At 56.0% G+C, this 454256-nt stretch carries 419 protein-coding genes, 11 tRNA genes, 10 rRNA genes, 2 pseudogenes and 1 riboswitch (2 of these 443 cut by a window edge); of the genes and pseudogenes, 261 read left to right on the top strand and 181 right to left on the bottom strand.

Annotated features, from left to right (window positions below):
* The 8 genes from EnteroDNA1_RS14070 to EnteroDNA1_RS14035 all read right to left on the bottom strand — a co-directional run.
* Positions 1-24, bottom strand: partial view of a DUF3748 domain-containing protein gene (locus EnteroDNA1_RS14070; protein ID WP_073001911.1) — the start only. It extends 1206 nt beyond the left edge of the window; the window shows 24 of its 1230 coding nt (coding positions 1-24); the start codon lies at positions 22-24; its stop codon lies off the left edge, out of view.
* Between the two features lie 51 nt (positions 25-75).
* A complete protein-coding gene (locus EnteroDNA1_RS14065) occupies positions 76-1413 on the bottom strand; it encodes an MFS transporter (RefSeq protein WP_081273721.1) in 1338 nt (445 codons plus the stop codon).
* A 179-nt stretch (positions 1414-1592) separates the two neighbouring features.
* Positions 1593-2741, bottom strand: a complete 1149-nt coding sequence (gene dgoD / locus EnteroDNA1_RS14060; RefSeq protein ID WP_064673027.1) for a galactonate dehydratase — start codon at positions 2739-2741, stop codon at positions 1593-1595.
* Positions 2738-3355 (bottom strand): 2-dehydro-3-deoxy-6-phosphogalactonate aldolase, encoded by a 618-nt coding sequence (locus tag EnteroDNA1_RS14055; RefSeq protein WP_064673026.1) that lies wholly within the window; start codon positions 3353-3355, stop codon positions 2738-2740. Before EnteroDNA1_RS14055 ends, dgoD begins: the two co-directional genes overlap by 4 nt.
* Positions 3339-4217: a 2-dehydro-3-deoxygalactonokinase gene (locus tag EnteroDNA1_RS14050; RefSeq protein WP_064673025.1), complete on the bottom strand. Its 879-nt coding sequence runs from the start codon at positions 4215-4217 to the stop codon at positions 3339-3341. Before EnteroDNA1_RS14050 ends, EnteroDNA1_RS14055 begins: the two co-directional genes overlap by 17 nt.
* Positions 4214-4903 carry a D-galactonate utilization transcriptional regulator DgoR gene (gene dgoR, locus EnteroDNA1_RS14045; protein ID WP_003861109.1) on the bottom strand — a complete coding sequence of 230 codons (690 nt, stop codon included), beginning with the start codon at positions 4901-4903 and terminating at the stop codon, positions 4214-4216. The genes EnteroDNA1_RS14050 and dgoR overlap by 4 nt, the downstream gene beginning before the upstream one ends.
* Before the next feature lie 226 nt (positions 4904-5129).
* Positions 5130-5942, bottom strand: a complete 813-nt coding sequence (gene yidA, locus EnteroDNA1_RS14040) for a sugar-phosphatase (RefSeq protein WP_064673024.1) — start codon at positions 5940-5942, stop codon at positions 5130-5132.
* A gap of 115 nt (positions 5943-6057) precedes the next feature.
* Complete coding sequence (locus EnteroDNA1_RS14035) at positions 6058-7083, bottom strand: zinc-dependent alcohol dehydrogenase family protein (protein WP_064673023.1); 1026 nt, start codon at positions 7081-7083, stop codon at positions 6058-6060.
* Positions 7084-7193: 110 nt separating this feature from the next.
* Here EnteroDNA1_RS14035 and EnteroDNA1_RS14030 point away from each other — a divergent pair, with 110 nt between their 5' ends.
* Complete coding sequence (locus EnteroDNA1_RS14030; RefSeq protein WP_069303445.1) at positions 7194-8129, top strand: LysR family transcriptional regulator; 936 nt, start codon at positions 7194-7196, stop codon at positions 8127-8129.
* A 34-nt stretch (positions 8130-8163) separates the two neighbouring features.
* On the opposite strand, the gene gyrB is transcribed toward EnteroDNA1_RS14030, so the two are convergent.
* The 4 genes from gyrB to dnaA are packed head-to-tail and all read right to left on the bottom strand — an operon-like array spanning position 8164 to position 14176.
* The gene (gene gyrB / locus EnteroDNA1_RS14025; protein WP_023333933.1) at positions 8164-10575 is read right to left on the bottom strand and encodes a DNA topoisomerase (ATP-hydrolyzing) subunit B; all 2412 of its coding nucleotides are present in this window, start codon (positions 10573-10575) and stop codon (positions 8164-8166) included.
* Positions 10576-10603: 28 nt separating this feature from the next.
* Positions 10604-11677, bottom strand: coding sequence for a DNA replication/repair protein RecF (gene recF, locus EnteroDNA1_RS14020; RefSeq protein WP_023309805.1), 1074 nt, complete (start codon positions 11675-11677; stop codon positions 10604-10606).
* A complete protein-coding gene (dnaN, locus tag EnteroDNA1_RS14015; RefSeq protein ID WP_014830028.1) occupies positions 11677-12777 on the bottom strand; it encodes a DNA polymerase III subunit beta in 1101 nt (366 codons plus the stop codon). Before dnaN ends, recF begins: the two co-directional genes overlap by 1 nt.
* A gap of 4 nt (positions 12778-12781) precedes the next feature.
* Entirely contained in the window at positions 12782-14176 is a 1395-nt protein-coding gene (gene dnaA, locus EnteroDNA1_RS14010; protein ID WP_010426558.1) for a chromosomal replication initiator protein DnaA, read from the bottom strand.
* 720 nt (positions 14177-14896) lie between these two features.
* Here dnaA and rpmH point away from each other — a divergent pair.
* The 9 genes from rpmH to EnteroDNA1_RS13970 all read left to right on the top strand — a co-directional run bounded on the left by rpmH (position 14897) and on the right by EnteroDNA1_RS13970 (position 22416).
* Positions 14897-15037, top strand: a complete 141-nt coding sequence (gene rpmH / locus EnteroDNA1_RS14005; RefSeq protein ID WP_000831330.1) for a 50S ribosomal protein L34 — start codon at positions 14897-14899, stop codon at positions 15035-15037.
* Positions 15038-15053: 16 nt separating this feature from the next.
* Complete coding sequence (rnpA, locus tag EnteroDNA1_RS14000) at positions 15054-15413, top strand: ribonuclease P protein component (protein WP_032640303.1); 360 nt, start codon at positions 15054-15056, stop codon at positions 15411-15413.
* Positions 15377-15634, top strand: a complete 258-nt coding sequence (yidD, locus tag EnteroDNA1_RS21965; protein WP_001307474.1) for a membrane protein insertion efficiency factor YidD — start codon at positions 15377-15379, stop codon at positions 15632-15634. Before rnpA ends, yidD begins: the two co-directional genes overlap by 37 nt.
* A gap of 2 nt (positions 15635-15636) precedes the next feature.
* On the top strand, positions 15637-17280 hold the full coding sequence (gene yidC, locus EnteroDNA1_RS13995) for a membrane protein insertase YidC (RefSeq protein ID WP_048976508.1): 1644 nt from the start codon (positions 15637-15639) through the stop codon (positions 17278-17280).
* Between the two features lie 72 nt (positions 17281-17352).
* A complete protein-coding gene (mnmE, locus tag EnteroDNA1_RS13990; RefSeq protein WP_021242672.1) occupies positions 17353-18717 on the top strand; it encodes a tRNA uridine-5-carboxymethylaminomethyl(34) synthesis GTPase MnmE in 1365 nt (454 codons plus the stop codon).
* A 111-nt stretch (positions 18718-18828) separates the two neighbouring features.
* On the top strand, positions 18829-20004 hold the full coding sequence (locus EnteroDNA1_RS13985) for an MFS transporter (protein WP_064673020.1): 1176 nt from the start codon (positions 18829-18831) through the stop codon (positions 20002-20004).
* Entirely contained in the window at positions 19973-20944 is a 972-nt protein-coding gene (yidZ, locus tag EnteroDNA1_RS13980; protein WP_069303444.1) for an HTH-type transcriptional regulator YidZ, read from the top strand. Before EnteroDNA1_RS13985 ends, yidZ begins: the two co-directional genes overlap by 32 nt.
* 122 nt (positions 20945-21066) lie before the next feature.
* Positions 21067-21813, top strand: a complete 747-nt coding sequence (locus tag EnteroDNA1_RS13975; protein ID WP_069303443.1) for a 4'-phosphopantetheinyl transferase family protein — start codon at positions 21067-21069, stop codon at positions 21811-21813.
* Between the two features lie 36 nt (positions 21814-21849).
* Positions 21850-22416 (top strand): NADPH-dependent FMN reductase, encoded by a 567-nt coding sequence (locus EnteroDNA1_RS13970; protein WP_023309798.1) that lies wholly within the window; start codon positions 21850-21852, stop codon positions 22414-22416.
* A 92-nt stretch (positions 22417-22508) separates the two neighbouring features.
* On the opposite strand, the gene adeP is transcribed toward EnteroDNA1_RS13970, so the two are convergent.
* Positions 22509-23846 carry an adenine permease AdeP gene (gene adeP / locus EnteroDNA1_RS13965; RefSeq protein ID WP_023309797.1) on the bottom strand — a complete coding sequence of 446 codons (1338 nt, stop codon included), beginning with the start codon at positions 23844-23846 and terminating at the stop codon, positions 22509-22511.
* Between the two features lie 164 nt (positions 23847-24010).
* On the opposite strand from adeP, the gene yieH reads away from it, so the two are divergent.
* Positions 24011-24676: a 6-phosphogluconate phosphatase gene (gene yieH / locus EnteroDNA1_RS13960; RefSeq protein WP_045888256.1), complete on the top strand. Its 666-nt coding sequence runs from the start codon at positions 24011-24013 to the stop codon at positions 24674-24676.
* Positions 24677-24769: 93 nt separating this feature from the next.
* On the opposite strand, the gene phoU is transcribed toward yieH, so the two are convergent.
* From phoU to asnC, 20 genes are all read right to left on the bottom strand, one after another.
* Positions 24770-25495, bottom strand: a complete 726-nt coding sequence (gene phoU / locus EnteroDNA1_RS13955) for a phosphate signaling complex protein PhoU (protein WP_008500182.1) — start codon at positions 25493-25495, stop codon at positions 24770-24772.
* A 26-nt stretch (positions 25496-25521) separates the two neighbouring features.
* Positions 25522-26295: a phosphate ABC transporter ATP-binding protein PstB gene (gene pstB, locus EnteroDNA1_RS13950; protein ID WP_010426574.1), complete on the bottom strand. Its 774-nt coding sequence runs from the start codon at positions 26293-26295 to the stop codon at positions 25522-25524.
* A gap of 47 nt (positions 26296-26342) precedes the next feature.
* The gene (pstA, locus tag EnteroDNA1_RS13945; RefSeq protein ID WP_023309794.1) at positions 26343-27233 is read right to left on the bottom strand and encodes a phosphate ABC transporter permease PstA; all 891 of its coding nucleotides are present in this window, start codon (positions 27231-27233) and stop codon (positions 26343-26345) included.
* Positions 27233-28192 carry a phosphate ABC transporter permease PstC gene (gene pstC, locus EnteroDNA1_RS13940; protein WP_023309793.1) on the bottom strand — a complete coding sequence of 320 codons (960 nt, stop codon included), beginning with the start codon at positions 28190-28192 and terminating at the stop codon, positions 27233-27235. Before pstC ends, pstA begins: the two co-directional genes overlap by 1 nt.
* A gap of 128 nt (positions 28193-28320) precedes the next feature.
* Entirely contained in the window at positions 28321-29361 is a 1041-nt protein-coding gene (pstS, locus tag EnteroDNA1_RS13935) for a phosphate ABC transporter substrate-binding protein PstS (RefSeq protein ID WP_008500186.1), read from the bottom strand.
* 321 nt (positions 29362-29682) lie between these two features.
* Entirely contained in the window at positions 29683-31512 is a 1830-nt protein-coding gene (gene glmS / locus EnteroDNA1_RS13930; protein WP_023309792.1) for a glutamine--fructose-6-phosphate transaminase (isomerizing), read from the bottom strand.
* A 238-nt stretch (positions 31513-31750) separates the two neighbouring features.
* On the bottom strand, positions 31751-33121 hold the full coding sequence (gene glmU / locus EnteroDNA1_RS13925; RefSeq protein WP_048976513.1) for a bifunctional UDP-N-acetylglucosamine diphosphorylase/glucosamine-1-phosphate N-acetyltransferase GlmU: 1371 nt from the start codon (positions 33119-33121) through the stop codon (positions 31751-31753).
* Positions 33122-33259: 138 nt separating this feature from the next.
* Positions 33260-33679 carry a F0F1 ATP synthase subunit epsilon gene (locus EnteroDNA1_RS13920; RefSeq protein ID WP_006177560.1) on the bottom strand — a complete coding sequence of 140 codons (420 nt, stop codon included), beginning with the start codon at positions 33677-33679 and terminating at the stop codon, positions 33260-33262.
* Positions 33680-33699: 20 nt separating this feature from the next.
* Positions 33700-35082: a F0F1 ATP synthase subunit beta gene (gene atpD / locus EnteroDNA1_RS13915; protein ID WP_006177559.1), complete on the bottom strand. Its 1383-nt coding sequence runs from the start codon at positions 35080-35082 to the stop codon at positions 33700-33702.
* Between the two features lie 31 nt (positions 35083-35113).
* Positions 35114-35977: a F0F1 ATP synthase subunit gamma gene (gene atpG, locus EnteroDNA1_RS13910; RefSeq protein ID WP_008500191.1), complete on the bottom strand. Its 864-nt coding sequence runs from the start codon at positions 35975-35977 to the stop codon at positions 35114-35116.
* 51 nt (positions 35978-36028) lie between these two features.
* A complete protein-coding gene (atpA, locus tag EnteroDNA1_RS13905; RefSeq protein ID WP_006808751.1) occupies positions 36029-37570 on the bottom strand; it encodes a F0F1 ATP synthase subunit alpha in 1542 nt (513 codons plus the stop codon).
* Positions 37571-37582: 12 nt separating this feature from the next.
* A complete protein-coding gene (gene atpH, locus EnteroDNA1_RS13900) occupies positions 37583-38116 on the bottom strand; it encodes a F0F1 ATP synthase subunit delta (protein WP_023309790.1) in 534 nt (177 codons plus the stop codon).
* A 14-nt stretch (positions 38117-38130) separates the two neighbouring features.
* Positions 38131-38601: a F0F1 ATP synthase subunit B gene (gene atpF / locus EnteroDNA1_RS13895; protein WP_014072436.1), complete on the bottom strand. Its 471-nt coding sequence runs from the start codon at positions 38599-38601 to the stop codon at positions 38131-38133.
* Between the two features lie 48 nt (positions 38602-38649).
* Complete coding sequence (gene atpE / locus EnteroDNA1_RS13890; protein ID WP_000429386.1) at positions 38650-38889, bottom strand: F0F1 ATP synthase subunit C; 240 nt, start codon at positions 38887-38889, stop codon at positions 38650-38652.
* A gap of 49 nt (positions 38890-38938) precedes the next feature.
* The gene (gene atpB, locus EnteroDNA1_RS13885) at positions 38939-39754 is read right to left on the bottom strand and encodes a F0F1 ATP synthase subunit A (protein ID WP_023309789.1); all 816 of its coding nucleotides are present in this window, start codon (positions 39752-39754) and stop codon (positions 38939-38941) included.
* A gap of 8 nt (positions 39755-39762) precedes the next feature.
* Positions 39763-40143, bottom strand: coding sequence for a F0F1 ATP synthase subunit I (gene atpI, locus EnteroDNA1_RS13880; RefSeq protein WP_008500194.1), 381 nt, complete (start codon positions 40141-40143; stop codon positions 39763-39765).
* A 616-nt stretch (positions 40144-40759) separates the two neighbouring features.
* Positions 40760-41383, bottom strand: coding sequence for a 16S rRNA (guanine(527)-N(7))-methyltransferase RsmG (rsmG, locus tag EnteroDNA1_RS13875; RefSeq protein ID WP_023309787.1), 624 nt, complete (start codon positions 41381-41383; stop codon positions 40760-40762).
* A 106-nt stretch (positions 41384-41489) separates the two neighbouring features.
* Positions 41490-43379, bottom strand: coding sequence for a tRNA uridine-5-carboxymethylaminomethyl(34) synthesis enzyme MnmG (gene mnmG, locus EnteroDNA1_RS13870; RefSeq protein ID WP_014072433.1), 1890 nt, complete (start codon positions 43377-43379; stop codon positions 41490-41492).
* A gap of 374 nt (positions 43380-43753) precedes the next feature.
* The gene (mioC, locus tag EnteroDNA1_RS13865; protein WP_069303442.1) at positions 43754-44203 is read right to left on the bottom strand and encodes an FMN-binding protein MioC; all 450 of its coding nucleotides are present in this window, start codon (positions 44201-44203) and stop codon (positions 43754-43756) included.
* A gap of 90 nt (positions 44204-44293) precedes the next feature.
* On the bottom strand, positions 44294-44752 hold the full coding sequence (gene asnC / locus EnteroDNA1_RS13860) for a transcriptional regulator AsnC (RefSeq protein WP_023333916.1): 459 nt from the start codon (positions 44750-44752) through the stop codon (positions 44294-44296).
* 151 nt (positions 44753-44903) lie between these two features.
* On the opposite strand from asnC, the gene asnA reads away from it, so the two are divergent.
* Positions 44904-45896, top strand: coding sequence for an aspartate--ammonia ligase (asnA, locus tag EnteroDNA1_RS13855; protein ID WP_045888253.1), 993 nt, complete (start codon positions 44904-44906; stop codon positions 45894-45896).
* Here the strand turns inward: asnA and viaA are convergent, their stop codons facing one another.
* Together viaA and ravA are read right to left on the bottom strand one after the other, a co-directional pair.
* Positions 45897-47348, bottom strand: a complete 1452-nt coding sequence (gene viaA / locus EnteroDNA1_RS13850) for an ATPase RavA stimulator ViaA (protein WP_058842016.1) — start codon at positions 47346-47348, stop codon at positions 45897-45899.
* The gene (gene ravA, locus EnteroDNA1_RS13845; protein ID WP_023309782.1) at positions 47342-48838 is read right to left on the bottom strand and encodes an ATPase RavA; all 1497 of its coding nucleotides are present in this window, start codon (positions 48836-48838) and stop codon (positions 47342-47344) included. Before ravA ends, viaA begins: the two co-directional genes overlap by 7 nt.
* A gap of 222 nt (positions 48839-49060) precedes the next feature.
* Here ravA and kup point away from each other — a divergent pair, with 222 nt between their 5' ends.
* The 7 genes from kup to rbsR all read left to right on the top strand — a co-directional run bounded on the left by kup (position 49061) and on the right by rbsR (position 56979).
* A complete protein-coding gene (kup, locus tag EnteroDNA1_RS13840) occupies positions 49061-50929 on the top strand; it encodes a low affinity potassium transporter Kup (RefSeq protein ID WP_023309781.1) in 1869 nt (622 codons plus the stop codon).
* A 197-nt stretch (positions 50930-51126) separates the two neighbouring features.
* Positions 51127-51546 (top strand): D-ribose pyranase, encoded by a 420-nt coding sequence (gene rbsD, locus EnteroDNA1_RS13835; protein WP_003862392.1) that lies wholly within the window; start codon positions 51127-51129, stop codon positions 51544-51546.
* 7 nt (positions 51547-51553) lie between these two features.
* Complete coding sequence (gene rbsA, locus EnteroDNA1_RS13830) at positions 51554-53059, top strand: ribose ABC transporter ATP-binding protein RbsA (RefSeq protein WP_023309779.1); 1506 nt, start codon at positions 51554-51556, stop codon at positions 53057-53059.
* A gap of 4 nt (positions 53060-53063) precedes the next feature.
* Positions 53064-54029, top strand: a complete 966-nt coding sequence (gene rbsC / locus EnteroDNA1_RS13825) for a ribose ABC transporter permease (RefSeq protein ID WP_006808742.1) — start codon at positions 53064-53066, stop codon at positions 54027-54029.
* Between the two features lie 27 nt (positions 54030-54056).
* Complete coding sequence (gene rbsB, locus EnteroDNA1_RS13820; RefSeq protein WP_010426610.1) at positions 54057-54947, top strand: ribose ABC transporter substrate-binding protein RbsB; 891 nt, start codon at positions 54057-54059, stop codon at positions 54945-54947.
* A 106-nt stretch (positions 54948-55053) separates the two neighbouring features.
* Positions 55054-55983 (top strand): ribokinase, encoded by a 930-nt coding sequence (rbsK, locus tag EnteroDNA1_RS13815; protein ID WP_033146468.1) that lies wholly within the window; start codon positions 55054-55056, stop codon positions 55981-55983.
* A gap of 3 nt (positions 55984-55986) precedes the next feature.
* Positions 55987-56979: a ribose operon transcriptional repressor RbsR gene (gene rbsR, locus EnteroDNA1_RS13810; RefSeq protein ID WP_073001901.1), complete on the top strand. Its 993-nt coding sequence runs from the start codon at positions 55987-55989 to the stop codon at positions 56977-56979.
* On the opposite strand, the gene mdtD is transcribed toward rbsR, so the two are convergent.
* Complete coding sequence (gene mdtD / locus EnteroDNA1_RS13805; protein ID WP_033144368.1) at positions 56945-58378, bottom strand: multidrug transporter subunit MdtD; 1434 nt, start codon at positions 58376-58378, stop codon at positions 56945-56947. The genes rbsR and mdtD overlap by 35 nt on opposite strands.
* A complete protein-coding gene (locus EnteroDNA1_RS13800; protein WP_069303441.1) occupies positions 58375-59082 on the bottom strand; it encodes a FadR/GntR family transcriptional regulator in 708 nt (235 codons plus the stop codon). The genes mdtD and EnteroDNA1_RS13800 overlap by 4 nt, the downstream gene beginning before the upstream one ends.
* 454 nt (positions 59083-59536) lie before the next feature.
* Here EnteroDNA1_RS13800 and EnteroDNA1_RS13790 point away from each other — a divergent pair.
* The 4 genes from EnteroDNA1_RS13790 to rrf (EnteroDNA1_RS13775) all read left to right on the top strand — a co-directional run bounded on the left by EnteroDNA1_RS13790 (position 59537) and on the right by rrf (EnteroDNA1_RS13775) (position 64509).
* Positions 59537-61078, top strand: a 16S ribosomal RNA gene (locus EnteroDNA1_RS13790).
* A gap of 84 nt (positions 61079-61162) precedes the next feature.
* Positions 61163-61238, top strand: a tRNA-Glu gene (locus tag EnteroDNA1_RS13785).
* 183 nt (positions 61239-61421) lie between these two features.
* Positions 61422-64326 (top strand): 23S ribosomal RNA (locus EnteroDNA1_RS13780).
* 67 nt (positions 64327-64393) lie between these two features.
* A 5S ribosomal RNA gene (gene rrf / locus EnteroDNA1_RS13775) occupies positions 64394-64509 on the top strand.
* Together the 16S, 23S and 5S rRNA genes with 1 tRNA gene alongside form the textbook arrangement of a ribosomal RNA operon.
* Before the next feature lie 98 nt (positions 64510-64607).
* Here the strand turns inward: rrf (EnteroDNA1_RS13775) and mobB are convergent.
* Together mobB and mobA are read right to left on the bottom strand one after the other, a co-directional pair.
* On the bottom strand, positions 64608-65111 hold the full coding sequence (mobB, locus tag EnteroDNA1_RS13770; RefSeq protein WP_033146978.1) for a molybdopterin-guanine dinucleotide biosynthesis protein MobB: 504 nt from the start codon (positions 65109-65111) through the stop codon (positions 64608-64610).
* Positions 65108-65692, bottom strand: coding sequence for a molybdenum cofactor guanylyltransferase MobA (gene mobA / locus EnteroDNA1_RS13765; RefSeq protein ID WP_047059138.1), 585 nt, complete (start codon positions 65690-65692; stop codon positions 65108-65110). Before mobA ends, mobB begins: the two co-directional genes overlap by 4 nt.
* Before the next feature lie 68 nt (positions 65693-65760).
* Here mobA and EnteroDNA1_RS13760 point away from each other — a divergent pair, with 68 nt between their 5' ends.
* The 3 genes from EnteroDNA1_RS13760 (at position 65761) to dsbA (ending at position 67743) form a co-directional block, all read left to right on the top strand.
* Entirely contained in the window at positions 65761-66030 is a 270-nt protein-coding gene (locus tag EnteroDNA1_RS13760) for a YihD family protein (RefSeq protein WP_008501866.1), read from the top strand.
* A gap of 75 nt (positions 66031-66105) precedes the next feature.
* Positions 66106-67092 (top strand): serine/threonine protein kinase, encoded by a 987-nt coding sequence (locus EnteroDNA1_RS13755; protein ID WP_047059140.1) that lies wholly within the window; start codon positions 66106-66108, stop codon positions 67090-67092.
* A gap of 27 nt (positions 67093-67119) precedes the next feature.
* On the top strand, positions 67120-67743 hold the full coding sequence (gene dsbA / locus EnteroDNA1_RS13750; RefSeq protein WP_033146975.1) for a thiol:disulfide interchange protein DsbA: 624 nt from the start codon (positions 67120-67122) through the stop codon (positions 67741-67743).
* Positions 67744-67766: 23 nt separating this feature from the next.
* On the opposite strand, the gene EnteroDNA1_RS13745 is transcribed toward dsbA, so the two are convergent.
* A complete protein-coding gene (locus EnteroDNA1_RS13745; RefSeq protein ID WP_064673045.1) occupies positions 67767-68675 on the bottom strand; it encodes an acyltransferase in 909 nt (302 codons plus the stop codon).
* 440 nt (positions 68676-69115) lie between these two features.
* Between EnteroDNA1_RS13745 and polA the strand changes: the two genes are divergently transcribed.
* Positions 69116-71908 (top strand): DNA polymerase I, encoded by a 2793-nt coding sequence (gene polA, locus EnteroDNA1_RS13740; RefSeq protein ID WP_064673046.1) that lies wholly within the window; start codon positions 69116-69118, stop codon positions 71906-71908.
* Between the two features lie 166 nt (positions 71909-72074).
* A complete protein-coding gene (locus tag EnteroDNA1_RS22705) occupies positions 72075-72122 on the top strand; it encodes a spot 42 RNA, inhibition of DNA synthesis (protein ID WP_071892919.1) in 48 nt (15 codons plus the stop codon).
* A 98-nt stretch (positions 72123-72220) separates the two neighbouring features.
* Here EnteroDNA1_RS22705 and yihA read toward each other — a convergent pair whose 3' ends face one another.
* Positions 72221-72850 carry a ribosome biogenesis GTP-binding protein YihA/YsxC gene (gene yihA / locus EnteroDNA1_RS13735; protein WP_029741470.1) on the bottom strand — a complete coding sequence of 210 codons (630 nt, stop codon included), beginning with the start codon at positions 72848-72850 and terminating at the stop codon, positions 72221-72223.
* A gap of 577 nt (positions 72851-73427) precedes the next feature.
* Here yihA and yihI point away from each other — a divergent pair.
* Both yihI and hemN read left to right on the top strand, forming a co-directional pair.
* Entirely contained in the window at positions 73428-73943 is a 516-nt protein-coding gene (gene yihI, locus EnteroDNA1_RS13730; protein WP_064673047.1) for a Der GTPase-activating protein YihI, read from the top strand.
* A gap of 188 nt (positions 73944-74131) precedes the next feature.
* Positions 74132-75505: an oxygen-independent coproporphyrinogen III oxidase gene (gene hemN / locus EnteroDNA1_RS13725; RefSeq protein WP_069303440.1), complete on the top strand. Its 1374-nt coding sequence runs from the start codon at positions 74132-74134 to the stop codon at positions 75503-75505.
* A gap of 72 nt (positions 75506-75577) precedes the next feature.
* Here the strand turns inward: hemN and EnteroDNA1_RS22355 are convergent, their stop codons facing one another.
* The 4 genes from EnteroDNA1_RS22355 to glnA form a co-directional block, all read right to left on the bottom strand.
* The gene (locus tag EnteroDNA1_RS22355; protein WP_023333898.1) at positions 75578-75688 is read right to left on the bottom strand and encodes a YshB family small membrane protein; all 111 of its coding nucleotides are present in this window, start codon (positions 75686-75688) and stop codon (positions 75578-75580) included.
* Positions 75689-75799: 111 nt separating this feature from the next.
* Positions 75800-77212, bottom strand: coding sequence for a nitrogen regulation protein NR(I) (gene glnG, locus EnteroDNA1_RS13715; protein ID WP_023309765.1), 1413 nt, complete (start codon positions 77210-77212; stop codon positions 75800-75802).
* 11 nt (positions 77213-77223) lie between these two features.
* Entirely contained in the window at positions 77224-78273 is a 1050-nt protein-coding gene (gene glnL / locus EnteroDNA1_RS13710) for a nitrogen regulation protein NR(II) (RefSeq protein WP_008501857.1), read from the bottom strand.
* A gap of 171 nt (positions 78274-78444) precedes the next feature.
* On the bottom strand, positions 78445-79854 hold the full coding sequence (gene glnA / locus EnteroDNA1_RS13705) for a glutamate--ammonia ligase (RefSeq protein ID WP_023309763.1): 1410 nt from the start codon (positions 79852-79854) through the stop codon (positions 78445-78447).
* Positions 79855-80232: 378 nt separating this feature from the next.
* Here glnA and typA point away from each other — a divergent pair, with 378 nt between their 5' ends.
* Positions 80233-82056, top strand: coding sequence for a ribosome-dependent GTPase TypA (gene typA, locus EnteroDNA1_RS13700; protein ID WP_023333895.1), 1824 nt, complete (start codon positions 80233-80235; stop codon positions 82054-82056).
* 82 nt (positions 82057-82138) lie between these two features.
* Here typA and EnteroDNA1_RS13695 read toward each other — a convergent pair whose 3' ends face one another.
* Positions 82139-84985: an autotransporter outer membrane beta-barrel domain-containing protein gene (locus tag EnteroDNA1_RS13695; protein ID WP_069303439.1), complete on the bottom strand. Its 2847-nt coding sequence runs from the start codon at positions 84983-84985 to the stop codon at positions 82139-82141.
* 71 nt (positions 84986-85056) lie between these two features.
* Positions 85057-85674, bottom strand: a complete 618-nt coding sequence (locus EnteroDNA1_RS13690) for a transcriptional regulator (protein ID WP_033146969.1) — start codon at positions 85672-85674, stop codon at positions 85057-85059.
* 545 nt (positions 85675-86219) lie between these two features.
* Here EnteroDNA1_RS13690 and EnteroDNA1_RS13685 point away from each other — a divergent pair.
* The 6 genes from EnteroDNA1_RS13685 (at position 86220) to fabY (ending at position 90413) form a co-directional block, all read left to right on the top strand.
* Positions 86220-86963 (top strand): winged helix-turn-helix domain-containing protein, encoded by a 744-nt coding sequence (locus EnteroDNA1_RS13685; RefSeq protein WP_069303438.1) that lies wholly within the window; start codon positions 86220-86222, stop codon positions 86961-86963.
* Positions 86960-87430 (top strand): hypothetical protein, encoded by a 471-nt coding sequence (locus EnteroDNA1_RS13680; RefSeq protein WP_069303437.1) that lies wholly within the window; start codon positions 86960-86962, stop codon positions 87428-87430. Before EnteroDNA1_RS13685 ends, EnteroDNA1_RS13680 begins: the two co-directional genes overlap by 4 nt.
* A gap of 88 nt (positions 87431-87518) precedes the next feature.
* Entirely contained in the window at positions 87519-88118 is a 600-nt protein-coding gene (yihX, locus tag EnteroDNA1_RS13675) for a glucose-1-phosphatase (RefSeq protein WP_047059148.1), read from the top strand.
* On the top strand, positions 88112-88993 hold the full coding sequence (locus EnteroDNA1_RS13670) for a virulence factor BrkB family protein (RefSeq protein WP_033146965.1): 882 nt from the start codon (positions 88112-88114) through the stop codon (positions 88991-88993). The genes yihX and EnteroDNA1_RS13670 overlap by 7 nt, the downstream gene beginning before the upstream one ends.
* Entirely contained in the window at positions 88990-89427 is a 438-nt protein-coding gene (gene dtd / locus EnteroDNA1_RS13665) for a D-aminoacyl-tRNA deacylase (protein ID WP_008501836.1), read from the top strand. The genes EnteroDNA1_RS13670 and dtd overlap by 4 nt, the downstream gene beginning before the upstream one ends.
* Before the next feature lie 44 nt (positions 89428-89471).
* Complete coding sequence (gene fabY / locus EnteroDNA1_RS13660) at positions 89472-90413, top strand: fatty acid biosynthesis protein FabY (protein ID WP_023309755.1); 942 nt, start codon at positions 89472-89474, stop codon at positions 90411-90413.
* 8 nt (positions 90414-90421) lie between these two features.
* Here fabY and EnteroDNA1_RS13655 read toward each other — a convergent pair whose 3' ends face one another.
* On the bottom strand, positions 90422-91342 hold the full coding sequence (locus EnteroDNA1_RS13655; protein WP_069303436.1) for an alpha/beta hydrolase: 921 nt from the start codon (positions 91340-91342) through the stop codon (positions 90422-90424).
* Between the two features lie 199 nt (positions 91343-91541).
* Here EnteroDNA1_RS13655 and EnteroDNA1_RS13650 point away from each other — a divergent pair, with 199 nt between their 5' ends.
* Complete coding sequence (locus EnteroDNA1_RS13650; RefSeq protein ID WP_023309753.1) at positions 91542-91784, top strand: ribbon-helix-helix protein, CopG family; 243 nt, start codon at positions 91542-91544, stop codon at positions 91782-91784.
* Between the two features lie 2 nt (positions 91785-91786).
* Positions 91787-92158, top strand: a complete 372-nt coding sequence (locus tag EnteroDNA1_RS13645; RefSeq protein WP_083239553.1) for a type II toxin-antitoxin system VapC family toxin — start codon at positions 91787-91789, stop codon at positions 92156-92158.
* A gap of 39 nt (positions 92159-92197) precedes the next feature.
* On the opposite strand, the gene fdhE is transcribed toward EnteroDNA1_RS13645, so the two are convergent.
* Genes fdhE through fdnG form a run of 4 tightly spaced genes read right to left on the bottom strand, consistent with a single transcriptional unit; the run spans position 92198 to position 97721 of the window.
* Complete coding sequence (gene fdhE / locus EnteroDNA1_RS13640; RefSeq protein ID WP_023309751.1) at positions 92198-93127, bottom strand: formate dehydrogenase accessory protein FdhE; 930 nt, start codon at positions 93125-93127, stop codon at positions 92198-92200.
* On the bottom strand, positions 93124-93759 hold the full coding sequence (gene fdoI / locus EnteroDNA1_RS13635) for a formate dehydrogenase cytochrome b556 subunit (protein ID WP_010436852.1): 636 nt from the start codon (positions 93757-93759) through the stop codon (positions 93124-93126). The genes fdhE and fdoI overlap by 4 nt, the downstream gene beginning before the upstream one ends.
* On the bottom strand, positions 93756-94658 hold the full coding sequence (fdxH, locus tag EnteroDNA1_RS13630; protein WP_010436855.1) for a formate dehydrogenase subunit beta: 903 nt from the start codon (positions 94656-94658) through the stop codon (positions 93756-93758). The genes fdoI and fdxH overlap by 4 nt, the downstream gene beginning before the upstream one ends.
* Positions 94659-94670: 12 nt before the next feature.
* Positions 94671-97721, bottom strand: coding sequence for a formate dehydrogenase-N subunit alpha (gene fdnG, locus EnteroDNA1_RS13625; RefSeq protein WP_087822910.1), 3051 nt, complete (start codon positions 97719-97721; stop codon positions 94671-94673).
* Between the two features lie 373 nt (positions 97722-98094).
* Here fdnG and fdhD point away from each other — a divergent pair, with 373 nt between their 5' ends.
* Both fdhD and EnteroDNA1_RS13610 read left to right on the top strand, forming a co-directional pair.
* Positions 98095-98931: a formate dehydrogenase accessory sulfurtransferase FdhD gene (fdhD, locus tag EnteroDNA1_RS13615; RefSeq protein ID WP_039264196.1), complete on the top strand. Its 837-nt coding sequence runs from the start codon at positions 98095-98097 to the stop codon at positions 98929-98931.
* Between the two features lie 114 nt (positions 98932-99045).
* On the top strand, positions 99046-99258 hold the full coding sequence (locus EnteroDNA1_RS13610) for a DUF1471 domain-containing protein (protein WP_033146958.1): 213 nt from the start codon (positions 99046-99048) through the stop codon (positions 99256-99258).
* Between the two features lie 39 nt (positions 99259-99297).
* Here EnteroDNA1_RS13610 and EnteroDNA1_RS13605 read toward each other — a convergent pair whose 3' ends face one another.
* Both EnteroDNA1_RS13605 and EnteroDNA1_RS13600 read right to left on the bottom strand, forming a co-directional pair.
* Positions 99298-99621, bottom strand: coding sequence for an AzlD domain-containing protein (locus tag EnteroDNA1_RS13605; protein WP_033146957.1), 324 nt, complete (start codon positions 99619-99621; stop codon positions 99298-99300).
* Positions 99621-100280, bottom strand: a complete 660-nt coding sequence (locus EnteroDNA1_RS13600; protein WP_069303435.1) for an AzlC family ABC transporter permease — start codon at positions 100278-100280, stop codon at positions 99621-99623. Before EnteroDNA1_RS13600 ends, EnteroDNA1_RS13605 begins: the two co-directional genes overlap by 1 nt.
* A 103-nt stretch (positions 100281-100383) precedes the next feature.
* Here EnteroDNA1_RS13600 and EnteroDNA1_RS13595 point away from each other — a divergent pair, with 103 nt between their 5' ends.
* The 4 genes from EnteroDNA1_RS13595 to EnteroDNA1_RS13580 all read left to right on the top strand — a co-directional run bounded on the left by EnteroDNA1_RS13595 (position 100384) and on the right by EnteroDNA1_RS13580 (position 105494).
* Positions 100384-100932: a helix-turn-helix domain-containing protein gene (locus tag EnteroDNA1_RS13595; protein WP_033146956.1), complete on the top strand. Its 549-nt coding sequence runs from the start codon at positions 100384-100386 to the stop codon at positions 100930-100932.
* Positions 100933-100949: 17 nt separating this feature from the next.
* Positions 100950-101945: a LacI family DNA-binding transcriptional regulator gene (locus EnteroDNA1_RS13590; protein WP_045888505.1), complete on the top strand. Its 996-nt coding sequence runs from the start codon at positions 100950-100952 to the stop codon at positions 101943-101945.
* Between the two features lie 103 nt (positions 101946-102048).
* Entirely contained in the window at positions 102049-104172 is a 2124-nt protein-coding gene (locus EnteroDNA1_RS13585; RefSeq protein ID WP_069303434.1) for an alpha-galactosidase, read from the top strand.
* A 44-nt stretch (positions 104173-104216) separates the two neighbouring features.
* Positions 104217-105494, top strand: a complete 1278-nt coding sequence (locus EnteroDNA1_RS13580; RefSeq protein WP_069303433.1) for an MFS transporter — start codon at positions 104217-104219, stop codon at positions 105492-105494.
* Here EnteroDNA1_RS13580 and rhaM read toward each other — a convergent pair.
* The 5 genes from rhaM to rhaB form a co-directional block, all read right to left on the bottom strand.
* Entirely contained in the window at positions 105482-105796 is a 315-nt protein-coding gene (gene rhaM, locus EnteroDNA1_RS13575) for an L-rhamnose mutarotase (protein WP_069303432.1), read from the bottom strand. The genes EnteroDNA1_RS13580 and rhaM overlap by 13 nt on opposite strands.
* Positions 105793-106941 carry a lactaldehyde reductase gene (gene fucO, locus EnteroDNA1_RS13570; RefSeq protein ID WP_069303431.1) on the bottom strand — a complete coding sequence of 383 codons (1149 nt, stop codon included), beginning with the start codon at positions 106939-106941 and terminating at the stop codon, positions 105793-105795. The genes rhaM and fucO overlap by 4 nt, the downstream gene beginning before the upstream one ends.
* 41 nt (positions 106942-106982) lie before the next feature.
* Complete coding sequence (gene rhaD, locus EnteroDNA1_RS13565; protein WP_047059155.1) at positions 106983-107813, bottom strand: rhamnulose-1-phosphate aldolase; 831 nt, start codon at positions 107811-107813, stop codon at positions 106983-106985.
* 116 nt (positions 107814-107929) lie between these two features.
* A complete protein-coding gene (gene rhaA, locus EnteroDNA1_RS13560; protein ID WP_064673058.1) occupies positions 107930-109189 on the bottom strand; it encodes an L-rhamnose isomerase in 1260 nt (419 codons plus the stop codon).
* A complete protein-coding gene (gene rhaB, locus EnteroDNA1_RS13555) occupies positions 109186-110655 on the bottom strand; it encodes a rhamnulokinase (RefSeq protein ID WP_069303430.1) in 1470 nt (489 codons plus the stop codon). The genes rhaA and rhaB overlap by 4 nt, the downstream gene beginning before the upstream one ends.
* Before the next feature lie 301 nt (positions 110656-110956).
* Here rhaB and rhaS point away from each other — a divergent pair, with 301 nt between their 5' ends.
* Entirely contained in the window at positions 110957-111793 is an 837-nt protein-coding gene (gene rhaS / locus EnteroDNA1_RS13545; protein WP_069303429.1) for an HTH-type transcriptional activator RhaS, read from the top strand.
* 73 nt (positions 111794-111866) lie between these two features.
* On the top strand, positions 111867-112715 hold the full coding sequence (gene rhaR, locus EnteroDNA1_RS13540) for an HTH-type transcriptional activator RhaR (protein ID WP_069303428.1): 849 nt from the start codon (positions 111867-111869) through the stop codon (positions 112713-112715).
* On the opposite strand, the gene rhaT is transcribed toward rhaR, so the two are convergent.
* A complete protein-coding gene (gene rhaT / locus EnteroDNA1_RS13535) occupies positions 112716-113750 on the bottom strand; it encodes an L-rhamnose/proton symporter RhaT (protein ID WP_039264206.1) in 1035 nt (344 codons plus the stop codon).
* 288 nt (positions 113751-114038) lie between these two features.
* Between rhaT and sodA the strand changes: the two genes are divergently transcribed.
* Both sodA and yiiM read left to right on the top strand, forming a co-directional pair.
* Entirely contained in the window at positions 114039-114659 is a 621-nt protein-coding gene (gene sodA, locus EnteroDNA1_RS13530; protein ID WP_004203668.1) for a superoxide dismutase [Mn], read from the top strand.
* A gap of 71 nt (positions 114660-114730) precedes the next feature.
* Positions 114731-115405 carry a 6-hydroxyaminopurine reductase gene (gene yiiM, locus EnteroDNA1_RS13525; RefSeq protein ID WP_064673063.1) on the top strand — a complete coding sequence of 225 codons (675 nt, stop codon included), beginning with the start codon at positions 114731-114733 and terminating at the stop codon, positions 115403-115405.
* Between the two features lie 53 nt (positions 115406-115458).
* On the opposite strand, the gene cpxA is transcribed toward yiiM, so the two are convergent.
* Both cpxA and cpxR read right to left on the bottom strand, forming a co-directional pair.
* Positions 115459-116832, bottom strand: a complete 1374-nt coding sequence (cpxA, locus tag EnteroDNA1_RS13520) for an envelope stress sensor histidine kinase CpxA (protein WP_023309731.1) — start codon at positions 116830-116832, stop codon at positions 115459-115461.
* On the bottom strand, positions 116829-117527 hold the full coding sequence (gene cpxR / locus EnteroDNA1_RS13515; protein WP_006179159.1) for an envelope stress response regulator transcription factor CpxR: 699 nt from the start codon (positions 117525-117527) through the stop codon (positions 116829-116831). Before cpxR ends, cpxA begins: the two co-directional genes overlap by 4 nt.
* Positions 117528-117677: 150 nt before the next feature.
* Here cpxR and cpxP point away from each other — a divergent pair, with 150 nt between their 5' ends.
* The 6 genes from cpxP (at position 117678) to EnteroDNA1_RS13485 (ending at position 123795) form a co-directional block, all read left to right on the top strand.
* The gene (gene cpxP / locus EnteroDNA1_RS13510; RefSeq protein ID WP_032662714.1) at positions 117678-118184 is read left to right on the top strand and encodes a cell-envelope stress modulator CpxP; all 507 of its coding nucleotides are present in this window, start codon (positions 117678-117680) and stop codon (positions 118182-118184) included.
* Between the two features lie 152 nt (positions 118185-118336).
* Positions 118337-119230 carry a CDF family cation-efflux transporter FieF gene (gene fieF, locus EnteroDNA1_RS13505; protein WP_023309697.1) on the top strand — a complete coding sequence of 298 codons (894 nt, stop codon included), beginning with the start codon at positions 118337-118339 and terminating at the stop codon, positions 119228-119230.
* Between the two features lie 174 nt (positions 119231-119404).
* Positions 119405-120367: a 6-phosphofructokinase gene (gene pfkA / locus EnteroDNA1_RS13500; protein WP_023309696.1), complete on the top strand. Its 963-nt coding sequence runs from the start codon at positions 119405-119407 to the stop codon at positions 120365-120367.
* 209 nt (positions 120368-120576) lie between these two features.
* Entirely contained in the window at positions 120577-121566 is a 990-nt protein-coding gene (locus EnteroDNA1_RS13495) for a sulfate ABC transporter substrate-binding protein (RefSeq protein ID WP_023309695.1), read from the top strand.
* 107 nt (positions 121567-121673) lie between these two features.
* Entirely contained in the window at positions 121674-122417 is a 744-nt protein-coding gene (locus EnteroDNA1_RS13490; RefSeq protein ID WP_069303926.1) for a CDP-diacylglycerol diphosphatase, read from the top strand.
* A gap of 73 nt (positions 122418-122490) precedes the next feature.
* Entirely contained in the window at positions 122491-123795 is a 1305-nt protein-coding gene (locus tag EnteroDNA1_RS13485) for an SLC13 family permease (protein WP_039264211.1), read from the top strand.
* Positions 123796-123893: 98 nt separating this feature from the next.
* Here the strand turns inward: EnteroDNA1_RS13485 and tpiA are convergent, their stop codons facing one another.
* Positions 123894-124661 (bottom strand): triose-phosphate isomerase, encoded by a 768-nt coding sequence (gene tpiA, locus EnteroDNA1_RS13480; protein WP_033146941.1) that lies wholly within the window; start codon positions 124659-124661, stop codon positions 123894-123896.
* A gap of 111 nt (positions 124662-124772) precedes the next feature.
* Positions 124773-125369 (bottom strand): DUF1454 family protein, encoded by a 597-nt coding sequence (locus EnteroDNA1_RS13475; RefSeq protein ID WP_069303427.1) that lies wholly within the window; start codon positions 125367-125369, stop codon positions 124773-124775.
* Positions 125370-125481: 112 nt separating this feature from the next.
* Here EnteroDNA1_RS13475 and EnteroDNA1_RS13470 point away from each other — a divergent pair, with 112 nt between their 5' ends.
* Positions 125482-125901: a DUF805 domain-containing protein gene (locus EnteroDNA1_RS13470; protein WP_023293600.1), complete on the top strand. Its 420-nt coding sequence runs from the start codon at positions 125482-125484 to the stop codon at positions 125899-125901.
* Here the strand turns inward: EnteroDNA1_RS13470 and fpr are convergent, their stop codons facing one another.
* From fpr to EnteroDNA1_RS13450, 4 genes are all read right to left on the bottom strand, one after another.
* Positions 125902-126648 (bottom strand): ferredoxin--NADP(+) reductase, encoded by a 747-nt coding sequence (gene fpr / locus EnteroDNA1_RS13465; RefSeq protein ID WP_029739198.1) that lies wholly within the window; start codon positions 126646-126648, stop codon positions 125902-125904.
* A gap of 96 nt (positions 126649-126744) precedes the next feature.
* A complete protein-coding gene (glpX, locus tag EnteroDNA1_RS13460; protein ID WP_032662725.1) occupies positions 126745-127755 on the bottom strand; it encodes a class II fructose-bisphosphatase in 1011 nt (336 codons plus the stop codon).
* Between the two features lie 153 nt (positions 127756-127908).
* Positions 127909-129417, bottom strand: a complete 1509-nt coding sequence (glpK, locus tag EnteroDNA1_RS13455) for a glycerol kinase GlpK (protein ID WP_023309688.1) — start codon at positions 129415-129417, stop codon at positions 127909-127911.
* Positions 129418-129438: 21 nt separating this feature from the next.
* A complete protein-coding gene (locus EnteroDNA1_RS13450; RefSeq protein ID WP_014885705.1) occupies positions 129439-130284 on the bottom strand; it encodes an MIP/aquaporin family protein in 846 nt (281 codons plus the stop codon).
* Positions 130285-130683: 399 nt separating this feature from the next.
* On the opposite strand from EnteroDNA1_RS13450, the gene zapB reads away from it, so the two are divergent.
* Complete coding sequence (gene zapB, locus EnteroDNA1_RS13445; protein ID WP_010436935.1) at positions 130684-130923, top strand: septal ring assembly protein ZapB; 240 nt, start codon at positions 130684-130686, stop codon at positions 130921-130923.
* A gap of 590 nt (positions 130924-131513) precedes the next feature.
* Here zapB and rraA read toward each other — a convergent pair.
* The 7 genes from rraA to priA form a co-directional block, all read right to left on the bottom strand.
* A complete protein-coding gene (gene rraA, locus EnteroDNA1_RS13440; protein WP_032662736.1) occupies positions 131514-131999 on the bottom strand; it encodes a ribonuclease E activity regulator RraA in 486 nt (161 codons plus the stop codon).
* A gap of 92 nt (positions 132000-132091) precedes the next feature.
* Positions 132092-133012, bottom strand: a complete 921-nt coding sequence (gene menA / locus EnteroDNA1_RS13435) for a 1,4-dihydroxy-2-naphthoate polyprenyltransferase (RefSeq protein WP_069303426.1) — start codon at positions 133010-133012, stop codon at positions 132092-132094.
* Positions 133013-133080: 68 nt separating this feature from the next.
* Positions 133081-134415 carry an HslU--HslV peptidase ATPase subunit gene (gene hslU, locus EnteroDNA1_RS13430; RefSeq protein ID WP_023309685.1) on the bottom strand — a complete coding sequence of 445 codons (1335 nt, stop codon included), beginning with the start codon at positions 134413-134415 and terminating at the stop codon, positions 133081-133083.
* Positions 134416-134424: 9 nt separating this feature from the next.
* Entirely contained in the window at positions 134425-134955 is a 531-nt protein-coding gene (gene hslV, locus EnteroDNA1_RS13425; protein ID WP_008501802.1) for an ATP-dependent protease subunit HslV, read from the bottom strand.
* A 94-nt stretch (positions 134956-135049) separates the two neighbouring features.
* Positions 135050-136048 (bottom strand): cell division protein FtsN, encoded by a 999-nt coding sequence (ftsN, locus tag EnteroDNA1_RS13420; protein WP_058841957.1) that lies wholly within the window; start codon positions 136046-136048, stop codon positions 135050-135052.
* Between the two features lie 93 nt (positions 136049-136141).
* Positions 136142-137167, bottom strand: a complete 1026-nt coding sequence (gene cytR / locus EnteroDNA1_RS13415) for a DNA-binding transcriptional regulator CytR (protein WP_023309683.1) — start codon at positions 137165-137167, stop codon at positions 136142-136144.
* 119 nt (positions 137168-137286) lie between these two features.
* Positions 137287-139482, bottom strand: coding sequence for a primosomal protein N' (priA, locus tag EnteroDNA1_RS13410; protein WP_069303425.1), 2196 nt, complete (start codon positions 139480-139482; stop codon positions 137287-137289).
* Positions 139483-139682: 200 nt separating this feature from the next.
* On the opposite strand from priA, the gene rpmE reads away from it, so the two are divergent.
* Complete coding sequence (rpmE, locus tag EnteroDNA1_RS13405; protein WP_003862040.1) at positions 139683-139895, top strand: 50S ribosomal protein L31; 213 nt, start codon at positions 139683-139685, stop codon at positions 139893-139895.
* Between the two features lie 48 nt (positions 139896-139943).
* Here the strand turns inward: rpmE and metJ are convergent, their stop codons facing one another.
* Positions 139944-140261: a met regulon transcriptional regulator MetJ gene (gene metJ, locus EnteroDNA1_RS13400; protein WP_007369220.1), complete on the bottom strand. Its 318-nt coding sequence runs from the start codon at positions 140259-140261 to the stop codon at positions 139944-139946.
* A gap of 276 nt (positions 140262-140537) precedes the next feature.
* Between metJ and metB the strand changes: the two genes are divergently transcribed.
* The 4 genes from metB to katG all read left to right on the top strand — a co-directional run bounded on the left by metB (position 140538) and on the right by katG (position 147575).
* The gene (gene metB, locus EnteroDNA1_RS13395; RefSeq protein WP_048978884.1) at positions 140538-141698 is read left to right on the top strand and encodes a cystathionine gamma-synthase; all 1161 of its coding nucleotides are present in this window, start codon (positions 140538-140540) and stop codon (positions 141696-141698) included.
* Positions 141699-141700: 2 nt separating this feature from the next.
* Positions 141701-144133, top strand: coding sequence for a bifunctional aspartate kinase/homoserine dehydrogenase II (locus EnteroDNA1_RS13390; protein ID WP_032662744.1), 2433 nt, complete (start codon positions 141701-141703; stop codon positions 144131-144133).
* Between the two features lie 226 nt (positions 144134-144359).
* Positions 144360-145247, top strand: a complete 888-nt coding sequence (metF, locus tag EnteroDNA1_RS13385) for a methylenetetrahydrofolate reductase (RefSeq protein ID WP_069303424.1) — start codon at positions 144360-144362, stop codon at positions 145245-145247.
* A gap of 147 nt (positions 145248-145394) precedes the next feature.
* Positions 145395-147575, top strand: a complete 2181-nt coding sequence (gene katG, locus EnteroDNA1_RS13380) for a catalase/peroxidase HPI (protein WP_039264223.1) — start codon at positions 145395-145397, stop codon at positions 147573-147575.
* A gap of 83 nt (positions 147576-147658) precedes the next feature.
* Here katG and gldA read toward each other — a convergent pair whose 3' ends face one another.
* The 5 genes from gldA to argE form a co-directional block, all read right to left on the bottom strand.
* Positions 147659-148762, bottom strand: coding sequence for a bifunctional L-1,2-propanediol dehydrogenase/glycerol dehydrogenase (gene gldA / locus EnteroDNA1_RS13375; RefSeq protein WP_069303423.1), 1104 nt, complete (start codon positions 148760-148762; stop codon positions 147659-147661).
* Between the two features lie 12 nt (positions 148763-148774).
* Entirely contained in the window at positions 148775-149437 is a 663-nt protein-coding gene (gene fsa, locus EnteroDNA1_RS13370) for a fructose-6-phosphate aldolase (RefSeq protein ID WP_069303422.1), read from the bottom strand.
* A gap of 128 nt (positions 149438-149565) precedes the next feature.
* A complete protein-coding gene (locus EnteroDNA1_RS13365; protein WP_069303421.1) occupies positions 149566-150330 on the bottom strand; it encodes a helix-turn-helix transcriptional regulator in 765 nt (254 codons plus the stop codon).
* A gap of 94 nt (positions 150331-150424) precedes the next feature.
* On the bottom strand, positions 150425-153076 hold the full coding sequence (gene ppc, locus EnteroDNA1_RS13360; protein ID WP_023309665.1) for a phosphoenolpyruvate carboxylase: 2652 nt from the start codon (positions 153074-153076) through the stop codon (positions 150425-150427).
* Between the two features lie 271 nt (positions 153077-153347).
* Entirely contained in the window at positions 153348-154499 is a 1152-nt protein-coding gene (gene argE, locus EnteroDNA1_RS13355) for an acetylornithine deacetylase (protein ID WP_023309677.1), read from the bottom strand.
* Between the two features lie 88 nt (positions 154500-154587).
* Between argE and argC the strand changes: the two genes are divergently transcribed.
* From argC to oxyR, 4 genes are all read left to right on the top strand, one after another.
* A complete protein-coding gene (argC, locus tag EnteroDNA1_RS13350) occupies positions 154588-155592 on the top strand; it encodes an N-acetyl-gamma-glutamyl-phosphate reductase (protein WP_069303420.1) in 1005 nt (334 codons plus the stop codon).
* 6 nt (positions 155593-155598) lie between these two features.
* Entirely contained in the window at positions 155599-156375 is a 777-nt protein-coding gene (argB, locus tag EnteroDNA1_RS13345) for an acetylglutamate kinase (RefSeq protein WP_090420882.1), read from the top strand.
* Between the two features lie 103 nt (positions 156376-156478).
* Positions 156479-157852 (top strand): argininosuccinate lyase, encoded by a 1374-nt coding sequence (gene argH / locus EnteroDNA1_RS13340; protein ID WP_069303419.1) that lies wholly within the window; start codon positions 156479-156481, stop codon positions 157850-157852.
* 336 nt (positions 157853-158188) lie between these two features.
* Positions 158189-159106, top strand: a complete 918-nt coding sequence (gene oxyR / locus EnteroDNA1_RS13335) for a DNA-binding transcriptional regulator OxyR (RefSeq protein ID WP_023309664.1) — start codon at positions 158189-158191, stop codon at positions 159104-159106.
* Here the strand turns inward: oxyR and sthA are convergent.
* Positions 159089-160489: a Si-specific NAD(P)(+) transhydrogenase gene (sthA, locus tag EnteroDNA1_RS13330; RefSeq protein ID WP_008501785.1), complete on the bottom strand. Its 1401-nt coding sequence runs from the start codon at positions 160487-160489 to the stop codon at positions 159089-159091. The two genes, oxyR and sthA, sit on opposite strands and share 18 nt — an antisense overlap.
* Before the next feature lie 196 nt (positions 160490-160685).
* Between sthA and fabR the strand changes: the two genes are divergently transcribed.
* Both fabR and EnteroDNA1_RS13320 read left to right on the top strand, forming a co-directional pair.
* Positions 160686-161324 carry an HTH-type transcriptional repressor FabR gene (gene fabR, locus EnteroDNA1_RS13325; RefSeq protein WP_008501784.1) on the top strand — a complete coding sequence of 213 codons (639 nt, stop codon included), beginning with the start codon at positions 160686-160688 and terminating at the stop codon, positions 161322-161324.
* 9 nt (positions 161325-161333) lie between these two features.
* Positions 161334-161693 (top strand): YijD family membrane protein, encoded by a 360-nt coding sequence (locus EnteroDNA1_RS13320; RefSeq protein ID WP_008501783.1) that lies wholly within the window; start codon positions 161334-161336, stop codon positions 161691-161693.
* A 79-nt stretch (positions 161694-161772) separates the two neighbouring features.
* Here the strand turns inward: EnteroDNA1_RS13320 and trmA are convergent, their stop codons facing one another.
* The gene (gene trmA / locus EnteroDNA1_RS13315; protein WP_069303418.1) at positions 161773-162873 is read right to left on the bottom strand and encodes a tRNA (uridine(54)-C5)-methyltransferase TrmA; all 1101 of its coding nucleotides are present in this window, start codon (positions 162871-162873) and stop codon (positions 161773-161775) included.
* Between the two features lie 104 nt (positions 162874-162977).
* Positions 162978-163153: riboswitch (cobalamin riboswitch) on the top strand.
* Between the two features lie 66 nt (positions 163154-163219).
* Here trmA and btuB point away from each other — a divergent pair.
* The 9 genes from btuB to EnteroDNA1_RS13265 all read left to right on the top strand — a co-directional run bounded on the left by btuB (position 163220) and on the right by EnteroDNA1_RS13265 (position 171574).
* Positions 163220-165067: a TonB-dependent vitamin B12 receptor BtuB gene (gene btuB / locus EnteroDNA1_RS13310; RefSeq protein ID WP_069303417.1), complete on the top strand. Its 1848-nt coding sequence runs from the start codon at positions 163220-163222 to the stop codon at positions 165065-165067.
* A complete protein-coding gene (gene murI, locus EnteroDNA1_RS13305) occupies positions 165012-165863 on the top strand; it encodes a glutamate racemase (protein ID WP_064673074.1) in 852 nt (283 codons plus the stop codon). The genes btuB and murI overlap by 56 nt, the downstream gene beginning before the upstream one ends.
* A gap of 383 nt (positions 165864-166246) precedes the next feature.
* Positions 166247-167788, top strand: a 16S ribosomal RNA gene (locus EnteroDNA1_RS13295).
* Positions 167789-167857: 69 nt separating this feature from the next.
* Positions 167858-167934: transfer RNA gene (locus tag EnteroDNA1_RS13290), tRNA-Ile, on the top strand.
* Between the two features lie 42 nt (positions 167935-167976).
* Positions 167977-168052 (top strand) — tRNA-Ala (locus tag EnteroDNA1_RS13285).
* Positions 168053-168223: 171 nt separating this feature from the next.
* Positions 168224-171128, top strand: a 23S ribosomal RNA gene (locus tag EnteroDNA1_RS13280).
* 69 nt (positions 171129-171197) lie between these two features.
* Positions 171198-171313, top strand: a 5S ribosomal RNA gene (gene rrf / locus EnteroDNA1_RS13275).
* Between the two features lie 55 nt (positions 171314-171368).
* Positions 171369-171445: transfer RNA gene (locus tag EnteroDNA1_RS13270), tRNA-Asp, on the top strand.
* A gap of 53 nt (positions 171446-171498) precedes the next feature.
* Positions 171499-171574: transfer RNA gene (locus EnteroDNA1_RS13265), tRNA-Trp, on the top strand.
* 98 nt (positions 171575-171672) lie between these two features.
* Here the strand turns inward: EnteroDNA1_RS13265 and hdfR are convergent.
* A complete protein-coding gene (hdfR, locus tag EnteroDNA1_RS13260; protein WP_023309659.1) occupies positions 171673-172494 on the bottom strand; it encodes an HTH-type transcriptional regulator HdfR in 822 nt (273 codons plus the stop codon).
* 118 nt (positions 172495-172612) lie between these two features.
* Between hdfR and EnteroDNA1_RS13255 the strand changes: the two genes are divergently transcribed.
* A complete protein-coding gene (locus tag EnteroDNA1_RS13255; RefSeq protein WP_023309658.1) occupies positions 172613-172951 on the top strand; it encodes a DUF413 domain-containing protein in 339 nt (112 codons plus the stop codon).
* Positions 172952-172981: 30 nt separating this feature from the next.
* Here the strand turns inward: EnteroDNA1_RS13255 and EnteroDNA1_RS13250 are convergent, their stop codons facing one another.
* Positions 172982-174502 (bottom strand): YifB family Mg chelatase-like AAA ATPase, encoded by a 1521-nt coding sequence (locus EnteroDNA1_RS13250; RefSeq protein WP_045889362.1) that lies wholly within the window; start codon positions 174500-174502, stop codon positions 172982-172984.
* Between the two features lie 341 nt (positions 174503-174843).
* On the opposite strand from EnteroDNA1_RS13250, the gene ilvL reads away from it, so the two are divergent.
* The 7 genes from ilvL (at position 174844) to ilvA (ending at position 181394) form a co-directional block, all read left to right on the top strand.
* Positions 174844-174942 (top strand): ilv operon leader peptide, encoded by a 99-nt coding sequence (ilvL, locus tag EnteroDNA1_RS21935; RefSeq protein WP_001311244.1) that lies wholly within the window; start codon positions 174844-174846, stop codon positions 174940-174942.
* Between the two features lie 86 nt (positions 174943-175028).
* Entirely contained in the window at positions 175029-175079 is a 51-nt protein-coding gene (gene ilvX / locus EnteroDNA1_RS22485) for a peptide IlvX (protein WP_166792073.1), read from the top strand.
* Positions 175080-175081: 2 nt separating this feature from the next.
* Positions 175082-176728, top strand: coding sequence for an acetolactate synthase 2 catalytic subunit (gene ilvG, locus EnteroDNA1_RS13245; RefSeq protein WP_045889364.1), 1647 nt, complete (start codon positions 175082-175084; stop codon positions 176726-176728).
* Positions 176725-176988, top strand: coding sequence for an acetolactate synthase 2 small subunit (ilvM, locus tag EnteroDNA1_RS13240; RefSeq protein WP_024907956.1), 264 nt, complete (start codon positions 176725-176727; stop codon positions 176986-176988). Before ilvG ends, ilvM begins: the two co-directional genes overlap by 4 nt.
* Positions 176989-177006: 18 nt before the next feature.
* Positions 177007-177936 (top strand): branched-chain-amino-acid transaminase, encoded by a 930-nt coding sequence (gene ilvE, locus EnteroDNA1_RS13235; RefSeq protein ID WP_023309654.1) that lies wholly within the window; start codon positions 177007-177009, stop codon positions 177934-177936.
* 60 nt (positions 177937-177996) lie between these two features.
* Positions 177997-179847, top strand: coding sequence for a dihydroxy-acid dehydratase (ilvD, locus tag EnteroDNA1_RS13230; protein WP_033146918.1), 1851 nt, complete (start codon positions 177997-177999; stop codon positions 179845-179847).
* Positions 179848-179849: 2 nt separating this feature from the next.
* On the top strand, positions 179850-181394 hold the full coding sequence (ilvA, locus tag EnteroDNA1_RS13225) for a threonine ammonia-lyase, biosynthetic (protein ID WP_096150382.1): 1545 nt from the start codon (positions 179850-179852) through the stop codon (positions 181392-181394).
* 45 nt (positions 181395-181439) lie between these two features.
* On the opposite strand, the gene ilvY is transcribed toward ilvA, so the two are convergent.
* Positions 181440-182330: an HTH-type transcriptional activator IlvY gene (gene ilvY / locus EnteroDNA1_RS13220; protein ID WP_032641403.1), complete on the bottom strand. Its 891-nt coding sequence runs from the start codon at positions 182328-182330 to the stop codon at positions 181440-181442.
* A gap of 152 nt (positions 182331-182482) precedes the next feature.
* On the opposite strand from ilvY, the gene ilvC reads away from it, so the two are divergent.
* Complete coding sequence (gene ilvC / locus EnteroDNA1_RS13215) at positions 182483-183958, top strand: ketol-acid reductoisomerase (RefSeq protein WP_069303416.1); 1476 nt, start codon at positions 182483-182485, stop codon at positions 183956-183958.
* A gap of 92 nt (positions 183959-184050) precedes the next feature.
* Here the strand turns inward: ilvC and ppiC (EnteroDNA1_RS13210) are convergent, their stop codons facing one another.
* The gene (ppiC, locus tag EnteroDNA1_RS13210; protein ID WP_023309650.1) at positions 184051-184332 is read right to left on the bottom strand and encodes a peptidylprolyl isomerase PpiC; all 282 of its coding nucleotides are present in this window, start codon (positions 184330-184332) and stop codon (positions 184051-184053) included.
* Between the two features lie 50 nt (positions 184333-184382).
* Positions 184383-184664: a peptidylprolyl isomerase PpiC gene (gene ppiC / locus EnteroDNA1_RS13205; RefSeq protein WP_048979297.1), complete on the bottom strand. Its 282-nt coding sequence runs from the start codon at positions 184662-184664 to the stop codon at positions 184383-184385.
* Positions 184665-184776: 112 nt separating this feature from the next.
* Here ppiC (EnteroDNA1_RS13205) and rep point away from each other — a divergent pair, with 112 nt between their 5' ends.
* Positions 184777-186801: a DNA helicase Rep gene (gene rep / locus EnteroDNA1_RS13200; RefSeq protein WP_032646096.1), complete on the top strand. Its 2025-nt coding sequence runs from the start codon at positions 184777-184779 to the stop codon at positions 186799-186801.
* Positions 186802-186859: 58 nt separating this feature from the next.
* Here rep and gppA read toward each other — a convergent pair whose 3' ends face one another.
* Positions 186860-188344: a guanosine-5'-triphosphate,3'-diphosphate diphosphatase gene (gene gppA, locus EnteroDNA1_RS13195; RefSeq protein ID WP_033146916.1), complete on the bottom strand. Its 1485-nt coding sequence runs from the start codon at positions 188342-188344 to the stop codon at positions 186860-186862.
* Between the two features lie 6 nt (positions 188345-188350).
* Positions 188351-189619: an ATP-dependent RNA helicase RhlB gene (gene rhlB, locus EnteroDNA1_RS13190; RefSeq protein WP_023309646.1), complete on the bottom strand. Its 1269-nt coding sequence runs from the start codon at positions 189617-189619 to the stop codon at positions 188351-188353.
* Between the two features lie 144 nt (positions 189620-189763).
* Between rhlB and trxA the strand changes: the two genes are divergently transcribed.
* The 17 genes from trxA to EnteroDNA1_RS13105 all read left to right on the top strand — a co-directional run bounded on the left by trxA (position 189764) and on the right by EnteroDNA1_RS13105 (position 204927).
* Positions 189764-190093 carry a thioredoxin TrxA gene (gene trxA / locus EnteroDNA1_RS13185; RefSeq protein ID WP_006179218.1) on the top strand — a complete coding sequence of 110 codons (330 nt, stop codon included), beginning with the start codon at positions 189764-189766 and terminating at the stop codon, positions 190091-190093.
* 345 nt (positions 190094-190438) lie between these two features.
* Positions 190439-191698, top strand: coding sequence for a transcription termination factor Rho (rho, locus tag EnteroDNA1_RS13180; protein ID WP_008501566.1), 1260 nt, complete (start codon positions 190439-190441; stop codon positions 191696-191698).
* Between the two features lie 242 nt (positions 191699-191940).
* Complete coding sequence (gene wecA, locus EnteroDNA1_RS13175; RefSeq protein ID WP_023309645.1) at positions 191941-193044, top strand: UDP-N-acetylglucosamine--undecaprenyl-phosphate N-acetylglucosaminephosphotransferase; 1104 nt, start codon at positions 191941-191943, stop codon at positions 193042-193044.
* 13 nt (positions 193045-193057) lie between these two features.
* The gene (wzzE, locus tag EnteroDNA1_RS13170) at positions 193058-194104 is read left to right on the top strand and encodes an ECA polysaccharide chain length modulation protein (protein ID WP_033146914.1); all 1047 of its coding nucleotides are present in this window, start codon (positions 193058-193060) and stop codon (positions 194102-194104) included.
* Positions 194105-194160: 56 nt separating this feature from the next.
* Positions 194161-195291 carry a non-hydrolyzing UDP-N-acetylglucosamine 2-epimerase gene (gene wecB, locus EnteroDNA1_RS13165; RefSeq protein ID WP_039264262.1) on the top strand — a complete coding sequence of 377 codons (1131 nt, stop codon included), beginning with the start codon at positions 194161-194163 and terminating at the stop codon, positions 195289-195291.
* Positions 195288-196553 (top strand): UDP-N-acetyl-D-mannosamine dehydrogenase, encoded by a 1266-nt coding sequence (gene wecC / locus EnteroDNA1_RS13160; protein ID WP_064673093.1) that lies wholly within the window; start codon positions 195288-195290, stop codon positions 196551-196553. Before wecB ends, wecC begins: the two co-directional genes overlap by 4 nt.
* The gene (gene rffC, locus EnteroDNA1_RS13155) at positions 196550-197227 is read left to right on the top strand and encodes a dTDP-4-amino-4,6-dideoxy-D-galactose acyltransferase (RefSeq protein ID WP_064673092.1); all 678 of its coding nucleotides are present in this window, start codon (positions 196550-196552) and stop codon (positions 197225-197227) included. The genes wecC and rffC overlap by 4 nt, the downstream gene beginning before the upstream one ends.
* 4 nt (positions 197228-197231) lie before the next feature.
* Positions 197232-198362: a dTDP-4-amino-4,6-dideoxygalactose transaminase gene (gene rffA, locus EnteroDNA1_RS13150; protein ID WP_023309640.1), complete on the top strand. Its 1131-nt coding sequence runs from the start codon at positions 197232-197234 to the stop codon at positions 198360-198362.
* 1 nt (position 198363) lies between these two features.
* A complete protein-coding gene (wzxE, locus tag EnteroDNA1_RS13145) occupies positions 198364-199614 on the top strand; it encodes a lipid III flippase WzxE (protein ID WP_045888450.1) in 1251 nt (416 codons plus the stop codon).
* On the top strand, positions 199611-200690 hold the full coding sequence (locus EnteroDNA1_RS13140) for a TDP-N-acetylfucosamine:lipid II N-acetylfucosaminyltransferase (protein ID WP_033146909.1): 1080 nt from the start codon (positions 199611-199613) through the stop codon (positions 200688-200690). Before wzxE ends, EnteroDNA1_RS13140 begins: the two co-directional genes overlap by 4 nt.
* Positions 200687-202039 carry an ECA oligosaccharide polymerase gene (gene wzyE / locus EnteroDNA1_RS13135; protein ID WP_064673091.1) on the top strand — a complete coding sequence of 451 codons (1353 nt, stop codon included), beginning with the start codon at positions 200687-200689 and terminating at the stop codon, positions 202037-202039. The genes EnteroDNA1_RS13140 and wzyE overlap by 4 nt, the downstream gene beginning before the upstream one ends.
* A gap of 12 nt (positions 202040-202051) precedes the next feature.
* Positions 202052-202792 (top strand): lipopolysaccharide N-acetylmannosaminouronosyltransferase, encoded by a 741-nt coding sequence (wecG, locus tag EnteroDNA1_RS13130; RefSeq protein ID WP_029739560.1) that lies wholly within the window; start codon positions 202052-202054, stop codon positions 202790-202792.
* A gap of 197 nt (positions 202793-202989) precedes the next feature.
* Positions 202990-204375, top strand: coding sequence for a bifunctional threonine/serine APC transporter ThrP (thrP, locus tag EnteroDNA1_RS13125; protein ID WP_023309635.1), 1386 nt, complete (start codon positions 202990-202992; stop codon positions 204373-204375).
* 102 nt (positions 204376-204477) lie between these two features.
* Positions 204478-204554, top strand: a tRNA-Arg gene (locus tag EnteroDNA1_RS13120).
* A gap of 67 nt (positions 204555-204621) precedes the next feature.
* Positions 204622-204697 (top strand) — tRNA-His (locus tag EnteroDNA1_RS13115).
* A 22-nt stretch (positions 204698-204719) separates the two neighbouring features.
* Positions 204720-204805, top strand: a tRNA-Leu gene (locus tag EnteroDNA1_RS13110).
* Between the two features lie 45 nt (positions 204806-204850).
* A tRNA-Pro gene (locus EnteroDNA1_RS13105) sits at positions 204851-204927 on the top strand.
* Between the two features lie 507 nt (positions 204928-205434).
* Here the strand turns inward: EnteroDNA1_RS13105 and EnteroDNA1_RS13100 are convergent.
* The 5 genes from EnteroDNA1_RS13100 to hemC form a co-directional block, all read right to left on the bottom strand.
* Complete coding sequence (locus EnteroDNA1_RS13100) at positions 205435-206646, bottom strand: MFS transporter (RefSeq protein WP_069303415.1); 1212 nt, start codon at positions 206644-206646, stop codon at positions 205435-205437.
* A gap of 171 nt (positions 206647-206817) precedes the next feature.
* Complete coding sequence (gene hemY, locus EnteroDNA1_RS13095) at positions 206818-208017, bottom strand: protoheme IX biogenesis protein HemY (RefSeq protein ID WP_069303414.1); 1200 nt, start codon at positions 208015-208017, stop codon at positions 206818-206820.
* Between the two features lie 2 nt (positions 208018-208019).
* On the bottom strand, positions 208020-209216 hold the full coding sequence (hemX, locus tag EnteroDNA1_RS13090) for a uroporphyrinogen-III C-methyltransferase (protein WP_033146905.1): 1197 nt from the start codon (positions 209214-209216) through the stop codon (positions 208020-208022).
* Between the two features lie 20 nt (positions 209217-209236).
* Positions 209237-209977, bottom strand: coding sequence for a uroporphyrinogen-III synthase (gene hemD, locus EnteroDNA1_RS13085; protein ID WP_047059115.1), 741 nt, complete (start codon positions 209975-209977; stop codon positions 209237-209239).
* Positions 209974-210915: a hydroxymethylbilane synthase gene (gene hemC, locus EnteroDNA1_RS13080; RefSeq protein ID WP_069303413.1), complete on the bottom strand. Its 942-nt coding sequence runs from the start codon at positions 210913-210915 to the stop codon at positions 209974-209976. The genes hemD and hemC overlap by 4 nt, the downstream gene beginning before the upstream one ends.
* A 350-nt stretch (positions 210916-211265) precedes the next feature.
* Here hemC and cyaA point away from each other — a divergent pair, with 350 nt between their 5' ends.
* On the top strand, positions 211266-213809 hold the full coding sequence (gene cyaA, locus EnteroDNA1_RS13075; protein WP_023309629.1) for a class I adenylate cyclase: 2544 nt from the start codon (positions 211266-211268) through the stop codon (positions 213807-213809).
* 95 nt (positions 213810-213904) lie between these two features.
* Here the strand turns inward: cyaA and cyaY are convergent, their stop codons facing one another.
* Positions 213905-214225 (bottom strand): iron donor protein CyaY, encoded by a 321-nt coding sequence (cyaY, locus tag EnteroDNA1_RS13070; protein WP_023333807.1) that lies wholly within the window; start codon positions 214223-214225, stop codon positions 213905-213907.
* 135 nt (positions 214226-214360) lie between these two features.
* Between cyaY and lptM the strand changes: the two genes are divergently transcribed.
* The 8 genes from lptM to corA all read left to right on the top strand — a co-directional run bounded on the left by lptM (position 214361) and on the right by corA (position 221321).
* Positions 214361-214564, top strand: a complete 204-nt coding sequence (gene lptM / locus EnteroDNA1_RS13065; RefSeq protein WP_014885650.1) for an LPS translocon maturation chaperone LptM — start codon at positions 214361-214363, stop codon at positions 214562-214564.
* 35 nt (positions 214565-214599) lie between these two features.
* Positions 214600-215424 (top strand): diaminopimelate epimerase, encoded by an 825-nt coding sequence (dapF, locus tag EnteroDNA1_RS13060; protein ID WP_008501545.1) that lies wholly within the window; start codon positions 214600-214602, stop codon positions 215422-215424.
* The gene (locus EnteroDNA1_RS13055) at positions 215421-216128 is read left to right on the top strand and encodes a DUF484 domain-containing protein (protein ID WP_069303412.1); all 708 of its coding nucleotides are present in this window, start codon (positions 215421-215423) and stop codon (positions 216126-216128) included. The genes dapF and EnteroDNA1_RS13055 overlap by 4 nt, the downstream gene beginning before the upstream one ends.
* Entirely contained in the window at positions 216125-217027 is a 903-nt protein-coding gene (gene xerC / locus EnteroDNA1_RS13050; protein WP_033146901.1) for a tyrosine recombinase XerC, read from the top strand. The genes EnteroDNA1_RS13055 and xerC overlap by 4 nt, the downstream gene beginning before the upstream one ends.
* Positions 217027-217743 carry a 5-amino-6-(5-phospho-D-ribitylamino)uracil phosphatase YigB gene (gene yigB, locus EnteroDNA1_RS13045; protein WP_033146900.1) on the top strand — a complete coding sequence of 239 codons (717 nt, stop codon included), beginning with the start codon at positions 217027-217029 and terminating at the stop codon, positions 217741-217743. The genes xerC and yigB overlap by 1 nt, the downstream gene beginning before the upstream one ends.
* A gap of 107 nt (positions 217744-217850) precedes the next feature.
* Positions 217851-220013 carry a DNA helicase II gene (gene uvrD, locus EnteroDNA1_RS13040; RefSeq protein WP_033146899.1) on the top strand — a complete coding sequence of 721 codons (2163 nt, stop codon included), beginning with the start codon at positions 217851-217853 and terminating at the stop codon, positions 220011-220013.
* Positions 220014-220162: 149 nt separating this feature from the next.
* The gene (gene ysgD, locus EnteroDNA1_RS22585; RefSeq protein WP_212743980.1) at positions 220163-220219 is read left to right on the top strand and encodes a YsgD/CorL family protein; all 57 of its coding nucleotides are present in this window, start codon (positions 220163-220165) and stop codon (positions 220217-220219) included.
* Positions 220220-220370: 151 nt separating this feature from the next.
* A complete protein-coding gene (corA, locus tag EnteroDNA1_RS13035) occupies positions 220371-221321 on the top strand; it encodes a magnesium/cobalt transporter CorA (RefSeq protein WP_008501540.1) in 951 nt (316 codons plus the stop codon).
* Positions 221322-221404: 83 nt separating this feature from the next.
* Here corA and rarD read toward each other — a convergent pair whose 3' ends face one another.
* Positions 221405-222301, bottom strand: coding sequence for an EamA family transporter RarD (gene rarD / locus EnteroDNA1_RS13030; protein ID WP_023309622.1), 897 nt, complete (start codon positions 222299-222301; stop codon positions 221405-221407).
* A gap of 51 nt (positions 222302-222352) precedes the next feature.
* Complete coding sequence (gene yigI / locus EnteroDNA1_RS13025) at positions 222353-222820, bottom strand: acyl-CoA thioesterase YigI (protein ID WP_032644790.1); 468 nt, start codon at positions 222818-222820, stop codon at positions 222353-222355.
* Positions 222821-222983: 163 nt separating this feature from the next.
* On the opposite strand from yigI, the gene pldA reads away from it, so the two are divergent.
* The 3 genes from pldA (at position 222984) to rhtC (ending at position 226455) form a co-directional block, all read left to right on the top strand.
* On the top strand, positions 222984-223853 hold the full coding sequence (gene pldA / locus EnteroDNA1_RS13020; RefSeq protein ID WP_023333803.1) for a phospholipase A: 870 nt from the start codon (positions 222984-222986) through the stop codon (positions 223851-223853).
* Positions 223854-223943: 90 nt separating this feature from the next.
* The gene (recQ, locus tag EnteroDNA1_RS13015; protein ID WP_029741834.1) at positions 223944-225773 is read left to right on the top strand and encodes an ATP-dependent DNA helicase RecQ; all 1830 of its coding nucleotides are present in this window, start codon (positions 223944-223946) and stop codon (positions 225771-225773) included.
* Between the two features lie 61 nt (positions 225774-225834).
* Positions 225835-226455 carry a threonine export protein RhtC gene (gene rhtC, locus EnteroDNA1_RS13010; protein ID WP_025757538.1) on the top strand — a complete coding sequence of 207 codons (621 nt, stop codon included), beginning with the start codon at positions 225835-225837 and terminating at the stop codon, positions 226453-226455.
* Here the strand turns inward: rhtC and rhtB are convergent.
* Positions 226452-227072: a homoserine/homoserine lactone efflux protein gene (gene rhtB, locus EnteroDNA1_RS13005; RefSeq protein WP_008501533.1), complete on the bottom strand. Its 621-nt coding sequence runs from the start codon at positions 227070-227072 to the stop codon at positions 226452-226454. The two genes, rhtC and rhtB, sit on opposite strands and share 4 nt — an antisense overlap.
* A gap of 110 nt (positions 227073-227182) precedes the next feature.
* Between rhtB and pldB the strand changes: the two genes are divergently transcribed.
* The 3 genes from pldB to EnteroDNA1_RS12990 all read left to right on the top strand — a co-directional run bounded on the left by pldB (position 227183) and on the right by EnteroDNA1_RS12990 (position 229989).
* A complete protein-coding gene (gene pldB / locus EnteroDNA1_RS13000) occupies positions 227183-228175 on the top strand; it encodes a lysophospholipase L2 (RefSeq protein ID WP_033146896.1) in 993 nt (330 codons plus the stop codon).
* A gap of 31 nt (positions 228176-228206) precedes the next feature.
* Positions 228207-229007 carry a sugar/pyridoxal phosphate phosphatase YigL gene (gene yigL, locus EnteroDNA1_RS12995; protein ID WP_029741831.1) on the top strand — a complete coding sequence of 267 codons (801 nt, stop codon included), beginning with the start codon at positions 228207-228209 and terminating at the stop codon, positions 229005-229007.
* Positions 229008-229089: 82 nt separating this feature from the next.
* Positions 229090-229989: a carboxylate/amino acid/amine transporter gene (locus tag EnteroDNA1_RS12990; protein WP_064673083.1), complete on the top strand. Its 900-nt coding sequence runs from the start codon at positions 229090-229092 to the stop codon at positions 229987-229989.
* On the opposite strand, the gene metR is transcribed toward EnteroDNA1_RS12990, so the two are convergent.
* On the bottom strand, positions 229877-230830 hold the full coding sequence (gene metR, locus EnteroDNA1_RS12985) for an HTH-type transcriptional regulator MetR (RefSeq protein ID WP_023309616.1): 954 nt from the start codon (positions 230828-230830) through the stop codon (positions 229877-229879). The genes EnteroDNA1_RS12990 and metR overlap by 113 nt on opposite strands.
* 115 nt (positions 230831-230945) lie before the next feature.
* Between metR and metE the strand changes: the two genes are divergently transcribed.
* The gene (gene metE / locus EnteroDNA1_RS12980; protein ID WP_069303411.1) at positions 230946-233207 is read left to right on the top strand and encodes a 5-methyltetrahydropteroyltriglutamate--homocysteine S-methyltransferase; all 2262 of its coding nucleotides are present in this window, start codon (positions 230946-230948) and stop codon (positions 233205-233207) included.
* Positions 233208-233253: 46 nt separating this feature from the next.
* Here metE and EnteroDNA1_RS12975 read toward each other — a convergent pair whose 3' ends face one another.
* Entirely contained in the window at positions 233254-234060 is an 807-nt protein-coding gene (locus EnteroDNA1_RS12975; RefSeq protein ID WP_023333795.1) for a dienelactone hydrolase family protein, read from the bottom strand.
* Positions 234061-234315: 255 nt separating this feature from the next.
* On the opposite strand from EnteroDNA1_RS12975, the gene udp reads away from it, so the two are divergent.
* The 9 genes from udp (at position 234316) to tatD (ending at position 242226) form a co-directional block, all read left to right on the top strand.
* Positions 234316-235077, top strand: a complete 762-nt coding sequence (gene udp / locus EnteroDNA1_RS12970; RefSeq protein WP_003860792.1) for a uridine phosphorylase — start codon at positions 234316-234318, stop codon at positions 235075-235077.
* Between the two features lie 139 nt (positions 235078-235216).
* Positions 235217-236674, top strand: a complete 1458-nt coding sequence (rmuC, locus tag EnteroDNA1_RS12965) for a DNA recombination protein RmuC (RefSeq protein WP_069303410.1) — start codon at positions 235217-235219, stop codon at positions 236672-236674.
* Between the two features lie 66 nt (positions 236675-236740).
* The gene (gene ubiE / locus EnteroDNA1_RS12960; RefSeq protein WP_023309612.1) at positions 236741-237496 is read left to right on the top strand and encodes a bifunctional demethylmenaquinone methyltransferase/2-methoxy-6-polyprenyl-1,4-benzoquinol methylase UbiE; all 756 of its coding nucleotides are present in this window, start codon (positions 236741-236743) and stop codon (positions 237494-237496) included.
* A 13-nt stretch (positions 237497-237509) separates the two neighbouring features.
* On the top strand, positions 237510-238115 hold the full coding sequence (gene ubiJ / locus EnteroDNA1_RS12955; protein WP_033146889.1) for a ubiquinone biosynthesis protein UbiJ: 606 nt from the start codon (positions 237510-237512) through the stop codon (positions 238113-238115).
* Positions 238112-239752, top strand: coding sequence for a ubiquinone biosynthesis regulatory protein kinase UbiB (gene ubiB / locus EnteroDNA1_RS12950; RefSeq protein WP_029741825.1), 1641 nt, complete (start codon positions 238112-238114; stop codon positions 239750-239752). The genes ubiJ and ubiB overlap by 4 nt, the downstream gene beginning before the upstream one ends.
* Before the next feature lie 76 nt (positions 239753-239828).
* A complete protein-coding gene (tatA, locus tag EnteroDNA1_RS12945) occupies positions 239829-240083 on the top strand; it encodes a Sec-independent protein translocase subunit TatA (RefSeq protein WP_024908000.1) in 255 nt (84 codons plus the stop codon).
* 3 nt (positions 240084-240086) lie between these two features.
* Complete coding sequence (gene tatB, locus EnteroDNA1_RS12940; protein WP_064673078.1) at positions 240087-240629, top strand: Sec-independent protein translocase protein TatB; 543 nt, start codon at positions 240087-240089, stop codon at positions 240627-240629.
* A gap of 2 nt (positions 240630-240631) precedes the next feature.
* Positions 240632-241402, top strand: a complete 771-nt coding sequence (gene tatC / locus EnteroDNA1_RS12935; RefSeq protein ID WP_023309607.1) for a Sec-independent protein translocase subunit TatC — start codon at positions 240632-240634, stop codon at positions 241400-241402.
* A gap of 41 nt (positions 241403-241443) precedes the next feature.
* Complete coding sequence (gene tatD, locus EnteroDNA1_RS12930; protein WP_069303409.1) at positions 241444-242226, top strand: 3'-5' ssDNA/RNA exonuclease TatD; 783 nt, start codon at positions 241444-241446, stop codon at positions 242224-242226.
* Here the strand turns inward: tatD and rfaH are convergent.
* Positions 242223-242714: a transcription/translation regulatory transformer protein RfaH gene (gene rfaH, locus EnteroDNA1_RS12925; protein WP_033146887.1), complete on the bottom strand. Its 492-nt coding sequence runs from the start codon at positions 242712-242714 to the stop codon at positions 242223-242225. The two genes, tatD and rfaH, sit on opposite strands and share 4 nt — an antisense overlap.
* Before the next feature lie 170 nt (positions 242715-242884).
* Here rfaH and ubiD point away from each other — a divergent pair, with 170 nt between their 5' ends.
* On the top strand, positions 242885-244378 hold the full coding sequence (gene ubiD, locus EnteroDNA1_RS12920) for a 4-hydroxy-3-polyprenylbenzoate decarboxylase (protein ID WP_069303408.1): 1494 nt from the start codon (positions 242885-242887) through the stop codon (positions 244376-244378).
* Between the two features lie 42 nt (positions 244379-244420).
* Complete coding sequence (fre, locus tag EnteroDNA1_RS12915) at positions 244421-245122, top strand: NAD(P)H-flavin reductase (RefSeq protein WP_008501516.1); 702 nt, start codon at positions 244421-244423, stop codon at positions 245120-245122.
* A 182-nt stretch (positions 245123-245304) separates the two neighbouring features.
* Here fre and fadA read toward each other — a convergent pair whose 3' ends face one another.
* Together fadA and fadB are read right to left on the bottom strand one after the other, a co-directional pair.
* On the bottom strand, positions 245305-246468 hold the full coding sequence (gene fadA / locus EnteroDNA1_RS12910; protein WP_069303407.1) for an acetyl-CoA C-acyltransferase FadA: 1164 nt from the start codon (positions 246466-246468) through the stop codon (positions 245305-245307).
* 9 nt (positions 246469-246477) lie between these two features.
* Complete coding sequence (gene fadB / locus EnteroDNA1_RS12905; RefSeq protein WP_069303406.1) at positions 246478-248667, bottom strand: fatty acid oxidation complex subunit alpha FadB; 2190 nt, start codon at positions 248665-248667, stop codon at positions 246478-246480.
* Positions 248668-248857: 190 nt separating this feature from the next.
* On the opposite strand from fadB, the gene pepQ reads away from it, so the two are divergent.
* The 12 genes from pepQ (at position 248858) to EnteroDNA1_RS12840 (ending at position 261396) form a co-directional block, all read left to right on the top strand.
* Complete coding sequence (gene pepQ, locus EnteroDNA1_RS12900) at positions 248858-250189, top strand: Xaa-Pro dipeptidase (RefSeq protein WP_033146884.1); 1332 nt, start codon at positions 248858-248860, stop codon at positions 250187-250189.
* The gene (locus EnteroDNA1_RS12895; RefSeq protein ID WP_063442062.1) at positions 250189-250803 is read left to right on the top strand and encodes an IMPACT family protein; all 615 of its coding nucleotides are present in this window, start codon (positions 250189-250191) and stop codon (positions 250801-250803) included. Before pepQ ends, EnteroDNA1_RS12895 begins: the two co-directional genes overlap by 1 nt.
* A 41-nt stretch (positions 250804-250844) precedes the next feature.
* A complete protein-coding gene (trkH, locus tag EnteroDNA1_RS12890) occupies positions 250845-252296 on the top strand; it encodes a Trk system potassium transporter TrkH (RefSeq protein ID WP_023309600.1) in 1452 nt (483 codons plus the stop codon).
* A 10-nt stretch (positions 252297-252306) separates the two neighbouring features.
* A complete protein-coding gene (hemG, locus tag EnteroDNA1_RS12885) occupies positions 252307-252852 on the top strand; it encodes a menaquinone-dependent protoporphyrinogen IX dehydrogenase (RefSeq protein ID WP_048980580.1) in 546 nt (181 codons plus the stop codon).
* A gap of 354 nt (positions 252853-253206) precedes the next feature.
* Positions 253207-254748, top strand: a 16S ribosomal RNA gene (locus tag EnteroDNA1_RS12875).
* 69 nt (positions 254749-254817) lie between these two features.
* Positions 254818-254894 (top strand) — tRNA-Ile (locus tag EnteroDNA1_RS12870).
* Positions 254895-254936: 42 nt separating this feature from the next.
* Positions 254937-255012: transfer RNA gene (locus EnteroDNA1_RS12865), tRNA-Ala, on the top strand.
* A gap of 172 nt (positions 255013-255184) precedes the next feature.
* Positions 255185-258090 (top strand): 23S ribosomal RNA (locus EnteroDNA1_RS12860).
* Between the two features lie 67 nt (positions 258091-258157).
* Positions 258158-258273, top strand: a 5S ribosomal RNA gene (gene rrf, locus EnteroDNA1_RS12855).
* 126 nt (positions 258274-258399) lie between these two features.
* The gene (gene murB / locus EnteroDNA1_RS12850; RefSeq protein WP_064673664.1) at positions 258400-259428 is read left to right on the top strand and encodes a UDP-N-acetylmuramate dehydrogenase; all 1029 of its coding nucleotides are present in this window, start codon (positions 258400-258402) and stop codon (positions 259426-259428) included.
* The gene (gene birA / locus EnteroDNA1_RS12845; protein WP_048976750.1) at positions 259425-260387 is read left to right on the top strand and encodes a bifunctional biotin--[acetyl-CoA-carboxylase] ligase/biotin operon repressor BirA; all 963 of its coding nucleotides are present in this window, start codon (positions 259425-259427) and stop codon (positions 260385-260387) included. The genes murB and birA overlap by 4 nt, the downstream gene beginning before the upstream one ends.
* Before the next feature lie 16 nt (positions 260388-260403).
* Positions 260404-261396, top strand: a complete 993-nt coding sequence (locus tag EnteroDNA1_RS12840; RefSeq protein WP_069303405.1) for a glycosyl hydrolase family 8 — start codon at positions 260404-260406, stop codon at positions 261394-261396.
* A gap of 48 nt (positions 261397-261444) precedes the next feature.
* Here EnteroDNA1_RS12840 and bcsG read toward each other — a convergent pair whose 3' ends face one another.
* From bcsG to bcsE, 3 genes are read right to left on the bottom strand one after another with little or no spacing between them, the layout of a single operon-like run.
* Entirely contained in the window at positions 261445-263124 is a 1680-nt protein-coding gene (bcsG, locus tag EnteroDNA1_RS12835; RefSeq protein ID WP_033146878.1) for a cellulose biosynthesis protein BcsG, read from the bottom strand.
* Complete coding sequence (gene bcsF, locus EnteroDNA1_RS12830) at positions 263117-263314, bottom strand: cellulose biosynthesis protein BcsF (protein WP_024908822.1); 198 nt, start codon at positions 263312-263314, stop codon at positions 263117-263119. Before bcsF ends, bcsG begins: the two co-directional genes overlap by 8 nt.
* Positions 263308-264870 (bottom strand): cellulose biosynthesis c-di-GMP-binding protein BcsE, encoded by a 1563-nt coding sequence (bcsE, locus tag EnteroDNA1_RS12825; protein WP_033146877.1) that lies wholly within the window; start codon positions 264868-264870, stop codon positions 263308-263310. The genes bcsF and bcsE overlap by 7 nt, the downstream gene beginning before the upstream one ends.
* 175 nt (positions 264871-265045) lie before the next feature.
* Here bcsE and bcsR point away from each other — a divergent pair, with 175 nt between their 5' ends.
* The 9 genes from bcsR to EnteroDNA1_RS12780 all read left to right on the top strand — a co-directional run bounded on the left by bcsR (position 265046) and on the right by EnteroDNA1_RS12780 (position 280911).
* Positions 265046-265234 carry a cellulose biosynthesis protein BcsR gene (gene bcsR, locus EnteroDNA1_RS12820; RefSeq protein WP_008503237.1) on the top strand — a complete coding sequence of 63 codons (189 nt, stop codon included), beginning with the start codon at positions 265046-265048 and terminating at the stop codon, positions 265232-265234.
* A gap of 11 nt (positions 265235-265245) precedes the next feature.
* Positions 265246-265998 carry a cellulose biosynthesis protein BcsQ gene (gene bcsQ / locus EnteroDNA1_RS12815; RefSeq protein WP_023333774.1) on the top strand — a complete coding sequence of 251 codons (753 nt, stop codon included), beginning with the start codon at positions 265246-265248 and terminating at the stop codon, positions 265996-265998.
* Entirely contained in the window at positions 265995-268610 is a 2616-nt protein-coding gene (gene bcsA / locus EnteroDNA1_RS12810) for a UDP-forming cellulose synthase catalytic subunit (RefSeq protein WP_029740462.1), read from the top strand. The genes bcsQ and bcsA overlap by 4 nt, the downstream gene beginning before the upstream one ends.
* 10 nt (positions 268611-268620) lie before the next feature.
* Complete coding sequence (gene bcsB / locus EnteroDNA1_RS12805; RefSeq protein ID WP_063409799.1) at positions 268621-271041, top strand: cellulose biosynthesis cyclic di-GMP-binding regulatory protein BcsB; 2421 nt, start codon at positions 268621-268623, stop codon at positions 271039-271041.
* 6 nt (positions 271042-271047) lie between these two features.
* Positions 271048-272154, top strand: a complete 1107-nt coding sequence (gene bcsZ, locus EnteroDNA1_RS12800; protein WP_033146873.1) for a cellulose synthase complex periplasmic endoglucanase BcsZ — start codon at positions 271048-271050, stop codon at positions 272152-272154.
* Positions 272136-275618: a cellulose synthase complex outer membrane protein BcsC gene (gene bcsC, locus EnteroDNA1_RS12795; RefSeq protein WP_069303404.1), complete on the top strand. Its 3483-nt coding sequence runs from the start codon at positions 272136-272138 to the stop codon at positions 275616-275618. Before bcsZ ends, bcsC begins: the two co-directional genes overlap by 19 nt.
* Before the next feature lie 119 nt (positions 275619-275737).
* On the top strand, positions 275738-277744 hold the full coding sequence (gene hmsP, locus EnteroDNA1_RS12790) for a biofilm formation regulator HmsP (protein WP_069303403.1): 2007 nt from the start codon (positions 275738-275740) through the stop codon (positions 277742-277744).
* Between the two features lie 159 nt (positions 277745-277903).
* Positions 277904-279190 carry a dicarboxylate/amino acid:cation symporter gene (locus EnteroDNA1_RS12785; protein WP_023309587.1) on the top strand — a complete coding sequence of 429 codons (1287 nt, stop codon included), beginning with the start codon at positions 277904-277906 and terminating at the stop codon, positions 279188-279190.
* A 227-nt stretch (positions 279191-279417) separates the two neighbouring features.
* Complete coding sequence (locus EnteroDNA1_RS12780; RefSeq protein WP_033146870.1) at positions 279418-280911, top strand: M16 family metallopeptidase; 1494 nt, start codon at positions 279418-279420, stop codon at positions 280909-280911.
* Positions 280912-280974: 63 nt separating this feature from the next.
* On the opposite strand, the gene EnteroDNA1_RS12775 is transcribed toward EnteroDNA1_RS12780, so the two are convergent.
* On the bottom strand, positions 280975-281904 hold the full coding sequence (locus EnteroDNA1_RS12775; RefSeq protein WP_069303402.1) for a sugar kinase: 930 nt from the start codon (positions 281902-281904) through the stop codon (positions 280975-280977).
* A 229-nt stretch (positions 281905-282133) separates the two neighbouring features.
* Between EnteroDNA1_RS12775 and pdeH the strand changes: the two genes are divergently transcribed.
* Positions 282134-282907 carry a cyclic-guanylate-specific phosphodiesterase gene (gene pdeH, locus EnteroDNA1_RS12770; protein ID WP_039263033.1) on the top strand — a complete coding sequence of 258 codons (774 nt, stop codon included), beginning with the start codon at positions 282134-282136 and terminating at the stop codon, positions 282905-282907.
* Between the two features lie 65 nt (positions 282908-282972).
* The gene (locus EnteroDNA1_RS12765; RefSeq protein WP_064673673.1) at positions 282973-285015 is read left to right on the top strand and encodes an AsmA family protein; all 2043 of its coding nucleotides are present in this window, start codon (positions 282973-282975) and stop codon (positions 285013-285015) included.
* A 106-nt stretch (positions 285016-285121) separates the two neighbouring features.
* On the opposite strand, the gene EnteroDNA1_RS12760 is transcribed toward EnteroDNA1_RS12765, so the two are convergent.
* From EnteroDNA1_RS12760 to EnteroDNA1_RS12750, 3 genes are all read right to left on the bottom strand, one after another.
* A complete protein-coding gene (locus EnteroDNA1_RS12760; RefSeq protein ID WP_069303401.1) occupies positions 285122-286444 on the bottom strand; it encodes an MFS transporter in 1323 nt (440 codons plus the stop codon).
* A 260-nt stretch (positions 286445-286704) separates the two neighbouring features.
* A complete protein-coding gene (yhjD, locus tag EnteroDNA1_RS12755) occupies positions 286705-287730 on the bottom strand; it encodes an inner membrane protein YhjD (protein WP_038417846.1) in 1026 nt (341 codons plus the stop codon).
* Between the two features lie 52 nt (positions 287731-287782).
* Positions 287783-288682 (bottom strand): LysR family transcriptional regulator, encoded by a 900-nt coding sequence (locus tag EnteroDNA1_RS12750; protein WP_069303400.1) that lies wholly within the window; start codon positions 288680-288682, stop codon positions 287783-287785.
* A gap of 119 nt (positions 288683-288801) precedes the next feature.
* On the opposite strand from EnteroDNA1_RS12750, the gene EnteroDNA1_RS12745 reads away from it, so the two are divergent.
* Entirely contained in the window at positions 288802-289560 is a 759-nt protein-coding gene (locus EnteroDNA1_RS12745) for an SDR family NAD(P)-dependent oxidoreductase (RefSeq protein ID WP_069303399.1), read from the top strand.
* Positions 289561-289827: 267 nt separating this feature from the next.
* Here EnteroDNA1_RS12745 and EnteroDNA1_RS12740 read toward each other — a convergent pair whose 3' ends face one another.
* On the bottom strand, positions 289828-290367 hold the full coding sequence (locus EnteroDNA1_RS12740; protein WP_069303398.1) for a GNAT family N-acetyltransferase: 540 nt from the start codon (positions 290365-290367) through the stop codon (positions 289828-289830).
* A 148-nt stretch (positions 290368-290515) separates the two neighbouring features.
* Between EnteroDNA1_RS12740 and EnteroDNA1_RS12735 the strand changes: the two are divergent.
* Positions 290516-292104, top strand: a pseudogene (locus EnteroDNA1_RS12735) (STY4199 family HEPN domain-containing protein).
* A gap of 127 nt (positions 292105-292231) precedes the next feature.
* Here the strand turns inward: EnteroDNA1_RS12735 and EnteroDNA1_RS12730 are convergent.
* The 3 genes from EnteroDNA1_RS12730 to EnteroDNA1_RS12720 all read right to left on the bottom strand — a co-directional run bounded on the left by EnteroDNA1_RS12730 (position 292232) and on the right by EnteroDNA1_RS12720 (position 296329).
* Complete coding sequence (locus EnteroDNA1_RS12730; RefSeq protein WP_033146864.1) at positions 292232-293881, bottom strand: alpha,alpha-trehalase; 1650 nt, start codon at positions 293879-293881, stop codon at positions 292232-292234.
* A gap of 181 nt (positions 293882-294062) precedes the next feature.
* Positions 294063-295415, bottom strand: a complete 1353-nt coding sequence (gorA, locus tag EnteroDNA1_RS12725) for a glutathione-disulfide reductase (protein ID WP_033146863.1) — start codon at positions 295413-295415, stop codon at positions 294063-294065.
* Between the two features lie 71 nt (positions 295416-295486).
* Positions 295487-296329, bottom strand: coding sequence for a 23S rRNA (adenine(2030)-N(6))-methyltransferase RlmJ (locus EnteroDNA1_RS12720; RefSeq protein ID WP_032640380.1), 843 nt, complete (start codon positions 296327-296329; stop codon positions 295487-295489).
* 206 nt (positions 296330-296535) lie between these two features.
* On the opposite strand from EnteroDNA1_RS12720, the gene prlC reads away from it, so the two are divergent.
* The gene (gene prlC, locus EnteroDNA1_RS12715) at positions 296536-298578 is read left to right on the top strand and encodes an oligopeptidase A (RefSeq protein WP_064673676.1); all 2043 of its coding nucleotides are present in this window, start codon (positions 296536-296538) and stop codon (positions 298576-298578) included.
* 7 nt (positions 298579-298585) lie between these two features.
* Positions 298586-299338 carry a 16S rRNA (guanine(1516)-N(2))-methyltransferase RsmJ gene (gene rsmJ, locus EnteroDNA1_RS12710; RefSeq protein ID WP_029740252.1) on the top strand — a complete coding sequence of 251 codons (753 nt, stop codon included), beginning with the start codon at positions 298586-298588 and terminating at the stop codon, positions 299336-299338.
* A gap of 90 nt (positions 299339-299428) precedes the next feature.
* Here the strand turns inward: rsmJ and uspA are convergent, their stop codons facing one another.
* On the bottom strand, positions 299429-299866 hold the full coding sequence (gene uspA, locus EnteroDNA1_RS12705; RefSeq protein WP_003861223.1) for a universal stress protein UspA: 438 nt from the start codon (positions 299864-299866) through the stop codon (positions 299429-299431).
* Positions 299867-300148: 282 nt separating this feature from the next.
* On the opposite strand from uspA, the gene uspB reads away from it, so the two are divergent.
* A complete protein-coding gene (gene uspB / locus EnteroDNA1_RS12700) occupies positions 300149-300484 on the top strand; it encodes a universal stress protein UspB (RefSeq protein WP_003861224.1) in 336 nt (111 codons plus the stop codon).
* A gap of 54 nt (positions 300485-300538) precedes the next feature.
* Here uspB and pitA read toward each other — a convergent pair.
* Positions 300539-302037 (bottom strand): annotated as a pseudogene (gene pitA, locus EnteroDNA1_RS12695) (inorganic phosphate transporter PitA).
* Positions 302038-302265: 228 nt separating this feature from the next.
* Here pitA and EnteroDNA1_RS12690 point away from each other — a divergent pair.
* The gene (locus EnteroDNA1_RS12690) at positions 302266-303462 is read left to right on the top strand and encodes an NAD(P)/FAD-dependent oxidoreductase (protein ID WP_069303397.1); all 1197 of its coding nucleotides are present in this window, start codon (positions 302266-302268) and stop codon (positions 303460-303462) included.
* A 32-nt stretch (positions 303463-303494) separates the two neighbouring features.
* Here EnteroDNA1_RS12690 and EnteroDNA1_RS12685 read toward each other — a convergent pair whose 3' ends face one another.
* Together EnteroDNA1_RS12685 and EnteroDNA1_RS12680 are read right to left on the bottom strand one after the other, a co-directional pair.
* Complete coding sequence (locus tag EnteroDNA1_RS12685) at positions 303495-304433, bottom strand: NAD(P)-dependent oxidoreductase (RefSeq protein WP_064673679.1); 939 nt, start codon at positions 304431-304433, stop codon at positions 303495-303497.
* Positions 304433-305125, bottom strand: a complete 693-nt coding sequence (locus tag EnteroDNA1_RS12680) for an RraA family protein (protein ID WP_064673680.1) — start codon at positions 305123-305125, stop codon at positions 304433-304435. Before EnteroDNA1_RS12680 ends, EnteroDNA1_RS12685 begins: the two co-directional genes overlap by 1 nt.
* Before the next feature lie 169 nt (positions 305126-305294).
* Here EnteroDNA1_RS12680 and EnteroDNA1_RS12675 point away from each other — a divergent pair, with 169 nt between their 5' ends.
* Complete coding sequence (locus EnteroDNA1_RS12675) at positions 305295-306032, top strand: IclR family transcriptional regulator (protein WP_023309548.1); 738 nt, start codon at positions 305295-305297, stop codon at positions 306030-306032.
* 37 nt (positions 306033-306069) lie between these two features.
* Here the strand turns inward: EnteroDNA1_RS12675 and EnteroDNA1_RS12670 are convergent, their stop codons facing one another.
* A complete protein-coding gene (locus EnteroDNA1_RS12670) occupies positions 306070-307404 on the bottom strand; it encodes an MFS transporter (protein ID WP_048981458.1) in 1335 nt (444 codons plus the stop codon).
* A gap of 317 nt (positions 307405-307721) precedes the next feature.
* Between EnteroDNA1_RS12670 and EnteroDNA1_RS12665 the strand changes: the two genes are divergently transcribed.
* Both EnteroDNA1_RS12665 and EnteroDNA1_RS12660 read left to right on the top strand, forming a co-directional pair.
* The gene (locus EnteroDNA1_RS12665; protein WP_023309546.1) at positions 307722-308120 is read left to right on the top strand and encodes a potassium channel family protein; all 399 of its coding nucleotides are present in this window, start codon (positions 307722-307724) and stop codon (positions 308118-308120) included.
* Positions 308121-308286: 166 nt separating this feature from the next.
* Positions 308287-309312 (top strand): TerC/Alx family metal homeostasis membrane protein, encoded by a 1026-nt coding sequence (locus EnteroDNA1_RS12660; RefSeq protein ID WP_024908851.1) that lies wholly within the window; start codon positions 308287-308289, stop codon positions 309310-309312.
* A gap of 60 nt (positions 309313-309372) precedes the next feature.
* On the opposite strand, the gene EnteroDNA1_RS12655 is transcribed toward EnteroDNA1_RS12660, so the two are convergent.
* Positions 309373-310035 (bottom strand): HAD family hydrolase, encoded by a 663-nt coding sequence (locus tag EnteroDNA1_RS12655; RefSeq protein WP_014885577.1) that lies wholly within the window; start codon positions 310033-310035, stop codon positions 309373-309375.
* A 240-nt stretch (positions 310036-310275) separates the two neighbouring features.
* On the opposite strand from EnteroDNA1_RS12655, the gene EnteroDNA1_RS12650 reads away from it, so the two are divergent.
* On the top strand, positions 310276-310803 hold the full coding sequence (locus EnteroDNA1_RS12650; protein WP_069303396.1) for an NlpC/P60 family protein: 528 nt from the start codon (positions 310276-310278) through the stop codon (positions 310801-310803).
* A gap of 5 nt (positions 310804-310808) precedes the next feature.
* Here the strand turns inward: EnteroDNA1_RS12650 and EnteroDNA1_RS12645 are convergent, their stop codons facing one another.
* Positions 310809-311603 (bottom strand): SDR family NAD(P)-dependent oxidoreductase, encoded by a 795-nt coding sequence (locus tag EnteroDNA1_RS12645; protein WP_045403298.1) that lies wholly within the window; start codon positions 311601-311603, stop codon positions 310809-310811.
* Positions 311604-311635: 32 nt separating this feature from the next.
* Positions 311636-312517, bottom strand: coding sequence for a LysR family transcriptional regulator (locus tag EnteroDNA1_RS12640; protein WP_032662157.1), 882 nt, complete (start codon positions 312515-312517; stop codon positions 311636-311638).
* Positions 312518-312616: 99 nt separating this feature from the next.
* Between EnteroDNA1_RS12640 and EnteroDNA1_RS12635 the strand changes: the two genes are divergently transcribed.
* From EnteroDNA1_RS12635 to arnF, 8 genes are all read left to right on the top strand, one after another.
* A complete protein-coding gene (locus EnteroDNA1_RS12635; RefSeq protein WP_008503103.1) occupies positions 312617-313120 on the top strand; it encodes a phenolic acid decarboxylase in 504 nt (167 codons plus the stop codon).
* 326 nt (positions 313121-313446) lie between these two features.
* Positions 313447-314586 carry a UDP-4-amino-4-deoxy-L-arabinose aminotransferase gene (gene arnB / locus EnteroDNA1_RS12630; RefSeq protein ID WP_023309541.1) on the top strand — a complete coding sequence of 380 codons (1140 nt, stop codon included), beginning with the start codon at positions 313447-313449 and terminating at the stop codon, positions 314584-314586.
* Position 314587: 1 nt separating this feature from the next.
* The gene (gene arnC, locus EnteroDNA1_RS12625; RefSeq protein WP_029740674.1) at positions 314588-315571 is read left to right on the top strand and encodes an undecaprenyl-phosphate 4-deoxy-4-formamido-L-arabinose transferase; all 984 of its coding nucleotides are present in this window, start codon (positions 314588-314590) and stop codon (positions 315569-315571) included.
* Positions 315568-317550: a bifunctional UDP-4-amino-4-deoxy-L-arabinose formyltransferase/UDP-glucuronic acid oxidase ArnA gene (gene arnA, locus EnteroDNA1_RS12620; protein WP_069303395.1), complete on the top strand. Its 1983-nt coding sequence runs from the start codon at positions 315568-315570 to the stop codon at positions 317548-317550. Before arnC ends, arnA begins: the two co-directional genes overlap by 4 nt.
* On the top strand, positions 317547-318449 hold the full coding sequence (gene arnD / locus EnteroDNA1_RS12615; protein ID WP_058842007.1) for a 4-deoxy-4-formamido-L-arabinose-phosphoundecaprenol deformylase: 903 nt from the start codon (positions 317547-317549) through the stop codon (positions 318447-318449). Before arnA ends, arnD begins: the two co-directional genes overlap by 4 nt.
* Positions 318446-320101 (top strand): lipid IV(A) 4-amino-4-deoxy-L-arabinosyltransferase, encoded by a 1656-nt coding sequence (arnT, locus tag EnteroDNA1_RS12610; RefSeq protein ID WP_064673683.1) that lies wholly within the window; start codon positions 318446-318448, stop codon positions 320099-320101. The genes arnD and arnT overlap by 4 nt, the downstream gene beginning before the upstream one ends.
* Entirely contained in the window at positions 320101-320436 is a 336-nt protein-coding gene (gene arnE, locus EnteroDNA1_RS12605) for a 4-amino-4-deoxy-L-arabinose-phosphoundecaprenol flippase subunit ArnE (protein ID WP_033146851.1), read from the top strand. Before arnT ends, arnE begins: the two co-directional genes overlap by 1 nt.
* Positions 320433-320822 (top strand): 4-amino-4-deoxy-L-arabinose-phosphoundecaprenol flippase subunit ArnF, encoded by a 390-nt coding sequence (gene arnF / locus EnteroDNA1_RS12600; RefSeq protein ID WP_069303394.1) that lies wholly within the window; start codon positions 320433-320435, stop codon positions 320820-320822. Before arnE ends, arnF begins: the two co-directional genes overlap by 4 nt.
* Here the strand turns inward: arnF and acpT are convergent.
* The 20 genes from acpT to EnteroDNA1_RS12500 all read right to left on the bottom strand — a co-directional run bounded on the left by acpT (position 320770) and on the right by EnteroDNA1_RS12500 (position 337862).
* The gene (acpT, locus tag EnteroDNA1_RS12595; RefSeq protein ID WP_064673685.1) at positions 320770-321387 is read right to left on the bottom strand and encodes a 4'-phosphopantetheinyl transferase AcpT; all 618 of its coding nucleotides are present in this window, start codon (positions 321385-321387) and stop codon (positions 320770-320772) included. The genes arnF and acpT overlap by 53 nt on opposite strands.
* A 2-nt stretch (positions 321388-321389) precedes the next feature.
* Positions 321390-322619 carry a beta-ketoacyl-ACP synthase gene (locus EnteroDNA1_RS12590; protein ID WP_058842005.1) on the bottom strand — a complete coding sequence of 410 codons (1230 nt, stop codon included), beginning with the start codon at positions 322617-322619 and terminating at the stop codon, positions 321390-321392.
* Positions 322616-323347 (bottom strand): 3-ketoacyl-ACP reductase FabG2, encoded by a 732-nt coding sequence (locus EnteroDNA1_RS12585; protein WP_032662188.1) that lies wholly within the window; start codon positions 323345-323347, stop codon positions 322616-322618. The genes EnteroDNA1_RS12590 and EnteroDNA1_RS12585 overlap by 4 nt, the downstream gene beginning before the upstream one ends.
* Positions 323344-323817: an ApeP family dehydratase gene (locus EnteroDNA1_RS12580; protein WP_064673686.1), complete on the bottom strand. Its 474-nt coding sequence runs from the start codon at positions 323815-323817 to the stop codon at positions 323344-323346. Before EnteroDNA1_RS12580 ends, EnteroDNA1_RS12585 begins: the two co-directional genes overlap by 4 nt.
* Positions 323814-324983 (bottom strand): beta-ketoacyl-[acyl-carrier-protein] synthase family protein, encoded by a 1170-nt coding sequence (locus tag EnteroDNA1_RS12575; RefSeq protein WP_064673687.1) that lies wholly within the window; start codon positions 324981-324983, stop codon positions 323814-323816. The genes EnteroDNA1_RS12580 and EnteroDNA1_RS12575 overlap by 4 nt, the downstream gene beginning before the upstream one ends.
* Before the next feature lies 1 nt (position 324984).
* Positions 324985-325563, bottom strand: coding sequence for a DUF3261 domain-containing protein (locus EnteroDNA1_RS12570; protein ID WP_033146845.1), 579 nt, complete (start codon positions 325561-325563; stop codon positions 324985-324987).
* Positions 325560-327884, bottom strand: a complete 2325-nt coding sequence (locus EnteroDNA1_RS12565) for an MMPL family transporter (RefSeq protein WP_069303393.1) — start codon at positions 327882-327884, stop codon at positions 325560-325562. The genes EnteroDNA1_RS12570 and EnteroDNA1_RS12565 overlap by 4 nt, the downstream gene beginning before the upstream one ends.
* The gene (locus EnteroDNA1_RS12560; RefSeq protein WP_023309527.1) at positions 327853-328458 is read right to left on the bottom strand and encodes an outer membrane lipoprotein carrier protein LolA; all 606 of its coding nucleotides are present in this window, start codon (positions 328456-328458) and stop codon (positions 327853-327855) included. Before EnteroDNA1_RS12560 ends, EnteroDNA1_RS12565 begins: the two co-directional genes overlap by 32 nt.
* A complete protein-coding gene (locus tag EnteroDNA1_RS12555) occupies positions 328455-328877 on the bottom strand; it encodes an acyl-CoA thioesterase (RefSeq protein WP_023309526.1) in 423 nt (140 codons plus the stop codon). The genes EnteroDNA1_RS12560 and EnteroDNA1_RS12555 overlap by 4 nt, the downstream gene beginning before the upstream one ends.
* A gap of 3 nt (positions 328878-328880) precedes the next feature.
* The gene (locus tag EnteroDNA1_RS12550; protein WP_069303392.1) at positions 328881-330572 is read right to left on the bottom strand and encodes a glycosyltransferase family 2 protein; all 1692 of its coding nucleotides are present in this window, start codon (positions 330570-330572) and stop codon (positions 328881-328883) included.
* Positions 330563-330916, bottom strand: coding sequence for an ApeI family dehydratase (locus tag EnteroDNA1_RS12545; RefSeq protein ID WP_069303391.1), 354 nt, complete (start codon positions 330914-330916; stop codon positions 330563-330565). The genes EnteroDNA1_RS12550 and EnteroDNA1_RS12545 overlap by 10 nt, the downstream gene beginning before the upstream one ends.
* A complete protein-coding gene (locus EnteroDNA1_RS12540; protein ID WP_069303390.1) occupies positions 330903-332264 on the bottom strand; it encodes an AMP-binding protein in 1362 nt (453 codons plus the stop codon). Before EnteroDNA1_RS12540 ends, EnteroDNA1_RS12545 begins: the two co-directional genes overlap by 14 nt.
* Complete coding sequence (locus EnteroDNA1_RS12535) at positions 332257-332844, bottom strand: hypothetical protein (protein ID WP_069303389.1); 588 nt, start codon at positions 332842-332844, stop codon at positions 332257-332259. The genes EnteroDNA1_RS12540 and EnteroDNA1_RS12535 overlap by 8 nt, the downstream gene beginning before the upstream one ends.
* Before the next feature lie 6 nt (positions 332845-332850).
* Positions 332851-333102, bottom strand: a complete 252-nt coding sequence (locus EnteroDNA1_RS12530; RefSeq protein ID WP_024908875.1) for an acyl carrier protein — start codon at positions 333100-333102, stop codon at positions 332851-332853.
* Positions 333103-333112: 10 nt separating this feature from the next.
* Complete coding sequence (locus EnteroDNA1_RS12525; RefSeq protein WP_008503081.1) at positions 333113-333370, bottom strand: phosphopantetheine-binding protein; 258 nt, start codon at positions 333368-333370, stop codon at positions 333113-333115.
* Positions 333351-334166: a lysophospholipid acyltransferase family protein gene (locus EnteroDNA1_RS12520; protein ID WP_069303388.1), complete on the bottom strand. Its 816-nt coding sequence runs from the start codon at positions 334164-334166 to the stop codon at positions 333351-333353. The genes EnteroDNA1_RS12525 and EnteroDNA1_RS12520 overlap by 20 nt, the downstream gene beginning before the upstream one ends.
* Positions 334163-334885, bottom strand: coding sequence for a beta-ketoacyl synthase chain length factor (locus tag EnteroDNA1_RS12515; protein WP_069303387.1), 723 nt, complete (start codon positions 334883-334885; stop codon positions 334163-334165). Before EnteroDNA1_RS12515 ends, EnteroDNA1_RS12520 begins: the two co-directional genes overlap by 4 nt.
* A gap of 66 nt (positions 334886-334951) precedes the next feature.
* Entirely contained in the window at positions 334952-336016 is a 1065-nt protein-coding gene (locus EnteroDNA1_RS12510) for a methyltransferase (RefSeq protein WP_032662220.1), read from the bottom strand.
* A gap of 69 nt (positions 336017-336085) precedes the next feature.
* A complete protein-coding gene (locus EnteroDNA1_RS12505) occupies positions 336086-336475 on the bottom strand; it encodes a hypothetical protein (protein WP_023309518.1) in 390 nt (129 codons plus the stop codon).
* A 337-nt stretch (positions 336476-336812) separates the two neighbouring features.
* The gene (locus EnteroDNA1_RS12500; protein WP_032662225.1) at positions 336813-337862 is read right to left on the bottom strand and encodes an AI-2E family transporter; all 1050 of its coding nucleotides are present in this window, start codon (positions 337860-337862) and stop codon (positions 336813-336815) included.
* A gap of 145 nt (positions 337863-338007) precedes the next feature.
* On the opposite strand from EnteroDNA1_RS12500, the gene EnteroDNA1_RS12495 reads away from it, so the two are divergent.
* The gene (locus EnteroDNA1_RS12495) at positions 338008-339225 is read left to right on the top strand and encodes an MFS transporter (protein WP_039263064.1); all 1218 of its coding nucleotides are present in this window, start codon (positions 338008-338010) and stop codon (positions 339223-339225) included.
* Positions 339226-339229: 4 nt separating this feature from the next.
* Here the strand turns inward: EnteroDNA1_RS12495 and EnteroDNA1_RS12490 are convergent, their stop codons facing one another.
* Both EnteroDNA1_RS12490 and EnteroDNA1_RS12485 read right to left on the bottom strand, forming a co-directional pair.
* Positions 339230-339787 carry a DcrB family lipoprotein gene (locus EnteroDNA1_RS12490; RefSeq protein WP_069303386.1) on the bottom strand — a complete coding sequence of 186 codons (558 nt, stop codon included), beginning with the start codon at positions 339785-339787 and terminating at the stop codon, positions 339230-339232.
* A gap of 72 nt (positions 339788-339859) precedes the next feature.
* A complete protein-coding gene (locus tag EnteroDNA1_RS12485) occupies positions 339860-340525 on the bottom strand; it encodes a 7-cyano-7-deazaguanine/7-aminomethyl-7-deazaguanine transporter (RefSeq protein WP_023309514.1) in 666 nt (221 codons plus the stop codon).
* Positions 340526-340692: 167 nt separating this feature from the next.
* Here EnteroDNA1_RS12485 and tusA point away from each other — a divergent pair, with 167 nt between their 5' ends.
* The gene (tusA, locus tag EnteroDNA1_RS12480; protein WP_008503071.1) at positions 340693-340935 is read left to right on the top strand and encodes a sulfurtransferase TusA; all 243 of its coding nucleotides are present in this window, start codon (positions 340693-340695) and stop codon (positions 340933-340935) included.
* 153 nt (positions 340936-341088) lie between these two features.
* Here the strand turns inward: tusA and yhgN are convergent, their stop codons facing one another.
* Positions 341089-341682, bottom strand: coding sequence for an NAAT family transporter YhgN (gene yhgN, locus EnteroDNA1_RS12475; RefSeq protein WP_003861574.1), 594 nt, complete (start codon positions 341680-341682; stop codon positions 341089-341091).
* A 179-nt stretch (positions 341683-341861) separates the two neighbouring features.
* Between yhgN and asd the strand changes: the two genes are divergently transcribed.
* From asd to glgP, 6 genes are all read left to right on the top strand, one after another.
* Positions 341862-342965, top strand: a complete 1104-nt coding sequence (gene asd / locus EnteroDNA1_RS12465; RefSeq protein ID WP_069303385.1) for an aspartate-semialdehyde dehydrogenase — start codon at positions 341862-341864, stop codon at positions 342963-342965.
* A 249-nt stretch (positions 342966-343214) separates the two neighbouring features.
* Positions 343215-345401, top strand: coding sequence for a 1,4-alpha-glucan branching enzyme (glgB, locus tag EnteroDNA1_RS12460; RefSeq protein ID WP_033147085.1), 2187 nt, complete (start codon positions 343215-343217; stop codon positions 345399-345401).
* Entirely contained in the window at positions 345398-347371 is a 1974-nt protein-coding gene (gene glgX, locus EnteroDNA1_RS12455; protein WP_069303384.1) for a glycogen debranching protein GlgX, read from the top strand. The genes glgB and glgX overlap by 4 nt, the downstream gene beginning before the upstream one ends.
* 17 nt (positions 347372-347388) lie before the next feature.
* Complete coding sequence (glgC, locus tag EnteroDNA1_RS12450; RefSeq protein WP_023337914.1) at positions 347389-348684, top strand: glucose-1-phosphate adenylyltransferase; 1296 nt, start codon at positions 347389-347391, stop codon at positions 348682-348684.
* A complete protein-coding gene (gene glgA / locus EnteroDNA1_RS12445) occupies positions 348684-350117 on the top strand; it encodes a glycogen synthase GlgA (protein WP_023309509.1) in 1434 nt (477 codons plus the stop codon). The genes glgC and glgA overlap by 1 nt, the downstream gene beginning before the upstream one ends.
* Positions 350118-350135: 18 nt before the next feature.
* Positions 350136-352583: a glycogen phosphorylase gene (glgP, locus tag EnteroDNA1_RS12440; RefSeq protein WP_069303383.1), complete on the top strand. Its 2448-nt coding sequence runs from the start codon at positions 350136-350138 to the stop codon at positions 352581-352583.
* A 110-nt stretch (positions 352584-352693) separates the two neighbouring features.
* On the opposite strand, the gene glpD is transcribed toward glgP, so the two are convergent.
* Positions 352694-354202 carry a glycerol-3-phosphate dehydrogenase gene (glpD, locus tag EnteroDNA1_RS12435; protein ID WP_069303382.1) on the bottom strand — a complete coding sequence of 503 codons (1509 nt, stop codon included), beginning with the start codon at positions 354200-354202 and terminating at the stop codon, positions 352694-352696.
* A gap of 302 nt (positions 354203-354504) precedes the next feature.
* On the opposite strand from glpD, the gene glpE reads away from it, so the two are divergent.
* From glpE to EnteroDNA1_RS12415, 3 genes are read left to right on the top strand one after another with little or no spacing between them, the layout of a single operon-like run.
* Positions 354505-354837, top strand: a complete 333-nt coding sequence (gene glpE / locus EnteroDNA1_RS12425; protein ID WP_006177908.1) for a thiosulfate sulfurtransferase GlpE — start codon at positions 354505-354507, stop codon at positions 354835-354837.
* Between the two features lie 47 nt (positions 354838-354884).
* Positions 354885-355715, top strand: coding sequence for a rhomboid family intramembrane serine protease GlpG (gene glpG / locus EnteroDNA1_RS12420; RefSeq protein WP_048977532.1), 831 nt, complete (start codon positions 354885-354887; stop codon positions 355713-355715).
* A gap of 16 nt (positions 355716-355731) precedes the next feature.
* Positions 355732-356490, top strand: coding sequence for a DeoR/GlpR family transcriptional regulator (locus tag EnteroDNA1_RS12415; protein ID WP_008503060.1), 759 nt, complete (start codon positions 355732-355734; stop codon positions 356488-356490).
* A 62-nt stretch (positions 356491-356552) separates the two neighbouring features.
* On the opposite strand, the gene malT is transcribed toward EnteroDNA1_RS12415, so the two are convergent.
* Positions 356553-359258, bottom strand: a complete 2706-nt coding sequence (gene malT / locus EnteroDNA1_RS12410) for an HTH-type transcriptional regulator MalT (RefSeq protein ID WP_048981440.1) — start codon at positions 359256-359258, stop codon at positions 356553-356555.
* Positions 359259-359844: 586 nt separating this feature from the next.
* Between malT and malP the strand changes: the two genes are divergently transcribed.
* Both malP and malQ read left to right on the top strand, forming a co-directional pair.
* On the top strand, positions 359845-362238 hold the full coding sequence (gene malP / locus EnteroDNA1_RS12405) for a maltodextrin phosphorylase (protein WP_033146829.1): 2394 nt from the start codon (positions 359845-359847) through the stop codon (positions 362236-362238).
* 9 nt (positions 362239-362247) lie between these two features.
* Positions 362248-364329, top strand: a complete 2082-nt coding sequence (malQ, locus tag EnteroDNA1_RS12400) for a 4-alpha-glucanotransferase (protein WP_069303381.1) — start codon at positions 362248-362250, stop codon at positions 364327-364329.
* 80 nt (positions 364330-364409) lie between these two features.
* On the opposite strand, the gene gntT is transcribed toward malQ, so the two are convergent.
* The 3 genes from gntT to gntX form a co-directional block, all read right to left on the bottom strand.
* Positions 364410-365726, bottom strand: a complete 1317-nt coding sequence (gene gntT / locus EnteroDNA1_RS12395) for a gluconate transporter (protein ID WP_039263070.1) — start codon at positions 365724-365726, stop codon at positions 364410-364412.
* Positions 365727-366115: 389 nt separating this feature from the next.
* Positions 366116-366691 (bottom strand): Fe-S biogenesis protein NfuA, encoded by a 576-nt coding sequence (nfuA, locus tag EnteroDNA1_RS12390; RefSeq protein WP_008503055.1) that lies wholly within the window; start codon positions 366689-366691, stop codon positions 366116-366118.
* A 61-nt stretch (positions 366692-366752) separates the two neighbouring features.
* Positions 366753-367436 carry a DNA utilization protein GntX gene (gntX, locus tag EnteroDNA1_RS12385; RefSeq protein ID WP_069303380.1) on the bottom strand — a complete coding sequence of 228 codons (684 nt, stop codon included), beginning with the start codon at positions 367434-367436 and terminating at the stop codon, positions 366753-366755.
* A 36-nt stretch (positions 367437-367472) separates the two neighbouring features.
* Here gntX and bioH point away from each other — a divergent pair, with 36 nt between their 5' ends.
* Both bioH and EnteroDNA1_RS12375 read left to right on the top strand, forming a co-directional pair.
* Complete coding sequence (gene bioH, locus EnteroDNA1_RS12380) at positions 367473-368246, top strand: pimeloyl-ACP methyl ester esterase BioH (protein WP_045888430.1); 774 nt, start codon at positions 367473-367475, stop codon at positions 368244-368246.
* Between the two features lie 111 nt (positions 368247-368357).
* On the top strand, positions 368358-368627 hold the full coding sequence (locus EnteroDNA1_RS12375) for a YdgH/BhsA/McbA-like domain containing protein (protein WP_048976276.1): 270 nt from the start codon (positions 368358-368360) through the stop codon (positions 368625-368627).
* 33 nt (positions 368628-368660) lie between these two features.
* Here the strand turns inward: EnteroDNA1_RS12375 and feoC are convergent, their stop codons facing one another.
* The 5 genes from feoC to greB all read right to left on the bottom strand — a co-directional run bounded on the left by feoC (position 368661) and on the right by greB (position 374712).
* Positions 368661-368897 carry a [Fe-S]-dependent transcriptional repressor FeoC gene (gene feoC, locus EnteroDNA1_RS12370; protein WP_048976275.1) on the bottom strand — a complete coding sequence of 79 codons (237 nt, stop codon included), beginning with the start codon at positions 368895-368897 and terminating at the stop codon, positions 368661-368663.
* Between the two features lie 10 nt (positions 368898-368907).
* Positions 368908-371226 carry a Fe(2+) transporter permease subunit FeoB gene (feoB, locus tag EnteroDNA1_RS12365; protein ID WP_069303379.1) on the bottom strand — a complete coding sequence of 773 codons (2319 nt, stop codon included), beginning with the start codon at positions 371224-371226 and terminating at the stop codon, positions 368908-368910.
* Between the two features lie 30 nt (positions 371227-371256).
* Positions 371257-371484: a ferrous iron transporter A gene (gene feoA, locus EnteroDNA1_RS12360; protein ID WP_008503050.1), complete on the bottom strand. Its 228-nt coding sequence runs from the start codon at positions 371482-371484 to the stop codon at positions 371257-371259.
* A gap of 336 nt (positions 371485-371820) precedes the next feature.
* Complete coding sequence (locus EnteroDNA1_RS12355) at positions 371821-374151, bottom strand: Tex family protein (protein WP_069303378.1); 2331 nt, start codon at positions 374149-374151, stop codon at positions 371821-371823.
* Positions 374152-374238: 87 nt separating this feature from the next.
* The gene (greB, locus tag EnteroDNA1_RS12350) at positions 374239-374712 is read right to left on the bottom strand and encodes a transcription elongation factor GreB (RefSeq protein ID WP_064673702.1); all 474 of its coding nucleotides are present in this window, start codon (positions 374710-374712) and stop codon (positions 374239-374241) included.
* A 232-nt stretch (positions 374713-374944) separates the two neighbouring features.
* Here greB and ompR point away from each other — a divergent pair, with 232 nt between their 5' ends.
* Positions 374945-375664 carry an osmolarity response regulator transcription factor OmpR gene (ompR, locus tag EnteroDNA1_RS12345; protein WP_001157751.1) on the top strand — a complete coding sequence of 240 codons (720 nt, stop codon included), beginning with the start codon at positions 374945-374947 and terminating at the stop codon, positions 375662-375664.
* On the top strand, positions 375661-377007 hold the full coding sequence (envZ, locus tag EnteroDNA1_RS12340; RefSeq protein WP_010436407.1) for a two-component system sensor histidine kinase EnvZ: 1347 nt from the start codon (positions 375661-375663) through the stop codon (positions 377005-377007). The genes ompR and envZ overlap by 4 nt, the downstream gene beginning before the upstream one ends.
* A 126-nt stretch (positions 377008-377133) precedes the next feature.
* On the opposite strand, the gene pckA is transcribed toward envZ, so the two are convergent.
* The 5 genes from pckA to EnteroDNA1_RS12315 form a co-directional block, all read right to left on the bottom strand.
* Positions 377134-378753, bottom strand: coding sequence for a phosphoenolpyruvate carboxykinase (ATP) (gene pckA, locus EnteroDNA1_RS12335; protein ID WP_047345740.1), 1620 nt, complete (start codon positions 378751-378753; stop codon positions 377134-377136).
* 393 nt (positions 378754-379146) lie between these two features.
* Positions 379147-380031, bottom strand: a complete 885-nt coding sequence (hslO, locus tag EnteroDNA1_RS12330) for an Hsp33 family molecular chaperone HslO (RefSeq protein WP_120785278.1) — start codon at positions 380029-380031, stop codon at positions 379147-379149.
* A gap of 17 nt (positions 380032-380048) precedes the next feature.
* The gene (gene hslR, locus EnteroDNA1_RS12325) at positions 380049-380450 is read right to left on the bottom strand and encodes a ribosome-associated heat shock protein Hsp15 (protein WP_069303377.1); all 402 of its coding nucleotides are present in this window, start codon (positions 380448-380450) and stop codon (positions 380049-380051) included.
* Positions 380447-381130, bottom strand: coding sequence for a GMP/IMP nucleotidase (gene yrfG, locus EnteroDNA1_RS12320; RefSeq protein WP_048976270.1), 684 nt, complete (start codon positions 381128-381130; stop codon positions 380447-380449). Before yrfG ends, hslR begins: the two co-directional genes overlap by 4 nt.
* A gap of 67 nt (positions 381131-381197) precedes the next feature.
* The gene (locus EnteroDNA1_RS12315; protein ID WP_069303376.1) at positions 381198-383333 is read right to left on the bottom strand and encodes an intracellular growth attenuator family protein; all 2136 of its coding nucleotides are present in this window, start codon (positions 383331-383333) and stop codon (positions 381198-381200) included.
* A 324-nt stretch (positions 383334-383657) separates the two neighbouring features.
* Here EnteroDNA1_RS12315 and nudE point away from each other — a divergent pair, with 324 nt between their 5' ends.
* Positions 383658-384218: an ADP compounds hydrolase NudE gene (nudE, locus tag EnteroDNA1_RS12305; RefSeq protein WP_008503041.1), complete on the top strand. Its 561-nt coding sequence runs from the start codon at positions 383658-383660 to the stop codon at positions 384216-384218.
* 88 nt (positions 384219-384306) lie between these two features.
* Here the strand turns inward: nudE and mrcA are convergent, their stop codons facing one another.
* A complete protein-coding gene (mrcA, locus tag EnteroDNA1_RS12300; protein ID WP_069303375.1) occupies positions 384307-386859 on the bottom strand; it encodes a peptidoglycan glycosyltransferase/peptidoglycan DD-transpeptidase MrcA in 2553 nt (850 codons plus the stop codon).
* Between the two features lie 120 nt (positions 386860-386979).
* On the opposite strand from mrcA, the gene pilM reads away from it, so the two are divergent.
* From pilM to trpS, 12 genes are all read left to right on the top strand, one after another.
* Positions 386980-387756 (top strand): pilus assembly protein PilM, encoded by a 777-nt coding sequence (gene pilM / locus EnteroDNA1_RS12295; RefSeq protein WP_069303374.1) that lies wholly within the window; start codon positions 386980-386982, stop codon positions 387754-387756.
* A complete protein-coding gene (locus tag EnteroDNA1_RS12290; RefSeq protein ID WP_069303373.1) occupies positions 387753-388247 on the top strand; it encodes a PilN domain-containing protein in 495 nt (164 codons plus the stop codon). Before pilM ends, EnteroDNA1_RS12290 begins: the two co-directional genes overlap by 4 nt.
* A gap of 3 nt (positions 388248-388250) precedes the next feature.
* Complete coding sequence (locus EnteroDNA1_RS12285; protein WP_069303372.1) at positions 388251-388706, top strand: HofO family protein; 456 nt, start codon at positions 388251-388253, stop codon at positions 388704-388706.
* Complete coding sequence (locus EnteroDNA1_RS12280; RefSeq protein WP_069303371.1) at positions 388696-389100, top strand: HofP DNA utilization family protein; 405 nt, start codon at positions 388696-388698, stop codon at positions 389098-389100. Before EnteroDNA1_RS12285 ends, EnteroDNA1_RS12280 begins: the two co-directional genes overlap by 11 nt.
* Entirely contained in the window at positions 389027-390250 is a 1224-nt protein-coding gene (gene hofQ, locus EnteroDNA1_RS12275; RefSeq protein WP_223862645.1) for a DNA uptake porin HofQ, read from the top strand. The genes EnteroDNA1_RS12280 and hofQ overlap by 74 nt, the downstream gene beginning before the upstream one ends.
* A gap of 286 nt (positions 390251-390536) precedes the next feature.
* On the top strand, positions 390537-391058 hold the full coding sequence (gene aroK, locus EnteroDNA1_RS12270; RefSeq protein ID WP_003861630.1) for a shikimate kinase AroK: 522 nt from the start codon (positions 390537-390539) through the stop codon (positions 391056-391058).
* A gap of 57 nt (positions 391059-391115) precedes the next feature.
* A complete protein-coding gene (aroB, locus tag EnteroDNA1_RS12265; RefSeq protein WP_069303369.1) occupies positions 391116-392204 on the top strand; it encodes a 3-dehydroquinate synthase in 1089 nt (362 codons plus the stop codon).
* Positions 392205-392296: 92 nt separating this feature from the next.
* Positions 392297-393604 carry a cell division protein DamX gene (damX, locus tag EnteroDNA1_RS12260; RefSeq protein ID WP_069303368.1) on the top strand — a complete coding sequence of 436 codons (1308 nt, stop codon included), beginning with the start codon at positions 392297-392299 and terminating at the stop codon, positions 393602-393604.
* A gap of 67 nt (positions 393605-393671) precedes the next feature.
* Positions 393672-394484, top strand: a complete 813-nt coding sequence (gene dam / locus EnteroDNA1_RS12255; RefSeq protein ID WP_033146808.1) for an adenine-specific DNA-methyltransferase — start codon at positions 393672-393674, stop codon at positions 394482-394484.
* 41 nt (positions 394485-394525) lie between these two features.
* On the top strand, positions 394526-395203 hold the full coding sequence (rpe, locus tag EnteroDNA1_RS12250) for a ribulose-phosphate 3-epimerase (protein ID WP_069303367.1): 678 nt from the start codon (positions 394526-394528) through the stop codon (positions 395201-395203).
* Complete coding sequence (gene gph, locus EnteroDNA1_RS12245) at positions 395196-395957, top strand: phosphoglycolate phosphatase (protein WP_033146807.1); 762 nt, start codon at positions 395196-395198, stop codon at positions 395955-395957. The genes rpe and gph overlap by 8 nt, the downstream gene beginning before the upstream one ends.
* Positions 395950-396954 (top strand): tryptophan--tRNA ligase, encoded by a 1005-nt coding sequence (gene trpS, locus EnteroDNA1_RS12240; protein WP_023309477.1) that lies wholly within the window; start codon positions 395950-395952, stop codon positions 396952-396954. The genes gph and trpS overlap by 8 nt, the downstream gene beginning before the upstream one ends.
* A 142-nt stretch (positions 396955-397096) precedes the next feature.
* Here the strand turns inward: trpS and EnteroDNA1_RS12235 are convergent, their stop codons facing one another.
* The 4 genes from EnteroDNA1_RS12235 to nirB all read right to left on the bottom strand — a co-directional run bounded on the left by EnteroDNA1_RS12235 (position 397097) and on the right by nirB (position 401785).
* Positions 397097-397267: a YhfL family protein gene (locus EnteroDNA1_RS12235; RefSeq protein ID WP_033146806.1), complete on the bottom strand. Its 171-nt coding sequence runs from the start codon at positions 397265-397267 to the stop codon at positions 397097-397099.
* Between the two features lie 143 nt (positions 397268-397410).
* Positions 397411-398784, bottom strand: coding sequence for a siroheme synthase CysG (gene cysG, locus EnteroDNA1_RS12230; RefSeq protein WP_069303366.1), 1374 nt, complete (start codon positions 398782-398784; stop codon positions 397411-397413).
* Positions 398785-398918: 134 nt separating this feature from the next.
* Entirely contained in the window at positions 398919-399245 is a 327-nt protein-coding gene (gene nirD, locus EnteroDNA1_RS12225; protein WP_023309475.1) for a nitrite reductase small subunit NirD, read from the bottom strand.
* Entirely contained in the window at positions 399242-401785 is a 2544-nt protein-coding gene (gene nirB, locus EnteroDNA1_RS12220; RefSeq protein WP_069303365.1) for a nitrite reductase large subunit NirB, read from the bottom strand. The genes nirD and nirB overlap by 4 nt, the downstream gene beginning before the upstream one ends.
* Before the next feature lie 239 nt (positions 401786-402024).
* On the opposite strand from nirB, the gene EnteroDNA1_RS12215 reads away from it, so the two are divergent.
* A complete protein-coding gene (locus EnteroDNA1_RS12215) occupies positions 402025-403341 on the top strand; it encodes a cytosine deaminase (RefSeq protein ID WP_069303364.1) in 1317 nt (438 codons plus the stop codon).
* Between the two features lie 3 nt (positions 403342-403344).
* Here EnteroDNA1_RS12215 and tsgA read toward each other — a convergent pair whose 3' ends face one another.
* Positions 403345-404529 carry an MFS transporter TsgA gene (gene tsgA / locus EnteroDNA1_RS12210; RefSeq protein ID WP_039263090.1) on the bottom strand — a complete coding sequence of 395 codons (1185 nt, stop codon included), beginning with the start codon at positions 404527-404529 and terminating at the stop codon, positions 403345-403347.
* 277 nt (positions 404530-404806) lie between these two features.
* Here tsgA and ppiA point away from each other — a divergent pair, with 277 nt between their 5' ends.
* The 4 genes from ppiA (at position 404807) to argD (ending at position 407972) form a co-directional block, all read left to right on the top strand.
* A complete protein-coding gene (ppiA, locus tag EnteroDNA1_RS12205) occupies positions 404807-405379 on the top strand; it encodes a peptidylprolyl isomerase A (protein ID WP_064673712.1) in 573 nt (190 codons plus the stop codon).
* A 106-nt stretch (positions 405380-405485) separates the two neighbouring features.
* Positions 405486-406070 (top strand): putative adenosine monophosphate-protein transferase Fic, encoded by a 585-nt coding sequence (locus tag EnteroDNA1_RS12200; RefSeq protein ID WP_069303363.1) that lies wholly within the window; start codon positions 405486-405488, stop codon positions 406068-406070.
* A gap of 30 nt (positions 406071-406100) precedes the next feature.
* Positions 406101-406664: an aminodeoxychorismate synthase component 2 gene (pabA, locus tag EnteroDNA1_RS12195; protein WP_047059796.1), complete on the top strand. Its 564-nt coding sequence runs from the start codon at positions 406101-406103 to the stop codon at positions 406662-406664.
* A gap of 87 nt (positions 406665-406751) precedes the next feature.
* The gene (gene argD, locus EnteroDNA1_RS12190) at positions 406752-407972 is read left to right on the top strand and encodes a bifunctional acetylornithine/succinyldiaminopimelate transaminase (protein WP_170864511.1); all 1221 of its coding nucleotides are present in this window, start codon (positions 406752-406754) and stop codon (positions 407970-407972) included.
* Here the strand turns inward: argD and EnteroDNA1_RS12185 are convergent.
* Entirely contained in the window at positions 407969-410056 is a 2088-nt protein-coding gene (locus EnteroDNA1_RS12185) for a YccS/YhfK family putative transporter (RefSeq protein WP_069303361.1), read from the bottom strand. The two genes, argD and EnteroDNA1_RS12185, sit on opposite strands and share 4 nt — an antisense overlap.
* 57 nt (positions 410057-410113) lie before the next feature.
* The gene (crp, locus tag EnteroDNA1_RS12180; RefSeq protein ID WP_000242758.1) at positions 410114-410746 is read right to left on the bottom strand and encodes a cAMP-activated global transcriptional regulator CRP; all 633 of its coding nucleotides are present in this window, start codon (positions 410744-410746) and stop codon (positions 410114-410116) included.
* A gap of 311 nt (positions 410747-411057) precedes the next feature.
* Between crp and EnteroDNA1_RS12175 the strand changes: the two genes are divergently transcribed.
* A complete protein-coding gene (locus tag EnteroDNA1_RS12175; protein ID WP_008503018.1) occupies positions 411058-411462 on the top strand; it encodes an OsmC family protein in 405 nt (134 codons plus the stop codon).
* A 66-nt stretch (positions 411463-411528) separates the two neighbouring features.
* On the opposite strand, the gene EnteroDNA1_RS12170 is transcribed toward EnteroDNA1_RS12175, so the two are convergent.
* The 4 genes from EnteroDNA1_RS12170 to EnteroDNA1_RS12155 form a co-directional block, all read right to left on the bottom strand.
* Entirely contained in the window at positions 411529-412398 is an 870-nt protein-coding gene (locus EnteroDNA1_RS12170; protein ID WP_023309465.1) for a phosphoribulokinase, read from the bottom strand.
* A 30-nt stretch (positions 412399-412428) separates the two neighbouring features.
* On the bottom strand, positions 412429-412647 hold the full coding sequence (locus EnteroDNA1_RS12165) for a YheU family protein (protein WP_008503016.1): 219 nt from the start codon (positions 412645-412647) through the stop codon (positions 412429-412431).
* On the bottom strand, positions 412644-413666 hold the full coding sequence (locus EnteroDNA1_RS12160) for a hydrolase (protein WP_039263094.1): 1023 nt from the start codon (positions 413664-413666) through the stop codon (positions 412644-412646). The genes EnteroDNA1_RS12165 and EnteroDNA1_RS12160 overlap by 4 nt, the downstream gene beginning before the upstream one ends.
* A gap of 112 nt (positions 413667-413778) precedes the next feature.
* Positions 413779-415683 (bottom strand): ABC transporter ATP-binding protein, encoded by a 1905-nt coding sequence (locus tag EnteroDNA1_RS12155; RefSeq protein ID WP_033146795.1) that lies wholly within the window; start codon positions 415681-415683, stop codon positions 413779-413781.
* A gap of 138 nt (positions 415684-415821) precedes the next feature.
* Here EnteroDNA1_RS12155 and kefG point away from each other — a divergent pair, with 138 nt between their 5' ends.
* The 4 genes from kefG to slyD all read left to right on the top strand — a co-directional run bounded on the left by kefG (position 415822) and on the right by slyD (position 419077).
* The gene (gene kefG, locus EnteroDNA1_RS12150) at positions 415822-416373 is read left to right on the top strand and encodes a glutathione-regulated potassium-efflux system ancillary protein KefG (protein ID WP_014885493.1); all 552 of its coding nucleotides are present in this window, start codon (positions 415822-415824) and stop codon (positions 416371-416373) included.
* Positions 416373-418178 (top strand): glutathione-regulated potassium-efflux system protein KefB, encoded by a 1806-nt coding sequence (gene kefB / locus EnteroDNA1_RS12145; RefSeq protein ID WP_047059788.1) that lies wholly within the window; start codon positions 416373-416375, stop codon positions 418176-418178. The genes kefG and kefB overlap by 1 nt, the downstream gene beginning before the upstream one ends.
* 13 nt (positions 418179-418191) lie before the next feature.
* Entirely contained in the window at positions 418192-418392 is a 201-nt protein-coding gene (locus EnteroDNA1_RS12140; RefSeq protein WP_033146793.1) for a YheV family putative zinc ribbon protein, read from the top strand.
* Between the two features lie 94 nt (positions 418393-418486).
* Positions 418487-419077: a peptidylprolyl isomerase gene (gene slyD / locus EnteroDNA1_RS12135; RefSeq protein ID WP_014833521.1), complete on the top strand. Its 591-nt coding sequence runs from the start codon at positions 418487-418489 to the stop codon at positions 419075-419077.
* 54 nt (positions 419078-419131) lie between these two features.
* On the opposite strand, the gene EnteroDNA1_RS12130 is transcribed toward slyD, so the two are convergent.
* Positions 419132-419350: a protein SlyX gene (locus tag EnteroDNA1_RS12130; RefSeq protein WP_023309461.1), complete on the bottom strand. Its 219-nt coding sequence runs from the start codon at positions 419348-419350 to the stop codon at positions 419132-419134.
* A 238-nt stretch (positions 419351-419588) separates the two neighbouring features.
* Here EnteroDNA1_RS12130 and fkpA point away from each other — a divergent pair, with 238 nt between their 5' ends.
* From fkpA to bfr, 11 genes are all read left to right on the top strand, one after another.
* Entirely contained in the window at positions 419589-420407 is an 819-nt protein-coding gene (gene fkpA / locus EnteroDNA1_RS12125) for an FKBP-type peptidyl-prolyl cis-trans isomerase (protein WP_023309460.1), read from the top strand.
* Between the two features lie 166 nt (positions 420408-420573).
* A complete protein-coding gene (locus EnteroDNA1_RS12120; RefSeq protein WP_014171909.1) occupies positions 420574-421296 on the top strand; it encodes a helix-turn-helix transcriptional regulator in 723 nt (240 codons plus the stop codon).
* Positions 421296-421682, top strand: a complete 387-nt coding sequence (gene tusD, locus EnteroDNA1_RS12115; RefSeq protein ID WP_069303360.1) for a sulfurtransferase complex subunit TusD — start codon at positions 421296-421298, stop codon at positions 421680-421682. The genes EnteroDNA1_RS12120 and tusD overlap by 1 nt, the downstream gene beginning before the upstream one ends.
* Positions 421682-422041: a sulfurtransferase complex subunit TusC gene (gene tusC / locus EnteroDNA1_RS12110; protein WP_033146791.1), complete on the top strand. Its 360-nt coding sequence runs from the start codon at positions 421682-421684 to the stop codon at positions 422039-422041. Before tusD ends, tusC begins: the two co-directional genes overlap by 1 nt.
* A gap of 7 nt (positions 422042-422048) precedes the next feature.
* Positions 422049-422336 carry a sulfurtransferase complex subunit TusB gene (gene tusB, locus EnteroDNA1_RS12105; RefSeq protein ID WP_033146790.1) on the top strand — a complete coding sequence of 96 codons (288 nt, stop codon included), beginning with the start codon at positions 422049-422051 and terminating at the stop codon, positions 422334-422336.
* 124 nt (positions 422337-422460) lie between these two features.
* The gene (gene rpsL, locus EnteroDNA1_RS12100; RefSeq protein ID WP_000246815.1) at positions 422461-422835 is read left to right on the top strand and encodes a 30S ribosomal protein S12; all 375 of its coding nucleotides are present in this window, start codon (positions 422461-422463) and stop codon (positions 422833-422835) included.
* Between the two features lie 96 nt (positions 422836-422931).
* On the top strand, positions 422932-423402 hold the full coding sequence (gene rpsG, locus EnteroDNA1_RS12095; protein ID WP_004106370.1) for a 30S ribosomal protein S7: 471 nt from the start codon (positions 422932-422934) through the stop codon (positions 423400-423402).
* A 96-nt stretch (positions 423403-423498) separates the two neighbouring features.
* Positions 423499-425613, top strand: a complete 2115-nt coding sequence (gene fusA, locus EnteroDNA1_RS12090; RefSeq protein ID WP_033146789.1) for an elongation factor G — start codon at positions 423499-423501, stop codon at positions 425611-425613.
* A 69-nt stretch (positions 425614-425682) separates the two neighbouring features.
* The gene (gene tuf, locus EnteroDNA1_RS12085; protein WP_014068448.1) at positions 425683-426867 is read left to right on the top strand and encodes an elongation factor Tu; all 1185 of its coding nucleotides are present in this window, start codon (positions 425683-425685) and stop codon (positions 426865-426867) included.
* A 180-nt stretch (positions 426868-427047) separates the two neighbouring features.
* Complete coding sequence (bfd, locus tag EnteroDNA1_RS12080; RefSeq protein WP_008503493.1) at positions 427048-427242, top strand: bacterioferritin-associated ferredoxin; 195 nt, start codon at positions 427048-427050, stop codon at positions 427240-427242.
* A gap of 72 nt (positions 427243-427314) precedes the next feature.
* A complete protein-coding gene (bfr, locus tag EnteroDNA1_RS12075; protein WP_008503492.1) occupies positions 427315-427791 on the top strand; it encodes a bacterioferritin in 477 nt (158 codons plus the stop codon).
* Here bfr and EnteroDNA1_RS12070 read toward each other — a convergent pair.
* Positions 427775-428248, bottom strand: coding sequence for a prepilin peptidase (locus tag EnteroDNA1_RS12070; protein ID WP_064673113.1), 474 nt, complete (start codon positions 428246-428248; stop codon positions 427775-427777). The genes bfr and EnteroDNA1_RS12070 overlap by 17 nt on opposite strands.
* Positions 428249-428628: 380 nt before the next feature.
* Between EnteroDNA1_RS12070 and rpsJ the strand changes: the two genes are divergently transcribed.
* From rpsJ to EnteroDNA1_RS11915, 31 genes are all read left to right on the top strand, one after another.
* The gene (rpsJ, locus tag EnteroDNA1_RS12065) at positions 428629-428940 is read left to right on the top strand and encodes a 30S ribosomal protein S10 (RefSeq protein WP_001181005.1); all 312 of its coding nucleotides are present in this window, start codon (positions 428629-428631) and stop codon (positions 428938-428940) included.
* Between the two features lie 32 nt (positions 428941-428972).
* Positions 428973-429602 (top strand): 50S ribosomal protein L3, encoded by a 630-nt coding sequence (gene rplC, locus EnteroDNA1_RS12060; protein WP_006178923.1) that lies wholly within the window; start codon positions 428973-428975, stop codon positions 429600-429602.
* Between the two features lie 10 nt (positions 429603-429612).
* Entirely contained in the window at positions 429613-430218 is a 606-nt protein-coding gene (gene rplD, locus EnteroDNA1_RS12055; protein ID WP_000424395.1) for a 50S ribosomal protein L4, read from the top strand.
* Positions 430215-430517: a 50S ribosomal protein L23 gene (gene rplW / locus EnteroDNA1_RS12050; protein ID WP_000617546.1), complete on the top strand. Its 303-nt coding sequence runs from the start codon at positions 430215-430217 to the stop codon at positions 430515-430517. The genes rplD and rplW overlap by 4 nt, the downstream gene beginning before the upstream one ends.
* 17 nt (positions 430518-430534) lie before the next feature.
* Positions 430535-431356, top strand: coding sequence for a 50S ribosomal protein L2 (rplB, locus tag EnteroDNA1_RS12045; protein WP_000301859.1), 822 nt, complete (start codon positions 430535-430537; stop codon positions 431354-431356).
* A 16-nt stretch (positions 431357-431372) separates the two neighbouring features.
* Positions 431373-431651 (top strand): 30S ribosomal protein S19, encoded by a 279-nt coding sequence (gene rpsS / locus EnteroDNA1_RS12040; protein WP_001138117.1) that lies wholly within the window; start codon positions 431373-431375, stop codon positions 431649-431651.
* 14 nt (positions 431652-431665) lie between these two features.
* Positions 431666-431998 (top strand): 50S ribosomal protein L22, encoded by a 333-nt coding sequence (gene rplV, locus EnteroDNA1_RS12035; protein ID WP_002919773.1) that lies wholly within the window; start codon positions 431666-431668, stop codon positions 431996-431998.
* A 17-nt stretch (positions 431999-432015) separates the two neighbouring features.
* Positions 432016-432717 carry a 30S ribosomal protein S3 gene (gene rpsC / locus EnteroDNA1_RS12030; protein WP_000529945.1) on the top strand — a complete coding sequence of 234 codons (702 nt, stop codon included), beginning with the start codon at positions 432016-432018 and terminating at the stop codon, positions 432715-432717.
* 12 nt (positions 432718-432729) lie between these two features.
* Positions 432730-433140: a 50S ribosomal protein L16 gene (gene rplP, locus EnteroDNA1_RS12025; RefSeq protein ID WP_002919759.1), complete on the top strand. Its 411-nt coding sequence runs from the start codon at positions 432730-432732 to the stop codon at positions 433138-433140.
* Positions 433140-433331 (top strand): 50S ribosomal protein L29, encoded by a 192-nt coding sequence (gene rpmC, locus EnteroDNA1_RS12020; protein WP_003863282.1) that lies wholly within the window; start codon positions 433140-433142, stop codon positions 433329-433331. Before rplP ends, rpmC begins: the two co-directional genes overlap by 1 nt.
* Positions 433331-433585 (top strand): 30S ribosomal protein S17, encoded by a 255-nt coding sequence (gene rpsQ, locus EnteroDNA1_RS12015; protein WP_008503489.1) that lies wholly within the window; start codon positions 433331-433333, stop codon positions 433583-433585. The genes rpmC and rpsQ overlap by 1 nt, the downstream gene beginning before the upstream one ends.
* Before the next feature lie 166 nt (positions 433586-433751).
* Positions 433752-434123 (top strand): 50S ribosomal protein L14, encoded by a 372-nt coding sequence (rplN, locus tag EnteroDNA1_RS12010; RefSeq protein ID WP_002919748.1) that lies wholly within the window; start codon positions 433752-433754, stop codon positions 434121-434123.
* A 10-nt stretch (positions 434124-434133) separates the two neighbouring features.
* Complete coding sequence (gene rplX / locus EnteroDNA1_RS12005; RefSeq protein WP_003863287.1) at positions 434134-434448, top strand: 50S ribosomal protein L24; 315 nt, start codon at positions 434134-434136, stop codon at positions 434446-434448.
* Between the two features lie 14 nt (positions 434449-434462).
* Positions 434463-435002, top strand: coding sequence for a 50S ribosomal protein L5 (gene rplE, locus EnteroDNA1_RS12000; RefSeq protein ID WP_001096206.1), 540 nt, complete (start codon positions 434463-434465; stop codon positions 435000-435002).
* A 14-nt stretch (positions 435003-435016) separates the two neighbouring features.
* Positions 435017-435322: a 30S ribosomal protein S14 gene (rpsN, locus tag EnteroDNA1_RS11995; protein ID WP_003863291.1), complete on the top strand. Its 306-nt coding sequence runs from the start codon at positions 435017-435019 to the stop codon at positions 435320-435322.
* 30 nt (positions 435323-435352) lie between these two features.
* Positions 435353-435745 (top strand): 30S ribosomal protein S8, encoded by a 393-nt coding sequence (gene rpsH, locus EnteroDNA1_RS11990; RefSeq protein ID WP_006178918.1) that lies wholly within the window; start codon positions 435353-435355, stop codon positions 435743-435745.
* A 12-nt stretch (positions 435746-435757) separates the two neighbouring features.
* On the top strand, positions 435758-436291 hold the full coding sequence (rplF, locus tag EnteroDNA1_RS11985) for a 50S ribosomal protein L6 (protein WP_003863296.1): 534 nt from the start codon (positions 435758-435760) through the stop codon (positions 436289-436291).
* A 9-nt stretch (positions 436292-436300) separates the two neighbouring features.
* Complete coding sequence (rplR, locus tag EnteroDNA1_RS11980; protein ID WP_003863297.1) at positions 436301-436654, top strand: 50S ribosomal protein L18; 354 nt, start codon at positions 436301-436303, stop codon at positions 436652-436654.
* A gap of 14 nt (positions 436655-436668) precedes the next feature.
* A complete protein-coding gene (gene rpsE, locus EnteroDNA1_RS11975; protein ID WP_003863299.1) occupies positions 436669-437169 on the top strand; it encodes a 30S ribosomal protein S5 in 501 nt (166 codons plus the stop codon).
* A gap of 6 nt (positions 437170-437175) precedes the next feature.
* Positions 437176-437355, top strand: a complete 180-nt coding sequence (gene rpmD, locus EnteroDNA1_RS11970; protein WP_003863301.1) for a 50S ribosomal protein L30 — start codon at positions 437176-437178, stop codon at positions 437353-437355.
* Between the two features lie 3 nt (positions 437356-437358).
* Complete coding sequence (rplO, locus tag EnteroDNA1_RS11965; RefSeq protein WP_003863304.1) at positions 437359-437793, top strand: 50S ribosomal protein L15; 435 nt, start codon at positions 437359-437361, stop codon at positions 437791-437793.
* Between the two features lie 7 nt (positions 437794-437800).
* Positions 437801-439132: a preprotein translocase subunit SecY gene (gene secY / locus EnteroDNA1_RS11960; protein ID WP_003863305.1), complete on the top strand. Its 1332-nt coding sequence runs from the start codon at positions 437801-437803 to the stop codon at positions 439130-439132.
* A 31-nt stretch (positions 439133-439163) separates the two neighbouring features.
* Positions 439164-439280, top strand: coding sequence for a 50S ribosomal protein L36 (gene rpmJ, locus EnteroDNA1_RS11955; RefSeq protein WP_000868187.1), 117 nt, complete (start codon positions 439164-439166; stop codon positions 439278-439280).
* Between the two features lie 146 nt (positions 439281-439426).
* Positions 439427-439783 carry a 30S ribosomal protein S13 gene (rpsM, locus tag EnteroDNA1_RS11950; protein ID WP_003863308.1) on the top strand — a complete coding sequence of 119 codons (357 nt, stop codon included), beginning with the start codon at positions 439427-439429 and terminating at the stop codon, positions 439781-439783.
* Between the two features lie 16 nt (positions 439784-439799).
* A complete protein-coding gene (rpsK, locus tag EnteroDNA1_RS11945; protein ID WP_003863312.1) occupies positions 439800-440189 on the top strand; it encodes a 30S ribosomal protein S11 in 390 nt (129 codons plus the stop codon).
* 33 nt (positions 440190-440222) lie between these two features.
* Positions 440223-440843, top strand: a complete 621-nt coding sequence (gene rpsD, locus EnteroDNA1_RS11940) for a 30S ribosomal protein S4 (RefSeq protein WP_004868345.1) — start codon at positions 440223-440225, stop codon at positions 440841-440843.
* Between the two features lie 25 nt (positions 440844-440868).
* Positions 440869-441858: a DNA-directed RNA polymerase subunit alpha gene (locus tag EnteroDNA1_RS11935; protein WP_002919219.1), complete on the top strand. Its 990-nt coding sequence runs from the start codon at positions 440869-440871 to the stop codon at positions 441856-441858.
* A 40-nt stretch (positions 441859-441898) separates the two neighbouring features.
* On the top strand, positions 441899-442282 hold the full coding sequence (gene rplQ, locus EnteroDNA1_RS11930) for a 50S ribosomal protein L17 (protein WP_001216368.1): 384 nt from the start codon (positions 441899-441901) through the stop codon (positions 442280-442282).
* A gap of 107 nt (positions 442283-442389) precedes the next feature.
* Positions 442390-442758 (top strand): DUF1992 domain-containing protein, encoded by a 369-nt coding sequence (locus EnteroDNA1_RS11925; protein ID WP_064673112.1) that lies wholly within the window; start codon positions 442390-442392, stop codon positions 442756-442758.
* Positions 442759-442760: 2 nt separating this feature from the next.
* Positions 442761-443186 (top strand): Zn(2+)-responsive transcriptional regulator, encoded by a 426-nt coding sequence (zntR, locus tag EnteroDNA1_RS11920; RefSeq protein ID WP_029740638.1) that lies wholly within the window; start codon positions 442761-442763, stop codon positions 443184-443186.
* 57 nt (positions 443187-443243) lie between these two features.
* On the top strand, positions 443244-443459 hold the full coding sequence (locus tag EnteroDNA1_RS11915; RefSeq protein ID WP_069303359.1) for an alternative ribosome-rescue factor A: 216 nt from the start codon (positions 443244-443246) through the stop codon (positions 443457-443459).
* On the opposite strand, the gene mscL is transcribed toward EnteroDNA1_RS11915, so the two are convergent.
* From mscL to def, 5 genes are all read right to left on the bottom strand, one after another.
* A complete protein-coding gene (gene mscL, locus EnteroDNA1_RS11910; RefSeq protein ID WP_023309449.1) occupies positions 443460-443870 on the bottom strand; it encodes a large-conductance mechanosensitive channel protein MscL in 411 nt (136 codons plus the stop codon). It abuts the gene before it with no gap.
* A 146-nt stretch (positions 443871-444016) separates the two neighbouring features.
* Positions 444017-445393 (bottom strand): Trk system potassium transporter TrkA, encoded by a 1377-nt coding sequence (gene trkA, locus EnteroDNA1_RS11905; protein ID WP_008503482.1) that lies wholly within the window; start codon positions 445391-445393, stop codon positions 444017-444019.
* A 22-nt stretch (positions 445394-445415) separates the two neighbouring features.
* Entirely contained in the window at positions 445416-446702 is a 1287-nt protein-coding gene (gene rsmB / locus EnteroDNA1_RS11900; RefSeq protein ID WP_064673111.1) for a 16S rRNA (cytosine(967)-C(5))-methyltransferase RsmB, read from the bottom strand.
* Between the two features lie 51 nt (positions 446703-446753).
* A complete protein-coding gene (gene fmt / locus EnteroDNA1_RS11895) occupies positions 446754-447701 on the bottom strand; it encodes a methionyl-tRNA formyltransferase (RefSeq protein WP_047059615.1) in 948 nt (315 codons plus the stop codon).
* 25 nt (positions 447702-447726) lie between these two features.
* Entirely contained in the window at positions 447727-448236 is a 510-nt protein-coding gene (def, locus tag EnteroDNA1_RS11890) for a peptide deformylase (protein ID WP_006812188.1), read from the bottom strand.
* A gap of 127 nt (positions 448237-448363) precedes the next feature.
* Here def and dprA point away from each other — a divergent pair, with 127 nt between their 5' ends.
* The 6 genes from dprA to EnteroDNA1_RS11860 are packed head-to-tail and all read left to right on the top strand — an operon-like array spanning position 448364 to position 452147.
* Positions 448364-449488, top strand: a complete 1125-nt coding sequence (dprA, locus tag EnteroDNA1_RS11885) for a DNA-protecting protein DprA (protein WP_064673114.1) — start codon at positions 448364-448366, stop codon at positions 449486-449488.
* Positions 449460-449933 carry a DUF494 family protein Smg gene (smg, locus tag EnteroDNA1_RS11880; RefSeq protein ID WP_008503477.1) on the top strand — a complete coding sequence of 158 codons (474 nt, stop codon included), beginning with the start codon at positions 449460-449462 and terminating at the stop codon, positions 449931-449933. Before dprA ends, smg begins: the two co-directional genes overlap by 29 nt.
* A 26-nt stretch (positions 449934-449959) precedes the next feature.
* Entirely contained in the window at positions 449960-450514 is a 555-nt protein-coding gene (locus tag EnteroDNA1_RS11875) for a DNA topoisomerase family protein (protein ID WP_064673110.1), read from the top strand.
* A complete protein-coding gene (gene tsaC, locus EnteroDNA1_RS11870; RefSeq protein ID WP_033146781.1) occupies positions 450507-451079 on the top strand; it encodes an L-threonylcarbamoyladenylate synthase type 1 TsaC in 573 nt (190 codons plus the stop codon). The genes EnteroDNA1_RS11875 and tsaC overlap by 8 nt, the downstream gene beginning before the upstream one ends.
* Before the next feature lie 4 nt (positions 451080-451083).
* Positions 451084-451902: a shikimate dehydrogenase gene (gene aroE / locus EnteroDNA1_RS11865; protein ID WP_064673109.1), complete on the top strand. Its 819-nt coding sequence runs from the start codon at positions 451084-451086 to the stop codon at positions 451900-451902.
* On the top strand, positions 451899-452147 hold the full coding sequence (locus EnteroDNA1_RS11860; RefSeq protein WP_064673108.1) for a DUF1488 domain-containing protein: 249 nt from the start codon (positions 451899-451901) through the stop codon (positions 452145-452147). The genes aroE and EnteroDNA1_RS11860 overlap by 4 nt, the downstream gene beginning before the upstream one ends.
* Here EnteroDNA1_RS11860 and EnteroDNA1_RS11855 read toward each other — a convergent pair.
* Complete coding sequence (locus tag EnteroDNA1_RS11855) at positions 452123-452677, bottom strand: gamma carbonic anhydrase family protein (RefSeq protein ID WP_058841964.1); 555 nt, start codon at positions 452675-452677, stop codon at positions 452123-452125. The genes EnteroDNA1_RS11860 and EnteroDNA1_RS11855 overlap by 25 nt on opposite strands.
* 471 nt (positions 452678-453148) lie before the next feature.
* Between EnteroDNA1_RS11855 and EnteroDNA1_RS11845 the strand changes: the two genes are divergently transcribed.
* A 16S ribosomal RNA gene (locus EnteroDNA1_RS11845) occupies positions 453149-454256 on the top strand; it runs 434 nt beyond the window's last position.

The raw sequence follows: 454256 nt of genomic DNA, 5'->3' as shown, positions 1-454256 counted from the left end.
CGAAGCGAAGGTGATTTGTTTCATGAGGATACCCTGATGCACGGTGAGTGCATCAGGGTAAAACATCCGCAGGGATTAGCCTACTCGTTTCACATCACCCACCAGCAGGATGTAGGAGAGTGCCCCGATCAGCGCCACGGCAGAAATATAAACCAGCGCCGGGCCGAAGCCGTAGTCCTGCGCCAGGTAGCCGATGACCAGCGGTACGGTGATCCCGCCCAGCCCGCCGACAAAGTTGAACACGCCGCCGGTCAGGCCAATCAGCCGCATCGGCGCAAGGGACGACACCAGCGACCAGGTGATAGAGGCGAAACCGTTACCGAAGAACGCCACCGCCATCAGGGTCATAATCCACACCGGATCGTTGGTGTAGTTGGCACCCATGATGCAGGTAGAGATCAGCAAGCCGCAGATGATCGGCGTTTTACGCGCCACGCCCAGCGAGTAGCCTTTTTTCACCAGCTTATCGGCCAGCCAGCCGGAGAGCAGCACGCCGAAGAACGCCGCGAGAAACGGCACGGTGGTCATAAAGCCCGCCTTCAGCGCCGTGATCCCTTTCTCCTGGGTCAGGTAGTTCGGGAACCAGGTGAGGAAGAACCACAGCGTGGAGGTCACCGCGAACTGGCCCAGATAAACACCCACCAGCTTACGATGGAAGACCAGCTTCCAGTCCGCTTTGGTCAGCGGCTGGCGCGCCTCTTTTTTCACCGGTGCATCGCCGTCCACCAGGCCACCGCCGTCACGGATGTAGTCCAGCTCGGCTTTGGTGATGCTTTTGGTCAGACGCGGCGGCTGGTAAACCTTGAACCAGATTAGCGACCAGATAATGCCAATCCCACCCGTGACGATGAATACCCAGTGCCAGCTCAGCAGCTCCTGGATCCAGATCAACAGCGGCGTCAGAAACGCCAGGCCAACGAACTGTCCGGAGGTGTAAAAGCCGACGGCTGACGCACGCTCGTGTTCCGGGAACCAGCTGGTCACCATGCGGTTGTTGGTGGGAAACGCGGGCGCTTCGAAAATACCGGTGATGGCGCGCAGGCCAATCAGCGACATCAGCCCGGTCGCGAAGCCCTGGAACAGGGTCGCCACGGACCAGCCGAAAATGGCGATAAAGTAGGTCAAACGTGAGCCCACGCGGTCAAGGAACCAGCCGCCCGGTATCTGACATAACGTATACAGCCAGGCAAACGCCGAGAAGACGTAGCCCATTTCCGCTTTGGTGATGCCAAACTCTGCCTGAATATGGGCCGATGCCACGGCAAGGTTGGCGCGGTCGACATAGCAAATGACCACGGTAATAAAGATCATGATTAGCGTCAGGTAGCGGCGACGCCCGGTTTTTGCAGCAGTAACTGGAATATCCATCGCAATCTGTCTCCAGATTTTGGGCATAGCGAAGCCGCTCACCATGCCCTGTAATTTACAGAGGGTGTATTTGGTTTTTTTAATTAATAACGTAAACAGAATGCGCTAAATAATTCGTGCTGGGGGAAGGCGGCAAGTTTTCTTACCCCGGGAGCATACAAAAGTATGTGACCGGGGTAAGAAAACGCAGCCAACGCATCACCAGCGCGAAGTATGACGCGCATTTACCATTCGGCTACGCTGCCGTCCTCATGACGCCACAGCGGGTTACGCCAGTCCGGCGCACACTTACTCAGTTCAATGACTTTGGCTTCGTCTATTTCCACGCCAAGGCCCGGCTTCGTTAACGGTTTAAAGAAACCGCCTTCCATGCAGAAGTCTTCTTTATTTTTCACAAAATCGAGCAGTTCCGCGCCCTTGTTATAGTGAATCCCCATGCTCTGTTCCTGGAACACCGCATTGCGGGAGACAAAGTCAACGTGCAGACAGGCAGCCAGCGCGATCGGGCCGAGCGGGCAGTGCGGTGCCAGCGCTACATCGTAAGCTTCGGCCATCCCGGCAATTTTGTAGCATTCGGTGATGCCGCCCGCGTGAGAGAGGTCCGGCTGCAGAATGGCAATGCCGCCCGCTTCGAGCACGCGTTTAAACTCGAAGCGCGAAAACATACGTTCACCCGCCGCGATAGGAACGTGGGTCTGTTCAGCCAGTTTCGGGTAGTACTCGGCCTGCTCGGCCAGCACCGGCTCTTCGATAAACAGCGGGCGATACGGCTCCAGCTCTTTAATTAGCACTTTGGCCATCGGCGCGCTGACGCGGCCGTGGAAATCCAGGCCAAACTCAATCTCGTTGCCGAAGGCTTCACGGATTTGCGCCACGGTATTGACCGCCCGGTCTACCGCGCGCGAGTTGTCGATAATACCCATCTCTTCGCAGCCGTTGAGCTTGAAAGTGTCGAAGCCGATGTTGCGCAGCTGCGTGATGCCATCAATCACTTCCGCAGGACGGTCGCCGCCGACCCAGCTGTAGGCTTTGATTTTGTCGCGCACCAGGCCGCCCATCAATTGCCAGACCGGCGCGTTCAGCACTTTGCCTTTGATATCCCACAGCGCCTGGTCGATGCCGGCGATGGCGCTCATCAGGATCGGCCCCCCGCGGTAGAAGCCCGCACGGTACATCACCTGCCAAAGGTCGTTAATGCGCGCCGGATCCTGACCAATCAGGTATTCCCCCAGCTCATGCACTGCCGCTTCTACGGTACGCGCCCGCCCTTCAATCACCGGTTCGCCCCAGCCCACAACCCCTTCATCGGTTTCGATTTTCAGGAACATCCAGCGCGGGGGTAAACGGTACGTGGTGAGTTTGGTTATTTTCATTTCACTGCCTCTCGATACGCTTTCACAAATGCTGCCGCCTGCTGTGCGGTACGCTCCACGGACTGTCCGGCACGATAAAGATCGCTGCCCAGCCCCGCGCCCACACAGCCAGCGCTGATCCACTGGCCCAGGTTTTCTGGCGTTACGCCGCCCACGGCAAAGACCGGCACGCTGGCGGGCAATACCGCTTTCAGCGCTTTGATGTAGTCCGGACCAAAAGCCGATGACGGGAAAATTTTGAGCGACTGTGCGCCTGCATCGAGGGCAGTAAAGGCTTCCGTAGCGGTAGCGCAGCCCGGGCAGACGGTCATGCCGTGCCCCACCGCGCGGCGGATCACCTCAGGCTGAATGTTGGGCGTGACGATAAGCTTGCAGCCCATTTTCGCCAGTTCATCCACCTGCTCAGACCGTAACACTGTGCCTGCGCCAATCAGCGCCCTATCGCCGAAGGCCTCCACCACGGCCGGAATGCTTTTTTCCCACTCCGGAGAGTTAAGCGGGATTTCCACCGCGTCGAACCCGGCGTCGATAACCGCGCCGACGTGGGCTAACACCTCATCGGGCGTGATGCCGCGCAAAATCGCGATAAGGGGAAGATCAGTTTGCCACTGCATGAGCGATGCTCCTTATTCCTGCCTGAAATGCCGTGTCGCCGGATAGCGTTGAAACGTTACGCCCAACGGCGCGAAACGCCTGCTCGTAGCGCGACGTCAGCGATGCGCCTGCGACAATGGTGATGGCCTGCTCGTGCGCGATGAAATCACGCATGCTGGCGACCTCAGCGCCAATCAGCAGGCCGGAAAGAAACTCGCTGACCTGCTCGCGCGGGAGATTTCCCAGCACGTGCGAGGCGCGAACTTCAAAAAGGTGCGGCAAAACATCAGGAGAAGCGATCCCACGTTCAAGCCCGGCAGCAAACGCCTCTGCCGAGGCTTCCTGCTCAGGCAAACCGGCCCCGACCAGCGAATGGTTGAGCAGCAAATGGTGCAGCTCGCCGGTCATCACGGTGCGAAAGTCGTGGATTTGCTCAGCGTCAGCCTGGACCCACTTGCAGTGTGTTCCGGGCATGACGTAGACAGAAGAAGGAGAAAGCGTGCGCGCGCCAAGCAGCTGCGTCTCTTCGCCGCGCATCACGTTGTGGTTATCGTCGCGAGAGACACACAGGCCGGGAATAATCCAGATATTGTCGCCAACGGACGTTAACTGCTCGCCAATAGAGGAGAAATGGGCGGGAACAGGCAGATATGGCGCGACTTTCCAGCCTACGTTACTGCCTACCATTCCCGCCATTACCACCGGCGTGGCGCTATCGCGCCAGTGTTGTGTGACCTCTGCTAACACCGCCTCGGGGGACTTACCCTTCAGGCGCGTCACGCCTGCTTCCGATTGCCTGCTCTCCAGGCACTGCTCACCCTGGTACAGCCAGGCGCGCAGATTGGTCGATCCCCAGTCAATTGCGATGTAGCGAGATGTCATGTGATTTCCTTCAGCCTTCGTGTCGAGCTGGCAATCATAGTAAGTGCCGCCTGCTCTGCCGCATCGCCGTCCTGATGCCGTATCGCATCGAACAGCGCTTTATGTTCCTGGAGCGTTTTCGGCATGTTGGCCTCATCGCCCATCCAGGTACGTTCAAATACTGCTCGCTGTAGCGAGCTGATCGCCACGCTAAGCTGCTGTAATACCGGGTTATGCACCGACTGCAGCACCGCTTCGTGGTAGCGAATGTCCGCCTCGTTAAACGCCTCCCGGTTCTGGTTATTGGCGATCATGTCGTTTAAAGCCGACTCGATCTGGGCCAAATCGCCGGAAGTTGCGCGTTCCGCCGCCCAGCGGGCGATGGCCGGTTCAACCAGGTTTCGGACTTCGCTCATCGCGCCGATAAGCCGCGGGTCGTAGTCGTTTTCCAGCACCCACTGCAGCACGTCGGTATCGAGGTAGTTCCACTGGTTACGCGGGGCAACAAACGCGCCGCGATAGCGCTTCATTTCAATCAGCCGCTTCGCCATCAGCGAGCGGAATACTTCCCGGATGATGTTGCGCGAGGTTTCAAACTCCTCACACAGTTCTGCCTCTGCCGGCAGCGGCGAACCAGGAACGTATTTGCCACCCACAATTTGGGTGCCCAGCGTAATGACAATGCGATCGGTTTTATTGAGAGTCATGGAGAGTCCTTGTGCTCTGTATGTCCATCACTACTTTACCGCGACCGCTGAATTTCACCTCACTTTTGCAGTACAAACGTGAGGGAGTTCGTCTTTGCCATGGCTGTAATGTAGTACAATCATTTAATGTTGTACTACAATCAAGATCACAAAAAGAACAATTCAATAAATTCAGCGCAAAAAAAAGCCCCGGTTGATAACCGAGGCCGATGATTAAAAATAAGCGTTACTGCAGCACAAACTTCTCGATCGCGTAAGCAACGCCGTCTTCCAGGTTGGATTTGGTCACGAAGTTGGCCACTTCTTTCACGGATGGAATGGCGTTATCCATCGCCACGCCCATACCGGCGAATTCGATCATCGCGATGTCATTTTCCTGGTCGCCCAGCGCCATGATCTCTTCCTGTTTAATGCCCAGCGCATCGGCCAGCGATTTGACACCGGTGCCTTTATTGACGCGTTTATCGAGGATTTCGAGGAAGTACGGCGCACTTTTCAGCACGGTGTACTTCTCTTTTACCTCCGCCGGAATGCGCGCAATCGCTTTATCCAGGATCTCCGGCTCATCGATCATCATCACTTTCAGGAACTGCGTCGCCGGGTCCATTTTCTCCGCTTCACAGAACACCAGCGGAATGGTCGCAACGTAGGATTCATGTACCGTGTAGTAGCTGATATCGCGGTTGGCGGTATAGAGCGTATTGCGATCGAGCGCGTGGAAGTGGGAACCCACTTCACGGGACAGTTTTTCCAGGAACAGATAGTCTTCGTAGCTCAGCGCGGTTTGCGCAACCGTACTGCCATCTGCGGCTTTCTGCACCAGCGCGCCGTTATAGGTGATGCAGTAGTCGCCCGGCTGATTCATGTGCAGCTCTTTCAGGTAGCTGTGTACGCCCGCATACGGACGCCCCGTGGTCAGGACCACATTCACGCCCTTAGCGCGCGCCGCGGCGATCGCGTTTTTAACGGCTGGAGAGATGGTGTGGTCTGGCAGCAGCAGCGTGCCGTCCATGTCGATTGCAATGAGTTTGATAGCCATGAGTTCCCCGGAATAAATGAGTGCTGCCTCATGCTAACGCGATTAAGCACACAAAAATAGAGCTATATTGCGCAACAGGAATGCCCCTTTTACGCTTATTCCGGGGAACGAAGGCTTACTCGCGGGTGAGCACAATTTTACCGAACGCGCCGCGATCCAGATGTTCAAACGCCTGTTCAAGCTCGTTAAAACGGTAGCGATGCTCAATCACCGGCTTCAGCCCCGTGACGTCAACAGCGCGGACAAAATCTTCCAGCGCCCGGCGGTGCCCCACGCCAATCCCCTGAATGACGGGGGATTTCAGCAGCAGTTCGCCAGCAGAGAGGGTAATCTCCGTCCCGGCGAGCACGCCAATGACGGAGATACGTCCGTGAACGGCAACGGCGCGCAGGGAATGCTTCAGATTCTCTCCACCGACGGTTTCAATAATATGGTCGATACCGCGATCCTGCGTGAGCGCCAGCGTATTTTCAGCCCAGTCGCCTTTCAGCCGGTTGATGCCGTGGCTGGCCCCCAGCGTTTTGGCCAGCGCCAGTTTCTCATCGCTCCCCGAGGTGACAAACACCTCCGCGCCGTGCGCTTTTGCAATCTGAAGGGCGAATATCGCCACGCCGCCCGTGCCCTGCACCAGCACCGATTGCCCGGCGCGGAGCTGGCCGCGCTCCACTAGCGCAAACCAGGCGGTAAGCCCTGCGCAAGGTAAGGTGCTGGCCTCGGCGTCATCCAGGGTCTCCGGAGAGGCCACCAGCGCGTCTTCCTTCACAATCACATACTCGGACAGCATGCCCTGGAAGTATCCGCCGGACGTTTTATAGGGCAGATTGCGCGCGTCCGCCTGCGGCTTACCGTCGATCCACTCCGGGAAGAAGGTTGAGATGACGCGCGCGCCGGGCTGGAAGCGCGTAACGCCTTCACCAATGCTGTCCACCACGCCCGCCATGTCAGACGCCGGGGTAAACGGGAAGGAAAGCGGGATCGGCATTGTGCCTTCAACAACCATTTTATCGCGATAGTTGAGCGCAACAGCATTCACCCTTACGCGCACTTCACCCGGGCCTGGCTGTAGGACGGGCGCCTGAGTCAGCTTGAGGTTCTCGCGCCCGAGGGCATCCATGGACCAGCGTTGCATTGTCTCTGTCATTTTATTTCTCCTGCCATCAGATGAGCTTTAGTCCTGACAGTCTACCGTTGACTAATGGTCGCCAGTGGCGATAAGTTTTCTCTTTATTGACGCCAGAATAGATACAATCCATGACCGATACGCTGAAGGATATTCCTGTTTTCGTGGCCGCCGTTGAGGCGGGAAGTTTCGCGCAGGCCGCGATTCGCCTGCATTTGTCACGTTCGGCGGTCGGAAAAAGCATCGCTCGCCTCGAACAGCGGCTGGGGGTACGTCTTTTTCAGCGCACCACCCGCAGCCAGAGTCTGACCGATAACGGCGCCCTTTTTTATGAACGCTGTCTGCGCGCGCTGGAGGAGATTCGGGGTGCGGAATCGCTACTTGAAACGGGGAAACAGCAGGTCAGTGGCCGCCTGCGCGTTGCCATGCCGGTGCTGTTTGGTCGCCAGTGCGTCGCCCCCTTGCTGATAGCGCTGGCGCAGGAACACCCCGGGCTTGAGCTGGAAATGTCATTCAGCGACCGCGTGGTGGATCTCGTCGAGGAAGGGTTTGATATGGCGGTGCGTAACGGCACGCTTCAGGACAGCAGCGTGCTGGTCGCCAGAAAGCTGGGAGAACACCGCATGGTGCTGTGCGCAGCGCCGGAGTATCTGCTGAAGAAAGGCCAGCCACAAAGCGTTAATGATTTATCCCAGCATACGGCCATCAACTATTTGAGCGCAGGCAGAGTGTTGTCCTGGCAGCTGATGGATAACGAAGGAACGTCGCACACCTTTACGCCCCGATCGTCGCTCAATATGGATGATTTGCAGGCGATCTGCGACGCTGCGCTGGCCGGACACGGCATTGCATGGCTGCCCTGCTGGATGGTCGTTAAAGATATTCACCTGGGTAAACTCGTGCCGCTCCTGAAGCAGGCACCGGATGTGCATTTCAACGTTCATGCCGTGTGGCAGCAGACGCCGCATCTGCCGCTGAGGGTAAGAATAGCGATAGATACGCTGGCGAGCCGTTTACCGGCAGCGATGTCACTGGACCTTCCAGCGTCCATAAAAAAGCCGCGCTAAAAGCGCGGCCAGTTATCGTGCGGTATAACGACGATTAAATATCGATGTTTGCCGCTTTCAGGGCGTTCTCTTCGATGAAGGCACGACGTGGTTCAACCGCATCGCCCATCAGGGTCGTGAACAGCTGGTCCGCGGCAATCGCGTCCTTAACGGTCACGCGCAGCATGCGGCGGCTTTCCGGATCCATGGTGGTTTCCCACAGCTGGTCCGGGTTCATTTCGCCCAGACCTTTATAGCGCTGGATCGCAAGACCACGACGAGACTCTTTCACCAGCCAGTCCAGCGCCTGCTCGAAGCTGGCTACCGGCTGACGACGTTCGCCACGCTCGATGAACGCATCGTCTTCGATCAGGCCGCGCAGCGTCTCGCCGAGCGTGCAGATACGACGGTATTCCGGACCGGTCACAAACTCGTGCTCCAGCGGATAGTCGGTGTCAACGCCGTGGGTACGCACGCGAATAATAGGCTCGAACTGCTTATCGGCGTTCTGCTGGATATCGCATTTCCACATGCTGCCGTGCTGCTCTTTTTCGTTCAGATCGGTCACCAGGGCATTCACCCAGCGGGTCACGGTCTGCTCGTCGCTCAGATCGGCTTCGGTCAGGGTCGGCTGATAAACCAGCTCCTTCAGCAGCGTTTTCGGATAACGGCGTTCCATACGCGTAATCATTTTCTGCGTGGCGTTGAACTCGGACACCAGACGCTCCAGCGGCTCACCGGCCAGTGCAGGGGCGTGCGAGTTCGCGTGCAGGGTCGCGCCATCAAGGGCGATCGCGATTTGGTACTGATCCATCGCTTCGTCGTCTTTAATGTACTGTTCCTGCTTGCCTTTCTTCACCTTGTACAGCGGCGGCTGTGCAATGTAGACGTGACCACGCTCAACGATTTCAGGCATCTGACGATAGAAGAAGGTCAACAGCAGCGTACGAATGTGCGAGCCGTCGACGTCCGCATCGGTCATGATGATGATGCTGTGGTAGCGCAGTTTGTCCGGGTTGTACTCATCACGGCCGATGCCGCAGCCCAGCGCGGTAATGAGCGTCGCCACTTCCTGAGAAGAGAGCATCTTGTCGAAACGGGCTTTCTCAACGTTGAGGATTTTACCCTTCAGCGGCAGGATAGCCTGGTTCTTACGGTTACGGCCCTGCTTCGCAGAACCGCCCGCGGAGTCCCCTTCCACGAGGTACAGTTCGGACAGCGCCGGGTCACGTTCCTGGCAGTCAGCCAGTTTGCCCGGCAGGCCTGCTAAGTCCAGCGCGCCTTTACGACGGGTCATTTCACGGGCCTTACGCGCCGCTTCACGGGCACGCGCCGCATCGATAATTTTACCCACAACGATTTTCGCGTCGGACGGGTTTTCCAGCAGGTATTCGCTCAGCAGTTCGTTCATCTGCTGTTCAACCGCCGATTTCACCTCGGAAGAGACCAGCTTGTCTTTGGTCTGGGAGGAGAACTTCGGATCCGGCACCTTCACGGAGACAACGGCAATCAGGCCTTCACGGGCGTCATCACCGGTGGCGCTGACTTTCGCTTTCTTGCTGTAGCCTTCTTTGTCCATGTAGGCGTTCAGGGTACGGGTCATCGCCGCACGGAAGCCTGCAAGGTGCGTACCGCCGTCACGCTGTGGAATGTTGTTGGTGAAGCAGTAGATGTTTTCCTGGAAACCGTCGTTCCACTGCAGCGCCACTTCCACGCCAATACCGTCTTTTTCGGTGGAGAAGTAGAAGATATTCGGGTGAATTGGCGTTTTGTTCTTGTTCAGATACTCAACGAACGCCTTGATACCGCCTTCGTAGTGGAAGTGGTCTTCTTTGCCGTCACGCTTGTCGCGCAGGCGAATAGAGACGCCGGAGTTCAGGAACGACAGTTCACGCAGGCGTTTCGCCAGGATGTCGTACTCGAATTCGGTGACGTTGGTGAAGGTTTCATGGCTCGGCCAGAAACGCACCATGGTACCGGTTTTGTCGGTATCGCCGGTAACGGCCAGCGGTGCCTGCGGCACGCCGTGCGTATAGAGCTGACGGTGAATTTTGCCTTCTCGCTGGATAACCAGCTCCAGCTTCTGCGACAGGGCGTTAACCACGGAGACGCCTACGCCGTGCAGGCCGCCGGAAACTTTATAGGAGTTATCGTCAAACTTACCGCCTGCGTGCAGCACGGTCATGATCACTTCCGCGGCAGAGACGCCCTCTTCCGGGTGAATACCGGTTGGGATGCCACGACCATCATCGGTGACGGAGACGGAGTTGTCCGCATGGATGGTGACCACGATGTCTTTACAGTGACCCGCGAGCGCTTCGTCGATAGCGTTATCTACCACCTCGAATACCATGTGGTGCAGACCGGTGCCGTCATCCGTGTCGCCGATATACATACCCGGGCGCTTACGCACCGCATCCAGCCCTTTCAGGACTTTGATACTGGAGGAGTCATAAGAATTCGACATCAACGTTTCTCGCTCATTTCAACTTGGGTTAATCCGTTATTTTACCCTTTTCCACGGTAAACATCTTCGAATTTTCGTCCGACATGTCTATAACGTGTTCAGCGCTAATGGCGCTGACGAAAACCTGCGACTGCGTGGCTTTTAAGCGGCTGGCAAGCAGCCCGCGCCGCGCGTCGTCAAGTTCCGAGGCAAAATCATCTATCAGGTACAGGCAGCGTCTTCCGCTCTCGCGGGTGAGAAACTCTCCCTGTGCCAGGCGCAGCGCACACATCAGGAGCTTGAGCTGCCCGCGCGACAGCGTGTCTTCCACCGGTGCACCGTCGGCACGAATGCGGAAATCCGCCTTGTGCGGGCCGTGCGCGGTATAGGTCAACATGCGGTCGCGCTCGAAGCTTCTCTCTAACACCTCGGCATAATCCGTCTCTTTCTCCCAGCCGCGCTGGAAAGAGAAGGTGAGAGAGAACTCGGGTAAAAACTGTTTGCAGGTGTCGGCCATGTCTTCGGCGATACCTGCGCTGTATTCGGCACGCCAGTTGCTGATTTGTTCCGCGAGAGGGATTAACTCCATGTCCCACGGACGCAGCTGGGCGTAACGGGTAACCTGGCGCAGGGCAGCGTTACGCTGCTTGAGCAGACGCTTCAGGTTGCTCCAGGCGTTAAAGAAACCGGCTTCGTTGTGAAAGCATCCCCAGTCGAGGAACGCTCTTCTGTATTTGGGGCCGCCGTTGAGTAAAGTAAACCCCTCCGGCGTAATCAGCTGCATTGGCATCAGCAGCGCCAGCTCCGCCACTTTATGGCCGTCGGTGCCGTCGATGCGCACCTTGCTGTCGCCCTGCTTGTCTTTGGTCAGGCCGATCGCGGTTTCCCGCTCCGCCCCCTGCAAACGCCCGTGCAGAACAAAGGATTCCTGCTCGTGGCGAATGACGCGACCAATCTGCAAACTGCGAAACGCCCGACCGTGGCCGAGCGTATAGATGGCCTCAAGCACGCTGGTTTTGCCGCTGCCGTTTGCGCCAACCAGGAAGTTAAAGCCAGGGGATAAAGCGAGATCCGCGCTTTCAATATTGCGAAAGTCGCGGATCAACAGACGGGTGAGCGACATTACAGTCTCATTGGCATAACAACATAGGCAGCCGACTGTGATGCGGCATCTTCAATCTGTACGCTTGAAACGGAGTCGGTCAGCAGAATGCGCACGTTTTCGCATTTCAGCGCATTCAGCACATCCAGTACGTAGCTGACGTTAAAGCCGATTTCCATCTCAGCGCCGGCGTAGGTGACGTCCAGAATCTCTTCTGCCTCTTCCTGCTCCGGGTTGTTAGCGGTGATTTTGATCTGGTTTTCACTCACGTACAGGCGCACGCCGCGGAATTTCTCGTTGGAGAGAATGGCCGCACGGGCAAAGGCCTGCTTGAGGCTATCGCAGCCCGCTTCCAGCGTTTTGTCCGGATTCTTCGGCAATACGCGGCGATAATCCGGGAAACGACCGTCAACCAGCTTCGAAGTGAAAACAAAATCGCCCACGTGTGCGCGGATGTTGTTGCTGCCGATCTGCACGCGCAGCGGCGTGTCGCCGCCGTCGAGCATACGCATCAGCTCAATCACCCCTTTACGCGGCACAATCACCGAATGGTTTGGCAGCGCGTCGCCAATCGGCATAGAACAGACCGCCAGACGGTGGCCGTCGGTGGCTACGGTACGCAGCTCTTCACCTTCGGTTTCGAACAGCATGCCGTTTAAGTAGTAACGGACGTCCTGATGCGCCATGGAGAACTGCGTGGCTTCAATCAGACGCTTCATCGTCGCCTGCGGCAGGGTGAATTCAACTTCGCTCTGCCAGTCGTCCAGGTTCGGGAAGTCCGCAGCAGGCAGCGTGGAGAGCGAGAAACGGCTGCGGCCAGAGCGCACCAGCATACGGTCGCCTTCCAGCTGCACGGCGATTTCAGCGCCTTCCGGCAGCCCGCGGCAGATATCAAAGAATTTACGTGCCGGAACCGTGGTCGCGCCCGCGTCGTGCGGCTGCGTCAGCGTAACGCGCGCGATCATTTCCATTTCCAGATCTGTACCGGTCAGCGACAGCGTACCGTCCGCGACCTGAAGCAGCAGGTTTCCGAGAATAGGCAGCGTTGGGCGGCCACCTAATGGGCCACTCACCTGTTGCAGCGGTTTTAATAAATGTTCACGTTCAACGGTAAATTTCATAGCGTCACGATGATAATGTTCTGATTAAATTGGAAAAATCTTCTTTTATGTCGTGGCTTTCTTCGCGTAACTGCTCAATCTTGCGACAAGCGTGCAGCACGGTCGTATGGTCACGGCCACCAAACGCATCCCCGATTTCCGGCAGACTGTGGTTGGTTAACTCCTTTGCCAGCGCCATCGCCATCTGGCGCGGACGCGCCACCGAGCGGGAACGACGTTTAGACAGTAAATCTGCCACTTTGATCTTGTAGTACTCAGCCACCGTCTTTTGAATATTGTCGATAGTGACCAGTTTTTCCTGCAATGCCAGCAAATCGCGCAGCGCTTCACGCACAAAATCGATGGTGATCGCACGACCGGTAAAGTTGGCATTGGCGATAACGCGGTTCAGCGCCCCTTCCAGCTCGCGCACGTTGGAGCGCAGACGCTTGGCAATGAAGAACGCCACTTCGCCCGGCAGGCGAATGTCGTTTTCATCGGCTTTCTTCATCAGGATCGCGACGCGGGTTTCCAGCTCCGGTGGCTCGATCGCCACGGTCAGGCCCCAGCCGAAGCGGGATTTCAGACGATCTTCAACACCGTTGATCTCTTTTGGATAACGATCCGAGGTCAAAATGATCTGCTGATTGCCTTCCAGCAGGGCATTAAAGGTGTGGAAAAACTCTTCCTGCGATCGTTCTTTATTGGCAAAGAACTGGATGTCATCGATGAGCAGCGCGTCAACGGAACGATAGTAGCGTTTAAACTCTTCGATCGCATTGTTTTGCAGGGCTTTTACCATGTCCTGAACGAAGCGCTCGGAGTGCATATACACCACTTTGGCATTGGGCTTGCGCGCCATAATGCCGTTACCCACTGCATGCAGCAGGTGCGTTTTACCCAGACCCGTGCCGCCGTAAAGGAACAGCGGGTTGTAGGCCCCACCGGGGTTATCAGCAACCTGACGAGCCGCCGCGCGCGCCAGCTGGTTCGACTTACCTTCAACGAAGTTATCGAACGTGTGTTTCACGTTAACGTTAGAGCGGTAGGTTGGCTCAGCCGGTGCGGGGACATTATCCCAGCCCTGACGAGCGGGTGCGACGCGAGGGGCCGGAGCAGGCGCGGCCTGAGCGGGCGCTGCTACGTTCACGGTTTCACGGACGGTTTGGGTCACCGGCTTTGTGCCCACTTCAAAGCGCAGCTGCGGGGCATCTGACCCGCAGAAATCGTTCAGCAGTCCATTGATGTTATTAAGGTACTTGTCCCTTACCCAATCGAGCACAAAACGGTTTGGCGCATACAAAGCCAGCGTGTTATCGCTCAGTTCCGCCTGCAATGGGCGGATCCACATACTGAATTCTGTGGCTGGTAACTCATCCTGCAATCGGGCAAGACACTGCTGCCAAAGCGAAAGTGACACGGCGGACTCCACTCGAACAATAAAAGAAAACTATTGAATATTCATGATTGTTGGCGCACATCGACATGACCCAATGAGGGTGATGTGCGAACCGCTATCTGCGGTTATACACTTCATCGTTCAAGCCGTCTCTGCGTTGGCTGCACTCGCTCGCCCCAGTCACGTACTTGTGTACGCTCCAGGGGACTCGCTCCTTTGCCGCCTTGATACAGCGTGAACGATTTTGTGTCATACCCGGCCAGGATCGCTGGATCCCGATCGGGACCGCGGATCATAGCCTAAACTGAGCCAGAGATCTTCTGTTTCTCACAGATTCTTCCCGATTTATCCACAGGAAGATCCGGAACCGGATAAGTGTAAACGATCCTGGCGCCAGTGCCCCACGATTTAGTCCGCATATTGGAAAAATTAATGAGCACAGACAATTTATTGCTTAAATGATCTAACGAAGATCCGGGACGATCCTTGCGCTTTGTTGGCGAGGCCGTATAATCCTCGACCCGGCGCGTGATGCTCATCTTCCTGCGTCGTCCGTTGCTCATTTTCCACGCGAAAACGTGCGGAAATACGCGGGAAATAAGGAAAGAGAATTGACTCCGGAGTGTACAATTATTACAATCCGGCCTCTTTAATCACCCACGCTGAGGCGTTAGTCGTTCGAAACTCGTTCGGGTATACGCAAAAGTCAGTGAATTTATTCAAGTTTAGGTAGAAATCGCCATGAAACGCACTTTTCAACCGTCTGTACTGAAGCGCAACCGTTCTCACGGCTTCCGTGCTCGTATGGCTACTAAAAATGGTCGTCAGGTTCTGGCACGTCGTCGTGCTAAAGGCCGCGCTCGTCTGACCGTTTCCAAGTAATAAAGCTAACCCCTGAGTGGTTAAGCTAGCATTTCCCAGGGAGTTACGTTTGTTAACTCCCGCTCATTTCACTTTCGTCTTCCAGCAGCCACTACGGGCTGGCACGCCGCAAATCACCATCCTCGGCCGCCAAAATTCGCTGGGGCATCCCCGCATCGGTCTCACAGTCGCCAAGAAAAATGTTAAGCGTGCGCATGAACGCAATCGGATTAAACGTCTGACGCGTGAAAGCTTCCGTTTACGTCAGCACGAACTGCCTTCAATGGATTTCGTGGTGGTGGCGAAGAAAGGGGTTGCCGACCTCGATAACCGTGCTCTCTCGGAAGCGTTGGAAAAATTATGGCGCCGCCACTGTCGCCTGGCTCACGGGTCCTGATAGCCCTCATTCGGGTCTATCAACGCCTGATTAGTCCGCTACTCGGGCCGCACTGCCGTTTCACACCAACATGCTCAAGCTACGGAATTGAGGCATTGCGCAGGTTTGGAGTGATAAAAGGCAGTTGGTTGACGGTGAAACGCGTATTAAAATGCCACCCTTTACACCCCGGTGGAGACGACCCCGTCCCCCCAGGACCCTTTGATACCAGAGAACACTAACGATGGATTCGCAACGCAATCTTCTTATCATCGCTTTGTTGTTCGTGTCTTTCATGATCTGGCAGGCATGGGAGCAGGATAAAAATCCTCAACCCCAGCAGCAGACCACGCAGACTACGACCACCGCAGCGGGTAGCGCCGCCGACCAGGGCGTACCGGCCAGTGGCCAGGGGAAACAGATTACGGTTAAGACCGATGTGCTTGAGCTGACAATCAACACCCGTGGTGGTGATGTTGAGCAGGCGCTGCTGTTGACCTACCCGAAAGAGCTGAAGTCTAACGAACCGTTCCAGTTACTGGAAACCACGCCTGAGTTTATCTACCAGGCGCAGAGCGGCCTGACCGGTCGTGATGGCCCGGATAACCCGGCTAACGGTGCGCGTCCACTGTATACCGTCGATAGCGACACCTTTGTGCTGGCTGATGGCCAGAACGAACTCGCGATCCCGATGACGTACACCGACGCCGCAGGCAACACCTTCACTAAAACCTTCACCCTGAAGCGCGGTGAATATGCGGTGAACGTGGGCTACAGCGTACAGAACGCCAGTGCGAAACCACTGGAGCTGTCGACCTTTGGCCAGCTGAAGCAGTCCATCAATCTGCCGTCTCACCGTGACACCGGAAGCAGCAACTTTGCGCTGCATACCTTCCGTGGCGCGGCGTACTCCACGCCAGACGCGAAGTATGAGAAATACAAATTCGACACCATTGCCGATAACGAAAACCTGAACGTTAGTTCCAAAGGCGGTTGGGTTGCGATGCTGCAACAGTATTTCGCAACGGCCTGGATCCCAAACAACGACGGTACGAATAACTTCTATACCGCGAACCTGGGCAACGGTCTTGCAGCTATCGGCTATAAATCTCAGCCGGTTCTGGTTCAGCCGGGTCAAACCGGTAAGATGGCAAGCACCCTGTGGGTCGGCCCGGAAATTCAGGACAAAATGGCCGCTGTTGCGCCGCACCTGGATCTGACCGTCGATTACGGCTGGTTGTGGTTCATCTCTCAGCCGCTGTTTAAGCTGCTGAAGTTCATCCACAGCTTCCTGGGTAACTGGGGCTTCTCCATCATCGTTATCACCTTCATCGTTCGTGGCATCATGTACCCGCTGACTAAAGCGCAGTACACCTCCATGGCGAAGATGCGTATGCTGCAGCCGAAGATTGCGGCGATGCGTGAGCGTCTGGGCGATGACAAACAGCGTCAGAGCCAGGAAATGATGGCCCTGTATAAAGCAGAGAAAGTAAACCCACTGGGTGGTTGCTTCCCGCTGCTGATTCAGATGCCAATCTTCCTTGCGCTGTACTACATGCTGATGGGTTCCGTTGAGCTGCGCCACGCGCCGTTCGCACTGTGGATCCATGACCTGTCCGCACAGGACCCGTACTACATCCTGCCGATCCTGATGGGCGTGACGATGTTCTTCATCCAGAAGATGTCGCCGACCACCGTGACCGACCCGATGCAGCAGAAGATCATGACCTTTATGCCGGTCATCTTCACCGTGTTCTTCCTGTGGTTCCCGTCAGGTCTGGTGCTGTACTATATCGTCAGCAACCTGGTGACCATCATCCAGCAGCAACTGATTTACCGTGGTCTGGAAAAACGTGGCCTGCATAGCCGCGAAAAGAAAAAGTCCTGATTCGGTAAGTTAACGCTAAAATAAGGGCGGTCGATTGACCGCCTTTTTTATTTGTATTGAACGAGACCAACCATGAGCCATAACGACACTATCGTCGCCCAGGCAACCCCACCGGGACGCGGTGGTGTAGGCATTCTGCGTATCTCCGGCCTGAAGGCGCGCGAGGTGGCCGAAGCGGTGCTGGGTAAACTGCCAAAGCCGCGCTACGCTGATTACCTGCCGTTTAAAGATACCGACGGCACGCCGCTGGACCAGGGCATTGCGCTGTGGTTCCCTGGCCCGAACTCCTTTACCGGCGAAGACGTGCTGGAGCTGCAGGGCCACGGCGGCCCGGTTATCCTCGACTTGCTGTTAAAACGTATCCTGACCCTGCCGGGCCTGCGCATTGCGAAGCCGGGCGAGTTCTCCGAGCGTGCCTTCCTCAACGACAAGCTCGACCTGGCGCAGGCAGAAGCGATTGCAGACCTGATCGACGCCAGTTCTGAACAGGCGGCCCGCTCCGCCCTGAACTCGCTGCAGGGGGCATTCTCCGCCCGCGTAAATCACCTTGTGGAAGCACTTACTCACCTGCGGATCTACGTGGAAGCGGCTATCGACTTCCCGGATGAGGAGATCGACTTCCTCTCTGACGGCAAAATCGAAGCGCAGCTCAACCAGGTGATGGCCGATCTCGACGCCGTGCGCGCCGAAGCGCGCCAGGGCAGCCTGCTGCGTGAAGGGATGAAGGTCGTTATCGCCGGACGTCCTAACGCCGGGAAATCGAGCCTGCTGAACGCCCTGGCGGGCCGTGAAGCGGCAATCGTCACCGACATTGCCGGCACCACCCGCGACGTGCTCCGCGAGCATATCCACATTGACGGGATGCCGCTGCACATCATTGATACCGCCGGCCTGCGCGATGCCAGCGATGAAGTTGAGCGCATCGGTATCGAACGCGCCTGGCAGGAGATCGAGCAGGCAGACCGCGTGCTGTTTATGGTGGACGGCACCACGACCGACGCCGTTGACCCGGCAGAAATCTGGCCGGACTTTATCGCCCGTCTGCCGGCGAAACTGCCGATCACCGTGGTGCGTAACAAAGCGGACGTGACCGGCGAAACGCTGGGCATCAGCGATGTGAATGGTCACTCACTGATTCGCCTGTCGGCGCGTACCGGTGAAGGCGTTGACGACCTGCGCAACCATCTCAAGCAGAGCATGGGCTTTGACACCAGCATGGAAGGCGGTTTCCTCGCGCGTCGTCGTCACCTGCAGGCGCTGGAAGAGGCGGCAAACCACCTTGTTCAGGGTAAAGCGCAGCTGATCGGCGCGTGGGCGGGCGAACTGCTGGCGGAAGAGCTGCGTCTGGCGCAGCAGAATCTGAGCGAAATCACCGGGGAGTTTACATCGGACGATCTGCTGGGACGGATCTTCTCAAGCTTCTGTATTGGTAAGTAATTCCCGCTAATCCATGGTGATTTCCTCCCGGGAAATCACCATTGTCCAAATGGCAACTCGCCTAATCTCTTTTCACCCCCTATCCTGCATGCCTGCATCTATGGGGGGTTTATGGCGCGTTTTCTGTTTTGTAGTTTCGCATTAGTTCTGCTTTATCCGTCCGGCATTGATATGTATCTGGTGGGATTGCCGCACATCGCCCGCGATCTGGGCGCCAGCGAAGCGCAGCTGCACATCGCGTTTTCGGCCTACCTCGCGGGGATGGCGTCGTCGATGGTCTTTGCCGGGAAGATCGCGGATAAGGCAGGCCGTCAGCCCGTCGCGATAACCGGCGCCATCATTTTTGCCCTGGCCTCTCTGCTCTGCTCACAGGCGCAAAACAGCACCTTGTTCCTGGCCGGACGGTTTATTCAGGGCATTGGAGCCGGTGGCTGCTACGTCGTCGCGTTTGCCATTTTGCGCGACACCTTAAGCGCCCAGCGTCGCGCCAAAGTGCTTTCGATGCTGAACGGTATTACCTGCATCATCCCGGTGCTGGCCCCGGTCGTGGGATATCTGATCATGCTGAAATTCCCGTGGCAGAGCCTGTTCTGGACCATGGCGGCGATGGGCGCGCTGGTGTTTGTCCTGTCCATCGCCGTGCTGAAAGAGACCCACCCGGGCTCGCAGAATACCGGTCATACCGCAGCCATTCACCCAGCCGAGAAGCTGCTTAACCGCTTTTTTCTCAGTCGTCTGGCCGTGACCACGTTAAGCGTGGCGGTGATCCTGACCTATGTAAACGTTTCCCCGGTTTTACTGATGGAAACCATGGGCTTCGATCGGGGTGAGTATTCAACGGTGATGGCATTAACCGCCATGGTCAGTATGGCAGTGTCGTTTTCTACCCCGTTTGCGCTAAATGTTTTTAGCCAGCGTACGTTGATGCTGACCTCACAGGTTTTATTCCTCACGGCAGGCGCGATCCTGGCAACCGCCAGCTCGCATGCGGTAATGCTGGCCGGCATTACCCTCATTTGCGCCGGGTTCTCGGTTGGCTTTGGCGTGGCGATGAGTCAGGCGCTTGGTCCCTTCTCGCTGCGGGCAGGCGTAGCAAGCTCGGTGCTGGGAATTGCGCAGGTCTGCGGCTCGTCGCTGTGGATTTGGCTGGCGGCGGTCATCGGGCTTAACGCGCTGAATATGCTGATCGGGGTTCTGATTGGCTGTAGCATACTGTGCATCACCTTACTTATGGTCATCCAGCCCGCGGCGCATTATGAAGAAGCCCATCAGCAGTCTCGATCTTAACCTGTTGCTGTGCCTGCAGCTTTTGCTGCAGGAGCGCAGCGTCACCAAAGCGGCGAAACGGATGAACGTGACGCCGTCTGCGGTGAGTAAATCGCTGGCCAAGCTGCGTGACTGGTTTGACGACCCGCTGTTTGTCAAAACGCCGTTGGGGCTGCTGCCGACCCCGCTGACGGTAAGCCTGGAGCAGGATCTGGCTGACTGGATGCAAATCGGCAACCAGATCCTCGACAAATTCCACCATGATTCCCCGGGCGGGCTAACGTTCGTGCTGGCCGCCGAAACGCCATTGATGCTGATCCGCTTTAACGCCCTGCTGGAGCAGGTGAACCAGCGCTATCCGCAGGCTACGGTGAAGATGCGTCACTGGGATTACGACTCGCTGGACGCCATTACGCGTGGAGAGGTGGATCTGGGATTCACCGGACGCGAAACGCACCCGCGCTCGCGTGAATTGCTGAAGCTAATGCCGTGGTTCATCGACTATGAGATCCTGTTCAGCGACCGTCCGTGCGTGTATCTGCGTGAGGATCACCCCGCGCTACAGGATGAATGGAACCTCGAGACCTTCCTGCGCTACCCGCACATCAGCATCTTCTGGGAACGCAGCGAAACCTGGGCACTGGACGAAGTGCTAAAGGAGATGGGTCGGGAGAGAAACATTGCCATGAGCGTGCCGGGTTTTGAGCAGTCGATGTTTATGGCGGCGCAGCCCGGCCATAACTATATCGCCACGGCTCCGCACTACTGCCATCACTACAATCAACTCCACCAGCGGAAGCTGATCGCGCTGCCCATTCCCATTGACGAAGCGCAGGCTGAAAAGCTTACCGTTCCCTTCACGCTGATCTGGCATAAACGAAACAGCCATAATCCGAAAATCCTCTGGCTGCGGGAAACCATCAAGGCGCTGTACGGTGCCAGCGATCCAATTTTTGCCTAAGAAAATGTAAAGTTCGGTCCTGAGGCTTCTCTTACTCCCATTTACTGATTAAAACAGGAGTCAAGTTAAGCGATAATCATGTAACCGTTTAACCGATTACGACCATTATCAAGGAGCGAAAAATGGCTACGCACTTTGCAAGAGGGATACTTACGGAAGGACGTCTCGTATCGGCAAGAATTTCTTCAGCCTGTCACAGTGAAGCACTTACTCTCCCGGAACACCGCAGAACGCGGTTTTTAGCGTCCAGAGCGCTTCTGGCAGAACTGATGTTTATGCTGTACGGCACCAGCGAGCTGCCGGACATCATTACCCAGCCCGAAGGCCGCCCGGTCTTTGCCGACCCGGACCTCCCTCGTTTTTCGATTGCCTACGCGGGCAATATCATTGGCGTCGCGCTGACCACCGAAGGGGATTGTGGGCTGGATATGGAACTTCAGCGCGCGACGCGCAGCTTCCATGGCGGTAATGCGCATGAAGACTATCCGCTCTCCAGCAATGAGAAGCTGTGGGTACGCAACCAGAACGATCCTGTCGAAGCCCGAGCCCAGCTCATTACCCTGCGCCAGAGCATTCGCAAGCTCTGTGGATGCGCCTCAGACGACGCCAGCCTGCTGCAGCTGCTGCCAGGCTCCGGACGTCTGCGTGCCACTCAGGCCACACTGGTAGAGGCGCTCAGCGACGCAGAGGATGTGCTCATTTGGTCCATTGCGGTTACCCCCGCCATCGAACGCATGAAAATCTGGGAATTTGACAGCCAACAGGGATGGCGTAGCCTTCCTGATGTGCCCGAGCGTGCCAACGAGCCCGCCGCACGCCTGATGCGTTTAACCAGTTTACCGGCAGAAAAAGCATTCACCCTTAGCTGATCCAATCAGGGTCATCATGATGAAACAGGAGTAATCATGTCTGATACGTTGAAAGTAGTTACGTTACTGGGAAGCCTGCGCAAAGGTTCATTTAACGGGATGGTTGCCCGCACGCTGCCACAGCTGGCACCGGCAGGAATGGAAATTAGCGCCCTGCCGTCTATTGGCGATATTCCGCTCTATGACGCTGACGTACAGCAGGAAGAGGGTTTCCCGCAAAGCGTTGAGGCGCTGGCAGAGCAGATCCGCCAGGCCGACGGCGTGGTCATCGTGACGCCAGAGTACAACTATTCGGTTCCGGGTGGTCTGAAGAATGCCATCGACTGGCTGTCCCGCTTACCTGAGCAGCCGCTGGCAGGCAAGCCGGTGCTGATCCAGACCAGCTCAATGGGCGCGATTGGCGGCGCGCGCTGCCAGTATCATCTGCGCCAGATCCTGGTGTTCCTGGATGCGATGGTCATGAACAAGCCGGAATTTATGGGTGGTGTGATTCAGAACAAGGTCGACCCACAAACGGGTGAAGTGGTGGATCAGAGCACGCGCGATCATCTGTCTGGCCAGCTGACGGCGTTTGGGGATTATATTAAGCGGGTGAAGGCGTAAGCTTATTGCAGCCTGATGCCCTCACCCTGGCCCTCTCCCACGGGGAGAGGGAACAAACATTAAAGCCCTTTTCGAAGAAAAGGGCTTGCTGTTTATTTGGCGTCAATAAACACAATCTTCAGCACAAACAGCAGCGCCACAACGATGACGCAAGGGCTGAGGTCGCGGAAGCGGCCGGTACCGATCTTCATTACGCAGTAAGAGATAAAGCCCAGCGCGATACCTTCGGTAATCGAGAAGCTGAACGGCATCATCACGGCGGTAATAAACGCCGGCACCGCTTCGGTTAAATCATCCCACTTCACGCGTGACAGGCTGGAGGTCATCAGCACCCCCACATAGATCAGCGCGCCGGCTGCCGCATACGGAGGAACCATACCCGCCAGCGGAGAGAGGAAGATCACCAGCAGGAACAGAATACCCACAACCACCGCCGTCAGGCCGGTACGGCCGCCCACGGACACGCCGGAAGACGATTCAATGTACGCGGTAACGGACGAGGTTCCGATAAAAGCACCGGTCACAGAGGAGACGCTGTCCACAAACAGCGCTTGCTTCATGCGCGGGAATTTCCCTTTTTCATCCGCCAGGCCCGCTTTGTCGGTCACGCCAATCAGCGTGCCGGAGGAGTCAAACAGGTTGACCAGCATGAAGGAGAAAATCACGCCCGCCAGGCCCAGGTTCAGGGAACCCGCCAGATCGACGTGACCAATCACGGTAGAGACGCTCGGTGGCGCGGAGACGATACCGTTATAGTGAACGTCGCCCAGCATCCAGCCCAGCAGGGTGGTGACAACGATGGACACCAGCACCGCCGCGTGAATATTACGGGAAGCCAGGATCGCGATGATAAAGAAGCCCAGCACGCCCAGCAGCACGTTATGAGAGGTCAGGTGACCGATGCTCACCAGCGTATCCGGGTTAGCCACGATAACGCCGGCGTTTTTCAGCCCCATCATACCGATGAACAGACCGATACCGCTGGTGATGCCCACGCGCAGGCTCACGGGAATGTTTGCAATCATCCAGTAACGCACGCGGAAAATGGTCAGCAGCAGCAGGCCAACCGCGCCCCAGAAGATGGCGCCCATGCCAACCTGCCACGGCAGCCCCATCGCCTGAACAACCACGAACGCGAAGAACGCATTCAGGCCCATCGCCGGTGCCAGCGCAACAGGCAGGTTAGCGAACACACCCATCAGGATGCTGCCAAGAGCCGCGATCAGACAGGTTGTCACGAAGACGGCGCTGGTATCCATGCCAGCGACGCCCAGAATTTGAGGGTTCACAAAAACGATATAGACCATCGTCAGGAAGGTGGTGAAACCAGCGATCACTTCGGTGCGTGCCGTTGTGCCGTGCTCGCGCAGTTTAAAAACGCGCTCAAGCAGACCCTGACCAGATGTCTGGGTAGTGTGTTGTTGACTCATCATCAATTCCGAACAAGGAGGGAAAATTCGTCGCTATCCTATACCAAAATGCGACAATAGTGGCGGTTACGTGATACTTTTTTCATTGATTTTGCTTATACGGCAACGATTGCGTGCCGGCGAACTGCCGTACGTAAACGTTAAACTTGTTAAAAGGGAAAGGCATGTCCGGAATTGAAGCGGTATTTTTCGACTGCGACGGTACGCTGGTCGACAGTGAGGTCATTTGTTCCCGCGCGTATGTCACCATGTTCCAGGAATTTGGCATTACGCTGGAACTCGAAGAGGTGTTTAAACGCTTTAAGGGCGTAAAGCTCTACGAGATCATCGACATCATTAACGAAGAACACGGTGTGGATCTGGCGAAAGCCGATCTGGAACCGGTGTACCGCGCCGAGGTCGCACGCCTGTTCGACTCCGAGCTGGAGGTTATCTCCGGAGCTAACGCGTTGCTGGATGCGATGACGGTGCCAGTCTGCGTCGTTTCTAACGGCCCGGTCAGCAAAATGCAGCACTCGCTGGGCAAGCTTGAGATGTTGCACCATTTCCCGGAAAAACTGTTCAGCGGCTACGATATCCAGCGCTGGAAGCCAGACCCGGCGCTGATGTTCCATGCGGCAAAAGCGATGAACGTCAATGTAGAGAACTGCATTCTGGTGGATGACTCGTCTGCGGGCGCGCAGTCGGGGATTGATGCGGGGATGGAGGTGTTTTACTTCTGCGCCGACCCGCACAACAAGCCGATCGATCATCCCAATGTCACGACCTTTACCGATCTGGCGCAGCTGCCAGCGCTGTGGAAGGCGCGCGGGTGGGATATTACTCGCTGAGTTTTCCCCTCACCCCGACCCTCTCCCCTGGGGAGAGGGAGAAAACCGAATTGTCCCCTCTCCCTGTGGGAGAGGGTAAGGGTGAGGGTAAAATCACTCTTTCGGATCTTTACCCGCCAGCAGCTTGTCCAGCTCGTCGCCGCCCACGTGACGGAAGTCCTGACCTTTCACGAAGTAGAAGATGTATTCGCAAATGTTCTGGCAGCGGTCGCCGATACGCTCAATAGAGCGCGCGCAGAACAGGGCGGTCAGTACGCTTGGGATCGTACGTGAATCTTCCATCATGTAGGTCATCAGCTGACGCACGATGCCTTCATACTCCTGGTCGACCTTCTTGTCTTCACGGTAGATACGCACCGCTTCGTCCAGGTCCATACGCGCAAAAGCATCCAGCACATCGTGCAGCATCTGCACGGTGTGGCGGCCCAGCGACTCCAGGCTCACCAGCAGGGGCTGGTGCTGTTGAGAGAACTTCTCCAGCGCGGTGCGGCAGATTTTATCCGCAACGTCACCAATACGCTCCAGCTCGGCGATGGTTTTGATGATCGCCATCACCAGACGCAGGTCGCTCGCCGTCGGCTGACGTTTCGCGATAATGCGCACGCAGGCCTCGTCGATAGCGACTTCCATCATGTTGACGTTTTTGTCGCCTTCAATGACGCGCTTCGCCAGCTCGCTGTCCTGGTTGTGCATTGCCGTAATCGCATCAGAAAGCTGCTGCTCGACCATGCCGCCCATGGTCATTACCTGGGTGCGAATGCTTTCCAGCTCTGCGTTGAACTGGCCGGAAATGTGTTTATTAAGATTGAGGTTGTCCATGGTTTCTCCACATGCACTAAGGCAAATCAACCGTAGCGGCCAGTAATATAATCTTCGGTTTGTTTCTTCGCGGGCCTGGTGAACAGCGCGTCCGTATCGCTGAACTCAATCAACTCGCCCAGGTACATAAACGCCGTGTGATCGGAACAACGCGCAGCCTGCTGCATGTTATGGGTCACGATAACCACGGTGTAATCCTGCTTCAGCTCGGTGATCAGCTCTTCAATACGGCCGGTTGAGATCGGGTCCAGCGCTGAACACGGCTCATCCAGCAGCAACACTTCCGGGCGAATAGCAATACCGCGCGCAATGCACAGACGCTGCTGCTGACCACCGGAGAGAGAGTAACCGCTCTGGTGCAACTTATCTTTGGTTTCGTTCCATAATGCGGCCTTGGTCAAAGCCCACTGCACGCGCTCGTCCATATCGGCACGGGAGAGTTTTTCAAACAGACGCACGCCAAAGGCGATGTTGTCATAAATGGACATCGGGAACGGCGTTGGTTTCTGGAACACCATCCCCACTTTGGCGCGCAGCAGGGCGATATCCTGCGCCTGGGTCAGAATGTTTTCACCGTCCAGGATGATTTCACCCTCAGCGCGCTGCTCCGGATAGAGCGAATACATTTTGTTAAAGGTACGCAGCAGCGTGGATTTCCCACAGCCGGACGGACCGATAAATGCCGTGACCTGGTTCTTCGCGATATCCAGGTTGATGTTCTTCAGGGCATGGAATTTGCCGTAGTAGAAGTTCAAATCACGAACCTGAATCTTACCCGGGGCAGTATCAACCATACTCATTGACTCATTTCCTCATTCGGCGCCGCGAGCTGCCGCGCCGTAAAAAATTAACCGTGTTTCTTCTTCGCGAAAATGACGCGCGCCAGAATGTTCAGCAACAGTACGCAAAGGGTAATGATCAGCACCCCGGCCCAGGCCAGCTGCTGCCATTCCGCGAATGGGCTCATCGCAAATTTAAAGATCGTCACCGGCAGGTTGGCGATCGGCTGCATCATGTCCGTGCTCCAGAACTGATTGGAGAGAGACGTAAACAGCAGCGGCGCCGTTTCACCCGCGATACGCGCAACCGCCAGCAGGATACCGGTCATGATGCCGGATACAGACGCCTTCAGCGTAATCGCAGAGATCATCTTCCATTTCGGCGTACCCAGCGCATAAGCCGCTTCACGCAGGCTGTCCGGCACCAGTTTCAGCATGTTCTCGGTGGTACGAATAACAATCGGCACCTGCAGCAGCGCCAGGGCAATCACACCCGCCCAGCCCGAGAAGTGTTCCATCTGCGCCACCACCACGGTGTAAACAAACAGACCCACGACGATAGAAGGAGCAGACAGCAGAATGTCGTTGATGAAGCGAATGACTTCCGCCAGCCAGGATTTACGACCGTATTCAGCCAGGTAGATACCCGCCATGATGCCCAGCGGCGTGCCGAAGACCGTCGCCCAGAGGATCAGCAAGCCGCTGCCCGCCAGGGCATTCGCCAGGCCACCACCCGCCGTGTTCGGCGGTGGCGTCATTTCGGTGAACAGCGACAGGGACATCCCGTCAATCCCGCGAACGACCGTCGAGAAGAGGATCCAGACCAGCCAGAACAGGCCGAACGCCATTGTCGCCATAGAGAGCGACAGGGCAATACGGTTTTTCATGCGGCGTCTGGCCTGCATTTTGCGGCGGGATTCCGCCAGTTCAGCGGTAGCTTGCATTTCGAGAGTTGCCATTAGCGTGCCCCCTCATTTTTAGCGAGGCGCATAATCATCAGCTTGGAAATCGCCAGAACAATGAAGGTGATAACGAACAGAATCAGACCCAGCTCCATCAGCGCCGCCACGTGCAGCCCGGATTCCGCTTCCGCAAATTCATTCGCCAGCGCCGAGGTAATACTGTTACCCGGCATGTAGAGCGACGCGCTGTCGAGCTGGTAGGTGTTACCGATGATAAAGGTGACCGCCATGGTTTCACCCAGCGCACGACCCAGGCCCAGCATCACGCCCCCGATCACCCCATTTTTGGTGAACGGAAGGACAATGCGCCAGATAACTTCCCAGGTGGTGCAGCCGATGCCGTAGGCCGACTCTTTCATCATCACCGGCGTTTGTTCGAAGACATCGCGCATAACCGCCGCAATGTACGGAATAATCATGATGGCGAGGATCACACCTGCCGCCAGAATGCCGATACCGAAAGCCGGGCCAGAGAAAAGGGCACCCACAAACGGAATGGCAGAAAGCACGTTACCGACCGGTTCCTGGAAATACGTTGCGAACAGCGGAGCAAAGATGAACAGGCCCCACATGCCGTAAACGATACTTGGAATAGCCGCCAGCAGTTCGATGGCAATACCCAGCGGGCGTCGCAGCCAGCCCGGTGCCAGCTCCGTCAGGAACAGGGCAATACCAAAGCTCACCGGAACCGCAATCAGCAGGGCGATGAACGAGGTCACCAGCGTGCCGTAAATCGGTACCAGGGCACCGTAGATATCGTTCGGCGCGTCCCACTCTTTGGTCCACAGGAAGGAAAAACCGAATTTCTGGATGCTCGGCCATGAGGAGAAAATCAGAGACACGATAATGCCGCCCAGCAGCAATAGCACAATCAGCGCAGCCAGTTTCACCAGCGCGCTGAAAATCATGTCACCTTTTTTACCCGGAGGGTTAAATGCAGGCTTGGTTGCAGCCATAAATTACTCTTCTGTTTGAGACGTTTTTACGAATATGCCCGGTGGCGCTGACGCTTACCGGGCCTACAGCTTAAACCGTAGGGCGGGTAAGCATAGCGCCACCCGCCATCTTCGTTAAATATATCCTGTTAGTACAGCGCTTTACCGCTGCTGTCTTTCACGTTGGTTTTCCATGCAGCGCGAATCTGCTCAACCACGTTGTCCGGCAGGGTAGCGTAATCCAGGGCGTTAGCCTGTTTGCCGCCGTTTTTGTACGCCCAGTCGAAGAACTTCAGCACTTCGGCGCCCTGCTCAGGTTTCTTCTGCTCTTTGTGAACCAGGATGAAGGTGGTAGAGGTGATTGGCCATGCACCTTCGCCTTTCTGGTTAGTCAGATCCTGCGCGAAGGATTTGCTCCAGTCAGCGCCTTTCGCCGCGTTAGCAAAGTTCTCTTCGGTCGGGCTAACCGGTTTGCCGTCGGCTGAAACCAGTTTGGTGTAGGACAGGTTGTTCTGCTTAGCGTACGCATACTCTACGTAACCAATTGAGCCAGGCAGACGCTGTACGAACGCGGCGATACCGTCGTTACCTTTACCGCCCAGACCGGTTGGCCAGTTAACGGTAGAGCCGGAGCCGACTTTAGATTTCCACTCTTCGTTCACTTTTGCCAGGTAGCTGGTGAACACGAAAGAGGTACCGGAACCATCCGCGCGGCGAACCACGGCGATGTTCTGAGAAGGCAGCTTCAGGCCTGGGTTGAGTTTAGCGATCGCTTCGTCATCCCATTTTTTGATTTTGCCCAGGTAGATGTCACCCAGCGTTTTGCCGTCCAGCACCAGCTCACCCGACTTCACGCCCGGCAGGTTGATGGCCAGAACCACACCGCCGATCACGGTAGGGAACTGGAACAGGCCTTCCTGAGCCAGCTTGTCATCAGACAGCGGAGCGTCTGATGCGCCGAAATCAACAGTGTTCGCGGTAATTTGTTTAACGCCACCGGAGGAGCCGATACCCTGATAGTTAACCTTGTTACCGGTTTCTTTCTGGTAGGTATCCGCCCATTTGGCATACACCGGCGCAGGGAAGGTTGCACCAGCGCCAGTCAGGCTTGCTTCTGCAAATACAGAGAACGCGCTCAGAGATAAGGTCGCGGCGACAACAGTTGCGACAGTGGTACGCATAACTTTCATAATGTCTCCTGCAAGATTTTCGTAAATCGTTGTTTAGTGGCTACGATGAGCAAAATAGGACAAACAGGTGACAGATAAATGTACGAATTATGACAGTTTTATGACAACGAAAATTTCACTTAAAAACAAGCAAAATAAAGCTTATTTTTCATCGCGTTAGCCGCTTTTATGACAAGGCGTTTTCAGAAATATTTTCTTTATGTGACACTGAAAAAAGTAGCTGAAGATGACAAATTGTCATTATTAAAAACGAGAAAGGATTGATTAAAAACAAGCCGGGCAGGATAAAAAAGCTCCACCCGAAGGTGGAGCCTGAAGGGATTATTCTACGGTAACCGATTTCGCCAGGTTACGCGGCTGGTCAACGTCGGTACCTTTGATTAGCGCAACGTGATAGGCCAGCAGCTGCAGCGGAACGGTGTAGAAGATTGGTGCAATCACCTCTTCCACATGCGGCATCTCGATGATATGCATGTTGTCGTTGCTGACAAAACCGGCATCTTTGTCGGCGAAGACGTACAGAACACCGCCGCGGGCGCGCACTTCTTCGATGTTAGACTTCAGTTTTTCCAGCAGTTCGTTGTTTGGTGCCACAACGATGACCGGCATATCCGCGTCAATCAGCGCCAGCGGGCCGTGCTTCAGCTCGCCAGCCGCATAGGCTTCAGCGTGAATGTAGGAGATCTCTTTCAGCTTCAGCGCGCCTTCCAGCGCAATCGGATACTGATCGCCACGACCCAGGAACAGGGCGTGATGTTTGTCAGAGAAATCTTCCGCCAGCGCTTCAATGCGTTTGTCCTGAGACAGCATCTGCTCAATACGGCTCGGCAGCGCCTGCAGGCCGTGAACGATGTCGTGCTCAACGGACGCATCTTCACCTTTCAGACGCGCAAGCTTCGCCACCAGCATCAGCAGAACGGTCAGCTGAGTGGTAAACGCTTTGGTGGAGGCCACACCGATTTCTGTGCCCGCTTTGGTCATCAGCGCCAGATCGGACTCACGCACCAGCGATGAGCCAGGGACGTTACAGATAGCCAGCGAGCCCAGGTAACCCAGCTCTTTAGACAGACGCAGAGCTGCCAGCGTATCCGCCGTTTCGCCGGACTGGGAAAGGGTGATCATCAGGCTGTTACGACGCACCGCGGATTTGCGATAGCGGAATTCAGACGCGATTTCCACATCGCACGGCACGCCCGCCAGGGATTCAAACCAGTAGCGAGAAACCATACCGGAGTTGTAGGAGGTGCCGCAGGCCACGATCTGAATATGCTCGACCTTGCCGAGCAGTTCGTTCGCGTTTGCGCCCAGCTCGCTCAGATCCACTTCACCGTGGCTGATGCGCCCGGTCAGCGTGTTTTTGATGGCGTTTGGCTGCTCGTAAATCTCTTTCTGCATGTAGTGACGGTAAGCGCCTTTGTCGCCCGCGTCGTACTGCAGATTCGATTCGATCTCCTGACGTTTCACCTGCTCGCCTTTGGTATCGAAGACGGTCACGCTGCGACGGGTCACTTCCGCGATATCACCCTCTTCGAGGAAGATAAAGCGACGGGTAACCGGCAGGAGCGCCAGCTGGTCAGAAGCGATGAAGTTTTCGCCCATGCCCAGACCGATAACCATCGGGCTACCGGAACGCGCGGCCAGCAATGTGGACGGATCGCGGGAATCCATGATCACCGTACCGTACGCACCGCGCAGCTGAGGGATAGCACGCAGCACCGCATCACGCAGTGTACCGCCCTGCTCCAGCTCCCAGTGCACCAGGTGAGCAATCACTTCGGTGTCAGTTTCAGAGACGAAGGTGTAGCCGCGCGCTTTAAGTTCTTCGCGCAGCGGTTCGTGGTTTTCGATAATGCCGTTGTGCACGACCACGATGTGTTCAGACACATGCGGGTGCGCGTTACCTTCAGACGGTTCGCCGTGCGTCGCCCAGCGGGTGTGCGCAATACCGGTACCACCGTGCAGCGGATGTTCTTCCGCGGCCTGGGCCAGCATCTGCACTTTACCGAGACGACGCAGACGGGTCATATGACCTTCTGCATCGACGACAGCCAGACCGGCAGAGTCGTAACCACGGTATTCCAGACGACGTAAACCTTCGAGAAGGATTTCAGCAATATCACGCTGCGCAACTGCGCCAACAATTCCACACATAATTTTAGATTCCGAATTTAGGCATTATGCCTGCGTTGTCGCTGACCTGTATTTACCCTTTCCGGGCACCCCGAGCCTTGTAGAGAGTGGGGTTATTTTTATGGGTACTGCTTGTGGGGGGAGGATTATATTATCCCCTCACCCCGGCCCTCTCCCCAAAGGGGCGAGGGAGAAAAACACCGCACCGAACGATCCCCTCTCCCCTGTGGGGAGAGGGTTAGGGTGAGGGGTAAATCCGTTACTTTTTCTTCACCGGGCGTTTCCAGCCCTGCTTACTGACCTGCGGCACGCGGCTTAACACCAGCTCGTTCTCGGCCACATCGCGCGTAACGGTTGTTCCGGCGGCAATGGTCACCCCGTTACCCACGGTAACAGGCGCCACCAGCTGCGTATCGGATCCAACAAACACGTCGTCACCGATGATGGTTTTAAACTTATTCGCGCCGTCATAGTTACAGGTAATAGTCCCTGCACCAATATTCACGTTATTGCCAATTTCCGCGTCGCCCAGATAGGTCAGATGACCGGCTTTCGAGCCTTTACCCAGACGCGCTTTTTTCATCTCCACGAAGTTACCCACGTGAGCGCCTTCCAGCAGCTCAGCGCCCGGGCGCAGACGCGCAAACGGGCCGATGGTACAGGCCGCATCCAGACGAGCATCTTCTACCACGCTGTACGGGCTGATTTCGCAGTCGTCGCCGATGACGCTGTTTTTAATCACGCAGCCGGCGCCAATTTTGACGCGATTGCCCAGCGTGACGTGACCTTCGAGGATAACGTTCGTATCAATTTCAACGTCACGACCGTGAGATAACGAACCACGCAGATCGAAACGCGCCGGATCGCGCAGCATCACGCCCGCCAGCAGCAGTTTTTCGGCCTGCTCGGACTGATAAACGCGCTCCAGGCGGGAAAGCTGAAGACGGTTATTCACCCCTTCGGTTTCGCTGATGCGCGCCGGATGAACCGCCGCAATCTCACGTCCTTCCTGGTACGCCATCGCAATGATGTCGGTGATGTAGAATTCACCCTGTGCGTTGTTGTTGTTGAGCTGAGACAGCCAGCGCTTCATGTCCGCGCCATTGGCAATCAGAATACCGGTGTTGATCTCCTGAATCTGGCGCTGTTCGTCGCTGGCATCTTTATGCTCAACAATACCCGTGACGTTGCCGTTTTCACGGGTGATGCGGCCATAACCGCTTGGATCGTCCAGCACGACGGTCAACAAACCGATACCGCCCTGCGGTTTGGCTTCACGCAGGCGAGTCAGGGTTTCAACGGAGATCAGCGGGACATCGCCGTAGAGCATCAAAATGTCTTCGTCATCCGCAAAGAAAGGCGCAGCCTGCTGCATCGCATGGCCTGTGCCCAGCTGTTCGGCCTGAAGCACCCAGTTGAGCTTGTCATCGCTCAGCGTCTTTTTAAGCAGATCGCCGCCGTGGCCGTAGACCAGGTGGACCTGACCGGCACCCAGTTCGTTCGCTGCATCAATGACATGCTGCACCATTGGCTTTCCTGCAAGCGTGTGGAGCACCTTAGGCAGATCGGAATACATGCGGGTCCCTTTGCCAGCGGCAAGGATCACCACGCTCATCGCACTGTTTGACATACGCATCCTGACGGTAGTTTGAGTGTGAAGTAAAAACGTTTGATGCTTAAAATTCTACATCTTTTTCATCATGAATTAAGGCCGAAAAAAAAAGCCAGCCTGGTATCCAGACTGGCTTTTGTGCTTTTCAAGCCGGTGTTACATCGCTTTTTTGGTCAACTCGATAACGCGCAGTTTCGCGATCGCTTTGGCCAGCTCCGCAGACGCCTGAGCGTAATCCACGTCACCATGAGAGCTGCTAATGTGCTCTTCAGCCTTACGCTTCGATTCCAGGGCTCGCGCTTCGTCGAGATCCTGTCCACGGATAGCGGTATCGGCCAGAACGGTCACACTGCCAGGCTGCACTTCAAGAATGCCGCCGGAGAGATAGATAAACTCTTCGTGACCGAACTGTTTAACGATGCGGATCATACCAGGCTTAATGGCGGTGAGCAGCGGTGCGTGACCCGGGAAAATACCCAGTTCACCTTCACTACCCGTTACCTGGATTTTCTCGACCAGACCAGAGAACATTTGTTGCTCTGCGCTGACGACGTCCAGGTGGTAAGTCATTGCCATATCACCCTCCGATTAAGGCGTTAAAGTTTTTTGGCTTTTTCCACGGCTTCGTCGATGGAACCAACCATGTAGAACGCCTGCTCCGGCAGGTGATCGTATTCGCCTTCCATGATGCCTTTAAAGCCACGGATGGTGTCTTTCAGGGAAACGTATTTACCCGGAGAACCGGTGAATACTTCCGCAACGAAGAACGGCTGGGACAGGAAGCGCTGGATCTTACGCGCACGTGCTACCACCAGTTTGTCTTCTTCAGACAGTTCATCCATACCCAGGATGGCGATGATGTCTTTCAGTTCCTGGTAACGCTGCAGCAGGGACTGTACGCCACGCGCGGTGTCGTAGTGTTCCTGACCAACAACCAGTGGATCCAGCTGACGGCTGGTGGAGTCCAGCGGGTCAACGGCCGGGTAGATACCCAGAGACGCGATCTGACGGCTCAGTACCACGGTTGCATCTAAGTGCGCAAAGGTGGTTGCTGGAGATGGGTCAGTCAAGTCATCCGCAGGTACGTATACCGCCTGAACGGAGGTGATAGAACCGGTTTTGGTAGAGGTGATACGTTCCTGAAGAACACCCATCTCTTCCGCCAGCGTAGGCTGATAACCTACCGCTGAAGGCATACGACCCAGCAGTGCAGATACTTCCGTACCGGCCAGGGTGTAACGGTAGATGTTATCAACGAACAGCAGAACGTCACGGCCTTCATCACGGAACTTCTCAGCCATCGTCAGACCGGTCAGCGCAACGCGCAAACGGTTTCCAGGTGGCTCGTTCATCTGGCCGTAAACCAGGGATACTTTGTCCAGAACGTTGGAGTCGGTCATTTCGTGGTAGAAATCGTTACCCTCACGAGTACGTTCACCTACGCCCGCAAACACGGAGTAACCGGAGTGCTCGATCGCGATGTTACGGATCAGCTCCATCATGTTTACGGTTTTACCAACACCCGCACCACCGAACAGACCGACTTTACCGCCCTTCGCGAACGGACACATCAGGTCGATAACTTTGATACCGGTTTCCAGCAGTTCCTGAGAGCTGGACAGCTCTTCGTAGGAAGGTGCCGCGCGGTGGATAGCCCAACGCTCTTCTTCACCGATGTCGCCTTTCATGTCGATTGGCTGACCCAATACGTTCATGATACGACCCAGTGTTGCTTTACCTACCGGGACTTCGATCGGGTGCTCAAGGTCTTTTACTTCCAGACCACGACGCAGACCGTCGGAAGAACCCATAGCGATGGTACGCACGATACCGCCGCCGAGCTGCTGCTGAACTTCCAGCACCAGGCTCTCGTTACCATTCTGTACCTCAAGCGCGTCGTACACGCGTGGTACGGCGTCCTGAGGGAACTCGACGTCCACCACGGCGCCGATTACCTGGACAATCTTTCCAGTAGCCATCTTGAATCCTCTACGTAATTCGTAAACCTGGTTAAACCGCGGCGGCCCCCGAGACGATCTCGGTGAGTTCCTGAGTAATGCTGGCCTGACGAGCTTTGTTGTAAACCAACTGCAGCTCTTTAATCAGGCTGCCGCCATTATCGGTCGCGGCTTTCATCGCCACCATTCGTGCGGCCTGCTCGCTGGCCAGGTTTTCTACAACGCCCTGATAAACCTGAGATTCAACGTAACGACGCAGCAGGGTATCCAGCAGCGGTTTCGGATCGGGTTCATACAGGTAATCCCAGGCTTTTTGCTTCAGCTCGTCATCTTCTGATGCCGGTAATGGCAGCATCTGAGTGAGCGTTGGAACCTGAGACATGGTGTTAATGAATTTGTTGCTGACAACGTACAGTCTGTCCAGACGGCCTTCATCATAGGCCTGCAACATCACTTTAACCGGGCCGATCAGTTCGGACAGGGACGGGTTATCACCCATACCTGTCACCTGAGCGACAATATTGCCACCAACGGAGTTAAAGAAAGAGACGCCTTTAGAGCCGATCATTGCGATATCGCACTGAACGCCTTTTTCAGACCATGCTTTCATATCCGCCAGCAGTTTTTTGAACAGGTTAATGTTCAAGCCGCCACACAGACCACGGTCGGTCGACACCACCAGGTAGCCCACGCGCTTAACGTCGCGTTCTTCCAGGTAAGGGTGCTTATATTCCAGATTACCGTTCGCAAGGTGACCAATCACTTTGCGCATGGTTTCTGCATAAGGACGGCTGGCCGCCATGCGATCCTGCGATTTACGCATTTTGGAAGCGGCGACCATCTCCATCGCTTTAGTGATCTTTTGCGTGTTCTGGACGCTTGCGATCTTACTACGTATCTCTTTTGCGCCGGCCATGAGCTTCTCCTCAATGCCAGGCGGCTTGTCCTGAGACAAGCCGCCGGACGATTACCAGGATTGGGTTGCTTTGAAGGAATCGAGGATAGCTTTCAGCTTGCCTTCGATTTCGTCGTTATAGCCACCGGTCTGGTTGATCTCTTGCATCAGCGGAGCGTGATCACGGTCGACGTAAGCCAGCAGAGCGGCTTCGAAGCTACCGATTTTCGCCAGTTCCACATCTTCGAGGTAACCGCGTTCAGCCGCGAACAGTACCAGGCCCTGCTGAGCAACAGACATTGGTGCGTACTGTTTCTGCTTCAGCAGCTCGGTCACTTTCTGACCGTGGCTCAGCTGTTTACGGGTTGCTTCGTCCAGATCGGATGCGAACTGAGAGAACGCAGCCAGTTCACGATACTGTGCCAGCGCGGTACGGATACCACCGGACAGTTTCTTGATGATCTTGGTCTGAGCAGCACCACCAACACGGGATACGGAGATACCCGGGTTAACCGCCGGACGAATACCGGAGTTAAACAGGTTGGTTTCCAGGAAGATCTGACCATCGGTAATGGAGATTACGTTAGTCGGAACGAACGCAGAAACGTCACCCGCCTGGGTTTCAATGATCGGCAGAGCGGTCAGAGAGCCCGTTTTACCCTTCACTTCACCTTTGGTGAAGTTCTCGACGTATTCCGCGTTAACGCGGGAAGCACGCTCCAGCAGACGAGAGTGGAGGTAAAATACGTCGCCAGGGAACGCTTCACGTCCAGGTGGACGACGGAGCAGCAGGGAAACCTGACGATAAGCAACAGCCTGTTTAGACAGGTCATCGTATACGATCAGTGCATCTTCACCGCGGTCACGGAAGTATTCGCCCATTGCGCAACCGGCATATGGCGCCAGGTATTGCAGTGCAGCAGATTCAGACGCAGTTGCTACCACAACGATGGTGTTAGACAGTGCGCCGTGCTCTTCCAGTTTACGAACCACGTTAGAAATGGTGGACGCTTTCTGGCCGATAGCCACGTACACACATTTGATACCGGAGTCACGCTGGTTGATGATGGCGTCGATAGCCATCGCGGTTTTACCGGTCTGACGGTCACCGATGATCAGTTCACGCTGACCACGACCGATTGGGATCATGGCATCAACGGACTTATAACCTGTCTGAACAGGCTGATCTACGGACTGACGGTCGATAACGCCTGGTGCGATAACTTCGATTGGGGAGAAGCCATCGTGCTCAACCGGACCTTTACCGTCGATTGGCGCACCCAGGGTGTTAACAACGCGACCCAGCAGGCCACGGCCAACCGGCACTTCCAGAATACGGCCAGTACACTTAACCTTCATGCCTTCGGCGAGGTCAGCGTATGGACCCATCACAACTGCACCTACGGAGTCGCGCTCCAGGTTCAGTGCGATAGCGTAACGGTTACCCGGCAGGGAAATCATCTCACCCTGCATACAATCGGCCAGGCCGTGGATGCGGATAACACCGTCACTTACAGAAACAATAGTACCTTCGTTGTGAGCTTCACTCACAACACTGAACTGAGCAATGCGCTGCTTGATCAGTTCGCTGATTTCGGTGGAATTCAGTTGCATGCTCCAGTCCCCTTAAGACTGCAAGACGTCTGCAAGGCGTTCAAGACGGCCGCGTACGCTGCCATCAATGACCATATCACCCGAACGGATGATTACGCCTGCCATTACAGACTTATCGATTTTGCAATTCAGCTTAACTTTGCGTGACAGACGTTTTTCCATCGCGGCGGTGATTTTCGCAAGCTGTTCATTACTCAGTTCAGTCGCAGAAGTCACTTCGACTTCAGCGGTTGCTTCACTAAGGGCACGTAAGTGCTCAAACTGCTCGAGAACATCCGGGAGCACACGGAGACGACCATTTTCTGCCATCACCTTAATCAGGTTCTGGCCGTTGGCATCCAGTTGCTCTCCGCACACGGCGATAAACGACGCGGCGAGAGTTTCAGGTGCTAACGCACCGGAAAGCAACTCAGCCATTTGTTCGTTTTTCGTCACCTCAGCGGCAAACGCCAGCATATCCTGCCAGCGATCGACATTTTGGTGTTCGACAGCAAAGTCAAAAGCTGCTTTGGCGTAGGGGCGAGCTACCGTAACAAATTCAGACATCAGCCCCTCCCTCCTTACAGTTCAGCGACAAGTTTGTCCACGATGTCGCTGTTAGCAGCTTCATCCACGGAACGTTCGATGATCTTCTCGGCGCCAGCAACAGCCAGAATCGCAACCTGCTTACGCAGTTCTTCACGAGCACGTTTACGCTCAGCATCAATTTCTGCCTGAGCCTGTGTCACGATCTTAGTACGTTCCTGTTCTGCTTCAGCTTTGGCTTCGTCCAGGATCTGAGAACGGCGTTTGTTAGCCTGTTCAATGATTACCTGAGCTTCAGCTTTCGCTTTTTTCAGCTGGTCTGTCGCGTTGGCCTGTGCAAGGTCCAAATCTTTCTTAGCGCGTTCTGCGGAAGCCAGACCGTCAGCAATTTCTTTCTGACGTTTTTCGATGGCAGCCATTAAAGGCGGCCATACATACTTCATGCAGAACCAGACAAAGAGAATAAACGCGATGGCCTGGCCGAGGATTGTTGCGTTCATGTTCACAGCACAATACCTCTTTAATTTCTGTGGCTTAGGGTTTTAAAACAACTACTACGCGACAGCAAACATCACGTACAGACCCAGACCTACAGCGATCATTGGGATAGCATCCACCAGACCCATAACGATAAAGAACTGAGTACGCAGCAGAGGAATCAGATCAGGTTGACGCGCTGCGCCTTCCAGGAATTTGCCCCCGAGGATGCCGATACCGATCGCAGCACCGATAGCCGCCAGACCCATCATCACAGCGGCAGCCATGTACAGCAGATCCATATTCAGGTTTTCCATGACAGTCTCCAGTTTGTTTCAATTAAAACGTAGTAGTGTTGGTAAAAAATCAGTGCTCTTCAGACGCCATCGACAGATAGACGATCGTCAGAACCATGAAGATAAAGGCTTGCAGCGTAATGATCAGGATGTGGAAAATGGCCCATGGCACATTCAGAATCCACTGTGACCACCACGGCAGAAGACCCGCGATCAGAATGAAAATCAGCTCACCCGCATACATGTTGCCGAACAGTCGCAGACCCAGTGAAACAGGTTTGGACAGCAGGCTAACGCCTTCCAGGATCAGGTTGACCGGAATAAACGCCCAGTGGTTGAACGGCTGCAAGGTAAGCTCTTTCACAAAGCCGCTTACGCCTTTCATTTTGATGCTGTAGAAAAGAATCAGGATAAATACGCCCAGCGCCATCGACAGGGTGATGTTCACGTCCGCAGACGGTACAACACGCAGCGCAGGCAGGCCGAAGATGTGCTCGCCGATGAACGGCAGCAGATCGATTGGCAGCAGGTCCATCAGGTTCATCAGGAAGACCCACACGAACACGGTCAGGGCCAGCGGAGCAATCAGCTTGCTCTTACCATGGTACATGTCTTTGACGCTGCCATGGACGAAGCCGATGATCATTTCGATGAAAGTCTGGAATTTCCCTGGTACACCGCTGGTCGCTCGTTTAGCAACACCGCGGAACATGGCCAGGAACAGAAGACCCAAAACCACCGAGAAGAACATGGAGTCGATGTTGATCGTCCAGAAGGTGGCCGGGGGGTTATGTGGATCCACCAGCGAGAATGTACGCAGGTCCAGCTGAAGGTTATTCAGATGGTGACCTATGTAATCCTGCGGCGTCATATTTTCTGAAGCCATGATGCCTTTTACCCTTTGTTATTGATTACAGCTGGAGCCAGAACTTGTACCACCAGCACCAAAACCCACGTTGCTATCAGCGGCATGAAGACCACTTTCAAAACCGCCAGCGCCATCACCAGTAGAGCAAAGGTCAGCAACACCTTACACACTTCGCCGAGGGCGAAGGACCAGGCCACGCGGCCTTTGGCAGGTGTATGCGCCTGATGACGCCAGGCAAAAATCATAAACAACACGTTTGGCAGCACAACCGCCAAACCCCCGCACACGGCGGAGATGCCCCAGAAGGGGTCTTTGAGGCTAAACAGCAGTCCACTTGCTATCACAGCCAGAAACTGAATGAACAGAAGCTTACGAGCAACGTTTCTACTCAAGAGCGACACAGACATCACGTTTTTACTCCTGCTCCCTTCGAGGTATGCCGCGTGTCGTATAAAACGTCCTTTAAGGCTCAGAGTCAAGCATCAAAAAGCGGTCAAATTATACGGTGCGCACCCGTGATTTCAAACATTAAGTAGCGAAAAGGTGAATAAATGTTTAAATATTTTTCCCCACCGCTATTTTTTAACTTTCGCTGAAAGCGTCAACCTTCGACTAAAACTGCAAACAGCGCGAAAACGTTGGCGATAAAGCGTGCACGAGATCACAAAACACACATTTGCGATAAGGTTGTATTTATCAAAGGCGCAAATCGCGCAAACTTATCTTTATGAAATTAAACGCAAAATGTCGTAACTATTTTCAAAACAGCCCAGTACACAATAAAAACGTTTTATTGACATTCTTAATAAATAATTAACATTGGGTTCTGGTTACTGCCTTCCACTTTTAGCAGACTTATATTTTCACAGATGACTATCTTCTCGGTGAATAAAAGTCGCCAGGTTAACCATAAGAAAAACCTTAGTGAAAAAGAGGTTAAAAGACCGCCGGTAAATCCTCTGTATTTGTGCTGTTTTTTAACATGCGAAGAACAGCACAAATTCCACATTTTTTATTAATTTTTTAAAAATTGTTTGGCTTAATTATCACCAGATGACGCTCCCCATCGAGCTGAGGAATGTGTAATTTCTCGATGGATTCAACAGCAAAACCGTCCGGGAGCTGTTCAATCTCATCGCCTGGCAACTGCCCTTTCAGCGCATAAAAGCGGCCGTTCTCCGCAGGTAAGTGTTTGCACCAGCTCACCATATCGTTGAGCGAAGCAAACGCGCGGCTGATAACCCCGTCAAACGGCGGCTCTGCCGGGAACTCCTCTACCCTGCTCTGCACGGGCGTGATGTTTTCAAGCTTCAGCTCATGCTGTACCTGACGTAAAAAGCGCACGCGCTTGCCGAGGCTGTCCAGTAGCGTGAAGTGGCTCTCAGGGCGAACAATCGACAGCGGAACGCCCGGTAAACCTGGTCCCGTCCCCACGTCGATGAAACGCTCACCTTTCAGCCACGGGGCAACCACGATGCTATCGAGAATATGGCGTACCAGCATCTCGTTGGGGTCACGTACTGAGGTCAGGTTGTACGCTTTGTTCCATTTGTTCAGCATATCGACATAGGCCACCAGCTGATTTTTCTGGTGATCGGTGAGCGAAATACCTGCCTGATCCAGCAGACGAGAGAGTTTGTTGAGCACGGTGAATACCTGTTGGAAAACTTAGATGGCGGGTGGCGCTTCGCTTACCCGCCCTACGGGTTCATCAGGCCCGGTAAGCGCAGCGCCACCGGGCAATGTTCTGGCATTACGCGCTGCGGCGCAGCATGCCCTGCTTTTTCAGCCAGACCAGCAGAATCGAAATCGCCGCAGGCGTGACGCCGGAGATACGGGATGCCTGGCCGATCGATACCGGTTTGTGATCGTTCAGCTTGGCGATCACTTCGTTGGAAAGGCCCGTCACCTGGCGGTAGTCCAGCATTTCCGGCAGCAGCGTGTTTTCGTTACGCTGCTGTTTTTCGATCTCATCCTGCTGACGCGCGATGTAACCTTCGTACTTCACCTGGATCTCAACCTGTTCTGCCGCTTCAGCGTCTTCCAGGCCCGGCGCAAACGCGGTCAGTTTGACCAGGTTCTCGTAGGTGACTTCAGGACGGCGCAGCAGATCTTCCCCGCTGGCTTCGCGCGACAGCGGCGCTGTTAAGTGAGCGTTTACTTCGGCAGCGGTTTCCGCCTGCGGATTCACCCAGGTGGTTTTCAGGCGCTGGCGTTCCTGTTCAATGCGCTCCAGCTTTTCGTTGAAGCGCGCCCAGCGCTCGTCATCGACCAGACCCAGCTCGCGGCCCATTTCGGTCAGACGCAGGTCGGCGTTATCTTCACGCAGCATCAGGCGATATTCCGCGCGAGAGGTAAACATACGGTACGGCTCTTTGGTACCCAGCGTGCAGAGATCGTCAACCAGCACGCCCAGATACGCCTGAGAACGGCCTGGTGCCCAGCCCTCTTTCTCAGCAGAGAAGCGTGCGGCGTTCAGACCGGCAAGCAGGCCCTGTGCAGCCGCTTCTTCGTAGCCGGTAGTGCCGTTAATCTGCCCCGCGAAGAACAGACCGTGGATGAATTTGCTTTCCAGGGTTGGCTTCAGGTCGCGCGGATCGAAGAAATCGTACTCAATAGCGTAGCCGGGACGAACGATTTTCGCATTCTCCATCCCCTGCATTGAGCGAACAATTTGCATCTGTACATCGAACGGCAGGCTGGTGGAGATGCCGTTCGGGTAAATTTCGTTTGAGGTTAGTCCTTCCGGCTCCAGGAAGATCTGGTGCTGGTTACGATCGGCGAAGCGCATCACTTTGTCTTCGATCGACGGACAGTAGCGTGGGCCGATCCCTTCGATCACGCCAGCATACATAGGGCTGCGATCGAGGTTATTGCGGATCACGTCATGGGTTTTCTCGTTGGTATGCGTGATGTAGCACGGTACCTGCTGAGGATGCTGTGCCGCATTGCCCATGAACGAGAACACCGGCATGGGGTTATCACCGTGCTGTTGCGCCAGCACGCTGAAATCAATGGTGCGCGCATCAATACGCGGCGGCGTGCCGGTTTTCAGGCGGCTGACGCGCAGCGGCAGTTCACGCAGACGGCGAGACAGTGGAATAGACGGGGGATCGCCGGCACGGCCACCGCTGTAGTTATCCAGACCGATATGAATTTTACCGTCCAGGAAGGTGCCCACGGTCAGCACCACGGCTTTCGCACGGAATTTGAGACCCATCTGGGTCACGGCGCCCACGACGCGATCGTTCTCAACGATAAGATCTTCAACCGCCTGCTGGAAGATCATCAGGTTCGGCTGGTTCTCCAGGGCGGTACGCACAGCCTGACGGTAAAGCACGCGGTCTGCCTGGGCACGGGTCGCACGCACAGCGGGACCTTTACTCGCGTTTAGTATCCTAAACTGGATGCCAGCATGATCGATCGCTTTCGCCATCAGGCCGCCAAGTGCATCCACTTCTTTTACCAGGTGTCCTTTCCCAATGCCGCCAATCGCCGGATTACAGGACATTTGTCCCAGCGTGTCGATATTGTGTGTCAAAAGCAGGGTCTGCTGACCCATACGCGCTGCGGCCATTGCGGCCTCAGTGCCTGCATGACCCCCGCCAATGATGATGACGTCAAAAGGATCCTGATAAAACATGGTGGTCTGCCTCGCGTAAAGCGGTATGAAAATGGATTGAAGCCCGGGCCGTGGATTCTACTCAACTTTAGTCTTTCGAGAAAGCATTGGGATCCTGGGCTATTAAAAAGAAGATCTTTTTATTTAGAGATCTGTTCTATTGTGATCTCTTATTAGGATCGTGAACCTGTGTGGATAAGTCCGATCTCACAAAGAAGATCATGCAGTTAGAAAGGATCGTTTGCTGTGAATGATCGGTGATCCTGGGCAGTATAAGCTGGGATCAGATCGCGATTTTATGCACAGGTCAAAAACAACACAACAGTTGTTCTTTGGATAACTACGGGTTAATACGAGCTTTTAACCAGAGTTATCCACATCTGTTCGCGCGATCTTTACTCGTTTTTGAGTAAATTTTTCCATTCCGCGAGCCAGATCTCGGCTGGATCCTCCGGAATGTCATGATCGAGGATGTTGATCTTGAGCGTTTCACCCAGCTGTTTTGCTCCACAAGAGGTAACAGCGGCTTCAACTTTCTCTATTGCCCCGCAAAAGGTGTCATATTCACGACTGCCGATCCCCACCGCGCCAAAACGGACGTTTGACAGGTCGGGCTGCTGTTCCAGCAGTTCGTCATATAAAGGTTGCAGGTTATCCGGCAGATCGCCCGCGCCGTGCGTGGAGGTGATCAGCAGCCAGACCCCGTCAGTCGGGAGATCTTCAAGCAACGGACCGTGCAGGGTTTCTGTAGAAAAGCCCGCATCTTCCAGCTTTTCAGCCAGGTGTTCCGCTACGTATTCCGCACCACCAAGGGTGCTGCCGCTGATAAGGGTAATGTCCGCCATTGATCGCTCGCCCAGATAAAGAGACGGCCATTGTACGCTGTGAACGAGCTGGGATCTACCTGTGGAAAATGTGGGAATGAATTTGCCCGATCACGGGCGGATGGTACGCATGATCGGGTTTTGCAGGGAGATCAGCGTCTCGGTGGACTGAATTTCATCGATTGTTTGGATCTTGTTGATAAGTACTTGCTGGAGGGCGTCGATGGATCGGCACATGACTTTAATAAAGATGCTGTAATGCCCGGTGGTGTAATACGCCTCGGTGACTTCATCCAGCGCGTTCAGCTTCGCCAGAGCGGAAGGGTAGTCTTTGGCGCTTTTAAGAATGATGCCGATGAAGCAGCAGACGTCGTAACCGAGATGTTTAGGACTGACGTCAATGCGTGCGCCGGTAATGATCCCCGCCTGCTTCATCTTCTCTACGCGGACGTGAATGGTTCCCGGGCTGACGCCAAACTGTTTCGCCAGCTCGGCGTAGGCGGTACGGGCATTGGCCATTAACGCCTCCAGGATGCCGCGGTCGAGATTGTCGATCTGATAATTTTCCATAGCTTTTTCTTATGAAGATTAATGAATCACTCTATTCTAGCGTTTAATTTTATCGAATCAAAAGTGAAGGTGGCTTTTTGTTGATGAGTTATTGAATATGATGCCATTTCTGTTGCTTAATCAATATCAACAGGACGCAGGAGTATAAATAATGAAAACCGCTTACATCGCCAAACAACGCCAGATCAGTTTCGTAAAATCCCATTTTTCCCGCCAGCTGGAAGAGAAGCTTGGCCTTATTGAAGTTCAGGCGCCGATTCTGAGCCGCGTGGGTGACGGGACGCAGGATAACCTCTCTGGATGCGAAAAAGCGGTACAGGTGAAAGTGAAAACACTGCCAGACGCTCAGTTCGAAGTGGTTCATTCACTGGCGAAGTGGAAGCGTCAAACCCTGGGACAGCACGACTTCAGCGCGGGCGAAGGGCTTTACACGCACATGAAAGCCCTTCGTCCCGATGAAGACCGCCTTTCACCGATTCATTCCGTTTACGTTGACCAGTGGGACTGGGAGCGCGTAATGGGTGATGGTGAACGTCACGTCGGCACGCTGAAATCCACCGTTGAGGCGATCTACGCCGGGATCAAAGCAACCGAAGCGGCCGTGAGCAAAGAGTTTGGTCTGGCGCCGTTCCTGCCGGATACGATCCACTTTGTTCACAGCCAGGCGCTGCTGAGCCGCTTCCCGGATCTCGATGCTAAAGGCCGCGAGCGTGCGATCGCCAAAGAATTAGGTGCAGTATTCCTGATCGGTATCGGCGGCAAACTGTCTGATGGCAAACGCCACGACGTTCGCGCGCCGGATTATGATGACTGGAGCACTGCGGGTGAGGGCGAATTTGCCGGGCTGAACGGCGATATTCTGGTGTGGAACCCGGTACTGGAAGACGCATTCGAGCTCTCTTCTATGGGGATCCGCGTGGATGCTGACGCGCTGAAGCGCCAGCTGGCGGTCACCGGCGATGAAGATCGTCTCAAACTCGAGTGGCACCAGGCGCTGCTGCGCGGTGAAATGCCTCAGACTATCGGCGGTGGTATCGGCCAGTCCCGTCTGACCATGCTGCTGCTGCAATTACCCCATATCGGTCAGGTTCAGTGTGGCGTCTGGCCGCAGCAGGTACGTGAAAGCGTCGGTTCTCTTCTGTAATTAACGCTGCCAGCGTCTGAGCAGGCGGCTACGCAGCCCGGTATCAAAGCGCCAGATATGATCGAAGATGCGCATGATGCCGGGTTTTCCATGGGCTGACATCGCCACCGCATGAAATCGGTGCTGGTGCACCCGCTGTAACTCCTTCACCTTATTCACCACGTCATCCGGCAGCCGCTGGGCAATAAAATCGGAAATGACCACCGCGTCAGCGTCGTACCAGTCGCCTCCCTGCATACGCTCCACAATGCTGCGAAAGCAGCTGGCCAGATCCGTGCCGCCGCGAAAGCGCTGGCTCAGGAAGCGGATTGCCTGCTCGATACCCTGCTGGTTCGTCAGCTCATAGCCCACTACCTCGCTGGAGAAGAGCATGATGAAGCAGCGACGGCGATCGGCCAGCGCCACGCGCATCAGTGCCAGGCAGAACGCCTTCGCGCACTGCTCGTTAAACCCGCCCATCGAACCGGACGTATCCACGCAAACAATGAATGGCCCGCGCGGCTGTTCATCAAAATCCTGATGGACGACCGGCCGTTGGCTGACTTTCTCGCGCCAGGCTTCGCCGTGCAGTCGGTAGGTGAGAAGCTGTTTTTCCACCAGTCGACGATAGAACTCATACTCCAGCTCGGTCATCCCCAGCGTGCTCAGTTCCGTGGGCAGCAGGCGTAAAATGTCATCGCTCTGCTGGAGCCCGTCGACCTGCTCCGGCACGGTCGCCGGTTCGCGCACCAGGGTGCGGAAGGTTTCCATCGGGGCATCTTTCTTTGGGACCGACTTTGCCTCCCTTGAGCGACCCAGCTGTTCTGCAAGCTTCATCAGCTCGGGCTGCTGCGCCAGAAAATCGCCGTATTTGACGATCAGCTGATAATCCCCGCGCCGGAGCTGGCCGGCGCTCATATCCCACAGACGCCCTGCTGCGTTTTCATTCTCCACCAGCACCTGTTCTAGCTGGCCGCTCAGCGTCATCCGTTCCTGAACTTCACTGAGCAGCTGTTCACGCTCTTCGTCCAGCAGCTGCTGGTTCAGCGTTGTGGCCTGAACCACCAGGCTGAGGCGCCAGCGCTGTAGGAACAGGGTATGCAGCGCCGGGGTAAAAGTGGCGTTATCCGTAACCAGCGCCCGCGCCTGGCTGGCAAACGGAGAGTGGACTTTATCAAGCAGCGTAAGGGTTTGCGGCAGCTGGACGATAAACTGCGGTGTCGACAGCCGTTGGCACTGCTGATAGCTGGCGACCTCCTCCGTCAATTCAGGCGGGACTTCCGTCTCCTTAAACCGCTGGCGAAGGTTATCGCGCCAGCGCGGAAGATCGTCCGTCATCGCCTTTTTAAGCTTTGGAAATTTTTCAAAAAACGCCGCCAGCTGCGGCGACGCCAGAAGGGTAATGACCACTTCTTCGATCAACCCCTCCTCGCTGACGGCCAGCATGACGTTAAGCGTATCCAGCGTTAGCATTGACGCGCCTGTTTGATCTGCGCGCTGACGTCCTGCAGGCTGGCTTCGATGCGGCCTAACCAGTCGCTATGAATAAAGAGGCATTTTTGCTGCTCGCTAAAGCGGGTGTGCTGCTGATGCCATTCGGTATCCAGCGCTTCCAGCTGCTGCTTAATCTCTTCGGGGACGCTGTCAGAGGCGGTGCCCGGAAGCGCAAGACGCGATCCCTGGAGGCTGACGTCGCGGATCACCAGGTGCTGGCTGCTGTCCACTTCCATATTCAGCGGCTGCGCGAAACCAATGCCGTTGAGTTTTCCTCGGATCTCTCCGCCCTTATCCAGCCACTGCGCCAGCGCCTCGCGCTCAATCGTAATGTGCACCACCTGCATATCATGCAGTTTAAGCGGCTGCTGGAGCAGCAACGTTAGCGTTGCGCCGGTCAGATCCGCGGGAAGCTCGTAGTGCGGTTTGCGGGCGAACATGCCCCCAAGGCGATTCACTTTCAGCGCGGTTTTATCACTTTGCTGCTGCTGGAGCTGGATGCGCCGCTGGGCAATCGCCCCCAGCTGGTTGAGCATTGCCTGCTGTCCCCAGGCGTGCCCGGTCATCAAAACGTCAAGCTGCTGCTGCATCAGGTTCATGCCTTCTGCATCGTGCCAGAGGCAGTCTTTCAGCAGGATCAGATCGATTGGCGCGACGGCATCACGCCCGCTGAACAGGGCGCTCGCCTGCAGCAGGCGGATCGCTTTTTTCCACCGGCGATCGGAGACATAGGGCGCTGAAGGGATGAGATCAAGCTGCTGGCGCAGGAGATAGATCAGCTCGAAGACGGCGTCAGGCAGCTTGATTTTGCCGATATCCTGCTGCCACTGGTGATACTCCTCATCCGTCACCTGCAGCGAAGCGGATACCGGGTTTTCACTTTCATCCTGCTGGCTGACCAGCATGGAGCGGAAGTTGGATTTATCCTGCACTTTGTCCAGCCACAGGCGGATAAGCATACGGTCATACAGCGCTTCCAGACTGCTGTCGGCTTCAGGCAGTTCGTTAGAGGCGGCCACCAGCAGGCGCATCGGGATTTTCTCTTCACTGGCGCCGTTACGGAACCGACGTTCGTTTATCGCCGTGAGCAGGGTGTTCAGAATAGCCGGCCCCGCTTTCCAGATCTCATCGAGAAAAACAATCTCAGCCTCCGGAAGATACCCTTCTGTCAGACGCTGATAGCGCCCCTCATCTTTCAATGCCTGAATGGAGAGCGGACCAAAAACTTCTTCTGGGGTGGAAAACCGGGTCATGAGATATTCGAAGGCGCGGGCGTTCTGAAAAGCAAATTTCAGCCTGCGGGCAATCAGGCTTTTGGCAATGCCCGGCGGTCCCAGCAAAAACACGCTTTCACCGCTCAACGCCGCCAGTAAGCAGAGGCGGATGGCGTGGCTACGCTCGAAAAGGCCTTTTTCCAGCGCGCTGCTGAGGCGGGAAATTCTTTCTGCTAATAAATGTGAGTGAGCCATAATAGTTTTGCATCCTTTCGCCGTCGTGGCGGCCAATTGAAGCGAGTATAGACGTTTCAGTCAGGGCTGGTAATAGACTGAAGTGCGGCGCAATTTTCTTTGCGCTACATTAATGCGGTTGCATTTAGGGGTACGATTTTGCAATGAATCGTGCATACTGTGCGCTTTTTGTGGGCCAAGGGACCGGGAACACATTTGTTATTTAAACGAAAAGACTAGTCTATGAGCACTGATAATAAGCAATCATTACCCGCAATAACGCTTGCGGCGATCGGGGTTGTCTACGGTGATATCGGCACCAGCCCGCTTTATACGCTTCGTGAATGTCTGTCCGGCCAGTTTGGTTTTGGTGTTGAACGCGATGCCGTGTTTGGCTTCCTGTCCCTCATTTTCTGGCTGCTGATCCTGGTGGTTTCCGTTAAATATCTCTCCTTCGTTATGCGTGCTGATAACGCAGGTGAAGGTGGGATCCTGACCCTGATGTCTCTTGCCGGGCGTAATACCTCGGCCAGGATGACCTCTGTGCTGGTCATTATCGGCCTGATTGGCGGCAGTTTCTTCTACGGGGAAGTGGTGATAACGCCGGCTATCTCGGTGCTGTCGGCGATTGAGGGGCTGGAGATTATCGCTCCGCAGCTCGATTCATGGGTGGTTCCGCTGGCCATTATTGTCCTGACGCTGCTGTTCATGATCCAGAAGCACGGTACAGGGCTGGTGGGCAAACTGTTCGCGCCGATTATGCTGGCCTGGTTCCTGATCCTGGCGGCGCTTGGCTTGCGCAGCATTATTGCGAACCCTGAAGTGCTGCATGCGCTGAACCCTTACTGGGCGGTGCATTTCTTCCTCGAATACAAAGTGGTTTCCTTCGTGGCGCTGGGGGCCGTCGTGCTCTCCATCACCGGTGTGGAAGCGCTGTATGCTGACATGGGCCACTTCGGGAAACTGCCTATCCGCGTGGCATGGTTTATTGTGGTGCTGCCGTCGCTGGTGCTGAACTATTTTGGTCAGGGCGCGCTGTTGCTTAAAAACCCGGAAGCGATCAAGAACCCGTTCTTCCTGCTGGCGCCTGACTGGGCGCTGGTGCCGATGCTGATCCTGGCGACGCTGGCGACCGTCATTGCCTCCCAGGCGGTGATTTCCGGCGTGTTTTCTCTGACGCGTCAGGCCGTGCGTCTGGGGTATCTCTCGCCAATGCGCATCATTCATACCTCAGAGATGGAGTCGGGCCAGATCTACATCCCGTTCGTTAACTGGCTCCTCTATTTCGCTGTTGTTATTGTTATCGTCAGCTTCGAGCACTCCAGTAACCTGGCGGCGGCGTACGGTATTGCGGTAACCGGTACGATGGTGCTGACATCGCTTCTCTCCACCACGGTGGCGTACCGAAACTGGCACTGGAATAAATTCCTCGTGGCGATGATTCTGGTGGGCTTCCTGTGTATCGACGTACCGCTGTTCTCAGCGAACCTCGATAAAATTGTCTCCGGTGGCTGGCTGCCGCTGACGCTGGGTCTGGTGATGTTCATCGTCATGACCACATGGAAAAGCGAGCGTTTCCGCCTGCTGCGCCGCATGCACGAGCACGGGAACTCTCTGGAGGCGATGATCGCTTCTCTGGAGAAATCCCCGCCGGTCCGCGTGCCGGGTACTGCGGTATATATGTCACGCGCGCTGAACGTCATTCCGTTCGCGCTGATGCATAACCTCAAGCACAACAAGGTGCTGCACGAGCGGGTGATCCTGCTGACGCTGCGCACGGAAGATGCGCCGTATGTTCATAACGTCCGTCGCGTGCAGATTGAGCAGCTGTCGCCGACCTTCTGGCGCGTGGTGGCAAGCTACGGCTGGCGCGAAACGCCAAACGTGGAAGAGGTGTTCCACCGCTGCGGCCTGGAAGGACTGAGCTGCCGGATGATGGAGACGTCGTTCTTTATGTCGCACGAGTCGCTGATCATCGGCAAGCGCCCGTGGTATCTGCGCCTGCGCGGCAAGCTGTACCTCATCCTGCAGCGTAACGCCCTGCGCGCGCCTGACCAGTTTGAGATCCCGCCTAACCGCGTGATTGAGCTGGGGACGCAGGTCGAGATCTAATCCCTTCTGAAAATGCCGGGTGGCGCTTCGCTTACCCGGCCTACCAAACCCCTCGCCAACCCACAATAATTGTCTCTGCATTTCACTTAGCGAAACGTTTCGACGTCGATCACAAATCTGTTACGTCATGATGGTTTTCTGAACATTCTTGAGATTAAACTGATGTCAGCGAAACGTTTCGCTAGTGGAGCAAGAAAATGAAGAAAGGCACGGTACTCAACTCAGAAATCTCATCGGTTATTTCCCGTCTTGGGCATACCGATACGCTGGTGGTTTGCGATGCAGGCTTACCGGTTCCGCGCAGCACAACCCGTATCGATATGGCGTTAACGCAGGGTGTACCCTCGTTTATGCAGGTACTGGAAGTTGTGACGGCGGAGATGCAGGTTGAGGCGGCCATTCTCGCGGCGGAAATCAAACAACATAATCCGCAACTCCACGAAACGTTGCTCAGCCATATTGAGCAACTGCAACAACACCAGGGAAACACCATAGAAATTCGTTACACGACGCACGAACAGTTCAAACAACAAACCGCAGACAGTCAGGCGGTGATTCGCAGCGGGGAGTGTTCCCCGTATGCGAATATCATTCTCTGTGCTGGCGTCACATTCTGAGGCCATCATGGACGCATTACTGCAACTCAAAGGGATCGATAAGTCGTTCCCGGGCGTAAAAGCCCTCTCCGGCGCGGCGCTGAACGTCTACCCCGGGCGCGTGATGGCGCTGGTGGGCGAAAACGGTGCCGGCAAATCCACCATGATGAAAGTGCTGACCGGTATCTATCAACGCGATGCCGGTTCACTCGTCTGGCTGGGTAAAGAGACTACCTTCAATGGCCCAAAATCTTCTCAGGAAGCGGGTATCGGTATTATTCACCAGGAGCTGAACCTCATTCCTCAGCTCACCATTGCGGAAAACATCTTCCTCGGCCGCGAGTTTGTTAACCGGTTCGGCAAAATCGACTGGAAAACCATGTATGCCGAAGCGGACAAGCTGCTGGCGAAGCTGAACCTGCGCTTTAAGAGTGACCGCCTGGTCGGCGATCTGTCCATTGGCGATCAGCAGATGGTGGAAATCGCGAAGGTGCTGAGCTTTGAGTCGAAGGTCATCATTATGGATGAACCGACCGACGCCCTGACCGATACCGAAACGGAATCCCTGTTCCGCGTGATCCGCGAGCTGAAGTCGCAGGGGCGCGGGATTGTCTATATCTCTCACCGCATGAAAGAGATCTTTGAAATCTGCGATGACGTTACCGTCTTCCGCGACGGGCAGTTTATTGCCGAGCGCGAAGTCGCCACGCTGACCGAAGATACGCTCATCGAAATGATGGTGGGACGCAAGCTCGAAGATCAGTATCCGCATCTGGAGAAAGCGCCGGGTGAGATCCGCCTGAAGGTGGACAACCTCTGCGGTCCGGGTGTGAACGACGTGACCTTTACCCTGCGCCAGGGCGAGATCCTGGGCGTGGCGGGCCTGATGGGGGCCGGACGTACCGAGCTGATGAAAGTGTTGTACGGCGCACTGCCGCGCACCAGCGGTTATGTCACCCTCGACGGTCATGAAGTGGTCACCCGCTCTCCGCAGGATGGTCTGGCTAACGGCATCGTTTATATCTCCGAAGACCGCAAACGCGACGGCCTGGTGCTGGGGATGTCGGTTAAAGAGAACATGTCCCTGACGGCGCTGCGCTATTTCAGCCATAGCGGCGGTAGCCTGAAGCATAAAGATGAGCAGCAGGCGGTCAGCGATTTTATCCGTCTCTTTAACGTCAAAACCCCGTCGATGGAGCAGGCGATTGGCCTGTTGTCCGGCGGTAATCAGCAGAAAGTGGCGATTGCGCGCGGGCTGATGACGCGCCCGAAAGTGCTGATCCTCGATGAGCCAACCCGCGGCGTAGACGTGGGCGCGAAGAAAGAGATCTACCAGCTGATTAACCAGTTCAAGGCCGACGGTCTGAGCATCATTCTGGTCTCTTCCGAGATGCCAGAAGTATTAGGCATGAGCGATCGCATTATCGTCATGCATGAAGGGCATCTCGGCGGTGAATTCACTCGCGAGCAGGCCACCCAGGAAGTTCTGATGGCTGCCGCTGTGGGCAAGCTTAATCGCGTGAATCAGGAGTAAGAAGATGACTACCCAGGCTGTTTCTGGTCGCCGCTATTTCACAAAGGCATGGCTGATGGAACAAAAATCGCTGATTGCCCTGCTGGTGCTGATCGCGATTGTGTCGACCATGAGCCCGAACTTTTTCACCGTTAATAACCTGTTCAACATTCTGCAGCAAACATCGGTGAACGCCATTATGGCGGTCGGCATGACGCTGGTGATTTTGACCTCAGGTATCGATCTGTCCGTCGGTTCCCTGCTGGCGCTCACCGGCGCGATCGCCGCTTCGATTGTCGGCATTGAAGTCAACGCGCTGGTGGCCGTGGCCGCTGCCCTGGCGGCAGGCGCGGCGATTGGTGCCGTAACCGGCGTGATTGTGGCAAAGGGCCGCGTTCAGGCGTTTATCGCCACGCTGGTGATGATGCTGCTGCTGCGCGGTGTGACCATGGTATACACCAACGGTAGCCCGGTTAATACCGGCTTTACCGATAACGCGGATCTGTTTGGCTGGTTCGGTATCGGTCGCCCGCTGGGTGTTCCGACCCCGGTCTGGATCATGGCTATCGTCTTCCTGGCGGCGTGGTACATGCTGCACCACACCCGTCTGGGCCGTTATATTTACGCGCTGGGCGGTAACGAAGCGGCAACGCGCCTGTCCGGGATCAGCGTTAATAAAGTCAAAATTATCGTTTACTCCCTGTGCGGTCTGCTGGCATCGCTGGCAGGTATCATCGAAGTGGCGCGCCTCTCTTCTGCGCAGCCGACGGCGGGTACGGGGTATGAGCTGGATGCTATCGCAGCAGTGGTTCTGGGCGGTACGAGTCTTGCGGGCGGTAAAGGTCGCATTGTTGGGACATTGATCGGCGCACTGATTCTCGGTTTCCTGAATAATGGTTTGAATTTGTTAGGTGTTTCCTCCTATTACCAGATGATCGTTAAGGCAGTGGTAATTTTGCTGGCGGTACTGGTAGACAACAAAAAACAGTAACTGACGACACTACAGGACATCTTAGATATGAACATGAAAAAACTGGCTACCCTGGTTTCTGCTGTCGCGCTGAGCGCAACCGTAAGTGCTAACGCCATGGCGAAAGATACCATCGCGCTGGTTGTCTCTACCCTGAACAACCCGTTCTTCGTCTCCCTGAAGGACGGTGCGCAGAAAGAAGCGGACAAACTGGGCTACAACCTGGTGGTGCTGGATTCACAGAACAACCCGGCGAAAGAGCTGGCTAACGTTCAGGACTTAACCGTTCGCGGCACCAAAATTCTGCTGATCAACCCAACCGATTCTGACGCCGTCGGTAACGCCGTTAAAATGGCAAACCAGGCGAAAATTCCGGTGATTACTCTGGACCGCCAGGCAACGAAAGGCGAAGTTGTTAGCCACATTGCGTCTGATAACGTGCTGGGCGGCAAAATCGCGGGTGATTACATCGCGAAGAAAGCCGGCGAAGGCGCGAAAGTTATCGAACTGCAGGGGATTGCCGGTACGTCCGCAGCCCGCGAGCGTGGTGAAGGCTTCCAGCAGGCTGTGGCTGCGCACAAATTCAACGTGCTGGCCAGCCAGCCGGCAGACTTCGACCGTACTAAAGGTCTGAACGTTATGCAGAACTTGCTGACCGCACACCCTGACGTGCAGGCGGTATTCGCGCAGAACGACGAAATGGCGCTCGGCGCGCTGCGTGCCCTGCAGACCGCAGGTAAATCTGATGTGATGGTTGTCGGATTTGACGGTACGCCGGATGGTGAAAAAGCAGTAAACGATGGCAAACTGGCTGCGACCATCGCTCAGCTGCCTGAGCAGATTGGCGCCACTGGCGTTGAAACTGCCGACAAAGTGCTGAAGGGCGAAAAAGTTCAGGCTAAATACCCAGTTGACCTGAAGCTGGTCATCAAGCAGTAAAAGGCGAATCAGGCAGTCGCTGGCTGCCTGAGGGACACCAATAAAGAAAAGTGTGGCATACGCCACCGGGTAACACCGGTGGCGCTCTCAGATGGACAACCCAACCATGAAAACCGCAGGCAACCTCGTCGTCCTTGGCAGTATCAATGCCGATCACATTCTTAACCTTGAATCTTTCCCTGCACCGGGCGAAACCGTCACGGGTAACCAGTATCAGGTGGCATTTGGCGGTAAAGGTGCCAACCAGGCCGTCGCTGCCGGTCGCAGCGGGGCGAATATTGCGTTTATCGCCTGCACGGGGGATGACGATACCGGTGAGCGCGTACGCAAACAGCTGGCGAGCGACAACATTGATGTCGCACCGGTCAGCGTGGTTGCAGGGGAATCGACCGGCGTGGCGCTGATTTTCGTCAACGCTGAAGGTGAGAATGTCATCGGTATTCATGCGGGTGCTAACGCAGCGCTGACGACGGAGCGCGTAGAAGCGCAACGTGCCATCATCGCCGGAGCGGAAGCCCTGCTCATGCAACTGGAGTCACCGGTTGAAAGCGTGCTGGCTGCCGCGAAAATTGCGCATGAAAATCATACCACTGTCGTACTTAACCCGGCCCCGGCCCGTGTATTATCAGACGAGCTGCTGGCGCTGGTGGACATCATTACGCCGAACGAAACCGAAGCCGAAAAGCTGACGGGCATTCGCGTAGAAAATGATGACGATGCCGCGCGAGCCGCGCGTGCACTGCATGATAAGGGCATCGGTACCGTGATTATCACCCTTGGTAGCCGTGGGGTGTGGGCAAGCGTCAATGGCGAAGGCCGTCGCGTGCCGGGCTTTAAGGTCAAAGCGATTGATACCATCGCAGCGGGAGATACCTTCAACGGTGCACTGGTCACCGCGCTGCTGGAAGGCAAGAGAATGGATGACGCTATTCGCTTCGCACACGCTGCTGCCGCGATTGCGGTGACGCGCAAAGGCGCCCAGCCTTCCGTTCCGTGGCGTAAAGAGATCGATGAATTCTTAAGTCAGCAGGGGTAACGCTTGGCCACAATGAAAGATGTCGCCCGCATGGCGGGCGTTTCTACCTCGACGGTCTCCCACGTTATAAACAACGATCGCTTCGTCAGCGAGGCGATTCGTGAGAAAGTCGAAGCTGCGGTAAAAGAACTCAACTATGCGCCGTCTGCGCTGGCGCGCAGCCTTAAGCTCAACCAGACGCGCACCATCGGTATGCTGATCACCGCCAGTACCAACCCCTTTTATTCAGAACTGGTTCGCGGCGTGGAGCGCAGCTGCTTCGAGCGTGGCTACAGCCTGGTGCTGTGCAATACCGAGGGTGACGAGCAGCGCATGAATCGTAACCTGGAAACGCTGATGCAAAAACGCGTCGACGGGCTATTACTGCTCTGCACCGAAACGCACCAGCCCTCGAAAGAGATCATCCAGCGCTATCCTTCGATTCCCACCGTGATGATGGACTGGGCGCCGTTCGACGGAACCAGCGATCTCATTCAGGATAACTCCCTGCTGGGCGGCGATATGGCGACTCAGTACCTGATTGATAAAGGACACACTCGCATTGCCTGTATTACGGGGCCGCTGGATAAAACTCCGGCGCGTTTGCGTCTGGAAGGGTATCTCTCCGCCATGGAACGAGCGGGGCTTGCCATTCCTGATGGCTACCGGATCACAGGCGACTTTGAGTTTAACGGCGGTTTCGAGGCAATGCAGAAACTGCTAACGCAAAAGCCGCGTCCGCAGGCGGTCTTTATTGGTAACGACGCGATGGCGTTTGGTGCCTACCAGGCGTTGTATCAGGCGGGGCTACGCGTGCCGGACGATATGGCGGTGATTGGCTATGACGATATCGAACTGGCCAGCTACATGACGCCGCCGCTGACCACTATTCATCAGCCGAAGGATGAACTGGGCGAGCTGGCCATCGATGTGTTGATCCACCGTATGGCGCAGCCCACGCTGCAACAGCAACGGCTGCAGCTTACTCCTGTTCTGATGGAACGCGGTTCGGTTTAGCTTTCTCTTTGTGACGCTCTTTAATCAGGTTTCGGCCGTCTTTTGGTTTTAACAGCATAAAGACCAGCGCCGATACCACGGTAAGTGCGCCCATGGTGATAAAGGTATAGTGGAACTGCTCAACGGTATTCGCGCTGTCAAAACCCTCATAAAACCTCAGCACCGCTGCACTCACGGCAACCCCTAAACTGATCGACAGCTGTTGCGTTACCGCCAGCACGCTGTTGCCGCTGCTGGCGTTCTCGTCAGTCAGGTCGGCGAGGGTGATGGTGTTCATCGACGTGAACTGCGTCGACATCGCCATGCCCAACACAAACAGCGGCAGGATCAGCATCCAGACGGGTAACGCGGCGGATTGTAGCGAGAACTGCGCAATCATCAGACCGATAAAGACCGTCACGCCGACCAGCGTCTTACGATAGCCAAACCAGCGCAGCACCTGTGTCACGGTTGATTTTGCCAGAATCGAGCCCATTGCCGTGGGCGCCATCATGCAGCCAGCAATCAGGGCCGGGTAGCCGAAACCCACCTGCAGCATCAATGGCATCAGGAACGGCACACAGCCCGTCCCCAAACGAGACGCAATGTTCCCTGCAATCCCAACGGAAAACGTTCGGGTATTAAAGAGCCCCAGGGAGATTAACGGCGTCGGGTGACGACGCGCGTGACGTATATAAAGAAGGAATAACAGAATACCGCCGAGGATAACGGAGAGCGCTAACCACGTCGCGACGATCTTCTCGCCAAACAGCTCCATCCCGCTGGAGAATAACACCAGGCTCAGGCCAAACAGGAAAAAGCCGCCCATATCGAAGCTGCGCCTTGGCGTGGTGAAGTTCGGCATATATTTGCGGGCATACAGCAGCCCCGCAACGCCAATTGGAATATTAATCAGGAAGATCCAGTGCCAGCTTGCCCAGGTGACAAACACGCCACCGAGTACCGGGCCAAGAATCGGGCCGACCAGGCCCGGCATGGTGACGAAGTTGAGCACGGGAAGCAGTTCGCTCCTGGGGTAGGCCCGCAGCAAAGCAAGGCGTGCCACCGGCATCATCATCGCGCCGCCAATTCCCTGCAATACGCGGAAGATAACCAGCTCCGTTAAGGATGAGGAGAGCGCACAGGCCAGCGATCCAAGCGTAAAGAGCGTGACGGCCAGCATGAAAACTCTGCGGGTGCCAAAGCGGTCGGCCAGCCAGCCGCTGACCGGAATTAACATTGCGACCGTCAGGGTATAGCTGATGATGGCGGACTGCATCGCCAGCGGGGAGCGGTTAAGGCTTTGCGCTATAGCGGGAAGCGCTGTGTTGAGGATGGTGGCATCCAGTGCCTGCATAAAAAACGCCATGGCTGCAATCCACGGCAATCCGGCCATGCTGCGCGCTTTTTTCGTTGTCATTTATTTACCTGCTGGTGGGTTGGCGCGGCCAGCAATGCCTGGCACGCACTCAGGGCTCGCTGCCCGTCGCTTTCCTGGATGGCATCAACTATCGCCTGGTGCAAATCCAGTTTTACCACTTCGTTTTGTGTAATAGAGGTAAAGTAGGTGTGATACACCGAATGAAATAAAGAGGCAAAAGAGGTGAGGAACGGATTGGCGCTCATCATATAGATGTGTTCATGCCAGGCCATATCGACCTCAACCCAGCGTTCGCGGTTGAAGTTTTTTTTCAGGAACACCATCTCTTCCATCAGCGCGTTAAGCTGCGCTTTCTGCTCTGCTGTTCCCAGCGTGGCGGCAAGCAGACATGCCTGAGGTTCAAGGCTGCTGCGCATCACCAGAAAGTGATCGACGACCTGATGAAAGTTATCTTCCGTCATCCACCAGGAGAGCAGCTCCTGATCGAGAAAATTCCAGTTACTCTGTGGCATCACGCGCGTGCCAATGCGAGGGCGTGGAAGCACCATACCTTTTGCCGTTAGGGTTTTCACCGCTTCGCGCACGGCGGTACGGCTCACCCCAAACTGCTCACCCAGCTCCATTTCACCCGGCAGGATGCTACCCGGGGGATATTTACCCGCTAAAATCCGCTGAGCCAGCTTTTCTGCCAGCACGTACGACAGGTTTTTTTGGGCGGCCAGCTGTTGTGCGCTTAATGGCATCGCTTTTATTCCTTAAAGATTCATGCTGATAATTATGCCACCTCGAATGTGATTGTGGTTGCAGATACATCAAATAGAACAATTTGTAGCTTGATTTCACCTCTATTGGTGAAAAAAAACGCGGATGGAAACTTTTTTTAAATTTCCTCTTGTCACGTCGGAATAACTCCCTATAATGCGCCTCCACTGACACGGAACAACGGCACACACGCCGCCGGGTCAGCAGAGAAAAGCGAAATTAATCACTTGACTCTGAAGCGGGAAAGCGTAATATGCACACCCCGCGCCGCTGCGAAAAGCGAAGCGGCACTGCTCTTTAACAATTTATCAGACAATCTGTGTGGGCACTCAAAGTGACATGGATTCTTAACGTCGCAAGACGAAAAATGAATACCAAGTCTCTGAGTGAACATACGTAATTCATTACGAAGTTTAATTCACGAGCATCAAACTTAAATTGAAGAGTTTGATCATGGCTCAGATTGAACGCTGGCGGCAGGCCTAACACATGCAAGTCGAGCGGCAGCGGAAAGTAGCTTGCTACTTTGCCGGCGAGCGGCGGACGGGTGAGTAATGTCTGGGAAACTGCCTGATGGAGGGGGATAACTACTGGAAACGGTAGCTAATACCGCATAACGTCGCAAGACCAAAGAGGGGGACCTTCGGGCCTCTTGCCATCAGATGTGCCCAGATGGGATTAGCTAGTAGGTGGGGTAACGGCTCACCTAGGCGACGATCCCTAGCTGGTCTGAGAGGATGACCAGCCACACTGGAACTGAGACACGGTCCAGACTCCTACGGGAGGCAGCAGTGGGGAATATTGCACAATGGGCGCAAGCCTGATGCAGCCATGCCGCGTGTATGAAGAAGGCCTTCGGGTTGTAAAGTACTTTCAGCGGGGAGGAAGGCGATAAGGTTAATAACCTTGTCGATTGACGTTACCCGCAGAAGAAGCACCGGCTAACTCCGTGCCAGCAGCCGCGGTAATACGGAGGGTGCAAGCGTTAATCGGAATTACTGGGCGTAAAGCGCACGCAGGCGGTCTGTCAAGTCGGATGTGAAATCCCCGGGCTCAACCTGGGAACTGCATTCGAAACTGGCAGGCTAGAGTCTTGTAGAGGGGGGTAGAATTCCAGGTGTAGCGGTGAAATGCGTAGAGATCTGGAGGAATACCGGTGGCGAAGGCGGCCCCCTGGACAAAGACTGACGCTCAGGTGCGAAAGCGTGGGGAGCAAACAGGATTAGATACCCTGGTAGTCCACGCCGTAAACGATGTCGACTTGGAGGTTGTGCCCTTGAGGCGTGGCTTCCGGAGCTAACGCGTTAAGTCGACCGCCTGGGGAGTACGGCCGCAAGGTTAAAACTCAAATGAATTGACGGGGGCCCGCACAAGCGGTGGAGCATGTGGTTTAATTCGATGCAACGCGAAGAACCTTACCTACTCTTGACATCCAGAGAACTTTCCAGAGATGGATTGGTGCCTTCGGGAACTCTGAGACAGGTGCTGCATGGCTGTCGTCAGCTCGTGTTGTGAAATGTTGGGTTAAGTCCCGCAACGAGCGCAACCCTTATCCTTTGTTGCCAGCGGTTCGGCCGGGAACTCAAAGGAGACTGCCAGTGATAAACTGGAGGAAGGTGGGGATGACGTCAAGTCATCATGGCCCTTACGAGTAGGGCTACACACGTGCTACAATGGCGCATACAAAGAGAAGCGACCTCGCGAGAGCAAGCGGACCTCATAAAGTGCGTCGTAGTCCGGATTGGAGTCTGCAACTCGACTCCATGAAGTCGGAATCGCTAGTAATCGTAGATCAGAATGCTACGGTGAATACGTTCCCGGGCCTTGTACACACCGCCCGTCACACCATGGGAGTGGGTTGCAAAAGAAGTAGGTAGCTTAACCTTCGGGAGGGCGCTTACCACTTTGTGATTCATGACTGGGGTGAAGTCGTAACAAGGTAACCGTAGGGGAACCTGCGGTTGGATCACCTCCTTACCTTAAAGAACCTGCCTTTGTAGTGTCCACACAGATTGTCTGATGAAAAGTAAATAGCAAGGCGTCTTGCGATTGAGACTTCACGTCCCCTTCGTCTAGAGGCCCAGGACACCGCCCTTTCACGGCGGTAACAGGGGTTCGAATCCCCTAGGGGACGCCACTTGCTGGTTCGTGAGTGAAAGTCACCTGCCTCAGTATCTCAAAACTCATCTTCGGGTGACGTTTGAGATATTTGCTCTTTAAAAATCTGGATCAAGCTGAAAATTGAAACGACACATCTTTAATGGTGTGTTCGAGTCTCTCAAATTTTCGCAATCAGAAGTGAAACATCTTCGGGTTGTGAGGTTAAGCGACTAAGCGTACACGGTGGATGCCCTGGCAGTCAGAGGCGATGAAGGACGTGCTAATCTGCGAAAAGCGCCGGCGAGGTGATATGAACCTTTGACCCGGCGATGTCCGAATGGGGAAACCCAGTGCAATTCGTTGCACTATCGTTAACTGAATACATAGGTTAACGAGGCGAACCGGGGGAACTGAAACATCTAAGTACCCCGAGGAAAAGAAATCAACCGAGATTCCCCCAGTAGCGGCGAGCGAACGGGGAGCAGCCCAGAGTCTGAATCAGCTTGTGTGTTAGTGGAAGCGTCTGGAAAGTCGCACGGTACAGGGTGACAGTCCCGTACACGAAAATGCACAGGTTGTGAACTCGAAGAGTAGGGCGGGACACGTGGTATCCTGTCTGAATATGGGGGGACCATCCTCCAAGGCTAAATACTCCTGACTGACCGATAGTGAACCAGTACCGTGAGGGAAAGGCGAAAAGAACCCCGGCGAGGGGAGTGAAAAAGAACCTGAAACCGTGTACGTACAAGCAGTGGGAGCACCTTCGTGGTGTGACTGCGTACCTTTTGTATAATGGGTCAGCGACTTATATTCTGTAGCAAGGTTAACCGTATAGGGGAGCCGAAGGGAAACCGAGTCTTAACTGGGCGTTAAGTTGCAGGGTATAGACCCGAAACCCGGTGATCTAGCCATGGGCAGGTTGAAGGTTGGGTAACACTAACTGGAGGACCGAACCGACTAATGTTGAAAAATTAGCGGATGACTTGTGGCTGGGGGTGAAAGGCCAATCAAACCGGGAGATAGCTGGTTCTCCCCGAAAGCTATTTAGGTAGCGCCTCGTGAACTCATCTTCGGGGGTAGAGCACTGTTTCGGCTAGGGGGCCATCCCGGCTTACCAACCCGATGCAAACTACGAATACCGAAGAATGTTATCACGGGAGACACACGGCGGGTGCTAACGTCCGTCGTGAAGAGGGAAACAACCCAGACCGCCAGCTAAGGTCCCAAAGTCATGGTTAAGTGGGAAACGATGTGGGAAGGCACAGACAGCCAGGATGTTGGCTTAGAAGCAGCCATCATTTAAAGAAAGCGTAATAGCTCACTGGTCGAGTCGGCCTGCGCGGAAGATGTAACGGGGCTAAACCATGCACCGAAGCTGCGGCAGCGACGCTTATGCGTTGTTGGGTAGGGGAGCGTTCTGTAAGCCGTTGAAGGTGTGCTGTGAGGCATGCTGGAGGTATCAGAAGTGCGAATGCTGACATAAGTAACGATAAAGCGGGTGAAAAGCCCGCTCGCCGGAAGACCAAGGGTTCCTGTCCAACGTTAATCGGGGCAGGGTGAGTCGACCCCTAAGGCGAGGCCGAAAGGCGTAGTCGATGGGAAACAGGTTAATATTCCTGTACTTGGTGTTACTGCGAAGGGGGGACGGAGAAGGCTATGTTAGCCGGGCGACGGTTGTCCCGGTTTAAGCATGTAGGCGGAGGTTCCAGGTAAATCCGGTACCTTTTAACGCTGAGGTGTGATGACGAGGCACTACGGTGCTGAAGTAACAAATGCCCTGCTTCCAGGAAAAGCCTCTAAGCATCAGGTAACACGAAATCGTACCCCAAACCGACACAGGTGGTCAGGTAGAGAATACCAAGGCGCTTGAGAGAACTCGGGTGAAGGAACTAGGCAAAATGGTGCCGTAACTTCGGGAGAAGGCACGCTGATATGTAGGTGAAGCCCCTGCGGGTGGAGCTGAAATCAGTCGAAGATACCAGCTGGCTGCAACTGTTTATTAAAAACACAGCACTGTGCAAACACGAAAGTGGACGTATACGGTGTGACGCCTGCCCGGTGCCGGAAGGTTAATTGATGGGGTTAGCGGCAACGCGAAGCTCTTGATCGAAGCCCCGGTAAACGGCGGCCGTAACTATAACGGTCCTAAGGTAGCGAAATTCCTTGTCGGGTAAGTTCCGACCTGCACGAATGGCGTAATGATGGCCAGGCTGTCTCCACCCGAGACTCAGTGAAATTGAACTCGCTGTGAAGATGCAGTGTACCCGCGGCAAGACGGAAAGACCCCGTGAACCTTTACTATAGCTTGACACTGAACACTGGTCCTTGATGTGTAGGATAGGTGGGAGGCTTTGAAGCGTGGACGCCAGTCTGCGTGGAGCCGACCTTGAAATACCACCCTTTAATGGCTGGTGTTCTAACGTAGACCCGTAATCCGGGTTGCGGACAGTGTCTGGTGGGTAGTTTGACTGGGGCGGTCTCCTCCCAAAGAGTAACGGAGGAGCACGAAGGTTAGCTAATCCTGGTCGGACATCAGGAGGTTAGTGCAATGGCATAAGCTAGCTTGACTGCGAGAGTGACGGCTCGAGCAGGTGCGAAAGCAGGTCATAGTGATCCGGTGGTTCTGAATGGAAGGGCCATCGCTCAACGGATAAAAGGTACTCCGGGGATAACAGGCTGATACCGCCCAAGAGTTCATATCGACGGCGGTGTTTGGCACCTCGATGTCGGCTCATCACATCCTGGGGCTGAAGTAGGTCCCAAGGGTATGGCTGTTCGCCATTTAAAGTGGTACGCGAGCTGGGTTTAGAACGTCGTGAGACAGTTCGGTCCCTATCTGCCGTGGGCGCTGGAGAATTGAGGGGGGCTGCTCCTAGTACGAGAGGACCGGAGTGGACGCATCACTGGTGTTCGGGTTGTCATGCCAATGGCACTGCCCGGTAGCTAAATGCGGAAAAGATAAGTGCTGAAAGCATCTAAGCACGAAACTTGCCCCGAGATGAGTTCTCCCTGACCCTTTAAGGGTCCTGAAGGAACGTTGAAGACTACGACGTTGATAGGTCGGGTGTGTAAGCGCAGCGATGCGTTGAGCTAACCGATACTAATGAACCGTGAGGCTTAACCTTACAACGCCGAAGCTGTTTCGGCGAAGACAGACACGATTTTCAGCCTGATACAGATTAACAGAATTTGCCTGGCGGCTTTAGCGCGGTGGTCCCACCTGACCCCATGCCGAACTCAGAAGTGAAACGCCGTAGCGCCGATGGTAGTGTGGGGTCTCCCCATGTGAGAGTAGGGAACTGCCAGGCATCAAATAAGTGAAGAGGCCATCCGCAAGGATGGCCTTTTTGCGTTTAAGCATTCAGAAATTTGTAGGCCGGATAAGGCAAAGCTGCCACCCGGCAAGTCAGATCGCACTCCACTCCACAATAAACTCCGCAATCCCATCCACATCATTTAAATCCAGCATCGGAACTTCAAGCGGCAATACAACATCACTGGCCACCGCAATCACATGCTCATCCAGCGTTAACTCGCTGAAATCATGCCCGGCATCGCTTCTGAACAGCAGGATCTTAGGCACGGCCTCATGCTTAAATCCCTCAACCAGCACCAGATCCAGCGTGGCGTGATCCATCCGGCTGACCAGATAAGCGAGATCCAGCGGTGCCTCATCCGGCGTTTCTGTCATCAGCGCCCAGCGTTGAGTACTTGCCACCATCGTTTGCGCTGCACCCGCTTTACGCAACGCATAGCTATCTTTGCCCGGTTTATCGACATCCATATTATGGTGGGTATGTTTAATCAATCCTGGACGGATACCTCTGGCACAAAGCGCAGGAATGAGCTTTTTCAGCAGCGTGGTTTTTCCGGTCCCACTCCAGGCAGAAATGGCGACAACAGGTATCATCTTTTCTCCTGCATCATCTGCAAATCGTCAGGCGTATTCACATTCACAAAAGCTGATTTTAAATCGCTAAAATCAACGGGATGACCACCAGACTCGCGCATAAAAGCCATCACCCTGCGCTCTCCCGCAGCCAGATAGGACTGCAGGGCTGGCACCAGGGATCGGTGCATCAATGCGATAGCAGGATGATCACGCTCGCCGTCATGTACCCAAACCACAGGAGCCGTACCCCGAATCAGCAACAAACGTTCGACAAGACAGGACGGAATAAACGGGGTATCGCAGGGACAGAAGATGAACCACTCTCCGTGAGACTGTTGCATGACCGAAAGCATGCCGGCCAGCGGTCCCGGGTAATCCTCAAGGATATCCTGATAAACGGCATACCCGCTGAGCTGGTAAGTGTCGATATGCCGGTTAGCACTGATGACCATTGTCGACACCTGGCCTGCGAGCGTATCAGCGACACATTGCCATAAGGGTTTGCCGTTCAGGCGTTGAAGCCCCTTATCTTTTCCCCCCATTCGCGTCGCTCTGCCACCTGCCAGAACGACCCCAATGATTTCCTGGCTAAGATTCACGAATATCGCCTCTTTTATTGTGGGATTGACCCTGCTAACGTGTCACTCTAAATGAAAGGAGCACCACCATGAAATGTAAACGTCTGAATGAAGTTATTGAACTCCTCCAGCCCGCCTGGCAAAAAGAGCCAGAGCTAAATCTGATGCAATTTTTACAGAAACTGGCGAAAGAGTCAGGTTTTGACGGCGATCTGGCAGACCTTTCTGACGACATCCTGATCTATCACCTTAAAATGCGTGACTCTGCCAAAGATGCTGTTATTCCTGGTATTCAGAAAGATTATGAGGAAGATTTTAAGACCGCATTACTACGCGCTCGAGGCGTAATTAAAGAGTAAAAGCTTGTAAGCGGCGGCACCGAAATCGCCACAAGATGATATCCTGAATCATTCGTATAATTTCCGGATGATCGGATGAACGACCAGGCTTTTACTTTCCAGACATTACACCCGGACACCATTATGGATGCCCTGTTTGAACTGGGTATTCGGGTGGATTCCGGGCTAACACCGTTAAACAGCTACGAAAACCGCGTCTATCAGTTTCAGGACGAGGATCGTCAGCGCTTCGTCGTAAAATTCTATCGTCCTGAACGCTGGTCCGCAGAACAAATTCAGGAAGAGCATCAGTTTGCTCACGATCTGCTGGATGACGATGTTCCCGTTGCCGCACCGCTAAAATTCAATAACCAAACGCTCCTCACGCACGAAGGGTTTTACTACGCTGTATTCCCGAGTCTGGGTGGCCGCCAGTTTGAAGCGGATAATATCGATCAGATGGAGTGGGTTGCCCGCTATCTTGGGCGCATACACCAGACGGGACGCAAAAAAGCCTTTATTGCCCGCCCGACTATCGGGATTCAGGAATACCTTCTTGAGCCACGCGGAATATTCGAAACGTCTGCCATGATCCCTACTGCGTTAAAGGATGATTTCCTCAACGCCACCGATAAGCTCATTGCTGCGGTTAAAACCTGCTGGCGCGACGATATTTCCGTCCTGCGCCTGCATGGCGATTGTCATGCCGGAAATATCCTCTGGCGTGATGGCCCGCTTTTTGTCGATCTCGATGATGCACGTATGGGGCCAGCGGTTCAGGACCTGTGGATGTTGCTCAATGGCGACAAAGCCGAGCAACGCATGCAGCTTGAAACCATTATTGAAGCTTATGAAGAATTTAGCCCGTTTAATTCAGACGAAATTGCCCTGATTGAGCCTTTACGTGCGATGCGTTTTGTTTATTATCTCGCATGGTTAATCAGGCGTTGGGACGATCCCGCATTTCCCCGGAATTTCCCGTGGCTTACCGGAGAGGATTACTGGCGTAGCCAGATATCTACATTTACTGAGCAGGTCAAGGTTCTTCAGGAACCCCCTCTGCAATTAACGCCGATGTATTAATTGGACACACCCAGGAGAGAGTTAATCATGAAAAAAATTTGGCTGGCGCTGGCAGGTATGATTCTGGCATTTAGCGCTTCTGCTGCGCAGTTTACCGACGGCAAACAGTTCATCACGCTGGACAAACCGGTTGCTGGCGAGCCACAGGTTCTGGAGTTCTTCTCGTTCTATTGCCCACACTGCTATCAGTTCGAGCAGGTTCTGCATGTTTCTGACAACGTGAAGAAAAAGCTGCCAGAAGGCACCAAAATGACCAAGTACCACGTCGAGTTCCTTGGCCCATTGGGTAAAGATCTGACCCAGGCATGGGCGGTCGCGATGGCACTGGGCGTGGAAGATAAGATCACTGCGCCAATGTTTGAAGCCGTACAGAAAACCCAGACCGTTCAGACCACTGCGGATATCCGTAAAGTGTTCGTTGATGCCGGCGTGAAAGGGGAAGAGTATGACGCAGCATGGAACAGCTTTGTGGTGAAATCTCTGGTTGCTCAGCAGGAAAAAGCGGCTGCTGACCTCCAGCTTCAGGGCGTTCCGGCGATGTTTGTTAACGGCAAATACCAGCTGAACATGCAGGGCATGGACACCAGCAGCATGGATATCTTCGTACAGCAGTATGCTGATACCGTGAAATACCTGGTTGAGAAGAAGTAATTTCGCTGATGTAAAAACGCCGGTCACTGACCGGCGTTTTTGTATGAAGATTTAATATTGTTTATCTGTTCGTCTTTCTCTTTCCAGAGCGTATTAAGCCACTGCTGGAAACGACGCTTGAAATTCTTATCGTTAACGTAATCACCGTGCAGCCCGGCATCTATCGGGACCAGATCGACACGCACAACAATGCGCGTCAGTTTGCCGCTGAGCATATCGAAGAACGGCGTCTTATCGTTTTCCGGATAGCAGAGCGTGACGTTCAGGAGTTTATCGAACTGTGATCCCAGCACGTTAAGCGCCATCGCAATACCCGCAGCCTTTGGCGGCAGCAGATGCTGGTAAGGGGAGCGAGTTTGTTGATGCTTCTCTTCCGTAAACCGGGAGCCTTCAACAAAGTTCACGATGGTCGTTGGATGCGCGCGAAACTTTTCGCAGGAACGGCGCGTGGTATCCACATCTTTGCCGCGACGCTCGGGATGACGAATCAAATAGCTGCGCGAATAGCGTTTCATAAACGGCATATCAAGTGCCCAGCAGGCCAGCCCGATAAAAGGCACCCAGGCGAGCTGCTGTTTCAGAAAATATTTGTTCATCGGGATGTGTTTGCGAAAAAGTACGCATAACACCACGATGTCCGCCCAGCTGTGGTGATTGCAGATCAGCAGATACCAGTTCTTCTTGTTAAGACTCTCCAGCCCTTTGATATCCCACTTCAGATGCGAGTTCAGGCACAGCAGTATCGCCAGTCCTTCGCACCAGCAGTACATCATGAAGTTACAAAATGCGGACACGGCTCGCCACACCATGGGAACAGGCAGCAGCAGTTTAACGATCCCGGCGATGATGATCGGCACAGAGCAGGCGACAGTCACCAGGATAGTTAAAATGATGCTTAACAGTAATGTTATTGCTGCGAGCAATCTCGGCATGATGAGCTTTTTCAGGTAGTTAGCTGTAAGTGAGCGGTCGGCTATGCAACGCCGGGCGCTGATTTTACCAGAAAACAGACAAATTAATGGCGCTTTGACGTGATGATTTGGCCGCTTTTACCCTGTCGCAGACGATTTCTCTGTGATTGCGCGCTTAACAAGGCTTATATCCACATAGACTAAATTGCCATCAGTTGACCATATAGATAAGATCTAATGCTATAACAGCATGATAATTAAGATCTAAAAATTAACGCATATGTATTTTTTACGTCTGTTATTCATATGAAGTGAAAATATACACAAACTTATCCACAGTTTGATTTTTGCGAGCGATCCTCACGATCGCAAAATCTTTTCCTGTATCTGGCGCTAATACCTGATGTTTTCATCCTTCTGTGGCATCCTTTACCCATAAATTGATTAAAGGCACGGACATTATGGTTCAGATCCCAGAAAACCCTCTTATTCTCGTCGATGGCTCTTCTTACCTGTATCGGGCATATCATGCGTTTCCTCCTCTGACCAATAGCGCAGGGGAACCCACCGGCGCAATGTACGGCGTGCTGAACATGCTGCGCAGCCTGATCCTTCAGTATCAGCCAACCCATGCGGCTGTGGTCTTTGATGCGAAAGGTAAAACTTTCCGCGACGAACTGTTTGAGCATTACAAATCTCACCGTCCGCCAATGCCTGACGATCTGCGCGCGCAGATTGAGCCGCTGCACACCATGGTAAAAGCGATGGGGCTGCCGCTGCTGGCCGTCTCTGGCGTTGAAGCCGATGACGTCATCGGCACGCTGGCGCGTGAAGCAGAAAAGATGGGGCGTCCTGTGCTGATCAGCACCGGTGATAAAGATATGGCGCAGCTGGTGACGCCAGGCATCACCCTGATTAACACCATGACCAACACCATTCTGGGGCCAGAAGAAGTGGTCACAAAGTACGGCGTGCCGCCTGAGCTGATTATCGACTTCCTCGCGTTGATGGGCGACTCCTCGGATAACATCCCGGGTGTCCCTGGCGTCGGTGAAAAAACCGCGCAGGCGCTGCTCCAGGGGCTGGGTGGACTGGATACGCTCTACGCGGAGTCAGACAAAATCGCCGGGCTCTCCTTCCGTGGCGCAAAAACCATGGCCGGAAAACTGGAAGAGAACAAAGAGGTGGCTTATCTCTCCTATAAGCTGGCCACAATCAAAACCGATGTCGAACTGGAGCTGGGCTGTGAGCAGCTTGAAGTGCAACAGCCTTCCGCTGACGATCTGCTGAGCCTGTTTAAGAAATACGAATTCAAGCGCTGGACCGCTGACGTGGAAGCCGGTAAATGGCTGCAGGCGAAAGGGGCCAAACCTGCTGCAAAGCCGAAGGAGACAATCGTCGTTGACGCAGAAGAGCAGGCGGAAGAAGAAGCCGTGGCGCTTTCCTTCGACAACTACGAAACCATTCTTGAAGAGTCACAGCTGATCGCCTGGATCGAGAAGCTGAAAAAGGCGCCCGTCTTCGCCTTTGATACCGAAACCGACAGCCTCGATAACATCTCTGCCAATATGGTTGGCCTGTCATTTGCGACAGAGCCGGGTATTGCCGCCTACGTCCCTGTGGCGCACGATTACCTGGATGCGCCGGAGCAGATCTCCCGTGAACGCGTGCTTGAGCTGCTGAAGCCGATCCTGGAAGACGAAAAGGCGCTCAAGGTCGGGCAAAATCTCAAGTACGATCGCGGCATTCTGCAAAATTACGGCATTGAACTGCGCGGGATTGCCTTCGACACCATGCTTGAATCCTACATTCTGGACAGCGTCGCGGGCCGCCATGATATGGATTCCTTATCTGACCGCTGGCTCAAGCACAAAACGATCACCTTTGAAGAGATTGCCGGTAAAGGGAAAAATCAGCTCACCTTTAACCAGATTGCTCTGGAAGAAGCGGGGCGCTACGCGGCGGAAGACGCTGATGTCACGCTACAGCTGCACCTGAAGATGTGGCCAAAACTGCAGAAGCATGAAGGTCCGCTGAACGTGTTCCAGCATATCGAGATGCCGCTGGTACCCGTTCTGTCACGCATTGAACGCAACGGCGTGAAGATTGACCCAACGGTGCTGCATAACCACTCCGGGGAGCTGGCGCAGCGTCTGACCGAGCTCGAGCAAAAAGCGCATGAGCTTGCAGGCGAGCCGTTTAACCTCTCTTCGCCGAAGCAGCTGCAAACCATTCTGTTTGAAAAGCAGGGCATCAAGCCGCTGAAGAAAACTCCTGGCGGCGCGCCGTCAACCTCTGAAGAGGTGCTGGAAGAGCTGGCGCTGGATTACCCGCTGCCAAAAGTGATTCTGCAGTACCGTGGCCTCGCGAAGCTGAAGTCTACCTACACCGACAAGCTCCCGCTGATGATCAACCCGAAAACGGGTCGTGTGCACACTTCGTACCATCAGGCTGTCGCGGCGACCGGTCGTCTCTCATCAACCGATCCTAACCTGCAGAACATCCCGGTACGTAACGAAGAAGGCCGCCGTATTCGTCAGGCTTTCATCGCACCAGAGGATTATCTGATTGTCTCTGCTGACTACTCGCAAATTGAGCTGCGCATTATGGCGCATCTGTCCCGCGACAAAGGCCTGCTGACCGCGTTTGCCGAAGGGAAGGATATCCACCGGGCAACCGCGGCGGAAGTCTTCGGCTTGCCGCTGGACAGCGTGACCAACGAGCAGCGCCGCAGTGCTAAGGCGATCAACTTCGGTCTGATTTACGGCATGAGCGCATTTGGTCTTTCGCGCCAGCTCAACATTCCGCGTAAAGAGTCGCAGAAGTATATGGATCTCTACTTCGAGCGTTATCCGGGCGTGCTGGAATACATGGAACGCACCCGCGCGCAGGCGAAGGAAAAAGGTTACGTCGAAACCCTGGATGGCCGCCGTCTCTACCTACCGGACATCAAATCCAGCAACGCGGCGCGTCGCGCTGGCGCAGAGCGAGCGGCGATCAATGCCCCGATGCAGGGTACCGCGGCGGACATTATTAAGCGTGCAATGATCGCCGTTGATGCCTGGCTGGAAAAAGAGAAGCCTCGCGTGAAAATGATCATGCAGGTACACGATGAACTGGTATTTGAAGTGCACAAAGACGACCTCGACGCCGTGTCGAAGAAGATCCACGAACTGATGGAAAGCAGCATGACGCTCAACGTGCCGTTGCTGGTGGAAGTGGGAAGTGGCGAAAACTGGGATCAGGCTCACTAAGGGTTCTTCGCATAACGCGCTTTTTATGTAAGTTTGCAACATAACAACGCGCGTTTTGTGACAATCATTAGAATTCCCTATGTAAAGAATGAAAAAAAACTACAAAAAGTGCTTTTTCTGCAGCACAAAAAGGGGTAGAGTTGTCGGCGTAGGGTACAGAGGTAAGATGTTCTATCTTTCAGACCTTTTACTTCACGTAATCGGATTTGGCTGAATATTTTAGCCGCCCCAGTCAGTAATGACTGGGGCGTTTTTTATTGCGGCAAAGAAAAATTCAGGCAAAAAAAAACGCGGCTATCGCCGCGCTCGGTATTACTCTTCTTCCGCTTCCGTCGCGGGTTCCAGCTCGCTAAACCAGGTATCGAGCTTCTGACGCAGCTTGTCCACGCCCAGCTTTTTCAGCGAGGAGAACGGCTCAACCTGCACATCACCGTTGAACGCCAGCACCGCTTCGCGAACCATATTCACCTGCGCTTTACGCGCGCCGCTCGCCAGCTTATCGGCTTTCGTCAGCAGCACCAGCACGGCGATATCGCTTGCTACAGCCCAGTCGATCATCTGTTGATCCAAATCTTTCAGGGGATGGCGAATATCCATCAGCACCACCAGACCTTTCAGGCACAGGCGTTTTTCCAGGTATTCACCCAGCGCACGCTGCCACTTGATTTTCATCTCTTCCGGTACCTGCGCGTAACCGTAGCCCGGTAAGTCGACCAGGCGTTTGCCCTCTGCGACTTCAAAAAGGTTGATCAGCTGGGTACGGCCAGGTGTTTTTGAGGTACGCGCCAGGCTCTTCTGATTGGTCAGCGTATTCAGGGCGCTGGATTTCCCCGCATTGGAGCGGCCAGCAAATGCCACTTCAATACCGGTATCAGAAGGAAGGTGGCGAATATCGGGCGCACTGGTGACAAAATGCGTCTGTTGGTAGTTCCAGGTAGTCACGTGGTCGTCTCCAAAATCGTAATCTGAAGGGGATTATACCCGAATGCAGCCAAAAGGCTTTTCTGATTGCTATGAGCTGTAGGCGAATGCCCCAATCGGTGTGAGAGATCGGCCAGTGATGCTATGGGAGATTTCAGAGAATTCGCAGGCGTCAAAAAAGCCAAACTGTTTTAAATCATAAGCTTATTTCCGGGTAATTGTCTGAAAAATCCTTTTTGTACCGTTTCGTTGCTTGTTAGTTTAACGGAACAAGGTAAAGTGTGCGTCAGGGCGAGGAAGCCAACAGGAAATCGACTTAAGGATTAGGGTCAGGAGCGCCAGGAGGCGAAGACGCAGGATTGTCAGGATGACCAGCGCCTGGAGGCGTTTTAAAAGGAAATGGAACCGTATCACGGACGGTATTAGCCAAGGGATAAACAGGGTTTGTTGTTGGCAAACACGGAATGTCTGACCCGCTAAGGGTTGTGAGTCAGGAAAAAAGGCGACAGATTGCTCTGTCGCCTTTTTTCTTTGCTTGCTTTCTGCTAGATTTCGCCGCAATTCTATACTGAAGAAAACGACTTAAAGATAAAACATCATGAAAAAACCAACCTCCGCTGCGGGCGCGAAACGCCCTGCAAAAGCACGCCGCAAAACGCGCGAAGAACTGAACCAGGAAGCGCGCGATCGCAAACGCGACAAAAAACATCGCGGTCACGCTGCGGGTAGCCGTGCCAACGGTGGTGGTGCAGCGGGTGCTTCTGCAAAAGGCAAACAGCAGAAAGACCCTCGTATCGGCAGTAAAACTCCCATTCCACTGGGCGTGACAGACACCCTGGTCACTAAGCAGCACAAACCAAAGAGCGAGAAACCTATGCTTTCACCGCAGGCTGAGCTGGATTTGCTGGAGAACGATGAGCGCCTGGACGCGCTGCTGGAACGTCTTGAAGAGGGTGAAACCCTGACCGCTGAAGAGCAGTCATGGGTGGATGCCAAACTGGATCGTATCGATGAACTGATGCAGAAGCTGGGCCTGTCATACGACGATGACGAAGATGAAGAAGAAGACGAAAAGCAGGAAGATATGATGCGTCTTCTGAAGGGTGGAAACTAACATTTGCACCCGGCAGGCACGATAGTCCTGCTTATAACCCTTCCGGTTATATGTTATCTGGTGTGGTTATTCGTTAAACTACGGCGGTTGTCGCGGCGACAGAAGTGGCTGCGCACCCGAATGATGGCCCGCGATGGGGCCAGAACGGGCCGCCGTATACGAACGCGACACCAACGGAAGGAGTGAGCATGTCAGCACCAACTATCGACTGGGATTTGGCCCTAATCCAGAAATATAACTATTCCGGGCCGCGTTATACGTCATACCCCACCGCGCTGGAGTTCTCCGATGCCTTCGGCGAGGCTGATTTCCAGCAGGCTGTCGCGCGCTATCCTGAGCGTCCGCTGTCGCTCTACGTCCATATTCCGTTCTGCCACAAGCTTTGCTACTTCTGCGGCTGCAATAAAATCGTTACCCGTCAGCAGCACAAAGCCGACCAATATCTTGATGCGCTCGAACAAGAAATTGTCCATCGCGCGCCGCTTTTTGCTGGCCGTCACGTCAGCCAGCTGCACTGGGGCGGCGGGACGCCAACCTATCTGAATAAAGCGCAAATCAGCCGCCTGATGACCCTGCTGCGCGGCAATTTCAGTTTTAACGCCGACGCTGAAATCTCGATCGAAGTCGATCCGCGTGAAATTGAGCTGGATGTACTGGATCACTTACGCGCTGAAGGCTTCAATCGTCTGAGCATGGGCGTGCAGGATTTCAATAAAGAGGTTCAGCGTCTGGTGAACCGCGAGCAGGACGAAGAATTTATCTTTGCCTTACTCAATCACGCGCGCGAGATTGGTTTCACCTCGACCAATATTGACCTGATTTACGGCCTGCCAAAGCAAACGCCGGAAAGCTTCGCCTTCACCCTGAAGCGCGTGGCCGAACTCAACCCGGACCGCCTGAGCGTCTTTAACTATGCGCATCTGCCGACGCTCTTTGCCGCTCAGCGAAAAATCAAAGATGCCGATCTTCCTTCTGCCCAGCAGAAGCTGGATATCCTGCAGGAAACCATTACCTCGCTGACCGAAACCGGCTATCAGTTTATCGGAATGGATCACTTTGCTCGTCCGGATGACGAGCTGGCGATTGCGCAGCGTGAAGGCGTTCTGCACCGTAACTTCCAGGGCTACACAACCCAAGGCGATACCGATTTGCTGGGGATGGGCGTCTCCGCCATCAGTATGATTGGCGACTGTTACGCGCAGAACCAGAAAGAGCTGAAGCGCTACTACCAGCAGGTTGATGAAACGGGCAACGCGCTGTGGCGAGGCATCGCGTTAACGCGCGACGACTGCATCCGGCGCGATGTGATTAAGGCGCTAATCTGCAACTTCCGTCTCGACTTCAGCGACGTTGAGTCGCAGTGGGATCTGCACTTCAGCGATTATTTTACGGAAGACCTGAAGCTGATTGCACCGCTGGCGAAAGATGGGCTGGTGGATGTGTCGGAGAACGCGATTGAGGTCACGCCGAAAGGGCGTCTGTTGATCCGTAATATCTGCATGTGCTTTGACGCGTATCTACGTCAGAAAGCGCGACTGCAGCAGTTCTCGCGGGTGATTTAAGGCGCATTGCAAAATGCACAAAACGTAGGCCGGGTAAGGCGAAGCCGCCACCCGGCTTTTACGTTCAACTCGCTAGCTAAACAGCCCCACCAACGCCGCACACAACATGGCCGCAACGGCTGTCTGTGGCGTGTGGCTTTCAGCGGCTCCGCTAGAGAGCATATTCACGATTGTTTCCAGCATGATGTTCACCCCCAATTTCCGGGCACGATCATACAAAACTCATCGGAACAGTAAAGCGCAAAATAACGGCAATTTGCGCTCAATGAATAACCTTTACACAGCGGCGTGCGATCACTCCATTCCCAGCTCTTTAAGCTTGCGCGTCAGGGTATTACGTCCCCATCCCAGCAGGCGAGCGGCTTCCTGCTTATGGCCCTGCGTATGACGAAGCGCGGTAGTTAACAGCGTACGCTCCATCTCCGGCTGAGCTTCAGACAGCAGGTTTTGATGACCGGAACGCAGCGCGCGGTCGGCCCACTGCGCCAGCAGCGTCGCCCAGCTGTCCGGCAGCGCGTGCCCGGTACTGCTTTCAGGCGCGGTCGCTTCAAACAGCTCGGCCGGTAAATCCTGAATCAGCACTTCCTGCCCGGCGGCCATCACGGTTAACCAGCGGCAGGTATTTTCCAGCTGACGCACGTTGCCCGGCCACGCCAGACGCGTCAGAGCGGCATCGGTTTCCGGGTGAAGCTGCTTGGCTTCCACACCCAGCTCACGAGCGGCCACCTGCAGGAAATGGCGCGCCAGGCGGGGAATATCTTCCCGACGTTCACGCAGCGGCGGCAGATGAACGCGGATGACGTTCAGACGGTGGAATAAATCCTCACGGAATTTTCCTTCCTGCACGCGTTGCTCCAGGTTTTGGTGGGTCGCGGCGATAATGCGCACGTCCACCTTCACCGGCGCATAGCCGCCCACGCGATAAAACTGCCCGTCGGCCAGCACGCGCAGCAGGCGGGTCTGGACATCCAGCGGCATATCGCCAATTTCATCCAGGAACAGCGTGCCGCCGTCAGCCTGTTCGAACCGCCCCTGGCGAATGGTATTGGCGCCGGTAAATGCCCCTTTTTCATGGCCGAAAAGTTCGGACTCAATCAAATCCTTCGGGATCGCCGCCATATTCAGGGCGATGAACGGCGCTTTTGCCCGCGGGCTGTGGCGGTGCAATGCATGCGCCACAAGCTCTTTACCGGTTCCCGATTCACCGTTAATCAATACGCTGATGGACGAGCGGGACAAACGACCGATAATGCGAAACACGTCCTGCATCGCCGGCGCTTCGCCGATGATATCTGTCGTTGGCCCAAAATCGGGCGCGTGGCGCGGCTGTTGCTGCTCCTGATAATGGCTAATCGCGCGCTCAACCAGCGCCACCGCTTCGTCGATATCAAAGGGTTTGGGCAGGTAATCAAACGCCCCTTGCTGATAGGCGCTCACTGCGGCATCCAGATCGGAGTGCGCGGTCATTATGATGACCGGAAGCATAGGGTGGCGTTGTTTGATCTGCTTTAATAGCGCCAGCCCGTCCATGCCCGGCATACGAATATCCGAAAGCAGAACATCTGGCGTTTTGGTGGTGAGTGCGTCGAGCACTTCGCTGCCGCTCTCAAACGTCGTGCAGCTTAATCCTGCCCCTGTGAGCGCGCGTTCAAGCACCCAACGGATGGAGCTATCGTCATCGACTACCCAGACTATCCCTCGTTGCATAAACGTCACCTTTATTTTTTAATCGGCAGGAAAACCGAAAACTCGGTATGTCCCGGCCAACTGGTAAATTCAATTTTCCCGGAGTGTTGATCGATCAAACTGCGGGCAATGGATAAGCCCAGGCCGGTTCCGCCTTCGCGACCGCTTACCATCGGGTAGAACAGGGTGTCCTGCAAATGCGATGGAATGCCGGGCCCGTTATCCTCAACGTCGATTCGGGCGGCCAGCCGGTAGCGCACGCCGTGTAACGTGAGCTGGAAGGCGGTGCGGGTGCGTAAAATAATCTCGCCGCCTTCAGGCCCAAGCGCCTGCAGGGCATTACGCACAATATTCAACAGGACCTGCTCAATCTGGTCCGGGTCATGGGCCAGTTCCGGCAGGCTTGGATCGTAATCACGTACCAGCGTGACGTTCTCCGGCAGCTCCATTGAGACGAGCTTCACCACCCGCTCAGCCACTTTATGGATGCTTTCCGTGACGTGCATTCCCGGCTGCTGCGGACCGAGAAGACGGTCTACCAGATTCCGCAGACGGTCCGCCTGCTCAATGATGACGTTGGTATATTCCGCCAGCGCGGGATCGGGCAGCGCTTTAGTCAGAAGCTGCGCTGCGCCGCGTAATCCACCCAGCGGGTTTTTGATTTCATGCGCCAGACCGCGCACCAGGTCACGGGCGGCAATCTGCTGCGCGTGCTGAAGCTGCTCCTGGCTCAGCCGACGCTGATTATCCATCGGCGCCATTTCCAGCAGAATCAGGCCTTCGGGAAGACGTTGCGCGGTTAGCGACAGAATGTGCGAGCGCCCGTCGATCACCAGCGTCACTTCGTTATCGGTAAACCCCTGGCCGGCCTGCAAACTTTCCTGCATCAGGCCAATATTCAGTGAAAAATAGCTCAGGAGTTCAGGAAGCGGGGTGCCGAACAGTTTACGTGCGCTTTGGGCGAGCAGCTGCTGCGCGGCCGGGTTGGCGTAATGAACGGCCAGCTCGTCATCGACCAGCAATATGCTGTTAATCAAAGAATTGAGGATCTGCCCAGCATCGGGCAGCGTGCCAGTTGCCATTCAGCAGTCTCCTGGAGTCGTTTGCACTAATTTAGTGCAGTATAGCGTTTTCGGCGTAAAAAGCGCGTGAGATCAGGTTGTTGGTGGAGAAAAAAGCCCATCCGGAGATGGGCTAAAAGTTTCCACGGCAACTACCCCCGGCGCTTATCACGCCGGGTAAAACAACTTTAATTAAACGCTGTAGTACAGCTCGAACTCTACCGGGTGTGGCGTCATACGCACGCGGTCGTTCTCTTCCATACGCAGGGCGATGTAAGCATCGATAGCGTCGTCAGTGAATACGCCACCTGCAGTCAGGAACTCGCGGTCTGCGTCCAGGGCCTGCAGGGCTTCTTCCAGAGAGCCAGCAACCTGTGGGATCTCTTTCGCTTCTTCTGGCGGCAGGTCGTACAGGTTTTTGTCCATCGCTTCGCCCGGGTGGATCTTGTTCTTGATACCGTCCAGACCGGCCATCAGCAGTGCAGCGAAGCACAGGTATGGGTTAGCCGCTGGGTCCGGGAAGCGAACTTCGATACGACGTGCTTTAGGAGAAGCCACCACCGGAATACGGATAGAAGCAGAACGGTTACGTGCAGAGTAGGCCAGCATCACTGGCGCTTCGTAGCCCGGGACCAGACGCTTGTAGGAGTTCGTGGTTGGGTTCGCCAGGGCGTTGATTGCTTTAGCGTGTTTGATAACACCACCGATGTAATACAGCGCCTGCTCGGACAGACCGGCATATTTGTCGCCAGAGAACAGGTTGGTACCGTTCTTGGACAGAGACATGTGGCAATGCATACCGGAACCGTTATCGCCAAACATTGGTTTTGGCATGAAGGTCGCGGTTTTACCGAAACGGTGCGCAACGTTGTGCACAACGTATTTGTAGATCTGAATTTCGTCCGCTTTTTTGGTCATGGTGTTGAAGCGGGTTGCCACTTCGTTCTGACCAGCAGTCGCCACTTCGTGGTGGTGAGCTTCAACAACCAGGCCCATCTCTTCCATCACCAGACACATGGTAGAACGGATGTCCTGTGCAGAGTCGACCGGAGGAACCGGGAAGTAACCGCCTTTCACGCCAGGACGGTGACCTTTGTTACCGCCTTCGTATTTAGTGGAGGAGTTCCATGCACCTTCGATGTCGTCGATAGCCACGTGGGAGCCAGAAATAGAGGCACCGAAACGGATGTCATCGAACAGGAAGAATTCTGGCTCTGGCCCGAACAGAACGGTGTCTGCGATGCCGGTAGAACGCAGGTACTCTTCAGCGCGTTTCGCGATAGAACGTGGGTCGCGGTCGTAGCCCTGCAGCGTGCCTGGCTCGAGGATGTCGCAACGGATGATCAGGGTTGGTTCTTCGAAGAACGGATCAATGACCGCAGTGGTCGCGTCTGGCATCAGAACCATGTCGGATTCGTTAATGCCTTTCCAGCCACCAATGGAGGAGCCGTCAAACATTTTGCCTTCTTCAAAGAATTCGGCGTTCACCTGATGAGCAGGGATTGTGACGTGCTGTTCTTTACCTTTGGTATCGGTGAAGCGCAGATCAACAAACTTCACTTCATGTTCGTTCAGCATCGTCAAAACGTGTTCAGCGGACATACTTAACTCTCCAGATTGGTCATTGTCGTCGTGGTAACGAGGTCTTCAATTTCTGTTTGTACTGGCTGGTGCCATGTATTTTTTATAAAGCGAAATCTGTGCCAACTTTTAAATCACCCCAAAAAGGCGTTATCATGCGCACCATAGTGCAAAAGGGCTGCACCACAATGGATTTGTTGCACCAGTATAGTGCTTCAATGTGAACATTGAGCACCATATTGGTGCAATTTACGTTAAAGTGCCCTTTTACCGCTCCGTGAAAGCGATCACAAAGCATCTCTGCAATACTTGTTTGCGGGGGATGTTTGTGATCCTGTTTTGTAGTGCGATTAATCCGTGTACAATAACGCGCTATTTCTAAATGCCTGAGGCAAAGTTGTGATCGAAAATTTGCGTAACATCGCCATCATCGCGCACGTTGACCATGGTAAAACTACCCTGGTCGACAAGCTGCTGCAGCAATCCGGTACGTTTGATGCGCGTGCCGAAACCCAAGAACGCGTGATGGACTCCAACGATTTGGAGAAAGAGCGTGGGATTACCATCCTCGCGAAAAACACCGCGATTAAATGGAATGACTACCGTATCAACATCGTTGATACCCCAGGGCACGCCGACTTCGGTGGTGAAGTTGAACGTGTAATGTCCATGGTAGACTCCGTTCTGCTGGTCGTTGACGCAATGGATGGCCCAATGCCACAGACGCGCTTCGTGACCAAAAAAGCTTTTGCCCATGGTCTGAAGCCAATCGTTGTTATCAACAAAGTTGACCGCCCTGGCGCGCGTCCTGACTGGGTTGTTGACCAGGTCTTCGACCTGTTCGTTAACCTCGACGCGACCGACGAGCAGCTGGACTTCCCTATCGTTTACGCCTCTGCGCTGAACGGTATCGCAGGTCTGGACCACGAAGACATGGCTGAAGACATGACCCCGCTGTATCAGGCGATTGTTGACCGTGTTCCTGCACCAAACGTCGATCTCGACGGCACCCTGCAGATGCAGATCTCTCAGCTCGACTACAACAACTACGTTGGCGTAATCGGCATTGGTCGTATCAAGCGCGGTAAAGTGAAGCCTAACCAGCAGGTTACTATCATCGATAGCGAAGGCAAAACCCGTAACGGTAAAGTCGGTAAAGTACTGACTCACCTGGGTCTTGAGCGTATCGAGAGTGACGTTGCGGAAGCGGGCGACATCATCGCTATCACCGGTCTGGGTGAACTGAACATCTCCGACACCATCTGCGATCCGCAGAACGTCGAAGCGCTGCCAGCCCTGTCCGTTGATGAACCAACCGTATCCATGTTCTTCAACGTCAACACCTCTCCGTTCTGTGGTAAAGAAGGTAAATTCGTTACCTCTCGTCAGATCCTTGACCGCCTGAACAAAGAGCTGGTGCACAACGTTGCGCTGCGCGTTGAAGAAACCCAGGATGCCGATGCATTCCGCGTTTCTGGTCGTGGTGAGCTGCACCTGTCTGTACTGATCGAAAACATGCGTCGTGAAGGTTTCGAAATGGCGGTTTCCCGTCCGAAAGTAATCTTCCGCGAAATCGACGGCCGTAAACAAGAGCCGTTCGAAAACGTAACGCTGGACGTTGAAGAGCAGCACCAGGGTTCTGTGATGCAGGCTCTGGGTGAGCGTAAAGGCGACCTGAAAAACATGAATCCAGATGGCAAAGGCCGCGTACGTCTCGACTACGTGATCCCAAGCCGTGGTCTGATCGGCTTCCGTTCAGAGTTCATGACCATGACCTCCGGTACCGGTCTGCTGTACTCCACCTTCAGCCACTACGACGACGTGCGTCCAGGCGAAGTGGGCCAGCGTAACAACGGCGTGCTGATCTCCAACGGTCAGGGTAAAGCGGTTGCGTTTGCGCTGTTCGGTCTGCAGGATCGCGGTAAGCTGTTCCTGGGTCACGGTGCTGAAGTTTATGAAGGCCAGATCATCGGTATTCACAGTCGTTCTAACGACCTGACCGTAAACTGCCTGACCGGTAAGAAACTGACCAACATGCGTGCGTCCGGTACTGACGAAGCAACGGTTCTGGTTCCACCGATCAAGATGACTCTGGAGCAGGCTCTGGAATTCATCGATGATGACGAACTGGTAGAAGTGACTCCACAGTCAATTCGTATCCGTAAACGTCACCTGACCGAGAACGATCGTAAACGTGCTATGCGCGGTGCGAAAGAAGAGTAATACGGTCAATCCGTAGGCCGGGTAAGCGTGAACGCCACCCGGCAACTAAAAAGCCGCTGATCTCTCAGCGGCTTTTTTATTATTATTTGAAGCTGTATTTCACCCCCAGCATCCCCTGGGTATCGCTGTAGCCTTTGTCGCCTATCTGCTGAGCCACATTGCCCCAAACGCTAAGCTGAGGTGTAATCTGTCCCTCTACGCCCGTCTTTAACTCGCCGATATTGCGAGCACCGCGCATTTGATTGCTGACGTCATCCATGCGGATGCGCGTGGTCTGGGTATTGTGGATCCAGTTCGCCTCGATAAACGGCTGGAAGGTACGGGATTTACCGTCGTCAATCGCGTTATGTCCGCTGATATAGGCCTTCACGCCGAGACGTGTCATCAGATTCCCCTGAGTCTCGTCTTTCACCCGCGTGCCGTTGCGTTCGCGATGGTCATCAGCCTGCACGTCCATCCAAACGGCCTGCGCTTTCGGCTGGATCCAGTAGCTGTTGCGGCCGCTTTCGCCCATCTTAACGCTATAGCCAGCTTCTACAGAGGCGGTTACGCCGCTGGAGCGATAATTCTCAGTCGCCTGATCCTGCCCCATCACCTTATTGTCGAACCAGTTATACAGCATCCAGCTATCAACGTAGGTTCCACTTTTATCCGCGTCGTTTGCGTACCAGGTACCGTACAAACCGACGCTATAGCCATTCACTTCGCCACGCGAGTGGTATCCGGTTAGACTGGAAGCACTCCGGCTCTGGCTGTTGCCGTAGCCCGCCATCAGGCCAAGGTGCCAGCGATCCAGGCCGTCGGTGCTCCACTGGGCGACATCACCACCCAGCTGCAGCACGTAGCGATTGGCGGTCGTTTTTAACTGGCCGCTGCCGTCTCTGAAACGCGTATGGCCACCGACGTTACGCATCCACAGGCTCGTCACTTTTTGCTCGCCGGTGAGCAGGTCGGTGTACTGCGTTTCACCCAGACGGTCGTGCAGGCGGGTCATAAACAGCGTATTTGCCGCATAGCTGTTCGCCTGATAGCTACCAAATTCAGGGCGATACTGATGCTCGCTTTTCGGTGGTGCAGCAGGGGGGACCGGTTCCTGCGGCGGAATCACCGGGTCGACGGGCGGGTCCACAGGGTCAACAGGTGGGTCTACCGGGTCGACCGGCGGGTCAACGGGCTCAACCAGGCTGGTCAGAAACCAGTTTTTACCTTTTTGCACAACGTTATAGTCATAACCCCCCGCCACGATACGGCTGGCCTTCTCAAACGTCCCGTCAGAGTTGCCGCCAACGCTGACGATTTCTATCCCTTCAATGGTTTGTGCGCCAGTACCGCCAATGTTGTTCACTTCCACCCCGGTATGACCGGAGGTGTTGCCTTCAACGATCAGTTTGTCCGTTTCCGATGTGTCGTCAAACAGCACGGTATTGAAAACCAGCTTGCCGCCGTTGCCGATAAAATCGTCACTGATGGTCAGGGTTTGCCACGCCGCATCCTCAGCATGCTGGAAATTAATCGTACCGCCCGCATTCAGCGTCAGGCTGGTCAGCGTGGAGCTGTCGCGCATATTCCACACGGCATCATTCATCGTAAGCGCGATAGTCCCGGTACCGTTGGCGTTGCTCTCAATGTAAGACGCCCCGTTCCAGAGAGAGTTGTCCTGCATGGTGAGCGCGATCGCGCTGTTTTGCGCTGCGGCAGTGCTGGTGGCCGCGACGCCGCCAGCGGAGAGGATGTCACCGTTGAGGGTGAATTTTCCGCCCGCGGAGGCATCAATCACGCCACCGTTGCTGGCGTTCAGGGCATAGCTACCGCTGTCGCGCTGGCCTGCGGTGGTAATGGTTGCGCCACCCCCGAGCGTTATCACGCCGCGTGACCAGGCATACATTCCGTGCGGCGCTTGCGCGGAGCTGCTGGTTTTCTCGCTGCTGTTGACCGCAATGGTGACGTTATCACCAAGATTCACCGCGCCTGTGTACGCATAGACGCCATGCGCGCTGGCACCGTTGGTGGTGATGGTCGCGCCTTCATCAAGGGTGATGGTTGACGAGCCGGTAGAATACAACCCGGAGGCGCTGGCCGCGTCGGTGGTAATCGTCGCGTTTTTTCCCAGCTCAATTTTGGATGCAGAGCCCGCATACAGGCCGTAGGCCGATGTGCCGTACGTTTCGATGGTGGCCTCACTCCCCAGACGAACATAAGAGCCGCTCTGGTTGGTACGAATCCCCTCTGCGTAGGTACCACGCGTCACAATATGCGCACGATCGCCGACGATAACGTTATTTTTGGCCTTTGAAGCATCATTCAATGCATAGGCGCTAATGCCGCGACCGGTACTGCCGGTGGTTTCGATATAGAGATCGTCACCCACATAAATATTGGCGGAGCCAAGAGAGCCCTGGCTGAAGGAGCTGTACCCGGCATTGATGCCGTCACCGCTTTGGCCATTAACGTAAATGTGGGTGCGGTCTCCGGTAATAATAAACACCGGGTTGTCCGGCGTGTTCATACCATGGGTACGAATGCCGTCGACGTCTTTACCATTATTGGCAGCCACTTTTGACTGGGTGCGAATAGTCAGATCGTCACCAAATATTACCCCCGGGCTGCCGGACGTGGAGTTCTGAATAACGGTGACTGGATGCTCAAAGGCTTCCGCCCCCGGTCCTTCGAGGGTGATCCCATCTCCGTAGATTGGGATATTACCCGGGCTGTACTGGTAGACATAGTTAGGATCGCTGGTATTTTTGCTAAAGTTCGCGTTTGCCGTTGCAGGAATTAGCGCCTGTATTTCTGCAGGCAAATCCGTTACTGCTCCGGAGGCAGGTAAATTAGCAAAATCTATTACCGCTGCATGCGCGGTAAATAGCGATGACGATAACGCCAGTGAAATCGCAACTGCGACAGGTGAGTGTTTCATTAAATATGGCATGACTGCCCCCTTTCTTTCAGGCGTAGAACATCCTCCACGCGATTAATCGTGGGTATGCTAAGAGGTTGAAATTACAAAATAGAAACGAGAATTTTATGAATGCTGGTACCTAACTTCCTCTCAAGTCGTATTTTATGAACATAAATTTTTTTAACATCAATGCTGTCTGTTTTTATAATCTCCTGGAGGCATGCTCCTGATAAAAACCTGTTAAGCAAAGTAAATTCGACAGCATTCAACTTACTTCCACGTCTGCTATTTACCCGTCTTCCGGAGAAAAGGTGGTTGATTTTATCCTGCAATATAACGTCATTATCGTCTGAATAAATAACTCCCTTTATTTCACTGTGGTGAGTGAGTAAGTAATTAGCCAATGCCTCTAGTTTACGGTCCGAGATTATAACGATGTTCATGTTAGTTATCGCCAGGCGTTCAATCCATTGCGGATCGGCCAGTACGCGCAGGTTGTACATCGAAAAGTCTACAAAAATAAACCCTCGTGACAGGTGATTCTTGTTCCTGCGTAATATTTTATTTACAACTGCAATCTGCAGGAAATGATTACCAACCGGCCAAACTGCGAACGAGGCATTACCACAATATTGTGATCGTACTGCGTTATCTGGAAATAACTGACAGGACAATTCACAGCTTATACAGCGGGCAACTGTTTTCGACGATGTTATCATCCAGTCCACTCCTGTCTTTTTTCATTGCCAATATTTCATTGCCGTTCAAATGTGTCAATCTTGAAACATATCCAGTTATCCTGTCTTGTTTATGAAAAAGAGTATCAGGGAAATAAATTCCTGGGCTTATCTATTCAGTCAGTCCGTCGTCATAGCGAAAAAATATCACCTGGCAGAAGTGCTCCAGGAATATTTGTCACTCCTTTAAGATTATTCGGCAAAAAAAATCCAGGAAGGAGGTACACGAAATAGCACTAATAGCTAAAGATTCGTTTCCTCAGTCTGCCGCAACGTCAGTCTTTTCTCTGGTTGCGGCTCAATATAATTATTTGGGCTGGCGAAGTGTAATGAAATCTCATTATGTCGTTTTAGATGAGGTAAACCTAAGAAAAGTGCCTTGTAACTAATTGAAAAATAATATGTTGTTTTTAATCTTAGATGGGGCGGTATCGCGTCCTAATCCATCTGACCTATACTGTTGTTAAATATACGTATATGTTTTTGGTGTATAGAGTTATGTATTGTTATTTCTGAGGAAAGGAAAATTGTATCTCATTAACAAGTTGGTCGAGTATGACCCAGAAAACAAAACCCTGGTAAATCATATTACCGGGCGAACGATACAATTGCAGCTTCCTGCCAATCTCTGTTTTCTTTATCTCATCACCCATCCTGGAAAAATAATTTCGCAAAATAAGTTAATGGTGGTGGGATGGGGGGAGCGCAATGACGTCACAACACCGAATACCTTTTACCAGGCCATTTTGACATTACGCAATGCGCTTGCTGAGGTGGGGTTGCCGCGCGATACGGTAAAAACGATTTCTCGCCGCGGGCTTACGCTTTCCGAAGCCACCCAGGTTGAAGTATTTACCCCAACCGCTGAGCCCGTGATGGTTAATAACGAGGCGGAAATAGCTGATGATACCGCGATGCAGATGCCGGTCTGGTTGATAATAACCACCGCTGTGCTTTTGCTGATCGCGCTTATCAACGGGGGGATATTATATAAGCATTACCAGAACATGCCGTTTAGCCACTACATGCCACTTTCAACGGGCAGTACGAACCACGCCTGCCAGCTTTTTTATGCACCTAATGAACTTGTTCAGGATCATTACTTGCGCCTGTTAAAAAATCATCCCGGTCTGTGCGCCGAAAAAAGATACGTTTTTCTGATCGGCTATAGTAAAACGGAGCGAATCGCGGCGTTTGTCTGTAATAACGATGCGCGACGGGATGCGGCAGCATTATGTACCACGCATTATTTTTGGGCGCATGAGCAATGAAGACATTCCGGAACCGTATTATTTTTCTGGCGGCGTTTCTGGGGGCCGCTATCACCAGCGGCTGGTTAGCGTATTCGCATTTCTCGAGTTCGCCGATACGCTGTACGGGGGATGTGGAATGGACGATTGGTAAAAACCGATTTGTGGGTACGGTCTCCTGGCGGATGCAGCATCGGGAGGGATCCACCGTCATTAACGGTAAATTATTTGGTCAGACGGTTTCTGAAGTTAACCGGACCATCTATTTTCACTACAGCTATCATCAGAACGCGCGCGTATTAAATAACGATCGTATTGTTAAAACCTTCGCCGATAATGCGGGTGAGGCTGATATCAACGCCACGCTGCCGGGTTTTTATCGCACGCCGGGAAGAGAGCTGAGCCTGATGATCGATGAGTATCGCGGGGCCTGGATTTTTGCCGCGTCAAACGTCCCTTCACTTTACTGTCGTAAAAGCGCGCCGTAGAAATCGATCCCACACCTTAGACAGCACGCATAGTCAAATCTCTTTATTCCCGCTACAGTTATCTCTCCACGGCGAGCAGGAGATAAACATGCTTTATATCTTTGATTTAGGAAACGTAATCGTCGATATCGATTTTAATCGCGTGCTGGGTGCATGGAGCGACTTTAGCCGCGTTCCGCTGGCGACACTGAAGCAGAATTTCGCGATGGGCGAGACCTTCCATCAGCATGAACGCGGCGAGATCGACGATGAAGAATTCGCTGAACGTTTCTGTCAGGAGATGGATCTACCGTTGAGCTACGAGCAGTTTTCACACGGCTGGCAGGCAGTATTTGTCGCCATCCGGCCTGAAGCGATCGACATCATGCACAAGCTCCGCAAGCAGGGCCATCGGGTCGTTGTGCTGTCAAATACCAACCGTCTGCACACCACGTTCTGGCCTGAGGAATACCCTGAAGTTAAGGCGGCGGCCGACAAGATTTATCTTTCGCAAGAGATGGGGATGCGTAAACCTGAAGCGCGAATTTATCAGGCTGTTCTCCAGTCGGAAGGATTCACCGCGGCCGATGCGGTCTTTTTTGACGACAACGCCGATAATATAGAGGGAGCTAACCAGTTGGGTATAACGTCAATTCTGGTGACCGGAAAAGAGACGATACCAAACTACTTTGCGAAGCAGCTATGCTAAAAACCGTTCATCAAAAAGCCACGCATCATACTCGCCCCCTGAGGGCCTGGCTGAAACTGCTCTGGCACCGTATTGACGAGGACAACATGACCACGCTGGCGGGTAACCTCGCCTACGTGTCGTTGCTTTCATTAGTGCCGCTGGTGGCGGTCATCTTTGCCCTTTTTTCCGCCTTTCCGATGTTTGCGGACGTCAGCCTGCAGCTTCGTCATTTTGTCTTCGCGAATTTCATTCCTGCAACCGGGGATGTCATCCAGAACTACATTGAGCAGTTTGTTGCCAATTCCAGCAAGATGACGGCAGTGGGGGCGTGCGGTCTTATCGTTACCGCGCTGCTGTTGATGTACGCCATTGATAATGCGCTGAATACAATCTGGCGAAGTAAAAAAGCGCGGCCAAAGGTCTATTCCTTTGCCGTGTACTGGATGATTCTCACGCTGGGGCCGCTGCTGGCCGGGGCGAGCCTGGCGATCAGTTCGTATCTTCTCTCCTTGCGCTGGGCGAGTGATTTAAACGGCGTAATTGATAATGCGCTTCGCATCTTCCCGCTGATCCTGTCGTGGCTCTCGTTCTGGCTGCTCTACAGCGTCGTGCCGACCACGCGCGTGCCTAACCGTGATGCGGTTGTGGGCGCGCTGGTGGCGGCGTTGCTTTTTGAGCTCGGTAAAAAAGGATTTGCCCTCTACATCACCATGTTTCCGTCCTATCAGCTGATTTACGGCGTGCTGGCGGTGATCCCCATTTTGTTTGTCTGGGTCTACTGGACCTGGTGTATCGTCTTGCTTGGTGCCGAAATAACTGTCACTCTCGGTGTGTACCGCGAACTTAAAAAAGCAGCAGAAGCTGAAAAACAATTAGAAGCAGACCAACCATGATTGCATTGATACAGCGCGTAACCCGTGCCAGCGTCACCGTGGAGGGAGAGGTGACGGGTGAAATTGGCCCAGGACTTTTGGTGTTGTTAGGTGTCGAAAAGGATGACGACGAACAAAAAGCCAACCGCTTGTGTGAGCGCGTGCTGGGCTACCGTATTTTCAGCGATGCGGAAGGCAAGATGAACCTGAACGTCCAGCAGGCGGGCGGCAGCGTGCTGGTGGTTTCCCAGTTTACGCTGGCTGCGGATACCGAGCGCGGCATGCGTCCGAGCTTCTCCAAAGGCGCCGCGCCGGATCGTGCAGAAGCACTTTACGAGTACTTTGTTGAGCGTTGTCGCCAGCAGGAAATGAATACGCAAACCGGACGATTCGCTGCAGATATGCAGGTTTCGCTGGTGAACGATGGCCCCGTCACATTCTGGCTCCAGGTATGAGCCAACTGGCGGCGTGGCCGCGGGTAACAAGAGAGAGTACAGCTATGTATCACCTTCGAGTACCGCAAACGGAAGAAGAGTTAGACGCTTATTACCAGTTCCGCTGGGAAATGCTGCGCAAGCCACTGCATCAGCCAAAAGGATCGGAACGCGACGCCTGGGATGCGATGGCCCACCATCAGATGGTGATGGACGAAGAGGGTAACCTCGTCGCCGTCGGGCGCTTGTATATCAACGCCGATAACGAAGCGTCGATTCGCTTTATGGCAGTTCATCCCTCCGTTCAGGACAAAGGTCTGGGAACGCTAATGGCGATGACCCTTGAGTCCGTCGCCCGTCAGGAAGGCGTTAAGCGCGTTACCTGTAGCGCCCGAGAAGATGCCGTAGAATTTTTCGCCAAGCTCGGCTTTGTGAATCAGGGGGAAATCACGACCCCACAAACCACGCCGATTCGTCATTTTTTGATGATCAAACCCATCGCCACGCTGGATGATATTCTTCATCGCGCCGACTGGTGTGGACAGCTGCAGCAGGCCTGGTATCAGCACATTCCGCTCAGCGAAAAAATGGGTGTGCGCATTCAGCAGTACACCGGACAAAAATTTATTACCACCATGCCGGAAACCGGCAATCAAAACCCGCACCACACTCTGTTTGCCGGAAGTCTGTTTTCCCTCGCGACGCTCACCGGCTGGGGGCTCATCTGGCTGATGCTTCGCGAGCGCCATCTGGGCGGCACCATTATTCTTGCTGATGCTCACATCCGCTATAGCGCACCGATAAGCGGCAAGCCGAGCGCCGTGGCCGATCTGGGGTCACTGGGTGGCGATCTGGACCGTCTGGCGCGCGGCCGCAAAGCCCGCGTACAAATGCAGGTTGAACTGTTTGGCGATAAAACACCGGGTGCTGTGTTTGAAGGCACCTACATTGTTCTTCCGGCGAAGCCCTTCGGCGCGTATGAAGAGGGTGGGAACGAGGAGGAGTAATCTTCTGTTCACTCTCCTCGGGCGTGGTTAATCCGCCCGGCGATATCCCGCATAACGTCTCGCGCTGACTGGCTGACGCCGCCAAGCTGAAAGAAGCCATGGATGACGCCCAGCCAGCGCTGAGCGGTACACTTCACACCCTGCTCAGTGAGATGCTGATACAACATTTCTCCCTCATCGCACAGCGGATCGTACTCTGCTGTAATGATATGCACTGGCGGAAGCCCGTAAAAATCATCGCGCCACAGCGGGCTGGCTTCCGGATGCTGGCGGTCAGTCTCTGCGAGATACATTTCATACCCGCTGAGCAGGGTATCGCGGGTGATAATATAATCCGTGCCATTGAGGGCATAGCTTTCAAAACTGGCGGTGGCGTCGAGCATGGGATAGATAAGAATAAGCTGCACAGGTTGCCACAGCTTTTTAACCTTAAGCCTCAGCGCCGTCACCAGCGCCAGATGCCCTCCTGCGCTGTCTCCACAGAGGGTGAGCCTGTTCTTATCCACGCCTAATTTGTCCGCATACTTCCAGACCAGATCTGCACCTCTTTCAGCATCGTCATGTGCGGTAGGGAAGGTATGCTCCGGCGCCAACCTGTACTGAACCGCGATCACCCGGCAATTGCCGTAGCAGGCTAACTGACGGAGTTGGTTGTCATGGGTATCAAAGCCGCCGCTGATAAAGCATCCGCCGTGATAGTAGATGGCAGCAGGCAATATTTCAGGGGCATTAAGAGGTGAAAATACCCGAATGGTAAGGCCCTCAAGCACTAGCGCTTCTACCTGAACGCGCGTTTCTGTCTTCCCGGCAAGCCCCGTGCTGGCAATGTACCCTGCTCGTCGTACCTCAATGGTCTGTCGACGTGACGAAGGCCGGCCTGCAGCGATAAATCCCTGAACCAGCTGCGCAATACCCTGTTCCAGTGCCATGAAAACTCCCTTTAACTGTATGGATATACAGTTTTATAACCTGGTTTGATTCAAAAGAAAATAAGAAAATTGTCGAGGACTAAAAATCTGGAAAGCGCTTCGCAAATAGCAGGAAAACTATAGCTACGGGCTTTAACCCTTCTGAATGAAAGCGTATGTTGCCTTGAAAATAGACAATAGTGATATACTAAGGTGATATATGAGTCTTTCCGCGGATCTTGATATGGGCAGAATTCTGATCGATTTGTCTGATGACGTAATTCAACGACTGGATAATCTGAAGCAGCTGCGTAACCGGCCTCGTGCCGAATTGCTTCGGGAAGCCATTGAGCAATATCTTGACCAGCAAAGTTCATCGGTTATCCGCGATGCGCTTGGTTTGTGGGGAAATCAGCAGGAAGATGGGCTTGAGTATGAACGCAAGCTGCGTGAGGAGTGGTAATCATGGAGCACATGGCGGTGTTCGATACCAATATACTCATCGATCTTTTTAATAATCGCGTTGAGGCTGCGGATGCAATTGATCGCACAGCTTCGCATCGAGCCATTAGTCTGATCACATGGATGGAAGTCATGGTGGGGGCCCGCAAACATGGTCACGAAGCGAAAACTGCGACAGTGATGGGCGTATTTGAGATTATTGATATCACCCGAGATATCGCTGAAAGAAGTGTAATTCTGCGCGAGAAGCATGGAATGAGACTGCCTGATGCTATCATTCTGGCCACAGCTCAGAGCAGAAATTGTCCGTTGATTTCTCGAAACACGAAAGACTTTTCGGGCATTACTGGAGTCGTTTCACCTTACCAACTGTAGGCCGGGCAAGCTTACGCCGCCCGGCACTGTCAGAGGGAATTACTCCCCTTCGCCCGGGAACAGGAACGGGTTGATCGAGCTGCGGGCAAAGCCCTCCTGCTCCATCTTCGCATCCAGAATCAGCGAGGCGAGATCGTCGGCCACGGCTTCGACTTTCGGGTCTTTTTCCTGATAAAGAATCTTCAGGTAAGTGCCGCAGTCGCCGCAGCTTTCGGCTTTCACCGCCGCTTCTTCATTTTCCAGCGACCAGTAGTTCAGATCGCGGGTCTGCTCGCAATTGCTGCACTTGATGCGCACCACGTGCCACTCGGTTTCGCACAGGTTGCAGTGCAGGTAGCGCAGCCCCTGAGTGGTGCCGATTTGCACCATGCTCGATACCGGCATGGAGCCGCAGACTGGGCAGAACTGGCGCGCCTCGCCGTATTCGGCGCGGGCTTTACCGGGGATCAGGCTTGCCATTTGCGCCCAGTAGAGCGACAGCGCAGCCCAGATAAACGGCGCTTTATCGCTGCTCACCAGAGCGAAGTCGGAGGCAAACAGCGCGCTCGCCATCTCTTCCAGCTCCAGGTCAGAGGCTTTTTCCAGATTCTCAATGACCGCCAGCGCGGTGCCGCTCATCTCCGGCTTCAGCTCGGCAATCAGAGAATGCAGCAGCTTTTGCCAGTGCTTGTCGCGCGGCAGGACGTGAATGTCCAGCGGCGGCTTGCCCTGCGCGTTGGCTTCTTTGATGCGCGCAGTCAGATCCATTTGCAGCGGGTGGTCGTACAGCACCACTTCCTGCGCGTGGGCAACCAGCGCGGCAAAGCGCAGAAAATCACCCAGCGGGTTGTTCTCTGCCAGCTCGCGCAGACGCTCTGCGCGGCGGTTGTAGAGGTTCTTGAGTCTGGGGAATAACAACGGCGGAATATAATCCGCCGTGCGTTTCTCGCTCGACCCCAGCTCATCTTGCGGGATTATGCGAATACTCATTCAGATGACTTTTCCTGTTTCTGGCGGACTTCACGGTACCAGCGCGGGTGATGTTTCTTCGCCCACGTACTGGTTACCCATCCTTCCACCATCGCGGTAATGGTGCCTTTCACCCAGAGGGCGGCGTAGATATGCACCATGATAACCACAATTAACGCCACTGCGGCAAATGAATGCAGCATCAGCGCGAATCGGATCACCGGGATTGAGAAAGCAGGCGCAAAGTACGGACGCCAGATGATCACGCCGCTCACCAGCAACAGGACCAGGAAGATAATCGCCGCCCAGAATACGCATTTCTGGCCGAAGTTATAACGCCCGGTATCACCCACTTCCTCGTTGACGACGATCTTACGAATATTCTTCGCCCAAAAGATATCATCCCGATTGATTAGGTTATGATGCCAGTAGCGGAAAAACATGATGATAAACGAGGCAAACATCACCACACCCACGAACGGGTGAAGGATGCGCGCCAGCTGTGGCGTACCCAGTACCTGCATCAGCCAGTTGAAGGACGGGAAGAAGAACCCCAGCCCGCTTATCGCCGCCAGCATGAAGCAGAAGGCGGTGACCCAGTGGTTGATGCGTTCCGGCGCGGTGTAGCGCACGATGGTGTCACGTTTTCTCATTTGCGCACCTCGTCTTTCTCTTCATGCAGGTTGTCGTCTTCCTCTTCCGCGCGGTTCGGACCAACGCCGACGTAGTGGAAGATGCTCGCTGCGAAGGTGGCAGCAAAACCGACCGCTGCCAGCGGTTTCCAGATGCCTTTCCAGAACTTCACGGTGGCGCTGATTTCCGGGTTCTCCGGCAGGCCGTGATACAGGTTCGGCTTGTCGGCGTGGTGCAACACGTACATCACGTGCGTACCGCCAACTCCGGCCGGATCGTACAGGCCCGCGTTGTCGTAACCGCGGGTTTTCAGCTCGCCCACGCGCTCTGCCGCCAGCGTTTTCATATCCTCTTTGGAGCCAAAGTGGATTGCGCCGGTTGGGCAGGTCTTCACGCACGCTGGCTCCTGGCCGACGGTGACGCGGTCAACGCACAGCGTGCATTTGTAGACGCGGTTGTCTTCCGGGTTCAGGCGCGGTACGTCGAACGGGCAGCCCGCGATGCAGTAGCCGCAGCCGATGCACTGTTCGGACTGGAAGTCGACGATACCGTTGGCATACTGAATGATAGCCCCTTCTGACGGACATGCCTTCAGGCAGCCCGGATCCGCACAGTGCATACAGCCGTCTTTGCGGATAAGCCATTCCAGTTTGTCGTTCTGCTCAACTTCCGAGAAACGCATCACCGTCCAGGACTTGGCGGTCAGGTCCGCCGGGTTGTCGTACACCCCGACGTTGTGACCCACTTCGTCACGCAGGTCGTTCCACTCCGAGCACGCCACCTGACAGGCTTTACAGCCGATACAGGTGGTCACGTCGATAAGCTTCGCCACTTCCTGCTGGTGGTCCCGCGCCTGAGGCGCGGGCGTGAAACTGTTTGTCGCGGAACGACGGATAATGTCTTGAGATTGATAAGCCATAAGTCGTCTCCGTTACACCTTTTCCACGTTCACGAGGAAGGCCTTAAACTCCGGCGTCTGCGTGTTCGCATCGCCGACGAACGGCGTCAGGGTATTCGCAATGAACCCTTTCTTCGCCACGCCCTCATAGCCCCAGTGGATCGGAATACCGATGGTATCCACCTGCTGACCGTGAACGTTCAGCGTGCGAATACGCTTGGTCACCACCGCCTTGGCCTTGATATAGCCGCGATTAGAGGAGACCTTCACGGTATCGCCATGGGCAATGCCGAGCTTGCCCGCCAGCTTCTCGCCGATCTCCACAAACTGTTCCGGCTGCGCGATGGCGTTAAGCAGCGCGTGCTTGGTCCAGTAGTGGAAGTGCTCGGTCAGACGGTAGGTGGTACCCACGTACGGGAACTTGTCCTTTTTACCCAGCGCTTCGAAATCGCCCTTGAAGATACGGGCTGCCGGGTTAGAGACCACGTTCGGGTGCAGCGGGTTGGTACCCAGCGGCGTCTCAAACGGTTCGTAGTGTTCCGGGAACGGACCTTCCGCCATCTTATCGATAGCAAACAGACGTCCCATCCCTTCAGGCTGCATGATAAACGGCCCAACGTCGCTGCCCGGTGCGGCAGTGCTGTAGTCCGGAATATCCACGCCGCCCCATTTCGCGCCGTCCCACTTCAGAAGCTGACGCTTCGGATCCCACGGGTTGCCCTGCGGGTCAGCGGATGCGCGGTTATAGAGGATACGGCGGTTGAGCGGCCATGCCCATGCCCAGCCCAGCGTATTGCCCAGGCCTGACGGGTCGGCGTTATCGCGGTTGGCCATCTGGTTGCCCTTCGGCGTCCAGCTACCGGCGAAGATCCAGCAGCCGCTTGACGTGGTACCGTCATCGCGCAGGTGCGCGAAGGTGCTGAGCTGATCGCCTTTCTTCGCCAGCACGGTACCGGTGGCCGGGTCGATAACGTCCGCCAGCGCCTTACCGTTGCTCTCCATCGCCACTTCTTCCGGCGCAGGGTTTTCCGGCGTCGAGTAGTTCCAGCTCATATTAAGCACCGGTTCCGGGTTCGCGCCGCCTTCTTCCGCATACATCTTACGCAGGCGTAAGAAGATACCGGCCAGGATCTCGCCGTCGTTCATGGCGATGCCCGGGGCGTCCGCACCTTTCCAGTGCCACTGCAGCCAGCGTCCGGAGTTGACGATAGAACCGTTCTCTTCCGCGAAGCAGGTCGACGGCAGACGGAACACTTCGGTCTGAATCTTCGACGGATCGACGTCGTTCGATTCACCGTGGTTCTGCCAGAAGGTTGAGGTCTCGGTATTGAGCGGGTCAATCGTCACCAGGAACTTCAGCTTCGACAGAGACTCAACAACCTTGTTCTTGTTCGGGAACGAGGCAACCGGGTTAAAGCCCTGGCACAGATAGCCGTTCACTTTGCCCTGGTGCATCATCTCGAAATACTGCAGAACGTCGTAACCCTTGTCCCACTTCGGCAGCCAGTCAAAGCCCCAGCTGTTTTCAGCCGTCGCTTTGTCGCCGAAGAAGGCTTTCATCATTGAGACGAAGAACTTCGGATAGTTGCCCCAGTAGTTTACCTGGCCTTCGAGCAGCGGTTTAGGCGTGCTGGCCGTCAGGTAGGTTTGCAGGTCGGTCTGTTTCTCGCTTGGCAGGTTCATGTAACCCGGCAGGCTTTGAGACAGCAGGCCGAGGTCGGTCAGACCCTGAATATTGGAGTGACCGCGCAGGGCGTTCACGCCGCCGCCTGCCATCCCCATGTTGCCGAGCAGGAGCTGAACCATCGCCATGGTACGGATGTTCTGCGCGCCGATGGAGTGCTGCGTCCAGCCGAGGGCGTACAGGAACGACGCGGTTTTATCTTTCGCGCTGGTCTCGGCGATCAGCTCGCACACCTTAAGGAAGTCTGCCTTCGGCGTACCGCAGATATTCTCAACCACCTCCGGCGTGTAGCGGGAAACGTGCTCTTTCAGCAGGTTCCACACGCAGCGCGGATGTTGCAGGGTGGTGTCGCGCTTCGCAAAGCCTTTTTCATCCAGCTCGTAGTTCCAGCTGGTTTTGTCGTATTTGCGTTTTTCGGCGTCGTAACCGCTGAACAGGCCATCTTCGAAGTGGTAATCCTCACGCACGATCAGGCTGGCGTTGGTATAAGCTTCGGTGTATTCGCGGTTATATTTTTCGTTGGTCATCAGGTACAGCAATACGCCTGACAGGAAAGTGATGTCAGTACCTGAACGAATTGGGGTGTAGAAATCCGCCACTGACGCAGTACGCGTAAAGCGGGGATCGATCACAATCAGTTTCGCACCGTTGTGGATTTTGGCTTCCATCGCCCAGCGGAACCCGACAGGGTGCGCTTCAGCGGCGTTACCGCCCATCACCACGATGAGGTTGGCGTTCTTGATGTCGACCCAGTGGTTGGTCATCGCACCGCGACCAAATGTTGGAGCAAGACTTGCTACCGTTGGTCCGTGTCAGACACGCGCCTGGTTGTCGACCGCGAGCATACCGAGTGCGCGCGTAAATTTCTGGGTTAAATAACCGGTTTCGTTGCTGGAAGCAGAGGCACACAGCATCCCGGTGGAGAGCCAGCGGTTGACCGTGACGCCGTCGGCGTTCTTCTCAACAAAGTTGGCATCGCGGTCTTCTTTAATGTGTTTTGCGATGCGGTCAAACGCCTCTTCCCAGCTGATTTGCTGCCATTTATCGGAGCCAGGCGCGCGATATTCAGGGAACTTGAGGCGGCTTTCGGAGTGGATAAAGTCCACCAGACCGGCCCCTTTCGGGCACAATGCGCCGCGGTTGACCGGATGATCCGGGTCGCCTTCGATATGGAAAATAGACGCTTTGGCGTTTTTAGCACCGTCGCCGAGGCTATACATCAACAGCCCGCAACCGACAGAGCAGTACGTACAGGTATTACGGGTTTCACGGGTGCGCAGCAGTTTATACTGCCGCGTTTCCGCCAGCGCTACGCCGGGCGCAAAGCCCAGTGCCGCTGCCGTGGTGCCTGCCATACCGCCAGCGCAGATCTTAAAGAACTGCCTTCTGCTGACCTGCATGGGTCACTCCTTGTTTCGACATTGCTTACATATGTAGTTTTAACTTCGCGGTTGAGAATTGACCGCAAAGGAGAAAAATTTGCGTTAATCCCTCAATTCCACGAGGGATATCATCAGAATACCACAATGTCGGTACAGCTGTTCTAATGGCGTTAATACAAAGTGAACGTATTATCACCCTGTTGACTATAAAGTGTGATATTAATCACATTATTAACCCCGCATGTTAAAGGGGTGTAGCATGCGTTTTGTTGTACCTCTCACAAGTGAGTAGGTAAACTTGATGCTGAAAAGTTGATCCATACTATGCGTAAGCCCTGTTGTTTGTGATGCAATAGCAGGCTCACCTCCGTGGTTGTTCAGGAATACCGCTGTGTCTAAACAAAACCGTGCTCCCCACTCGTCCCCCCTGCCTGCGGGCATTGTGGAACTGTCGGTACACAGACCGCCCCACATTACCCATGCCACGCCGGATTTTCTGGCGGAAGAGGTGCCCGTTGCGCTCGTTTACAACGGTATCTCCCATGTGGTGATGATGGCTTCGCCGAAAGATCTCGAGCTGTTCGCCATCGGTTTTTCCCTCTCGGAAGGCATCATTGACCATCCGCAGGAGATCTACGGCATGGACGTGGTGCAGGCTTGCAACGGCCTTGAAGTGCAAATCGAACTCTCCAGCCGCCGCTTTATGGGGCTGAAAGAGCGCCGCCGCGCGCTGGCCGGACGTACCGGCTGCGGCGTGTGTGGCGTTGAGCAGCTCAATGATATTGGCAAACCCGTTGCGCCACTGCCGTTTACTCAGACCTTTAATCTGGCTCACCTCGACCATGCGCTCGAGCACCTGAACGATGTACAGCCCATCGGCCAGCTGAGCGGCTGCACGCATGCGGCGGCATGGGTGTTGCCGTCGGGCGATATTGCCGGGGGCCATGAGGACGTGGGCCGCCACGTGGCGCTGGACAAGCTGCTCGGTCGCCGTGCGCGTGAAAGTGATGTCTGGATGCAGGGGGCGGCACTCGTTTCCAGCCGCGCCAGCTATGAGATGGTGCAAAAATCGGCGATGTGCGGTGTGGAAATTCTCTTCGCGGTGTCGGCGGCGACCACGCTGGCGGTGGAGGTGGCGGAGCGCTGCAACCTGACGCTGGTGGGCTTCTGCAAGCCGGGAAGGGCGACGATTTATACCCATCCGCAGCGATTAATTGTTAATCAATAATTTTGAATGATAATAGCAAATCCTTCCGCTTTTAGTTGTTCGTGATGAGGTCTAGTATTTATCTCATCAAGGCACGGTGCCTTACCTAAACAACTTAATGAAAGGGTTTATATCATGAAAAGCATCAAAACTTTTGTCGCTGTAATCGCTCTGGCTACTTCTTTCGGTTCTTTCGCTGCACAGACCGTGACCGCAACCGCCTCTACCATTGATGGCGCGGAAGCTAAAATCGCGGCTCAGGCTCAGGATGCTGGCGCATCATCTTACAAAATTACCCAGGCGTTCTCAGGTAACCGCGTACACATGACTGCTGAACTGACTAAATAAGCTGTCACACCGTCGAAAGAGCGCCCCCGGGGCGCTTTTTTAGTTTATGCCCGCCACGCGCAGCAGCGCGGTTACCACTGCCGCCGCCACGATCACCACAATTAACGGCATTTTCCGCCAGGCCAGAAATACCGCAAACGCCACGCCCAGCACGCGCGCCATGCCGGCAAAGTGGTCACCTTCATAAAACGTGGTCGCCAGCGCCACGGAAAACAGCAATACCGTTGCCGCATCTGACAGCAGCGCCTGTGAACGCTCTGACAATGCCAGCCTGCTGCCCAGTTTCGCCCCGCCAAGACGCATCAGATACGTTCCCGCAGACAAAATGGCGATGCCGAGAATAAAAAACGTCATATTTCCCATTATTTTTTCCTCGCAGCGAGACCCAGTAAGGAGAGCAGCACCGGTAATCCCACCGGGGCAAACGGCACGGCGGCCAGTGACAGCGCGGCGCCGCTGCAGGCGCGGATCAGCGTGGTACGGTTTTTAAACGCGGGAACCACCAGCGCCAGCAATATGGCAGGGAATACCGCATCCAGCCCGATGGTTTCCGGATCCGGCAGCAGCTTGCCGACCATGGCACCCAGCAGGGCCCCCAGCGGCCAGACAATCGCCACGCCTAAACCACATAGCCAGTACGCCGCTTTGCGCTGTTCGGGCGTTTTTTGCGACAGGCCAAACACCACGCTTTCGTCGTTCATGATGTGGCAGCCCAACAGGCTCAGGCCACGTTTGCCGACCAGTTCACGCACCGTCACGCCAAACGGCACGTGCCGCGCGTTGACCAGTAACCCCGCGGCTGCGGCCGCCAGCGGGTTACCGCCGCTTGCCACGATGCCAATAAACATAAACTCTGACGCGCCCGCGAGTACGGTGATGGAGAGTACAAACGGTACCCAGATCGGGAAACCGTAGGCCATCGCCAGGGAGCCGTATGACATCCCGACCACGCCGACCGCGAGGCAGACCAGGATGATTGCTTTTATGGTGTCGCCTTTCAGGCAAGAGAGATGATGCTTCATACATTTTTAGCCATATCGAACGGGTATCCATTATAATGAACGCAACAGAAGTGTTTTTCAAGATGAACGATTCGTTCGATTTAAAGAACAAAGAGGCCGTTTTATGACGCAGCCAATCAGCGTAATCGCCAAAAGCCTGGTGCGAGAACGCCTGCGAACCGGGCTTTCACTGGCGGAAATCGCTCGCCGTGCCGGGATCGCTAAATCCACGCTTTCTCAGCTTGAGTCAGGCAACGGTAACCCGAGCCTCGAAACGCTGTGGTCGCTTTGCGTGGCGCTGGATATTCCTTTTGCCCGCCTGCTTGAACCACAGCAGCCTACCACTCAGGTGATCCGTCGTGGTGAAGGTACGAAGGTCGTTGCTGGACAGGCTAACTACGAGGCGATACTGCTGGCGGCATGTCCGCCGGGCGCGCGACGCGACGTATACCTCCTGCTTACCCAGCCGGGCGCAGACCGCATTTCCCAGCCGCATCCGCCGGGGTCCGTTGAACACATTATTGTGACGCAGGGGCGCGCGTTAGTCGGCCTGATCGACGCGGCGGAAGAACTCGGCCCGGGAGATTACATCTGTTATCCCGCCGATCTGCCGCATATCTTTAAGGCGCTGGAGCCGGATACGCACGCGCTGCTGGTGGCGGAACAAAACTAACAGAGATACGGAAACTCATGTCGCTAAAAGCCATTGCTAAAGAACTGGGGCTGTCAGTCACCACCGTCAGCCGCGCCCTCAACGGATATGACGACGTCTCCGCCGAGACGCGCGCACGCGTGGAAGCAGAGGCTCAGCGCCGTGGTTACCGACCAAACACCTTTGCCCGCCGCCTGAAGATGGGCAAAATTGACGCCGTCGGGCTGGTGTTTCCCGTACATCCTGTTCCGCTCAATAACAGCGTATTTATGGACATGGTCGGCGAAATTAGCCATGAACTGGCGCGGCATGAGATCGACTTATTGCTCATCGCCGACGACGATCTGGCGGATAAGCACAGCTATATGCGCATGGTGCAAAGCCGACGCGTCGACGCGCTGATCGTGGCGCACACGCTGGACCACGATCCGCGTCTTGTGCAGCTTCAGGCCGCCGGTTTTCCTTTCCTGGCGCTTGGGCGCAGCCACCTCCCGCAGCCGTATGCGTGGTTTGACTTCGACAACTATGCCGGTACCTGGCAGGCGACCCGCTGGCTGATCGAGAAAGGCCATCAGCGTATCGCGTTACTTGGCGAAAGTAACAATCAGGCATTTATCACCCAGCGCCGTCAGGGTTATCTCGACGCCCTGCGGGAAGCCGGGCTTTCCAGCGAATGGCTGCGCGCCATGCCGCCTTCGCGCCGCGTCGGGTATGCCACCACGAAAGAACTGCTTGCCCTGCCGCAGCCGCCAACGGCCATCATCACCGACTGTAACACCCACGGCGACGGCGCGGCGATGGCGCTGGCGCAGCTGGGGCGTTTATCCGGCGACAACGCCGTCTCGCTGGTGGTCTATGATGGCCTGCCGCAGGACAGCATCGTTGATATTGAGGTGGCGTCGGTGATCCAGTCTACCCGCCAGGGCGTCGGGAAACAGATTGCCGATATGGTGCGCCAGCTGATTAGCGGCGACGATATTGAACAGCTTCAGGTGCTCTGGCAGCCTGAATTCTCTCCGGGCCAGACGGCCTAAACCACTAAAATTCCAAACCCGATCACAGAACCGAAACGTTTTGGTTTGTATCCGAAACGTTTCGGATCAACACTCAGATCATCCCGATGACAGGAGATGTCTGATGCAAGATCCCGTTTTACGACTCGAAACCACGACGGTAGACGTGGTGATCAAAACCCATCCGTTCGCCGAAATTCTCTACTGGGGGCCTCACCTTCAGCACTTTTCGCCGCAGGATGTTGCTACGCTCGCGCGTCCTGTTGCCAACGGCAGGCTTGACGTCGACTCCCCGGTCACGCTGATGGCCGAGCTGGGGCATGGTCTGTTTGGTTCGCCTGGCATTGAGGGTCATCGCCAGGGGCTGGACGGTTCCCCGGTGTTCAAAACCACGCAGGTGCAGCAGGACGTAAACACCCTGACGATTACCGCCGAAGATGAGCATGCGGGCCTGCGCCTGACCAGCGAGCTGGCGCTGGATGCCAGCGGCGTGCTGGTGGTTCGTCACGGTTTAACGAACCTGAAAGCGATCCCCTGGCAGGTTGACCGTTTCGCCGTCACGCTGCCGGTGGCCGAGCGCGCGCAGGAGGTAATGGCCTTCCACGGACGCTGGATCAGGGAGTTTCAGCCGCACCGCGTTAAGCTTGAACACGACAGCTTCGTGATTGAAAACCGTCGGGGTAAAACCTCCCACGAGCACTTCCCGGCGCTGATTGCCGGTACGCCGTCGTTCAGCGAAATGCAGGGCGACGTCTGGGGCGTGCATCTGGGCTGGAGCGGTAATCACCGCCTGCGCGCGGAAGCGAAAACCGACGGTCGTCGCTATCTTCAGGCCGAAGCGCTCTACCTGCCGGGTGAAATGGCGGTTGAGGAGGGCGATACGCTCTGGACGCCGCGCCTGTACGCCAGCTACTCCACGCAGGGCCTGAACGGCATGAGCCAGCCGTTTCATCGCTACCTGCGCAACAACGTCATCCGCTTCCCGGAAAACAAACCGCGCCCGGTGCACCTCAATACCTGGGAAGGGATCTACTTCAACCACGATCCGGACTACATTAAGCGCATGGCCGACGAGGCTGCCGCGCTGGGCGTGGAGCGTTTCATCATTGATGACGGCTGGTTCAAAGGCCGTAACGACGACCATGCCGCGCTGGGCGACTGGTATCTGGACGAGAAAAAATACCCGAACGGCCTGACGCCGGTGATCGACCACGTCAAACGGCTCGGCATGGAGTTTGGCATCTGGGTTGAGCCGGAGATGATCAACCCGGATTCAGATCTGTACCGCGCGCATCCTGACTGGGTACTGGCGCTGCCGGGCTATCCCCGGGCGACCGGACGACACCAGCTGGTGCTCAATCTCAGCATCCCGGAGGCCTTTGATTACCTGGTGGAGCGCATGAGCTGGCTGCTGGGCGAGCATGCGGTCGACTACGTGAAGTGGGACATGAACCGCGAGCTGGTGCAGCCTGGACACAACGGTAAAGCCGCCGCCGACGCCCAGACCCGCCAGTTTTACCGCCTGCTGGACGTGCTGGGCGAGCGCTTCCCGCATATTGAGTTTGAATCCTGCTCCTCCGGCGGCGGTCGCATTGATTATGAGGTACTGACCCGCAGCCACCGCTTCTGGGCGTCCGACAACAACGACGCGCTGGAGCGCAGCACCATCCAGCGCGGCATGAGCTACTTCTTCCCGCCGGAGGTGATGGGTGCGCATATCGGTCATCATCAATGCCACGCCACCTTCCGCCAGCATAGCATCCAGTTTCGCGGGCTGACGGCTCTGTTTGGCCATATGGGGCTGGAGCTGGATCCGCTCACCGTGGACGCACAGGAGCGCGAAGGCTATCGCCATTACGCCGCGCTGCACAAGCAGTGGCGGGAGGTCATTCACCACGGCACCCAGTGGCGAATTGATATGCCGGACGCCACCACGCTGGCGCAGGGGATTGTGAGCGAAGATAAGGCGCAGGGGTTGTTTATGGTCAGCCAGCTCGCGATGCCGGACTACAGCCTGATGATGCCGCTGCGCATGGCGGGGCTGGAGGCCAGCGCGCGGTACAGCGTCACGCTGCTCGATCACCCGAATATTCAGATTACGGGCGAGGGAGGGCACACCATGCGCAAGCTGCCGGCGTGGATGGAAACGCCGCAAACGGTGAGCGGCGAGTGGCTGATGCAGGCGGGCATTGCGCTGCCGATTCTGGATCCGGAAACCGCCATTCTGATTGGCGTTGAACGCGTGTAAGGGTGACGGGCCGGGCAGTCGGCCCTCCGTTGAGGATAAAAATAATGAACACAACAACCTGTACCCACAAAGACAACCCTAACTTCTGGATTTTTGGGCTGTTCTTCTTTCTCTACTTCTTCATCATGGCCACCTGCTTTCCGTTCCTGCCGATTTGGCTGTCGGACATCATCGGCCTGAATAAAACCCACACCGGGATTGTCTTCTCCTGCATCTCGCTGTCGGCTATCGCCTTCCAGCCAGTGCTGGGCGTAATTTCGGACAAGCTGGGGCTGAAAAAACACCTTTTGTGGATCATCGCGGTGCTGCTATTTCTGTTCGCGCCGTTCTTCCTGTACGTCTTCGCGCCGCTGCTGAAAGCCAATATCTGGCTGGGCGCGCTGAGCGGCGGGCTGTATATCGGTTTTGTATTTTCGGCCGGATCGGGGGCGATTGAGGCCTACATTGAGCGCGTGAGCCGCAACAGCTTCTTTGAGTACGGCAAGGCGCGGATGTTTGGCTGCCTCGGCTGGGGCTTGTGCGCCTCAACGGGCGGCATCCTGTTCGGCATCGATCCATCGTACGTTTTCTGGATGGGATCGGGAGCGGCATTGCTGCTGATGCTGCTGCTGCTGGTGGCGAAGCCAAAGCCCAACCAGACGGCGCAGGTCATGGATGCCCTGGGCGCGAACCAGCCGCAAATCACCGCCAAAACCGTGTTCAACCTGTTCCGCCAGCGCAGAATGTGGATGTTTATCCTCTATGTGATTGGCGTGGCCTGCGTGTATGACGTTTTCGACCAGCAGTTTGCCACCTTCTTTAAAACCTTCTTCGCCACGCCGCAGGAAGGGACCCGCGCCTTTGGTTTCGCAACGACTGCAGGGGAAATCTGTAACGCCATCATTATGTTCTGCTCGCCGTGGATCATTAACCGCATCGGCGCGAAGAACACGCTGCTGATCGCCGGGGTGATTATGGCGACGCGCATTATCGGCTCATCGTTCGCCACCACCGCCGTGGAGGTGATTGCCCTCAAGATGCTGCACGCGCTGGAAGTCCCGTTCCTGCTGGTGGGCGCATTTAAGTACATCACCGGGGTGTTTGATACCCGACTGTCAGCGACTATCTATCTGATCGGCTTCCAGTTCGCCAAGCAGTCGGCGGCCATTTTCCTCTCCGCTTTTGCCGGGAATATGTATGACCGGATCGGCTTCCAGGAGACGTATCTGATGCTGGGCTGTTTCGTGCTGGCGATTACGGTGGTGTCGGCGTTTACGCTGAGCAGCAGGCAGGAGATCGCCGCCGCCGCGGGGGCAGCAGCGTTAACACATCAGTCCAGGTAAAAGACCTCTTTAAGCTCCGTACTCACCGGGCTGTTATCCGGGTTCGACGGCATGACGTCGCCCATATGTTTCCACCAGCGCTGGCAGACGTCGGTATTGGCTACCGCGCTCCAGCGCTCCTCCGATTCAATCTCTACGGTCGCGAACAGCAGGCTGCGGGCCCTATCGAGATAAATGGCGTACTGGTGTGCGCCGTGGTCTTTCAACACCTTTTCCAGCTCCGGCCAAATCGGATTGTGTCGACGCGCGTACTCCTCGTGCGCGTCCAGGTTGACCTGCATCACAAAGGCTTTGCGGATCATAGTGCCTCCAGATAGAGCTCGCGAACTTCCTCACGACTGGCGGCGCGCGGATTGCACGGCGCACACGGATCGGCGAGCGCTTTATCCAGCCAGCCTTCAATATCGGCTTTGGTCACGCCGAGCTGGCTAAAGCCCGCAGGGATGCCGACGCGAGCACTCAGGTTGCGGATCGCCTGAATGGCGGACATGCTGGCGGCTTCATCGCTCATGCCGCGGGTATCGACGCCCATCGCCTGCGCCACACGGGAGAAGCGGGCGACCGCGTTCGGGCGGTTAAAGCTTTCGACGATCGGCAGCAGGATGGCGTTGCACACGCCGTGCGGCAGGTTGTGCGTCGCGCCCGGCTGGTGCGCCAGGGCATGCACAAGGCCGAGACCTGCACTGTTAAACGCCATGCCCGCCAGATACTGACCAAACGCCATCTGCTCGCGCGCCTCAAGGTTATGACCGTCTTCGACCGCTTCCGGCAGCCACAGGTTGATCAGGCGAATTGCTTCCAGCGCGTTGGCGTCGGTGAGCGGGTGCGCGCCAACGGACACGTAGGCTTCAATGGCATGGGTCAGGGCATCCATACCGGTTGCGGCGGTCACGGAGGCGGGAATATCGAGCATCACGCTGGCATCGTCCACGGCGATGTCCGGGATGATGTTTGGGTCAATAATCACCTCTTTCACCTGACGTGCGGAGTCGATGATCACCGCATTGCTGGTCATCTCCGCCGCCGTGCCTGCGGTGGTATTAATTGCCACCAGCGGCACGCCCGCATTTTTCACCTTGCCGACGCCGGAATAATTGGTTGACGGGCCGGGGTTGGCGGTGAGGATTTTAATCGCCTTGGCGGTATCAATCGGGCTGCCGCCGCCAAAGGCAATCACGTAATCACACTCCGCGTCCCGGTAAGCCGAAATTCCTTTTTGCACAAGCGCTTCCGTCGGATTCGGGAACACCTCATCGAACAGGTGATACGACATCTGATGGGCGTCCAGCGCGGTAAACAGGCTGTCGAGCAGACCCAGCTTTACCAGCTGGCCGTCGGTGACAATCAGCGCTTTTCCCCACTGCTTGTTCGCAACCAGGTTGACCATATCGCCGATTGCGCCCGCGCCGTGAAGGCTGATTTTTGGAAGTGCCAACATAAAGCTCATGATAATTCTCCTTAACGATCAACGTTTGTCCTGCGAAGGCGTTATGCGTACAAATCCAGCGCGGATTGCAGCGGGCTCACGCCAAAGCGCTTGCCGAGGGCGATGAGTTCTTCCCGGGAAATGGTCTGCTTCATGCCGCCCATGGAGTACACCTTCACCAGCACTTCCGCTGATTTCTCGGCGGTGTCGATCAGGCCAAAGGTTTCATCCAGCGTTGGGCCGCTGCCGAACACACCGTGGAACGGCCACAGCACCAGAGCATGTTTTTGCATATCGACGGCGGTTGCCTGGCCGATTTCGTCGGTACCCGGCACCATCCACGGCAGAATGCCCACGCCGTCCGGGAACACCACCAGACACTCGGTACTGCCTTCCCACAGCTTGCGGGTGATGAAGTCGGCGCTGTTTTCCAGCACGTAGGTCAGGGCGATCAGGTTGGTGGCGTGGCAGTGCATGATCACGCGGTCTTTGCCGTTCGTCGCCCTGATGCGCTCGCAGTGGGAGAGGAAGTGCGCCGGCAGTTCGGAGGTGGGCACCGCCTCGTCGGTCAGGCCCCACAGAATGTGGTAGCCCGCGCCGTCGCTATCCACTTTCACCACGCCGAGGTTGGCCTCCGGGTCGAGCTGGACGTTACGGAAGAACTTGCCGGAACCGGTGACGATAAACGGCGTGTTGGCGAGCAGCGGCATCGGCTGGCTCAGCGCGATATAGCGCGGCTTCTGGTGGAAATCGGCCGCGAACGGTTCAATATCCGCGTCGTCCAGGCGCAGCGTCAGGTTGCCGCCGTTGCGCTCGTCCCAGCCTTTCAGCCAGGCGTCGGAGGTGGCTTTGATCATGCCCTGGACGAACCAGGAAGTGGTGATGGTCTGCATAGTCTTCATTTTCCAGTTATCGCGGTGAGGTTGAACCCTCACCCCGGCCCTCTCCCACAGGGAGAGGGGATAAAAGTTCCCTCTCCCTGTGGGAGAGGGTTAGGGTGAGGGCAAAATTACCCGCGCTGACTCAACACGTCTTTCTCGTATGCCCGCACGTTGTCCAGCCACTGGCTGCCCGCCGGGGCGTCGTTACGCTGACAGTACATCTCCCACACCGCCTGCCACGGCAGGGATTTCTGCTCTTCCAGCAGCGCCAGACGCGCGGTGTAGTCGCCGTTAGCCTCCAGCTGTTTCAGCGCGGCGACAGGCTCCAGCAGCGCGCGCAGCAGGGCTTTCTTCATGTTGCGGGTGCCGATAACCCATGCCGCGATGCGGTTGATGGAGGCATCGAAGAAGTCGAGGCCGATGTGTACGCGGTCAAAAAGGTCGTGACGGATGATTTCGCTGGCAATCGCCTGGGTTTCGTCATCCAGCAGCACCACGTGATCGCTGTCCCAGCGCACCGGACGGCTGACGTGCAGCAGCAGGCGCGGCACGTAGAGCATGGCGGCGGAGATTTTGTCTGAGATCACCTCGGTCGGGTGGAAGTGGCCGGCATCCAGACACAGCGCGGTCTGGCGGCTGGTGGCGTAACCCATATAGAACTCGTTTGAGCCTACGGTGTAGCTCTCGGCGCCAATGCCGAACAGCTTGCTCTCTACGGCGTCGATGTGGTGCGCCGGGTCCAGCTTCTCGCTGATGGCCTCATCCAGCGCGGCCAGCAGGCGCTGGCGCGGGGCCAGACGGTCGACGGTGATGTCCTTCATGCCGTCCGGGATCCAGATGTTCATCACCGACGGCGTGCCGAGCTGTTCGCCGAAATAGGCCGAAACGCGGCGGCTGGCCTTCACGTGGTCGATCCAGAACTGGCGGATGTCGCCGTCCGCGTGGGCGAGGGTAAAACCGTCCGCGCTCAGCGGATGTGAGAAGCAGGACGGATTAAAGTCCAGGCCCAGCCGGTTGGCTTTCGCCCACTCTACCCAGTTCTTAAAGTGTTCCGGTTTGATTTCGTTGCGCGCCACCGGCTCGTCGGATTCGAGGTAAATCGCATGCAGGTTCAGGCGTTTTGGCCCCGGGATCAGGCTCAGCGCCAGCTCCAGGTCGGCGCGCAGTTCGGTCGCGTTACGCGCTTTGCCGGGGTAGTTACCGGTGGCCTGAATACCACCCGTCAGGGAACCGCCTGGGTTCTCGAAACCGGCGACGTCATCGCCCTGCCAGCAGTGCATGGAGACGGGCAGACGGTCGAGCTGGCGCAGCGCCTCTTCGACATCCACGCCGACGGCGGCGAAACGCTGTTTAGCCAGGCCCCAGGCTTGTTCTAATTGAGTTGTCATGCGCAAAGCTCCTTAGTCAGTCGGTTTTGCTGAAACTGCGCCCGAAAGCGAGCAATTTCACGGCAGGGATTGGGGGTGAATGTGGTCAGGCTGGCGTTAGCCGCCACCACCGAACGGAAGTCGTCAACGCTGGAAAGTTCGTCCAGGGTCATCAGCTGAATGCCGATATTCCCGAGCGTGGAGGCCTCCACGGGACCCGCCACCACGGTGATGCCGCAGGCATCGGCGCAGAGCTGGTTCAGCAGCTGGTTCTGGCAGCCGCCGCCCACGATATGCAGCTGGCTGAACGGTTTTCCGCGAAGGCTCGCCAGCTCGCTGAGGATGTCGGCATACAGCAGGGCGAGGCTGTCAAAAATGCAGCGCGCCAGTTCTGAAGGGCTCGACGGCACCGGCTGCCCGCCCTCGACGCAGGCGGCCTGAATTTCGGCGCTCATGTGCGCCGGGTTGATAAAGCGGTCATCGTTCGGGTTGATCAGGAACGTACAGGCCTTCAGCTTCTCGGTTTCGGCGATAAGCGCGGGCAGGTCGGTAATGTTTTGCTCTTTCAGCACCCGCTGGAGCAGCCACAGCCCCATGATGTTTTTCAGTACGCGGTAGCGGCCTTCGGCACCGCCTTCGTTGGTAATATTTGCCGCCATCGCGGCATCGCTGGCGTACGGGGTTTTGCTCTCAAAGCCCATCAGCGACCAGGTGCCGGACGAGAGGTAAGCCGCGTCTTTGCTTGCAAGTGGGGACGCTATTACCGCGCTGGCGGTATCGTGGCTGGCGACGGCAACGACAGGGATTGCGTTCCCCTGGGGGCAAATCCAGTGACCGATCACGTTACCCGGGTGGGTTGGCGTGCCGAACCAGGAAGGCGAGGCCCCCGTCCAGGCCAGCAGATGTTCGTCCCAGCTATCCGAGTTGATGTTGACCAGCTGCGTGGTGGTGGCGTTGGTATATTCCCAGTTCATGTTGCCGGTCAGGCGATAGCTCAGGTAGTCCGGGATCAGCAGCGCATGGGCCACGTCCGCGACCAGCTCCGGCTGTTGCTCGACCAAAGCACGCAGCTGATAAAGCGTGTTAAACGGCAGAAACTGAATGCCGCTGCGCCCGTAGATGTTGTCCTTGCCAAGCTGGGCGATAGCGTTCGCCATCAGGCCGTCGGTGCGGCTGTCGCGATAAGAAACCGGCAAGCCGACGCGCTCGCCATGGCTATCAAGCAGAACGAAGTCTACGCCCCAGGTATCAATGCCGATGCTGTCGATGCGAATGCCGTCGTTGCAGACGTTGTTCAGTCCGGTACGGATCTCCGCCTCCAGGGCATCGATATCCCAGGTATCAAAACCGTCCTGCTTTTGCAGGCAGTTGGCGAAACGGTGCATTTCGCGAAGCGAAAGCGCGTGCTGCTCACGGTCCCAGCTCGCGAGCATTACGCGGCCGCTGGATGCGCCTAAATCGACAGCCACACAATGGCGAAAAGTCATGGTCGGGTCCTTTCTTAAGTCATTAGCGGTGAGTGTAAAAAAGGGAAGAAAAAGTCACCTTCTCACCACTGACAGGCCAAATCTCGCGCTGGCAAGAAAGCAAAGGTGAATGTGAGGGCGTTCACAGTTTCCAGCAGTGACGGGATGCTCAGGCAGTGTGACGCTGAGCGCATTTCCCGATCTTTCCCCCTGTTTCTTGAAAAATGGACAGCTTTTGCGAGGTTTACTGCCAAAAATTGAAGGTGAGTGTGGGAGGCCTTAATTACTATTTTGAGAACATTTTTCATTGGTGGGGGCCGTTATGACCGTACTGCACTGCGTGGATTTTTTTCCTTCAGGAGGTTCGCCTGTCGCGATTGAGCCACGGCTTCCTCAGGCTGCGTTCCCGGAGCATCATCATGATTTTCACGAAATTGTGATTGTTGAGCGCGGGACGGGTATTCATGTTTTCAATGGCCAGCCTTATACCATCAGCGGCGGTACGGTGTGCTTCGTGCGCGACCACGACCGGCACCTGTATGAACATACCGACAACCTGTATCTGACGAATGTGCTTTACCGTTCCCCGGACGCGTTCCAGTTTCTTTCGGGGCTGAGCCAGCTGTTGCCCCAGGAGCAAGACGGACACTATCCGTCGCACTGGCGGGTGAATCAGTCCATCCTGCAGCAGGTGCGTCAGCTGGTGAGCCAGATGGAGAGAAGCGAGGACGGGCAGGAGACGCACGCCATTGCCACGCGCGAACTGCTGTTTATGCAGCTTCTGGTGCTGCTGCGCCGCAGCAGCCTGGTGGAAGGGCTGGAAGATAACAACGCGCGCCTGAACTATCTGATGGCCTGGCTGGAAGATCATTTTGCCGAGGATGTCTGCTGGGAAACCCTTGCGGATGATTTTTCCCTGTCGTTGCGGACCCTGCATCGCCAGCTTAAACAGCACACCGGACTGACGCCGCAACGCTACCTTAACCGTCTGCGCCTGATCAAAGCGCGTCATCTTTTACGTCATACCGACGATAGCGTCACTGATATTGCCTATTGCTGCGGTTTTGGCGACAGCAATCACTTTTCAACGCTATTTCGCCGGGAATTTAACTGGTCTCCGCGCGATATTCGCCAGGGAAAAGACGCGATGCTTCAGTAACGCGAGGGCAGTCACCGTTTTATTTCCGCAAAAAAGCTAATAGTGTCAGGTTATTCGGCGTAGAGGTCGTGGTGTGGCTGCTCAGTTAATTCTTCGCAAAGATGATTTTTTTGCCTCCGCGAGTCAGGCTGTCACGGTGGCCGATCGCTACCCGCAGGACGTCTTTGCCGAACATACCCACGAGTTTTGCGAGCTGGTGCTGGTTTGGCGCGGTAACGGCCTGCACATCCTCAACGACCGTCCCTACCGCATCACGCGCGGAGACCTGTTCTACATTCGCGCGGATGATAAACACTCCTACGCCTCGGTTAACGACCTGGTGCTGCAGAACGTTATTTACTGTCCGGACAGGCTCAAGCTTAACGTGGACTGGGCCGCGAGCATTCCGGGCTTTCTTGATGCTAAGGGTTCTCCGCACTGGCGCTTAAGCAGTAGCGGCATGGCTCAGGTACGGCAGGTTATTTCTCAACTGGAGCAGGAGAGCCAGAAGAACGACCCCGTTGCTAACCAGCTGGCGGAGTTGCTTTTCGCCCAGCTGGTGATGACGTTGAAGCGCCATCGTTACGCCACTGATAACCCCTCCGCCACAACGCAGGAAGCGCTGCTGGATAAGCTCATCACCCGGCTTGCGGGCAGCCTGAATAAAAACTTTGTACTGGAGAAATTCTGCGAGCAGGAACAGTGCAGCGAGCGCGCGTTGCGCCAGCATTTCCGCACCCTGACCGGGATGACGGTGAACCACTATCTGCGCCAGCTGCGCATCTGCCATGCACAATATCTCCTCCAGCATACGGAGTGGATGGTCAGTGATGTGGCGATGCGCTGCGGCTTTGAGGACAGTAACTACTTTTCAGTGGTGTTTAACCGCGAGGTGGGGATGACGCCGGTACAGTGGCGTCATCGCAGCCGAAAGGGGACGTAATCAGTTTGCCATGCCGAGGCCGACGATATTGGCAGCGATAATAATCACCACGCAGCCGAGGCTCAGTACGCCAACCGGACGACGTCCGGCGTTCGTCCACTCTTTCAGCACCAGCCCAACCAGCCCGCCGCAAAGTACGTAGAAACTCATGTGCAGCATCCAGCTTATATAGTCGTATTGCGCCGGAATGCTGGCGTGGCCCCAGGCGTAGAAGAAGAACTGCAAATACCACATCAGGCCGCCCAGAGCGGAGAGCAACACGTTGGTGATGATGAGCGATGTTGCCAGCGAGAAATCGGTTTTTACCGACAGGTTTTTTACTTTTGCCAGACGAATGAAGCAGAAGCCCAGGTTAACCATCGCGCCGCCACCCATAATCACGACATAGCTTGGTAGCGCAACGTACAGCGGATCGACGCCCAGCGCGGCAGCCGCTTCGTGCATCGGTTTGGCGGCGTTCATGGCGAACGACATGCCGGCCGAGAAAATGCCGCACATCACCGCCAGCAGCAGACCTTTCTTCAGGTTAAAATCTTCAGCTTTAATGCCCATCTTGCGTTCTTTCAACTGCCCCGCGCGCGTCACAATTCCTACGCCAATGACCGCCACCAGCACGCCCAGGAGCGTCATCCGCCCACCCTGAGTATTAATAAGCACGTCGAAATTGCCGTTGAGAATTGGCGTCATCAGGGTACCGACGATCAGCGTGATGCCAATCGCGATACCAATCCCCATCGACATGCCAAGATAACGCATGGTGAGGCCATAGTTGATGTTGCCGACGCCCCACATCGCGCCGAACAGGAACACCGGCAGCAGGGTGGCGGCGCTGAAGGAGGAGAAGTAGCCCCAGAAATCGGGCAGCAGCATGGCGCTAATGGTCCAGGGCAAAATCAGCCAGGACACGATACCGCCAACGGACCACATGGTTTCCCATGACCAGCCTCTCACTTTTTTAAACGGAGCATAGAAACAGGCTGCACTGGCAGCGCCTATCAAATGCCAGAAGATACCCATCGTAATCGCATGATTCATTTTTACACCCTCATCGTTTTTATCGTCAGTGGCTTCCCACCGACTTGAGGAGTGTAAAAATTAGGCGGTTTGGAGACCTTCAGAAGGTTGCCGCAGATGTGTTCTGGATGGCAATCAGCACGTTAACCGCGTGAGCAGACTCACAATTTCGCGATTAATCGAAAAACGAATAACCTTATAAAAACTACGGCATTGATAATCATTTTCAATATCATTTAATTAACTATAATGAACCAACTGCTTACGCGGCATTAACAGCTGTGCCGCCCGACAATAATGGAGAGGATTATGAGTTATACACTGCCATCCCTGCCGTATGCCTACGACGCACTGGAACCGCATTTCGACAAGCAGACGATGGAAATCCATCACACTAAACACCACCAGACCTATGTGAACAACGCGAACGCCGCGCTGGAAAGCCTGCCAGAGTTCGCTAACCTGTCTGCTGAAGAGCTGATCACCAAGCTGGACCAGCTGCCAGCGGACAAGAAAACCGTTCTGCGTAACAACGCTGGCGGCCACGCTAACCACAGCCTGTTCTGGAAAGGCCTGAAGACCGGTACCACCCTGCAGGGCGACCTGAAAGCGGCTATCGAGCGCGACTTCGGCTCCGTTGACAACTTCAAAGCGGAATTCGAAAAAGCCGCTGCAACCCGTTTCGGCTCTGGCTGGGCGTGGCTGGTTCTGAAAGGCGACAAGCTGGCGGTGGTTTCTACTGCTAACCAGGACTCCCCGCTGATGGGTGAAGCGATTTCTGGCGCATCCGGCTTCCCAATCCTGGGTCTGGACGTGTGGGAACACGCTTACTACCTGAAATTCCAGAACCGTCGTCCGGACTACATCAAAGCCTTCTGGGACGTGGTGAACTGGGACGAAGCAGCAGCGCGTTTCGCCGCTAAAAAATAAGGTTGCATTGACGCCTGTGAGAAGCGAGTCTTATGACTCGCTTTTTTTGTATCTGCGTAATGGAGGCAGCAATGCATTACCCGGTGAACGTGTTTACAGGCAAGGTAAGGGAGTACGACGGCAGCCGCCCGAGTGCCATCGCCAAAATTCAGGTCGACGGTGAGTTGACGTTAACCGACCTCGGGCTTGCGGGTGACGAGCAGGCCGAAAAGAAAATCCACGGCGGGCCCGATCGCGCGCTGTGCCACTACCCGCGTGAACACTATCAGCACTGGAAAACCGAGTTTCCCGAGCAGACGGACCTCTTTGTTGCTCCCGCGTTTGGCGAGAATCTCTCCACCGAAGGGCTCACCGAAAAGAACGTGTTTATCGGTGATATCTACCGCTGGGGCGATGCCCTGATTCAGGTGACGCAGCCACGCTCGCCGTGCTTCAAGCTCAACTACCACTTCGGTATTCAGGATATGTCGGCCCAGCTGCAAAAAGCGGGTAAAACCGGCTGGCTGTATCGCGTGGTGCTGGCTGGGCAGGTTTCAGCGGACGCGCCGCTTGAGCTGGCGTCGCGCCTGAGCGATGTGTCTGTTTATGACGCCTGCGCCATTGCCTGGCATATGCCGTTTGACGACGAACAGTATCACCGCCTGCTGTCGGCGGCGGGATTATCCATCAGCTGGACAAGAACGATGCAGAAGCGGCGTTTAAGCAGCAAGATCGAGGATAATTCGCGGAGATTGTGGGGGAAATAGTCCTCCGCAGAAAGTAGGCCGGGTAAGGCGAAGCCGCCACCCGGCACTAACAGCTACGAACGCTTATACAACGGCAGCCACAGCGTTAACCGTAGTCCACCCAGCGGGCTATCGTCGGCTTTCACCCAGCCGCGGTGCTGCTGCATGGCGGTTTCAACAATCGCCAGACCCAGTCCCGTGCCGCCCGATTCCCGGTCGCGCGCCTCATCGGTACGATAGAACGGACGGAAAATCTGCTCGCGGTCTTCCGGGCTCACGCCTGGGCCGTCATCATCGACAATGACGGTGATCCCGTCTTTATCCACCGAGAACGCCACCTCAATCTTCGTATGCGAGTAGCGAAGAGCGTTCCGCACGATGTTCTCCAGCGCGCTTTCCAGCGTGTTGGGGTTACCGTACAGCGGCCACGGGCCCGGCGGGAAGTTGACGGTAAAGGATTTACCCATCTGTTCCGCTTCGAACGCCGCGTTGTCCAGCACCTCGTGCCAGAGGTGATTCGCTTTCACCGTTTCGCTGACCAGCGCGTTTTTCTGCTGATTGCGCGACATGACCAGCAGGTCGTTGATCATGCTGTCCAGGCGGTGCGCTTCCGTTTCAATACGCTCCAGCTCTTTGCTCTCACCGCTGCGGCGGCGCAGCAGCGCGGTGCCAAGCTGCAAGCGCGTAAGCGGGGTACGCAGCTCGTGCGAGATATCCGACAGCAGACGTTGCTGTGCGGTCATCATGCGATCGAGAGCGCTCACCATCTGGTTAAAACTGGTTCCGGCGGCAAGGAACTCCTGCGGACCTGCTTCCAGTTCAGGGTGTTGTCGCAGGTTACCCTGCGCCACCTCATCGGCGGCATTCTTCAGTTTACGCGCCGGTTTTGCCAGGCTCCACGCCAGCCATAACAGCAGCGGTGAGCTGACCAGCATGGTGACAATCAGCAGCAGGAGAGGGCGGTCAAACAGCAGGTTGATAAAATCAGACTGGGAGTTGCTCGCCGGACGGATCAGATAGAGCTGATAATTATCCTCTCCGTCCCTGACGGAGAAAGGCCCTACCATCTCTACGCGGCCATATTTCTTCTTCTGGGGATGATCGGCATTATCCGCCTGGCCAATGAAGTTGCGGATAATCTGCATTTCATTGCGATCGGCCCCAATCACGCGGCCTTCGCTGGTCACCAGCAGCAGGCGTTGTCCGGGCGGCGCCCACTTGTCGATAGCGCGAAACAGCCTGCGCCACCACATTAAATCGTTTGGCGGATCGTTTGCCAGCTCGGCTTCCACGTGCTGCTCGATCATCACGCCCTGACGTTGCTCGCTGTCGAGAAGCTCCGTCATCTGGCGTGAGTCGAGTTTTGGCAACATCAAAACGAGCATTAAAACCAGTGCCAGCGTCAGCCAGAAGATGGCGAAGATGCGGGCGGTTAAGCTTCCTATCATGAAGCGGAAACCATCAGATAACCGCGACCACGCAGGGTTTTAAACCATGGGTGACCGTCTTTACGCTCCGGCAGCTTACGGCGCAGGTTAGAGATGTGCATGTCGATGGCGCGGTCAAACGGGGTGAGGCGTTTGCCCAGCACTTCCTGGCTTAGATGTTCACGCGATACCACCTGGCCGAGGTGCTGCGCCAGCAGATACAGCAGGGTGAACTCCGTGCCGGTCAGTTCCAGCGTCTGGCCATCAAAGCTCGCTTCCTGACGGCCCGGGTTGAGGCTCAGGGAGTCGACTTCAAGAGTAGGTGAGCTGTTGTCGGTATTTTGCTGCTGTTCGCTCCAGTGGGAACGACGCAGGATAGCGCGAATACGGGCAACCAGTTCACGGTCGTTAAACGGCTTGGGTAAATAGTCATCCGCGCCCAGCTCAAGGCCGAGTACGCGGTCAAGTTCGCTGCCGCGCGCGGTCAGCATAATAACGGGAGTCTGGTGTGTCTGGCGAAGCTCTTTCAACGTATCAATACCGTTTTTCTTCGGCATCATCACGTCGAGCAAAAGTAAATCGATGCTGTCGTCAAGGAGACTCAGCGCCTGCTCGCCATCATGGGCAACCAGTACGTTGAAACCTTCCATGTCGAGCAACTCCTTTAAAAGGGATGTGAGCTCTCGGTCATCATCAACTAACAGGATTTTATTCATTGTTTAAATACCTCCGAGGCAGAAATTACGACATCAAGGCTGTCTAATCCATGACTTTACGTTGTTTTACACCCCCTGACGCATGTTTGCAGCCTGAATCGTAGACTGTCTCTCGTTGAATCGCGACACGAAAGATTTTGGGAGCAAGTGATGCGCAAAGTTACCGCTGCCGTCATGGCCTCAACGCTGGCGTTCAGTGCGTTTAGCCAGGCTGCTGAAGCTATCATCAGCGATAACAGTCCCTTACAAGAGGGCGCAACGCAGAACAGCAGCCAAAGCCATATGTTTGACGGTATAAGTTTAACCGAACATCAGCGTCAACAGATGCGAGATCTGATGCAGAGGGCACGACACGACCAGCCCCCTGTTAATGTTAGCGAAATGGAGACAATGCATCGCCTTGTCACCGCAGAAAATTTTGACGAAAGCGCTGTACGCGCTCAGGCCGAAAAAATGGCACAGGAACAGGTTGCCCGCCAGGTAGAGATGGCGAAGGTCCGCAACCAGATGTTCCATCTGCTAACGCCCGAGCAGCAAGCGGTTTTGAATGCCAGACATCAGCAGCGAATGGACCAGCTGCGTGAGGTTGCACGGATGCAGCGAAGCTCAGAAACGACGTTTTTCAGTAGCAATAGCAGTACCCGTAGTAACCAGTAAACCCTGTTTTCCTTGCCATAGACACCATCCCTGTCTTCCCCCACATGATGTGGGGGTTTTTTTTGCCCCGCATCCGCGCTGTTAACCGTTTATTCATCCTTAGACTCCCCATGCTTCCGTTATACTAGCGGCATGACATGACAGGAGCGTTTATGAATCAATCCTATGGAAGACTGGTAAGCCGGGCCGCCATTGCGGCGACCGTCATGGCCTCCAGCCTGTTACTGATTAAAATCTTTGCCTGGTGGTATACCGGCTCGGTCAGTATTCTGGCGGCGCTCGTGGACTCGCTGATGGACATTGCCGCCTCGTTGACCAACCTGCTGGTGGTGCGTTACTCGCTGCAGCCAGCGGATGAAGAGCACACATTTGGGCACGGTAAAGCGGAGTCGCTGGCCGCGCTGGCGCAAAGTATGTTCATTTCCGGCTCTGCGCTGTTCCTGTTTTTAACCGGCATTCAGCATCTCGTTTCGCCGACACCGATGAACGATCCCGGCGTGGGCGTAGTTGTGACGATCGTTGCGCTTATATGCACACTTGTTCTGGTAACGTTCCAGCGCTGGGTTGTTCGCAAAACGCAAAGTCAGGCTGTACGGGCGGATATGCTTCATTATCAATCTGATGTTATGATGAATGGGGCTATTCTTATTGCGCTCGGTCTGGCCTGGTATGGCTGGCATCGCGCCGATGCGTTATTTGCGTTAGGGATTGGTATCTATATTTTATATAGCGCCCTGCGGATGGGGTATGAGGCGGTGCAATCACTGCTTGACCGCGCCCTCCCGGACTCAGAACGGAATGAAATTTTTTCTATCGTGACCTCCTGGCCCGGCGTCAGCGGTGCACACGATCTTCGAACGCGGCAGTCAGGGCCGACCCGCTTTATTCAGATTCATATTGAAATGGAAGACAACCTGCCACTGGTTCAGGCTCACGTTATTGCTGAGCAGGTCGAGCAGGCGATTTTGCAGCGTTTTCCTGGTTCAGACGTCATCATTCACCAGGATCCCTGCTCGGTTGTACCCGGTCATGTTGGGCTTTCGTAATTCGTTGTAAAAAAGTGAGCCAGGCCAGCATTTTGTGTATAAATTACCGCCGTTTGGTCTGACCTGAATCAATTCAGCTGGAAGGGATTGATATACTATTTGCAGTATTCGTTGGTCGATAAGTTTCTTCCGGCAACAGATTTCAATTTTGCATTCCTAAGTTCAGAGGTAGTCATGATTAAGAAAATCGGTGTGTTGACAAGCGGCGGTGATGCGCCGGGCATGAACGCGGCAATTCGTGGTGTTGTCCGTGCAGCGCTGACGGAAGGCCTGGAAGTTTTTGGCGTTTATGACGGTTATCTGGGCCTGTATGAAGATCGTATGGTTCAGCTCGACCGTTACAGCGTGTCTGACATGATCAACCGTGGCGGTACTTTCCTCGGTTCCGCGCGCTTCCCGGAATTCCGTGATGAACACGTTCGCGAAGTGGCTATCGAAAACATGAAGAAACGCGGCCTGGACGCCCTGGTGGTTATCGGTGGTGACGGCTCCTACATGGGTGCAAAACGTCTGACCGAAATGGGCTTCCCGTGCATCGGTCTGCCGGGCACCATCGACAACGACATCAAAGGTACTGACTACACTATCGGCTTCTTTACTGCACTGGGTACCGTTGTTGAAGCGATTGACCGTCTGCGTGACACCTCTTCTTCTCACCAGCGTATCTCTATCGTTGAAGTGATGGGCCGTTACTGCGGCGACCTGACGCTGGCGGCAGCCATTGCGGGCGGTTGTGAATTTATCGTCGTGCCGGAAGTCGAATTTAGCCGTGAAGATCTGGTGGCTGAAATCAAAGCGGGCATCGCGAAAGGTAAAAAACACGCGATCGTGGCTATCACCGAGCACATCTGTGACGTTGACGAGCTGGCGAAGTACATCGAAGCCGAAACCAAACGCGAAACCCGCGCGACCGTACTGGGCCACATCCAGCGCGGCGGTTCCCCAGGCCCTTACGACCGTATTCTGGCGTCCCGTATGGGCGCGTACGCTATCGATCTGCTGCTGCAGGGTCACGGCGGCCGCTGCGTCGGTATTCAGAACGAAAAACTGGTTCACCACGACATCATCGACGCGATTGAAAACATGAAGCGTCCGTTCAAAGGTGACTGGCTGGACTGCGCGAAAAAACTGTACTGATCGGTTCTGTTGCCCGGTGGCGCTGCGCTTACCGGGCCTACAAAGCACGACTCGTAGGCCGGGTAAGGCGTAGCCGCCACCCGGCTTTTTTATGCGCGCACGCTTTTTTTATTCCACTACGTTATAGCCAATCTTTTTTTATTCTTTAATCCTCGATTCGCTTTCTGGCACGCTGCATTCATCAAAACACTACACAAGAGAGCTGGGCGATGAATAAATGGGGCGTGGGTTTAACATTATTGCTGGCATCGACCAGCGTTCTGGCTAAGGATATCCAGTTACTGAACGTGTCATACGACCCGACGCGTGAACTGTACGAGCAATACAACAAAGCGTTTGCGGCACACTGGAAACAGGAAACCGGCGACAACGTGGTGGTTCGTCAGTCGCATGGCGGCTCCGGCAAGCAGGCGACGTCCGTGATAAACGGTATTGAAGCCGACGTGGTGACCCTGGCGCTGGCCTACGATGTCGACGCGATCGCCGAGCGCGGCCGCATCGACAAAAACTGGATCAAACGCCTGCCGGATAACTCCGCACCCTACACCTCGACCATCGTCTTCCTGGTGCGTAAAGGAAACCCGAAACAAATTAAAGACTGGAACGACCTGATCAAACCGGGCGTTTCTGTGATTACCCCGAACCCGAAAAGCTCCGGCGGCGCTCGCTGGAACTATCTCGGCGCGTGGGGCTATGCACTGCATCACAACAATGGCGACCAGGCCAAAGCGCAGGAATTCGTGAAGGCGCTGTATAAAAACGTTGAGGTGCTGGACTCCGGTGCGCGTGGCGCCACCAACACCTTCGTCGAGCGCGGGATTGGCGACGTGCTGATTGCCTGGGAAAACGAAGCCCTGCTGGCCACCCACGAGCTGGGCAAAGACAAATTTGAGATCGTGACCCCGAGCGAATCGATTCTGGCTGAGCCGACCGTTTCCGTGGTCGATAAAGTGGTTGAGAAGAAAGATACCAAAGCGGTGGCGGAAGCCTATCTGAAATATCTGTACTCGCCAGAAGGCCAGGAAATTGCGGCGAAAAACTTCTATCGTCCACGCGATGCGGCGGTCGCCAAGAAATACGAAGGGGAGTTCCCAAAACTGAAGCTATTCACTATTGACGATGTGTTCGGCGGCTGGACCAAAGCGCAGAAAGAGCACTTCTCTAACGGTGGCACTTTCGACCAGATCAGCCAGCGCTAACCATTAGCCTGTGACACGGTGACCCGGCGTGAGAAATCCGCCGGGTTTTTTATTTGGTCATCATTTTGCGTTACTCTTTTGCCTCTATTGAAAACAGGGAACGCGTTGTGAAAAAAATTATCTTATTGCTCCTCATTGTCATCGCCCTTGCCGCTGGCGGCGTGTACTGGATGAAGGCGGGTAATCCGAATGCGTTGCGACATATCGTTCTCGACCAGTGCGTGCCGAATCAGATCCAGAACCGTAACCCGGCACCGTGTGCGCAGGTGAAAACGGATGCAGGCTATGTGGTATTTAAAGATCGCAACGGGCCGCTGCAATACCTGCTGATGCCGACATATCGCATCAACGGCACCGAGAGCCCGCTGCTGACCGAAGCTCATACGCCGAACTTTTTCTGGCTGGCGTGGCAGTCGCGCAGCTTTATGACCCTGAAGCATGGATCCGAGGTGCCTGACAGCGCCATTTCGCTGACGATTAACTCCCCGACAGGGCGTACGCAGAACCATTTCCATATTCATATCTCCTGCCTGCGCCCGGACGTGCGCGAGAAGCTCAACGCGGCACAGGGAGAAATCAGCACCCAGTGGCTGCCTCTTCCGGGGGGGCTGGAAGGACATGAATATCTTGCTCGTCGCGTGACGGAGAATGAACTGGTCCAGCGCAGCCCGTTTATGATGCTGGCGGAAGAGCTGCCGGAAGCGCGCGACCATATGGGGCGTTTCGCGCTGGCAATGGCGCAGCAGTCGGATGGCTCTTTTGTTTTGCTTGCGACCGAGCGTAACCTGCTCACGTTTAACCGCGCGTCTGCGGAGGAACTGCAGGATCATCAATGCACTATCCTGAAGTAACCCCACCATAAATCGCGTTTACTCGGGCTGCCTGTCACCGTAGACTTGCTGAAAAATTCTACAGGAGACAGGTATGTCGCTCTGGTTAACGTATCCTCTGCTGCTGCCCTCACTGATCGTTGGCGTCACCATCGTGCTGTGGGCGACGTCGCTATTGCCGGAATTTATCACCGCGCTGCTGTTCTTCACGGCGGCGATGACCGCCAGAATCGCCCCGCCGGAGGTCATCTTCGGTGGTTTTGCCTCGTCTGCTTTCTGGCTGGTATTCAGCGGCTTTGTGCTCGGCGTGGCGATCCGTAAAACCGGACTGGCGGACAGGGCCGCCCGGGCGCTGTCGGCAAAGCTCACCGACTCCTGGGTGTTGATGGTGGCGAGCGTGGTGCTGCTGAGCTACGCGCTGGCGTTTGTGATGCCGTCGAACATGGGACGTATTGCGCTGCTGATGCCGATTGTCGCGGCGATGGCAAAACGCGCCGGTATCGCCGACGGCTCCCGCGCCTGGTTCGGGCTGGCGCTGGCGGTGGGGTTCGGGACTTTCCAGCTTTCGGCGACGATCCTGCCTGCAAACGTTCCCAATCTGGTAATGAGCGGTGCGGCGGAAGGCTCGTACGGCATCCATCTGAACTATGTCCCGTATCTGCTGCTGCACACGCCGGTGCTCGGTATCCTCAAAGGCCTGATTCTGATTGGCCTCATCTGCTGGCTATTTCCCGGCAGCCCAAAACCGCCGAAGGAACAGGCGCCGTCTGATCCTATGGGGCGGGATGAAAAGCGTCTTGCCTGGCTGCTGGCGGTGGTGCTGGGGATGTGGGTCACGGAGAGCTGGCACGGCGTAGGGCCCGCGTGGACGGGGCTGGCGGCGTCGGTCATCGTTATGCTGCCGCGCATTGGGTTCATTACCGGGGAAGAGTTTTCTGCGGGGGTGAATATGCGTACCTGTATTTACGTTGCGGGCATTCTTGGGCTTGCGATCGTGGTGACGCAAACCGGTATCGGAACGGCCGTGGGCGAGGCATTGCTTCGCATTATGCCGCTGGATGCAGACAGGCCGTTCACCAGTTTCCTGGCGCTGACCGGTATTACCACGGCGCTCAACTTCATCATGACCGCCAACGGCGTTCCGGCGCTGTACACCACCCTGGCGCAGAGTTTTTCGGACGCGACCGGTTTTCCGCTGCTGTCGGTGATCATGATTCAGGTGCTGGGCTATTCCACGCCGCTGCTGCCGTATCAGGCGTCGCCGATTGTCGTGGCGATGGGGTTAGGAAAGGTGCCTGCAAGGGCGGGGATGGTGCTCTGTCTGGCGCTGGCTATCGCAACGTATCTGGTACTGCTGCCGCTGGATTATCTGTGGTTTAGTTTGCTGGGGAAAGTGTAGTTCGGTGCGAGGTGTTTCCCCTCACCCCCCCCTCTCCCTAAGGGAGAGGGGGGAGAAGAGCGGCGGGCAAGCGCAAGCGCCACCCGCCACAAAGGCAATTACGCCTGTTTAGCCGCTTCTGCTGCCTTAACGATCACCGCGAAAGCGTCAGCTTTCAGGGATGCACCGCCAACCAGCGCGCCATCGATGTCTGGCTGGGTGAACAGCTCAGCAGCGTTGGAGGCGTTTACGGAACCGCCGTACTGGATAATCACTTGCTCAGCGATCTTCGCGTCGGCTTTAGCAATGTGGTCACGAATGAATTTGTGAACCGCCTGAGCCTGCGCAGGGGTTGCAGATTTGCCGGTACCGATCGCCCAGACTGGCTCGTATGCGATTACTGCGCCTTCGAACGCTGCCGCGCCCTGGGTTTTCAGCACTGCGTCGATCTGACGTGCGCACACTTCTTCGGTTTTGCCCGCTTCGTTTTCCGCTTCGGTTTCACCGATGCACAGAACCGGGATCAGGCCCTGCTCTTTCAGCACGGCGAATTTCTTCGCGATGAACTCGTCGGATTCTTTGTGATAGGTGCGACGCTCGGAGTGGCCGATGATGATGTATTTCGCGCCGATATCTTTCAGCATTTCAGCGGAGGTTTCACCGGTGAACGCGCCAGACAGGTTAACGTCAACGTTCTGCGCGCCCAGAATGATGTGGCTGCCGTCAGCGGCGTGTTTAGCCAGATCCAGGTACATATCCGGCGGAGCGATAGCAACCGCGCAGCCCGTCACGCCAGCCAGCTCTTTACGCAGGTTCGCAACCAGTTCGTTTACCATGTGGCGGCTGCCGTTCAGTTTCCAGTTACCCATCACTAAAGGATGTCGCATTTCAATTCTCCACGCTAAATAAGCGAATTAAGGAATATGGCCACCCTGTCGGGCAGCATGGTCTGTGAATCAGTATAGAGATTTTCCCTCGAAAGGCTTTGCTTTTTGTCATTAATTCGCCCCGCCGAGGGTGTCAGATAGTGCCAGCTTAATCGGTTCAACAGCGAAGGTCAGTCCTTTTTCGCCGTTGTCCGCCACAACATAGCGGATCGCGCCTTCGGTATCAGCGTAGTAACGCTTGTTTTTCCCGGCGGTAAGGAGTTTTTGCAGCTTTTGCTGACTTTGCTTTTTCGTCAGCACAGGGGTAAAGGCCTGCAGTACCGCACTCATGTACTCCAGCGCTTTCGCCTTAGCGGCTTTCTGCTCTGGCCCCTGTATCGGCAGCCAGGTGATTTGCATGCTTTTGATTTTTAACGTACCGCGCTCCAGCGCCGTGGAAGCATACAAATTCTCGTTAATCTTGCTTGCCGCACGGGTCAGTGTGGGGGTATCGCGTGAGCCATCAATGGCGCGAAACTCATCCAGCGGCAGCGTGGGGTTGGTCTGATTAAAGGTTTCACGAAACTGGCTGATGGACTGATCGAAGGACGGTGCGCCCGCCAGCAGATAGGGTGCTGTGGTCGGGGCTGTGGTTTCGGCGGCGTGCAGGGGATAACCCGCGCTGAGCAGCGCTAAACACAGGAAAAGAGAACGTGCCGAACTTTTCATCAACATTGCCCCTGGCCGTAAGTGCTCATGATTAAAACGATATCTGGTCGGCTTGTCAAAAGGTCACAACTCCAGGGTAAAATACGCGCTATACGATAATAAGGAACCTTACATGACCATACAGCAGTGGCTGTTTTCATTCAAAGGGCGTATTGGACGCCGTGATTTCTGGATCTGGATGGTGACGTGGGTTGTCGCCATGCTGCTTCTGTTTTTCGTGGCTTACAACGCCTGGCTGAGCACGCAAACGGCGGCCTTCGCGCTGGTCTGCCTGCTATGGCCAACGGCGGCGGTTGTCGTAAAACGGCTGCACGATCGCGGGCGTTCCGGCGCGTGGGCATTTCTGATTATTCTGGCGTGGATGCTGGTGGCGGGAAACTGGGCGATGCTGCCGTCCATCCTGCCGTGGGTTGTGGGCAGGCTGCTGCCGTCGGTCATCTTCGTGATGATGATTGTCGATCTGGGCGCGTTTATTGGCACCCAGAGCGAAAATAAATACGGTAAAGACACCGTCGAGGTGAAATACCGCTGATCACCAGTAGTGTTCGGCGGTCATATGGCCCGGTCGGCGGCGAAGATGTTTCGTCATCTGCCGGGTATCCTTCAGAAGCTGCTGCGTGTCCCGCACCATCTGGGGGTTGCCGCACAGCATGACGTGGCTGGTTTCAGCGTTCAGCGGCAAACCCACCGCGTCTTCCAGGGCTCCACTCTCAATTAGCGCCGGCACGCGGCCGGTAAGCGCTCCTGCTACGGTTTCGCGGCTGACCACCGTCTGAATCTTTAACTTCCCGCCGTACTGCTGTTCAAGCGCCTGCATCTGCGGCAAATAGCTCAGGTCCGCGGCGTAGCGCGCAGCGTGCACCAGCACGATGTTTTTAAAGCGCTCCAGGTCTTTGCCGTACTGCAAAATAGAGAGATAAGGGCCGATGGCCGTACCGGTTGCCAGCATCCAGAGCGTGTCGCAGTCAGGGATCTCTTCGAGCACAAAGAAGCCTGCCGCTTCACTCACAATTTGCACCTCGTCGCCGGGCTTAAGGGCGGCAAGGCGCGGGCTGAGCTTACCGTCAGGAACGGTGACCAGATAGAACTCGAGATCCGGGTTATCAGGTGCGTTAACGTAAGAGTAGGCGCGCTGCACGCGCTCGCCGTCGACATCCAGCCCCAGCTTCGCAAATTGCCCGGCTTTAAACGGGTGAACGGGAGCATGTACGGTGAGACTAAATAGCGCATCGGTCCAGAACTGTACCTTTGTGACTTTACCTGTTACCCAGTCCGCCATGATCTTCTCCTGTGCTGTTTCTCTGTTCTATCTTCCGTACTTGTGGTGACAATTTCCAGCCCGTCAGGGCCGGAAAGCTCTATCGATCAAACGGTTTTACAGAATGTGCGTCTGCACGTCCGGGTCTTTGCGGTCGAGATAGTGGATAGACTGGATGCGGCGAATGGTGCGTGATTTACCGCGAATCAGCAGTGTTTCAGTGGTGGCCATATTGCCCTTGCGGGTGATGCCGTCCAGCAGATCGCCTTTGGTGATGCCGGTCGCCGAGAAGACAACGTTATCGCTACGCGCCATCTCGTCCAGAGCCAGCACTTTATTGGCCTCGATGCCCATCGCTTCGCAGCGCGCCAGCTCGTTTTCCCCGATACGGCGGTTCTCTTCGCTGTCGCCTTTCACCTCATGGCGGGGCAGCAGACGGGCCTGCATATCGCCATCCAGCGCGCGGATCACTGCCGCGGAGACCACACCTTCCGGCGCGCCGCCGATGCCATACAGCACGTCGACTTCGCTGTCCGGCATGCAGGTCAGGATCGAGGCGGCAACGTCACCGTCAGGGATAGCAAACACGCGCACGCCGAGCTTTTGCATCTGCGCGATAGTGGCGTCGTGGCGCGGTTTCGCCAGAATGGTGACGGTGAGTTCGCTAAGGGGTTTGCCCAGGGCTTTGGCGATGTTGTGCAGGTTCTCTTCCAGCGGCAGGCTAAGGTCGATTGCGCCTTTTGCGCCAGGACCGACAATCAGCTTTTCCATGTACATATCCGGCGCGTTGAGGAAGCAACCCTTATCGCCCACGGCCAGCACCGCTAACGCATTGGCCTGACCCATCGCCGTCATGCGGGTGCCTTCGATCGGGTCAACCGCGATATCCACGGCATCGCCTTTGCCGGTACCGACTTTTTCACCGATGTAGAGCATCGGCGCTTCGTCGATCTCGCCTTCGCCGATCACGATGGTGCCGTCAATGTTGACCTGGTTAAGTACAATACGCATGGCATGGACGGCTGCGCCGTCTGCGGTATTTTTGTCGCCACGGCCCAGCCATTTATAGCCTGCAAGGGCGGCCGCTTCGGTGACGCGGGAAAACTCGATAGCAAGTTCACGTTTCATGAGGTACTCGTGCAATCAAAAGGAATTGCACGAAGTTTATCACAGAGTGGGGAGGGGTGAGGGGGCCGGTGCGGTTGGAGCCCCTCTCCCCAAAGGGGCGAGGGGACTTAAAACACCCTCTCCCCTTTGGGGAGAGGGCCGGGGTGAGGGGAATTACTCTTCGTGCTCTTCCCACGCCAGGGCGCGTTTCACCGCTTTTTTCCAGCCGCTGTAGCGGAAGTTACGCTCGGTGGTTTCGATGCCCGGACGGAATTCGCGTTCGATAACCGCTTTTTCCTGCAGCTCGTCCAGGTTCTGCCAGAAGCCTACCGCCAGACCGGCAAGGTATGCCGCGCCCAGCGCCGTGACTTCACGCACTTCAGGGCGTTCAACGCGGGTGCCCAGAATGTCGGACTGGAACTGCATCAGGAAGTTATTCGCTACCGCACCGCCGTCCACGCGCAGGGCGTGCAGACGAATGCCGGAGTCAGCCTGCATCGCTTCCAGCACGTCGCGCGTCTGGTAGGCGATGGATTCGAGAGTAGCGCGAATAATGTGGTTAGAGTTCACACCGCGCGTCAGGCCGAAAATTGCGCCGCGTGCATACGGGTCCCAGTACGGTGCGCCCAGACCGGTGAACGCAGGCACCACGTACACGCCGTTGGTGTCTTTCACTTTGGTCGCGAAGTACTCGGAGTCGAACGCATCGCTGATCAGCTTCATCTCGTCGCGCAGCCACTGAATGGATGCACCCGCCATGAACACCGCACCTTCCAGCGCATAGTTCACTTCGCCGCGCGGGCCGCAGGCGATGGTGGTCAGCAGGCCGTTTTCTGATTTCACCGCCTTCTCGCCGGTGTTCATCAGCATAAAGCAGCCGGTGCCGTAGGTGTTCTTCGCCATCCCTTCCTTGACGCACAGCTGGCCGAACAGCGCCGCCTGCTGGTCGCCGGCGATACCGGCGATAGGAATACGGGTGCCGCCTTTACCGCCGATGTTGGTCTGGCCGTATACTTCTGAAGACTTACGCACTTCAGGAAGCATCGCGCGCGGAATGTCCAGCGCGTCCAGCATCTTGTCATCCCACTCAAGGGTGTTGATGTTGAACAGCATGGTACGCGAGGCGTTGGTGTAGTCGGTCACGTGAACGCGTCCCTGGGTCATCTTCCAGATAAGCCAGGTATCGACGGTACCGAACAGCAGCTCGCCGCGTTTAGCACGCTCGCGTGAACCTTCTACGTGGTCGAGGATCCATTTCACTTTGGTGCCGGAGAAATACGGGTCAACCACCAGACCGGTGGCGCTGCGCACGTACTCTTCCATACCGTCGCGCTTCAGCTGTTCGCAGATCTCGGATGTACGGCGGCACTGCCAGACGATAGCGTTGTAAATGGGCTTACCGGTTTCACGTTCCCAGACAATCGTCGTTTCACGCTGGTTGGTAATACCAATCGCGGCAATCTCGTCGGAACTGATATCGGCTTTCGCCAGCACTTCGACCAGCGTGGAGCTTTGTGACGCCCAAATCTCCATTGGGTCATGTTCTACCCAGCCTGGACGAGGATAAATTTGCTCAAATTCGCGCTGTGACACGCTGACGATGTTCGCGTCATGATCCATTACGACAGCGCGGGAGCTGGTAGTGCCCTGGTCGAGCGCAACGATATATTTTTTTTCGGTCATGGTATGTGTCCCGTAGTCAGATTACAGCGAAGCTTTTTGTTGTGCGGTAGAAGTCGTTTCCTTCTCTTCTTCCACACAGGTGTCGCACGGTAAGTGGCGACCAATTAATTTGCGGTAGCTAAACGCACCCAGCGCAGCCCCGACAACCGGCGCAAACAGCGGTACCAGGAAGTAAGGAATGTCTTTGCCACCGGTGAAGGCGACGTCGCCCCAGCCAGCGATAAAGGCAAAGGCTTTTGGTCCGATATCACGTGCCGGGTTCATCGCGAATCCGGTCAGCGGGCCCATGGATGCGCCAATTACCGCAATCAGCAAACCAATCAGCAGGGGTGCCAGCGGGCCGCGCGGAATGCCGTTTCCGTCGTCGGTCAGCGCCAGGATAACGCCCATCAGAATAGCGGTAATCACCATTTCAACTGCGAACGCCTGCACAAAATTAATATGCGGGTTTGGATAGGTTGAGAAGATACCTGCCAGATCCAGACTTTCAACACTGCCGCGTACCATATGATGCGTCTGTTCGAAGTCGATGAAAAGATTGTAATAAAGCCCGTAAACTAACGCCGCTGCGCAAAACGCGCCGGCAAACTGAGAAAGAATGAAAGGAACAACTTTGCGTCCGTCGAAGCACGCGAACAGCCACAGTGCGATTGTCACCGCCGGGTTAAGATGTGCACCAGAAACCCCTGCAGTCAGGTAGATGGCCATCGCCACGCCCAGACCCCAGATGATACTGATTTCCCACTGACCAAAACTGGCACCCGCCACTTTCAGTGCAGCGACACAGCCCACTCCGAAGAATATCAACAACCCGGTACCAAGGAACTCGGCAATGCACTGGCCTTTTAAGGTTGATGTCTGACTCATAATCGGAATCCTGAAGAAATTGATGTTTATTGTTAGCATGGCCGCCCGTGACAGCCACGATGCCCTGTAGACATAGTGTTAATTTATCGTTAACGAGCAAAAACGAGAAATATCGAAATCAAAATGTGTGGTCTGTGTCAATAAAATGAGCGTTTTCGCGCCATAAAGCACATTTTTGCATCAGTACAGGAATGTGAGCTGAATCATTTCATTAACGAATCAGTTAACAATTTAGGGGTATATGACGCGAACACACCAGGACCAGACCTAAAAGTGTTGCAAACCGCGATCTGCGCGGTGTGTCGCTGGACACAGAGCGCCGCGCTCCATACAATCGACGGTATATGTCGTGCGCGTTTATGTTAAAGCGTCGCCTTGCAATTCAGGAGAGGTAGCATCATGTCTTTAGAAGTGTTTGAGAAACTGGAATCGAAAGTACAGCAGGCGATTGACACCATCACCCTGCTGCAGATGGAAATTGAAGAGCTGAAAGAAAAGAACAACAGCCTGGCGCAGGAAGTTCAGAACGCTCAGCACGGCCGCGAAGAACTGGAGCGCGAAAACAACCAGCTGCGCGAACAGCAGAACGGCTGGCAGGATCGCCTGCAGGCGCTGCTGGGACGTATGGAAGAGGTCTAATTTCTCTCGGGAAATACAGATGAAATAAGCCGGGTAAGGCGTCGCCGCCACCCGGCTTTTTTTATGGTTTGATGTCAGTCGGCGATCACCATAAAAAAGGCCGCCAAAGGCGGCCTTAACGCTACTTGTCCTGCGCTGTCATAGCAAAAGCAACGAACACATTCGGTTCATCACTCTTTACAACGAGTACGCTGGCGACAATGAACGCGATACATAAATAGCGTTTCATTATGCGGTCCCTGCAGCTAACCGCTCCACCGTTCACCACCGGTGATAAGTCGGTGGACACAAGCCCTGGTATTAGCCTGCTTTACGGTAGTGAATACACCTTTCCCTGGACCGATGCCCATTTGCGAGATGGCGGAAAGGGACGCTTCACCATAATGAGCATCAACCGTGGAGTTAAGGTATTCATAGACAATTAGGATTTTATAAAGGTTCTGAGGGGTTGCCCAAGGTTTGGACGAGAGTATGATGAAACTCCCTGGTGTTAGTCTGCAAAACTTCCCAACGGACCGCGAATCCTGAGGGGACAAAAAAACCGCCACATTGCTGTTGGCGGTTTTTTTATGGTTCTCGCTGACTTTTAACTACTCGATATCCAGCGCATCTTCCGACAGGATAATGCCGGTATTATCGGCGTAGAGATGGTCCCCGGAGAAGAAGGTCACGCCGCCGAAATTGACGCGCACGTCGCTTTCGCCGATGCCGTCACCCGCCGCCCCTACCGGTATGGCAGCGATGGCCTGAATCCCGATATCCAGGTCTTCCAGATCGTCCACCTGACGTACGGAACCATACACCACAAGGCCTTCCCACTCATTCTGAACGGCAATGCCGGCCAGTTCAGCATCAATTAATGCACGGCGCACGGAACCGCCGCCGTCGACCACAAGAACGCGGCCGCGGCCATTCTGTTCGAGCAGATCGTACAGCAACCCGTTGTCCTCGAAACATTTCACCGTGACGATTTGACCGCCAAACGACGACCTCCCACCAAAGTTGGAGAACAGCGGTTCAACGACGTTGACATCTTCCTGGTAGATGTCACAAAGCTCGGAGGTATCGTATTTCATAGGTTTAACGCTCAGTTGCTGCGAATGTGTTCAGTATATCGTGCGAAATGCGTTGTTGGCAAAATCATCAATTGTTAATTGATATTTGTCAGCTAACGCAGCGTCTGGCTTAACACAATCCCGATGACGAACAACAGGTTAGTCAGCAACGCGCCTTTTACCGTGCGTTCCAGCATCGGCGGCATGGCGGACGGGCTGAGTTCACGCATCACAAAGCGGGCCTGCTTAATCAGCAGCGGCGCGGCAAGCACAAACAGCCAGCCCCACAGGCTCTGCAAGGAAATCAGGTTAAACAGCGCCAGGCAAACCAGCGCGCCAATGAGCAGACAGGCGTGATAGCGGCGCGCATTGACCGGCCCCAGACGAACCGCCAGAGTGTTTTTGCCGTTCTCGCGATCGCTGTCGATATCGCGCAGGTTGTTGATGTTGAGCACCGCCGTCGCCAGCAGACCGCAGGCGGTCGCGGGCAGGAACAGGGCAGGGATCACCGTATGCGCCTGCAGGTACCAGCTTCCCATCACGCTCAGCCAGCCGAAGAACACCAGTACGGAGATATCCCCGAGCCCAATATAACCGTAAGGACGCGTGCCGACGGTGTAGGTGATGGCCGCGATAATGGCCAGTAAACCCAGCACCAGGAAGCCAATGAAATCGCTGGTGGTCTTAGACGCCACCGTCACCAGCGCAAGACCGGATACGCAGATCAGCGCTACGGTGATAATCAGCGCGCGTTTCATCTGCGCCTGGGTAATCACCCCTTTCTGCATTCCGCGCAGTGGACCTATGCGGTCCGGCTTGTCGCTGCCTTTTACCGCGTCGCCGTAGTCGTTGGCGAGATTAGAGAGAATTTGCAGCAGGCCGGCGGTAATCAGTGCCAGCGCGGCGACCAGCGGCTCAAAATAACCCTGCCACCAGGCAAGGGCGGTACCGACGATAATCGCGGCAAAGGCCAGAGGAAGCGTTTTAGGGCGCAGACTTTCGAGCCACGCCTGAGTACGGCTGATGTCAGTCATAAGTATTTAGCCAATAAAAATGGGGGCATTAGCCCCCATTAAACGTGATGAGAATCCAGTAACCGCGATTATAGGATAAAACGGCTCAGATCTTCATCTGCCACTAACGCATCCAGATGTTTACTCACATATTCTGCGTCAATGGTAACGGTTTGACCGTTAAGGTCGCTCGCGTCGTAAGAGATATCTTCCACCAGGCGTTCCAGCACGGTATGCAGGCGACGCGCACCGATGTTCTCGGTGGTTTCGTTGACCTGCCATGCGGCCTGGGCAATACGCTTGATACCGTCTTCAGTGAACTCGAGGTTCACGCCTTCGGTCGCCATCAGCGCTTTGTACTGTACGGTAGCAGAGGCGTTCGGCTCGGTCAGGATACGTTCGAAATCTTCGGTAGTCAGCGCCTGCAGCTCAACGCGGATAGGCAGACGCCCCTGCAGTTCGGGGATCAGATCCGACGGGCTGGCAACCTGGAACGCCCCTGAAGCGATAAACAGGATGTGGTCCGTTTTCACCATGCCGTGCTTGGTGGAGACTGTGCAGCCTTCAACCAGCGGCAGCAGGTCGCGCTGAACGCCTTCGCGGGACACGTCCGGGCCGGAGCTGTTGCCGCCGCGCTTACAAATTTTGTCGATTTCGTCGATAAACACGATACCGTGCTGCTCAACCGCGTCGATAGCGTCCTGCTTCAGCTCTTCCGGGTTTACCAGCTTCGCTGCTTCTTCTTCAATCAGCAGCTTCATCGCGTCTTTGATTTTCAGCTTACGCGCTTTCTGCTTCTGGCCGCCCAGGTTCTGGAACATGGACTGCAGCTGGCTGGTCATCTCTTCCATGCCCGGAGGCGCCATGATTTCCACACCCATTGGCGCGGCAGCGAGATCGATCTCAATCTCTTTGTCGTCCAGCTGGCCTTCACGCAGTTTTTTGCGGAATGCCTGGCGCGCCGCGGATGGTTCCGCCTGCTGCTCTGCCTGGCCCCAGTTGTTTTTTGCCGGTGGAATCAGCACGTCGAGAATGCGCTCTTCGGCCATCTCTTCCGCGCGATAGCGGTTTTTCTCGATCGCCTGGACGCGCACCATCTTGATCGCCGAGTCGGTCAGATCGCGGATGATGGAGTCCACTTCTTTACCCACATAGCCCACTTCGGTGAACTTGGTGGCTTCAACCTTGATGAACGGCGCGTTAGCCAGCTTCGCCAGACGACGGGCGATTTCGGTTTTACCGACGCCGGTCGGGCCGATCATCAGAATGTTTTTCGGCGTCACTTCGTGGCGCAGCTCTTCATCAAGCTGCATACGACGCCAGCGGTTACGCAGGGCGATAGCCACCGAACGCTTGGCGTTATCCTGGCCGATAATGTGTTTGTTCAGTTCGCTGACAATTTCGCGTGGGGTCATTTCAGACATGGGAGATCCTTACGCTTTGGAGGTCAATTCTTCGATGGTGTGGTTGTGGTTGGTATAAATGCAGATATCACCTGCAATATCCAACGCCTTCACCGCGATATCACGCGCGTTCATGTCGGTATTTTCCAACAGCGCGCGGGCTGCAGCCTGGGCATAAGGGCCGCCAGAGCCGATGGCAATCAGGTCATTTTCCGGCTGAATGACGTCACCGTTACCGGTGATGATCAGCGAGGCGGTTTCATCGGCCACGGCCAGCAGCGCTTCGAGCTTGCGCAGCATGCGGTCGGTACGCCAGTCTTTCGCCAGCTCAACGGCAGCTTTCACCAGATGACCCTGGTGCATTTCCAGTTTGCGTTCAAACAGTTCAAACAGCGTGAAGGCGTCCGCCGTGCCGCCTGCAAAACCGGCGATCACTTTGTCGTTGTAGAGGCGGCGCACTTTCTTCACGTTGCCTTTCATGACGGTATTACCCAGCGTGGCCTGGCCATCACCGGCGATTACCACATGGCCGTTACGGCGTACACTTACTATTGTTGTCACGAGCAGACCCCCTGGTTACAGAATCGGGAAACAGAAGCCCTGAGCCTGTGCTCAGGGCTGAATTAAATGATAGATGGGGGGGATTTCGGGGGTTTCAACCCCCGGAGGCGAGTCGAATGCAGTTTGTGTGGCCGGCGATTTTCAAACGAGAAATGGTGCCATCGGCATTTTCTTTGCCTTTGACCGGACCAATCACCACGCGATTCCAGCCGTTATTGGTGGTAATACGCGAATCAAACCCTTCAAAGGCCAGCTGAGCACGTACCGTTTCCGCCTGCTCTGCGCCTTTGAACGAACCGCACTGTACCATCCAGCGGCGCTCGTCTTTTTTCTCAGCCGTCTGCTTCGGCGCTTCGGTCTCTTTGGTCACCGGCGCGGCCTGCTGCGTTTTCGGCTGCTGCGCGGTGGTATGCGCTGGCGTCTGGAGCAGATCCTGATACGGCTGAGCCGCCTGTTTCTGCGGCTGCGTTTTTGGCTGCTGCTGGACTGGCTGAGACTGCGCCGTACGCGTCGGCTGCTGGTATGGCTGTTCCGTTACCCGCGGCTGTGCTTTCGGCTGCTGCACCGGCTGGGTTTGCGCCCACTGCTGCTGTTGTTGCTGCTGCTGGATCTGCTGTTGCGCCTGACGTCGCTGCAGCGTTTGCTGGCGCTGTGCCGGCGTCTGCTCATTCCACGGCACTTCGTTCAGCTGCGTAGGCTGCTGGCGCATATCGGCCTGCATTTGGGCCAGCAGCTGACGCTGTTCATCTGTCAGCTGATTCGCATTCTGCACTTCACCACCCGCAGAAGGTTCGGTTGGCGCACGCACCCCGGGCTGGCGGCTCTCCAGCTCTTTGATATAGCGCCAGCGCTCTTCAGGCTTCGGAGGAAGGCCATTTCCGGCAACTTTACTGGCCTGAAGCGCCTCAGACTCTTCTTTTTTATGGTGCGTGATGAAGTACAGGCCACCAATAAAGGCGACGACTACAGCCGCAGCAATAGCGACCATTGCTGGCGAGACAGCAGGCAGGTTACGTTGCTTTTTCCTTGAGCTACTCTTTTTGCGTCGCGAAGGTGCCGGCTGGCCGCGACGTACATAATCTCGTTGTGCCACTATCGTTTCGCTGTATTTATTCGTTCGTCAGTCCGCCATGTTACTTAAGCGGCGGGGCTTTGACCAGATAAGGGTATCCGAAAGACGTTTACTTTAAGTCAATGCCTGGGTAGTGCCGCGGACAATCAGTTCGCAGTCCAGCAACCGCGAGCCGCTGCTAACTGTTTGACCGTGAAGCTGATCCAGCAGAAGGAGCATCGCTTCGCGGCCGATTTGATAGCGCGGCTGAGCGACCGTTGAGAGCGGCGGATCGCAAAATTCTGAAAGCGAAATATTGTCGAATCCGATGATCGATAAATCTTTCGGTATGCGAAGGCCGCGGCGTTTGGCGTACGACAATGCGCCCAGCGCCATCACGTCGCTGTGACAAAATACGGCGGTTGGCGGCTCAGGCAGGTCCAGAAGTTTCTCAAGCGCTTGTCCACCCGCGGCGAAGGTAAAGTCACCGCGCGCAATGTAGTGCGGATCGACGGTGACGCCGGTACGGCGCAGCGCCTGAACGTAGCCCTGCAAGCGATAATGACACAGCGGCATTTCTTCAGGCCCGGCAATACAGCCAATGCGCTTATGCCCCAGCTCCTGGAGATAGTTTACGGCGTTGAACGCGGCGGTGAGGTTATCAATGTGGACCGTCGGCAGCTCCAGCTCCGGCGCAAACTCGTTGGCCATCACCATCGGCGGTAAATTACGCTGCTCTTCAATGCTGGCATCAAACGGCAGGCGGGAGCCAAGCAGCAGCATGCCGTCGATCTGCTTGGTGATAATGAGATCGATGAAGGTTTTTTCCTGCTGGTTCTGGTGAGCGCAGTCGCCAATCAGCACCAGGTAACCCTGTTCCGCTGCGGTGACTTCAATACCGCGGATAATCTCGCTGAAGAAGGGGTCGCAGATATCCGGCACAATCACCAGAATGGTGCGCGACTCATTGCGTTTGACGTTACGCCCCATCGCCTGTGGGAAATAGCCCACTTCAAGCGCAGCCTGCTCTACCCGGTTACGGGTCGCCTGGGAGACTTTATCCGGGTTCATTAATGCGCGGGATACCGTTGCCGTAGAGACTTGTGCTTTCTGGGCAACGTCTTTCATGGTCGCCGGTGCAACCTCTTTCCTGGACTTCAACGTCTTCTCCTCGCCTGAACACCGAACTTCTGACATCACCATTTTTACAGATAGTTAATGGAATCGGTTACAGAATTTTCATAAAAAGTGTGAGGAGCGTTAAATTTTTCGATCCGTCTTCAGCCTTCGATGGGATCGACGTCCAGTACCCACTTCACTTTTCGCGCTTCCGGCAGCGTGTTGATGAGCGCCAGCGTGCCGCTGACGATATGCTGCAGGCGAACACGTGAGGGGTGCTGAAGTAAGATTTGCCAGCGGAAACGTCCGCCGCGCTTTGGCGCGAGTGCCGGCACCGGGCCCAGGATCCACAGCTGATTATCCACCAGCGGGCTGGCCTGCAGGAGGTTTCTCAGCTGCTGCAGGAAAAGCGGCGCCTGCTGGTTGTTGTGATCTTCCGCGCGGATGATGACGTGGCTGGTCCACGGCGGCAGCTGCATGCTCTGGCGTTCGGCCAGCGCCTGCTCGGCAAAAGCGTCATAGCCTTTATGCAGCAGGGTTTGCAGCAGCGGATGCTCAGGGTGGTGCGTTTGCAACACCACTTCGCCCTGTTTACCGGCGCGACCGGCACGCCCTGCCACCTGGGTATATAGCTGGGCGAAGCGCTCGGCTGAGCGGAAATCTGCCGAGAACAGCGCGCCGTCCACGTCCAGTAGGGCGACAAGCGTCACGTCCGGGAAGTGGTGGCCTTTGGCCAGCATCTGGGTGCCAATCAGGATGCGCGCGCCGCCGCGATGCACTTCCGCCAGCTGCTGTTCCAGCGCGCCCTTGCGGCTGGTGGTGTCCCGGTCGATACGCGAAATAGGCACGTCCGGGAAGAAGGGGCCAAGCGCCTGTTCCAGCTGTTCCGTCCCCAGACCGACCGGTACGATATGGGTTGAACCACATGACGGGCACTGGCGCGGCACCGGGCGCTGGCTGTCGCAGTGGTGGCAGCGCAAATGCCGCTGGGCCTGGTGGAAGGTATAGTAGTGGTCGCAGCGAGGACACTCGGCAATCCAGCCGCAGTCGTGGCACAGCAGGGCGGGGGCGAATCCGCGGCGGTTCAGAAACAGAATGACCTGGTTCCCCGCCTGCAGGTGCTGGCGCATGCGGGTAATCAATGCAGGCGCTAGCCCGGCCTGAACCTGCTGACCTTTCAGATCCAGCACGTGCTGAATGGCCGGACGGGCATTCCCCGCCCGACGCGTCAGGCGCAGCATGTGGTACTTACGCTGGCGCACGTTGTGCAGCGTTTCGAGCGCCGGCGTGGCGGAGCCGAGAATAATGGGAATTTGCTCGCTGTGCGCGCGATAGACCGCCAGATCGCGGGCGTGATAGCGCCAGCCCTCCTGCTGTTTATAGGAGCTGTCGTGTTCTTCGTCGATCACGATAACGCCAAGATTTTTAAATGGCGTAAACAGCGACGAGCGGGTGCCGATCACAATCGCCGCTTCGCCGTTTTTCGCTTTCAGCCAGGCGCTGAGGCGTTCGCTGTCGTTCAGGCCGGAGTGCAGCACCTCAACCGGCGCGTTAAAGCGCTCGCGGAATCGGGCGATGGTTTGCGGCGTCAGGCCAATTTCCGGCACCATCACCAGCGCCTGTTTGCCCTGAGCCAGCACGTTTTCCAGCACGCTCAGGTAGACTTCGGTCTTGCCGGAACCGGTGACCCCCGCCAGCAGCCAGGCAGAGAAATGATCGGAGGCGCTATGAATCGCGCCCACGGCGGTGGCCTGCTCGGTATTCAGACGCAGGCGATCCCCTGAAACGGAGAAACTCTCCCGCCAGTCGTAAAGAGCGGGGGCTTCGCTGGCCAGTTCGCTCAGCCCTTTCTTTCTTAAGGCCTGTAGCGCCGTTTCGCTGACCTCAAGCTCGTCGACCTGATGTCGCCAGATTTTTCCCTGACGCAGCGCCGCCAGCGCCTGCTGCTGTTTCTGCGATCGCTTCAGGCTGTTGATGTCCACCGCCTGGCCCTGCTCGGTGGCAAACCAGTACCACATCGGCGCATGGCTGGCGCTTTTGCCCTGGCGCAGCATGATTGGCAGGGCATGGAACAGGACGTCGCCAATCGGGTGATGATAATAATCTGCCGCCCACAGCAGCAGTCGCCAGGTGCTGGTGGAGTAAACGGGCTCGCTGTCCAGCACCTCAACGACCGACTTCAGTTCATTGAGCGGCAGTTCACTTTGATCGCTGACGGAGACAACAATCCCCACGCGCTGCTGTTTGCCAAACGGCACGGTCACGCGGCAACCCGCTTTGGCGCTCATGCTGTCGGGCAGCAGGTAGTCAAAGGTGCGGGGAAGCGGAACGGGCAGGGCAACGTGAGCGACGGGCATCGAATCTTCCTGACTTGAAAAGTGGCGCGTTAGTATACACATTAGTAAAAGCGGCGTGCGGATCAGTTTGCATACGTTGGTCAAATTCTGTATGATTCGCCGCCTTTGGTGTACTTTACGCCAAAGAACTTACAATCAACATCGCGTGGTGTCTGGCGTTAGGGCTGGAAGAGCGACGCGGCCTTAACTGAGGTTCTCCCATGAAAAAAGATATTCACCCGAAATACGAAATGATTACTGCAAACTGTTCTTGCGGTAACTCTATCCAGATCCGCTCTACCGTGGGTCACGATCTGAACCTGGACGTGTGCGGCAAATGCCACCCGTTCTACACTGGTAAGCAGCGTGACGTTGCAACCGGTGGCCGTGTTGACCGCTTCAACAAGCGTTTCAGCATCCCGGGCGCTAAATAAGTTTCCCGAAAAAAAGGCACCGCAAGGTGCCTTTTTTGTATCCGCTTCTCAGTATTCCCACGTATCCGGGTCAATACCCAGTTCACGCATGATCACCTTCGCCTCTTCCGGGATTTCATCACTACGCTCTTTACGCAGATCTTCATCGTTCGGCAACGGTTGACCGGTAAACGCATGCAGAAACGCTTCGCACAGCAGTTCGCTGTTGGTCGCGTGGCGCAGGTTATTCACCTGACGACGCGTACGTTCATCGGTGAGGATCTTCAACACCTTCAGAGGAATGGAAACCGTAATTTTCTTTACTTGCTCACTCTTCTTACCGTGCTCAGCGTATGGGCTGATATATTCGCCGCTCCATTCAGCCATGAGATACCTTTAATCCTCTCAGTCATTTATTTAAAGGTGCAAAACCTGTAACCACCCGTTTTGAACCGCAATCTTGTCTAGTTTACCGTAGAGACGATACCGTGGCACGGATATTGCCGCTGCAGCGTGCACTAAAGCATATAATTTTAACGGCTATTTGCGCATTGCTCAATCTATACGCAAAGAAGTTTAGATGTCCAGATGTATTGACGTCCATACTTTCAGTGTTTACTCTGGTGCCTGACTTTTCACCTCATTCGCCAGGAAGCCCTCACCATGACGCGTAAACAGGCCACTATTGCAGTGCGTAGCGGATTAAATGATGACGAGCAGTACGGCTGCGTTGTCCCGCCGATTCATCTTTCCAGTACCTATAATTTCACCGGATTTAATGAACCCCGCGCGCATGATTATTCGCGTCGTGGCAACCCTACGCGTGACGTGACCCAGCGCGCGCTGGCCGAGCTGGAAGGTGGCGCAGGTGCAGTATTAACCAATACGGGGATGTCCGCCATTCACCTGGTGACCACGGTGTTCCTGAAACCCGGCGATCTGCTGGTTGCGCCGCACGACTGCTACGGCGGCAGCTATCGCCTGTTTGACAGCCTGGCGAAACGCGGATGCTATCGCGTCCTGTTTGTCGATCAAAACGACGAACAGGCGCTGAAACAGGCCCTGGCAGAGAAACCGAAGCTGGTTCTGGTGGAAAGTCCAAGCAATCCATTGTTGCGCGTTGTCGATATTGCGAAAATTTGTCAGCTCGCAAGGGATGCGGGAGCGATAAGTGTAGTGGATAATACGTTCCTCAGTCCGGCCCTTCAGAACCCACTCGCACTGGGTGCCGATCTGGTATTGCATTCATGCACTAAATATCTGAACGGCCATTCTGATGTGGTGGCGGGCGTGGTGATTGCCAAAGATCCCGACGTTGTCACCGAACTGGCATGGTGGGCCAATAATATTGGCGTCACCGCGGGGGCCTTCGACAGCTATCTGCTGTTGCGCGGCATCCGCACGCTATCGCCGCGCATGGACGTGGCGCAGCGCAATGCCCAGGCGATTGTCGATTTCCTGAAAACCCAGCCGCTGGTGAAAAAGCTTTATCACCCGTCGCTGCCGGAAAATCAGGGGCACGAGATTGCCGCGCGTCAGCAGAAAGGGTTTGGCGCGATGTTAAGTTTTGAACTGGACGGTGACGAGCAAACGCTGCGTCGCTTCCTGGGCGGGCTGTCATTGTTTACGCTGGCGGAATCCTTAGGTGGGGTTGAAAGCTTGATCTCCCACGCCGCGACCATGACGCACGCAGGTATGGCACCGGAAGCTCGTGCCGCCGCCGGAATTTCTGAGACGCTGCTGCGTATCTCAACCGGCATTGAAGATTCTGAAGATTTAATTGCCGATCTGGAAAATGCCTTCCGGATCGCAGCCAAGGGGTAATCATGAGTGTGATAGCGCAGGCAGGGGCGAAGGGTCGTCAACTGCACAAGTTTGGTGGTAGTAGTCTTGCTGATGTGAAATGTTACCTGCGCGTTGCAGGGATCATGACGGAATATTCACAGCCGGGTGACATGATGGTTGTCTCGGCGGCGGGCAGCACCACCAACCAGTTGATTAGCTGGCTGAAACTGAGCCAGACCGATCGCCTTTCTGCGCATCAGGTGCAACAGTCCTTACGCCGTTACCAGAGCGAGCTGATTGCCGGCCTGCTGCCTGCGGACGTGGCGGACGGGCTGATCAGCGCCTTTACGCATGACCTTGAGCGTCTGGCTGCCCTGCTGGACAGCGGAATTACCGACGCGGTGTATGCCGAAGTGGTGGGCCACGGTGAAGTGTGGTCCGCGCGCCTGATGGCCGCCGTGCTGCAACACCTGGGCGTGGAAGCGGCCTGGCTCGACGCGCGTGATTTCCTGCGCGCCGAACGCGCCGCGCAGCCGCAGGTGGATGAAGGGTTGTCCTACCCGCTGCTGCAACAGCTGCTGGTGCAGCACCCGGGCAAACGTATTGTCGTCACCGGCTTTATCAGCCGCAGCAACGCGGGCGAAACCGTGCTGCTGGGCCGTAACGGCTCCGACTACTCGGCAACGCAGATTGGTGCCCTGGCGGGCGTGTCCCGCGTCACCATCTGGAGCGACGTGGCCGGTGTGTACAGCGCGGACCCGCGCAAAGTAAAAGATGCCTGCCTGCTGCCGCTGCTGCGTCTCGACGAAGCCAGCGAGCTGGCGCGTCTGGCCGCGCCGGTACTGCACGCGCGCACGCTGCAGCCGGTTTCCGGCAGCGATATCGACCTCCAGCTGCGCTGCAGTTACACCCCGGATCAAGGCTCTACGCGTATTGAGCGCGTGCTGGCGTCCGGTACCGGGGCGCGTATTGTCACCAGCCACGACGACATCTGCCTGATTGAGTTCCAGGTGCCTGCGGGCCAGGACTTCAAGCTGGCGCATAAAGATATCGACACGATCCTGAAACGCGCCCAGGTGCGTCCGCTGGCCGTTGGCGTGCATAACGATCGCCAGCTGCTGCAGTTCTGCTATACCGCGGAAGTGGCGGATAGCGCGCTGAAAATTCTGGATGAAGCGGGCCTGCCGGGCGAGCTTCGCCTGCGTCAGGGGCTGGCGCTGGTGGCGATGGTGGGCGCGGGCGTCACCCGTAACCCGCTGCACTGCCACCGCTTCTGGCAGCAGCTGAAAGGCCAGCCGGTGGAATTCACCTGGCAGTCGGAAGAGGGCATCAGCCTGGTCGCCGTCCTGCGTAAAGGCCCAACCGAGAGCCTGATTCAGGGTCTGCACACCTCCCTGTTCCGCGCGGAAAAGCGCATCGGCCTGGTGCTGTTCGGGAAAGGCAACATCGGTTCCCGCTGGCTGGAACTGTTCGCCCGCGAACAGGTGACGCTCTCGGCGCGTACCGGATTCGAATTCATTCTCGCGGGCGTGGTGGACAGCCGCCGCAGCCTCCTGAACTACGAAGGGCTGGACGCCAGCCGCGCGCTTGCGTTCTTTAATGATGAAGCGGTTGAGCAGGATGAAGAGTCGCTGTTCCTCTGGATGCGCGCGCACCCGTATGACGATCTGGTGGTGCTGGACGTTACCGCAAGCGAACAGCTTGCGGATCAGTATCTGGATTTCGCCAGCCACGGTTTCCACGTCATCAGTGCGAACAAGCTGGCGGGGGCGAGCAGCACCGATAAATACCGCCAGATCCACGACGCGTTTGAAAAAACAGGGCGCCACTGGCTCTATAACGCCACCGTTGGGGCTGGCCTGCCGGTTAACCACACCGTGCGTGACCTGATTGAAAGCGGCGACAGCATTCTGGCGCTGAGCGGTATCTTCTCCGGCACGCTCTCCTGGCTTTTCCTGCAGTTTGACGGCACCGTACCGTTCACCGACCTGGTGGATCAGGCGTGGCAGCAGGGCTTAACCGAGCCCGATCCGCGCGTTGACCTTTCCGGCAAAGACGTGATGCGTAAGCTGGTGATCCTGGCGCGTGAAGCCGGTTATGACATCGAACCGGACGCCGTACGCGTCGAATCGCTGGTGCCTGCCGGCTGTGAAGAAGGTTCTGTGGATCATTTCTTTGAAAATGGTGAAGAGCTTAACGAGCAGATGGTACAGCGTCTGGAAGCGGCGAACGAGATGGGGCTGGTACTGCGCTATGTGGCGCGTTTCGAGGCCAACGGAAAAGCGCGAGTCGGCGTCGAGGCGGTGCGTCCTGAACATCCGCTGGCGGCGCTGCTGCCGTGCGATAACGTCTTCGCCATCGAAAGCCGCTGGTACCGCGATAACCCGCTGGTGATCCGCGGCCCTGGCGCGGGTCGTGATGTCACCGCTGGAGCCATTCAGTCCGACATCAACCGTCTGGCTAAGCTGCTGTAAAGCCTGAATTTCCCTCTCCCTGCGGGAGAGGGTTAGGGTGAGGGCATCAGACCGCACTCACCCTCATCCTGAATTTCCCTCATATTCCCTGAGCAAACCTCACCGTTATTGTTGATTATTTATGTTGACGTCCCTCCGCTTTTCCGTCATTTTTACATCTGGACGTCTAAACGTATAGAAGTTCACAACACAACAAATAACGACATGCGATTGATAGAGGTAAGGTATGAGCTTTTTTCACGCCAACCAGCGGGAAGCACTGAATCAGAGCCTGGCCGAAGTAAACGGCCAGATTAACGTCTCTTTTGAATTTTTCCCGCCGCGCACCAGTGAAATGGAGCAAACTCTGTGGAGCTCTATCGATCGTCTCAGCAGCCTGAAGCCGAAGTTCGTCTCCGTGACTTACGGTGCTAACTCCGGCGAGCGTGACCGTACGCACAGCATCATTAAAGGCATCAAAGATCGTACCGGTCTGGAAGCGGCGCCGCACCTCACCTGTATCGACGCCACCCGCGACGAACTGCGGGCCATCGCCCAGGATTACTGGAATAACGGCATTCGTCATATCGTCGCTCTGCGCGGTGACCTGCCGCCGGGCAGCGGTAAGCCGGACATGTATGCCGCCGATCTGGTCGCGCTGCTGAAGGAGGTGGCTGACTTTGATATCTCCGTTGCCGCTTATCCTGAGGTGCATCCGGAAGCGAAAAGCGCCCAGGCCGATCTGCTGAACCTCAAGCGTAAAGTGGACGCCGGTGCGAACCGCGCCATTACCCAGTTCTTCTTTGATGTGGAAAGCTACCTGCGTTTCCGTGACCGCTGCGTCTCCGCGGGCATCGACGTTGAAATTATCCCGGGTATTCTGCCGGTCTCTAACTTCAAACAGGCGAAGAAGTTCGCCGATATGACCCATGTCCGCATTCCGCTGTGGATGTCCAAAATGTACGAAGGGCTGGACGATGACCCGGAAACCCGCAAGCTGGTGGGGGCCAATATCGCGATGGACATGGTGAAAATTTTAAGCCGTGAAGGGGTGAAAGATTTCCACTTCTATACGCTGAACCGCGCGGAGATGAGCTACGCCATTTGCCATACGCTGGGCGTTCGTCCGGCGTAATAAGCGCAAAGCCCTCGTATTACGAGGGCTTTTTAGTTACGCGAATAGTTAAAAGGTATTAGCTATCGAATCTGTGGATTAATTCAACTATAACTTATTGCTAGTGGTGTATATCGTAACGGTAACACTGTAAAAGGGAGCATAGCGATGAGCACGTCAGACGAGACCAATAAAGCGGCATCGGTCGGCAAATGCCCGTTCCACCAGGGCGGCGTCGATCACAGCGCGGGAGCAGGTACAGGCAGCCGCGACTGGTGGCCAAAACAACTCCGCATCGATCTTCTTAATCAACATTCCAATCGTTCGAACCCGCTGGGTGAAGACTTCGACTACCGCAAAGAATTCAGCAAACTTGATTACTCCGCCCTTAAAGGCGACCTCAAAGCCCTTTTAACCGACTCTCAACCGTGGTGGCCTGCCGACTGGGGCAGCTATGCGGGCCTGTTTATCCGTATGGCCTGGCACGGCGCGGGGACCTATCGCTCCGTTGACGGGCGCGGTGGCGCAGGCCGCGGTCAACAGCGCTTTGCGCCGCTGAACTCCTGGCCGGATAACGTGAGCCTGGATAAGGCGCGCCGTCTGCTGTGGCCCATCAAGCAAAAATACGGACAAAAAATTTCCTGGGCCGACCTGTTTATCCTCGCGGGTAACGTGGCGCTGGAGAACTCCGGCTTCCGTACCTTTGGTTTCGGTGCCGGGCGTGAAGACGTCTGGGAACCAGACCTGGACGTGAACTGGGGCGATGAAAAAGCCTGGCTAACCCACCGTGACCCGGAGGCGCTGGCGAAGCGACCGCTGGCCGCCACCGAAATGGGCCTGATTTATGTGAACCCGGAAGGGCCAAACGCCAGCGGTGAACCTCTGTCTGCTGCGGCGGCCATTCGCGCCACCTTCGGCAACATGGGGATGAACGACGAAGAGACCGTTGCGCTGATCGCGGGCGGCCACACCCTCGGCAAAACCCACGGCGCGGGTGAAGCCACGCACGTCGGCACCGACCCGGAAGCCTCGCCGATTGAAGCGCAGGGCCTGGGCTGGGCCAGCACGCACGGCACGGGAATTGGCGCAGATGCCATTACCTCCGGTCTGGAAGTCATCTGGTCGCAAACCCCGACCCAGTGGAGCAACTACTTCTTCGAAAACCTGTTCAAATACGAATGGGTGCAGACCCGCAGCCCGGCGGGGGCGATTCAGTTTGAAGCCGTGGATGCGCCGGAAATCATGCCCGATCCGTTCGACCCGTCGAAAAAACGCAAACCTACCATGCTGGTCACCGACCTGACGCTGCGTTTTGACCCGGAATTCGAGAAAATTTCCCGCCGCTTCCTGAACGATCCGCAGGCCTTCAACGAAGCCTTCGCGCGCGCGTGGTACAAGCTGACCCACCGCGATATGGGGCCAAAATCGCGTTACCTTGGCCCGGAAGTGCCGAAAGAAGATCTGATCTGGCAGGACCCGCTGCCGCAGGCGGTGTTCAATCCGTCGAAAGAAGACATTGAAAGCCTGAAGGCGGAAATCGCTGCCTCTGGCCTCTCGGTGAGCGAACTGGTTTCCGTTGCGTGGGCGTCAGCGTCGACCTTCCGCGGTGGCGACAAGCGCGGCGGCGCCAACGGCGCGCGTCTGGCGCTGGCTCCTCAGCGCGACTGGGATGTGAACGCCGCAGCGGTTCGCGCGTTGCCGGCTCTGGAAGCTATCCAGCGCACCACCAACAAAGCCTCTCTGGCCGATATCATCGTGCTGGCGGGCGTCGTGGGCGTTGAGCAGGCGGCGAAAGCGGCAGGCGTTTACGTCAACGTTCCGTTTACGCCAGGGCGCGTGGATGCGCGTCAGGATCAGACGGATATCGAGATGTTTAACCTGCTCGAACCCATTGCCGACGGCTTCCGCAACTACCGTGCGCAGGTGGATGTGTCCACCACTGAGTCACTGCTGATCGACAAAGCCCAGCAGCTGACGCTGACCGCGCCTGAGCTGACGGTGCTGATCGGTGGCCTGCGCGTGCTGGGTGCAAACTTTGATGGCAGCAAGAATGGCGTGTTTACCGACCGCGAGGGCGTGCTGAGCAACGATTTCTTCGTGAATCTGCTGGACATGAACACCCAGTGGAAGGCAACCGACGAATCTAATGAACTGTTTGCCGGAAGCGATCGCGCCAGCGGTGAAGTGAAATACACCGCCACCCGCGCCGATCTGGTCTTCGGTTCTAACGCCGTCCTGCGCGCGCTGGCAGAGGTTTATGCCAGCAGCGATGCCAGCGAGAAGTTCGTCCGCGACTTCGTTGCCGCATGGGCGAAGGTAATGGATCTGGATCGGTTCGACCTGCAGTAACCCTTGTGCCGGGTGGCGCTAACGCTTACCCGGCCTACGGGCAAAAAAATCCCCGCTGATGCGGGGATTTTTATTCACGCTATTTACTCCCACTCCTGCAGGAACCGCTGCCCATACTGGTCGGCCACCAGCAGCGCCGCATATACCTGATCCGGCGTTACGCCGCCGGGCATGTTGTGGATAGTTTCCCCTTCGGCACAGGAGGCTTCCGCGATCAAACGCATTTTGGCCGGAATATCCTCTTTGATATTTAGCTGTACCAGCGTGATCGGCAGCCCAACGCTGTGACAAAGCGCGGCGACGGTCTCTATTTCTTCTACCGGCGCGTTTTCCAGCACCAGCTGCGTGAGCGTACCAAACGCCACTTTTTCACCGTGATAGAAGTGGTGCGCGTCCGGTACCGCCGTCATTCCGTTATGAATAGCGTGTGCTGCCGCCAGCCCGCCGCTTTCAAAGCCTACGCCGCTGAGATAGGTGTTGGCTTCGATAATGCGTTCCAGCGCCGGTGTAACCACATGCTGTTCCGCGGCCAGCATGGCTTTTTCACCCTCTTCAACCAGCGTGTTGTAGCACAGCTCGGCCAGCGCGAGTGCAGCCTGCGTACATTTGCCTCCCGCCATGGTGGTTGCGCCGCTGCGCGAGCAGGCGCGTGCTTCAAACCACGTCGCCAGCGCATCGCCAATCCCGGCGGCCAGCAGGCGTGCCGGCGCGCCCGCGACCACTTTGGTATCGACGATAACCATGTTTGGGTTGTGTGGCAGCATCAGGTAGCGATCGAACTCACCGCTGTCAGTGTAAATGACCGAAAGGGCGCTGCACGGCGCATCGGTGGAGGCGATTGTTGGCGCAATGGCGACCGGCACGTCCATAAAATGGGCCAGCGCTTTAGCGGTATCCAGCGTTTTACCACCGCCGATACCCAGCACCGCCAGGCAGTCGGCGCTGTCTGCCAGCTTTTTCAGCCGATCGATTTCATTTTGTGAACATTCGCCGCCAAACGGCGCTATTTCGGCGTGCAGTTCGGCTTTTTTAAAACTCTGGCGCAGGGTCTCTTCGGCAAAACCCAGCACAAATTTATCGCCGACGACCAGCCAGCGATTGGCCAGGGGTTTCAGATAGTCGCCGAGACGGGTAAGCACATCAGCGCCCTGGATATATTTTCCCGGCGATTGAATGATACGGTCCATAACAGTTCTCCCTTAGAGGTTGAGGTTACCAAACGCGTTTTTCCAGTCCTGCTCGAACTTCTCTATGGCTGACTCTACCGCTGGCGTGCCGAGCATTTGTTGCGCTACGTCTAAGGGAAGCGTGATTGCCTCGCATCCCGCCAGCAGGCAGTCCAGCGCCTGCCGCGGCGTTTTGAAGCTGGCGGCCAGCACTTTGCTTTCCGGCGCGTGCAGTTCCAGCAGGGATTGCAGCTCCTGGACCATGCGAATGCCGTCACCGCCCTGAGCGTCTACGCGGTTTACATACGGCGCGACATATTTCGCGCCTGACAGCGCGGCGAGCAGGCCCTGTGCCGCGCTGTAAACGGCGGTCCCCAGCGTGGTAACCCCCTCTTTTTTCAATGCCTTAATCGCGATGAGCCCCTGAGCCGTCACCGGGATTTTCACCACGATGCCCGGGACGGCGTTACTCAGATGTTTGGCCTCCGCCACCATCCCTTCGGCATCGCGGCTCATGGTTTGAGCAAACAGCGTGCCTTCCGGCCCGATGGCTTTTTGCAGACGCGGCAGCACGTCCCAGATGGATTCACGGCTGGCGGCAACGATGCTCGGATTGGTAGTGACGCCCGCAATGGGGAAGATCCGCGCCAGGCGTTCAACTTCCGCCACGTTGGCGGTATCCAGGTACAGTTCCATTATTTTTCCTTAAGTCAAAAAGGCTGAACAAAGGATAAGGCGCGGGCAGGCAGGGCGGATACAGGCCAATTTTGCCAAATACTGGACAAATGTAATGTCTTTAGCGAAGTGCGAGAGCGATCACAATGCTATTTTTTGGCGGTCAGCTCGCTGTGATACTGGCGACGATATTCGGAAGGAGAGCGTTCGGTGTGCTTGCGAAAGAGACGGCAGAAGTAATTGCTGTCTGTAAACCCACAGCGTGCAGCGATATCTTTGATTTTAAGATCGTAGCCTTTCAGCAGCTGGCGCGCGTGTTCGAGTCGCGTTTGGGTCAGATATTCGTTGAACCCCACGTTGCCAATCTTCTGAAAGAGGTGGGAAAGGTAGTTCGGCGAGACGTAGAACGCCTGCGCGACGGATTCACGGGTTAACGCCGAAGCGTGATGTTCTTCGATGAAGCGGCGAATGGCCTCAAACAGGGCGCGGCTGCGGCTGGCGGTGTGGATGTCGCTGCCAAGCAGATCCCGGCAGTGGCTGAGCAAGCTTAATACCACCAGTATCGCGGTCTCTTGCTCATCCGGCTGCATCTGTAATTCGGCTAGCGTCTGCAGAAGAAAAGCACCCGTTCGCGGACCGCGGCGGGCAACCTGGAGCTGCTGCACAAGCGTATTGTCATGCTGTAACTCGATAGTCAGCAGCTGCTTACCGAAATGTATGCTCAGGGCGTTAGACGATGGATGCGTTAAGTGTCCAAAGGATGAAAATATCGCCTCACAGGGGGCATCAAGGGTAATGACGAGGCAGGGAGATGTTCGGGAATGCTGTTCAGACAGCGCTGAGAAATGAATCTGTCCCAGCGGTAGCGTGCGGTTTACCAGGTCTGCCAGGATTCGGGTGACATCGGAATGCATGAGAAGACTACCGAAATGTGCCGGGTGGCGCTAACGCTTACCCGGCCTACCAGTCACAGGTCCGGGCAAGCGCGGCGCCGCCGGGCATAGAGTATTAGCCGGTGTTACGCATTCCCGCAGCAACGCCCGCAATCGTCACCATCAGCGCCTGTTCAACGCGCGGATCCGGCTCTTTACCTTCTTCTTCCGCCAGACGCGAACGGTGCAGCAGCTCTGCCTGCAGGACGTTCAGCGGGTCGGTGTAGATGTTACGCAGCTGAATAGACTCGGCAATCCACGGCAGGTCCGCCATCAGATGTGAGTCGTTGGCGATGTCCAGTACCACTTTGATGTCGCCTTCCAGCAGTTCGCGCAGCTCTTTACCCAGCGCCCACAGCTCTGGTTTCACCAGACGCTGGTCGTAGTATTCCGCCAGCCACAGGTCAGCTTTCGAGAAGACCATCTCCAGCATGCCCAGACGGGTAGAGAAGAACGGCCAGTCGCGGCACATGGTTTCCAGTTCGTTCTGTTTACCGTCTTCCACCACTTTTTGCAGCGCGGCACCGGCACCCAGCCAGGCGGGCAGCATCAAACGGTTCTGCGTCCAGGCGAAGATCCACGGGATCGCGCGCAGAGACTCTACGCCACCGGTCGGGCGACGCTTCGCAGGACGTGAGCCCAGCGGCAGTTTACCCAGCTCCTGCTCAGGCGTTGCCGAGCGGAAGTAAGGAACGAAATCTTTGTTTTCACGCACGTAGCCGCGGTACAGATCGCAGGAGATATCAGACAGCTCGTCCATGATATGGCACCAGGATGCTTTCGGCTCCGGCGGTGGCAGCAGGTTTGCTTCCAGGATAGCGCTGGTGTAGAGCGACAGGCTGCTGATGGTCACTTCCGGCAGACCGTACTTGAAGCGGATCATCTCGCCCTGCTCGGTGACGCGCAGGCCGCCTTTCAGGCTTCCCGGCGGCTGTGAAAGCAGCGCTGCGTGTGCAGGCGCGCCGCCACGGCCAATCGAGCCACCGCGTCCGTGGAACAGGGTCAGCTCAATACCGGCTTTCTCGCAGGTTTTGATCAGTGCGTCCTGCGCCTGATACTGCGCCCAGGATGCCGCCATCACGCCCGCATCTTTCGCGGAGTCAGAATAGCCAATCATCACCATCTGTTTGCCCTGAATAAAGCCGCGGTACCAGTCGATATTCAGCAGCTGGGTCATGACGTCGTTGGCGTTGTTCAGGTCGTCGAGGGTCTCAAACAGCGGGGCGACCGGCAGAGCGTAGTCGATTCCTGCTTCTTTCAGCAGAAGGTGAACGCCCAGCACGTCTGACGGGGTCTTCGCCATGGAGATCACATAGGCGGCCACCGATCCTTTCGGTGCGTCCACGATCGCTTTACAGGTGTTGAGCACCTCGCGGGTTTCGTTGCTTGGCTCCCAGTTGCGCGGCAGCAGAGGGCGCTTCGAGTTCAGCTCGCGGATCAGGAAGGCCTGTTTGTCGGCTTCGGACCAGCTTTCATAGTCGCCGATGCCGAGATAGCGGGTCAGTTCGCCCAGCGCTTCGGTATGACGGGTACTTTCCTGACGCACGTCGATACGCACCAGCGGCACGCCGAAACACTTCACGCGGCGCAGGGTGTCGAGCAGTTCGCCGTTAGCGATGATGCCCATCCCGCAGGCCTGCAGTGATTTATAACAGGCATACAGCGGCTCCCAGAGCTGTTCGTTCTGGCTGAGCAGACCCTCTGGTTTTGGCAGGCGCTGACCTTTCAGACGCGCTTCCAGCCAGGCCTGAGTGGCCATCAGCTGACCACGCAGTTTCTTCATCAGGAAACGGTACGGCTCGCTGGCGCCTTCTTCTCCGGCCAGCGCGCGCAGTTCCGGTGTCGCTTCAACCATCGACAGCTCGGAGATCAGCACCTGAATGTCTTTCAGGAACAGGTCGGTCGCTTTCCAGCGGCTCAGCAGCAGGACGTGACGGGTGATTTCCGCGGTCACGTTCGGGTTACCGTCGCGGTCGCCGCCCATCCAGGAGGTGAAGCGCACCGGAACAAAGTCGACCGGCAGGCGGTAGCCGAGGTTCTCTTCCAGCTGTTCGTTCAGCTCGCGCAGGTAGTTAGGCACCCCTTCCCACAGGCTGTTTTCCACCACCGCAAAGCCCCATTTGGCTTCGTCGACCGGGCTTGGGCGATGCTTACGAATTTCATCGGTGTGCCAGGACTGGGCAATCAGCTGGCGCAGACGGCGCATCAGCTGGTTACGTTCGTAGTCGGCAATGTCTTTGTTATCCAACTGCTTCAGACAGTTGTTCACTTCCACCATTTTGTGGATCAGGGTGCGACGGGTAATTTCAGTGGGGTGTGCGGTCAGCACCAGCTCCAGCGAAAGCGATTCCACCGCTTTTTTGATGGTGGCTTCGTTGAGGTCTGGCTGGTCTTTCAGTTTACGAAGGGTGCGAGCAATGACTTCCGGGTTGCTTGCCGCTTCGCCGTTTGGCGAAATGCTGTGGTATTGCTCAGCGGTGTTAGCCAGGTTCAGGAACTGGCTGAATGCGCGTGCAACGGGCAGCAGCTCATCGTTAGAGAGGTTCTGCAAGGTGGTGAGCAGCTCCTGACGACTGGCCTCGTTACCGGCACGGGAAGATTTAGACAGCTTGCGGATGGTTTCAACGCGGTCGAGGATGTTCTCCCCCAACGCGTCTTTGATGGTATCTCCAAGCACTTTGCCGAGCATACTGACATTACTACGCAACGCGGAATATTGTTCGTTCATAAAAACCCAGTCACCCCATCATTTTTGTTTATGCCCAGGCGAAAATCATCTGGACATTATTTTGTCATCTCCCTTTATAAAGCCACGTAAAACCCCCGTCGTCAATTGCTGCGAAAACGGTTCAGCAAACGAATAAATGCGGGCAATTTACGAAATTTAATTCGCATTGCGTCAGATAAGAGATGCTTATGGGAATGTGACGGAGATCATGCGATTTGTTGCCCTCACCCTAACCCTCTCCCAGTGGGAGAGGGTACTCTTCGGTGCGGTTTTAATGCCAGCAGAAGTGATGCACAACCTGGGTAATCAGTTCGCGGGTTGGCTTGATGAAGCGGGTTTCCAGATATTCATCCGGCTGGTGGGCCTGGTTGATGGAGCCAGGGCCAAGGACCAGCGTAGGGCAAAGCGTCTGAATAAACGGCGCTTCGGTGCAGTAGTTCACCACGTCGGTTTTCTCACCGAGCAGCTTTTCCACCACCTCAACCAGCTGATGATCCGGCGGGCATTCGTAACCCGGGATCGGCGGATGCAGTTCGGAGACCGTCAGGCGGCCCGGCCAGCGCTCGCTCACCGGAGCCAGCGCTTCATTCAGCAGGCCGTCGAGATCGCTCAGCGTCATGCCCGGCAGCGGGCGGATGTCCATATGCAGTTCGCAGCAGGCGCAGATACGGTTGGAGGCATCGCCGCCATGCAGGCTGCCGAGGTTCAGCGTCGGATACGGCACGGTGAACGCGTCGTAGTGGTAGCGCTCTTTCAGATCGTCGCGCAGGGTCATGATGCGGCCGATGGCGTCATGCATCAGCTCGATGGCGTTCACGCCGCGCGCCGGGTCGCTGGAGTGGCCGGACTGACCCAGCACGCGCACGGCCGTAGAGATATGGCCTTTGTGCGCGCGAATCGGCTGCAGAGACGTCGGCTCGCCGATGATCGCGCAATCCGGGCGAATCGACGTGTTTTCAGAGAAGTAGCGCGCGCCCGCCATGCTGGTTTCTTCGTCGGCGGTCGCCAGAATGTAGAGCGGTTTTTTCAGCTTCGTCACGTCCACGTCACGCAGCGCGTCGAGGATAAAGGCGAAGAAGCCTTTCATGTCGGCGGTGCCCAGGCCATAGAGCTTGTTGTCGTGCTCGGTCAGGGTGAACGGATCGCGCGTCCAGCGGCCATCGTCAAACGGCACGGTGTCGGTATGGCCGGCCAGCAGCAGGCCGCCCGCACCGGTTCCGGTGCTGGCGAGCAGGTTAAATTTGTGGCGTGTTCCGGGAACGGGCTGAACCTCAACGTTAAACCCAAGATCGCTAAACCAACCCGCCAGCAGATTGATTAAAGACTCATTGCTCTGATCCAGCGCTTCTTCCGTTGCGCTGATGGACGGAGTGGCAATCAGGGCGCGGTAGATCTCGATAAATGGCGGTAAGTTCATTTTCATTGTTGACACACCTTAGGTCGTGATAGTATCAATATTCATGCAATAAATGTGAATAAAAATACATTAACGTTGAGCATAAAGGAACCCGATGTTGAATACGCTGATTGTAGGCGCTAGCGGTTATGCGGGCGCAGAGCTTGTAAGCTACGTGAATCGCCATCCACATATGACCATAACCGCTTTGACCGTGTCAGCGCAAAGCAATGATGCAGGAAAGTTAATTTCCGATTTGCATCCGCAGCTTAAGGGTCTTGTCGATCTGCCGCTGCAGCCCATGTCTGACATCAGCGAGTTTACCGACGGCGTCGACGTGGTGTTTTTAGCCACCGCGCACGAGGTCAGCCACGACCTGGCGCCGCAGTTCCTGGCGGCTGGCTGCGTGGTCTTCGACCTTTCCGGCGCGTTCCGCGTGAACGACGGTGCGTTTTACGAAAAATATTACGGCTTCACCCATCAGCATCCGGAACTGCTGGAAAAAGCGGTGTACGGACTGGCGGAGTGGAGCACAGATAAACTGAAAGAAGCGGACCTGATTGCCGTTCCGGGCTGCTACCCGACGGCGGCGCAGCTTTCCCTGAAGCCGCTGATCGACGCAGGCCTGCTGGATCTGAGCCAGTGGCCGGTGATCAACGCCACCAGCGGCGTGAGCGGAGCAGGGCGCAAGGCCGCTATTTCCAACAGCTTCTGCGAAGTGAGCCTTCAGCCGTATGGCGTGTTTAATCACCGTCATCACCCTGAAATCACGACGCATCTGGGCGCGGACGTCATTTTCACGCCGCATCTGGGCAGCTTCCCGCGCGGGATCCTCGAAACCATTACCTGCCGCCTGAAGCCGGGCGTGACCAAAGAGCAGGTGAACGAGGCCTTCACGCAGGCGTATGCGGATAAACCGCTGGTGCGCCTGTACGATAAAGGCGTGCCGGCGCTGAAAAACGTGGTCGGCCTGCCGTTCTGCGACATCGGCTTTGCCGTGCAGGGCGAGCATCTGATTGTGGTCGCTGCGGAAGATAACTTACTCAAAGGCGCTGCCGCACAGGCAATGCAGTGTGCAAATATTCGTTTCGGTTTCCCGGAAACGCAGGCTCTTATTTAAGGTGTGATGATGAACCCATTAATTATCAAACTCGGTGGTGTACTGCTGGACAGCGAAGAAGCGCTGGAGCGTCTGTTTACCGCGCTGGTGAACTATCGCGAATCACACCAGCGTCCGCTGGTGATTGTGCACGGCGGCGGCTGCGTGGTGGATGAGCTGATGAAAGGGCTCAACCTGCCGGTGAAAAAGAAGAACGGCCTGCGCGTCACGCCTGCTGACCAGATTGACATCATTACCGGTGCGCTGGCGGGTACGGCGAACAAAACGCTGCTGGCGTGGGCGAAGAAACACCACATCGCATCCGTCGGCCTCTATCTGGGCGATGGCGACAGCGTAAAAGTGACCCAGCTCGACGAAGAGCTCGGCCACGTTGGACTGGCGCAGCCGGGTTCGCCTAAGCTGATTAACACGCTGCTGGAAGGGGGGTTCCTGCCGGTGGTGAGCTCTATCGGCGTGACCGAAGAGGGCGAGCTGATGAACGTCAACGCTGACCAGGCGGCGACGGCACTGGCGGCAACGCTGGGTGCGGATCTGATCCTGCTCTCCGACGTGAGCGGCATTCTGGACGGCAAAGGCCAGCGCATTGCGGAAATGACGGCTGAGAAAGCCGAGCAGCTGATTGCCCAGGGCATTATTACCGACGGCATGATCGTCAAAGTGAACGCCGCGCTGGATGCCGCACGCACGCTGGGCCGCCCGGTGGATATCGCCTCCTGGCGTCACGCGGAACAACTGCCGGCGCTGTTTAACGGCACGCCGATTGGCACGCGTATTCTGGCGTAATCGATTTAATGCCCGGCGGCGCTCTGCTTGCTGGGCCTACAAGACCGTAGGCCGGGTAAGCGAAGCGCCACCCGGCAGAACTAACGAATAAAGGAAGCATGTTATGGCACTTTGGGGTGGGCGTTTTACACAGGCAGCGGATCAGCGGTTCAAACAGTTCAACGACTCTTTGCGCTTCGACTACCGCCTGGCCGAACAGGATATTGTCGGCTCTGTGGCCTGGTCCAGGGCGCTGGTAACGGTAGGCGTACTGACCGCCGACGAACAATTACGGCTGGAAGAGGCGCTGAACAATCTGCTGGAAGAGGTGCGTCTTAACCCGCAGCAGATCCTCGAAAGCGATGCTGAAGATATTCACAGCTGGGTGGAAGGCAAGCTTATCGACAAAGTCGGCCAGCTGGGTAAAAAGCTGCATACCGGCCGCAGTCGTAACGACCAGGTTGCCACCGATCTGAAGCTGTGGTGCAAAGATACCGTTGGCGAACTGCTGGCGGCTAACCGTCAGCTGCAGAGCGCGCTGGTGGAGACCGCGCAGAACAACCAGGACGCGGTGATGCCGGGTTATACCCACCTGCAGCGCGCGCAGCCGGTGACCTTCGCGCACTGGTGTCTGGCCTACGTCGAGATGCTGGCGCGTGACGAAAGCCGTCTGCAGGATACCCTGAAGCGTCTGGACGTCAGCCCGCTGGGCAGCGGCGCGCTGGCCGGTACGGCGTATGAAATCGACCGTGAACAGCTGGCAGGCTGGCTGGGCTTTGCCTCCGCCACCCGTAACAGCCTGGACAGCGTGTCCGACCGCGACCACGTGCTGGAGCTGCTCTCCAATGCGTCTATCGGAATGGTGCATCTGTCGCGCTTTGCCGAAGACCTGATCTTCTTTAACTCTGGCGAAGCGGGCTTCGTCGAGCTGTCCGACCGCGTGACCTCAGGCTCCTCCCTGATGCCGCAGAAGAAAAACCCGGACGCGCTGGAGCTGATCCGCGGCAAGTGTGGCCGCGTGCAGGGCGCGCTGACCGGCATGATGATGACCCTGAAAGGGCTGCCGCTGGCGTATAACAAAGACATGCAGGAAGACAAAGAAGGGCTGTTCGACGCGCTCGACACCTGGCTGGACTGTCTGCATATGGGCGCCCTGGTGCTGGACGGCATTCAGGTGAAACGTCCGCGCTGCCAGGAAGCGGCGCAGCAGGGCTATGCGAACTCTACCGAACTGGCGGATTATCTGGTGGCGAAAGGCGTACCTTTCCGTGAAGCGCACCACATTGTGGGTGAAGCGGTGGTGGAAGCCATTCGTCAGGGTAAACCACTGGAAGATCTGGCGCTGGCAGACCTGCAGAAGTTCAGCGCGGTTATCGGGGATGATGTGTATCCGATCCTTGCGCTGCAGTCTTGTCTGGATAAACGTGCCGCGAAAGGCGGCGTGTCGCCGAAGCAGGTGGCGCAGGCGATAGCGGATGCGAAAAACCGGTTGGTTTGATTTGGTTTGAACAGTGCGGGCTGGTGCCCTCACCCCGGCCCTCTCCCACGGGGAGAGGGAGCAAACACTAAAAATGGCAACTTCGGTTGCCATTTTGCTTTTATCCCCGGGCTCTTTTACGCAAAAAAAAGCGGACCACGGGGTCCGCAAAAGTTCACGTTGGCTTTAGTTGTTCGAGTTTTGAGAGAAACTCGCTGACGGTGCGGGGACGTCAAGGGTCAAACACGTGCCGCCTCGTCTATGTGGTGTATTATTCAACAGAATGCTTGATAGGGATAATCGTTCGTTGCTATGCTATCTATCGCCATGAACTATCGTGGCGACGGAGGATGAATAATGAATATTCGTGATCTTGAATACCTGGTAGCGTTAGCCGAGCATCGTCACTTTCGCCGCGCGGCAGATTCCTGCCACGTCAGCCAGCCCACGCTGAGCGGTCAGATCCGCAAGCTGGAAGACGAGCTGGGCGTGATGCTGCTGGAGCGCACCAGTCGTAAGGTTCTGTTCACACAGGCAGGTCTTCTGCTGGTGGATCAGGCGCGCACCGTGCTGCGCGAGGTCAAAGTGCTCAAGGAAATGGCAAGCCAGCAGGGGGAGGCGATGTCCGGCCCGCTGCATATCGGCCTGATCCCAACCGTTGGCCCGTACCTGTTGCCGCACATCATTCCGATGCTGCACCAGACGTTCCCGAAACTCGAAATGTACCTGCATGAAGCGCAAACCCATCAGCTGCTCGCGCAGTTAGACAGCGGCAAGCTCGACTGCGCCATTCTGGCGCTGGTGAAAGAGAGTGAAGCCTTTATTGAAGTGCCGCTGTTCGATGAGCCGATGATGCTGGCGATCTATGAAGATCACCCGTGGGCGAACCGCGATCGCGTACCGATGGCCGATCTGGCCGGTGAAAAGCTGCTGATGCTGGAAGATGGCCACTGCCTGCGCGATCAGGCGATGGGCTTTTGCTTCGAAGCGGGTGCGGATGAGGATACCCATTTCCGCGCAACCAGCCTGGAAACGCTGCGTAATATGGTCGCGGCGGGAAGCGGTATTACGCTGCTGCCTGCGCTGGCCGTGCCGCGCGAGCGTAAACGTGATGGCGTGGTTTATCTGCCGTGCATTAAGCCGGAGCCGCGTCGCACTATCGGCCTGGTGTATCGTCCTGGTTCACCGCTGCGCAGCCGCTATGAGCAGCTGGCAGAGGCCATCCGTGGTTCGATGGATGGCCATTTTGACAGCGCGTTAAAACAGGCGGTTTAAGCCGTTCAGCGCAGCTACCCGATAGGCTTCCGCCATGGTCGGGTAGTTAAAGGTGGTGTTAACGAAGTACTCAATGGTGTTACCACCGCCTTTCTGCTCCATTATCGCCTGGCCGATATGAATGATTTCCGCCGCGCGTTCACCAAAGCAGTGAATGCCGAGGATCTCTTTGGTCTCGCGATGGAACAGGATCTTCAGCGTTCCCACGCTCATCCCCACGATTTGCGCCCGCGCCAGATGTTTAAACTGGGCACGTCCCACCTCGTAAGGCACTTTCATTGACGTCAGCTGCTGCTCGGTTTTCCCGACTGAACTGATTTCCGGGATGGTATAGATCCCCGTCGGAATATCTTCGATCAGGTGCGCCGTCGCTTCGCCTTTTACCAGCGCCTGTGCGGCGATGCGTCCCTGGTCGTAAGCAGCTGAGGCCAGGCTTGGGTAGCCAATCACGTCGCCGACCGCGTAAACGTGCGGCAGGGCGGTCTGATACATGCTGTTGACCTTCAGCTGACCGCGGCTGTCGGTTTCAAGCCCGATATTTTCCAGCTGCAGTGAATCGGTGTTGCCGGTACGACCGTTGGCGTACAGCAGACAGTCTGCTTTCAGCTTCTTACCGGACTTCAGGTGCATGATCACCCCGTCGTCGCAGCCTTCGATCTTCTCGTACTCTTCGTTGTGGCGAATCACCACGCCGCTGTTCCAGAAGTGGTAGGAGAGAGAGTCCGACATCTCCTGATCGAGGAACGCCAGCAGGCGGTCACGGGTGTTGATCAGGTCAACTTTGACGTCCATTCCGCGGAAGATCGACGCATATTCGCAACCAATGACCCCTGCACCATAGATAATGACGTGGCGAGGCTCATGGTGCAGGCTCAGAATCGAGTCGCTGTCGTAGACGCGCGGATGCGAGAAGTCCACGTCGGCCGGATGGTAAGGGCGTGAGCCGCAGGCGATCACAAATTTTTCAGCCGTGATGGTTTCAACCGAACCGTCGTGGCATTCGAGTGCCAGGGTGTGTTCATCCACAAAATGCGCGTTGCCCTGCAAAATTTCACAGTGGTTACGCTCATAAAATCCCTGACGCATGCGTGTCTGCTGGTTAATAACGGTATCCGCGTGATTCAGGATGTCAGCAAAGGATGAACGAAGAAGTCGGGAGTGGTCGCTGTAAAGAGGGTTCTGGTTAAATTCGATAATGCGGCTAACGGCGTGGCGGAGGGCTTTCGAAGGGATGGTGCCCCAGTGGGTGCAACCGCCGCCGACATTATGGTAGCGCTCGATGACCGCTACTCTGGCTCCCTGTTTCACCAGACCCATAGCAGCACCTTCGCCGCCGGGGCCGGAACCAATAACTATTGCGTCGTAATCGTAGGAATGTGGCATGGTAAGGCTTACCTGTTCTTATACATAAAAGCAACAGAATCATAACATCATTGCCAGAGTAACCCAATTATCGTTGTGCTTTTTTCGGGCAGTGGAGCACAAACCGCACGTAAACAATCATTCACAAAGCCAGGCAAACAGATTAATTTTATTCTCTGGTATAGTGCCATCAGGCCTTTGGAAGGATTCAACTATCGTGATGGGCGTAAGAGCACAACAAAAAGAGAAAACCCGGCGTTCGCTGGTGGAAGCCGCATTCAGTCAACTGAGTGCTGAGCGGAGTTTTGCCAGTTTGAGCCTGCGCGAAGTCGCACGCGAGGCTGGGATAGCGCCAACGTCCTTCTATCGTCATTTCCGTGATGTGGATGAACTGGGCCTGACCATGGTCGACGAGAGCGGTCTGATGCTGCGCCAGCTGATGCGGCAGGCGCGTCAGCGTATCGCCAAAGGGGGTAGCGTGATCCGCACCTCCGTATCGACCTTTATGGAATTTATCGGCAATAACCCCAACGCGTTTCGTCTGCTTCTGCGCGAGCGTTCGGGCACATCGGCGGCGTTTCGTGCCGCCGTCGCGCGTGAAATTCAGCACTTCATCGCGGAACTTGCCGACTATCTTGAACTCGAAAACCATATGCCGCGTGCGTTTACTGAAGCACAGGCCGAGGCGATGGTGACGATTGTTTTCAGCGCGGGTGCCGAAGCGCTGGATGTCAGCATTGAACAACGCAAGCAGCTCGAAGAGCGGCTGGTATTGCAGCTCAGGATGATCTCCAAAGGCGCGTATTACTGGTATCGCCGTGAACAAGAGAAACTGGCACATCAAACCGAAGAGTGAAGGTGAGTAATGAAACAGTCAGGTCAGGATAAAGGGACGCTGTTGCTGGCATTGATCGCTGGCTTATCCATTAATGGTACGTTTGCCGCTATTTTTAGCTCAATCGTGCCATTTTCGATTTTCCCGCTTATAGCGCTGGTGCTGACGGTTTACTGCCTGCATCAACGTTACCTGAACCGCACCATGCCGGTGGGGTTACCGGGGCTGGCCGCTGCCTGCTTTATTCTGGGCGTATTGCTGTATAGCACGGTGGTTCGCGCGGAGTATCCGGATATCGGCTCTAACTTCTTCCCTGCGGTACTGTCTGTGGCGCTGGTGTTCTGGATTGGCTCGCGCATGCGTAGCCGTAAGAGCCAGTTACCGGAGTAATGAATTATTTGTAGGGCAGGTAAGCGAAGCGCCACCTGCCAAAAACGCCGGATGGCGCTACGCTTATCCGGCCTACAGATCACCGTGCGGTAAGTAAAACGCCGCACTCCATATGGTGCGTATACGGGAACTGATCGAACAGCGCCAGACGTTCAACCTTGTGCGTTTGGCCTAATGTTTCGAGGTTCTTGCACAGCGTCTCCGGGTTACAGGAGATGTACAAAATACGCGGGTACGCCTGAACCATCTTCTCGGTTTCGCTGTCCAGGCCACTGCGCGGCGGGTCGACAAAAATCGTCTCACACTGGTAGCTTTTCAAATCGATCCCTTCCAGGCGGTTAAACTGGCGTTCGCCGTTCATGGCCTGCGTGAACTCTTCCGCGGCCATACGAACGATCTGCACGTTATCGATATGGTTAGCAGCGATGTTGTACTGCGCGGCAGCCACCGACGGCTTGGCGATTTCCGTTGCCAGAACGCGATCGAAATTACGCGCCAGCGCCAGCGAGAAGTTGCCGTTACCGCAGTAGAGCTCAAGCAGATCGCCCGTTGACCCTTCCGTCGCCTTCAGCGCCCACTCCAGCATCTGCACGTTCATCGCAGCGTTTGGCTGGGTGAAGCTGTTCTCGACCTGACGATACACCATCTCTTTACCTGCCACCGGCAGGCGCTCGTCGATGTAGTCCTGATCCAGCATGATTTTGGTTTTTGTCGCGCGGCCAATCAGGTGAACGTTGATGTTCTGCGCGCGCAGCGCATCGCGCAGCGCTTCTGCCTGCTCGCGCCACTCGTCATTGAGCGCTTTGTGGTACAGCAGGGAGACAATCGCCTGATTGCTTTGCGTGGTCAGGTAGTCAATCTGGAACAGCTTGTTACGCAGTACCGGATTGTTGCGCACGCCGTCCATTATCAGCGTCATCAATTGGTTAATGAGCTCGCTCGCCGCCGGAAAGCTGTCCACGCGAATACGGGACTTCGTCTGCTGATCGAAAATGATGTGGTACAGGTCGTCGCCGTCGTGCCAGATGCGGAATTCGGCGCGCATGCGGTAGTGGCTGACGGGAGAGCGGAACACCTCGGGAACGGGCGCGTTGAAAGGCGTCATCATACTTTGCAGGCGGACGACTTTCTCTGCCAGCTGCGCGTCGTACTGTTCTGTCGGGAGGTGTTCTGGGGTCATGATGCGTCCTGAGTGATAAAGAATTACGCGGGGATTGTAGGCATTGTTCAGGGGATGTCCAGATTTAATGGGCAATAGCTGTCTGGACATCCATACGTGTCTAATTGTAGCATTCTGTTTCCGGTCTCCTGAGAGTGAAAAGGGAATCCAGTGTAAATCTGGAGCTGACGCGCAGCGGTAAAGTCTGGCGGGATGAGCGTTGTAGACACTGTGAAAATGGGAAGTCTTCATCCTTATATAGCCACCTAGCCCGAAGACCTGCCGGGATCACGTCGCATTTGGTTTCATCATCGCGTGCTATCGATGAGGCCTGCGGCATCCTTCTTATATTGTGGATGCTTTAACAATGATTAAAAAAGTATCGCTGTTGACGGCGTTGTCCGTCACGGCAATTTCGGGCTGGGCGCAGGATAGCGCCGACTCGTTGGTGGTGACGGCAAATCGTTTTGAACAACCTGAAAAAACTATTCTGGCTGCAACCTCCGTTGTTACGCGTGCCGATATTGACCGTTGGCAATCAACCTCAGTCCTTGATGTTATGCGTCGCCTGCCCGGCGTGGATACGGCGCAAAATGGCGGGATGGGGCAACTCTCTTCTCTCTTTATACGTGGCACCAACTCCAGCCATGTCCTGATCCTTGTTGATGGGATCCGCCTTAACCAGGCGGGCGTTACGGGGTCGTCCGATCTCAGCCAGTTCCCGATCTCCCTGGTGCAGCGTATCGAATATGTTCGTGGACCGCGTTCGGCGGTATACGGCTCGGACGCGATTGGCGGAGTCGTAAACATTATTACCACTCGCGCGAAGGACGGTACCACGCTGAATGCAGGTGTAGGGTCGCATGGTTACCAGAATTATGGCGGCAGTACTCAGCAAACATTGGGCGACAGCACGCGCGTCACGCTTGCGGGTGATTACACCTATACCAAAGGGTTTGATGTGGTTGCGGACGGCAACAATGGTGGCCTTGCCCAGACCGATCGCGACGGCTTTATGAATAAAACGCTCTATGGTGCACTGGATCACGCATTCTCGGAGCAGTGGAGCGGATTTGTTCGCGGCTTTGGCTACAGCAACCGTACTGCCTACGACGGTTACTACAGTTCATTTACCCCTGACGTACTGGTCGATACCCGCCAGCTCTATAGTCAGACCTGGGATGCAGGATTGCGCTTCAACGATGACATCTTCCATTCACAGCTGCTCACCAGCTATAGCCACAGCAAGGACTATAACTACGACCCAAATTTAGGCCGCTACGATTCAACAGCCACGCTGGATGAAATCAAACAGTACAACGTCCAGTGGCTGAACTCCGTTGATGTTGGCCATGGAAACATTGGCGCGGGCGTTGACTGGCAGAAGCAGAGCACCGAGCCGGGTACAAACTACGTGACCAACGGCTACGACCTGCGTAACACCGGCGTTTACCTGACCGGGTTGCAGCAGTTTGGTGACTTCACTCTGGAAGGAGCGGTTCGCAGCGATGACAACTCTCAGTTCGGTCGCCATGGCACCTGGCAAAGTAGTGCGGCCTGGGAGTTCGTGGAGGGTTACCGCTTCGTTGCTTCTTATGGTACGGCCTATAAAGCACCGAATCTGGGTCAACTCTATGGTTTCTATGGCAATGACCATCTTGATCCCGAAGAGAGCAAGCAGTGGGAAGGTGCGTTTGAAGGCCTGACGGCCGGCGTGAGCTGGCGCGTCTCCGGCTACCGTAATGACGTCGATAATCTCATCGACTTCGATAATAACCTTCAGCAATATTACAACGTCGGTAAAGCGCGCGTTAAAGGTGTGGAAGCGACAGCATCGTTTGATACGGGTCCGTTGACGCATACTGTTGGCTACGATTATGTGGATGCCCGCAATGCCGCAACCAACGAACTTCTGGACCGTCGTGCTAAACAGCAGGTGAAATATCAGCTCGACACGCAGATCTATGATTTCGACTGGAGCCTGACTTATCACTATCTCGGTACGCGTTACGACACTGACTTTGGTGCTTATCCGTCTGAGAAAGTAAAAATGGGCGGTGTCAGCCTGTGGGATGTCGCAGTTTCGTATCCTGTCACCTCACATCTCACAGTTCGTGGTAAAATAGCCAACCTGTTCGATAAAGATTACGAGACAGTTTATGGCTACCAAACTGCAGGACGGGAATACACCTTGTCTGGCAGCTACACCTTCTAATCCGCGTCCCACCGTGCTGGTGTTTGATTCCGGCGTCGGTGGGCTTTCGGTCTATGATGAGATTCGGCATCTCCTGCCGGATCTCCATTACATCTACGCCTTCGATAACGTCGCTTTCCCGTATGGGGAAAAGAGCGAAGATTTTATTGTTGAGCGTGTGGTTGAAATCGTCACCGCGGTACAAAAGCGCTATCCCCTTGCGCTGGCCGTCATCGCCTGTAATACGGCGAGCACCGTTTCTCTTCCCGCCCTGCGTGAAAAATTCCAGTTCCCGGTTGTGGGTGTCGTTCCTGCGATAAAGCCTGCCGCGCGCCTGACGGCGAACGGCATTGTGGGTTTGCTGGCAACGCGAGGCACGGTAAAGCGTCCTTATACCCGCGAGCTGATCGACCGTTTTGCCAACGAATGCCAGATTGCGATGCTGGGTTCGGCTGAGCTGGTGGAGATGGCTGAAGCGAAGCTGCATGGAAAGGCGGTATCACTCGACGAGCTGCGTCGTATTCTTCGTCCGTGGCTGCGGATGCCAGAGCCTCCGGATACCGTTGTGCTGGGCTGTACCCACTTCCCGCTATTACAGGAAGAGTTATTAGAGGTATTGCCGGAGGGGACGCGCCTGGTGGATTCCGGTGCGGCTATCGCCCGTCGTACGGCCTGGCTGCTGGAGCATGAAGCGCCGGATGCGAAATCTACCGATGCGAATATCGCGTTTTGTATGGCCATCACGAAAGAGACTGAGCAACTTTTACCCGTTTTACGCCGTTATGGCTTTGAAATGCTCGAAAAACTGGCGCTGTAGCACGGTTTTGAGCAAAAAAGAGACGGTTGAAAGTTTTTTTTAAAAGAGGGGTTGTCAACGTCTGAGAACTCCCTATAATGCGCCTCCACTGACACGGAACAACGGCTTACAGGCCGCCGGGTTAGCGGGGTTCAGAGGTGAACGCCGGCAGAGAAAAGCAAAAATAATCGCTTGACTCTGAATGAGGAAAACGTAATATACGGGACCTCGCAACGGTGAGCTTAACGCCGCGTTGCAACTGCTCTTTAACAATTTATCAGACAATCTGTGTGGGCACTCAAAGTGACATGGATTCTTAATGTCTTCGGACAATAAATGAATACCAAGTCTCTGAGTGAACATACGTAATTCATTACGAAGTTTAATTCACGAGCATCAAACTTAAATTGAAGAGTTTGATCATGGCTCAGATTGAACGCTGGCGGCAGGCCTAACACATGCAAGTCGAGCGGCAGCGGAAAGTAGCTTGCTACTTTGCCGGCGAGCGGCGGACGGGTGAGTAATGTCTGGGAAACTGCCTGATGGAGGGGGATAACTACTGGAAACGGTAGCTAATACCGCATAACGTCGCAAGACCAAAGAGGGGGACCTTCGGGCCTCTTGCCATCAGATGTGCCCAGATGGGATTAGCTAGTAGGTGGGGTAACGGCTCACCTAGGCGACGATCCCTAGCTGGTCTGAGAGGATGACCAGCCACACTGGAACTGAGACACGGTCCAGACTCCTACGGGAGGCAGCAGTGGGGAATATTGCACAATGGGCGCAAGCCTGATGCAGCCATGCCGCGTGTATGAAGAAGGCCTTCGGGTTGTAAAGTACTTTCAGCGGGGAGGAAGGCGATAAGGTTAATAACCTTGTCGATTGACGTTACCCGCAGAAGAAGCACCGGCTAACTCCGTGCCAGCAGCCGCGGTAATACGGAGGGTGCAAGCGTTAATCGGAATTACTGGGCGTAAAGCGCACGCAGGCGGTCTGTCAAGTCGGATGTGAAATCCCCGGGCTCAACCTGGGAACTGCATTCGAAACTGGCAGGCTAGAGTCTTGTAGAGGGGGGTAGAATTCCAGGTGTAGCGGTGAAATGCGTAGAGATCTGGAGGAATACCGGTGGCGAAGGCGGCCCCCTGGACAAAGACTGACGCTCAGGTGCGAAAGCGTGGGGAGCAAACAGGATTAGATACCCTGGTAGTCCACGCCGTAAACGATGTCGACTTGGAGGTTGTGCCCTTGAGGCGTGGCTTCCGGAGCTAACGCGTTAAGTCGACCGCCTGGGGAGTACGGCCGCAAGGTTAAAACTCAAATGAATTGACGGGGGCCCGCACAAGCGGTGGAGCATGTGGTTTAATTCGATGCAACGCGAAGAACCTTACCTACTCTTGACATCCAGAGAACTTTCCAGAGATGGATTGGTGCCTTCGGGAACTCTGAGACAGGTGCTGCATGGCTGTCGTCAGCTCGTGTTGTGAAATGTTGGGTTAAGTCCCGCAACGAGCGCAACCCTTATCCTTTGTTGCCAGCGGTCCGGCCGGGAACTCAAAGGAGACTGCCAGTGATAAACTGGAGGAAGGTGGGGATGACGTCAAGTCATCATGGCCCTTACGAGTAGGGCTACACACGTGCTACAATGGCGCATACAAAGAGAAGCGACCTCGCGAGAGCAAGCGGACCTCATAAAGTGCGTCGTAGTCCGGATTGGAGTCTGCAACTCGACTCCATGAAGTCGGAATCGCTAGTAATCGTAGATCAGAATGCTACGGTGAATACGTTCCCGGGCCTTGTACACACCGCCCGTCACACCATGGGAGTGGGTTGCAAAAGAAGTAGGTAGCTTAACCTTCGGGAGGGCGCTTACCACTTTGTGATTCATGACTGGGGTGAAGTCGTAACAAGGTAACCGTAGGGGAACCTGCGGTTGGATCACCTCCTTACCTTAAAGAACCTGCCTTTGCAGTGCTCACACAGATTGTCTGATGAAAAACAGCAGTAAAAATCTCTGCAGGCTTGTAGCTCAGGTGGTTAGAGCGCACCCCTGATAAGGGTGAGGTCGGTGGTTCAAGTCCACTCAGGCCTACCAAACTCCTTTTAAAGGATGAGCGGTACAGAGATGATAAACGATGGGGCTATAGCTCAGCTGGGAGAGCGCCTGCTTTGCACGCAGGAGGTCTGCGGTTCGATCCCGCATAGCTCCACCATCTTTTACTGCGAACACAAGAAAACTTCAGAGTGAACCTGAAAAGGTGCACTGCGAAGTTTTGCTCTTTAAAAATCTGGATCAAGCTGAAAATTGAAACGACACATCTTAATTGGTGTGTTCGAGTCTCTCAAATTTTCGCAATCAGAAGTGAAACATCTTCGGGTTGTGAGGTTAAGCGACTAAGCGTACACGGTGGATGCCCTGGCAGTCAGAGGCGATGAAGGACGTGCTAATCTGCGAAAAGCGCCGGCGAGGTGATATGAACCTTTGACCCGGCGATGTCCGAATGGGGAAACCCAGTGCAATTCGTTGCACTATCGTTAACTGAATACATAGGTTAACGAGGCGAACCGGGGGAACTGAAACATCTAAGTACCCCGAGGAAAAGAAATCAACCGAGATTCCCCCAGTAGCGGCGAGCGAACGGGGAGCAGCCCAGAGTCTGAATCAGCTTGTGTGTTAGTGGAAGCGTCTGGAAAGTCGCACGGTACAGGGTGACAGTCCCGTACACGAAAGCACACAGGTTGTGAACTCGAAGAGTAGGGCGGGACACGTGGTATCCTGTCTGAATATGGGGGGACCATCCTCCAAGGCTAAATACTCCTGACTGACCGATAGTGAACCAGTACCGTGAGGGAAAGGCGAAAAGAACCCCGGCGAGGGGAGTGAAAAAGAACCTGAAACCGTGTACGTACAAGCAGTGGGAGCACCTTCGTGGTGTGACTGCGTACCTTTTGTATAATGGGTCAGCGACTTATATTCTGTAGCAAGGTTAACCGTATAGGGGAGCCGAAGGGAAACCGAGTCTTAACTGGGCGTTAAGTTGCAGGGTATAGACCCGAAACCCGGTGATCTAGCCATGGGCAGGTTGAAGGTTGGGTAACACTAACTGGAGGACCGAACCGACTAATGTTGAAAAATTAGCGGATGACTTGTGGCTGGGGGTGAAAGGCCAATCAAACCGGGAGATAGCTGGTTCTCCCCGAAAGCTATTTAGGTAGCGCCTCGTGAACTCATCTTCGGGGGTAGAGCACTGTTTCGGCTAGGGGGCCATCCCGGCTTACCAACCCGATGCAAACTACGAATACCGAAGAATGTTATCACGGGAGACACACGGCGGGTGCTAACGTCCGTCGTGAAGAGGGAAACAACCCAGACCGCCAGCTAAGGTCCCAAAGTCATGGTTAAGTGGGAAACGATGTGGGAAGGCACAGACAGCCAGGATGTTGGCTTAGAAGCAGCCATCATTTAAAGAAAGCGTAATAGCTCACTGGTCGAGTCGGCCTGCGCGGAAGATGTAACGGGGCTAAACCATGCACCGAAGCTGCGGCAGCGACGCTTATGCGTTGTTGGGTAGGGGAGCGTTCTGTAAGCCGTTGAAGGTGTGCTGTGAGGCATGCTGGAGGTATCAGAAGTGCGAATGCTGACATAAGTAACGATAAAGCGGGTGAAAAGCCCGCTCGCCGGAAGACCAAGGGTTCCTGTCCAACGTTAATCGGGGCAGGGTGAGTCGACCCCTAAGGCGAGGCCGAAAGGCGTAGTCGATGGGAAACAGGTTAATATTCCTGTACTTGGTGTTACTGCGAAGGGGGGACGGAGAAGGCTATGTTAGCCGGGCGACGGTTGTCCCGGTTTAAGCATGTAGGCGGAGGTTCCAGGTAAATCCGGTACCTTTTAACGCTGAGGTGTGATGACGAGGCACTACGGTGCTGAAGTAACAAATGCCCTGCTTCCAGGAAAAGCCTCTAAGCATCAGGTAACATCAAATCGTACCCCAAACCGACACAGGTGGTCAGGTAGAGAATACCAAGGCGCTTGAGAGAACTCGGGTGAAGGAACTAGGCAAAATGGTGCCGTAACTTCGGGAGAAGGCACGCTGATATGTAGGTGAAGCCCCTGCGGGTGGAGCTGAAATCAGTCGAAGATACCAGCTGGCTGCAACTGTTTATTAAAAACACAGCACTGTGCAAACACGAAAGTGGACGTATACGGTGTGACGCCTGCCCGGTGCCGGAAGGTTAATTGATGGGGTTAGCGGCAACGCGAAGCTCTTGATCGAAGCCCCGGTAAACGGCGGCCGTAACTATAACGGTCCTAAGGTAGCGAAATTCCTTGTCGGGTAAGTTCCGACCTGCACGAATGGCGTAATGATGGCCAGGCTGTCTCCACCCGAGACTCAGTGAAATTGAACTCGCTGTGAAGATGCAGTGTACCCGCGGCAAGACGGAAAGACCCCGTGAACCTTTACTATAGCTTGACACTGAACACTGGTCCTTGATGTGTAGGATAGGTGGGAGGCTTTGAAGCGTGGACGCCAGTCTGCGTGGAGCCAACCTTGAAATACCACCCTTTAATGGCTGGTGTTCTAACGTAGACCCGTGATCCGGGTTGCGGACAGTGTCTGGTGGGTAGTTTGACTGGGGCGGTCTCCTCCCAAAGAGTAACGGAGGAGCACGAAGGTTAGCTAATCCTGGTCGGACATCAGGAGGTTAGTGCAATGGCATAAGCTAGCTTGACTGCGAGAGTGACGGCTCGAGCAGGTGCGAAAGCAGGTCATAGTGATCCGGTGGTTCTGAATGGAAGGGCCATCGCTCAACGGATAAAAGGTACTCCGGGGATAACAGGCTGATACCGCCCAAGAGTTCATATCGACGGCGGTGTTTGGCACCTCGATGTCGGCTCATCACATCCTGGGGCTGAAGTAGGTCCCAAGGGTATGGCTGTTCGCCATTTAAAGTGGTACGCGAGCTGGGTTTAGAACGTCGTGAGACAGTTCGGTCCCTATCTGCCGTGGGCGCTGGAGAATTGAGGGGGGCTGCTCCTAGTACGAGAGGACCGGAGTGGACGCATCACTGGTGTTCGGGTTGTCATGCCAATGGCACTGCCCGGTAGCTAAATGCGGAAAAGATAAGTGCTGAAAGCATCTAAGCACGAAACTTGCCCCGAGATGAGTTCTCCCTGACCCTTTAAGGGTCCTGAAGGAACGTTGAAGACTACGACGTTGATAGGTCGGGTGTGTAAGCGCAGCGATGCGTTGAGCTAACCGATACTAATGAACCGTGAGGCTTAACCTTACAACGCCGAAGCTGTTTCGGCGAAGAGAGAGACACGATTTTCAGCCTGATACAGATTAACAGAATTTGCCTGGCGGCTTTAGCGCGGTGGTCCCACCTGACCCCATGCCGAACTCAGAAGTGAAACGCCGTAGCGCCGATGGTAGTGTGGGGTCTCCCCATGTGAGAGTAGGGAACTGCCAGGCATCAAATTAAGTAGTAAGCCGGAGCATAAATCCGGTGGTTACAGCAGTCTTCGGTGGAGCGGTAGTTCAGTCGGTTAGAATACCTGCCTGTCACGCAGGGGGTCGCGGGTTCGAGTCCCGTCCGTTCCGCCACTTATTAAGACATTAAGCCTGCCTAATTGGCAGGCTTAATGGAAAAAAACTTTAGGGGCGTAGCTCAGTTGGTAGAGCACCGGTCTCCAAAACCGGGTGTCGCGAGTTCGAGTCTCTCCGCCCCTGCCATATATAATCCTTTGCTTCGGCAAAGGATTTTTTTTGCCTGAAACACTGCAGAAAATTCTCTTCTTAATTTTCAGCCAGCATCCCTGCTGGCTGATGCATCAATCCATTACATTGATTTTTAACAGATCTTTTATCTGTGATTGCTTATCACTGTTTTGCAGCCAAATTGCATACAGCGGCCTGGTAAGCGTGGTGGAATCCATCACGGTGTGCAGCCCTGCTTTAGTGTCTGCCCAGCGAACAGGTAACCAGGTACAACCTTTTAGCAGAGGCAGCTGCTGACAGGCGATCTCTGCCGAGCTGGTCGTTAACTGCGGAACATCATCAGGTGCAATCAGTCCCGTCTCGTGCTGCTGAAAATCCGGTCCCCATTCCAGGCGTAAATAGGTCAGGTCTGCCTTCATCATCGAAGGTTCGGACGCATAAAGTGCCAGGCCAAACTGGCCCACAATCTGGCTGCTAAATTCGTCCATCTTGGGGGCTTCGGTTGTGATCAGAAGATCAAGCTGGCGTTCATGAAGTTGCTTAACCAGCGACTGCCGTTGCGCAATCCTGGCTTCAAATTGCAGGTGGCCATGTGAATGATACAGCCGGGTAAGCCACTGACTTAGCATGCATTCCCACAGAGAAGCGCTGGCTCCTATCGAGAACTCATTATGCCTCGAAGTATGTGCCACCTCTTTACGTGCCGCCTGCCAGGTATTCATGAGCGTTTCTGCGTACGGCAGCAGTTTCTCACCGGCAGGCGTTAAGCGAATATTGTTGCGATGGCGGGTAAAAAGATTCACACCCAGTTGATTTTCCAGCTGTCGAATACGAAAACTGACTGCTGACTGCGTCAGGTAAAGGGCTTCAGCTGCTCGCCCAAAGTGACGTGTTCTGCTCACTTCAAGGAAAGTTTTAAGCAATTCCGTATCCACATCTTTCTCCGCAAAATTATTTGTCGTTATGATTTAAATGTTTTGTTTTACACTCTGTCAAGCGTAACTAATACTCCGCGCCATAAATAGCTCGGCCAAAGAATTAGGAGCGTGTAGGATGGCGGAAAGCTTTACGACGACTAATCGTTTTTTCGACAATAAACATTATCCGCGCGGGTTCTCTCGTCACGGCGATTTCACCATCAAAGAAGCTCAACTGCTTGAGCGCCATGGTTATGCCTTTAACGAGCTGGATCTGGGTAAGCGTGAACCTGCAACCGAAGACGAAAAACAGTTTGTTTCTGTTTGCCGTGGTGAGCGTGAGCCGGAGTCTGAAGCGGAACGCGTATGGATCAAGTACATGGCGCGCATTAAGCGTCCTAAGCGCTTCCATACGCTGTCTGGCGGCAAGCCGCAGATGGAAGGTGCAGAAGACTACACCGAGTCTGATGACTAAAGAGAAGAGAAGGGGCTACGGCCCCTTTTTTTATGCCAGCAATTTCTGCAAATGCAGCAGCAAACGATCGATAGCGCGGTAGCTCAGCGCCTCCTGCAAATGTTTCCTCTCAATGTCATTGCACCCCTCTACGTCAGCAATGGTTCTGGCCACCTTCAGCAAACGCTGCCACGCACGTATGGACAGCCCGAACCGCGTTAACGTCTCCTCCAGCCATCCCGCATCCTCAACATTAAGTGAACAAAACTGCCGGATCCCGGCATTATCCAGCCGTGCATTCAGCCTGTTCTGACGAGCGTACTGCCGCGTCTGAGCAGCAATCACCCGTTCGCGTACCTCCGCTGAGCTTTCACCCGTTATGCCCGTTTGCCTGAGCAGACCCGGCGGGGGAAGGGGAATTTCGAGGGATAAATCGAAACGGTCGAGGAACGGGCCGGATAACTTACCCAGATAGCGCAACGTTTGCTCTGGTGTACAGCGGTTATGGTTGCCCTGGTAGTGACCCGTCGGGCTGGGATTCATCGCCGCGACCAGCTGAAACTGTGCGGGATAGCTTATTTTGGCTCGCGTGCGTGAGATATGTATCTCACCGGATTCAATGGGCTCTCTTAGTGCATCCAGCACACGGCGCTCAAATTCAGGCAGTTCATCAAGAAACAGAATGCCATTGTGTGCCAGCGAGATCTCTCCCGGCCCCGGAATCGCCCCGCCGCCGACCATTGCCGTCAGTGAAGCGCTATGATGCGGGGAACGAAAAGGACGACGGCGCCACTGTTTTTGCAACGACGTCGAACTGATAAGGCTATATATGGCGGCGCTTTCCAGCGCTTCATGATTATTGAGCGGTGGAAGTAACCCACTCAACCTGCTTGCCAGCATGGTTTTACCCGTACCTGGCGGCCCAATTAACAGAAGATTGTGTCCACCTGCAGCCGTAATCTCCAGCGCCCGTTTCCCTTGCTCCTGTCCCATAATCTCGCTGAGATCCTCTGGTGCATCCGCTATAACATCATCACACTCCTCCGGCTCGGACAGTTCATGTCGCCCTTCCAGCCAGGCACAAACTTCCTGTAAATGCCCGGCGATGAGACACCCCTTCTCGGCGATAAGACTCACTTCTGATGCGTTTTCATTGGCGACAATGATTTGCCGCCCTGCTCGTATGGCTTCCAGCGCTCCCGATATCGCACCGGGAACGCCTCTTAACGCGCCTGTGAGCGCGAGTTCGCCAACGAACTCATACGAGCCTAGCCGTGTCGTATTAAGCTGCTCAGAAGCCGCGAGAAGGGCAATTGCGATAGGTAAATCGTATCGTCCCCCCTCTTTAGGCAAATCGGCGGGGGCAAGGTTGATGGTGATCTTCTTCGCGGGGAAGGTATAACCGCTATTTATTATTGCGCTGCGAACGCGATCCCTGGCCTCTTTAACCGTCGTTTCAGGTAACCCGACAAGCGTGAGTCCGGGTAGCCCATTGCTCAAATGAACCTCGACGGAAATAAGCGGTGCCTTTACCCCGAGAGCCGCACGCGTATAAACAACTGACAGTGACATTTGCACTACCTCCTGGCGTGACTATGCCAGCACCTGCTTTGTCTGTTTAGCGTCATTTTGCGAATTTACGCCGCCTGTTCAGGGATTTTAAGCGCACACTGAAACCCTTGCATAACCGTGGAAGCCTCCTCGCAGAATGTAAAAAGCCCCGTTTTGACGCTAAGAACCGCAGTGAAAAAATGAAAAATATTCATTTTCTAATTTCCGTATATAAAACAACGGTTTTAAGAAATATGATTCGCGGCCTAATCAAATCCGTCATAAATAAATCTTGTGTTTGATTTAAAAACTGTGATAACTCTTTAGGTATTCCTTCGAACAAGATGCAAAAAGAACTGAAAATGACAGCCCTTCTACGAGTGATTAGCCTGGTCGTGATTAGCGTGGTGGTGATTATTATCCCACCGTGCGGGGCTGCACTTGGACGAGGAAAGGCTTAGAAATCAAGCCTTAACGAACTAAGACCCCCGCACCGAAAGGTCCGGGGGTTTTTTTATGACTAAAAAATGTAAATGAGGAGCAGAGAATGACGACTAGCACAAAATTCTGTTTCTCCCGATTTATGACGGGGAACTAACTATGAATGGGGCACAGTGGGTAGTACATGCGTTGCGCGCGCAGGGAGTCGAAACCGTATTCGGTTATCCGGGTGGCGCAATTATGCCGATTTACGATGCACTGTATGACGGCGGCGTGGAACATCTCTTGTGCCGACACGAGCAGGGCGCAGCGATGGCAGCCATTGGCTACGCCCGCGCGACCGGTAAAACCGGCGTGTGTATGGCGACTTCAGGCCCGGGCGCAACGAACCTGATCACCGGCCTGGCTGACGCGCTGCTGGATTCCGTTCCCGTTGTTGCCATCACCGGGCAGGTGGCATCTCCGTTCATCGGTACCGATGCTTTCCAGGAAGTTGACGTCCTCGGTTTATCGCTGGCCTGCACCAAACACAGCTTCCTCGTCCAGTCTCTGGAGGAGCTGCCGCGCGTAATGGCAGAAGCGTTCGACGTGGCAAACTCCGGTCGTCCCGGTCCGGTTCTGGTTGATATCCCGAAAGATATCCAGGTGGCTCTCGGCGATCTGGAACCGCACTTCTCTACCGTTGAAAGCGACGATGCGTTTCCGGAAGCGGAAGTTGAAGAGGCCCGTCAGATGCTGGCCCAGGCGAAACAGCCGATGCTGTACGTCGGCGGTGGCGTAGGCATGGCGCAGGCCGTTCCAGCCCTGCGCGAATTTATCGCAACAACGCAGATGCCAGCGACCTGCACGCTGAAAGGTCTCGGTGCAGTCGACGCGGACTACCCCTACTATCTGGGCATGCTGGGGATGCACGGCACCAAAGCGGCAAACCTGGCGGTGCAGGAGTGCGATCTGCTCATCGCTGTAGGGGCCCGTTTTGACGACCGCGTCACCGGCAAGCTGAATACCTTTGCGCCGAACGCCAAAGTCATCCATATGGATATCGACCCGGCGGAGATGAACAAGCTGCGTCAGGCGCATGTCGCCTTGCAGGGCGATCTCAACGCGCTGTTACCGGCATTGCAGCAGCCGCTGGATATCAACGCATGGCGTCAGCACACCGCTGATATGCGCGCCGAGCACGCCTGGCGTTACGACCACCCCGGCGAGGCCATCTACGCGCCGCTGCTGTTGAAGCAGTTGTCCGACCGTAAACCGGCTGACAGCGTCGTCACCACCGACGTAGGCCAGCACCAAATGTGGTCCGCGCAGCACATGACCTACACCCGTCCGGAAAACTTCATCACCTCCAGCGGGTTAGGGACGATGGGCTTCGGTCTGCCGGCAGCCGTTGGCGCGCAGGTTGCCCGCCCGAACGACACCGTTATCTGTATCTCCGGTGACGGCTCCTTCATGATGAACGTTCAGGAGCTCGGCACCGTTAAGCGCAAGCAGTTGCCGCTGAAGATCGTGTTGCTCGACAACCAGCGTTTAGGAATGGTTCGCCAGTGGCAACAGCTGTTCTTCCAGGAGCGCTACAGCGAAACGACTCTCACCGATAACCCCGATTTCCTCACCCTGGCCAGCGCCTTCGGCATCCCTGGTCAGCACATCACCCGTAAAGATCAGGTTGAAGCGGCGCTCGACACCATGCTGAACAGCGATGGGCCTTACCTGCTTCATGTCTCAATCGACGAACTCGAGAACGTCTGGCCGTTGGTACCGCCTGGTGCCAGCAACTCACAAATGATGGAGAAATTATCATGATGCAGCATCAGGTCGCCGTACAGGCTCGCTTCAACCCGGAAACCTTAGAACGCGTTTTGCGTGTGGTGCGTCATCGTGGTTTTCAGATTTGCTCTATGAATATGGAGACGGCCACTGACGCCCGGAATATCAGTATCGAATTAACCGTTGCCAGCCCGCGGTCGGTCGACTTACTGTTTAGTCAGTTATCAAAGCTGGTAGACGTTGCCCATGTTGCCATCTGCCAGAGCACAACCACATCACAACAAATCCGCGCTTAAGCGTGACAGGACGAAAAAATGACGACAAAAAAAGCTGATTACATTTGGTTCAACGGTGAGATGGTTCGCTGGGAGGACGCGAAGGTCCACGTGATGTCCCACGCGCTGCACTACGGTACCTCCGTATTTGAAGGCATCCGCTGCTACGATTCTCACAAAGGGCCAGTGGTGTTCCGCCATCGCGAACACATGCAGCGTCTGCATGACTCAGCCAAAATTTATCGTTTCCCGGTTTCTCAAAGCGTCGATGAGCTGATGGAAGCCTGCCGCGACGTTATCCGTAAAAACAACCTGACCAGCGCCTATATTCGTCCGCTGGTGTTTGTGGGCGATGTCGGTATGGGCGTGAACCCGCCAGCCGGCTATACCACAGATGTGATCATTGCCGCGTTCCCATGGGGTGCCTACCTGGGTGCAGAAGCCCTGGAGCAGGGGATCGACGCAATGGTCTCTTCCTGGAACCGCGTGGCGCCAAACACCATCCCGACCGCCGCGAAAGCAGGCGGTAACTACCTCTCTTCTCTGTTGGTCGGTAGCGAAGCGCGCCGCCACGGCTATCAGGAAGGTATCGCCCTCGACGTAAATGGCTACATCTCAGAAGGTGCGGGTGAAAACCTGTTTGAAGTGAAAGACGGCATTCTGTTCACGCCGCCGTTCACCTCGTCCGCGCTGCCGGGCATCACCCGTGACGCCATCATCAAGCTGGCGAAAGATCTGGGTATCGAAGTGCGCGAGCAGGTACTGTCCCGCGAATCCCTGTATCTGGCCGATGAAGTGTTTATGTCCGGTACGGCGGCTGAAATCACGCCGGTACGCAGCGTGGACGGTATCCAGGTGGGCGAAGGCCGCTGCGGTCCGGTCACCAAACGTATTCAGCAAGCGTTCTTCGGCCTCTTCACCGGCGAGACAGAAGATAAATACGGCTGGTTGGATCAGGTTAATCACTAAGCATAAATTTGGGACGGCACGCACCGTCCCATTAAATAGTCAGACGGGAGTCAATAAAGCATGCCTAAGTATCGTTCAGCCACCACCACCCACGGCCGTAATATGGCGGGAGCCCGCGCGCTGTGGCGCGCCACCGGAATGACCGACGCCGATTTCGGCAAGCCGATTATCGCCGTGGTGAACTCCTTCACCCAGTTTGTACCGGGCCACGTGCACCTGCGCGATCTCGGTAAGCTGGTTGCCGAGCAAATCGAAGCCTCCGGCGGCGTGGCAAAAGAGTTCAACACCATTGCGGTGGATGACGGTATCGCGATGGGGCACGGGGGCATGCTTTATTCACTGCCGTCGCGCGAGCTGATCGCCGACTCCGTAGAATATATGGTTAACGCCCACTGCGCCGATGCGATGGTCTGCATCTCCAACTGCGACAAAATCACCCCGGGGATGCTGATGGCCTCCCTGCGCCTGAACATTCCGGTGATCTTCGTCTCCGGCGGCCCGATGGAAGCGGGGAAAACCAAGCTCTCCGACAAAATCATCAAGCTCGACCTGGTCGATGCGATGATCCAGGGCGCGGACCCGAAAGTGTCTGATGAGCAGAGCGACCAGGTGGAACGCTCCGCGTGTCCGACCTGCGGCTCCTGTTCCGGTATGTTCACCGCCAACTCCATGAACTGCCTGACCGAAGCGCTGGGCCTGTCTCAGCCGGGCAACGGTTCGCTGCTGGCGACCCACGCCGACCGTAAGCAGCTGTTCCTCAACGCCGGTAAGCGCATCGTTGAGCTGACCAAACGCTACTACGAGCAGGACGACGCCAGCGCGCTGCCGCGCAACATTGCCAGTAAAGCCGCGTTCGAAAACGCCATGACGCTGGATATCGCCATGGGCGGCTCTACCAACACCGTTCTGCACCTGCTGGCTGCCGCGCAGGAAGCCGAAATCGACTTCACCATGAGCGACATCGACAAGCTGTCCCGCAAAGTCCCGCAGCTGTGTAAGGTCGCGCCGAGCACCCAGAAGTACCATATGGAAGACGTACACCGCGCGGGCGGCGTGCTGGGCATTTTGGGCGAGCTGGATCGCGCCGGGCTGCTGAACCGTGACGTGAAAAACGTGCTCGGGCTGACGCTGCCTGAGTCGCTGGACCAGTACGACGTGATGCTGACCAAAGACGACGCGGTGAAAAAGATGTTCCGCGCCGGTCCTGCCGGTATTCGTACCACCCAGGCGTTCTCGCAGGATTGCCGCTGGGACACTCTGGACGACGACCGCGCCGAAGGCTGCATCCGCTCGCTGGAACATGCCTATAGCAAAGACGGCGGTCTGGCCGTGCTGTACGGTAACTTCGCGGAAAACGGCTGCATCGTGAAAACCGCAGGCGTGGACGACAGCATCCTGAAATTCACCGGTCCGGCGAAGGTATACGAAAGCCAGGATGAAGCGGTAGACGCGATTCTTGGCGGCAAAGTGGTGGAAGGCGACGTGGTTGTTATTCGCTACGAAGGACCGAAAGGCGGTCCCGGCATGCAGGAGATGCTCTACCCAACCACCTTCCTGAAATCTATGGGACTCGGTAAAGCATGCGCGCTGATCACCGACGGGCGTTTCTCTGGCGGCACCTCCGGCCTCTCTATCGGCCACGTTTCGCCGGAAGCAGCAAGCGGCGGCAACATCGCCATCATCGAAGACGGCGACCTGATCGAAATCGACATTCCGAATCGCGGCATTCAGCTGAAGCTGAGCGACCAGGAAATTGCGGCCCGTCGTGAAGCGCAGGAAGCCCGCGGCGACAAAGCCTGGACGCCGAAAGACCGCCAGCGTGAAGTCTCCTTCGCCCTGCGCGCCTACGCGAGCCTTGCCACCAGTGCAGATAAAGGCGCGGTGCGCGATAAATCTAAACTTGGGGGCTAATGATGGCCGAGTCACAACCCTTATCCGCCGCCCCTGAGGGGGCGGAATACCTGAGAGCGGTGCTACGCGCGCCGGTCTATGAAGCCGTGCAGGTTACGCCCCTGCAGAAAATGGAAAAACTCTCTTCGCGCCTCGACAACGTCATTCTGGTCAAGCGCGAAGACCGTCAGCCGGTGCACAGCTTTAAGCTGCGCGGCGCCTACGCGATGATGGCCGGGCTGACCGACGAGCAGAAAGCGCGCGGCGTGATTACCGCGTCGGCGGGCAACCACGCCCAGGGCGTGGCGTTCTCGTCTGCCCGTCTGGGGCTGAAAGCGCTGATCGTGATGCCGGTTGCTACCGCAGATATCAAAGTCGATGCGGTCCGCGGTTTCGGCGGCGAGGTGCTGCTCCACGGTGCCAACTTTGACGAAGCCAAAGCCAAAGCGATTGAGCTGGCGCAGCAGCAGGGTTTCACCTGGGTGCCGCCGTTCGACCACCCGATGGTGATTGCCGGGCAGGGCACGCTGGCGCTGGAACTGCTGCAGCAGGATGCCCATCTCGACCGCGTCTTCGTCCCGGTGGGCGGCGGTGGCCTGGCCGCAGGCGTGGCGGTACTGATCAAACAGCTGATGCCGCAGATCAAAGTCATTGCCGTTGAAGCGGAAGACTCTGCCTGCCTGAAAGCGGCGCTGGATGCCGGGCATCCTGTGGACCTGCCGCGCGTCGGGCTGTTTGCCGAGGGCGTGGCGGTGAAGCGCATTGGGGACGAAACCTTCCGCCTGTGCCAGGAGTATCTCGACGATATCGTCACGGTTGATAGCGATGCTATCTGCGCGGCGATGAAAGATCTGTTCGAGGATGTGCGCGCGGTGGCGGAACCGTCAGGCGCGCTGGCGCTGGCGGGGATGAAAAAATACATCGCGCAGCACAACATTCGCGGCGAGAGGCTGGCGCACGTGCTGTCTGGAGCGAACGTGAACTTCCACGGTCTGCGCTACGTTTCCGAGCGCTGCGAGCTGGGGGAACAGCGGGAAGCGCTGCTGGCGGTGACGATTCCTGAAGAGAAGGGCAGCTTCCTGAAGTTCTGCCAGCTGCTGGGCGGCCGTTCGGTGACGGAGTTCAACTACCGTTTTGCCGATGCCAAAGACGCCTGCATTTTTGTCGGCGTGCGTCTGAGCCGCGGCGTCGAGGAGCGTAAAGAGATCCTCAACCTGCTGCATGAGGGCGGCTACAGCGTGGTCGATCTCTCTGACGATGAGATGGCGAAGCTGCACGTGCGCTACATGGTCGGCGGGCGTCCATCAAAGCCGCTCAAGGAACGTCTGTTCAGCTTCGAGTTTCCGGAATCGCCGGGCGCGCTGCTCAAGTTCCTTCACACGCTTGGCACGCACTGGAACATTTCCCTGTTCCACTACCGCAGCCACGGCACCGACTATGGCCGCGTGCTGGCGGCGTTCGAACTGGGCGAGCACGAGCCGGATTTCGAAACGCGGCTGAACGAGCTGGGCTATGAGTGCCACGACGAAACCCATAACCCGGCCTTCCGCTTCTTCCTGGCAGGCTAAGGGCTGAGCTGCGTGTAGGCCGGGTAAGCGCAGCGCCACCCGGCTTTAGTGGTTTGGCAATATCTGCCAGAACGCATCAATAAGCGGCTCATGCAGCCGCTTTTTTTGTGCGCACACGCCAAGCTCAAACGGCGTCTTCTCGTCGCTGCGCTCCAGAATCATCACGCGATTGCGCACCGGTTCGGGGCTGTTTTCCAGCACCACTTCCGGCAGCAGCGCCACGCCGCAGCCCAGCGCCACCATCGACACCATCGCCTCGTGGCCGCTGACCGTGGCGTAAATCGACGGATTGCTGATTTTCTGACGGCGGAACCACAGCTCTATGCGGCGGCGCACCGGCCCCTGATCGGCCATGATAAACGGCACCGTCGACCAGTCCGGTTTTTCCACCGACACCTGGTTACGCACCGGGCAGGGCAGCGCCGGGGCAATCAGTACCACCGCCAGATTCTCCAGCATTGAGAATGCCACCGCGCCCGGCAGGGTTTCGGGTTTCCCTGCTATGGCGAGATCCGCTTCGCCCGTCACCACTTTTTCCATTGCGTCGGAGGCGTCGCCGGTGGTGAGCTTAATTTCAACCGACGGATGCGCCGCGCGGAAGCGGTCAAGGATGGGCGGCAGATGGCTGTAGGCGGCGGTCACGGAGCAGAAAATATGCAGCTCGCCGGAAAGCGACGGCCCCTGCTGGTCAATTGAGTGTCGCAGCTGCTGGTACTGTAGCAGCGTCTGCTGGGCAAAAATGCGCAGTTCTTCACCCGCTTCCGTGAGGGTGACGGTGCGGTTATCGCGCACGAACAGCGGCTGGCCGAGGTCCTCCTCAAGGCGCTGGATCTGGCGTGAAAGCGTGGAGGGGCTAACGTGCATCGCCCGGGCGCTGCGGCCAAAATGGCGGCTTTCCGCCAGGTGCAGGAACATTTTCAGATCGCGTAAATCCACCGATTCCACTCCCTCTTTTTACATTGCAAAAATTGCAATATGACGTTGTGAATATATCAATTTCCGCAATAAATTTCCTGTTGTAATGTGGGTACATTCTCGCTGAAACGCGAACCGAACAATAAGACACACAACATCACGAGGTATCATCCATGGCTAACTACTTTAATACACTGAACTTGCGCCAGCAGCTGGCGCAGCTGGGCAAATGCCGCTTCATGGCGCGCGACGAATTTGCCGATGGCGCGAGCTACCTTCAGGATAAAAAAGTGGTCATCGTCGGCTGTGGCGCACAGGGTCTGAACCAGGGCCTGAACATGCGTGACTCCGGTCTGGATATCTCCTACGCTCTGCGCAAAGAAGCGATTGCCGAGAAGCGTGCTTCCTGGCGTAAAGCGACCGAAAACGGCTTCAAAGTGGGCACCTACGAAGAGCTGATCCCGCAGGCGGATCTGGTGGTTAACCTGACCCCGGACAAGCAGCACTCTGACGTTGTGCGTTCCGTACAGCCGCTGATGAAAGACGGCGCCGCGCTGGGTTACTCCCACGGCTTCAACATCGTTGAAGTGGGCGAGCAGATCCGTAAAGACATCACCGTGGTGATGGTGGCACCGAAGTGCCCGGGTACGGAAGTGCGCGAAGAGTACAAACGTGGCTTCGGCGTGCCGACGCTTATCGCAGTTCACCCGGAAAACGATCCGAAAGGCGAAGGCATGGCGATTGCCAAAGCGTGGGCAGCGGCGACCGGCGGCCACCGTGCGGGCGTTCTGGAATCGTCCTTCGTTGCCGAAGTGAAATCTGACCTGATGGGTGAGCAGACCATTCTGTGCGGTATGCTGCAGGCCGGTTCTCTGCTGTGCTTCGACAAGCTGGTGGAAGAAGGCACCGACCCGGCCTACGCGGAAAAACTGATTCAGTTCGGCTGGGAAACCATCACCGAAGCGCTGAAGCAGGGCGGTATTACGCTGATGATGGACCGTCTGTCCAACCCGGCAAAACTGCGTGCTTACGCGCTGTCTGAACAGCTGAAAACCATCATGGCACCGCTGTTCCAGAAACACATGGACGACATCATCTCCGGTGAATTCTCTTCCGGTATGATGGCGGACTGGGCGAACGACGATAAAAACCTGCTGACCTGGCGTGAAGAAACCGGTAAAACCGCGTTCGAAACCGCGCCGCAGTATGAAGGTAAAATCGGCGAGCAGGAGTACTTCGATAAAGGCGTACTGATGATCGCGATGGTGAAAGCAGGCGTTGAGCTGGCGTTCGAAACCATGGTGGATTCCGGCATCATCGAAGAGTCCGCGTACTACGAATCTCTGCACGAGCTGCCGCTGATCGCGAACACCATCGCCCGTAAGCGTCTGTACGAAATGAACGTGGTGATCTCTGATACCGCAGAATACGGTAACTACCTGTTCTCTTACGCCTGCGTACCGCTGCTGAAAGAGTTTATGACTACTCTGCAGACGGGCGATCTGGGTAAAGCGATTGCGGAAGGTGCCGTGGATAACGCGCAGCTGCGTGATGTGAACGAAGCGATTCGCAGCCACCAGATCGAGAAAGTGGGTCACAAACTGCGTGGCTACATGACCGATATGAAGCGTATCGCGGTAGCGGGTTAACACCAGGTGCGGGCTGATGCCCTCACCCCGGCCCTCTCCCACGGGGAGAGGGTGAAACATTAAAGGCCTTCTCTTAGAGAAGGCCTTGCTGTTTATTTCCGATACAGCACTTTGATAATGTGGTAGCCGAACTGCGTGTGCAGCGGGCCGGTTGGCTCCAGCACCGGGCAGGAGAACACCACTTTATCGAACGCCGGAACCATCTGACCCTGGCGGAACTCACCCAGATCGCCGCCGCGTTTGCCTGACGGGCAGATGGAATGCTTCTTCGCCAGCTTGCCGAAGTCGGCACCGTTTTTAATCTGCTCCAGAAGATCTAAAGCCAGTTTCTCTTCTTTAACGAGGATGTGCACTGCTGCTGCTGTTTTTGCCATGATCGTGCCTTGAATAGGTTGAAATAAATCGGGGCGCAATATACCACGCGTCAGCGGCGATAAAGCACCTTAATGATATGGTAGCCAAATTTGGTTTTTACCGGGCCGTAGGGCTTCAGGAGAGGGCAGCTAAAGACCGCCCGATCGAACGGGCCGACCATCGCACCTTGTTGAAACTCGCCGAGATCCCCGCCATTGCGCCCGGACGGGCATTTAGAGTAACGCTTCGCCAGATGATCAAAGCTGATGCCGCGCTCCAGCTTGACCAGGATCTCCTGGGCCAGTTTCTCTTCTTTTACCAGAATATGCAGGGCTGCTGCGGTCTTTTTCATGGTTCTGCTCTACGGGTTAAACGCGATTTCTCCACTTTATCATTAGCCGGTAAATCTGCGCCCGGCTTTCTGCTACAATCCACACCCCGTTCGAAGATTGAGCAACACTCCCATGCGTTTAAACCCTGGACAACAACAAGCGGTCGAATTCGTTACTGGACCATGCCTGGTGCTGGCAGGGGCCGGTTCGGGTAAAACCCGCGTGATCACCAACAAAATCGCCCATTTGATCCACAACTGCGGATATCAGGCGCGACACATTGCGGCGGTCACCTTTACCAATAAAGCGGCGCGCGAGATGAAAGAGCGCGTCGGTCAGACGCTGGGTCGTAAAGAGGCGCGCGGCCTGATGATCTCCACCTTCCACACGCTGGGGCTGGATATCATCAAACGCGAGTATGCGGCGCTGGGAATGAAGTCCAACTTCTCGCTTTTTGACGATACCGATCAGGTGGCGCTGCTCAAAGAGCTCACCGAGGGGCTGATCGAAGATGACAAGGTGCTGTTGCAGCAGCTGATCTCGACGATCTCGAACTGGAAAAACGATCTGATGACGCCGGCCCAGGCCGCGGCGATCGCCAAAGGCGAACGGGATCGGATTTTCGCCCACTGCTACGGTCTGTACGATGCGCATATGAAAGCGTGTAACGTGCTGGACTTTGACGACCTGATCCTGCTGCCCACGCTGCTGCTGCAGCGCAATGAAGAGGTGCGCGAGCGCTGGCAGAATAAAATCCGCTACCTGCTGGTGGATGAATATCAGGACACCAACACCAGCCAGTACGAGCTGGTGAAGCTGCTGGTGGGGCAGCGCGCGCGTTTCACCGTGGTAGGCGATGACGACCAGTCAATTTACTCCTGGCGCGGTGCACGCCCACAAAACCTGGTGCTGCTGAGCAAAGATTTCCCCGCCCTGCAGGTGATTAAGCTGGAGCAGAACTACCGCTCCTCCGGGCGTATCCTGAAGGCGGCAAACATCCTGATTGCCAATAACCCGCACGTGTTTGAGAAGCGTCTCTTCTCCGAACTGGGCTACGGCACGGAGCTGAAAGTGCTCAGCGCCAACAATGAGGACCATGAAGCGGAGCGTGTGACGGGCGAACTTATCGCTCACCACTTCGTCAACAAAACCGAATATAAGGATTACGCGATCCTCTATCGCGGCAATCACCAGTCGCGCGTCTTTGAAAAGATGCTGATGCAGAACCGCATTCCGTACAAAATCTCGGGCGGCACGTCGTTCTTCTCGCGGCCAGAAATCAAAGATCTGCTGGCCTATCTTCGCGTGCTCACAAACCCGGATGATGACAGCGCGTTTCTGCGCATCGTGAATACGCCTAAACGCGAGATTGGCCCGGCGACGCTGCAAAAGCTCGGCGAGTGGGCGATGACCCGCAACAAAAGTATGTTTACCGCCAGCTTCGACATGGGGCTGAGCCAGACGTTAACCGGACGCGGGTATGACTCGTTAACCCGCTTCACCCACTGGCTCGGCGAAGTGCAGCGTCTCGCGGAGCGGGAGCCGGTGGCGGCAGTGCGCGATCTCATTCACGGCATCGACTATGAGTCCTGGCTGTATGAAACCTCAGCCAGCCCGAAGGCGGCTGAGATGCGCATGAAAAACGTTAACCAGCTCTTCAGCTGGATGACCGAAATGCTGGAGGGCTCTGAAATCGACGAGCCGATGACCCTGACGCAGGTGGTCACCCGCTTTACCCTGCGCGACATGATGGAGCGCGGCGAGAGCGAAGAAGAGGCCGATCAGGTTCAGCTGATGACGCTGCATGCGTCAAAGGGGCTGGAGTTCCCGTATGTGTATCTGGTCGGCATGGAAGAGGGATTGTTGCCGCACCAGAGCAGCATTGATGAAGACAACGTCGACGAGGAGCGCCGTCTGGCCTACGTGGGGATCACCCGCGCGCAGAAAGAGCTGACGTTCACGCTGTGTAAAGAGCGCCGCCAGTACGGTGAACTGGTACGCCCGGAGCCGAGTCGTTTCCTGCTGGAACTTCCGCAGGATGACGTGATCTGGGAACAGGAGCGCAAAGTGATTACCGCAGAAGAGCGGATGCACAAGGGTCAGGCTAACGTGGCGAACATCCGCGCTATGCTGGCAAAAGCCAAAGAGAAAGGATGAGTTCGAAGGGGTTGTAGGCCGGGTAAGGCGAAGCCGCCACCCGGCAATGTTCAGCGTATTACTTTACCTCAAGCACCCAGTGCACGTAGCTCTGCCACTGGCACTCCTGCTCGATCATCTCTGCCCCTAACGGGTGACGATCAATCCATTTCTCCGGCAGCGCCAGCGAAAGCTTCTCGTCATCGGCCACCAGATTAATGGCAGGCAGCAAATCATCGCGGCGGCGGCTGGCAAACAGGATCGCCAGACGCAGCAGGCGGCACAGATGCTCGGCCACGCGAGGCGGTACGGCGTTTTGCTGATGCAAAGAGGAGAGATCGACGGCGTTGGTCTGGTTCAGCAGCAGCGTGGCCAGCAATTTTTTCTGCGCAGGCGTATAGCCCGGTAAATCCAGGTTTCGCACCAGATACGCTGCATGAGCCGGTGCCTGCTTAAAATCAATGCTCAGCCCCACTTCATGTAGCGCACAGGCGCTCAGCAGTAAATCCCGGCTCAGATGGTCAAGATCCCAGACGTTAGCAACCTGATCGGCGAAGCGTGACGCCAGCTGCGATACGCGTCCTGCCTGATCGATATCAACCAGAAAACGACGCTGAACGTTGCGCAGGGTACGGCTGCGGATATCCTGATCGACCGACAGATGTAACATCCCGTAGACCAGACCTTCGCGCAGCGCGCCGCCGGCCAGGGTCATACACTGGATGTTCAGCTCGGTGAAAATGGCGATAAGAATAGCCAGCCCGCTCGGGAAGACCAGCGCGCGTTCCAGCGTCAGGCCTTCAATTTCCAGCTCTTCCAGGCGTCCGCACTGAATGGCGCGCTGTTTCAGCTGCTGAAGTTTGGCAAGCGTAATCCGCTCGTCCATTCCCTGCGCCATCATGATTTCCTGCAGAGCCTGCACGGTACCCGAGGCACCCACGCAGACTTTCCAGCCGTGATAGCGCAGCTCGTCCATCACCGGGCGTAATACCTCGCGCGCGGCGTTTTCTGCCTCGTCGAAGTTCTCTTTCGCCAGGTTCCGATCGGTAAAGTAGCGCTCAAGCCAGGTCACGCAGCCCATCGACAGGCTGAACAGCGACGTTGCCTGCGCGCCGGTGCCGGTCACAAGCTCGGTACTGGCACCGCCGATATCCACCACCAGACGGCGATCGTCACCTCCCGTGGTGTGCGCAACGCCCTGGTAAATCAGGCGAGCCTCTTCTTCACCGCTGATAACCTGTACCGGACAACCCAGAATTTCCTGCGCTCTGGCGATGAAATCCACGGCGTTGACCGCCAGGCGGAGTGTCGCAGTGGCGACCACGGTGATTTGGGCGTGCGGGATATCCTGCAGACGTTCGGCAAAGAGCCGCAGACACTGCCAGCCACGTTCCATGGCTTCAGGGGAGAGGTGATTATCGCTGCTCAGGCCCGCCGCGAGGCGGACCTTGCGCTTGATGCGCGTCAGCGTTTGTATGCTTCCCGCCACCTCGCGCACAACCAGCATATGAAAACTATTCGAACCGAGATCAATTGCCGCATAAAGCGAGGTGGAGCTGAGCATATTTTCTTAACCTGAACGACGACGATTACGCGGCGCGCCACCTGAACGACGCGGACCATTGCCGGAGCGTGGGCGGGTTAGACGCTTAGGCGGCGGCAGTTCGCTTAACAGCGCTTCCGGATTGTATTTGCTCTGCGGAATAGAGTGACCGATATACGTCTCAATGGCTGGAAGATTCAGCGCATACTCTTCACACGCAAGGCTAATCGAGTGACCGCTTGCGCCCGCACGACCGGTACGACCGATACGGTGTACGTAGTCTTCGCAGTCGTCTGGCAGATCGTAGTTAAAGACGTGCGTCACGGCCGGAATGTGCAGACCACGAGCAGCAACGTCGGTTGCGACCAGAATATCGAGATCGCCACGGGTAAACTCTTCAAGAATACGCAGGCGTTTTTTCTGCGCCACGTCGCCGGTCAGCAGACCAACACGGTGACCGTCTGCAGCCAGATGGCCCCAGATGTCTTCACAACGGTGTTTGGTGTTCGCGAAGATAATGGCGCGATCTGGCCACTCTTCTTCAATCAGCGTTTGCAGCAGACGCATTTTCTCTTCATTGGAAGGGTAGAAGAGCTCTTCTTTAATGCGGTGACCCGTTTTCTGCTCCGGTTCCACTTCTACATATTCGGCGTTGTTCATCTGTTCGAACGCCAGTTCGCGAACGCGGTATGAGAGGGTTGCAGAGAACAGCATGTTCAGACGCTGATTGGCCGGCGGCATGCGGCGGAACAGCCAGCGAATGTCTTTAATGAAGCCCAGATCGTACATGCGGTCAGCTTCATCGAGCACCACAACCTGGATTGCGCCGAGGTTAATGTGATTCTGTTTGGCGTAATCGATAAGACGGCCGGTGGTACCGATCAGGATATCCACACCGCTTTCCAGCACTTTCAGCTGTTTATCGTAGCCGTCGCCGCCATAGGCCAGGCCAAGCTTCAGTCCGGTAGACTGCGCCAGGGGTTCAGCGTCTGCGTGGATCTGTACCGCCAGTTCTCGCGTCGGTGCCATAATTAGCGCGCGCGGCTGGTTAACTTTGCGGTCTGCAATCGCTGGGTGAGAAAGTAAATAATGAAACGTTGACGTTAAAAACGCCATCGTTTTGCCGGTACCGGTTTGCGCCTGCCCGGCAACATCGCGACCGGCCAGCGTCAGCGGCAGCGCGAGGGCCTGAATGGGCGTGCAGTTATGAAACCCTTTATTTTCAAGGGCTTCAATCACCTTCGGGTGCAGCGCGAAGTCGGAAAACTTCTGTTCTGTTAAATGTGTTTTGCTCATAGTGTGGTAGAATATCAGCTTACTATTGCTTTACGAAAGCGTATCCGGTGAAATAAAGTCAACCTTTAGTTGGTTAATGCGACATCAACACGTCGTTGGTGGAGACAAAACCAACGTACCAGGCTTATTCCTGTGGAGTTATATATGAGCGATAAAATTATTCACCTGACTGACGACAGTTTTGACACGGACGTACTTAAGGCTGACGGGCTGATCCTCGTCGATTTCTGGGCTGAATGGTGTGGTCCTTGCAAAATGATCGCCCCGATTCTGGATGAGATCGCTGACGAATATCAGGGCAAACTGACCGTTGCCAAGCTGAACATCGACCAGAACCCGGGCACCGCACCAAAATACGGTATCCGTGGCATCCCAACCCTTCTGCTGTTCAAAAACGGCGAAGTGGCAGCGACCAAAGTGGGCGCGCTGTCCAAAGGTCAACTGAAAGAGTTCCTGGACGCTAACCTGGCGTAAGGTTTCTCCGCTGTGCGTTCAGGGCTCCCGGCTAAATGATGTGGAACTCTGGACGCCCGGCTGAAGTCGTGCTAAGTTAGCTATGACTTCGTTTTAAACATATCTTGTTGTTTGAATCTTGTTTTACCCGATACTTCCCGTTGTTAACATGAACAGTGCGTGAAGTGGCTAAATTCCGGGCTTGTCACTCAATCCGTCTTGTCGTTTCAGTTCTGCGTTCTTTCCCTGTGACCAGACAGCGAACAGACATGAGTTGATGGCCGCTAAACAGGCATGGATGACCCTGCCATACCATTCACAACATTAAGTTCGAGAATCACCCCGAGTTTAAGAACCCACACCATTATGAATCTTACCGAATTAAAGAATACGCCGGTTTCTGAGCTGATCACTCTCGGCGAAAATATGGGACTGGAAAACCAGGCCCGTATGCGCAAGCAGGACATCATTTTCGCCATCCTGAAGCAGCACGCTAAGAGTGGCGAAGATATCTTTGGCGACGGTGTGCTGGAGATATTGCAAGACGGATTTGGTTTCCTCCGCTCTGCAGACAGCTCCTACCTCGCCGGCCCTGACGACATCTACGTATCCCCCAGCCAAATCCGCCGTTTCAACCTCCGCACTGGTGACACCATTTCAGGTAAGATTCGTCCTCCTAAAGAGGGTGAACGCTACTTTGCGCTGTTGAAAGTCAATGAAGTTAACTTCGACAAACCGGAAAACTCGCGTAATAAGATCCTCTTCGAGAACTTAACGCCGCTGCACGCGAACTCTCGCCTGCGCATGGAGCGTGGTAACGGTTCAACTGAAGACTTAACCGCGCGTGTTCTGGATCTGGCATCACCAATTGGTCGCGGCCAGCGTGGTCTGATTGTGGCACCGCCGAAGGCGGGTAAAACCATGCTACTGCAGAACATCGCGCAGAGCATCGCTTATAACCACCCAGACTGCGTGCTGATGGTGCTGCTGATCGACGAACGTCCGGAAGAAGTGACCGAGATGCAGCGTCTGGTTAAAGGTGAAGTGGTTGCTTCTACCTTCGACGAACCGGCATCTCGCCACGTTCAGGTTGCGGAAATGGTTATCGAGAAGGCGAAACGCCTGGTTGAGCACAAGAAAGACGTGATCATCCTGCTTGACTCCATCACCCGTCTGGCGCGTGCCTACAACACCGTCGTTCCGGCGTCAGGTAAAGTACTGACCGGTGGTGTGGATGCTAACGCCCTGCATCGCCCGAAACGCTTCTTCGGTGCCGCACGTAACGTGGAAGAGGGCGGTAGCCTGACCATCATCGCCACGGCGCTGATCGATACCGGTTCTAAAATGGACGAAGTAATTTACGAAGAATTTAAAGGTACAGGTAACATGGAACTGCACCTTTCTCGTAAAATCGCTGAGAAACGCGTCTTCCCGGCTATCGACTACAACCGTTCCGGTACCCGTAAAGAAGAGCTGCTCACCACGCAGGAAGAGCTGCAGAAAATGTGGATCCTGCGCAAAATCATCCATCCAATGGGTGAAATTGACGCGATGGAGTTCCTCATTAACAAACTGGCGATGACCAAAACCAACGACGATTTCTTCGACATGATGAAACGCTCGTAACGCAAATAAAGCCAGCGAACGCCACGTTTTTACGTGGCGTTTTTCTTTTATGGACTATACGCTAGTACCATCTACTCCCAATTTTGACCGGTCGGTGCGACAATAGGGTCGTTTGTGCAGCTAAAGAAATAATTGATTGAAAAATATACAAAGGGAGTAGCCAGAAGCCATCTTTATTACTTCTGAGGCTGTGGCTTCATGGTTATACTTCCGGGACTAACATTTGTTGAGAGCAATCCATTGTGAATCTATTCACCGCCGTTACTGAACTGATCAGTATTTTTTTATTCACAACCTGTTTTTTGTTCATTGCGCGCAAGGTGGCAAAACGAATAGGGTTGGTGGATAAGCCAAATTTTCGTAAACGCCATCAGGGACTTATTCCTTTAGTCGGCGGGATTTCTGTTTACGCAGGGATTTGCTTCACGTTTGGTATTGCCGATTATTATATCCCGCATGCCGCCCTCTACATTGCCTGCGCCGGTGTCCTGGTGTTAGTCGGGGCCCTTGATGACCGGTTCGATATTGCGGTGAAAATACGCGCTACCGTTCAGGCGGCCATTGGCGTGGTGATGATGGTAGTGGGCGGACTGTATCTGCGAAGCCTCGGCTATGTATTTGGCCCCTGGGAGTTAGTCCTGGGTCCATTTGGCTTCTTCCTGACACTCTTTGCCGTCTGGGCGGCAATCAATGCTTTCAACATGGTGGATGGCATTGACGGCCTGCTCGGTGGGTTGTCGTCCGTCTCGTTCGCCGCAATCGGCATTATTTTATGGTTTGATGGTCAGTACAGTCTGGCAATGTGGTGTTTTGCCATGATTGCCGCCATTCTGCCTTATATCCTCCTAAACCTCGGTGTGCTGGGCCGTCGCTATAAAGTCTTTATGGGAGACGCGGGTAGTACGCTGATTGGTTTTACGGTTATCTGGATCCTGCTTGAAACCACACAGGGTCAAACCCATCCGATAAGTCCCGTAACCGCGCTGTGGATTATTGCCATTCCATTAATGGATATGGTGGCGATTATGTATCGCCGCCTGCGCAAAGGGATGAGTCCTTTCTCTCCTGACCGCCAACATATTCATCATCTCATCATGCGTGCGGGTTTTACTTCTCGTCAGGCGTTTGTGCTGATTACTCTGGCCGCCGCTATTTTGGCCGCGATTGGTGTAGCTGCAGAATATTCTCATATTATTCCTGAGTGGGTTATGTTGGCATTATTCTTGCTGGCATTTTTCCTGTACGGCTACTGCATTAAACGCGCATGGAAAGTGGCGCGATTTATTAAACGTCTTAAACGCAGGATGCGTCGTAACAGTGGCAAAAATACAACATTAACTAAGTAAAACCGGGACTATGATGACTCAACCGTTGGCGGGAGCGAAATCAGTGGTAACTGAGAATGAACTGGATATTCGGGGTTTGTTTCGCGTGTTATGGGCAGGCAAACTTTGGATTGCGGGGATCGCGCTGGGTTTTGCACTGTTAGCGCTGGCCTATACGTTCTTTGCAAAACAAGAGTGGAGCGCCACGGCAATTACAGACAAGCCAACGGTTAACATGCTCGGGGGATACTATTCCCAGCAGCAATTCCTGCGTAACCTGGACATCAAAGCCAGTCTTGCTACGCCAGACCAGGCTTCCGTTATGGATGAAGCCTATAAAGAGTTTGTGATGCAGCTGGCTTCGTGGGATACCCGACGCGATTTCTGGTCCCAGACGGATTACTACAAGCAGCGTCGGGTTGATAATACAAAAGCCGACGCCGCCCTGCTGGACGATCTGATTAACAATATTCAGTTTATGCCGGGCGACGCGCTGCGTAACGTGAATGACAGCGTCAAGCTGATTGCAGAAACCGCGCCGGATGCCAACAACCTGTTGCGTCAGTACGTCGCGTTTGCCAGCCAGCGTGCCGCAAGCCATCTTAACGAAGAGCTTAAAGGTGCCTGGGCGGCTCGTACCATCCAGATGAAAGCCCAGGTGAAACGTCAGGAAGAGGTGGCGAATACCATTTTCGGTCGCCGTGTGCATAACATTGAGCAGGCGCTGAAAATTGCGGAACAGCGCAATATTTCCCGTACTGAGACTGACGTGCCGGCCGATGAGCTGCCTGATTCAGAGATGTTCCTCCTTGGTCGCCCTATGTTGCAGGCGCGTCTGGAAAACCTCCAGGCCGTCGGTCCTGATTTTGACCTCGATTACGATCAAAATCGCGCGATGCTCAATACGCTTAATGTCGGTCCATCTCTGGACCCGCGTTTTCAGACCTATCGTTATTTGCGAACGCCTGAAGAACCTGTAAAACGCGATAGTCCGCGTCGTGCATTCCTGATGATTATGTGGGGGATTGTAGGCGCACTGACGGGCGCTGGCGTGGCGTTAACGCGTCGTCGCAAAAACTAAGAACGCCGTCTACGATGAAGGCTGCGGCCTTCATCGCCTAATCGAAGAGAATCGATGTGAAAGTACTAACCGTATTTGGCACCAGGCCGGAGGCCATTAAGATGGCACCTCTGGTTCATGCGCTGGCCTGCGATCCTGATATTGAAGCGAAAGTGTGCGTCACTGCCCAACACCGTGAGATGCTCGATCAGGTTTTAACGCTCTTCTCCATCGTCCCGGATTACGACCTTAATATTATGAAACCGGGGCAAGGATTAACGGAAATAACCTGTCGCATTCTGCAAGAGCTAAAGCCGATCCTGGAGTCATTCAAGCCTGACGTGGTGCTGGTTCACGGTGACACCACCACAACCGTGGCGACAAGCCTGGCCGCGTTTTACCAGCGAATTCCCGTGGGGCATGTGGAGGCGGGTCTGCGTACCGGCAATCTTTATTCGCCGTGGCCGGAGGAGGCCAACCGCACGTTAACGGGTCATCTGGCGATGTACCACTTTGCGCCAACGGAAAACTCGCGTCAGAACCTGCTGCGTGAAAATATCGCCGATAACAAAATCTTTGTGACCGGCAATACGGTCATTGACGCGTTAATCTGGGTACGTGACCGCGTCCTGGCAAACAGCGATCTTCAAAAAGAGCTCGCTGCCCGCTATCCGTTCCTTCACAACGGCAAAAAAACCATTCTGGTTACTGGCCACCGTCGCGAAAGCTTTGGCCGGGGTTTCGAGCAAATCTGTCACGCGCTGGCTGAAATCGCCGCGCAGAACGACGATGTGCAAATTGTCTATCCAGTACACCTTAACCCTAACGTCAGCGAGCCGGTTAACCGGATCCTGGGCCATGTCGACAATGTCCTTCTGATTGAACCTCAGGACTACATGCCGTTTGTCTGGCTGATGAACCACGCCTGGCTGATCCTCACCGATTCCGGCGGCATTCAGGAAGAAGCGCCATCCCTCGGCAAACCGGTGCTGGTGATGCGTGAAACGACCGAACGTCCGGAAGCCGTCAAAGCCGGTACGGTGCGGCTGGTCGGCACCAACGCGCAGCTCATCGTCGAAGAGGTCACGCGCCTGCTGCATGACGATGAAGCGTATCAGGCGATGAGCCGGGCCCATAATCCGTACGGAGACGGGCAGGCTTGTGGCCGTATTTTGCAAGCACTTAAACACAATCGGGTATCGCTATGAGTTTTACTACCATCTCTGTCATCGGTCTTGGCTACATTGGCTTGCCTACTGCGGCCGCGTTCGCCTCTCGTCAGAAACAGGTTGTCGGTGTGGATATCAACGCACGGGCGGTAGAAACCATTAACCGTGGCGAGATTCATATTGTGGAGCCCGATCTTGACCGTGTGGTGAAAGAGGCGGTGGAGGGAGGCTTCCTGCGTGCCAGCACGACGCCAGTTGAAGCGGATGCCTACCTGATTGCCGTCCCTACCCCGTTTAAAGGCGACCACGAGCCCGACATGGCGTTCGTCGAGGCGGCGGCAAAATCCATAGCGCCTGTGCTGAAGAAAGGGGCGCTGGTGATCCTGGAATCAACCTCTCCGGTCGGCGCTACCGAGCAGATGGCACAGTGGCTGGCCGACGCGCGCCCTGATTTAAGCTTCCCGCAGCAGGCGGGGGAGCAGGCGGATATCAACATCGCCTACTGTCCGGAGCGCGTGCTGCCAGGCCAGGTCATGGTCGAACTGATTAAAAACGACCGCGTCATTGGCGGTATGACGCCCGTCTGTTCCGAACGTGCCAGCGCGCTGTACAAGATTTTCCTGGAAGGTGAGTGCGTGGTGACCAACTCCCGCACCGCCGAGATGTGCAAGCTAACGGAAAACAGCTTCCGCGACGTCAATATCGCCTTTGCGAACGAACTGTCGCTGATCTGTGCCGATCAGGGGATTAACGTCTGGGAGCTGATTAGTCTGGCCAATCGCCATCCGCGTGTGAACATTCTCCAGCCAGGTCCGGGTGTGGGCGGACACTGTATCGCCGTCGACCCGTGGTTTATCGTGGCGCAAAATCCGGCGCAGGCGCGTCTGATTCGCACCGCGCGTGAAGTGAACGACAGCAAGCCTCACTGGGTGCTCAATCAGGTTAAAGCGACGGTAGCGGATTGTCTGGCAGAGAGCGGCAAGCGCGCCAGCGAGCTGAAAATTGCCTGCTTTGGTCTGGCATTCAAACCCAATATTGACGATCTGCGTGAAAGCCCGGCGATGGAAATTGCCGAGATGATTGCCGAATGGCACAAGGGTGAAACGCTGGTGGTTGAGCCGAATATCCATGAATTGCCGGCAAAACTGGCGGGACAACACTGCACGCTGACGGCGCTGGACGACGCGCTGGCGACGGCGGACGTGCTGGTGCTGCTGGTGGATCATAAAGAGTTTAAAGCAACGTCCGGCGATGCCGTTCGTCAGCAGTATATTGTGGATACCAAAGGTGTCTGGCGTTGAACAGCCTGAATGGGGTGCTCGAGTCCCTGCAGTGGGAGAGTGCCTTTTTCGGCCTGCCGTCGGCCATCGTGCGTCTGCGTGATGATGCGTCGGTGCTGGCTGAACCGGATTTTATCGCCTGGCAACGGGTGCAGGCTAAGATCCCGGCGGAGCGAGCCGATCTGCTTGATGCGCTCCAGCAACACGGCTTTCAGCTGGTTGAAGGTGAGGTAGACCTTTCCATTAACCTTACCCGGCACGATGCGTCCGGCGCGGAAATTGCAACAGAGCAGGACATCCCCGTGCTGCGTCAGATGGCGGCCCAGGCGTTTGCTCAGAGCCGCTTTCGTGCGCCCTGGTATGCGCCTGACGATAGCGGACGTTTCTATGCCCAGTGGATAGAGAATGCGGTCAAAGGCACCTTTGACCACGTCTGCCTGGTTTTCCGTGCAGGGGACGGTCAAATCCAGGGGTTCGTCTCGCTGCGTAAGCTCAACGAGCGCGAGGCGCGTATCGGCTTATTAGCCGGGCGCGGCATGGGTGAGAAACTCATGCAGGCGGCGCTGCACTGGGCGCAGCAGCAACAGCTTGTGACGCTGCGGGTCGCGACCCAACTGGGCAACACCGCCGCGCTTAAACGTTACATTGCGAGTGGTGCCAACATCGACGCCACCGCCTACTGGTTATACAGGTGACAAGATGATTCCATTTAACGCACCACCCGTTGTCGGAACTGAACTCGACTATATGCAGTCTGCCATGGGCAGCGGCAAACTCTGTGGTGACGGCGGTTTTACCCGTCGCTGTCAGCAGTGGATGGAACAGCGTTTTCGCAGCGCCAAAGTGCTGCTGACCCCGTCCTGTACGGCATCGCTGGAAATGGCGGCACTGCTGCTGGATATCCAGCCCGGTGATGAAGTGATTATGCCGAGCTATACCTTCGTTTCCACCGCGAACGCCTTTGTCCTACGCGGAGCGAAAATCGTCTTTGTGGATATCCGCCCGGACACCATGAACATTGATGAGACGCTGATTGAAGCGGCGATCACCGACAAAACGCGCGCGATCGTGCCGGTTCACTACGCGGGCGTGGCCTGTGAAATGGACACCATCATGGCCATCGCCAAAAAACATAATCTGTTCGTGGTGGAAGATGCCGCGCAGGGCGTGATGTCCACCTACAAGGGACGCGCGCTGGGCACTATCGGCCACATTGGCTGCTTCAGCTTCCACGAAACCAAAAACTACACGGCGGGTGGAGAAGGTGGCGCGACGCTGATTAACGACCGGGCTCTCGTGGAGCGTGCGGAAGTGATCCGCGAAAAAGGCACCAACCGCAGCCAGTTCTTCCGGGGACAGGTAGATAAATACACCTGGCGCGATATCGGCTCCAGCTATCTGATGGCGGATCTGCAGGCGGCGTATCTGTGGGCGCAGCTGGAAGCGGCGGAACGTATCAACCTTCAGCGTCTTTCCCTGTGGCAAACGTATTACGATGCGCTTGAGCCTCTGGCCAAAGCCGGGCGTATTGAGCTGCCGACCATCCCGGCAGATTGCGTCCACAACGCGCATATGTTCTACATCAAGCTGCGCGATAACGACGACCGCAGCGAGCTCATCGCCTGGCTGAAAGAGGCCGAAATTATGGCGGTGTTCCACTACATCCCGCTGCACTCCAGCCCGGCCGGCGAAGCGTTTGGCACGTTCGCGGGTGAAGATCGTTACACCACCAAAGAAAGTGAGCGTTTGCTTCGCCTGCCACTGTTCTACAACCTCGCGCCTGTTAACCAGCGTACGGTGATTAATACCCTTCTGAGTTATTTCGGCTGATATGTCTCTGGCAAAAGCATCGGTGTGGACCGCCGCGTCCACGCTTGTAAAAATTGGCGCCGGGCTGCTGGTCGTCAAGCTGTTGGCCGTCTCATTTGGCCCCTCTGGTGTCGGGCTGGCAGGTAATTTCCGCCAGCTCGTTACCGTCCTTGGCGTGCTGGCCGGTGCCGGTATCTTTAACGGCGTCACCAAATACGTTGCGCAGTATCACGATGATGCGGCTCAGCTGCGCAGAGTGGTGGGTACCTCTTCGGCGATGGTCACGGGTTTTTCGACCCTGATGGCGATTGTCTTTCTGCTGGCGGCGGCGCCCATCAGCCAGGGATTGTTCGGGCACACCCATTATCAGGGGCTGGTGCGTCTGGTCGCGTTGGTTCAGATGGGCATTGCCTGGGCTAACCTGCTGCTGGCGCTGATGAAAGGTTTTCGTGATGCCGCCGGGAACGCGCTTGCCTTAATCCTGGGCAGCGTCATCGGCGTGATTGCCTATTACTTTTGCTATCGCCTGGGCGGCTATGAAGGCGCACTGCTGGGCCTGGCGCTGGTCCCGGCACTGGTTGTTGTGCCTGCGGCATTTATGCTGATGCGTCGGGGCGTCATCCCTCTGAGCTACCTGAAACCGCAATGGGACACGATGCTTGCCAGCCAGCTGGGTAAATTTACCCTGATGGCGCTCATCACCTCTGTTACGCTGCCGGTAGCCTACGTGATGATGCGAAATTTGCTGGCGGCGCATTATAGCTGGGATGAAGTGGGGATCTGGCAGGGCGTAAGCAGTATTTCCGACGCCTATCTCCAGTTTATTACGGCTTCCTTTAGCGTTTACCTGCTGCCAACCTTATCGCGTCTGACGTCCAGACAGGATATTACCCGTGAGATTTTCCGATCGCTGCGCTTTGTGCTGCCAGCCGTCGCGGCGGCCAGCTTTACCGTCTGGTTACTGCGCGATGTCGCCATCTGGCTGCTGTTCTCGGCGAAGTTCACCGCCATGCGCGATCTGTTTGCCTGGCAGCTGGTGGGTGATGTGCTGAAAGTGGGTGCTTACGTTTTTGGCTATCTGGTGATTGCAAAAGCGTCCCTGCGGATGTATATCCTGGCGGAAATTAGCCAGTTTGCGTTACTGACAGCATTTTCACACTGGCTGATACCCGCGCACGGTGCGCTGGGGGCGGCTCAGGCCTACATGGCAACCTATATCGTTTATTTCGCCGCCTGTTGCGGCGTATTTTTATTGTGGCGTAAACGCGCATGACTGCACTGATTCACATCCTGGGATCGGATATCCCACACCATAACCAGACCGTTTTGCGGTTCTTCAACGACGAGCTGGCATCGGGTAATCCTGATGCGCGTGAGTTTATGGTTGCAGGTCAGGATAAGGGCCTGAGCGAGGCGTTTCCGGCGCTGACGATTCGCTTCTGGCCGGATAAGGCCGCGCTGGCGAAGGCGGTCGTTGCCAGAGCCAAAGCGGATCGTAAGCAACGTTTCTTTTTCCACGGGCAGTTCAATACCGGCCTGTGGCTGGCGCTGCTCAGCGGGGGGATTAAACCCTCCCAGTGCAGCTGGCATATCTGGGGAGCCGATCTCTACGAAGTCTCCCGCGGCTGGAAATTCCGTCTTTTCTATCCGCTGCGCCGCATGGCGCAGGGGCGCGTGGGCTGTGTGTTTGCCACCCGTGGCGATCTCAACTATTTTGCTAAACAGCATCCGAACGTGCGCGGAGAACTGCTCTATTTCCCAACCCGCATGGATCCGGCCCTGAACGCCATGGCGAATGACGCGGTGCGTGAAGGCAAGCTGACGATCCTGGTGGGGAATTCCGGCGATCGCAGTAACGAACACGTCGCGGCGCTCAGGGCGGTGCATCAGCAGTTCGGCGACACGGTGAACGTGGTGGTGCCGATGGGCTATCCTGCCAACAACGACGCCTATATTGCTGAGGTTCGCCAGCAGGGACTTGCGCTGTTTAGTGCAGAAAATCTGCACATCCTCAGCGATAGGCTGGAATTTGATGAGTATCTTGCGCTGCTGAGAAAATGCGATCTTGGCTATTTCATCTTTGCCCGACAGCAGGGAATCGGCACGCTGTGTCTGCTGATTCAGGCGGGTGTACCGTGCGTGCTCAACCGCGACAACCCGTTCTGGCAGGACATGGCCGAGCAGCATATTCCGGTGCTGTTTACCTCAGACACGCTGAATGTCGAGGTGGTACGGGAAGCCCAACGCCAGCTCACGCTGGTGGATAAAAATAGCATCGATTTTTTCAGCCCGAATTACCTCACGCCGTGGCACCGTGCGCTGCGTATCGCTTCAGGAGACAAAGCATGAGTCAGTTGCAATTCAGCGGCTTACTAGTTGTCTGGCTTCTGAGCGCCCTGTTTATCGCCACGCTCACCTGGTTTGAATTCCGCCGGATACGCTTCAACTTTAACGTTTTCTTCTCGTTACTGTTTCTGCTGACCTTCTTTTTCGGCTTCCCGCTGACCAGCATTCTGGTCTTCCGTTTTGACGTGAGCGTCGCGCCGCCGGAAATCCTGCTCCAGGCGCTTCTGGCGGCAACCTGCTTCTATGCCGTCTACTACGTCACCTATAAAACGCGTCTGCGTTCAGCGCAGGCTGCTGCCCCGCGCCGGCCGCTTTTTACCATGAATCGGGTGGAAACCCACCTGACGTGGGTGATGCTGATGACCATCGCCCTGGTCAGCGTCGGTATCTTCTTCATGCATAACGGCTTTCTGCTGTTTAAGCTCCACTCCTACAGCCAGATTTTTTCGGCCGAAGTCTCGGGCGTGGCGCTTAAGCGATTCTTCTACTTCTTCATTCCGGCGATGCTGGTGGTCTTTTTCCTGCGCCAGGACAGCAAAGCGTGGCTGTTTTTCCTGGTCAGCACCGTCGCGTTTGGCATTCTGACCTACATGATTGTGGGCGGCACGCGCGCGAACATTATCATCGCCTTCGCCATCTTCCTGTTTATCGGCATCATCCGCGGCTGGATCTCGCTGTGGATGCTGGTTGCGGCAGGCGTGTTTGGCATTGTGGGGATGTTCTGGCTGGCGCTGAAGCGCTACGGGATGAACGTGGCGGGCGATGAGGCGTTTTACACGTTCCTCTACCTGACGCGCGATACCTTCTCGCCGTGGGAAAACCTGGCATTGCTGCTGCAAAACTACGACAAGATTGATTTCCAGGGGCTGGCGCCGATTGTTCGAGACTTCTACGTCTTTATCCCTTCCTGGCTATGGCCGGACCGGCCCGGCGTGGTGCTTAACACGGCGAATTACTTTACCTGGGAAGTGCTGAACAACCATTCCGGTCTGGCAATCTCGCCAACGCTGATTGGTTCCCTGGTGGTGATGGGGGGGGCGTGGTTCATTCTGCCCGGGGCGGTTGCCGTGGGGCTGATTATCAAGTGGTTCGACTGGCTTTACCTGCGCGGCAACGAAGAGACCAACCGCTATAAAGCCGCCATTTTGCACAGTTTCTGCTTTGGTGCCATTTTCAATATGATCGTTCTGGCGCGCGAAGGGCTGGACTCGTTCGTTTCGCGCGTGGTGTTCTTCATGGTCGTTTTCGGCCTCTGCCTGTTGCTGGCCAAACTGTTGTACTGGCTGTTTGACAGCGCAGGTCTTGTGCACAAGCGCGAACGGCAGGGCAGCACAACGCTGTCGCAAGTCTGAGTAAGGATAGTAATGACTGATAAAATTTCTGCACCGCGCTACGCGCTACGTGGCCTGCAGCTTATTGGCTGGCGCGACATGCAGCACGCGCTGGACTTTCTGTTCGCCGACGGCCAGATGAAATCCGGTACGCTGGTGGCCATCAACGCGGAAAAAATGCTGGCGGTTGAGGATAATGCGGAAGTCAAAAGCCTGATTGAAGCGGCTGAATTTAAATACGCGGACGGGATCAGCGTGGTCCGCTCTATCCGTAAAAAGTATCCTGACGCTAATGTATCCCGCGTGGCGGGGGCCGATCTCTGGGAGCAGCTTATGGCCCGGGCAGGTGCGCAGGGTACGCCCGTGTTCCTGATTGGCGGAAAGCCGGAGATACTGGCCCAGACGGAGGAGAAACTGCGTCGTCAATGGAATGTTAATATTGTCGGCAGCCAGGATGGTTACTTCAAACCGGAAGATCGACAGGCTCTGTTTGAGCGCGTTCGTGACAGCGGGGCGAAAATTGTCACCGTGGCGATGGGCTCCCCGCGCCAGGAGATCCTGATGCGCGACTGCCGTCTGGTCTGTCCGGATGCCCTCTACATGGGCGTCGGCGGCACGTACGACGTCTTTACCGGCCACGTTAAGCGTGCGCCAAAGGTCTGGCAAAATCTGGGGCTGGAGTGGCTATACCGCCTGCTATCGCAACCGACGCGCATTAAACGACAGATCCGTCTGCTTCGCTACCTCGCCTGGCATTACACCGGGAAAATGTAATCAAAATGTAGCGCGATATGCTATTCGCGCTGCAACTCGCCTGCAAAACTGCTGATAATCTGTGCAATGCATTCATTTTTTTAATGCATCGTTTGCCATTTGGCAGATTTTAGGAAACCATTCGCTCCGTATTTTAGTACCCCTAAAAAACAATACCCGGTATTAAGCCGGGAAACAGCAAACACAATCGAGGATCTATGGCAGAGAAACAACCGGAGCTACAGCGTGGGCTGGAAGCTCGTCATATTGAACTGATAGCGCTGGGCGGCACTATCGGCGTGGGCCTGTTTATGGGCTCCGCAAGCACGCTCAAATGGGCAGGCCCTTCCGTATTACTGGCGTATATTATCGCCGGGCTGTTTGTTTTCTTCATTATGCGTTCCATGGGCGAAATGCTCTTCCTGGAGCCGGTAACCGGCTCTTTCGCCGTTTACGCGCATCGCTATATGAGCCCGTTCTTCGGCTACCTGACGGCCTGGTCATACTGGTTTATGTGGATGGCGGTGGGCATCTCAGAGATCACCGCGATAGGGGTCTACGTCCAGTTCTGGTTCCCGGACATGGTCCAGTGGATACCCGCGCTCATTGCCGTGGGGCTGGTGGCGCTGGCAAACCTGGCCGCCGTGCGTCTTTACGGTGAAATTGAGTTCTGGTTCGCAATGATCAAAGTCACCACGATTATCGTGATGATTGTCGTCGGCCTGGGCGTGATTTTCTTCGGCTTTGGCAACGGTGGACACGCTATCGGCTTCGGCAACCTGACCGAAAACGGCGGCTTCTTCGCCGGCGGCTGGAAGGGCTTCCTGACGGCGCTGTGTATCGTTGTGGCCTCGTATCAGGGCGTGGAGCTGATCGGTATTACCGCCGGTGAAGCGAAAAACCCGCAGGTCACGCTGCGTAGCGCGGTGGGCAAAGTGCTGTGGCGTATTCTGATTTTCTATGTGGGCGCGATCTTCGTCATCGTGACCATCTTCCCGTGGAACGAAATTGGCACGACGGGTAGCCCGTTTGTATTAACCTTCGCCAAAATTGGTATCACGGCGGCGGCGGGTATCATCAACTTTGTGGTCCTGACGGCAGCGCTGTCAGGCTGTAACAGCGGGATGTACAGCTGCGGGCGTATGCTCTATGCGCTTTCGAAGAATAACCAGCTGCCTGCGGCGATGAGTAAAGTTTCACGTGCCGGCGTACCGGTGGCGGGTGTGGCGGTCTCCATTGTAATCCTGCTGATTGGCTCTTGCCTGAATTACATCATTCCTAACCCGCAGCGCGTGTTCGTTTACGTCTACAGCGCCAGCGTACTGCCGGGCATGGTGCCGTGGTTTGTTATCCTCATCAGCCAGCTGCGTTTCCGTCATGCGCATAAAAAAGCGATTGAAAGCCATCCGTTCCGCTCAATTCTGTTCCCCTATGCGAACTATTTGACGATGGCGTTCCTGATTTGCGTATTAATCGGCATGTACTTTAATGAAGATACCCGCATGTCGCTGTTTGTCGGGATGATCTTCCTGGCGGCTGTAACGGCCGCATATAAGCTTTTTGGCCTGGGTCGCCGCGGCACCACGCAGAAAGTGGAGGAATAAGCGGCAAAATGTGCAAACCATAACCAAACGCGCATTTTTTTCAAAAAAGCACTAGACAGCGGGGACGGAGGTACGTAATATCCAGCCCCGCAACGGCGCTAAGCGCCCGTAGCTCAGCTGGATAGAGCGCTGCCCTCCGGAGGCAGAGGTCTCAGGTTCGAATCCTGTCGGGCGCGCCATTTTAGTCCCGGCGCTAGAGCTGCGGTGGTCTGAGAAGTAGTCAGTACCGCGTGAAAGAATACAGTGGTGGCTATAGCTCAGTTGGTAGAGCCCTGGATTGTGATTCCAGTTGTCGTGGGTTCGAATCCCATTAGCCACCCCATTATTTGAAAGAGTTGTGAATTGCGAAGGTGGCGGAATTGGTAGACGCGCTAGCTTCAGGTGTTAGTGTCCTTTGGATGTGGGGGTTCGAGTCCCCCCCCTCGCACCACGACTTTTTAAATGAATTGAACTAAAAATTCAAAAAGCAGTACATCGGCGAGTAGCGCAGCTTGGTAGCGCAACTGGTTTGGGACCAGTGGGTCGGAGGTTCGAATCCTCTCTCGCCGACCAATTTTGAACCCCGCTTCGGCGGGGTTTTTTGTTTTCTGCGAGCTCTCATTCCTGAAGTCATGCCCCGACAGCGCCCTTTTTCTTTGTCGCAATCCAGCGACATGCAACTCATTGAAAATTAAATAAATAACTATTTATGGGTTTTGCTGTCTCCTCCTGGCGACATATTCCCGCCTTTTCCCGATACGTTGTAGAGCCTAAGACGGCGCCAGGCAGCATAATTTCCTTTTATCTTAAAATGTTGCGTCATGTAAAAGTTCTGGGTGTCATGTTGGCACGTTACGTGCAATAATATGCGTGTAGATGCTCATTCCATCTCTTATGTTCGCCTTAGGGCCTCATAAACTCAGGAATGACGCAGAGCCATTTACGGTGCTTATCGTCCACTGACAGATGTCGCTTCGGCCTCATCAGACACCATGGACACAACGTTGAGTGAAGCACCAAATATGTTGTCTTACAGACCTGTTTTAACGCCTGCTTTTATAGCAGGCGTTTTTTTATGCCTTATTCCCGATACAGGCGCATGATCAGGGCAACCATCAGCAGGGCCGATGCAGAGACAGCATAGAGCGCCTGTACGGAGCCAAACCCTGAAGCTACCGCCGCTGCAATGCCGGTGAAAAGAGAGGCGCTGAGCGTTTGCCAGCGCCAGGCTTTACCGCTGGCCGAAGCGGTTTGCGTGAGAGGAAAACTACTGAGTACCCCAAACGTGCCCGCTGCGAAGAGAACATTCGAGGCCAGATGCGCGATAAAGATCATCCCCAGCGCGCATACCGTCCACCCGGACAAAAAAGGCAGCATGCCATAAGCGGCCAGAAAGATGCTCAGGCAAACGATTATTCGCGGCGTGTAGGCCGCAAAGCGCGTCAGGCTCTCTTTTTTTAGCAGCAGGGGGCCACAAAGCTGCCCCAGACTCCTCGCGAAAAGCAGAGGCAAAGCAAGGCCCGCCGCATCCTGAGGACTAAGCTGCTGGGCCAGTGCCGGAAGAAGCGCCATCGCCGGTGACCCGACGGCGGCCAGCGACGGCAGGATGAGCAGGCTGCGTTTTTGCCGAACGGTCAACGCCTGCCAGCGTAATGTTGCAGAAACTCCCCTTTCCATAGCGGTGGGATGTGGTGCCGGAGAAAACCGACGCCCAGCCAGCCATAGCAGTACCACTGACCCGAGAAAGCTGGCGGCATCAATAGCCAGCAGGGTAAACACGGATGTCTTCTGAAACAGCACCACGCCCAGGCCGGTCCCTAACAACACCTGAGAAGCAAAAATCACATTTTCCAGACAGGTTGCAGCGGGCAGCTCCGCTTCGCTGAGACCGCGCTTAAAGAGCAATGTCAGCGCGGGCCAGCTCATCCCGCTGAGCAGGGCTTCGGTGGATTGCACGGCGAGCAATGCGGCAACGCTGTGGTAACCCACACCAAGCAGGGGAAAGAGCAGGGCGAGCAGGCCCAGCCCCTCGGTCAGTATCAGCAGGGATATCGGCGAAAAGCGTGAGCACAGCTTTTCGCCGAAGATACTGCCGATGAACCCTGGTACCGTAGCGAAAAGAAAAGCGAGTGTGAGCAGAGCGGGCGGGGCTGACCACGCCAGCAGCAAACCGAAGACCACAACCTGGGTTAGACCATTCCCCAGCGAAGAAAAGATAAAAGCACAGGCAAGCAGGCGCAGCCAGCGGTGGCAGCGCAGCGCCTGGATAAGCGCATACAAAAGCGAGTTCATGGAGATTTCCTTTCAAAAACGATTTAGTCCACGCTGCAAAATGTGCGCGTGTGTGAAAAAAGGTTAATGAAAAGAAATCGTTACATTGGCGGATTCGTTTGCGGATGTGGGTGTAAAGAATGTAGCAGGAGAAAGGCGATAAAAAAAGGAGGCCCTCTGGCCTCCTTTTATTTACGGCTGCGTACCGTTATTTTGCAGCGTTAACAGCAACCCATCACGCCGCATGGCGGCTGCCTCTTCCGGCTTGTGCTGCTTGTCCAGCGTATCGGCAAGCCACGCGTAGTCAAACGCGTCCGGACGCTGCTTCAGCGCCGCGCGGAAGGCGAGGCTCGCCTCCTGCCATTCTCCGTGCTTCATCAGCGACTGACCGAGCGTGCTCCACAGCAGCGGGCGGTCACCGACGGTTTTAATCTGCTGACGCAGCACTTTTTCGATTTGCTCAGGATTATTGGTTTTCAGGCGCGGGATCACCATCACCAGACGATCGTCATACTGGCGCTTCAGGCCATCGAGGAGGATCTCCTGAGCCGTGTCATGATCGTCACATTCAATAAGATGTTCCGCCATGGCGACCTGCAGAGGAACCTGCTGGCGCGTCTTACGGCTCTGATTCTTCCACCACGTTTTCAGACCGTCGCTGCCCAGGTCGGCGCGCGCCTGATCCATCAGGCCAATCCATGCCAGACGCTGAAGCTCATCACGATGTTCATCGTCGCCCACCTCGGCCTTCGCCATCGACGGAATGATGTCCAGCAGCGAGCCCCAGGCGCCGGTACGAATATACGCCTGCTCGGCAAGACGCAGCACTTCCGGATGACGTGGCGCAACTTCCAGCAGGCGATCGATACCGTGACGCGCCGCGTGATTTTCATTGCGCGCCAGCTGCAGGCGAACGCGCGTGATTTCTACCGGAATCGGGTCGCCGTGAGCCAGCTCTGCCGCCCGCTCCAGATGCTGATTGGCGCGGGCTTCGTCACCGCGCTGCTGCGCCGCTTCGGCAGCGAGCAGATAATTCACTACCGGCTGTTCGGCATGGTCGGCGTTTTTCGACATCAGCTTTTCAACCTGCTGATAGTCACCCTCGGCAAGCTTAAGCAGCGCCTGTTCGGTCTGCTTGCGGGCGCGGCGGCGTTTACGGCCAACGAACCAGCCGCGCGTGTGGGCACCGGTGCGGAAAATACGGCGCAGGATCCACTCGATCGCAAACAGCACCACCACGCCGAGGATCAGAATGATCGTCAGGCCGGTTACGCTGGTTTCAATGTTGTAGTTATCCGTCTGGATCAGGACGTAACCCTGATGACCCGCAAGCATAGGTCCCAGCACGATCCCGGCGATCAGCAGGATGAAGAGTAAGAGAACTTTTAGCATCATTACTCTCCTTGCGGTGCGCTTTCAGGCGCCGGAGCCGGGGCAGGTGCCGCTCCGTCCGTCGGCTCTGCCGGTACGCCCGGCTGCGCCAGCAGGTTACGTACGCGCGTCTGCATCAGTTTCTCCAGAATCGGCTGGCTGGCCAGCTTATCAGGCACGTTCATGGTGATGTTCTGCTGGCTCAGCTTATCAATGTCTTCGAGGAAGGCGGTGGTCGTCGCATCATCGGTGTTGTAGTAGGCGCGTACCCACGTTGAGACGTTATCCAGCGCCTGTTTGTACGTCTCTTCCTGATGACGCGGCACGGCCTGAGCCGCCACCAGCAGGCGGGAACGAATGTTCTCCCGCAGATAGATATCCTGGTTCGGCGCCAGCAGCGGCACAGCGGTTTCGTCGCGACGGCGGATAGTGATGAAGCTGTCCATAAAGTTCTGCCAGCTTTTCTGCAGGTTTATACGCCATTCGCTCAGGGAGCTGGAAAGCTCAGTACCGTCGGAATCCATCGGGGAGTCGTCGTCGTTGTTATCCGCCAGCTGCAGGTTATCAATCTGATTCGACAGCTGGTTCACCTTGAGGATAATGCCGTCGTAATCCACCTGCGAGACGGCGGAGAGGCTGGCGATGTCCTCGGTGATCGCGCGACGCGCGGTGATAAGGCTCGGGTCGTTCATGTCTGCCAGGCTCGCGTCGGCGCTTTTCAGCAGCGCGGCGGCAGTGGTGACGTCCTGATCGCTCCAGAGCTTACGTCCGGCGAGCTTCACCAGGAAGTCAGCCTGCGAGAGCAGCCAGGTTTTGGCATCGGTACCGGAAATCGTGGCGACTTTCTGCTGCACGTCGCCCAGCTGTTTAGCCAGCTCTTCCTGTTTGCTGTTCGCCTCGGCAAGCGCGGCGGCCTGCTGCTTAATCACCGTTTCCAGCTCGGTTTTCTGCGTCTCCTGCGCTTTTTGCAGGGCGGTGAGCTGATTCACCAGCGCATCGCTGGTGGACGTCTGATTCGCACCCTGTTGCTTCACCAGACCGTACAGGCCAACCCCTGCTGCCAGCGCAATGGCGATGGCAATCGCGCTCAGCGCGAGGCTCGTTTTGTTGCTGCCGTTTTTCTTCTCAGCGGTTTTCTCAGTCGTCTCTGGCTGTGGCGTCGTCTCCACAGTCTCCCTGGTCTCTTCAACCACGGCGGAGGATTTGTCGTGTTCCGTCATTATGGCTTCCCATTTGAGAGTTATTGTAATGCGCGCAGCAGCGCATCGTTGTCGGCGTTATCAGCGATCCGAATATCCTGCCAGCCCAGTTCCCGGGCCTGGTTCGCCAGACGCTCACTGACGACCAGAAGCCGACAGCGGAGTAACCAGTTTTCGCGATACCAAAGCGGTATCAGCGACCAAAGCTGTTGTAACATTTCACCGCTGGTGACCACCAGCGTATTAATGCCGCGCGCGTGCCAGCGCATCGCCTCTTCCGCGCCATCGTAGTGTTTTGCACAGCGCTGATAGCACTCAATGAACGTCACGTCTGCACCACGTTCACGCAGCGTTTCGCCCAGCAGTTCGCGGCCACCGTTGCCGCGCAAAATGAGCGCACGCTTTCCGGCAATAGTTTGTAATTCAGGTAATTGTAGCAAGACTTCGCTGATTTCCCGATCTAACGGGTAACGAACGTCCGCGCTGCTTACGGTATGCAGCGCCAGTGCCGTTGTGCGGCCAATCGCGAAATAGCGGGGGGCAAGTGGCCAGGCCAACCCCTGCTGTTGCAGCTGCGCGTGGGCAAATTCCACGGCATGTTGCGACAGCGCAAACAGCAGGTCGCCTTCCTGAAGGGTATTCATCTGGTCGGCGAGCGCGGAGAGCTCCCGACCGGGGGAGAATTCAATGAGCGGAAAACTCCAGGCCACCTGCCCCAGTGTGCGCAGACGGCTCACTAACTGCTCTCCTGCGGGAGAAGGGCGGGTGACAAGAATACTCATGCAGGGGGCTCTCCATTATAAACGTCAGCCAGAATCTCGCGGGCGCCGTTATCCAGCAGCTCTTCCGCCAGCGACACGCCAAGCTCCTCGGCATCTTGCGCTTTACCGCGACGTTCGCCGCGTACCATCTGGGAACCGTCCGGAGCGCCTACCAGCGCGCGCAGCCACAGCTCACCTTCTGTTAATTCAGCATAGCTGCCAATCGGTACCTGACATCCTCCTTCGAGGCGGGTATTCATCGCACGCTCGGCTTTTACGCGGATAGCGGTCTCGTCATGGTTCAGCGGTGCGAGCAGTGCGCGGGTACGCGCATCGTCCAGACGGCACTCGATGCCGACGGCACCCTGGCCCACGGCCGGGAGCGACAGCTCTGGCGGCAACGCCACGCGAATGCGCGACTCCAGCCCCAGACGCTTGAGGCCGGCAACGGCGAGGATAATGGCATCGTAATCGCCGTTATCCAGCTTGCCCAGACGCGTTCCGACGTTACCGCGCAGCGAGCGAATGATCAGGTCAGGACGGCGCTCTGCCAGCTGACACTGACGGCGTAAACTGGACGTGCCAACCACGCTACCCTCCGGCAGCGCGTCGAGCGAGTCATAGTGGTTAGAGACAAACGCATCGCGCGGATCTTCACGCTCGCAGATGGTCACCAGCCCCAGCCCTTCCGGGAACTCGACAGGCACGTCTTTCATTGAATGTACGGCGATATCGGCGCGGTTCTCAAGCAATGCCAGTTCCAGTTCTTTGACAAACAGGCCTTTGCCGCCCACTTTCGCCAGGGGCGTATCGAGGATCACGTCACCGCGCGTGACCATCGGCACCAGCTCGACGCGCAATCCACTGTGGCAGGCTTCAAGGCGCTGCTTCACATAATGTGCCTGCCAGAGCGCGAGGGGGCTTTGGCGTGTGGCAATTCTCAAAACATTGTCTAACATGCTTGTTACCGTCATTATCAATCGCTAACCATCCTAACATTGTTGACTCTGGGATGGCAGTTTTACGGTTGATGAAGCGTGAGAGGGACAAGGCGGCGTATTCGTCAGCCATAGCCGTATTCAGGAATTTACACGTACAGAACGGTGCTACACTTGTATGTAGCGCATCTTTCTTTACGGTCAACCGGCAAGGTGTTAAATTGATCACGTTTTAGACCATTTTTTCGTCGCTACCACCAAAAATGATAAGGGCGAAAAAGGGTAACGGTTATCTTTTTGAAATACTGCGGGTCCGCTGTTATTCGTGTTTTGAATAGCTTGCGACACCCGGAAACATCAGGCGATACGTCTTGTACCTCTATATTGAGACTCTGAAACAGAGACTGGATGCCATTAATCAACTGCGTGTGGATCGCGCGCTTGCTGCCATGGGCCCTGCTTTCCAGCAGGTATACAGTCTGCTGCCGACATTATTGCACTATCACCATCCGCTGATGCCTGGCTACCTTGACGGTAACGTTCCCCAGGGCATTTGCCTTTTCACGCCTGATGAAACCCAACAGCATTACCTGAACGAGCTGGAACTCTACCGCGGCATGCCGCCACAGGAGTCTCCAAAAGGTGAACTGCCGATTACCGGCGTTTACTCTATGGGGAGCACCTCATCGGTAGGGCAAAGCTGTTCTTCGGACCTGGACATCTGGGTCTGCCATCAGTCCTGGCTCGATAACGACGAGCGTCAGCTGCTGCAGCGCAAGTGCAGCCTGCTGGAGAGCTGGGCGGCCTCGCTCGGCGTGGAAGTAAGCTTCTTCCTGATTGATGAAAACCGTTTCCGCCATAATGAAAGCGGCAGTCTGGGTGGTGAGGACTGCGGCTCGACCCAGCACATCTTACTGCTGGATGAATTTTACCGTACTGCTGTGCGTCTGGCCGGAAAGCGTATTCTGTGGAATATGGTCCCTTGCGAAGAAGAAGAGCATTACGATGACTACGTCATGTCGCTTTATGCGCAGGGCGTACTGACGCCAAACGAATGGCTGGATCTTGGCGGCCTCAGCTCTCTGTCAGCCGAAGAGTACTTTGGCGCAAGCCTCTGGCAGCTCTATAAGAGTATCGACTCACCGTACAAAGCGGTGCTGAAAACGCTGCTGCTGGAAGCCTATTCCTGGGAATACCCTACGCCGCGCCTGCTGGCGAAAGATATCAAGCAGCGTCTGCACGACGGGGAAATTGTTTCCTTCGGGCTGGACGCCTACTGCATGATGCTGGAGCGCGTGACTGAATACCTGAAAGCCATTGATGACACCACGCGTCTTGACCTGGTGCGTCGATGTTTCTATCTCAAAGTCTGTGAGAAATTGAGCCGCGAGCGCGCCTGCGTGGGCTGGCGTCGTGAGGTGGTCAGTCAGTTAGTGAAAGAGTGGGGATGGGACGAAGCGCGTCTGTCCATGCTCGACAACCGGGCCAACTGGAAAATCGATCAGGTGCGTGAAGCGCACAACGAACTGCTCGATGCGATGATGCAAAGCTACCGTAACCTGATCCGCTTTGCGCGCCGTAACAACCTCAGCGTTTCCGCCAGCCCGCAGGACATCGGGGTATTGACCCGTAAGCTGTACGCCGCGTTTGAAGCGCTGCCGGGCAAAGTCACCCTGGTTAACCCGCAGATTTCGCCAGACCTGTCAGAACCGAACCTGACCTTTATCTACGTGCCACCGGGCCGCGCAAACCGCACCGGGTGGTATCTGTATAACCGTGCGCCAAGCATGGACTCAATCATCAGCCATCAGCCGCTGGAGTATAACCGCTACCTGAACAAGCTGGTGGCCTGGGCCTGGTTTAACGGCCTGCTGACCTCGCGTACGCGCCTGTTTATCAAAGGCAACGAGGTGGTTGATCTCGCTAAGCTGCAGGAGATGGTCGCGGATGTGTCGCACCACTTCCCGCTGCGTCTGCCTGCCCCAACGCCGAAAGCGCTCTACAGCCCGTGCGAAATTCGCCATCTGGCGATTATCGTCAACCTGGAATACGACCCGACGGCAGCCTTCCGCAATCAGGTGGTTCACTTTGACTTCCGCAAGCTGGACGTTTTCAGCTTTGGCGAGCAGCAAAACTGCCTGGTGGGCAGCGTCGATCTGCTGTACCGCAACTCGTGGAACGAAGTGCGTACCCTGCATTTCAACGGCGAGCAGGCGATGATCGAAGCGCTGAAAACGATTCTCGGCAAGATGCACCAGGATGCCGCACCGCCGGACAGCGTTGAGGTGTTCTGCTACAGCCAGCACCTGCGCGGTTTAATTCGTACCCGCGTGCAGCAGCTGGTTTCTGAGTGTATCGAACTGCGTCTGTCCAGCACCCGTCAGGAAACCGGACGCTTTAAAGCGCTGCGCGTTTCCGGTCAGACCTGGGGCCTGTTCTTCGAACGCCTGAACGTGTCGGTACAGAAGCTGGAAAACGCCATCGAGTTCTACGGCGCGATTTCACACAACAAGCTGCATGGCCTGTCGGTGCAGGTGGAAACCAACCACGTTAAGCTGCCGCAGGTGGTGGACGGATTCGCCAGCGAAGGGATTATTCAGTTCTTCTTTGAAGAGTCGGGCGACGATGCCGGGTTCAACATCTACATTCTGGATGAAACCAACCGCGCCGAGGTGTATCACCACTGTGAAGGCAGTAAAGAGGAGCTGGTGCGCGACGTCAGCCGCTTCTACTCCTCTTCGCATGACCGTTTCACCTACGGCTCAAGCTTTATCAACTTTAACCTGCCGCAGTTCTACCAGATTGTGAACGTCGACGGTCGTACGCAGGTGATCCCGTTCCGCACCCAGGCCGTAACGCCTGCCGCGCCTGCCAATCAGGACACCGCGCCGCTGTTGCAGCAGTATTTCTCCTGAGCCTTTTCGCTCGCCCGGTGGCGGCTACGCCTTACCGGGCCTACAACAGCTCGAACCCGTAGGCCGGGTAAGCGCAGCGCCACCCGGCAACAAAACTACCTGAAACTCACAGCCTCACCCGCCTGCGCGGTCGCCGCCTGTTCCAGCAGATCCCAGAACGGTACGCCGCTGCGGTCGCAAACCCATTCCCCGTCCTTCAGATCGAAATGATAGCCGCCCTGTTTCGCGGCCAGCCACACCTGGTGAAGCGGCTCCTGGCGGTTAATAATAATTTTGCTGCCATTTTCGAAGCTCAGGGTCAGAATGCCGCCGTTGATTTCACAATCGATATCGCTGTCGCCATCCCAGTCGTCAAGACGCTCTTCGATGGTCATCCACAGGTTGTCGGCAAGGCGATGGAATTCACTGTCGTTCATGGTTTTGTTCCTGTTTTTCGTGATGCCGGCAGTATAACCCTAAATAATTCCCGTTGCAGGAAAGCGGCAAACTCTTGCTTTTGTGTCTTCTCCTGCGATGATAGAAACAGATTTGAACTTACGGGCAACTTTATAATGAAAAACGCTTTCCGAACGCTTGCCGTTCTCATCACGCTGTTTAGCCTGACTGGCTGCGGACTGAAGGGACCACTGTACTTCCCACCTGCGGATAAAACCGCGCCGCCGCCGACGAAACCCGTGCAAAGCGGCATTGAGTCCACCACGCCAAATACTAACGATCGTGGCGACAACGGTGGCCCGACTCAGGTTAATCTCTGACGACAACGTTCTGTACCCGCGCAATGGAGCAAATGATGCAGTTCTCTAAAATGCATGGCCTTGGCAACGATTTTATGGTCGTCGACGCGGTAACGCAGAATGTGTTTTTCTCCCCGGAACTGATCCGTCGCCTGGCGGATCGGCATCTGGGCGTGGGGTTCGATCAGCTGCTGGTGGTCGAGCCACCGTACGATCCCGACCTCGATTTCCACTACCGTATTTTTAACGCGGACGGCAGCGAAGTTAACCAGTGCGGCAACGGCGCGCGCTGTTTTGCCCGCTTTGTCCGCCTGAAAGGGCTGACCAACAAGCGTGATATTCGCGTCAGCACGGCCAATGGCCGCATGGTGCTCAGCGTCACCGATGATGAGCTGGTGCGCGTGAACATGGGCGAGCCTAACTTCGAGCCCTCCGTCGTGCCGTTTCGCGCAAACAAAGCGGAAAAGACCTATATTATGCGTGCGGCCGAGCAGACAGTATTGTGCGGCGTCGTCTCAATGGGTAACCCACACTGCGTGATTCAGGTTGATGATGTGGAAACCGCCGCGGTCGAAACGCTCGGCCCGGTGCTGGAAAGCCACGAACGTTTCCCGGAGCGCGCGAACATCGGCTTTATGCAGGTGGTGAAGCGCGAGCACATTCGCCTGCGGGTTTACGAGCGCGGCGCGGGCGAGACTCAGGCCTGCGGAAGCGGTGCCTGTGCAGCGGTGGCCGTTGGCATCTCCCAGGGGTTACTGGCTGAAGAGGTTCGCGTGGAATTACCGGGCGGTCGGCTTGATATCGCCTGGAAAGGACCGGGTCATCCACTGTATATGACTGGCCCGGCGGCACATGTCTATGACGGGTTTATCCATCTATGAAACAACCAGGGGAAGAACTGCAGGAAACAGTGACGGAACTGGACGACAGAGCTGTTGTTGATTATCTGCTGCGCAATCCTGAGTTTTTTATTCGTAATGCACGCGTCGTCGAAGAGATGCGCGTGCCGCATCCGGTTCGCGGGACCGTGTCGCTGGTCGAATGGCACATGGCGCGCTCGCGCAACCACATCAATCAGCTTGAAGAGAATATGACGCTGCTGATGGAGCAGGCCAGCACCAACGAAAGCCTGTTCTATCGTCTGCTGCACCTGCAGGCGCGTCTGGCGTCGGCGCACAGTCTTGACGAGTTCCTCAGCCGCTTCCACCGCTGGGCTCGTGAGCTTGGGCTGGCGGGCGCGACGATTCGCCTGTTCCCGGACCGCTGGCGCATTGGCGCACCGTCGGGGTTCACCCATCTGGCGCTCAGCCGTCAGGCGTTTGAACCGCTGCGCATTCAGCGTCTGGGCCATGAGCACCACTATCTGGGGCCGCTGAACGGGCCTGAGCTGCTGGTGGTGTTACCGGAAGCCAAAGCGATTGGCTCGGTGGCGATGTCGCTGATGGGGCGCGATGGCGATCTGGGAGTCATGTTATTTACCAGCCGCGATGCGCATCACTATGAGCAGGGGCAAGCTACGAACCTGCTGCAGGAGATCGCCCTGATGCTGCCCGAGCTGCTGGAGCGCTGGATTGAGCGCGTATGATGGACGGACTGCTCGCCACTGACGTCTCGCGCTTTCTGCGCTATCTGGGCGTGGAGCGTCAGCTTAGCCCCATTACCCTGCTCAACTACCAGCGTCAGCTTGATGCCATCATGCAGATCGCCGACGAAATCGGCCTGAAAAGCTGGCAACAATGTGACGCTGCGACGGTACGCGGGTTCGTCGTGCGTAGCCGTAAAAAAAATCTCAGCCCGGCGAGCCTGGCGCTCAGGCTCTCAGCGCTTCGCAGTTTCTTCGACTGGCTGGTCAGCCAGGGGGGCTTAAAAGCCAACCCGGCAAAGGGGATCGCCACGCCGAAAGCGCCGCGCCATCTGCCTAAAAATATCGACGTTGACGACGTAAACCGCCTGCTGGATATCGACCTTAACGATCCGCTCGCCGTGCGCGACCGCGCGATGCTGGAGGTGATGTACGGTGCCGGGCTGCGTCTGTCAGAGCTGGTTAATCTTGATATCAAACACCTCGATCTGGAGTCCGGTGAAGTGTGGGTAATGGGTAAGGGCAGCAAAGAGCGCCGCCTGCCGATTGGCCGCAATGCGGTTTCCTGGATTGAGCACTGGCTTGACCTGCGCGGGCTGTTTGGCAGCGAAGAGGATGCGCTGTTCCTGTCGAAGCTCGGCAAACGGATCTCGGCGCGTAACGTCCAGAAGCGCTTTGCGGAGTGGGGCATTAAGCAGGGGCTGAACAGCCACGTTCACCCGCACAAGCTGCGCCACTCCTTTGCGACACACATGCTTGAGTCGAGCGGCGATCTGCGCGGCGTGCAGGAACTGCTTGGCCACGCGAATCTGTCGACCACACAAATTTATACCCACTTAGACTTCCAACACCTTGCCTCGGTGTATGACGCGGCGCATCCACGCGCCAAACGGGGGAAATAATGCGTTTTTACCGCCCACTTGGTCAGATCTCAGCCCTGACGTTTGACCTTGATGACACCCTTTACGACAACCGCGAGGTGATCCTGCGTACCGAGCAGGAGTCGCTGGCGTTTGTGCAGAACTACCATCCCGCGCTGAAAGCGATACAGAACAAGGACTTTCAGAAGCTTCGTCAGTCCCTGCGGGAAACCGAGCCGGACATTTACCACGACGTGACCGAATGGCGTCGTCGTGCGGTCGAGCAGGCGATGCTCAATGCTGGCCTGAGCGCGCAGGACGCGGCCATCGGTGCCGAAGCGGCCATGGAAAACTTTGCCAAATGGCGCAGCCGTATCGACGTGCCGCAGGAGACCCACGACACGCTGGCGAAGCTTGCCGAAAAGTGGCCGCTGGTGGCCATCACCAACGGCAATGCCCAGCCCGAGCTGTTTGGCCTCAGCGATTACTTTGAATTTGTGCTGCGCGCGGGCCCGCACGGGCGCGCGAAGCCGTTTAATGATATGTACCATCTGGCGGCGGATAAGCTTAACCTGCCGCTGGGTAACATTCTGCACGTGGGGGATGACCTGACCACGGACGTGGCCGGTGCTATTCGCTGCGGGATGCAGGCCTGCTGGATCAAGCCGGAAAATGCGGAGCTGATGACCGCAACCGACAGCCGTCTTCTGCCGCACGTGGAAATTTCACGGTTGGCATCCCTCACGACGCTGATATAATCACCAGTAATATTGTATAAATTACCAGGGGTTTGCAGTTGTAGGCCCGGTAAGCGAAGCGCCACCGGGCGCTTCGCTGTGTTCCTGAATACTATGTGACGGTGCCAATGGACGTTTCTTACCTGCTCGACAGCCTTAATGACAAACAGCGTGATGCGGTTGCCGCCTCACGCACCAACATGCTGGTGCTGGCTGGGGCGGGCAGTGGTAAGACGCGCGTGCTGGTTCACCGTATCGCCTGGCTGCAGAGCGTGGAGAACTGCTCCCCGTACTCCATCATGGCGGTGACGTTCACCAACAAGGCGGCAGCAGAGATGCGCCACCGTATCGCCCAGCTGATGGGCACCAGCCAGGGCGGCATGTGGGTTGGCACCTTCCACGGCCTGGCGCACCGCCTGCTGCGCGCGCACCATATGGACGCCAACCTGCCGCAGGATTTCCAGATCCTCGACAGCGAAGACCAGCTCCGCTTGCTGAAGCGCCTGATCAAGGCGATGAACCTCGACGAGAAGCAGTGGCCGCCGCGTCAGGCGATGTGGTACATCAACGGCCAGAAGGACGAAGGGCTGCGCCCGCACCACATTCAGAGCTTCGGCAACCCGGTCGAGCAGACCTGGCAGAACGTCTACAAGGCCTACCAGGAAGCGTGCGATCGCGCCGGCCTGGTGGATTTCGCCGAGCTGCTGCTGCGCGCCCACGAGCTGTGGCTCAACAAGCCGCACATCCTGCAGCACTACCGCGAACGCTTCACCAATATCCTGGTGGACGAATTCCAGGATACCAACAACATCCAGTACGCGTGGATCCGCCTGCTGGCCGGTGATACCGGCAAGGTGATGATCGTGGGCGACGATGACCAGTCGATCTACGGCTGGCGCGGGGCGCAGGTGGAGAATATCCAGCGCTTCCTCAACGATTTCCCCGGCGCGGAAACCATCCGTCTGGAGCAGAACTACCGTTCAACCAGCAACATCCTGAGCGCGGCCAACGCCCTCATTGAGAACAACAACGGGCGTCTGGGTAAAAAGCTGTGGACCGACGGCGTCGACGGCGAACCGATTTCGATTTACTGCGCCTTCAACGAGCTCGACGAAGCCCGCTTCGTGGTGAACCGCATCAAAACCTGGCAGGACAACGGCGGCGCGCTGGAGCAGTGCGCCATTCTCTACCGCAGCAACGCCCAGTCGCGCGTGCTGGAAGAGGCGCTGCTGCAGGTGAGCATGCCGTACCGCATTTATGGCGGCATGCGCTTCTTCGAGCGCCAGGAAATCAAAGATGCGCTGTCGTATCTGCGCCTCATTGCGAACCGCAACGACGACGCGGCGTTTGAACGCGTGGTCAATACGCCGACCCGCGGGATTGGCGACCGCACGCTGGACGTCGTGCGTCAGGCCTCGCGCGATCGCCAGCTGACGCTGTGGCAGGCGTGCCGCGAGCTGCTGCAGGAAAAAGCGCTCGCCGGACGTGCCGCCAGCGCATTACAGCGCTTCCTAGAGCTGATTGACGCCCTGGCGCAGGAAACGGCCGATATGCCGCTGCACGTGCAGACCGACCGGGTGATTAAAGACTCCGGCCTGCGAACCATGTACGAGCAGGAGAAAGGCGAGAAGGGCCAGACCCGTATTGAGAACTTAGAGGAACTGGTCACGGCAACGCGCCAGTTCAGCTACAACGAAGAAGACGAAGATCTGATGCCGCTGCAGGCGTTCCTCTCCCACGCCGCGCTGGAAGCGGGTGAAGGGCAGGCGGACACCTGGCAGGATGCGGTTCAGCTGATGACACTGCACTCCGCCAAAGGCCTGGAGTTCCCGCAGGTGTTTATTGTCGGGATGGAAGAGGGGATGTTCCCGAGCCAGATGTCGCTGGATGAAGGCGGACGTCTGGAAGAGGAGCGTCGTCTGGCCTACGTGGGCGTGACGCGCGCAATGCAAAAGCTGACGCTAACCTACGCCGAAACCCGCCGTCTGTACGGCAAAGAGGTTTATCACCGTCCATCGCGCTTTATAGGCGAACTGCCGGAAGAGTGCGTGGAAGAGGTGCGTCTGCGGGCGAGCATCAGCCGTCCGGTCAGCCATCAGCGCATGGGCTCGCCGATTGCGGAAACCGACACCGGCTACAAGCTAGGCCAGCGCGTGCGCCATTCGAAGTTTGGCGAAGGCACCATTGTGAATCTGGAAGGCAGCGGCGAGCACAGCCGTCTGCAGGTGGCGTTCCAGGGGCAGGGGATCAAATGGCTGGTGGCGGCCTATGCGAAGCTGGAAACAGTCTAACATTCAGAAAAATATCATTATTTTGTAATAATCTGCTAGCCTTATACAGCGAAGGTCAATTAATGCCCTTCAGCGTTCCGTTGCGTGTTGACGCCATAGTTATAGCTGGCGTAACATGCGCGCACGATTACGCTAAGAGGACATTCGCCTTGGACACACCCAGTAGATACTGGCTCAATTCCCTGTCATCCAGGAACAACTCCTAAGGCTATCTCCTCTTGCTGATGGCCTTAGTGGTTGTCAGCGACCTGCATTATTCCCGTCGCGCTGAGTCAGGCTGTTTAATGGTCTGAAACCCAATTTGTTTCTGTGTGCCCACCGAACTGTCCGATATTTTTTGCATTGGGAGTCCCGGTCATGTTGAGCGCATTTCAACTCGAAAATAACCGACTTACTCGGCTTGAAGCCGAAGAGTCACAGCCCCTCATTGATGCCGTATGGGTGGATCTGGTCGAGCCGGACGACGATGAACGCCTTCGCGTACAATCTGAACTGGGGCAAAGCCTGGCAACCCGCCCGGAACTGGAAGACATCGAAGCATCCGCGCGTTTTTTTGAAGACGAAGACGGTCTGCATATTCACTCCTTCTTCTTCTTTGAAGATGCGGAAGACCACGCGGGTAACTCCACCGTGGCGTTTACCATTCGCGACGGCCGTCTGTTTACCCTGCGCGAGCGCGAGCTGCCGGCATTCCGCCTCTACCGCATGCGCGCCCGCAGCCAGGCAATGGTGGACGGTAACGCTTACGAGCTGCTGCTCGATCTGTTCGAGACCAAAATTGAACAGCTGGCGGACGAAATTGAAAACATCTACAGCGATCTGGAAAAGCTGAGCCGCGTGATCATGGAAGGCCATCAGGGCGATGAATACGACGAAGCGCTCTCCACGCTGGCGGAGCTGGAAGATATCGGCTGGAAGGTGCGCTTGTGTCTGATGGATACACAGCGCGCGCTGAACTTCCTGGTGCGCAAGGCACGTCTGCCGGGCGGTCAGCTGGAGCAGGCGCGGGAGATTTTACGAGATATCGAATCCCTGCTGCCGCACAACGAATCCCTGTTTCAGAAGGTGAACTTCCTGATGCAGGCGGCGATGGGCTTTATCAACATCGAGCAGAACCGCATCATCAAGATCTTCTCGGTGGTGTCCGTGGTGTTCCTGCCGCCGACGCTGGTGGCGTCCAGCTACGGGATGAACTTTGAGTTTATGCCGGAGCTGAAGTGGAGTTTTGGCTACCCGGGGGCGATTATCTTCATGATCCTCGCGGGGCTGGCGCCGTATCTCTATTTCAAACGCAGGAACTGGCTGTAAAAATCTGGCGGGTGGCGCTGCGCTTACCCGCCCTACGATCGAATTCCCTCTCCCAGTGGGAGAGGGTTAGGGTGAGGGCAACATCACAACCCTTTGCGCACCCTGCGCTGGGTATAAATCGCATCCGCAACAAAGATTGCCAGCGCCACCCAGATAAAGGCGAACGTCACCATCTTATCCGCCCCCGGCACCTCACCGTAGAACACCACCGCCAGCAGGAACATCAGCGTCGGGCCAATGTACTGGAAGAAGCCCAGCGTGGAGAGACGCAGGCGCGTCGCGGCACCGGTGAAGCACAGCAGTGGAATGGTGGTCACCACGCCCGCCGCCATCAGCATCAGGTTCAGCGACCACGGGTTGCTGCCCATATGGCTGGTGGCGCTGTCGGCGATGCCGAAGAGATAAATCGCCGCCACGGGCAGCAGCCACAGGGTTTCAAACAGCATCCCCGTCTGCGCTTCCACCGCAATCTTCTTACGCACCAGGCCGTAGAACGCAAAGCTGAACGCCAGGCCGAGGGCAATAATCGGCAGCGAGCCGAAGGTCCAGAGCTGCACCAGTACGCCGCAGAAGGCCAGAATCACCGCCACCCACTGCATCCGGCGGAAGCGCTCACCGAGGAAAATCATCCCCAGCACGATATTCACCAGCGGGTTAATGAAGTACCCCAGGCTCGCTTCGAGCATGTGATGGTTATTCACCGCCCAGATAAACAGCAGCCAGTTGCCGCCAATCAGCACCGCGGAGAGCGCCAGCAGGAAAATCTTTTTCGGGGTTTGCAGCAGCGTTTTGACGCCCGACCACTGACGGCTGAGGCTCATCAGCGCAATCATAAAGAAGAATGACCAGATAACGCGGTGAGTCAGGATCTCATCGGCAGGAACGTAGGCGATAAGCTTGAAATACGCCGGGGCGATACCCCAAATAAAATAAGCGGCAAGGGCGAGTAAAACGCCCTGCCGCGTCTGTTTAGCATCCATCGGGAAAATCCGTTACAAATAAGTGAATTAATTTTACCCGATTTTGCCGCCTCAACCCACCATATAAGTGGCGGTTGCGCTGGCGATATACACCTGCTCTTCGTTGTGTAATTCAACGCGCGCCACGGCAACTTTATTTCCCGCGCGCAGCAGGCTGCTGGAACAGGTAAAGCGATTTCCGCGCCCCGGGCGAAGATAGTCGACGCGCAAATCAATGGTGCCCATGCGCGCCAGACGCTGGCGGAGTTCGTCTTCGTTGATGGTGTCATGGCGGGTCAGCGTGCTGCCCACGCAGACCAGACCTGCCGCCACGTCCAGCGCGGAGGCAATCACGCCGCCGTGCAAAATACTTTGCGCCCAGTTACCTACCATCATCGGCTGGTTGTTGAAGCTCAGCTGGGCAAAATCTTTCTCGTAACGCTCCAGCTCCAGTCCCAGCGCGCGGTTAAAGGGCATATGGTAAACAAAAATCTCGCCCACGAGTTTTAACACTTCTTCGGCGGTAAGCATGGCTGACATGAGGCATCACATCCTTATTGTTAACGAAATGTTGATTTTATGCCTCGGCAACAAGGAATTCCACTTTCAGAAACGAGGATGCAGCAGTTGTCGCAGAAGTCTGTAGAATGTTCGCCACATAACTATTCAGCTAATTTTACTCTTTTGCAGGAGAACACCACCGATGCGGACGTATCTGGCCTGGTTACTGGCGGCGGTTGCGCTGCCCCTCACAGCATATGCGCAGGAAGCGACGATTAAAGAGGTGCATGATAAACCTGCCGTTCACGGTAGCATTATCGCGAACCTTCTTCAGGAGCATGACAATCCGTTCACGCTCTATCCGTATGACACCAACTATGTGATTTACACCCAGACCAGCGATCTTAACAAAGAGGCGATAAGCTCCTATAACTGGTCTGATAATGCGCGTAAAGATGAGGTGAAGTTCCAGCTCAGCCTGGCGTTCCCGTTCTGGCGCGGTATTCTGGGGCCGAACTCGGTGCTCGGGGCGTCTTACACGCAGAAATCCTGGTGGCAGCTCTCTAACAGCGGAGAGTCCTCGCCGTTCCGTGAAACCAACTATGAGCCGCAGCTGTTCCTCGGTTTTGCAACGGATTATGAGTTTGCGGGCTGGACGCTGCGTGACGTCGAAGTGGGCTTTAACCACGATTCCAACGGTCGCTCTGATCCTACCTCGCGCAGCTGGAACCGTGCCTATACGCGTCTGATGGCGCAGAACGGTAACTGGATGGTGGAAGTGAAGCCGTGGTATGTGGTGGGCGAAACCGATGACAACCCGGATATCACCAAATATATGGGCTACTACCAGCTCAAAGTCGGCTATCAGTTGGGTGATGCCGTGCTCAGCGCCAAAGGCCAGTACAACTGGAACACCGGCTACGGCGGTGCGGAAGTGGGCTTAAGCTATCCAATGACGAAGCATGTCCGTATCTATACGCAGGTGTACAGCGGTTACGGCGAGTCGCTTATCGATTACAACTTCAACCAGACCCGCGTCGGCGTGGGCGTGATGCTGAACGATATTCTCTAGGCTGTTCGAATGTTTTTGCGTTAAACGTTGAAGTTTCTCTCTCAGGCGCTGAAAATAGCGCCTGTTTCATTTCTGGCATATGGGGTTAACGTGGCGCAGGCGGAAGTATTGAATCAGGAGTCGCTGGCTAAACAGGTTTTGCATGAAACCTTTGGCTACCAGCAGTTCCGCCCTGGCCAGGAAACCATCATTGAAACGGTGCTGGAAGGTCGTGATTGCCTGGTGGTGATGCCGACCGGTGGCGGCAAGTCCCTCTGTTATCAGGTGCCCGCGCTGGTGCTTAACGGCCTGACGGTCGTGGTATCCCCCCTTATTTCTCTGATGAAAGACCAGGTTGACCAGCTGCTCGCCAACGGCGTGGCGGCGGCCTGTCTTAACTCCACCCAAACCCGGGAGCAGCAGCAAGAGGTGATGGCCGGTTGTCGCACCGGACAGATCCGCCTGCTGTATATCGCGCCGGAACGCCTGATGCTGGATAACTTCCTCGATCACCTGGCGCACTGGAACCCGGTGCTGCTGGCGGTGGATGAAGCGCACTGTATTTCCCAGTGGGGACACGATTTCCGCCCGGAATACGCGGCCCTCGGCCAGCTGCGTCAGCGTTTCCCCGAGCTGCCGTTTATGGCGCTTACCGCCACGGCGGATGACACCACGCGGCTGGATATCGTTCGCCTGCTCGGGCTGAACGACCCCTATATTCAGGTCAGCAGCTTCGACCGCCCCAACATCCGCTATATGCTGATGGAAAAGTTCAAGCCGCTGGATCAGCTCCTGCGCTACGTCCAGGAGCAGCGCGGCAAGTCCGGCATCATCTACTGCAACAGCCGTGCGAAGGTGGAAGACACCGCCGCGCGTCTGCAAAACCGTGGCTTTAGCGCCGCCGCCTATCACGCCGGATTAGAGAACCACATCCGCGCCGACGTACAGGAGAAATTCCAGCGCGACGACCTGCAAATCGTCGTCGCGACGGTCGCCTTCGGAATGGGCATCAACAAGCCGAACGTGCGCTTTGTGGTGCATTTCGACATTCCGCGCAATATCGAATCCTACTATCAGGAAACCGGCCGCGCCGGGCGTGACGGTCTGCCTGCGGAAGCGATGCTGTTTTACGATCCGGCCGATATGGCGTGGCTGCGCCGCTGTCTGGAAGAGAAGCCGCAGGGACAGCTGCAGGATATCGAGCGCCACAAGCTCAACGCGATGGGCGCGTTTGCCGAAGCGCAAACCTGCCGCCGTCTGGTTCTGCTCAACTACTTTGGTGAAGGGCGCCAGGAGCCGTGCGGCAACTGCGATATCTGCCTCGATCCGCCAAAGCAGTACGATGGCCTGATGGACGCGCGTAAGGCGCTCTCGACCATTTACCGTGTGAATCAACGCTTCGGGATGGGCTACGTGGTGGAGGTGCTGCGCGGCGCCAATAACCAGCGTATCCGTGATATGGGCCACGACAAGCTGCCTGTCTACGGTATTGGCAAGGAGCAGAGCCACGAACACTGGGTGAGTATTATTCGCCAGCTGATCCACCTCGGCTTCGCCACGCAGAACATTGCCCAGCACTCCGCCCTGCAGCTGACCGAGGCGGCGCGTCCGGTCCTGCGCGGTGACGTTGAACTCAAGCTCGCCGTGCCGCGCGTCATCGCCCTGAAGCCGCGCGTGATGCAGAAATCCTACGGCGGCAACTATGACCGCAAGCTGTTCGCCAAACTGCGCAAGCTGCGTAAGGCCATCGCCGACGAAGAAAACATCCCGCCTTACGTGGTGTTCAACGACGCGACGCTGATCGAGATGGCCGAGCAGATGCCGCTCAGCGCCAGCGAAATGCTCAGCGTCAACGGCGTGGGAACACGTAAGCTGGAGCGCTTCGGTAAAGAGTTTATGGCGCTCATCCGCTCTCACGCCGATGGTGATGATGAGGAGTAGTCAGCCGGGCGAAAAAGTGCCAGGATGATGACTCACTAAATTATTTCCCCGCGAGCTAATTATGTTAATGCTATTTCTCACCGTGGCGTTAGTGCACATCGTTGCGCTGATGAGCCCCGGCCCGGATTTTTTCTTCGTATCACAAACGGCCGTCAGCCGCTCGCGCAAAGAGGCGATGATGGGCGTGCTCGGTATCACCATGGGCGTTATGGTCTGGGCGGCCGTTGCGCTGCTCGGTCTGAACCTTATCCTGGCGAAGATGGCCTGGCTGCATAACATCATTATGGTCGGCGGCGGGCTGTACCTGTGCTGGATGGGCTACCAGATGCTGCGCGGGGCGCTGAAGAAAGAAGAGAAAAAACCGCAAGAGCCGAAGGTCGAGCTGGCAACGGGCGGCCGCAGCTTTGTAAAAGGGCTGCTGACCAATCTGGCGAACCCGAAAGCGATTATCTATTTCGGCTCGGTGTTCTCGCTGTTTGTCGGCGATAGCGTCGGCGCGGGCGCACGCTGGGGCATCTTCCTGCTGATCGTCGTTGAAACCTTTGCCTGGTTTACCATCGTGGCCAGCCTGTTCGCCTTACCGGCGATGCGCCGCGGCTATCAGCGTATCGCGAAGTGGATTGACGGCTTCGCCGGCGCGCTGTTCGCCGGCTTCGGCATTCATCTCATCATTTCTCGCTAAGCATGACGCGCTGACGCAAGCAGCGCGCCAACCAGCATAAACAGCGAACCAAAGACTTTATTCAGGGCCTTCATCTGCTTAGGCCCTTTAATCCACGCCGCAATTCGCTGCGCCAGCGTCGCGTAGCCAATCATCACGATGATATCGACGATAATGGTGGTCGCGCCCAGCACCACGTACTGCATCACCTGGGGCTGATGTGGCACGATAAACTGCGGGAACAGCGCGGCGAGGAAAACGATGCTCTTCGGGTTGGTCAGGTTGACGAACACCGCGCGCTTAAACAGATGGCCGCGGTTTTGCGTCTGAGCGAGCGTATTCAGGTTGATGGAGCCTGCCGCGCGCCACTGCTGGATGCCGAGCCAAATCAGATACGCTGCCCCGGCCCATTTCAGCACCTCAAAGGCCAGCACGGAGCGGGAGAACAGGGTCCCCAGACCGATCCCGACCAGCACAATATGAATGCCCAGCCCGGTCTGCAAACCGGCAATCGACGCCGCTGCACCGCGGTAGCCGTGGTTGATGGAGGTGGTCATGGTGTTAATAGCCCCCGAACCCGGAGAAAGGCTGAGGATAATGGATGTCAGCAGGTAGGCGAACCACCATTCGAAGGTCATTTGAAACTCCCGAACCGTCTATTTTTATGCCACAATACGCTATTATTGAGTCATTTTGTGACCGGTGACGAAAAAAACGATATTCCCTGGATTACGTGAGTGGAAACCCAATGTTTCAGCAGAAAAAGGACTGGGAAACACGAGAAAACGCTTTTGCTGCTTTCTCTATGGGGCCGCTGACCGATTTCTGGCGGCAGCGTGAGGAAGATGAGTTTACGGGCATCGGGGGCGTCCCGGTGCGTTTCGTTCGTTTCCGAAATGAAAAAAATGACCGGGTGATAGTGGTCTGCCCTGGGCGTATTGAAAGCTACGTTAAATATGCCGAGCTGGCCTATGACCTGGTCCATATGGGGTTCGATGTCCTGATCATCGACCATCGTGGACAGGGGCTGTCCGGACGTATGCTGCCGGACACGCACCGTGGGCACGTCGATCGCTTCAGCGATTACGTCGATGATTTTGCCGCGTTCTGGCAGCAGGACGTTCAGCCCGGCCCCTGGCGCAAGCGGTATATTCTTGCGCACTCCATGGGCGGCGCCATTTCGACGCTGTTTTTGCAGCGTTACGCGCACCAGTGCGACGCCATTGCGCTCACCGCGCCGATGTACGGTATCGTCATCCGTTTTCCTGACTGGATGGTGCGCCATCTTCTTGACTGGGCTGAGGGCCATCAGCGCATTCGTGAAGGTTACGCCATTGGCACAGGACGCTGGCGCGCGCTGCCGTTCGCCATCAACGTCTTAACCCACAGCCGGCAGCGTTATCGCCGCAACCTGCGCTTTTATGCCGATGAACCGCGCTTGCGCGTCGGCGGCCCGACCTGGCACTGGGTGCGGGAGGGGATTCTGGCCGGTGAGCAGGTGCTGGCGGGGGTAGGCGATGATGACACGCCGACGCTTCTGATCCAGGCGGAAGAAGAGCGTGTGGTGGATAACCGCATGCATGACCGCTATTGTGAACTGCGCGCTGCAGCCGGTCACCCTTGTGAAGGGGGTAAACCGCTGGTCATTAACGGCGCGTTCCATGAGATCCTTTTTGAAAAGGACGCTATGCGCTCAGTCGCGCTTAACGCCATTGTTGAATTTTTCAACAGGCATAATTGATTCTTGTTTTCCACCAGAGGTTGAAATCCCTATGTACCAGGTTGTTGCATCTGATTTAGATGGCACGCTGCTTTCCCCCGACCACACCCTGTCGCCTTATGCGAAAGAGACCTTAAAACTCCTGACTGCCCGTGGCGTGAACTTTGTGTTCGCCACCGGCCGCCACCACGTGGACGTGGGGCAGATCCGCGATAATCTTGAGATCAAATCGTACATGATCACCTCCAACGGTGCGCGCGTGCATGATACCGACGGCAACCTGATCTTTACCCACAATCTGGATCGCGATATTGCCGCCGATCTGTTCGGCGTGGTGCATAACAACCCGGCTATCGTCACTAACGTTTACCGCGACGACGACTGGTTCATGAACCGCCACCGCCCGGATGAAATGCGTTTCTTCAAGGAAGCGGTATTCAACTACTCCCTCTACGAACCGGGCCTGCTGGAGCCGGAAGGGATCAGCAAGGTGTTCTTCACCTGTGACAGCCACGAAGAGCTGCTCCCGCTGGAACAGGCGATCAACGCCCGCTGGGGCGATCGCGTCAACGTGAGCTTCTCAACCCTGACCTGTCTGGAAGTGATGGCGGGTGGCGTCTCTAAAGGTCACGCGCTGGAAGCGGTTGCGAAACGTCTGGGCTTCGGGCTGAAAGACTGTATCGCCTTTGGTGACGGCATGAATGACGCCGAGATGCTTTCGATGGCGGGCAAGGGCTGCATCATGCAGAACGCGCACCAGCGTCTGAAGGATCTGCATCCTGAGCTGGAAGTGATTGGTTCTAACGCTGACAACGCGGTACCGAAGTATCTGCGCAAACTGTTCCTTGAATAATCTTCATTCGGTTGTTTATTGCTCAGTTGTCAACTAAAGAGTTCGCTACAATGCCTCTCCTTCTTTCTGAGAGACAAGCATTGTGGCGCTACTCATTATCACCACTATCCTGTGGGCCTTCTCCTTTAGCCTGATTGGCGAATACCTTGCCGGTTCGGTCGACAGCTACTTCTCGGTGCTGATGCGCGTGGGGCTGGCGGCGCTGGTTTTCCTGCCGTTTCTGCGCAAGCGCGGGCAATCGCTGAAAACGATTGTGCTGTATATGCTGGTGGGGGCGATGCAGCTCGGCATCATGTATTTGTTCAGCTTCCGGGCCTACGTCTACCTGTCCGTCTCCGAATTCCTGCTCTTTACCGTGCTGACGCCGCTCTATATCACGCTGATTTACGACCTGCTCAGCAGGCGCCGCCTGCGCTGGGGATACCTGCTGAGCGCGGCGCTGGCGGTGATCGGCGCGGCGATTATTCGCTATGACAAAGTCAGCGATCACTTCTGGACCGGGCTGATGTTCGTCCAGCTCGCCAACATCAGCTTCGCCATCGGCATGGTGGGCTACAAACGTCTGATGGAAACCCGTCCGATGCCGCAGCATAACGCGTTTGCCTGGTTCTATATGGGCGCCGCGATTGTCGCCGTAGCGGCGTGGTTTATGCTCGGTAATCCGCAAAAGCTGCCGACCACCGCCGTGCAGTGGGGCGTTCTGGTCTGGCTGGGCGTAGTGGCGTCAGGGCTGGGGTACTTCATGTGGAACTACGGCGCTACGCAGGTAGACGCCGGTACGCTGGGGATCATGAACAACGTGCATGTTCCGGCAGGGCTGCTGGTCAACCTCGCCATCTGGCAGCAACAGCCGCACTGGCCGAGCTTCCTTATTGGGGGAGCGGTGATCCTGGCTTCGCTGTGGGTCCATCGCCGATGGGTCGCTCCGCGCTCCGCACAAACGGAAGATGGTCGCACGCGTGGTTCCGCGCTGAGCGAATAAACGCCTCCGTAATCGGCTGACGCTGCTCGCCATCGCGCACGGCGGCGTACAGTCGGCTCCACAATCCTTCACCCAGGGTTTTGGTCTGCACCAGACCCTGGCGTTCAAAACTCTCCACCACCCAGTGCGGCAGCGCCGCGATACCCATTCTGGCCGCCACCATCTGAATCAGCAGCAGGGTGTTATCCACGCTTTTCAGCTGCGGGCTAATGCCTGCCGGCTGCAGGAAGTGTCGCCAGATATCCAGGCGGCTGCGCTGCACCGGATAAATCAGCAGCGTCTCTGTCGCCAGGTCTTCCGGCGTGATGCGCGTTTTGGCGGCCAGCGGGTGGTCCGGCGCCAGCACCAGGCGCACTTCATAATCAAACATCGGCGAATAGTGCAGGCCGCTGCGCGGCAGGATGTCAGAGGTCATGACCAGATCCAGCTCGCCCTGCTGCAGCGACGGCTGCGGGTCAAAGGTCACGCCGGATTTGAAGTCCATCTCCACCTGCGGCCACTTCTGGCGGAAGTTCTCAAGCGCGGGGGTCAGCCACTGAATACAGCTGTGGCACTCAATGGCGATGCGCAGTTTGGTCTGCTGCGGTTCGTTACACGCCTGCAGCGCGCTCGCGATTTGCGGCAGTACCTGATTCGCCAGCTGAAGAAGAATTTCACCCTGCGGCGTAAAGCGTAGCGGCTGGCTCTTACGCACAAAAAGACGGAAGCCGAGGCGTTGTTCCAGATCGCTGAACTGGTGAGAAAGGGCGGACTGGGTCTGGTGCAGCGTGGCCGCAGCCGCCGCGAGCGAACCGCAGTTCCGCAACGCTTGTAGCGTTTTCAGGTGTTTAATCTCGATCATGAAAGTCCTTCACTTCGCCATGAACATATTGCGCTTGAGGAATATACAGTACCTGCCAATTATAGAAGTGTAAACATCTGGACGTCTAAATAACGAATTTCACAAGGGGCACACCATGACAATCCGCAATCACACTCTCGGTTTCCCTCGCGTCGGCCTGCGTCGCGAGCTGAAAAAAGCGCAAGAAAGCTACTGGGCGGGTAATGCCACCCGTGAAGAACTGCTGGCGGTAGGACGCGAGCTGCGCGCCCGCCACTGGGATCAGCAAAAACAGGCGGGCATTGACCTGCTGCCGGTGGGCGATTTCGCCTGGTACGACCATGTTCTGACGACAAGCCTGATGCTTGGCAACGTGCCGGCTCGTCATCAGAACAAAGATGGATCGGTAGATATCGATACCCTGTTCCGCATCGGCCGTGGCCGCGCGCCAACGGGGGAGCCAGCGGCAGCGGCGGAAATGACCAAGTGGTTTAACACCAACTATCACTATATGGTGCCGGAGTTCGTCAAACGCCAGCAGTTCAGGCTGGCCTGGACGCAGCTTCTGGACGAAGTGGATGAAGCGCTGGCGCTGGGCCACCAGGTGAAGCCGGTGCTGCTCGGGCCGGTAACGTACCTGTGGCTGGGCAAAGTAAAGGGCGAGCCGTTTGACCGACTCAGCCTGCTGAAGGATATTCTGCCAGTCTACAAACAGGTGCTGAGTGAGCTGGGCAAACGCGGCATTCAGTGGGTGCAAATCGACGAACCGGCGCTGGTGCTTGAGCTGCCGCAGGATTGGCTCGATGCCTTCAAACCGGCGTATGACGCGCTCACCGGTCAGGTAAAACTCCTGCTGACGACCTATTTTGAAGGCGTGACGCCGAACCTGAAGACCATTACCGCGCTGCCGGTCCAGGGCCTGCACGTTGACCTCGTACACGGTAAAGATGATGTGGCGGAGCTGCACAAGCGTTTGCCAGCGGACTGGCTGCTCTCTGCCGGGCTGATCAACGGCCGTAACGTCTGGCGCGCCGATCTCACCGAAAAATACGCGCAAATCAAAGACATCGTCGGCAAACGTGAGCTGTGGGTGGCCTCGTCCTGTTCGCTGCTGCACAGCCCGATCGATCTGAACGTGGAGACCCGTCTGGATGCCGAGGTGAAAAGCTGGTTTGCCTTCGCCCTGCAAAAATGTGAAGAGCTGACGCTGCTGCGCGACGCGCTGAACAGCGGCGACACGGCGGCGATTACCGAATGGAGCGCTCCGATCCAGGCGCGTCGTCACTCGGCGCGCGTGCACAACCCGGCGGTGGAAAAACGCCTGGCGGCCATCACCGCTCAGGACAGCCAGCGGCAGAGCCCTTACGAGGTGCGCGCCGAAGCGCAGCGCGCCCGCTTTAATCTGCCCGCGTGGCCGACCACCACAATTGGCTCTTTCCCGCAAACTACGGAAATACGCGGCCTGCGTCTGGACTTCAAGAAGGGCAATCTGGATGCGAATCACTATCGCACCGGCATCGCCGAACACATCAAGCAGGCGATTATCGAGCAGGAACGCCTGGGGCTGGACGTGCTGGTGCACGGCGAGGCCGAGCGTAACGACATGGTGGAATATTTTGGTGAGCACCTGGACGGCTTTGTCTTTACCCAGAACGGCTGGGTGCAGAGCTACGGCTCACGCTGCGTGAAGCCGCCGGTGGTTATCGGTGACGTCAGCCGCCCGGAAGCGATCACCGTGGAGTGGGCGAAGTATGCCCAGTCCCTGACCGATAAGCCGGTAAAAGGGATGCTCACCGGTCCGGTGACCATTCTCTGCTGGTCGTTCCCGCGTGAAGACGTGACTCGTGAAACCATTGCCAAACAGATCGCCCTGGCGCTGCGTGATGAGGTGGCGGATCTGGAAGCGGCAGGCATTGGCATTATTCAGATTGACGAACCGGCCCTGCGCGAAGGCTTGCCGCTGCGCCGCAGCGACTGGGATGCCTACCTGCAGTGGGGCGTGGAGGCGTTCCGCATCAACGCCGCGGTGGCGAAGGACGATACCCAGATCCACACCCACATGTGTTACTGCGAATTCAACGACATTATGGATTCGATTGCCGCGCTCGATGCCGACGTGATCACCATCGAGACCTCGCGTTCAGACATGGAGCTGCTGGAGTCGTTTGAAGAGTTCGACTACCCGAATGAAATCGGGCCGGGCGTGTACGACATTCACTCCCCGAACGTGCCGAGCGTGGAGTGGATTGAAGCCCTGCTGAAAAAAGCGGCCCAGCGCATTCCGGCAGAGCGCCTGTGGGTGAACCCGGACTGCGGACTGAAAACCCGCGGCTGGCCGGAGACGCGCGCGGCGCTGGCGAACATGGTGAAGGCGGCGCAAAACTTGCGTCAGGCTTGATGATGCGTAGGCCCGGTAAGGCATAGCCGCCACCGGGCTTTTTTTATTACGCTTTCTTACCGCCGTACTGGCTAAACCACGCCAGCATTCTTTGCCAGCCATCTTTGGCTGATTCTGCGTGATAGCTCGGACGATAATCGGCGTTAAACGCGTGCCCGGCATCCGGATACACCACGATCTCTGCCTTCGCATTGGCCGCACGGAGCGCATGGCGCATGGTCTCAACCGAATCCAGCGAAATACCGGTGTCCTGACCGCCGTAAAGTCCTAACACGGGGGCGTTTAGCTCCGTGGCTATATCGACGGGATGTTTCGGCGAGTTCAGCGTTTTTTCACCCACCAGTTTGCCGTACCAGGCGACAGCGGCTTTGAGCTGCGGGTTATGCGCGGCATACAGCCAGCTAATGCGTCCACCCCAGCAGAAACCCGTGACCAGCAGACGATGCGGATCGCCGCCGTTGCGCGCCGCCCAGCTGGCGACGTGGTCGAGATCGGCCAGCACCTGCGCGTCCGGGACTTTGCTCACCAGGTTGCTGAGCAATGTTGGAATATCGCTGTAGTCGTTCGGATCGCCCTGACGGAAGTAGAGCTCTGGCGCAACGGCCAGATACCCTTCCAGCGCCAGTCGGCGGCAGAGGTCGCGAATGTGTTCGTGAACACCAAATATCTCCTGAATCACAATCACGATGGGCAGCGGACCGTCTGCCGATTTTGGCCGTGCGTGATAAGCAGGCATATTCTCCCCCTGCGAGGGAATGGAGGTCTCGCCCGCGGTAATTGCCGCTTCTGGCGTCGACACGATGGTTGAAGCATGTGGGGCCGCAGCAGGTGCAAAACCGGTTTTTTCAGTCATGGCATTCTCCGTACCAATGAGTTAGCGCAAAGGTAAATATAGACACCAGGTTAACAACTCACAGTGCCTTAAACGGTCTATCTTTTGTGCAGCACCAGGCGTTATAACTTGTTAATGTGATGTAAATCACTTTTTTATGGAAATTCAATGTAATCATTTTCATTCATGGTGAGGTGTGTCACGAAAATATGCTTACTGCTTCTGTAAAGTACCGTTTTACTTCTTCTGACTAACCGACCCACAGAGGAGTCACCTATGTCTAAGTCTGATGTTTTTCATCTCGGCCTCACCAAAAACGATTTACAAGGGGCTACTCTCGCTATCGTCCCTGGCGATCCTGAGCGTGTGGAAAAGATCGCCGCGCTGATGGATAAGCCGGTCAAGCTGGCTGCCCATCGTGAGTTCACCACCTGGCGCGCAGAGCTGGATGGCAAAGCGGTGATCGTGTGCTCTACCGGTATCGGTGGTCCGTCTACGTCTATTGCTGTTGAAGAGCTGGCACAGCTGGGCATCCGTACTTTCCTGCGTATCGGTACCACCGGCGCTATCCAGCCGCACATCAACGTCGGAGACGTGCTGGTCACGACCGCGTCCGTTCGTCTGGACGGCGCAAGCCTGCACTTTGCACCGATGGAATTCCCGGCAGTGGCTGATTTCGAATGCACCACCGCGCTGGTTGAAGCCGCGAAATCCGTGGGCGCAACCACCCACGTGGGCGTCACCGCCTCTTCCGACACCTTCTACCCGGGCCAGGAGCGTTACGACACCTTCTCAGGCCGCGTGGTTAGCCGTTTCAAAGGCTCAATGGAAGAGTGGCAGTCCATGGGCGTGATGAACTACGAAATGGAATCCGCAACGCTGCTGACCATGTGCGCAAGCCAGGGTCTGCGTGCCGGTATGGTGGCGGGCGTGATCGTCAACCGTACCCAGCAGGAGATCCCGAACGCCGAAACCATGAAGCAGACCGAAAGTCATGCAGTGAAAATCGTGGTGGAAGCAGCGCGTCGCCTGATCTGATCCTCTCTTCTGTAATCAAAGGCCGACGCGTTCGGCCTTTATTTTTTGCGTAGCGCCTCGCAGGAAAACCCTTTCAAACTGGACGTTTATACAGCACAATTCTATTTTGTGCGGGTAATACGTTGATGCAGGGGGCATTGTGGATATCTCGATCCTGATTTACGCGGTGATTGCGCTGGTGGGCTTAGGGATTGGCTGGCTGATTTCCAGCTACCAGCATGCGCAGCAGAAGGCCGACCAGCTGGCCGAGCGAGAAGAGATGGTCGCCGATTTAAGCGCGGCAAAACAGCAGCTTGCTTTGAGCGAACACTGGCGCGACGAGTGCGAACTGCTCAACAACGAGCTGCGTAACCTGCGAGACATTAACACCTCGCTGGAGGCCGATCTCCGCGAAGTCACTACTCGCCTTGAATCCACCCAGCTGCATGCGGAAGACAAAATCCGCCAGATGATCAACAGCGAGCAGCGCCTCAGCGAACAGTTTGAGAACCTCGCCAACCGAATTTTTGAGCACAGCAACCGCCGCGTTGACGAACAGAACCGCCAGAGCCTGAACAGCCTGCTGACGCCGCTGCGCGAACAGCTGGACGGTTTTCGCCGTCAGGTGCAGGACAGCTTTGGTCAGGAAGCCCGCGAGCGGCACACGCTGGCGCATGAGATTCGCAATCTTCAGCAGCTGAATGCGCAAATGGCGCAGGAAGCGGTCAACCTGACCCGCGCGCTGAAAGGGGATAACAAAACCCAGGGCAACTGGGGAGAAGTGGTGCTGACCCGCGTGCTTGAGGCCTCTGGTCTGCGCGAAGGATACGAGTACGAAACGCAGGTGAGTATCGAAAACGATGCCCGCTCGCGTATGCAGCCGGATGTCATCGTGCGGCTGCCGCAGGGTAAAGATGTGGTGATTGACGCCAAAATGACGCTGGTGGCGTATGAACGCTACTTTAATGCGGACGATGACTACACCCGCGAGTCTGCGCTGCAGGAGCACATTGCCTCCGTGCGTAATCATATTCGCCTGCTTGGCAGAAAAGACTACCAGCAGCTGCCGGGTCTGCGCTCGCTGGACTATGTCCTGATGTTCATCCCGGTAGAACCCGCGTTCCTGCTGGCACTCGACAGACAGCCTGAACTTATCACCGAAGCGCTCAAAAATAACATTATGCTGGTCAGCCCCACCACGCTGCTGGTGGCGTTACGCACCATTGCGAACCTGTGGCGCTATGAGCACCAGAGCCGCAACGCGCAGCAGATTGCCGATCGCGCCAGCAAGCTGTACGACAAAATGCGCCTCTTCGTGGACGACATGTCTTCAGTCGGGCAGAGCCTGGATCGTGCGCAGGATAACTACCGCCAGGCGATGAAAAAACTCGCCTCCGGACGCGGCAATCTGCTGGCACAGGCTGAATCATTCCGCAGCCTGGGGGTTGAGGTTAAACGCGAGATTAATCCGGAATTGGTCGAACAGGCCACCGCCCAGGACGACGAATTTCGCCTGCGAGAAGGCGCGGACGAACAAAAGACAAACAGTGAAGACAACACGTTAGCGGCGGATTTATCACCAGACGAGACTCCAGCGCGTTTCTTTCGCGGTGGTTGAAACGTAGGGCAAACGCGCCCAATCTGTTACACTTCACGAACATTTTACTGATAAGCAGGCTCTGAGATGGCTGACGATTCACAAGACACAACGCACTTTGGCTTTCAGACTGTCGCCAAAGCGCAGAAAGCTGACATGGTGGCCCACGTATTTCATTCCGTGGCGGCGAAGTACGATGTAATGAATGACCTGATGTCGTTCGGCATTCATCGCTTGTGGAAGCGCTTCACCATTGACTGCAGCGGCGTACGTCGTGGACAAACGGTGCTGGATTTAGCCGGTGGTACGGGCGATTTAACCGCGAAATTCTCCCGTCTGGTGGGCGAAACCGGTCGCGTTGTTCTCGCCGATATTAATGATTCCATGCTGAAAATGGGACGCGAAAAGCTGCGTAACATCGGCGTGGTGGGGAATGTCGAGTATGTGCAGGCAAACGCCGAAGCGCTGCCATTCCCGGACAATACCTTTGACTGCATCACGATCTCTTTCGGTCTGCGTAACGTTACCGATAAAGAAAAAGCGCTGCGCTCCATGTACCGCGTGCTGAAGCCGGGTGGACGTTTGCTGGTGCTCGAGTTCTCTAAACCGATCATTGAGCCGCTGAGCAAAGCCTACGACGCCTATTCCTTCCACGTGCTGCCGCGTATTGGTGAGCTGGTGGCTAACGACGCTGAAAGCTACCGCTATCTGGCGGAGTCTATCCGTATGCACCCGGATCAGGACACATTAAAAGCCATGATGCAGGACGCGGAATTTGAGAACGTTGAATATTTCAACCTGACGGCCGGTGTCGTCGCGCTGCATCGCGGTTACAAATTCTGAGTGGAGGTGTCCCGTGCCCTTTAAACCCTTAGTCTCCGCAGGCATCGAGAATGTACTGAACGCTTTTCTGTATCGCGCCCCTGCGCTGAAAGCTGCACGTCAGCGGCTTAACGGAAAGGTATTACGTATTGTTTTAAAAGAGTTCTCGACGCCGCTTGTGCTGGTATTCAGCGAACGCCAGCTTGACGTTCTGGGGGCGTGGGAAGGTGAAGCCGACTGCTCGGTCATCACGCACATGAGCGTGCTGCCAAAACTGCGCGATCGCCAGCAATTAACGGCGCTTATCCGCAGCGGTGAGCTGGAAGTGGAGGGCGACATTCAGGTCGTGCAGAACTTCGTTGCGCTCACCGATCTGGCGGAGTTCGATCCGGCGGAGCTGCTCGCGCCTTTTATCGGCGACATTGCCGCCGAAGGCATCGGGAAAATCCTTCATGGTGGCGCCTCCTTTGCGCGTAAAAACCTTCAGCGCCAGCAACGCTATGCGGCGGAAGTGCTGACTGAGGAGTGGCGAATGGCGCCCGGGCCACTGGAAGTTGCATGGTTTGCGGAAGAGACCGCTGCTGTTGAACGTGCAGTTGATGCGTTAACCAAACGGCTGGAAAAACTGGAGGGCAAATGACGCCTGGTGAAATTCGGCGCCTCTATTTTATTATTCGCACCTTTTTGAGCTACGGGCTCGACGAGCTTATCCCCAAAATGCGTATCACGCTGCCGCTTCGTATCTGGCGGCGTATGCTGTTCTGGATGCCCAATCGCCATAAAGGTCAACCGCTGGGTGAGCGTCTGCGCCTGGCGCTGCAGGAGCTTGGTCCGGTTTGGATTAAATTCGGACAGATGCTGTCGACCCGCCGCGATCTCTTCCCGCCTCTGATTGCCGATGAGCTCGCGATGCTGCAGGATCGCGTCGCACCGTTTGACGGCGCGCGCGCGAAAAAGCAAATTGAAGAGGCGATGGGAAATGTCCCCGTCGAGACCTGGTTTGACGATTTCGACATTAAGCCACTGGCATCGGCCTCTATCGCGCAGGTGCACACCGCGCGTCTGAAAGAAAACGGCAAAGAAGTCGTTATTAAAGTCATTCGTCCGGACATCCTGCCAGTCATCAAAGCGGACATGAAGCTGATTTATCGGCTGGCGCGCTGGGTGCCACGCCTGCTGCCGGACGGGCGTCGCCTTCGTCCACTGGAAGTGGTGCGGGAATATGAAAAAACGCTGATTGATGAGCTTAACCTGCTGCGTGAATCGGCGAATGCCATTCAGCTGCGTCGCAACTTTGAAAACAGCCCGATGCTCTATGTACCTGAAGTCTATTCTGACTATTGCAGCCAGAACATGATGGTGATGGAGCGTATCTACGGTATTCCGGTTTCGGATGTGGTCGCCCTGGAGAAACAGGGAACGAACATGAAGCTCCTGGCCGAACGTGGCGTACAGGTCTTCTTTACCCAGGTGTTCCGCGACAGCTTTTTCCATGCGGACATGCATCCGGGCAATATCTTCGTGAGCTACGAACATCCTGAGGATCCGAAGTATATCGGTATCGACTGCGGGATTGTGGGGTCGCTGAACAAAGAAGATAAACGGTATCTGGCTGAGAACTTCATCGCGTTTTTCAACCGCGACTACCGTAAGGTGGCCGAGCTGCACGTCGATTCCGGCTGGGTGCCGCCGGACACCAACGTCGAAGAGTTCGAGTTCGCGATCCGGACCGTTTGTGAACCGATTTTTGAAAAACCGCTGGCGGAAATTTCCTTCGGGCACGTGCTGTTAAACCTGTTCAACACGGCTCGCCGCTTTAATATGGAAGTTCAGCCACAGCTAGTTTTACTCCAGAAAACATTACTTTACGTTGAGGGTGTAGGCCGACAGCTCTATCCTCAGTTAGACTTGTGGAAGACCGCGAAACCTTTCCTTGAATCCTGGATTAAGGATCAGGTTGGCATTCCGGCGCTGGTGCGCTCGCTGAAAGAGAAAGGCCCGTTCTGGATAGAAAAAATGCCTGAAATTCCTGAACTGGTTTATGACAGTTTGCGTCAGAGCAAGAACCTTCAGCACAGCATGGATAAAATCGCCCGCGAACTTCAGTCCAGCCGTGTTCGCCAGGGGCAGTCACGCTATCTCTTTGGGATTGGCGCAACGCTGCTGCTAAGCGGTACGCTGCTGCTGATCAATCGTCCGGACTGGCAGATGATGCCCGCCTGGCTGATGGCTGGCGGGGTGGTAGTCTGGCTAGCAGGCTGGCGAAAAACGCGCTGAGCGTGCGTCGCTATCGACGGGTCGCATACGTATAATGCGGCCTGACTCATTAATCATCTATCCCTGAGGAACATGTATGGGTGGTATCAGTATCTGGCAATTGTTGATCATTGCCGTCATCGTCGTGCTGCTGTTTGGCACCAAAAAGCTCGGTTCTATTGGTTCCGATCTGGGCGCGTCTATCAAAGGCTTCAAGAAAGCGATGAGCGATGATGAGAGCAAGCAGGATAAAACCAGCCAGGACGCTGACTTTACTGCTAAATCCATCGCCGACAAGCAAGAAGAAGCCAAAAAGGAAGACGCTAAACGCCACGATAAAGAGCAGGTGTAAGTCGTGTTCGACATTGGTTTTAGTGAGCTCCTGCTGGTCTTTGTGATTGGCCTGATTGTGCTGGGGCCGCAGCGTCTGCCGGTGGCAGTGAAAACCGTTGCGGGCTGGGTTCGTGCGCTGAGATCGCTGGCATCGACCGTTCAGAATGAACTGGCGCAGGAACTTAAGCTGCAGGAATTTCAGGAAAGCCTGAAAAAGGTCGAGAAGGCGAGCATGGATAACCTGACGCCGGAACTGAAAGCGTCAATGGATGAGCTGCGCGAAGCGGCAGAATCGATGAAGCGCTCCTATAGCGTTAACGATCCTGAAAAAGCGAGCGATGAAGCGAACACCATCCATAACCCGGTGGTGAAGGGCAGCGAGGAGCAGCGCGAGGGCGTAACGCCTGCCAGCGCTGAACATCAGGCTGCCGCGCCAGAACAGACGCCGCAGGAAACCGAACTGAAAAAACAGGCGCAGCCGGAAGAGCCGGTAGCAAAAACGGCGGAAGTGAAGCCCGCTGCGTCCGTTTCCGAATCATCCCCCTCGTCGAGTGATAAAGCGTAAACATGGCAGTAGATGATACTCAACCGCTGATTACGCACCTCATTGAGCTGCGTAAGCGCCTGTTAAACTGCATTATTGCGGTTTTACTCATATTCCTGTGCCTGGTCTATTTTGCCAACGATATCTATCAGGTGGTCTCTGCACCGCTGATCAAGCAGATGCCGCTGGGCGCAACGATGATTGCAACAGATGTTGCTTCTCCGTTCTTTACCCCCATCAAGCTGACCTTCTGGGTGTCGTTGATTGCTTCTGCACCGGTCATTCTTTACCAGGTGTGGGCGTTTGTGGCGCCTGCGCTGTATAAGCATGAACGCAAGCTGGTTATCCCGCTGCTGGTGTCCAGCTCGCTGCTGTTCTATATCGGCATGGCGTTTGCCTATTTCGTTGTCTTCCCGCTGGCCTTCGGCTTCCTGACGCATACCGCGCCGGAAGGGGTCCAGGTGTCGACGGATATCGCCAGCTACCTCAGCTTTGTGATGGCGCTGTTTATGGCGTTTGGCGTGGCATTCGAAGTGCCGGTGGCTATTGTGCTGCTCTGCTGGGTAGGAGTAACGACCCCGGATGACCTGCGTAAGAAGCGTCCGTATATCCTTGTGGGCGCATTTGTTGTTGGCATGCTGCTGACACCGCCGGATGTGTTCTCGCAGACGCTGCTGGCCATACCGATGTACTGTCTGTTTGAGGTCGGCGTTTTCTTCTCGCGTTTCTACGTGGGTAAAGGACGTCGAGCGGATGACGAAGACGATACGTCCGACAAGACCACTGAAGAGTAAAACCAGCCGCCCGTCAGGGCGGTTGTTATATGGGGATTTGCATGTTTGATATCGGACTCAACCTGACCAGCTCGCAGTTTGCGAAAGATCGTGATGAGGTGGTTGCGCGCGCGTTTGCCGCCGGGGTGAAAGGACTGCTGCTGACGGGCACCAACCTGCATGAGAGCGAGCAGGCGCAGCAGCTGGCGCAACGCTACGATTGCTGTTGGTCTACTGCTGGCGTGCATCCTCACGACAGCAGCCAGTGGACCGCGGAAAGTGGCGACATCCTGTACAGGCTGGCGAAGACGCCAGACGTTGTGGCGATCGGCGAATGCGGTCTCGATTTCAACCGTAACTTTTCCACGCCTGAAGAGCAGGAAAAGGCGTTTACTGCCCAGCTTGCGCTGGCGGCAGAGCTTGGAATGCCCGTATTTATGCACTGCCGCGACGCGCATGAGCGTTTCCTGGCACTTCTGGATCCGTGGCTGGAGAAACTGCCCGGCGCGGTATTGCACTGTTTCACCGGTTCACGGCAGGAAGCGCTGGACTGCCTGGCGCGAGGGCTTTATCTGGGTATTACCGGCTGGGTGTGCGATGAGCGTCGCGGGCTTGAACTTCGTGAGCTATTGCCGGTAATCCCGGCTGACCGGCTGCTCCTCGAAACCGATGCGCCTTATCTGCTACCGCGCGACATGAAACCCAAACCGGCATCGCGGCGAAATGAGCCCGCGTATCTGGGGCACATTGTTGAGAGCGTCGCGAAGTGGCGCGGAGAGGATCCGCACTGGCTTTCGGCGCAGACGGATGACAACGTGCGTAATCTGTTCGGGATAAACGTTTAAAGCTTGCGGAAGTCGGTGTTTTTAACGCTCTGCAGCACCTGCTTGTTCAGCAGATTGAGCAACAGCATAGAGCGCGCTTCCCCGTCCGGCTCGGCAAAAATCGCCTGCAGGCCTTCGAAAGCGCCTTCGGTAATCACGACGCTATCGCCGCTGTAAGGGGTTTCGGGGTCGGTGATCCCTTCAGGTTGTTGATAAATTGACAGCTGATGAATGACCGTCGACGGAACCGTTGCCGGGTGGGCACCAAAACGAACGAAGTGGCTGACGCCGCGCGTTGCGCTGATGGTGGTGGTGTGGATGACTTCCGGGTCGAACTCCACAAACAGGTAGTTCGGGAACAACGGCTCACTGACGGTTGTGCGCTTCCCGCGCTGCATTTTTTCAAGCGTGATCACGGGTGTCAGGCAATTTACAGACTGACGTTCAAGATGTTCCTGCGCGCGCTGAAGTTGCCCGCGTTTGCAATACAGTAAATACCAGGCCTGCATAATCACTCTTTCCCTTAGTTCGGGGCGCAAGCATATCAAAACCCTGGCGGGATCGCTAAGTTGATTATAATGGGGGAAAATGGAACAGAACGCATAAGTTCACGCTTATTTAACAAAATTACAGCATCAAGCAGGCTTACGCCGTATAATGAAGCGCTTACAGAGAGGCCATGATTAACTGCATGAAATACCACGATCTCCGCGACTTCCTGACGCTGCTGGAAAAGCAGGGTGAACTCAAACGTATTACACTTCCTGTCGATCCTTATCTGGAGATGACAGAAATTGCTGACCGCACCCTGCGTGCCGGTGGCCCCGCATTACTGTTTGAAAATCCGAAAGGTTACTCCATGCCGGTGCTGTGCAACCTGTTTGGTACACCGCGTCGTGTTGCACTGGGAATGGGGCAGGAAGACGTCTCTGCGCTGCGTGAAGTCGGTAAACTGCTGGCGTTTCTGAAAGAGCCGGAGCCACCGAAAGGCTTCCGCGATCTGTTCGACAAGCTGCCGCAGTTTAAGCAGGTGCTGAACATGCCCACCAAACGCCTGCGCGGCGCGCCGTGCCAGCAGAAAGTGCTGGAAGGTGATGCGGTTGATCTGACCAAAATCCCTATTATGCAGTGCTGGCCTGAAGATGCCGCTCCGCTTATCACCTGGGGGCTGACCGTTACGCGCGGCCCGCACAAAGAGCGGCAAAACCTCGGTATTTACCGCCAGCAGTTGATTGGCAAGAATAAACTCATCATGCGCTGGCTGTCGCATCGTGGCGGCGCGCTGGATTTCCAGGAGTGGTGCGCTGCGCATCCGGGGGAGCGTTTCCCGGTGTCTGTCGCCTTAGGTGCCGATCCGGCCACCATTCTGGGAGCCGTCACGCCCGTGCCGGATACGCTCTCTGAATATGCATTTGCAGGCCTGCTGCGCGGAACGAAAACCGAAGTCGTGAAGTGTATCTCTAACGATCTCGAAGTTCCGGCCAGTGCGGAAATTGTGCTGGAAGGTTACCTTGAGCAGGGTGAAATGGCGCCAGAAGGCCCTTACGGCGACCACACCGGCTATTACAACGAAGTGGATAACTTCCCTGTGTTTACCGTGACGCACATTACGCAGCGTGAAGATGCGATTTATCACTCCACGTATACCGGACGTCCACCGGATGAACCGGCGGTGCTGGGCGTGGCGCTGAATGAAGTGTTTGTGCCGATCCTGCAAAAGCAGTTCCCGGAAATTGTTGATTTTTATCTGCCGCCTGAAGGATGCTCGTATCGCATGGCGGTGGTTACGATGAAGAAGCAGTATCCTGGTCATGCTAAACGCGTGATGATGGGCGTATGGTCTTTCCTGCGCCAGTTTATGTATACCAAATTTGTTATTGTCTGCGATGATGACGTTAACGCCCGCGACTGGAATGACGTAATCTGGGCCATTACCACGCGAATGGACCCGGCGCGCGATACGGTGTTAGTCGAAAACACGCCGATAGATTACCTGGATTTTGCCTCGCCGGTTTCCGGCCTTGGTTCAAAGATGGGACTGGATGCCACAAATAAATGGCCTGGCGAAACCGACCGTGAATGGGGTCGCCCGATCAAAAAAGATCCTGCAGTGACCGCGCGAATTGACGCGATCTGGGACGAGCTGGCCATAATGAATAACGGTAACCCCTGAGCTGACCGTTAAGCCCTATAGACTTCCCGACAGAGAGAGCGAATGACAACCTTAAGCTGTAAAGTGACCTCGGTAGATGCCATCACCGACACCGTATATCGCGTCCGTTTAGTGCCAGAAGCGCCATTCTCTTTCCGCGCGGGTCAGTACCTGATGGTTGTGATGGATGAGCGTGATAAGCGTCCTTTCTCTATGGCCTCAACGCCAGCGGAGCAGGAATTTATTGAGCTTCATATTGGTGCGTCAGAGCTTAACCTGTATGCGATGGCGGTGATGGATCGGATCCTGAAGGAACGTGAAATCGTGGTGGATATTCCGCACGGCGATGCGTGGCTGCGCGATGACGAAGACCGTCCGCTGATCCTGATCGCTGGTGGTACGGGCTTCTCTTATGTGCGCTCTATTCTGTTGACCGCCCTGGCGCGTAACCCGGACCGTGACATCACCATTTACTGGGGTGGCCGCGAAGAGAAACATCTGTACGACCTGTCTGAGCTGGAAGCGCTGAGCGTAACCCATCCTAACCTGCGCATTGAGCCGGTGGTTGAGCAGCCGGAAGAGGGCTGGCGTGGTCGCAGCGGGACGGTGCTGACGGCGGTGCTGCAGGATCACGGCACGCTGGCAGGGCACGATATCTATATCGCTGGCCGTTTTGAGATGGCGAAAATTGCCCGCGACCTGTTCTGCAACGAACGTGACGCGCGTGAAGACCGCCTGTTTGGCGATGCGTTTGCCTTCATTTAAATAAAAAACCCGCCCCTGACAGGCGGGAAGAACGGCAACTAAACTGTCTCTCTTCGCCAATGACGCCATAACTGCGTTGGCTGCGCTCGTTCACCCGAATCACTTACTTGAGTAAGCTCATCGGGATTCGCTCGCTTGCCGCCTTGTTCTGACGCCATTGGCTTTGAGATACTTTTCCTGATTTACACTCTCTCAAACACCGTCGCGATACCCTGACCCAGCCCGATACACATCGTTGCCAGACCAAACTGGGCATCTTTGTGTTCCATCAGGTTGATAAGCGTCGTGCTGATACGCGCCCCGGAGCAGCCCAGCGGGTGGCCGAGGGCGATCGCGCCGCCGTTGAGGTTAATCTTCTCGTCGATCTGCTCCATCAGCCCCAGATCTTTAATGCACGGCAGGATCTGCGCGGCGAACGCTTCGTTCATTTCAAACAGGTCGATGTCGCTGGCGGTTAATCCCGCTTTTTTCAGCGCCAGCTTCGAGGCCGGAACCGGGCCGTAACCCATGATTGAAGGATCGCAGCCCACGACCGCCATCGAACGTACCCGTGCGCGAGGCGTTAAGCCCAGCTCGCGGGCACGGCTTTCGCTCATCACCAGCATCGCGGCGGCACCGTCGGACAGCGCCGACGAAGTACCTGCTGTTACCGTACCGGTGACCGGATCAAACGCAGGGCGCAGGGTAGAAAGCGCTTCTACGGTGGTTTCCGGGCGGATGACTTCGTCGTAGCTGAACTGCTTCAGTACGCCGTCTGCGTCGTGGCCGCCGGTCGGGATGATCTCATTCTTAAAGGCACCGGACTGCGTCGCCGCCCATGCGCGAACGTGAGAGCGCGCGGCAAAGGCATCCTGCATATCACGGCTAATGCCGTGCAGACGAGAGAGCATCTCGGCGGTCAGACCCATCATCCCCGCGGCTTTCGCCACGTTACGGCTCATGCCAGGGTGGAAATCGACCCCGTGGCTCATCGGCACGTGCCCCATGTGCTCAACGCCGCCCACCAGGCAGGCCTGCGCATCACCGGTCATGATCATCCGCGCCGCGTCGTGCAGCGCCTGCATTGATGAACCGCACAGGCGGTTCACGGTGACAGCCGGAACCGAATGCGGGATCTCCGCCAGCAGCGACGCGTTACGGGCGATGTTGAAACCTTGCTCCAGAGTCTGCTGCACGCAGCCCCAGTAGATATCGTCCAGCGCAGCAGGATCCAGCGCCGGGTTACGCGCCAGCAGGCTACGCATCAGATGCGCGGAGAGGTCTTCCGCACGCACGTTACGGAATGCACCGCCTTTTGAACGGCCCATCGGGGTGCGAATCGCATCAACAATGACAACCTTTTCCATTGTGACTCCTTAAGCCGTTTTCAGCTCGCCAACCGGACGGGCTGGCTCAACTGCTGGATAGTAGGGTTCGTTATGGCGCGCTTTGTTACGCAGCCCTTCCGGCACCTCATAAAGCGGGCCGAGGTGCTGATACTGCTGAGCCATATCGAGATAGCGGGCGCTGCCGAGCGTGTCCAGCCAGCGGAACGCGCCGCCGTGGAACGGAGGGAAGCCCAGGCCGTACACCAGCGCCATATCGGCTTCTGCCGGGCTGGCGATGATGCCTTCTTCAAGGCAACGCACCACTTCGTTGATCATCGGGATCATCATGCGGGCGATGATCTCATCGTTGGTGAAGTCGCGTTTCGGCTGGCTTACATCGGCCAGCAGGCCGTCCACCACGGCATCTTCTTCTTTCTTCGGTTTGCCTTTGCTGTCTTCTTTATAGCGCCAGAAGCCCAGGCCGTTTTTCTGGCCGAAGCGGTTAGCGTCGAACAGAGCGTCAATGGCGTCGCGATAATCTTTCTGCATACGCTGCGGGAAGCCTGCCGCCATCACCGCCTGAGCGTGGTGAGCGGTATCAATGCCGACCACGTCCAGCAGATACGCCGGGCCCATCGGCCAGCCGAACTGTTTTTCCATCACTTTGTCGATTTTGCGGAAGTCTGCACCGTCGCGCAGCAGCTGGCTGAAACCGGCGAAGTAAGGGAACAGCACGCGGTTGACGAAGAAGCCCGGGCAGTCGTTAACAACGATCGGCGTTTTGCCCATCTTGCTGGCCCATGCCACCACTTTAGCGATGGTTTCGTCAGAGGTTTTTTCCCCGCGGATCACTTCGACCAGCGGCATACGGTGTACCGGGTTGAAGAAGTGCATCCCGCAGAAGTTTTCCGGACGCTTCAACACGCTCGCCAGTTCGCTGATTGGAATGGTGGAGGTGTTTGAAGCCAGCACGGTCTCAGGACGAACTTTATCTTCCGTTTCTGCCAGCACCGCTTTTTTGACTTTCGGGTTCTCGACGACGGCTTCGACTACTACGTCGACACGGTCGAAACCGCTGTATTCCAGCACGGGCTGAATGGTGGAGATCACGCCAGCAAGCTTCAGCCCGTCAATTTTTCCGCGCTCCAGCTGTTTATTCAGCAGCTTGGCCGCTTCGGTCATGCCCAGCGTCAGGGATTTCTCGCTGATGTCTTTCATCACTACCGGCACGCCTTTCCAGGCGGACTGGTAAGCGATACCGCCACCCATAATGCCGGCGCCGAGTACCGCCGCATGTTTTGGCGTCTCAACGTTTTTGGTCAGCTGCCTGGCTTTACCCTTCACGAACTGATCGTTGAGGAAGATACCGACCAGCGCGCGAGCTTCATTGGTGTGCGCCAGCGGGACAAAGCTCTGATTTTCGAGCTTCAGCGCTTCATCGCGTCCGAGACGAGCAGCCGCTTCAATGGTTTTCACCGCCGTGATCGGCGCCGGGTAGTGTTTACCCGCCGTCTGCATCACCATGCCTTTGGCGATGGTAAAGCTCATGGTGGCTTCGATCTTGCTGAGTTTTAACGGCTCCAGCTTCGGCTGGCGTTTGGCTTTCCAGTCGAGATCGCCGTTAATGGCCTGACGCAGAATGGCGAGTGCACCTTCAACCAGTTTCTCTGGCTTCACGACGCCGTCGACCAGGCCGATTTTCTGAGCCTGTTCTGCGCCGACATCTTTACCTGCGGCAATGATCTCAAGGGCGCTGTCGGCACCCAGCATGCGCGGCATACGCACGGAGCCGCCAAAGCCCGGCATGATGCCCAGCCTGGTTTCCGGCAGGCCGATGCGCAGGTCCGGCGTCGCCAGACGGTAGTCGGTCGCCAGTACGCACTCGCAGCCGCCGCCCAGCGCGTAGCCGTTAACGGCGGAAATGGTCGGGACAGGCAGATCTTCCAGACGATTAAAGACGCTGTTGGCAAAGTGCAGCCACTGGCTCAGCTGTTCTTCCGGGACCTGGAACAGCGAAAGAAACTCGGTGATATCGGCACCGACAATAAAGGCCGCTTTGTTCGAACGCAGCAGCAGCCCTTTTAATTCAGGTTGTTTTTCAAGAACATCCAGCGCCTGGCCAAGACTGGCCACCGTCGCGGTATCAAGCTTGTTCACTGAGCCGGGAGCATCGAACACCAGTTCGGCAATGCCATCTTCCAGCCAGTTGAGGTACAGGGTGTCGCCTTTGTAGAGCATGTCAGTCTCCTGAATCCAGCAATTGGATCTGGTCATACCAGATGAATCGGAGTGTGGGATTTATGTTAATAAAATGCAAATTACTCATTAAGAAAATGCTGCATTGATCACGGTCGGTGGAAATCACGCAGCCGGAGTGAGGTGTGCTAAGATGCGATGACTTGAGGTCAAAAAAACGAAAGGAAGAATGATGGACTCACTGGCTTCGCTTTATAAAAATCATATCGTTACCCTACAGGAACGTACCCGCGATGTACTGGCCCGCTTTAAGCTGGATGCGCTGCTGATCCACTCCGGCGAGCTGATGAATACCTTTCTGGATGACCACGCTTATCCGTTTAAGGTGAACCCGCAGTTTAAAGCCTGGGTGCCGGTGACTCAGGTTCCAAATTGCTGGCTGCTGGTGGATGGCGTGAACAAGCCGAAACTGTGGTTCTACCTGCCGGTCGATTACTGGCACAACGTAGAACCGCTGCCGACCTCTTTCTGGACGGAAGAGATTGATGTGATTGCACTGCCGAAAGCGGACGGCATTGGCAGCCAGCTGCCTGCCGCGCGGGGCAACATCGCCTATATTGGCCCTGTTCCGGAGCGTGCGCTGGGTCTGGATATTCCGGCAGACAAACTCAATCCGAAAGGGGTGCTGGATTACCTGCACTATTACCGCGCGTATAAAACCGACTACGAACTTTACTGCATGCGTGAAGCGCAAAAAACGGCGGTGAATGGCCACCGTGCCGCGCACGAAGCGTTCCAGTCGGGGATGAGCGAGTTCGACATCAATCAGGCCTATCTGACCGCGACAGGCCACCGTGATACCGACGTGCCGTACAGCAATATCGTCGCGCTGAATGAGCACGCGTCTGTGCTTCATTACACCAAACTGGATCACCACGTACCGTCGGAGATGCGCAGCTTCCTGCTTGACGCAGGCGCCGAGTACAACGGTTACGCGGCCGACCTGACCCGTACCTGGGCGGCGAATGCGGATACCGATTTCGCGCAGCTGATTAAAGACGTAAACGATGAACAGCTGGCGCTGATTGGCACCATGAAGGCGGGAACCAGCTATGTGGATTACCACATCCAGTTCCATCAGCGTATCGCAAAACTGCTGCGTAAACATCAGATTGTGAAAGACATGAGCGAAGAGGCGATGGTCGAGAACGATCTAACCGGGCCATTCATGCCGCACGGTATCGGCCACCCGCTAGGCCTGCAGGTTCACGACGTTGCGGGCTTTATGCAGGATGATACCGGCACGCACCTGGCGGCACCGTCTAAATATCCTTACCTGCGCTGCACCCGTATTCTGGAGCCGCGTATGGTGTTGACGATTGAACCGGGGATCTACTTTATCGAATCCCTGCTGGCGCCGTGGCGTGAAGGCCAGTTCAGCAAACACTTCAACTGGGAAAAAATTGACGCGCTGAAGCCGTTTGGCGGTATTCGCATCGAAGATAACGTGGTGGTTCACGAAAACGGTATCGAGAATATGACGCGAGACCTGAAGCTGGCCTGATGGAAAGCTGGCTGATACCGGCTGAACCGGTCACCTTTGTTGAGGAAATCAAGAAAAGCCGCTTTATTACGCTGCTGGCGCATACCGACGGCGTAGAGGCGGCAAAGGCGTTTGTCGAATCCGTTCGGGCTGAGCATCCTGACGCGCGTCACCACTGTGTGGCATGGGTGGCAGGGCCGCCGGATGATTCACAACAGCTGGGGTTTTCCGACGACGGTGAACCGGCGGGCACGGCCGGTAAACCCATGCTTTCGCAGCTGATGGGCAGCGGCGTGGGTGAAATTACCGCCGTGGTGGTGCGCTACTACGGCGGCATCCTGTTAGGCACGGGTGGGCTGGTAAAAGCCTATGGCGGCGGAGTTCAGCAGGCACTGAATATGCTCACAACTATCCGCAAAACGCCGCTCACCGAATATACTTTGTTGTGCGATTACGCCCAGCTATCGGGCATTGAAACGCTGCTCAAACAGTTTAACGGCGTCATCGCGCACAGTGAATATCAGGCAATGGTGCAATTACGCGTGGCGCTTCCGCAGGCGGAGCTGGCTGCTTTTTCAGCAAAACTGGCTGATTTTAGTCGTGGTTCATTGCAATTGCTGCCGATTGAAGAATAATCCCCACCTCACTTTTTTGAATACCAAAGGAAGCGGCAGAGATGCATTTTCGTGCCATAACCCGAATCGTTGGACTGCTGGTCATACTCTTTTCCGGGACGATGATTCTCCCGGGACTGGTGGCGCTTATCTACCGGGACGGCGCGGGGCGGGCATTTACCCAGACCTTCTTTGTCGCGCTGGCGATCGGCTCGCTGCTGTGGTGGCCAAACCGTCGTCAGAAAGGTGAGCTGAAATCTCGCGAAGGATTTCTGATTGTGGTCCTGTTCTGGACGGTGCTGGGGAGCGTCGGTTCGCTGCCCTTTATCTTCTCTGAACAGCCTAACCTGAGCATCACGGATGCCTTTTTTGAATCCTTCTCCGGTTTAACGACCACCGGGGCGACGACGCTGGTGGGGCTGGATTCCCTCCCGCACGCCATTCTCTTTTATCGTCAAATGCTGCAGTGGTTCGGGGGGATGGGGATCATCGTCCTGGCAGTGGCTATTCTTCCTATTCTGGGCGTTGGCGGCATGCAGCTTTATCGCGCCGAAATGCCCGGGCCGCTGAAAGATAACAAAATGCGCCCGCGTATTGCCGAGACGGCAAAAACCCTCTGGCTTATCTATGTCTTACTGACGGTGGCCTGTGCGCTGGCGCTATGGTTTGCCGGGATGCCCGCTTTCGACGCCATCGGACACAGCTTTGCGACGATCGCTATCGGCGGGTTCTCCACCCATGATGCCAGCGTCGGCTACTTCGACAGTCCAACGATTAACACCATTATTGCCATTTTCCTGCTGATTTCAGGCTGTAACTACGGTCTGCACTTCTCTTTACTGAGCGGGCGCAGCCTGAAAGTGTACTGGCGTGACCCTGAGTTCCGCATGTTCATTGGCGTCCAGCTTACGCTGGTGATCATCTGTACTCTGGTGCTGTGGTTCCATGATGTCTACAACTCCGCGCTGACCACGCTAAATCAGGCGTTCTTCCAGGTGGTATCGATGGCGACGACCGCCGGGTTTACCACCGACAGCATCGCGCGCTGGCCGCTGTTCCTGCCGGTGCTGCTGTTATGCTCGGCATTTATCGGGGGCTGTGCGGGTTCTACGGGCGGTGGCCTGAAGGTGATTCGTATTCTGCTGCTGTTTAAGCAGGGGAACCGTGAGCTGAAGCGTCTGGTCCACCCGAACGCGGTTTATAGCATCAAACTCGGGAACCGCGCGCTGCCGGAACGTATCCTCGAAGCGGTGTGGGGATTCTTCTCGGCGTATGCGCTGGTCTTTATCGTCAGTATGCTGGCGATTATCGCGACGGGGGTGGATGATTTCTCCGCCTTTGCGTCCGTCGTAGCGACATTGAATAACCTCGGGCCCGGCCTGGGCGTTGTGGCGGATAACTTTGCCAGCATGAACCCGGTCGCGAAATGGATCCTCATCGCCAATATGCTGTTTGGTCGTCTTGAGGTCTTTACGCTGCTGGTGCTGTTCACCCCTACATTCTGGCGCGAGTAAGGAGCCGTTGATGAAAACATTGATTCTTTTCTCTACGCGAGACGGGCAAACGCGTGAGATTGCCGCCTGTCTGGCGTCGGAATTAAAAGAGCTGGGTATTTACTCGGATGTGGTGAACTTGAACCGTGCGGAGCAGATAGCCTGGCAGGAGTACGATCGCGTGGTGATTGGCGCGTCAATTCGTTACGGGCATTTCCATCCGGCGCTGGATCGCTTTGTGAAAAAGCACACGGCGGTGCTCAACAAATTGCCCGGTGCGTTTTATTCGGTCAACCTGGTCGCACGTAAAGCCGAGAAGCGTACGCCGCAGACCAACAGCTACACGCGCAAGTTTTTACTCAGCTCGCCGTGGCAGCCAGACCTGTGCGCCGTCTTTGCCGGCGCGCTGCGCTACCCTCGCTACCGCTGGTATGACCGCTTTATGATCCGCCTGATTATGAAGATGACCGGGGGTGAAACCGATACGCGTAAAGAAGTGGTTTATACCGACTGGTCGCAGGTGGCCAGTTTTGCGCGGGAAATCGCACATTTAACGGGCGATTCGCGACATAAATAAGCGTTAAGTTTGAAAAGTGAGCGAACGAAAAGTTTTTTGTATTTTATGCTTGTCACGTCGGAATAACTCCCTATAATGCGCCTCCACTGACACGGAACAACGGCACACACGCCGCCGGGTCAGCAGAGAAAAGCGAAATTAATCACTTGACTCTGAAGCGGGAAAGCGTAATATGCACACCCCGCGCCGCTGCGAAAAGCGAAGCGGCACTGCTCTTTAACAATTTATCAGACAATCTGTGTGGGCACTCAAAGTGACATGGATTCTTAACGTCGCAAGACGAAAAATGAATACCAAGTCTCTGAGTGAACATGCGTAATTCATTACGAAGTTTAATTCACGAGCATCAAACTTAAATTGAAGAGTTTGATCATGGCTCAGATTGAACGCTGGCGGCAGGCCTAACACATGCAAGTCGAGCGGCAGCGGAAAGTAGCTTGCTACTTTGCCGGCGAGCGGCGGACGGGTGAGTAATGTCTGGGAAACTGCCTGATGGAGGGGGATAACTACTGGAAACGGTAGCTAATACCGCATAATGTCGCAAGACCAAAGAGGGGGACCTTCGGGCCTCTTGCCATCAGATGTGCCCAGATGGGATTAGCTAGTAGGTGGGGTAACGGCTCACCTAGGCGACGATCCCTAGCTGGTCTGAGAGGATGACCAGCCACACTGGAACTGAGACACGGTCCAGACTCCTACGGGAGGCAGCAGTGGGGAATATTGCACAATGGGCGCAAGCCTGATGCAGCCATGCCGCGTGTATGAAGAAGGCCTTCGGGTTGTAAAGTACTTTCAGCGGGGAGGAAGGCGATAAGGTTAATAACCTTGTCGATTGACGTTACCCGCAGAAGAAGCACCGGCTAACTCCGTGCCAGCAGCCGCGGTAATACGGAGGGTGCAAGCGTTAATCGGAATTACTGGGCGTAAAGCGCACGCAGGCGGTCTGTCAAGTCGGATGTGAAATCCCCGGGCTCAACCTGGGAACTGCATTCGAAACTGGCAGGCTAGAGTCTTGTAGAGGGGGGTAGAATTCCAGGTGTAGCGGTGAAATGCGTAGAGATCTGGAGGAATACCGGTGGCGAAGGCGGCCCCCTGGACAAAGACTGACGCTCAGGTGCGAAAGCGTGGGGAGCAAACAGGATTAGATACCCTGGTAGTCCACGCCGTAAACGATGTCGACTTGGAGGTTGTGCCCTTGAGGCGTGGCTTCCGGAGCTAACGCGTTAAGTCGACCGCCTGGGGAGTACGGCCGCAAGGTTAAAACTCAAATGAATTGACGGGGGCCCGCACAAGCGGTGGAGCATGTGGTTTAATTCGATGCAACGCGAAGAACCTTACCTACTCTTGACATCCAGAGAACTTTCCAGAGATGGATTGGTGCCTTCGGGAACTCTGAGACAGGTGCTGCATGGCTGTCGTCAGCTCGTGTTGTGAAATGTTGGGTTAAGTCCCGCAACGAGCGCAACCCTTATCCTTTGTTGCCAGCGGTTAGGCCGGGAACTCAAAGGAGACTGCCAGTGATAAACTGGAGGAAGGTGGGGATGACGTCAAGTCATCATGGCCCTTACGAGTAGGGCTACACACGTGCTACAATGGCGCATACAAAGAGAAGCGACCTCGCGAGAGCAAGCGGACCTCATAAAGTGCGTCGTAGTCCGGATTGGAGTCTGCAACTCGACTCCATGAAGTCGGAATCGCTAGTAATCGTAGATCAGAATGCTACGGTGAATACGTTCCCGGGCCTTGTACACACCGCCCGTCACACCATGGGAGTGGGTTGCAAAAGAAGTAGGTAGCTTAACCTTCGGGAGGGCGCTTACCACTTTGTGATTCATGACTGGGGTGAAGTCGTAACAAGGTAACCGTAGGGGAACCTGCGGTTGGATCACCTCCTTACCTTAAAGAACCTGCCTTTGCAGTGCTCACACAGATTGTCTGATGAAAAACAGCAGTAAAAATCTCTGCAGGCTTGTAGCTCAGGTGGTTAGAGCGCACCCCTGATAAGGGTGAGGTCGGTGGTTCAAGTCCACTCAGGCCTACCAAACTCCTTTTAAAGGATGAGCGGTACAGAGATGATAAACGATGGGGCTATAGCTCAGCTGGGAGAGCGCCTGCTTTGCACGCAGGAGGTCTGCGGTTCGATCCCGCATAGCTCCACCATCTTTTACTGCGAACACAAGAAAACTTCAGAGTGAACCTGAAAAGGTGCACTGCGAAGTTTTGCTCTTTAAAAATCTGGATCAAGCTGAAAATTGAAACGACACATCTTAATTGGTGTGTTCGAGTCTCTCAAATTTTCGCAATCATGAAGTGAAACATCTTCGGGTTGTGAGGTTAAGCGACTAAGCGTACACGGTGGATGCCCTGGCAGTCAGAGGCGATGAAGGACGTGCTAATCTGCGAAAAGCGCCGGCGAGGTGATATGAACCTTTGACCCGGCGATGTCCGAATGGGGAAACCCAGTGCAATTCGTTGCACTATCGTTAACTGAATACATAGGTTAACGAGGCGAACCGGGGGAACTGAAACATCTAAGTACCCCGAGGAAAAGAAATCAACCGAGATTCCCCCAGTAGCGGCGAGCGAACGGGGAGCAGCCCAGAGTCTGAATCAGCTTGTGTGTTAGTGGAAGCGTCTGGAAAGTCGCACGGTACAGGGTGACAGTCCCGTACACGAAAGCACACAGGCTGTGAACTCGAAGAGTAGGGCGGGACACGTGGTATCCTGTCTGAATATGGGGGGACCATCCTCCAAGGCTAAATACTCCTGACTGACCGATAGTGAACCAGTACCGTGAGGGAAAGGCGAAAAGAACCCCGGCGAGGGGAGTGAAAAAGAACCTGAAACCGTGTACGTACAAGCAGTGGGAGCACCCTTGTGGTGTGACTGCGTACCTTTTGTATAATGGGTCAGCGACTTATATTCTGTAGCAAGGTTAACCGTATAGGGGAGCCGAAGGGAAACCGAGTCTTAACTGGGCGTTAAGTTGCAGGGTATAGACCCGAAACCCGGTGATCTAGCCATGGGCAGGTTGAAGGTTGGGTAACACTAACTGGAGGACCGAACCGACTAATGTTGAAAAATTAGCGGATGACTTGTGGCTGGGGGTGAAAGGCCAATCAAACCGGGAGATAGCTGGTTCTCCCCGAAAGCTATTTAGGTAGCGCCTCGTGAACTCATCTTCGGGGGTAGAGCACTGTTTCGGCTAGGGGGCCATCCCGGCTTACCAACCCGATGCAAACTACGAATACCGAAGAATGTTATCACGGGAGACACACGGCGGGTGCTAACGTCCGTCGTGAAGAGGGAAACAACCCAGACCGCCAGCTAAGGTCCCAAAGTCATGGTTAAGTGGGAAACGATGTGGGAAGGCACAGACAGCCAGGATGTTGGCTTAGAAGCAGCCATCATTTAAAGAAAGCGTAATAGCTCACTGGTCGAGTCGGCCTGCGCGGAAGATGTAACGGGGCTAAACCATGCACCGAAGCTGCGGCAGCGACGCTTAGGCGTTGTTGGGTAGGGGAGCGTTCTGTAAGCCGTCGAAGGTGTGCTGTGAGGCATGCTGGAGGTATCAGAAGTGCGAATGCTGACATAAGTAACGATAAAGCGGGTGAAAAGCCCGCTCGCCGGAAGACCAAGGGTTCCTGTCCAACGTTAATCGGGGCAGGGTGAGTCGACCCCTAAGGCGAGGCCGAAAGGCGTAGTCGATGGGAAACAGGTTAATATTCCTGTACTTGGTGTTACTGCGAAGGGGGGACGGAGAAGGCTATGTTAGCCGGGCGACGGTTGTCCCGGTTTAAGCATGTAGGCGGAGGTTCCAGGTAAATCCGGTACCTTATTAACGCTGAGGTGTGATGACGAGGCACTACGGTGCTGAAGTAACAAATGCCCTGCTTCCAGGAAAAGCCTCTAAGCATCAGGTAACATCAAATCGTACCCCAAACCGACACAGGTGGTCAGGTAGAGAATACCAAGGCGCTTGAGAGAACTCGGGTGAAGGAACTAGGCAAAATGGTGCCGTAACTTCGGGAGAAGGCACGCTGATATGTAGGTGAAGCCCCTGCGGGTGGAGCTGAAATCAGTCGAAGATACCAGCTGGCTGCAACTGTTTATTAAAAACACAGCACTGTGCAAACACGAAAGTGGACGTATACGGTGTGACGCCTGCCCGGTGCCGGAAGGTTAATTGATGGGGTTAGCGGCAACGCGAAGCTCTTGATCGAAGCCCCGGTAAACGGCGGCCGTAACTATAACGGTCCTAAGGTAGCGAAATTCCTTGTCGGGTAAGTTCCGACCTGCACGAATGGCGTAATGATGGCCAGGCTGTCTCCACCCGAGACTCAGTGAAATTGAACTCGCTGTGAAGATGCAGTGTACCCGCGGCAAGACGGAAAGACCCCGTGAACCTTTACTATAGCTTGACACTGAACACTGGTCCTTGATGTGTAGGATAGGTGGGAGGCTTTGAAGCGTGGACGCCAGTCTGCGTGGAGCCAACCTTGAAATACCACCCTTTAATGGCTGGTGTTCTAACGTAGACCCGTAATCCGGGTTGCGGACAGTGTCTGGTGGGTAGTTTGACTGGGGCGGTCTCCTCCCAAAGAGTAACGGAGGAGCACGAAGGTTAGCTAATCCTGGTCGGACATCAGGAGGTTAGTGCAATGGCATAAGCTAGCTTGACTGCGAGAGTGACGGCTCGAGCAGGTGCGAAAGCAGGTCATAGTGATCCGGTGGTTCTGAATGGAAGGGCCATCGCTCAACGGATAAAAGGTACTCCGGGGATAACAGGCTGATACCGCCCAAGAGTTCATATCGACGGCGGTGTTTGGCACCTCGATGTCGGCTCATCACATCCTGGGGCTGAAGTAGGTCCCAAGGGTATGGCTGTTCGCCATTTAAAGTGGTACGCGAGCTGGGTTTAGAACGTCGTGAGACAGTTCGGTCCCTATCTGCCGTGGGCGCTGGAGAATTGAGGGGGGCTGCTCCTAGTACGAGAGGACCGGAGTGGACGCATCACTGGTGTTCGGGTTGTCATGCCAATGGCACTGCCCGGTAGCTAAATGCGGAAAAGATAAGTGCTGAAAGCATCTAAGCACGAAACTTGCCCCGAGATGAGTTCTCCCTGACCCTTTAAGGGTCCTGAAGGAACGTTGAAGACTACGACGTTGATAGGTCGGGTGTGTAAGCGCAGCGATGCGTTGAGCTAACCGATACTAATGAACCGTGAGGCTTAACCTTACAACGCCGAAGCTGTTTCGGCGAAGACAGACACGATTTTCAGCCTGATACAGATTAACAGAATTTGCCTGGCGGCTTTAGCGCGGTGGTCCCACCTGACCCCATGCCGAACTCAGAAGTGAAACGCCGTAGCGCCGATGGTAGTGTGGGGTCTCCCCATGTGAGAGTAGGGAACTGCCAGGCATCAAATAAGTAGAAAGGCCATCCGCAAGGATGGCCTTTTTGCGTTTTTATAGGCTGCACAAACTAATCCCCCAACGCCCTGCTTATACGGTAAACTACCTGCGTTTTTGCATCAGGATAGCGTCTATGAACCACTCCCTTAAGCCCTGGAATACCTTTGGCATTCAACGCAATGCTAAACAAATTGTACGTGCCGATACTGCACAGCAGTTGCTGGATGCATGGCAAAGCGCAACTGAAAATAACGAACCCGTACTGATTCTGGGCGAAGGAAGTAATGTCCTGTTTCTCGATGATTTTGCGGGAACGGTGATCGTTAACCGCATCATGGGAATTGATGTGGAAGAGCGTGCCGACAGCTGGCACCTGCACGTGGGGGCCGGAGAAAACTGGCATCATCTGGTGCAATTCACCCTCGAAAAAGGGATGCCGGGCCTGGAAAACCTTGCGCTTATTCCAGGCTGCGCCGGATCGTCACCTATTCAAAACATCGGTGCCTACGGCATCGAACTGAAACATGTCTGTGAATATGTCGACTGCATCGAACTGGCAACCGGAACGGCAAAGCGTTTAACGGCGGAACAGTGCCGGTTTGGCTATCGTGACAGTATCTTCAAACATGAATATCAGGATCGCTACGTGATTGTTGCCGTGGGCCTGCGTCTGTCGAAGGACTGGCAGCCTGTGTTGACCTACGGGGATTTAACGCGTCTCGATCCGGCTACCGTAACCGCCCGCGACGTTTTTGATTCCGTTTGCCATATGCGGATGACCAAACTTCCCGATCCAAAAGTAAACGGAAACGCAGGAAGCTTCTTCAAAAACCCGGTTATCAGCAGCGAAAATGCAAAAGTCTTTCTTGAAGGATGGCCAGCCGCGCCACGTTATCCTCAGGCTGATGGCAGCGTGAAGCTTGCCGCGGGATGGCTTATCGATCAATGCCAGCTAAAAGGCACTTCAGTAGGCGGTGCTGCCGTTCACCAGCAGCAGGCTCTTGTGCTGATTAATCAGCGCGATGCGACCAGCGATGATGTTGTACAGCTGGCTCATTATGTTCGTCAGCGTGTGGGCGAAAAATTTAACGTCTGGCTGGAGCCAGAAGTTCGCTTCATTGGCTGCACAGGCGAAGTTAATGCCGTGGAGGCTATCGCGTGAAGGACAATACCGTTCCCTTAACCCTGATTAGCATCCTTGCTGACGGTGAGTTTCATTCTGGCGAGCAGCTGGGTGAGCAGCTTGGCATGAGCCGTGCTGCTATCAATAAACATATCCAGACGCTTCGCGACTGGGGTGTTGATGTGTTCACGGTTCCCGGAAAAGGCTACAGCCTGCCGGAACCGATTCAATTGCTGAATGAAGAAACGATCCGCAGCCAGATCGGACACGGCAATGTTGCGGTGCTGCCGGTGATTGATTCGACGAACCAGTATCTTCTGGATCGTCTGCCTGAGCTGAAATCCGGGGATGCCTGCGTTGCTGAATATCAACAGGCCGGTCGCGGCCGTCGCGGTCGCAAATGGTTTTCGCCATTTGGCGCTAACCTCTATCTGTCCATGTACTGGCGACTCGAGCAGGGCCCGGCCGCTGCCATTGGTCTGAGTCTGGTCATCGGCATCGTCATGGCGGAAGTGCTGCACGATCTGGGGGCGGATAAAGTACGCGTTAAATGGCCTAATGACCTCTACCTCAACGATCGTAAACTTGCCGGCATTCTGGTCGAACTGACGGGAAAAACGGGCGATGCAGCGCAAATCGTCATCGGCGCAGGCCTCAACATGGTAATGCGCAATGTACAAAATGATGTGGTGAATCAGGCCTGGACTAACCTCCAGGAGGCGGGGATCGTCATCGATCGCAACACCCTTGCCGTGCGTATGATTAAAGAGTTGCGCAGTTCACTCACGCTTTTTGAGCAGGAAGGGCTGGCATCGTTCCTGTCTCGTTGGGAAAAGCTGGATAACTTCATCAACCGCCCGGTGAAATTGCTGATTGGTGATAAAGAGATCTACGGAACTTCGCGCGGTATTGACGCACAGGGCGCGCTGCTTCTTGAGCAGGATGGCGTGATCAAACCCTGGATGGGCGGTGAGATTTCACTGCGAAGTGCCGAATAACCGGATCGAGTTAATTATGCGAAAACCCGTCTGCGCAACGCTGGCCGTCATGATGAGTGTGCTGTTTTCGCCTCTCTCTCATGCGGATCGGGCCTGGGAGAGTTACAAGGCCCGCTTTTTCAAACCGGAAGGCCGTATTGTTGATACCGGTAATGGCGGCGTGTCGCATACGGAAGGTCAGGGTTTTGCCATGCTGATGGCGGTGGCCAACGACGACAAAGCCACGTTCGATAAGCTCTGGCAATGGACAGACAGTCGGCTAAAGAACAAAGAAAATGGTCTGTTTTACTGGCGCTATAACCCCGCAGAGTCCAACCCGGTCGCCGACAAAAACAACGCTGCAGATGGCGACGTGCTGATTGCCTGGGCGTTGCTGAAAGCCGACGCCCGCTGGCATGACAAGCGCTACAGCGCCGCATCGGATGCAATTACCAAAGCACTGATTGACCACAGCGTAATCCGCTATGCCGGTTACCGCGTGATGCTGCCCGGCGTCCAGGGGTTTAAGCTTGAGGGTGAAGTCGTCCTTAATCCTTCCTATTTCGTGTTTCCGGCCTGGCAAGCTTTCGCCAGACGCAGCCATTTGCCGGTCTGGCGCGATTTGATTAAGGACGGGAAACGCCTGCTGGGGAAAATGGGCTCGGGTAAAGCGAATCTGCCCACTGACTGGGTTTCACTGGCATCAGGTGGCAAGCTGGCTCCTGCCAAAGGCTGGCCGCCGCGAATGAGCTATGACGCGATTCGTGTTCCGCTGTACGTTGCCTGGTCTGATAAGCAAAGCCCACTGCTGACGCCGTGGAAGGCCTGGTTCGGTCAGTTCCCCCGGGAACAAACGCCCGCCTGGGTTAACGTCACGACCAACGAATATGCGCCCTACATGATGGAAGGCGGCCTGCTGGCTGTACGTGATTTCACGATGGGGCAGTCTTCCGGTGAACCCGAAATCACCTCTAAAGACGACTATTATTCGGCAAGTCTGAAAATGCTGGTGTGGATCGCCCAGCAATAATGTCGACATTATCCCTCTCCCCGATGGGGAGAGGGAAGTCATACCTTGTTACTGCGGATACGGTACCCAATCCCCACCGTTCAGGCGAACGTACGGTTTGTTCTGATACTGAATGACGACTGCGTTAGCGTTCTCTGAGACTTCTGCGGTTTGCGGCAGGTTGCTGGTGAGCTGATCCCAGTTCACGCTATCCTCCACAAACAGCTTCCCGTCAACGGCGCGGGCAACCAGCTCTGAGATCGCCAGATAGCTGGTTGGCTGTGTAATCTCAATCGGTGCGCCCTGATGCGGTGCCTTCATCCCAAAGAATTTAATGCCTGCAGGCACGTTAGTGATGGACGGGCTTGGGATATCACGCAGACCCGACACCTGCATTCTGTCACCTTTCAGCGCACCACCGTGCTCAGGTACCACAACCACCATCACTTTACGGCCTGATTTTTCCAGCTCCGTGAAGAACGCGTCCAGCTCGTCAAAGAACTTCTGCGCACGCACTTTATAATCAGCCGTTTTGCTCACGCCCGGGAAATGGTTACCGTCGTGTAGCGGCAGGGTGTTAAAGAACGTCGCGCTGCGTGGATTGCTGTCTTTTTCGATGGTCTGAAGCCAGCGCTGCAGGACGGCAGTATCGTCATAAACGGGCGAACCGTCGAAGCCCAGCAGAGAGACGGGAAGACCGGTTTGATCCATCAGCGGTGCCTGCATACCACCCTGTTCGCGCACCTCTTTCAGGAAGTTACCGAACTGGCCGTTATGCCCCAGCATCAGGTGTTGCGTAAAGCCCAGTTTTGCGAGGTTATCGAACAGATAACACTGGTTGCCGGCGGGTTGATACAGGTTTTTATGCGATGTCTGACCACAGCTTGCACGCAGCAGGCGGATCGCCGCCGGGCCGCTGTACGAGGTGGCAGAGTTGAAATCTTTAAACTGAATATCGAAGTGTGACCACAGCGGATGAGACATCAAACCGGCGGCGTCCACGTCGGCCCAGGAGAGAGAGCAGATGTTGATCACCAGCAGTTCAAACGGCTGAGCATCCGCCGGCAGCGCATCCGGGAATTTAGTCTGTCGCTTGTCTTCCGCGGTATAGAAACTGGAGAGCCAGGCGTTCAGGTTTGTAGAAGTAGGCGGTGCGGTCTGGGTTGGGATATCACCCACCACAGGCGTATCGCCTGCCGTTGTGACGGTTGCCGCCGCGCTTCCCCCTGTGGTGGTCACCGTGGTGGTCGGTTGACCGGCAGGCCACAGCGAAAAGTTCGGCCCAGCCAGCGTCAGCACGTTAAGCCAGATCATAATCGCGACGACAAACACCGTGACGCGGATCCACTGTGACAGGAACAGCCAGGCAACCAGCAGCACAAATACCGCGCCAATCATCTGCCAGTTAATAAAGCGCTCGGTCAGATCGAGGACATAGCTGGCGCTAAAGCCCGCCACCTGCGACCCCTGGCTCATAATGCTGTCCGGCCCCGGTAGCCAGGTATCATGCCAGAACAGCGCAAAGCCGACAGGTATAGCGACCCAGTGGCGCAAGCGATGTAGCCTGATATTCGGCAGCGGCATCAGCAGGAAGGCCATAAACACGAGGTTGAGAAGGGGATGGAAATTCAGATAGCCTGCCCACAGCAGGCCAAACTTCACCAGAAAGTAGAAGTTCCAGCCGGAAAGGCCGCGCCAGTATTGCCAGAGCGGCGAGGGTGACGAAGCGGTATAGGTAGAATTAGTCATGTTTTCGGTCTGCCTTGACGTGTGATGCCCGTGTCAGTGTTCCGGCTGGTTTTACATAGCGAGGTTTAATAAACAGCACTCTGGCCGTATCACGGATACGGCGGATGGAATGGCGCGCATAGTAGCCAAGCGGGAAAAAGATCAGCGCACAGAATATAACCAGTTGAATGATATCGCTGATGTTCATGATGATGCGTTCTCCGCGTTGTCTGTTAATAAGCGAAGGGGTTCCGGAACCCGACGCCAGACGTGTCCATCATGTCTGGCATTGAGGATCGGTTTGGCATCGCTCTTGATAGCGAGCGGCTTAACCCATTGTTCAGGCTGGAGCGCACGCATCTGCACCAGCTCCGCGCTAATCGTATTATCTTCGAACCAAATCATACGGTTCGAGAAAATATCCCCTGTAGGCAGAGGGAAGATGTGGTTAAGCGCCGTATCGAGATCGTTTACCCGGCAGAAGGACAAAAACAGCACCAGGCGATTGTCGCCAATGGTCATGATGTCCCCTGTACGGTTCGGGCGACATAAGGTGAGAGCCTGTTCAACGCGAATACCCGGTACAGGACGCAGAGCAACCATGACCCCTTTTCCGTCAGCAGGAAGAAGCGTGTTGTTCATCATGTTGCCCACGGCGTCGCAGAAGGTATCCCATTTTTGGTACCCACGCAGCTTCATCGGCTGCGTCATGGAGAGCAGCGTGGAAATATCTTCCGGTACGTGGCGGCTAAACTGCTGGCCCTGAACGCTTTCGATAAGCGTCAGGCAGCGTGACAACGGCGCATTCCATGGAATAACCATATTGGCGCCGCAGCCCAGAAGCAGGCGCTCATCGGTGGCGCGCAGGCTGGTATTATTTTCGCGCACGATGATTTTCAACGCACTTCCGCGCTGGCGGCGTAAGGTGTGGATTTGTCGTGCCAGCGTCTCAATCTGGTTATTCTGCATCAGCGAGAAAATAAGGGTTGCCGCCTGGGTTGTGCGGGCTTCATGGAAAAGGGCTTCGTTAGAATCAAACAATGTCCAGTTTTCCGACAGGGCGGGTGCCCCCTCTAAAACCGCGATATGGCTCAGGATGCGTTTTTCATCACTGCGCGGCTGCACCACGGTTTCTTCCTGCTGCGCCAGGTGCCACTCGCCCTCAATATGTTTCAGCGTAAGCTGTTGCCTGGCGCTCACGCCTTTTTCATTACACCAGAATGCAATATCGTAGAGATAGCTGCCTGCCTGGTCACGAATGCTTGCCAGACCGAACAGGGAGCGATATTCGCCCATTAAAAGTGAGAACAGCTTGTCATTATTACTGCCGGGATTGACTATCAATAGCGTGCAATTTTGAAATTTTGCCCATTTATTGATTTTTTCCAGCCAGGGCAGCAGTTTTTCAGCGGGCATATTTTGCAGGACGTTATTTGCGCATTTCAGAATCACAAAATAGTGATCCGGATCAATAGAGCACTGAACGTCGCGGGACAAAAAGTATAGACTATCGGCTTCCGATGTCATGGAAAATAATCGCACCGTCTGGGGGCCGCGACCACTTTCAAGCGTAATAATTTTCTTCGGATCTTCGCCCATGCTAATGACGGCCACGCGGGAATCCTTATCCTGAGCAGCAATTGTCTGGTTTACCAGACTGATAGCATCTTCATTACGGTCCGTATTAATCCACCAGACTCCTCCGACTGGCATGTGGCTCAATTCGTCCCATAATGACTGGATGCCAATAGAAAATATGGAGTCCACGGTGTCCCTCTTTTCGTCTAATTTATCTGTATCTCAGTTTACTAGCGAAAGCGTAGAAATAAACCTAACATTGAAATTAAAGAACATCAGATTTAGCATGTAAATGAAATTTGTCAGGGCAGGAAGCCCCGCAACTTCTTTAGCGTGCGATTTTCCTTAAAGGGATGGAAAAAGAATGGATAATAACGAACCTGGAACCCCAGTCGACTCGACTCTGGGTTACACATTCCAAAACGATTTTCTGGCGCTGACGCAGGCCTTTTCTTTACCTGAAATAGATTACACCGATATTTCCCAGCGGGAACAGTTGGCCGCGGCTATTAAACGCTGGCCGTTATTAGCTGAATTCGCCCATCAACAATAAGGGAGCCATTGATGGCCATACTCGGATTACAGGGTGTCCGTGGCGGTGTGGGTACCACATCAGTTACCGCGGCGCTGGCGTGGTCATTACAGCTTTTAGGTGAATCGGTGCTGGTTATTGACGCCTGCGCCGATAATTTGTTGCGTATGTCGTTTAACGTCGACTTTTCTCGTGAAGAGGGCTGGGCCCGCGCGCTGCTTGATGATAAAGACTGGCAGGATGCGGGGATGCGCTATACCTCCCAGCTTGATCTGCTGCCGTTTGGGCAACTGACCACCACGGAACGCGAGAATGAAGCCGCGTATCAGCGCCTGTTTTCGCAATTCACGCTGGCGCTGCAAACCCTGAAAGAAAAGGGGCACTACAAGTGGATCCTGCTGGATCTGCCGCACGGCGCCGGCACGCTCACTCGACAGCTTATCGCCCAGTGCGATCATATACTTTCCATCGTCAACGTCGATGCGAACTGCCATATCCGCCTGCATCAGCAGGGGCTGCCTCAGAACGCTCATCTTCTGATTAACGATTTGCGCATTGGCAGCCAGATCCAGGACGATCTGTATCAGGTCTGGCTGCAAAGCCAGCGCCGTCTGCTTCCCATTGTCATCCATCGTGATGAGGGGATGGCGGAATGCCTTGCGTCTAAGCAACCGCTCGGCGAATACCGCAGCGATTCACTGGCGGCAGAAGAGATCCTGACGCTGGCTAACTGGTGTCTGCTGAACTTCGCCAACAGGGCGGAGCATGCAGGGAGTTCTGTATGAGTCGTCTCGCCAGCTGGTTACTCATCCCACCGGTCAGTTCGCGTTTGAGCGAACATTACCGGCATTTCCGCCGGCACGGTGCTTCGGCATTTAGCGCCGCGCTCGGCTGTTTTTGGATGATTCTGGCCTGGATGTTTATTCCACTCGAACACCCGCGCTGGCAGCGCATACGTGCCCGGCACAGTGAGCTATATCCGCATATTAATCCCAACCGGCCGCGTCCTTTGGATCCGGCGCGATATCTCATTCAGGCCATCTGGCTGGTGGTCACGTCATCCCGCTCAGAGAAAATAACGCCGCACTGGCGCAGCTTCTCCCGCGTCCAGCAGTTACGTGAGCGCTACCACCAGTGGCTGGACAGACTGCCCAACAGCGTAAGCGATAAGACCAGCCATCTGGATAACCATAAAGAGCTCGGGCATCTTCACCCGGGCCTGCGGCGTTTTATCCTCGGCGTGATCGTCGTGTTCTCGCTCATTCTGGCGCTGGTCTGTATTACGCAGCCTTTCAACCCTCTGGCGCAGTTCACCTTCCTGATCCTGCTGTGGGGCGTGGCGCTGCTGGTCCGCCGTATTCCGGGCCGCTTCTCGGCGCTGATGCTGATTGTGCTGTCGTTGACCGTCTCCTGTCGCTACATCTGGTGGCGTTATACCTCAACCCTGAACTGGGACGATCCGGTCAGCCTGGTGTGCGGCCTGGTGCTGTTGTTTGCCGAAACCTACGCCTGGATCGTGCTGGTACTGGGCTATTTCCAGGTCATTTGGCCGCTCAACCGCCAGCCGGTTCCGCTGCCAAAAGACACCGCGCAGTGGCCGTCTGTTGATCTCTTTGTACCGACCTACAACGAAGATCTGAGCGTGGTGAAAAACACCATTTATGCCGCGCTGGGCATCGACTGGCCGAAAGACAAGCTCAAGGTCTGGATCCTGGATGACGGCAACCGTCCGGCGTTCCGCCAGTTCGCAGAGGAGGTCGGCGTCGAGTACATCGCCCGTCCGACTCACGAGCATGCGAAAGCCGGGAACATCAACAACGCGTTGAAGTATGCCACAGGGGAGTTTGTCTCAATCTTTGACTGCGACCACGTGCCGACGCGCTCGTTCCTGCAGATGACCATGGGCTGGTTCCTGAAGGAGAAAGAGCTGGCGATGATGCAGACGCCGCACCACTTCTTCTCGCCGGATCCGTTTGAACGTAACCTTGGCCGCTTCCGCAAAACCCCGAACGAAGGCACGCTGTTCTATGGCCTGGTGCAGGACGGAAACGACATGTGGGATGCCACCTTCTTCTGCGGCTCGTGTGCGGTTATCCGCCGTAAGCCGCTGGATGAAATTGGCGGTATCGCCGTCGAAACGGTCACTGAAGATGCGCATACCTCTTTGCGCCTGCACCGTCGTGGCTATACCTCGGCGTATATGCGTATTCCGCAGGCTGCCGGTCTGGCAACGGAGTCACTGTCGGCGCACATTGGTCAGCGTATTCGCTGGGCGCGCGGCATGGTGCAGATCTTCCGTCTCGATAACCCACTGATTGGGAAAGGGCTCAAGCTGGCGCAACGTCTCTGCTACGTCAACGCCATGTTCCACTTCTTATCCGGTATTCCGCGGCTGATCTTCCTGACCGCGCCGCTGGCGTTCCTGCTCCTTCACGCTTATATCATTTACGCCCCGGCGCTGATGATTGCGCTGTTTGTTCTGCCGCACATGATCCACGCGAGCCTGACGAACTCGAAGATACAGGGTAAATACCGCCATTCCTTCTGGAGCGAAATCTACGAAACGGTGCTGGCCTGGTATATCGCACCGCCGACGATGGTGGCGCTGATTAACCCGCACAAAGGGAAATTTAACGTCACCGCCAAGGGCGGCCTGGTGGAAGAGGAGTACGTCGACTGGGTGATCTCCCGTCCGTATATCTTCCTGGTATTGCTGAATATCGTTGGCGTCATCGCCGGTATCTGGCGTTACTTCTACGGCCCGGAAAACGAAATCCTGACCGTCTTTGTGAGTATGGCCTGGGTCTTCTACAACCTGATTATCCTCGGCGGCGCGGTGGCGGTGTCGGTGGAGAGCAAGCAGGTTCGTCGTGCGCATCGCGTTGAAATCTGCATGCCTGCGGCGATCGCCCGTGAAGATGGCCACCTCTTCTCCTGTACCGTGCACGACTTCTCTGACGGTGGTCTGGGGATCAAAATCAACGGCCAGGCGAAGGTGCTGGAAGGCCAGAAAGTTAACCTGCTGCTTAAGCGCGGCCAGCAGGAGTATGTCTTCCCGACGCAGGTTGTGCGCGTGGCGGGCAATGAAGTCGGTTTGCAGCTGATGCCGTTGACCAAAAAGCAACATATCGATTTTGTGCAGTGTACGTTTGCCCGCGCGGATACGTGGGCTCTCTGGCAGGACAGCTTCCCGGAAGATAAACCTCTGGAAAGCCTGCTGGATATTCTGAAGCTGGGGTTCCGTGGCTATCGTCACCTTGCAGAATTCGCCCCGTCGTCGGTGAAATTAATTTTCCGGTCACTTACTTCGCTGGTTTCCTGGGTCGTGTCGTTCATTCCTCGTCGTCCTGAGCGGGATGAGGCGAAGCAGGCGGACCCGGTTATGGCTCAACAATGATGATAACGCGATGAAAACAAAACTTTCCTGGTTATGTGCAGTGGCAATGGGGATGAATGTCCTCCCCGCAACAATGGCTAACGCAGCTCCCGGTAACGCAGCGGCAACGCCTGCGCCAACGGTACCTGTCGTCGCGCAAGCAACCGATCCGGTTGTCACCGCGGCACCTGGTCAAACAGAAAATATCATGCCGAACCAGCCAACGGAGGGGAACACCCTGCCGGCAGACGGCCAGGTCATCGGGCAGGTGATGCCTGGCGTCCGGGGGGCGAATGCGCCCGTCGTTGCGGACAATGCGCCGTCGCGGGACGTGAAGCTGACCTTCGCGCAAATTGCACCGCCTCCGGGCAGTATGGTGCTGCGCGGCATCAACCCTAACGGCGGCATTGAGTTTGGCATGCGTAGCGATGAGGTCGTTTCTAATGCGGTGCTGAACCTGGAATACACGCCGTCGCCGTCTCTGCTGCCGACGCAGTCCCAGCTGAAGGTCTACCTGAATGATGAGCTGATGGACGTACTGCCGGTCACCAAAGAGCAGCTGGGCAAGAAAACCCAGGCGCAGGTGCCGATCAACCCGCTGTTCATCACCGACTTTAACCGTATCCGTCTGGAATTTGTCGGCCACTACCGCGATGTCTGCGAAAACCCTGCCAGCAACACGCTGTGGATGGACGTCGGGCGTAACTCCTCGCTGCAGATGACCTACCAGTCGCTGGCGCTGAAAAACGATCTCTCGGCATTCCCGGTTCCGTTCTTCGATCCGCGTGATAACCGTCCGCTCACGCTGCCGATGGTGTTTGCATCATCCCCGGACGTGACCGAGCAGCTGGCGGCCACCATTGTGGCGTCCTGGTTTGGTTCACGTGCTGGCTGGCGTGGACAGAGCTTCCCGGCGATGTATGACAAACTGCCGGACAGAAATGCCATTGTGTTTGCGACCAACGCGAAACGCCCGGCCTTCCTGCGCGATCATCCGGACGTCAAAGCGCCGACCGTTGAGATGATAAGCCACCCGGAAAACCCGTACGTGAAGCTGCTGGTGGTGTTTGGCCGTGATGATAAAGATCTGGTGCAGGCAGCAAAAGCGATTGCCCAGGGCAACGTCCTTTTCCGTGGCAACAGCGTTGTAGTGGATGAGGTCAAACCGCTGCTGGCGCGTAAACCTTATGATGCGCCAAACTGGGTGCGTACCGACCGTGCGGTGACATTTGGCGAACTGAAAACCTATGAAGAACAGCTGCAGGCGACGGGGCTTGAGCCAGCGCCGATTAGCCTGTCACTGAATCTGCCGCCGGATCTGTATCTGCTGCGTACCAACGGCATTGATATCAATCTGAACTACCGTTATACCGCGCCAGCGACCAAAGACAGCTCGCGCATGGATATCAGCCTGAACAACCAGTTCCTGCAATCGTTCAGCCTGCAAAGCACGCAGGATACTAACCGCCTGATGCTTCGCCTGCCGGTGTTGCAGGGGCTGCTGGACGGTAAAACGGATGTCTCCATCCCGGCACTGAAGCTGGGTGCGATAAACCAGCTGCGCTTTGACTTCCAGTACATGAACCCGATGCCTGGCGGCTCGGCGGAAAACTGCATCACCTTCCAGCCCGTACAGAACCACGTCGTGATTGGCGATGAGTCGACTATCGACTTCTCGAAGTACTATCACTTCCTGGCGATGCCGGATCTGCGCGCCTTTGCTAACGCGGGCTTCCCGTTCAGCCGCATGGCCGATCTCTCTGAGTCCATCGTTGTGATGCCAAAAGCGCCAAGCGAAGGGCAGGTTACGACCCTGCTGGATACCATGGCGACCGTTGGAGGACAGACGGGATTACCGGCGATTAACGTCACGTTGACGGACGATGGCAGCCAGATCCAGAACAAAGATGCTGACATCATGGTGATCGGTACCATTCCGGATAAGCTGAAGGATGACAAACGTATCGATCTGCTGGTGAAAGCGGCCCAGTCCTGGGTTAACACGCCGCTGCGTCAGACCGAGTTCCCGAGCATTATGCCGGATATGAACGACCGTCAGGCCAGCGCGCAGACGACGGTAACGTCTCAGGGGGCAATGGCCGCGGTGGTGGGCTTCCAGTCACCTTACAACGAACAGCGTAGCGTGGTGGCTCTCCTGGCGGACAGCCCGCGCGGGTATGAACTGCTCAATACGGCCATGAACGACAGCGGTAAACGTGCCGCGATGTTTGGATCCGTTTCGGTGATCCGTGAGTCCGGCGTCAATAGCCTGCGCGTGGGCGACGTGTACTACGTGGGCCATCTGCCGTGGTTCGAACGCCTGTGGTATGCGCTGGCTAACCATCCGGTTCTGCTCGCCATCCTGGCGGCGGTCAGCGTGGTCTTGCTGGCATGGGTGCTGTGGCGTCTGCTGCGTATCATCAGCCGTCGTCGCCTGAACCCGGATGAGTAAGATGTGATGAAAGCCTTTCGCTGGTGTGCATTAGCAGCGTTGATGCTGGCGGCGCTTCCTCTTCGCGCCGCCTGTACCTGGCCTGCCTGGGAGCAGTTTAAAAAGGATTACATCAGTGAGGGTGGGCGTGTCGTTGATCCCAGCGACACGCGCAAAATTACGACCTCTGAAGGGCAAAGCTACGCCTTGTTCTTTGCCCTTGCGGCGAACGATCGCAGCGCGTTTGACCAGCTGCTGACCTGGACGCGCGATAATCTTGCCAGCGGCAATCTCAACGACCATCTGCCCGCCTGGCTATGGGGCCAGAAAGATAAAGAGACGTGGGCGGTGATTGATACCAACTCCGCCTCTGACGCCGATGTCTGGATCGCCTGGTCTCTGCTCGAAGCGGGCCGGTTGTGGAAACATCCGGACTATACCCGCACGGGTAAGGCGCTGCTGAAACGCATTGTCAGTGAGGAAGTGGTGAAAGTGCCGGGGCTCGGCGCAATGCTGCTTCCCGGTAAAGTCGGTTTTGCCGATGAAAACGTCTGGCGTTTTAACCCCAGCTATCTTCCTCCGCAGTTAGCGAGTTATTTCACGCGCTTTGGTCCCCCGTGGACCCAGCTTCGTGAAACCAATCAGCGTCTGCTGCTGGAGAGCGCGCCGAAAGGGTTTTCGCCGGACTGGGTTCAGTATCAGAAAAACAAAGGCTGGCGGTTACAGCAGGATAAATCGCTGGTGGGCGGCTACGACGCCATCCGCGTTTATCTCTGGGTGGGAATGATGAGTGATAAAGATCCTCAGAAAGCCCGGCTGCTGACGCGCTTCCAGCCGATGGCGGCAAAGACAATGAAACGGGGTGTGCCGCCGGAGAAAGTGGATGTGGCGACGGGTAAACGCACCGGGAATGGCCCGGTCGGGTTCTCTGCCGCCATGCTACCGTTTTTACAACAACGTGATGCCCAGGCGGTTCAGCGCCAGCGCGTTGCGGACCATTTTCCCGATAACAATGCCTATTACAGCTACGTGCTGACTCTCTTTGGGCAAGGATGGGATCAGCATCGTTTTCGCTTCACCGCAAAAGGTGAATTAATACCGGATTGGGGCCAGGAATGCGCAAGTTCACAGTAAATCTACTCACTTTATCGCTTGGCCTGGCACTGATGCCGATGGCTGAAGCCGCTAACTCTCCGCAGCAGAAACAGCTGCTGGAACAGGTTCGGCTGGGCGAATCGACACAGCGTGAGGATTTGGTTCGTCAGTCGCTTTACCGTCTTGAGCTGATTGACCCGAACAACCCTGACGTCATTGCCGCACGCTTTCGCTACCTGCTGCGCCAGGGCGATAACGCCGGTGCGCAAAAAGAGCTGGATCGTCTGAAAGGGATCGCGCCGGGCTCGAGTGCATACCAGTCATCACGCAACACGATGCTGCTGTCCACGCCGGATGGCCGCCAGCAGCTCCAGCAGGCGCGTTTGCTCGCCACCACGGGACACACGCAGGAGGCGATTGCAGCCTATGACAAGCTGTTTGACGGCAACCCGCCGGGCGGCGACGTGGCGACGGAATACTGGAATGTGGTCGCCAAAGATCCTGCTCGCCGGAATGCGGCCATTAACCAGCTCAAGAAAATCAATACCAGCAGCCCCGGAAATACGCAGCTGCAGGCGACGCTGTCCCAGCTTTTGTTCCAGAGCGGACGCCGTGATGAAGGCTTTGCGGTATTGCAGGAGATGGCTAAATCGACCAACGGGCGCAGCCAGGCGTCTGATATGTGGTATGACCAAATCAAAGGCCAGCCTGCCAGCAGCGCCAGCGTCAGCGCGCTGCAAAAATACCTGAGCGTATTCAGTGACGGCGATAGCGTCGCGGCGGCGCGTGCCCAGCTCGAAGAACAGCAAAAACAGCTCGCTGACCCGGCGTTCCGCGCGAAAGCGGAAGGGCTGGCGGCGGTGGATGCCGGGCAGGGAAGTAAGGCGGTGGCTGAGCTGCAAAAAGCCGTCAGCGCCAACCATGCCGACAGTGAAGCGGTGGGTGCCCTTGGCCAGGCCTATTCCCAGAAAGGCGACCGCGCCCGCGCGGTGGCGCAGTTTGAAAAGGCGATTGCCCTCGATCCCCAGAGCGATAACCGGGGTAAATGGGACAGTCTGCTGAAGGTCAACCGCTACTGGCTGCTGATCCAGCAGGGCGATGCGGCCCTGAAGGCGAATAACCCTGCGCAGGCGGAGCGTTACTATCAGCAGGCGCGCAGTATCGACAATACCGACAGTTATGCCGTGCTGGGGTTGGGCGATGCCGCCGCGGCGCGTAAAGATAATGACGCGGCGGAACGTTACTATCGCCAGGCGCTGCGTATGGACAGCGGCAACAGCAATGCGGTCCGCGGCCTGGCTAATATTTACCGCGCGCAGTCCCCGGAGAAGGCCTCGCAGTTTATCCAGTCTCTCTCCGCCAGCCAGCGCCGGAGCATTGATGATATTGAACGCAGTCTGACCAACGAGCAGCTCTCCGCTCAGGCAGAACAGCTGGAAAATCAGGGAAAATACGCCCAGGCGGCAGAGATTCAGCGCCGTCGTCTGGCGCTCTCTCCCGGCGACGTTTGGATAACCTATCGTCTCTCGCGCGATCTCTACAGCGCGGGTCAGCGCAGCCAGGCGGATACCCTGATGCGTCAGCTTGCCAGCCAGAAACCGACCGATCCGGATCAGGTGTACGCCAGCGGGCTCTATCTTTCCGGTAACGATCAGGACCGCGCCGCGCTGGCGCATCTGGACACGCTGCCGCGCAGCCAGTGGAACGGCAATATTCAGGAGCTTGCCGACCGCCTGCAAAGCAACCAGGTGCTGGAAACCGCCAACCGTCTGCGCGATAGCGGCAAAGAGCAGGAGGCGGAAAACCTTCTGCGTCAGCAGCCGACCTCCACCCGCATCGACCTGACGCTGGCGGACTGGGCGCAGCAGCGTGGCGATCTGGCGTCGGCGAAAACGACGTATAACGCCGTTCTGCAGCGTGAACCGCAGAACGAAGACGCGATCCTCGGCCTGACCGAGATTTATAGCGCGCAGGGCGACAAAGATGCCGCGCGCGCAGAGCTGGCGAAACTGCCCGCCGCGCAAAACGGCCAGCCGCTGTCGCTCAACATGCAGCGCCGGATCGCGATGGCGCAGGCAGGTCTGGGCGATTCCGCTGCCGCAGAACAGACCTTCAACAAAATCATTCCGCAGGCTAAATCGCAGCCCGGCTCCATGGAAAACGCGCTGGTGTTACGTGATGCCGCGCGTTTCCAGGCGCAAAACGGTCAGCCTCAGCAGGCGCTGGAAACCTATAAAGACGCGATGGTGTCGACGGGCATCACCACGACGCGTCCGGCCGACAACGATAGTTTCACTCGTCTGACGCGTAACGATGAAAAAGACGACTGGCTGAAGCGCGGCGTGCGCAGCGATGCCGGTGACTTGTACCGTCAGCAGGATGTTAACGTCACGCTGCAGCACGACTACTGGGGCTCCAGCGGCACGGGCGGCTATTCTGACCTGAAAGCGCACACTACCATGCTGCAGGTGGATGCTCCGCTGTCTGACGGGCGCATGTTCTTCAGAAGCGATCTGGTCAACATGGACGCCGGTTCATTTGATAACAATAACGGGACCTACGATCCAAAATGGGGGACCTGCTACGAAACGCCGTGTAGCGGCAACACCCATCAGTCCGACAATGGCGCAAGCGTCGCCGTCGGCTGGCAGAATAAAACCTGGGCGATGGATATTGGCACCACGCCAATGGGCTTTGACGTCGTCGACGTGGTGGGCGGCATCAGCTACAGCAGCGATTTGGGCCCTGTCGGCTATACCGTTAACGCCCATCGCCGCCCCATCTCCAGCTCTCTGCTGGCCTTCGCCGGGCAAAAAGATACCAACACCGGCACCACCTGGGGCGGCGTACGTGCCACCGGTGGCGGCGTAAGCGTGAGCTATGACAAAGGGGAAGCGAACGGCGTCTGGTCAAGCCTGAACGCGGAAACGCTGACGGGTAAAAATGTGGAAGATAACTGGCGCGTCCGCTGGATGACGGGTTACTACTACAAGCTCATTAATAAAAACAACGAGCGCCTGACGGTCGGCGTCTCCAATATGCTCTGGCACTACGACAAAGACCTGAGCGGTTATACCCTGGGTCAGGGCGGCTACTACAGCCCGCAGGAGTATGTCTCCTTCGCACTGCCGGTGACCTGGCGTAAACGCACGGAGAACTGGTCCTGGGAGCTGGGCGGCTCGGTGTCCTGGTCTCACTCGAAAACCAAAGACGAACTGCGCTACCCGATCCAGAATCTGATCCCGACCGATGAGCCAGACCGCTATACCGACCGGGGCGTGATGGAAACCGGCAGCAGTTCCTCAGGCACGGGTTATACCGCGCGGGCCATTATCGAACGCCGCGTAACGTCCAACTGGTTTGTGGGCATGGGCGTGGATATTCAGGAAGCGAAAGACTATACCCCAAGCCATGCGCTGATCTATGTGCGTTACTCTGCTGCAGGCTGGCAGGGCGATATGGACTTACCGCCGCAGCCGCTCATCCCTTACGCGGACTGGTAATCGGATTATCCTTAATCCATTTGTAAGTCTCTCTTAATAGCGCGGCAATCGGGTATACTCAGGCGCGCCAGGTTTACACCCTGGCGCGCCCTGCGCTTCGAGTTTTGTGGAGAGTCATTTTGCGTGTCAGCCGTTCCTTAACAATCAAACAGATGGCGATGGTTTCTGCCGTCACCGTGCTGTTTGTACTGCTCTTCTGCGTAATTTTGCTGTTTCATTCCGTACAGCAGAATCGCTATAACACGGCTTCGCAGTTAGAAAGTATCGCGCGCTCGGTGCGCGGCCCGCTCTCTGCCGCTATCCTGAAAGGGGATATTCCCGAAGCGGAAACCATTTTAAAACGCATTCAGCCTGCCGGCGTCGTTAGCCGCGCCGATGTGGTCTTGCCCAACCAGTTTCAGGCGCTGCGGATGAGCTTTATCCCGGAGCGTCCCGTCCCAATGATGGTGATGCGCCTGTTTGAACTGCCGGTGCAGATTTCGCTGCCCGTTTATTCGCTTGAACGCCCTGCCAATCCGCAGCCGCTGGCCTACCTGGTATTACAGGCGGATTCCTACCGCATGTATAAATTCGTCATGAGCTGGGTGGTTACGTTAGTGACCACTTGCTTACTTATGACGCTTATTCTCAGCGTGGCGCTCACCTGGTGCATTAACCGGCTGATTGTTCATCCGCTGCGCCGTATCGCCCGCGAGCTGAATACGCTTGCGCCGCAGGATCAGATGGGGCATCAGCTTGAGCTGCCGCGTCTGCATCATGACGATGAGATAGGCATGCTGGTGCGCAGCTACAACCTCAACCAGCAGCGCATTCAGCGCCAGCAGGATGAGTTAAACAGCAGCGCCACGCGCTTCCCGGTGTCGGAGCTTCCCAACAAAGCCTTCCTGATGGCGATGCTGGAGCAGACCGTTGCCCGTCAGCAAACCACGGCGCTGATGGTTATCGCCTGTGAAACCCTGCAGGACACGGCTGGCGTGCTCAGGGAGAGCCAGCGCGAAATGCTGCTGCTGACCCTGGTGGAAAAAGTGAAGTCTGTCCTTGCCCCGCGCATGGTGCTGACCCAGGTCAGCGGTTACGACCTGGTGGTGATTGCCAACGGCGTAAAAGAACCCTGGCATGCGATCACTTTAGGTCAGCAAGTACTCACTGTCATTAATGAGCGGTTGCCCATTCAGGGTATCCAGCTGCGTCCAAGCGCCAGTATCGGTATTGCGATGTACTATGGCGATTTAACGGCAGAGCAGCTTTATCATCGCGCGTTCTCGGCGGCGTTCACCGCCCGGCGCAAAGGCAAAAATCAGATCCAGTTCTTCGCGCCGGAAGAGATGGAAAAGGCGCAGCAGCGACTGACGGAAGAGAGCGACATCCTGACCGCGCTGGATAACCGCCAGTTTGCCCTCTGGCTACAGCCGCAGGTGAATTTGCTGACGGGAGAAGTGAAAAGCGCCGAGGCACTGCTGCGCGTGCAGCAGCCGGATGGTTCATGGGAGCTGCCGGAAGGGTTGATTGAGCGCATTGAGTCCTGCGGCCTGATGGTTACCGTCGGCTACTGGGTGCTGGAAGAGTCCTGCCGTCAGCTTGCCGCCTGGCAGGAGCGCGGCGTGACGCTGCCGCTGTCGGTCAATTTGTCTGCCGTACAGCTGATGCACCCAACCATGGTTTCAGAGATGCTGGAGCTGATCCATCGTTACCGAATCAAGCCTGATACGTTAACTCTGGAAGTGACGGAGAGCCGTCGCATAGACGACCCTAATCAGGCGGTCGCGATCCTGAAACCGCTGCGCAATGCCGGCATTCGCATTGCGCTGGACGATTTTGGTATGGGGTACGCCGGGCTGCGTCAGCTTCAGCATATGAAAACCCTTCCGGTGGATGTGCTCAAAATTGACAAAGCGTTTGTCGACGGTCTGCCGGGCGACAGCAGCATGGTGCAGGCGATTATCCAGATGGCGCGCAGCCTCAACCTGCATCTTATTGCCGAGGGGATTGAAACCGAAGCGCAACGCGCATGGCTGGCAGAGGCGGGCGTGGAGAGCGGACAAGGCTTCCTTTTTGCCCCTGCTGTTCCTTCGGATGTCTTTGAAGAACGATACCTTTCTGGTGCTGACAATAACGCAAAAGTGTAATTTTGTTGCTGGCTTGTGCGAGCCAGCTCAAAGTTCTTAACATTTGTGTTTCAAATTTGAACTGAGTTTATTTCTGTCCTGTTATGTGGGTGTTATTTTAAAGCCGCAGGTTAACCATAACCTTACAAAGCCTGTGGTTTTTCTTCCCAAGGACACCTTATGAAAACCTCACTCTTCAAAAGTCTTTATTTCCAGGTCCTGACAGCCATCGCCATCGGTATTCTGCTGGGTCACTATTACCCTGAGCTGGGCGCGCAAATGAAACCGCTTGGCGACGCGTTCGTTAAGCTCATCAAAATGGTCATCGCGCCGGTGATCTTCTGTACGGTAGTAACGGGCATCGCTGGCATGGAAAGCATGAAGGCGGTCGGCCGTACCGGTGCAGTGGCGCTTCTCTATTTTGAAGTGGTCAGTACCCTTGCGCTGATTATCGGTCTGATCATCGTCAACGTGGTGCAGCCGGGCGCGGGGATGAACGTAGACCCGTCAACGCTGGATGCCAAAGCGGTCGCGGTATATGCCGAGCAGGCGAAGGATCAGGGTGTGGTGGCCTTCCTGCTGGACGTGATTCCGGGCAGCGTCATTGGCGCGTTCGCCAGCGGAAACATCCTGCAGGTTCTGCTGTTTGCCGTGATGTTTGGCTTTGCTCTGCACCGTCTGGGCAGCAAAGGCCAGCTTATCTTTAATGTGATCGAAAGCTTCTCCCAGGTGATTTTCGGCATCATCAATATGATCATGCGCCTGGCGCCGATCGGTGCTTTCGGCGCGATGGCCTTCACCATCGGTAAATATGGCGTCGGTACGCTGGTGCAGCTGGGTCAGCTGATTATCTGCTTCTATATCACCTGTATCCTTTTCGTGGTCGTGGTGCTGGGCTCCATCGCGCGCGCGACGGGTTTCAACATCTTCAAATTTATCCGCTACATCCGCGAAGAGCTGCTGATCGTTCTGGGGACTTCCTCTTCAGAATCGGCGCTGCCGCGTATGCTCGACAAGATGGAAAAGCTGGGGTGCCGTAAATCGGTGGTCGGTCTGGTGATCCCGACGGGCTACTCCTTCAACCTGGACGGCACCTCGATATACCTGACGATGGCGGCCGTGTTCATCGCTCAGGCGACCAACAGCCATATGGATATTTTCCATCAGATTACCCTGCTGGTGGTGCTCCTGCTCTCCTCTAAAGGCGCGGCAGGCGTTACGGGCAGTGGCTTTATCGTGCTGGCTGCCACTATTTCCGCTGTGGGCCACCTGCCGGTGGCGGGTCTGGCGTTGATTCTCGGTATCGACCGCTTCATGTCCGAGGCACGTGCGTTAACCAACCTGGTGGGTAACGGCGTGGCAACGGTGGTGGTGGCGAAATGGGTGAAAGAGTTGGATCACAAAAAGCTCGACGATACTCTGAATAACCGTTCAACTGACAGCAAAAATCCTGGCTTAACCTCTTAATCTTGTCACAAATGCCCGTATTCCCTTGTCGGGATGCGGGCTCCTGCGCATAATAACTGTTCGTACCTGTCATAATTCGACAAGATTTTTTTTGGGTATATTTCACTTCTGACCGTGACGTTTTGCCGAACGCGCGGTCTAATCGACGTGTTTTCATCGTCATCTTTAAGAGTGAAGCGCGTCGCGAAACACTCTTTTTTAACCAGGAATGTTGATCAGGGGTTCACATGCAGGGCACAAAAATTCGACTCTTAACCGGCGGTTTGCTGATGATGGCAGCAGCCAGTTATGTGCAGGCAGATGCGCTCCAGCCAGACCCGGCCTGGCAACAAGGGACATTAGCGAACGGTTTTCAGTGGCAGGTTTTAGCCACTCCGCAACGTCCCAGTGACCGTGTAGAAATCCGTCTGTCCATTAATACCGGTTCCCTCGCGGAAAGCACTCAGCAAACCGGTTTTAGCCATTTTATTCCACGGCTGGCGCTCACGCAGAGCGGCAGCCTGCAAGCGGTTCAGGTGCGTTCGCTTTGGCAGCAGGCCATCGATCCGAAACGCCCGCTCCCTCCGGCTGTGGTCTCGTATGACTACACCATGTTTAACCTGAGCCTGCCAAATAACCGTAACGACCTCCTTAAAGAAGCGCTTACGTATCTCTCCGATGCCTCTGGCAATCTGGCGATTACGCCGGACACCGTCAACTATGCGCTGAGCAACAGCGACATGGTGGCGACCTGGCCCGGGGATACCAAAGAGGGCTGGTGGCGTTACCGCCTGAAGGGCTCGACGCTGCTGGGACATGACCCGGCCGAACCGCTGAAACAGCCGGTGGACGCCGAACAGGTAAAATCGTTCTACCAGAAGTGGTACACCCCGGATGCGATGACGCTTATCGTGGTGGGTAACGTGGACAGCCGCGCGGTGGTGGAGCAGATCAACAAAGCGTTTGGTGATTTGAAAGGCAAGCGTGAAACGCCAGCCCCTGTCCCGACGCTCTCTCCGCTGCGTGCAGAGCCTGTCAGCATTATGACGGACGCCGTGCGTCAGGATCGCCTCTCCGTCATGTGGGATAACGCCTGGCAGCCCATCCGCGAGTCCGCGGCGATGCTGCGCTACTGGCGTGCCGATCTGGCGCGTGAAGCGCTGTTCTGGCACGTTCAGCAGACGCTGAGCAAGAACAACGTGAAGAATATCGGTCTTGGCTTTGACTGCCGCGTGCTGTTCCAGCGTGCGCAGTGTGCCATCAACGTTGAATCACCGGGCGATAAGCTGAATGCCAATCTGGGCGTGGTCGCAAAAGAGCTGGCAAAAGTGCGTAAAGAGGGGCTTTCCGAAGAGGAATTCAACGCTCTCGTGGCGCAGAAAAAACTCGAGCTGCAGAAGCTGTTTGCGACCTACGCTCGCGCCGATACCGACATTCTGATCAGCCAGCGTATTCGTTCCCTGCAGAATCAGGTGGTGGACATTGCGCCGGAACAGTACCAGAAACTGCGTCAGGACTTCCTGAACGGTCTGACCGTCGAGATGCTCAATCAGGACCTCCGTCAGCAGCTGTCGCAGGAGATGGCGTTGATCCTCCTGCAACCGAAGGGCGAGCCGGAATATGACATGAAGGAACTTCAGAAGACCTGGGATTCCATTATGGCTACCGCGCCGCAGCCCGCGCAGGCCGCCACGGCTGATGATTTACATCCGGACGCGACGGATATTCCGCAGGGGCAGTAATGCTTAAACATTCCCTCTCCCTGTGGGAGAGGGTTAGGGTGAGGGCATCAGCCCGCACCCTCCTTAAACAGGCATCGCCTCACGCGGAATAATCGCCCCGCGATACTGAATCACCGTGCTGGCCGTCAGGTGCCCACGCTGTGCCGCCGCTTCCGGCGTTCCACCCGTCAGACGTACCGCCAGATAGCCCGCGCTGAATGAATCACCGGCCGCCGTGGTATCAATCACTTTCTCTCTGGCAAGCTTTACCGCCGGAACGTCAACCAGCGCTTCGCCCGCCACCGCGACCAGGCATGAATCCGCCCCGCGCTTAATCACCACTTCGCTCACGCCTGCCGCCTGCGTGCGTGCAATCACGTCCTCTACCGGTTTCTCACCCCACAGGGCGTCTTCATCGTCGAGCGTGAGGAAGGCGAGATCGGTGCACTGCAGCATCTGCTGATAGACCTGCTGCGTCTCTTCGCGGCTGGCCCACAGGCGCGGGCGGTAGTTGTTATCGAAAATAACCTTGCCGCCGTTTGCACGGCATTCGCGCAGCAGCGAGAGCAGCTTTTCACGGCTGGTAGGGCTCAGGATCGCCAGGCTAATCCCGCTCAGATAGAGGTAGTCAAAGGTCGCCAGCTCTTCGCAGATGGCCGCGGCCGCGTCGCTCTCCAGCCAGAATTTGGCCGCGGCTTCGTTACGCCAGTAATAAAACGTGCGTTCGCCGGTGCTGTCGGTTTCGATGTAATAAAGCCCCGGGAGGCGGTTCTCCATACGCTGAATCAGCGACGTTTCGACATGTTCACTCTGCCAGGCCTCCAGCATTTGCTGGCTGAAGCTGTCCGTACCCAGGGCGGTCACGTAGTTCACGGTGAGCGCCTCAGGCGCGACCTGACGGGCAATATAAACGGACGTGTTTAACGTATCGCCACCAAATCCGCGGCTGACTTCCGCGCCTTTTTGTGACAGCTCAATCATGCATTCGCCAATCACGGCAATTTTTTTGGACATAGTCGTGAACCTGAACAGAAGAATTATCAGCAGTGTGCGCTGAGTGAATTAACCGGTCAACTATATTAAAACAACGTTCCATTATTTTATTTGAGCCAGCGCGTGTTCCCGCGCATTTCTGTCATCTTAATTTCATTTTCCCGGTGAATTGAACATAAAGTTCTCAATTGTCGCGCCGATAATCCTGTGACGAGTCCAGAAAGGCTATCCCAACAACAGGACATCTGAAATGAAGTCAGAGCAGGTTATCCAGCGGCTGAGCACTACGCCTGAGGCAAGTATTGAGAACTTGCAGGAGCATCGCTACTGGCTGCAATGTGAGCGTGCGTACACCTATCAGCCGATCTACCGAACAGATGGTCGACTGATGGCAATTGAAATTTTGACCGTCGTTACGCATCCCTCAAACCCTACTCAGCGCATCGCGCCGGATCGCTATTTTGCCGAAGTTGCCGTTCGCCAGCGTCTGGACGTGCTGGAAGAACAGCTTCGTATGCTGGCAACGAAGCAGTCCTTTTTCGAACGGCACGATATCCTCGCCTCGGTGAACGTCGATGGTCCAACCCTGCTGGCGCTGCGTCAGAACGCAAAATTGCAGGAGCTGATCGCCACCCTGCCGTGGATGCGCTTTGAGCTGGTGGAGCATGTCCGCCTGCCGCAGGACTCCTCGTTTGCGTCGATATGCGAATACGGCCCGCTGTGGCTGGATGACTTTGGCACCGGCATGGCGAACTTCTCCGCCCTGAGTGAGGTGCGCTACGACTACATCAAAGTGGCCCGCGACCTGTTCATTATGCTGCGTCAAACCCCGGAAGGGCGGAATCTGTTTACGCTGTTATTACAGCTGATGAACCGCTATTGCCAGGGCGTGATTGTTGAAGGTGTGGAAACACTGGAAGAGTGGCGTGATGTGCAAAACTCCCCCGCAGCGGCGGCGCAAGGCTATTATCTCTCCCGCCCGGTACCCATGGATCGCCTCGATAGCGTGATAACGACCCTCTGATAAGCCCGCTTCCCTTTGTCTGGACTATAGTTTTACAGGACAGGTCATCAGGAAAGGGGATAAAAATGACGAGAACAACCAGGGTAATCTCCTGGACAGCAGGGATTTTCTTGTTGTTGATCGTGGTCGTCGCCATCATTATTGCGACGTTTGACTGGAACCGTCTCAAGCCGACCATCAACCAGAAAGTCTCAACCGAACTGAACCGCCCCTTCGCCATACGCGGCGATTTAGGGGTGGTATGGGAGCGTCAGAAAGAGGAGCCCGGCTGGCGCAGCTGGATCCCCTGGCCTCACGTCCATGCCGACGACATCATTCTCGGCAACCCGCCGGATATCCCGGACGTCACCATGATCCACCTGCCGCGCGTTGAAGCCACGCTGGCTCCGCTGGCGCTCCTCACCAAAACGGTCTATCTGCCGTGGATCAAACTTCAGCAGCCCGATGCGCGCCTGATCCGACTTTCAGAAAAAAACAACAACTGGACGTTTAACCTTGCCAGCGACAGCGAAAAAGATCCGAATGCCCAGCCTTCCTCCTGGTCATTCCGTCTCGACAATATTCTTTTCGATCGCGGACGGATCGCCATCGACGATAAGGTCAGCAAGGCGGATGTGGAGATCCTCGTCGATCCGCTGGGCAAACCGCTGCCGTTTAGCGAGGTCACGGGCACAAAAGCAAAAGGCGACGCGGCAAGCGTAGGTGACTATGTCTTCGGCCTGACGGCAAAAGGACGCTACAACGATCGGCCTCTCAGTGGTAAAGGGAAAATAGGCGGCATGCTGGCGCTGCGGAGCGAAGGCACGCCGTTCCCGGTGCAGGCGGACTTCCGTTCCGGTAACACCCGCGTGGCGTTCGTTGGCACGGTCAACGATCCGATGAATATGGGCGGCGTCGACCTTCAGCTCAAATTTGCCGGCGATTCTCTGGGCGAGCTGTATGAACTGACCGGCGTGCTGCTGCCGGATACCCCGCCGTTCGAAACGGACGGGCATCTGGTTGCCAAAATCGAAACCGAAAAAGCGTCCGTTTTTGACTACCGGGATTTCAACGGCCGCATCGGCGACAGTGATATCCACGGCACGCTGACCTACACCACCGGAAAACCGCGCCCGAAACTGGAAGGGGATGTCGAGTCCCGTCAGCTGCGTCTGGCCGATCTTGGTCCGCTGATTGGCGTGGACTCGGGTAAAGGGACCAGGTCGAAAGAGGTCAAAAAGGATGTTCAGCCTGCCGGCAAAGTGCTGCCATACGATCGCTTCGAAACCGACAAATGGAACGTGATGGATGCGGATGTGCGCTTCAAAGGCGGAAAAATTGAACATGGCAGTACGCTTCCAATCAGCAATCTTTCGACCCATATCCTCCTCAAAAATGCCGATCTGCGCCTGCAGCCGCTGAAGTTCGGCATGGCGGGCGGGACAATTTCCTCGAACATTCATCTGGAAGGCGATAAGAAGCCGATGCAGGGACGGGCGGAGATCCAGGCGCGTCGATTGAAGCTGAAAGAGCTGATGCCGAACGTAGAGCTGATGCAGAAAACCCTCGGTGAAATGAACGGTGATGCCGACATTCGCGGCGTGGGGAACTCGGTGGCGGCGCTGCTGGGCAGCGGCAATGGTAACCTGAAGCTGCTGATGAACGACGGGCTGGTCAGCCGCAACCTGATGGAGATCCTGGGGCTGAACGTCGGTAACTACGTCATCGGGCAAATTTTTGGTGATGACGAGGTGCGGGTGAACTGCGCGGCGGCCAATCTGGATCTGGTTAACGGCGTGGCGCGCCCGCAGATATTTGCCTTCGACACGGAAAACGCGGTGATTAACGTGACCGGGACCGCCAGCATGGCCTCGGAGCAGCTTGATTTGACGATTGACCCGGAAAGTAAGGGGATCCGCATCATCACCCTGCGCTCGCCGCTTTACGTGCGCGGAACCTTCAAAAACCCGCAGGCGGGCGTGAAGCCCGGACCGCTGATTGCGCGCGGTGCGGTGGCTGCGGCCCTGGCGACGCTGGTCACCCCGGCCGCAGCGCTGCTGGCGTTGATTTCGCCGTCAGAAGGCGAGGCCAATCAGTGCCGGACTATTTTGTCGCAGATGAAGAAGTAAGGTGCGGCCTGTTTTTGCCGGGTGGCGCTGCGCTTACCCGGCCTACGGGACTTTCTCCCTCTCCCTGTGGGAGAGGGGCGGGGTGAGGGCATCGGGCCGCAGTGAATTACAGAGCCTGATGCTTCGTCTCGTGCGTCAGCAGCAGCGCAATCAGCGTCAGCGCCGCCATGGCCGCCAGATAGACGCCCACATAGAACAGACCATAGTTCGCCTGCAGCCAGGTGGCGATATACGGCGCAACGGACGCGCCCAGAATAGAGGCAACGTTGTAGGAGAACGACGCGCCGGTATAACGCACTTCCGTCGGGAACAGCTCAGGCAGCAGCGCGCCCATCGGGCCGAAGGTCAGCCCCATCAGGCTCAGGCCAATCAGCAGATAGGCCATCACCAGCGCCGGGCTACCTGAACCCAGCAGCGGCGGGAAGACGAACAGCGCGAACAGAATGATGAGCGTGGTGATCGTAATCATGCTCGCACGACGACCAAATTTGTCCGCCAGCAGGCCCGCAATCGGTACCATCACGCCAAACCCGATCACCGCCATCATCAGCATCCACAGCACTTCGTTACGCGGCAGGCCCAGGCCAACCGGCACGGCGGCGGTACTGAACGTCATGGAGTAGACGGTCATGATGTAGAACAGCGTATAGGTTGCCAGCATGATGAACGTGCCCAGCACGGTCACGCGGAGGTGTTTGGTCAGCAGCGTACCCAGCGGCACTTTCACCTGCTTGTTCTCCGCGGCCACTTTCGCAAAAACAGGAGTCTCATGCAGCGAAACACGCACATACAGGCCAATCAGCACCAGCACGGCTGAGAAGATAAACGGGAGACGCCAGCCCCAGCTCATGAACTGTTCATCCGTCAGCAGCCAGGAGAGCAGCAGGAACGTCCCGTTGGCAAAGAAGAAGCCAATCGGCGCGCCCAGCTGCGGGAATGAGCCGTACAGCGCGCGCTTGCGCGCCGGGGCGTTCTCGGTGGCCAGCAGCGCCGCGCCGCCCCATTCACCGCCCAGCCCCAGACCCTGACCGAAACGCGCCAGCGCCAGCAGGACCGGCGCCAGAATGCCGATGGTTTCATAGGTCGGCAGCAGACCGATGGCTACGGTGGAGATGCCCATCGTCAGCAGCGAGGCCACCAGGGTGACTTTTCGGCCAATGCGATCGCCAAAGTGTCCAAACAGCGCAGAGCCAATCGGACGCGCAACAAACGCGATGGCAAAGGTGGCCAGAGACTGCAGCGTGGCCGCCGTCGGATCGCCCTGCGGGAAGAAAATATGCGGGAAGACGATGACCGCGGCGGTGGCATAAATATAAAAGTCGAAGAACTCAATGGCGGTGCCAATCAGCGAGGCGACGACAACTTTATTGCGCGAGTTTACCGGAACGTTTTCCGTTCCTGAGTCGAGTGTGGTGGCTGTTGCTTGCATAATATTTTCTTATTTTTGTCGAACGAAAGGCCATATTACGCACAGCAAAAGCGACATTTCAATCTGTAACAAAGCCGCGCGCTGGTGATAAAAGCAACAAAAAGCGGATAATTTTCAGGTCAGCGAAAACACGTCTATGAAATGCTTCACAGATTTTAAATATCAGTCAATTAAACTGGTTTTTGGTTAAATAAAAGTTACGGACTGGATTTATATGCTGAAATGATGAATCGGGCTGAAATTTCAGCCCGAGAGCGGGGCTAGCGGTGCGTTTTACCGGGCATTCGCGTGTCGCCTTTGTACTCGGCGGTGGCAATCCATGCCGCGCAGAACAGGGTCAGGCGCGCGAAAAAGTAGAAGAAGGCCATCAGTCCCAGCACCGAGCCAAACGCCGCGCCGGAAGGGGATTTCACCAGCGACGGCAGCGTATAGGTCATCACGATTTTGATCACCTCAAAGCCGATCGCCGCAATCAACGTGCCGCGGATCAGCGCCTTCTTGCGCGGACGATGGCGGGGCAAGCGCCAGAATATCCAGAAGAACAGCAGGTAGTTGGCGAAGATGGATATGGCCAGCCCAATGCCGCGCCAGGCGGGCTTCAGCCATTCGATGTAATCAAGGTAAAGCGCGGAGATGATCATCTGCTGCGCCGAGCCCGCCACGGAGGTAATGGAAAGCGTCACGATGAGCGCGACGAGCAGGCCAATCAGCGAAACAAAATCGCGGAGATACTTTACCCAGATTTTCTCCTGGTCCTGCGGCTTACGCTCCCAGACGTCGCGCGACTGGGCGCGGATGGCCTCGCGCAGGTTGCCCATCCAGTTAACGCCGGAGTAAAGGGCAATCAGCAAACCGACAATACCCACGGTGGTACGCTGCTGAACGGCGGTATTGATGGTGCTCTTGAGCGTGCTGGCAAGAGTCGGGTCACTGACGTTATTCAGGATCTTACTGAAGATATCCTGCAGCAGCGTCGGGTGCGACGCGAGCACAAAACCGGCCGCTGCAAACGACACCATCAGGATCGGGATCATCGACAGGAAGGAAAAATAGGTGATGGCGGCACCAAACTGGTTCCCCATGCGGTCATTAAAGCGCTCGGTCGCGCGTATCAGATGCGCAACCATGGGAAACTGCTGAATTCTCGCGGCGATGCCGGTGACGGTCCCCAGCGCTTTGCTGGCGGTGCCTGGCGTTTTGGCCTCTTCGGGCCCGGTTTCCATCTTTTTGACGGGCTCATACTCTAAATGTTGGGTGGGTCGTTGCGGGTTGTTTTCCGGCGTCACGCGCATTTTCCTTTTCGTTGAGCTGGATGTGTTTTTGAATTATAGCTTGCGGCTAGTCCACGTAAGCTTTTGTGAGTTCGGTAAGCCACTCCATGAACAGATGGACCCGGCGGGAGAGGTTGCGACGGTGAGGGTAAATCAGGGAGACAGGCATCGGTTCGGCCCGGTATTGCGGGAGGATCTCAATCAGTTTCTTCGCGCGCAGTAAATCGCGCACCCCAACCCGCGGAACCTGAATAATGCCCAGCCCGGCGAGACAGGCAGCCTGGTAAGTTTCCGTGCTGTTAACGGTTAACACCCCGCCCGTTTTTATCCACTGCGTCGTACTGCCATTATAAAACTCAAAGCCCTGCGGGCGGGTTCCCAGCATTGCGGCGTAGTGGATCACGGCGTGCGAGCCTAAATCGTCGAGCGTTTCCGGGTAGCCAAATCGCGCCAGATAATCCGGGCTGGCGCAGTTAATCACCGACAGCTTGCCCAGCGGACGGGCAATCAGCCCTGAATCCTTCAATGTGCCGACGCGTACCACGCAATCAAACCCTTCGCGGATCACATCCACCAGACGATCGCTGCTGCTGAGCTCGAGTTCAATGCCCGGATAGTGCTGCAGAAAAGCAGGCAGTTTGGGGATGACTAAATTTCGAGCAACTTCGACGGGCATATCCACGCGGAGCCGACCGCTGATGCTGGAGGGATCGTGCTGAAACATACCGTCGAGTTCATCAAGGTTTGCCAGCAGATCTTTTGCCCGTTCGTAATAGACCATGCCGTCCTGCGTCAGGCTGACGCGTCGCGTGGTGCGGTGCAATAGCTGGGTGCCAAGCCGGTTTTCCAGGGCCTGAATTTGCCGCGAGACGCTGCCTTTCGGCAGGGTTAATGTTTCGGCCGCGCGGGAAAAACTCTCCAGTTCCGCGACGCGGACGAACAACTGCATTGCGTGAATTTTATCCATAGAGGAAGCTCATTGTTGTTTCTGGTGAAACAGTGAAGCGTTTTAACCCATCTTTATTGATTTTCTATCACCTAATAAGCTCTTTCTCAATCTCCTTAACAGCCAAAACGAGGTTTATGATGAGTGAACGTATCGCATTAGTGACGGGTGGTAGCCGTGGTCTGGGTAAAAACGCTGCGTTAAAGCTGGCGGCAGACGGAACGGGAATTGTCCTGACATACAACCGTAGCCAGCAGGAAGCGCTGGATGTTGTGCATGAAATTCAGGAAAAAGGCGTCAACGCAGCGGCATTACAGCTCAACGTCGGGGATATCACGGGTTTTGAGCATTTTGCCCGACAGCTTCAGGAAACCCTTAAGACCGTCTGGCAGCGCGAAACCTTTGACTATTTATTGAACAATGCCGGAACGGGTTTATATGCGCCCTATGCTGACACGACGGAAGCCCAGTTTGATGAAGCGCTGAACATTCATTTCAAAGGACCTTTCTTCCTGACCCAGCGCCTGCTGCCGCTGCTTAACGACGGGGGACGTATCCTCAACGTCTCCAGCGGGCTGGCCCGTTTTACCCAGCCGGGCTCTGGGACCTACGCGGCCATGAAGGGAGCGATGGAAGTGCTGACGCGTTATCAGGCGAAAGAGCTGGGCGCGCGCGGAATTTCCGTCAATATCATTGCGCCGGGCGCGATTGAAACCGACTTTGGCGGCGGACGCGTGCGCGACAACGCGGAGCTGAATCAGCTTCTGGCCTCGCAGACGGCGCTGGGCCGGGTGGGGCTGCCGGACGATATTGGCGATGCCATTGCGGCACTGCTCAGCGATAAATTGGGCTGGATGAATGCGCAACGTATTGAAGTATCAGGCGGTATGTTCCTGTGATACACGGGCTTAAGGGGAAGGAACCCCTTAATGAAACCTTTAGTATGGATGTGTCTGCATACTGACAGTGATAAAGAACGCAGGCAGCCATAGCCGATAACCCCTTTTCATCACGATATTTCTCAAGAGAAGGACCCTGATGATTATTTATTAACGCAATGGCGGCAGAAAATATTTTCAGCGAATGACGTTTGATATTCGTTTCCTCTTAATAGCGACACTGAAGAGGAAACGACGTCCGGGAAATATCTGCTAAAAAGCGGTTGGTCAGGAATTATTATTCAGGTATTCCTGCTGTAATAAACCAAATAGCCAGTCATTTTGCCAGCGCCCCGCAAGGTAATAGCTCTCGCGTAATTCACCTTCCAGACGAAAGCGGGCTTTTTCCAGCAGGCGTCTTGACGCAACATTTCCCGCGGTGACGGTGGCGGTGAGTCGCCGTATACCGCCCTGATCAAAAGCGTAATCGCAAAGCGCTTTCAGGGATTCAAAGCCGTAACCTTTCCCCTGCGCCTCGGGTGCGAAAAGGAAGCCCACTTCGGCGCAGTCTTCCTCCCGATGAATATACCCGGTAACGCCCAGCGGGGCCTGTGAGGCGGTGTCACGTACGACGAGACAAAGCCAGTGCGCGCTGCCCGGTGCCCATGGGGTCAGGCGCGAATCAAACGCCTCGCGGATCGCCGCGACGGGGCGGCCTTCCGCCACAAAGCGCATCACGTCCGGGTGCTGCTGTAGCGCCAGAAAAAAGGGCCAGTCTTGCTCCTGCAGGGGCGAACAGGTCAGGCGAGAGGTAATTAAAACCGGCATTCAGATTCTCCTGAAACATTTTAAATCATTTTAGGGTTGTCACTTTATTTCAACAGAAAGTCAGGTATGGTTAACCGCGTATAAATAAAAAGAATAAAGGGCGTTTCGTGCCCATTCCGGATGTCTTCGTTGTCGCTTAAGGAAAACAATGACTCTCAGCACATCACATCATATTCGCGAACAGTTTGAACACTGTCTGGCGGTCATTCGCCATGCGTCGGTGGAAATTTTACTCCTTCTGAATGTACATGCTTCTGAGGGAAAAGATCCACGCTGGTTTCTGGAACAACTCGACAGCGCGCGATTAGCTCTGGGCGGCTGGGGAGCCGTTGCGAAAAAACTCAACCTCAATGATGCCGAGATGTCGGAATTTACGCTCCAGCTGCGCCTGCTGCAGCAGCGCGTTCCGCAGTATGAAAGCGGACAGGATGTGAGTGAAAACCAGCTTATTGCGGCGATGCGGTTTGTGACCGCGCTGGAACATCTTCGCCTGCAGCAGCCGCTGTTGACCTACAGCACCGACCTGGCACCGGGAAGCGAACTCCAGCAGCAGCAGGCGCACAAGCAGGTACGCGCGATTGAGCTGATGATTAAAGGACTCATCCAGCAGGCCTGGCCCGATCAGGTGCGGCTGAACAACCATCTTAAGACCCTGTTTAACGCTGACCGCGTGCGGCGCTGGCTGAAGCTTGGCGAGATCAATGATGTCCTGAGCGGCATGATGTTCAGTGAACTGGCGCAGATGCTGGTGGATAAAAAAGAGTTCAGCCGCTATTACGCTTCGCTGTTCAGCGACCCGTCCATGCTGACGCTGCTGGTTGAACCGCGCAAAACGCTGCAAACCTTCCTCGATGACATCCGGCAAATCCGCAACAGCATCACCGTTCAGAAAACGTTAAGCTCGGCGCAAATTCAGCTGCTGGATAACTACTACGCGCAGATCGCGCGGCCCGTTCAGCGCGCGTTTGAAGAGGGGAGAACGCGCGTCAATCCGGCCGGATTCATGGCGGTAGATGCCAGCGAATTGCATACCTTCTGGGAAAAGGCGCAGAAAATGGATCGGGTCACCGGTGGGGATCTGTTTGAAGTCCGTGACACCATTGAAAAGCCGACCCAGCGCGCGCCGCGTACCCCTGAACAACGCGAGCAGCTCATTTCCGGTGCGCTATGGGGGCGGTTGGCGTCATGGTGATTGCCATCGTGGCGGGTGGCTTCTGGCTGGTGACCAGCAGCAAACCGCAGCCTGCAACCGCCAGCGCGGCTGAAGCGGCTCCTCCGCAGGAAATGCGCGAGACGCCTTCTTCGCGCGAAACGCTCACGCGCATGGGGGTCACCTGGGACGAGAATAATTTCCGCTCGGCCATTAACCGCAACGATACCCGCGTAACCCTGCTATTTTTGCAGGGCGGTATGGACTGGAAGCTGTCCTGGACCGAAGAGGCGATGTCGGCAGGCTATGACGATGTGCTGGAGCTGATGTTACGCTACCGCCAGAACATGGTGGAAGAGAAGCCGTGCCGTCGCTTCATCAACACGCTCAGCCACGCCATGTCGAACGGAGAGTCTCTGACCTCGGTTCGTAAAGAGTATCTCAAAGCTTTCTGCACCGTGCCTGCCGTGGTGAAACGCCAGCAGCACGATCTCGACATGGCCACACGGCGCGCGCAGTCGCAGCCGGATGCCACCACGAAAAAATGGCAGTCTATTCAGACTGCCATTTATGAGGTGATTCGCTAAAATTTTTCCCCTCACCCCAGCCCTCTCCCTATAGGGGCGAGGGAGATGAAGAGCGCACCGTGCAGTCCACTCTCCCCTCTGGGGAGAGGGTTAGGGTGAGGGGTGAGGGCACCAGACCGCACCCCGCTTAAGGCTCCCCATACAACCCAATCAGCCGCCGCACCACGCCGTTCGTCCAGCCAAAACCGTCCTGCAGCGGATACTCACCCCCGCCGCCTTCGCGCGGCGTGCTGCTGGCGATGTGGTACTTCTCAATCAGCTTGTGATGCGTCTTATAAAAATGGTTCACCGTATGCAGCCAGCTCCAGGCGATCTCATCGCCCAGCGAGTCGTTGCCGTACTGCTTGAACCCCTGAATCGCCATCCACTGCAGCGGCGCCCAACCGTTGGGTTTATCCCACTGCTCGCCGGTTTCGTACTCGGTCGCCAGAATTCCGCCCGGCGTCAGCAGACGCGCCTTGACCGCATCCGACAAACGTTCTGCCTGCTCGTGCGTCGCCATTCCAACATATAGCGGCACAATGCTGGCGGCAGAAAACAGCGCCAGCTCTTCGCGTCGCCAGTCGTAATCGCGGTAGCAGCCGCTCTCCTCATCCCACAGATAGCGGTTTACCGCCGCGCGGCGATCGTTGGCTTTCTGGCGGAACGCCTCTGCCGTCTCTTTATCCCCTTTCGACGCGGAGATGTTGGCGATAGCGCTTTCCAGCTTGAACAGGAAGGCGTTCAGATCGATGGGAATAAACTGCGTCGTGCGGATGCTGGCGAGCCGCGACGGATCGCGCAGCCAGCGGGACGAATAATCCCAGCCGGACGCCGCACCCGCGCGCAGGTCGCGATATACCTCATTGGGCGGACGACCCGAGTGGCGCGCGGTTTCCACGTCCTCAATCCACGATTCGTCGCGCGGGGTATCACGGTCGTCCCAGTAGCGGTTGAGCAGTGAACCGTCCGGCATACGCACGGCGCTGCGGTAAGCCTGGTTAAGCAGCAGCGACTCCGCGCCGTCCATCCAGAAGGCGTATTCCATTTTGAGGTGATCCAGATAGCGTTTCGCACCGCGCACGCCGTCCTCCTCGAACAGCTCCACCATCAGGGCAAAGACCGGCGGCTGCGAGCGGCTGAGGTAATAGGTGCGGTTGCCGTTGGGGATATGCCCGTAGCGTTCAATCAGCCAGGCGAAGTTGTCCGCCATACATTTGAGCAGATCGTTACGGCCGCTCTCCGCCAGCCCCAGCATGGAGAAATAGGAATCCCAGTAGTAGGTCTCGCTGAATCGCCCGCCGGGGACGATATAGGCCTGCGGCAGGGCCAGCAGGGAAGACCAGGGAATATGATCCTGCGGCTCGCGCGTCAGCACCGGCCACAGGTTATCAATATGCTCTTTCAGGGAGAGTCCCGGGTCGGAGACATATTCTGTGCCGTACGTTTCCGGCATCCAGAAGTGGTTCTCCACAAACTGGCGCAGGTCGAAATCCCGGTGGCGTCTGACCTTGCGGTAGCGGATCAGGATATCCAGCGGATCCATCTTCGGCGCGCAGTCGGGAAAGGTTTTACTGTCCGCAAACAGCCGCGTCGACTGCACATGCTCGAACAGTTCAAGATAGCGGTCTGCGGGCGTCAACGCATCGGAGGCGGGTAGCCCCTCGATCATTTCGGGTTCCGGTTCCGCCTCAATCATTTCATCCAGTTTCAACTCGCAGGGATCGGTCTCGTAGCGCAGCTCTTCTGCAATCTCGAACTCGATGTTCTCGGTAGCCTGTAGTTTCTGGTTGAACATGGTGATAGGGACCTCCGGTTGTGTGTTCAAAAGACAGGTTTATCCGGGCGTCTTATAAGCGTAGACATTCGCTTCGGTAGATGGGGAGGGATATGTGCGGTAGATCACTATTTTCGGAGCATTCGTTTTGCAACGATTTATGAATGTTAAAAAAATGCCCCTCCGGAGAGGGGCATCAGGATTAACGCATGGTCACAAACTCTTCCGCGGCCGTCGGGTGGATGGCCACGGTGTTGTCGAAGTCTTTCTTGGTTGCGCCCATCTTCAGCGCCACGGCGAAGCCCTGCAGGATCTCGTCCATGCCGAAGCCGATGCCGTGGATGCCGACAATCTTCTCTTCCGGGCCCACGCAGACCAGCTTCATGCGGCACGGCTGACGGTGAGAGGTGACGGCGGTGTACATCGCGGTAAACGCCGATTTATACACTTTCACCTGGTCGTCGCCGTACTGTTCGCGCGCCTGCGGCTCGGTTAAGCCGACGGTGCCGATTGGCGGATGGCTGAAGACCACGGTCGGGATGTTGCTGTAGTCAAGATGCTCGTCCGGCTTGTTGTTGAACAGGCGCTCGGAGAGACGACGACCCGCCGCAACGGCGACCGGCGTCAGCTCAACCGCGCCGGTGTTGTCGCCGACCGCATAAATGCCCGGTACGCTGGTGTTCTGGAATTTATCGACGACGATATAGCCTTTTTCGTCGGTTTTCACGCCCGTCACGCCTAGGTTGAAGTTATCGTTCGCAGGTTCACGGCCAATCGCCCAGATCAGGCAATCGACGGTCTGGCTGCGGCCATCTTCCAGCTCAAGCGTCAGGCTACCATCCGCGTTTTTCACCACCGCTTTTGGCACGGCGTTGGTGTGCAGGGTCGGGCCTTCCGTGTTCATCACTTCAACCAGCGTATCGACAATCAGCGGGTCAAAGCTGCGCAGCGGCGCGTGTTTACGTACGAACAGGTGCGCTTCCGCGCCCAGGCCGTTAATCACGCCAGCCAGTTCCACCGCGATATAGCCCGCGCCAACAACGGCAACGCGTTTTGGCAGGGCAGGCAGCTCGAAGAAACCGTCGGAGTCGATGCCGTATTCCACGCCCGGGATGTTCGGGTGGCTCGGACGACCGCCGGTGGCGATCAGGATGTGATCGGCGGTGATCGTCTCGCCGTTCACTTCGATCGTTTTCGCGTCCACAAAGCGGGCGAAACCGTGGATAACATCGACGTTATTTTTACCCAGCACGTTGTCGTACGAGGTGTGAATGCGGTCGATGTAGGCGGTACGGCTGGCGATCAGTTTGTCCCAGTCGAAGCGGTTGATGGTGGTGTCAAAGCCGTAGTCCGGGCCATACATATGGATAGCTTCACGGATCTGCGCCGCATGCCACATCACTTTCTTCGGTACACAACCCACGTTCACGCAGGTGCCGCCCAGCGCTTTGGCTTCAATCAGCGCGCACTTCTGGCCGTACATGGCCGCACGGTTGATGGAGGCGATGCCGCCGCTGCCGCCGCCGATTGCGATGTAGTCATAATGCTTAGTCATTGCTTTTGTCCTTAATCGTGAATTGCCGCGATTGTATACCTGAAATCAATAGTTTCCACCGATGACTGCGATTACTCCGGCACGATCCAACTGACGGTGGCGTGGCCTGTACCGGCGGGGACCAGCGTTTTATGCAGCCACGGCAGCACGTTGTTCATCTGCGCTTCGAGCTTCCACGGCGGGTTGATCACAATCATGCCGGAGGCGGTCATGCCGCGCTGATCGCTGTCAGGGCGTACCGCCAGCTCGATCTGCAGGATCTTGCGGATGCCGGTCGCTTCCAGGTCTTTGATCATGCGTTTGATCTGCGCGCGCAGCACCACCGGGTACCACAGGGCATAGGTGCCGGTAGCAAAGCGTTTGTAGCCTTCGTGGATGCCGGTTACCACTGCCTGATAGTCGGTTTTGATTTCGTACGGCGGGTCGATCAGCACCAGGCCACGACGGGAAACCGGCGGCAGTTTGGCCTTCAGCTGCTGGTAACCGTCGGCTTTTTCCACGCGGGCGCGGCTGTCTTTCTGGAATTCGGAACGCAGCAGCGGGAAGTCGCTCGGATGCAGTTCGGTCAACTGGAGGCTGTCCTGCTCGCGCAGCAGCTGGCGTGCAATCAGCGGTGAGCCAGGGTAGTAGCGCAGCTGGCCGTTGCGGTTGAAGTGATTCACCACGCCGATGTAAGGCTCCAGCTCGGCAGGCAGGTCGTCCTGCTGCCAGATGCGGGCAATCCCTTCCAGATATTCACCGGTACGCTCGGCATGCTCGCCGCTCAGCTGATAACGGCCCGCGCCCGCGTGCGTGTCCAGATAGAGAAACGGCTTCTCTTTCTCTTTGAGCGATTCGATGATCAGGCTCTGAACGGTGTGTTTAAGGACGTCGGCGTGGTTGCCTGCGTGGAAGCTATGGCGATAACTGAGCATGGGTAATGATATTCCGCTGAATTGACGATTTGCCACAGTTTACAGCAGAACGGCGCAGATTACCCGTAGGCCCGGTAAGCGCAGCGCCACGGGCTCTTTTCCGCAACGTCCGGCATTGAAATCCTCTACACTTAACCCCATTCTAGATCTCATATGCACAGCGCCGGATGCGCGCTTCATTCACCTATTTCAACAGGACAGCGTTTATGACCAATCCATTACTGACGCCTTTTTCGTTGCCGCCGTTTTCTAAAATCCTCCCTGAGCATGTGGTTCCAGCCGTTACGCAATCGCTGGACAACTGCCGCGCGGCGGTAGAAAGCGTGGTAGCGCAGGGCGCGCCGTACACCTGGGAAAATCTGTGTCAGCCGCTGGCCGAAGTGGACGACGTGCTGGGGCGTATCTTCTCCCCGGTGAGCCACCTGAACTCGGTAAAAAACAGCCCGGAACTGCGCGAAGCCTACGAACAGACCCTGCCGCTGCTCTCTGAGTACAGCACCTGGGTCGGGCAGCACGAAGGGCTGTACAAAGCCTACCGCGACCTGCGCGACGGCGACCACTATGCCGAACTGAACACGGCGCAGAAAAAATCGGTCGATAACGCCCTGCGTGATTTTGAGCTGTCCGGGATTGGCCTGCCAAAAGAGAAGCAGACCCGCTACGGCGAAATTGCCGCGCGCCTGTCCGAGCTGGGTAACCAGTACAGCAACAACGTGCTCGACGCCACCATGGGTTGGACGAAGCTGATTACCGACGAAGCGGAACTGGCCGGTATGCCGGAAAGCGCGCTGGCGGCGGCAAAAGCCCAGGCTGAAGCGAAAGAGCAGGAAGGCTTCCTGTTGACGCTGGATATCCCGAGCTATCTGCCGGTGATGACCTACTGCGACAACCAGGCCCTGCGCGAAGAGATGTACCGCGCGTACAGCACCCGCGCCTCCGATCAGGGGCCGAATGCCGGTAAGTGGGACAACAGCCCGGTAATGGCGGAAATCCTCGCCCTGCGTCACGAGCTGGCGCAGCTGCTGGGCTTCGAAAACTACGCCGATAAATCCCTCGCCACCAAAATGGCGGAGAACCCGCAGCAGGTGCTCGACTTCCTGACCGATCTGGCGAAACGCGCCCGTCCGCAGGGTGAGAAAGAGCTGGCCCAGCTGCGCGCCTTCGCGAAAGCCGAGTTCGGCGTGGACGAGCTGCAGCCGTGGGATATCGCGTACTACAGCGAAAAACAGAAGCAGCACCTCTACAGCATCAGCGACGAGCAGCTGCGCCCGTACTTCCCGGAAAACAAAGCCGTTAACGGCCTGTTCGAAGTGGTAAAGCGCATCTATGGCATCACCGCCAAAGAGCGTACCGATATTGACGTCTGGCACCCGGACGTGCGCTTCTTCGAGCTGTATGACGAGAAAAACGAGCTGCGCGGCAGCTTCTACCTCGATCTCTACGCGCGTGAGAACAAGCGCGGCGGGGCGTGGATGGACGACTGCGTAGGCCAGATGCGTAAAGCCGACGGTTCCCTGCAAAAACCGGTCGCCTACCTGACCTGTAACTTCAACCGTCCGGTAAGCGGCAAACCGGCGCTGTTCACCCACGACGAAGTGATCACCCTTTTCCACGAGTTCGGTCATGGTCTGCACCACATGCTGACCCGTATCGAAACCGCAGGCGTAGCCGGTATCAGCGGCGTGCCGTGGGATGCGGTCGAGCTGCCAAGCCAGTTTATGGAAAACTGGTGCTGGGAGCCGGACGCGCTGGCGTTTATCTCCGGCCACTACGAGACCGGCGAACCGCTGCCGAAAGAGCTGCTGGATAAAATGCTGGCGGCGAAAAACTACCAGGCGGCGATGTTCATTCTGCGCCAGCTGGAGTTCGGCCTGTTCGATTTCCGCCTGCACGCCGAGTTTAGCCCGGAGCAGGGTGCGAAAATCCTTGAGACCCTGGCCGAGATTAAAAAGCAGGTTGCCGTTATTCCAGGGCCAACCTGGGGCCGCTTCCCGCATGCCTTCAGCCACATCTTCGCCGGCGGCTACGCGGCGGGCTACTACAGCTACCTGTGGGCCGACGTGCTGGCGGCAGATGCCTTCTCCCGCTTCGAAGAAGAGGGGATCTTCAACCGCGAAACCGGCCAGTCGTTCCTCGATAACATCCTGACCCGCGGCGGGTCTGAAGAGCCAATGGTGCTGTTCAAACGCTTCCGCGGCCGCGAGCCGCAGCTGGACGCGATGCTTGAGCATTACGGGATCAAAGGCTGATTGTTACGTGAAGATCTGCTTAGTAGATGAAACAGGCGCCGGAGACGGCGCCTTATCTGTTCTGGCGGCCCGCTGGGGGCTGGAGCACGATGAAGAAAACCTGATGGCGCTGGTGATGACGCCGGAACATCTCGAATTACGCAAGCGCGACGAACCGAAGCTCGGCGGGATTTTCGTCGATTTTGTCGGCGGCGCGATGGCGCACCGGCGCAAGTTTGGCGGCGGTCGCGGCGAAGCGGTGGCCAAAGCGGTCGGCATTAAAGGGAGCTACCTTCCGGACGTGGTCGATGCCACGGCGGGGCTGGGGCGCGATGCGTTTGTGCTGGCGTCCGTCGGCTGTCGCGTGCGGATGCTGGAGCGTAACCCGGTGGTCGCTGCGCTGCTCGACGACGGGCTGGCGCGGGGCTATGCGGACCCGGAAGTCGGCCCGTGGCTGCAGGAACGACTACAGCTGATCCACGCCTCCAGCCTGACGGCATTGACGGATATCACCCCGCGCCCGCAGGTGGTCTATCTCGACCCTATGTTCCCGCATAAGCAGAAAAGCGCGCTGGTGAAGAAAGAGATGCGGGTGTTTCAGTCGCTGGTGGGGCCTGATTTGGATGCCGATGGCCTGCTGGAGCCGGCTCGTCAGCTTGCCACGAAGCGGGTGGTGGTAAAGCGCCCGGACTATGCGCCGCCGCTGGCGGACGTTGCGACCACTAACGCGGTGACCACCAAAGGGCACCGGTTTGATATTTATCCGGGTACGCCGGAATAAAAAAGCCGGGTGGCGGCTTCGCCTTACCCGGCCTGTGTCCTCGATCTATCCCCTCTCCCTTTGGGAGAGGGTTAGGGGAGTTTAACGCACTTACTCGTCTTCTTCGTCACGCAGTGGAACAATCAGCATATCCACGTGAACGGTGTTAATCAGCTGGCGCGCTGAAGACATCAGCTTGCTCCAGAAGTCCTGATGGTGACCGCAAACCACCAGGTCCATATCGTATTTCTTAATCGCATCAACCAGCACCTGGCCCAGGTCGCCGCTGCCGCTCAGGGTTTCGGTAATCGGATAGCCCGCGTTGGTGGAGAGTTCGCTCAGGGCATGGTGAGTCTCTTCGGAAATGCGTTTCTGCATATCGCCAAGATTCACGTCGATCAGACCGGTGTAGAGGTCGGAGTAATTCACGTCAACGTGAATCAGCGAAACTTTCGCGTTGTAGGGACGTGCCATGGATACCGCTTTATCAACCAGCACTTTGCTCTCCGGAGAGAGGTCAACCGCGATGAGAATGTGTTTGTAAGCCATAGTGTTACTCCTTCCTTAAGTTATCGATGACTAAGTGAGAATGCCGTCGTCTGATACTTTCATTACGGCCCAGTTAAACATATTTTTCAAGCTTTGGTGTTGATAACGATTAACCTTGTGGCAAAAAAATTAACGGATCTCCTACACTGTTAAATGAGCCGTTCGGATATTAAAACGCGAACCGGATCGATTTTGGTCATTCTTTCACTGAACTGTCTGTCAGGGCATTGGGGTGCGGTAGCTCAGGAGCCTTGCTTCGTGGGCGGACGCCGGGGAGGATGTATGATTAGCACCGTCGCATTGTTTTGGGCGTTATGCGTGGTTTGCATAGTGAATATGGCGCGCTACTTCTCATCGTTACGTGCGCTGTTAGTGGTACTTCGTGGTTGCGATCCGTTGCTTTATCAGTATGTGGACGGTGGAGGGTTCTTCACCTCGCATGGACAGCCCAGCAAGCAGATGCGTCTGGTGGGGTACATCTACTACCAGCGCTACCGCGATCATCACGATGAAGAGTTTATTCGTCGCTGCGAGCGCCTGCGTCGTCAGTTCATTTTGACCAGCGCCCTGTGCGGGCTGGTCGTAGTCAGTATGATTGCATTGATGATTTGGCACTGAGCATAAAAAAAGCGGGTCAATTTCCTGACCCGCTTTTTTGTCGCCTTCAACCGATTAAATCAGCTTCAGCGAAATCCAGTACAAACCGCCAGACAGCAGGATGGACGCCGGAAGGGTGAACACCCAGGCCATCAGAATGTTGGTCACGGTTTTGCGCTGCAGACCGCCACCGTCAACAATCATGGTACCTGCCACGGACGAAGAGAGTACGTGGGTGGTGGATACCGGCATACCGGTGTAGCTCGCCAGACCGATAGACACTGCCGCCGTCATCTGCGCGGACATACCCTGCGCATAGGTCATGCCTTTCTTACCGATCTTCTCGCCGATGGTGGTCGCCACACGACGCCAGCCAATCATCGTACCGATACCGAGCGCCAGCGCGACGGCCATGATGATCCAGATTGGCGCGTACTCGATGGTGTTGAGCATATCGCTTTTCAGTTTCTTCAGCAGACGTTTGTCGTCACCATTCACCTCTGGCAGCTTCGCGACTTTATCGGTCACATCAGAGATACAGAGCATGATACGACGAAGCTGACCACGCTGTTCTACAGCCAGTTTGTCGTAGCTTTCGATATCGCCCAGCATGCCTTTCGCACGTTCCAGCGCGTTAATCGCGTTTGCCGGATGGCAGTGGAACTCGCCAGGCGCGGTGGTTGCACCGGCTTCAGGAGAAGGGATCAATTGATCAACGCCGGTCGCTTTTTTCAGCAGGTCAGGATGCTGCTGGAAATAGGTTTCAACGTTGTTGACCGCATCGCGGGTACGGGTGATTTCGTAACCCGAGGCGTTCATGTTCACCACGAAGCCTGCCGGTGCGACGCCGATCAGAACCAGCATCACCAGACCAATGCCTTTCTGCCCGTCGTTCGCGCCGTGAGAGAAGGCCACGCCGATAGCAGAAATGATCAGGGCGATACGCGTCCAGAACGGCGGCTTTTTCTTGCCGTCTTTCTTCTCACGCTCTGCTGGCGTCAGGTGGATACGCGCACGTTTTTTCGTGTTGCTCCAGTAGCGACGCAGGATGAAAATCAATCCCCCGCGACTACCAGACCCACGATAGGGGAGATGATCAGGGAGCCGAAAATGCCCAATACTTTAGGCAGGTTCAGCGCATCAACAACCGATGTCCCGGTCATCAGGGCGTTGGTTAACCCGATACCGATAATCGCGCCGATGAGGGTGTGAGAACTGGATGCAGGCAGGCCAAAATACCAGGTACCGAGGTTCCAGATAATTGCAGCAAGCAGCATTGAGAACACCATAGCGAGGCCATGGCCAGAACTAACGTTAAGCAGCAGATCCGTTGGCAGCATATGCACGATGGCATACGCAACGCTCAGCCCGCCCAGGAGAACACCAAAAAAGTTAAATACCGCCGCCATAACAACCGCAAGCTGCGATCGCATTGCGCGAGTGTAGATAACCGTCGCTACTGCGTTTGCAGTGTCGTGGAAGCCGTTGATCGCTTCGTAAAACAGTACAAAAACCAGAGCAAGCAATAATAAAAGCCCGGTATGTAAATCCAGGCCGGCAAACAAATGTAGCATAGGACGTTACGCCATTTTGAGGACATGAACGCGGCGCATTATCCAGGACAAATGCGCGGCGGGCAAAGTGAAATATAGACTTTTTTTGACATACCACCTGATTTGAGAAAAGCACTAGAAAGGATATTCTTTAAATTTCAATGAAATGGCTTTGTAATATCTTTTTACGCTGGTGTGACCACAGAGGAAACTTTACAATCCGCGGCAGTTAACAAAGAGGGTTTTGACGTGGAAAGGTTTGATGCCGTGGTAATTGGCGCCGGTGCGGCGGGTATGTTTTGTGCGGCAATGGCCGGACAGGCGGGTCGTCGCGTGCTGCTGCTGGATAACGGTAAAAAGCCCGGCCGTAAGATCCTGATGTCCGGCGGCGGGCGCTGCAACTTTACTAATCTGTATGTTGAACCCGCGGCCTATTTGAGCCAAAACCGTCATTTTTGTAAATCTGCGCTGGCGCGCTACACCCAATGGGATTTTATCGACCTTGTGGGTAAGCACGGTATCGCGTGGCATGAAAAGACGCTGGGGCAGCTGTTCTGCGACGACTCCGCGCAGCAGATTGTCGATATGCTGGTGGCCGAGTGCGAGAAGGGCGGCGTCGTCATGCGCCTGCGCACGGAAGTGCTGGAGGTCGCGCGCGACGACCAGGGCTATACGCTGCAGCTGAACGGTGAAACCGTCAATGCAGATAGCCTGGTGATCGCCAGCGGTGGCCTGTCTATGCCGGGGCTGGGCGCCTCCCCGTTCGGCTATAAGATTGCCGAACAGTTTGGCCTGAAAGTCTTGCCTACGCGCGCCGGGCTGGTGCCATTTACGCTGCATAAACCGCTTCTGGAACAGCTTCAGACGCTGTCCGGCGTGTCCGTTCCCTCCGTCATTACCGCCGAAGACGGGACGGTGTTCCGCGAAAATCTGCTCTTTACCCATCGCGGCCTCTCCGGCCCGGCGGTACTGCAAATCTCCAGCTACTGGCAGCCGGGGGAGTTTGTCACGGTTAACCTGCTTCCCGATTGCGATCTCGACGCGTTCCTTAACGAGCAGCGTACCGCGCACCCGAATCAAAGCCTGAAAAACACCCTGGCAATGCAGCTGCCAAAACGTCTGGTGGAATGTTTGCAGGCGCTGGGGCAGATCCCGGACGTGTCGCTCAAGCAGCTTAACAGCCGCGAGCAGGAAACGCTGGTCGAGACCCTGACAAACTGGCGCGTGCAGCCAAACGGCACCGAAGGCTACCGCACCGCAGAGGTCACGCTGGGTGGCGTCGATACGAATGAGCTCTCGTCCCGCACCATGGAAGCGCGCAACGTGCCGGGGCTCTATTTTATTGGCGAAGTGATGGATGTGACCGGCTGGCTCGGCGGGTACAACTTCCAGTGGGCATGGGCAAGTGCCTGGGCGTGCGCTCAGGCGCTGGCAGAAGACAAGTGACATAAGAGCACAGCCACTCGTCACGGTTGGCTTTACGAGCTGACGGTGGTGACGTCTGTCACAGCAAGAATATTGCTCGCGGCCACGGTCCCCATCCTGATATATGACGCTGCGGTAACACCGCCAATATGCGGTGAAATAACCACGTTTTCTACGGACTGCCAGAGGTGCGGCGCGGTCAGCGGCTCGTGGGTAAAGCTGTCCAGCGCGGCGCTGTGCAGCGTGCCATCCCTGAGCGCCGCCAGTAACGACTCATCGTGGATCAGCCCACCGCGTGCCGTATTGACCAGAATTGCGTTCCGCTTGCAGTGTGCGAGCGTTTCGCTATTGATCATCCCCCGATTCTCATCGGTCAGCGGACAGTGCAAAGAGATGACATCGGAACGGGAAAGAAGTCCGTTCAGCGTTTCTGCGCGTTCGCACAGGGCAGGCATAGTCTTAGCATAGGGATCGTAAGCCAGCACCTTCATGCCGAAAGCGTGACCAATAGTCGCCACGCGCGAGCCGATAGCACCCAACCCAATTAGCCCTAACGTTAAGCCCTCCAGTTCAATGGATTTATGCGTCGCCTTATCCCAGTGCCCGTCTCGCAGCCGCTTGTCCAGAGGCACCACTGACTTTGCGCAGGCGAGGATCAGCGCCCAGGTATGTTCAGCCACTGCCGCCGCGTTTGCACCTGGCGCAGCCCGGACGGCGATGTTGCGCTCGGCCGCTGCCGTCTGGTCTATCACATCGATCCCGCTTCCGTGCTTGGAAATAACCTGCAAAGCCGGGGCGGCATCCATAACTTTCGCGGTGATCCTGCCGTAACGTACCAGGATCGCCACAGGATTGTGTCGTTTACACAGCGCGATCAGGTCATCTTCTGTGGGCTGGCGGCCCGCAAACACTACCTCAAAGCCCTGCAACATCACCATGGCCTGCTCCGCCAGGTCGCTTCCGGTAACCAGCACTACGTCTTTGCCCCCCATCACAGCGTCTCCTCGTCGCTCAACATACCTGCCTTACGAAGCGCGTCATCAAGCCAGTGTGGACGTAAATCGCCTTCACGGATGGCAGCAAGACGCCGGGTCTCCATCTCCAGCTTTTCTTTTGCCAGAGCGATAACCTCCTGAACCTCATCGCGCGGGATAACGACCACGCCGTCGATATCCGCGACAACAAGATCCCCGGCCTGAACCGTCGCCCCGGCGACTGAAATGGGATGATTAACCCGGCCAGAAATTAACTTTGTCGGGCCGCAGGGGTTCAAACCGGCAGAAAAGACGGGGTAGTGACCTTTGCTCAGGGTGTCGGCGTCACGTACAGCGCCATCAATAATAATGCCCGCAATGCCGCTCGCCTGAGCCTGAGTGGCCATGATTTCCCCAAGCAGCGCGCAGCTCAGGTCGCCTTTGCCATCGACGACCAGGACATCGCCGGGCTGCGCCACCGCCATCGCGGCATGAATCGCCAGATTATCCCCCGGACGCACTTCAACGGTGATGGCCGGACCCGCAACGGACATGTGTGGGGCCAGCGGTTTGATGCGGCCATGAAGCGTACCGCGGCGACCGGCCACGTCGGCCAGAATAGCTGCCTGATACTCGGCAGCCCGACGAACGTCCTCGGCAGAAACGCGCTCGAACTGGCGATTAATCGGTTTTTTTTCATTAACGGACATAAATGCCTCCATATTGTTTTACTAAGTACAATGCAGGTGTACAGAACAAAACAACTATAGCGGTGTTGATTTCCTTTTAGCCAGACCCGTGGTGGCGTTTGTGATGTAAACACGAAGTGACTCACAAAATTTGAGGTACACTCACTGCCGGGCTAACAAGGAGATAATGATGGGGAATGAAGGCGTTGTAGCGGTTGAAAAAGCGCTGGCTTTACTGGATTGCTTCCGTCCTGGAGATGAGAGCCTGACGCTGACCGCGCTGGCACAGCTGTCGGGTTATCACAAAACCACGGTTTACCGCTTGATGAATTCTCTTGAACGGATGAATTACGTCGTCAGGCATGAAGACGGCAATTATGCGCTGGGCCCACGTCTGCTTTACCTCGGCAAGCTGTATGAACAATCTTTCCACCTTTCCCGGGTGGTCCAGCCAGAGCTCCAGGCCTTATCCCTGGCGTCTCAGGAGAGTGCCAGCTGGTATGTGCTGGAGGGAGGGCAGCGGCTTTGCCTGTTTCGCGCTGAAGCGTCGCATGGCCTGCGACACAGCAATCTTCCCGGCAGCCAGTTCCCGCTCGATAATTCGGCCATCAGTAAGGTATTGCGTCATTGGGGGCTCAATGAAAGCCTGCCGGAGGAAGACGCTGAACTCCCATTCTACACGTCAGGCGCGCGCGATCCCCACACCGCTGCGTTTGCGATGCCTGTCTTCGGCGTTCACGACAAGCTGGTTGCGGCGTTAGCCCTGACCGGCCCCATCTCGCGGCTGACGGAAGATCGTCGTGAGAAGGAGATAGGGCAGTTGATGAAGGCGGCTGCAAGCCGTCTGTCGCAGAAAATGGGCGCCAGCAAGCCCTTCTGTCAGCAGTTCTTTGGTGAAACGAGCGACGCGGCGGAAGAAAATCTTTAAATGCAGAAGCGGGACAAATGTCCCGCTTCTGTCATCGTTAATGCGTGACCTGTTTTTCGTGTAGCTGAGCGCGGCGGGCCTGCCGCCCCATAATGAGCACCGCGATACCCCCGGCCACGCACAGCGCGGCCAGCGGAAGCATTGCCAGCGTGTAGCTGCCTGTCCGCTCATTGATAATGCCGTACGCGTTTACCATCACCGCCCCACCTATCAGGTTTGCGATGGCGCCAATCGCGGCCAGTCCCGCCGCCGCTGAGGTACTGCTCATCCAACCGGACGCCAGCGCCCAGAAAGGCCCTTTCATTGAATAAGCGCCTATCAGCATAATGCTGAGGATAACGATCGTGGCAGACAGCGAGACGCTTACAAAGGCGGCGAACACGCCGGCGGCAATCATGAACAGCGTGAGTGCGGTATGCCAGCGGCGTTCGTTGGTACGATCGGAATTCCGTCCCCATACAATCATGAGAACCGATGCCAGACCGTAAGGAATGGCGTTAAACAGACCTGTCTCAAGGTTATCCAGATGGAAGGATTTCAGCAGTTGAGGAGACCAGACGCTGATGGTCGTGCCCGCGGAAGATGCACCCGCGTAAATCAGCGCCATCAGCCAGATTTGGCGATGCTTCAGCAACTGCCACGTCGTCTGGTGTCCGATACTCTTTTGCTGATTGCGCTCGGTTTCCAGCGTGGTTTCCAGCCATTGTTTCTGTTCGCTGCTGAGCCAGCTCGCCTGATGAGGGCGATCCCGGAGAATAAACCAGGCTGCAATACCCAGCAGCACCGCCGGCAAGCCTTCAATAATGAACAGCAGATGCCAGCCGCGAAGGCCCAGCCAGCCATCCAGTGACAGTATCAACCCGGAAAGCGGGGAGCCGATGAAGTTAGCGAGCGGGATGGCGACCATAAAGGACGCAATAATGCGTGCGCGGTAGCGGGACGGGATCCACCAGGTCAGATACAGCACGACGCCCGGGAAAAAGCCCGCCTCTGCAGCACCGAGAAGAAAACGGACGATATAGAGCGACGTGGTGTTCTGCACCAGGGCCATACACATGGAGACGATGCCCCAGCTGATCATAATGCGCGGGATCCACAGCCGGGCGCCGACTTTCTGCATGGCCAGGTTGCTGGGTACTTCAAACAAAAAATAGGCCACGAAGTAAAGACTGCTGGCGAAGCCAAACGCGGCTTTGCTGAGGCCAAGGTCCTCATTCATCTGCAGCGAAGCCATGCCGATATTCCCGCGATCGATAATGGAGACCAGGTAACTGACAATCAGAAACGGGAGAATACGCCAGATCACCTTCCGCATCGTCTCTCTTTCTATGTCCTCGGTGGCGGTAGCGCCGTTACGTAAATGTTCTGTCATTGTGTCCTCGCAGGGTTTGTTCTTTGTTTTATTAGGTACAACTCAGTTTTATTAAACAAAACCACTATAGCGACGGCGCGTTATTTTTATCCAGTTAATGGAAGGTTTAAATGATGTAAATAAGAGGTGACTCACAGATAGTGCGCTGCAGATATATCGCTCACAGCAGTCGAACCAGCCGCAAAGAGGGCACGCTGCAAGGGAGATAATCACGCAACGCAATTATTGCACCAACTTTTCCTCGTCATTCAACTAAGCTTCGACCAGGTGCCCCGCCTCGTTCGCGGGGCCAGATTCCTTTTGGTCGAGCACGCATCATGCAGCTACTCAGTATTATTATTTTGCTTACCCTTACCGTGGTGATCCATTCGCTGTGGATGTTTGGCGTTTTAAAGTTCATCAAATTAGAAGTCGATTCGGCGGTACGCATCGTTTTACGCAATGTCGGTATCGTGATCTCCATGATCTTCGCCCACCTCCTTGAGGCCGGACTGTTTGCTGCGTTTTATTTTGTCATCGACGCGTTTAATGACTGGAACACCAGCTTCTATTTTTCACTGGTCAGCTACGCTACCGTGGGATACGGCGACGTCACGTTACCCCAGCACTGGCGGCTCATCGGCGGGGTGGAAGGGCTGGTGGGCGCGTTGATGGTGGGCTGGTCTGTGGCGGTTCTGGTGGCGGTGCTGCAGCGTTTGCGCGGCATGAGCGCCTAAACGGCAGATGCGCGATCCCCGCCTGGTAAGGTAAAGTACTCCTCCTTGCGCGGCCTGAAGGCCGCGACTTTGAGGGCGAAGAGGCTGATTAACGGCTCGCCCTTTTCTGTTCCTGGTTTACGCCAGTTTGCATGGTGTTGTGTTTTGTCTGCCAAAAGGGTTTTGTATGTCTGCTGCTCATCTCGGTTTCCCGACGGAAACCGTTGTTGTCTTTGTGGTGATGGCCGTAGGGGCGATGTTTATCGACCTCTTTATGCACCGTCACGATAAACCCGTCTCGCTGAAAAGCGCGGCGATGTGGTCCATTTTCTGGGTCATGATGGCGATGGCCTTCGCCGGATTCCTGTATGTTCACCACGGCGCCGAGATGGCGAGCCTGTTCCTCACCGGCTATGCGCTGGAAGAGGTGCTCTCCGTCGATAACCTGTTCGTGATGATGGCGATCTTCGCCTGGTTCGGCGTGCCGGATAAGTACCGTCACCGCGTGCTCTACTGGGGCGTGCTGGGGGCGATAGTCTTCCGCGGCATCTTTGTGGCTATCGGCACCAGCCTGTTAAGCCTGGGGCCGTACGTTGAGGTGATCTTCGCGCTGGTCGTCGGCTGGACGGCGGTGATGATGCTCAGACGCAATGAAGAGAGCGACGAAGTGGAAGATTACTCGGGTCATCTCGCCTATCGCCTGGTGAAGCGCTTCTATCCGGTCTGGCCGAAAATCAGCAGCAACGCCTTTATTCTGACCCAGAAAGAGGTGGATGCTGAGCTTGAAAAGCCGGAAAACCAGGACGTGATGGTCGGACGCGTGAAGAAGGCGAAGCGCTATGCGACGCCGCTGCTGCTTTGCGTAGCCGTCGTCGAGCTCTCTGACGTCATGTTCGCGTTTGACTCCGTGCCGGCCATTATTGCCGTGAGCCGCGAGCCGCTGATTATCTACAGCGCCATGATGTTCGCCATTCTCGGCCTGCGTACGCTTTACTTCGTGCTGGAAGCGCTGAAGCAGTATCTGGTGCACCTCGAGAAAGCCGTGGTGCTGCTGCTGTTCTTCGTGGCGTTCAAGCTGGGGTTAAATGCCACCGATCACTTCTGGCATCACGGTTACAGCATTGGCGCCACGGCCAGCCTGTTTGTGGTATTGGGCGTGCTGGCGCTGGGGATTATTGCGAGCGTGATGTTCCCGGGGAAACGTGAGGCCTGATGTACCGCCTTTCTCCCTCTCCCTGTGGGAGAGGGCCGGGGTGAGGGCACCGGACCGCACCTAACCCTTAATCGGTGAATTCCGACGCTTGCGGGGGTGGTGGAAGTGCCGCCAGTGCGGATCCTGCGCCGCCGCCAGCAGCTCGTGGTCGCCGCGGGTGTCGCCCCAGGCGCGCAGGTGATAGGCGTTCAGATCGCCATACACTTTTTCCAGCCTTGCCACCTTCTGGGCGCAGCGGCAGTTATTGCCCGTGATGCGCCCCGTCAGCTTGCCGTCTTTCACTTCCAGCTGCGTGCCAATCAGCTTAATGCCCAGTTTGTCAGCCCACGGCTGGAGCACCAGCGCCGGGGACGCGGAACAGATGGTCACTTCCGCACCGGAATTCACCTCAGCCGCCACCGCCAGAACCCCTTCGGGGCGCATCAGCTTGTTCCAGTATTTTTCGCAAAAGGCTTCCGCCTGCTGGCGTAACCAGTGTTCATCCACGCCCGTCAGGAAGGTTTTAATCAGCACTTCCTTCAGCTCATCGCGCGTCAGCTTGCGACGCACGCAGTGGAGCGTGGGCAGCGCCATGCGCACCAGACGGCCCGCGAAGTAACGTTTGCCGAAGGCAAAACGCAGGAAAGGGATAAAGCTGTCGTGGTGCGTTAATGTCCCGTCAAAGTCAAAGACAGAGAGCACGCTGGATTTAGCCACCGTCTCGTCGGCAATCATATTGGTCATAAATACGTCTTAGCTGAAATACACATTCTGCGGATCAGTTTACCTGCTTTAGCTGGACAGTCCTTATATCACCACTCTTTTTTTCTCGATCTTGCGATCTCAAAGTGAGTCCATTTTTGGCCTCGATAACAATTGGTGAAAAAAACGAGCTGTCTATATTATCGCCACATCGCAAGATATTTAGGGGAACCATTGGCCCCCACAGGTAAGGAAAAACTCACTCACTACTTCTTTCTTGATATGACTCTTAGATCGCTTATTTCAATCCTCACGTTAAGTTTTGCTTCGTTTTCTGCGTTCAGCTTTCAACTTCCAGCGTCGATGTTATCGATGAACAGCGAGCTGGCGGCATCACCGGCGAAATCTGCGCTGGTGCATCAGGAAACAGGCCCGCTGCGCTCGCGTATTCTCGATCAATACCAGAAATGGAAAGGCACCCAGTACCGGTGGGGCGGAACCACGCATCGCGGGGTGGATTGCTCCGCGCTCATGCAGCACCTGTTCACCGATGCGGCGCATCTTAATTTGCCGCGCACGACGAGTGAACAGATCCATCGCGGCGTGCAGGTGGCGCAATACCGCCTGAGAGCCGGCGATCTGGTCTTCTTCCAGACGGGCCCGAACCGCAAGCACGTTGGCGTTTATATTGGCGAAAACCAGTTTATTCATGCCTCAACCAGTCAGGGCGTAACGGTTTCAACCCTGACGAATGATTACTGGCAGGCACACTACATTACCGCCCGTCGCATCGCAGGCAGCGCGGCCTGACAGCGTCAGATGATGTCATCCACGACGCCACCGTCGACGCGCAGCGCCGCGCCCGAGGTGGCGGAGGCCTGGGTCGAACAGACATAAATCACCATATTGGCCACCTCTTCAACCGTGGCCGCGCGCTGGATAACCGAGCTGGGGCGGTTGGCCATCACAAACTCTTTCGCCAGCTGCTCCAGCGATTTACCGGTTTTTTCGATTTCATCTTTCATCATCTCTGCAAAACCGTCAGACATCGTCGGGCCCGGCAGGACGCTGTTGACCGTAACGCCGCTCCCCGCCACAAACTTCGCCAGTCCGCGCGCCAGCGAGAGCTGCGCCGTTTTGGTCACGCCGTAGTGGATCATATCCGCCGGAATATTGCAGGCCGACTCGGAGGAGATAAACACCACGCGTCCCCAGCCTTTCTGCACCATGCCCGGCAGCAGGGCGCGGGACAGACGCACGCCGGACATCACGTTGGTCTGCCAGTAACGCTCCCAGGTCTCATCGTCGGTGGCATAGAAATCCTGAGGACCGTAAATCCCGGCGTTGTTGACCAGAATATCGACGTTATTCGCTACCTTCAGAAGCGACTCGACCCCTTCCGCCGTGCTGAGATCGGCAATCGCGGCGCGCACCTGTACGCCCGGCACCACCTGCTGGAGCTGCTGAATGCCTTTATTCACCGATTCCGTGCTGCGGCCATTGACGATCACTTCCGCACCGCTTTCTGCCAGACCTCTGGCAATGGCGAATCCGATCCCGCCGGTTGAGGCGGTCACCAGCGCCACTTTCCCCGCAAAGTCGATTTTCATCATCTGCTCCTTATCGTTTTAACGTTCGGACCTTAAAGCGTAGCAGGTGAGGATGACGGCTCCTGGCTAAAAAGGCGCAACAGCGTCTCAACCTGTTCATCAAGCGGGGCGAGGGAACGTTTAACAATCAGGTGAAGCGGCGTTGCCCTGCGCGCGCCGTGGCTCAGCGGCAGGCGTTTGAGTACGCCCTGATCCAGCTGGGTCTGGATGCGTTCCTCTGGCAGCCAGCCGTAGCCGACCTGAGAGACGACGGCTTCAATCGCGGCATCGATGGTGGAGAAGGTCCACGACTCGCCGGCAGCACGCGCGGCGGGCTGGCTGTCCGCAATCTGGATGAGCGGCCACGGGCGCAGCATCTCATCATTTAGCGGCGCGTCGAGGTGAAACAAGGGGTGCCGGGAATGGGCCACGGCAACAAAGTCGATATTCATCAGCCATTCTCCGAGCCCGGTAATGTCCTGGCGGCGGGTTAAGACCATCACATCGGCTTCGTCGTTAATGGCATCGGCGCGGGTATTTTCCAGCACTTCGGTCAGACGTACCTGAGTCTGCGGATACTGCTGCTGGAACTGACGAAGAATAGCGAACAGGCGGCGGCGCGGGAAAATGGAGTCCACCACCAGATCTAACCGCGTTCGCATCCCGTTGCGAAGTGTCGCTGCGCGCGTCTCAACGTACGAAAACGCTTTCAGCAGCGGTTTAACCTGGTTGAGAAGAAGTTCTCCGGCCGGAGTTAACACCGCCCGTCGCCCCTCCGGGACCAGCAGCGCCACGCCGAGCCGCTCCTGCAGCAGCGACAGGTTATAGCTCACCGAGGACTGGCTGCGGTGGGTTTCTTCCGCGGCTTTGGCAAAGCTGCCCGCTTCCACCACTCTTTCCAGTAAAGCCCATTGTTCCAGCGTCGTCTTATGCATGATTTATCTAAAATTTGGATGAATTTGATTAAAACATAGCGTTATTCATTCATTTTTTGAAGGGGTACGATCGTCTCATCAAAACAAAGGAGACATCTTATGAACACCTTCGACAAACACGACTTAAGCGGCTTTGTTGGTAAACATCTTGTATATACCTACGATAACGGCTGGAACTACGAGATTTACGTAAAAAATGAGACCACGCTTGATTACCGTATTCACAGCGGTCTTGTGGCCAACCGTTGGGTGAAAGATCAGCAGGCTTATATCGTGCGGGTAGGCGAGAGCATCTATAAAATTTCCTGGACCGAACCAACCGGTACCGACGTCAGCCTGATCGTGAACCTGGGCGACAAGCTGTTCCATGGCACCATCTTCTTCCCACGCTGGGTCATGAACAATCCGGAAAAAACCGTCTGCTTCCAGAACGACCATATTCCGCTGATGAACAGCTATCGCGATGCGGGTCCGGCGTATCCAACGGAAGTGATTGATGAATTTGCTACGATCACCTTTGTGCGCGACTGCGGAGCCAATAATGAAAGCGTTATTGCCTGTGCGGCCAGTGAATTACCGAAAAACTTTCCAGATAATCTCTAATAAGCGCGACAATTAACTAAAAAGAAAAGTTCCCGGCTATTTCATATTATTTTGAAATGGCCGGGATTTTTTTTGTTTGTTGATGATTGGTTTAAATGAATCCATTTCAAAATGTTGCGAAAGATCACATTAAAAATATTTAATATTAATTTAACTTGTTGTTTTTCAAATAGCTGCTAGTTGTCTTATAACGTTGCAAACGTTGTCTTAATTTTTCCCTAAGGAAAGAGAGCTACTTTGATATAAGTTTATGGTTCGTTGAAATAAACGGGCTGGCATTTGGTTAATATCAAAAACATGCCATTTTTATTGCAAGGAAATTAATAATGAGTGATTTTCTGCCTTTTTCGCGGCCGTCGATGGGCGCTGAGGAAATTGCGGCGCTTCAGGACGTTTTGATGTCGGGCTGGATCACCACTGGGCCTAAGAATCAGGAACTTGAAGAGGCATTTTGTCAGCTTACCGGGAATCAGCATGCGATTGCCGTCTGTTCAGCCACCGCGGGTATGCACGTCACGCTGATGGCGCTGGATATTGGCCCGGGCGATGAAGTCATTACCCCTTCCCAGACCTGGGTCTCCACGCTGAATATGATCGTGTTGCTGGGTGCCACACCGGTCATGATTGATGTGGACAAAGATACATTAATGGTGACGCCAGAAGCCGTTGAAGCCGCCATTACCCCGCGTACCAAAGCCATTATTCCCGTTCATTATGCCGGCGCGCCGTGTGAAATCGACGCCATTCATGCCATCGGTGAACGTCACGGTATTCCGGTTATTGAAGATGCGGCCCATGCCGCCGGAACGTATTACAAGAACCGTCATGTGGGCTGGAAAGGAACGGCGATTTTTTCCTTCCACGCCATTAAAAATATGACCTGCGCGGAAGGCGGCTTAGTCGTCACGGATAATGCCCAGCTGGCACAGCGGATCCGCAGCCTGAAATTCCATGGCCTGGGCGTAGATGCCTATGACCGCCAGACGCACGGCCGCGCGCCGCAGGCGGAAGTGATCGCGCCGGGCTATAAATACAACCTGGCGGACATCAACGCCGCGCTGGCGCTGGTGCAGTTAGGCAAACTGAAAGAGGCCAACAGGCGCCGCCAGGAAATTGCTGAACGCTACCTGCGTGAGCTTGCCGATACGCCGTTCCAGCCGCTCACCATTCCGTCATGGCCGCACGTGCACGCCTGGCACCTGTTTATTATTCGCGTTGACGAAGCGCGCTGCGGAATTTCCCGCGACAACCTGATGGCGGCGCTGAAAGAGAAAGGCATCGGTACCGGCCTCCACTTCCGCGCGGCGCACACCCAAAAATACTACCGCGAGCGTTTTCCTGATGTATCGCTCCCGAATTCTGAATGGAATAGCGCGCGTATTTGTTCTCTCCCTCTTTTCCCGGACATGACTCATGACGACACAACCCGCGTCATTACCGCACTCCATCAGCTTGCAGGACATTGATATGTTCAGTGCACCGCCTGTACAAAAAGTTTCCGTGGTAATCCCGGTTTATAACGAGCAGGAGAGCCTGCCCGAACTGATCCGTCGTACAACCGCCGCCTGCGATACGATGGGCAAGGCTTATGAAATTCTGCTGGTAGATGATGGCAGTAGCGATAATTCCGCGCTGATGCTGACCGAGGCCGCGCAGGCCGAAGGCAGCCATATTGTTGCCGTGCTGCTCAACCGCAACTACGGCCAGCACTCGGCGATTATGGCGGGGTTTAGCCACGTCACGGGCGATCTGGTCATCACCCTGGACGCTGACCTGCAAAACCCGCCGGAAGAGATCCCGCGCCTGGTCGCCAAAGCCGATGAAGGCTATGACGTGGTCGGCACGGTACGTCAGAACCGTCAGGACAGTCTGTTTCGCAAGCTGGCCTCACGCACCATCAACCGCCTTATCCAGCGCACGACCGGTAAAGCGATGGGCGATTACGGCTGCATGCTGCGCGCCTACCGCCGCCATATCGTCGACGCGATGCTGCACTGCCATGAGCGCAGCACCTTTATTCCGATCCTCGCCAACACCTTTGCCCGCAAGGCAACGGAAATTCCGGTTCTGCACGCCGAGCGCGAGCACGGGGAATCGAAGTACAGCTTTATGCGTCTCATCAACCTGATGTATGACCTCATCACCTGCCTGACCACCACGCCGCTGCGTCTGCTGAGCGTGTTCGGCAGCATCATCGCCGTGGCCGGGTTTGCGCTGTCCGTTCTGCTGGTGGTGCTGCGACTGGTCTTTGGCCCGCAGTGGGCGGCGGAAGGGGTCTTCATGCTCTTTGCCGTGCTGTTTATGTTCATCGGCGCCCAGTTTGTCGGGATGGGCCTTCTCGGTGAATACATTGGCCGTATCTATAACGATGTTCGCGCGCGTCCGCGCTACTTTATTCAACGTGTTGTCCGTCAGGAACACAAAGCATCTCAAGAGGAAATTCACCCATGAAAGCTGTTGTATTTGCCTATCACGATATGGGGTGCACGGGCACGCTGGCCCTGCTGGAAGCGGGCTATGACATTGCGGCAATCTTTACCCATCCGGACACGACCGGAGAGAATAACTTTTTTGGCTCCGTGGCGCGTATCGCCGCCGAGCGCGGGATCCCGGTTTATGCGCCGGACGACGTTAACCACCCGCTGTGGGTGGATCGCATCCGCGCCCTCGCGCCTGACGCGATCTTCTCGTTCTACTATCGCAACCTGCTTTCCGACGAAATCTTAGGTCTGGCCGCAAAAGGCGCCTTTAATCTTCACGGTTCTCTGCTGCCCGCCTACCGTGGCCGCGCGCCGTTGAACTGGGTGCTGGTGAACGGTGAAACGGAGACGGGCGTGACGCTGCACCGCATGGTGCGCCGTGCTGACGCGGGCGCTATCGTGGCACAGCAGAAGGTCGCTATTGATGCGGACGAAACTGCGCTGCAGCTGCATCAAAAGCTGAATGCAACGGCGCAGACGCTGCTGCGTGATGCCCTTCCAGGCATCCTCAACGGCACCTTCAGCGAGACCGCGCAGGATGAGAGCAAGGCAAGCATCTTTGGCCGCCGCGCGCCGGAAGATGGTCGTCTGGACTGGAACAAGCCTGCCCGCCAGCTGCACAACCTGGTGCGTGCCGTGACCGACCCGTGGCCGGGCGCGTACAGCTTTGCGGGCGTAAGCAAATTTATCGTCTGGAAATCCCGCGTGCGTGACGATATTCCGGCTGCCAAACCGGGCACCGTCGTCTCTGTCTCTCCGCTGATTGTAAGCTGCGGCGAGCAGGCGCTGGAGATCGTCACCGGACAAACCGACAACGGCCTGTACGTGCAGGGCACGCAGCTGGCGCAGTCTCTGGGTCTGGTGGCCGGGGCGCTGATCACCAGCGCACCGGTTGTTGCCATCAAGCGCCGTACCCGCGTGCTGATCCTCGGCGTGAACGGCTTTATCGGTAACCACCTGACCGAACGTCTGCTCAAGGACGATAACTACGAGATTTACGGTCTGGATATCGGCTCTGACGCCATCAGCCGTTTCCTCGACAACCCGCGTTTCCACTTCGTGGAAGGGGACATCAGCATCCATTCCGAGTGGATTGAATACCACATTAAAAAATGCGACGTGGTGCTGCCGCTCGTCGCCATTGCCACGCCAATCGAGTACACCCGTAACCCGCTGCGCGTGTTCGAGCTGGACTTTGAAGAGAACCTGAAGATCATCCGCGACTGCGTGAAATACGACAAGCGCATCATCTTCCCGTCCACGTCTGAAGTGTACGGCATGTGTACCGATAAGAACTTCGATGAAGACACCTCCAATCTGGTGGTCGGGCCGATCAACAAACAGCGCTGGATTTACTCCGTCTCCAAACAGCTGCTGGACCGCGTGATTTGGGCCTACGGTGAGAAAGAAGGCCTGCGCTTTACCCTGTTCCGTCCGTTCAACTGGATGGGCCCGCGTCTGGATAATCTCAACGCGGCGCGTATCGGTAGCTCCCGTGCGATCACCCAGCTGATCCTGAACCTGGTGGAAGGCTCGCCAATTAAGCTTATCGAAGGCGGGAAACAGAAACGCTGCTTTACGGACATCAGCGACGGTATTGAAGCGCTGTTCCGCATCATCGAAAACAAAGATAACCGCTGCAACGGTGAAATCATCAACATCGGTAACCCGGACAACGAAGCGAGCATTCGCGAGCTGGCAGAGATGCTGCTGGCCAGCTTTGAGCGCCATCCGCTGCGCGACAAGTTCCCGCCGTTTGCCGGTTTCCGCGAAGTGGAAAGCAGCAGCTACTACGGCAAAGGGTATCAGGACGTTGAGCACCGTAAGCCAAGCATTCGCAACGCGAAGCGCTGCCTGAACTGGACGCCGACGGTGAAGATGGAGCTGACCATCGATGAGACGCTCGATTTCTTCCTGCGCACCGTGGAGCTGTCGGAACAGGACTCATGAAAAAAGTCGGTTTACGCATTGATGTCGACACCTTCAGGGGAACGCGTGACGGCGTACCCAAACTGCTGGAACTGCTGAGCAAGCACGGTGTGCGTTCCAGCATTTTCTTCAGCGTGGGGCCTGACAACATGGGACGCCATTTATGGCGTCTGATTAAACCGGCATTTCTGTTCAAAATGCTGCGCTCGCGCGCAGCATCCCTCTACGGCTGGGATATTTTGCTGGCTGGCACCGCCTGGCCCGGCAGACGTATCGGCGCGGGTAATGAAGCCGTTATCCGTGAGGCGGCTCAGCATCATGAGGTGGGTCTGCACGCCTGGGACCACCATGCCTGGCAAGCCTGGGCGGGCGTCTGGGATATCCCGCGCCTGTCCCGTGAGGTCGAGCGTGGGATGCTGGAGCTGGAGGCCATTACCGGTCAGCCCGTGCGCTGCTCCGCCGTGGCGGGATGGCGTGCGGATCAGCGCGTCGTGAAGGCCAAAGAAGCCTTTGCGTTTCGCTACAACAGCGACTGCCGCGGAACCGGACCTTTTTTGCCGCTGTTAGGCGAAAATCGCTACGGAACGGTGCAAATTCCGGTTACGCTTCCCACCTGGGATGAAGTGGTCGGGCGCGAGGTGAAGGCGGATGAGTTCAATCGCTACATTCTGGACCGCATCCATCGTGACGCCGGCACGCCGGTGTATACCATCCATGCCGAAGTGGAAGGGATTGCGTATCAGCATGATTTCGACGAACTGCTGACGATGGCCGCTCAGGAGGGCATTGAATTTTGTCCGTTGAGCGAGCTGCTGCCGGACGACCTCAGCACCCTGCCCGTGGGCAAAGTCGTCCGTAATGAAATGGCTGGCCGGGAAGGCTGGCTTGGCTATCAACAAACCGTGAGTCCGGTCCCATGAAAACAGCCCGTTATGGCTTAGCGCTTCTCGCACTGTTTATCGTTTACTACCTCATTCCGGTCGATATTCGTCTGCTCTGGCAGCCTGATGAAACGCGCTATGCGGAAATCAGCCGCGAAATGCTGGCATCCGGAGACTGGGTTGTCCCGCATTTTCTGGGGCTGCGTTACTTTGAAAAACCGATTGCTGGCTACTGGATCAACAGCATCGGGCAGTTGCTGTTCGGGCACACCAACCTCGCCGTGCGCGCCGGTTCTATATTCTCCACCGGGTTAGCGGCGCTGCTGGTCATCTGGATGGCATGGCGTCTCTGGCGAGATAAGCGGACCGCCATTTTCTCCGGTCTTATCTTCCTGACCCTGTTCCTGGTGTATGGCATCGGCACGTATGCGGTGCTGGATCCTATCATCACCCTGTGGCTGGTGGCGGCGATGTGCAGCTTCTGGCTGGCCTCACAGGCCCAAACCGTTGCCGGAAAAGCGGGCGGCTATGTGCTGCTTGGGCTGGCCTGCGGGATGGGGGTGATGACCAAAGGCTTCCTGGCGCTGGCGGTACCGGTGATTGGCGTGCTGCCGTGGGTAATCGCCCATAAGCGCTGGAAAGAGGTGCTGATTTTTGGCTGGCTCGCGATCCTGAGCTGTGTGCTGATTGTTCTGCCGTGGGGGCTGGCTATTGCGCAGCGTGAACCTGACTTCTGGCGTTATTTCTTCTGGGTTGAGCATATTCAGCGTTTTGCCCAGAGCGACGCGCAACACAAAGCCCCGTTCTGGTACTACATACCGTTCCTGATCGCTGGCAGCCTGCCGTGGCTTGCGCTTTTGCCCGGTGCGATTCGTCTCGGCTGGAATGACCGACAAAACGCGGGTGGCGGGTTCTATCTGCTGGGTTGGGTGGTGATGCCGCTGCTGTTCTTCAGCATCGCCAAAGGCAAGTTGCCGACCTATATCCTGCCGTGCTTTGCCCCGCTGGCCATCCTGATGGCGCGCTATGCCTGCCTCGCGGCGGAAAAAGGTGCCAGAGCGTTACGCATTAACGGCGGGATTAACCTGGCGTTTGGCGTTATCGGCGTGGTGGCGGCGCTGGTGGTCTCGCCGTGGGGACTGTCTAAGCATCCGGTCTGGACGTCGGTCGAACTGTACAAAGTCTTCTGTGCGGTGGTGGCGTTCCTCATCTGGGCCGCGGTAGGCTGGTTTACCTTCAGACAGAGCCAGCAGCGCTGGTGGCTGGCGGCACTGTGCCCCGCAGGGCTGGCGCTGCTGATTGGTTTTGCCATTCCTAACCTGGTGGTGGATTCCAAACAGCCGCAGTCGCTGGTCGATACCGTGCGCGAGCCGCTTCAGGAAAGCCGATTCGTGCTGGCCAATAACGTGGGCGTGGCCGCGGGCCTGGCGTGGGAGCTGAAGCGCAATGACATCACGCTGTTTGGTCAGAGCGGCGAACTGCGCTACGGGCTGGATTATCCCGATGTGAAAGATCGTTTTGTCAGTGAGGACGACTTCGCGCAGTGGCTGGCAGCGCATCGTCAGCAGGGGCGCGTGTCGCTGGTGATGCTGCTGTCAAAACGCGACGATATTTCACGGGCGAATTTACCGCAGCCGGACAATCTCTATATCCAGGGGCGTCTGGCCTTGCTGGAGTACCTGCCGAAGTGATGACCTGGATCTGGCTGATACTGGCAAGCCTGCTCAGCTGCGCGGGGCAGCTGTGCCAGAAACAGGCCACCCGTCCGGCGAAAGCCGGGCGGCGCGGGACGCATATCGCGCTGTGGCTTGGCCTGGCACTGCTGGCGCTGGGCAGCGGGATGCTGGTCTGGCTGGTGGTGCTGCAACGCCTGCCTGTCGGCATCGCGTATCCTATGCTGAGCCTCAATTTTGTCTGGGTGACGCTGGCGGCGAAGGCGTTCTGGCGTGAGCACGTTGCTGCGCATCACTGGCTGGGAGTAGGGTTCATCATCATTGGGATTGTTATCCTGGGAGGGAGCCTGTGAAAGGAGCGTTCTGGGCCTTATGCAGCGTGCTGTTAGTCAGCGCGGCGCAGCTGTTGCTGCGCAATGCCATGCAGGCATTGCCACCGGTCAGTGAGCTCCTGGCGTTTGTTTCCGCGCTGTGGCACTTCTCGTCCGGCACGGGTGCGCTGCTGCTGGGGTTGACGGGGTACGTGGCCTCGATGGGCTGCTGGTATCTGGCGCTGCATCGCATGGCGCTCAGCAAAGCGTATGCCCTGCTGAGCCTCAGCTATATTCTGGTGTGGGGTGCGGCGATCCTGCTGCCCGGCTGGGGAGAACGCTTCTCCTGGCACGGGCTGGTGGGCGTCGGGTTTATTATTCTGGGTGTGTTAGTGATTTTTCTGCCCCGAACGTCCCGAGGTGAATAATCGACTCGTGGGTCAGGGTGTAAGGGGTCGATGTGCAGACGGCAAGGCTCAGCGAGCCGACCTGTAGCTGGCTGACCGCGTGCATCTGCGCCGTGCTGTCGATGCTGACAATCTGCCAGGCGCTGCCGCCACGCTGTTTCACAATCGCTTCTTTCCGCGTCCAGATACGCCAGAAGGCGGAAAGCCGTTCCTCGGGCGCTTCACGCTCCAGCTCGTCATGCTCGGTCATGCTGAATACCGCATTAGCCAGCGCCTGCCAGTTCTTCCTCGGGCGAATCACTTCGATATCGCAGCCAACCTCGCCTTCATCGCTCATCAGCAGGGCGATATCGTCACCGCTATGGCTCAGGTTGAACCACAGCGGATTTCCCTTCGCAAAGGCCGGTTTGCCCTGCTCGCCGTAAATGATGTCGGGGAGCGGGTGAGGGGATAACGCTCTGGCGAGCAGCGTCCTCCCGGCCAGCCAGGAGGCCTGTCGGGCACCCTGAGGCGCCCTGTCTGCGAGCGCTGACGCCAGCGGGTCCGCGCAAAGGGTGGAGATTTTTCCCAGTACAAACTGGTACATAGTTACGCCCAGCGTTTAATGATAATCGAGGTGTTGATGCCGCCAAACGCGAAGTTATTGCTCTGCAGATACTCGCAGTCAATCTGACGGGCTTCCCCCATAATATAATCTAAAGCACCGCATTGCTCATCCGGCTGCGTTAAATTGAGCGTCGGGGCAAACCAGCCTTCACGCATCATCTGCAGGCTCATCCACGCTTCCAGCGCGCCGCAGGCACCCAGCGTATGGCCAAAATAGCTCTTCAGCGAGGACACCGGCACGCTGTCACCGTAGATGGCGGCAGTGGCCTGACTTTCGGCGATATCGCCGCGATCGGTGGCGGTACCGTGCGCGGAGATATACCCCATATCCCGGGCGCTTAATCCCGCCATGGCCAGCGACTGCTCCATGCAAATCTGCATGGTGTCACGCTGAGGCTGGGTGATATGGGCCGCGTCACAGTTGGTGGCAAAGCCCACGATCTCACCGTAGATTGTCGCCCCGCGCGCTCTGGCGTGCTCCAGCTCTTCCAGAATCAGGGTGCCTGCGCCTTCCCCAATGACCAGACCATCGCGCTGCGTATCGAACGGTGAAGGGGTGGTTTTGGGTTCGTCGTTACGCTGACTGGTGGCAAACAGCGTGTCAAACACCGCCGCTTCAGACGGACACAATTCTTCCGCGCCCCCCGCGACCATCACGGTCTGATACCCGTGGCGAATCGCCTCCCAGGCGTAGCCAATCGCCTGGCTGCCGGAGGTACAGGCGCTCGACGTCGGGATGACGCGGCCGCGTAGTCCAAAGAACAGCCCGGTATTCACCGCCGTGGTGTGCGGCATCATCTGGACGTAGGTTGTCCCGGTGATGTTATTGGTGTGCTTTTCGGTGAGCATGGTCGCGAATTCACTGACCGGGCCGGTGCTGCCAGTCGAAGAACCGTAGGCGATACCGGTTTGACCGTTGGTGAGCACCGCTTCGCCAATCAGCCCCGCCTGCTCCAGCGCCAGCTCGGTGGCGCGGGTCGACATCAGCGACACGCGGCCCATGGCACGAATACGCTTGCGGGTATAGTGTTCCGGCAGCGTGAAATCATCGATCGGCGCGCCCAGCAGGGTATGCAGGCCATCGTACACCTGCCATTCCGGCATTTTACGCACCGCGTTTTCATACGCCAGCAGCCTGCTGGAAACGGATTGCCAGCTTTCGCCAAAGGCGGTCACGCCGCCCATGCCCGTAATCACCACGCGACGCGTCATAGCATGCCTCCGTTAATGGAAATGACCTGGCGGGTAACGTAGCCCGCAATATCTGACATCAGATAGCTTGCCAGCCCGGCGACCTCTTCAGCCTGGCCCATCCGTTTCATTGGGATGATGGACATGGCTTCCTTCAGCGCGGCCTCTTCCATCTCAATCATGCCAGTATCAATCAGCCCCGGGGCAATGCAGTTGACGGTGATTTTGCGTTTTGCCAGCTCAATCGCCAGCGCTTTAGTGGCGCCGATAATGCCCGCTTTGGCCGCGCTGTAGTTCACCTGTCCGCGGTTGCCCATCACGCCGGACACGGACGATAAGGTGATAATGCGCCCCCCTTTACGGGTGCCAATCATCGGCATAATGCAGGGGTGAATGACGTTATAAAAACTGTCGAGATTGGTGTGGATCACGCTGTCCCAGTCGTCTTCGCTCAGCGCCGGAAAGGCGCCGTCGCGGGTAATTCCGGCGTTGCTGACCACGCCATACCATGCGCCATGGGCTTCAATCTCCTGCTCCAGCACCTCGCGGCACTGTTCGCGGTTGCCCACATCAAAGGCGAGTAAACGACCGTTGCCACCCGCCTGCGTGATGGCGTCCAGCGTCTCCTGCGCGCCTGCGGCATCACGATGGTAATGCACGCCTACGGTAAACCCGTCGGCGGCAAGCTGACGAGCGATGGCGCGCCCTATGCCTTTGCTGGCCCCTGTGACCAGTACGGAACGACTCATGCGTTAGATCCCTGATTAAAAAGCGATGTTAATTCTTCTGCGCTCGGCTGGAAGGTGTTGACCCGGCCCGTGGCCAGCGTCTCTTCATTAGCGGAAATCGCGCATTCAAAGCTGCCGAAGCGTTCGTCCTGCATCAGCAGCTTAACGGTGATGTCCAGCGTCAGGCCTGCGGCGAAACGCCCGCTGGCGCAGACCAGCTCGCGCGCGCCGAGCACCATGCCCAGCGCGATATGATCCTGCCCCTGCTGATGGCGATGCCAGCCTGACCAGACGCCGACGGTCTGCGCCATCAGCTCGAGCGCGTACCAGCCCGGCAGGTCGCCATCGGCGTTGAGAAACGGCGCCAGCACGCTTTGCCCGTTGACCGCCACGCGGCAGACCGCCGTGTCGTCCGTAACGTTCTCAACGGACCCCAGCAGCATCATCGGCGCCTCGTGCGGCAGATAGGCTTCGGGTGATAAGTAGCTCATGAGGCTCTCCCCAGCAGGATGCTGGCGTTGTTGCCGCCAAACGCGAACGAGTTAGACAAAATGACCGGCTTTTTCAGGGCGGCGCGCTGGTGCAGAAGGCCGCACGGCGCCAGCGTGTCGTCCGGCGCGTAGCGGGCGAAGTCCTGCGGCGGCAATGGCAGATCGCGCGTCAGAATCAGCCAGCTCAGGGCCGCTTCGGTAATACCGGCGGCGCCCAGCGTATGGCCGGTAAGGTGTTTGGTTGAGCTGCACGGCACGCTTTCCCCGAAGAGATCGTGAACCACCTGCGATTCAATCTGATCGTTGAGCGGCGTGGCCGTGCCGTGCAGGTTGATGTAGCCGATATCCTGCGGCTGCATATCCGCTTCGTTAAGCGCCTGCGCGATAGCCCTTATCGCCCCTTCACCCTGCGGATGCGGGGCGGAAATATGGTACGCATCGCTGGATTCGCCCGTTCCGAGCAGCGCCACGTCCGCGGGCTCCCGGCTCAATACCATCAGCGCGGCGGCTTCACCAATGGTGATCCCCCGGCGGTCGCGACCAAACGGCTCGCAGAGCGTAGGGGAGAAGGATTCAAGGCTGTTAAAGCCGTTGACGGGCATCCGGCTCAGGGTATCGGCTCCGCCGACAATGGCGATGTCCACCAGCCCGGCTTCAATCAGACGTTTGCCGCCGATCATCGCCCGCGCGCTGGAAGAGCAGGCCGTGGAGATCGTATAGGCCGGGCCTTCGAGCTGAAGCCAGTTGGCGAGGAAGCGGGACGGATCGCCAAGCTCCTGCTGCGGATACTGCCAGCGCGTGCTCGCTTCGCCATGGGCCATGTGGCGCACGTGCTCATCGCCTTCGTCCAGCCCGGAGGTGCTGGTCCCCAGCACCACGGCCACGCGGTCGCGACCGACGCGGGCGATGGCCTCGTCAACGGCGGGCTGAATCTGCGCCAGCGCGGCCAGCAGCAGCTGGTTATTGCGGGTGCGGTGTGCGGCGAAAGCGTCCGGGATGGGTGGAAGCTCGCCTTCCACGCCGCCCAGTACGGCTTCGGGTAAACCCTGCAACCAGCCGGTCCGGGCGTGCATCCCCGGCGCCACGCCTGCCGTCAGGTTCGCGGCAATCTCGTCAGGCGAGTTGCCCAGCGCGTTGACCATGCCAACAGCGGATATATAAATCATCTCAGTCACCCAGATATTGAATGGTGATGTGGTATTTAAAGACGTGTTGCTCGATGCTGATCGGCTCGCGCTTGCCTTTGCGCTGCAGGTAGACAATCTCCGTCACCAGCTTGCCGCTGGCGTTACGCAGCTCGCGCCGATCGCCATTGTCCGTTAACGTCCAGCCCTTCGGCAACTGCGGCTGCCAGGCGCTAATCGGCCAGTGGCTGAGCATCACGTCGGCCAGCACCTGGCTGGCGGGCGGCAGCTGCGGCACGACGATCGACTGCTCGGTATGAATACCGGTCTCATCGTACGTTGCCAGGAACAGACGAATGCCCACGGAAGAAAGCCCGGCCAGCGTCACCTTATGCGCATCCGCGTTGAGCATCACCAGCAGGGACTGCGTTTGTCCGTTAAAGCTGCCGGTCAGCAGCTGCTGGGAGCTTACCGCCGGGCTGATGCCGGGCGGGGGCAGCGTCACTCTGGTGCCCGGCTGGAGCCAGGCTTGAGGCCGCGTCTCTTTGGTATCGGTCGAATGGCTGCAGCCCGCCAGCAGCAGCGCCGCGGCCAGCGCAACGGCGCGATAAAAAGCGTTCATTTACGTTTTCTCTCTTTCTTATCCGGCATCGCCAGCGGAGCCAGCAGGAAGGCGGTAAAAATACCGCTCACCAGCACGATGCCAAAGCTGCTGATGGCCTGGGTGGCGCTGAAGACGAGCATGCCCAGCGTCAGCAGCGTGGTCATCATGGCCAGCGTAATCGCCAGCATCGAGGTCAGCGGCGTACCGCGCGGGTTGCTGAAAAACAGCGTGTAGTTAATGCCAATGCCGAGCACCAGTACCAGCGCCAGCAGTGAGAACAGATTCACCGGGTGGCCCGTTGCGGCCAGCACCGCCAGGCCGCAGCTCAGCGACAGCACGGACGGCACCAGGCTTATCAGCCCTTTACGCCAGCCGAGGCGCAGCATCGCCCCGCAGGCAATCACCGCCAGCGCGGCAAACAGTAGCCCCGTCAGCAGCGTGCGGTAGAGGGCAAACAGGCTGTCAAAGCTGGCTTTGCGATCGACCCAGACGACGCCGTCATGGCGTGCGGCCAGTTCACCGAGGTAAGCGCTGTTTTTCGCGCCGTCCACCGGCACGAGCACGCCGCTTTCCCCGTTAGGCAGGGTCAGCCAGAGCAGACGCCAGCCTTCGCTGGCCGGGCTTTTAAGCCACGCGTCCACGCTGACCGGCATGGCGTCGAGATTCGGGGATACGGCGTTGAGCCCGGCGCTTTTCAGCACGTTAGTTACCGCAGGGGCAGCCTCGCGCAGCAGCTTCAGATCGCTTTTCTGGCGCGCCAGCGAGTTCAGCGGCAGCGTACGCCAGCGGGCGATCTCTCCGGCTTTTTGCGCCTGTGCCAGCGCCGGGGTAAAGGCTTCCAGCCGCTCCAGCGTTTGCTGAGGCGAGGCGCCATGAACCACAAACCATTTCTGATCGACGCTCTGTCCGGTCAGGGCGGTAATGGCCTTCTCCTGCGCCAGAATATCTTTCGGCAGGGCCTGCAGCTGGGCGATGTCGTCGTCCACCCTCAGGGTGCTCATCCCCACGGCGGAGAGCAGCGCCAGCGCGACGGGCAAACCCACGGACAATTTTTTATTGCGTCGCCACGCGGCCAGCCAGCGCAGCATGATAACCATCAGCGGAACCGGGCGCACCGGTAAACCCCGGCACAGCCACGGATGCCAGAACATCACCGTCAGGCAGGAGGCGCTCAGCCCCACGGCGGCGAACACCGCCATCTGGCGGATCCCGGGGAAGGGGGCCAGCATCATAATCAGGTAGGCGGCGACGGTCGTCAGCAGCGCCAGCAGCAGCGCATTGCGTACTTTCGCCAGGCTTTGCCAGGGGGAATGCTCCGCGCCGTGCACCATCCGTTCGGTCAGGTAGTAGAGCGTGTAGTCGGCTGAAATACCGATGATGCTCATGCTCATCACCAGCGTCATCAGGTGCAGTTCGCCAAAGAGCAGCAGCGTCACCACCGTACCCGCCAGCGCGCCGATGGCAATGGAGAGCACGCTCAGCAGCAGCGGGCGCAGAGAGCGGAACACCGCCACGATGAGCAGGAACACGCCAAGCAGGGTGGCGATGCCCAGCGTCGAGACGTCGCGTTTGGCCTGCTGGCTGGCGTAATCGCTGTAGAACACGGTCCCGCGCGAAAGCAGCTGCGCCTGCGGGAAACGGGCTTTTAGCGTCTCCTGCAGCGCGTTAAGCGTCGTCACCAGCCGGTGGGTCTGCTGCATATCAAATGACGAGCCCGCCAGCTCGCCGTGCAGCAGATACCAGAAGTTTCCCGCCTCATCCTGTGTGACCAGCCAGCCGTCCATCAGCCGCAGCTTCTGGCCGTTTTGCGCCAGAGCGAGCTGCGAGCCGCGCATCAGCATCAGGGGATCGTTTTGCAGCTCTTTGCCGCTGACGCCGGAAAAGGCCGAATAGAGCTGAGATAAAATCCACTGCGCCTGCGCTTCTCCGCCGTTTTGCAGGCGGGCGCGGGTGGCGGGATCGATCAGGCCATTTCGGTGCTGCCAGAAGAACTCTCCCCAGGACTTTTGCCCGGCGGCGTCCATCGGGCCTTTGACCTCGCTAAGCGAATCGCTGCTTTGCAGCAGCGTCAGCCACTGCTGCGCCACGCGCGGATCGGGCTCTTTGCCGGGGCTGACCAGCCAAACCAGCTGGCGGTCGAGACGCTGCATAAACCCGTCGTTGAGCGCCGGCGGGATCGCCCCCAGCGTCTGCTTCGGCAGCATGGCCAGCACGCTGCTGTTCAGACGCGCGCCGGGCAGCAGCGACAGCAGCACGCCCAGCAGAATCAGGCATAGCGTGGCCCACAGCAGCGCCGGGCGCAGGGATTTACGGTGCGGCAAAGCGTTGGCGTTCGTCATCGGTCAGGCTGGCGGGCGTCAGTTGGTGGCGTGAAAGGGCGATATCGGTACGGTCACCCTGTTTGTCGTTGAGGCGAATCGTCTCCAGATAGGTCGCGCCGCCCAGATCGAGGGTGGCGAAAATCTTGTCCAGCGGCGTCGTTTTTGGCGTAAGCACCAGCGACCAGCGGCCGGCGCCCAGGTCTTTAAAATCGATGCGGAAGTTCTCTTCAAGCACCCTGCGGTCGGCCTGGAACAGGGCCCGCAGAAGATGGTTGAACTGGAACATCTGCGGATTATTGTCGGCGGTGACGGTCTGCGGCGGCTGGCCGTTAATGGCCTGAACCATCCGCTTGTCATCGAGCAGGAGCGTCATCGGAAACGGCGCTTTTTGATCCCACAGCAGGCCGCTGTCGCGAGCGATCAGCATCTCGCCCTGCGAGCGCAGCGGCTGCGGCATATCTTTTATGGTGCGAACCTGTTCGAAGTGCGCGCGCACGACGGGCTGCCCGGTGAAGCGCTGCTGCAGTTCATCCAGCGTCACGGCGCTGACCAGCGGGCTGACGATCAGCGCCAGCAAAGGCAACCATTTCATGGCGTCACTCCCATTCGTTCAAACAGTATTGCCGGGCTCACAAAGCACATCTCGCGGGTGGCTTCTTCCACCGCCACCTGGATGGTGTAGCCGGTGGTGGTGCGTTTGCCGGTCTGCGCATCGAAAATTTGATAGGCAATGCGCAGGCGGTTTTCATACTCTTCAACGTGCGCGCGGACGCGAATACGCTGCTCAAAGGTCACCGCATCGCGGTATTTCACCCGGGTATCGACGACGGGCCAGACGTAGCCGGAGGCCTTCATCTGGCGATAGCCATAGTCAAACTGATTGAGCAGCGCCTCGCGTGCGATCTCAAAGTAGCGGAAATAGTTACCGTGCCAGACCACGCCCATCATATCGACGTCGTGGAACGGAACGGTGATCTCAACTTCAGTCGTAAAGCGGGGATCGGTCAGCACCCTTTACTCCTTCTCTCTGGACTCTGGCAGATGCCAGAAATCGAAAAAATTAAACCAGTCGAGCGGCGACAGGAGGGCGTAATGCTCCAGCCGCTGCGCGTAGCGATCGACGGTCTCCTGCAGCGCCTGCTGGCGTTCGCCGCGCGGCAGGCGCAGCGGGTCGGCAAACGGTTCGCTGTGCAGGACGAGCTTACCCTGCTGGCGCAGGGCAAAAATCAGCACCACCGGGCAGCGCAGGATGGAGGCCAGGATAAACGGCCCCTGTGGGAATGGCGCTGGCTGGCCCATGAACGGACTCCAGATCACGCGCCACTCGCCGCCACGCTGCGGATTCACCGCGATGCGGTCGCCCACAATGGCGACCCATTCTCCCCGCTCAAGCTTCTCTTTGATGGCAATCGCGGTGTCCGGGCCGATGTCGGTAACCGACATCAAATTCACGCCCGCCTGGGGCGCCATTTCGCTCATGATTTGCTTAAAGCGCCGGGCGTTTTCGCTGAAGACCAGGGCGGTGATAGTTTTGCTGCCGTCCAGCTGGGCCAGCGCCCGGCAGGCCTCTACGTCGCCAAGATGCGAGGCCAGCAGCAGCTTGCCCTGCGGCGCCGCGATATTAAGCGTTTCGCTCGCGCCGGGGGCAAAGACCACGTCGCGATCAAACTGCAGCTCACCGCGCCAGCTGGCGACTTTATCCAGCATCGCGTTGCCGAAGCGCATGAAATGGAAAAAACTGTTGAGCCGCGGGGGAACGGGCATGTTCCGCTGACGCAGCTCGTGCTTCACTCTCTCAATCCACTGCCGCGAGGCCAGCCGCGCCGGACGTGCGATAAGCCAGTACACGCCGATGACCGGCCACAGCAGCACGGTAAAGGCCCGGCGGCCCATCAGCTTCCAGACGCGCAGCATCAGGCGCATGCCCCACAGGCCCTTGACCTCGTCCTGCTGCGCCCAGTGCTGGCGGCGTCGACGAAAAAGCAGGCCGGGCATGCGGGGCAGCATGCCGAAGAACAGCCGGGTATGCATCAGGGAGATCCGCACGTTATCTTTTAACGCGTCGAAGTGGGACAACCCGTCCTGCGGGTAGGTGACGCGGGTCGGCAGAAAGACGCTGGTGTTGCCCTGCCAGTAAAGACGGACCATCACTTCGGTGTCAAAGTCCATCCGTTTGCCGAGCGTTTCACGCGCTGCCAGGCGCAGCGTGGGCGAGACCGGGTAGACCCGAAAGCCGCACATGCTGTCTTTAAGCTGCAGGGATAAGGTCTCAATCCAAACCCATACGTGGGTTACCCAGCGCCCGTAGAGCCGCGAGCGCGGAATGGAATCATCGTAAATGGGCTGGCCGGAAATCAGCGCGTCCGGGTGGCGCTCCGCCAGCGCCAGCAGTTTGGGGATATCTTCGATGGCGTGTTGACCGTCCGCGTCCACCTGCACGGCGTGGGTATAGCCCGCGCGCGCGCACTCCTCCAGCCCCCTGATGACCGCGGCACCTTTTCCGGCGTTTTGCGCCAGGCGGACCAGCGTTACCTGCGGCTGCTCCGCCGCCAGGCGCTCGAGCTCCTGACGGGTGCTCGCTTCGCTGCCGTCATCCACCACCAGGCACGGCAGGCCGAACGGCGCGAGACGCGACAGCACGCGGGCGATCATGGCGCCGTGGTTGTAGCACGGGATCAGCACGCAGGGGCGGAAGGTTACTGACATAGCCGAATTTTCCCGCTGCTGGCGGTATGGCGCTCCGCCCCGGCGTGACGCTGGTAGCTGAAGGTCAGCATCTGACGTTCGGCATGCCACTCAAGCACCAGCGTCACCGTGGTTTCCGGCAGCAGAGGCGCCTGGAACTTCACGTTTTGAATGCTGTGAAAGCGGTAGCCCGGCGCCAGTAACGTCGTGGCGTAGTGCATCACCCAGTCAAGCTGCGCAACGCCGGGCAGCAGCGGCTGTACGGCAAAATGGCCCTGAAACCAGAACAGCGCCGCGTCGAGATGCAAAATGATTTCCAGCTTCTCCGGCTGTGTCTGGCGGCGCTCAAGTTCATGAATTTTCATGAAATAACTCCTCTAGCTGCGCATAGACACGCTTGTTCATACTGTTTACCGGCATTTCATCGACAATGCGCCAGTAGCGCGGAACGGCGACCGGCTCAAGCCACGGCAGCAGGGCGCGACGCCAGGCGAACTCCTGCGCTTTTTTATCCTGCATATAGCCGCGCTGGCGAACCGCTTCGTCCAGCACCAGCAGTGCGCCAATCCCCTGACGGCCTCCGCGCGTGACCGGCAGCGCAGCCGCTTCGCAAATGCCGTCGAGCTCCAGCAGGCGACGTTCGATCTCGTTAAGCGAGATGCGCTTTTCTTCAATTTTGACCACCCGCCCGCGACGACCGGCGATGCTGAACAGCCCCTCGCTGTCGAAGTGCAGGATATCGTCCAGCTGGAGTCCTTCAGCCTCGTGGATCAGTGGCGACGTGACGCGACAGGCGTCATCTTCCTGATGGAAGATAACGCCGGGGAAGGCAAGCCACGGGACGTTATCCTGCTGGCGATGGCGCCAGGCGAGGATGCCGGTTTCGGTGCTGCCATAAATTTCATCCGGGCAGATGTTAAGCCAGCCCGCGGTGGTGGTGACGTCACACCAGGGCAGCATTCCGCCTGCTGAAATCAGCATTCTGACGGGCGGCGCGGGCAGTTCCGTATCCAGGCGCTTCAGGAACGCCGGGCTGCTAATGAACAGATAATGCCGGTCATGAGGAAGGGCGGCCAGCTGCTCGGCGTAGTAGAGCATCGCGGCATGCAGCGGCAGGCCCAGCGCCATCGGCAAGACGATGCGGAAGGTCAGCCCGTACAGATGTTGCGGTACGACCGAGGCGACAACGCTACAGCCGGTCAGCCGCTCGCCGAAGCGGTCAGCCAGCAGACGGGCTTCGCGATCCAGGCTGACGATGTGCTTAATCACCCGGCGCGGGGTACCCGTTGAGCCGGAGGTGAACAGTTCAACGAAGCGGCTTTCGTCAATGGCCGGCAGGGGCGCCCAGCGGCGAGCGGTCTGATGGCTGGAGGCCACCACAATCAGCTTGCCATGGAAATCGAGAGAGCGATCGCTCAGGATGCCGCTAAACAACGCCTGCTGTTCTTCAAGCTGCGAGACGCGGCTATGGCCGGGAATGACCGGCGTTTTACCGGCATGCAGCGAGGCCAGCAGCGCAACGATAAACAGGTAGCTGTTTTCAAAGCACAGCGCCCAGCGCTCGCCTTCCTGCTGATGCAGAGTGTCGACCAGCAAGGTCACGTCGTGGCGCAGCTGGCCAAGCGTCCAGGTACGATCGTCAAGCCAGGCAACGGGCATGTCGTCAGGGCGGGGCGCGTTTAACCACTGGCCCAGCGGAAGGGGGTTAGTCATTGTGCATCTCTTTTTTTATCACCCGCTGGCGCACCAGCCACTCGGTCGCCATCAGCGTTCCCATCAGGATGTAGGCCACCATACCGTTCCACAGCGTCCACAGATGCATGTCGCCGTGGAGCACGGTGAACAGCGCCATCGCGCCGTTTCCGATGAAAAAGCCGCACCAGACGAGGGTCACCTTGCGGGTATAGCGCACGCCCTCCGGGGGCAAATTCGGCTCGCGCAAGCGCGCCAGCCGTTCGACCAGCGGCATCGCGGTCCACAGTGAACCGCCGAACACGGCCAGCATCACAAGGTTGACGACCACCGGGTAGAACAGCAGCCACTGGTGGGTTTTCAGCAGGTAGCTTGCCGCGCAGAGCGCAATGCCCGCGAGCGCCACGCACTGCACCACATACCGCATCGGGCCAGCGTTCCGCCGCGCCTGGCGCAGCCGCAGCAGCAATACCAGCGCCATCAACGGCAACAGCCACTGCAGGCTGTTGTGCGTCAGCCCAAATCCAATCAGGAAGGGCCACGCCAGCAGCATCAGCCCCGTCAGCAGTGGGATGACCGGGAACGTCCGTCCACCACGCACGACGTCTTACTCTTCGCGCAGAAGCTGTTCGACGGCGTCTACCACATCCTGAACGGTACGAACCGACTTGAAGGTTTCCGGCTTGATTTTCTTGCCCGTTTTCTTCTGCAGATGAACAATCATGTCCACCGCATCAATGCTGTCCAGCTCCAGGTCTTCGTAAAGACGGGCTTCGGGCGTAATGTCCTGCGGGTCGATTTCAAAGAGCTTGGTCAGAAGGCCGCAGACTTCCTGATAAATGGTTTCTTGTTCAGTCATCGTTCACATCTCAGGCGCGTTGAGCGTTGATAAAGGACGCCAGCGTGGCGACGGAAAAGAAGTGCTGGCGCATCTCTTCGCTTTCGGCAGAAAGCACCACGCCATACTGGTTTTTTACCGCCAGACCCAGTTCCAGCGCGTCAATGGAGTCAAGACCCAGCCCATCGCCAAACAGCGCGGCATCGGTATCAATATCCTCTGCGGTAAGCTCGTCCAGATTCAGCGTGGTGATTATGAGATTCTTAATTTCAAGATAAAGCGCTTGCATCATTAATTCCTGACAAAGATTGAAGGCCTGATGTTAATCGATGCTGCAGATGCCGGTTTAACTGCCTTGCCGCCAGCGCCGGTTCTTGTTCATTTGCATCGTAAAATTCGTCGATGTTCACGCGGTCGCGGACATCCACGGTGAAAACAGGTTTTTCTGGCGGTACATCATACCAGTGGCTTTTTTTATCCAGCAGGTGTTCGCTACAGTGGATCAGCACCACCCGCAGATCGCTGTTACAGCGCACGGCGATATTTGCCGCGCCGCGCTGGAGGGAGATAGCCTCGCCAAACCGGGTACGCGTGCCTTCCGGGAAGATTAACAGCGTGTCGCCCTGAGCCAGACGCTGCTGGCTGGCCGCGAGCAGGGGCTCGGCTTCGCTGTTAATCAGATAATCCGCCGCGCGGATAACGCCGCTGACAAAGGGATTGCGCAGCAGCGCGCTTTTCACCAGGCAGTCGGTTTCGGGCATCACCGACGCCAGAATCACGTAGTCAATTAACGTGGGGTGGTTAGCCACCACCAGACAACCCCGATCGCTGCGCAGCGCGTCAAGATTGTGAATGCGATAGTCCAGTACGCCGAGGCCGCGCGCCACGGTCAGGAAGAAGCGGAAGCTGGCCGCAATGCTGCGACGCGCCAGGCGGCGACGGCTGGCGCGGTCGCGCTGGACGATCAGCAGCAGGTTGAACCAGACCAGCGACAGCAGCAGCCCGCCCACGCCAAACAGCGCGAAGCAGAAGCCGGTCATCACCAGACGCCATAACCAGTTGATACGGGCAGTCAGGCGGTTCATGCGCGCGTCCATTGCCACAGCAAACGTTCGCCGGGCACCGCAAACTGACGTTCCTCGCTGAGATAGCGCTGCAGGAACATCAGGCTTTGCGGCAGGGCGGGTTCTTCACCCGTGCTGCCGCTGCGGGTTTCACACTGCAATCCGTTGCCGGATTCAATCACCAGCGCCAGCGCGTAGGGCCAGGTGGGCATCTGCGGCGGTAGCGCCGGATGGTAAAATTCCGGCAGCGCGCCGTCAAAATCGACCAGCAGGACGCGGGAATAGCCCGCATGCAGCAGGCTCAGCACTTCGCATAAAGCCTGCTGGAAGGTGTCCAGCCCGGCAGAAATGGATGACGAGACGATGGCCTGGCGTGCGGTGATCGTGAGATTGCCCACCGCGGAATTGTGCACGGACATCGCGAAGTCGGTGGGTGAAACGGACTGCCCGGTCGCCAGAGCATGCAGAATACGGTAGTTGCGCTCCAGCTCGCCGTGGCGGCTGGAATAGACGACGGCATCAATGGCGTGGTTTTGCAGCATGGCCAGACCAATATCCACCGCCAGCTTACTGCCTGAATTGAGGCGGCGCGCGGTCATCATGGGTAAAGCGGTCAGGCGGGGAAGCGGGGCCGCTGGGTCAACGGCCAGCTGCAGGCGCGACCATGCCTGCCACTCTGTGGCATCGCTGAGTCCTGGCGCTCTCGCCTGCCAGTCGATAATGTTCAGTGAAAATTTCATCTACGCGCGTCCGCGAAAAAAACCGTATTCAAAGGGCAGACTGGGCCACCCGGCAGCTAAGCTGCTCTATTGTTCACGTTTGGTGCATATCAGCAGGGTATGACCGACCCCAAGGTTGTCCAGCCGCTGTTCAACGCTGAAACCTGCGCTCTCCAGGTAGCGATAGAACTTCTCTACGCTGTAAAACCGGCTATTGCCATTCGCCATACAGGTGAAATAGAGCGAGGTGGCATTCAGGCTGAAAGAGGCTGCTTCAAATTTCTGAGCATCCCAGAAAAGCTCCATGATGCACAAACGTGCGCCTGGCTTCATGGCCTGCGCGACGCGCGTCAGCATGGCGACAATCTGATCCGGAGAGAAACAATCCAGGAACTGGCTCATCCACCAGACGTCGGCGTCACCCGGCAATGTTGCTGGGCTAAGCATATCGACAGCATGGAATGCAATACGATGAGAAAAACCTGCTTTTGCGATGTTTTCCTGCGCCAGCGCTATCTGCTGCGGCAGATCGAGGATCGTCACGGCAACATTTTCGTCATAGCGGCAGCAGCGTAACGACCATTTACCCGTATTTCCGCCCACATCGTACAATTTTGTCGGCGAGCTTGCGAATATATATGGCAACGCAGCGTCAAAAGCGGCGTCAGAATAGTAATGATCGAAGGCGAACCAGCTCTCTTTCGCCGGAGCAGGTAATTGGGATAACGCCGGGTAGATGGTTGGCCAGTTGCCAAACACGGCTAATCCGGCAGGTTTTTCCTCCTGAAGGGCGTCCGCCAGGTGAAATAGCCCCTGGTAACAAACGTCCTGGGTGAAATCCATATTTACGCGGGTCATTTCGTCATGCAGTAAAAAATGGCCCACTTTCGCCAGGAAATAACGTCCATTCTGTTGGGTAACAATTCGACCGCTTAATCCCATATCCAGCAGTACGCTGACGCCATAGCTGCCGAGCGTGCTGTGTTCGGTTATTTCCTCGAGGCTTGCCCCCTCTTTACCTTGTTTATCGAGCCAGGCGAGAACGCCTGAGTTACGCAGACAAAGCGCAGTCTGGAATAACATCGGGGCAAAGGCGATGCGCTGCGCTTCGGTAATGGCATCCAGTGCGCTGAGTGTGTCCTTTTCGTACATTCCTGCGTAACCTTTGAGGCTAATAAAGAGAGGTTATCGGGCCATACGCGGCCCGACTTTAGAAAAATATTACAGCGCGGCGCCAGCGGAGAGGTTCAGCTGAATATCGTGGTCGAGGTTATTTACCCAACGGTTATAATTTTTGTGAATTTTACCGTCTGCCGCTTTCAGGTTAAGGCTGTTTTCATAGTTGATTGAATAGCTTGTGGCCGTGTACGGAATACTTACCTGGACGGAGTGATCGCGTGACTGCAGACGCCCCTTAATCATTCCCGGGCCGGTTTCCGTCATGATCCAGTCGCGTTTTTGGCCTGCTTTCAAAATTGCCGTTTTTACCTGATCGGCAGTATGGCCCGCGCTTACAATAGAGTGAACCTGAGCAATTGGGGCGGTACGCGCGCAGCCTGCCAGTGCGCCAACGAATACGGCAGCAGCACACCATTTAACGATCTTTTTCATCAACAACTCCATATCAATAATAACAATTAAAGGTAGTGTTTTTTACAAATAATATTCATCCGGCTTTTTGTTATCGCTGGGTGTATTTTTTAATCAATATTAATGTTTACATTACGTTGACGCGAAGACGGGCATAATAACATGGAAAATAAATAAGAATTTCATTTTTTATAATTTGTGTTAAATCATGAGTTGCGTTTCAACGTAATGCACGCGGCGTAATTAAAAACAAAATGAGTATCGCCTTAACGCAAATAAAAATACCGCGACGGATTAGGGACGCGGTAATTTACGGTGTATTACTGACGGTTTAAACCTACCTGTACAGGTAGGTCGGTTAGCCGGGTAACCGGCTTTTCGGCCTCCCCGGCCCGAGCAGGATCGCCAGCTTGCTGCCGCCTTTGGTGGTCTCCATCCAGATTTTACATACGCTGGTCAGAGGAACCGACAGCAGCATACCGACCGGGCCCAGCAGCCATCCCCAAACCAGTAAGGATAAAAACACCACCAGCGTCGACATGCCCAGACGGTGTCCCATCATGCGCGGTTCAAGAATATTGCCCAGCACCATATGCACGACGAGGAACAGCGCGCCGACCAGCATGCATTCGTAGAAGCCGTTAAACAGAAACGCCTGAATCATCGGCGGCACGGCGGAAAGCACCGCGCCAATATTGGGCACGTAGTTCAGCAGAAAGGCCAGCACGCCCCACATCAGCGCGAACTGTACGTCCATCAGCATCAGCCCCAGCCAGACAATCACCCCGGTCCATACGCTCAGGAGCGTTTTCAGCGCCAGATATTTGGAGACGCCCTTCAGGGCCCGGTGTAACCCGGCAATGTGAATTTGCGGATTGTTCAGCGCAAAGCGCAGCTTATAGGGGACGTGGCGGACTTCGAACAGCATAAACACAACGGTCATGACCAGCAGCAGAATGCTGGCCATCGCGCCGGAAAGCCCCGTCATCAGGGTGGTGGCGTAGGTCATGACCTTCTCGGAGTCCATCCTGCGCAGCATCCGTTCGGGTGAGATATGCAGATTGAGGAATGGCACCATTTCCTGCAGCGCGACAATTTTACGCGTCAGCTCTTTGTTGTACTGCGGCAGCATGGTGGAGAATTCGCTCAGCGATGCCGCCAGCACGCCGAAGAGCGCCGTCAGTCCAATCAGCATGACAATAACCACGATGGTGATGGCTACCGGACGGCTGACGCCCCGGCGTAAAAACCAGGTGACCAGAGGATTAAGCACGATGGCAAAAAAGAGCGCCAGCAGGAGCTGAACAATAATGTCAGCGGCAGCATGGATACCCGCAAGGATAACCACCAGACAGGCGAGTTTTAATAAGATGTGGAGTCCTGCTTTGTCGGACGGGTTAGCGATCATGCGTGTTCCTTAATATGATGACCCGATAAGTGTAGTGCCCGGGCTTCGCTTCGTATGGCACCGTTAATCTGAAAGTCGGGGCTGATTTTCTTATTGCGCCGTGGTAATAGTGAAACACTGTTGTAAAAAATCCAGGTAGAACCCCATGCCCGAACCTGCCGCTGAACCGGCACTGAGCGGACTGCGCCTCAATCTGCGCATCGTTTCCGTTGTGATTTTCAACTTTGCCAGCTATTTGACCATTGGTCTGCCGCTGGCGGTCCTGCCGGGCTATGTCCATGACGTGATGGGCTTCAGCGCCTTCTGGGCGGGGCTGGTGATTAGCCTGCAATATTTCGCCACGCTCCTCAGCCGCCCGCATGCCGGGCGCTACGCGGACGCGTTCGGTCCAAAAAGCATCGTGGTGGTGGGACTGTGCGGCTGTTTCCTCAGTGGCCTGAGCTACCTGCTGGCTGCCGCAACCGGCCACTGGCCGCTGGTCAGCCTGGCGTTGCTCTGCCTGGGCCGCGTCATTCTGGGCATTGGGCAAAGTCTGGCGGGAACCGGCTCGACGCTGTGGGGCGTGGGGGTGGTAGGCGCGCCGCACATTGGCCGGGTGATATCCTGGAACGGGATTGTCACCTACGGTGCGATGGCGCTCGGGGCGCCGCTCGGCGTGGCCTGCTATGCGCTTGGCGGGCTGTATGGGCTTTCCATCACCATTATGGCGGTCGCGCTGCTGGCAATCCTCTTTGCGCTGCCGCGTCCGAAAGTGAAGGCCAGCAAGGGCAAGCCGCTGCCGTTTCGGGCGGTGCTGGGGCGCGTCTGGCCGTACGGTATGGCCCTGGCGCTGGCGACCACCGGCTTCGGCGTGATTGCGACCTTCATTACCCTGTTCTACGACGCCAAAGGCTGGGACGGCGCAGCCTTTGCGTTAACCCTGTTTAGCTGTGCGTTTGTTGGCGCCCGCCTGCTTTTCCCTAACGGCATCAACCGCCTTGGCGGGCTGAATGTGGCGATGATCTGCTTTGCGATAGAGATTGTCGGGCTGCTGCTGACCGGAATTGCGATGGTGCCCTGGGTCGCGAAAGTGGGTGTGTTCCTCGCGGGGGCAGGCTTTTCCCTAGTCTTCCCGGCGCTGGGCGTGGTGGCGGTAAAAGCCGTGCCGCAGCAGAATCAGGGGGCGGCGCTGGCGACCTATACGGTATTTATGGATATGTCTTTAGGCATTACCGGCCCGCTGGCGGGGCTGGTGATGGCCTGGGCAGGGGTTCCGGTGATCTATCTTGCCGCGGCGGGTCTGGTGGTGATTGCGCTGCTGCTGACGTGGCGGCTAAAAAAATGGCCCCCGGTGCAGGCACCGGAGGCCACGTCATCGTCGTGAAGCGTTACTGGATCACGATGGTGTTAATGATGTTTTCAGCAGCCGTCTGCGCTTTCTGCTGATCTTCGGCTGGCAGGGTGATCTGCATGGTCAGCAGTTTGTTATCAACCTTGCCAAGCACCACAGAAGAGTAGGCGGTCTGGCCTTTTGCAGAGATGATGCTGTCGAGCTGTTGCAGCGTGTGGCCTTTCAGCTCGATGGATTTATTGGTCACGACCTGCAGCTGCGGATCGCGGCCGCGCTGCTGATCTTCCAGACGTTTGGACAGGACGGCCAGGTCTTCGCTGGTGTCGTCGCCCACAATCACAATGACCGCTTTTTGCCCGGTTGCGTCGGAGTAAACGTGCATGTTGTTCGCCTGGGTGCCCAGCTTGCCGCTCTGATCGGTCATATCGGCTGGCAGAGAGAAGCTGAGTTTGCCATCCATCAGATTCACCGGCTGGCCGGTCGCGTTGCTCTCTGCGGATGCGCCCTGAGCAGGCGTTTTCGTGTCGCTGTTATCACAGGCTGCAAGACCCACAACCAGCAGGCCAATCCCGACATATTTAACCAGATTGCGCATTGACTTCTTCCTTTCGATAAACGGCCATAACGGCTCATTCGCTCATCTTATCACAACTGATAAAGCGAACCCTTAACCAGCCTGCAATGCCGTGATTTCAGATTTATCTGCCAGTCTTTTCAGCAGCATATTGAGCAGCACGCCGTACATCGGCAGGAAGAAAACAATGCTGATGAGGACCTTGAAGCAGTAGTCCACCAGCGCGATTTCCATCCAGTGTTCGGCCATGAACGCATCCGGGCTGCGCCAGAAGGCGATGAAGAAGAAGGCCAGCGTATCGCTCACGTTACCAAACAGCGTGGAGGCGGTTGGCGCCATCCACCAGCGATGATTCTGACGCAGACGGTTGAATACATGCACGTCGAGGATCTGCCCCAGCGCGTAGGCCATAAAGCTTGCCGCGGCGATACGGGCAACAAACAGGTTGAAGTGGGTTAACGCCTCAAAGCCCTGCCAGCTTCCCATATAAAATAGTGACGAAACCACGTACGAGATGAAGAGCGCCGGGAGCATGACCGAAAAAATAATACGGCGAGCCAGCGGTGCGCCAAAGATACGCACGGTCAAATCCGTCGCGAGGAAAATAAACGGGAAGCTGAATGCGCCCCAGGTGGTATGAAAACCAAAGATGGAGATCGGGAGCTGCACCAGATAGTTGCTGGAGGTGATCACCAGCAAATGGAAAAGCGAAAGCCAGAACAACGCTTTTACGCGCTGTGATTCAGAAAACGACGTCATATTGTGACCTTTTTATACGTTGGGGTGAGGGAACCCAATAAAAACCGCAGCATGATACTGCTTTGTCAGGACATTGCAATGGTTAGTTTTTACGCAATCGTTAACCTGGTTTGCATTGATCGCAACCGGGCGTAAACTACAGCCGTTTTTACCAGACCGAGAAGACCATGACCGACCTGTTTTCCAGCCCAGACCACACTCTTGATGCCCAGGGCCTTCGCTGCCCGGAACCGGTAATGATGGTACGCAAAACCGTGCGCAACATGCAGACCGGTGAAACGCTGTTGATTATTGCCGACGACCCGGCCACGACCCGCGATATTCCCGGTTTTTGTACCTTTATGGAGCATGAGCTGGTGGCACAGCAGACCGAAGCGCTGCCGTACCGGTATTTGATTCGTAAGGGGTAGATGGGCTGGCGTTGCTGTAGGTCGGGTAAGGCGAAGCCGCCACCCGACGAATATGTGTCCTCTGCGGCCTGATGCCCTCGCCCCGGCCCTCTCCCACGGGGAGAGGGTGCAAACACTAAAAACGGCAATCTTTGATTGCCGTTTTGCGTTTGCCTAGCCTTTCATCCACGCGCGGATCCCGTCCAGGAACATCTGCGTTGCCATCATCACCAGAATCAGCCCCATCAGGCGCTCCAGTGCGTTCACTCCTTTCTCACCCAGCAGGCGCAGGAACAGCGACGACTGCAGCAGGATGATAAACGTCCCGCCCCAGGCGATCAGCAGGGCAATCACCAGATGGCTCATCTGGTTCGGATACTGATGCGACAGCAGCATCAGCGTGGCCAGAATGGTCGGCCCGGCGACGAGTGGAATCGCCAGCGGCACGATAAACGGCTCTTCACCCGCAGGCAGGCCGCTGCTGCTGCCTTCCGCGCTCGGGAAAATCATCTTAATGGCAATCAGGAACAGGATAATCCCGCCGGAAATCGAAACGGTTTCGGCGCGCAGGTTCAGGAACGCGAGAATTTTTTCACCGGCAAACAGGAAGATAAACATCACCAGCAGGGCGATGAGCAGCTCGCGGATCATGATCGCCCGGCGGCGCTTCGGCTCGGTGTGCTTCAGCACCGACATGAAGATAGGCAGGTTTCCCAGTGGATCCATAATCAGGATCAATAAAACCGCCGCGGAAATGATTTCACTCATCTTTAAATTATCCCTGATACTTAGTAGTGTTATTCCGATGATTAGCGCTTTTTCTGATTGCCGGGCAATCATCGATTAATTTCGCTTGCGACTTTGGCAGCATTTTGTAATGTGAAGCATATCCCAGTTCAATACTGGCTTGCACAATCAGCACACACCCTCAGCAGGAAAAAAATGCTATGAAAAACGTTGGTTTTATCGGCTGGCGCGGTATGGTCGGCTCTGTACTCATGCAACGCATGGTTGAAGAGCGCGATTTCGACGCTATCCGCCCGGTCTTCTTCTCCACTTCCCAGCTCGGCCAGGCTGCTCCGTCCTTTGGTGGTACCACAGGCACGTTGCAGGATGCTTACGATCTGGAAGCGCTGAAGGCACTCGACATTATTGTGACGTGCCAGGGCGGCGATTATACCAACGAAATCTATCCAAAGCTGCGTGAAAGCGGCTGGCAGGGCTACTGGATTGACGCGGCCTCTTCGCTGCGTATGAAAGACGATGCCATCATCATTCTCGACCCGGTGAACCAGGGCGTCATCACCGACGGCCTGAACAACGGCGTGAAAACCTTTGTCGGCGGTAACTGCACCGTCAGCCTGATGCTGATGTCCCTCGGCGGCCTGTTCGCGCAGGAGCTGGTGGAGTGGGTCTCCGTGGCGACCTACCAGGCCGCGTCCGGCGGCGGCGCGCGTCATATGCGCGAGCTGCTGACCCAGATGGGCCAGCTGCACCACAGCGTCGCGACCGAGCTGGCAAACCCGGCGTCCGCGATCCTCGATATAGAACGTAAGGTCACTCAGCTGACCCGCAGCGGCGAGCTGCCGGTGGACAACTTCGGCGTACCGCTGGCCGGTGGTCTGATCCCATGGATCGACAAACAGCTGGATAACGGCCAGACCCGCGAAGAGTGGAAGGGCCAGGCTGAGACCAATAAAATCCTCGCGACCGCGAACACCATTCCGGTTGACGGTCTGTGCGTGCGTATCGGCGCGCTGCGCTGCCACAGCCAGGCCTTCACCATTAAACTGAAAAAAGATGTGTCTATTCCGACCGTGGAAGAGCTGCTGGCCGCGCACAACCCGTGGGCGAAAGTGGTGCCAAACGATCGCGATATCACCATGCGCGAGCTGACCCCGGCTGCCGTTACCGGCACGCTGACCACGCCGGTTGGCCGTCTGCGCAAGCTGAACATGGGGCCGGAGTACCTCTCCGCGTTCACCGTCGGCGACCAGCTCCTGTGGGGCGCCGCCGAGCCGCTGCGCCGCATGCTGCGCCAGCTGGCGTAATAATTTGTTAACTACCGGGGGTGATTTTCACCCCTTTTTTTTGCGTACTACATGGAGTAACACGCGTATGTCTTATTTTTTATCAGGAGTCATCTAGAGCGTTGGCTATGCTTTAAGGAAGAGTCATTTCTTACCTGAGGTTCGAACGGAGCAGAATGGATGCACATTTTTGTGCTGTCCCGTTCAGGTCACATTAAAAGTCGTCCCGGAGCGCTTAAAAAGGACGACATAAAAAACAGGATGAATACCATGTCCGATCGTGTGGATAGAGACGTGATTAATGCGCTTATTGCGGGTCATTTTGCTGACCCCTTTTCTGTGCTTGGGATGCATCAAACTGAGGATGGCCTTGAAGTTCGGGCACTGTTACCGGATGCCACAGAAGTCTGGGTGATTGAGCCCAAAACCGGCCGCAAGGTCGGTAATCTTGAATGCCTCGATTCCCGTGGCTTCTTCTCGGGCGTAATGCCCCGCCGTAAAAATCCTTTTCGCTATCAGCTCGCCGTTCTCTGGCACGGTCAGCAAAACCTGATTGACGATCCTTACAGCTTTGGCCCTCTGCTTAAAGAGATGGATGCCTGGCTGCTCTCCGAAGGAACGCATCTTCGCCCTTATGAAACCCTGGGTGCCCATGCCGATACCATGGACGGCATTACCGGCACGCGATTCTCCGTGTGGGCGCCTAACGCCCAGCGCGTCTCCGTTGTCGGCCAGTTCAACTATTGGGACGGTCGCCGCCATCCGATGCGCCTGCGCCGGGAAAGCGGCATCTGGGAGCTGTTTATCCCTGGAGCGCACCCCGGGCAGCTTTATAAATTCGAGATGATCGACGCCAACGGCAAGCTGCGCATTAAAGCTGACCCGTATGCCTTCGAAGCGCAGATGCGCCCGGATACCGCGTCGCTGATTTGCGGCCTGCCGGAGAAGGTCGTCCAGACGGAGGAGCGCAAACAGGCCAACCGCTTTGATGCGCCGATCTCCGTCTATGAGGTACACCTTGGCTCCTGGCGTCGCCATACCGATAACAACTTCTGGCTGAGCTACCGTGAGCTTGCCGACCAGCTGGTGCCCTACGCCAAATGGATGGGCTTTACCCACCTTGAGCTGCTGCCGGTTAACGAGCACCCGTTCGACGGCAGCTGGGGCTATCAGCCTACCGGGCTGTATGCGCCAACGCGCCGCTTCGGCACGCGCGATGACTTCCGCTATTTCATTGATGCCGCGCACGCCGCCGGGCTGAACGTCATCCTCGACTGGGTGCCGGGACATTTCCCTGCGGATGATTTCGCGCTGGCAGAGTTTGACGGCACGAAGCTGTACGAGCACAGCGACCCGCGCGAAGGCTATCACCAGGACTGGAACACGCTGATCTATAACTACGGTCGCCGTGAGGTCGCAAACTATCTGGTCGGGAATGCCCTGTACTGGATCGAGCGGTTTGGCATTGACGCCCTGCGCGTCGATGCGGTGGCGTCGATGATCTACCGCGACTACAGCCGCAAAGAGGGCGAGTGGATCCCGAACGAGTTTGGCGGCCGTGAAAACCTGGAAGCGATTGAATTCCTGCGCAATACAAACCGCATTATCGGCGAACAGGTGGACGGTGCCGTGACCATGGCGGAAGAGTCGACCGACTTTGCGGGCGTCTCCCGTCCGCCGTCATCAGGCGGCCTGGGGTTCTGGTATAAGTGGAACCTGGGCTGGATGCACGACACGCTCGACTACATGAAGCTGGATCCGGTTCACCGTAAGTATCATCACGATAAGCTGACGTTCGGGATGCTCTACAACTACACCGAAAACTTCATGCTGCCGCTGTCGCACGATGAAGTGGTGCACGGCAAAAAATCCATTCTCGACCGCATGCCGGGCGACGCGTGGCAGAAGTTTGCCAACCTGCGCGCCTACTACGGCTGGATGTTTGCCTTCCCGGGCAAGAAACTGCTGTTTATGGGCAATGAGTTCGCCCAGGGACGCGAGTGGAACCACGACGCCAGTCTCGACTGGCACCTGCTGGAAGGCGGCGACAACTGGCACCACGGGGTGCAGCGTCTGGTGCGCGACCTGAACCTGACCTACCGCCACCACAAAGCGCTGCACGAGCTCGACTTCGATCCGTACGGCTTTGAGTGGCTGGTGGTGGACGACCACGAGCGCTCGGTGTTTGTCTTTGTGCGTCGTGACAAAGCGGGTAACGAGATCATCGTCGCCAGCAACTTCACGCCGGTGCCGCGCGAACACTACCGCTTCGGCATTAACCAGCCGGGCAAATGGCGCGAGATCCTGAATACCGACTCGATGCACTATCACGGCAGCAACGCCGGTAACGGCGGGCTGGTACAGAGCGACGCCATCGAAAGCCACGGGCGACCCAACTCCCTGAGCCTGACGCTGCCGCCGCTTGGCACCATCTGGCTGATGCGGGAGGGCGAATGACGCAGCTTACGGCAGGTAAACCCGAACCGCTCGGCGCGCGTTTTGACGGAAAGGGTGTCAATTTCACCCTCTTTTCCGCTCACGCTGAGCGGGTAGAACTGTGCGTGTTTGATGGGGAAGGTAACGAGCACCGTTACGATTTACCCGCGCGCACGGGGGATACCTGGCACGGCTACCTGGCCGGAGGACGGCCAGGCATACACTATGGCTTTCGCGTACACGGTCCGTGGGATCCGGCGCAGGGCCACTGGTTTAATCCGGCGAAGCTGTTGATTGATCCGTGCGCGCACCGCGTGGACGGCGAATTTAAAGACGACCCGCTGTTCCACGTGGGCTACGGCGAGCCCGACCACCGCGACAGCGCGCCCGTCGCGCCAAAAAGCGTGGTGGTAAACGATCTTTATGACTGGGAAGACGATGCCCCGCCGCAGACGCCGTGGGGCAATACCGTTATTTATGAAGCCCACGTCAGAGGGCTGACGTACCTGCACCCGTCGATCCCCAAAGAGATGCGCGGCACCTATAAGGCGCTCGGGCATCCCACCATGATTGCCTACCTGAAACACCTCGGCATCACCGCGCTGGAACTGTTACCCGTGGCCCATTTCGCCAGCGAGCCGCGCCTGCAGCGGCTGGGGCTAAGCAACTACTGGGGCTACAACCCGCTGGCGATGTTCGCGCTTGAGCCACGCTATGCCGCCCATCCGGAAACGGCGCGGGACGAGTTTCGCGATGCGGTGAAGGCGCTCCATACGGCGGGCATTGAGGTCATTCTGGACGTCGTGCTCAACCACAGTGCCGAAAGCGATCTCGACGGTCCGACGCTCTCCATGCGCGGAATTGATAACCGTAGCTATTATTGGATCAGGCAGGATGGCGATTATGAGAACTGGACCGGCTGCGGTAACACGCTCAACCTCAGCCATCCGGCGGTCACGCATTTTGCTTATGAATGCCTGAAATACTGGGTGGAGACGTTCCACGTCGACGGTTTTCGTTTCGATCTGGCACCCGTGATGGGGCGCACGCCAGCGTTCAGCCAGCAGGCGCCGCTGTTTGAGGCGATAAAAAACTGTCCGGTGCTCTCGCAGGTGAAGCTCATTGCCGAGCCGTGGGACATCGGGGAAGGCGGTTATCAGGTCGGGAATTTCCCGCCGCTGTTTGCCGAGTGGAACGATCACTACCGCGATGCCGCGCGCCGCTTCTGGCTGGAACGGAATCTGTCGCTGGGGGAGTTCGCCGGACGCTTTGCCGCTTCAAGCGATCTCTTTAAGCGCGACGGCAAACGCCCGTCGGCCACCGTCAATCTGTTGACGGCACACGACGGTTTTACGCTCAGGGACTGCGTTTGTTTCAATCAGAAACACAATGAGGCAAACGGCGAAGAGAATCGCGATGGTACTAACAATAACCATAGCTTTAATCATGGTATAGAAGGGTTAGGCGGAAGCCTTGACGTCATCGAGCGGCGACGCGCCAGCGTTCACGCTTTGCTGACAACGCTTTTATTGTCGCAGGGCACGCCGATGCTGCTGGCAGGCGATGAACACGGCCACAGCCAGCACGGTAACAACAATGCGTATTGCCAGGACAACACGTTAACCTGGCTCGACTGGGGTGAAGCCAACAGCGGGCTGATTCATTTTACCGCTGCGCTGATCCATCTTCGCCAGCAGATCCCCGCGCTGACCGCCGACCGCTGGTGGGAAGAGGGTGACGGCAACGTTCGCTGGTTGAATCAAGACGCGCAACCGTTAAGCGCGCAAGAGTGGCAACACGGCGTACCACGCCTGCAAATCCTGCTGTCGGATAAATGGCTGGTCACGCTGAACGCGACGGATGACGTCGCAGAGATTGTTTTACCTGAAGGGGAATGGCGAGCTGTTCCCCCCTTTGCCGGAGCGGATAATCCGGTAGTAATGGCTGTCTGGCACGGGCCTGCGCACGGAGTGTGCGTATTCCAAAGATGATAAAAAAGGAGTTAGTCATGGTTAGATTAGAGAAGAACGATCCCTTAATGTTGGCACGCCAGCTACCATTAAAAACGGTTGCCCTGATACTTGCGGGTGGACGTGGTACCCGTCTGAAAGATTTGACCATCAAGCGCGCGAAACCGGCCGTTCACTTTGGTGGTAAGTTCCGTATCATCGACTTTGCGCTCTCCAACTGCCTGAACTCGGGCATTCGCCGTATTGGCGTCATTACGCAGTATCAGTCGCACACGCTGGTTCAGCATATCCAGCGCGGCTGGTCATTCTTCAGCGAAGAGATGAACGAGTTTGTCGATCTCCTTCCCGCTCAGCAACGCGTCCACGGTGAGAACTGGTACCGCGGAACGGCGGATGCAGTGACGCAGAACCTCGACATCATTCGCCGCTATAACGCGGAATACATCGTGATCCTCGCCGGGGACCATATCTACAAGCAAGATTACTCCCACATGCTCATCGACCACGTCGAAAAAGGGGCGCGCTGCACCGTAGCGTGTCTGCCTGTGCCCGTTGCTGAAGCGACGGCGTTTGGCGTGATGCACGTGGATGCCGACGACAAAATTATCGACTTTGTTGAAAAGCCGGCGAACCCGCCAACCATGCCGGGCGATGACACCAAATCGCTCGCCAGCATGGGGATTTATGTCTTTGATGCAGATTATCTTTATGAGCTGCTTGAAGACGACGATAAAGACGAAAACTCCAGCCACGACTTTGGTAAAGACATCATTCCGAAAATCACTAAAGCTGGCATGGCGTATGCACATCCTTTCCCGCTGTCCTGCGTGCAGTCCGACCCCAATGCGGAACCTTACTGGCGCGATGTGGGAACCCTGGAAGCGTACTGGAAAGCGAACCTCGACCTGGCGTCGGTCACGCCTGAGCTGGATATGTACGACCAGAACTGGCCGATTCGTACCCATATGGAATCGCTGCCGCCGGCCAAATTCGTGCAGGACCGCTCCGGCAGCCATGGTATGACGCTGAACTCGCTGGTGTCCGGCGGGTGCATTATTTCAGGCTCTGTGGTGGTGCAGTCGGTGCTGTTCCCCCGCGTGCGGATAAATTCATTCTGTAATATCGATTCGGCAGTCTTACTGCCTGATGTCTGGGTAGGGCGCTCGTGCCGTCTGCGTCGCTGCGTTATCGATCGTGCCTGCGTCATTCCGGAAGGGATGGTGATTGGTGAGAACGCGGAAGAAGACGCGCGTCGTTTCTATCGTTCGGAAGAGGGGATCGTGTTAGTCACACGGGAAATGTTGCGGAAGCTGCAGATCAAACAGGAGCGATGATGCAGGTTTTACATGTATGTTCTGAGATGTTCCCGTTGTTAAAAACGGGCGGTCTGGCAGATGTTCTGGGTGCATTACCGGCGGCGCAAATCGCCGGAGGCGTGGATACCCGAGTCCTGCTGCCCGCCTTTCCGGATATCCGGCGCGGTATTCCGGATGCAAAAGTGGTGACCCGCCGTGAGACCTTCGCCGGACGCATCACCCTGCTGTTTGGACATTACAATGGCGTAGGGATTTACCTGATCGACGCGCCGCACTTATACGATCGACCGGGCAGCCCGTATCACGATACGAACCTGTTCGCCTACACCGATAACGTGCTGCGCTTTGCGCTGCTCGGCTGGGTCGGGGCAGAAATGGCGACGGGGCTGGATCCGTTCTGGCGCCCGGATGTGGTGCACGCGCACGACTGGCACGCCGGGCTTGCCCCGGCGTATCTCGCGGCGCGCGGCCATCCGGCGAAATCGGTCTTTACCGTGCATAACCTGGCGTATCAGGGGATGTACTATGCCCATCACATGAGTGAAATCGATCTGCCATTATCGTTCTATAACATGCACGGGCTGGAATTTAACGGGCAGATCTCGTTCCTGAAAGCCGGGCTGTATTACGCCGATCATATTACCGCCGTGAGCCCAACCTACGCGCGTGAGATCACCCAGCCGGAGTTTGGTTACGGCATGGAAGGGTTGCTGCAACAGCGCCACCGCGAAGGCCGCCTGTCGGGCATTCTGAACGGCGTGGATGAACAGATCTGGAGCCCGGAAACCGATCTCCTGCTGGCGGCGCGCTATGGCCGTGATTCCGTGGAAGACAAAGCGGAGAACAAACGCCAGCTGCAGATTGCAATGGGCCTGAAGGTTAACGATAAAGTGCCGCTGTTCGCGGTGGTCAGCCGCCTGACCAGCCAGAAAGGGCTGGATCTGGTGCTGGAGGCGTTGCCCGGTTTACTGGAGCAGGGCGGACAGCTGGCGCTGCTCGGCGCGGGCGACCCGGTGCTGCAGGAAGGCTTCCTTGCCGCTGCGGCGGAACATCCGGGGCAGGTGGGCGTGCAGATTGGCTATCACGAAGCGTTCTCGCACCGCATCATGGGAGGCGCGGACGTCATCCTGGTGCCGAGCCGTTTCGAACCCTGCGGCCTGACGCAGCTTTACGGCCTGAAATACGGCACGCTGCCGCTGGTGCGCCGCACGGGCGGACTGGCGGATACCGTATCCGATAGCTCTTTGGAAAACCTGGCGGACGGTATCGCCAGCGGGTTTGTCTTTGAGGACAGTAATGCCTGGTCGCTGCTTCGGGCGATTCGGCGTGCTTTCGTCTTGTGGTCCCGTCCATCGCTCTGGCGTTACGTTCAGCGTCAGGCGATGTCCATGGACTTTAGCTGGCATGTCGCGGCGCAGTCATACCGCGATCTCTATCAACGCTTGATGTAACGAGGCGAAGTTACTGATATGAACGCTCCATTTAGCTACTCTTCACCCACGCTCAGCGTTGAGGCGTTAAAGCACTCCATCGCCTACAAGCTGATGTTCACCATCGGGAAAGATCCGGTTATCGCCAACAAGCACGAGTGGCTGAACGCCACCCTGTTTGCGGTGCGTGACCGTTTAGTGGAACGCTGGCTGCGCTCAAACCGCGCCCAGCTCTCGCAGGAAACGCGTCAGGTTTACTACCTGTCGATGGAATTTTTGATTGGCCGCACGCTGTCCAACGCGCTGTTGTCGCTCGGAATTTATGACGACGTTAAAACCGCCCTGGAAGAGATGGGGTTAGATTTAGAAGAGCTGATCGACGAAGAGAACGACCCGGGGCTCGGCAACGGCGGTCTGGGGCGTCTCGCCGCCTGCTTCCTCGACTCGCTGGCAACGCTGGCGCTGCCGGGCCGCGGCTACGGTATTCGCTACGACTACGGTATGTTCAAACAGAATATCGTCGACGGGCGCCAGAAAGAGTCGCCGGACTACTGGCTGGAGTACGGCAACCCGTGGGAGTTTAAGCGCCACAATACGCGCTACAAGGTGCGCTTTGGCGGACGTATCCAGCAGGAAGGCAAAAAATCCCGCTGGGTAGAAACGGAAGAGATCCTGGCCGTGGCCTACGACCAGATTATCCCCGGCTATGACACCGATGCCACCAACACGCTGCGCCTGTGGAGCGCCCAGGCCAGTAGCGAAATCAACCTCGGTAAATTCAACCAGGGGGACTACTTTGCGGCGGTGGAAGACAAAAACCACTCCGAGAACGTGTCCCGCGTGCTGTACCCGGATGACTCGACCTACTCCGGTCGCGAGCTGCGCCTGCGTCAGGAGTATTTCCTCGTCTCCTCGACGATTCAGGACATCCTCAGCCGCCACCATCAGCTGCACAAAACCTACGCCAACCTGGCGGAGAAAACCGCGATCCACCTTAACGACACCCACCCGGTGCTCTCCATTCCGGAGCTGATGCGCCTGCTGATCGACGAACACAAGTTCAGCTGGGATGACGCGTTTGAAGTGACCTGTCAGGTATTCTCCTACACCAACCACACGCTGATGAGCGAAGCGCTGGAAACGTGGCCGGTAGACATGCTCGGCAAAATCCTGCCGCGCCATCTGCAGATTATCTTTGAGATTAACGACTACTTCCTCAAGACCCTGCAGGAGCAATACCCGAACGATACCGGGCTGCTGAGCCGCGCATCCATCATTGATGAATCGAACGGGCGCCGCGTGCGCATGGCCTGGCTGGCGGTCGTCATCAGCCACAAGGTCAACGGCGTGTCCGAGCTCCACTCGAACCTGATGGTGCAGTCGCTTTTTGCGGACTTCGCGAAAATCTTTCCGACGCGGTTCTGCAACGTGACCAACGGCGTCACGCCGCGCCGCTGGCTGGCGCTGGCCAACCAGCCGCTCTCTGAGGTGCTGGACGAGAATATCGGCCGTACCTGGCGTACCGACTTGAGCCAGCTGAGCGAGCTGGAACAGCATATTGATTTCCCGACGGTGAACAAAGCCGTGCGCGAAGCCAAGCTGCTGAACAAAAAGCGTCTGGCGGTCTGGCTGGCGATGCACCTCAACGTGGTGGCAAACCCGAAAGCGCTGTTTGACGTTCAGATCAAACGCATCCACGAATACAAGCGTCAGCTGATGAACGTGCTGCACGTGATCACCCATTACAACCGTATTAAGGCCGATCCAACGGCCGAATGGGTGCCGCGCGTGAAGATCTTCGCCGGTAAGGCGGCTTCCGCCTACTACATGGCCAAGCACATCATTCATCTCATCAACGACGTGGCGAAGGTAGTCAACCAGGATCCGGACATTGGCGACAAGCTGAAAGTGGTGTTCATTCCGAACTACAGCGTGAGCCTGGCGCAGATGATCATCCCGGCGGCGGATCTCTCTGAGCAGATTTCCACGGCGGGTACGGAAGCATCCGGCACCAGTAACATGAAGTTTGCCCTCAACGGCGCGCTGACCATTGGTACGCTTGACGGGGCGAACGTCGAGATGCTGGAGCACGTGGGCGAAGAAAATATCTTTATCTTCGGTAATACGACGGAAGAGGTGGAGGCGCTGCGCAGGAAAGGCTACTCGCCGCGTCAATATTACGAAGAGGATGAAGAGTTACGTCAGGTGCTGACGCAGATCGCGACCGGCGTGTTTAGCCCGGAAGAACCGAGCCGCTATCGCGATCTGGTCGATTCGCTGATTAACTTTGGCGATCACTACCAGGTGCTGGCGGACTATCGCAGCTACGTGGACTGTCAGGATAAGGTTGACGAGCTGTACCGTCAGCAGGAGAAGTGGACCAGCGCCGCGATGTATAACATCGCCAATATGGGCTACTTCTCGTCCGACAGGACCATCAAGGAGTATGCCGAGACGATCTGGCATATTGATCCGGTGAGGTTGTAAAAACACCCCCTCACCCCAGCCCTCTCCCCGAAGGGGAGAGGGTGTTAAAGTCCCCTCTCCCCTTCGGGGAGAGGGTTAGGGTGAGGGGGCATCAGCCCGCACCGATCGTATTACGACGCCAGCGACAGCTCACGCTTCCCCGCATTTTGCTGTAACCACTGCGCCACGCGAGACTGTTGCTCGGCGTTGAGCCACATCCCTTCTTTGGTACGACGCCAGATAGCATCATCCAGACGACGAACCCACTCGTGCTCAACCAGGTAGCGCAGCTCGGCTTCGTACAGCTCGTGGCCGAAATGTTCGCCCAGATCCGCAATGTCCTTCGCGTCGGCCAGGAAAAGCTCGGTATTGCTGCCGTAGGTGCGGGCATAGTGGCGCGCCATCCCTTCGGTGATGAACGGGAAGCGACGGCGCAGCTTCGCGGCGTAATCATCGCGATTGTCGCCGATATCACCGCCGGGCAGTACCGCGCCTTTGGTCCACGCCGGGCCAATGCCTTTATAGTACGGCGCCAGTTTTTCCAGCGCGTGCTCGGCCAGCTTGCGGTAGGTGGTCAGCTTGCCGCCAAACACGGAAAGCAGCGGCGCCTGACCGTCAACGTCGTGAATATCGAGCGTGTAGTCGCGAGTAATCGCCTGCGGTGAGTCAGACTCGTCATCGCACAGCGGACGCACACCGGAGTAGGTCCAGACCACGTCGTCGCGTGACAGCTGCTTCCTGAAGTGCGTGTTATACACTTTGAGCAGGTAGTTCACTTCGCTCTCGTCGATCTCGACGTTCTTCGGATCGCCTTTGTACTCCACGTCGGTGGTACCGATGATCGAGAACTCGTCCATCCACGGGATCACAAACACGATGCGCTTGTCTTCGTTCTGCAGAATGTAGGCCTGCTTTTGCGTATGCACGCGCGGTACCACAATGTGGCTGCCCTTGATCAGGCGAATGCCGTACGGCGAAGGCAGATGCATGCCGTCGTCGAAGAACTGCTTCACCCACGGGCCGGTGGCGTTCACCAGACCGCGCGCTTTCCAGCTGAATTTCTCGCCGGTATCGATGTCTTCCGCTTCCACAATCCACAGGCCGTTTTCACGACGGGCAGAGGTCGCGCGGGTGCGGGTTTTCACCTCGCCACCTTTCTTCTCGACCATCTGCGCATTCGCCAGCACCAGACGCGCATCGTCCACCCAGCAGTCGGAATATTCGAAACCGCGCACGATTTCAGGCTTAAGAACCGATTCTGAGCCAAAACGCAAACCTGTCGAACCCGGGAGGCTGGTGCGTTTACCCAGATGATCGTACATAAACAGACCGATTCGAATCATCCACGCCGGACGCAGATGCGGGCGATGGGGCAGGCGGAAGCGCATCGGAATCGCCAGATGCGGGGCCATTTTCAACAGCACTTCACGTTCGGCCAGTGCTTCGCTGACCAGGCGGAATTCGTAGTGTTCCAGGTAGCGCAGGCCACCGTGAATCAGTTTGGAGCTGGCGGACGACGTCGCGCAGGCGAGATCGTTAGCTTCCAGCATCAGTACGGATAAACCGCGTCCTGCGGCATCGACCGCAATACCGGCACCGTTGATGCCACCGCCTATCACAATCAGATCTTTGGTTTCCATAACACCCTCATGCACTTTCGTTAAAGCTCAGAAATGTTCGATATCGCTCATAATAGCAAAGGAACGCGCTTTTGGTAACATCAAAAAAACAATTTAGAGTGATATGGATAACATAATGGCGTTTACCCGCCGCCAGGACGTACACTACGGGGTAAAATAGTGCGGTCTGATGCTCTCTCCCCTCACCCTAACCCTCTCCCCAGAGGGGCGAGGGGATGGTTTGCTCCCTCTCCCTTTTAGGGAGAGGGCAGGGGTGAGGGTCAGCAGGCGGCATAAAACCTGAATAAGCGAAAGAGAACACCATGGATCAGTTTGAATGTATTAACGTAGAAGAAGCCCACCAGAAGATGCACCAGGGAAAAGCGGTGCTGGTGGACATCCGCGATCCGCAGAGTTTTGCGATGGGCCACACGCCGGGCGCATTTCATCTCACTAACGACACGCTGGGCGCGTTTATGCGCGATAACGACTTCGAGACGCCGGTGATGGTCATGTGCTACCACGGCAACAGCAGCAAAGGTGCGGCGCAGTATCTGCTTCAGCAGGGCTACGACGCGGTGTACAGCGTCGATGGCGGCTTCGATGCCTGGCATCGTCATTTCCCGGCAGAAGTGGAATACGCTTTTGAGCGCTGATCCCGCTATACTGTCCCCTTTTGTGTGGAAATAAGCGACCGCTGCCCATGTTGATGATCACTTCTTTTACCAACCCGCGCGTCGCCCAGGCGTTTGTCGACTATATGGCGACGCAGGGCGTTATTCTGACCATTCAGCAACATACGCAGACCGACGTCTGGCTGGCCGACGAGAGCCAAGCCGCGCGCGTAAACGAAGAGCTGGCGCGTTTTCTTGAGAACCCCGGCGACCCGCGCTATCTGGCGGCCAGCTGGCAGTCCGGGCAGACCGACAGCGGACTGCACTACAGCCGTTTTCCCTTCCTTGCCACCATCCGCGAACGCGCGGGCCCGTTTACGCTGCTGCTGATGGCGGCCTGCATTATCGTCTTCATTATCATGAACGTGGTGGGCGACCAGAGCGTGATGATTGCCCTGGCCTGGCCCTATGACCCGTCTCTTGAGTTTGACGTCTGGCGCTACTTTAGCCACGCGCTGATGCACTTCTCGGTGATGCATATTCTCTTCAACCTGCTCTGGTGGTGGTATCTCGGCGGCGCTGTTGAAAAGCGTCTGGGCAGCGGCAAGCTGATCGTTATCACCCTTATCAGCGCCCTGCTGAGCGGCTATGTGCAGCACAAGTTCAGCGGGCCGTGGTTCGGCGGGCTGTCGGGCGTCGTGTATGCCCTGATGGGCTATGTCTGGCTTCGCGGGGAGCGTGATCCGGAAAGCGGCATCTATCTGCAGCGCGGATTAATAACCTTTGCGTTAATATGGCTAATTGCCGGATGGTTTGATCTGTTTGGTATGTCTATCGCCAACGGTGCACACGTCGCCGGGCTGGCCGTGGGGCTGGCGATGGCCTTTGCCGACACGCTCTATGCGCGAAAACGAACATAATTCTCAGGGATAATTGATGAAACAAACACAACGTCATGACGCTATTATCGAACTGGTAAAAAAACAGGGATACGTCAGCACCGAAGAGCTGGTGGAACAGTTTGCCGTCAGCCCACAAACCATCCGTCGTGACCTGAACGACCTGGCCGATCAGAACCGCATTCTTCGCCACCACGGCGGGGCGGCGCTGCCGTCCAGTTCGGTCAATACCTCCTGGCATGACCGTAAAGCCACGCAAACGGCAGAGAAAGAGCGCATTGCCCGCAAGGTCGCCAGCCAGATCCCGAACGGGGCGACGCTGTTTATTGATATCGGCACCACGCCGGAAGCGGTCGCCCATGCGCTGCTGGATCACGAGAACCTGCGCGTGGTCACGAACAACCTGAACGTGGCCAATACCCTGATGCAGAAAGATGACTTCCGCATCATCCTCGCGGGCGGCGAACTGCGCAGCCGCGACGGCGGGATTATTGGCGAAGCGACCCTCGATTTTATCTCTCAGTTCCGCCTCGACTTCGGCATTCTCGGGATCAGCGGCATCGACAGCGACGGCTCGCTGCTGGAGTTTGATTATCACGAGGTGCGCACCAAGCGCGCGATTATTGAGAACTCACGCCACGTGATGCTGGTGGTGGACCATTCGAAGTTTGGCCGAAATGCGATGGTAAACATGGGCAGCATCAGCATGGTGGATGCGGTCTACACCGACGTGATGCCGCCGGCGGGCGTGATGCAGGTGATTAAAGATAATAATTTGCAGTTAGAGTTGTGTTGAAAAGCCGTTCTCCCTCTCCCTGTGGGAGAGGGCCGGGGTGAGGGCATCAGACCGCAGAGGTCCTACACGCCATACCCCATCATCTTCAACAGCTGCTGCGCATGCTGCACCGCATCCTGTCGATGCGCCACGCCCAGCTTCTGATACAGATTGCGGATATGCGTTTTGATGGTGGTCGCCGCCACCGCAAGCTCACCGGCAATCTGCTCGTTGCTGTAGCCTGAATAGATCAGACCCAGCACCTGCCATTCGCGCTGCGTGAGCGGACTGGTGCGGATAAGCTCCGGCACTTCCGGGTGGTTCAGCAGACGTTCAACGAAGTTCTCATCAAAATGCGCGAACTTGTGCCGATGATGCTGGTTTATCTCGCGCAGAATGCGCTGGGCGCGATGCTGATCCAGCTCCGGCAGCGTGTTGAGCTGAATAAGCTGACGCAGCTGCTGCGCCATCACTTCACCTTCAATCACAAAGTGGCTGATAAAGCCGGTGCGGTTAGCCAGCTGCAGCGCTTCCAGCAGCACGCGCTGGGCATCGTTTTTACGACCCGCCTGCCAGTAAAGCTGGTTCAGCAGCAGCAGGTTGCGGTTCAGGTCGCTCATCAGACGCAGGCTGCGCGCGTTCTCGTTCAGCTCTTCCAGCACAATCTCTGCGGGCTCTACTTCACCGAGCAGGATCTGCGCGCGGGCAATGTTCCGCCACTGGCTCTGCAGGAAGTGGTTGTTAGCAAATTCCGGTTTAGGCGTCTGACGCAGCCAGTTGGCGGCGGATTTTTTATCGCCGGTCATCTGCCAGTAAATCACCCGGACCTTATCGGCGTTAGAGACCCAGTCGCTGTGATACTGACCGTTGCCGAGCAGGTTCTCCAGGCGGTTCAGATGGTTGCGGGCGTTATCGAGATCGCCGCGCGCCAGCGAGCACTGTACCAGCAGCGCCAGACACTGCAGCTGCTGCTGAGGCTGGAAGCTGGAAAGGACATCCACACCCTGGCGGGCGCAGCTTTCTGCTTCATCCAGACGCGACCATGCCCACAGCAGCTGAGCGCGAATACGCAACAGGAACTCGTGCATCGGCAGCTGTTCCAGGTGCTGTTCACGAATCAGCTGGAACGCTTTTTCCTGGTTTTCCCAGGCGGCCTGCAGGAACCCCTGCGCGAATAAAATCTCGCTCTGTTGGATCAGGCTCCACAGCGCGTAATGCCAGACATCATGTCGACGCGCCATCTGTTCGGTTTGCTGCATCAGTGAAAGGGAACGGGTGAGGTCGCCTTTGCAGTGCAGCACTTCACCGTGCACAGAGGTCGCCACGATGCGGCTGTAGAAGTTAGCCAGCGGCAGTTCATCCAGCGCGACCATCGCCAGCCGTTCAGCTTCGTCCGGGTCGCCGTCGTTAATGGCCACCTGAGCGCGCAGCGCGTTGAACTCGCCGTGCAGGGTGGTATCCATTTCGCTTTCCATCTCCTGCTCGGCGCGCGCCAGCAGGGTGTTCACTTCACTGTAGCGGTGCTGGCTCTGCATCAGCCAGGCCTGCAGCAGCACCAGACGCGGGTTCTCCAGCAGGCTTTCCCACGGCAGGGCTTTGAGAGACTCTTCCAGCAGCGTTAGTTCGCTGTGGTTAAACAGGCCCCACGCATGGTTGAGGAGGATATCGCGCAGCATGCTGGCATCACCGGCGGCCAGCGCGTGGTGGATGGCCTCGCTCGGGAAGCCTTGCGCCATCCAGCTTTCGGCAGCGGCGCGGTGGATCTCCGGCAGTTCAACCGCCAGTTCCCACTGACAGCGCTGGCGCAGGAAGCTGCCAAACAGCGGGTGATAGCTAAACCACTCGCCGGGATCGTCCATGCGCGTCAGGAAAAGGCCCTGACGTTCAATCTCTTCGAGCTGCAGCTGACCGTTTTCACAGCCCGTCACGCGCACGATAAGCGCATCGTTCATGGAACGCAGCAGCGAGCTTTTCAGCAGGAAATTACGCGTCGAGGGATCGACGCTGTCCAGCACCTCATCCACCAGATAGTCGGAAAGGTGACTGGCGTTGATGCCCGCCAGACGCCGGGCAGACTGATGCGCCGGACTGTTGTTTTGTCGGGCAGAGAGCGCGATAAGCTGCAGCGCCGTGGCCCAGCCGGCAACGTCATCACACAGACGGCTGCTTTCGGCGGCCTCAATCGGTGATGTCAGGCGGCAGTCAAAGAACTGTTTCGCTTCCTGGTGGGTAAAGGCCAGCTGCTGGCTGCCCACTTCCAGAAGCTGATCGCGCACGCGCAGGTTGGCAATACCCAGCTGCGGCAGGTTGCGTGACAGCACCACTAAAGTCAGGTTTTCCGGCTGATGGCGCAGGAAGAAACGCATCGATTCATGAATCACCGGATTCGTGATGAGATGGTAATCGTCGATCACCACGTAAAGCGGACGATGCCATTCGGCCAGTTCGATAAACAGCTGAGAGAAAAGGGAGGAAAGGCTGGCGTACTGGCGCTTTTGCACCATCACCTCACTGGCGACGCAGTGTCCATGGGTGGCTTGCTGTATGGCGGCAATCAGATAGCTGGCAAAACGCTCCTGCTGGTTATCGCCCTCGTCGAGGGAGTACCAGCCAAGATCGCTTTTACCCGCGGCCCATTGCGAAATGAGCGTTGTTTTTCCATAGCCTGCAGGGCTCGTAACCAGCGCCAGTCGGAAATTATGCGCGCCGGAAAGTTTAGCCAACAGACGCTCGCGGACCACTGTATGGTCAAGACGAACCGGGCGACTTAATTTAGACGGAATCAACATAGGTTTCACTTCACTGTGGGGAACGAGAGATTTTATTTTTTTTGCGCTTCGTAATTAATACGATATAAGGTCGAACAGAAAGAGAACTATTGCAAGTTATGTCTAGGTTTTGTGGTTCTGAATTTGCACTCTGTCACAAAACATTCAGGCAAATGTTGGAACTTTCTCGAAAGGGCCGTAACGCCGCGTCACTGCTGGTTTGTCTGTATACATTGCCGCTGCGCTGAAACTGGTTTCAGAAAGGTATAGTGACGTCAAATTTAATAAAGTGCGGGTAAAGTTGAGTGAGAGTAATAGTCTTTTGAGATCTGTCCCGATGGCTAAATTATTATTCTACGTAAGTAATCATTTCAGAACGGATTAATTTCACCCGAAACTGCATTTCATTTCTTTGACATTCTCCCCGGTTACTTTTTTATCTTCCGGGCACACTCGAACTATGCTCTGAGAGTGGCCTCGATCACACTTTTATGCTCATCCCCGCTACTCCTCCCTGTCTAATCCCCCACAGGAGGAGGAAGAGGGGAAATGAGCCAGGCACACTAGCGCCAACTTGTGTTTTCTTTCTAAAGGATGCCGATCCCCTATGTCACAGCCTACCTTCAACAAAGCTCAATTCCAGGCTGCCCTGACGCGTCAGTGGCAGCGTTTTGGCCTTCATGCTGCAAACGAGATGACGCCTCACCAGTGGTGGCAGGCCGTGAGCGGTGCGCTCGCAGAACAGCTGGATGCTCAGCCTTTGGCAAAGCCGGTGAAGAACCAGCGCCATGTAAACTACATTTCAATGGAATTCCTGATTGGCCGCCTGACGGGCAACAACCTGTTGAACCTCGGCTGGTATCAGGACGTTGGTGACGTCCTTAAAGAACACGACATTAACCTGACCGACCTGCTGGAAGAAGAGATTGACCCGGCGCTGGGCAATGGCGGTCTGGGACGTCTGGCAGCCTGTTTCCTCGACTCCATGGCTACCGTCGGCCAGTCGGCAATTGGCTATGGCCTGAACTATCAGTATGGCTTGTTCCGTCAGTCGTTTGCCGATGGCCATCAGATGGAAGCGCCGGACGACTGGCATCGCAATACCTATCCGTGGTTCCGCCACAACGCGCAGCTGGATGTGCAGGTCGGTATTGGCGGGAAAGTGACAAAGCAGGGGCTCTGGGAACCGGCGTTCACCATTACCGGTGAAGCCTGGGATCTGCCGGTGCTCGGCTACCGTAACGGCGTGGCGCAGCCGCTGCGTCTGTGGCAGGCGAAGCACGCGCATCCGTTTAACCTGACCAAATTCAACGACGGCGATTTCCTGCGCGCCGAGCAGCAGGGCATCGACGCCGAGAAGCTGACCAAAGTCCTCTACCCGAACGACAACCACCTGGCCGGTAAAAAGCTGCGCCTGATGCAGCAGTACTTCCAGTGCGCCTGCTCCGTGGCGGACATTCTGCGTCGCCATCATCTGGCGGGCCGCAAGCTGGCGCAGCTGCCGGACTTCGAAGTGATTCAGCTCAACGACACGCACCCGACGATTGCGATCCCGGAACTGCTGCGCGTGCTGATCGACGAGCACCAGCTGAGCTGGGATGACGCCTGGGCCATCACCAGCCGTACCTTTGCCTACACCAACCACACCCTGATGCCAGAAGCGCTCGAGTGCTGGGATGAGAAGCTGGTGAAAACGCTGCTGCCGCGCCACATGCAGATCATCAACAAGATTAACGACCAGTTTAAAACCCTGGTGGATAAAACCTGGCCAGGCAACAAAGCGGTCTGGGCGAAGCTGGCGGTTGTGCATGACAAGCAGGTGCGCATGGCGAACATGTGCGTGGTCAGCGGCTTTGCGGTGAACGGCGTGGCGGCGCTGCACTCGGATCTGGTGGTCAAAGATCTCTTCCCGGAATACCACCAGCTTTGGCCGACCAAATTCCACAACGTGACCAACGGCATCACGCCGCGTCGCTGGATCAAGCAGTGCAACCCGCTGCTGGCCGGTCTGCTGGATAAGACCCTGAAGAAAGAGTGGGCCAACGATCTGGACCAGCTCATCAACCTGGAAAAACAGGCTGACGACGCGAAATTCCGCGAGCAGTACCGCGCGATCAAGCTGGAGAACAAGGTTCGCCTGGCGGAGTTTGTGAAAGTGCGTACCGGCATTGAGATCAACCCGAATGCCATTTTCGATATCCAGATCAAACGTCTGCACGAGTACAAACGCCAGCACCTGAACCTGCTGCATATTCTGGCGCTGTACAAAGAGATCCGCGAGAACCCGCAGGCCGACCGCGTGCCGCGCGTGTTCCTGTTCGGTGCGAAAGCGGCACCGGGCTATTACCTGGCGAAAAACATTATCCTCGCCATCAATAAAGTGGCGGCGGCGATCAACAGCGATCCGAAAGTGGGCGACAAGCTGAAGGTGGTGTTCCTGCCGGATTACTGCGTCTCGGCGGCTGAAATGCTGATCCCGGCGGCGGATATTTCCGAGCAGATCTCGACGGCAGGTAAAGAAGCGTCCGGTACCGGCAACATGAAGCTGGCGCTGAACGGCGCGCTGACCGTCGGTACGCTCGACGGGGCAAACGTCGAAATCGCCGAGAAGGTCGGGGAAGAGAATATCTTTATCTTCGGCCACACCGTGGAAGAGGTGAAGGCCATCAAGGCCAAAGGCTATGACCCGGTGAAATGGCGTAAGAAAGACAAAGTACTCGACGCGGTGCTGAAGGAACTGGAAAGCGGTAAATACAGCGACGGCGACAAGCACGCGTTTGACCAGATGCTGCACAGCATGGACAAACACGGCGGTGACCCGTATCTGGTGATGGCGGACTTCACGGCCTACGTTGAAGCGCAAAAGCAGGTCGACGTGCTGTATCGCGACCAGGAAGCCTGGACCCGCGCGTGCATTCTGAACACCGCCCGCTGCGGTATGTTCAGCTCTGACCGTTCAATCCGTGATTATCAGGCCCGTATCTGGCAGGCAAAACGCTAAGGAAGCGCGATGGAGAGTAAACGTCTGGACAGCGCCGCGCAGGCGGCGGGGATCAGCCTCAGTTACATTAATGCGCACGGCAAACCGCAGTCTATTGGCGCCGACACCAAAAGACGTTTGCTGGATGCCATGCACAAAGCCGACGCGAAAGCGTCGGTTGCGCCGGTGCCGAACGTGAAGGTGTTCACCGCAGGCAAAAAGATGCCGCTGGCGGTGGAGGGGCGCGGCGAGTTTAGCTGGCTGCTTACCACCGAAGAGGGGCATCAGCACAAAGGCCACGCCACCGGCGGCAAAACGTTAAACCTTCCGGCGAAGCTGCCGGAGGGGTATCACACCTTAACGCTCACCCAGGACGATCGTCGTTTCCACTGCCGGGTGATCGTCGCGCCAAAACGCTGCTACGAGCCGCAGGCGTTGCTCGAAGGCAAAAAGCTGTGGGGCGCCTGCGTGCAGCTCTATACGCTGCGCTCCGACAGCAACTGGGGCATCGGTGATTTTGGCGATCTGAAAAAGATGCTGGTGGATGTGGGCGAGCGCGGCGGCGCGTTTATCGGGCTCAACCCGATCCACGCGCTCTATCCGGCCAACCCGGAGAGCGCCAGCCCGTACAGCCCGTCGTCCCGTCGCTGGCTGAACGTGATTTATATCGACGTTAACGCGTTAGATGACTTCAAAAACAGCAAAGAGGCGCAGGCGTGGTGGAAACTCAGCACCACGCAGCAGGCCCTGAAGCAGGCGCGCGACGCGGAGTGGGTGGACTATTCCACCGTCACGGCGCTGAAAATGGCCGCGCTGCGTCTGGCGTGGAAAGGCTTTTCGCAGCGCGATGACGAGCAGATGGCCGCGTTCCGCCAGTTTGTGACGCAGGAGGGCGAGAGCCTGTACTGGCAGGCGGCGTTTGATGCACTGCACGCGTATCAGGTGAAGGAGGACGAAATGCGCTGGGGCTGGCCGGTCTGGCCGGAAGCGTATCAGTCCGTCGACACGCCTGAAGTAAAAGCGTTCTGTAAAAAATATGCCGATGAAGTGGACTTCTACCTGTGGCTGCAGTGGCTGGCGTACAGCCAGTTTGCCGCCTGCTGGCAGGTGAGCCAGGGCTATAAGATGCCGATCGGCCTGTATCGCGATCTGGCCGTCGGCGTGGCAGAGGGCGGCGCGGAAACCTGGTGCGACCGTGAGCTTTACTGTCTGAAAGCTTCCGTCGGCGCGCCGCCGGATATTCTTGGGCCGCTCGGTCAGAACTGGGGGTTGCCGCCGATGGATCCGCACGTCATGGCGTCGCGCGCCTACGAGCCGTTCATCGACCTGCTGCGCGCGAACATGCAGAACTGCGGCGCGCTGCGTATCGACCACGTGATGTCCGTGCTGCGTCTGTGGTGGATCCCGTACGGTGAAACGGCCGATCACGGGGCGTACGTGCAGTATCCGGTTGACGATCTGCTGTCGATCCTGGCCCTGGAAAGTAAACGCCACCAGTGCATGGTGATCGGTGAAGATCTCGGTACCGTGCCGGTGGAAATTGTCAGCAAGCTCCGCGACAGCGGCGTCTACTCCTATAAAGTGCTCTATTTTGAAAACGACCATGAGAAAACCTTCCGCGCGCCGAAAGCGTACCCTGAACAGTCAATGGCAGTCGCGACGACGCATGACCTTCCTACGCTTCGTGGCTATTGGGAAAGCGGCGATCTGACGCTCGGCAAAACGCTCGGGCTGTACCCTGATGAAGAGGTTTTGCGCGGCCTGTATCAGGATCGCGAGCTCTCCAAACAGGGGCTGCTGGATGCGCTGCACAAGCAGGGCTGTCTGCCGAAACGTGCCGGACATAAGGCGTCATTGATGTCGATGACCGCTACCCTCAATCGCGGCTTGCAGCGCTATATTGCCGACAGCAACAGCGCCCTGCTGGGCCTGCAGCCGGAAGACTGGATTGATATGGCGGAGCCGGTGAACATTCCGGGCACCAGCTATCAGTACAAGAACTGGCGTCGCAAGCTGTCCATATCGCTTGAGAAGATGTTTGCCGATGACGGGGTGAACAAGCTGATTAAGGATTTGGACAAACGCAGAAGGGCGGTGGGCAAGAAGCGGTAGTTTCACCCTAACCCTCTCCCAGAGGGAGAGGAAATAGAATGTAGGCCGGGTAAGCGTCAGCGCTACCCGGCTTTTTTACATCAAACCACCATATTCAACAGCAGTACCCCGACCAGACCGCACACCGAAATAATGGTTTCCAGCGCGGACCAGGACTTGATGGTTTCACCGATCGTCAGGTTGAAGTACTCCTTGAACAGCCAGAAGCCAGGGTCGTTAACGTGAGAGAAAATCACGCTACCGGAACCGACGGCGATAACCATCAGCTCAGGGCTAACACCCGTGGTCGCAATCAGCGGGGCAACGATACCGCCCGCGGTGATCGCTGCAACGGTCGCAGAACCCAGCGCAATACGCAGAACCGCGGCAATAGACCAGGCCATCAGGAGCGGCGATACGTTGGTTTCATGCATCATGGCAGCGATGTATTTATCCACGCCGCTGTCGACCAGAACCTGCTTGAATGCACCGCCGCCGCCGATGATCAGAAGCATCATGGCAATGATTTTGATGGAAGAGGTCAGCGTGTCGTTGATCTGATCCATAGAACGGCCGCGGTTCAGGCCGAAGGTGAACATAGCGATCAGCACCGCAATCAGCGTTGCCATGACCGGGTCACCGAGGAATTCCGCAACGGACAGGAACGGATGACCTTTCGGCAGAATCATCTCCGCCACGGCACGCATCGCCATCAGGATCACCGGTACCAGAGAGGTCCAGACGCTGACGCCAAAGCCCGGCATCTCTTCTTCGGTGAAGGTTTTGGCGCTGTACAGACCTTCTGGGATCGGCTTATCAATGCCTTTCAGGAAGCGGGCATAAACCGGGCCTGCCAGAATCACTGTTGGGATCGCCAGAATCGTACCGAACAGCAGGGTTTTACCCATATCCGCGTGGAAAATGGTTGCGATAGCGGTTGGACCCGGGTGCGGCGGCAGGAAGCCGTGAGTCACGGACAGCGCCGCAGCCATTGGCACACCGACATACAGCAGCGGGATGTTTGCCGCAGCCGCGATGGTGAACACCAGCGGCAGCATCAGCACGAAGCCCACTTCATAGAACAGCGCGAAGCCGACGGTAAAACCGGTTAATACCACCGCCCACTGGATGTTCTTCTTGCCAAATTTGGCAATCAGCGTGGTGGCGATACGCTGCGCGCCCCCGCAGTCTGCCAGCATTTTGCCGAGCATGGCGCCGAAGCCCATGATCAGCGCCAGGCTGCCGAGCGTGCCGCCGACGCCGGCTTTGATGGAACTGATAACTTTAACCAGCGGCATACCCTGCATCAGACCGACTGCAAGTGCCACCAGAACCAGAGCGATAAATCCGTTCATTTTGAAACGGATCATCAAGAGCAGTAATAACACAACACCGATAGCAACGATGACTAATGGCATGATTTACCTGGCCTTTGAATTGTTATGGGTAACGTCATTGTTTCAACGACAAATTCCGATTGTCCCAACTGGGAACAGAGTGTTAACGGCACTCATACTGATGCCTTCGAAACCATTAAGTTTAGTCGGCTGTTATAAGGATGCTGAGTGCCCACGAGAATGATACGGGTAACATGGCGCGATTGAGAATCACCCTGGGAGGCTAAATTTGAATTATGAGACGCAGGTCAACATATGGGAGGTAAACGCAAAACGGTAACCATGAGGTTACCGTTTTTAATGTTTTCACCCTCTCCCGTGGGAGAGGGCCGGGGTGAGGGCATCAGACCTCACTATTTCTGTAGGCCCGGTAAGCGCAGCGCCACCGGGCGATACAGACGGATACTGAATTAGTAGTAAGAGTGCTCGCCGCGCTGGTGCTCGGTCAGGTCACGCACGCCTTTCAGTTCCGGGAACTCGTTCAGCAGCTGCTTCTCGATCCCTTCTTTCAGCGTTACATCGACCATTGAGCAGCCGTTACAGCCGCCGCCAAACTGCAGAATGGCAAAACCTTCGTCGGTGATTTCCATCAGGGAAACACGACCGCCGTGGCCCGCCAGCTGTGGGTTGATCTGGGATTGCAGCAGATACTCAACGCGCTCCATCAGCGGGGCATCGTCAGACACTTTACGCATTTTCGCGTTCGGCGCTTTCAGGGTCAGCTGAGAACCCAGCTGGTCGGTGACGAAGTCGATCTCCGCATCTTCAAGATACGGTGCGCTCAGCTCATCAACGTAGGCGGTGAGCTGTTCAAATTTAAGGGCAGTGTCAGTCGCTTCCACAGCGTCCGGAGGACAATAAGAAACACCACATTCTGCATTCGGAGTGCCTGGATTAATCACAAACACGCGGATCTGCGTCCCTTCTTCCTGATTTGCCAGCAGTTTGGCAAAGTGCGCTTGTGCAGAATCGGAAATACGGATCATAGCTTTGGCCTAATAGTTGACTAAATTACCTGGGTATAATCATACGCCCATTGAAGAAGGGCTACAAGGTACGGCACAGACACCATACCTGAACCGACGCGGCGCCGCTTCGCAAAAGCAGTCGGGAAAGTTCAGCAACGGTACTGCCCGTGGTGACGACATCATCCACAATCGCGATATGGAGACCGTCGACCGGCAATTCAAGGCGAAAGGCATTTTTGAGGTTTCTTTTGCGAAGCCGTGCGCTGAGCTGATGCTGGATGGCGGTGGCATGAACGCGTGTCAGCGTGCGGGCCTCATACCGGCAGCCGAGCCACCGTGCGAGGGGACGGCAGAGCAGATCACTCTGGTTATAGCCGCGCCGCCAGTGCCGACGTCGGTATAAAGGGACATTCACCACCATGTCAATTTTCGGCAGTGCCCGGTGACGTCGCGCCTGCAAAACCGCCAGCAACAGCAGTCGGGCAAGGGGCTGTGCCAGCGAGCTCTGCCCGGAAAACTTCAGCGCGTGGATCAGCCTGTTCAGCGGCGGAACATAATCATCCACTGCCACCAGCGCGCTCCACGGCGGGGATTTTTTCAGGCAGCGGCCACAGGGCAACGAGGGGTTCGTGGCCGGTAAACCACATTGTGGACAGATCCCGATACGCCATTGCAGCGATCGCGTGCAGACGGAGCAGACGCCCCACCCGCTGAGCGCCAGCGGCATTTGGCATAGCCAGCACAAGCCGGGTACTGTTAGCATGTGCAACCTCCATGTGAAAAAAGAGAACAGTAACTGATGAAGACGCTGTGGTGGCAGACCGTAGGGACAGGAAATTGCCATCTTGTGCTGCTGCACGGATGGGGCCTGAATGCGGAGATATGGCATTGCATACGTGAGGAACTTGCCTCGCATTTCACGCTGCATCTGGTGGATTTACCCGGCTTTGGCCGCAGCCGCGGGTATGGCGCGTTGTCGCTTGATGAAATGGCGCAGCAGGTTCTGGACGCTGCGCCGCAAAACGCGGTCTGGCTGGGCTGGAGCCTGGGCGGGCTGGTGGCGAGCCAGATTGCGCTGTCGCGGCCTGAACGCGTAAAAGCGCTGGTGACGGTGGCGTCATCGCCCTGTTTTAGCGCGCAGGAAGAGTGGCCGGGGATCAAGCCTGACGTGCTGGCGGGCTTCCAGCAGCAGCTGAGCGAAGATTTCCAGCGGACCGTAGAGCGGTTCCTGGCATTGCAGACAATGGGCACTGACACCGCGCGTAAGGATGCCCGAACGCTGAAGCAGACCGTGCTTTCGCTGCCGATGCCGGAGGTTGAGGTGCTAAACGGCGGACTTGAGCTCCTGAAAACGGTTGACCTGCGCGAGCCGCTGGCCGCGCTGACGGTGCCGCACCTGCGTATCTACGGTTATCTCGACGGGATTGTGCCGCGCAAAGTGGTTCCGCTGCTGGATTCACTCTGGCCGGAGAGTGAATCGCAGATTATTGCCAAAGCCGCACATGCCCCGTTTATCTCTCATCCGACGGAATTTTGTTCAGCGCTGATTGCGTTAAGTCAACGTTTCGACTGATTATTTTCTATCCTGCCTGGAAAAAGTAACACACCGCAACCATACTCCAGATGTCGTTGCGGTTGTTCTGCCTACGATAATCAAAAAAACAATCCTATGGAGAGTCAGGCTATGAAACTTGTTACAGGTATTGTCACTTCTCTGGTTATTGGGTCACTGTCATTTGGCGTCTTTGCGGCAAAAGAGCTGGAAAAAGATAAAGTTGCCAGCATGAATCTGACGAAAATTGGTGAGATTTCTACGTCTGACACCACCGCGCCGATGGATGCTCGCAGAGAGCTGTCGAAGAAAGCGGATGAGCTGGGCGGAACGTACTACGTCGTCACCAGTGCAGAAAAACAGACCAAAAACGTACGCGCAACGGCGGACGTCTACAAGTAATACGATAAAGCCGGGCAGCGATGCCCGGCTTTGTTAACGCAGCGTCCACCACTCCCTGAGGCAGGCCTTTCCTTCCGGACAGCTTTTACAACTGCCGGAGAGACAACCGTCCGCTTCTTCCTGAATCCGCACGGCTTTCCCCATGGCTTCCAGTCTTTCCAGCATGGCATCGATCATCGGCTGCGGCGTATGCAGGCTGAGGCTCAGCTGTTTCGCCTCCATTCGCCCTTGCAGTGCCAGCAGGTCACGAACCTGAATCAACGATGCCATGGTTTGCTCCTTAGTGACAGTCGCCCGCCGGGCTGCTGCAGCAGGTCGCGGCGGTTTTACGGTTTGCCAGCAGGTCGATGTCGACGCGGCTGCGCGCACGCCGCAGCAAACCGAGCACTATCACGTTAAACAGCACAACCGCGAGAATGCAGACCAGGCTGTAGCGCGGATGTTGGCTGAAATTAACGGTTTGATAAAAGAGCGTCGACAGCGAGTACGCAATGTTTAACCCCCACAGGATTGAGAAGCCCATCCAGCCGCGGCTGGACTCGCGGGCAATCGCCCCCATCACGGAGATGCACGGAATGTAGAGCAGAACAAAGATGAGGTAGCTGTAGGCCGCGGACGCGCTGCCAAATTTCTCGCCCATCACGCCCATGGCACCTGTTGCCATTTCGCCGTCGCCTTTGCTGGCCTCAATAGGGTTCGCCAGCACGCTCAGGCTGAAGGTGTCTTTCAGGCTCTGCCAGGTTTCCTCTACGGCACCCAGCAGTTCATGACCGAGATGAAACTCTGCCGGATTAAATTCCTGTTCCTGAATGTTCTCTGCGGTGTAAAGCGTGTTCAGGGTGCCGACAACCACCTCTTTCGCCATCGCGCCGGTGAACAGCCCGACGGTCGCCTGCCAGTTATCCTCATGCACGCCAATCGGTTTGAAGACCGGCGTGATGATGCGGCTGACGGAGGCGAGGGCAGAGTCGTTGATGTTATCTGCCGCCTGCCCGCTGAGGGTGAAGCTGTTCAGCGCGCTCAGGAAAATGCTGACGATGACAATCACCTTACCGGCGCGCAGCACAAAGCCCTTCAGGCGCTGCCAGGTCTGGATCGCCAGGCTTTTCAGATGCGGCACGTGATACACCGGCAGCTCCATCACAAACGGCGACGCTTCACCGCGCATAATGGTGTGCTTCAGCATCAGACCGGTGAGGATCGCCATCACGATGCCCAGCACGTACAGCGAAAAGACCGCCAGCGCGCCCTGCTGACCAAAGAAGGCTGCGGCAAAGACCGCAAAGATGGCCAGACGGGCACCGCAGGACATAAACGGCGCCATCATGATGGTCATCAGACGTTCACGCGGCGCATCCAGGGTGCGTGCGCCCATCACCGACGGTACGTTACAGCCGAAGCCGACAATCAGCGGGACGAAGGATTTACCTGGCAGACCCAGCGCCTGCATCAGACGATCCATCACGAACGCGGCGCGCGCCATGTAGCCGGAATCTTCCAGGAACGAGAGGAACAGATACATCATGCCGATCTGCGGCACCAGAGGCAGAACGGTGTTGATACCGCCGCCGATCCCCTGTGCGAGGAAGATGGTTAACCATTCAGGGAAGTGCAGAGTGTAACCCACCCACTGAATTCCGTGAACGAAGACCGCGACGGAACCGGCGTCGAAAATAGGCTGGAGGGCGCCGCCGATGTTAATGGCGAGCAGGAACATCACGTACATCACCAGCAGGAAGATGGGCAAACCGAGGAAGCGGTTAAGCACGACCTTATCCACCGCTGCCGTAAAGCGGCTGGGCTCTGCCGTCAGCGCGTTACTGACAACGTCGCAAATCGAGGCGATGGCCTGGTAACGCGCGTCGGCGATGTGCAGCGCCGGGTCGTCCAGCTCGTCGCTAAGACGGGCCACCGTCGCGTCCAGCTTATCAGCCGCATGCCCGGCGTAAGCGCGGCTGTAGATATCCCCTTCCAGCATCTGCAGGCCAAGCCACAGGCGCTGTTTCGCAGGCATGCTTTTGTCCATCTCCTGCGCCAGCACATTGGCTTCGCGCAGGAGAGGCTGCGCGTAATGCACCAGCTCAATGTCATGATTTCCCTGGTGACGGTCAATGGCCAGCTTCAGCGCATCAATACCGCGAGCGCGCGTCGAGACCAGCGGAACGACCGGGCAACCCAGGCGCGCGGAGAGGGCATCGACGTCGATACGAAGCTTTTGTTTCTCCGCAATGTCGAGCATGTTGAGCGCCACGATGCAGGGGATGCCCAGCTCCAGCAGCTGCAGCGTCAGATAAAGGTTACGTTCGAGATTGGATGCGTCGACCACGTTGATCAGCAGGTCCGCGTCGCCGCCAAGAATATAGTGGCAGGCAATCTGCTCATCGAGCGAGGTTTGCGACGAAATGGTGGTTAAGGAGTAGGTGCCGGGAAGGTCAACCAGCGTCACCTGGTTGTCCGTTGTCGTGAACTGGCCCTCTTTACGCTCAACCGTCACGCCCGCCCAGTTGCCCACGCGCTGGCGGGCTCCGGTTAGCTGGTTAAAAAGCGTAGTCTTGCCGGAATTAGGATTGCCAATTAAGCCAATAGTTAACTTTTTCATTTTTTTAGACTCACTGAAACCGCTGGCTTGTTATCGGGATAAGGCTTCGACTTCTATTAACGCGAGGTCTTTCTTACGCAGCACCAGATTCACGCGGCGGGTTTCGATATGAACCGGATCGCCCAGCGGCGCCACGCGCACGACCTGGAATGACGAGCCGGGCAGCATGCCCAGCGACAGCAGCTTTTGCCGATAGGCCGGGCTAATTTCGCGGGTAAAACCGGTAATCTTCCATGCACTGTCTGGAGTGAATTGCATAACGCCTGATTCCACGAAAGGTTAAATTATCTACTATGGGATGATAATGAGAATAGTTTTTATCAGCAATATTAAAACTGTGACGGAATGTTGTTTACGGTATTAATTTACGGCCTGTTTGACCTGGCTCAATATTTGCTGAATTGCCTGGAAAACAAAAAGGGGAGTATTTGTTAACGGGGTGATAATTCGTGGTTTAAATATGGCTATGCAATCGGTTTCATATATTTCGATATGATTTTATTCCCCCCACCCATGAGGACGAGGGGGAAAGACCGCACCGTGCGATCCCCTCTCCCCTTTGGGAAGAGGGTTAGGGTGAGGGGCATTGCAACCTTAGCGTTTCTTACCCATCGCTGCCGCCAGCGCATCCATCATCGCGCTGTTGCCTGCAGGGTGAGCATCACGTCCGCGCGGTTTTGCCGCTTTTGCGGCCGGGCGCTGCTGCTCGCGGCCACCGCCATTGCCGCCGCGGCGCGCGCTGGTGTCGCCCGGCTGCTCGTCCAGACGCATGGTCAGCGCGATACGCTTGCGCTGCAGATCGACTTCCAGCACTTTCACCTTCACGATGTCGCCCGCTTTGACCACGGTGTGCGGGTCTTCAACGAACTTGTCGGCAAGGGAAGAGATATGCACCAGACCGTCCTGATGCACGCCGATATCCACAAACGCGCCAAAGTTAGTGACGTTGGTCACCGCGCCTTCCAGCACCATGCCGGGCAGCAGGTCGTTCATGGTTTCCACGCCGTCAGCAAAGGTCGCCGTTTTGAACTCAGGGCGCGGATCGCGGCCCGGCTTTTCCAGCTCTTTGATGATGTCGGTGACGGTGGGGACACCAAATTTGTCGTCGGTGAAATCAACGGCTTTCAGGTTGCGCAGGGCGCTGCTGTCACCCATAAGATCTTTCAGCGCCTGCTGGGTGGCGGCCAGAATGCGCTCCACAACCGGGTACGCTTCCGGGTGAACGGTGGAGGCATCCAGCGGGTTATCGCCGTGGTTGATGCGCAGGAAGCCCGCACACTGCTCAAAGGCTTTTGGCCCCAGACGGCTCACCTTCAGCAGCTGCTGACGGTTCTGGAACTGGCCGTTCTCATCACGCCAGGCGACGATGTTCTGCGCCATCATGCGGGTTAAGCCCGCCACACGGGTCAGCAGGGGAACGGAAGCGGTGTTCAGGTCAACGCCGACGGCGTTTACGCAGTCTTCCACCACCGCATCCAGCTTGCGCGCCAGCTGAGTCTGGCTCACGTCGTGCTGATACTGGCCCACGCCGATGGATTTCGGGTCGATCTTCACCAGCTCCGCCAGCGGATCCTGCAGGCGGCGTGCGATAGAAACCGCACCGCGCAGGGAAACGTCCAGGTCCGGGAACTCCTGGGCCGCCAGCTCGGACGCGGAATAGACGGATGCCCCCGCTTCGCTGACGATCACTTTCTGTGCCGTCACTTTCGGGAACTGCTTCTGCACGTCGAGGTAGAAACGCTCGGTTTCGCGTGAGGCCGTACCGTTGCCGATGGCAACCAGCTCCACGTTGTATTTTTCGCACAGCGCCGCTACCACGACGGCCGCTTTCGCTGCCTGGCCGGTGTGCGGATAGATGGTATCGGTCGCCACCAGCTTGCCGGTGCCGTCAACCACAGCGACCTTCACGCCGGTACGCAGACCCGGATCGAGACCCATAGTCGCGCGCAGGCCTGCAGGGGCGGCCATCAGCAGGTCGTGCAGGTTACGGGCGAAGACGTTAATCGCTTCGTCTTCGGCGCGCTCGCGCACGGTGCCCATCAGCTCGGTTTCGAGGTGCATCAGCACCTTGATGCGCCAGGTCCAGCTCACTACGCCTTTGCGCCAGCTGTCCGCCGGGGCGTTGTTCAGGCGCAGGCCGAGATGGTCGATAATGATCTGCTCGCAGTGGCTCTCTTTCGGCGGCTCGTCAAACTGCGGGTCGGCGTTCAGGGAGAGCTGGAGCACGCCTTCGTTGCGGCCGCGGAACATCGCCAGCGCGCGGTGTGAAGGGGCGGTAGAGATCGGTTCGTGGTGATCGAAGTAGTCGCGGAATTTCGCGCCTTCTTCCTCTTTACCCGCGACGACGGTAGAGACGATGTGGGCATTCTTCCACAGGTAATCGCGCACTTTAGCGAGCAGGGCGGCGTCTTCGGCGAAGCGCTCCATCAGAATGTAGCGTGCGCCGTCAAGGGCGGCCTTGGTGTCCGCTACGCCTTTGTCGGCGTCGATAAATTTGGCAGCTTCAGTTTCCGGATCGTGGGACGGCTCGTTCCACAGCAGGTCGGCCAGCGGCTCAAGACCCGCTTCAATCGCAATCTGCCCGCGCGTGCGGCGCTTCGGTTTGTACGGCAGATAGAGATCTTCGAGTTCGGTTTTGCTCAGGGTACCGTTAATGGCGCTTTCAAGCTCGCTGGTCAGCTTGCCCTGTTCGCCGATGGATTTGAGGATCGCCTGACGACGTTCTTCCAGCTCGCGCAGATAGCCCAGACGGGTCTCCAGGTTACGCAGCTGCGTGTCATCCAGACCGCCGGTGACTTCCTTACGATAGCGTGCAATAAACGGCACGGTGTTCCCTTCATCAAGCAGGCGAACGGCAGCTTCTACCTGTTCGGCTCTGGCCTGAATATCACCCGCAATAATGCGGCAGAGCGAATCTTTCATCATGGCTTTATCATCTGTTGAGTCGAAAAATCAGGGGATAGTTATACGGGCTGACACGGCAAAATGCCAGCCGGGGAGGGCGCTCTCGGACTATTTTACGTAGACGATCTCATTGACGAACCAGCTGGCTTCACCGGCTGGAGTCTGAACGACGGCCAGATCGCCCACTTCCTTTTTCAGCAGCGCGCGAGCCATCGGGGAGTCGATGGAGATGTAGTCCTTACGACCAAAAATTTCATCGTAGCCGACAATGCGAAAACGCAGAGTGTCGCCATCGTCGTTTTCAATCTCCACCCACGCGCCGAAGAACACTTTGCCCTCCTGTTGCGGGGAGTAATCGACAATTTTGAGATTCTCGAGGCACTTCGTCAGATAGCGAACCCGGCGGTCAATTTCGCGCAGCCGCTTTTTGTTGTACTGGTAGTCAGCGTTTTCGCTGCGATCGCCCAGGCTTGCCGCCCAGGTCACCTTTTTGGTTACTTCAGGACGCTCTTCGCGCCAGAGGTAATCCATCTCTTTTTTGAGCTTTTCGTACCCTTCGCGGGTGATCAGGGGCGTTTTCATGGTAAAGCCTTTGCTGCCTGCCGGTTAACTGTCTTGCGCACAATACGTACCGCACAGTGTAACAGACAGGATTAATAATGATTTATGTGATGAAATGAGCAGATAAGCTGCTGTTAAATATGCTTTGTAACAATTTCGACTAGAATTTATACCAGAATTAACTGGTCGAATACGTGCACTTTTTTAGAATACGCTGTTACAAAGACTATCCGAACCTTTGGGAGTACACACAATGCAAGAGAACTACAAAATTCTGGTCGTGGATGACGACATGCGCCTGCGCGCGCTGCTGGAGCGTTATCTGACCGAGCAGGGCTTCCAGGTTCGTAGCGTCGCGAACGCTGAGCAGATGGACCGTCTGCTGACCCGTGAATCTTTCCACCTGATGGTTCTCGACCTGATGCTGCCTGGCGAAGACGGGCTTTCTATTTGCCGCCGTCTGCGCAGCCAGAGCAACCCGATGCCGATCATCATGGTGACGGCGAAGGGTGAGGAAGTTGACCGTATCGTCGGCCTCGAAATCGGCGCGGATGACTACATTCCAAAACCGTTTAACCCGCGTGAACTGCTGGCGCGTATTCGCGCTGTTCTCCGCCGTCAGGCGAACGAACTGCCTGGGGCACCGTCTCAGGAAGAAGCCGTCATTGCCTTCGGCAAGTTCAAGCTGAACCTCGGCACGCGCGAGATGTTCCGTGAAGACGAGCCAATGCCGCTCACCAGCGGCGAGTTTGCGGTCCTGAAAGCGCTGGTCAGCCACCCGCGTGAACCGCTTTCCCGCGACAAGCTGATGAACCTAGCGCGCGGTCGCGAATACTCCGCAATGGAACGCTCCATTGACGTGCAGATCTCCCGCCTGCGCCGCATGGTGGAAGAAGATCCTGCGCATCCTCGTTATATTCAGACCGTATGGGGTCTGGGCTACGTGTTCGTCCCGGACGGCTCTAAAGCATGAGGCGAATGCGCTTCTCGCCGCGTAGCTCGTTTGCCCGCACCCTGTTGCTGATCGTCACCCTGCTGTTCGTCAGCCTGGTGACGACCTATCTGGTGGTGCTGAACTTTGCGATCCTGCCGAGCCTCCAGCAGTTTAATAAGGTCCTGGCCTACGAAGTCCGTATGCTGATGACCGACAAACTGCAGCTGGAGGACGGCACGCAGCTCGTCGTTCCCCCGGCGTTTCGCCGTGAAATCTACCGTGAGCTGGGCATTTCGCTCTACTCCAACGAAGCGGCGGAAGACGCTGGCCTGCGCTGGGCGCAGCACTACGAATTCCTCAGCCAGCAGATGGCGCAGCAGCTGGGCGGCCCAACGGAAGTGCGCGTTGAGGTCAACAAAAGCTCGCCCGTCGTCTGGCTGAAAACCTGGCTGTCACCCAATATCTGGGTGCGCGTTCCGCTGACCGAAATCCATCAGGGCGACTTCTCGCCGCTGTTCCGCTACACCCTGGCGATTATGCTGCTGGCGATAGGCGGCGCGTGGCTATTTATCCGTATACAGAACCGACCGCTGGTCGACCTGGAGCACGCTGCGCTGCAGGTCGGTAAAGGGATTATTCCACCTCCGCTGCGCGAGTATGGCGCCTCGGAAGTCCGTTCGGTGACGCGCGCGTTTAACCATATGGCGGCAGGCGTGAAGCAGCTGGCGGATGACCGTACGCTGCTGATGGCAGGTGTAAGCCATGACCTGCGCACGCCGCTAACGCGTATTCGTCTGGCGACGGAGATGATGGGGGAAGAGGACGGTTATCTCGCCGAGTCCATTAACAAGGATATCGAAGAGTGTAACGCCATCATCGAGCAGTTTATCGACTACCTGCGCACCGGGCAGGAGATGCCGATGGAGATGGCGGATCTGAACGCGGTGCTGGGCGAAGTGGTGGCGGCGGAAAGCGGCTACGAGCGCGAGATTGATACCGACCTGCAGGCGGGTGAAATTCAGGTACGCATGCACCCGCTCTCCATCAAACGTGCAGTGGCGAATATGGTGGTCAACGCGGCGCGCTACGGCAATGGCTGGATTAAAGTCAGCAGCGGGTCTGAACTCAACCGCGCCTGGTTCCAGGTGGAAGACGACGGTCCGGGCATCAAGCCCGAGCAGCGTAAGCATCTGTTCCAGCCGTTTGTGCGCGGCGACAGCGCGCGCAGCACCAGCGGCACGGGCTTAGGCCTGGCGATTGTTCAGCGTATTATCGATAACCACAACGGACTGCTGGAGATTGGCACCAGCGAGCGGGGTGGACTGAGCATTCGCGCCTGGCTGCCGGTCCCGGTGACGCGGGGGCAGGTGAAAGAGGGTTAAAAAAGGGTGGCAATTGCCACCCTTTTTTGTAGGTCGGGTAAGGCGAAGCCGCCACCCGACAAGAATGCGGTCTCTGCGGCCTGATGCCCTCACCCCGGCCCTCTCCCACGGGGAGAGGGAGAAGGACTACAGCTTCGGACCCGCGCTCACCAGCGCTTCGCCCGCCGGGGTATCGGTATACTTCTCGAAGTTCTCGATAAACAGCTTCGCCAGCGATTCCGCTTTCTCGCGCCACTGCTCCGGAGAACCGTACGTGTTGCGCGGGTCGAGGATATGCGTATCCACACCCGGCAGCGACGTTGGGATCGCCAGGTCAAACATCGGCAGCGTAAAGGTTTCGGCGTCGTCCAGAGAACCATCCAGAATGGCGTCGATAATCGCGCGGGTATCTTTGATGGAGATACGTTTGCCGGTACCGTTCCAGCCGGTGTTCACCAGGTATGCCTGCGCGCCGGATGCCTGCATGCGTTTCACCAGCACTTCAGCGTACTGCGTCGGGTGCAGCGACAGGAAGGCCGCGCCGAAGCAGGCGGAGAAGGTTGGGGTTGGCTCCGTCACGCCACGCTCGGTACCCGCCAGCTTGGCGGTAAAACCGGAGAGGAAGTGGTACTGCGTCTGGCTGGCCGTCAGGCGAGACACCGGAGGCAGCACGCCGAACGCATCCGCCGTCAGGAAAATGACCTTCGTGGCATGACCCGCTTTTGACACCGGCTTCACGATATTGTCGATGTGGTAGATCGGGTAAGAGACGCGGGTGTTTTCCGTTTTCGACGCATCGTCGAAGTCGATGGAGCCGTCGGCACGCACGGTGACGTTTTCCAGCAGCGCATCGCGACGGATCGCGTGGAAGATATCCGGCTCGGCCTCTTCGGACAGGCGAATGGTCTTCGCGTAGCAGCCGCCTTCAAAGTTGAACACGCCGTCGTCATCCCAGCCGTGTTCGTCATCGCCAATCAGGCGACGTTTTGGATCGGTGGACAGGGTGGTTTTCCCGGTGCCGGACAGGCCGAAGAATACCGCCACGTCGCCTTTTTCACCGACGTTAGCCGAGCAGTGCATGGAGGCGATGCCCCGCAGCGGCAGCAAGTAGTTCATGACCGAGAACATCCCTTTCTTCATTTCGCCGCCGTACCAGGTACCGCCGATCAACTGGATACGCTCGGTCAGGTTGAAGGCCACAAAGTTTTCGGAGTTCAGACCCTGCTCTTTCCACTGTGGGTTCGTGCATTTCGCACCGTTCATCACGATGAAATCCGGGGTGAAATCCTGCAGCTCTTCGTCGGTTGGACGAATAAACATGTTTTTCACGAAATGCGCCTGCCAGGCCACTTCAGTGATAAAACGCACGGAGAGACGGGTATCGGCGTTAGCGCCGCAGAAAGCGTCGACAATGAACAGACGCTTGCCGGAAAGTTGATGGGTGACGAGCCCTTTCAGGTGCTGCCAGGTTTCCGGGGAGAGCGGTTTGTTGTCGTTCTTCCCTTTGCCCTTGTCAGCCCACCACAGCGTATCGCGGGTGGTTTCGTCTCGGACGATATACTTATCTTTCGGCGAACGACCGGTAAAAATACCGGTATCGACGGCGATAGCACCAAGATTCGTCAACACACCACGCTCGTATCCTTCCAGTGCTGGATTGAGCTCTTCCTGATACAGCGTATCGTAGTCGGGGTTGTAGACGATTTCCTGGACGTCGTGAATACCATAAGCCTTGAGATCTTGCGGGGTTAAACCAGTAACACGCATATCACTGCTCCTTAGCCAATATGTACTGCCTGAAATTGTAGGGTTTTTCTGAGGTTGTTAACCGCGACGGGGCTCATAGATTTACGCATCTGGACAAAACCCTTACTAACGGAAAACGCTGCGACTCCAGTCACAGCGCAGGCGGATTATCGCAGGAATCGCTTTTTGGTTGGGGAAAATGTTCTGAAAAGGTTAAAGAGTGGTGATTTTATCGGAAAGAATGTGAATGTAATCGCATACACGTAAGAAAATTACGTAAGAGTTACATAAGGAAAACGATTCAGCTTGGGGGAGTTTTTTACCCCTCACCCCGGACCGTACACCCCAAAGGGGAGAGGGGGTTTAAGTTCCCTCTCCCCTTTGGGGAGAGGGTTAGGGTGCGGGGAAAGAGGTTTAGTGAACCTGCGGATCCGCCGGGGAGGCGTTATTGCGGATCTCAGCGATATCCATCGAATTGAACACGTAGTGCGTACCGCAGTAGTCACAGTGCATATCGATTTCGCCGTCTTCCGCCATGATGCTGTCGATCTCTTCATCCGGCAGGGTTTTCAGCGCGCCAGCACAGCGCTCGCGTGAGCAGGTGCACTTAAATTCCACGGACTGCGGATCGTAAACCGTCACTTCTTCTTCGTGGTACAGACGCCACAGTACGTCGGTCGCCGACAGGTTGAACAGCTCTTCCGCTTTGATGGTTTCGGTCAGCGTCGCCAGGTGCTCAAAGTCATTGGTCTGTGCGTCCTGCGCAGGCAGAACCTGCAGCAGCATACCGCCCGCAGCAGGCTGACCGCCCACTTCACCGGTGCGGATGAAGAGACGCGTCGGCAGCTGTTCAGAACGCATGAAGTAATCTTCCAGGCAGGCTGCCAGGGTATCGCCTTCCAGACCCACCACGCCCTGATAGCGCTCACCTTCCTCAGGGGAGATGGTGATCACCAGGTAGCCATTACCCACCAGCGTTTTGAGGTCTGCATTTTCAGGCACGTCGCCCTGAACGCGCGCCACGCCGCGCATCTGCTGCTGGTTATTGCCGTTGATCACCGCCAGCGTCATCGGGCCGTCACCCTGCAGCTGCACGGTGATATCACCGGCAAACTTCAGCGTCGCCGTCAGCAGGCTGGTGGCAACCAGCAGTTCGCCCAACAGGGTCTTCACCGGCAGCGGGTAGTTGTGGTTTTCCAGAATCTGTTTCCAGGTTTCGGATACGGTGACCAGCTCGCCGCGCACGGCGAATTGTTCAAACAGATAGCGGTGTAATTGGTCGTGTTGGGCCATTTTCATCTCTCGTGCGGGTGAGGTTAATCAGTCTCACCGTGTTTAAATTTCATCAGATCGCGACGCTCTTTTTTATCCGGTCGCCGGTCCGGGTGGGGCATCGTCAGCGCGTTCATTTTGCGCGCCAGCGCGGTCTTCTCGCGCTTTTCAATGCTCTCCGCCGTCTCTTCATAAAGCAGTACGGCTTCCGCTGCAGGTCGACGCTGTTCGGTAATGGCTTTAATCAACACCGTACGTTCATCGTTGCCCTGCCGCAGCGTTAAGGTGGCATTCAGCTCAACCAGCTTGCTCGGTTTGCTGCGCTGGCCGTTGTAATGCACTTTTCCGCCGTCAACCATCTCGCGGGCGAGGGCGCGAGTTTTATAAAAACGCGCTGCCCACAGCCATTTATCCAGTCTTACCCCGTCAGAGGGTTTTTCTTTCATGGCGTCTCCTTCACGATCAGTGAGGGGATCATCTGGCGATAGTCGTTCAGTCCAGGGTGGCGCAGATAGCTTTTTTCAGCCAGGCCAGAGTCAGGATTGGTCACGCCCAGACAGTAGCGAATGCCAAACCTTGCCGCGGAATCCAGAATGGGCTCGCTGTCATCAATGAACAACGTACGTTCTGGCTGCAAACCCGTCTCTTCCCTTACCGCATGCCACAACCGCTGATCCTCTTTCGGATAACCAAATGTGTGGGTGGAAAGTAATAAATCAAGGTGCGACGCCAGACCTGTATGCTCCAGCTTCACCGCCAGATTATGTGGATGCGCGTTGGTCAACAAAATACGGCGCTTGCCGCTCGCTTTCAGCGCATCCAGAAAGGGCACGGTATCCTCGCGCAGAACGGCGCGCGGGCCCTGGGCGGTGGTCATGGCACAAATATCCAGACCGAGGCGCTCGCTCCAGTAGTCAAGACAGTACCAGTTTAGCGTATGTTGCACCGCACTATATTGCGAACGAATGAATGCCTGCGCTTCTGCCGGGGAGATCCCCTGCTGCTCGCCATAGGTTTCAGGAACCAGCGTTTGCCAGAAATAGTTATCAAAGGCGAGATCGAGCAGCGTGCCGTCCATATCCAGCAGAACGGTATCTACCTCCTGCCAGGCGATATCAAGATGCATAAGGGGGAACTCCAGCCAGAAGAAACGTGCGCGACAGGGTAGCACATCTTGCCGCGCAACGACGTTATCAGATCAGGCTCTCAGACGAGGGGATCAGCTTTGGATTGAGGCAGTTTTCATAATACTGCTGAATGTCGGCAAGCCGGGTGCGCGAGCGCTGGTAGCGGCGCAGGGCCATAAAGCCGTTCCAGAAAATGGCGATCAGCATCGCGGTCATCAGCAGAGAGGTGCCGATGTAACGCCACAAGCCTGCGCTATCCGGCATCCGGTGCAGGCCGATATGGCGAGTGCCGTTGGCGTCGGTATAAATACTCGTAACAATCCCTTCGGCGCTGAACGGCGTTTGCATCAGCATCTGCGCCAGGCGCTGGAACTGGCTCCACTGCTCCTGCGCCGGGTAGTCATAAAGCGCAACCTGCGGGTAGGGCTGATCGACAAGGTCGCTGCCTTCATCGCTTGCTATCACAAAGCCGCCCGGCGCCGGGCTGTTCAGCGCCTGAGCCGCGCGGGTGGTCTCGCGCATCATGAACGGCGACGTCGAGGTGGCGACCAGGTTATCCAGCGATTCCGCGCTCACCGGACGCAGCAGCACGTTAACGCCATCCAGTCGTCCCGCTTCGGCGCGTTTTACCAGCGAGTCCCAGTCTTTGCTGTTCCCCAGGTTTACCAGGGCGTTTTTAAGGCGTATGCACTCATCCTGAGAGGAGCATAAATCCTGCGTTTTCAGGACGATGTCACCAAAATCATCCAGCAGAACCATGCCTGATTTCTGAATGGCCGAGCGCAGCGCGGGGCTGACGCGCGAATCATCGTCCGGTTTCGGGTGCAGCTGGCGGTTAACCGTCTGGGTGAGAGCCGTGGCCTTATTCACCACTTCGGATTCCGGCAGCGGCAGCGGCGGCACGTCGTTCCAGATAATTTGCGAACAGTCGAACGGCATGAACGGCGAGCTCTGACGCGTGTTCCACGCCCCCGGGGTGTGAATATTACACATCCCGGTTCCCTTCAGGCGCAGCGTGTCCCCCACGCGTACACCGGCTTCATCCAGTTTGTTGACGCTTGTCGCTTCAATGGTTTGCGCCCCTTTGATCCATGACAGGGTGAATTTAATGGGCATATCCAGCGGCACGAAAAGCAGCAGCATGGCTAAGACCAGCGCGGCGCCGCCGGCAATGACCGTACTGCGTAGCCAGTGCTGAAGCGGGAAATTTTTCACTTCATCATGCAGAGACAGGAAGCGCCCCTGACGCACAACGTGGCGGTCAAGGTAGATATCAATATCGGTTTTCTGCCCTAAATCCTGTGCGATCCACGGCTGCCAGTGGCGCGGGTAGATCAGGTCGATAATACCGAGCGAAATATTGTTGAGATGCTCCTGATCGTTTTCACCGAACAGGCCCCAGCGCTTTGGGGTACCGCGCAGGCAGTGGATCTCGCGCAACGAGGTTTTAGCCGGTGGAGCAAAGAGACCCCAAAGCCCGCCGGCCAGCAGCAGCACCGCGCCGCCAGCCAGCCAGGGGACAAACACATCCGGCGTCAGCAGGCAGATGAAAAAGAGCAGGAAGGCAGCAACGATCAGAATGGCTTCACGGATGCCGTCCGGGCGGCTCAGGGCGTACTCTTCATGCGTTTCCTGGCGAATGTTCAGCAGTTCGATCTGCTCTGTCTCTTCGCCACGAATGGACGCCTGCGTTGAACTCGCGCGTTCCAGCGCAAAACGCGGGGCTTCCTGAAGGTATTCATTCAGCGTATGGCCGTTAAGCGTGATTACCAGAGGCAACGAATCGGTGTGAATCAGCTCAACGCTGTTTTCGTCATTAATGTATTGCTCCCAGGACGGGGGCAGATGCACTTCGACGGAATCAAGGTAATAGCGCCATTTGTTGGGGTCATCAGTGGTGATGCCATAGCGCGTGATGGAGCGCGTCACGCAGAGCACGGTATCACTTTGCGCATTAAGCTTTAGCGCGACGGGCGCAGCGGTGGCTCCCGTTGGCCCAGGCGTTAACTGAGTACGGTTCAGGATTTCGAGATAGTTTTCAACCGCATCGCGCTCGTCCTGCGTGAGTTTACGCGTGCTCGCACCCGCAAATGCGTTTAAAAAGGGCAGACGATAACGGCGCTGTACGCGGCGCCTGTACAACCACCCTGCAACCAACGCGCCGGCCAGCATAGCAGCGAGAACAATCAAAATGGTGCTCATGCTTTCCCCATCTTACTTATCTTCTTACAGGTGTAGTCAGTAGCACCTTTACATTGAATGAGAGTCTGTGGCTGGCTATCGGCAAGTATGGAGTCGAACTTGAGCATTCTGAAGCGCATCCCAGTGACCGGTGATGATAGCAAAGCCTGTTATGGCGCGATATCAGCAAATTCCTGGAAACATTTCAACCTCTTGACATTTGTTTTGAATTGAGGATTGATCCCTGATACGTTGCACAAATGTAAATAAAGAACGATTGACATTGCCGAAACCGTGCGGCATATCGCACAATAACGCCAGTTCTCACTGCTAAGACCCATCAAGATGAGCAAACCATTACAAAAACCCACCATTCTGAATGTTGAAACTGTCGCCAAATCGCGCCTGTTTAATGTCGAAAGTGTGGACCTGGAGTTCAGCAACGGTGTGCGTCGCGTTTATGAACGTATGCGCCCCTCTTCGCGCGAAGCGGTGATGATTGTTCCCATTGTCGACGATCATCTGATTTTGATCCGCGAATACGCTGTGGGAACGGAATCTTACGAGCTTGGGTTCTCGAAAGGGCTTATCGACCCGGGTGAAACCGTCTTTGAAGCGGCAAACCGCGAGCTGAAAGAAGAGGTCGGCTTCGGTGCGAATGAGCTTTCATTCCTGAAAAAGCTAAGCATGGCGCCGTCCTATTTTTCCAGCAAAATGAATATCGTGGTGGCTGAAGATCTCTATCCTGAATCGCTGGAAGGGGATGAGCCGGAGCCGCTGCCGCAGGTTCGCTGGCCGCTAGCGCACCTGATGGATCTGCTTGAAGACCCTGACTTTAATGAGGCTCGCAACGTGAGCGCGCTGTTCCTGGTACGGGAGTGGTTGAAGGGGCAGGGGCGACTGTAGTGGCCTGATGCCCTCACCCCAACCCTCTCCCACGGGAGAGAGAGCAAACACAAAAACGGCAACCAGAGGTTGCCGTTTTGCTTTGTTGTCAGAACAGCTCGTGCGTCTCGCCGTTATCAATAATCTCTGTCCCCACCTCGTGCACCGCCTGCGTGGTTGGCTGCGTGCCCTCGATGAAATACTCTTCGCGACTATTACCGCCGTTGGCGAGCTGACCCGTGCTGCGGTCGATATTAACCGTCACCACGCCTGGCGGTGGCGTTAACGGCTGCTCCGGCACGCCTTCAAGAACGGACTTCATGTAGGCGTCCCAGGCCGGCTGCGCGCTCTTCGCACCGCCTTCGTAGCCGGAAATTTGATCCTTAATCGCGCCGGAGGCCGTTGTACGACCTAAGTCACGGCGGTGATCGTCGAAACCGATCCAGACCGACGTCACCACGCCCGGGCCGTAGCCGGAGAACCAGGCATCTTTCGAGCTGTTGGTTGTCCCCGTTTTACCGCCGATATCATGGCGCTGCAAATCGCGCCCTGCGCGCCAGCCTGTGCCCTGCCAGCCCGGTTCACCGAAGATGTTGGTGTTCAGCGCGCTTTTGATCAGGAACGACAGCGGCGTGTTGATCACGTGCGGGGCATACTCCGGCGCGCCGGTCTGTGCCACCAGAGACTGGTTAGCCTGCTCAAGCTGCGGCTGCGGCACGACGCCGTTCTGCTGCTCCTGAGACACGACAGGGTCTTCCATGTCCTTATTCTCAAGCACCTCGGATTTCGGCGTATTGCCATAAATCACCGGAATATCGCAGTCAGGGCAGGCAATTTTCGGCTTCGCTTCGAACAGCACGCCGCCCTGATCGTTCTCGATCTTGCTGATGAAGTACGGGTCAATCAGGAAGCCGCCGTTGGCCATCACCGAGTACCCGCGTGCGACCTGAAGCGGCGTAAACGAGGCGGAGCCTAACGCCAGCGACTCGGTGCGAACGATGTTCTGCGCCGGGAAACCGAAGCGCTGCAGATACTCTGCGGCATAGTCGACGCCCATTGCGCGCATGGCGCGCACCATCACCACGTTTTTCGACTGTCCCAGGCCCTGACGGAGACGAATTGGGCCGGCATACTCCGCAGGAGAGTTCTTCGGCTGCCAGTCGGAACCGGCACCGGCATCCCAGCGGGAGATTGGCACGTCGTTAAGGATGCTGGCGAGGGTCAACCCCTTATCCATCGCTGCCGTGTAGAGGAACGGTTTGATATTGGAACCGACCTGACGCAGCGCCTGAGTGGCGCGGTTAAATTTGCTCTGGTTGAAATCAAACCCGCCGACCAGGGCCAGGATGGCACCGTTCTGTGGATTGATAGAGACCAGGGCCGAGTTGACGTCCGGCACCTGCGCCAGCCACCAGGATTCGCCTACCTTGCGCACCCAGATTTGCTGCCCGGTCTGGACGGCATCGGTCACTTTACGCGGCGTTGCGCCCTGCAGCGTATCCGAGCGGTAAGGACGCGCCCAGCGGATACCGTCCATACGCAGGGAGACGGAGGTACCGTCCGCGAGCGTCGCAACGGCTTCCTGAGGATCGGCCTGCGTTACCACGGCAGGAAGGAGCGGACCATAGGTTGGCAGCGCCTTCAGCGTACTGGTGATTTTTTTGCTGTCCCACGCGCTTTCGCCCACTTTCCAGAGCACGTTTGACGGGCCGCGATAGCCGTGACGCATATCGTAGTCCATCACGTTGTTCCGCACCGCTTCCTGAGCCGCCTGCTGGACCTTACGGGTGACGGTGGTGTACACGCGATAGCCATCTTCGTAGGCCTTGTCACCATAGCGATTCACCATCTCCTGGCGAACCATTTCGGTCAGGTAAGGGGACGCGAAGGCGATCTCAGGGGCGTGGTAGTTAGCGTCAATGACATCGTTACGCGCCTGGTCGTACTCGCTCTGGCTGATGTAGCCTTCGCTCAGCATACGTGACAAAACGACGTTACGGCGCGCGGTGGCGCGATCGAGCGAGTAGAGCGGGTTAAAGGTGGACGGCGCTTTCGGCAGACCGGCGATGGTTGCCATTTCGCTTAAGGTGAGCTGCTCAACAGGCTTACCGAAGTACACCTGTGCGGCAGCCCCCACGCCATAGGCGCGGTAACCCAGGTAGATTTTGTTGAGGTACAGCTCAAGGATTTCGTCTTTGCTCAGCAGCTGCTCAATACGGATCGCGAGGAACACCTCTTTGATCTTACGTATCAGCGTCTTTTCAGGGCTGAGGAAGAAGTTACGCGCCAGCTGCTGCGTGATGGTACTTGCCCCCTGAGAGGCGTGACCAGAGAACAACGCAATGCTCGCGGCACGGAAAATCCCCACCGGATCGACACCGTGGTGCTCGTAAAAACGGCTGTCCTCCGTGGCGATAAAGGCTTTCACCATCACGGGGGGGATTTGGTTTAAGGTCAGCGGAATACGACGCTTCTCGCCATACTGCGCCATCAGCTCGCCATCGGCGCTATAGACTTGCATCGGGATCTGGAGGCGCACATCGCGAAGCGTGGCGACATCAGGTAGCTGTGGCTCAATATATTTGTATAAACCGTAAATCGAGCCTGCTCCCAGCAGAATGCAACAGACTGCAAGGATGAATAAATACTTTACGAACTTCACCGGAGATTTCCCATTTGGTTTCACTTGGGCAGTTTCTAAACAATCGCGCGGTAGTATAAAGGCAAGCCTGATTCATTGATATAGCCGTCAAGACGACGGGCGATAAGGAGATCGTGAAGCATGGCTTTCAAAACATGGCAAACGGGCGTTCATATTCAACAGGATAGGGTGCAGATCGTCGCCTTGGCCCGGGAGGAGTCGGGCTGGTGCTTGCGCCGCTGGTGGGCGATTCCTCTGGACGAGGGCATCATTCGTGACGGCAAAATTTGTCAGCCAGAACAGCTGGTTGATGCGTTACGCGACTGGCGCAAAACGCTGCCGCACTACCATCGGGTGTTCCTCTCTTTCCCGGCAGCACGCACTCTGCAACGGACGCTCCCCCGCCCGACTGTTGCGCTGCGTGACAGCGAGCAGCTCTCATGGCTTGGCGCGGCGCTCGCGCGCGAACTGGAGATGTCTGCCGATACGCTCTGTTTCGATTACGCGCAGGATACCTTCAGCAATACCTTTCACGTGACCGCCGCGCAAAACAACGAGGTTGATACCCTACTGGCGCTGGCGAAAACGCTGCGTTTGCGGCTGGTGGCCATTACGCCGGATGCCAGCGCGCTGGCGAATCTTCTTCCTGCGGTGGCGCCAGCGACGTGCGTCGCCTGGCGCGACGACCGGCAGTGGCTGTGGGCGATGCGCCACCAGTGGGGACGCCGCTTTACGACAGAAGCCGAAAGCGTGGCCGAGCTGGCGGCGCTGCTGGCGCTTGGTCCGGATGACATCGCGCTGTTTGATAGCCGACGTGATCCGTGGGAAATCCTGGAGCGCTGCCAGGCCCCGCTACCGGACTGCGGCGCTGATTATACCGTTGCGCTGGCGATGGCCATGAGCGAGGTGCCCGGATGAGCCTCATGAACTTTCTGCCCTGGCGACAGCAGCGGCGCGCACGATGCCTGCGTTTCTGGGGGGCAATGTGTGTCGGCACCGTGCTGTTGATGTTCGCGATCATTTTCTGCCTGCGGATAAACCCTGTTATGAGGCTGCACGCGCTGCAAACGGAGCTGACGGGAATGCAGACCGTGCAGCACGCGCTTGCCTCCCGGCAGAAACTCGCCTCACAGGCGCAGAAGCCAGCGCAGACACGTCAACAACGCGCATGGCAACCGGTGCTGGAATCCCTTTCCCGCGCCACTCCTTCACAGGTCTGGCTGACAGAGCTTCGCTATCAGCCTCCTGCTCTGATGTTGACCGGGTATGCCATAACCCTGCCAGCCCTGTCTGCTCTGCGCGATGCGCTGGGCCAAATAGCGGGTTTTACGCCCGGAACGGCGGGTGAGCTTCGGCAGGACAGCCAGGGGCGCTGGATGTTCACCCTCCATCTTAAAAGCGAGGGGTAACGCATGGATACCCTGTTAGAACGCTGGTGCGAAAGCCGTCCCTGGTATCGGGTGCTTTTGTGGTGTCTGGGGAGCCTCCTGGCAGGACTGGCCGCGTGGGGTACCTTGCTCAGACCGCTGGACAGGCAGTGTGCTGAACGACAGCGACAGCTGATTCAGGACGCGAGGACGAACGCGGCGTTATGGCCTGCCGTCAGAAAGGTGCCGTTTCGTACGGAAACAACGGAAGTACGCGAGCTGACGCCGTTTTCCCCGCTCGATTTTCAGGGTGATAACGCGACGCTGGTTCACTGGAAGCCGCTGCAAAACGGAGGGGAACTGATGCTGGAGGTGGAGTGGCAGGCTCTCCCGGCGCTTTTTTCCCGGCTGGCGCAGCGGGATGTGCAGATCGCCGCTTTCGCGATTGCACCACAAGGTACAGCGTTGCGCCTGCGGCTGGAGCTGGAACATGCGAAATAGCGCGCGATATTTGCTGGTTTGCTCAGCGCTGCTATTGACCGGCATGCGCGATCCGTTTCGCCCGCCGGACGATCCTTGTGCCATTGGCGAGCTGGCGCAGTGGCGCTATCGCGGCATGGTGGGAGGAGAGCAGGCTATCGGCATTTTACAGGATGGGCAAAAGCGCTGGTACCGGCTGAAAACGCATGAGCGCTTCCCGGCGGGCTGGACGATAACAGCTATCAATGAAACGGAACTGGTTGTTGATGTGGGTGACACATGTGAACCAGGAACATGGACGTGGCAACGAGAAGGAACGGATAAGAATGAATTTACGGATAATGCTGTGGCTGCTGGCGTTCAGCCATCCGCTGTGGGCCGCCGCGCCAAAACCGGTCACGCTGGTGGTGGATGACGTGCCTGTAGTCCAGGTGCTGCAGAGCCTGGTCGCACAGGAGAATCGAAATCTGGTGATATCGCCTGACGTCGGCGGCTCGCTTTCGCTCAACCTGACGCGCGTCCCCTGGCGGCAAGCGTTACAGACGGTTGTCACCAGCGCTGGCCTCGTTTTGCGAGAGGAGGGCGGCATTTTTTATGTTCATACCGCGGCCTGGCAGCGTGAACAGCAGGAGCGCTCAGAACAGGAGCGAACGCGTCGACAGCTTGAGGCACCGCTGGTTTCTCACAGCCTCGCTTTCTCCTATGCCGATGCCGGAGAGCTGCAAAAAGACGCGGAAAAACTCCTGAGCCCAAAGGGAAGTTTGTCTCTCGACAAACGCACCAACCGGCTGCTGATTCGCGATAACCAGACGGTGGTGGAGACGCTGCAGCGCTGGGCCGCTCAGATGGATATACCCGTCGAACAGGTCGAGCTGGCGGCGCATATTGTGACCATTAATGAAAAAAGCCTGCGTGAGCTAGGGGTGAAATGGAATCTCGCCGACGCCGCCGACGCGGGCAAGGTTGGCCAGCTCACCACGCTTGGTAGCGATCTTTCCGTCGCCAGCGCCACCAGCCACGTGGGTTTTAACATCGGACGGATCAATGGTCGGCTGCTGGATCTGGAGCTTTCTGCGCTGGAGCAAAAACAGCAGGTCGATATCATCGCCAGCCCGCGGCTGCTGGCCTCGCATATGCAACCGGCCAGCATCAAGCAGGGGAGTGAAATACCGTATCAGGTCTCAAGCGGTGAAAGCGGGGCAACCTCCGTTGAGTTTAAAGAGGCGGTATTAGGGATGGAGGTCACGCCGGTGGTCTTACCGGGAGGGCGCGTGCGCCTGAAATTGCACATCAGTGAAAATATGCCGGGACAGGTTCTGCAGCAGGCGGACGGCGAAACGCTGGCGATCGACAAACAGGAGATAGAAACCCAGGTGGAGGTAAAAAGTGGAGAAACGCTGGCGTTGGGCGGAATTTTTTCGCAGAAGAACAAAACCGGCAGCGACAGCGTGCCGGGGCTGGGGAAAATCCCCTGGCTTGGGCAGCTTTTTCGCCACGATGGGAAGGATAATGAACGGCGCGAGCTAGTGGTGTTTATTACACCACGTCTGGTCGGTATTCGCTGACGGGTAACGATCCCCGCAATGATTTTGCATTCAGTTTGTTGCAGATGTTTGACGTGGGGCATGAATTAGCATACAAGGAGTACCGATTTGAGTTGGACTTACGTCTTATTACCTTATGCGCCCGACGCGGTGATTTAATCAGTTGCCAAACAAGCCGGAGTATTGAGATAATTTTTAGTCTGACTCTCGCTCTATTGCATATGAGGTTTCAGTTCATGTCCTGCTACGCTGGGTGTCTGCGAAGCGGGAATTACCATTAACGAATAGTCTTAGTAGTACCGATAAAATGGCAGAGAAACGCAATATCTTTCTGGTTGGGCCTATGGGTGCCGGCAAAAGCACTATTGGGCGTCAGTTAGCTCAACAACTCAATATGGAATTTTACGATTCTGATCAAGAGATTGAGAAACGAACCGGAGCTGATGTGGGCTGGGTTTTCGATGTAGAAGGCGAAGAAGGTTTCCGTGACCGAGAAGAAAAAGTGATCAACGAACTCACGGAAAAACAGGGCATCGTTCTGGCAACAGGCGGCGGTTCTGTGAAATCTCGCGAAACCCGTAACCGTCTCTCCGCCCGTGGCGTAGTGGTCTATCTTGAGACGACCATTGAGAAACAGCTGGCACGTACGCAGCGCGATAAAAAGCGCCCGCTGCTGCAGGTTGAAACGCCACCACGCGAAGTTCTGGAAGCGTTGGCCGATGAACGCAATCCGCTGTATGAAGAGATTGCCGACGTGACCATTCGTACTGACGACCAGAGCGCTAAAGTGGTTGCAAACCAGATTATTCATATGCTGGAAAGCAACTGATTCTGGCTTTATATACACTCGCCTGCGGGTAAAAGCATTAAAGGTGGATGTCGCGTCATGGAGAGGATTACAGTTACTCTCGGGGAACGTAGTTACCCTATCACCATCGCGGCTGGTTTGTTTAACGACCCAGCTTCCTTTTTACCACTGAAAGCGGGTGATCAGGCGATGCTGGTCACCAATGAGACGCTGGCTCCGCTTTATCTCGACCGCGTGCACCACCTGCTTGAGCAGGCGGGCGTAAAAGTCGACAGTGTGATTCTCCCCGATGGCGAGCAGTATAAAAGCCTGACGGTACTGGATACCGTCTTTACCGCATTGCTGCAAAAACCGCACGGTCGCGATACAACACTGCTTGCCCTGGGCGGCGGTGTTGTGGGCGATCTGACCGGCTTTGCGGCCGCAAGCTATCAACGTGGCGTCCGTTTTATTCAAATCCCGACCACGTTGCTGTCCCAGGTCGACTCCTCTGTGGGTGGCAAAACGGCAGTTAACCATCCGCTCGGCAAAAACATGATTGGCGCGTTTTACCAGCCCGCATCGGTGGTGGTGGATCTCGACTGTCTGAAAACCCTGCCGAAGCGCGAACTGGCTTCGGGTCTGGCGGAAGTGATCAAATACGGCATTATTCTGGATGGCGAGTTCTTTAGCTGGCTTGAAGAGAATATGGATGCGCTGCTGTGCCTGGATGAGGCTACACTGGCATACTGCATTCGTCGTTGTTGTGAACTGAAAGCAGAAGTTGTCGCTGCAGACGAGCGTGAAACGGGCTTACGTGCTTTACTGAATCTTGGGCATACGTTTGGCCACGCCATTGAAGCCGAGATGGGTTACGGCAACTGGCTGCACGGTGAAGCCGTCGCGGCCGGTATGGTCATGGCAGCGCGCACCTCTGAACGTCTGGGGCAGTTTAAACCTGAAGAGACGGCACGCATCATTGCGCTGCTTGAGCGTGCAGGTTTGCCGGTAACCGGGCCGCAGGAGATGTCGGCGCAAGCGTATTTACCCCACATGATGCGCGATAAAAAAGTATTGGCAGGTGAGATGCGTCTTGTACTCCCGCTTGCAATAGGGAAGAGTGAAGTGCGCGGCGGAGTGCCGCACGATGTCGTTCTTGGCGCTATCGCTGATTGTCAGCAGGCGTAACAACTAGAAAGGTCAGGCCACTGTCGCCGGTGGTCGTTTAGCTTCAGGTGAAATGCAAAGTCGTTAGCATAAGCCTTTGAGTGGGGTGTTAAATGGATGAATTCAAACCAGAAGACGAGCTGAAACCCGATCCCAGCGATCGTCGTACTGGTCGTTCTCGTCAATCTTCAGAACGTGATAACGAGCCGCAGATCAACTTTGACGATGTTGATCTGGATGCAGACGATCGTCGCCCTTCGCGCAGCCGCAACGCGCACGAAGAGCGAGCAGAAGAGGATTATGAGTCCGAAGAAGATTCAATGGACGAACAGCCTGTAGAGCGTCGCCCACGTAAACGTAAAAAAGCCGCTGCGCCGAAACCGGCTTCCCGCCAGTACATCATGATGGGCCTGGGCGTTCTGGTGCTTGTGCTGCTGATTGTCGGCATTGGCTCCGCGCTTAAAGCACCGTCAACGAACTCAACCGAGCAAACTGCTTCCGCTGAGAAGAGCATCAACCTGTCCGGTAACGATGCGACCAATCAGGCGAATGGCGCACAGCCTGCACCGGGTGCGACTTCCGCAGAGCAGACCGCAGGTAACACCACAGCGCCGCAGGATGTTTCTCTGCCGCCCGTTTCTTCAACCCCTGCTCAGGGTCAGGCACCTGCCACGCCTGAAGGCCAGCAGCGCGTAGAAGTTCAGGGTGATCTGAACAATGCGCTGACGCAGCCGCAGAACCAGCAGCAGGTTGATAACGTCGTGGTTAACTCTACGCTGCCAACTGAGCCGGCAACCGTTGCCCCGATTCGCGGTGGTAACGCTCAGCCACAAACGGCTGCGACGGAAACCAAACCGCGCCAGACGCAAACTGCGACGCGTCCTGAACGTAAGCAGGCGGTGATTGAGCCTAAGCGTGAAACCAAACCTCAGGCAGTCGTAAAAGCGCCTGAAGTGAAAGCCGTACCGGCACAGCCGAAACGCACCGAAACGGCTGCGGTGAGCGAGCCTGCTAAAGCGCCAGTCACGCAGACTGCGCCGAAAGCAACGACAACCACAGCGGCACCGGCTGCACCTGCAGCAACGGCTCCGGCAGCCACGGCAACAGCCTCCAGCAGCGCCGCAGGCAAAACGGCAGGTAATGTTGGCTCGATGAAGTCTGCGCCATCCAGCAACTACACGCTGCAGCTGAGCAGTTCGTCTAACTATGACAACCTCAACAGCTGGGCGAAGAAATCAAATCTGAAAGACTATGTTGTTTATCAGACGACCCGTAACGGTCAGCCGTGGTATGTGCTGGTCAGCGGCGTTTATTCGTCCAAAGATGAAGCGAAACGTGCCGTAGCGGCACTGCCAGCGGATGTTCAGGCAAAAAATCCCTGGGCGAAGCCGATTCATCAGGTTCAGGCCGATCTGAAGTAATGTTTAAAGCGCAGGATGCTGTCGGAGCTTTCTCCACAGCCGGAGAAGGTGTAATCAGTTAGTCAGCATGAAAAAAAATCGCGCTTTTCTGAAATGGGCAGGGGGGAAATACCCCCTGCTCGATGATATTAAAAAGCACCTGCCAAAAGGCGAGTGTCTAATCGAGCCTTTCGTGGGCGCAGGATCGGTGTTCCTGAACACCGATTTTTCTCGTTATATCCTGGCGGATATCAACAACGACCTCATCAGCCTCTATAACATTGTTAAGCTGCGTACCGAAGAGTATGTCGCAGAGGCGCGCAAACTGTTTACGCCGGAGAACAATCAGCCGGACGTTTACTACCAGTTCCGCACTGAGTTTAATCAGAGTCAGGATCCGTTCCGTCGGGCGCTGCTGTTCCTCTATCTCAACCGTCATGGTTACAACGGCCTGTGCCGCTATAACCTACGCGGGGAGTTTAACGTGCCGTTTGGTCGCTATAAGCGCCCGTATTTCCCGCAGGACGAGCTGTACCACTTTGCCGAAAAAGCGCAGAACGCAGAGTTTCATTGCCTCTCCTATGAAGAGTGTATGGAGCTGGCAGGCGTAAACTCGGTGGTTTACTGTGACCCGCCTTACGCACCACTGTCTGCAACGGCGAATTTCACCGCTTATCACACCAACAGCTTCAGCCCGGCCGAACAGGCCCGTCTGGCGGAGATGGCAGAAAAGCTGGTCAGCAAAAGAATTCCGGTGTTAATTTCGAATCACGACACGCCTGATACGCGCGAATGGTATAAAGCCGCGAAGCATTTTCAGGTCAAAGTGCGGCGTAGCATTAGCAGCAACGGCGGCACACGTAAAAAGGTGGACGAACTTCTGGCTCTTTATCGCCCCTGAGCCGTTTTGCCCGCCGGTAAACACATTTCAAGGAGAAGCGGATGAAACAGTTTTTGATTGCTCCCTCAATTCTGTCGGCCGATTTTGCCCGCCTGGGTGAAGACACCGCCAAAGCTCTCGCGGCTGGCGCAGATGTCGTCCATTTTGACGTTATGGATAACCACTACGTCCCTAACCTGACCATTGGCCCAATGGTGCTCAAGGCATTACGTAACTATGGCATTACCGCGCCTATTGACGTTCACCTGATGGTGAAGCCTGTTGATCGCATCGTGCCTGACTTCGCCGCAGCGGGTGCCAGTATCATCACTTTCCATCCGGAAGCCTCTGAACACGTGGACCGCACGCTGCAGCTGATCAAAGAGAACGGCTGTAAGGCGGGCCTGGTGTTTAACCCGGCCACGCCGCTGAGCTGTCTCGACTATGTCATGGACAAGCTGGACGTGATTCTGCTGATGTCCGTTAACCCGGGCTTTGGCGGTCAGTCGTTCATTCCCCACACGCTGGATAAGCTGCGTGAAGTGCGCCGTCGTATTGATGAGTCAGGTTACGATATTCGCCTGGAAGTGGACGGCGGTGTGAAAGTGAATAACATTGGTGAAATTGCGGCAGCCGGCGCGGATATGTTCGTTGCAGGTTCGGCAATTTTCGACCAACCGGATTACAAAAAAGTCATTGATGAAATGCGCCGTGAGCTGGCGAAGGTAAGTCATGGATAAATTGCAGGCAATTCGGGGTATCGCATTTGACCTCGACGGCACGCTGGTCGACAGCGCGCCGGGCTTAACGAGCGCCGTAGACCAGGCGCTGTACGCCCTTGAACTCCCCGTTGCGGGAGAAGAGCGCGTGGTAACGTGGATTGGCAACGGCGCCGATGTCCTGATGGAGCGCGCGTTGACGTGGGCGCGTCAGGAGCGCGCGTCGCAGCGTTCCGCGCAGGGTAAACCGAGCGTTGACCACGCTGACATCCCTAAGGATGAACAGCTGCGGATTCTGCGCAAACTGTTCGATCGTTTCTATGAAGAGACCGTCGAGGAGGGCAGTTTCCTGTTCCCGGACGTTCAGGAAACGCTGAGCGCGCTGCACGCGAAGGGCATTCCGCTGGGGCTGGTGACCAACAAACCGACGCCGTTTGTTGCACCGCTGCTGGAAGCGCTCGATATCGCGAAGTATTTCTCCGTGATTGTGGGCGGCGACGACGTGCAGAACAAAAAGCCGCATCCGGAACCGCTGTTGCTGGTGGCAGGAAAATTATCCTTAACGCCTGCGGAGCTGCTCTTTGTCGGGGATTCGCGCAATGATATTCTGGCTGCCCGAGCGGCTGGGTGTCCTTCCGTCGGATTAACCTATGGCTACAACTACGGTGAAGCCATCACGCTAAGTGAGCCGGATGTGGTCTTCGACCACTTCAAAGATTTGTTGCCCGCACTCGGGCTTTCGCACAGTGAACATCAGGAATTGAATAATGACTAAGCCCATCGTTTTTAGTGGCGCACAGCCTTCAGGTGAATTGACCATTGGTAACTACATGGGTGCGTTACGTCAGTGGGTCAGCATGCAGGATGAGTACCATTGCATTTACTGCATCGTCGATCTCCATGCGATTACCGCGCGTCAGGATCCTGAGAAGCTGCGTAAAGCCACCCTGGACACCCTGGCGCTGTACCTGGCCTGCGGCATCGATCCTGAGAAGAGCACCATTTTCGTTCAGTCTCACGTGCCGGAGCACGCGCAGCTGGGCTGGGCGCTGAACTGCTACACCTATTTCGGCGAGTTGAGCCGTATGACCCAGTTCAAGGATAAATCCGCGCGCTACTCTGAAAACATCAACGCCGGTCTGTTCGACTATCCGGTGCTGATGGCGGCGGACATCCTGCTGTATCAAACCAACCAGGTACCGGTAGGTGAAGACCAGAAGCAGCACCTGGAGCTGAGCCGCGATATCGCCCAGCGCTTTAACGCGATTTACGGCGATGTGTTTAAAGTGCCAGAGCCATTCATTCCGAAGTCCGGTGCGCGCGTGATGTCGCTGCTGGAGCCGACCAAGAAGATGTCCAAGTCTGACGATAACCGCAACAACGTTATCGGCCTGCTGGAAGATCCGAAATCCGTCGTCAAAAAGCTCAAGCGCGCAGTCACCGACTCCGACGAGCCGCCTGTAGTGCGCTACGACGTGCAGAACAAAGCGGGCGTCTCCAACCTGCTGGATATCCTCTCCGGCGTGACCGGCCAGAGCATTCCTGAACTGGAAAAACACTTCGAAGGCAAGATGTACGGCCACCTGAAAGGTGAAGTGGCAGACGCCGTTTCCGGCATGCTTACCGAGCTGCAGGAGCGTTATCACCGCTACCGTAACGACGAAGCTTTCCTGCAGAAGGTGATGAAAGACGGCGCGGAAAAAGCCAGCGCGCGCGCGTCCGAAACCCTGAAAGCGGTGTACGAAGCGATTGGATTTGTGGGTAAACCGTAGGTAAAAGCAAAACGGTAACCACGTTACCGTTTTTAGGGTTGTACCCTCTCACTGTGGGAGAGGGTCAGGGTGAGGGCATCAGGCCGCACTTCCCTACACAAAAAAACCGGGATATCCCGGTTTTTTTACGCCTGAAAAACGCTTACTGATCCGCCGCCGGGCCGCAACCGCCGATGATCTTAGAAATGGAGATCGCCGGGTGCAGCAGGTAATCGTAGCTGCAGTTATTTTTGGTGTTCTGTACATGACCGGTACAGGCAGTCAGAGTCGATAACAGGCCAACCAGAACGGCGGCTTTTGCCAGTTTGAACATACGCATTCCTTGTCTTAAAAACGAAAGTTGGATGTAACTCAGGGGAATAAAGGGAGAAATTCCACTTCGGGGCGGTATGTTATCGACAGCAGTAAGAGGGGAGTAGTCCGCATAAGGACTACTCCGCAAATGAAGAATATGCGTTAGTGATTTGAGAACCAGTTCAGCTTATCGCGCAGCTCAACCACACGACCCACCACAATCAGCGCCGGGCTTTCGACCTGCTGCGCCAGCTCACCGAGCTGCGTCAGTACGCCATTCACCACGCGTTGCTTGATGGACGTACCGTTTTCCACCAGCGCAACCGGCATATCAGCCTCCATGCCGTGCTCCAGCAGCTTCGCCTGAATCGTCGCGGCCTGGTTCAGCCCCATATAGAAGACCAGCGTCTGCTTTTCCGCGGCCAGGTTATGCCAGTCCAGCTCGCAGCCGGTTTTCAGATGGCCCGTCACCAGACGCACGCTCTGGGCATAGTCGCGGTGGGTCAGCGGAATGCCAGAGTAAGCTGAGCAGCCGGATGCCGCCGTAATGCCCGGCACGACGGAGAACGGAATACCCGCGTCACACAGGGTTTCCAGCTCCTCGCCGCCGCGACCAAAGATAAACGGATCGCCACCCTTAAGGCGCACCACGCGCTTACCTTTCTGCGCCTCGCGCAGGAGGATCTGGTTAATCTCCTCCTGCGGCACGCAGTGATAGCCCGCCCGTTTACCAACGAATACGCGGTCGGCATCGCGGCGTACCAGGTTCATGATGTCATCAGAGACCAGGCGATCGTAAACTACGGTATCGGCCTGCTGGATCTGCTGTAGCCCTTTCAGCGTCAGCAAGCCCGCATCGCCGGGGCCTGCGCCCACCAGCACCACTTCGCCGCGATGGTCCAGCGGCTCGCTGAGCAGCTGTTCGGTCGTCTCTTCTACGGCTTTGGTGTCCTGATTCGCCAGCGACTGCGCCAGCCTGTCGTTCACAAAGAATTTTTCCCAGAAGCGACGGCGCTCGCCCACGGTCGAGAAGGTTTGCTTCACGCGGGAGCGGAGCTGCCCGGCGTAATGCGCAATCTGACCAAGGTGCTGCGGCAGCACGGCTTCCAGCTTTTCCCGCAGCAGGCGGGCGAGAACCGGCGAGCGTCCACCGGACGACACCGCAATCATCAGCGGCGAGCGGTCGATAATCGAGGGCATGATAAAGCTGGCCTCTTTCGGCGCATCCACCACGTTGCAGAAGATTCGACGCGCTTCGCAGGCGTCGCTGACGCGCTGGTTCACTTCATCGTCGTCCGTTGCGGCAATCGTCAGCCAGCAGGTATCGAGCAGGGATTCATCAAACTCACCCTGTTCCAGCGTGAGCATCCCTTCCTGAGCCCAGACCTCAAACTGTGGGGCGAAGGTGAGGGCATTGACGGTGAGCCGGGCGCCAGCCTCTAGCAGCAGGCGCGCTTTGCGTTCAGCCACGTCGCCGCCGCCCACGAGCAGGCAGTCGCGGTTGCGTAATTGACAGAAAATCGGCAGGTGATCCACGACGTTACCTCGCAGCTTTCATGGAGGGGGTAAGAATTGACGTCAGGATAACAGCAGGAATCGTACAAAACATACGGTTTTTCCTGCCGTTACCCATAAGGGGTCATAAGCTTTTCGTATTGAAAAGGCGGGGATCAGCCTTTCAGCTGCACCTTGCCGTCCTTCACGCGAACGTCATAGTGCTTCACTGAATGACTCTCATCTTCCATGCAGTAACCGTCGCTTAAGCGGAAACGCTGCTTTTTCAGCGGGCTGGCGACCCACAGTTCGCCCTGATGCTCGGCAATCAGTCCGCGGGAGAGCACGCTGGCCTCGAAGAACGGGTCGATATTGCTGATGGCAAAAACCTGTTCATCGTGGCGAGGGCGGAAAATCGCAACCTGCTCGCTGCCCAGCAGCGCGCATACGCCGGTGGCCGGGATGATGTCGTTAATATCGCAAATGTTTATCCACTGGCTCATGCGTTTTCCTCCACCAGCGTGACCGGAATACGTTCATACGGTGTCGCCGGACGATGCTGTTCACGCTCCGGTACAACCTGTACGTTCGGGTCGCGCTGGGTGCTGTTGATAAAGTGTTTGAAGCGCGTCTGCGCCGCCGGGGTGTTGACGGTTTCCGTCCACTCGCAGATCACCGCCTCGCGCAGGCGCGCCATCTCGGCTTCCAGATGCTCGTTCAGCCCCAGCTTGTCGTCGATGATCACCGCTTTCAGGTAGTCGATGCCGCCTTCCAGGTTATCGAGCCAGGAGGCGGTACGGGTCAGCTTATCGGCGGTGCGGATATAGAACATCATGAAGCGGTCGAGATACTGAACCAGCGTGTCGCGATCGAGATCCGCCGCCAGCAGGTCCGCGTGGCGTGGCTTCATCCCGCCGTTGCCGCAGACGTACAGGTTCCAGCCCTTCTCGGTGGCGATGATCCCCACGTCTTTACCCTGCGCTTCCGCACATTCGCGGGTACAGCCGGAGACGCCAAACTTCATTTTGTGCGGGGTACGGATGCCTTTGTAGCGGTTTTCCAGCTCCACGCCGAAGCCCACGCTGTCGCCGACGCCGTAGCGGCACCAGGTGCTCCCCACGCAGGTTTTCGCCATGCGCAGCGCTTTGGCATACGCGTGACCGGTTTCGAAGCCGGCTTCAATCAGCTGACGCCAGATTTCCGGCAGATCGTCTTTCTGCGCGCCAAACAGGCCAATACGCTGGGAACCGGTAATTTTGGTGTACAGGTTAAATTCACGGGCAATACGGCCCACGGCGACCAGCCCTTCCGGCGTGATTTCGCCCCCGGCTGAGCGTGGAATAACGGAGTAGGTGCCGTCTTTCTGGATGTTCGCCAGGAAGTTGTCGTTGGTGTCCTGCAGCGGCGTATGTTCCGGCTTGAGTACGTACTCGTTCCAGCAGGAGGCCAGCAGGGAGCCGACGGTCGGTTTACACACTTCGCAGCCGTAGCCCTGGCCGTGTTTCGCCAGCAGTTCGTCGAAGGACTTGATGCCTTCCACGCGGATCAGGTGATACAGCTCCTGGCGAGAATACGCGAAGTGCTCGCACAGGTTGTTGTTCACTTCGATGCCCTGTTTCGCCAGTTCGGCGTTCAGCACCTGAGTGACCAGCGGAATACAGCCGCCGCAGCCGGTACCGGCTTTGGTTTCCGCTTTCAGTGCCGCCACGGTGTGGCAGCCTTTGTTGATGGCGGAGATCAGCATGCCTTTGGTGACGTCGAAGCAGGAGCAAATTTGCGCGCTGTCCGGCAGTTTATCCACGCCGATAGACGGCTTGCCGCTGGACGCGTGCGCCGGGAGGATCAGCGCGTCCGGGTTTTCCGGCAGCTCGATGGCGTTCAGCACCAGCTGGAGCAGGTTGCCGAAGTCGCTGGTGTCGCCCACCAGCACCGCGCCGAGCAGGGTTTTGTTGTCCTGGCTGACGATAAGACGTTTGTAGACTTCTTTGCTTTCGTCGAGATAGACATAGCTGCGAGCGCCGGGCGTGCGGCCATGCGCATCGCCAATACCGCCCACGTCCACGCCCAGCAGCTTCAGCTTGGCGCTCATGTCTGCACCGGTAAACGCGTTTTCGCTGCCGAGGATATGGTCCACGGTGACCTGCGCCATTTTGTAGCCCGGCGCCACCAGGCCGTAGACGCGGTTATTCCAGCTGGCGCATTCGCCGATGGCGTAGATATCCGGATCGGAGGTCTGGCAGGCGTCGTTGATCATGATCCCGCCGCGCTGCGCCACGGCCAGCCCGCACTGGGTCGCCAGCTTGTCGCGCGGGCGAATACCGGTGGAGAAGACGATGAAGTCCACTTCCAGCTCGCTGCCGTCGGCAAAGCGCATGGTTTTGCGCGCTTCAGTCCCTTCCTGAACGATCTCTTTGGTGTTCTTGCTGGTGTGAACCTTCACGCCCATGCTTTCGATTTTACGACGCAGCTGGTCACCGCCCATGTGGTCGAGCTGTTCGGCCATCAGCATCGGGGCAAATTCGATGACGTGGGTTTCAACGCCGAGGTTTTTCAGCGCGCCTGCCGCTTCCAGACCCAGCAGGCCGCCGCCGACGACCGCGCCGCGACGGCTGCGACGGGCGCAGGATTCGATGGCGTTGAGGTCTTCAATGGTACGGTAGACGAAGCAATCCTGAGTTTCCGAGCCTTTGATCGGCGGGATCCACGGATAGGAGCCCGTCGCCATGATCAGCTTGTCGTAAAAAACCGTACGCCCGGCGCTGGAGTGGATCACTTTTTCCTGACGGTTGATGGTGATAGCGCGTTCGCCCACCAGCACTTTTACGCCATGCTTCTCGTAGAAACCTTCGCGCACCAGAGAGAGCTCTTCGGCGGTATGATGGGAGAAGTAGGAAGACAGGTGCACACGGTCGTACGCCTTGCGGGGTTCTTCACAGAACACGGTAATATCGAACTGCTCAGCATCGGCCTTATCGAGAAGATCCTCAATAAAGCGGTGGCCGACCATGCCGTTACCGATGATAGCGAGTCTGACTTTGCTCATTATTGCCTCGATTTCTTTTCTATTATTGCCTACCTTAACGATTCAGCAGGGGCGCTTATTGATGCAAATCAAATACGTCTTCGCCTACTCCTTAGGTGGTATATAACTGATTTGTCAGGATTTTTATAAGTGGCGGAAATCGCAGGCTTTTCGTGCTCGTTGAATTTGTGTACAAATCAGGGGCGGTTTTGCCAAAATCGATACGCCTGAATATCAGCGGCGTTTTTTAGGGGAAGGGTATGTCTACAACACCGTTATGGCTTGTTCAGAATGTTCGTTTACCGGGTCAGGAAGGGCTGTGGCAGCTCGCCATTGAGAACGGGCGATTTGGTGACATCACCCCGATGGACGACACCCACGCCGAAAGTTATGAAGTATTGAACGCGCGCGGCGGGCTTGCTATCCCGCCGTTCATTGAGCCGCATATTCATCTTGATACGACCCAGACCGCGGGTGAGCCGAACTGGAACCAGTCCGGCACGCTGTTCGAAGGCATTGAGCGCTGGGCGGAGCGCAAGGCGTTGCTCAGCCATGAGGATGTTAAAGCGCGCGCCTGGAAAACGCTGAAGTGGCAAATTGCCAACGGCATCCAGTTTGTCCGTACCCATGTGGATGTCTCCGACCCGACGCTCACCGCCCTGAAGGCGATGCTGGAGGTGAAGCAGGAGGTTGCCCCGTGGGTGACGCTGCAAATCGTCGCGTTCCCGCAGGAAGGTATTCTCTCTTACCCGAACGGCGCGGCGCTGCTGGAAGAGGCGTTAAGGCTGGGGGCCGACGTGGTGGGGGCGATCCCGCACTTCGAGTTCACCCGCGAGTATGGCGTGCAGTCGCTGCATATCGCTTTTGAACTGGCGAAGAAGTATGACCGTCCGCTGGATATCCACTGCGATGAAATCGACGACGAGCAGTCGCGGTTTGTCGAGACGGTGGCAACGCTGGCGTATGAGGCAGGCATCGGCCCGCGCGTGACGGCCAGCCACACCACCGCCATGCATTCCTACAACGGCGCTTACACCTCGCGGCTCTTCCGTCTGCTGAAAATGTCGGGGATTAACTTCGTCGCTAACCCGCTGGTCAATATTCATCTGCAGGGGCGCTTTGATGACTATCCGAAGCGCCGCGGCATCACCCGGGTGAGAGAGCTGCAGGAAGCGGGCATTAACGTCTGCTTCGGTCATGACGACGTCTTCGACCCGTGGTACCCGCTCGGCACCGGCAACATGCTGCAGGTGCTGCACATGGGGCTGCACGTCTGTCAGATGATGGGCTATCCGCAAATCGACAGCGGCCTGAATCTCATCACCCATAACAGCGCCCGTACCTTCGGCCTGAGCGATTACGGTATTGCCACGGGGAACCCGGCGAACCTGATTATTCTGCCTGCCGAGAGCGGGTTTGAAGCGGTGCGCTGTCAGGTGCCGGTGCGCTGGTCGATTCGTCAGGGACGGGTGATCGCCACGACGCAGCTGGCGCAGACGTGGATCCAGATGGATATCGGAGGAGAAGAGGTAAGTTTTGCCAGAAACAGCCCCTCTGCCGAGCGCAAAGGGGCGTAGGGGTTAGTGAGACGCTGCCGCCGCGTTGTGCTGGCGGTGGCGGGTCACGAAGCCCAGAACGAAGCACATGATGAACACCACGGCATACAGACCGTTCGCGGTGTGCAGCGCCGCCAGCGGGCCGCTGTGGGCGACGATCGGGCCGGTGACCACGAAGGTCAGCATGGTGCCGATGGTGCCGCAGGTCAGGACGAAGTTAACCAGCTTCGGCGAGGCCACTTTGGTCTGCAGGGAGCCCAGGGTGATGATAGAGGTATAAATGGCGCTGGAGAAGAAGCCCAGGGTCAGAATGAACCACGGCATGTGCTCCGGTGAACCGTTGATGAACAGGTACATCAGCACGGTCGCCAGCCCCGCCAGCACGGTCAGAATGCGCTGCAGGTCGAAGAAGCGCAGGATGAAGCTAAACGCCCACATGCCGAACATGTAAGACATCCAGAAATCGCTCACCAGTTTACCCGCATCGTTCAGGCTCATGCCCAGACCTTTAGCGTACTCCGGTACCCAGGAGATAAAGCCCAGCTGGCCCAGGATGTAGCACAGCGCGGCGATGGAGAGGAACAGCACGCCGATGCCCCACTTTTCTTTCGCAACCGGCTCGGCGGTGGTTTGCGCTTTCTTGCCCAGCACCGGGAACTCGCAGCCGAAGGTCAGAATAAAGATCGCCACGTAGACCAGGCCGATGCAGGCATAAACCCAGTACCACTCAATGCTGCGCGCCAGCAGAACCGCCGCGACCATCGGGAAAATCATTCCGGCCATGCTGAAGAAGGAGTCGGTAAACAGCAGACGCGCGCCGCGCTGGCGGCCTTCATACATGTGGGTAATGAGGAACGTACCGATCGACATGGTGATCCCGCTGACCAGACCCAGCACGAACATAGCTGCGGAGAACAGGGCGATGCTGTGGCTCAGCATCAGGCCCGCCACGGCGGCAACCATCAGCACAAAGCCAAAGCGCAGCTGGGTTTTCAGCGGGACGATTTCCATCAGCCAGGCATTCAGGAAGATAGAGATCAGGATCCCCGCGTTGAGGAAGGTAAAGGTGTTACTCATGCTGGAAACGGGCAGCTGGAAGTAGTCTGCGATATTCCCCATCACCATCCCGGTGACGATCACCAACGCGCCGGTCAGGGCGTAGGAGAAGAAGCTGATCCATGTGAGCTTGATGCGATTGCTGTTAGTCATGTCTGGCCTGTTCAGAAAAAGAAAAACGCCCGGGGGCGCTGAGAGCGGGCAGATTTTAGTCGCTAAAGTGATCTATTCCTATCTTTTAAGGGCAATGATTACGTCATTGCAGGTTTTAGTGTGATCTAAATCACATTAATTGACGGCGTAACCAATCGTTTGCGCGGTAATAATTGTTTCAATTTCGTAAAATTAGGTAAAAGGCTGGTCTCCGTTCATACTGCTCTTTAGAATCAAGCCATTCGCTTTTTATACTGCGCTTTGTTAAGGAATTCTCATGCTCAAATCAACACTGGCGGCTGTCGCAGCTGTGTTTGCTCTTTCTGCCGTTTCCCCTGCTGCGCTGGCAGCCAAAGGGGACCCTCACGTTCTGCTGACCACCTCTGCCGGGAATATTGAGCTGGAACTGAATAGCCAGAAAGCCCCTGTTTCCGTAAAAAACTTCCTCGACTATGTGAACAGTGGTTTCTATAACAACACCACTTTCCACCGCGTGATCCCAGGCTTCATGGTGCAGGGCGGCGGCTTCAACGAGCAGATGCAGCAGAAGCAGCCTAACCCGCCAATCAAAAACGAAGCGGACAACGGCCTGCTGAACAAGCGCGGCACCATCTCCATGGCGCGTACCGCAGACAAAGACAGCGCGACCAGCCAGTTCTTCCTGAACGTGGCGGATAACGCCTTCCTCGACCACGGTCAGCGCGACTTTGGCTATGCCGTTTTCGGTAAGATTGTGAAAGGCATGGACGTGGCCGATAAGATTTCTCAGGTGCCTACTCACGACGTCGGTCCGTACCAGAATGTGCCGACAAAACCGGTGGTTATCCTCTCCGCAAAAGTTCTGCCGTAATTCTTCTGAGCGCGGGCTTCTTCTGCCCGCGTTATATGACCCTCCCTGCGAAAGCGCGTTTTGCTGCTTATACTTGTGGCAAACGGACTATTCAGGGAGGCGTTAAGTGAAAAAGCTCACCGACAAGCAAAAATCCCGTCTCTGGGAACAGCAGCGTAACGTCAATTTACAGGCCAGTTGTCTCCTTGAAAAAGGTAATGGTCCCTCAGAGCCCCATATTGAGACGCTGGAGCTTGGGCCTTCCGCGCCCGGGTTGCCCCATCTGTGCCTCATTCATCGTCATTTGTACCGCAGCGAGATGAAGCGGGCGGGCGAGCTCCGTACCGACGATATTTTTAAAGGGGATATTCCTTTCTGCCATTTCGAATACATCGAGAAGATGGGCAACGAGCTGATGGCGGCGCTGGAAAGCGAAAAGTATCTCGTGGGTCTTGAGAAAGCGGCGTTTGTTGACCGGGTTAGCCACTATTACTGCGAAATCAACATGCTGCATCCGTTTATGCGCGGCAACGGTATTGCCCAGCGCGTTTTCTTCGAGCAGCTGGCGCTCCACGCGGGCTACTCGCTGGACTGGCGCGATATCGATCCCGACCAGTGGGTGACGGCTAACCGAAGCGGCGCAACGGGAGATTTAACCGCGCTCAACGCTATCTTTGCCAAAGTAGTGAGCGAAGCGCGGGAATCTGAGTAGAATAGGGCGGCATTTTTTTCGGGAGCCGCCATGATTCTGCTGATTGATAACTACGATTCCTTCACCTGGAACCTTTACCAGTATTTTTGTGAACTGGGTGCAGAGGTGGTTGTCCGCCGCAACGACGAGATCGGACTGGCCGATATCGGGACGCTGGCTCCGCAGAAAATCGTGATTTCTCCGGGGCCGTGTACGCCGTCAGAATCGGGTATTTCTTTGGATGTTATCCAGCACTATGCCGGCAAGCTGCCGATCCTGGGCGTTTGTCTGGGCCATCAGGCGATTGCTCAGGCGTTTGGTGCCACCATCGTGCGCGCCGCGAAAGTGATGCACGGTAAAACCTCTCCGGTCACCCACGCCGGCACCGGGGTATTCACGGGGCTCAATAACCCGTTAACCGTGACGCGCTACCATTCCCTGGTGATTGACCCGTCGACCCTGCCCGACTGCTTTGAGGTGACCGCCTGGAGCGATACGCAGGAGATCATGGGGATTCGCCACCGCGAATGGGACCTCGAAGGCGTGCAGTTCCACCCGGAAAGCATCCTCAGCGAGCAGGGGCACGCGCTGCTGGCAAATTTCCTCAATCGCTGAATATCTGTTGCCTTGCTGTGATTTTTTATGCATATTTTGTGATTATATTTTCACAATCACTGTGACATAAAAATGGATGGTCATGACATGGCAACTGAACAACCAGCAATTACCCGCGCGACATTTGATGAAGTGATCCTGCCGATTTATGCACCGGCTGAGTTTATCCCGGTGAAGGGGAAAGGCAGCCGCGTCTGGGATCAGCAGGGTAAAGAGTATGTGGATTTCGCGGGCGGGATTGCGGTCACGGCGCTGGGTCATTGCCATCCCGCGCTGGTTGAGGCGCTGAAAACCCAGGGCGAAACCCTGTGGCATACCAGCAATGTGTTCACCAACGAACCGGCGCTGGGCCTGGGCCGCAAGATCATCGATGCGACCTTTGCCGAGCGCGTGCTGTTTATGAACTCCGGCACTGAAGCCAACGAAACTGCGTTTAAGCTGGCACGCTACTACGCGACAACGCGCCACAGCCCGTACAAAACCAAAATCATCGCCTTCCACAATGCCTTCCACGGACGCTCCTTCTTTACCGTCTCCGTTGGCGGCCAACCGAAGTATTCCGACGGGTTTGGCCCGAAACCGGCCGACATTGTCCACGTGCCGTTTAACGATCTGCACGCGGTGAAAGCGGTCATGGACGACCATACCTGCGCCGTTGTTGTCGAGCCGATCCAGGGGGAAGGCGGCGTGACGGCGGCAACCCCGGAATTCCTGAAAGGGCTGCGCGCGCTGTGCGACGAGCATCAGGCGCTGCTGGTCTTTGATGAAGTGCAGTGCGGGATGGGGCGTACCGGCGATCTGTTCGCTTATATGCACTACGGCGTGACGCCGGATATTCTGACCAGCGCCAAAGCGCTCGGCGGCGGTTTCCCGGTGAGTGCGGTACTGACGACGCAGGAGATCGCCTCCGCGTTCCACGTCGGTTCTCATGGTTCCACCTACGGCGGTAACCCGCTGGCGAGCGCCGTGGCGGGTGCCGCATTCGACATTATCAACACGCCGGAGGTGTTGAACGCCGTTAGCGCGAAGCGCGAGCTTTTCGTAAAACACCTGCAAAAGATTGATGAGCAGTACGATGTGTTCAGCGAAATCCGCGGGATGGGGCTGTTGATTGGCGCCGAACTGAAGCCTCAGTACAAAGGCCGCGCGCGCGACTTCCTGCACGCCGCCGCGCACGAAGGGGTGATGGTGCTTAATGCCGGGCCTGACGTGATGCGCTTTGCGCCGTCGCTGGTGGTAGAAGACAAAGACATCGAAGACGGGTTAACCCGCTTTGCCGCGGCGGTCGAGAAGATCGTAAAAGGCTAATACTCGGTTCGCTTTAGCCGGCGCGTTAACCAAATGCCGTGATGCGGACGCTGACGCCATGCCACCGACGAAATGGTGTGCATGGTGTTCAGATGCCCCAGAACGCGCTGTAAATGCTGCTCCAGGGTGCTCATTGGCCCGTGGGTCAACGTCTCCGGCGCTTCCAGAATATTTGAGTCGCCCGACTCGCCCGGCGCGTCATACTCCAGACGCTGCTGGCACCTCTGCAACGCAATTTCACACGACTGCAAATAGCGCTGCGCCAGATCCGGCGTCAGCATCGTGTGCTCGCGCGCCAGCGTGGTCATGGCGTTAATATGCTCGACGATAAACTGGCTGTGCGTCACCCAGAGCTTCATGTCTGCCAGATAGTGCGAGTTAAAGCCCGGCTCCTGCATCGCCTGGTTGAGCGAGTTAAACAGGGCGTTGTGCGCCTGGTTGACCTTCATCCGCTGATAGGCCAGCGGCGTCGGTTGAGGATTGTCGCTGAGGATTAGCCTGATGGCCTCCTGATCCGCTTCCAGCGCGTCGTGGGCGTTCTGCCTCAGCAGCCCGCTCTGCCACTGCGGCCACAGCCAGACCATGCCGCCAAAGGCAATCAGGCAGCCGATCAGGGTATCAATCAGCCTCGCGACAATAAACTGTTCGCCATTGAGCGTGAGCAACTGCAGCGTATATACCGCCGTCACCGTAAAGCCCACCATCGCCCAGCCGTAGTTTTTGCGGATAATCAGGTAGCTCACCAGCGTAATCGCCAGCATCCCTGCCAGGGTATAGCCTTCCGGCACGTGGAAGTGCAGCGTCACGCCCGCAATGATCAGCCCGGCCAGCGTTCCGCCAGCCCGATGCAGAATACGCACCCGCGTGGCGCCGTAGCCGTTCTGGGTGACAAACAGCACGGTCATTAAGATCCAGTAGGGTTTCGGCAGGTGCAGCGCCATGCCCATCAGGCTGGCGGTACTGAGCATCACGCTAATCCTTGCGGCGTTGCGCAGGGCTGACGATTTAAGAGAAAGATAGCTTTTGAGCGCGGCCAATAGCGGAAGCCGTTTTTGCTTATCCGCCATCAGGTCGCGGGGATAAAGCGGGCGCTGGGTGCGCAACACGCGGGCGATGCGGCTGAAGTGCCAGGCGGCAAACTGGCCGACCGGGTTATCGGGATGCTGGCGGGCGATTTTCTCCAGCGCGCCCAGCTGTTTTTCCATGTTAAAGCGCGTCGGGTAGCGGTGGTAGAGAATATCATCGGCCAGGATCCGCAGACGTGCCGATACGGTCTGCGCGTTCCAGCGGATCACCGCTTCGGCGTGGCTGCGCTCGACCAGCTTTTGCACCTCCTGCGGGTGGTGAAGGCTTACGGAGATATGCTCCTGTAGATCCAGCCCGACCTGGAAGGTGCGCAGCAGCCGCTTGTACTCGTGGTTCTTGTTGGCGGCGAGCATATGCAGCTGCTGATAGCACTGGCTTATGAGATCCACCACCTTCTGCTGGCGCGTCAGCAGCGGCGGTAAGGATTTTTCCGGATCGGTGTGCTGGGTGAGCAGGGTGTATTTGGCCTCGCAGTAATCCGCAAGCTGCACATAGAGCAGGCTCAGGGATTCACGCAGCGGCTGCTCCCGCCACAGCCAGAACCAAAACCAGTTAAACAGCCCGTACCATAATGTCCCCAGGGCGTAGATCAGCAGCGGCTCCCACACCGGCATGTTCCCGGCGAGGCTCAGCGTGAAAATGGCCGCAATCAGCGAGGCGGGAAGCAGGCGAGCATGCAGCGAACTGATTTCCGCCGTGACGCCAAGGGTCATCGCCAGTACGGTCAGGATCAGCGGCAGCGGGATATCCCGGGCAAGCAGGAGTTGTACGGCGAGGCTACAGCCCGCAAACAGGCAGCCACCAACGATCAGGCGTTTGAAAAAACGCTTATGCGGCGTGTCCAGACCGGCGATGTTGCAGCAGGCGGGCACGAGGGAAAACAGCAGGCCTTGCTGAAGATGTCCGAGGATCAGGCCTATGGCCACAGGAAGACACAACACCAGCGTTTGCCGCAGTGCGTAGTTAACTTCCGGGTGATAGATCAGCCTGCGCCACATGGGGAGTAGAGACAAAAACGGCGTGACACCTTGCGATGGCACGCCGTTTAAGCGGAATTAACGCGTTCCGTAGACCACGATGGTTTTACCGTGGGCGGAGATCAGGTTTTGATCTTCCAGCATTTTCAGGATACGGCCCACTGTTTCACGGGAGCAGCCGACGATCTGACCAATTTCCTGACGGGTAATTTTAATTTGCATGCCGTCCGGGTGGGTCATGGCGTCTGGCTGTTTCGCCAGGTTCAACAGGGTTTGTGCGATACGGCCGGTAACGTCCAGGAAGGCGAGGTTACCCACTTTCTCTGACGTGACCTGCAGACGGCGCGCCATCTGGGAAGAAAGACGCATCAGGATGTCAGGGTTAACCTGAATCAGCTGACGGAACTTCTTGTAAGAAATTTCAGCCACTTCACATGCTGTCTTTGCTCGAACCCAGGCGCTACGTTCCTGGCCCTCTTCAAACAGGCCCAGTTCACCGATGAAATCGCCCTGGTTCAGATAAGAAAGGATCATCTCTTTCCCTTCTTCATCTTTGATCAGCACTGCCACCGAGCCTTTAACGATGTAATACAACGTTTCCGCTTTTTCACCCTGGTGAATCAGCGTGCTCTTCGATGGGTACTTATGAATGTGGCAATGAGACAAGAACCATTCGAGAGTCGGGTCTGTTTGCGGTTTGCCAAGCACCATGCGCTGTTATCCTCTGTTATAAGCTGTCACCAGAGTCATCAGATGCATCCGGACTCTGGGGTTGCAATCGAATTCTTACCCATACCCTGGGAAGTCGGCTACCGTAACGTTTCGCAGCCAGTAAAGTTTGATGTCCTCTGCATACACGTGTAACGTCAATGTATTACTGTAGCATCCTGAGTGTTTTAGCATAGCTTTCGCCGCGTGTCTCCTGGTGTCTCGCTTCAGCATGATGCAGGTCGCCTTCCATTGCGATAAATGTAACGCACACGTAATCTGTCACCAAAAATGCAACGTTGGAGTTAATGAATATGCAAGCGCGCGTGAAATGGGTTGAAGGTTTAACGTTCCTGGGCGAGTCCGCGTCAGGACACCAGATTTTGATGGACGGTAACTCCGGCGATAAAGCACCCAGCCCAATGGAAATGGTGCTGATGGCGGCAGGCGGATGCAGCGCAATTGACGTGGTGTCGATTCTGCAAAAAGGACGTCATGACGTGACGGATTGTGAGGTTAAACTCACGTCAGAGCGTCGCGAAGAGGCGCCACGCCTGTTCACCCATATTAACCTGCACTTTGTGGTCACCGGTAAAGAGCTGAAAGACGCGGCGGTCTCGCGTGCGGTGGACCTGTCTGCGGAGAAGTACTGCTCTGTGGCGTTAATGCTGGAGAAAGCGGTAAAAATCACGCATTCGTATGAAGTGATCGAGGCGTGATTGATGGGGCATCGTGCGTGTTGATGCCCTCACCCTAACCCTCTCCCACAGGGAGAGGGAACATGCTCACGCGATCTGCTTCCCTTCCATCAGTCGCTCCACCAGCGGCGTCATGATGAGCTCCATCGCCAGCCCCATTTTTCCGCCCGGCACGACTAACGTATTCATGTGCGAAATAAACGAGCCCTGCAGCATTGCCAGCAGCCAGGGGTAATCAATGCCTTCGAGATTGCGGAAATGGATCACCACAAAGCTCTCATCCAGCGACGGGATGCTTTTGGCCGCGAACGGGTTGGAGGTGTCCACCGTCGGCACGCGCTGGAAGTTGATATGGGTGCGGGAGAACTGCGGCGTCAGGAAGTTAATGTAATCCTCCATGGAGCGCACCACGGAGTCCATCACCGCTTCGCGAGAATGGCCACGCTCGCTCATGTCACGCGTCAGCTTCTGGATCCACTCCAGGTTAACGATAGGGACCACGCCGACCAGCAGATCCACGTGGCGCGCCACATCGTGTTGAGGGGTGACCACGCCGCCGTGCAATCCTTCGTAAAACAGGACGTCGGTGGGTTCCGGCAGCGGCTGCCACGGGGTAAAGGTTCCCGGCACCTGATTCCAGGGTACGGCTTCATCATAGGTGTGCAGATACTTGCGGGACTGCCCTTTGCCGCTCTTACCGTACTCTATAAAGGTTTGTTCCAGCAGGCCAAAGTCATTGGCCTCCGGGCCGAAGTAGCTGATGTGTTTACCCGAATCGCGCGCCTTACGAATGGCCATGTCCATCTCCGGACGCGTGTAGCGGTGAAAGCTGTCGCCTTCGACCTCCGCCGCACGGAGATTCAGCTGGGCGAAAATCTTGCGAAATGCGAGGCTGGTGGTGGTGGTTCCCGCACCACTCGACCCCGTAACGGCAATAACCGGATGTCTGGCAGACATAGCAACTCCCTGACTGAAAAGGGTGGAAGATCAGCCGTGAAACGCGTTGCGGGGCATGATATTGACCGTCTCATGCAGTTCTGACCACACCAGCACCACGTCGCCGCTTTTCAGCTGGCGCTTAACATCGTTGACCTTTTGCTCAAGCGAGCGTTCCTGTTCACCATAATCGGTGCCTTCGCGTAATACAAAGCTTTCAATCAGATTATCGAGCGTTTCGGGAGCCAGATCCTGCCAGGGAATAATCATTTTGCACCGTCCAGATAAGGGGTCAGCCAGTCAGGAATTCGCGCCTCAAGCCACATTTTCGGGCGGCGCAGCGTGCCCCCGATAAACCCGACGTGGCCGCCATGCTCGGTCAACTGATAGTGAACGTTGTCGGGCAGGAATTCCTGAGCGGGGATCGAGTGATGATCCATAAACGGGTCATCTTTGGCATGAATAATCAGCGTCGGCTGCGTGATCTTGCTGAGCAGCGGCATGGCGCTGCACTGACGATAATAGTCAATCGCATCGGCGAAGCCGTGGATTTTCGCGGTGATCAGGTCGTCGAACTCGCGGATACGACGCACCTTTTTCAGCTGGCGCAGGCTTACCGGCAGGGTATCCGGGTAGGCCTTCAGCTTACGCGCCGCGTTGGCCTTCAGCAGGTTGAGCAGGTAGCGCTGGTAGACGCGGGAAAAGCCTTTATCCATGTGGTAGCTGCACTGCTCGAGCATAAACGGCGCGGAGACAATGACGGCGGCATCCAGCGGTACGCTTTCACCCTCTTTGGCCAGCAGACAGGCCAGCATATTCCCGCCCAGCGAGTAGCCCACGGCGGCCGTTGGCACGGTGCCATAATTTTCCCGCAGCCAGTGTAAAAACCACGTGCCGTCTTCGGTTTCACCCGAGTGATAAATGCGTTTCTGACGATTCGGTTCACCGCTGCAGCCGCGAAAATGCATCACCACGCCGAGCCAGCCGCGCGCTTTTGCCGCCTCAATTAGCCCATGCGCATACGGGCTGTGCAGGCTGCCTTCCAGACCGTGGAAAACCACCAGACGCGGCTTATGGCGAGCCTGTTCAGGCGCTTCGCTCCAGGCGAGATCCAGAAAATCACCGTCTGGCAGGTCAAGCCGTTGCCAGTGCGGGGTGAACTGAACCTTGCGGCGGATCAGTCGCGGCAGCATGGTCTGCAAATGCGGATTGGCCACGCCGCGCATAGGCACGAACTCAGTGCTGTCTTCGGCCGCAATGTCGAAGTCTGATGGAATGATTTGGGTCATAAGCGCGATGCTGATTCTTGTCGGAAATTTACGATACTTTCCGAATTGTACCCCGTTTAAGCTGGATTTCCGAACCCGGTACGGATTCTGTTCTTCAAACGGGGTAAACCGGTCAGTCAGCCTGCAGCATCGCTTCCAGCTGTTCCTGCGCGTCGAGCCACGCCATCTCGCACTCTTCGAGACTGGATTTGGTCTTCGCCTGGGTTTGCAGGCAGTCGGTCAGCTCAGCCTTGCGGCTCTGGTCATACAGGCCGCTATCACCGAGCTTCTCTTCAACGATAGCCAGCGTGGCGTTGAGTTTTTCCATCTCTTTTTCGAGACGGGTAATCTCTTTACGCAGGGGCTGCGTCTGGGTGCGCAGCTCCGCTTCACGGCGCTTCTGATCTTTACGCGCCTGCGCGCTGTTGGCGTTATCTTTCGCTGACTCTTCCGGCTGGTTTTCCTGCTTCTGCACGTCCGTCAGCCACTGCTGATAGTCTTCCAGATCGCCGTCGAACGGTTCGACTTTGCCGCCGTGCACTAAATAGAGATCGTCCGTGGTGGAGCGGATCAGGTGACGGTCGTGCGAAACCACCACCAGCGCGCCTTCGAACTCAATCAGCGCTTCGGTCAGCGCCTGACGCATGTCGAGATCCAGGTGGTTGGTCGGTTCATCGAGCAGCAGCAGGTTCGGGCGCTGCCAGACGATCAGCGCCAGCACCAGACGGGCCTTTTCGCCGCCGGAGAAGCGCTCGGTGTTTTCAGTCACCTTATCGCCCTGGAAGCCGAAGCCGCCGAGATAGTCGCGCAGCTTCTGCTCCATCTCCTGCGGCGCAAGACGCGCGAGGTGCTGAATCGGCGATTCATCCGCGCGTAAAAATTCCAGCTGATGCTGGGCGAAGTAACCCAGCTTGATGCCCTTCGCCAGGCCGATTTCGCCGCTGACCGGGTTAAGCTCGCCCGCCAGCAGTTTGATCAGCGTCGATTTACCGGCGCCGTTACGCCCCAGCAGGCCAATGCGGGAACCCGGCACCAGGTTGAGCTTGATGGAGTCGAGAATAATGCGGTCGGCATAGCCAGCGCTGACTTTTTCCATTTTCAGCAGCGGGTTAGGCAGGCTTTCCGGCTCGCGGAAGCTGAAGTGGAACGGGTTATCCACGTGCGCCGGGGCGATCATCTCCATGCGTTCCAGCATCTTGATGCGGCTCTGGGCCTGCTTGGCTTTTGAGGCTTTGGCCTTAAAGCGATCCACGAAGCTCTGCAGATGCGCCACGCGCTGCTGCTGGCTTTCGTACATGGACTGCTGCTGGGCGAGACGCGTCGCGCGCTGGCGCTCGAAGGAGCTGTAGTTGCCGGTGTACTCGAACATCGTTTGCTGTTCGATATGAATAATTTTATCCACCACCGGGTCAAGGAAGTCGCGGTCGTGGGAGATCAGAATCAGAGTGCCCTGATAGCTCTTGAGCCACTTCTCCAGCCAAATAACCGCATCGAGATCGAGGTGGTTGGTCGGTTCGTCGAGCAACAGCAGGTCAGAGCGGCAGATCAGCGCCTGCGCCAGGTTGAGGCGCATACGCCAGCCGCCGGAGAAGTCGCTGACCGGACGTTCCAGCTGTTCGTTGCTGAAGCCCAGGCCGTGCAGCAGGCTGGAGGCGCGGGAGCGAATGGTCCACGCGTCGATGGCGTCCAGCTTGCCGTGAACGGTGGCGATGGCGTGACCGTCGTTGCGCTCGTTAGCAGAATGAAGTTCCGCTTCGAGCTTGCGGTATTCACGGTCGCCGTCGATAACATAGTCGAGCGCCGGTTCACTCAGCGCCGGCGTCTCCTGGTTTACCCAGGCGAGCTGCCAGTTTCCCGGGAAGGTAAAGTTACCGCCATCCGCGCTAATCTCGTTTTTCAGCAGCGCCAGCAGGGTGGATTTACCGCAGCCGTTTTTGCCGACCAGACCCACTTTTTGGCCCGGATTGATGGTAGCAGTGGCGTTATCCAGCAGGACGCGCACGCCGCGACGAATTTGTAACGAGGAGAAAACAATCATAGAAGCGCCGTATGTTCCGACTATGTTAATTTGTCATTATGATAATGTAAGGTGTGGGCCATTTTCCGCACCGGGCCGCCATGGTAGCCCAAAACAGCGACGATACACAAAAACAGAAACAAGACCGGGAGGGGAATGATGTCTCAGACAGCAAAAGTGCTGCTGCTGTATGCCCATCCGGAATCTCAGGACTCGGTGGCAAACCGGGTGCTGCTTAAGCCGGCCACACAGCTTAGTAACGTAACGGTGCACGATCTCTACGCGCACTATCCTGATTTCTTTATTGATATCCCTTACGAGCAGGAGCTGCTGCGTCAGCATGACGTGATTGTGTTCCAGCATCCGCTTTATACCTATAGCTGTCCGGCGCTGCTGAAAGAGTGGCTGGACCGCGTGCTGAGCCGGGGCTTCTCCAGCGGGGTGGGGGGCAACCAGCTGGCGGGAAAGTACTGGCGTAGCGTGATTACGACCGGTGAACCCGAAAGCGCTTACCGTCACGACGGGCTGAACCGCTATCCGATGAGCGACATCCTGCGGCCTTTCGAGCTGACGGCGGCCATGTGCCGTATGCACTGGATGAGCCCGATTATTGTCTACTGGGCGCGGCGTCAGGATCCGAAAGAGCTGGCAAGCCACGCCAGAGCCTACGGTGAATGGCTGGCGTCACCTATCCCGGCAGGAGGTCGTTAATGGAAGGATCGAATTTACTCCTCGCCGGGGTGCTGTTTTTATTTGCGGCCGTCGTCGCGGTGCCGCTTGCAGCCCGTATTGGTATCGGTGCGGTGCTGGGGTATCTGCTGGCGGGGATCGCGATTGGGCCATGGGGGCTGGGATTCATCAGCGATGTCGATGAGATCCTCCATTTCTCCGAGCTGGGCGTGGTGTTCCTGATGTTCATCATCGGCCTGGAGCTGAATCCTTCGAAATTGTGGCAGCTCCGGCGCTCTATCTTTGGTGTGGGCGCCGCGCAGGTGTTGTTCAGCGCCGCGATCCTGGGTGGCCTGTTAATGCTGACAAACTTTTCATGGCAGGCGGCGGTGATTGGCGGGATAGGGCTTGCGATGTCGTCGACGGCGATGGCGCTGCAGCTGATGCGCGACAAAGGGATGAATCGCAACGAAGCCGGTCAGCTGGGCTTTTCGGTGCTGCTGTTCCAGGATTTGGCGGTGATCCCGGCGCTGGCGCTGGTGCCGCTGCTGGCGGGGTCCGGGGACGATCACTTCGACTGGGCTAAAATCGCCATGAAGGTGCTGGCCTTCGCGGGCATGCTCATCGGCGGTCGTTTCCTGCTACGTCCCGTGTTCCGCTTTATAGCCGCGTCGGGCGTTCGCGAGGTGTTTACCGCCGCGACGCTGCTGCTGGTGCTGGGATCGGCGTTGTTTATGGACGCGCTGGGGCTGTCGATGGCGCTCGGGACCTTTATCGCCGGGGTGCTGCTGGCGGAGAGCGAGTATCGGCACGAGCTGGAAATTGCCATCGATCCCTTCAAAGGGCTGCTGTTAGGCCTGTTCTTTATTTCGGTGGGGATGGCGCTCAACCTCGGTGTGCTCTATACCCATCTGCTGTGGGTAGTAGTGAGCGTCGCCATCCTGGTGGCGGTGAAGATGCTGGTGCTGTACGTCATGTCACGTATCTACGGGCTGCGCAGTTCGGAACGCATGCAGTTTGCCAGCGTGTTGAGCCAGGGAGGCGAGTTCGCGTTTGTGCTGTTCTCCACCGCATCTTCCCAGAAGCTGTTTAAAGACGATCAGATGGCGCTTTTGCTGGTGACGGTCACGCTGTCTATGATGACCACGCCGCTGCTGATGAAGCTGGTGGATAAACTGCTGTCGCGCCGCCTGAACCCAAATGACGATGAAGACGAAGCGCCGTGGGTGGAAGACGATAAGCCGCAGGTGATTGTGGTGGGCTTTGGCCGTTTTGGACAGGTGATTGGACGCCTGCTGATGGCGAACAAAATGCGCATTACGGTACTGGAGCGGGATATCAGCGCGGTCAACCTGATGCGTAAATATGGCTACAAGGTTTACTACGGCGATGCGACCCAGCTCGAGCTGCTGCGCTCGGCGGGGGCGGAAGCGGCAGAGTCCATCGTGATTACCTGTAACGATCCGGAAGACACGATGAAGCTGGTGGATCTGTGCCAGCAGCATTTCCCGCATCTGCATATTCTGGCGCGTGCGCGGGGACGTGTTGAAGCTCACGAATTGTTGCAGGCGGGTGTGAAACACTTCTCCCGTGAGACGTTCTCCAGTGCGCTGGAGCTGGGTCGTAAGGCGCTGATCTCGCTCGGCATGCATCCGCATCAGGCGCAGCGCGCCCAGATGCACTTCCGCCGGCTGGATATGCGGATGTTGCGCGAGCTGATGCCGGTACATACCGATACGGCGCAGATATCCCGCGTGCGGGAAGCGCGTCGCGAGCTGGAGGAGATCTTCCAGCGAGAGATGCAACAGGAACGACGCCAGCTTGATGGCTGGGATGAATTTGAATAAAGGGTAACGAAAGATGGCTGTACGTAAACGCTTTATCGCGGGTGCAAAATGCCCGACCTGTCAGGCGCAAGATACCCTGGCGATGTGGCGGGAAAATAATGTTGATGTTGTTGAGTGTGTTAAGTGCGGTCACCAGATGCGTGAGGCCGATAAAGAGGCCCGCGATCACGTTCGCAAAGAAGAGCAAGTTATCGGGATTTTTCATCCGGACTAGCGATATGCCCTGAGTTTTTTTAAGCTAAAGGGTACACGGGTGCAGATTTCCGCTACAATCTGCGCCAGCAATTTTCCCACGCTCAGGAGATATCATGAAAGTAGCAAAAGACCTGGTGGTCAGCCTGGCCTATCAGGTACGTACAGAAGACGGTGTGTTGGTTGATGAGTCTCCGGTGAGTGCGCCGCTTGACTACCTGCATGGTCACGGTTCCCTGATTTCTGGCCTGGAAAACGCGCTGGAAGGTCATGAAGTTGGCGACAAATTTGACGTTGCTGTAGGCGCGAACGACGCTTACGGTCAGTATGACGACAACCTGGTTCAGCGCGTTCCTAAAGACGTGTTCATGGGCGTTGACGAACTGCAGGTTGGCATGCGCTTCCTGGCTGAAACTGACCAGGGCCCGGTTCCTGTTGAAATCACCGAAGTGGAAGATGACCACGTCGTGGTTGACGGTAACCACATGCTGGCTGGCCAGAACCTGAAGTTCAACGTAGAAGTTGTTGCGATCCGTGAAGCGACCGAAGAAGAGCTGGCTCATGGCCACGTTCACGGTGCGCACGGTCACGACCATGACCACGATCACGGCCACGACGGCTGCTGCGGTGGTCACGGCCACGATCACGACCATGGTCACGACCACGGTAAAGGTGGTTGCGGTAACGGCGGCTGCGGTTGCCACTAATTCCGTCATGCGGAAAATAAAAAAGCGGGATAATAATCCCGCTTTTTTTACGCCTCAATAATGAGGAGGTGGCGTCTCTTCTGACTGAGAGGCAATGTTTGACGGCTGTGTAGCCTTCAGCTTTTCCGTCAGCAGGCGCATATGATCCCGCAGTTTTGCCATTTCGAGCTCATGTGCGGTCACGGTCTGGTTTAGCTCTTCGATGGTGATGTCCTGAAAAGCCAGGCGGCTTTCCAGCTCAGCCATTCTCGCTTCTATTGCTGTATCCTTCATCATTCACCTCGTTTATTTCAGATTCGCCATAATGGCCCTGCGGCGGCGCAGTTTAACTGAGTTTATCCTTAAGTACAGTCCGCATCCCCTTGGCAGGAAACTTATTTAAACAAAAATAGTCTGAAAAGTGGCGAGAATTGGAAGTGTCTGTCTGTAGATTTCTTCCGCAACGTTTTATAGTACGTAACTCATTTACGTTTAACGCTGGGGTGAGAGTCCCCAGGCCCTGGAGATATGGATGAAATCACTGTTTAAAGTAACGCTGCTGGCGACGACGATGGCTGTTGCGCTGAACGCGCCGCTGTCATTCGCTGCTGATACTGCTGCGAAGCCTGCTGCCACTGCAGACAGCAAAGCGGCGTTCAAAAATGACGACCAGAAATCCGCCTACGCACTGGGCGCATCTCTGGGTCGCTACATGGAAAACTCTCTGAAAGAACAAGAGAAACTGGGCATCAAACTGGATAAAGCTCAGCTGATCGCGGGCGTTCAGGACGCATTTGCAGATAAGAGCAAGCTGTCTGACCAGGAAATTGAACAGACTCTGCAGGCGTTCGAAGCGCGCGTGAAGGGTGCCGCGCAGACCAAGATGGACGCGGACGCTAAAGACAACGAAGCGAAAGGCAAAGCCTACCGCGATACCTTTGCCAAAGAGAAAGGTGTGAAAACCTCTTCTACCGGCCTGGTGTACAAAGTTGAGAAAGAAGGCACCGGCGATGCGCCTAAAGACAGCGATACCGTTGTTGTGAACTACAAAGGTACGCTGATCGACGGTAAAGAGTTCGATAACTCTTACACCCGCGGTGAGCCGCTCTCTTTCCGTCTGGATGGTGTGATCCCTGGCTGGACTGAAGGCCTGAAAAACATCAAGAAAGGCGGCAAGATCAAGATGGTTATCCCACCGGATCTGGCCTATGGCAAAACCGGCGTTCCGGGTATCCCTGCTAACTCTACGCTGGTCTTTGACGTAGAGCTGCTGGATATCAAACCGGCACCGAAAGCGGATGCGAAAGCAGACGCACCGGCTGACGATAAAGCCGCTGCTGCTAAGAAGTAATGTTTAAAAAAACCGCCGCCTTTCAGGCGGCGGTTTTTTTATTGTGGGGCAGATATAATTAACACTGGAAAGCGCTACGCACGCTGTATTAATTTAGTTGTCCGTGTAGATAATGAGCCTGCCCTGAAAACCTAACGACAGGCTCCTGAAAAGGAGTGTTTTTTTCATGTCCAGGTCGCTTTTAACCAACGAAACCAGTGAACTTGATTTGCTGGATCAACGTCCTTTCGATCAGACCGACTTCGATATTCTGAAATCCTACGAAGCGGTAGTGGACGGGTTAGCGATGCTCATTGGCTCCCACTGCGAAATCGTATTGCACTCCCTGCAAGATCTGAAGTGTTCCGCCATCCGCATTGCGAATGGTGAACATACTGGCCGTAAAATTGGTTCGCCAATTACCGACCTTGCATTGCGTATGCTGCATGACATGACCGGCGCGGACAGCAGCGTCTCCAAATGCTATTTCACCCGCGCCAAAAGCGGCGTGCTGATGAAATCAGAAACCATCGCGATTCGAAACCGCGAGCATCGTGTTATTGGGCTGCTGTGCATCAACATGAACCTTGATGTGCCATTCTCGCAAATCATGAGCACCTTTATTCCACCAGAAACGCCGGACGTTGGCTCTTCTGTTAACTTTGCCTCCTCCGTTGAAGATCTGGTGACCCAGACGCTTGAGTTTACGATTGAAGAGGTGAATGCCGATCGCAACGTCTCGAACAACGCCAAGAATCGCCAGATCGTGCTCAATCTCTACGAAAAAGGGATTTTTGATATTAAAGACGCCATCAACCAGGTGGCCGATCGTCTGAACATCTCCAAGCACACGGTCTACCTCTATATTCGCCAGTTCAAAAGCGGCGATTTCCAGGGACAAGACAAGTAATGCGTTTTGCGTTAATGGTGACAGGCCCGGCGTACGGCACTCAGCAGGCCAGCAGCGCGCTGCAGTTTGCGCATGCGCTACTGGCGGCCGGACATGAGCTGTCGAGCGTCTTCTTCTATCGGGAAGGGGTGTATAACGCGAATCAGTTTACGTCACCGGCGAGCGACGAGTTCGATCTGGTGCGCGCCTGGCAGGCATTAAACGAAAAGCAGGGCGTAGAATTGCACATCTGCGTGGCGGCGGCACTGCGCCGCGGGGTAACCGATGCAACCGAAGCCGCACGTCTTGGTTTATCGGGTTCTAACCTGCAGCCCGGCTTTTCGTTGAGTGGCCTGGGTGCACTGGCACAGGCGGCATTAACCTGCGACAGAGTGGTGCAATTCTGATGAAGCGTGTCGCGTTTGTTTTTTCCTCCGCACCGCACGGCAATGCGTCCGGCAGAGAAGGGCTGGATGCGCTGCTCGCGACCTCAGCACTGACCGAAGATATCGGTGTCTTCTTTTTGGGCGACGGCGTATTTCAGCTTCTGGCGGGGCAGCAGCCTCAGGCCATTCTGGCGCGTGATTACATCGCGACGTTCAAAGTGTTACCGCTTTACGATATCGAAACCTTCTATGTCTGTGCCGACTCCCTGGCTGCGCGCGGCCTAAACGAGGCAACGCCTTTCGTGCTGGATGTGACAGTCCTGTCTTCTGCTGCATTGCGCGAACACCTTTCCCACTACGACACCGTTCTGACTTTCTGAGGCTGACATGCTCCATACTCTGAGCCATTCACCGTGGCAATGTGATATCGACGCGTTACTGAGTATGCTGCGCGAAGGTGATGATCTGCTGCTGATTCAGGATGGCGTGCTTGCCGCACTGGACGGCAGTCGTTTCGTTGAAATTCTCACGAATGCCCCCATAACAGTCTCTGCGCTGAAGGACGATCTGGATGCGCGGGGTCTTTCTGGTCAAATTTCAGCCAAAATTGACGTGGTTGGCTATACTGATTTCGTCAATCTTACTGTGACGCACGCCAGTCAAATGAACTGGTGATTTGAGATCGCTGTATATTTCTTGACACCTTTTCGACGTAGCCCTAAAATTTCGCGTCCTCATATTGTATGAGGTCGTTTTATTACGTGTTTACGAAGCAAAAGCTAAAACCAGGAGCTATTTAATGGCAACAGTTAACCAGCTGGTACGCAAACCACGCGCACGCAAAGTTGCAAAGAGCAACGTGCCTGCGCTGGAAGCCTGCCCGCAGAAACGTGGCGTATGTACTCGTGTATATACCACCACTCCTAAAAAACCAAACTCCGCACTGCGTAAAGTATGCCGTGTGCGTTTGACTAACGGTTTCGAAGTGACTTCCTACATCGGTGGTGAAGGTCACAACCTGCAGGAGCACTCCGTGATCCTGATCCGTGGCGGTCGTGTTAAAGACCTTCCGGGTGTTCGTTACCACACCGTTCGTGGTGCGCTCGACTGCTCAGGTGTTAAAGACCGTAAGCAGGCTCGCTCCAAGTACGGCGTGAAGCGTCCTAAGGCTTAATGGTTCTCCGTTAAGTAAGGCCAAACTGATTTATCTTAATGTCAAACTAAACTCTTTGAGTTTTGGACAATCCTGAATTAACAACGGAGTATTCCCATGCCACGTCGTCGCGTTATTGGTCAGCGTAAAATTCTTCCAGATCCGAAATTCGGATCAGAACTGCTGGCAAAATTTGTAAATATCCTGATGGTAGATGGTAAAAAATCTACTGCAGAAGCAATCGTATACAGCGCGCTTGAGACCCTGGCTCAGCGTTCTGGTAAAAATGAACTGGAAGCTTTCGAAGTCGCTCTCGACAACGTTCGCCCAACCGTAGAAGTTAAGTCCCGCCGCGTTGGTGGTTCTACTTATCAGGTTCCAGTTGAAGTTCGTCCGGTTCGTCGTAATGCTCTGGCAATGCGTTGGATCGTTGAAGCTGCTCGTAAACGCGGTGATAAATCCATGGCTCTGCGTCTGGCGAACGAACTTTCTGATGCTGCAGACAACAAAGGTACTGCAGTTAAGAAACGTGAAGACGTTCACCGTATGGCAGAAGCCAACAAGGCGTTCGCACACTACCGTTGGTAATCCCTTCGGAGTATTAGTCACCAGGCGGGCGCTTCAGAGAAGCCGCCCGCTCTGGGTAACTTAACTGAACGCCTAAAGATATAAACGAGGAATCAAATGGCTCGTACAACACCCATCGCACGCTACCGTAACATCGGTATCAGTGCGCACATCGACGCCGGTAAAACCACTACTACCGAACGTATTCTGTTCTACACCGGTGTAAACCATAAAATCGGTGAAGTTCATGACGGCGCAGCCACCATGGACTGGATGGAACAGGAGCAGGAGCGTGGTATCACTATCACCTCCGCAGCGACTACTGCATTCTGGTCAGGTATGGCTAAGCAGTACGAACCGCATCGCGTAAACATCATCGACACCCCAGGGCACGTTGACTTCACCATCGAAGTAGAACGTTCCATGCGTGTTCTTGACGGCGCGGTAATGGTTTATTGCGCAGTTGGTGGTGTTCAGCCACAGTCTGAAACCGTATGGCGTCAGGCGAACAAATATAAAGTTCCACGCATCGCGTTCGTTAACAAAATGGACCGTATGGGTGCTAACTTCCTGAAAGTTGTTGGCCAGATCAAAACCCGTCTGGGCGCGAACCCTGTTCCGCTGCAGCTGGCAATTGGTGCTGAAGAAGGCTTCACCGGCGTTATCGACCTGGTGAAAATGAAAGCCATCAACTGGAACGATGCAGACCAGGGCGTTACCTTCGAATACGAAGATATCCCAGCTGCAATGCAGGACCTGGCTGACGAATGGCACCAGAACCTGATCGAATCCGCTGCTGAAGCTTCTGAAGAGCTGATGGAGAAATACCTGGGTGGTGAAGAACTGACTGAAGAAGAGATCAAAAAAGCTCTGCGTCAGCGCGTTCTGAACAACGAAATCATCCTGGTAACCTGTGGTTCTGCGTTCAAGAACAAAGGTGTTCAGGCGATGCTGGATGCGGTAGTTGACTACCTGCCATCCCCAGTTGACGTTCCTGCGATCAACGGCATCCTGGACGACGGTAAAGATACTCCGGCTGAGCGTCACGCAAGCGACGAAGAGCCATTCTCTGCACTGGCGTTCAAAATTGCTACCGACCCATTCGTGGGTAACCTGACCTTCTTCCGCGTTTACTCTGGTGTGGTTAACTCCGGTGACACCATCCTGAACTCCGTGAAAGCGGCGCGTGAACGTTTTGGCCGTATCGTACAGATGCACGCTAACAAACGTGAAGAGATCAAAGAAGTTCGTGCGGGCGACATCGCTGCAGCTATCGGTCTGAAAGACGTGACCACTGGTGACACCCTGTGTGACCCGGATCACCCGATCATTCTGGAGCGTATGGAATTCCCTGAGCCGGTAATCTCCATCGCAGTTGAACCAAAAACCAAAGCTGACCAGGAAAAAATGGGTCTGGCTCTGGGCCGTCTGGCGAAAGAAGACCCATCATTCCGCGTATGGACTGATGAAGAATCTAACCAGACCATCATCGCTGGTATGGGTGAACTGCACCTGGACATCATCGTTGACCGTATGAAGCGTGAATTCAACGTTGAAGCGAACGTGGGTAAACCTCAGGTTGCTTACCGCGAAGCGATTCGCGCGAAAGTTACCGATGTTGAAGGTAAACACGCTAAGCAGTCTGGTGGTCGCGGTCAGTACGGTCACGTTGTGATCGACATGTACCCACTGGAGCCGGGCTCTAACCCGAAAGGTTACGAGTTCATCAACGACATCAAAGGTGGTGTAATTCCTGGCGAATACATCCCAGCCGTTGATAAAGGCATCCAGGAACAGCTGAAAGCGGGCCCTCTGGCTGGCTATCCGGTTGTTGACATGGGTGTTCGTCTGCACTTCGGTTCTTACCACGACGTTGACTCCTCTGAACTGGCGTTTAAACTGGCTGCGTCTATTGCCTTTAAAGAAGGCTTTAAGAAAGCAAAACCAGTTCTGCTTGAGCCAATCATGAAGGTTGAAGTAGAAACTCCTGAAGAGAACACCGGTGACGTTATCGGTGACTTGAGCCGTCGTCGCGGTATGCTGCGTGGTCAGGAATCCGAAGTAACTGGCGTTAAGATCCACGCTGAAGTTCCGCTGTCTGAAATGTTCGGATATGCAACTCAGCTGCGTTCTCTGACCAAAGGTCGTGCATCATACACCATGGAATTCCTGAAGTATGATGATGCGCCTAACAACGTTGCTCAGGCCGTTATTGAAGCCCGTGGTAAGTAATCCACAGGATTAAAACCTAAGTCCCGTGCTCTCTCCACAGGGGAGAGCACTATAGTAAGGAATATAGCCGTGTCTAAAGAAAAATTTGAACGTACAAAACCGCACGTCAACGTTGGTACTATCGGCCACGTTGACCATGGTAAAACTACCCTGACTGCTGCAATCACTACCGTTCTGGCTAAAACCTACGGTGGTTCTGCTCGTGCATTCGACCAGATCGATAACGCACCAGAAGAAAAAGCTCGTGGTATCACCATCAACACTTCCCACGTTGAATATGACACCCCGACTCGCCACTACGCACACGTAGACTGCCCAGGCCACGCCGACTATGTTAAAAACATGATCACCGGTGCTGCGCAGATGGACGGCGCGATCCTGGTTGTTGCTGCGACTGACGGCCCAATGCCTCAGACTCGTGAGCACATCCTGCTGGGTCGTCAGGTAGGCGTTCCTTTCATCATCGTGTTCCTGAACAAATGCGACATGGTTGATGACGAAGAGCTGCTGGAACTGGTAGAGATGGAAGTTCGTGAACTGCTGTCTCAGTACGATTTCCCGGGCGACGATACTCCAATCGTTCGTGGTTCTGCTCTGAAAGCGCTGGAAGGCGAAGCTGAGTGGGAAGCGAAAATCATCGAACTGGCTGGCTTCCTGGATTCTTACATCCCAGAACCAGAGCGTGCGATTGACAAGCCATTCCTGCTGCCAATCGAAGACGTATTCTCCATCTCCGGTCGTGGTACCGTTGTTACCGGTCGTGTAGAGCGCGGTATCATCAAAGTTGGTGAAGAAGTTGAAATCGTTGGTATCAAAGAGACTGCGAAGTCTACCTGTACTGGCGTTGAAATGTTCCGCAAACTGCTGGACGAAGGCCGTGCTGGTGAGAACGTTGGTGTTCTGCTGCGTGGTATCAAACGTGAAGAAATCGAACGTGGTCAGGTTCTGGCGAAGCCAGGCTCAATCAAGCCACACACCAAGTTCGAATCTGAAGTGTACATCCTGTCTAAAGACGAAGGCGGCCGTCATACTCCGTTCTTCAAAGGCTACCGTCCACAGTTCTACTTCCGTACAACTGACGTGACCGGTACCATCGAACTGCCAGAAGGCGTTGAGATGGTAATGCCAGGCGACAACATCAAGATGGTTGTGACTCTGATCCACCCAATCGCGATGGACGACGGTCTGCGTTTCGCAATCCGTGAAGGCGGCCGTACCGTTGGCGCGGGCGTTGTTGCTAAAGTTCTGGGCTAATTAATTATCCCCGAATAAAAAAAAGGACGCTTCGGCGTCCTTTTTTGTTTTCTGCCGCTCAGTTACTGTCACAAAATTTCGCATTTTTTGCCTGCTCCCGCCCCGTATTGTGGCGTTTGTGCTATTGTAATCATAACCATTCTCACTTACACTTTGCGCATAATTTGAACGGGAGTCTCTATGTACGTTTGTTTATGTAATGGTGTAAGCGACAAGAAAATACGTCAGGCCGTTCGCCAGTTTCAGCCTCAGTCATTTCAGCAACTACGCAAATTTGTTCCGGTGGGAAATCAATGCGGTAAATGTGTACGTGCTGCGCGAGAGATCATGCAGGACGAATTGATGCAGATCCCGGAATACAAAGAGATCGCGTAAGCGCCCATCTTTTTTTTGACATCCCTGTAGCCCGATCTACGCTTCAATGAGTGGAAGCGGAGGGACTATATAATGAAAGGTGATGTTAAAATCATAAGTTATCTCAATAAATTATTGGGAAATGAGCTTGTCGCAATTAACCAGTACTTTCTTCACGCGAGAATGTTCAAAAACTGGGGGCTTAAACGTCTGAACGACGTTGAGTACCATGAATCGATCGATGAAATGAAGCACGCTGATAAATATATCGAGCGTATTTTATTCCTTGAAGGCATTCCAAACCTGCAGGATCTTGGAAAGCTGGGCATCGGAGAAGATGTCGAAGAGATGCTGCGTTCCGACCTCAGGCTGGAACTTGAAGGCGCCAAAGATCTCCGTGAAGCCATTGCCTATGCCGACAGCGTACATGACTACGTTAGTCGCGATATGATGATCCAGATCCTGGCCGATGAAGAAGGTCATATTGATTGGCTGGAAACGGAGCTGGATCTGATTGCTAAAATCGGTCTGCAGAACTACCTTCAGTCGCAGATTAAAGTGGAAGAGTAACCACCGTCTTCCAGCCTACGCATAAACCCGCTGCTGCCAGAAATGGCCCAAAAGGCAGTGGGTTTTTTAATGCTCCCTTATCGCCGGTGAGTAACGAAAACACAAGAATGCTAAGTAGCGCCATAAGCGCAGCGAGTAACGCCAGCGTAGGCAGCATGCACCAGCCATGCCACGCACCAAGCGCCGCCAGGTATTTTACATCGCCGTATCCCATCCCTTCACGCCGGCAGATAAACCGATATCCCCAGTAAATAACGGCAAAGCCGACATATCCAGCCATCGCTCCCACCACTGCACTTGGCAGAAAATCAGGTTGGACGCAGAGCTGAAAGAGCAGGCCCGCCCAGAGCAGCGGGCAGAGAAACTTATCCGGAAGCAGTCCGTAGCGAATATCTGCACGGACGAGAAAGGCAGTCAGCGAAAAATAGACCAGCAAAAAGGGGAGGGTGGTTAACATGGAAAAGGCCTCAAAGGGGTTTGAGCGCATCCTCGCTATAATCGGCCTGGGCGGCAATCTATAAAAACGACACTTGCGTAGGGGCTCGAGACAAAGCCTTGAGAAGGGATACATTGCGTAAAAAGTTGCGCGCCCTTACGCATACTGCGCCTCTGGCGCTTAATTTCTAAACGGCACTTGCGTCTTGTCCAGATTTACGTATAATGCGCGGGCTTGTCGTAATTGACGGCGGGTTCAATCAGAACCAGAGTAGCTCATTTTGTTACTCAACAATGCTCCCAATTGGGGAGCTACGTAAGAACGGTTACACTCTCCCATCAATCGTAATGGGTTTGAGGAGTAATCATTTTCGTTTATAAAATAATTGGAGCTCTGGTCTCATGCAGAACCAAAGAATCCGTATCCGCCTTAAAGCGTTTGATCATCGTCTGATCGATCAATCAACCGCGGAAATCGTCGAGACTGCTAAGCGCACTGGTGCGCAAGTCCGTGGTCCGATCCCGCTGCCGACCCGCAAAGAGCGCTTCACCGTTCTGATCTCTCCGCACGTCAACAAAGACGCGCGCGATCAGTACGAAATCCGCACTCACAAGCGTCTGGTTGACATCGTTGAGCCAACTGAGAAAACCGTTGATGCTCTGATGCGTCTGGATCTGGCTGCCGGTGTAGACGTGCAGATCAGCCTGGGTTAATCAGGTCATCGAGCGATTGAGAGGTTGATACAATGATTGGTTTAGTCGGTAAAAAAGTGGGCATGACCCGCATCTTCACTGAAGATGGCGTTTCAATCCCAGTAACCGTAATCGAAGTTGAAGCAAACCGCGTTACCCAGGTTAAAGATCTGGCTAACGATGGCTACCGCGCTGTTCAGGTGACCACTGGTGCTAAAAAAGCTAACCGTGTAACCAAACCAGAAGCGGGTCACTTCGCTAAAGCTGGCGTAGAAGCTGGCCGTGGTCTGTGGGAATTCCGTCTTGCTGAAGGCGAAGAGTTCACCGTAGGTCAGGACATTAGCGTTGAGCTGTTTGCTGACGTTAAAAAAGTTGACGTAACCGGTACCTCTAAAGGTAAAGGTTTTGCTGGTACCGTTAAGCGCTGGAACTTCCGTACCCAGGACGCTACCCACGGTAACTCCTTGTCTCACCGCGTTCCGGGTTCTATCGGTCAGAACCAGACTCCGGGCAAAGTGTTCAAAGGCAAGAAAATGGCAGGTCAGCTGGGTAACGAACGTGTGACCGTTCAGAGCCTGGACGTAGTACGTGTTGACGCTGAGCGCAACCTGCTGCTGGTTAAAGGTGCAGTTCCGGGTGCAACCGGTAGCGACCTGATCGTTAAACCAGCTGTGAAGGCGTAAGGGGATAGCAATGGAATTAGTATTGAAAGACGCGCAGAGCGCGCTGACTGTTTCCGAAACTACCTTCGGTCGTGATTTCAACGAAGCGCTGGTTCACCAGGTTGTTGTTGCTTATGCAGCTGGTGCTCGTCAGGGTACTCGTGCTCAGAAGACTCGTGCTGAAGTAACTGGTTCTGGCAAAAAGCCATGGCGCCAGAAAGGTACCGGCCGTGCGCGTTCAGGTTCTATCAAGAGCCCGATCTGGCGTTCAGGTGGCGTGACCTTCGCTGCGCGTCCACAGGACCACAGTCAAAAAGTTAACAAAAAGATGTACCGCGGCGCGCTGAAAAGCATCCTGTCCGAACTGGTACGTCAGGATCGTCTGATCGTTGTCGAGAAGTTCTCTGTTGAAGCGCCTAAAACTAAGCTGCTGGCACAGAAACTGAAAGACATGGCTCTGGAAGATGTGCTGATCATCACCGGTGAGCTGGACGAGAACCTGTTCCTGGCCGCACGTAACCTGCACAAGGTTGACGTACGCGATGCGACTGGTATCGACCCGGTTAGCCTGATCGCCTTCGACAAAGTCGTAATGACTGCTGATGCTGTTAAGCAAGTTGAGGAGATGCTGGCATGATTCGTGAAGAACGTCTGCTGAAGGTGCTTCGCGCACCGCACGTTTCTGAAAAAGCGTCTACTGCGATGGAAAAAACAAACACCATCGTTCTCAAAGTTGCTAAAGACGCGACCAAAGCAGAGATCAAAGCTGCTGTGCAGAAACTGTTTGAAGTCGAAGTCGAAGTCGTTAACACCCTGGTAGTTAAAGGGAAAGTTAAACGTCACGGACAGCGTATCGGTCGTCGTAGCGACTGGAAAAAAGCTTACGTCACCCTGAAAGAAGGCCAGAATCTGGACTTCGTTGGCGGCGCTGAGTAAGTCGGAGGAGTAATACAATGGCAGTTGTTAAATGTAAACCGACATCTCCGGGTCGTCGCCACGTAGTTAAAGTGGTTAACCCTGAGCTGCACAAGGGCAAACCTTTTGCTCCGTTGCTGGAAAAAAACAGCAAATCCGGTGGTCGTAACAACAATGGCCGTATCACCACTCGTCACATCGGTGGTGGCCACAAGCAGGCTTATCGTATTGTTGACTTCAAACGCAACAAAGACGGTATCCCAGCAGTTGTTGAACGTCTTGAGTACGATCCGAACCGTTCCGCGAACATCGCGCTGGTTCTGTACAAAGACGGCGAACGCCGTTACATCCTGGCCCCTAAAGGCCTGAAAGCTGGCGACCAGATTCAGTCTGGCGTTGATGCTGCAATCAAAGCAGGCAACACCCTGCCGATGCGCAATATCCCGGTTGGTTCTACCGTTCATAACGTAGAAATGAAACCAGGTAAAGGCGGTCAGCTGGCACGTTCCGCTGGTACTTACGTTCAGATCGTTGCTCGTGATGGTGCTTATGTCACCCTGCGCCTGCGTTCTGGTGAAATGCGTAAAGTCGAAGCAGACTGCCGCGCTACTCTGGGCGAAGTTGGCAATGCTGAGCATATGCTGCGCGTTCTGGGTAAAGCAGGTGCTGCACGCTGGCGTGGTGTTCGTCCTACCGTTCGCGGTACTGCGATGAACCCAGTCGACCACCCACATGGTGGTGGTGAAGGTCGTAACTTTGGTAAGCACCCGGTAACTCCGTGGGGCGTTCAGACCAAAGGTAAGAAGACCCGCAGCAACAAGCGTACTGATAAATTTATCGTACGTCGCCGTAGCAAATAATTTTAGAGGATAAGCCATGCCACGTTCTCTCAAGAAAGGTCCTTTTATTGACCTGCACTTGCTGAAGAAGGTAGAGAAAGCGGTGGAAAGCGGAGACAAGAAGCCCCTGCGCACTTGGTCCCGTCGTTCAACGATCTTTCCTAACATGATCGGTTTGACCATCGCTGTCCATAATGGTCGTCAGCACGTTCCAGTCTTTGTTACCGACGAAATGGTTGGTCACAAACTGGGTGAATTCGCACCGACTCGTACTTATCGCGGCCACGCTGCTGATAAAAAAGCGAAGAAGAAATAAGGTAGGAGGAAGAGATGGAAACTTTAGCTCAACATCGCCATGCTCGTTCTTCTGCTCAGAAGGTTCGCCTTGTTGCTGACCTGATTCGCGGTAAGAAAGTGTCGCAGGCCCTGGACATCCTGACCTATACCAACAAGAAAGCTGCGGTATTGGTCAAGAAAGTACTGGAATCTGCCATTGCTAACGCTGAACACAACGATGGCGCTGACATCGACGATCTGAAAGTCGCGAAAATTTTCGTAGATGAAGGCCCAAGCATGAAGCGCATTATGCCGCGTGCGAAAGGTCGTGCAGATCGCATCCTGAAGCGCACCAGCCACATTACTGTGGTTGTGTCCGATCGCTGAGACTCTGGAGACTAGCAATGGGTCAGAAAGTACATCCTAATGGTATTCGCCTGGGTATTGTAAAACCATGGAACTCTACCTGGTTTGCGAACACCAAAGAATTCGCTGACAACCTGGACAGCGATTTTAAAGTACGTCAGTACCTGACTAAGGAACTGGCTAAAGCGTCTGTATCTCGTATCGTTATCGAGCGTCCAGCGAAGAGCATCCGTGTGACTATTCACACTGCTCGTCCTGGCATCGTTATCGGTAAGAAAGGCGAAGACGTAGAAAAACTGCGCAAGGTCGTAGCGGATATCGCTGGCGTTCCTGCACAGATCAATATCGCTGAAGTTCGTAAGCCTGAACTGGACGCTAAATTGGTTGCTGACAGCATCACTTCACAGCTGGAACGTCGTGTTATGTTCCGTCGTGCTATGAAGCGTGCTGTACAGAACGCAATGCGTCTGGGCGCTAAAGGTATTAAAGTTGAAGTTAGCGGCCGTCTGGGCGGCGCGGAAATCGCACGTACCGAATGGTACCGTGAAGGTCGCGTACCGCTGCACACTCTGCGTGCTGACATCGACTACAACACCTCTGAAGCGCACACCACTTACGGTGTAATCGGCGTTAAGGTATGGATCTTCAAAGGTGAGATCCTGGGTGGTATGGCTGCTGTTGAACAACCGGAAAAACCGGCTGCTCAACCTAAAAAGCAGCAGCGTAAAGGCCGTAAATAAGGAGCGTCGCTGATGTTACAACCAAAGCGTACAAAATTCCGTAAAGTGCACAAAGGCCGCAACCGTGGTCTGGCGCAGGGTACGGATGTTAGCTTCGGCACTTTCGGTCTGAAAGCTGTTGGCCGTGGTCGTCTGACTGCACGTCAGATCGAAGCAGCACGTCGTGCAATGACCCGTGCAGTTAAGCGTCAAGGTAAGATCTGGATCCGTGTATTCCCGGACAAACCGATCACCGAGAAGCCACTGGAAGTTCGTATGGGTAAAGGTAAAGGTAACGTGGAGTACTGGGTTGCCTTGATCCAACCGGGCAAAGTCCTTTATGAAATGGACGGTGTTCCGGAAGAGCTGGCCCGTGAAGCCTTCGGCCTGGCAGCAGCGAAACTGCCTATCAAAACCACCTTTGTAACTAAGACGGTGATGTAATGAAAGCAAAAGAGCTGCGTGAAAAAAGCGTTGAAGAGCTGAACGCTGAGCTGCTGAACCTGCTGCGTGAGCAGTTCAACCTGCGTATGCAGGCTGCAAGTGGCCAGCTGCAACAGACTCACCTGCTGAAGCAAGTGCGTCGCAATGTTGCACGCGTTAAGACTTTACTGACTCAGAAGGCGGGTGCGTAATGACCGATAAAATCCGTACTCTGCAAGGTCGTGTTGTTAGCGACAAAATGGAGAAATCCATTGTTGTAGCTATCGAACGTATTGTGAAACACCCGATCTACGGTAAATTCATCAAGCGTACGACCAAACTGCACGTACATGACGAGAACAACGAATGTGGTATCGGCGACAAGGTTGAAATCCGTGAATGCCGTCCACTGTCCAAGACTAAGTCCTGGACGCTAGTTCGCGTTGTAGAGAAAGCGGTTCTGTAATACAGTACGCCTTCTCAATACGAATAAACGGCTCAGCGATGAGCCGTTTATTTTTTCTACCCATATTGCAGAAGCGGTGTTATAATGCCGCGCCCTCGATATGGGGCTTTTTAACGGCTCTGATTTTAGAGTCTCAGGTAGTAGTTGACATTAGCGGAGCACTAAAATGATCCAAGAACAGACTATGCTGAACGTCGCCGACAACTCCGGTGCACGTCGCGTAATGTGTATCAAGGTTCTGGGTGGCTCGCACCGTCGCTACGCAGGCGTAGGCGACATCATCAAGATCACCATCAAGGAAGCAATTCCACGTGGTAAGGTCAAAAAAGGTGATGTGCTGAAGGCGGTAGTGGTGCGCACCAAGAAGGGTGTTCGTCGCCCTGACGGTTCTGTCATTCGCTTCGATGGTAATGCATGCGTTATTTTAAACAATAACAGCGAGCAGCCTATCGGCACGCGTATCTTTGGGCCGGTAACTCGTGAACTTCGTACTGAGAAGTTCATGAAAATTATCTCTCTGGCACCAGAAGTACTCTAAGGAGCGAATCATGGCAGCGAAAATCCGTCGTGATGACGAAGTTATCGTGTTAACCGGTAAAGATAAAGGTAAACGCGGTAAAGTAAAAAATGTTCTGTCTTCCGGCAAACTTGTCGTTGAAGGTATCAACCTGGTTAAGAAACATCAGAAGCCGGTTCCGGCCCTGAACCAACCAGGTGGCATCGTTGAAAAAGAAGCTGCTATTCAGGTTTCTAACGTTGCAATCTTCAATGCGGCTACCGGCAAGGCTGACCGTGTAGGCTTTAGATTCGAAGACGGCAAAAAAGTCCGTTTCTTCAAGTCTAACAGCGAAACTATCAAGTAATTTGGAGTAGTACGATGGCGAAACTGCATGATTACTACAAAGACGAAGTAGTTAACAAACTCATGACTGAGTTTAACTACAATTCTGTCATGCAAGTCCCTCGGGTCGAGAAGATCACCCTGAACATGGGTGTTGGTGAAGCGATCGCTGACAAGAAACTGCTGGATAACGCAGCAGCTGACCTGACAGCAATCTCCGGTCAAAAACCGCTGATCACCAAAGCACGCAAATCTGTTGCAGGCTTCAAAATCCGTCAGGGCTATCCGATCGGCTGTAAAGTAACTCTGCGTGGCGAACGCATGTGGGAGTTCTTTGAGCGCCTGATCACTATTGCTGTTCCACGTATCCGTGACTTCCGTGGCTTGTCCGCTAAGTCTTTCGACGGTCGTGGTAACTACAGCATGGGTGTCCGTGAGCAGATCATCTTCCCAGAAATCGACTACGATAAAGTCGACCGCGTGCGTGGTTTGGATATTACCATTACCACTACTGCGAAATCTGACGAAGAAGGCCGTGCTCTGCTGGCTGCCTTTGACTTCCCGTTCCGCAAGTAAGGTAGGGTTACTGAATGGCTAAGCAATCAATGAAAGCACGCGAAGTAAAGCGCGTAGCTTTAGCTGATAAATTCTTCGCTAAACGCGCTGAACTGAAAGCGATCATTTCTGATGTGAACGCTTCCGACGAAGATCGTTGGAATGCGGTTCTCAAGCTGCAGTCTCTGCCGCGTGATTCCAGCCCGTCTCGTCAGCGTAACCGCTGTCGTCAAACAGGTCGTCCACATGGTTATGTGGGCAAGTTTGGGTTGAGCCGTATCAAACTGCGTGAAGCCGCCATGCGCGGTGAAGTGCCAGGCTTGAAAAAGGCTAGCTGGTAATTACCAATTGAATCACGGGAGTAAAGACAGATGAGCATGCAAGATCCGATCGCGGATATGCTGACCCGTATCCGTAACGGTCAGGCCGCGAACAAAGTTGCGGTCACCATGCCTTCCGCCAAGCTGAAAGTGGCAATTGCCAACGTGCTGAAGGAAGAAGGTTTTATCGAAGATTTTAAAGTTGAAGGCGACACCAAGCCGGAACTGGAACTTACTCTTAAGTATTTCCAGGGTAAAGCTGTTGTAGAAAGCATTCAGCGTGTCAGCCGCCCAGGCCTGCGCATCTATAAGAAAAAAGATGAGCTGCCAAAAGTTATGGCTGGTCTTGGTATCGCAGTTGTTTCTACCTCTAAAGGTGTTATGACTGATCGTGCAGCGCGCCAGGCTGGTCTTGGTGGCGAAATTATCTGCTACGTAGCCTAATCGGAGGAAAGAATGTCTCGTGTTGCTAAAGCACCGGTCGTTATTCCTGCCGGCGTTGATGTAAAAATCGACGGTCAGGTTATTACGATCAAAGGTAAAAACGGCGAGCTGACTCGTACCCTCAACAAAGCTGTTGAAGTTAAACATGCAGATAACGCTCTGACCTTCGGTCCACGTGATGGTTTCGTGGATGGATGGGCTCAGGCTGGTACCGCGCGTGCCCTGCTGAACTCAATGGTTGTTGGTGTTACCGAAGGCTTCACTAAAAAGCTTCAGCTGGTTGGTGTAGGTTATCGTGCAGCTATCAAAGGGAATGCAGTAGGCCTGTCTCTGGGCTTCTCACACCCTGTTGAGCATCCGCTGCCGGCCGGTATCACTGCAGAATGTCCGACTCAAACTGAAATCGTGCTGAAAGGCGCTGATAAACAGCTGATCGGTCAGGTTGCAGCAGATCTGCGCGCCTACCGTCGTCCTGAGCCTTACAAAGGCAAGGGTGTTCGTTACGCCGACGAAGTCGTGCGTACCAAAGAGGCTAAGAAGAAGTAAGGTAACACTATGGATAAGAAATCTGCTCGTATCCGTCGTGCGACCCGCGCACGCCGCAAGCTCAAAGAGCTGGGTGCAACTCGCCTGGTGGTACATCGTACCCCGCGTCATATTTACGCACAGGTAATTGCACCGAACGGTTCTGAAGTTCTGGTAGCTGCTTCTACTGTAGAAAAAGCTATCTCAGAACAATTGAAGTACACCGGTAACAAAGACGCCGCTGCAGCTGTAGGTAAAGCTGTTGCTGAACGCGCTCTGGAAAAAGGCATCAGCAATGTTTCCTTTGACCGTTCCGGGTTCCAATATCATGGTCGTGTCCAGGCACTGGCAGATGCTGCCCGTGAAGCTGGCCTTCAGTTCTAAGGTAGAGGTGTAAGATGGCTCACATCGAAAAACAGGCTGGCGAACTGCAGGAAAAGCTGATCGCGGTAAACCGCGTATCTAAAACCGTTAAAGGTGGTCGTATTTTCTCCTTCACAGCTCTGACTGTAGTAGGCGATGGTAACGGTCGCGTTGGTTTTGGTTACGGTAAAGCGCGTGAAGTTCCAGCAGCGATCCAGAAAGCGATGGAAAAAGCCCGTCGCAATATGATTAACGTCGCGCTGAACAACGGTACCCTGCAACACCCAGTTAAAGGTGTTCACACGGGTTCTCGTGTATTCATGCAGCCAGCTTCAGAAGGTACCGGTATCATCGCCGGTGGTGCAATGCGCGCCGTTCTGGAAGTTGCTGGGGTTCATAACGTTCTGGCCAAAGCATATGGTTCCACCAACCCGATCAACGTGGTTCGTGCAACTATTGATGGCCTGGAAAATATGAATTCTCCAGAAATGGTCGCTGCCAAGCGTGGTAAATCCGTTGAAGAAATTCTGGGGTAATTGACCATGGCAAAGACTATTAAAATCACTCAAACCCGCAGTGCAATCGGTCGTCTGCCGAAACACAAGGCAACGCTGCTTGGCCTGGGTCTGCGTCGTATTGGTCATACCGTTGAGCGCGAGGATACTCCCGCTGTTCGTGGTATGGTCAACGCGGTTTACTTCATGGTTAAAGTTGAGGAGTAAGAGATGCGTTTAAATACTCTGTCTCCGGCCGAAGGCTCTAAAAAGGCGGGTAAACGCCTGGGTCGTGGTATCGGTTCTGGCCTCGGCAAAACCGGTGGTCGTGGTCACAAAGGTCAGAACTCTCGTTCTGGCGGTGGCGTACGTCGCGGTTTCGAGGGTGGCCAGATGCCACTGTACCGTCGTCTGCCGAAGTTCGGCTTCACCTCTCGCAAAGCAGCGATCACAGCGGAAATCCGTCTGTCTGACCTGGCGAAAGTTGAAGGCGGCGTTGTAGACCTGAACACGCTGAAAGCAGCAAACATTATCGGTATCCAGATCGAGTTCGCGAAAGTGATCCTGGCTGGTGAAGTTTCTACTCCGGTAACTGTTCGTGGCCTGCGTGTTACTAAAGGTGCTCGTGCTGCTATCGAAGCTGCTGGCGGTAAAATTGAGGAATAAGTAGCAGATGGCTAAGCAACCGGGATTAGATTTTCAAAGTGCCAAAGGTGGATTTGGCGAGCTGAAACGCAGACTGCTGTTTGTTATCGGCGCGCTGATTGTGTTCCGTATTGGCTCTTTTATTCCGATCCCTGGTATCGATGCCGCTGTACTTGCCAAACTGCTTGAGCAACAGCGAGGCACCATCATTGAAATGTTCAACATGTTCTCTGGTGGTGCTCTCAGCCGTGCTTCTATCTTTGCATTGGGTATTATGCCGTACATTTCGGCATCTATTATTATCCAGCTGCTGACGGTCGTTCATCCGGCCCTGGCAGAGTTGAAGAAAGAAGGGGAGTCTGGACGTCGTAAGATTAGTCAGTACACCCGTTACGGTACTCTGGTGCTGGCAATATTCCAGTCGATCGGTATTGCTACCGGTCTGCCGAATATGCCTGGTATGCAGGGCCTGGTGTTAAACCCGGGCTTTGCATTCTATTTCACCGCTGTTGTAAGTCTGGTCACAGGGACTATGTTCCTGATGTGGCTCGGCGAACAGATTACTGAGCGTGGTATCGGTAACGGTATCTCTATCATTATCTTCGCCGGTATTGTTGCGGGCCTCCCGCCAGCCATCGCCCATACTATCGAGCAAGCGCGTCAAGGCGACCTGCACTTCCTCCTGTTGCTGTTGGTTGCAGTATTAGTATTTGCAGTGACGTTCTTTGTTGTCTTCGTTGAACGTGGTCAACGCCGCATTGTGGTGAACTACGCTAAACGTCAGCAAGGTCGTCGTGTCTATGCTGCACAGAGCACACATTTACCGCTGAAAGTGAACATGGCGGGGGTTATCCCGGCTATCTTCGCTTCCAGTATTATTCTGTTCCCGGCGACCATCGCGTCATGGTTCGGGGGCGGTACTGGTTGGAACTGGCTGACAACAATTTCGCTGTATTTGCAGCCTGGGCAACCACTTTATGTGTTACTCTATGCGTCTGCGATCATCTTCTTCTGTTTCTTCTACACGGCGTTGGTCTTCAACCCGCGTGAAACAGCAGATAACCTGAAGAAGTCCGGTGCATTTGTACCAGGAATTCGTCCGGGAGAGCAAACGGCGAAGTATATCGATAAAGTAATGACTCGCCTGACTTTGGTTGGTGCGCTTTATATTACTTTTATCTGCCTGATCCCGGAGTTCATGCGTGATGCAATGAAAGTACCGTTCTACTTCGGTGGGACCTCACTGCTTATCGTTGTTGTCGTGATTATGGACTTTATGGCTCAAGTGCAAACTCTGATGATGTCCAGTCAGTACGAGTCTGCATTGAAGAAGGCGAACCTGAAAGGCTACGGCCGCTAAATGGTCGCCTGAGAAGTTACGGAGAGTAAAAATGAAAGTTCGTGCTTCCGTCAAGAAATTATGCCGTAACTGCAAAATCGTTAAGCGTGATGGTGTCATCCGTGTGATTTGCAGTGCCGAGCCGAAGCATAAACAGCGCCAAGGCTGATTATTTCGCATATTTTTCTTGCAAAGTTGGGTTGAGCTGGCTAGATTAGCCAGCCAATCTTTTGTATGTCTGTACGTTTCCATTTGAGTATCCTGAAAACGGGCTTTTCAGCATGGTGCGTACATATTAAATAGTAGGAGTGCATAGTGGCCCGTATAGCAGGCATTAACATTCCTGATCAGAAACATGCTGTGATCGCATTAACTTCGATCTACGGCGTCGGCAAGACCCGTTCTAAAGCCATTCTGGCTGCAGCGGGTATCGCTGAAGATGTTAAGATCAGTGAGCTGTCTGAAGAACAAATCGACACGCTGCGTGACGAAGTTGCCAAATTTGTCGTTGAAGGTGATCTGCGCCGTGAAATCAGCATGAGCATCAAGCGCCTGATGGATCTTGGTTGCTATCGCGGTTTGCGTCATCGTCGTGGTCTGCCAGTGCGCGGTCAGCGTACTAAGACCAACGCACGTACCCGTAAGGGTCCGCGCAAACCGATCAAGAAATAATCGGGGTGATTGAATAATGGCAAAGGCACCAGTTCGTGCACGTAAACGTGTAAGAAAACAAGTCTCTGACGGCGTGGCTCATATCCATGCTTCTTTCAACAACACCATCGTTACTATTACTGATCGTCAGGGTAACGCATTGGGTTGGGCAACAGCCGGTGGTTCCGGTTTCCGTGGTTCTCGCAAATCCACTCCGTTCGCAGCTCAGGTTGCAGCAGAGCGTTGCGCAGAAGCCGTAAAAGAATACGGCATCAAGAATCTGGAAGTTATGGTTAAAGGTCCGGGTCCGGGTCGTGAATCTACTGTTCGCGCTCTGAACGCCGCTGGTTTCCGCATCACGAATATTACTGATGTGACTCCGATCCCTCATAACGGTTGTCGTCCGCCGAAAAAACGTCGCGTATAACGCTCCGTTTTTTAGGTTAGTTGGAGATAGAAAATGGCAAGATATTTGGGTCCTAAGCTCAAGCTGAGCCGTCGTGAGGGCACCGACTTATTCCTTAAGTCTGGCGTTCGCGCGATCGATACCAAGTGTAAAATTGAACAAGCTCCTGGCCAGCACGGTGCGCGTAAACCGCGTCTGTCTGACTATGGTGTGCAGTTGCGTGAAAAGCAAAAAGTTCGCCGTATGTACGGTGTGCTGGAGCGTCAGTTCCGTAACTACTATAAAGAAGCAGCACGTCTGAAAGGCAACACAGGTGAAAACCTGCTGGCTCTGCTGGAAGGTCGTCTGGACAACGTTGTATACCGTATGGGCTTCGGCGCTACTCGTGCTGAATCACGTCAGCTGGTTAGCCACAAAGCAATCATGGTAAACGGTCGTGTTGTTAACATCGCTTCTTATCAGGTTAAAGCGAATGACGTTGTTAGCATTCGTGAGAAAGCGAAAAAGCAATCTCGCGTGAAGGCCGCTCTGGAGCTGGCTGAGCAGCGTGAAAAGCCAACCTGGCTGGAAGTTGATGCTGGCAAGATGGAAGGTACGTTCAAGCGTCAGCCAGAACGTTCTGATCTGTCTGCGGACATTAACGAACACCTGATCGTCGAGCTTTACTCCAAGTAAAGCTTAGTACCAAAGAGAGGACACAATGCAGGGTTCTGTGACAGAGTTTCTAAAACCGCGCCTGGTAGATATCGAGCAAGTGAGTTCGACGCACGCCAAGGTGACCCTTGAGCCTTTAGAGCGTGGCTTTGGCCATACTCTGGGTAACGCACTGCGCCGTATTCTGCTCTCATCGATGCCGGGTTGCGCGGTGACCGAGGTTGAGATTGATGGTGTACTTCATGAGTACAGCACCAAAGAAGGCGTTCAGGAAGATATCCTTGAAATCCTGCTCAACCTGAAAGGGCTGGCGGTGAGAGTTCAGGGTAAAGATGAAGTTATTCTTACTCTGAATAAATCTGGCATTGGCCCTGTGACTGCAGCCGACATCACCCACGACGGTGATGTTGAAATCGTCAAGCCGCAGCACGTGATCTGCCACCTGACCGATGAGAACGCAGCTATTAGCATGCGTATCAAAGTTCAGCGCGGTCGTGGTTATGTGCCGGCTTCTGCCCGAATTCATTCGGAAGAAGATGAGCGCCCAATCGGCCGTCTGCTGGTCGACGCATGCTATAGCCCTGTAGAGCGTATTGCCTACAATGTTGAAGCAGCGCGTGTAGAACAGCGTACCGACCTGGACAAGCTGGTCATCGAAATGGAAACCAACGGCACAATCGATCCTGAAGAGGCGATTCGTCGTGCGGCGACCATCCTGGCAGAACAACTGGAAGCTTTCGTTGACTTACGTGATGTACGTCAGCCGGAAGTGAAAGAAGAGAAACCAGAATTCGATCCGATCCTGCTGCGCCCTGTTGACGATCTCGAATTGACTGTCCGCTCTGCTAACTGCCTCAAGGCAGAAGCTATCCACTATATCGGTGATCTGGTACAGCGTACCGAGGTTGAGTTGCTGAAAACGCCGAACCTGGGTAAAAAATCTCTTACCGAGATTAAAGACGTGCTGGCTTCACGTGGTCTGTCTCTGGGCATGCGCCTGGAAAACTGGCCACCAGCAAGCATTGCTGACGAGTAACCGGATCACAGGTTAAGGTTTTACTGAGAAGGATAAGGTCATGCGCCATCGTAAGAGTGGTCGTCAACTGAACCGCAACAGCAGCCATCGCCAGGCTATGTTCCGCAACATGGCAGGTTCACTGGTTCGTCATGAGATCATCAAGACGACCCTGCCTAAAGCGAAAGAGCTGCGTCGCGTAGTTGAGCCGCTGATTACTCTTGCCAAGACTGACAGCGTTGCTAATCGTCGTCTGGCATTCGCCCGTACTCGTGATAACGAGATCGTGGCAAAACTGTTTAACGAACTGGGCCCGCGTTTCGCGAGCCGTGCCGGTGGTTACACTCGCATTCTGAAGTGTGGTTTCCGTGCAGGCGACAACGCGCCGATGGCTTACATCGAGCTGGTTGATCGTTCAGAGAAAGCAGAAGCTGCTGCAGAGTAATCTGCAGTAACGTAAAAAAACCCGCTCCGGCGGGTTTTTTTATATCCGCGATATCCCCACTTCTCTACAATGTCTGTATCAATTCTGTTCATCTCCTGGAGCTGGTAATGTGGTTGCTCGACCAGTGGGCAGAACGCCATATTCGCGATGCCCAAAAAAAAGGTGAATTCGACGATCTCCCGGGGAGCGGCGAACGCCTTGCGCTTGACGATGACTCGCACATCGCGCCTGAACTACGGGCTGGTTACCGTTTACTGAAAAATGCGGGCTGTCTCCCCCCGGAGCTCGAACAGCGCAGAGAGGCTGTTGAACTGGCCGATCTTCTCAAAGGGATCCGCTATGACGATCCACGACATTCTGAACTTAGCCGCCGCCTCGCCCTGCTTGAACTCAAGCTGCGCCAGGCTGGTATGAACACTGATTTTCTGCGCGGTGAATACGGTGAAAGATTGATGCAGAAAATAAACGAGGAGTAGTTATGTACCGTATCGGTGAACTTGCGAAGCTTGCGAACGTCACGCCGGATACCATCCGATATTACGAAAAGCAGCAGATGATCGATCATGAAGTTCGGACTGAAGGGGGCTTTCGCCTTTATACCGATAACGATCTGCAGCGCCTGCGGTTTATTCGTTATGCGCGTCAGCTCGGTTTTACACTGGATTCGATCCGCGAGTTATTATCGATCCGCATCGATCCGGAACATCACACCTGCCAGGAATCTAAAAGCATCGTGCAGGCCCGGCTGGATGAAGTTGAAGCGCGTATACAGGAACTGCAAACCATGCAGCGCTCTCTGCAAAGGCTGAACGATGCCTGCTGCGGTACGGCCCACAGCAGCATTTACTGTTCAATTCTCGAAGCCCTTGAACAGGGAGCGAGTGGAGAAACGCAGGGCTGTTGATTTTTAGTTCAACCGGGTCTAGACTCGCTTCGTCATAAACCCTGCTCTGGAGACATTATGAGCCGCTATCAGCACACGAAAGGACAAATTAAGGACAATGCCATTGAGGCGTTACTTCACGACCCGTTATTCAGGCAGCGCGTTGAGAAGAATAAAAAAGGGAAAGGAAGTTATCTGCGTAAAGACAAACATGAAAAACGGTGTAACTGGGAGGCCAGTGGCAAGCAAGCGAATCGCTTATTTACCACTGGCCTTCCTGCTTTTATCTGTTGATTAGACGCGGTTATTTTGCTCTTTTAACAGATCGCGGATCTCACTCAACAGCACTTCTTCTTTCGTTGGCGCAGGTGCTGCAGCCGGCTCTTCTTTTTTACGGTTGAGCCTGTTGATCAGCTTGATGGCCATAAATATGGCAAACGCGACAATCACAAAATCAAATACGTTCTGAATAAATACGCCGTAGTGCATCACTACTGCCGGAACATCACCCTGCGCTTCACGCAGCGTGAAAGCGAACTGTTTGAAATCAATGCCGCCGATTAACAACCCTAAAGGTGGCATGATAATGTCGGCCACTAATGATGAAACAATCTTGCCGAATGCCGCACCAATAATGACACCCACTGCCAAATCTACCACGTTCCCGCGCATCGCAAATTCGCGAAATTCTTTAATAAAACTCATTGTTCTCTCCTTGTGCCAGCTGACGAGTTTAAGTTTAACAAATGATTAGCCAATTGCCATTCGGGATAATTAAACATTATGAAAAATAAAAGGCACAGAAATGAGAAGGATAAAGTAAGGGTGCTCTTACTCGAGCACCCAATTCTTTAAAGGAAGAATGGACTTGGCTGGAATAAACGTTCGACGTCGGTAATAAACTTTTTATCGGTAAGGAACATAATAACGTGATCGCCTTGCTCAATTCGTAAATTATCATTGGCAATCATGACATCATTCCCGCGCACAACGGCGCCGATAATCGTGCCTGGCGGCAGTTTAATTTCGTCGATCGAACGGCCGACGACGCGCGACGTCGTTTCATCTCCATGAGCCACGGCTTCAATAGCTTCCGCTACGCCACGGCGAAGCGATGACACACCGACAATATCCGCTTTACGAACATGGCTCAGGAGAGCGGAAATTGTCGCCTGCTGAGGGGAAATGGCAATATCAATAACGCTGCCCTGAACCAGATCGACATACGCCTTACGCTGGATAAGCACCATGACTTTTTTAGCCCCCATGCGCTTCGCGAGCATGGCGGACATTATATTCGCCTCGTCGTCGTTGGTGACGGCAATAAAGAGATCAACCTGATCAATATGCTCTTCAGCCAGCAACTCCTGATCCGACGCATCACCATAAAATACGATCGTATTTTGCAGTTTTTCCGCTAGTTCAGCAGCACGCTGTTGATCGCGCTCGATCAACTTCACGCTGTAATCTTTTTCCAGCCGATGTGCCAGGCCGGCACCGATATTGCCGCCGCCGACCAGCATAATGCGCTTATAGGGTTTTTCGAGACGCTGAAGTTCACTCATCACCGCACGAATATGCTGTGAGGCCGCAATAAAGAAGACCTCATCACCGGCTTCGACAATCGTGGAGCCTTGCGGGCGAATTGGCCTGTCGTGACGGAAAATGGCTGCGACGCGCGTATCGATATGCGGCATGTGCTCGCGCATGGTGGAAAGCGCATTGCCGATCAATGGTCCGCCGTAATAGGCCTTAACTACTGCCAGGCTCACTTTGCCCTCGGCAAAGTTCACTACCTGCAGGGCGCCCGGATATTCGATCAGGCGATAGATATTGTCGATAACCAGCTGTTCTGGCGCGATGAGGTGGTCAATGGGGACCGCTTCGGAATTAAACAGTTTTTCAGCATCGCGAACATAGTCCGGAGAGCGAATGCGCGCAATTCGGTTTGGCGTGTTGAAAAGCGAGTAGGCCACCTGACAGGCCACCATATTGGTTTCGTCCGAACTGGTTACCGCAACCAGCATGTCGGCATCGTCGGCGCCCGCCTCACGAAGAACGCGTGGGTGCGAACCATGACCCTGCACCACGCGCAGGTCAAACTTGTCCTGTAAGACACGCAGACGATCGCCGTTGGTATCAACAATTGTGATGTCATTGTTTTCGCCAACCAGGTTTTCCGCCAGCGTTCCGCCCACCTGTCCTGCACCCAGAATGATAATCTTCATATCTCGTGACCTGTTCTCAACATCACTCTTTGATTAGCTTAGCGTAAAAGAAGCCATCGCCCTCTTCAGCACCCGGCAGGTTCTGCAGACCCGGGCATTCAGGCGTTCCCGTATCGCTCAGCGCGGCGTCCGGCGTACGTTTAAGGAAGGCCGCGATTTGCTGGCTGTTTTCTTCCGGCAGTACGGAGCAGGTCGCATAGACCAGCGTTCCGCCAGATTTAAGATGCGGCCAAATGGCGTCGAGAATGTCGGATTGCAGTTGGGCAAGTTCCTTAATATCACGATCGCGGCGTAGCCACTTGATGTCCGGATGACGACGAATAACACCGGTTGCAGAGCAGGGGGCGTCCAGCAAAATGCGATCGAACTGGGTTTCACCACACCACTCTGCGGGTTTGCGCCCATCGCCCTGCTTAACCTGAGCCTTCATGCCGAGACGCTTGAGGTTGTCGTAGACGCGTGAGAGACGCTGTTCATCGACGTCCACGGCCATCACGCTGGCCTGCGGAGCCACTTCCAGAATATGCGTCGTTTTGCCCCCAGGTGCGGCGCAAAGATCGAGGATCTGCTCACCATTTTTGGGTTCAAGCCAGGTCATGCAACCCTGCGCCGAGGCATCCTGTACGGTTACCCAACCTTCATCAAAACCGGGTAATGCATGTACCGGTGCAGGTGAGGCTAAGCGTACGGCATCCGGATAGGCTTCATGCGGGAATCCACTCATTCCAGCTTCTTCGAGCAAGCTCAGCCATGCGTCACGGTTGTGGTGATTACGATTCACGCGTAACCACATTGGCGGGCGCTGGTTGTTGGCATCGGCAATCTCCTGCCACTGCTGTGGATAAGCTTTTTTCAGGCGCTTCAACAGCCAGTCCGGGTGCAGGAAACGTGTTTCGCTTTGGGTAAATTCAGCCAGAAGCTCTTCCTGCTGTCTCTGGAACTGACGCAGTACGCCGTTGATCAGCCCTTTCAGCTGAGGGCGTTTAATCGCAACAGCGCCTTCAACCGTCTCAGCCAGCGCGGCATGAGGTGGGATGCGGGTATGAAGAAGCTGATAAAAGCCCACCATAATCAAATAGTGTACGGTGCGCTGCTTGCCTGTCATTGGGCGTGACATCAGCTTGTTAATCAGCCACTCAAGCTGAGAAAGCGTGCGCAGAACGCCAAAGCAGAGCTCCTGAAGCAGGGCTTTGTCTTTATCAGATACTTTTTGTTGCAGGGGAGGCAGGACGTTACTTAGTGACTGGCCCTGCTCGATAACCTGCTCAACGGCCTGAGCCGCCATACTGCGTAGATTTTGTTTTTTCATAACCGTAAAAATAAAAATGCCCGGAACACCGGGCCTTAAGGATAGATTTGCTCAGGCAAGACGATTGCCCGGAATAAACCATTCGCGACGGGAATTTAACAGATCCTGAGCGCTCATGGCCTTCTTGCCGGCCGGTTGTAGCGATTCAAGATTCAGGATCCCTTGCCCAGTCGCCACCTGAATTCCGTTCTTGTTGGCGTCAATAATCGTACCGGGTTCAGCCGTGGTAGTACCGCTAATGACGGAGGCTTTCCAGACTTTCACCGGCTGCTCATCAATCTCCATCCAGCTCATCGGCCACGGATTAAAAGCGCGAATGCAGCGTTCAAGCTGCGCGGCTGACAGGGACCAGTCGATACGCGCTTCTTCTTTGCTCAGTTTTTCGGCATAAGTCACCAGCGCGTCATCCTGAACTTCCGGTTTCGCCGTATTGTCAGCAAGCTGCTGGAGCGTCTCGATAAGCCCTTGTGGGCCAAGGTCTGCCAGTTTGTCATACAGCGTAGCGCTGGTATCGTCTGACGTTATGGGGCACGCCAGTTTATACAGCATATCGCCGGTGTCTAAACCTACGTCCATCTTCATGATGGTAACGCCCGTTTCGGCATCACCAGCCCACAGCGAGCGCTGGATAGGTGCAGCACCACGCCAGCGCGGGAGCAAAGACCCATGCACGTTGATGCAACCCAGGCGGGGCATATCAAGCACAGCTTTTGGCAGAATTAAACCATAAGCCACCACTACCATTACGTCGGCATTCAGGTCGGCAACCAGCTGCTGATTTTCCGGTGGGCGCAACGATGCGGGCTGAAATACGGGTAGCCCATGTTCTTCTGCCAGCACCTTTACCGGGCTCGGCATCAGTTTTTTGCCGCGACCTGCCGGACGGTCCGGCTGGGTAAAGACGCCAACAACCTGGTGACCAGACGATAACAGCGCGTCAAGATGACGCGCTGCAAAATCAGGGGTTCCCGCGAAGATAATACGTAGTGTTTTAGACACGATGATCCTTGTATCCGGGGGGACGTTATGCGCGAGAACGCAAACGATCCAGTTTCTCTACTTTTTGACGAATACGCTGCTGTTTCAGCGGCGAGAGATAATCGATAAACAGTTTACCGACCAGGTGGTCCATCTCATGCTGAATACAAATCGCCAGCAGGTCGTCTGCTTCCAGTTCGAACGGGTTACCGTCACGATCCAGAGCGCGAATTTTCACCTTTTCGGCACGCGGTACTAAAGCGCGCTGTTCAGGAATGGACAGACAGCCTTCCTCAATACCGGTTTCGCCACTCTTTTCGAGCAGCTCAGGGTTGATCAGCACCAGACGCTCATCGCGATTTTCGGAAACATCAATCACGATAATACGCTTATGAATATCCACCTGCGTCGCCGCCAGGCCAATACCTTCTTCGGCGTACATGGTATCGAACATATCATCAACGATACGCTGGATTTCTGCATTCACTTCTTTGACCGGTTCAGCGACGATGCGAAGGCGCTCGTCCGGAATATGTAACACTTGCAAAACTGCCATAAATTTCCAGAGTCGTGTTCAGGAGTTGATAAGAATACTCTCTCTATTCTAGACAAATCCCCCATCGATTGACAGCATCAGTGACCAATCGCAATGATTGCGGAGGCCGCTTATGGCAGGGGAAAGGATGACGTCTACCGAGATATGGCTACGGCTAGTACACACTGGGCCTCTGTGTGGTGATGTAATGCTGGAAGCGGCTGCGCGACTGCAGAAGCTGGAACATCTCAACGTGCTCGTTGCCAGAAACGCCGGGCTGACAGCAAAGCAGGCTGAACGGTTCTTTGCACTCGATAAGAGCGAGCTGGAACGTAGCCTTGTGTGGCTTGAGCAGCCGGGACATCATTTATTAACGCCCAACCATCCCCTATATCCCCCTTTGCTCCGCACGATCCCTGATTATCCCGGGGCGTTATTCGTAAAAGGTAATCCTGAGGCGCTCAATACCGTTCAGCTGGCGGTGGTAGGCAGCCGTGCGCCGTCATGGTACGGCGAGCGATGGGGGAAAATCCTGTGCGAACAACTGTCGCAAAGCGGTTTCACGATTACCAGCGGGCTGGCCTGCGGTATTGACGGCGTAGCCCATAGCGCGGCGCTGTCAGTTAAGGGACGAAGCGTAGCGGTGCTGGGGAACGGTCTTTTTAGCATTTATCCACGCCGGCATCAGGCACTGGCGATGCGGCTTATTGAATCTGACGGCGCGATAGTTTCTGAGTTTCCGCTTTCCGCACAGCCCAGGCCGGCAAACTTTCCGCGTCGGAATCGGATTATCAGCGGGCTTAGCAAAGGCGTGCTGGTGGTTGAAGCGGCACGCCGAAGCGGTTCACTGGTCACGGCGCGATGCGCGCTCGAACAGGGAAGAGAAGTCTTCGCCTTGCCTGGACCGATAGGTAATCCCGGATGCGAGGGGCCCCACTGGTTGATTAAGCAAGGGGCAACGCCGGTAACGGAAGTAGGAGATATTCTTGAAAATTTGCAATATGGGTTGCAATGGCTGCAGGAAGATCCCGAAAAGCGACAATATTCATCAGATCAGGGAAAGGTGGCATTGCCATTTCCCAAGCTCCTGGCTAACGTAGGAGATGAGGTAACACCTGTTGACGTTGTCGCTGAACGTGCCGGCCAACCTGTGCCAGTAACGGTAGCACAGCTACTCGAACTGGAGTTAGCAGGGTGGATCGCAGCTGTACCCGGCGGCTATGTCCGATTAAGGAGGGCATGCCATGTTCGACGTACTGATGTATTTGTTTGAGACTTACATCCATAACGAAGCAGAAATGCGAGTGGATCAGGACAAATTGACACAGGATCTTACCGATGCGGGGTTTGAGCGGGAAGATATCTATAATGCGTTGATGTGGCTGGAAAAACTGGCTGATTATCAGGAAGGCCTCGCCGAACCGATGCAGCTTGCTTCTGACCCATTGTCAGTACGCATTTATACTGCGGAAGAGTGTGAAAGGCTGGATGCCAGCTGCCGGGGGTTCATCTTATTCCTTGAGCAGATTCAGGTGCTGAACCTCGAAACGAGAGAAATGGTGATAGAGCGCGTCATGGCGCTGGATACAGCAGAATTTGAACTGGAAGATCTCAAGTGGGTGATCCTGATGGTTCTGTTTAATATCCCGGGCTGTGAAAACGCCTATCAGCAAATGGAAGAATTACTCTTTGAAGTGAATGAAGGTATGCTGCACTAATTCAATGTGCAGCACCAAGAGTTGTTATGGCCAAATCAGCACTATTCACGGTGCATAAAAACGAGCCCTGCCCGCAGTGCGGGGCTGAACTTGTTATTCGGTCCGGGAAACACGGCCCGTTTCTCGGTTGTTCACACTATCCGGAATGTGATTATGTCCGTCCCCTGAAAAGCCAGGCGGATGGACATATAGTTAAAATTCTGGAGGGTCAGTATTGCCCACTCTGCGGTGGTGAATTAGCCCTGCGGCAGGGGCGATTCGGCATGTTTATTGGATGTAGCCGCTACCCGGAATGTGAGCATACGGAACAAATTGATAAGCCTGATGAAACGGCAATTGCGTGCCCTCAGTGTCAGCGCGGTCAGTTGGTACAGCGCCGTTCCCGTTATGGTAAGACTTTCCATTCGTGCGATCGCTACCCTGAATGCCAGTTCGTTATCAATTTTAAACCGGTAGCGGGAACCTGCCATCATTGCAATTATCCGCTACTTATAGAGAAGAAAACCGCGCAAGGCATGAAACGCTTCTGCGCCAGTAAACAATGTGGAAAGCCGGTTACGGCGGATCAAAATAGTGAATAATAACCTGCCATCAGGCTCCATTGCGCATGCTGTGGACGTACTAAAAAAAGAAGAAGTCATCGCCTATCCAACTGAGGCTGTTTTTGGAGTCGGTTGCGATCCTGACAGCGAGACGGCCGTGAGCCGACTGCTTGCCTTAAAACAAAGACCCGTCGAGAAAGGGCTGATTTTGATCGCTGCGAATTATGAGCAGCTTAAACCCTATATCGATGACTCCATGCTGACGCCAGCGCAGCGCGAGACGATCTTCTCCGCGTGGCCTGGCCCGGTGACCTTCGTTTTCCCGGCGCAGCCGACTACGCCTCGCTGGTTAACCGGACGTTTTGATTCCCTCGCCGTTCGCGTAACTGACCATCCGCTGGTGGTTGAACTTTGCCTGGCATTTGGTAAACCGCTGGTCTCAACTAGTGCCAACCTGACCGGATTGCCACCTTGTCGGACAACCGAAGAAGTACTGGCGCAGTTCGGGAACGACTTCCCAGTCGCTGTCGGTGAAACGGGAGGGCGCCTGAATCCGTCTGAAATTCGCGACGCCTTGACCGGCGAACGTTTTCGCCAGGGGTAATCTCATGGAAACCTATGCTGTTTTTGGTAATCCGATTGCACACAGCAAGTCACCGTTGATTCATCAGCAATTTGCGAAGCAGCTGCAGATAAATCATCCCTATGGTCGCGTACTGGCCCCGGTGGATGCATTTATTCCAACGCTGGAGGCTTTTTTCGCCGCGGGCGGTAAAGGCGCGAATGTGACGGTTCCTTTTAAAGAGGAAGCCTTTGAACGTGCGGATGAACTGACCGAGCGCGCTTCACTGGCTGGTGCAGTCAATACCCTAAAACGGCTTGAGGATGGGCGCCTTTTGGGTGACAACACCGACGGAATTGGTTTACTTAGCGATCTGGAACGACTGTCGTTTATTAAGCCCGGGTTTCGGGTCCTGCTGATTGGTGCGGGTGGCGCATCGCGGGGAGTACTGTTGCCTCTGCTTTCACTGGACTGTGCGGTGACCATTACCAACAGAACCTTTTCCCGCGCGGAAGCGCTGGCGGCGTTGTTTGAGCATACCGGCAGCGTGAGCGCGGTAGCGCTTGACGATCTTGACGATCGTGAGTTCGATCTTGTCATCAATGCCACGTCCAGCGGCATCAATGGCGAGATCCCGTTAATTCCTGCTTCTCTGGTCAGCGCGCATATGTACTTCTATGACATGTTTTATCAGAAAGGGAAAACGCCTTTCCTTAACTGGTGTGAACAACACGGCGCGAAGCAGTTAGCCGATGGACTGGGAATGCTGGTGGGGCAGGCCGCGCATGCGGTGCTGCTCTGGCATGGTGTGTTGCCAGCTGTCGAACCTGTCATTGAAAAGTTAAAGCAGGAGCTTTCGGCGTGAACCAGGCTATCCATTTCCCGGACAGAGAGAACTGGGATGAGACTAAACAAACGGTCTGTTTTCCGGTGCTGGTGCAGGGGATGCAACTTACCTGTGCCATTCATGGGGAGACGCTGTTGCGCCGTTTTGGCGGTTCAGACCCGATAGCGATATTTTGTGAAAATCGCTGGGATCTGGAAGAGGAAGCCAGCGATTTAATCCGCGAACAGCAGGAAGACGATCAGGGCTGGGTTTGGTTGTCCTGATCCAAATAGTCATTCTTCCAGTTAACGTAGTTGTTCGCCGAGTATTTTAATCCTTCGATCTCCGCCTCCTTCAGGGGGCGGATCTGTTTTACCGGGCTTCCCAGATAGAGATAGCCACTCTCCAGCCGTTTGTTCTGCGGGACCAGGCTACCGGCACCAATCATTACGTCATCTTCTACTATGACGCCATCCAGCAAAATCGACCCCATGCCAACAAGTACGCGATTCCCGATAGTGCAGCCGTGAAGCATCACTTTATGGCCGACGGTAACCTCTTCTCCAATGATGAGGGGATTACCGTCCGGGTTATAGGAGGATTTGTGCGTGACATGCAGAACGCTGCCGTCCTGAATATTGGTACGGGCGCCAATCGACACATAGTTAACATCTCCCCTGATGGCGACGAGGGGCCAGATGCTGACATCATCGGCCATTCGGACATCGCCGATCACCACGCTGCTGGCATCGATCATCACGCGATCGCCTTTTTGGGGGAACAGATCTTTATAAGGACGTAATACTGCGGGCATATCTACCTCTAACGATGAGCGCTATACAGAAGACTTTGATCATATTAATGGATCACGACAAGGCAAAATACGTCAATATTTAAGCAGATCGGGCGGGATTTCAGCGAAAAGCGCGGAAAATCAGCAGTCGGAAAAAAAGATCTAAAAAATACTTGTGCTAAAAAATGGGATCCCTATAATGCGCCTCCATCGACACGGCGGATGTGAATCACTTCACACAGCAAGCGGTTCGGTTGAAGAGAAAAATTCTGAAATAACGGGTTGACTCTGAAAGAGGAAAGCGTAATATACGCCACCTCGCAACGGTGAGCGAAAGCCGCGTTGCACTGCTCTTTAACAATTTATCAGACAATCTGTGTGGGCACTCAAAGTGACATGGATTCTTAACGTCGCAAGACGAAAAATGAATGCCAAGTCTCTGAGTGAACATACGTAATTCATTACGAAGTTTAATTCACGAGCATCAAACTTAAATTGAAGAGTTTGATCATGGCTCAGATTGAACGCTGGCGGCAGGCCTAACACATGCAAGTCGAGCGGCAGCGGAAAGTAGCTTGCTACTTTGCCGGCGAGCGGCGGACGGGTGAGTAATGTCTGGGAAACTGCCTGATGGAGGGGGATAACTACTGGAAACGGTAGCTAATACCGCATAACGTCGCAAGACCAAAGAGGGGGACCTTCGGGCCTCTTGCCATCAGATGTGCCCAGATGGGATTAGCTAGTAGGTGGGGTAACGGCTCACCTAGGCGACGATCCCTAGCTGGTCTGAGAGGATGACCAGCCACACTGGAACTGAGACACGGTCCAGACTCCTACGGGAGGCAGCAGTGGGGAATATTGCACAATGGGCGCAAGCCTGATGCAGCCATGCCGCGTGTATGAAGAAGGCCTTCGGGTTGTAAAGTACTTTCAGCGGGGAGGAAGGCGATAAGGTTAATAACCTTGTCGATTGACGTTACCCGCAGAAGAAGCACCGGCTAACTCCGTGCCAGCAGCCGCGGTAATACGGAGGGTGCAAGCGTTAATCGGAATTACTGGGCGTAAAGCGCACGCAGGCGGTCTGTCAAGTCGGATGTGAAATCCCCGGGCTCAACCTGGGAACTGCATTCGAAACTGGCAGGCTAGAGTCTTGTAGAGGGGGGTAGAATTCCAGGTGTAGCGGTGAAATGCGTAGAGATCTGGAGGAATACCGGTGGCGAAGGCGGCCCCCTGGACAAAGACTGACGCTCAGGTGCGAAAGCGTGGGGAGCAAACAGGATTAGATACCCTGGTAGTCCACGCCGTAAACGATGTCGACTTGGAGGTTGTGCCCTTGAGGCGTGGCTTCCGGAGCTAACGCGTTAAGTCGACCGCCTGGGGAGTACGGCCGCAAGGTTAAAACTCAAATGAATTGACGGGGGCCCGCACAAGCGGTGGAGCATGTGGTTTAATTCGATGCAACGCGAAGAACCTTACCTACTCTTGACATCCAGAGAACTTTCCAGAGATGGATTGGTGCCTTCGGGAACTCTGAGACAGGTGCTGCATGGCTGTCGTCAGCTCGTGTTGTGAAATGTTGGGTTAAGTCCCGCAACGAGCG

The sequence above is a fragment of the Enterobacter sp. HK169 genome (assembly GCF_001719105.1).
GTDB lineage: Bacteria > Pseudomonadota > Gammaproteobacteria > Enterobacterales > Enterobacteriaceae > Enterobacter > Enterobacter asburiae_B.
Note: the sequence above shows the minus strand (reverse complement) of the source record. Positions and strands in the feature narration are given on the sequence as shown.

What these genes read in the sequence shown, in the direction of transcription:
- EnteroDNA1_RS14065 (WP_081273721.1), bottom strand. Translation starts at nt 1,413, where the DNA reads ATGGTGAGCGGCTTCGCTATGCCCAAAATCTGGAGACAGATTGCGATG.
- dgoD (WP_064673027.1), bottom strand. Translation starts at nt 2,741, where the DNA reads ATGAAAATAACCAAACTCACCACGTACCGTTTACCCCCGCGCTGGATG.
- EnteroDNA1_RS14055 (WP_064673026.1), bottom strand. Translation starts at nt 3,355, where the DNA reads ATGCAGTGGCAAACTGATCTTCCCCTTATCGCGATTTTGCGCGGCATC.
- EnteroDNA1_RS14050 (WP_064673025.1), bottom strand. Translation starts at nt 4,217, where the DNA reads ATGACATCTCGCTACATCGCAATTGACTGGGGATCGACCAATCTGCGC.
- dgoR (WP_003861109.1), bottom strand. Translation starts at nt 4,903, where the DNA reads ATGACTCTCAATAAAACCGATCGCATTGTCATTACGCTGGGCACCCAA.
- yidA (WP_064673024.1), bottom strand. Translation starts at nt 5,942, where the DNA reads ATGGCTATCAAACTCATTGCAATCGACATGGACGGCACGCTGCTGCTG.
- EnteroDNA1_RS14035 (WP_064673023.1), bottom strand. Translation starts at nt 7,083, where the DNA reads ATGACAGAGACAATGCAACGCTGGTCCATGGATGCCCTCGGGCGCGAG.
- EnteroDNA1_RS14030 (WP_069303445.1), top strand. Translation starts at nt 7,194, where the DNA reads ATGACCGATACGCTGAAGGATATTCCTGTTTTCGTGGCCGCCGTTGAG.
- gyrB (WP_023333933.1), bottom strand. Translation starts at nt 10,575, where the DNA reads ATGTCGAATTCTTATGACTCCTCCAGTATCAAAGTCCTGAAAGGGCTG.
- recF (WP_023309805.1), bottom strand. Translation starts at nt 11,677, where the DNA reads ATGTCGCTCACCCGTCTGTTGATCCGCGACTTTCGCAATATTGAAAGC.
- dnaN (WP_014830028.1), bottom strand. Translation starts at nt 12,777, where the DNA reads ATGAAATTTACCGTTGAACGTGAACATTTATTAAAACCGCTGCAACAG.
- rpmH (WP_000831330.1), top strand. Translation starts at nt 14,897, where the DNA reads ATGAAACGCACTTTTCAACCGTCTGTACTGAAGCGCAACCGTTCTCAC.
- yidD (WP_001307474.1), top strand. Translation starts at nt 15,377, where the DNA reads ATGGCGCCGCCACTGTCGCCTGGCTCACGGGTCCTGATAGCCCTCATT.
- yidC (WP_048976508.1), top strand. Translation starts at nt 15,637, where the DNA reads ATGGATTCGCAACGCAATCTTCTTATCATCGCTTTGTTGTTCGTGTCT.
- mnmE (WP_021242672.1), top strand. Translation starts at nt 17,353, where the DNA reads ATGAGCCATAACGACACTATCGTCGCCCAGGCAACCCCACCGGGACGC.
- EnteroDNA1_RS13985 (WP_064673020.1), top strand. Translation starts at nt 18,829, where the DNA reads ATGGCGCGTTTTCTGTTTTGTAGTTTCGCATTAGTTCTGCTTTATCCG.
- yidZ (WP_069303444.1), top strand. Translation starts at nt 19,973, where the DNA reads ATGAAGAAGCCCATCAGCAGTCTCGATCTTAACCTGTTGCTGTGCCTG.
- EnteroDNA1_RS13975 (WP_069303443.1), top strand. Translation starts at nt 21,067, where the DNA reads ATGGCTACGCACTTTGCAAGAGGGATACTTACGGAAGGACGTCTCGTA.
- EnteroDNA1_RS13970 (WP_023309798.1), top strand. Translation starts at nt 21,850, where the DNA reads ATGTCTGATACGTTGAAAGTAGTTACGTTACTGGGAAGCCTGCGCAAA.
- adeP (WP_023309797.1), bottom strand. Translation starts at nt 23,846, where the DNA reads ATGAGTCAACAACACACTACCCAGACATCTGGTCAGGGTCTGCTTGAG.
- yieH (WP_045888256.1), top strand. Translation starts at nt 24,011, where the DNA reads ATGTCCGGAATTGAAGCGGTATTTTTCGACTGCGACGGTACGCTGGTC.
- phoU (WP_008500182.1), bottom strand. Translation starts at nt 25,495, where the DNA reads ATGGACAACCTCAATCTTAATAAACACATTTCCGGCCAGTTCAACGCA.
- pstB (WP_010426574.1), bottom strand. Translation starts at nt 26,295, where the DNA reads ATGAGTATGGTTGATACTGCCCCGGGTAAGATTCAGGTTCGTGATTTG.
- pstA (WP_023309794.1), bottom strand. Translation starts at nt 27,233, where the DNA reads ATGGCAACTCTCGAAATGCAAGCTACCGCTGAACTGGCGGAATCCCGC.
- pstC (WP_023309793.1), bottom strand. Translation starts at nt 28,192, where the DNA reads ATGGCTGCAACCAAGCCTGCATTTAACCCTCCGGGTAAAAAAGGTGAC.
- pstS (WP_008500186.1), bottom strand. Translation starts at nt 29,361, where the DNA reads ATGAAAGTTATGCGTACCACTGTCGCAACTGTTGTCGCCGCGACCTTA.
- glmS (WP_023309792.1), bottom strand. Translation starts at nt 31,512, where the DNA reads ATGTGTGGAATTGTTGGCGCAGTTGCGCAGCGTGATATTGCTGAAATC.
- glmU (WP_048976513.1), bottom strand. Translation starts at nt 33,121, where the DNA reads ATGTCAAACAGTGCGATGAGCGTGGTGATCCTTGCCGCTGGCAAAGGG.
- EnteroDNA1_RS13920 (WP_006177560.1), bottom strand. Translation starts at nt 33,679, where the DNA reads ATGGCAATGACTTACCACCTGGACGTCGTCAGCGCAGAGCAACAAATG.
- atpD (WP_006177559.1), bottom strand. Translation starts at nt 35,082, where the DNA reads ATGGCTACTGGAAAGATTGTCCAGGTAATCGGCGCCGTGGTGGACGTC.
- atpG (WP_008500191.1), bottom strand. Translation starts at nt 35,977, where the DNA reads ATGGCCGGCGCAAAAGAGATACGTAGTAAGATCGCAAGCGTCCAGAAC.
- atpA (WP_006808751.1), bottom strand. Translation starts at nt 37,570, where the DNA reads ATGCAACTGAATTCCACCGAAATCAGCGAACTGATCAAGCAGCGCATT.
- atpH (WP_023309790.1), bottom strand. Translation starts at nt 38,116, where the DNA reads ATGTCTGAATTTGTTACGGTAGCTCGCCCCTACGCCAAAGCAGCTTTT.
- atpE (WP_000429386.1), bottom strand. Translation starts at nt 38,889, where the DNA reads ATGGAAAACCTGAATATGGATCTGCTGTACATGGCTGCCGCTGTGATG.
- atpB (WP_023309789.1), bottom strand. Translation starts at nt 39,754, where the DNA reads ATGGCTTCAGAAAATATGACGCCGCAGGATTACATAGGTCACCATCTG.
- atpI (WP_008500194.1), bottom strand. Translation starts at nt 40,143, where the DNA reads ATGTCTGTGTCGCTCTTGAGTAGAAACGTTGCTCGTAAGCTTCTGTTC.
- mnmG (WP_014072433.1), bottom strand. Translation starts at nt 43,379, where the DNA reads ATGTTTTATCAGGATCCTTTTGACGTCATCATCATTGGCGGGGGTCAT.
- mioC (WP_069303442.1), bottom strand. Translation starts at nt 44,203, where the DNA reads ATGGCGGACATTACCCTTATCAGCGGCAGCACCCTTGGTGGTGCGGAA.
- asnC (WP_023333916.1), bottom strand. Translation starts at nt 44,752, where the DNA reads ATGGAAAATTATCAGATCGACAATCTCGACCGCGGCATCCTGGAGGCG.
- asnA (WP_045888253.1), top strand. Translation starts at nt 44,904, where the DNA reads ATGAAAACCGCTTACATCGCCAAACAACGCCAGATCAGTTTCGTAAAA.
- viaA (WP_058842016.1), bottom strand. Translation starts at nt 47,348, where the DNA reads ATGCTAACGCTGGATACGCTTAACGTCATGCTGGCCGTCAGCGAGGAG.
- ravA (WP_023309782.1), bottom strand. Translation starts at nt 48,838, where the DNA reads ATGGCTCACTCACATTTATTAGCAGAAAGAATTTCCCGCCTCAGCAGC.
- kup (WP_023309781.1), top strand. Translation starts at nt 49,061, where the DNA reads ATGAGCACTGATAATAAGCAATCATTACCCGCAATAACGCTTGCGGCG.
- rbsD (WP_003862392.1), top strand. Translation starts at nt 51,127, where the DNA reads ATGAAGAAAGGCACGGTACTCAACTCAGAAATCTCATCGGTTATTTCC.
- rbsA (WP_023309779.1), top strand. Translation starts at nt 51,554, where the DNA reads ATGGACGCATTACTGCAACTCAAAGGGATCGATAAGTCGTTCCCGGGC.
- rbsC (WP_006808742.1), top strand. Translation starts at nt 53,064, where the DNA reads ATGACTACCCAGGCTGTTTCTGGTCGCCGCTATTTCACAAAGGCATGG.
- rbsB (WP_010426610.1), top strand. Translation starts at nt 54,057, where the DNA reads ATGAACATGAAAAAACTGGCTACCCTGGTTTCTGCTGTCGCGCTGAGC.
- rbsK (WP_033146468.1), top strand. Translation starts at nt 55,054, where the DNA reads ATGAAAACCGCAGGCAACCTCGTCGTCCTTGGCAGTATCAATGCCGAT.
- mdtD (WP_033144368.1), bottom strand. Translation starts at nt 58,378, where the DNA reads ATGACAACGAAAAAAGCGCGCAGCATGGCCGGATTGCCGTGGATTGCA.
- EnteroDNA1_RS13800 (WP_069303441.1), bottom strand. Translation starts at nt 59,082, where the DNA reads ATGCCATTAAGCGCACAACAGCTGGCCGCCCAAAAAAACCTGTCGTAC.
- mobB (WP_033146978.1), bottom strand. Translation starts at nt 65,111, where the DNA reads ATGATACCTGTTGTCGCCATTTCTGCCTGGAGTGGGACCGGAAAAACC.
- EnteroDNA1_RS13760 (WP_008501866.1), top strand. Translation starts at nt 65,761, where the DNA reads ATGAAATGTAAACGTCTGAATGAAGTTATTGAACTCCTCCAGCCCGCC.
- EnteroDNA1_RS13755 (WP_047059140.1), top strand. Translation starts at nt 66,106, where the DNA reads ATGAACGACCAGGCTTTTACTTTCCAGACATTACACCCGGACACCATT.
- dsbA (WP_033146975.1), top strand. Translation starts at nt 67,120, where the DNA reads ATGAAAAAAATTTGGCTGGCGCTGGCAGGTATGATTCTGGCATTTAGC.
- EnteroDNA1_RS13745 (WP_064673045.1), bottom strand. Translation starts at nt 68,675, where the DNA reads ATGCCGAGATTGCTCGCAGCAATAACATTACTGTTAAGCATCATTTTA.
- polA (WP_064673046.1), top strand. Translation starts at nt 69,116, where the DNA reads ATGGTTCAGATCCCAGAAAACCCTCTTATTCTCGTCGATGGCTCTTCT.
- yihI (WP_064673047.1), top strand. Translation starts at nt 73,428, where the DNA reads ATGAAAAAACCAACCTCCGCTGCGGGCGCGAAACGCCCTGCAAAAGCA.
- hemN (WP_069303440.1), top strand. Translation starts at nt 74,132, where the DNA reads ATGTCAGCACCAACTATCGACTGGGATTTGGCCCTAATCCAGAAATAT.
- EnteroDNA1_RS22355 (WP_023333898.1), bottom strand. Translation starts at nt 75,688, where the DNA reads ATGCTGGAAACAATCGTGAATATGCTCTCTAGCGGAGCCGCTGAAAGC.
- glnG (WP_023309765.1), bottom strand. Translation starts at nt 77,212, where the DNA reads ATGCAACGAGGGATAGTCTGGGTAGTCGATGACGATAGCTCCATCCGT.
- glnL (WP_008501857.1), bottom strand. Translation starts at nt 78,273, where the DNA reads ATGGCAACTGGCACGCTGCCCGATGCTGGGCAGATCCTCAATTCTTTG.
- glnA (WP_023309763.1), bottom strand. Translation starts at nt 79,854, where the DNA reads ATGTCCGCTGAACACGTTTTGACGATGCTGAACGAACATGAAGTGAAG.
- EnteroDNA1_RS13695 (WP_069303439.1), bottom strand. Translation starts at nt 84,985, where the DNA reads ATGCCATATTTAATGAAACACTCACCTGTCGCAGTTGCGATTTCACTG.
- EnteroDNA1_RS13690 (WP_033146969.1), bottom strand. Translation starts at nt 85,674, where the DNA reads ATGATAACATCGTCGAAAACAGTTGCCCGCTGTATAAGCTGTGAATTG.
- EnteroDNA1_RS13680 (WP_069303437.1), top strand. Translation starts at nt 86,960, where the DNA reads ATGAAGACATTCCGGAACCGTATTATTTTTCTGGCGGCGTTTCTGGGG.
- yihX (WP_047059148.1), top strand. Translation starts at nt 87,519, where the DNA reads ATGCTTTATATCTTTGATTTAGGAAACGTAATCGTCGATATCGATTTT.
- EnteroDNA1_RS13670 (WP_033146965.1), top strand. Translation starts at nt 88,112, where the DNA reads ATGCTAAAAACCGTTCATCAAAAAGCCACGCATCATACTCGCCCCCTG.
- dtd (WP_008501836.1), top strand. Translation starts at nt 88,990, where the DNA reads ATGATTGCATTGATACAGCGCGTAACCCGTGCCAGCGTCACCGTGGAG.
- fabY (WP_023309755.1), top strand. Translation starts at nt 89,472, where the DNA reads ATGTATCACCTTCGAGTACCGCAAACGGAAGAAGAGTTAGACGCTTAT.
- EnteroDNA1_RS13655 (WP_069303436.1), bottom strand. Translation starts at nt 91,342, where the DNA reads ATGGCACTGGAACAGGGTATTGCGCAGCTGGTTCAGGGATTTATCGCT.
- EnteroDNA1_RS13650 (WP_023309753.1), top strand. Translation starts at nt 91,542, where the DNA reads ATGAGTCTTTCCGCGGATCTTGATATGGGCAGAATTCTGATCGATTTG.
- EnteroDNA1_RS13645 (WP_083239553.1), top strand. Translation starts at nt 91,787, where the DNA reads ATGGAGCACATGGCGGTGTTCGATACCAATATACTCATCGATCTTTTT.
- fdhE (WP_023309751.1), bottom strand. Translation starts at nt 93,127, where the DNA reads ATGAGTATTCGCATAATCCCGCAAGATGAGCTGGGGTCGAGCGAGAAA.
- fdoI (WP_010436852.1), bottom strand. Translation starts at nt 93,759, where the DNA reads ATGAGAAAACGTGACACCATCGTGCGCTACACCGCGCCGGAACGCATC.
- fdxH (WP_010436855.1), bottom strand. Translation starts at nt 94,658, where the DNA reads ATGGCTTATCAATCTCAAGACATTATCCGTCGTTCCGCGACAAACAGT.
- EnteroDNA1_RS13610 (WP_033146958.1), top strand. Translation starts at nt 99,046, where the DNA reads ATGAAAAGCATCAAAACTTTTGTCGCTGTAATCGCTCTGGCTACTTCT.
- EnteroDNA1_RS13605 (WP_033146957.1), bottom strand. Translation starts at nt 99,621, where the DNA reads ATGGGAAATATGACGTTTTTTATTCTCGGCATCGCCATTTTGTCTGCG.
- EnteroDNA1_RS13600 (WP_069303435.1), bottom strand. Translation starts at nt 100,280, where the DNA reads ATGAAGCATCATCTCTCTTGCCTGAAAGGCGACACCATAAAAGCAATC.
- EnteroDNA1_RS13595 (WP_033146956.1), top strand. Translation starts at nt 100,384, where the DNA reads ATGACGCAGCCAATCAGCGTAATCGCCAAAAGCCTGGTGCGAGAACGC.
- EnteroDNA1_RS13590 (WP_045888505.1), top strand. Translation starts at nt 100,950, where the DNA reads ATGTCGCTAAAAGCCATTGCTAAAGAACTGGGGCTGTCAGTCACCACC.
- EnteroDNA1_RS13585 (WP_069303434.1), top strand. Translation starts at nt 102,049, where the DNA reads ATGCAAGATCCCGTTTTACGACTCGAAACCACGACGGTAGACGTGGTG.
- EnteroDNA1_RS13580 (WP_069303433.1), top strand. Translation starts at nt 104,217, where the DNA reads ATGAACACAACAACCTGTACCCACAAAGACAACCCTAACTTCTGGATT.
- rhaM (WP_069303432.1), bottom strand. Translation starts at nt 105,796, where the DNA reads ATGATCCGCAAAGCCTTTGTGATGCAGGTCAACCTGGACGCGCACGAG.
- fucO (WP_069303431.1), bottom strand. Translation starts at nt 106,941, where the DNA reads ATGAGCTTTATGTTGGCACTTCCAAAAATCAGCCTTCACGGCGCGGGC.
- rhaD (WP_047059155.1), bottom strand. Translation starts at nt 107,813, where the DNA reads ATGCAGACCATCACCACTTCCTGGTTCGTCCAGGGCATGATCAAAGCC.
- rhaA (WP_064673058.1), bottom strand. Translation starts at nt 109,189, where the DNA reads ATGACAACTCAATTAGAACAAGCCTGGGGCCTGGCTAAACAGCGTTTC.
- rhaB (WP_069303430.1), bottom strand. Translation starts at nt 110,655, where the DNA reads ATGACTTTTCGCCATTGTGTGGCTGTCGATTTAGGCGCATCCAGCGGC.
- rhaS (WP_069303429.1), top strand. Translation starts at nt 110,957, where the DNA reads ATGACCGTACTGCACTGCGTGGATTTTTTTCCTTCAGGAGGTTCGCCT.
- rhaT (WP_039264206.1), bottom strand. Translation starts at nt 113,750, where the DNA reads ATGAATCATGCGATTACGATGGGTATCTTCTGGCATTTGATAGGCGCT.
- sodA (WP_004203668.1), top strand. Translation starts at nt 114,039, where the DNA reads ATGAGTTATACACTGCCATCCCTGCCGTATGCCTACGACGCACTGGAA.
- yiiM (WP_064673063.1), top strand. Translation starts at nt 114,731, where the DNA reads ATGCATTACCCGGTGAACGTGTTTACAGGCAAGGTAAGGGAGTACGAC.
- cpxA (WP_023309731.1), bottom strand. Translation starts at nt 116,832, where the DNA reads ATGATAGGAAGCTTAACCGCCCGCATCTTCGCCATCTTCTGGCTGACG.
- cpxR (WP_006179159.1), bottom strand. Translation starts at nt 117,527, where the DNA reads ATGAATAAAATCCTGTTAGTTGATGATGACCGAGAGCTCACATCCCTT.
- cpxP (WP_032662714.1), top strand. Translation starts at nt 117,678, where the DNA reads ATGCGCAAAGTTACCGCTGCCGTCATGGCCTCAACGCTGGCGTTCAGT.
- fieF (WP_023309697.1), top strand. Translation starts at nt 118,337, where the DNA reads ATGAATCAATCCTATGGAAGACTGGTAAGCCGGGCCGCCATTGCGGCG.
- pfkA (WP_023309696.1), top strand. Translation starts at nt 119,405, where the DNA reads ATGATTAAGAAAATCGGTGTGTTGACAAGCGGCGGTGATGCGCCGGGC.
- EnteroDNA1_RS13495 (WP_023309695.1), top strand. Translation starts at nt 120,577, where the DNA reads ATGAATAAATGGGGCGTGGGTTTAACATTATTGCTGGCATCGACCAGC.
- EnteroDNA1_RS13485 (WP_039264211.1), top strand. Translation starts at nt 122,491, where the DNA reads ATGTCGCTCTGGTTAACGTATCCTCTGCTGCTGCCCTCACTGATCGTT.
- tpiA (WP_033146941.1), bottom strand. Translation starts at nt 124,661, where the DNA reads ATGCGACATCCTTTAGTGATGGGTAACTGGAAACTGAACGGCAGCCGC.
- EnteroDNA1_RS13475 (WP_069303427.1), bottom strand. Translation starts at nt 125,369, where the DNA reads ATGAAAAGTTCGGCACGTTCTCTTTTCCTGTGTTTAGCGCTGCTCAGC.
- EnteroDNA1_RS13470 (WP_023293600.1), top strand. Translation starts at nt 125,482, where the DNA reads ATGACCATACAGCAGTGGCTGTTTTCATTCAAAGGGCGTATTGGACGC.
- fpr (WP_029739198.1), bottom strand. Translation starts at nt 126,648, where the DNA reads ATGGCGGACTGGGTAACAGGTAAAGTCACAAAGGTACAGTTCTGGACC.
- glpX (WP_032662725.1), bottom strand. Translation starts at nt 127,755, where the DNA reads ATGAAACGTGAACTTGCTATCGAGTTTTCCCGCGTCACCGAAGCGGCC.
- glpK (WP_023309688.1), bottom strand. Translation starts at nt 129,417, where the DNA reads ATGACCGAAAAAAAATATATCGTTGCGCTCGACCAGGGCACTACCAGC.
- EnteroDNA1_RS13450 (WP_014885705.1), bottom strand. Translation starts at nt 130,284, where the DNA reads ATGAGTCAGACATCAACCTTAAAAGGCCAGTGCATTGCCGAGTTCCTT.
- zapB (WP_010436935.1), top strand. Translation starts at nt 130,684, where the DNA reads ATGTCTTTAGAAGTGTTTGAGAAACTGGAATCGAAAGTACAGCAGGCG.
- rraA (WP_032662736.1), bottom strand. Translation starts at nt 131,999, where the DNA reads ATGAAATACGATACCTCCGAGCTTTGTGACATCTACCAGGAAGATGTC.
- menA (WP_069303426.1), bottom strand. Translation starts at nt 133,012, where the DNA reads ATGACTGACATCAGCCGTACTCAGGCGTGGCTCGAAAGTCTGCGCCCT.
- hslU (WP_023309685.1), bottom strand. Translation starts at nt 134,415, where the DNA reads ATGTCTGAAATGACCCCACGCGAAATTGTCAGCGAACTGAACAAACAC.
- priA (WP_069303425.1), bottom strand. Translation starts at nt 139,482, where the DNA reads ATGCCCGTCGCTCACGTTGCCCTGCCCGTTCCGCTTCCCCGCACCTTT.
- rpmE (WP_003862040.1), top strand. Translation starts at nt 139,683, where the DNA reads ATGAAAAAAGATATTCACCCGAAATACGAAATGATTACTGCAAACTGT.
- metJ (WP_007369220.1), bottom strand. Translation starts at nt 140,261, where the DNA reads ATGGCTGAATGGAGCGGCGAATATATCAGCCCATACGCTGAGCACGGT.
- metB (WP_048978884.1), top strand. Translation starts at nt 140,538, where the DNA reads ATGACGCGTAAACAGGCCACTATTGCAGTGCGTAGCGGATTAAATGAT.
- EnteroDNA1_RS13390 (WP_032662744.1), top strand. Translation starts at nt 141,701, where the DNA reads ATGAGTGTGATAGCGCAGGCAGGGGCGAAGGGTCGTCAACTGCACAAG.
- metF (WP_069303424.1), top strand. Translation starts at nt 144,360, where the DNA reads ATGAGCTTTTTTCACGCCAACCAGCGGGAAGCACTGAATCAGAGCCTG.
- katG (WP_039264223.1), top strand. Translation starts at nt 145,395, where the DNA reads ATGAGCACGTCAGACGAGACCAATAAAGCGGCATCGGTCGGCAAATGC.
- gldA (WP_069303423.1), bottom strand. Translation starts at nt 148,762, where the DNA reads ATGGACCGTATCATTCAATCGCCGGGAAAATATATCCAGGGCGCTGAT.
- fsa (WP_069303422.1), bottom strand. Translation starts at nt 149,437, where the DNA reads ATGGAACTGTACCTGGATACCGCCAACGTGGCGGAAGTTGAACGCCTG.
- EnteroDNA1_RS13365 (WP_069303421.1), bottom strand. Translation starts at nt 150,330, where the DNA reads ATGCATTCCGATGTCACCCGAATCCTGGCAGACCTGGTAAACCGCACG.
- ppc (WP_023309665.1), bottom strand. Translation starts at nt 153,076, where the DNA reads ATGAACGAACAATATTCCGCGTTGCGTAGTAATGTCAGTATGCTCGGC.
- argE (WP_023309677.1), bottom strand. Translation starts at nt 154,499, where the DNA reads ATGAAAATGAACTTACCGCCATTTATCGAGATCTACCGCGCCCTGATT.
- argC (WP_069303420.1), top strand. Translation starts at nt 154,588, where the DNA reads ATGTTGAATACGCTGATTGTAGGCGCTAGCGGTTATGCGGGCGCAGAG.
- argB (WP_090420882.1), top strand. Translation starts at nt 155,599, where the DNA reads ATGATGAACCCATTAATTATCAAACTCGGTGGTGTACTGCTGGACAGC.
- argH (WP_069303419.1), top strand. Translation starts at nt 156,479, where the DNA reads ATGGCACTTTGGGGTGGGCGTTTTACACAGGCAGCGGATCAGCGGTTC.
- oxyR (WP_023309664.1), top strand. Translation starts at nt 158,189, where the DNA reads ATGAATATTCGTGATCTTGAATACCTGGTAGCGTTAGCCGAGCATCGT.
- sthA (WP_008501785.1), bottom strand. Translation starts at nt 160,489, where the DNA reads ATGCCACATTCCTACGATTACGACGCAATAGTTATTGGTTCCGGCCCC.
- EnteroDNA1_RS13320 (WP_008501783.1), top strand. Translation starts at nt 161,334, where the DNA reads ATGAAACAGTCAGGTCAGGATAAAGGGACGCTGTTGCTGGCATTGATC.
- trmA (WP_069303418.1), bottom strand. Translation starts at nt 162,873, where the DNA reads ATGACCCCAGAACACCTCCCGACAGAACAGTACGACGCGCAGCTGGCA.
- btuB (WP_069303417.1), top strand. Translation starts at nt 163,220, where the DNA reads ATGATTAAAAAAGTATCGCTGTTGACGGCGTTGTCCGTCACGGCAATT.
- murI (WP_064673074.1), top strand. Translation starts at nt 165,012, where the DNA reads ATGGCTACCAAACTGCAGGACGGGAATACACCTTGTCTGGCAGCTACA.
- EnteroDNA1_RS13255 (WP_023309658.1), top strand. Translation starts at nt 172,613, where the DNA reads ATGGCGGAAAGCTTTACGACGACTAATCGTTTTTTCGACAATAAACAT.
- EnteroDNA1_RS13250 (WP_045889362.1), bottom strand. Translation starts at nt 174,502, where the DNA reads ATGTCACTGTCAGTTGTTTATACGCGTGCGGCTCTCGGGGTAAAGGCA.
- ilvL (WP_001311244.1), top strand. Translation starts at nt 174,844, where the DNA reads ATGACAGCCCTTCTACGAGTGATTAGCCTGGTCGTGATTAGCGTGGTG.
- ilvG (WP_045889364.1), top strand. Translation starts at nt 175,082, where the DNA reads ATGAATGGGGCACAGTGGGTAGTACATGCGTTGCGCGCGCAGGGAGTC.
- ilvM (WP_024907956.1), top strand. Translation starts at nt 176,725, where the DNA reads ATGATGCAGCATCAGGTCGCCGTACAGGCTCGCTTCAACCCGGAAACC.
- ilvE (WP_023309654.1), top strand. Translation starts at nt 177,007, where the DNA reads ATGACGACAAAAAAAGCTGATTACATTTGGTTCAACGGTGAGATGGTT.
- ilvD (WP_033146918.1), top strand. Translation starts at nt 177,997, where the DNA reads ATGCCTAAGTATCGTTCAGCCACCACCACCCACGGCCGTAATATGGCG.
- ilvA (WP_096150382.1), top strand. Translation starts at nt 179,850, where the DNA reads ATGGCCGAGTCACAACCCTTATCCGCCGCCCCTGAGGGGGCGGAATAC.
- ilvC (WP_069303416.1), top strand. Translation starts at nt 182,483, where the DNA reads ATGGCTAACTACTTTAATACACTGAACTTGCGCCAGCAGCTGGCGCAG.
- ppiC (WP_023309650.1), bottom strand. Translation starts at nt 184,332, where the DNA reads ATGGCAAAAACAGCAGCAGCAGTGCACATCCTCGTTAAAGAAGAGAAA.
- ppiC (WP_048979297.1), bottom strand. Translation starts at nt 184,664, where the DNA reads ATGAAAAAGACCGCAGCAGCCCTGCATATTCTGGTAAAAGAAGAGAAA.
- rep (WP_032646096.1), top strand. Translation starts at nt 184,777, where the DNA reads ATGCGTTTAAACCCTGGACAACAACAAGCGGTCGAATTCGTTACTGGA.
- gppA (WP_033146916.1), bottom strand. Translation starts at nt 188,344, where the DNA reads ATGCTCAGCTCCACCTCGCTTTATGCGGCAATTGATCTCGGTTCGAAT.
- rhlB (WP_023309646.1), bottom strand. Translation starts at nt 189,619, where the DNA reads ATGAGCAAAACACATTTAACAGAACAGAAGTTTTCCGACTTCGCGCTG.
- trxA (WP_006179218.1), top strand. Translation starts at nt 189,764, where the DNA reads ATGAGCGATAAAATTATTCACCTGACTGACGACAGTTTTGACACGGAC.
- rho (WP_008501566.1), top strand. Translation starts at nt 190,439, where the DNA reads ATGAATCTTACCGAATTAAAGAATACGCCGGTTTCTGAGCTGATCACT.
- wzzE (WP_033146914.1), top strand. Translation starts at nt 193,058, where the DNA reads ATGACTCAACCGTTGGCGGGAGCGAAATCAGTGGTAACTGAGAATGAA.
- wecC (WP_064673093.1), top strand. Translation starts at nt 195,288, where the DNA reads ATGAGTTTTACTACCATCTCTGTCATCGGTCTTGGCTACATTGGCTTG.
- rffA (WP_023309640.1), top strand. Translation starts at nt 197,232, where the DNA reads ATGATTCCATTTAACGCACCACCCGTTGTCGGAACTGAACTCGACTAT.
- wzxE (WP_045888450.1), top strand. Translation starts at nt 198,364, where the DNA reads ATGTCTCTGGCAAAAGCATCGGTGTGGACCGCCGCGTCCACGCTTGTA.
- EnteroDNA1_RS13140 (WP_033146909.1), top strand. Translation starts at nt 199,611, where the DNA reads ATGACTGCACTGATTCACATCCTGGGATCGGATATCCCACACCATAAC.
- wzyE (WP_064673091.1), top strand. Translation starts at nt 200,687, where the DNA reads ATGAGTCAGTTGCAATTCAGCGGCTTACTAGTTGTCTGGCTTCTGAGC.
- wecG (WP_029739560.1), top strand. Translation starts at nt 202,052, where the DNA reads ATGACTGATAAAATTTCTGCACCGCGCTACGCGCTACGTGGCCTGCAG.
- thrP (WP_023309635.1), top strand. Translation starts at nt 202,990, where the DNA reads ATGGCAGAGAAACAACCGGAGCTACAGCGTGGGCTGGAAGCTCGTCAT.
- EnteroDNA1_RS13100 (WP_069303415.1), bottom strand. Translation starts at nt 206,646, where the DNA reads ATGAACTCGCTTTTGTATGCGCTTATCCAGGCGCTGCGCTGCCACCGC.
- hemY (WP_069303414.1), bottom strand. Translation starts at nt 208,017, where the DNA reads ATGCTAAAAGTTCTCTTACTCTTCATCCTGCTGATCGCCGGGATCGTG.
- hemX (WP_033146905.1), bottom strand. Translation starts at nt 209,216, where the DNA reads ATGACGGAACACGACAAATCCTCCGCCGTGGTTGAAGAGACCAGGGAG.
- hemD (WP_047059115.1), bottom strand. Translation starts at nt 209,977, where the DNA reads ATGAGTATTCTTGTCACCCGCCCTTCTCCCGCAGGAGAGCAGTTAGTG.
- hemC (WP_069303413.1), bottom strand. Translation starts at nt 210,915, where the DNA reads ATGTTAGACAATGTTTTGAGAATTGCCACACGCCAAAGCCCCCTCGCG.
- cyaY (WP_023333807.1), bottom strand. Translation starts at nt 214,225, where the DNA reads ATGAACGACAGTGAATTCCATCGCCTTGCCGACAACCTGTGGATGACC.
- lptM (WP_014885650.1), top strand. Translation starts at nt 214,361, where the DNA reads ATGAAAAACGCTTTCCGAACGCTTGCCGTTCTCATCACGCTGTTTAGC.
- dapF (WP_008501545.1), top strand. Translation starts at nt 214,600, where the DNA reads ATGCAGTTCTCTAAAATGCATGGCCTTGGCAACGATTTTATGGTCGTC.
- EnteroDNA1_RS13055 (WP_069303412.1), top strand. Translation starts at nt 215,421, where the DNA reads ATGAAACAACCAGGGGAAGAACTGCAGGAAACAGTGACGGAACTGGAC.
- xerC (WP_033146901.1), top strand. Translation starts at nt 216,125, where the DNA reads ATGATGGACGGACTGCTCGCCACTGACGTCTCGCGCTTTCTGCGCTAT.
- yigB (WP_033146900.1), top strand. Translation starts at nt 217,027, where the DNA reads ATGCGTTTTTACCGCCCACTTGGTCAGATCTCAGCCCTGACGTTTGAC.
- uvrD (WP_033146899.1), top strand. Translation starts at nt 217,851, where the DNA reads ATGGACGTTTCTTACCTGCTCGACAGCCTTAATGACAAACAGCGTGAT.
- corA (WP_008501540.1), top strand. Translation starts at nt 220,371, where the DNA reads ATGTTGAGCGCATTTCAACTCGAAAATAACCGACTTACTCGGCTTGAA.
- rarD (WP_023309622.1), bottom strand. Translation starts at nt 222,301, where the DNA reads ATGGATGCTAAACAGACGCGGCAGGGCGTTTTACTCGCCCTTGCCGCT.
- yigI (WP_032644790.1), bottom strand. Translation starts at nt 222,820, where the DNA reads ATGTCAGCCATGCTTACCGCCGAAGAAGTGTTAAAACTCGTGGGCGAG.
- pldA (WP_023333803.1), top strand. Translation starts at nt 222,984, where the DNA reads ATGCGGACGTATCTGGCCTGGTTACTGGCGGCGGTTGCGCTGCCCCTC.
- rhtC (WP_025757538.1), top strand. Translation starts at nt 225,835, where the DNA reads ATGTTAATGCTATTTCTCACCGTGGCGTTAGTGCACATCGTTGCGCTG.
- rhtB (WP_008501533.1), bottom strand. Translation starts at nt 227,072, where the DNA reads ATGACCTTCGAATGGTGGTTCGCCTACCTGCTGACATCCATTATCCTC.
- pldB (WP_033146896.1), top strand. Translation starts at nt 227,183, where the DNA reads ATGTTTCAGCAGAAAAAGGACTGGGAAACACGAGAAAACGCTTTTGCT.
- yigL (WP_029741831.1), top strand. Translation starts at nt 228,207, where the DNA reads ATGTACCAGGTTGTTGCATCTGATTTAGATGGCACGCTGCTTTCCCCC.
- metR (WP_023309616.1), bottom strand. Translation starts at nt 230,830, where the DNA reads ATGATCGAGATTAAACACCTGAAAACGCTACAAGCGTTGCGGAACTGC.
- metE (WP_069303411.1), top strand. Translation starts at nt 230,946, where the DNA reads ATGACAATCCGCAATCACACTCTCGGTTTCCCTCGCGTCGGCCTGCGT.
- EnteroDNA1_RS12975 (WP_023333795.1), bottom strand. Translation starts at nt 234,060, where the DNA reads ATGACTGAAAAAACCGGTTTTGCACCTGCTGCGGCCCCACATGCTTCA.
- udp (WP_003860792.1), top strand. Translation starts at nt 234,316, where the DNA reads ATGTCTAAGTCTGATGTTTTTCATCTCGGCCTCACCAAAAACGATTTA.
- ubiE (WP_023309612.1), top strand. Translation starts at nt 236,741, where the DNA reads ATGGCTGACGATTCACAAGACACAACGCACTTTGGCTTTCAGACTGTC.
- ubiB (WP_029741825.1), top strand. Translation starts at nt 238,112, where the DNA reads ATGACGCCTGGTGAAATTCGGCGCCTCTATTTTATTATTCGCACCTTT.
- tatA (WP_024908000.1), top strand. Translation starts at nt 239,829, where the DNA reads ATGGGTGGTATCAGTATCTGGCAATTGTTGATCATTGCCGTCATCGTC.
- tatC (WP_023309607.1), top strand. Translation starts at nt 240,632, where the DNA reads ATGGCAGTAGATGATACTCAACCGCTGATTACGCACCTCATTGAGCTG.
- tatD (WP_069303409.1), top strand. Translation starts at nt 241,444, where the DNA reads ATGTTTGATATCGGACTCAACCTGACCAGCTCGCAGTTTGCGAAAGAT.
- rfaH (WP_033146887.1), bottom strand. Translation starts at nt 242,714, where the DNA reads ATGCAGGCCTGGTATTTACTGTATTGCAAACGCGGGCAACTTCAGCGC.
- ubiD (WP_069303408.1), top strand. Translation starts at nt 242,885, where the DNA reads ATGATTAACTGCATGAAATACCACGATCTCCGCGACTTCCTGACGCTG.
- fre (WP_008501516.1), top strand. Translation starts at nt 244,421, where the DNA reads ATGACAACCTTAAGCTGTAAAGTGACCTCGGTAGATGCCATCACCGAC.
- fadA (WP_069303407.1), bottom strand. Translation starts at nt 246,468, where the DNA reads ATGGAAAAGGTTGTCATTGTTGATGCGATTCGCACCCCGATGGGCCGT.
- fadB (WP_069303406.1), bottom strand. Translation starts at nt 248,667, where the DNA reads ATGCTCTACAAAGGCGACACCCTGTACCTCAACTGGCTGGAAGATGGC.
- pepQ (WP_033146884.1), top strand. Translation starts at nt 248,858, where the DNA reads ATGGACTCACTGGCTTCGCTTTATAAAAATCATATCGTTACCCTACAG.
- EnteroDNA1_RS12895 (WP_063442062.1), top strand. Translation starts at nt 250,189, where the DNA reads ATGGAAAGCTGGCTGATACCGGCTGAACCGGTCACCTTTGTTGAGGAA.
- trkH (WP_023309600.1), top strand. Translation starts at nt 250,845, where the DNA reads ATGCATTTTCGTGCCATAACCCGAATCGTTGGACTGCTGGTCATACTC.
- hemG (WP_048980580.1), top strand. Translation starts at nt 252,307, where the DNA reads ATGAAAACATTGATTCTTTTCTCTACGCGAGACGGGCAAACGCGTGAG.
- murB (WP_064673664.1), top strand. Translation starts at nt 258,400, where the DNA reads ATGAACCACTCCCTTAAGCCCTGGAATACCTTTGGCATTCAACGCAAT.
- EnteroDNA1_RS12840 (WP_069303405.1), top strand. Translation starts at nt 260,404, where the DNA reads ATGCGAAAACCCGTCTGCGCAACGCTGGCCGTCATGATGAGTGTGCTG.
- bcsG (WP_033146878.1), bottom strand. Translation starts at nt 263,124, where the DNA reads ATGACTAATTCTACCTATACCGCTTCGTCACCCTCGCCGCTCTGGCAA.
- bcsR (WP_008503237.1), top strand. Translation starts at nt 265,046, where the DNA reads ATGGATAATAACGAACCTGGAACCCCAGTCGACTCGACTCTGGGTTAC.
- bcsQ (WP_023333774.1), top strand. Translation starts at nt 265,246, where the DNA reads ATGGCCATACTCGGATTACAGGGTGTCCGTGGCGGTGTGGGTACCACA.
- bcsA (WP_029740462.1), top strand. Translation starts at nt 265,995, where the DNA reads ATGAGTCGTCTCGCCAGCTGGTTACTCATCCCACCGGTCAGTTCGCGT.
- bcsB (WP_063409799.1), top strand. Translation starts at nt 268,621, where the DNA reads ATGAAAACAAAACTTTCCTGGTTATGTGCAGTGGCAATGGGGATGAAT.
- bcsZ (WP_033146873.1), top strand. Translation starts at nt 271,048, where the DNA reads ATGAAAGCCTTTCGCTGGTGTGCATTAGCAGCGTTGATGCTGGCGGCG.
- bcsC (WP_069303404.1), top strand. Translation starts at nt 272,136, where the DNA reads ATGCGCAAGTTCACAGTAAATCTACTCACTTTATCGCTTGGCCTGGCA.
- EnteroDNA1_RS12785 (WP_023309587.1), top strand. Translation starts at nt 277,904, where the DNA reads ATGAAAACCTCACTCTTCAAAAGTCTTTATTTCCAGGTCCTGACAGCC.
- EnteroDNA1_RS12780 (WP_033146870.1), top strand. Translation starts at nt 279,418, where the DNA reads ATGCAGGGCACAAAAATTCGACTCTTAACCGGCGGTTTGCTGATGATG.
- EnteroDNA1_RS12775 (WP_069303402.1), bottom strand. Translation starts at nt 281,904, where the DNA reads ATGTCCAAAAAAATTGCCGTGATTGGCGAATGCATGATTGAGCTGTCA.
- pdeH (WP_039263033.1), top strand. Translation starts at nt 282,134, where the DNA reads ATGAAGTCAGAGCAGGTTATCCAGCGGCTGAGCACTACGCCTGAGGCA.
- EnteroDNA1_RS12765 (WP_064673673.1), top strand. Translation starts at nt 282,973, where the DNA reads ATGACGAGAACAACCAGGGTAATCTCCTGGACAGCAGGGATTTTCTTG.
- EnteroDNA1_RS12760 (WP_069303401.1), bottom strand. Translation starts at nt 286,444, where the DNA reads ATGCAAGCAACAGCCACCACACTCGACTCAGGAACGGAAAACGTTCCG.
- EnteroDNA1_RS12750 (WP_069303400.1), bottom strand. Translation starts at nt 288,682, where the DNA reads ATGGATAAAATTCACGCAATGCAGTTGTTCGTCCGCGTCGCGGAACTG.
- EnteroDNA1_RS12745 (WP_069303399.1), top strand. Translation starts at nt 288,802, where the DNA reads ATGAGTGAACGTATCGCATTAGTGACGGGTGGTAGCCGTGGTCTGGGT.
- EnteroDNA1_RS12740 (WP_069303398.1), bottom strand. Translation starts at nt 290,367, where the DNA reads ATGCCGGTTTTAATTACCTCTCGCCTGACCTGTTCGCCCCTGCAGGAG.
- EnteroDNA1_RS12730 (WP_033146864.1), bottom strand. Translation starts at nt 293,881, where the DNA reads ATGTTCAACCAGAAACTACAGGCTACCGAGAACATCGAGTTCGAGATT.
- gorA (WP_033146863.1), bottom strand. Translation starts at nt 295,415, where the DNA reads ATGACTAAGCATTATGACTACATCGCAATCGGCGGCGGCAGCGGCGGC.
- EnteroDNA1_RS12720 (WP_032640380.1), bottom strand. Translation starts at nt 296,329, where the DNA reads ATGCTCAGTTATCGCCATAGCTTCCACGCAGGCAACCACGCCGACGTC.
- prlC (WP_064673676.1), top strand. Translation starts at nt 296,536, where the DNA reads ATGACCAATCCATTACTGACGCCTTTTTCGTTGCCGCCGTTTTCTAAA.
- uspA (WP_003861223.1), bottom strand. Translation starts at nt 299,866, where the DNA reads ATGGCTTACAAACACATTCTCATCGCGGTTGACCTCTCTCCGGAGAGC.
- uspB (WP_003861224.1), top strand. Translation starts at nt 300,149, where the DNA reads ATGATTAGCACCGTCGCATTGTTTTGGGCGTTATGCGTGGTTTGCATA.
- EnteroDNA1_RS12685 (WP_064673679.1), bottom strand. Translation starts at nt 304,433, where the DNA reads ATGGGGGGCAAAGACGTAGTGCTGGTTACCGGAAGCGACCTGGCGGAG.
- EnteroDNA1_RS12680 (WP_064673680.1), bottom strand. Translation starts at nt 305,125, where the DNA reads ATGTCCGTTAATGAAAAAAAACCGATTAATCGCCAGTTCGAGCGCGTT.
- EnteroDNA1_RS12675 (WP_023309548.1), top strand. Translation starts at nt 305,295, where the DNA reads ATGGGGAATGAAGGCGTTGTAGCGGTTGAAAAAGCGCTGGCTTTACTG.
- EnteroDNA1_RS12670 (WP_048981458.1), bottom strand. Translation starts at nt 307,404, where the DNA reads ATGACAGAACATTTACGTAACGGCGCTACCGCCACCGAGGACATAGAA.
- EnteroDNA1_RS12665 (WP_023309546.1), top strand. Translation starts at nt 307,722, where the DNA reads ATGCAGCTACTCAGTATTATTATTTTGCTTACCCTTACCGTGGTGATC.
- EnteroDNA1_RS12660 (WP_024908851.1), top strand. Translation starts at nt 308,287, where the DNA reads ATGTCTGCTGCTCATCTCGGTTTCCCGACGGAAACCGTTGTTGTCTTT.
- EnteroDNA1_RS12655 (WP_014885577.1), bottom strand. Translation starts at nt 310,035, where the DNA reads ATGACCAATATGATTGCCGACGAGACGGTGGCTAAATCCAGCGTGCTC.
- EnteroDNA1_RS12650 (WP_069303396.1), top strand. Translation starts at nt 310,276, where the DNA reads ATGACTCTTAGATCGCTTATTTCAATCCTCACGTTAAGTTTTGCTTCG.
- EnteroDNA1_RS12645 (WP_045403298.1), bottom strand. Translation starts at nt 311,603, where the DNA reads ATGAAAATCGACTTTGCGGGGAAAGTGGCGCTGGTGACCGCCTCAACC.
- EnteroDNA1_RS12640 (WP_032662157.1), bottom strand. Translation starts at nt 312,517, where the DNA reads ATGCATAAGACGACGCTGGAACAATGGGCTTTACTGGAAAGAGTGGTG.
- EnteroDNA1_RS12635 (WP_008503103.1), top strand. Translation starts at nt 312,617, where the DNA reads ATGAACACCTTCGACAAACACGACTTAAGCGGCTTTGTTGGTAAACAT.
- arnB (WP_023309541.1), top strand. Translation starts at nt 313,447, where the DNA reads ATGAGTGATTTTCTGCCTTTTTCGCGGCCGTCGATGGGCGCTGAGGAA.
- arnC (WP_029740674.1), top strand. Translation starts at nt 314,588, where the DNA reads ATGTTCAGTGCACCGCCTGTACAAAAAGTTTCCGTGGTAATCCCGGTT.
- arnA (WP_069303395.1), top strand. Translation starts at nt 315,568, where the DNA reads ATGAAAGCTGTTGTATTTGCCTATCACGATATGGGGTGCACGGGCACG.
- arnD (WP_058842007.1), top strand. Translation starts at nt 317,547, where the DNA reads ATGAAAAAAGTCGGTTTACGCATTGATGTCGACACCTTCAGGGGAACG.
- arnT (WP_064673683.1), top strand. Translation starts at nt 318,446, where the DNA reads ATGAAAACAGCCCGTTATGGCTTAGCGCTTCTCGCACTGTTTATCGTT.
- arnE (WP_033146851.1), top strand. Translation starts at nt 320,101, where the DNA reads ATGACCTGGATCTGGCTGATACTGGCAAGCCTGCTCAGCTGCGCGGGG.
- acpT (WP_064673685.1), bottom strand. Translation starts at nt 321,387, where the DNA reads ATGTACCAGTTTGTACTGGGAAAAATCTCCACCCTTTGCGCGGACCCG.
- EnteroDNA1_RS12590 (WP_058842005.1), bottom strand. Translation starts at nt 322,619, where the DNA reads ATGACGCGTCGCGTGGTGATTACGGGCATGGGCGGCGTGACCGCCTTT.
- EnteroDNA1_RS12585 (WP_032662188.1), bottom strand. Translation starts at nt 323,347, where the DNA reads ATGAGTCGTTCCGTACTGGTCACAGGGGCCAGCAAAGGCATAGGGCGC.
- EnteroDNA1_RS12580 (WP_064673686.1), bottom strand. Translation starts at nt 323,817, where the DNA reads ATGAGCTACTTATCACCCGAAGCCTATCTGCCGCACGAGGCGCCGATG.
- EnteroDNA1_RS12575 (WP_064673687.1), bottom strand. Translation starts at nt 324,983, where the DNA reads ATGATTTATATATCCGCTGTTGGCATGGTCAACGCGCTGGGCAACTCG.
- EnteroDNA1_RS12570 (WP_033146845.1), bottom strand. Translation starts at nt 325,563, where the DNA reads ATGAACGCTTTTTATCGCGCCGTTGCGCTGGCCGCGGCGCTGCTGCTG.
- EnteroDNA1_RS12565 (WP_069303393.1), bottom strand. Translation starts at nt 327,884, where the DNA reads ATGACGAACGCCAACGCTTTGCCGCACCGTAAATCCCTGCGCCCGGCG.
- EnteroDNA1_RS12560 (WP_023309527.1), bottom strand. Translation starts at nt 328,458, where the DNA reads ATGAAATGGTTGCCTTTGCTGGCGCTGATCGTCAGCCCGCTGGTCAGC.
- EnteroDNA1_RS12550 (WP_069303392.1), bottom strand. Translation starts at nt 330,572, where the DNA reads ATGTCAGTAACCTTCCGCCCCTGCGTGCTGATCCCGTGCTACAACCAC.
- EnteroDNA1_RS12545 (WP_069303391.1), bottom strand. Translation starts at nt 330,916, where the DNA reads ATGAAAATTCATGAACTTGAGCGCCGCCAGACACAGCCGGAGAAGCTG.
- EnteroDNA1_RS12540 (WP_069303390.1), bottom strand. Translation starts at nt 332,264, where the DNA reads ATGACTAACCCCCTTCCGCTGGGCCAGTGGTTAAACGCGCCCCGCCCT.
- EnteroDNA1_RS12530 (WP_024908875.1), bottom strand. Translation starts at nt 333,102, where the DNA reads ATGACTGAACAAGAAACCATTTATCAGGAAGTCTGCGGCCTTCTGACC.
- EnteroDNA1_RS12525 (WP_008503081.1), bottom strand. Translation starts at nt 333,370, where the DNA reads ATGCAAGCGCTTTATCTTGAAATTAAGAATCTCATAATCACCACGCTG.
- EnteroDNA1_RS12520 (WP_069303388.1), bottom strand. Translation starts at nt 334,166, where the DNA reads ATGAACCGCCTGACTGCCCGTATCAACTGGTTATGGCGTCTGGTGATG.
- EnteroDNA1_RS12515 (WP_069303387.1), bottom strand. Translation starts at nt 334,885, where the DNA reads ATGAAATTTTCACTGAACATTATCGACTGGCAGGCGAGAGCGCCAGGA.
- EnteroDNA1_RS12510 (WP_032662220.1), bottom strand. Translation starts at nt 336,016, where the DNA reads ATGTACGAAAAGGACACACTCAGCGCACTGGATGCCATTACCGAAGCG.
- EnteroDNA1_RS12505 (WP_023309518.1), bottom strand. Translation starts at nt 336,475, where the DNA reads ATGAAAAAGATCGTTAAATGGTGTGCTGCTGCCGTATTCGTTGGCGCA.
- EnteroDNA1_RS12500 (WP_032662225.1), bottom strand. Translation starts at nt 337,862, where the DNA reads ATGATCGCTAACCCGTCCGACAAAGCAGGACTCCACATCTTATTAAAA.
- EnteroDNA1_RS12495 (WP_039263064.1), top strand. Translation starts at nt 338,008, where the DNA reads ATGCCCGAACCTGCCGCTGAACCGGCACTGAGCGGACTGCGCCTCAAT.
- EnteroDNA1_RS12490 (WP_069303386.1), bottom strand. Translation starts at nt 339,787, where the DNA reads ATGCGCAATCTGGTTAAATATGTCGGGATTGGCCTGCTGGTTGTGGGT.
- EnteroDNA1_RS12485 (WP_023309514.1), bottom strand. Translation starts at nt 340,525, where the DNA reads ATGACGTCGTTTTCTGAATCACAGCGCGTAAAAGCGTTGTTCTGGCTT.
- tusA (WP_008503071.1), top strand. Translation starts at nt 340,693, where the DNA reads ATGACCGACCTGTTTTCCAGCCCAGACCACACTCTTGATGCCCAGGGC.
- yhgN (WP_003861574.1), bottom strand. Translation starts at nt 341,682, where the DNA reads ATGAGTGAAATCATTTCCGCGGCGGTTTTATTGATCCTGATTATGGAT.
- asd (WP_069303385.1), top strand. Translation starts at nt 341,862, where the DNA reads ATGAAAAACGTTGGTTTTATCGGCTGGCGCGGTATGGTCGGCTCTGTA.
- glgB (WP_033147085.1), top strand. Translation starts at nt 343,215, where the DNA reads ATGTCCGATCGTGTGGATAGAGACGTGATTAATGCGCTTATTGCGGGT.
- glgX (WP_069303384.1), top strand. Translation starts at nt 345,398, where the DNA reads ATGACGCAGCTTACGGCAGGTAAACCCGAACCGCTCGGCGCGCGTTTT.
- glgC (WP_023337914.1), top strand. Translation starts at nt 347,389, where the DNA reads ATGGTTAGATTAGAGAAGAACGATCCCTTAATGTTGGCACGCCAGCTA.
- glgA (WP_023309509.1), top strand. Translation starts at nt 348,684, where the DNA reads ATGCAGGTTTTACATGTATGTTCTGAGATGTTCCCGTTGTTAAAAACG.
- glgP (WP_069303383.1), top strand. Translation starts at nt 350,136, where the DNA reads ATGAACGCTCCATTTAGCTACTCTTCACCCACGCTCAGCGTTGAGGCG.
- glpD (WP_069303382.1), bottom strand. Translation starts at nt 354,202, where the DNA reads ATGGAAACCAAAGATCTGATTGTGATAGGCGGTGGCATCAACGGTGCC.
- glpE (WP_006177908.1), top strand. Translation starts at nt 354,505, where the DNA reads ATGGATCAGTTTGAATGTATTAACGTAGAAGAAGCCCACCAGAAGATG.
- glpG (WP_048977532.1), top strand. Translation starts at nt 354,885, where the DNA reads ATGTTGATGATCACTTCTTTTACCAACCCGCGCGTCGCCCAGGCGTTT.
- EnteroDNA1_RS12415 (WP_008503060.1), top strand. Translation starts at nt 355,732, where the DNA reads ATGAAACAAACACAACGTCATGACGCTATTATCGAACTGGTAAAAAAA.
- malT (WP_048981440.1), bottom strand. Translation starts at nt 359,258, where the DNA reads ATGTTGATTCCGTCTAAATTAAGTCGCCCGGTTCGTCTTGACCATACA.
- malP (WP_033146829.1), top strand. Translation starts at nt 359,845, where the DNA reads ATGTCACAGCCTACCTTCAACAAAGCTCAATTCCAGGCTGCCCTGACG.
- malQ (WP_069303381.1), top strand. Translation starts at nt 362,248, where the DNA reads ATGGAGAGTAAACGTCTGGACAGCGCCGCGCAGGCGGCGGGGATCAGC.
- gntT (WP_039263070.1), bottom strand. Translation starts at nt 365,726, where the DNA reads ATGCCATTAGTCATCGTTGCTATCGGTGTTGTGTTATTACTGCTCTTG.
- nfuA (WP_008503055.1), bottom strand. Translation starts at nt 366,691, where the DNA reads ATGATCCGTATTTCCGATTCTGCACAAGCGCACTTTGCCAAACTGCTG.
- gntX (WP_069303380.1), bottom strand. Translation starts at nt 367,436, where the DNA reads ATGCTAACAGTACCCGGCTTGTGCTGGCTATGCCAAATGCCGCTGGCG.
- bioH (WP_045888430.1), top strand. Translation starts at nt 367,473, where the DNA reads ATGAAGACGCTGTGGTGGCAGACCGTAGGGACAGGAAATTGCCATCTT.
- EnteroDNA1_RS12375 (WP_048976276.1), top strand. Translation starts at nt 368,358, where the DNA reads ATGAAACTTGTTACAGGTATTGTCACTTCTCTGGTTATTGGGTCACTG.
- feoC (WP_048976275.1), bottom strand. Translation starts at nt 368,897, where the DNA reads ATGGCATCGTTGATTCAGGTTCGTGACCTGCTGGCACTGCAAGGGCGA.
- feoB (WP_069303379.1), bottom strand. Translation starts at nt 371,226, where the DNA reads ATGAAAAAGTTAACTATTGGCTTAATTGGCAATCCTAATTCCGGCAAG.
- feoA (WP_008503050.1), bottom strand. Translation starts at nt 371,484, where the DNA reads ATGCAATTCACTCCAGACAGTGCATGGAAGATTACCGGTTTTACCCGC.
- EnteroDNA1_RS12355 (WP_069303378.1), bottom strand. Translation starts at nt 374,151, where the DNA reads ATGATGAAAGATTCGCTCTGCCGCATTATTGCGGGTGATATTCAGGCC.
- greB (WP_064673702.1), bottom strand. Translation starts at nt 374,712, where the DNA reads ATGAAAACGCCCCTGATCACCCGCGAAGGGTACGAAAAGCTCAAAAAA.
- ompR (WP_001157751.1), top strand. Translation starts at nt 374,945, where the DNA reads ATGCAAGAGAACTACAAAATTCTGGTCGTGGATGACGACATGCGCCTG.
- envZ (WP_010436407.1), top strand. Translation starts at nt 375,661, where the DNA reads ATGAGGCGAATGCGCTTCTCGCCGCGTAGCTCGTTTGCCCGCACCCTG.
- pckA (WP_047345740.1), bottom strand. Translation starts at nt 378,753, where the DNA reads ATGCGTGTTACTGGTTTAACCCCGCAAGATCTCAAGGCTTATGGTATT.
- hslO (WP_120785278.1), bottom strand. Translation starts at nt 380,031, where the DNA reads ATGAAAATGGCCCAACACGACCAATTACACCGCTATCTGTTTGAACAA.
- hslR (WP_069303377.1), bottom strand. Translation starts at nt 380,450, where the DNA reads ATGAAAGAAAAACCCTCTGACGGGGTAAGACTGGATAAATGGCTGTGG.
- yrfG (WP_048976270.1), bottom strand. Translation starts at nt 381,130, where the DNA reads ATGCATCTTGATATCGCCTGGCAGGAGGTAGATACCGTTCTGCTGGAT.
- EnteroDNA1_RS12315 (WP_069303376.1), bottom strand. Translation starts at nt 383,333, where the DNA reads ATGAGCACCATTTTGATTGTTCTCGCTGCTATGCTGGCCGGCGCGTTG.
- nudE (WP_008503041.1), top strand. Translation starts at nt 383,658, where the DNA reads ATGAGCAAACCATTACAAAAACCCACCATTCTGAATGTTGAAACTGTC.
- pilM (WP_069303374.1), top strand. Translation starts at nt 386,980, where the DNA reads ATGGCTTTCAAAACATGGCAAACGGGCGTTCATATTCAACAGGATAGG.
- EnteroDNA1_RS12290 (WP_069303373.1), top strand. Translation starts at nt 387,753, where the DNA reads ATGAGCCTCATGAACTTTCTGCCCTGGCGACAGCAGCGGCGCGCACGA.
- EnteroDNA1_RS12285 (WP_069303372.1), top strand. Translation starts at nt 388,251, where the DNA reads ATGGATACCCTGTTAGAACGCTGGTGCGAAAGCCGTCCCTGGTATCGG.
- EnteroDNA1_RS12280 (WP_069303371.1), top strand. Translation starts at nt 388,696, where the DNA reads ATGCGAAATAGCGCGCGATATTTGCTGGTTTGCTCAGCGCTGCTATTG.
- hofQ (WP_223862645.1), top strand. Translation starts at nt 389,027, where the DNA reads ATGCTGTGGCTGCTGGCGTTCAGCCATCCGCTGTGGGCCGCCGCGCCA.
- aroK (WP_003861630.1), top strand. Translation starts at nt 390,537, where the DNA reads ATGGCAGAGAAACGCAATATCTTTCTGGTTGGGCCTATGGGTGCCGGC.
- aroB (WP_069303369.1), top strand. Translation starts at nt 391,116, where the DNA reads ATGGAGAGGATTACAGTTACTCTCGGGGAACGTAGTTACCCTATCACC.
- damX (WP_069303368.1), top strand. Translation starts at nt 392,297, where the DNA reads ATGGATGAATTCAAACCAGAAGACGAGCTGAAACCCGATCCCAGCGAT.
- dam (WP_033146808.1), top strand. Translation starts at nt 393,672, where the DNA reads ATGAAAAAAAATCGCGCTTTTCTGAAATGGGCAGGGGGGAAATACCCC.
- rpe (WP_069303367.1), top strand. Translation starts at nt 394,526, where the DNA reads ATGAAACAGTTTTTGATTGCTCCCTCAATTCTGTCGGCCGATTTTGCC.
- gph (WP_033146807.1), top strand. Translation starts at nt 395,196, where the DNA reads ATGGATAAATTGCAGGCAATTCGGGGTATCGCATTTGACCTCGACGGC.
- trpS (WP_023309477.1), top strand. Translation starts at nt 395,950, where the DNA reads ATGACTAAGCCCATCGTTTTTAGTGGCGCACAGCCTTCAGGTGAATTG.
- EnteroDNA1_RS12235 (WP_033146806.1), bottom strand. Translation starts at nt 397,267, where the DNA reads ATGTTCAAACTGGCAAAAGCCGCCGTTCTGGTTGGCCTGTTATCGACT.
- nirD (WP_023309475.1), bottom strand. Translation starts at nt 399,245, where the DNA reads ATGAGCCAGTGGATAAACATTTGCGATATTAACGACATCATCCCGGCC.
- nirB (WP_069303365.1), bottom strand. Translation starts at nt 401,785, where the DNA reads ATGAGCAAAGTCAGACTCGCTATCATCGGTAACGGCATGGTCGGCCAC.
- EnteroDNA1_RS12215 (WP_069303364.1), top strand. Translation starts at nt 402,025, where the DNA reads ATGTCTACAACACCGTTATGGCTTGTTCAGAATGTTCGTTTACCGGGT.
- tsgA (WP_039263090.1), bottom strand. Translation starts at nt 404,529, where the DNA reads ATGACTAACAGCAATCGCATCAAGCTCACATGGATCAGCTTCTTCTCC.
- ppiA (WP_064673712.1), top strand. Translation starts at nt 404,807, where the DNA reads ATGCTCAAATCAACACTGGCGGCTGTCGCAGCTGTGTTTGCTCTTTCT.
- pabA (WP_047059796.1), top strand. Translation starts at nt 406,101, where the DNA reads ATGATTCTGCTGATTGATAACTACGATTCCTTCACCTGGAACCTTTAC.
- argD (WP_170864511.1), top strand. Translation starts at nt 406,752, where the DNA reads ATGGCAACTGAACAACCAGCAATTACCCGCGCGACATTTGATGAAGTG.
- EnteroDNA1_RS12185 (WP_069303361.1), bottom strand. Translation starts at nt 410,056, where the DNA reads ATGTGGCGCAGGCTGATCTATCACCCGGAAGTTAACTACGCACTGCGG.
- crp (WP_000242758.1), bottom strand. Translation starts at nt 410,746, where the DNA reads ATGGTGCTTGGCAAACCGCAAACAGACCCGACTCTCGAATGGTTCTTG.
- EnteroDNA1_RS12175 (WP_008503018.1), top strand. Translation starts at nt 411,058, where the DNA reads ATGCAAGCGCGCGTGAAATGGGTTGAAGGTTTAACGTTCCTGGGCGAG.
- EnteroDNA1_RS12170 (WP_023309465.1), bottom strand. Translation starts at nt 412,398, where the DNA reads ATGTCTGCCAGACATCCGGTTATTGCCGTTACGGGGTCGAGTGGTGCG.
- EnteroDNA1_RS12165 (WP_008503016.1), bottom strand. Translation starts at nt 412,647, where the DNA reads ATGATTATTCCCTGGCAGGATCTGGCTCCCGAAACGCTCGATAATCTG.
- EnteroDNA1_RS12160 (WP_039263094.1), bottom strand. Translation starts at nt 413,666, where the DNA reads ATGACCCAAATCATTCCATCAGACTTCGACATTGCGGCCGAAGACAGC.
- EnteroDNA1_RS12155 (WP_033146795.1), bottom strand. Translation starts at nt 415,683, where the DNA reads ATGATTGTTTTCTCCTCGTTACAAATTCGTCGCGGCGTGCGCGTCCTG.
- kefG (WP_014885493.1), top strand. Translation starts at nt 415,822, where the DNA reads ATGTCTCAGACAGCAAAAGTGCTGCTGCTGTATGCCCATCCGGAATCT.
- kefB (WP_047059788.1), top strand. Translation starts at nt 416,373, where the DNA reads ATGGAAGGATCGAATTTACTCCTCGCCGGGGTGCTGTTTTTATTTGCG.
- EnteroDNA1_RS12140 (WP_033146793.1), top strand. Translation starts at nt 418,192, where the DNA reads ATGGCTGTACGTAAACGCTTTATCGCGGGTGCAAAATGCCCGACCTGT.
- slyD (WP_014833521.1), top strand. Translation starts at nt 418,487, where the DNA reads ATGAAAGTAGCAAAAGACCTGGTGGTCAGCCTGGCCTATCAGGTACGT.
- EnteroDNA1_RS12130 (WP_023309461.1), bottom strand. Translation starts at nt 419,350, where the DNA reads ATGAAGGATACAGCAATAGAAGCGAGAATGGCTGAGCTGGAAAGCCGC.
- fkpA (WP_023309460.1), top strand. Translation starts at nt 419,589, where the DNA reads ATGAAATCACTGTTTAAAGTAACGCTGCTGGCGACGACGATGGCTGTT.
- EnteroDNA1_RS12120 (WP_014171909.1), top strand. Translation starts at nt 420,574, where the DNA reads ATGTCCAGGTCGCTTTTAACCAACGAAACCAGTGAACTTGATTTGCTG.
- tusD (WP_069303360.1), top strand. Translation starts at nt 421,296, where the DNA reads ATGCGTTTTGCGTTAATGGTGACAGGCCCGGCGTACGGCACTCAGCAG.
- tusC (WP_033146791.1), top strand. Translation starts at nt 421,682, where the DNA reads ATGAAGCGTGTCGCGTTTGTTTTTTCCTCCGCACCGCACGGCAATGCG.
- tusB (WP_033146790.1), top strand. Translation starts at nt 422,049, where the DNA reads ATGCTCCATACTCTGAGCCATTCACCGTGGCAATGTGATATCGACGCG.
- rpsL (WP_000246815.1), top strand. Translation starts at nt 422,461, where the DNA reads ATGGCAACAGTTAACCAGCTGGTACGCAAACCACGCGCACGCAAAGTT.
- rpsG (WP_004106370.1), top strand. Translation starts at nt 422,932, where the DNA reads ATGCCACGTCGTCGCGTTATTGGTCAGCGTAAAATTCTTCCAGATCCG.
- fusA (WP_033146789.1), top strand. Translation starts at nt 423,499, where the DNA reads ATGGCTCGTACAACACCCATCGCACGCTACCGTAACATCGGTATCAGT.
- bfd (WP_008503493.1), top strand. Translation starts at nt 427,048, where the DNA reads ATGTACGTTTGTTTATGTAATGGTGTAAGCGACAAGAAAATACGTCAG.
- bfr (WP_008503492.1), top strand. Translation starts at nt 427,315, where the DNA reads ATGAAAGGTGATGTTAAAATCATAAGTTATCTCAATAAATTATTGGGA.
- EnteroDNA1_RS12070 (WP_064673113.1), bottom strand. Translation starts at nt 428,248, where the DNA reads ATGTTAACCACCCTCCCCTTTTTGCTGGTCTATTTTTCGCTGACTGCC.
- rpsJ (WP_001181005.1), top strand. Translation starts at nt 428,629, where the DNA reads ATGCAGAACCAAAGAATCCGTATCCGCCTTAAAGCGTTTGATCATCGT.
- rplC (WP_006178923.1), top strand. Translation starts at nt 428,973, where the DNA reads ATGATTGGTTTAGTCGGTAAAAAAGTGGGCATGACCCGCATCTTCACT.
- rplD (WP_000424395.1), top strand. Translation starts at nt 429,613, where the DNA reads ATGGAATTAGTATTGAAAGACGCGCAGAGCGCGCTGACTGTTTCCGAA.
- rplW (WP_000617546.1), top strand. Translation starts at nt 430,215, where the DNA reads ATGATTCGTGAAGAACGTCTGCTGAAGGTGCTTCGCGCACCGCACGTT.
- rplB (WP_000301859.1), top strand. Translation starts at nt 430,535, where the DNA reads ATGGCAGTTGTTAAATGTAAACCGACATCTCCGGGTCGTCGCCACGTA.
- rpsS (WP_001138117.1), top strand. Translation starts at nt 431,373, where the DNA reads ATGCCACGTTCTCTCAAGAAAGGTCCTTTTATTGACCTGCACTTGCTG.
- rplV (WP_002919773.1), top strand. Translation starts at nt 431,666, where the DNA reads ATGGAAACTTTAGCTCAACATCGCCATGCTCGTTCTTCTGCTCAGAAG.
- rpsC (WP_000529945.1), top strand. Translation starts at nt 432,016, where the DNA reads ATGGGTCAGAAAGTACATCCTAATGGTATTCGCCTGGGTATTGTAAAA.
- rplP (WP_002919759.1), top strand. Translation starts at nt 432,730, where the DNA reads ATGTTACAACCAAAGCGTACAAAATTCCGTAAAGTGCACAAAGGCCGC.
- rpmC (WP_003863282.1), top strand. Translation starts at nt 433,140, where the DNA reads ATGAAAGCAAAAGAGCTGCGTGAAAAAAGCGTTGAAGAGCTGAACGCT.
- rpsQ (WP_008503489.1), top strand. Translation starts at nt 433,331, where the DNA reads ATGACCGATAAAATCCGTACTCTGCAAGGTCGTGTTGTTAGCGACAAA.
- rplN (WP_002919748.1), top strand. Translation starts at nt 433,752, where the DNA reads ATGATCCAAGAACAGACTATGCTGAACGTCGCCGACAACTCCGGTGCA.
- rplX (WP_003863287.1), top strand. Translation starts at nt 434,134, where the DNA reads ATGGCAGCGAAAATCCGTCGTGATGACGAAGTTATCGTGTTAACCGGT.
- rplE (WP_001096206.1), top strand. Translation starts at nt 434,463, where the DNA reads ATGGCGAAACTGCATGATTACTACAAAGACGAAGTAGTTAACAAACTC.
- rpsN (WP_003863291.1), top strand. Translation starts at nt 435,017, where the DNA reads ATGGCTAAGCAATCAATGAAAGCACGCGAAGTAAAGCGCGTAGCTTTA.
- rpsH (WP_006178918.1), top strand. Translation starts at nt 435,353, where the DNA reads ATGAGCATGCAAGATCCGATCGCGGATATGCTGACCCGTATCCGTAAC.
- rplF (WP_003863296.1), top strand. Translation starts at nt 435,758, where the DNA reads ATGTCTCGTGTTGCTAAAGCACCGGTCGTTATTCCTGCCGGCGTTGAT.
- rplR (WP_003863297.1), top strand. Translation starts at nt 436,301, where the DNA reads ATGGATAAGAAATCTGCTCGTATCCGTCGTGCGACCCGCGCACGCCGC.
- rpsE (WP_003863299.1), top strand. Translation starts at nt 436,669, where the DNA reads ATGGCTCACATCGAAAAACAGGCTGGCGAACTGCAGGAAAAGCTGATC.
- rpmD (WP_003863301.1), top strand. Translation starts at nt 437,176, where the DNA reads ATGGCAAAGACTATTAAAATCACTCAAACCCGCAGTGCAATCGGTCGT.
- rplO (WP_003863304.1), top strand. Translation starts at nt 437,359, where the DNA reads ATGCGTTTAAATACTCTGTCTCCGGCCGAAGGCTCTAAAAAGGCGGGT.
- secY (WP_003863305.1), top strand. Translation starts at nt 437,801, where the DNA reads ATGGCTAAGCAACCGGGATTAGATTTTCAAAGTGCCAAAGGTGGATTT.
- rpmJ (WP_000868187.1), top strand. Translation starts at nt 439,164, where the DNA reads ATGAAAGTTCGTGCTTCCGTCAAGAAATTATGCCGTAACTGCAAAATC.
- rpsK (WP_003863312.1), top strand. Translation starts at nt 439,800, where the DNA reads ATGGCAAAGGCACCAGTTCGTGCACGTAAACGTGTAAGAAAACAAGTC.
- rpsD (WP_004868345.1), top strand. Translation starts at nt 440,223, where the DNA reads ATGGCAAGATATTTGGGTCCTAAGCTCAAGCTGAGCCGTCGTGAGGGC.
- EnteroDNA1_RS11935 (WP_002919219.1), top strand. Translation starts at nt 440,869, where the DNA reads ATGCAGGGTTCTGTGACAGAGTTTCTAAAACCGCGCCTGGTAGATATC.
- rplQ (WP_001216368.1), top strand. Translation starts at nt 441,899, where the DNA reads ATGCGCCATCGTAAGAGTGGTCGTCAACTGAACCGCAACAGCAGCCAT.
- EnteroDNA1_RS11925 (WP_064673112.1), top strand. Translation starts at nt 442,390, where the DNA reads ATGTGGTTGCTCGACCAGTGGGCAGAACGCCATATTCGCGATGCCCAA.
- zntR (WP_029740638.1), top strand. Translation starts at nt 442,761, where the DNA reads ATGTACCGTATCGGTGAACTTGCGAAGCTTGCGAACGTCACGCCGGAT.
- EnteroDNA1_RS11915 (WP_069303359.1), top strand. Translation starts at nt 443,244, where the DNA reads ATGAGCCGCTATCAGCACACGAAAGGACAAATTAAGGACAATGCCATT.
- mscL (WP_023309449.1), bottom strand. Translation starts at nt 443,870, where the DNA reads ATGAGTTTTATTAAAGAATTTCGCGAATTTGCGATGCGCGGGAACGTG.
- trkA (WP_008503482.1), bottom strand. Translation starts at nt 445,393, where the DNA reads ATGAAGATTATCATTCTGGGTGCAGGACAGGTGGGCGGAACGCTGGCG.
- rsmB (WP_064673111.1), bottom strand. Translation starts at nt 446,702, where the DNA reads ATGAAAAAACAAAATCTACGCAGTATGGCGGCTCAGGCCGTTGAGCAG.
- def (WP_006812188.1), bottom strand. Translation starts at nt 448,236, where the DNA reads ATGGCAGTTTTGCAAGTGTTACATATTCCGGACGAGCGCCTTCGCATC.
- dprA (WP_064673114.1), top strand. Translation starts at nt 448,364, where the DNA reads ATGACGTCTACCGAGATATGGCTACGGCTAGTACACACTGGGCCTCTG.
- smg (WP_008503477.1), top strand. Translation starts at nt 449,460, where the DNA reads ATGTTCGACGTACTGATGTATTTGTTTGAGACTTACATCCATAACGAA.
- EnteroDNA1_RS11875 (WP_064673110.1), top strand. Translation starts at nt 449,960, where the DNA reads ATGGCCAAATCAGCACTATTCACGGTGCATAAAAACGAGCCCTGCCCG.
- aroE (WP_064673109.1), top strand. Translation starts at nt 451,084, where the DNA reads ATGGAAACCTATGCTGTTTTTGGTAATCCGATTGCACACAGCAAGTCA.
- EnteroDNA1_RS11855 (WP_058841964.1), bottom strand. Translation starts at nt 452,677, where the DNA reads ATGCCCGCAGTATTACGTCCTTATAAAGATCTGTTCCCCCAAAAAGGC.